This is a genomic window from Halotia branconii CENA392 (assembly GCF_029953635.1).
In the GTDB taxonomy this organism is placed as follows: domain Bacteria; phylum Cyanobacteriota; class Cyanobacteriia; order Cyanobacteriales; family Nostocaceae; genus Halotia; species Halotia branconii.
Map to the genome: position 1 here is coordinate 5,075,093 of NZ_CP124543.1, position 461,373 is coordinate 5,536,465.

Sequence of the window (461,373 nt, forward strand, 5' to 3'; positions counted from 1 at the left end):
TCACCAATTCTACATACAACGACCAAGCCGCCTTCTTTTGTGTGGTGTCTACTTTCCAAGACATCGAACCAATGCCAAAAGGCAGACTTACAGATACAGTCTCTAACGAAACGCGATCGCGCATAACTATAATAATTAAGCAAATTTGTGTAGTTATTATTGTAGTTGACTTTAAACTCTCACTCTCCGCGCCTCTGCGTGGGGTAAATTCATCTCTAGTAAGATTGCCTCACGCAAAGGCGCAAAGGCGCTAAGAAGAGATTAAGAGTGTTAGTTAGTAGCCGACGTTGCCCGAATAATTGCACAATGAAAGCAGTTCGTCGTGGTGCTACCAACAAATGCCGACTACAATTGCTGACGCACAAAATTTACTTTCTGACCTAATTAGCCGCTACTCATCCCATGTAGATTATTTGATGATTCGTTTGGAAGAAGCAGAAGGGACTGATATCTTGTTGCGCGGTGACAAGGTAGAAACCCTCAGCGAAGGCATCTCCATTGGTGGACATATTCGCGCTTGTCATAAAGGCGGTTGGGGTTTGAGCAGTTTTAACCAGCTTTCTACTATTAAAGAACGAATTGAAGAAGCGATCGCAGCTGCACAGATGGTTGGTGATGAAGAAACTTTACTTGCTCCTATTGATCCCATACAAGCAATTTGTCAACTACCTTTAACGGGTACAAACCCCCGTCAGATTAGCCTAGCCCAGAAAAAAGAATTGTGCGATCGCTATACTGATTTATTGAAAAGCGTTGACCATCGCATCACTACTACTTCAGTACGTTACGGTGACAGTAACCAAAAAGTTATCCTCGCCACCTCAGAAGGTACTTTGATTGAGCAATCTTGGGTGGATATGGAAATGCGCTTTGCTGCTACCGCCAGAAACGGCGAAACTGTGCAAACTGGCAGAGAAACCACAGGTTCTCGTAAAGCTTATGAAGATTTAACCGATTTGGATGAACAAGTCAAAGGTGCTGCCCAAAGGGCTGTTGCAGCTTTATCTCTACCATCGGTGAAGGGCAATACTTACACTGTGGTTATTGACCCAATTTTAACTGGTTTGTTTGTTCACGAAGCCTTTGGACATCTTTCTGAAGCTGATATGGCTTACGAAAACCCAGATTTACTAGAAGTTATGACCATCGGCCGGCGATTTGGCCCCAAAGAACTACAAATTTTTGATGGTGCTGCCCCAGAGGGACATCGCGGCAGCTATTTTTATGATGATGAAGGGACACCCGCAACTACTACGCAACTAATTAAAGATGGGGTTTTGGTGGGACGTTTACATTCCCGTGAAACTGCTGGCAAATTGGAAGAAGCACCTACAGGTAATGCCCGCTGTCTTAATTATCACTTCAGCCCAATTGTGCGGATGACAAATACTTGGATAGAACGAGGTAAAACACCAGTTGCAGATTTATTTACTGGTATTAAAGAAGGAGTGTATGCTCGTAACTGGCTTGGTGGTATGACCAATGGCGAAATGTTTACTTTCAGCGCTGGGGAAGCGTGGATGATTAGAAACGGTAAAATCGCTGAATCGGTTAAGGATGTCACACTTTCGGGTAATGTTTTTCAAACCCTCGCTGATATTGAAGCAATTGGCAATGACTTTTACTGGGATGAGTCTGGCGGTTGCGGTAAAGGTGGACAAAATGGTTTATCTGTTGGTTGTGGTGGCCCCAGTTTGCGAATTAGAGATGTTGTAGTTGGTGGAGAAATTTAACTAAATTGATTCGCGCTTTAGTAAGGCCATCCACATATCTGAGGGGTCAGAGTAATAATCGATTTGCTCAACTCGATATCGATAAGTTTCAAAACCGCGTTGCAAAATAATGTAGTCACGCGGTTTTATACCTTTACCCATTCCAGTCATTTGTGCTTCTGTTCCGTCATTAAGTGATTCAAATACGTAATCTTTTCCCCAAACTAAGTGACTGTAATCGTGGATTTTACGCTTTTTGCTTAATCTCTTTACTGGAGAGAACAGCAATGGTAAAGAGTTGATGAAATTAGAACTTAAGTTAATTCCTATTTTAATAAAAGACATAAGTGAATTTTCCAATATCAAGTCATGAATTTTAATTTATAAAATAATCAAACCTGTAGATAGTAAGAGAAACAGTTAACTACAGATAAATATGTATTTAATAAAATAAAAACCAAATGATTGCTAAATCATGAAGACAGTACACCACCTGATTATTAATAAATTAGCAAATTAAACTAGTTATCTTGGGACATGCTGACAAAGTAATTTTAAGATAATTAACTAAAATGCAAATTAGTTGCTTTCATACATAATGAAAGTTAAGTAACGATATTTTACTCATCACTTATACTTAATTAAGACAATATTCAGCGTTTGGTAGAATCTTTGACGCTGTAAAAGATGAAATTATTGCACATTTTATAATAAAAACGGTCTACTTATCTCCAGTAGAAGTACTAGTTTATAAAAAAAATTATTTAAATAATCATACCTTCATAGTTTTAATTTAGCATCTTTGCTACATCCATACGTGCTTTATATATGTATATATAATGTCATAAATGTGAATTTTTAAAGAGGAACTAGCTTTAATTTATACTTTTAACTTTTAAAGCAATATCTACCTGCTTTAACAGTATTTCTAGAGTAGAGGAGTTGTCTAACACAACATCAGCACGAGATGCTTTTTCTGCAAGAGATAATTGACTATTGATGCGGGCTTGTGCCTGTTCTTGGCTAAGATGATTTCGCTGTATCAATCTTTGCAGTTGTTGTAACTTTGAGCAATACACAACCCAAATTTCTGTAACTAAATCAGTCATCTTGACTTCAAACAGCAAAGGGATTACTAACACTATTATTTGTGTAGGAGATTGGGCGATCGCCTCTTGAAAACGATCGCCTACATAAGGATGAATCAACTCCTCTATCTTGTTGCGTTCATCTTGACTTTCAAAAATAATTTCACCTAACTTTTGACGGTTGAGGCTACCATCTGCAAGTAAAATTTGTTTGCCGTAACGTTGGGCGATCGCATCAAGAATAGGCGAACCTATAGTTACTGCATCTCTAGCATAAATATCAGCATCCAATATTGGCAGATTGTAAGCACTAGCCAAATAATTGGCGACAGTAGTTTTACCTGTAGCAATACCTCCAGTTAAGCCGATAATGCGTTTCATGTGTATAGCAGGGAAGAGGGAACAGGGAACAGCCGTATATCTCAATTACGAATTACGAATTAGGTTGCCGAGCGAAGTCGAGGTACGAATTACGAATTAATGCTTGGGTTAATCCATCTAAAGTATATTCTTCTGCTTCTACATCTACGCGTCCGAATAAAGCACGACAAGTTTTTGAGGTTTGTGGGCCGATAGAAGCAATACAAACGCTTTCTAACTCATTAGCCACAGCTTTTTGAGGAAATATCCTTTGTGCGAGTTGATAGAAAAATTGTACAGTTTTAGAACTGGCAAAAGTAATGATATCTACTGTATGATTTTGCAGAGCTAACTTTGCTGAATCTGGAATACTACTAGGACAGCAAGATTGATATGCCGCAACTTCTATTACTTCTGCACCTTTAGCAGTTAATTCTTTAACTAAAATTTCTCTACCACCGCTTTCGACTCTAGGAAATAAAACTTTTTTCCCAGATAATTCTTCAGGAAAACTTGCCAATAAAGAATCGGCAACAAACTCAGGTGGAATAAAATCAGGTTGGATGTAGCGTTGTTTGAGACTTTGGGCTGTTTTCTCCCCAACAACGGCTATTTTTACACCAGCTAAAGCACGGATATCTTTACCTTGGGCATTTAGCCTGGCAAAAAAGTAGTCTACGCCATTGACAGAAGTGAGAATTAACCAGTGAAAATCTAATAAGTTAGCGATCGCCTGATCTAAATCTGCCCAACTTGAAGGTGCGGTAATTTCTAAAGTAGGCATTTCAATGACTTTAGCACCTAAGGCAGTCAGGCGATCGCTAAATTGATTCGACTGTCCAAGCGAACGTGTCACTAGGATTGTTTTATTAGCAAGGGGAAACTGAGAAGATGGAGAGTGGTTGCTTGACATAATTTCAAGACTGGGAATTTTAACTATTTTCTTAGGTTGTAAGTAATTACGAAGCCCCACAACCTCGCCAATCACGATGACTACTGGCGAAAGAGATAAGCCAGCGGTTTGTTCTAAAATATCACCCAGTTGGGCTGTCCAAATTTGTTGATGAGGAGTGCCTGCCCAGCGGATGATCGCAATGGGCGTTAAGCGCGATCGCCCATGTCGAACTAATTGATGTACAATCTCTGGCAAATGTCGTCCGCCCATCAATATTACTAGTGTCTCTAACCGAGATAAAGCTTCCCAGTCTAAAGCTTCCGGTTCATGGGCTGTCAACACGGCAAAACAACGACTCAAGACGGTATCTGTCAAGGGAATCCCCGCCAGCAAAGGGGCTGCAAGGGCTGAGGAGATGCCTGGGACTACTTCAAATTCACAATCCGATTTTTGCAAAGCTTCAATTTCGGCAGTACAACGCCCAAAAATAAACGGATCACCCGATTTCAGTCTGACAACTTGTTGATTTTCCTGGCAGTATTTGACCAGTAACTGATTAATTTCAGCTTGTGGTGTACTCGGTTTACCACCACGTTTGCCTACATCTATCTTGAGACAATCAAGGGGTACACAATCTAACAATTGGTCATCTACTAGAGCATCATAGACTAATACCTGAGCTTGACCCAAGAGATGATAAGCTTTAACCGTCAGATATGCTACATCTCCAGGGCCAGCGCCGACGAGGTAAACTTTGCCCTTTGCTTCAGTCATATAGTAATCCGATTTGATTCCTAAATCACTTGTAGGTGTAGGGAACAGGGAACAGGGAACAGGCTATAGAGAAGAAGAAATACAAGTGTTCCTAGTATTTCAGCTTAAGTTGACTTGGCGCTTATTTGATCTAATAGTTGAGCAACTTTGTTTGCCCTTTCAGGTTGGCGTTGTTTTTGCAATAAATCTTTAGCTGTTTGCAGATTAGTTTTGGCTGCTGATTGCTGATTTTCCTGCATTAAAATATTCGCTAAACGCAAATATGCATCAGGATTTTTGGGACTGCGTCGAATCACTTCCTCAAATAATTCTTTGGCTTCTTTCACTTCACCTTTTTTGATTAAAACATCTCCTAGTAATAAGCGAACTACATCATTGGTGGAGTTAATAGAAATGACTTTACGAAAAGCTGCTTCTGCACCTTGAAAGTCTTGTTGCTGATAAAGATTAATTCCTTTTTGAAAAAAGTTGGAGGTGATTAAGGTTTTCCAGGCGAAATAACCAAGAAAGGCAATACTTACAATAACTGCAAATATTGCCAGAATATCAATTACTTGCAAATTTTCTAACATTTTTTTAAGCCAACAAACAAGCAATAGGGAACATTAAATATTCTAGGAAAAAGAGTTTCCAAATAAATTGATAGAACTGGGCGATCGCACTTTTATCTTGTAAGTCTACAACTAAACTCCGCATCCACATCCAACACAGCACTATTAAATGAGTAATTACCAGAAATATTGAATTAACTGAGGCTAAACGAATAGCGCCAACCAAAATCATGCCTAGGTAGCAAACAGTTAGCACCCAAAGCGCCAGATTAAACACCGCTTGCGGGCCGAGTTGGATAGTGAAAGTAGTGATATTGTATAAGCGATCGCCTTCCATATCAGGGATATCTTTAAAGATAGCGATCGCAAAGGTAAACACCAAAACAAATACTGTTAAAACCCACACCACAGGCGGAATTGATGAGTTTTGTTGCAATACCCAATTAAAATGCAAAAATAAACCTAAATTGACAATTGTACCGCGCACCGAAAAAATACAAAGGGCTGCCCAAAACGGGAACTGCTTTAAGCGAATTGGCGGCAAAGAATAAGCCGTACCAATTGCCAAACTAATAGCCACCATGCCGAATAAGAAAGGGCCTGTAAACCATGCTATAACTAAAGCCAAAAGCCCAGTCAAAATGACAATTAATTGTCCTTGCGTCCGAGAAAATTCTCCTGATGCTAGAGGTAAATGAGGCTTATTAATCTTGTCAATATCAACATCTTCTAATTGATTTAAGCCCACAATATAAACATTACCGCACAGACAGGCAATCCAAGCGCCGAAAACCCTACTGAGGGGAATGCTAGAAAATCCTGCCGAAGAAACAGCAATAGCAATTAAATATAAACCCCAGACACTTAAAGTAGTGCCAATAATCGTATGTGGGCGAGAGAACTTCCAGAAAGCGTATAACCAATTTGATGGTACAGGCTTGTGTGACAAAGGGCTATTTTGAGAACTCTGACTCATGAGTACTTAGATTCAGTATTCCGGCTTACTGTTAATCATTGTCACAGAATTTGGTCACTGACTGTATTTTCGCCATGTCCAAATTTCTTTGATACTCTTATAAAATTAAAGATGTACTCATAACTGAGCAACGGGAAATCAATCATGCTAAATTACAATCCATTGGCTTGTTTGCCGTCATCTGAGGAACTACCAGACTCTGACGATACGCCAGTGGATAATGAATTACAAGATTTGATTCCCGGTTTACTCAAAGCGCTTTTGGCAATGGCTTGGCCAGAACGCATGGATTGGTTTTTTGGCGTAGATATGGGTATTTATTATGACCCAGATTTACCAGCGATAGTCCCAGATGGGTTTTTGAGTTTGGGCGTAGAGCGATTCTATGATGAAAACCTCCGTCCCAGTTATGTGCTTTGGGAAGAGAAGAAATTACCGATATTAGTGTTGGAGGTAGTGTCTCAGACATATCGCGGTGAATACTCAACCAAAAAAGCCGATTATGCAAGATTGGGAATTTTGTATTATGTAGTTTACAACCCATTTCGTCGCCGTAAGCCACGTTTAGAAGTTTATAAATTAGTTAATAATGTTTATGAATTACATGATGGAAATCCTGTTTGGCTACCAGAGATTGGTTTAGGAATTGGCATCGAACGAGGAACTTATCTCGGCATACCACGAGAATGGATGTATTGGTATAACCAACAAGGACAACGGTTTTTAACACCAGAAGAAGATAAAAAACTTGCTCAACAACAAGCTCAGCAGTCAGAACAAAAAGCTCAGCAAGCACAGCAAGAAATGCAATTATTACGAGAACGATTGCGATCGCTCGGCGTAGATCCTGATTTAATCTAAGAGGATGTTTGAAAAGTCCCTAATGATGTATCAAATAGTTTTAGATCCCCCTAAATCCCCCTTAAAAAGGGGGACTTTTAGGAATTTTCCGCTTAAAAGGGGGTTTAGGAGGGATTAAACCCTGTATCTGCTCACACACACTATCAAATTGATTTAAAACTTGACTATTTGTAAACCTAATAATCTTTAAACCATAGCCTTCTAGAATACGTGTTCTCTCTATGTCATAATCTTGACCTTCATCTGTAAAATGGCTATCCCCATCAATTTCAATAACTACTTGTAAAGTAGGACAGTAGAAATCAACTATAAAATGATTAATTGGTCTTTGTCTTAAAACCCGAAATTGAAAATCACTCAGATATTCACACCACAGCTTTTTTTCTGCTGGGGTCATATTTTTGCGAAGTTCTTTTGCTCTTTCTACAAGCTTTGGATTGTAAGGTAAATGGAAATTGCTACTGTTGAGGTTATTCATCATAGTTTTTAGCGTTTATCCTTTTACACTCCTTGAAAATATGGGAAAAAGTTCTTAAAGTCCCCCTTTTTAAGCTACGGCGTACACACATCTTTGTGCTATGTGCAAAATGTGGTTGATCCCCCTAAATCCCCCTTAAGAAGGGGGACTTTAATTCTAATTCCCCCTTTTTTAAGGGGGGCTAGGGGGGATCAAAACGATACGGAATAAGGTTATCAGACTAGTGTGTACACCGTAGCCTTTTTTAAGGGGAGCCACTGCGTTGCGGGGGTTCCCCCCGTTGTAGCAAGTGGCATGGATTTAGGGGGATCTATAAGTGCCTAAAATTACAGCCGACCACTTTTAAAACATCCTCTAAAAACATTCTGCTACATTAACAAAGTTCACAACGAAGCTCAAAGGTTCATTAAAGAAGCTCTGAGGTTCATTAATGGAGTTCAAAGACTCATTCACGAAGCTCAAAGGTTCATTAATGGAGTTCAAAGCCTCATTAATGGAGTTTAAAGACTCATTAATGAAGTTTAAAGCCTCATTAACAAAGCTCCGAGGTTCATTAATGGAGTTCAAAGCCTCATTAATGGAGTTTAAAGACTCATTAATGAAGTTCAAAGCCTCATTACAGCAATTTTCATTTATTTAAAAAACACTCTCGCGTTTTTCTCTGCGCCTCTGCGCCTCTGCGTGAGACAAAAATCTTCAAGAATTACCCCTCACCCTTTCAAGACTCGCCCTCACACTTTCAGCATCCGGTGACTTCAATCGCTGCAAAATCTCTAAAGCTGGTTGCAAATAGGATATCGCTTTAGTGTATTCACCCTGATGTTCTGCCAAACCTCCTAAGCACCACAGAGTCATTGCTTTGCCTTGGACATTACCAATGCGTTGAGTGATATCCAAAGACTGATTAAAAAGTGCGATCGCTTGTTCTACATCTCCTTGCTGGGCGTAGATTCCTGCTAATTGGTGCAACGTCGCGGCTTCAGTTTGGACATCGCCAATGCGTTTAGTGATATCCAAAGACTGATTGTAAAGTGCGATCGCTTGTTCTACTTCTCCTTGCTGGGCGTAGATGACGGCTAAACCGTGCAACGTCGTGGCTTCACCTTGGATATTACCAATGCGTTTAGTGATATCCAAAGACTGATTGTAAAATGCGATCGCTTGTTCTACTTCTCCTTGCTGGGCGTAGATGACGGCTAAACCGTGCAACGTCGTGGCTTCACCTTGGATATTACCAATGCGTTTTTCGATATCCAAAGACTGATTGTAAAGTGCGATCGCTTGTTCTACTCTTCCCTGTTTCGCATGAACAATTGCCAAGTTGTGAATAATCGAAGCTTTTTCATTTTCCTCCTCTGAAGGACATAAATCTAAAGCCTTTTGATAATGCTGAAGACAGTCTTCAATATCGCCAAGTTCATCTTCAGCACTAGCAAGATTGTGAAAGATATGATAATCCTCAACAATATCTAAAGTAGAACGACAAATATTAACAACTTCTCGATATCTGTTTTTTTTATTCCAAGCAGGTGCTAATGCTTGATTAATTTCCCCCGCAATTCTTTCATCCTTCCCCAACAAAGCCAAGCGATGAATTTCTAACCTTTGCCCTTCCGTCGAAGTTTCCGCCTCCTCACACCACAGACGATGTAAAATTTGTGCCGCTTGCGGATACAATTGCTCACCTACAAACTCTAATAACGGTGCTAAAATCTGGGGAACACGATACAGCATCTCTGCCCCATTCACCGTCACTTCCTCTAATAAACCCAAACTCGCCGCCCGTTGTAGATAACCTTCCCAACCAGAAATATCACCACAAATCGGAGAAATTGCCCCTTGGGGAATTGGTAACTCATACACCAATAACTTACCCAACATTTTCCGCAAACCGGGACTTTGCAACTCCAGCAATTCTTTGGCCAAGATATTTTCTCGAAATCTTTCTTCTTCCGTCTGCATCTTTTGCAAAATCGCTTCTACTCCTTGAACTTGCAGAGTAGTGTCTTGCAAAATTAGATCTAACCATTCCAACAATCGGGGATTTCCATCTGCTGCTTTCTTGGCGCGTTCTTGTAACTGGGCATCAATTGTCAACACACCATTAAAAGCATTCAACCTGCGATATTTTTTGGTTAAATCTGCCTTTTTTAACGCTGCCAAATTTTCTCGATGCAAGCGATGATTTAGTTCTGGTAGTGAAAAATCATAGCGACAGGTAATAATCATCTTGTGGGGAAGTCGGGAATTTTGAATAGCCTTCAACAAAGCCAGCAGCACATCTACAACTTGCGGCTTTAAAACCCAAACCCCATCATTCCGTAATTCTAAGTTCGCTTCAAAGTCATCCAAAACTAAGATAAAACGCTGTTCTTTGCTATTTAAACCTGACTGGAAAAACTTAGTAAGTTGCTGCATCAGGGATAAATTCCCATTGAGAATTTCTTGCCCCTGTTCTGATGTACATTGTTCAGCTAGCAGTTTTCGCAGTTTATCTTGATCTAATTCTTGATAAATCACCAACCTGTCATAGCCAGCCATCCTTTCTAATAGCCGCGCTGTGAGGGTACTTTTACCCACGCCCCCCAAGCCATGAATTAGCAAACCTAAATGATTACGAATAAATTTTAGACAACGCTGCAAATACCGCCGTCTCCCTACAAACTCGGCTGCTGTCGCTACCCTCACTTGTTGCGTCTGGGGATCTAAAAACTGTTCATAGGCCGTTTCTACTAGTGGCGGTGGCACATCTCCCAGAGGTTCTACAAATGCACCAGGATATTCACCTTGCACATACAACCGCAACAAGTGCCAATCTCTAACTTGAAGTTGAGATAAATACTGATAGGTGCTAGCCAATGCTTCGGCTAATTGATATCCCCCCGCCAACTTACCATAGAGATGTGCGGCGGCTACTGTAGCTATTCCATCTTCCACAGAGCGACCCCAGCCTAACACAGCCCTAGCCCCCTGAGCAATCAACGCCTCAGCCATTGAAGGGACTGCACCGTTATCAGCGGCTTCCCCGGTACGACAACCAGACAAAAATACCAACTTGGGAAAGCGAAATTGCAAGACTTCCGCCAACTCTGCGGCGGTAGTTTCCTGACGTTCCCCCGTTTCCGTCTCGGTAATAAAATAAGGCGTGTAAGGGGGTTCACGGGTAATTGAAGCGTGTCCCGTCAAGTGGAACACATCAAAACTATCAATATAGCGACTCCACACTTTCCCCAATTCAGTCACACAGCCGCTTTCTTCTACTCGCAAATTTAAACCCAAATCTCGCGTATCTGCCAGAATTTGCGCCTCTTCTTGTTCAAAGTCTAATTTGGGTTCTACATCTTCAGGATCTGTTGCCATAAACAATACCCGCAACTGTCGCGGTTCTACGGTGAAAGATTCGGTGTCTCTCTCCACCCACCGCACAGGCAAAACTACCGGATTCACGCGATTTACTAAAAAATTATCACCATCATGCAGCACTTCCCAAGGTAAATGAGCTAATTCTGTAGTATCAATGGCAACTACCAGCCCAGCACCGCGACAATTATTCATAGCGCGACTTAGCCATCTACCATCGCCATCTAACCAAAAAAATAATTGCTGCCCTATTCCTGATAAATTAGGCAGCAGATTATAGTACTCCCGCTTGCTTCGTTTCAATAAATCAGCAATGTCTGCCAATTGCAGAGAACGGGATTCATAGTGTTTTTGCTGTGGTAGCCAGTAACGTAAATCGACTGTTTTTTGTCTAAATTCTCGAAGTTGGATGCGGATAGTTTGCACAGTTATTAACCGAGAGATTTGAGGATTTCGGTAATTTCCTCTATGGTAGCTTCTTCCATAAAAATCCGGCTGTGAGTCTGAGGATTGACGATAATCACGTCAAATACTTTATGAGGATGGGCTTGCTTTGCTTCTTGATACCATTTGCGGATTTGCTCTGCTAAGGCCGCAGTACCGCCGACAATTCCTACAATAGTTGCTATGGCTGCGAGTGTTCCCTCTCGCTGTGTCGGGACTTCGTAACTCCCAGATATCCCTTCAATTTCTAGTAAAGCTGCGGCGGCTTTTGGTGCATCTTCGCTTTCTATAGCAATTTGAATTTCTGACATTGTTACTCGAATATTGGATGATTGAAGATATGAAGCCTCACGCAAAGGCGCAAAGGCGCAAAGGTACAAAGAATAAGTGTTCAAGTTTGTAAATATTGCTGGTAGCCTAGTTGTTCTAATTTTGCTTGTTTGGCGATGACTGATTCAGATAAGGTTTGGCGATATTGTTGCACTTTTTTGAGTAGTTCTGGTTGGTGAGTGGCGAGAATTTGCACTGCTAAAAGTCCGGCGTTTTTGGCATTACCGATGGCTACTGTTGCCACTGGGATACCTGCTGGCATTTGGACAATTGAGTATAAAGAATCAATCCCTTGCAAGTTACGAGTGGCTATAGGTACACCAATGACAGGCAATGGGGTTAAAGATGCTACCATTCCGGGAAGATGAGCCGCACCACCTGCACCAGCGATAATTACCTTAAGACCGCGTTGGTGGGCTTGTTGGGCGTATTGCACCATCCGTTCTGGTGTACGATGGGCTGAAACGATCGCCACTTCGTTGTTTATCCCAAACTCTTCACAAACTGCGATCGCATCTTTCATGGTAGGCAAATCGGAATCGCTGCCCATAATAATACCGATAAGAGGAGTCATAGAATTTTGGATTAATCTAAAATCGGGTGATACTGATTTATCTTCTCGCTAATGTGATGACACAAGCAACACAACAAGTTATTTCGACAAATATAAATATTATCAATGCTAGAGTTCCTGGTTACAAAGATTTGCAGATGCTTTTAGTTAACCAAAAAGGCATAATTGAGCAAATCTTGCCAATGCATACAGGATTGCAGCGGGTTTCAGCATCAGATTTACAAGTATTAAATGTTGCTGGCGATTGGATTTCTTTAGGTGGTGTTGATTTACAAATTAACGGTGCATTAGGTTTGGCATTTCCGGATTTAACAATCACAAATTCTTATAGTTTAGAGAAAATCTCGCAATTTTTATGGGATGCTGGGATAGATGGATTTTTACCAACACTAGTGACAACATCGGTAGAAAATATCCAGCGATCGCTAGCTGTAATTGCTGATGTTATCCCTGATCAAAAAGCGGGTGCAAAAATTTTAGGAGTGCATCTAGAAGGCCCATTTTTAAATTACCAAAAGCGTGGCGCACATCCAGCAGAGTATCTTTTACCTTTAACAATTGATGAAATCAAAAAAGTTTTGGGTGATTATGCTCACATTGTCAAAGTTATTACCTTAGCACCAGAGTTAGATCTTACTGGTGAAGTTATTCCATATTTGCGTTCTTTAGGTATCACCGTCAGTTTAGGACATTCTCAAGCAACAGCTGCCCAAGCCAAACAAGCCTTTGAACTCGGTGCAACGATGGTAACTCATGCCTTTAATGCCATGCCTCCCTTACATCACCGCGAACCAGGATTATTAGGGGCAGCAATTACCCATCCCGGTGTAATGTGTGGTTTTATTGCTGATGGTGAGCATGTTTCACCAATGATGCTGCAAATTTTGCTCAAGGCTACCAAAGGGCTGTTTTTGGTGAGTGATGCCCTCTCTCCCTTAGGGCTGTCCGATGGCGTGTATCCTTGGGACAGTCGGCAAATAGAAGTGAAAAACGGTACGGCACGACTCCCAGATGGCACTCTATCAGGGACGACTTGGCCTTTATTAGTGGGAGTACAAAATTTGGTAAAGTGGGGTATTTGTGACGTAGAAAATGCGATCGCTTTAGCTACCAATGCACCCAGACAAGCCATTAATTTACCAGGAATTGCCCCAAATCAACCCGCTAATTTATTGCGCTGGCATTGGGATGAAAATACACTACAACTATCTTGGCAGCGATTACTGAGCGAAATTCTGCATAATAATGAAATAAAATACACCACCTAGTTCCTAACCCCTAGTTCCTAGCCCCTTTTCCTTACAGGAGTGTATTGCACACAACCTAGAAGCACTATAAAGCAACGGCATTAGTTTTTGTCGTCAATTAGTAATCCATTGATGTAAAGTTTTTTGGAATTATCTATGCTATTAACGTCTTTATTACTGTAGTTTTCAGAGCCTACACCTTTAATTTTTGTTTCTACTTTATTCACACCTTTCTTAATAGAGATTATCCTGACATTTGGATAACTTTCACTAAGCTGACAATAACCCCCTAGCAAAGTTTCCTGTTGTGTTGGAGTCAGCTCATGCAGAGATAAATCTATATTAGTCAGATGATGGTTAGCATCTAATTTCTGAATCATTGTTTTCTTGCCTACTTGTAGGCATTTAAAGTAAACTTCAAATACTAAATTTAAAGATTATAAGTTGAAAAAACATATCCCAAAAGTGATAATCCAATAGCAATTAACCTCGTGGTATTAGTTTTAGCCTAAGGATAAACAGTCTACCGTCGTATAGATATCGGTAATGCAAAATACCATGCAAAATTATAAAAGTGGTTGAAAAGCGATCGCTATAACTAAGTGATATTTATCACCTTTTGCTTCTATAAAAGATTATGTCTAAATTTGATAGACCCCAACCCCCCATATTTGAACGAGTTGAAGACGAACGCTTGCACCGCAAGCAACGCCTAGCCGCCACCTTTCGTTTATTTGCTAAATTGGGCTTTAGCGAGGGTACAGGTCATATTACAACTCGCGACCCGGAGTTAACAGACCATTTCTGGGTGAATCCATTAGAAACAGATTTTGGTCAAATTTGTGTCTCTGACCTAATTTTAGTCAGTAGAGAAGGCGATGTAGTCAAAGGTAATACACCTGTAAATCCAGCAGCCTTTGCCATCCATTCCCAAATTTATGAAGCTCGACCCGATGTGATAGCCGCAGCTCATGCCCATTCAATATATGGTAAAGCTTGGTCTAACTTGGGTCGCCTCCTTGACCCACTCAATGAAGATGCCTGTTCTTTTTACGAAGACCATGCCTTATTTAATGATTGTGCAGATGTTGTTGCAGATGTTGTTTTAAATACATCTCAAGCTGAACAACTTGCTAAAGCTTTAGGTCAAAACAAAGCAATGATTTTGCGTAACCACGGCATCTTAACTGTAGGACACACAGTGGATGAAACTGCTTGGTGGTACATTAGTCTAGAGCAAACGTGCCAAGCACAACTCTTGGCAGAAGCTGCTGGTAGACCTGATTTTCTCAGCCACGAAACAGCTCGCTTGGCACAAAATCAACTAGGAACACACTCAGGCGGATGGTTCAATTTTCAACCACTATATGACAGAATTGTCCGCGATCAACCTGATTTACTTGACTAGCTTAGAAAATAGTCAATCTATATGTACCGCGTTCTTGTGGATTATTTGAAGTAACAACTATATAGTAAGTATCATCTTTAGGCAATCTGGCTCGATCAATTAAAGCACTGTATATACCATCTTTGTCATTATTGGCAGCGATTCTCTCTCCTTGAGAATTTAATAAAACTATATAAGGAGAAAACTGTTCATTGGTACTATCTACACGAATGCTCACCAGCTGATCTTTTTTGCCTTGAAATTGAGAAACATTATAAGGACTACCATTTTGTCTAAGAGTTGAGCTTTGGGCAGTTAGTTCACCAGACTCGTCTAGGTTATAACTGGCTCTGTCATTCCTAAGAGCTAAACTATAGCGACCTGTATCACCAGAGTTTTGGCTAGTAACTGCAATAGTATAAGTCCCTTTCACAGGTAATCGCACAAATACAAATGCATCTTTGGTTGTTCCTGAGCTACCTCTTTTTAAAATCACTTTATTATTGGGGTCGAGTAGCAACATCACAGGATTTAAGCTTAAGTTATTTGAACGGCGTTGGTCGGCGCTACCAACCAGCCTGATTTGGATTAGTTGATTTTCTCTGCCTTCAAATTGGTAGAAATGGAAATATCTACCTTGAGATTTAAAGTCACCCTTAGACAAAATACCAAATGCAACATCTACAAAGTTAATCTTTCTATAACTAGTTGTTCCCAGTGGGGAAATAGGCGAGTTATTGGGAGTTTGGTTATTACTTCTACCTGGGTTATTAATTGGCTGGCGACCTCTGTCTTGACGGGGAGACACAGAATTATTTGCAGGTTGAGGCGTTAGATTAGGATTTACTGGTCTTGGAGTAGTCCTATTCCTTGGAGGCTGAGATGTTGGGTTAGGATTTACTGGTCTTGGAGTAGTCCTATTCCTTGGAGGCTGAGATGTTGGATTAGGATTTACTGGTCTTGGAGTAGTCCTATTCCTTGGAGGCTGAGGTGTTGGATTGGGATTTACTGGTCTTGGAGTAGTCCTATTCCTTGGAGGCTGAGGTGTTGGATTGGGATTTACTTGTCTTGGAGTAGGACTGGCTTCTGTGGGTTGAGGCGTTGGGTTGGGATTTGCTGGTGGTTGACGAGTAGGACTGGCTTCTGTGGGTTGAGGCGTTGGGTTGGGATTTACTGGTGGTTGAGGAGTAGGACTAGCTTCTGTAGGTTGAGGCGTTGTCTGAACTGGTAGAGGTGAATCAATAGATGGTTTGGGTTGTGGAGAAACGGGTGGTTCAGCAGTTGGGATTTGCTCAATTCCTTGTTGTACTGCTTCAGGTTGTCTTTCATCTGGTGTTTTAGCGATTCTGTATCCAGCAGATTGTGGAACTTCTAAGGCATTTATCGGTAGGATATAATTTGCGATCGCTAGACTACCACTTAGAGAAAAAATTAAAGCCCAATTAAATCTGAACTGATATTTTTTGTTAATTCGTTTTACCATAATTTCACTCCTATTGGTTATAAGTTATAACTATTTTTATTTCTTCAGATAGATAGTTGAATTTGTTTCAGAATGTTATGAACAAACATGAAAACTATCTTTTTCTAGCTATAAACCGTGAAATATAATCAGCTAGAGAATTTCATTCATTGTTAATTTTAAAATACTGAGTTACCTATAAATTACTTCTTCATTGGAACATCATAATTTTGGCAACTTCATAGTAAGATTAATACGTCATAAATTCATATATACCCAATTGCAAATGGATTCCCAGTATGATCTGCTGTTTGAATCCCGATTGCCCCAATCCTCAGAATGTTGATAGCAACCAATATTGCCAGAGTTGCAACACACCATTAATTCCACTGTTGAGGGGTCATTATCGTGTCGTCAAGGTGCTATCGGATGAAGGTGGATTTGGTAGAACATATTTATCAGAAGATGTAGATAAACTAAATGAGTGGTGCGTTGTCAAGCAATTCGCGCCAAAAATGCAAGAAACTTCAGCTTTAAAGAAAGCAATTGAGTTATTTAAAGAAGAAGCTCAAAGATTACAACATTTGGGAGAACATCATCAAATTCCTGCATTATTAGCTTATTTTGAGCAAGATAATTATCTGTTTTTGGTGCAGCAGTTTATCGACGGACAGAATTTATTACAAGAATTACAACGAGGAAAAACGTACAGTGAAAGCCAAATTTTAGAACTTTTACTGGATTTACTGCCTATTCTTGAGTTTATTCACAACCGCGGCGTAATTCATCGCGATATTAAACCGCAAAATATTATCCGCCGTCAAAGTGATAAGCGATTAGTGCTAATTGATTTTGGATCTGCCAAGCAATTAACAGCCGCAGTACAAACTCAATTAGGTACAACTATTGGCTCACATGGTTATACTCCAATTGAGCAAATGCAAGATGGCAAAGCTTACCCAGCTAGTGATTTATTTAGTTTGGGGGCAACTTGCTTTCATCTGCTGACGGGGATTCGCCCAGCCCAACTGTGGATGCAACAAGGCTATGGTTGGGTTAATTCTTGGCAGCAACATTGGAGTAATTCTCATCAAAACGAGGCAGCCCTAAACGTAAAACTGAGTGAAGTTATAGATAAACTACTAAAAATAGACATCTCACAGCGCTACCAATCGGCTGATGAAGTCATAAAAGACTTGACAAATCAGCCATCAGTATTACCTCCAACTCTATTAACAGTCTCAGAACCGCAAACCAAACTAATTTCACTCAAATTACTAAAATATCAATTTCAAAAACGGCTGCTGTTAAATACTACTCTTGTCTTACTGGGATTAGGAGGAATTTGGTCTTTACAGTTTATCCCGCCACTCACTACTACCAAGTCCTCAGAAAGTTCTTATCAAACCAAAACTCTTAAAGGACATTCTAGTGATGTAAATTCTGTCGCTTTCAATTCAGATGGCGATATTTTGGTTACTGGCAGTGACGATAAGACAATCAAACTGTGGAATCTAGCAACTGGACAAGAAATCCACACTCTCAAAGGTCACTTTGGCTGGATTTGGACTGTCGCTTTTAGTCCAGATGGCAAGATTCTAGCCAGTGGCAGTAAAGATAAGACTATCAAACTATGGAATCTGACAACCGCAGAAGAAATTCGGACTTTGACAGGACATAATGATGGAATTGCAGCCGTTGCTTTTAGTCCCGATGGTAAAACCTTAGCCAGTGGTAGCTTAGATAAGACAATTAAATTATGGAATTTAGCAACAGGAAAGCAAATCCGCACCTTAGAAGGACATTCTCAAGCAGTAGCAGCCGTTGCTTTTAGTCCAGATGGCAAAACTTTAGCCAGTGGTAGTTGGGATAACACAATCAAATTATGGAATCTAGAAACAGCAAAGCAAATCCGCACTTTAGCAGGACATTCGGATTTGGTGCTTTCTGTCGCTTTTAGTCCAGATGGTAAAACTCTGGCTAGTGGTAGTAAAGATAAAACAATTAAGCTATGGGATTTGCCGACGGGCGAGACAATCCGCACTCTGAAAAAGCATTCTGATAAAGTTAATTCTGTCGCTTTTGGCAAGCTTTTAAATCGTGTAATTCTAGTCAGCGGCAGTAGTGACAACACAATCAAACTCTGGAATCCGGTAACTGGTGAAGAAATCCGCACATTAAAACAAGATTCTGGCTATATTTATTCTGTAGCCATCAGCCCAGATGCACAGACAATTGCCAGTGGCGGTAGTGCTGAGAACATTGTTAAGATTTGGCAGCTATCTCAGTATTAAGGGAAAAAATTGGTGGATGAAATACTTAATTAGTACCGTAATGCTGCGTAACAGCTGATCAGCTGTTACGCATTTAACTGATGAATGTCAATCGTCAACAGTTAACGACCATAAAGCATAAATAGTATTTATGTATTTTAGATGCACATCAGCTTATGCATGAGTTAGATAATTGCAAAAAAAGAGAATAGACTGATGATTAATAAAGACAGCCATGAGCAATGCCACAATCTGCTTAACAAGCTACAACATGATATTAATGACCTGATTAATAAAGTAAAAAATCAACTATTGGAAGTAAATTTAAAAAGTGAACAAATACAAGATGAATTAGCAAAGCAAATTGTTTTGTTACAGCGCTTTGGAGAGTATATTTCAGTAATTCAAAAAAAAAGACATCAGAATTTGACCGATTGTATTTCTCTCCAGTCAAAGCTTAATGCAATTAACTTAGCTTTGTCTTTTCTACTGATGAGAAAGACAGAAAAAATAGTTTTAGCAAAAAATATCAGATATAGTATTGAGTATTTTTTGAACCGTAAAAAGCCCCTCGGTTGGATAGTTAATCTTTTCAAGCGTTCAGTTCGAGAATTGCCTACACCAACCAAAGTCCTTATTGGACTGGCAATGGCAATACCAGTATATATGATTGCAATCCCAGTTTCTTTTTGGACTGTGAAGTTGTTAACATACGACTTAGATACTCTTTCTTTAAATACTTCTTTACCATCCAATTCTACTTCTATATCTCCAAAAAATACCAACATCAATTTAGCTGAAAATCAGGAAAATATAGAGCAAAGCTCAACTATAAAACGTAGATTCAATTACGACCAGTATCAGTTAATAATGATGGTTGCTTTATCTGGAGCTTTTGGTAGTATAGTCAGTATTTTAATTCGACTGCAAGATTACAAATACAAAGATGAATATGCAGGCTCAGTTACACCTATTGTAGTTGGCTTTGCTAAACCCTTAATTGGGACAGCATTTGGCATATTTATTTTTGCACTACTTAGCTCCCGGATTATAAATTTTCCTTTCGTACAAAGTAATACATCAAATCAACTATCAGAAAATAATACTAATGCTATATATTATTTCTACTTTTCAATTGCATTTATAGTTGGTTTTAGTGAGCGCTTAGATAATGATATTGTCGAACGAGTTAGAGGAAGTTTTGGTTTACAAAAAAGTGCAGAAAAAATTCAAGAAGAGGTTCATCAATCTACAGAAGATATTCATCAAGCAACTAATTTGGTAATGAATACTGCACCAGAGGTTAAAAAAGTGATGGAGGATGCGAAACGGATTTTACCAGAGGTAGAAGATGTGGTAGAAGATATGAAAAACTCTACACCCGATGAGGCAGCGAACACTCAAACTAAATCTTCTCAACTAAATAGCTAATAATTACAGCACTTTGCAAGTAAATGAAGTACATCCCTCCCCTGACTAAAGCGGGTAGAGTATTTTTGTATCTCATACCCACATTCCGCAGATGTGACTCATATTGCTGGTAATTTTTAAAAGTCAAACCGAGAAGGTTGTTCTCAATTTCATTTATTTAAAAATAAATTCATTCTCTCAATTAATCAACTTATTTATCCGAAATTAATCAATGTAATTCTAGCCAATAACATTGTAATCTTCGCTAAAATTTATCTTGATTAAAAAATCTCTGTATTGTTGATCAAATAAATTTTTTTCAAATCATTAGCTAGTAGGTTGGGTTGACGTAAGGAAACCCAACACCTTCATCTATAGTAATCCGGTTTGATTTGGTGAATTTATTTGTGTAGGTAGGGAACAGGAAACAGGAAACAGGGAACAGTTAAGAAGGGATAGATATGTACTGAATCGTGTTCAAAAATCAAATAGGAGTCCTATATGTTGGGTTGCGCTGCGCTTAACCCAACCTACGTATCTGTCGTATTCTTTTCGCAACTTGGTATTACATCATGATAATTGTGATTTAGCAATACCAACTTTCTAGAAAGCCGATTGGGGCATAGGGCGTTAATAACTCTTCCCTATACCCCATTTTTTAGTGGAAGTAATCTTTTATTCTGACGCAATGATTGGCATCTTGGAATTATTTACCCAACGAGAGTTACTTTTACTAGCAAACCTCAACAGATGTACTCCAATTACCAACAGCCAAACTTCCCAAATCATAAAACCAATCGGAGTAACTTCCCACACAGGCATTGATGGAATTACTGTTGCGAGTAGTTCAGTTTGTCCAATTAACCAAAAAGGTATTGTTACTAAACCAAGCCAACCAATCCAAGGTTTAAACACAGGAGACTTTAGCATTGCCATACCTACACCTAATGTCCAGAAGGTGAGTAGAAATTGCCCCATTTGTTCGCCAAGCGCCACACCACCATATTGATGAACCGCTTGATAGACAACCACAACTGCCTCACGAGTGGCTGGACTGGCAGATTCAACATACAAGTTTGCTAATACAGGAATTACAAACACCCAACGCATTAGCCCAACAGACTGTAATATTCCAGAAAGCACTCCCATGATAGTAGCGGCAGACAGATAAGGAGTATCTTCGCGCCCCAAAACTTTTTGCAGTAAAACACTGGCTGGAATAAATAATAATGCCATCACAGCAAAAGCAAACCAAGTGAGAATTAATCCAGCACCGCCAGCATGAAACTGAGTCAGGACATAGCCAGTCGGTTTGCGTAAGATGTCATCATACTCAAAATTCTGAGTGAGTAAATAATAAGGTACATTTAACAGAATAGAAAACAAAATAAATAAGATACCAGTTGTTTTGATAATTTGTAAGCGATTCATGAGTTTTTGCCTCTAATTAAGTTTGACTAATATTGATTTATTTATATTTCGCTAATGACTGTTCCACCCGCAAAAATCGAGCAACTGTGGCTAAAAATTTGATCATCAACTTTTGTAAAAATACTGGTGGCCCAACAACAATGGTGTCTGCTTTTTCGATTAGTAAAGCAAATTGCAAAAGATTAGTTGGGGTTCCTTCATGATTGACTCTGCCATCGATCGCTAATCCATAAAGCGATCGCAAAAAATGCTCAAAATCACCCGCAGGTCGAACTACTGAAATAAAAGTCACCCAATCGTGAGATGCATTGCGAAAGCTATGTTGCAATCCAGGCGGCACTTGTAGGATTTCTCCAGGTCGCAGAACTTTGATGTTTCCTGAGTGTCCAAATTGCATTTCTAGAGAACCACTTAAAACCTCAAAGGTCTCTGTGATGGTATCGTGATAATGGAGAGGACTGCCTTGTGACCCTGGTGGTAGCTCAAACTGAAATTTTACATACTCATCAGTTGAGCATAAAATTGTCATGCGATCGCCTGTGACTGGATTCTCAATTTGCTCTGGAGTCAAGGATGCATGAGTTAAATTTGAGTGTAGTTGTACGGATGTCATGGTCAGTAAATTCCTTTCGTGTGTTGCGCTTAACTTCAAGATATGCTGTTTACAACATCTGCAATTGACATCCTGCGCCAAAGAATTGACTGAACACGCCGATTTAGAAAATTACGCCTGAAACCCTATGAAAGAGGCAACTTTCTCTGTGTCTATTGTCAGAGATATAGTTCAATATGCAGCCACCTACAAAGTTGATGCTGAGAGTTTGTGTAAAGCGGCGGGAATTGAACTAGAACTCATAGAAATGCCCGACCAACAAATTACCGGAGAATTTCTCAGAAATTTATGGCGTGAGGCGGTGAGGTTAACAGGTGATGAAAACTTTGGACTGCACTTAGGAGAAGCTTTTAATGTTGCTGCGATCGGTATTGTCGGCTATGTCCTATTAAATTGCAACACCTTTAACCAAGTTCTCGAAAAACTTTCTCGCTACACTCATTTATTTAGCCAAGGTGTTTATATTAATTTCTCAGTATGTAAAGGACAAGTATTATGTGATTGTGAAATTGTAGACCACTTAAAAAACTATTTACTAGAAGAACCCAGACATCCAATTGAAAGTACCTTTGCCGCCTTAATCACAGCCACCAAAATGTTAACAGGTCAGCAACTTTATCCCCATGCAGTTTGGTTTCAACATTCCCGCCCTCAAAATATTTCTGAACATGAGCGCATATTTCGTACAAACATACACTTTAAAGCATTAACTAATCGCCTGATTTTAGATGCTGATTGCTTGAATTGGTCAATTTTATCAGCCAATCCCAGCCTATTGTCTCTATTTGAACAACATGCAACAGCAATGTTAAATGAAATGAGCCAAGAGAATACTCATAGTAAACTTGTAGTGCAAGCGATTTCTCGCCACTTAAAAGGAGAAGTCCCTTCACTGAAAACTATTGCTCATAGTTTGGCTATTAGTGTCCGTAATTTACAGCGCGAATTGCAAACAGAAGGCACTTCCTATCAACAACTATTGGATGCAACACGCAAAGAATTAGCACTACGATACCTCAAAACTACAGATACACCCATACATGATGTCGCTTTTTTGCTAGGCTTTTCTGAACCGAGTGCGTTTCACCGTGCCTTTAAACGTTGGACAGGAAAAACCCCACGAGCATATCAAGCAATTCATTGACCAAAGAGGCAGAGGGGAAGGGGGAGTAATACCGTTTCACTTTAAAGTTGATACTTTTGGGCAAGCAGGGGGAGCAGAGGTAGCAGCACTTCGGCTACGCGGCAGTTGAGCGTAGTCGAAACTCAGTGACCGGAGGCAGGGGGAGTAAGAAAAATAATTTGTATCAATAATTTCGTGAAATGGTATAAGCCCTTCCTTTCTATAGAGCAAAGCGGAGCATGGGTACGTTTGCGAAGCGCTTCTTAGAAAAGCCCTGCTCCCCTGCTTCTTTTGACGTTACATTAGGCTACCCAAAACCTTTTAGTATTGATTTTGTAGCAGTTACCAATTTTGTTTTAATAAAGATTCAAATTCAGCTTGTAAAGCCGTGATATCTGCTACCCTGGCAACGAGTAAATTATCCTTGCCTGCATCACTTAAACGTTCTTTCCAATAACGAATACTCTCTGAGTTATTTAACCAAAACTGAACTACTGTATCTACAACTTGATCTAAATTCCAATCCCATTTAGCTGGTACTGGTTCTACAGATTTTATCAATGCATCTAAAGTGCATTGACGTGTTCCTAAATATTCCACTCCTTGATGTTGTATTTTTTTCAAGCTCTGCTGTTGGGTATTAAAGAATTGCCAAACTGGAGACACTCCTACAATGTCGAAAGTGTATTTCATCTCATTCCTCCCAGCAATTAGTCAGATATATAGAAGATTTAATTTTTTAGAAACATTTTATATCTAATAAAATACCAAAAATTGAGCTAAAAAAGTACGACTTTTGCCTATGTCAAAAGAATTAAATTTTATTCGAGAGTTAGCACTTGTAAGGAGAGAGTGCTAATGCTTAATACAATGATTTTAATGTAGTATTAAATAGTTTCAGGCAATTATTCAGGGATACATCTTATTTTTAATAATTGTTTAGTCTTCTCGGTAGCTTCTGGGCAAGGTGAGGTGGCGGCTTTATCGGCTGCTTGTTTGTGGGCGATCGCTTCGGTAGTATATGGACTTCTAGGACAACGTATTCCACCTTTACAACTAAATTTAATTAAAGGGGTGATTGCGATCGCCCTGCTTGTTCTGACTATTGTAATTACTAGTGAATCCTTGCCAAACCTCACTTTTGCACCGATATGTCTTTTATTTCTCAGTGGTGCTGTAGGCATTGGTTTGGGTGATACAGCTTTTTTAGCTGCCATAAATTATTTGGGTGCGCGTCGTGTCTTACTTATAGGAACTCTTTCACCTCCCATAACCGCGATCGCAGCGATGATTTTTCTGCAAGAACAACTCAATTTCGAGGCTTGGTGCGGCATTTTGCTGACGATTTTGGGGGTTGCTTGGGTAGTAACAGAACGAGTTCCCGGCACAAGCGATGACTCTGTAACGCACATTTGGCAAGGAATTGGCTTTGGTTTATTAGCAGCAATCACCAATGCTACTGGGGCAGTTCTCTCTCGCGCCGCATTTGCGACAATTAGTATTTCACCTTTATGGGCTGCCTTGTTGCGCTTAAGTGCAGGTGTGTTAGTGATTTTGGTTTGTATATTGTTCTCTGAGGATCGCAAAGCGAAAGCATTTTATCCTTATTGGCAATCGTGGCGAGTGATTTTAACGAGTTTCTTTGCTGCTGCTTGTGGAACTTATTTAGGAATTTGGCTGCAACAAACAGCAATTAAACTTACAGCGGCGGGAATTGCGATCACATTAATGCAAACTAGTCCGTTGTTTGTCATTCCCATTGCTATCTGTATGGGTGAAAAAGTTAGTTGGAGAGCGATCGCTGGTGTGATCATTGCGATCGCTGGAATTGGATTATTATTTCACCTAAAGTAAAGCTAATTCAAACCAGTAATATCGTGTTCGAGTAAAGACTTATCATCAAGACCGTAGGGGGCAGCACTTCGGCTACGCTCAGTGACCGGGGCGGGGGCAGGGGGCTGGGAGAGAAAGAGTTTTCAGGTTTTTGCAAAGTAGGTTATTACTATTTGCCTACAGGTTCAGCTTTTTCAACTGAGTTATCATTCACGCCCAAAGTCAATTGCAAAGCCTGCTGTGTCGGATAAGCTTTCACTACTTGTCGATAAACATCATAATTAGTCGGTAGCGTCTTCTTTGCATTACCCACTCCATAGCTTATTTGGTACTTGACATCTTTTAACAATTCAGGTTTACCTGCCTCTTCTTGAGGTTTTTTGCGTTGTTCAACTTCATCAATACTTGGTCGTGGCGGTAAAGTAGGCCACCATAGCCCTTGGTCATCTGGACCAATAACTTTTCCTGGTGGTTTTATTCCATTTTGATTTAACACTGAAGTCTTAGCAAAGGTTTCAATGCGAGGTTGTGGGTCACTAGTTAAGTTATTGGCATACTTAACTTGCCAAGTGTAACTGGTGAGCGCTGTAGCTTCATACTGTTCAGTAGTAGCTGTGCTGCAACTAGTAAGTGTAAGTGCTGTTAGTGCAGTCATTAAAGAGGGTAAAAATTTCAACTTTTGTCTGATCCCTAAGTTACAGCAGTTTACAAGTCATATCATGTCCGGCTTATTAGTTATGAATCCCGCATCTGTGCAAAAACCTGAAAACTCTTTCTCCCCCTGCTCCCTGCCCCCGCCCCGGTCACTGAGCGTAGCCGAAGTGCTGCCCCCTGCGGTCTTAATGATAAGTCTTTACCCGAACACGATATCAGTGAGGTACAAACATTAGGACTTAAAAGTTAGATATCGAGAGTTTCTAACTTCTGCCGACGCTCGCGGACTCGCTACCGCTGGGCTATCCTGTCTCAAAACCCATAACTTTGAACTTCTACAATCGCTCTTACATTCTGGAGTTTGGACTAAAAAGCTAGAGAAAAGCAGTCAGCAGTAACACTGACTGCCGTAAAGTCAATGAAAGTAATCAATAAATCATTGACGTGATGATCCTGACACAACTAGAAAAATTCCGCCAAGGTATCTACGATAGTTTGGGGAAGGCCAAAGATGCAGTATTTGAATTGATGGATGCAGTATTGACAAGTCCGAGTATCCCATCATTTGTAAGCTTGTCACAAAGCCCAGTATTTCGACGGCAATGGTCGAGCATTTATGCAGCACTACATGATAGTCGTCCACCGAAAATGTTGCTGATGAAGCTACTGGTACAGGAGGTAGAGACGGATGAACAGCCATTTCTAGCAGGAGATCATAGCTTTTGGGCAAGACCAGAAGCGAAGACACTAAAAGAAAGAACTTTTCATGGGGATAGAGGGGGGAGCATAGGCATCGGACAAAGTTACAGTACGTTAGCGTGGATACCAGAGGCGGATGGGAGTTGGGCATTACCGTTGAAACATGAACGGATAACCACCTTTGAAACGCCAACGAGTAAAGCCGCATTCCAACTAAAACTTGTCACCCGTGAGTTAGGCACTAGACCACTTGCAGCTTATGACCGAGGCTACGGCAACGCCAAATTTGTCCAAGCCACGGAGGAGATTAACGCAGACCTATTGTTGCGTTTAGCATCTAACCGATGTGTATGGGGTACACCCGGTACTTATAAAGGACGAGGCGCACCATGTAAACATGGTCACAAGTTTAAGCTCAATGACCCCCAAACTTGGCCAGAGGCAACTGAAACTCTGGAAGTTGAAGACCCGAAAGTTGGTCGAGTGAAAGTAATGCGTTGGAGTGGATTTCATTTCCTTCAGTCCCCAAACCGGGCAATGGAAATCATTCGCGTCGAGGTACTCCAACCAGTAGGACGTAATCGGAAGTTTCAACCTTTATGGCTAGCTTGGTTGGGTCAGACAATGCCTCCATTAGAGAATCTCTGGCAAAAATACCTATGCCGCTTTGCTTTAGAGCATTGGTATCGATTTGCCAAGCAGAGGTTATATTGGACACAGCCTCAATTGAGTTCTACTCGGGCCGCAGAGCGATGGAGTGACTTGATGCCCCTGCTAACTTGGCAACTCTGGTTCGCAAGAGTTGCCTGTATTGATTCCCCCTTGCCCTGGCAATCGACTCAGGATAAACTGTCTCCAGGACGTGTAGCACAAGCCTTTCCTCTAATTTTAGCCACTATTGGCACTCCTGCTCAACCCCCGAAAACTCAAGGGTTATCACCTGGGCGTGCCCAAGGGCATCAGCCACCTCAACGTCCCCGTTATCTCACTGTCAAAAAACACGCATCTAAAAAACCTAAAACCGAAGAATCACTTAAGAACGCTAATCTAACTGCTGCTTAGTTTCTGCTTCTTTTTTAACGATTCCACTTAACTCAGCCTCTAACAAAGCTGGGTAACTTTCTTTTGCCTTCTCTTCATTCCTGCTAAATGCAGATTAGTCCAAACTCAAGTACATTGGCGATCGCTTCTTTTATATTTTACCCAAATACTAGTCATAGCAAAATTTGTATGCTATCCTAACAAAGGATTTAAAAATTTGGCTCAGTAGCTCAGTTGGTTAGAGCACGGGACTCATAAGCCTGGGGTCGTTGGTTCAAATCCGACCTGAGCCATTTTGAAAAACTAAAGTTCATTTTTCTAAAGCCCAGACTGAGGCAAATGGCGGATAATTTCAGCTACTGACCAAGCTTGAGCGACAGCACCTTTAGGCTTATGAGGTGGGTCGCCATCAAAAATTTCTGAAACAGAGCCAATACAAGCATCAGATAACAAGTGATCTAATAAGGGTTGCCAACTAAAAGGTAGCTGCTCTTGGGGATAGAAACGCTGCCAAGCGCGGATAAAAGGGCCAATCAACCAACCCCAAACAGTACCCTGGTGATAAGCGCGATCGCGTTCTTCTGAATTACCTATGTACTTACCGATATATTCTGGATCGGCAGGATCAAGGCTACGAAGACCATAAGGAGTAAGCAAACGCTCAGTTGCCATATCCAGCACCAAAAGTCCTTGCCGTTGTGAAAAACCACAATGATATAGTGATAGCGCCAAAACTGCATTCGGGCGAATTTGAGAATTGCGACGATCGTCTGGCTCAATAGTATCGTAGAAATAATTTAGCTGTGGGTTCCAAAATTTTTGCAGAGAAACTGTTACTTGTTGCGCTTGCTGAGCATAACGCTGTGCCTGCTTTGCTAAACGTACCGAATCGCCCAATTGCATTTGACTCAATCGTTCTGCCCATTGACTCATCCAACACAAAGCAGAATACCACAGGGCGTTGATTTCTACTGGCTTACCGTGACGAGGAGTCACAGGCTGTCCTCCAACCACTGCATCCATCCAGGTCAGGGCTTCACCTTGAGCATACCAACTAACTAGGCCATCAGTGGCATCAACTTGGATACTGAAGCGTGTACCACCAATAAACGCTTTATGAATTTGCTGCACAACTGAGAATTGCTCTGCTAAAAACTGCCAATCTTGGGTAGCTTCCAAGTAAATACCTAAAGTTTCAATCCACCATAGCGCTGCGTCAATACTGTTGTAAAACGGTTCCCCATCAGCATCAGGAAAAGCATTAGGAATTAGTCCTTGTTGACAGTAACGCCCAAAAGTTTGCAATAGTCCTTTTGCCAAGTCAAAGCGCTTGGTTACTAGTGCCAAACCTGGCAAAGCAATCAACGTATCACGACCCCAGTCATTGAACCAGTGATAACCAGCTATAACTGTAGGACCAGCAATTGAAGCTCGATAGACAATAAATTGATCCCCTGCTTTTAATAGTTGCTGCCAAATTGGGCATGGGAAAGAGGCAGAGGGGCAGGGTGCGGGGTGCAGAGGGGAAGAAGAAAAATTACCTATTTCTCCCTGGTTACTGAGCGCACTTGTGCTGAGTTGAGCCTGAGCGCAGTCGAAGGGCGTAGTCGAAGTAGTCGAAGTATGCTCCCTGCCCCCTACTCCTCTGCTCCCTGCTCCCTGCTCCCCTGCTTCTTCCTCGCTCCACCCAAACACCTGGGAGAGCCTTTCTTGTTCGGCATCTACAACTTCTGTAAAAGTTTCAGAGGTAAGAATATCTTGCTGGGGATCGGGAAAACCCATGCGTGCTTCTAAAGTGACTGCGTCTCCAGGCTGGAGAGTAACAGTCAAATAACCAGGGCTATAGAGATCTTCGCGATCGCCTAGTCCGCGACGTGTCTCTTCTGGTAAACCATAATTCCAATACCAAACTCCATCCGCTTGATATTCTCCTTGTGTCCAGCGCAAATGCCAAGGTGTACCGAAGTTCCCAGAAATAATTGCTTGCAAACAAACTTGCTGTTGACCGAGCAATTGTGAAAACTGTAAGCCTGGGTTAGCAATTTGTTGGTGATGAAAGTCGCGATCGCAAATTAACAGTCGCAGCCTTAAAATCGCTGTATCACTCCCCTCATAACGATAATGTATCAAAATTCGATGGCATAACTCAAAGTGGGAATTTTCACTCTTTTGTTGATTTTCTATTCTCCATTCCCTACTTTCTTGCCAACCATAAGGCATTACCAATTGTCTGCTTAACTGCCATTTATTATCACTCCAAATCCATTTGGGAACTGGGTTAATATCAAAAGAGCGCAGCAGTTTGTAGCCTGTCGGCTCAATTTTACTGTTCCCCCAAAAGTTCGTACCTAAAGCTATAACTTGCCCAGATACTTCCAAACTAGCTTCTAAATGCGAAACTAACAAAGTACGACCAGAAGGGGGATTGGTCGCAGCAAACAGCCAACCGTGATAAGTGCGCGTACGGACATCAGAAACGGTTCCACTGGCAAAACTTCCCAAGCCATTGGTGAGCAACCATTCTCTTGTATCTAAATCAGGCATTTGCTACTCAAAATCGTTATGACTATGATATAGTCGTAACAGATCGTAATCAAACTGTGAATCAGCCCTGAAGGAGGGAAGCCGCTTTGTTGGGCGGCTATGCCGACTTATAGCAAGTGGCGTTTTCCTGACCTAGGGGACTGTGCTAGCGAAGCGTAAAGCCTGCGGCTTAGATTCGCTAAGAGCGAGTCAGACGCTCAAGGATTCGCTAACGCTTCGCTATCGAGCGTCACCTGAAAGGGTGAATCGGCGTGGATGAGCAAGTTTTACTTAGCCCAAATTTTAGCGCCACTATAACGGATATAAGTTGAAGGAGAATTTAGATTAATGTCCCTCACTTACGGAACAGAAGAAAGCCTTCGTGTTGGCCAACAAGCTCCCGATTTTACAGCAACGGCTGTAGTAGATCAGGAATTTAAGACAATTAAACTTTCCGAATATCGCGGTAAGTATGTCGTCCTGTTTTTCTACCCTTTAGACTTCACCTTTGTTTGTCCAACTGAAATCACAGCCTTTAGCGATCGCTACGAAGAATTCAAAAAAATCAACACGGAAGTCCTTGGGGTTTCTGTGGATAGTGAATTCTCCCACCTCGCTTGGATTCAAACCGATCGCAAGTCTGGTGGTGTGGGCGACCTAAATTATCCTCTAGTCTCCGATATTAAGAAAGAGATTAGCGCCGCTTACAACGTCCTTGACCCAGCAGCAGGTATTGCCTTGCGTGGTCTGTTTATCATCGATAAAGATGGTATCATACAGCACGCCACTATCAACAACTTGGCTTTTGGCCGCAGCGTTGATGAAACCCTGCGGACATTGCAAGCAATTCAGTACGTTCAATCTCACCCCGACGAAGTTTGCCCTGCTGGTTGGCAACCTGGGGATAAGACGATGAATCCCGATCCAGTGAAGTCAAAAGTGTACTTCTCTGCTGTCTAGATTTGATTAGTTAGAAAAGTTCCAACTAATTGATTTGAATTGAAGGCAGAATTAATCACCACAGATAAACACAGGTACACTTTAAAACAGTATTAGCCCCCGTGTCTATCTGTGGTTTTTCATTGACAGCGATGGGAAACTCTATCCCTTTGTGGGATGTTCAAAATAGTCGTCCCGCCTTTTGGGGCATGGGGCATTGGGCATTGGGCATGGGGTACTTATACTGAGCGTTGGTTGCTGAGTTTAGCCTGAGCGCAGCCGAAGGGCGCAGTCGAAGCAAGCCGAAGTATGGGGCATTGGGCATTAGTAATTCTTCTCACATTATTTTTCATGCTTTTGCGTAAGTCTTGTTAGTAATCAAAATGAGATTTCAATCTATAGGAATTAAAATATGCTGACTTCAACTGATTTTAGTGGCTTATTAAACGAACGCTTCTTCCGCAACTTTTTACCAGTTCCAGCAACGACTCGCCTCAGATTGGGAATCGGAACACCAGATTTTCAACTGCCAGATATTACTAATGGAACTTTGGTAAAATTGTCAAGTTATAGAGACAAGCAGCCAGTATTATTAGCTTTTACCCGGATTTTTACTGAAAAGCAATATTGCCCATTTTGTTTTCCTCACATTAAGGCATTGAATGAAAACTATGAGCAATTTCTTAATCGTGGTATTGAAGTTTTGATGGTTACGAGTACCGATGAACGGCAAAGTCAAATAGTTGTAAAGGATTTAAAATTAAAAATGCCGCTGTTAAGTGATCCTAGTTGTCGCGTTTTTCGCACCTATCAAGTGGGACAAGCTCTGGGAGCGCCTCTGCCAGCCCAATTTGTATTAGATAAAACAGGAAAACTTCTTTATCAGCATTTATTTTCTTTCTTGGATCACAATGCCAGTATTGAGACTTTGTTAGAACAATTCAATAAAGGTAAATTATAGATAATGCCGTGTCAGATTAGGAAGCTCCCATTATGACCAAAGTACCTGTAAAACTAACTTTTGAGGAGTACTTAAATTACGATGACGAAACAGATAATCGTTATGAGTTAATTGACGGGGCGCTAGTGTCAATGAATCCCCGAATATTGGATTGTTGATCCAATCGCCCAAAAAATTTCTGTCCTCATTTTGGTTGGTGATACTTATCAAACTAATATTTATACTGGACAAGAGCGAATTATATCTCCAACATTTGGTGAACTGAATTTGATGGTGCAGCAAGTTTTGTTAGCGCCCTAGATTGAAAGGTAAAAGGGTTATTTGTTTTTAACGTTCATCTAGAATAAATTATGCTGACACTTTATCACACGCCTATTTCTCCTAATTCTCGCCGTGTCTGGATTACGCTGCTAGAAAAAGAACTGGAGTTTGAACTAGTAGAAGTAAAACTGGATGGAGAGCAATTTAAACCAGAATTTTTAGCGATTAATCCTTTCCACCATGTTCCCACTTTGGTAGATGACGACTTTAATGTAGTAGAATCTTTGGCAATTCTGGACTATTTAGAGGCAAAATATCCCACGCCTGCGATGTTGCCAAAAGATGCCAAGGATTTGGCAATTGTGCGGATGGTGCAACTAGTCAGTATTAATGAGCTTTTGCCAGCAGCTACAACATTTTTACCTCAGATGTTAGGCTTACCTGGAGGAGATTCAGAAAAAATGGAGAAGGCAAAGCAAAAAATCGCTACAGTGCTGAAGTTTTTTGAAAATCTTTTAGATGATCGCCCATACTTTGTCAGTTACAATCTGACTCTTGCCGAGGTTGTGGCTGGCACTATAGTACCTATATTGCCCAGTATCGGCATATCTTTGAGTGAATATCCCAAAATTAATGCTTGGTGCGGTCGCTTAATAGCCCGTCCATCGTGGCAGACTACTCAACCTAGTCCGCAGAGTATGGCAGCTTTTAAATCTATGGTAGCAGCAAGAATGGGGCAAAACGTGCCACAAAACTAAGTCAGTGAAACGAACTTAATATCTAAAAGCCTGCCTAAGCAGGCTTTTTTGGGTAGCAGCAACTTTAGTCTTCATCAATTTGCGATCGCTTTGGTTACAGCTTGACTTGCTGTAAATGACTACGGGGATTATAGGTACGTATAGCCCTGATTTTTTCATAATATTCTCGCTCTTGTTGGCTAAGTTCCTTCGGTGGGACAATTGCTACCTTCACCAACTGATCGCCACGTCCACCCTTAGGTAGAGGCCAGCCTTTGCCGCGTAAACGCAAAGATTGTCCAGAACGCACTCCCGCAGGCAGCTTTACATTCACTGATCCATCGGGTGTAGGTACATCAATTGAGGCTCCCAAGGTGGCTTCATCTGGCGTAATTGCTACTTCGCAAACGAGATTATCGCCTTCAATTTGAAAGAACGAATGAGGCTGAAGTTCCACTTTTAAATACAAATCCCCACGTTGTTGAGTCATGGGATTAATTTGACCTTTGCCTCGTATCCGTAAACGAGTACCAGTTTTAGCCCCAGCAGGAATGCGTACATCAATTGTTTCGTTGCCTAAAATAAAGCGTCTTTCCACACCAGCAAACGCCTCAGCAAAAGTTAAAGCGATCGCAGCTTCACTATCCTGACCAGTACTACTACCTACATCTTGAAATCCAAAGTCATTAAATCCACCAAAACCGCTACTTGGTCTACGTGTAGAAGTGCTATAAGAGTAGCTTTGTTGTCTAGCACCAGGAGTAGCACCACCAAAACGTCCTAACAACTCATTGATAAAATCATCAAAATTGCCATATTGACTAAAATCAAAGCCACCCATATCGACACCAGCACCACCAGAGGGGAAGCCTTGACCAGCTTGTTTCCAATATTGACCAAATTGATCGTACTTTTGACGCTTGTCTGCATCTGACAAAACTTCATAAGCTTCGCCAACTTCTTTAAAGCGCGCTTCTGCCTGTTTGTTACCTGGGTTAACATCAGGGTGATATTTGCGGGCTAGTTTACGAAATGCTTGTTTAATTTCCTCTGGACTGGCACTCTTGCTAACTCCCAAAATTGCATAATAGTCTTTAAAGTCGGTTGCAGCCATCTACCAGCCTCCTGTAAAAATTTCCGTTATGTTTTTTCTTAAGATGTGAGATTTATGATTTCGCTAGGTATATAGCGCTTCTTGGTTATGGGCAATACACTCTAGTCTAAAAAAGGGACTAGGAGCTAGGAGCTAGGGGCTAGAGTGGTATATTCCATCTGTATAAGAACCGCTATAATACCAAGCTAAAAGACTCTGATTTTAAATTAACAAACAATATCGAGAATCAAGTGTGGTTCCTGCTGAATACAACAGCGCAATTTCCGTACTTTCAACTTTCAAAGCAGACGAATTAGGTCATCTAGTCCTTCTGCCAGACTTGGGGGAGCATCCCTTAACTGACGATGCATTCGCAAAATGATTTTTTCTGGAACTTGGCGATGACGCTTTTTGTTCCGCGCTAAACACAACCAAACAGGCGTATTTACCCAAATCCCTGTCATGTGGGTAAACCCTACATCACGAGCTAGGATGATCAGTTTGCGGCGGTTACGTCGTTGAGCATTAGTGGCATCAAAAATTACTGTTGTGCCTGTGGCGATTGCTTGCTGAAATTGTTGCTCGATTTCCCGCCAAATTAACGGCCATGACCCCTGAATTGCTTCTGAGCCAAAAAGTTGCCCCCGGATGGCATCTGTAGAAATTAGCTGCATCTGGGGGCATTTTGTCACCAATTGTTTAGCCAAAGTTGACTTACCGCTACCTGGAAGTCCAATCAGTAACAACAATTTAGTCATTGAAAGTCAGCGGGAAACTTCATTTCTTTGTGGGTGGCAAAGGTTACTCTCCCGCCGACTTGGGGCATTGGGCACTTGTACTGACTTGTGCTGAGCGTAGTTGAAGTATTGGGCATTGGTGATTAAATTATCGTACCATCAGGAATTACGGCATTTTTTAGCACAACGACAATACCACTGCGAATGTAGAAACCTTGACTTTCGCGTTCTGCTTCTTGCACATTATCTTTATTGATAATTTTGACATCATGACCGATGCAGGCATTTTTATCAATAATCGCGCCACGAATTAGTGTATCTGTGCCAATACCTACGGGTATGTCACCTTTCTCGATGTTACCTTGACGCTCTACAGATGCTTGATAAAAATCTGCACCCATGAGTAAAGATTCTTCAATGACACAGCCAGATTCAATCCGCGATCGCACTCCTAATACAGAATGTTGAATGCGGCAGTTTTTCAAAATACAACCTTCGCCAACAATAGACTCTGTAATTTGGCACTCTAAAAGCTTAGTAGGAGGTAAGTATCGAGCGCGGGTATAAATTGGAGCGTGTTCATCGTAGAAACTAAAAGGCGGCTGAGGTTGCCGAGTTAATGTTAAATTTGCATGATAAAATGCCTCAATTGTACCGATATCTTCCCAGTAGTCATCAAATAAGTAAGCTTGAACGTTGTAATCTTTTGCCGAATCAGGAATAATCTCTTTGCCAAAATCGGTACTTTCTAGAGATTCCCTTAGTAACTTGAACAACACCTCTTTTTTAAAGACGTAAATCCCCATCGAAGCGATATAAGGTTGTAGTTCAGCTTGCTCTTTTGTTAATCCTAATACGCTTGTATCGACGCGCATTTGGGTTAAAGCATCGCCTTTGGGTTTTTCGCTAAAGTCAATTATCCTACCGGAATCATCGATTTTCATTAAACCAAAGTCCGAAGCCCGGCGCTCATCAATCGGGATGACCGAAAGAGTAATATCAGCATCAGTTTCTCTATGGCGCTGGATAAATTGGCGGTAATCCATGCGGTAGAGGTGATCCCCTGAGAGAATTAAATACTCATCTGCATCCCATTCGTCAAATAGCCACAAATACTGACGTACAGCATCAGCTGTTCCTTGGAACCAGTTGGGGTTCTCTGGGGTTTGCTGTGCAGCTAGCACTTCCACAAATCCTTCATTAAAGCCAGTAAAGTTGTATGTACGGGCGATATGACGATTTAAAGATGCTGAGTTGAACTGTGTCAGCACATAAATTTTGAATATTTCGGAATTGATGCAATTACTGACAGGGATATCTATTAAACGGTACTTACCTGCAACTGGTACTGCTGGTTTGGCGCGGAGTTTGGTTAACGGATAAAGCCGAGTACCCGCACCACCACCAAGAATGATTGATAATACTTTTTTCACAAAATTTCTCCAGACTGCCTTTCAACTCCCACCTACAGTTTAGGACTGTATGTGGCAGCTGATAAGAGGAGATTGCAGATTCTCAGGGATGAATTTTATAAAATACTGCTGATGATAGATCATCCTGCCTAGTAGTTCACCAACCCAATATTACCGTGTAGACCTAGCAGGGGTGCAGGGGGCAGGGCGCAAGGGAGAGAATCTTTACCCTCTGCTTCCTGCCTTGAAGCCTGCCACCACGCAAACTTTTCTTGGCAGACTACTATAAGTATACAACCATAACATTTGTATTAACTAGTATGAGTACATAGAGGGCATAGACGTTCTACGGGTTGTCATTAAATATCGCTACACAAATTTGACGCTCATCCCACCCTTGGAAGAGGCGGGATTTCGTGTCAGTGGTCAGTAGTCAGTTGTTTTTGCTACTCACTACTGACTACTGACGGCGATGGGACGATGGTTACTGAGCGTAGCCGAAGTATAGCAATGGACACTCCTTTCAAAAGTGAGTTTCCCGTCGCCTTTTGATGAATTTAAAAAATACCTCTTTTATTTTCTGTCTCTGTATTCTCAGTGTCTACGGCGGCTTCGCTCACTGCTGAAGAAAGTGTTCAAGATCTTTTATTTTCTGTTTCTGTATTCTCAGTGTCTACGGGGAAAAGTAGAAAAATGTTTATGAAACTTCTTGAGTACATGAAAAAAGTAAAATAATGTTACTATACTGTTGCTTGATTGACTAAGTATCTGGTATTTATTACTGAGTTAATGAATAATTCCTAAAATCTCAGTTTAAATTCAGCTGGGAATTGTATTGCTCATTCCTGAGAATGACTTTCAATCAAATGTTCCTGTCCTCGTTTTTTAAAAGTGACAAATGATTTCGGTAGATTTCTAAAAATAAACATTAAATATTGAGGATGGTTAAAATTAAATGCCTAGTACAGATTTAGTAAAAATAAAACTGGCTGAGTTTCAACAGCCTCTTAGATGTTGTAATGTTACTGCCGTTGCCTATGGTTTCACAGCTTTAGGATACCCAACATCAGTTGATGATGTTTTTTATGTAACTAGATTACCAATTGCTACTGTTCTAGATGATGGTATGACCTTGGCAGAAACCTATGATACCTGTGTTAAATACATTGAAACAGCAGGTTTACCACTATTTGCTAAAGTTGAACACTTTGATAAATCAGCAATGACTTTTGATGCATTTGTCAAAGAAATTGAAAGTGCTGTTATGAATGAAAATGACATTCACATTCTCAATTTTAATACTAAAATTGCTCACGGTAATCAGCATTTAGAAGGTGGACATTTTTCCTTATTAGCTGATTATGATTCTACAACTAAGGAATTGACCGTAGCTGATACTAATCCAAAACGATATACACGATTTTGGAAATGTGATGCAAAATTGATGTATGACGCATGTGTAGATAAAGATTCGTCATCAGACCGTTCGCGGGGAATGATTATTATTAAAAAGTTGGAAATATAAATTATAAGTACATAGTTGATAACTGGCGGTTGAAAATATTAAATTTTTAACCGCTGACTAAACTTTTTCTCTTTTCATTTTGTCAAAAGATAAAATTCCATGAATAATAATTAAACACCTAATTTTCTTGATCCTAGTTTATTACTAACTAAACGCAAATTTTGTGATAACTTCAAATACTTTACCCAAGGCTGTTCTGACAACTGAGAGATAGCAGTTGGTGAAAGTTTTGCTGTAAACATATCTTTACCGCTATTCACATCATTGATACCGAGGTTTTCTAAAACAGTAGTTGCGGCAGGTTCTAATACCGATTCAGTGTTGATGAACACGTCTAAACCCTGTGTTTGTTGGGTTTGAGCATTATTATTTAGCGCCATAGCCAGGGCTGCATCTAGCTTTTGATAGTTCATAAATCATTCCTTAGTAAATCAGGTAGGCAATTCTCAGCTTGCCCTATACCAAGTTATCAAATTTATAGTTGGCGATCGCCTATCTTGAGTACAAACGTCATATACTCATATCTCAGTCTAATTACAGATTTACTCCAATATTTGCCTGTTGTCTCTAAATGCCCAATATTTTAGTGAGGGTAGGTAAACAGTTTTTTAAGACTTCAGCTAGCTTACTAGCATCTGTAACAGCAGTTGTTATACCTTTAAGAGCATTTAAAGCTAAGGAACAAAGTTTATTTACTCGTTCTCCTGGTGGCTTTTTGCCTTCCTCTGCTATGGTTTCCACCGCTTCTAACGCTTCTTTCTTTTGACTTTCAGAAAGAACAGAATCATCAACAATAGATTTTTGCAGAGTTGTTAAAATATTTGCTAACTCATCACTTGCATCAGTACTAATATCTCTCAACTGCTGAATCGAATTACTAACTTGGCTATTCGCATCTGCTAACGTCAAATTAGAGTTGGTGACATCTCCACCTACGGTAATCTTATTACCACTAGACATATCTAAATTTCCACCAGCACTGATTTGATTTTTATTTTTCATGATTTCAACTTCTTTGGATGGATTGAGTAATATATTTGCTCTTTCACCTTGAATAGATAATTCATTGTAATAGTAATTTGTAATTGTTTGATGAATAGCAGGTTTATCAGCCTCTGGTGACACACCCACCTTAACAACATATACTTCATCACCTTTACTTTCAACACTATAACGAGACTGGTCTAATTCTTTATGTTCAATAGCAGCTTTATTCAGCGAAATACCTAAAGCCCTGGAATTAAAACTTCCCTTCAAAATGACATCGACTGTATCTTGTAATTTTGTAATCCATTTTTCAAAGTCACCATCTTTAAACTCGCCACTATCTGGTTTACGTTCTGTAAGAATAATGCGATCGCCTTGTTTGGTACACTTTAAATAAACATGCGAACACTTCACATTTGTAAAGCGCGTATCTTTGTTGATATTCCATTCCTGGATGCAAACTCCACTCAAATCTGCTCCTGAAAAATCTGCATCTAAGGCATTTATGCCGCTGAGTATTGCATCTTTTAATTTGGCCTTTGTTAAATTAGCGCCCTTGAGGTCAGCATCTGTATAATCCTCTTTTTCGCCTACTTTAGTTACTAACAATTTCCGCACTCTGGGATTTTCTAAAATCGTTCCTTGGAGTCGGGAAAATTCTAATCCAGTTACATTTTTGAAGCTAGTACGAGTTAAATTAGCTTCTCTAAAATCTGTTTGAGGTAAATGTGCATTATCAAAACAAGTATCTGTTAAATCTGCTTTATAAAAGGATGTTCCACCTGTTGCAGTCCAAAACACACTTGTTTCCTTAAGCCAAGAAAATTTAGGCGAACCTCTGATTGCTTTTCGGGCAATAATTGCACTTGAAAAAATAATTATTATTGCGCCAATCAAAAATATAATACCATCGCCTGGATTTTTTCTTGATAAAACACTTAATCCACCTGTAATCAAAGCTTCAGTTGTTATCCCATAAGCCACAATAGCTAGAAATTCACCTACAACTCCATTGAATATAGAACTAACGGCAATAAAAAAAGCTGTAATGATTGCTCCTAACCATCCTAAAGCTATGCTCAATCCTAGACAGAAAAGCCAAAATCCTATTCCAAAAATTTTGGAATTTGCCTCAAAACAAACATAAATAACAAAGCCAGTAACTATTAGTGCCATCACACAAATAGTATCCGCTACTTGAAAACCGCGAACTCCCAGTATGATTAATGCTATAGTGTATAAAAGAATTGTATTAATTTCTAATAAATAAAAATAATTAACATCAAAAGCATCGTGAATAGCTGCTAATACACCACTAGCTAGGAGATTTACTATACTTAAACAAACAGCAAAAACAATACTAATAATACTGATATATGTCTTTGGAATGAACTTTTGCCCTCCTAAGGTATTTTGTAAATTTTGTTTAATTAAAATATGACTGAGATAAGTCTGACCACGGATATCTTGTTGATAAATTTTCATCTAGTAATTTATAGGTTAATTGCTAACAATTACAATGTAAAAAGATACAAATAGCTTCACATACTACTTTTTCTTCTCCCCAATCAGGAATATTTCTCATATCAATAGGATTATTAGCAATTAAATCAATAAATTCAGGCGTTGTATCAGTAAGCATACTCAAATTGTTAATAGTTAAATCAGTCGCATCCAGAAATTCTTGTACTCGCAGTACAGTCGGAGGTAAATCTACTTTTAGAGTATCCTGCAAGTCTTCTATACTACAATCTAAAACTTTGCTAATTTTCTCTAGATTTGTGTGAAATGGCTCGTGTTGTAACTTGACTTTTTCAAGGGGCTGTGAACTATAAAAACAAATAATAGGAAATTCTATTTTAGACTGATTAGCTAAATCTTTTAATGATAATCCTTTTTCTCTAGCTAGGTTAAGAATTTTGAGTTTAACTGCTTCTCTTTTTTCTTTAGGTTTTATTAGCTCTAGTATATTTACGTCTAATACTTCAGCAATTTTTTTCAAGTCCTCTATTTTTTCTGTAATGTTAAAATCTTCATTTTCATTTGCATACTTTTCAATTTCAACTTCAGAAATCTTAGATGATTTACTCAGTAGATTAAGAGCCGTCTCTTTAGCTTTGTCAGGCTTTAACATTTGAAATGCTTTGGCAGTACCAGATTTATTCACAGAACAATTTAAGGCTGTGGCAATTTTTTGAATATCCTCAGTCGTTTGCATTGCATAAGTCCGAATAGCTTCTTCAGAAACTCCTGAACTTAGACTAAGTAGACGATAAACCTTTTCTTGGGCTAGTTCTCGAATACGAAGTTTAACCATTGATTAAGTTGTGAAATTTAATAGTAATATTTGCTGCATTAGCTTATTTAAATGCTAAAAATAATTAGTATTTAAATATTTAATATTAATTAAACTATTTTATATGTATTGCTACACTTGTAGTGAGTGAAATTTTATAAATCATTATTTTGGATATAGCAATTTTAAAACAAACATCATCATGAAAAAACTGTCAATAGTTCAATAATATGATCGCTCTATTAAACTCAATCCTATTTAAGAAACGCGATATATTATGTATAAATATATCGCGTCCTTACTTACGTCTAATTACAAATTAGCTGCATTAATTAGACCAAAACCCCATTTATCATCAAACGTTCCGGCTTTTTTGCCGGGAATAGCGCTATTTTTGCGTAGCAAATCTTTCACCGCCTCTGGATCAAGTTGAGGGTCACGCTGTAACAACAATGCTACTAATCCGGTAACGAACGGTGTTGCCATACTCGTACCAGCCATAGCTACAAACTTAGAGTTACACGTCATTGAACGATCAAAATTGGCATTAGCAGAAAGCGTAGAGATAATCATTGCCCCCGGTGCTGCCACATCAGGTTTTTGAGCATCATTCCGTAACGGCCCTTCACTGCTGAACTCAGAAATAGTATTTAATTCCAAACCCATTTCTCGCTCTTGGGCATCGATATCTGTGTACTTAATTTTAGTAGTGTAAGCAGCAACTGTAACTGCACTAGCTGCGGCTCCTGGGGAACCTATTTTTACAGAATCTTTGACACTTTTACCTGTGAAAAATACTGCCGATGCATCATCTAGTGTCCATACATCAAGTCTGGTTTCTAATGAAGAAGTATTGCGTACTCGTAACTGCCAGATACCGCCTTGTACTGTTGAATTACCTTTGCCACGAATTTGCACGAAGAAATTATGGTCGCCGTTGGCTTGGTCTGGCCCTGGTGTAACAATTTCGACTTGTGCATCTGGCAAATCGTAATTTTGAGTAGGATTGCCGTTGGTAATAATTTTTTGGAAAGGAGTGACAAAACCATTAGGACTCCGCAGGGAAACTTCCAATTCACTGTTATGACAATACCAACCGTTTAACCAAACGATGCCTACTTGATTCAAAGGAACATTAAAACGCATACCACGCATTTTTTTAGTAGGTATTTTTGCTTGACCGTGAATATTGTCGTTTCCTTCGTTACCCGCAGCACAGCAAACAATTCGTCCAGACCCAGATTCGCTGTCAATGATTTTTGATAGGGAGTCGCTACCATCATGAGCATCGGCATGTCCACCCAAGCTGAGATTTACAACTGCGGGTCTTCCCAATTCGCCAGCTATACGGAAAATATAACGGACAGCATCGGCAATATGAGCATCTTGTAAATCTGATTTGACAACTACCATTTCAGCTTCTGGTGCAACACCACAATATGTAGTATCAGCACCAGAGGCAATTCCAGCAACGTGAGTACCATGACCATCGGTATCTTGAGAAATGGTCATTTGCGCTTCTGTAAATTCAGCCCCGTAACCGCCTTCTGTGACTCCTGGCCCAGGTAGTGTTTGATCCCAAACCCGTAAAATCCGTTCTGCAAAGGCGGGGTGTTGTGCATCAATGCCACTGTCTACAATACCGATGATTACTCCTTTACCAGTCAGTCCAGTTTTATGTTTAAAATCTGGCACTTTCACGGCTGCGGGTGCAATGTCCATTCGCTGTTTTAATTTACGCGATGGTTTGATACGCTGAATGGCAGGATCTTCAGATAAAGCATCTAAACTATTTATGGGTAAAAAAGCTGTGCGTACACTCCCAGAATTTTGATTGACTTCAATGCCGTATTGCGACATTTGACTCAAGTCTGCATCAGAATCACAGTAGATAAAAACGATGCTCTTAGTTGGTTTGATAGTACTTTTAGGGGCTATTATACCAAGCGATCGCTTGTGTGTTATTAAAGCTGGTACTCCTGCACTTTGAAAGTCTTCATAAGCCAATAGCAGCCCAGGGGAGAGTTTTTCGTGTCTCATTTTCACCTCAAATTTAGTTCATTTGCTACAAACAAAACATCGATTTTAGCAAGAGAATTTGCTTCATCATCAATGCAAATATAGTTATCTATTGTTCTAATAGATTATTTAAAATTAAAGTTGCAAACTTAGGGATAACTTATGAATTTCAGTTCACGATTGCTAATTTATAACTCATTTTGATCAATTGTCTCGGCTGCAAAACAATTGTTTGTGACAAGTACAACATTTGTGATTACCTAAAAAGGTATTGGTCACTTTCACCTACAATCAATAACTATAGTAATCCGGTTTGATTTGGTGAATCAATCGTAGAAGCAGGGAACAGGGAAAAGAAAATAAGAATATACTGAGTCTTGTTCACAAATCAAATAAGAGTTCTATATTTCAGAAATTCTCTATTAATGATCCAATACCAAGCTCTATGATTACGGATAAAGTTAAACAGAGAAAAATCAAGAAGTATTAAATAATAAAAATAAAACTACTTAGTAATGAATAGCATCAGTAAGAGGGAGACTGATTAATACTGATAATATTTGTATCAAGAGGAGGAAGAGATGGGGAAAGCAGAGCTTTTAGACTACTGAGTGATTCTCTATCACAATTGAGAGCCGCAAATCAGCAAGTATTTGTAGCGATCGCTCCTAAAGGTATTTAAAAATAATTCATGCAGATTCAAACACCAGACTGGGTTAAGCACGCCGTTTTCTACCAAATTTTTCCAGATCGCTTTGCTAGAAGCAAACAGCCACACAGACGGTTGTTGCACGAAGCCCGTTGGGAAGATTGGGAAGCTATGCCAACACTCCAAGGTTATAAAGGCGGAGATTTGTGGGGCATTATCGAGCAATTAGACTACATCCAAGATTTAGGCATTAACGCCGTTTACTTCACACCCATCTTTCAGTCGGCTAGCAATCACCGCTATCACACCCACGATTATTATCAGGTTGATCCATTACTAGGAGGTAATGAAGCATTTAAAGAATTACTAGACGCAGCTCATCAAAGAAATATCAAAGTTGTTTTGGATGGAGTGTTTAACCATTCCAGTCGGGGATTTTTCTTTTTTCACGACGTTTTAGAAAATGGCACTCTTTCGCCTTGGGTGAAATGGTTCAAAATCCATGATTGGCCTCTTGCACCCTACACTGGTGAATTACCTGCAAACTACGAAGGTTGGGCTGATAATCGCGCCTTACCAGTATTTAACCACGATAATCCAGAAGTACGAGAATACATCATGGAAATTGCCGAATATTGGATTAAACTCGGCATCGACGGTTGGCGGTTGGATGTGCCATTTGAAGTTAAAACTCCTGGTTTTTGGCAAGAATTTCGCGATCGCGTCAAAGCCATCAATCCCGAAGCTTATATTGTGGGCGAAGTTTGGGTAGATTCCCGTGAGTGGTTAGATGGGACTCAATTTGATGGGGTGATGAATTATTTATTTACTGGGCCGACAATTGCTTTTACTGCGGGCGATCGCGTCGTCCTAGAACAAGTGCAAAGCCGCGATTATCAACCCTATCCGCCTTTATTTGCTGCCGAATATGCTGCCAAAATCCAAGAACTACTGCAACTATATCCTTGGGAAATTCAACTAACACAACTGAATTTACTTGCAAGTCACGACACAGCGCGGTTAGTTACCATTACTGGCGGTGATCGGCCTAGTATAGAATTGGCAACTTTACTATTGCTGACATTTCCTGGTGCGCCCAGTATTTACTACGGTGATGAAGTGGGTTTACCTGGGGCTATAGATCCCGATTCACGTCGCGGCTTTCCTCTAGAAGCAAACTGGGATCAAGAAATTCTCAAAGTTCACCGCCAATTAATCACCCTGCGTCATGCTCACCCAGCTTTGCGTACAGGAGATTACCAAGTTCTGTTTGCTCAAGGAGAACTCTATATTTTTGCACGAACTTTAGAAAAAGAAGAATTGATCATTGGTGTTAACGCTGGTACAGCAGCCATAACAGCAAATCTAGATATGACAAGTTTGCATACTCAACCCAACAAGCTTTTATATGGCAATGCTGAAGTTAAGTGGAATAGTGAAAATAAACAACTTTCTTTAAATATTCCCGCACGTACAGGCTGCATACTAGGGGTTAGGGGCTAGCAAAGGCAGAGGGGCAGGGAGCAGGGGGAAAGAGGGTTTCCTGGTTTTTGCACAGATGCGGGAATTATAACTAATTACGCGGACATGATATCAGTAGCGAAAACAACTAACCACTGACTACTGACCACTGACCACTGACACGAAATCCCATCTCCTTTTAGGGGTGGGATGAAAAGAACGTCAGCGATCGCACTGCAAATATAAAATAAATATTAAACATTTTATAATTCAACTTTAATTATGTATGTATATCTTAGATATCAGTAAATAGTTAAATTTTAATATACTAAGGATATGTCTGAGAAGAACGCATAGACTTACAAAGTCCCTTGGTGTAAACTTTACCAGCAAGGGAAAGAATAGTTCTCAATGCTTAACAAAGTCATCGTACTTTCACAAACACAGTATCAAGAATTGGCAACATTGGGGAAAGACAGTAAACAATAGCCATAGCTAAAACTAGGAGTTTTGCCAACCTATGCAGCCAATTCGTACATTTAACGTTTCTCCTTCACTACCGCCGCGACTTGAACCGCTGCGGCGGCTGGCATATAACTTGCACTGGGATTGGAACGTTGAGTCTAAAGATTTATTTCGGCGTTTAGACCCCGACCTATGGGAGTCTAGTCATCATAATCCAGTGCTAATGCTGGGTACTATCAGTCAAGGACGGCTTTTAGAAGTTGTCGAAGATGAAGGCTTTCTAGCGCAAATGGATCGAGCTAACCGTCAGTTAGAAGATTATTTGCAAGAACGAACTTGGTATCAAAAACAACGCAGCCAACAGCCAAAAGAATGCTATGCCTATTTTTCGGCTGAATTTGGACTTGTAGATTGTTTACCTATTTATTCTGGAGGCTTAGGTGTTCTCGCCGGGGATCACCTCAAATCTGCCAGTGATTTGGGGCTACCTCTTGTTGGTGTTGGCTTGTTATACCAACAAGGGTATTTTGCTCAGTACCTCAATGCCGATGGCTGGCAACAGGAACGTTACCTGAGCAATGATTTTTACAATATGCCCCTACACCTGGAGCGCAATTCTGATGGTTCAGAACTGCGGATTGCAGTCGAGTATCCAGGACGCAAGGTGTACGCCAGAGTTTGGCGTGTCCAGGTGGGAATGGTTCCACTGTACATGCTAGACACTAATATCGAACCCAACAATCCCTACGACCACGACATCACAGATCAGCTATACGGTGGCGACATCGATATGCGTATCCACCAGGAAATGATGTTGGGAATTGGTGGTGTCCAAATGCTGAAGGCGCTGGGATACAATGTCACTGCCTACCACATGAATGAAGGTCATGCGGGATTTTCGGCATTAGAACGCATTCGTATTCTCATGCAAGAAGAGAAGCTAAATTATGCTCAAGCTAGACAGATAGTAGCTTCTAGCAATATCTTTACTACCCATACACCAGTACCAGCAGGAATTGACTTGTTTGCTCCCGACAAAATGTTGTATTACCTGGGGCATTACGCAGAAATTTTTGGCTTGCCCAAAGAGCAATTTTTAGGACTGGGGCGTGAAAACACTGGTGATTTATCCGGGCCTTTTAGTATGGCGGTACTAGCCTTGAAAATGGCGACATTTTCTAACGGTGTCGCCCAACTGCATGGTGTGGTGTCACGACAGATGTTTCAAGGTTTATGGAAGAAAGTTCCAGTCGAAGAAGTGCCAATTGCAGCTATTACCAACGGTGTCCATGCTCGTAGCTGTGTCGCTAAATCGACTCAAGAACTATACGATCGCTACCTAGGGCCAAACTGGTCTTCCCTACCACCAGATAACCAGTTGTGGGAGCGAATGGACGCGATTCCCGATGAGGAGTTGTGGCGCAATCACGAACGCTGCCGCTTAGATATGATTTTGTATGTGCGAGATCATTTAGTCAAGCATTTACGCGATCGCGGCGCTTCCGCCTCAGAAATTGACCAAGCCCAAGAAGTTCTTGATCCTAATGTCTTAACCATTGGTTTTGCCCGTCGCTTTGCCACCTACAAACGTGCTACTCTCTGGATGCGTGATTTAGAACGCATTAAGCGGATTTTGTTGGGGAACAAAAACCGAAAAGTGCAGTTTGTAATTGCTGGTAAAGCCCATCCCAAAGATATCCCTGGGAAAGAACTGATCCGCGACATCAATCACTTTATCCACGAACAACATTTAGAAAAACAAGTGGTGTTCGTTCCTAACTACGACATTCACATCGCCCGATTGATGGTGGCGGGTTGTGATATCTGGTTGAATACGCCGCGTCGTCCCAGAGAAGCCTCTGGGACTAGTGGCATGAAAGCCGCAATGAATGGATTGCCTAATTTAAGCGTCCTAGATGGCTGGTGGGATGAAGCTGATTATGTCCGCACAGGTTGGGCAATTGGACACGGTGAAAATTACGACGATCCTAATTATCAGGACGAAATAGAAGCTAACGCCCTCTATGAGTTACTAGAAAAGGAAGTCGTACCGCTGTTTTATGATCACCGGGATGTCGATGGCTTACCCCGCTGGTGGGTTGCCAAAATGAAAGATGCCATCCGGTTAAATTGTCCGTTCTTTAACACAGCGCGGATGGTGCGAGAATATGCTCAAAGAGCTTATTTCCCAGCCAGCGATCGCTATCATACTCTGACAGCCGATAACTATGCCCCAGTCAAAGAATTAGCTGCTTGGAAAGCAAAATTAAGCGAAGATTGGTTCAATATCAAAATTAAAGATATTGATGTATCGGCAGCTGCGGATATTGAAGTTAACCAAACCGTTACCGTCAAAGCCAAAATTGACTTGTCAACTTTGACAAATGATGATGTGCAAGTGGAATTATATCAAGGTGCGATCAATCCTAATGGCGATATCGTCAACGCTACACCAGTAGTAATGCATCACCAAGGACAAGATGGACAAAAATTGAGTACTTACACAGCCGACATCACTTACACCACCTCTGGTTTGCAAGGCTTGTCTTTGCGTGTGTTGCCAAGAAACCAATATTTGTCTAGTCCTTATGAACCAAGATTGATTGCTTGGGCAGAATGAATTAGGGACTAGGAATTAGGGGCTAGGGGCTAGAAATTATTCTAGTTGCAACCAAACTTAAGACGCTCAACGATTTAGAAAACTAGGAATTAGGGACTAGGGGCTAGAAATTACTCTAGCCCCTTTTTCATAGGAATGATAATGTAGCCAGTAGTGCGATCGCCTAGTACTAAATTGCGCTGTTCACCCCAATACCACCAGTATGCTGCTACATAAGCGCAAATTAAGCTGTCTAGTTTATCTTCGGTTGCTTTGAGGGCTGCGCCAGTGGTGGGAATTTCTAAAGCAAAGGAACCGCTGAGGCGCAGAGGAGGAGAAAGAGAGGGTAAGATATTAAGAGTGTAATTGTAAAGTTTAATTAATTCTAAACGACGCTCATTGATACGTCCTTTTTTGTATTTAAGAATGCGTTTTAAATTAAATAAATTAACTATTGCTGGGTGGGGAAAAACTTCTATTTGATATCTACCAAATTTTTGGGGATCAATAGTGGGTGCATGTGCAAAACCACGGGCTTCTAGTTCTAAGCCAAAGTTGATAGTGCGTTGTGCAAAAGGTAAGTTTTGGTTGGCTGGATAGCAGCCAGCATGATATTTACCAAAGTATTTGTGAGTAAGTTTATCAGGTAAGCGACTCCCTGTGGCGTTGGGGATGAGGGTGGGTGCATCTACAGCAATAATGGCTGGTTCATCCTGTTGTACACGCTGATCAATCCAAGCTAATATGTCTGCAATGGCATCTTCGCGGTCTAGATCAAGTAATTGCAGTTGTCCGTCGATTAATTTTAAGCAACACAAGCCGCTAGGTTGAGATTTCCAGCCTAAATCAATACCGATAAATTTCATGGTGTAACCATACTTACCAAATTAGCTTAACTCAGACCATTTCACGAAATTGCTGATACAAATGATTGGTCTTTGTCTTTATTTGTTTTTGAGAGAACTGGCGCAGTACGTCCGGGTTTCTTGGCACTCAACTTTTTAAGACAGCGAAAAATGCGGTCTTGGGTTTTACCAAGAGGAGCAATTTTTCAAGATATTTTTCTTGTTAATTTTCAATTTGACATTTTTAATTTTTAATTCAAAAAAGGTCCCTGTGTCCGCGATAAAATTCTCAAGCACAACAGCGCAGTTATTCTCATGCAAGTCAATTGGCAAACTGTCAAAACTTACGAAGATATCTTATATCACAAAACTGATGGCATCGCTAAAATTACCATCAACCGCCCCCATAAACGTAATGCCTTCCGTCCTAAAACTGTCTTTGAACTATACGATGCTTTCTGTGATGCCCGTGAAGATACAAATATTGGAGTAGTACTCTTCACAGGTGCTGGGCCACACACAGACGGCAAATATGCTTTTTGTGCTGGTGGTGATCAAAGTGTGCGGGGACAAGCTGGTTACGTGGATGATGCTGGTATTCCTCGCTTGAATGTCCTGGACTTGCAGCGCTTAATTCGTTCCATGCCTAAAGTCGTAATTGCTTTAGTTGCGGGATATGCGATCGGTGGTGGACACGTCTTACACTTAATTTGTGACCTCACCATTGCTGCCGATAACGCTATTTTCGGACAGACTGGCCCGAAAGTTGGCAGTTTCGACGGAGGTTTTGGTGCTAGCTATCTCGCCCGCATTGTGGGGCAAAAAAAAGCACGAGAGATTTGGTTTCTCTGCCGCCAATATGATGCCCAACAAGCTCAAGACATGGGCTTAGTAAATTGTGTTGTCCCAGTCGAACAATTAGAAACCGAAGGCATTCAATGGGCGCAAGAGATTTTAGAAAAAAGTCCGATTGCAATTCGCTGTCTCAAAGCAGCATTTAATGCTGATTGTGATGGACAAGCTGGTTTACAAGAACTGGCAGGGAATGCCACCCTACTTTATTACATGACAGAAGAAGGGTCTGAGGGAAAACAAGCTTTTCTAGAAAAACGTCCACCGAATTTTCGTACTTTCCCCTGGCTACCTTAAAAATTGCAAAAATCGCACCTTGTTTAAGGGTGCGATTTTTAAAGATGTCAAATTAACAGCACTAGAAATCTTAAAGATAAATCTTAATATTAAGCGGACTAAAAATGGAGTCCAGTGATTAACGATGATTAAATTCGTACTGTCTCAACCTCTTGTGAAGAACAGTGAACTGTTTCCTCCACAGGGGTAAGAACTGTATTGTCTACATTAGAAACCATAGAGTGAGAAACACTTAAAACTCGTGTTGCATCTGGTAAAATCCAAGCATCTTCTAAAGACTCCCAAGAAGGTGCAAAAGGTGGAAGCGCTAAAGAGCAAGCTTTCCAACTTGCTTGAACTGGCACTCCCAACTGTTGACACGTTCCACCACGGCGACCCTCTGGCTTATAATGACGACAATATCGACAGGCAGATGTCAAGAATTTAATGGGTTTCATGTTATTTCATCTTTAGTGCCGTTTATGGCTGATTTGCATCTTTATATTTTGCTTCTAGATATAAATACGTAATATTGCCAGAAAGTTGTTATTTTCTCTGGGTTATAGCGATCCCCAGGATAAAATAAACTTTAGGATGTTTTTATATTCTTGTTATATTTGTAAATGATCAGTAGAGTGGATACATATTAGCTTTGATTAAAACTAGCTGGGGATCAAGATTAAGAGTATCACTTTAGATGCAAATCAAATTTTTACGTCATCCCTCAGACATACTTTAAGAAAGTCTATGTCCGATGAAGGGTTATCTATCATTTAGCCTAGTTGGCATTATTTAAATAAAATTATTTGATATATCAACTACTAGAACTATTGTCTTAAAAAACTGCAAGCTAGTTGAATATTAAACTATTTGACTCAATCAGCGCCAGACTGTTTTGCCAGTAATTGAGATGAATAAATGCAAACTAAATTTTGTAGGCTGTTTTATGCAGTGCCTTAGAAATAAAATCACAAAAACTATCTTGACAAAAGCTGATCTTCAAAAGCTTGCCCAAATACTTTCTAACTTTTTACTCACAGTCTTTGTCTTCCACCTATATTTCTTAACAATTGCCAAACAATAGCCACTAAATAAATAATTTTTAAAATTTACCTGGATAGTGAACTTGATAAAAATATCTGTAATTTTGTTAAGAAAACATTCATTTTATTGAGAATTATTTACTTGTCCATGAAAATGTGACTGTTTAGCCTTAATGATAGGACTTACGCACTGTACAAATTTATCATCTCGTGTATTAACGAAAATACGTTGTTTCAGGCTGCGCTCAATCATCCTTTGATAAATAGCGATCGCCTAAAAAATATTGAAAAATCAAGGTTTAATGCCTGGAATCCATACCCCATATTTGGTTTTTCCTGTCAATGCGTAAGTCCTAAATGATTGTTCCAAATTTAGGTAACAAATTCAGTAAGTTAAGAATCTGGTTTTTTTAATTTTTAATTTTTAATTCCCTGTAGGGGCTGATTGCTTGGCTGCACAGCAAGAACAGACATCCCAACGTTGGAGTTCACCGGGTGGGGTGGGACATTGGCATTGAGGACAAAGAGGTAAGCCATGCGATCGCTTTTGCATTGTCTTTGCCCAATCCTCAAAAACAGTATTAGCACTTTTAATAGTAGGTGTAACATCACGCTGAAAGTCACTAGCATGACCCAAGTAACTCGGATGCTCTTGTGGCAAAAATGTTTGTGATTGCGGTGTCACCTCTGGTGGACTTCGTCGCCATTCAGCAGTAGAGAAGCGAATATCTACCAAAGGTGTAGGTAGTTTTTCATTTAACCTTAACAGCAGGTTCTGCCGTCTAAAAGTCATATTTTGCGCCCAAGCAGCGCTAGAAGTCGCCACCCGTAAAACATCACGCTGGATTGACAATGGTCGAGTATGGTCAGCAACCGCTGCTCCCACAATTTCTGCCCAACATTCGAGTAATCGCTGAAATGGTTGCTCTTGCCATTTAGCTTGTTGTTCTAGAACACCTAAAATATCATTAACCGATTTCAACGACATGGTAAAAAATTAAGGGACATAGGGTATGGGGCATTGGGCATGGGGCATAGCAGAAAGACTTATATAATTTTCTAGTGATATTTCCCTTAGATAATTTTCGCTAAGATTGGCACAAATATATCTAAAGTTAATCCAGCAGTAAACGTTTCAGGCAGACAGGCAATGAGTCAAAACCCACCGATAGATTCCGGTACTCAATCGTCGAAAACATCTGGGTTGAAGCCAGCATTAGCAGCAGCACTGGCGAGTTTAGAAGTGCAGCTAGATCAAGAGTTAACCCGATACCGACGTACACGAATTGGCACAAGGACACCAAATCAATCCCGTGTGGGCAATTATATAGGTAGTCAACCTCAAGAGTTGACAGATACGACTTTGACAGTAAGCAAAACTCAGCCATCTGTAGCAGAAGTTAAAACTAATACACCACCTACACATGTACCCGATGAGGCTCCTCCAGAGAAGCCAGCACCAGTTACGATCATCAAGACTGAGGCATTGGATAATTCTGAAGCATCCTCTAACTCTGAATCTACCGAAGCAGAGGTTCCACTGCCTCAAGTGAGTTCTAGCAGCATTGTACCTGCGACAGTTAAGCCTCCTCAAGACGATCATCTTACTCAGGTAAATGGCAGTGCCAAACAGCCAGATGACTATTTGGAATCGAGTGAAGCACTACTGCGAAGTTTGACAGACGAACAACCGCGAACCAATAAGCCGAATAAGTCTAGCGATAGTCTGCTATCACCTTTGGGTATAGGCTCTATGCTGCTGCTGTTAGTAGCAAGTCTCACATTAGGTTACGTAGTTTTCAATCCTAAAAGCTTACCTCAGTTAAAAAATATAGGCAAATTATTTAACGGTAACTCGTCTCCTCAAGTCGCAAATGCTCCAGAAGTTGACAGTAATCCCCAACCTCAAACCCAGCCAGAGATTACATCCATACCCAAGTACCCTAATTTAGCTGCTAAAGAATTTCCAGAGGTGAAAGATCCCAATGATATAGTCGGATTACAACCCAAAGATCAACTAACTCCCACTGCACCCCCCAATCCTATTGTTGCTCAAACACCGAGTAATCCTTTATTAGTAGAGCCAACGCCACAGGTACAACAACCTTTGCCACCTATAAGTTCTTCCCCAATACCTACAGCAAAATCATCACCCCAGCCGACTACAACTCCATCACCAGTAAGTGCAGAAATCAAACCCGCAGCAGATGGATTTTATCATCTAGTGATAGACAATCAAGGCGATCGCGCCTTAGCCGCAGCCCGCAAGGTAGTCCCTGATGCTTATTTATCACCGAGTAAAAAATTCATTTATCTGGCTTCCTTGAAGACAAAAGAGCAAGCACTACAAAGGTTGCAACAGCTACAGGCTAAAGGAATTAAAGCACGGGTACAACAGCCGTGAGTTGTAAAAATCTACGATAGGATGAGGAAAACATCTATAAAACGCTCTGCCTGTTGACTAGAAAGTAGAGGGGCAGCACTTTGACTGCGCCCTTCGGCTGCGCTCAGGCTAAACTCAGGACAAGCTCAGTGACCAAAGCAGAGGAGAATATTTTGTACCCTGCTCCCCTGCTTCTTTTTGAAGAAAAGTGAATGGAGAGCCGACATGGAACTAATTAAGCGTATCCTGCGGGTGATTCGCGCTAACCTTAACAGTTTAATAGGCAGTGCGGAAGATCCGGAAAAGATTTTAGAACAAGCTGTGATAGAAATGCAAGAAAATTTGGTGCGATTGCGACAGGGGGTAGCCCAAGCGATCGCTACTCAAAAACGCACCGAACGTCAAGCCACAGCAGCTGGTTCGACAGCCGAAGAATGGTATCGCCGCGCCCAATTAGCACTGCAACAAGGCAACGAACCTCTAGCACGGGAAGCTTTAACTAAACGTCAAGCTTACAAAGAAACTGCCACAGCCCTTTCTAACCAAATAGGGCAACAAAATGATGTGGTAGCTAGACTAAAAAAAGATATGCGATCGCTGGAGTTAAAAATTTCCGAGGCAAAAACTAAAAAAGATATGTACATTGCCCGCGCTCGTTCTGCTGAGGCATCCTATCGCCTCCAGGAAATGCTCGATGGAAATTCTGCTACAAGTAGCCTCAGCGCCTTTGAGGGTATGGAAGAGAAAGTTTTACAGATAGAAGCTCAATCAGAAGCGATCGCAACTCTGGGTAGTGACGATTTGCAAAAACAATTTGACTCTTTAGAATCCGCTGGTGATATTGATCATGAACTTGCAGCGATGAAAATGCAGGTTTTAAATGAAGCTGAAAATCCCCAGCAGCAGCTACCTAAAGGTCAAGAGCTTTAAAAATTAGGGAACTACCAAAGCTAGGATATATCTTAACAATTAACCAGTGTCGGGAGGTTGCGAACCCAACCGGAAAGATTACATTGAAATAGGAAGCTATTAAATAGTAAAAAAGCGAACTGTCTAACAAAACGCGTAAACTCCAAAAGGAAAAACAAAGTTATGGGATTATTTGATCGTATTAAACGAGTAGTCGGCGCTAACCTCAACGACTTGGTAAATAAAGCTGAAGATCCAGAAAAAATGCTGGAACAAGCCATTCTAGAAATGCAAGAAGACTTGGTACAGCTGCGTCAGGGAGTCGCCCAGGCGATCGCCTCCCAAAAACGTACAGAGAAACAGTACAATGATGCTCAAAATGAAATTAATAAATGGCAACGCAACGCTCAGTTAGCACTGCAAAAAGGCGATGAAAATCTAGCAAGACAAGCCCTAGAGCGCAAAAAGACTTACACTGAAACCAGCACAGCCCTCAAAGCTAGCTTAGATCCGCAAGTTACTCAAGTTGACACTCTCAAGCGCAGCTTAATTCAGCTAGAAAGCAAAATTTCTGAGGCTAAAACCAAGAAAGAAATGCTCAAAGCTCGGATTACGACTGCTAAAGCTCAAGAACAACTCCAAGGTATGGTCAGTGGAATGAATAGCAGTAGTGCTATGGCTGCCTTTGAGAGGATGGAAGAAAAAGTCTTGATGCAAGAAGCTCGTGCCCAATCAATGGGAGAATTGGCAAGTGCAGATTTAGAAACCCAATTTGCGCGTTTGGAATCTGGCAGTGATGTTGATGATGAATTGGCAGCTTTAAAAGCACAAATGCTACCACCTGCGGCTGCACCCAATCAACCCCAACTACCCCCAGAACAAACCACAGCTCCCAAATCTAATGAAGTGGTAGATAGCGAATTGGAATCCCTACGCAAGCAATTGGATCAAATGTAAAATTTGTTGAATACTAATTTGCACTAGTCCCACGCCTATTGGTTGTGGGATTTTGCATCCAAAATAAATAATTTCTTACCCATGCCCAATGCCCCATGCCCAATTCCCAATACCTCACAGATTGAGATAAAGTATTTTGTGTGCCAACTTTGATCGATGCCACCTAATGGAGACTGCAATGAGTAAAGGTGTAACCACTATAACTGATGCTGAGTTTGAAACCGAAGTGTTGAAAGCCGAGCAGCCTGTATTGGTTTACTTTTGGGCTTCCTGGTGTGGGCCTTGTCAGTTGATGTCGCCACTAATGAATTTAGCTGCTAATACATACAGCGATCGCCTAAAAGTTGTCAAAATAGAAGTAGACCCTAATCCTGTAACTGTCAAGCAGTATCAGGTAGAAGGTGTGCCAGCCCTCAGATTAATTCATGGAGACAAAATATTAGCATCCACTGAGGGAGTCATTGGCAAAGATAAATTAATCAGTCTCTTGGATATGCATTTAAATAGTAATTAGTCAAGAGTCAACATAATTCGTAATTTTTGACTAACATGCAATTCGCGAAGCGTTTACAACCCCTGCAATCCAACGTATTTGCTGATATGGATAGAGCCAAGGCGGTAGCTTTGGCAGCAGGACGAGAGTTAATTGATTTGTCGCTGGGATCTTCTGATTTGCCAGCCGAGGCGCACGTCATTGAGGCGATCGCTAAATCTTTGTATGATCGCAGTACCCACGGCTATTTACTGTTTCACGGTACTCAAGCTTTTCGCCAAGCCGCAGCTAACTGGTACGCACAAAAATTTGGCATCAACGTCGATGCGGAAACTGAGGTGTTACCCCTGATTGGTTCTCAAGAAGGTACAGCCCATTTGCCCCTGGCGCTGCTTAACCCTGGCGATTTTGCTTTGTTGCTCGATCCAGGCTATCCCTCCCATGCTGGGGGAGTTTACTTAGCTAGTGGGCAAATCTACCCCATGCCAATCACAGCAGCAAACGGTTTTTTGCCCGTATTTGCTGACATTCCTGCCGCTGTTTTGGCTCAGTCGCGGATGATGGTATTGAGCTATCCTCATAATCCCACTGCGGCGATCGCTCCTTTATCTTTTTTTCAAGAAGCTGTCGCTTTTTGTCAGCAGCACGATCTTGTTTTAGTTCATGATTTTCCCTATGTCGATTTGGTATTTGCAGAAACTGAAAATTGGGAAAAAAATCTTCTTAATCCCAAATCACTAGTACCTTCTGTTTTACAAGCTGACCCCGATAAAAGCGTCTCAATAGAATTTTTTACTCTTTCCAAGTCTTACAACATGGGAGGCTTCCGTATTGGCTATGCAATTGGTAATGCCCAGTTAATTCGCGCCTTGCGCCAAGTCAAAGCTGCTGTCGATTTTAATCAGTATCGAGGAATTTTGAATGGAGCGATCGCAGCTCTTGGTGGTTCTCAAGCAGGGGTAGTAAATGCAGTCTCTACCTTCCGTAAACGTCGTGATGCTTTTATTACTGCTTTACATAGCATTGGTTGGCAAGTTCCAACTCCCAAGGCCACCATGTATATTTGGGCTGAGTTACCCTCATCGTGGAATCAAAATTCTGTAGAATTTTGTACTGAGTTAGTTAAACAAACTGGTGTTGCAGCTTCTCCTGGCGCTGGCTTTGGCAAATCTGGAGAAGGATATGTCCGCTTTGCCTTAGTACATGAACCACCTTTATTAGAAATTGCCGTTGCCAGAATTGCGGAATTTCTATAGTTAACTTATGAAGTCTTTATCGTATATTCACAATACTACCTAATATTGAATGTAGGTTTCAGTATAAACTACAGGTGAGATTAGTATAAATATCAAAGATACTTGATTACTAGTATCTTTAATTTTTGCTTCAGATTTCACCCATAAAAGTTCACTCATACAGTGTGCATGGCAAGCAAATTCCCAAAAATAGTCTTTTGTGCTGTAATTTTTGCATCTACATCTATTGGTTTATCAGGGCATCGTCCTCTTCGGGCGTTGACTCCTCCCCTTGATATTGTCAGTTCCCTAGAAGCAAATACACTGAATGACGGGGAAATTACAGATGCGAGTGACTTAGAAGGTAATGAGCTACTCTTGCTAGCTAGTCGTAATATTAAGGAAATCACTCCAGCTAGTGAATCTAATGTGGTTACAGACAACGCCACTCGCTATTACATTACTAAACAGTCTGCTAGTCAACGACAAGCCCATATACTTTCCTATAGAAATATTTGGACTCAGCAAAGTAATTTACCGCACAAACGAAAAGTCCCGGAACCTTCAGTAATAGTAGGGCTAATAGCTATGGTAGGCTGGCTAGTTGGTGAAATAAAACCAAACTATGTGAAGAATAGTAAATAAGGCTCAAACTCTTTCTCCCCCTGCCCCCTGCTTTATTTCAACGATAGTTATTGACATTGACCTACTTATATGAGCAATAGCTAATATCCGAATTATAGTCAGTGCGTTTAATACTTAGTTTAGTCATTGTTAGCCATACAAAACTAGTTAAAAAGTCTGATTAAAGCTATTAGTTGAAAACTAAAAATAAGCAAAGTAACAACTAGCGGACTTTTTTCACAAATTCTTAATATTTGACCCTGTGAAATTACGGTTGTTTTATGTAATGCTAAACACGTAATAATTGAGGTATATTCCTTGGAAAAATGTGAAAAGTCCTGAGCAAAAACTAAAAAAATATTAAACTTAAGGGGAGTTAGCCCTAAAAATTATGAAGTTCTACTTAACTTTAAATGTTAGGATACTATTATTAAGGTAGAGAATTGTAAATAAATTTAAGTTATTACAATTTGAATAGCCAGGATTCAGAAGAATCCCTATTCTTTTTTAATGTTTATATCAAGTTTCATTTTCTTCGTGAAACTTTTGATTATTGACCCCAGATGATAGATAAAAATGACAGCACACTTACTTACTATAAATCGACAATTGCAGTCGCATAAACCAAAGCGGATTCTACTGGTTGAAGATAACGATGTTAATAGGATGCTATTGAGCGATTATTTAAGCTATTGTGGTTACAATGTCCAAAGTTTATCAAATTGTTCTAATTTTTTTACAATTGTAGAAAAGTTTCGCCCAGAGTTAATGTTATTAGATTTGAAGTTACCTGATATTGACGGCTATTCACTATTAGAACAGATTCAACAAAAGCCGGATTTATCAAAGATACCTATTATTGTAGTTTCAGCCTTTGCTTTTAAAGCTGATCAAGAACGAGCCATGAAATTAGGTGCTCACCGTTATTTTGTTAAACCAGTAAATCTCACATCTCTAATTATGACAATTGAAGATGAATTAGCTTGTCACTGCATCTAAAATTACTCATCTTTTTGGTTGTTAATAAACTCTTCAACACTTTCACTCATATTTTGTACAGAAGTGCCAATTTCTGAAATCTTGCGTTGTACTTGTGCCAGCATTAAAACTGCCGTTTGTAGTTCGTTAAGTGCTTCAGCCATAGCCTCACGATAATTAGATTCAAATTCTTGTATATTCATCAGTTTGCTCATGACCACGTATAATCACAATCATAGTCATATATACTAAGTTAATTAAACCGTTAATTCGCTTAATCGTTGACATTCAATCAAAAATCCGAAAGATTGCCTATTTAAATTTAGCTAATCAAAACTTGGATTGCTTTAGTTTAGAGATATATAGAGCCAGTTTGGGCAAAATCGTTCGGTTATAAGTACACACAAAGTTTAAAAAAAACCACAAATAAAAAAATTTATAATTTCAAAAAATAGATAAAATTCAAATTTGTGTTCAAACTACAAAAAAAACTTGTAAAAACTGCTCAAAGTATGTATGTAAGTTGAGGATATATCCTAGATGAAGAACTACTATGTGCAGAGTTCATAAATCATCTGTGAAATCAACACAAAAAGTTATTTTTTCTTAAAATAGTAAGTAGGTAACTTTACAAATACAAATTTACCTAATTGAAGTTGTGACAATATCTGCTCAAATACTACCACTGGTTAAAGATCCACAGCGTCTGGAAAGCCGCCTAGCAGAAATTCCGGCGGAACCGGGAGTTTATTTTATGCGGGACGGGAGCGATCGCATTATCTATATAGGTAAATCACGCAAGTTGCGATCGCGTGTTCGTTCTTACTTTCGGGATGGATACAATAAAAGCGATCGCATAGCTACAATGGCTAAACAGGTGAGCGAAATTGAATTTATCGTCACCGATACTGAAACTGAAGCTTTAGCCTTAGAAGCCAACTTAATCAAGCAGCACCAGCCATACTTCAATGTGCTACTTAAGGACGATAAAAAATATCCTTATGTCTGCATTACTTGGTCAGAAGATTATCCACGGATTTTTATTACTCGTAAACGCCAATTAGGTAAAGAAAAAGATAAATTTTACGGGCCTTATACTGATGCTGGTCTCTTGCGAGAAGTTTTGCGAATATCTAAGCGGATTTTTGCACTGCGACAACGACCTCAACCACTCTTTAAAGATCGTCCTTGTTTAAATTATGATTTAGGGCGCTGTCCGGGTGTATGTCAACAGTTGATTTCACCAGAAGAATACCGTAAAACTGTGCAGAAAGTAGCAATGGTATTTCAAGGACGCACTCAAGAATTAATTGATATTTTGACAGAACAGATGCAAACAGCCGCAGAGACGTTAAATTTCGAGTCAGCGGCGCGGATTCGTGACCAAATTGCTGGGTTACAGTCGCTAACTGCGAATCAAAAAGTATCCTTACCAGATGATACAGTTTCACGGGATGCGATTGCCTTGGCAGCTAGCGAACAATATGCCTGTATTCAATTATTTCAGATTCGAGCTGGGCAATTGGTAGGACGGTTAGCATTTGTCGCCGATGCTCATGCAGAACCAGGAGCTATTTTACAACGAGTCTTAGAAGAACATTACCAAACTGCTGACTCGGTGGAAATCCCTACTGAGATTTTAGTACAGCACGAATTACCAGATGCAGCGATCTTGGCTGATGTTTTGACTGGGCGAAAGGGAAAAAAAGTGACGATTTTGGCTCCCCAGCGCCAAACTAAGGCAGAATTAATAGAGATGGTAGAGCGTAATGCTCAGTATGAATTGCAAAGAATGCAAAAAATGGGCGATCGCAATCATCAAGCCATGCAAGATTTAGCCGCCATTATTGATTTACCAGACTTACCCCGCCGCATTGAAGGTTATGACATTTCTCACATTCAAGGCTCAAATGCTGTAGCTTCTCAAGTCGTGTTTATTGACGGACTACCCGCCAAACAAAATTATCGTCACTACAAAATCAAAAATCCTACAGTCACAGCCGGACACTCAGACGACTTTGCTAGTTTGGCTGAAGTGATTCAGCGGCGGTTCCGCAAGTATGGCGAAGATCCACAGTTACAACGAGTAGGTAATCCTGATTGGCCTGATTTAATTATGATCGATGGTGGTAAAGGTCAATTATCATCTGTTGTTGCTGTTTTGCAAGAACATAACTTATTAGAAGACTTGCGAGTTGTGAGTTTGGCGAAGCAGCGAGAAGAGATTTTTCTACCAGGAGAATCTCAACCTTTAAAAACAAACGCAGAACAACCAGGGGTACAGTTGTTGCGACGGTTGCGAGATGAAGCCCATCGCTTTGCTGTGAGTTTCCATCGTCAGCAACGTAGTGATAAATTAAAGCGATCGCGTTTAGATGAAATTCCAGGATTAGGACATCATCGCCAAAAGCAGCTTTTAGGGCATTTTCGCTCAGTCGATTATATTCGTCAAGCTACACCTGCACAACTAGCTGAGGTTTCAGGAATTGGCCCACGGTTAGCGCAAGAAATTTACGATTATTTTCATCCTTCTTGAAAAGTGTGAGTTTTATCTCCACTTTATTCATCAATCATTAATTTACCTAAGATTTCATTCCATTATTGACTATCTCTCCTTCTCTATCTTGATACGAAAAAATTTGTTTTTTAATTTGATTGGCAAGTTCATATATCACTGGTATACATACAGAGTTACCTATCTGTTTATAGCACTCTGCTAAATTGCTATGGATTTTAAAATCATCTGGAAAACCCATAATTCTATAACACTCTCGAATTGTTAATTTACGGACTACATTTTCTTCTGGTATATAAATAAAAAATCTTCCTGAAGTCTCTTGAGAAGGGATTGTTGGGTGTACTCCTGCTATAGAATAAATTCTATTTGGTTGATGATGAACCCGTGATAAATGTTCTGTATTTGGTCTAATACCTGTTTTCCAAATACTTTTATTTCGATATCCTACAAAAATCAAACCTGATGGTTGTTGTTTAGGATTATCTATCATTGTGTATTCTTCAGTATTTAAGTATTCAAATTTTCCTGAAGTACACAAAAACTCGCTCAAGGTAGGAAATATATAAGATTTCCTGAGATTTTTAAAATTAAATTTTCTAGTTTTTGTAGCAATAAATATTACTCTTTCTCTATTCTGTGGTAAGCCAAAATCTCTAGAGTTAACTGTTTCGTAGTTAACTACATAACCCATATCTTCTAAAGAATACAGTATTACTTCTAATGTTCTACCTTGATCGTGATGTAATATATGCTTAACATTTTCCAGAACAACAACAGGAGGATTAATATGCTCAATAATTTCGCAAATATGAAAAAATAAAGTACCTCTAGTGTCATGAAAACCTTTTCTTCGTCCGCAAATACTAAAAGGTTGACAAGGAAAACCAGCCGTTAAAACATCAAAATAAGGTAAAGTTTTTAAATCAATTTTTCTGATATCAGATTTAGGCTTGTCTCCAAAATTATTTAAGTAAACCTCTTGACACGCCTGATCAATCTCGCAAGAAAATACACATTCATAGTCAGCTTTTTCAAAAGCTAATCTAAAACCTCCAATACCAGCAAATAAATCAGCAAACTTTAATCTTAATTCCTCCATAAAAATTAGTAAAATTTTGTTTAAAGAAGTGAGCATTATATTATAACAAAATCTAACTATTTTAAATATTAGTTATTTGCAACTTTGATTATTTTTCAGATAATTCAAAATATTTTTTTATAAAAATAATCAAGCTAAATACTTACTATCGATGCGATCGCGTTTAAATAAAATTCCAGGATTAGGATATCATCGCTAAAAACAGCTTTTCGGGCATTTTTGCTTAGTTGACTATATTTCGTCAAGCTACACCTGCACAACTAGCTGAAGTTTCAGAAATCACTGACAAGCAGCTAAGGGTTAAAGTTGCGGCGTTCGTTATTTGTTGCTTATTAACTAACAGTTATGGGTTGATACTACAAAAAATCTTCATATAAGTCTATCTTAGACTCAAAGAGAAGTCGCAGATAGGTTCCTCTAACTCGCGTTATATCGCCATCCAAATCTTAACTGAATCTTAAGAGAGATATTTTGTAGCTAAGGATACAGTAATTTCCGGCTTTTAATTTTTGAATACAAGAACGGCTTATTTTGCATTTGTCTGAAATGACTACAAATAAGTCTCTCTCAAGGCATTAATCATAGGGATCACTCCTTCTCTAAACAGTAGTTTACCAGAAAACTAATTTATGTATCTAAAGCAGGATGGTAAAATCACCTAGATTTTAAGATAATGTGCAAAGAACTCAATTTTTTTCAAATCTAAATTCTTGTTTAAAATAATTAGCTGATATCTTGGCTATTTGTTACTTTAGGTCAACTCAAAATATTTTCTGAGTTAAATTACGGTTTTCCAACCAAAAATAGTTACACACACCAGGGGTAAAAAAATGCATACAATACAAAAAATTCACTGCCCAAATTGCGGCAGTGATGCAGAGCGTCACTATATTTCTGATAGTCAATTAACTCGCACACAATGCCCGACTTGTGACTACTTAATGATCAGTTGTACCCGTACTGGTAAAGTTATTGAGGCTTATGCCCCAGGTATTCTGGCAAAAAGATAAAGTTAGGAATTATGATTTCCTTTACTTGTACGTAGTTGTCCACACGCAGCATCAGCTTCTAACCCACGAGAATAGCGAACGCTCACAGCAATTTGTTGTTGTTTAAGAACTTGAACAAAAGCTTGAATACGATCGCGGTTGGGGCGTTTATAATCAACTTCTGCAATGGGGTTGTAGGGAATCAAATTCACATGACTTTGGAATCCTCGTAGACATTTTGCCAGTTGCAGTGCGTGTTCTGGCAAATCGTTCACCCCAGCAAGGAGGATATATTCAAAAGTTACACGCCGCCCGGTTATTTCTACATATTCCCGACATTCAGCTAACAAATCTTCTAAAGGATAAGAACGGGCGCTAGGGATAAGTTGTTTCCGCAATGCTTGATTAGGTGCGTGGAGACTAACAGCAAGAGTAATTTGTAAATTATGTTGAGCAAATTCACGGATGCGATCGCGTATCCCAACTGTAGAAACAGTTAGCGATCGCGCTCCTATGCCAACATCTTGATTTAAAGATTTTAAAGCTGCTAAAACATTCTCAGTATTTAGTAATGGTTCACCCATACCCATAAATACCACATTGCTCACCCGTTGTTGAAAATCTTCTTGTACAGTTAAGACTTGATCAACAATTTCATACCTTTTAAGGTTGCGTTTGTAACCTCCTTTACCTGTGGCGCAAAAATCACACGCCATTGGACAACCTACCTGAGTAGAAACACATACTGTTAAACGCTTATCTGTGGGAATACCAACGGTTTCAATGATTTGATTATCTGCAAGTTTTAGAAGATATTTAACAGTAGCATCGGCAGCTACAGCACGGTGATGGATGGTTGAGCGACCGATGGGTATTTCTGTTGCTTCCGCCCGCCATTGCTTAGGAAAGACAGAAATATCAGCTAGCGATCGCACTTGCTTTTGATAAATCCACTCATGTAGTTGTTTTCCTCTATAAGCGGGTTGTCCTTGCTGCTGTACCCATGCAGTTAGTTCAGCCAGAGAAGCACCTAGCAAGGGAGGAATTTCGTGTAATTTAACTGAGTCAACCTGAGAAACAAGAGGCGTAACAGACATAAGGAATCAAGAAATCAAAAGTTGACGTTGAATCTCTATCCTATAGCTTCTTGCTCTAGATTAGAATTGAGAGCCTAGGTTGCTGATTAAAATATAGCGGTTTTTATTTTTTACTTTTGCCGACCTGTACTAGGGGACTTCCAAGGAATAAAATGACCAATTATAATAATGATAATCATTCTAAGGGGGGAAGGAGAAGCAGCCGCAGGCTGCTTCTCCTTCCCCCCTATTCGTAGTAAATTCAATTTGGAGGGAATTTTGTGGGTGGACAGGAGTGTTGCTCGAATTAACTGATTCAGTCAAAAAAGTATTCAAGGAAACAGCAAACCAACTCAAAGGTGCAGCAAGGCGGCGTTTTCAAGCACAAATTGTCATGGAATTAGGTTACGGAGGACAATTACTGGCTCAAAAAGAATTGGGCTGGGATAGAAATACTATTCGTAAAGGAATTAAAGAACTAACCAGTGGGATTAGTTGTATAGATAATTATTCAGCTAGGGGTAGATGGAAAGTAGAAGAGCATTTACCAAACCTGTTAGAAGATATCAAAAAATTAGTTGATTTCCAAAGCCAAACAGATCCAAGTTTTAAAAGCCAAAGGCTGTATACACGCCTAACTGCTAGTCAGGTCAGAAAGCTATTAATTGATAAATTTGGTTATACGGATGAACAGTTACCTACTGAAGAAACAATGAGAGTTAAATTGAATGATTTAGGTTATAGACTCAAGCGAGTAGCAAAAGTTTTACCTCAAAAAAAATTCCAGAAACAGACGCAATCTTTGAACAATTAGCAATAGTTAATCAATCCGCCCTGGATGATCCAAGTATCTTACGTCTCAGTCTGGATGCCAAAGCCCGTGTAGATATTGGCTACTTTGACAGAGGAGGTAAAAACCGAGTTGTCACAGAAACAGAAGACCATAATTTTCATCCAAAAACTACCGTAACTCCTTACGGCATCTTCCTTCCAGAATTAGACGAACTATTTTTATACTTTACAGAGTCTAATGTAACGAGTGATTTTATTGTAGACGTTCTAGAAGATTTTTGGAAGAGTGAGAGTTGGCGATTTTCCTCAATAAAAACCCTGATTATTAACCAGGATAATGGGACAGATAATAATTCTAGACGTACCCAGTTTATGAAACGTATCGTTGAGTTTGTTCATGAATATCAACTGAATATACGTTTAGCCTACTATCCACCCTATCACAGCAAATATAATCCCATCGAGCGAGTATGGGGGATATTAGAAAATTCTTGGAATGGCAGTATTTTAGATGAAGTTGCAACCGCTTTAAAATTTGCTCAAAACATGACGTGGAAAGGTAAGAATCCTGTGGTTAAGTTAGTGACTCAAACTTATGAAACTGGGGTTACTCTTACTAAGGAGGCTATGTCTGCTGTTGAAAAACAAATAGAAAGACTCACTAACTCGGAACATGAAAAATTTCCCGATTTAGGCAAATGGTTTGTTGATATTTGTTGTGGCAGCACTTAATTTTCACTCTTCAGTTTTTAAATCTAAAAACATGAATATTAATTATGATATTGCACTGAAATTATTTACAGAGTGCAGATGCAGACTTTTCCTTCTGTGTTTGAGGGGGTAAGAGGTGGTTGCCGACGGCAACCACCTCTTACCCTTTCAGAATGATTATCATTATCTCTTAAAGATTAACTTATGATTTTTGCTGATTAATTTATTTCTTGGAAGTCCCTAGGGAATCCGCGGGTTAATAGTGTCCCAAGCAATCGGGTTTCGACACTTCGACAGGCTCAGTGCAGCGCTGCGTTCAACCTTCAACTGTCGAGAGTTGAGCGCAGTCGAAACTCGGTTTAGTGGTACTTTCTTTTTACGCAAGTCCCTAGCGTTTGTTAATACTAGCCTCTAGTGTTTTGACTTGGGTTTGTAGCTCTTCAACTGTTTGTAAATGCGATCGCTCTAACGAATAACTTAACCAAATAAAACTACCACCAAAGATAGTAATTATACTCACTAAAACACCAGTAAGTACTTTCACTTGCGATCGCAAAAGTTTAACTTCTTGAATTTGATATTGAGATTGAGGCAGAGAATTGAGTGTAGGGGCTTGATTTTCTACAATTACTGGCGTTTTGGATTTCTCTACTACTTTGAAAGCAATTTGACCTTGTAGCCATTTCGCAATTAACCGAGGACAATTTTTCTTAAACCAGCGCCAAGCAATAATTCTAAATACTGGTTTGGGCAGATTAGACATCAGTCTTAGAGTTCCTTTGAGAGTCTGAGACTGAAATCTTTGGTTTATCAGGTTCACTGAACCTATCTCATAGAGACAATTCAATATCAGCTTAACTGTAATTTCCTCTCTATAAATCAAGTTTTCTAACAAGAGAAGAACATCACGCATAATTTCTTCTTCTCTTTTTTGATCGTTCTCTAAGTTTTTAAGATTATTTGATATTTTTATTGGATTAGTCATTGAGTTTTGTCTTAATGAAATTCTTTTTTCTATTTAAAGTAAAACTTGAAAATATAAAAGTGAGAAAAACGCTTTATTTAAATAAATTACAACTCCTCATTTAAATAGTTATCAGCATTAGAATATTTACTCCAAACTGTGAGAATATTTAAAATTTAATTTCATCATTTCCTAACAACTTCATCAAAATGATTCTTGCTTTGGCTCTTAGTAGAGCGCTAACAAGCTTTAAAAGAGGGAGCTAAAATCTTGACATTATGAAACTTTTAAGTCTATTTTCTGTTATCTGCTCCTTACTATAATTATCTATTATTTTGACTCAAATTTCTAGTAGTTAAAAATAAAAGGCAAAAGCACTTTTCACTTTTGCCTTTTATTTTAGAGATGATTAAATTAGAAGCCAGTAAAGTTGTAACCAACTCCTAGCAACAAACCAATATCAGTTTCATCAAAGAATGCAGCGTTGACAGCCGCCGTTGCTGTAAACTGAGAATTGAGAGGTACATCGATACCACCAGAAGCCAAAAAGCCAACTTCTGAGTCATCGCCGGTGTTAATGGCTGCACCTATTCCTACATAAGGTGCGATCGCTAATGGTTCGCTAAATGGATCAGTTTGCTGAAAAGCAAAGTCATAAGTGATGGGAAGTAAAATTGTGGTGTTGTCACCAAACACAGCTGATGGCCTTACTGATAGGGCGTTTGTCAACCCAACTTTACTGATGACTGCAAAGTTACCATCACCCAAAGACGATTCACCACCATTTATACCAATATTACCAGCCACACCGATATAGCTGCTGCCACCACGGGTAGGTCTACCTAAATCAATATCTGATTGCGCTACTTGAGGAGCAGATGGTTGAGAGGTAGATGAAGTAGGTTCTGCATACTCGTTTACAAGTGCCATCGATGAGGTTGCTACTGTTCCAGGAACAGGTGTGAGTATGCGATCGCCTGTTACTTCTGTGTTAGCACTAGGAAACTGTTGTAACGTGGTTACATCAGATACTAGTGCTTGATTAGTGTTAGCAGTTGTTTCAGTGGTAAGATTTTGACGATTAGCCTTGAGTTTAGCGCTCAAATCGTTGGAAGGCGTTGCAGTTGCGGAAGGCTCAGTTAACTGCTGATTTTGAGTCTGATTCACAGTTTGGGCGGTAGCAGATAAACCAGTACCCAGAACTGCAACAGCAGCTAAACTTGGCAATAAAACGCCTTTACGAAAAAAAATAGTATTCACATTTACTCCTAACAGAACATTGCCACAATCAGTATGTTGTGGTTCTAAATCAACAAATTTGGGCAATATTCAAACTCTAGCACCTGAAAATCGATTCTTACATCCTGAAAAAGGGGGAATTGCGTTAATGGCTGATCTCCAAGCAAAGGTTATAACGAGGAGCGATCGCGAAACTTCCTTTTGCAATAGACTAATTTAGGAAATGCAGTATTTTTTATACTGAAATTTATAAATAAATACGAGGGTGTTGACACCCTATAGATAAATATGTATATTCAAAGTATATACGTTAAACGTATGATAGCATTTTGCTTTGACTAAGAAAACGGAAGCTTAAACGTGAGGTTTTCACGAAATTATCTTGGAGCTAACTATGACAGCTGTTGTTGCTAAATGGGGAAATAGTTTAGCTATCAGGATTCCAAAATTGATAGCTGAACAAGCACAGATAACTGAAGGCATTAGTATAGATTTTTCCGTAGAAGGGAACAGTATTATTATCACGCCACAAAAAATAAGAAGATATACTCTTGATGAGTTATTGGAAGGGATGACTCCTGAGAATTTTCATTCTGAATTTGAAACTGGCAATATTGTGGGGAATGAAGATTGGTAGTTAAACCATATTTTCCTGAAAGAGGAGATATTATCAAATTAGAGTTTGGAGCAAAGAAACAATTTACTGTTGATTCAATTCAGCGTGCATTTGCCCTTCATAAAGCTGGAATATCATTTGAAGACATTGCTATAACGCTGAATAATGAACTTCAACAACAAGGACGCGAACAACAGGGATACCGCCCTGTTCTGGTTATATCTCCAATTAGATACAATCAAATGTCTTCTCTAGTTTTGGCGTGTCCTATAACCAGTAAATCAAAAGGACTTAAATTTGAAGTTCCGCTTACTGAAGATATGAAAACAGCAGGAGTTGTGCTAGCTGATCAAATTAAAACACTTGACTGGAAAGCTAGAAAAGTAAAATTTGTTGAAACAGTTGCAGCAGATTTAATAGAAGAAGTGCAAGCAAAGTTAGAAACATTAATTTTCTAAATTAGCTTTTGTGTAGGATTTTAATAGCAAACCAATACCATTATGACTTACGCAATAACTCTCTGAAACTCCTATTTCTCAGTGTCCTCTGCGTCCTCTGCGGTAGCCTACGGCAAGCCCTTTGGTCTATGTTTTTCAATGACTTTGCATAAGTCCTGATTATTAAAGAATGCCCTCATAAATTTTCCGAGGGCATTCTTTTATAAACTGCTAACTGCTTCAGCAAATAGCTTCGAGACAAAAGGCAAAATAGCGCGGCTTTTAGCGTGTGCTTTACCTTCAGTAAATACTACTAAAAGGTAAGGACGCTGTTCTGGTAACTCAATATACCCTGCATCATGACGGACTTGGCTTGTCCAACCTGCTTTTGACCAAATTTGAGCATTTTGGGTCAGACCACTGCCTAAAAAACCTGTTACTTGATCTTCTTCTACATCTGTGGGCAAATCGTCTGGGTTGAGGCTGCGTTTAAGCAAAGCCATCATTGCTTGCGATCGCTCACTGGAAACTGCTACTCCCCCTACAATACTATGAAGCAATCGAGCGATCGCATTAGTTGTCACCATATTACGATTGTCTAGCATCTCACCGTAAAATGCCCTCTCCCGTCCATAAGGACCGTCACCCCAAGTTTTTTGACAGACGTTAATCGTCTGCATTTCTTCCCAGCCTAAAGACTGATAATAGCGATTAATAATATTACGCTGATATTTCCAGGTTTCAAAAGGGCCAGTTGGTAACTCTGGCCCGGAAGTAGTACCACTGAGAATATCCACAACTAAACTAGTAGCATCGTTGCTAGAGTCCACAATCATATCGCGTAAGGCTCGCTCTAATTCTTGAGAAGTCTGGCTCATGCCTTTTTCTAGCCATTCATTCACTGCTACTAGGTAAAATAGCTTGACTACACTTGCGGGGTAAATACGTTCAACACCGCGATAAGTGAAACCACGGACTGGGTGATTCCAAAAAGCGTCAGGAGTCAAAGCGCCACCAGTATTTACCGGGACTGGCGGATCGTAAACAATCCAAGTTAGAGCAATTTGATTACGAGCTAAATTTGGAAATGTTGCCCAAGTTGCATCTAAAATGCCATTACCCAGATTTTCAAGTTGTTCGTCTTTTCTAAAGAAAATCATTATTAGCTATTCACCTTGAAGAATGCTTTCTAATTTAAAATCCCAGATCCCAAATTCCCAAGTGGGAGAATACCAATGTCTTGCTGATCTGAACTTATATGATTCTCCTGCATGTACGCGTTTAGCAACTCAAGCCGCTTGTGGGCGACATTTACAAGTAACATCAAATCATCAGAACTCAGCAGTCGAGGTTTATTTATGTGAGGATGATTATCCAGGGTGGGTATCCCTTGCTGATTTGAGTTTATTACAACCTGCTAGTGTACTTTATCAGGCTAAATCATTTTCTGAGTTTGACATCAAAAAACTGCTACCAGAGGCGATCGCTTTCACACAAAAAGCCATGCAACAGTCAAATTATTACCTTTGGGGTGGCACGGTCGGCCCGAATTATGACTGTTCTGGTTTGATGCAGGCGGCATTTGTTTCTGTAGGTATTTGGTTGCCTAGAGATGCTTATCAACAAGAAGATTTCACCCAGGCAATTGCCATTGCCAACTTAGAACCAGGGGATTTAGTCTTTTTTGGGACTCCTGAAAAAGCCACTCATGTCGGACTTTATTTAGGAGATAAATCTTACATCCATAGTTCTGGACAAAACCAAGGAAGAAATGGTATTGGAATTGACATACTCTCGGAACAGGGAGATGCGGTGAGTCAGTCATACTATCAGCAGCTGCGAGGCGCTGGTAGAGTTATTCAAAGTTACAAACCACGAAGAGCCTGAGGAATTATGAGGAGTGGGTTAATTTCGGAAGGGATTACTGGTGACAATGGAGGAATTTCAGCCATTGTTCCCGATGTTTCGGTGGTAGTGCCAGTGCGCGATGAAGTGGAAAGTTTACCACTTTTATTAGAGGCGATCGCATCTACATTATCTGCTAGTCAATTAAGTTATGAAATCATTTGTGTGGATGATGGTTCTAGTGATGGTTCAGGAGAATTTCTTAAAACCCAAGCGCAAATCCGCCCTGATTTAAAAGCGATAATTTTACGACGTAATTACGGTCAAACTGCGGCCATGTCGGCTGGGTTTAAACATGCACTAGGCAAAGCAATTGTTACTTTAGATGCTGACCTCCAAAACGATCCGGCTGATATCCCCATGTTGTTGGCAAAATTAGATGAAGGCTACGACTTGGTGAGTGGTTGGCGGCAAAAACGCCAAGATGGAGCCGTCAAGCGATTACTTCCTTCCAAAATTGCTAACTGGCTAATTCGACGCACCACTAGCGTCAATATTCATGACTACGGCTGTTCGCTCAAAGCTTATCGTGCGGAATTGGTGGCAGATATGAACCTCTACGGGGAATTACACCGATTTTTACCTGCTTTAGCCTACATTGAAGGAGCAAGAATTACAGAAATGCCCGTGCGTCATCATGCCCGTCGTTTTGGTCGCAGTAAGTATGGACTGTCGCGGACATTCCGGGTATTGATGGATTTATTAACTATTTTATTCATGAAGAAATTCTTGACCCGCCCGATGCACGTTTTTGGGTTGTTGGGTTTAACTTCAATGTTTGCAGGAGGACTAATCGGAATTTACTTAACTTTTGTCAAATTGGCTTTTCAAGAAGATATTGGCAATCGCCCCTTGCTAATCTTGGCAGTTCTTTTATTAGTAACGGGAGTACAGCTATTTTGCTTTGGTCTTTTAGCAGAATTACTGATGCGTACATACCATGAATCCCAAGGTCGCCCCATCTATCGCGTGCGGGAGGTAGTGTTTCATCGCATTAATCCTGATAGCTGATGATATAACAGGGAACAGGGAACAGGGAATAGGCTTGAAAGTCTCTTGGTATCAGGGTTTTAGGATCAGCTTATGTCCTAAACTATTTGGCAACAGCTATAGTTAGATCCCCGACTTAGGATACAGCTGGCGAATACGCCAGTTATATCCTTCAAGGGGTGGGATGAGCTTAATGTTTGAATTTTACCTTGTGGAGCAATTCATCTTTAATGCGATTGAGTATTGAAGTCTCATCAAGATTGGCTAAAATCCGACTGATTACTGCTTTTGGCCCTTCTGACCCCCAAGTTGCCCCATTTGCTAAATAAGCCTTGGTGACTTGTCCAATGCCATAAGAAGAAACCCCAGCTACACTTGCTTGAGTTATAGCCACAGTCATATATGGGACTAAAGAAGCACCACCAGTTACTGGTGCAGAGATGCCTAATAAAGTTTTCAGTCCACTTAAGCCTAAATTTGCTAGTAATTCACTTGCACCAATACCGCCCATACTCAGGGCAATTTTTTGTAATAGTTGCACAGCACCACTTTCGCTCATTGGGATGCCATAGAGTTTAGATAAACCCAAAATTAAAGCAATATCAATAACAACACTACTAACAATATCTACTACTGTAACGGGATTAAGAGCGATCGCCACTGCTTTTGTCATTACAGCCTTCCAAATCAACTGATTGGCATTTTGTTCGCGAATCATCAGTTTTCGCTCTACCAATTGCTCATTCACCGTGTCAGCATAAAGCATCGTGTTAAGAGCAACTAAAGCTTTACCCTCACGATGCAAAATCTCCAAAATTTTTAGTTTCAGTTCTTCAATTTGAGCAGTGCCTGTACGCAACTGCAATCCTCTAGTCCCATCGGGGCGAATAACTGCTGTTTTCCTTAATGGTGATGCTGCCGACATGACAATTTCTAAAGGTGTAAGTAACTCCCGTACCCTTTCATCCCGGATTTTCTGATAAATTGCCATCCGGTCTGCTTCTGGATACTGGTCTATTTTGTTAAACACCAAAATGATTGGTTTACCTGCTTCCCGTAACTGAGACAAAGCTTCATGTTCTATCTTTGTCATATCACCCGCAATCACAAACAAAATTAAATCTGCCTGTTTTGCCACCTGTTCAGCTAATGCTGCACGAGTATCACCATCTACTTCGTCTAACCCCGGAGTGTCAATTAATTCCACTTGAGATTGACCAACAGCTGGGAGAGTCACCCGCAAAGCCCGTTCAGTTTCTCCAATCGTTTCTTCACTAATACTCCAGTTAACTCGTTGTGCTGCACGGGTAACACCATGCAACGGCCCCGTTTCAAAAACTGTTTGCCCAACTAAGGCATTTAGTAGCGAAGACTTACCGCGTCCCACCATACCAAAAGCAGCAATTTGAACCACCATGCGGTCTAACTTGCCCAACATGGTTTCCAAATCAGCAATTTCCGCCTCTAAGCCGGATTTTTCTTGGGGAGTGAGGTCGAGATTAGTGACTAAGTTTCGCAGTGCTGTTTGTGCTTGTTTATAGTTAAGTTCCTTCTGAATGTCTTCAAAGTCAAAAATGGCACTATCTAATTCTTCCTCCCAGTTGAGAGAATTTGCATTAGTGTCACCTGGATTGCTTTGATGAGGATCTGGCAATGTGGAAGTCATATCACTTTCAAGTTTGACATTGGGGATTTTAAATTCACCCTATTTCTTATCCTAGTTATTTTTAACAAGGTATTGGGGCATGAGGAAGCAGGGGAGCTGGCGAAGCAGAGGGGCAGGGGGCAGGGAGAAAAGGAGAAAGAAAGATTATGAACAAATTCAAGACATTCTTCATTCCCCTCTGCACCCCGCACCCCGCCCCTCTGCCTCTTTCCCATGCCCAGTCCCATTGATCAATGACTAGCAAAAAGTCATAAACTGAAAAATGCATCTAGTAGCGTTAAGAATTTGACTAAATCACCTGTGCGGAAAATCGTTATTGCCGGTAACTGGAAAATGTTCAAAACCCAGGCAGAAACTCAGGAGTTTCTACGAGGATTTCTGCCCCACTTACAAGAAACGCCCCAAGGGCGAGAAGTGTTATTGTGTCCTCCTTTCACTGATCTAAATCTTTTATCGAAGAGTTTGCACGGAAGCCTCATACAATTAGGGGCACAAAATATCCATTGGGAAGAAAATGGAGCCTACACAGGTGAAATTTCTGGCCCTATGCTCACAGAAAGTGGTGTACGTTATGTAATTGTTGGTCATAGTGAACGACGACAATACTTTGGAGACACAGACGCTACTGTCAATCTGCGCCTAAAGGCTGCTCAAAAGTATGGTCTGACTCCGATTTTATGTGTTGGCGAAACTAAGCAACAACGAGATGCTGGAGAAACTGAATCACTGATTATTAATCAGTTGGATAAAGGCTTGATCGATGTTGATCAGGATAATCTAGTTATTGCCTACGAACCCATTTGGGCGATTGGTACTGGTGACACTTGCGAAGCCAAAGAGGCAAATCGAGTCATTGGTCTGATTCGTAGTCAGTTGAGTAATCCTCATGTTTCAATTCAATACGGTGGTTCAGTGAAGCCCAACAATATTGATGAAATCATGGCTCAGCCTGAAATTGATGGCGCTCTTGTGGGAGGAGCAAGTCTAGAACCTGAAAGTTTTGCTCGGATTGTCAACTATAAATAAAATCGGGCATAGGAAAGAAGGGGTAAGGGGGATACTTCGACTTCCTTCGGCTTCGCCCTTCGGCTACGCTCAGGCTAAACTCAGTACAAAACGCTCAGTAACCAGGGGAAGGGTTAAAGAATTGGTTTTTTCATCCTTTACCCTTTCTTTAATCTTTTCCTCTCTTGCTGCCCCCCTGCCTACTGGATTGTCAACCCAAAAATGACGGGTGGAGGCAAGTAGGGGAGGCAGTGCGGTCTTGGGGGTTCCCCCCAGGAGCAACTGCCGTGAAGCAGAGGAAGCAGAGGAAGCAGGGGGAGAAAAGAACTGGACTTTTTTCCCATTAACCCAGCAAAGTTGACTTGCCAGAGTACTACACAGCGATGGGATATTTTTTTAATTGGAAGTCTCTAAGCGGAGTTTAGCAACTAAAAGCTGCCGTATGTCAAGCAAGCTAATAATTCGCGATCGCTGTTTCAATTGGGGACAGCGTACTTATATTATGGGTGTTTTGAATGTCACACCTGATAGTTTTAGCGATGGCGGTGAATTTAATCATATTTCTGGGGCTTTAGCTCAAGCACAAGCAATGGTAGCAGCGGGCGCTGACATTATTGATGTCGGTGGTCAATCAACTCGGCCAGGAGCAGAACAAATAACTCTTGCAGAAGAACTAAATCGAGTATTAACGGTGTTGCGTGTATTGCGAGAAAAAATTTCAGTACCCATTTCTGTGGATACAACTAGGGCAACTGTCGCCAAAGCTGCTGTAGAAGTTGGAGCAGATATGATCAATGATATTTCTGGTGGCACATTTGACTCAGATATGTTGCCAACAGTAGTCAGTTTAGATGTGCCGATAGTGTTGATGCATATTCGCGGAACACCGCAGACAATGCAACAAATGACTAATTATCAAGATGTGATGCAGGAGATTATAAGTTTTTTAACTCAACAAATTGCGATCGCTACTGCTACAGGTATTAATCAAAATAAAATTATTATTGATCCTGGTATTGGCTTTGCCAAGAACTATGAGCAAAATTTAGAAATTTTCCGCCGCCTATCTGCATTGAAATCATTAAATTGCCCTATTTTGGTAGGAGCATCTCGTAAAAGTTTCATTGGTCGCATTTTAAATCAACCAGAGCCAAAAGCCCGAGTCTGGGGAACGGCAGCAGCATGTTGTGCTGCTATTTTTAATGGCGCGGATATACTACGCGTACATGATGTTAAAGAAATACGCGAGGTATCGCTAGTTGCAGATGCGCTATTTCGACAGTCTCCACAATCAAATTGAAAATTTAGTTTTAACTAAATTATCCAATCTATTCAAATCCTATTTTTCTTACTCCCTCTGCTTTGGTTGATGAATCTCGACTTTGCGGCAGTTGAGCGCAGTCGAAACTCGACTGTCGCGTAGTCGAAACACTGTTTTCCTACTTCCGCAATTTTTAGTTGCAAGTCCCTAAAGGGAATTTTTCTCAGACCCATTATTGTTACCTTCATGAGTTCCTGTCTCTCCAATCATTTGATCTAATGCTCCCTCTGTTAATGACGGGTTGAGAAATACAATTTTAGCATTGGTACTTGCACCCAGTTTTTGGCTAACTTCTACCTGTTCTTGAGCCACAAGATATCTCAAAATTTCTTTTGTTTCCGCTTTAGAACTCATCGCTTCAGAAAGTATCTGGATTGATTCTTTGGTGGCTTGCGCTCTTTTAATTGCAGCTTGCCTTTCTCCTTCTGCTGTGCTAATCGTTGCTTGTTTTCTAATTTCAGCAGCTTGCTGTTCTGCCATCGACTTCTGTACGCTTTCAGGTGGTGTAATGCTCTGAATATCCACTCGCAAAATTCTCACTCCCCATTCTGCACTGATTTCGTTCAAAATTTGCAACAGGGATTGGTTCATTTCATTTCTAGAGGAAATGGTTTCCGAGAGAGTTCTATCGGCAATGTAGGCACGAAGTTCAACTGTTGACAAGTTAGCCAGCGCAAGTTGAATATCCTCAATCTTATAAAAAGTTCTCTCCATATTGGTAATTTGCCAAGAGACAACGCCATCAACTTCCAGGTAGACGTTATCTCTGGTAATCACTTTCTGAGGCTTAATGTCTAAAATCTGCTCTCGTGTAGTATCTTCCATAACGATGGTATCAACTAAGGGAACGATGAAGTTGAGACCTGGCGTTAGTTTGCGATGATATCGCCCTAAACGTTCAACCAAAGCTTCGTTGCCTTCATTAATAACTTTTGCAGATCCTAAGGCATAGCCCATGAGTGCTAAGACAATCGCAATAAGTGGTTCCATAGATGCTCCTATTTAGTTAGCTTTTCAAGGAATTTTAGTTTAAAGGACATAATACTAATTTGTCTTACTTTTGAGTCTAATGTCTTGAAACTGTAATTTTACGAACATAGTAGCAATGCCTTATGAATAATTGCCATGTATCTTGATATATGGTTAAATCTTAAATTAGATATTTTTGTATATTTTGTTACTAATACTTAAAAACCACGCCAAAAAGAGGCATGGTTTTTCATTGTGAATTTGAAGTTATGGGCGATCGCTATTAAAATCTCAACATTCAAACTTATAAAAAACTTCACGCTACTTGCGGGATGAAGTTTTCTAGCATAGAACACTTGTACTGAGTTTAGCCTGAGCGCAGCCTCTCGTAGAGAAGGGCGTAGCCGAAGTATGGGGAAGAAGTAATCAGTTATCAGTGATAACTGATTTAACCACCTATGAAGGGATGGAGTTTCCCGCCGCTTTCAATGAAAAGTAACTGAATACATCGTATACCTGTTAAAATTCATGTGTGCGCTAATCACCAATTACCCACTACCAATTTTAAGTTAACGCTTCTGCACCACCTACAACTTCTAAAAGTTCTTGGGTAATTGCAGCTTGCCGAGCTTTGTTGTAAGACAGCGTCAGGGTGTTAATCAACTCACCAGCATTTTCAGTCGCATTACTCATGGCTGTCATTCGTGCTGCTAGTTCACTCGCAGCCGATTCTTGCAATGCCCGTAAGAGTTGGTTACTCAAATATAGGGGTAACAGAGAATCGAGAATCTGCACTGGATCTTGCTCGAAAATCATGTCACGGGGTAAAGGGCGGAATTGGCTAGTTACTTTTTGCCGTTCCACTTCAAATTGACCACCACGGGTTGTCAGACGGAAGATTTCGTCATCTGCGGCTTCTAATCCTTGAGGATCGAGGGGTAGCAAAGTTTGCACTACAGGACGAGAGCTAACCAAGGAGACGAATCGGGTGTAAACTAACTCGATCCGGTCTACTTTTTCTGAAAGGAATAAAGAAAGTAGTTGATCGGCAATTTTACTCGCTTCGGCGGCAGTAGGGATTTGCTCTAACCCTGTGTAAGTAGCATCAATAGGCTGATCGCGGCGTTGAAAGTATTGTGTAGCTTTGCGCCCTACAAGCACAAATGTATAATCTACACCTTCTGCCTTAAGTTCCTTGGTGCGGTTTTCGGCACGACGGATGACGTTACTGTTATAGCCACCACACAAGCCCCGATCGCCAGAAACAACCAATAGCCCTACAGACTTAACTTGCCGTTTTTTCAACAGTGGTAGGTTGGCTTCTTCAAACCGCAGCCGGGTTTGTAAACCATACAAAACTTGTGCCAAGCGATCGGCAAAGGGGCGAGTTGCTAATACTTGTTCTTGGGCGCGACGCACTCTAGCCGCAGCTACTAAGCGCATTGCTTCTGTAATTTTTTTGGTGTTTTTGACCGACTGAATGCGATCGCGTATTGCTTTAAGATTGGGCATATTCTTTAATGGATTGTCAGTTGTTAGTTGTCAGTTGTGAGCCAGTATGGTCTTGGGGAGGCAGTCCGTTGGGCGGGTTCCCCGACTTGTAGGAACTGCCGTGGTTTCCCCCATGAGTAACTGGCGACCCCGTAAGGGCCAGTTGTCAGTTGTCTTTTGCTACTGACCACTGACTACTGACTAATGACTAAATTACGCTGCGGCTTTGAAGGTCTTCTTGTACTCGGTGAGCGCTTCTTTTAAGGCTGTTTCTTCGTCATCACCTAGTACTTTCTTTGTTTGTACTGCTTCGGTGTACTGAGGTTTACCAGTCTTTAAGTACTCACGTAGACCTTTAGTAAAGTTAGTTACTTGGTCTACAGGAACATCATCTAAGTAACCGTTAATACCAGCGTAGAGAATTGCCACTTGCTCGTATACCGAAAGTGGAGCATTTTGTGGTTGTTTGAGCAATTCCCGTAACCGTTGACCCCGTGCCAACTGATCTTGGGTAGCTTTATCTAAGTCAGAAGCAAATTGTGCGAAGGCTTGCAGGTCATCAAATTGTGCTAGTTCCAACTTAATCTTACCGGCAACTTTTTTCATTGCCTTGGTTTGAGCCGCAGAACCTACGCGGGATACGGAAATACCGGGGTTTACAGCTGGACGGATACCAGCGTTAAATAAGTCAGAAGATAAGAAGATCTGACCGTCGGTAATGGAAATTACGTTGGTGGGGATGTAGGCAGAAACGTCACCTGCTTGGGTTTCGATAATTGGTAGGGCTGTCATGCTACCTTTACCCAATTCGTCGCTTAATTTAGCTGCTCTTTCTAATAAGCGAGAGTGGATGTAGAATACATCTCCGGGGTAAGCTTCCCGTCCGGGTGGACGACGTAGCAGCAAGGACATTTGGCGATAAGCTTGAGCTTGCTTGGAGAGATCATCGTAAATCACCAAGGTTGCTTTGCCATTGTACATAAAGTACTCAGCAAGAGTTGCCCCGGTGTAAGGAGCTAGATATTGTAGAGTTGCTGGGTCACTGGCACTAGCGGCAACGACAATGGTGTAATCCATTGCGCCTTTTTCTTGTAGTGTTTGTACGACGTTAGCAACGGTAGAAGCTTTTTGACCAACGGCTACGTAAACACAGACTACATCTTCTGATTTTTGGTTAATGATTGTGTCAATTGCGATCGCAGTTTTTCCGGTTTGGCGATCGCCAATAATTAATTCCCGCTGACCACGACCAATGGGAATCATGGAGTCAATAGCTGTGATACCCGTTTGCATCGGTTCGTGTACAGACCGACGAGCAATAATACCGGGGGCTGGAGATTCAATCAAACGGCTGTCTGATGTTTTGATATCTCCTTTGCCATCGATGGGACGACCCAAAGCATCGACAACTCTGCCAATTAAAGCTTCCCCGACTGGTACTTGGGCAATTCTACCTGTGGCGGTAACGGAGCTACCTTCTTGAATTTCTAAACCTTCACCCATTAATACCGCGCCCACGTTGTCTTCTTCTAAGTTCTGGGCGATGCCGACTGTGCCGTCTTCAAATTCCAACAGTTCCCCAGCCATAGCCTTTTCTAGACCATAAATCCGGGCAATACCGTCACCGACTTGCAGGACAGTACCAACGTTAGCAACTTTGACTTCTTGGTCGTATTGCTCGATTTGCTGTTGAATAATGTTACTAATTTCGTCAGGTCTAATTGAAATGCTCATGTGTCTATTTTTTTGCTTTTGAGACAAAAGGGTGCAATAGTTAATAGTTAAGAATTAAAAGTCAAAGTAAATTAATTTCTACTGAAACTTTTAACTGCTAACTTGAGATTTTCTAGCTGCTTAAACGCAAAGAAAGACGGCGTAATTGACCCCGTAAACTGGCATCAATTACCTGCGAACCTACTTTGATAATCACCCCACCAATTAACTCGCGGTCTACCTTGGTTTCTAGTTCTACCTGGCGAGCATTGGTAATCGCAATTACTTTTTGTTCAATTGCCTGTTGCTGCTCTGGTGATAAAGGAACAGCAGATGTAACTTCCGCTAAGACGGTTTTATTTAACTGCCGCAATAACGCCAAATATTGCTGTAAAATCGGTTCTAAGAACGCAATGCGTCGTTTGTCTACTAACAGCAACAAAAAATTACGTAAGTAGGAGTTAGCGCTTTCACCCATGATTTGGCTAATAACTCCTTTTTTATTCTCAGGCTGAATAAAGGGGTTATCAATGAAGTTTTGCAGCTGCTCCGAATTTTTTAATAAATTCAATAAAGAGCGTGCATCTTCGCCAAATTCTTCTGTCAGGTTTTTTGATTGCGCTATCGACATCAACGCCTGTGCGTAAGGTTGGGCAACTTCAACTGTTTCTACACTACTTTTCATCAGCTTACTTCCACCTGGGCGATACTGCGGTCAATGATCGATTGCTGAACATCGTCAGCAATTCCAGCCCGCAGTTGTGATTCGACTTTTTGCAATGCCATTGCAGCTACCCGTTGTCGCAACTCGGCAAGCGCTCGGTCTCTTTCGGTGTTTAAGTCGGCTGCTGCTGTTTGTTTCAAGCGTTCTACGTCTTGGGCTGCCCGTGCTAACATCGCTTCTTTAGAAGCTTGGGCGTTTTCTTGTGCCGCTTGGCGGATGCGTTGCGCCTCAGCCTGAGACTGGGTTAACTGCTCTTGTGCTTGAGAAAGAGCAGCCTGTGCCTCTTTTAAACGCCCTTCCGCTTCTTGAATTGCGGTGGCAATATTAGAACGTCGCTCGCTCAATATATTGCTTAAAACTTTACGTCCGAAGTAAAATAATATGCCAATCAGAAGCGCTAGGTTAATCAGATTGGTTTCAAAAATATCTAAATTTAGACCGAAACCACCTTCTGCCATTTCCGAGTGAACAGCGTTAGCTTCTGCGGCAAGTAATAAGAATGTGCCCATGATACCCATTTACAAGTGCGCTGCTCGCTTGCTAATACATTGTATTTTTCCCAGGAAAAATTATATTGTCTTTTCCTGAAGGGAAAAAAGTGCCTTTTTTTGACACTTAATTAAGCGCTCTGGGACTCATGCCCAGTTGCGCGTATGCTTTCAAGGGAACTAGTTTTGTCAGACTATCTTACAAAACTTGGCCCCAATAATTTTTCTAGAATCTGCCTACTGAGAGCATCAACTTGTTGCTCTAAAGAGCGCATAGCTTCCTGCTTTTGTTGCTCTATTTCCACAGCAGCTTGTTCTCGTTGAGCTTGAGCTTCTTTTTGGGCTTCAGCAATTTTCAAAGCAGTAATTTCCTTAGCTTCAGCTTGAGCTGCTTCTACAGTAGCTTGTGACTGTCTGCGAGCATCTGCTAACTGCTGCTCATATTCTTGAGCTAAACGTTCAGCTTTTGCCAAGCGTTCCCGTGATTCAAGGGTATTCGTTCGGATATAATTATCGCGATCGTCTAGTACCTTGGTCAGTGGCTTATAGAAAATTACATTTAACAAAGCTGCTAATAGCAGAAATTGCAATGCCATGAACGGCAAGGTAGCATCGAAATCAAACATTTCTCTCCTCTTTGGCTGGAGTAGCAGTTTTCATGGCTAGCAAAATCATCCAACCTTTCATATTTTAGAGACCCATAGCCAACAAGGGTCAACCAACATTACAAGATTAAATACCCAAAATACTTTGATTGTAGAGGCGTGAATCATCACGTCTCTACTTCACAAAAACTTTCAGGTATTACGAGAAGGGGTTAGCAAACAGTAATACCAGGGCAATCACTAGACCATAGATAGTCAGGGATTCCATGAAAGCCAAGGTTAATAGCAAAGTACCCCGAATTTTGCCTTCTGCTTCGGGTTGACGAGCAATACCTTCTACTGCTTGACCTGCGGCATTTCCTTGACCAATACCAGGGCCGATTGCAGCTAAACCAATTGCTAGAGCAGCAGCCAGAACTGAAGCAGCAGAAACTAATGGATCCATGTTGATTTTCCTTGCTTTGATTACAGAACTTACAAAAGTATGTTGACTAGTAAAGACGTGTTGTTCACGCTGCACCGAGTTCTTTGTTTTGAGCCAATATGCTCGTTGGAACTGTGCTATCTACTGAGAAGCTTTAATGCTCCTCATGCTCTTCTCCACCATGTCCCTCCATTGCCTCATGAATGTAAGCTCCGGCTAGGGTGGCAAAAACCAAGGCTTGAATAGCACTGGTAAACAAACCCAAAGCCATTACAGGCAGAGGTATAAATAAAGGAACAAGTAGAACCAGCACCGCTACTACCAACTCATCCGCTAATATATTGCCAAATAAACGGAAACTGAGGGAGAGGGGCTTAGTAAAATCTTCTAGAATAGCGATCGGCAAAAGAACGGGTGTTGGTTCTATATATTTCTTGAAGTAACCTAAACCTCGCTTGCTAAAACCTGCGTAAAAGTACGCTAAAGAAGTCAGCAATGCCAATGCTACGGTCGTATTGATATCATTAGTAGGAGCCGCCAATTCACCTGATGGCAGATGGATTAACTTCCAGGGAATAAGCGCGCCTGACCAGTTCGATACGAAGATAAACAAGAACAGTGTGCCAATAAATGGCACCCAGGGGCGGTACTCTTTCTCACCCAGTTGGCTTTTTGCCAAATCTCGAATAAATTCTAGGGCATATTCCATCAAATTTTGGATGCCGCTGGGAATCCTTTGGATGTTGCGAGTCGCAGCTAGTGAAGCTACTACTAGAATGCTAATCACAAACCACGAGGTGAGAAAAACCTGCCCATGAATTTTAAGATTGCCCAACTGCCAGTAGAAATGGTGACCTACTTCTAATTCGGCGAGGGGAAAAGAATTAAAGGCGTTTAAGACACTAAGCATTTGCATTCTTCAAGCATTTTCCCCAACTAGCGAGGATGGGAGTATTGTCTGTAGTGAGCCTGACTTGTTACGAATCAGGAATGAACGCAATTTGCAACATGTAGACGAGGAGTGTAGCTTTGTAAGTTAGAAATCCCAAAAATATGGGCAAAATCTGTAGCTCGTGCCATCGAGATGCTAATACAATCAACCCAATCAGCAAAGCAAAACGGTTTTTGCTCAGACGGTTTTTCTCATTACTGAGTCGCTCAACGTCTTTAGCCAGCATTCTTAAGTAAACCACACCTGCACACGCCCCAATTAAATAATTCAGGGCAATGTTTAGAGAGTAATAAATCCACACAGAGATAAAAATAATCCCCGTTAAGACAAGTGTGATTTTTAACAACTTCTGGTAGAGTTGATAAAACTCTTCCATAGAATTTGTTGGTTCTGTATTTTCAGAGCCAGATTGATCATCTTGTCTTGTTGTCGGCGTGGAAGTAGAAATTGATTCGTCTGACAAGCTCACGGGACTTGAAACCAGTACAGCTAACTATAATGACTGCACATTCAGTCAGCTGAATCATATCACGATCCGGTAACAATACTTTAGAAAAAAACAATTAACTTCTTGCCAGGGCTGAGAGACTAGGGGCTAGAGTGTACCTCATGCAGTTGAGAACTGCCATAACAATCAATAATTTCAGTAAATCACTACCGTCCCAGGTAATTGTATGACCAGTATCTTGGAAAAAGTGGTGTTTGAAGAGTGTTCACACCATTACTAACTAACTTTTAGCGTATGTAACATTAAGTTTCAATAGCGATCGCAAGTTATTCTCTTAAAATTTATCTCAAATAGCTAGAAGCGATCGCCCAACATCAAAGTTCAGTAAGCCCTATCTAACCACAAAGGCGCTGAGAAAAAAAACAGATTTAATCACTCACCGTAATTCATAGTTGATACCTTCTTAATTACGAATTACGAATTACGAATTACGAATTATTTGGTTAGCATTAAAAGTTGCTGCTTGCAAAGCGATCGCACTTGCTCTAATCCCAACTCTACATCTGTTAATATCTCTGCCACTGTTAATTTACCATCACAAGCTTGCAAAAACTCAAACTCTTCTGTGGATAATTTGACAATTTGATAATCGTGGTTAAATATACATTGGCTAGGCCATCCATCCATGCAAGGATTCCGTTCGGGAATTGCCTTTAGTAAAACCTGATCGTTTGACCAATCGGTTTGCATTAAGGGAGGACGACCTAAGAAAAACTCGTAATGAGTTACTTCTGGGTCTAGTAATTCTATCAAGCGATAACGTTGGCAATCGCTCAAGTTCTTTGCCCGTTCTACTAATTCTGGTGCTTTACTCAACAGTCTTTCCAAGTCCCAAAAACTAGGATTGGAAAAGCCAATAAATTCCAAGCCTGAAGCATCAATTAATTCAAACAATGTCTCGACGTTGTAGTCAATTTCCTGGGGATGAACATACATATCCGCAAAGCATTCATCCCGTTGGTTTTCTAATGACCAACGTTGTTTTTCGTATTTGACAAGACGGTTACTTTCTGGTAAGGAAGCAAATACTTGTCGCCCGACTTGTACACCATCGCGGTAGTCGCCTTTTTTGTCACCTTGGAGAAGAGCGATCGCTTTTTGCATGAGTTGAATTTCCCAGCGCCCCAACTCTCCATAGACAAAAATATGCATCAAGCCACTTGGAGCTAGTTTTTTCGCCAAGGCTTGAATACCACGAATTGGATCAGGGGTATGATGCAAAACGCCAACACAGTTAATTAAATCAAACTCCCCTTGTATTTGTTCCACATCAAACAAACTGAGATGATGAAACTCAACGCGATCGGCTCTAGAACGCTGACAACGCTCTTTTGCTACTGCTAAAGCCCCAGCACTGAGGTCAATTCCCACTACAGCAGCTTGGGGATTGAGGTGTACCAAATATTCTGTGCCTACCCCAGTACCACAACCAGCATCTAAAATGCGGATGTCTTGCTTTTGGGGTTTTTGACCAGTGCAGAAGCTATAAGCGGCTAGCCAATTCCAGCGCCAGTTATAACCTGGAGGCGGTTCATTTAATAAAGGGTCTGGCGGAAAAGGATAGGTATTGTAGAGTTTGGCAACAGCAGCGCTTACAGCTTGGGAGTCGGACATGATAAGGAATAATGCGGTATTTCTGAGTCTAACGGATATTGGATGATTAAGGCAAAAATTACTATTGCTTATTTCCTGCTACTTATCCAACAGCAAAGTCAGTAAATTCGCGTTTATATAGTCATCTTTTGGTAGTTTGTATTTTTGGCGTATTTGGCTTGTGTTTTTTCTGGTAATATTAACGGCTTTCTGGGAGGGTTATAGGGATTTAGTTTTGAATGTATTACCGATTTAACATGGTGTCCGGCTGAGAGATATGTCATATTGTATGACCATGCTGATATCTTTGCTCAAGCTGAACCAACAGAGTACCAACTAGCATTGGATATTTTTAATTCAGCCAAAGAATACTGGGAAGCGAATAATATTACTTTGAAGTTTTTAGCTATAAACGAATAAATCAATCAATTTAGCATTGGGATAAATTAATATATAGTCCAATCTTCCAGCAGCAAATTAGGCACTTTCTCAAAATCCTTTCAGTTGTGCGTAACCAAAATACCATTCACTGAAAGCTAATTGCTGCAACTCGCAAATCTTGTATGCCAATGCGGATTCTTTAACGAATCAAGTCTTCATAATAATTAATAGCAGACTGGTCAAATCCTAGCGATCGCCACACTGGAAGTAAAGAAATTCGCTGCGACTGCTACAGAAACCTACACCAATTAAGGCAAAGGTTACTATTGCTTGTTTATTGCTATTTATCCAATAGCAAAATCGGTAAATTCGCGTTTATAAGGAGCATGAAATCCTAATACAATATCTTTTTTAGGTACACCAGCAGCGATTAATTCGTTAGCGATGCCGATTTCTGTGCCATCTCTTTGTATCCAAATTTTCTTGTCTTTAATATCAACATGAATTATGACTCCATAAATTCTCCGTTGTTCTTTCCAGCCAATATTTAAGACTTGATAATGATGGCGTTCTGTGTCAAATAACAACTGAACTTCTGTGCCATTAGCCACATCATTAGCGGAATGGTTACTTAAAATATTTTGAATGATTTGAGAGTAGTTTATTCCTTCCATAAAACAATGTCCTGATTTAAGGAATTAAATATTAAAAGTTTAATTTGATATTCTTTTAAAGAATCTTGAATAAATTGACGTGAAAAAAAGTCTTGGTATGTATCTTGGCTAATAGCTAGATATAAAATACGTTCTGGTTCTTCTTTTTTTAATGCTAGCCGATAATTCAGGGTTTGACCTAAAGCAAGATGAAATTCCGTTACTTCCGATGCACCTATAAATGATTTAATTTCTACGGCTATTTTTTGACCTTGTTTTTGTGCTGCTAATAGTCTTTCTGCTCCTAAATCCACAAAAAATTCAATGTCATCAACTTTTAGATGCAGCGGATCATGAGTAATCATCCAACCATCTTTTTCTAAAGCGGTGCGGACAGATTGATGGAATATATCTTTAGATGGCATAGGTATCGTCGAGTTTGCCAATAACAGCGCTAACGATTTGGGAATCTGACATGATGAGTAACGTTGCAGCAATTCTGAGTTTATCGAATGCTGGACACTTTAGTTCGTAATTCGTATCGTGTTTGCTTTTTAAGATATAGTCCAATCTTCCAACTGCAAATTAGGCACTTTATCAAAATCTTTCTGGTTGCGGGTTACTAAAATCCCATTTACAGACAGCGTAATTGCCGCAATTCGCAAATCTTGTGTGCCAACGCGAATTTTTTGCTTGACTAACTGAGCATAAATTTTGCCAGCATCCTAACTAAATGTCAGCACATTAAGATTATTTAAGTCCTCTAATGTATCTTTTAATCTGGCATAAGCAAAGACTAAATCATTTGATGAAGTAGCCCTATTAATAACATTGAGTCGTCCAATTAGTTGTTCTTTTGCTGTAATAATAGTAATGGCAATATTTTGAGGATTCAATTTATTTAATCGCTTGATGATAAATGGATTACCTCTTTGCATTAATGATAGGTGATCCGTATCTAGAATCCTTAAATCATTCAACTTTGAATTTGCCTCTCTTCATTCTCTGCATCCAATTCGCGCCGATATTCTTCTATATACTCTAGCATCTCATCGAATTGTGGATCATCTTTATATTTACCAGCTATTTTCAACCAAGGGTTCTCTACTTTGGGTGCTTCAATTTCTAAAGTCACAATCTTGGCTGTTTCTAATCGAGTTTGCAAACTTTGACTAAGTTTTTCTATCGCTTCCGTTTCCGTATTTCCTAAACCTTCACAGTTTGGTAAACCTAACAATGTAGCTTTAACTGTGCCATCTGGTTGATTTTCAACCAACACATCATAAGTTAACTTAGGTGCTGTTTTGCTAGGATAAGTTTTCACGGTTAAATTCATGATATTTTTATCCTTAAATTTTAATCTTGCTTGATTATAACTTTGCAGCAAAATAATTGAGCGAAGGTCGTATTGATGAGTTTGGCAATATTTAGGTATGGTCTTTGCCCAACTTAACAACGGTGTTGATATTTTGCTGTGAAAGTGCGTTATCAGGAGTGACAGTCGCAGACAGGGCAGTACTGAGTAAACAGTGTTACAAAACTTAGATTTTGTCTCAGCTAAACAGAAGTATGTAGTCTTCAGACTGGATGTATTTAGGCTCAAGGTTCTACACACTTCTTAATAAATCACCAGGAAAAACGCAAAACGTTCTAATCTAAAAGCTAACTGGGTTAATTTACTGGCAGTTTTGTAGGCAATACTCTTAAGCTCATAAAGCATAGACACACCAATGTGTCAAGCCTCAAAGCGACCCAGACTTAACACATAAATGATTATGATGGGAGTTTTACAAATCCGATGAGTGTTAAGGCGAGTGGAGGAAGCTCTGTTGCGCGTCCGCAACTATATCAAACCCTAGCTGTAGCTACAATTACCCAAGCGGAACAGCAAGACCGTTTTTTGGCAAACGGTGAATTAAATGAATTGGCAAGCTATTTTGCCTCTGGTGCAAAGCGTCTAGAAATTGCCCAGACCCTCACAGAAAATTCCGAGATTATTGTATCTAGGGCTGCTAATCGGATATTTGTCGGTGGTTCGCCAATGGCTTTTTTAGAAAAGCCCCAAGAAGCAGAATTGGCCATGGCCAGTGCTGGTAGTGGCGATGATGTTCAACAAGGAATGAGACTAGGAACCGTAACCTACGTTGAAAGCCGTGGTGGGTTTTTAGAAAATTTACGTTCAATTTTTAACTCATCTCCTAGCGGCCCGACACCTCCAGGCTTTAGACCAATTAATGTTGCCCGTTATGGCCCAAGTAACATGGCCAAGAGCTTACGGGATTTATCCTGGTTCTTGCGCTATGCAACTTATGCGATTGTTGCTGGAGACTCCAACATCATCGCAGTGAATACAAGAGGTCTGCGGGAAATCATTGAAAATGCTTGTTCTGGTGAAGCAACGCTGGTAGCTTTGCAAGAAATTAAAGCAGCTTCGCTTTCTTATTTCCGCAATGACACTCAAGCTACAGAAATTGTGGCTCAGTACATGGATGTCTTGCTGACTGAATTTGAAGCAGCTACACCTTCCAACAAACTACGCCAACGTCCCTCTAGTGACCAACAAGGGTTGGAACTGCCGCAAATTTACTTTAATGCGTCAGAACGGCGACCGAAGTTTGTGATGAAGCCTGGATTATCAACCAGCGAAAAAAATGAGGTAATCAAAGCAGCATATCGGCAAATCTTTGAGCGCGATATTAGCCGTGCTTACAGCTTATCGATATCTGACCTCGAATCTAAAGTCAAAAACGGCGACATCTCAATGAAAGAGTTTGTTCGTCGTTTAGCAAAATCTCCTCTTTACCAAAAACAGTTTTACCAGCCTTTTATTAACAGCCGAGTTATCGAATTAGCTTTTCGTCACATTTTGGGACGGGGACCAAGTAGCCGAGAAGAAGTACAAAAATACTTCTCGATTATTTCCAATGGTGGTATAGCAGCCTTAGTGGATGCTTTGGTCAATTCTGACGAATACGCCGATTACTTTGGTGAAGAAACAGTTCCGTATTTGCGGGGTCTGGGTCAAGAAGCCCAAGAATGTCGCAACTGGGGACCGCAGCAAGACCTGTTTAACTACAGTGCGCCTTTCCGCAAAATACCTCAGTTTATTACCACCTTTGCTGCTTACGAACAGCCACTACCAGACCAACATCCTTATGGTTCTGGTAATGACCCCTTGGAAATTCAATTTGGGGCAATTTTCCCGAAAGAAACCCGCAACCCCAGTAGCAGTCCAGCTCCTTTTGGCAAAGATACCAAGCGAATCTTGATTCACCAAGGACCGGGTATTAATAACCAAAATAGCAATCCTAAAGCACGGGGAGAGTTTCCTGGTTCTCTAGGACCAAAGGTGTTCCGTTTAGATCAACTTCCTGGTACTAGAGGTAAGAAGTCTCAAGCTGGAACCAATATTAAATTCTCCGAAAGCTCGACACAGGCTGTAATCAGGGCGACTTACTTACAAGTTTTTGGTCGCGAACTTTACGAAGGTCAGCGCCTGCAAGTGCAAGAAATTAAGCTAGAAAATGGCGAAATTTCGGTACGGGAGTTTGTTCGGGCTTTAGCTAAATCGGATGTCTTCCGTCAAATGTACTGGACATCGCTGTATGTTTGTAAAGCGATCGAGTACATTCACCGCCGCTTGTTAGGTCGTCCTACCTACGGTCGTCAAGAGAACAACAAGTATTTTGACATTGCCTCTAAGAAAGGCTTTTACGCGGTGGTTGATGCCATCATCGATAGCCTAGAGTACAGCGAAGCCTTTGGTGAAGATACAGTTCCTTACGAACGGTACTTAACTCCTGCGGGTGTTGGCTTGCGACAGTTACGGGTTGGTAGTATTCGTGAAGACGTTGGTGCAAAAGTTGAGAAAGAAGAAGCACTACGATTTGTGGAACTGGGTACAGTTACCCAAACACGGACAGAACCAGATATTCAGTTCCGCATCAACCAAGGTGTTAGTAAGCAGCGAGAACAAACCAAAGTCTTCAAGTTGGTAGCCAATACCAGCGACAAAGTTGCTGTGAAAATTGTGATTAATGCTGCTTACCGTCAGATTTTCGAGCGTGATGTTGCACCTTACATCATCAAAAATGAGTTTACGGTACTAGAAAGTAAATTGGGTAACGGTGAAATTACCGTTAAAGAATTTATCGAAGGTTTGGGTTACTCAAATCTCTACCTGAAAGAGTTCTACACACCCTATCCCAACACCAAGGTCATTGAGTTGGGAACAAAACACTTCCTAGGACGCGCGCCAATTGACCAAGCAGAAATCCGTAAATATAACCAAATTTTGGCAAGTCAAGGTATTCGTGCCTTTATTGGTACTCTGCTAAATAGTGCAGAATATCGCCAAGTATTTGGTGAAGATACGGTTCCTTATCGACGTTTCCCGACTTTACCAGCGGCTAACTTCCCGAATACGGAAAAGCTTTACAACCAACTAACCAAGCAAAATGATGATGTGGTTGTACCTAGCTTTGAGCCGGTAAAGTCTAGTTTCGATGGTGGAAATACGCTGACCGCAGATTTGGCAACACAAGACAATGGCAAGTTGTTGTCGATGGACTTGGGTCGTTCTTACAACAACGATCGCGGACAATCTGTGAAAGTGGGTGTAGATCGTCGCCAAGCAGCACGTATTTATCGCCTGAGTTTAGGTGCTAACAAGTCAGAAATCCAACAAGTACTTAATGCTGCTTACTGTCAAGTATTAGATGTATTTGGCGGTCAGGTTCCTGATGATTACCGCTGTGCCGAACTAGACAACAAACTGGAAAATGGAGACATTTCTGTACGGGAGTTTGTCCGTCAACTAGCTAGTTCGGAAACATATCGCCAACGGTTCTGTACGGCTTATCCCCAAGCCAAAGTGATTGAGTTCCTATTCCGTCACCTGTTAGGGCGTACACCAGCCACTCCAGGCGAAATTAGCCAGTATAGTCAGATGTTAAGCGATCGCAGTTTACCTAATGTTGTCGAAGCGATCATCAATAGCCCAGAGTACACCCGCTACTTTGGTTGTGATGTGGTTCCTTACCAGCGCATCCCATCTGATGCTGACTAGGAAGAATCTGAGTTTAGTTTGATTGTTTACGGCGATCGCTAAACATTAACTTAGCCAATAGTCAATAGTCTCAAACTACTGACTATTGGCTTTTGGCAACCTTTTGAGATGACAGTTTTGATTGTAAATTCTGAAAAAAAATATTACAAAATATTAAGAGCAGTCATAAATGCTCTACAGAATGCCGGAAAATGTTTTGCGGAAGGGAACTGAATTTGAAAGCTTGTTTACTTGTATTGACTTAAGTAGGCTGTTAACAAAATAGTCATAACAGTCATGCAACTGTAGTCTCTCAAAAAAGAGCATACAGAGCTACGCTCAACCAAATTACAGTCGCACCTGTTTAATCAAAATCCTGGTTTCATTAGTTTTGGAGGAATCCATTAATGAGTATCGTCACGAAGTCTATCGTGAATGCTGATGCAGAAGCCCGCTATCTTAGCCCTGGCGAACTGGATCGGATTAAAAGCTTTGTTTCAGGTGGTGAGCGTCGCCTCCGCATTGCTCAAATTTTGACCGAAAATCGCGAACGGATTGTTAAGCAAGCTGGCGACCAACTTTTCCAAAAGCGCCCTGATGTTGTCTCTCCTGGTGGCAATGCTTACGGTCAAGAAATGACAGCTACTTGTCTACGTGATCTAGATTATTACCTGCGTTTGATCACCTACGGAATCGTTTCTGGTGATGTTACCCCCATCGAAGAAATTGGTGTTGTGGGTGTTCGTGAAATGTACAAGTCCCTCGGCACTCCTATTGACGCTGTTGCTGGTGGTGTCACCGCGATGAAGAATGTTGCTGCCTCCCTATTGTCTGGTGAAGACAGTGGTGAAGCTGGCGCTTACTTCGACTATTTAGTCGGTGCGATGCAGTAGGCTCAAGTTGTTTCCCTGCTGAAACAGAAGTATTGCAATAAGGTTGGAAATAAGGAAATAACAACAATGCAAGACGCAATTACCGCTGTCATTAACTCTTCAGACGTTCAAGGCAAGTATTTAGATTCATCTGCCCTGTCAAAGCTCAAAGGCTACTTTGCAACTGGCGAACTACGCGTACGTGCTGCTAGCACAATCAGCGCTAACGCAGCTGCGATCGTCAAAGAAGCTGTAGCTAAATCTTTGTTGTACTCTGATATCACCCGCCCCGGTGGTAACATGTACACCACTCGCCGTTATGCTGCTTGCATCCGCGATTTGGACTACTATCTACGTTATGCTACCTATGCTATGTTAGCTGGCGATACTTCCATCCTGGATGAGCGTGTACTAAATGGCTTAAAGGAAACCTACAATTCCTTGGGTGTTCCTGTTGGTGCTACCGTACAAGCGATCCAATCAATCAAAGAAGTAACAGCCAGCTTGGTAGGCCCTGATGCCGGTAAAGAAATGGGTGTTTACTTAGACTATATCTCCTCTGGCTTAAGCTAAGAGTTCGTTTGCACTTACAAATATTAGGTGCGAATTTATTGAGGTCTGGAAATCAACTGTGAGTGCTAGAAAGTTTTGTCGCTTATCTTGTTAAATATTTCAGTGATGAGTGTTAGCTGTCTAGTATTGATACTTGATTTCCAGCCTTGGAGTGACTAATTTAAAAATTTGCATAAAATATACACTCCCATTTTTTTTGAAATAAAAAAGTTTTCACAATAACCACAGGAGATTTTAAGATATGGCGCGGTTGTTTAAAATTACTGCTTGCGTTCCTAGCCAAACTCGGATTCGCACTCAACGCGAACTGCAAAATACCTACTTCACCAAGCTGGTTCCTTACGATAGTTGGTTCCGTGAACAGCAACGGATTCAAAAAATGGGTGGCAAAATCGTTAAAGTGGAATTAGCAACTGGTAAACAAGGTACAAATGCAGGTTTGCTGTAATTGTTATATATAGACCGAAAATTATTTTAGGGAGTTACAAAGAGGTCAAGATAGACCTCTTTTTTGTTGACTGTTTTTGAAGTTAAAAGTCAAAAGTTAAAAATCAAAAAAATTTGTTGATTGATGCAAGAGGTCTATCTTTTCTCAAGACTATTGGTTCATCGCATAAAATTTGATTAGTTAACTCATTCTTAGCTTTTCTTCCTTTGCGTTCTCTGCGTCCTTTGCGGTACCCTGCGGAAGCCGCTAGCGCGTCTACGTTCTTCTAACCTTCAAAATTAATGGGACAGACCACTAGGTATGAGAAGATAATTAGAAATTAATCATAAATCTTGCAATTTAGTGTGAGAAAATTATTTTTCCAGCTTGGTGCTGTTTTCTGGATGATTAGCATCAGCGTTTTAATCTTGTTTGGATGCAGTAGTTTAAGACATACCTTGTTTCAGTCGGGAGTTTTCGATCTGGGAATATACGATCAGGTCGTTTACTTAATGAGTCAAGGACAACCGCCAATCTCTTCTTTTTTAGGCTTTCATCATTTGGGCAACCATGCAGCCTGGGCTGTTTATCCGTTGGCTTTACTGTACAAAATTTACCCCAGCCCTTATTGGTTATTAGCTGTGCAAGCAGTAGCATTGGCTTTAGGTGCTTTGCCTACTTGGTATCTTGCCCGTCAAGCAGGGTTAAAGGAAAACCAAGCAGTCACAATGTCAGCAGTTTACCTACTGTATCCCTTAATTTTTAATGTCAATTTATTTGAATTTCACCCGGAAGTGATGGCTGTCCCAGTATTGCTGGGGGTAGTTTTAGCAGCACGAGTAGGTAAATTAGGGTGGTTTTGTTTAGGCACTATTTTTATTTTGGGATGTAAAGCCGTTTTATCTCTGACAGTAGCGGCTATGGGCTTTTGGCTGCTGGTGTTTGAAAAGCGGCGCGTGTATGGTGCGATCGCCTTAATTGCTGGTATTATTTGGTTTTTAATTGCTAGTCAGATAATTATTCCCCTGTTTAGTAATGATGAAGTAGCAGCAGTATCACGTTACAGCTATCTAGGCGATTCAGTTTTAGAAATTGCCAAAAATTTATTGCTAAAACCCCAGTTGGTATTGAGTAGGATATTTTCGCTAGATACTTTAGGATATTTGGCGTTATTAATTGCACCTCTGGTTTGGGGATTGACACCAAGACAGCTAACTCCTTTAGTAAGTGCGATCCCCGCTTTAGCGTTGAATATTCTTTCTGACAAACAGGCACAAAGAGATTTAATTCATCAATATTCTTTACCAATTTTGCCTTTTTTGATTTTAGCTGTCATTGCCAGCCTGAGTGCTGGTAAAGGATGGTTTAAAAATAGACGCACAATTATTTTATGGGCTTTGCTGGCTTTTATAGTGTTAGGAAAATATAGCTATTTTTGGTCACGCTACTTAAGATCGATAGATACTTGGCAAGCAACACGGCAAGCGATCGCTCAAATTCATACCAAAGGCGCTGTTTTAACTACTCATAGTATTGCCCCACATTTAACCCACCGCCCTTTTATTCAATTTACAGACGATTTGAGTGGTTCACCACCTGACTTCAAACAATTTGAGTACATTTTATTAAATGTCCGTCATCCAGATGGTACTCATAATCCTGAATTTGCTAAAAAGTTAGTTAATCAATTGAAAAATAATGATTATTTTCAAATAACATATCAACATGATGATGTCTATTTATTTGTGAATAATTCTTCAATCAAGTAACATATTTTATACTTTATATCTCTATCTTGAATAGTCCTAAACTTTTTGTAAAAAACTCTATTTTTTCTTTCTCTGTGTTCTCTGTCTTGAAAAGTTTGTTACGGAGGAGCCAGTGCGGTCTTGGGGGTTTCCACGACGCCACTTGCTTCAACGGGGGGAACCCCCCTCCGGGTTCGCCAGTCACCTGCGGAGGGAAACCCTCCCGCAGTGCTGGACTCACCGCAACGCAGTGGCTCCCCATGAGCAACTGGCGTTGGAAACCCTCCTCACAACTTTTCGCTGCGTCCTCTGCGGTTCGATAAAAAAATATGCATATCAATAGAATAAAAAATATTTTATTTCCCTTACTCACCATATTTCTTTATGTTAGCTTTGTTGTTGCCATTAGATTTAAGCCAATTACCCAAAGCTTTGAACTAGACTATGATGAAGGACTGAACTTAATTAAAACCCTTCTTTATGATCAGGGATTTTCTCTTTATAGTCAAATTTGGAGCGATCAACCACCAGTTTTTACTTTTATTTTATCGCAATACTTCAGTTTATTTGGGCAGTCTATCTTAGCCGCACGTTTGCTAATATTAATATTTTCAGCAATATTAATATACTGCTTTTATCAAATCATTCGTCAAAGCCTTGGAACTATCCCAGCTTTTGTTGCTACATTTTTACTCTTCACTTCTTGGCTATTTATTAGATTAAGTTTTTCTGTGATGATTGGTATTCCATCGTTGTCATTAGCAATGCTTTCTCTGTATATTTTAACTTTATATAAACAAAAACCTCGTAATATTTTTCTAATTTTATCTGGGATTTTTTTAGCACTATCTATCCAAACAAAACTGTTTACTGTTTTTCTAATTCCTTTGATGGCATTAAATTTGGGCGATTTTATTATCCGTACCCAACCAATAAAAAAACAAACCCAGCACCTGCTTTATCCGTTAACTATATGGCTAAGTACTCTAAGTATAATTTACTTATTAATTGGCTGGAAATTCCAACAATTTTTTTATCATCAACAGACTTTTGAATCACATTTTAATCAGCCGATAGAAGCAGAACTAATAAATTTTAACAATTTTGCCTATTTTGGTGAAATGATTAAGCAAGATTATGATTATATTTTTTTAGCATTCATCGGTATATTAGCAATTATTATCAAAAAACAACGAGACGGTATTTTCCCTTTAACTTGGTTAGGAATTGCTTTACTAATTTTGTTAAATCATAAACCCCTTTGGTATCACCACTATCCTTTAATAGCTATTCCTATCTGTTGGCTAGCTGCTTATGCAATAGGTTGGGTACTTGATTCTTTTGCTCAAGGATGGCGATACAATTTAAAGCCGTCAAACAAAAACAAGTCTATCTTTTTTTCCTTGGTAACTGTAATTCTAGTTTTCTTAATCATCATAACTCCTCCTAATCCCAAAGGAACCCCACCTAAAAACTTACAATTGATGCAGTTGATATTACAAAATAAAAGTTCTACTCGTTGGTTATTTACAGATCGTCCTATCTATGGTTTTTATGCTAATTTACCTGTCCCTCCAGAAATAGCAGTAATGTCATATAAAAGACTTAATTCAGGAGATTTAACTTTTAAGCAACTTCTAACTATTTTGCAAAAATATCAACCAGAACAAATCGTTTTTGCAAGGTGGTTAAGTCAAATTAAAAGTGATCGTGAAATCATGGCTTATATTAATGAAAACTATATTAAAACTTATACAGATGAAACAGGCACAGCAGAACATTATTTAGTCAAGTAATTTACTTAATACAAGCTGTTTTAATGAATTTAAAGAAAAATATTACTAGTAACGGATTCTTATTTGCAGTAGTAATGTGGTTATCTAGCCGCATAGTTATTATTATTGCCATGTTGCTAATTGCCCCTTCGCTGCCAGTGCCGTCTGATGCCTCTGCTGCCACATTCAGCTGGGATGTTTTTTCAGCCTGGGATAGTGAATGGTATCGCAAAATAGTGACTTATGGCTACGAATATATTAACGATGGCAAACAACATTCTATTGCTTTTTTCCCGCTTTTTCCCTTATTAATTCGAGCAATTATGAGTTTTGGCTTGTCATTTGAAATGGCAGGTACACTATTAAATAATTTGGCATTTTTAGCAGCATTAATTGTATTGTATGTTTGGGTAGAGGAGCGCAATGGCAAAAGTGCAGCACGTTGGACAACGGCAGTTTTAGCTTGGTGTCCTTATTCAATTTATAGCACTGTAATTTATACAGAAGGGCTATTTTTGTTGTGTAGTACAGCAGCCTTACGAGCTTTCGATAAACAGCAATATACCTGGGTAGCCTTTTGGGGAGCATTATCTACTGCGACGCGATCGCCTGGTTTGGCACTCATACCTGCTTTTTTGTTCGCATCTTGGCAACAGCGTCGAGGAATCAAAGCTTACATTGCTAGTTTAGCTGTTGGTTTGGGTGTATTTCTCTACAGCTTGTATTGTCAAATTCAATTTGGTGATGCTTTAGCTTTTGTCCATGTCCAAAAAGGGTGGCGGACTTCAGCAGGGTTTGCTTGGCAAGGTTGGTTAATGATGTTGAGAAAAATTACTTTGGGAAATGCCTATTGGCAATTTACTAATATACAAGACCTCTGGTATCCATTGCTGTTGATGATGATTATCGTCAGCGGCTTTTTGTTGTGGCGCTTTCGTCAACAACTTGGTTATATAAAAGTGCGCTATGGATTTTATTTATTATGGTTTTTCATGTGGTTTTTAGCAGAAGATGAATTAGTCAGATTTGTATTAATTTTTGGTGGTTTATTATTATTGTGGTTTTCACGAGCAAAAATTCCCTTGGCTGCCGTTGTTTATGGCTTTTTTTCCTACGCCTTAATTCTCAATACTGGCCTCACAGCTTCAGTTGAACGCTACGCTTACGGTATTGTATCGCTATCATTTGCTTTTGGGCTATTGCTGGCTCGTTATCCACGTTGGGGGTATGCAGTGATCATATTTTTTGCCATCTTCTTAGCAAATTTATCTGTACAATTTGCCCAAAATCAGTGGATAGCTTAAATCAAATATAGAATCTCAGATACCCGACTTATTTAAAAAGTCGGGTATCTTATTATTCAGCAATCAAAATGAAATCCTCAGCCTCACCCAAAGCTTGACTTTTAGGTAAATTCATTTGCTGTAAAGTTGCATTATCTAATAGCAGATAAGACTTATTTGTCCACATTTGTTGTAAAACTGGGATAGTTGCCGGCACAACTTGACAATCGCAGTAAAAGTCTAAACTAGGACGAGCATAACTAAAAGAAGTGTAAATTGTGGTTTCTGGTGCAACATGGGTGCGAATTAATGCCGCAACTGGCTTCACTGCAAAGGCTTCATTCAATTCCCAAATCCATAATTGCGAACTCATCAATAATATTAAAACCAAGTACATCCCAGAAAATAGAACTGTAATAAAACGGCGATCGCGCTGTTGAATCAGCCATACTACGATGCCCATGCTAATTACCAAAACTATGCTCATGGCAATTAACACAGGCTGATAATCTGCAATTGTAAAGTAAACACAACCTCCTAAACCTGCGATCGCTATGACAGCAAATAAGACTGTCCAAATACGCGCCCTAAAATAATGGTGTTGCCAAACTTCGCTGAGATTAGCACCAATTGCCATAGCTAAAAATGGATAGATAGGCATGACATACCACGGAAGTTTTGTTTTCATCAAAGAAATACTTCCTAAGTAAATAACTGTGCCGATAAGAACTAGACGACTCCAAGAAGTATGGTGTTTTTTCGCAGCTACATACAACCCTCCAGGCCAAAATATCAACCAAGGCCAACCATATTTAAGTAGCTCAATTAAATAGTACCAAGGAGCGCCACTATGACCTTCCACAGGTTGCACAAGACGTTCAAAGGTTTGTGCTTGAAAATTAATTTGTAAAAAGTTACTACCATAATGTTGCCATTGAGCAGCATACCAAGCGATCGCTGGCGCAGTTCCTAAAAATATTCCTACCCATAAATAAGGGTTTGTTAACAAAGTTAGTTGTCTATCTGCAAGTAGGAATAAACAAGCAATTCCTCCTAGCAACAAAACGATCATTCCCTTAGTCAGCGTAATTAGCCCTAGGCAAATTCCCACACCTAGAGCATACTTTCGATTTTGGCGGGCTTTCAAAACACAAAACAATAACAAAAGAAAAAAAGTAATCGCTGCGCCATCTAACATTGCCAGTCGTCCATGACGCACCACAGGCAACATTGTTAAATAAACCAAAGCAGCAAACAAAGCTGGTAAACTTTGATTAAAAACCAAGCGCCCTACCAAGTAAAGTAAAGGCACTCCCAAAGCAGTTAAAACTGCACTAGGTAAGCGTGTTGTCCATTCATTCACACCTCCTATAGAATAAGTCCAAGCAATGAGCAAATGGATCAAAGGTGGCTTATTATGATATGGTTCACCTCCCAAAGTAGGATAAAGCCAATGTAGGGAACCCATTGGGGCGCGCCATATTTCGCGGGCGACTAGTCCCACAGTACCTTCATCCCAGTCTCGTAAGGGTGAATTTCCCAAACACATTAGCCACAGAATCAGAGATCCCACGAGTAAAGTCAGTAGCCATTCTTTTTTTGGGAATGGACGCATATCTAAAAATTAAGATAACTGTGACTAAGCCAATTTATTCTCTAGTAATTCCAATTTATAACGAAGAAGAAAACATTACTGAAATGTATCGTCGTCTCAGTCATGTCATGACACAGCTAGACGGTGAGACTGAATTGATTTTAATTGATGATGGTAGCCGCGATCGCTCATTAAGCATGATTCGTGAACTTCACCACTGCGATCGTCGCGTGTGCTACTTGAGTTTTGCTCGAAATTTTGGTCATCAAATCGCAGTTACAGCAGGTTTGAACTTTGTCCAAGGCCAATGTGTGATTGTGATGGACGCTGATTTGCAAGATCCCCCAGAGCTAATTTTAAAGTTGATTACAAAATGGCAACAAGGCTACCAAGTAGTGTACGCTCAACGTTTATCCCGTAAAAAAGAAAGTTGGCTCAAACGCTTTACTGCTTATATTTTTTACAGGATTCTCCAGCGTTTGTCTAAGGTAGATATACCCGCCGATACCGGGGATTTCTGCTTGATGGATCGACAAGTGATAGATATTCTTAACGCTATGCCTGAACGTAATCGCTATATACGTGGTTTACGAGCTTGGGTAGGCTTCAGTCAAACAGCAGTACATTTTGAACGAGATCCTCGTTTTGCGGGAAAAGTTAAGTATTCTTTTGGTAAGTCTTGGGCATTAGCGATTGACGGAATTATTTCTTTTTCAACAGTACCTTTAAAGTTAGCAACTTATTTAGGAATGCTATCCGCTGGTGTTGCTCTATTAATGATGACACTAGTCTTATATTGGCGTTTAGTTGACCCAGTTTCTCCATTAATTGGTTTTACATTGATCACAATTGCGATGTTTTTTTTGGGTTCTGTTCAATTAATTTGTATTGGGATTTTAGGTGAATATATTAGTCGGATATATGAAGAAGTCAAAGGTCGTCCTATTTATACTTTGAAGGAAACTGGAGGTTTAGTTAAAGTATCAGAAATGTCATCTAACTAGAAGCATAATTGCTATTTAGGCTGCGATCGCAAGACGTAACAGTTGATTATTAGCATACTTGCGATCGCCTTCATCTAACTACATCAAATTATGTGTCAGTTTGTCATTGCCAGATATAAATTAGCAGAAACAAAACAATCCAAATCACATCTACAAAGTGCCAAAATAATGATGTGGAATTGACACCGAAATGACCTGTGTCGTAGTTTCCAGGAATGAAAGAACGCACCAAAATCATCAATTGCAACAAAATACCAGTAAAAACGTGCAAACCGTGGAACCCTGTCAGCAAATAAAACATTCCCCCAAATGTACCGGAAGTAAAGCCAAATTCCAGGTGACTCCATTCAATCGCTTGTCCAACTAAAAAGTAACTTCCCATCGCCATAGTTGTGAACAGAAATAGGCGAAACCTCCACAAATTATGACGTTGTAAAGCTTTTTCTGCTAGATAAATCACAAAACTACTAGCAACCAGAATTACTGTGTTGATTGCAGGTTCTTTAATTTCTAGTCCCGAAACACCAACTGGTAGCCAGTTAGGATTAGTTGTTTTATAGATAATATATCCTGCAAAAAAACTCAAGAAAATAACGCTTTCAGACAAAAGGAAGACAATGAAGCCAAACATTTTGTTGCCTTCTTCGTCGTGTTCATGTTCATGTTCGCCAACAGTCTGATGCAATTCGTCTGAAACAATATAACTGTCCACTGATGAAATTCTCCTTTAGCTTGCAGACTCAAGAGGTTTGAAGTGTAATACGCAGAGTAAAAATTATTCTCTGCGTCTTTGTTTTGTGTTTGTCAGTCTGCGCTTGTCAATGTTGTGTGACTATGTTCGTGTTCAAGATTGGCTGTCAATGGTTCAGATTTGCCGTAGCCGTAAGGTTCAGAGATGATGATGGGAATTTCTTCAAAGTTCTCTACTGGCGGTGGTGAAGAAACCATCCACTCTAAACCAATTGCCCGCCAAGGATTGTCAGGTGCTTTCTCTCCTTGCATCCAAGAAATCACCATGTTGAAAATGAAGGGCAAAGTTGACATTCCTAAGAGGAATCCGCCCAAACTAGCGACGATATTCCAGAATTGATACTCTGGGGCGTAGGAAGCAACTCGGCGTAACATTCCTTGCAATCCTAAAGGATGCATCGGCAAAAAGTTAAGGTTTGTACCGATGAATGCTAACCAAAAATGTAACTTACCCCAGCTTTCTTGGTACATCCGCCCGGTCATTTTGGGGAACCAGTGATAGATGGCGGCATACAAGCCCATCGTCACTGTACCGTAGAGGACATAGTGGAAGTGTCCTACCACAAAGTAAGTATTATTGACGTGAACATCAACAGGCACAGAAGACAGCATAATACCTGTGATGCCAGCGAAGACAAACATTACCAATGCACCAAGGGCAAATAACATTGGTGTAGTTAGTCGTAACTTACCTTCCCAAACAGTCGCCACCCAAGCAAATACCTTAATCCCCGTGGGTACAGACACAAACATGGTTGTGAACATGAAAATCAATCGCATCCAGCCAGGAGTACCACTGACATACATGTGATGTACCCAAACAATACCGCTGACTACCGCAATCAATATTGATGAAACGGCAACTACTTTATAGCCAAACAAAGGTTTACGGGCATAGACAGGGAAAATTTCGGAGAAAATTCCGAAGATGGGCAGAATAATCACGTAAACGGCGGGGTGGGAATAGAACCAGAAGTAATGCTGGAACATGACTGGATTACCGCCCCTACTGGGATCGAAAAAGGCAGTACCAACAGTAAGATCTAATAGCAACATCACTGCCCCTGCGGTGAGTGCAGGTAGTCCGAATAGTTGGATAATTTGGGCGCTAAATACTGCCCAGACAAACAACGGCATTCGGAAGAATCCCATCCCTGGTGCGCGCATTTTGACGATAGTGGTGACAAAGTTAACCGCCCCCATAATTGAGGATACGCCAGATATTGCCACTGCCAACAGCCAGACAACTTGACCGTTAATCAAGTTACCTGTGGGATTTTGAAGACTAACTGGTGGGTAAGACCACCAACCCGCTTGGGCTGGGCCACCAGGAACAAAGAAACTTGCCATCATCAGAATCCCGACTACTGGAACCATCCAAAAGGCGACAGCGTTGAGGCGGGGAAATGCCATATCTCGCGCCCCAATCATCAGAGGCACTAAATAATTGGCAAAACCAACTAGTGAGGGAAATGTCCACAAAAATAGCATGACAGTGCCGTGCATGGTGAACATGCCGTTATAGACGGTACGGTCAACTAGGTCTGCATCGGGTGTAATTAATTCTCCCCGCAGCACCATTGCAAAGATACCGCCGACTAGAAAGAAGATGAACGAGGTAACGAGGTATTGAATCCCAATTACTTTATGATCAGTGCTAAAGCTGAAGTATTGCTTCCAGTTACCTGGAGATGGATGATCAGCAATACTGATGCCTTCAATAGGGATATTTGTCATGAGTGAGTTTCCTTTCAACCAGGATAATTGACCAGAGGAGATGCCGCAGGTGCAACTGTAGCCCAACCAGTTTTCACAGACTGACTAGATGCTTGGGCATATTCAGACGCTGCTTGATTGTGGGCTTCTGATGGCTTTTGGCTTGCAGCTTTGGTTAGCCACTGGTGGTAATCTTCTGGAGATTCGACGACTACATTAGCTTGCATGGTGGCAAAGTATGTGCCACTGTATTGAGAATCGGTAAGTCTATATTCACCTGGGCGAATGGGTGTAAATTCAAAGTCAATTGCATGGTTAGGAATAATATCTTGCTTGAGACGAAATGCCGGAATATAAAAGCCGTGTAGTACATCTGCTGATTGCAGTGCTAAACGTACCCGGCGATCGCTTGGCAAATGCAACTCAGTACTGGTAATATCTGTTTCTGGGTAATGAAATACCCATGCCCATTGTTTGGCTAGCACGTCAATTTTTTCTACAGGTTCAGTTAAGGCGGCAACTGGTGCTTCATTGGTTGCAGCATAAGCTGATTCCATACCGATGGGATTATGCAAATGCACTAATTCTGTCGGTCCTTGAATCCCCATGCGTTCGTAGATTTGATAGCTATAAGTGGCAATCCAAATCACTAGCATGATGGGGATGGCTGTCCAGACAACTTCTAGTGTGATGTTACCTTCAATGGGCGGGCCATCGCTGGTGTCTCCCTTTTCTGCCCGATGAAAAATAATCGAGTACATCAAGGTGCTAGTCACTGCTAAAAAGATGAATGCACCTAAGGTGACTAGAAAGCTAATCAAATCATCAATCAGATGAGATTCTGCCGCCGCTTGGGGAGGAAGCCAGAAGTAAGACTGTTTACCAATCCACAGACTGGTAATAGTCACGAAAACTACCCCCGTAATCACGGTTAAAATGTTTAAGATCTTGCCGATTTTCATGATTAATGGTTAATAATTAGTGGTCAGTCATGAGTGGACAACCGACAACTGACAACTGACAACTGACAACCGACAACTGACAAAATTTAGTTACTTCAGCACTGTATTCAGGTCTTGCCCCATTCGCAGCAAACTATCTGCTGTGTTGTGTACGCCAAATTCGGCTGCCATCTGCGCTCCTAATGTGCCGTGAACGTACATAATCAACATGATTGCCATACCTGTGAACAGATAACTCCACTGCACTTCTCTGTCTGTCAGTTTATATGCTTGTTTATCCCATACGAAGCGCTGCCATCCTCTCCAGACGGTCATAATCAGAATCAACGCTAATAGGAATACACCACCTACACCATGCCAAATCATGGTTTGCATTGCTTGTAATCCCCAGGCACTTTTGACATCGCTTGGTGGAGTTGCTAGCAGCATTTCATAAAAACCTGCTGCTACTGTGAAAAAAGTGATGACGCTGGCAGCTAGCATGTTGTACCAACCCACATCAAATAAGTTGGCACGTTCAACAGAAATCGCCAGAAATTTGAAGACCCATTTTTCAAAGGGGAATAGAACACCAACGATGTCAAAGGTAATCCCAATGATGAATAGACCCAAAGTCAAATGGACTAAGTTGGGATGAATGGGAATCGTGTAAGGAAGTCCGTTTGCACCCATTTGGGCGTTCAATTGGTCAATCAGTTCTGAGTTCATGGCAAAATACCTTCTTTTACTGCTTCCACAACTGGCACTGTGTGCAATCCATATACCCAAACGAGTTCGTCTCCTAAATAGACTTGCAAACCCACGATTAGGGTTAAAAACAACCCCACTAACATGTAGTGAATCGGTAATTTGTTGGGGTTGCGACTACGAATTACATAGCGCCATGCTGTAATTGCGGCGATGATTCCAGAAAGTGACCAGCCAACTAAGGTATGCAAATTTAGCACTGATTTAGCTAGGTCATAAGGTTGTGCCAGTCCTGCTTCAAATTGACCAAAAATAATAGCCACAAAGATAGCAACTGTTGCAACTAACATATTCCACCAACTCACCTCAAAAAGATGAGTTCTACCAGTAAAATAACCCACTAAATCACAGAAGAATGCAAACACTACCATTGCAATTACGAAATGAACAACAATAGGGTGAATTGTATCTGGATAGGGCAAATTATGGTCGTTCAAAGATGTCAGATACTCAAGCATTGTATTCTCCTGGATATATTTACTGCACCTCAGTTAAACGTTAATGATTGACATTCACTCACATCACTACTAACAGTGAACAGTTATCAGTTTTCACTGTTTATTATTTACTGTTCACTGACTGAATACCTGACCAGAATTTTTTAGATCTGCGTGGCGAAATCTGGTCATTTAAATGTCATAGTCTTTGTAGCCAATTTCTGTAGGGCTATTCTTTATAGTCGATGATGGAGTTCAATTCATTTGTTCATGCTGATACTCTACAATAGTGATTTTTAATCTATTTAACAAAATCACCTGTTGTCCTTTTGATTTAGTATGACCTACTCTTAGCTTAAGGATTTTTTTAGTAGTTGTCAAAAAAATTAACAATTACTTTTAAAAATAGTTTAATAGGTAGCTAAAGTTTCTATTTTTAGATATTGCATATTTAACAATAATGAATGTACAACATTTAACATTTACAAAATTTAGCTTTGTAATACTAATAACAAAAAAGAATATATAGGCTTTTCTAAAAATATAGAAATAAATTAGTAGTTTTATAGGAATATACCAATTAGTACGATTGTTTAACTGATAAATAACCTTAATATTTTTATTTTAAATACTATACATAAAATACTTTTAACTAATTAACTTAACGTGAGTTCGATGAACTTTAAACTCTAAAACCTTTGACCAGCCTAGTGTGTGGGAAATAGCCGTTCCTATAAACAGTTGAGCTTATTGAGAATAAAATTAGTAACTTCTATATCGCTCAATTATTGACTTTATTCTCAACTAATGGTCGATAGTTTATTTCAGCCTTAGCTTCAATAATCCTTTATTAACAAGGCTCTTAGCCTCTAAAATCCGTCGAACTCACGTTAACTTAGTACTTAATAAATTCAATAATTCCTGGAATTAGTATTATTGGTTATAAGTAGTCATCATGATTCAGTGTACGATACAACTCATGAAAACCTCTGCTAACGGTTCTATTATGCGGTGTTTCTATAAGAATGCGAATCACTTACGCTTCTGGACTTAACCAACTTGTATTCACGGTTCATACGCCTCACTACGATGGGCGATCGCCACAACAAATACTTGCATCAGTTCATCATCCACTGAGTAGATGACTCTGTAGTCACCAATTCGGTAGCGATAGTATCCTGCATAATCGCCTTTGAGAACCTTGATGTTAGGGTGTGACCGAGGAGTTTGCTCTAGTTGCTGCAAACATCGGGCGATTTTCTTTGCTAGAGCTTTATCAGCATTGACGTAACCCTTTTCGCCATCCGGGTGAAGGAAAACTTCATACATCAGAGCGAAGAGTTCTCCAGCTTGTGTAATCGGCTTTAGGAGTTGCTTGATTTTGCTTAATTCGCTCTAGTAATCCCGGAATTTCTAAAAGTTCTTGAGTTGCAGCTTCGCTTTCAGCATTTGCTAAGTAAGCCACAAAATCAGCAGCCACCTGTAATTTTTCTGGCGATAATTGCTCGATCAAATCATTAAGCTGTCGTTGCAACTCTGCCACAGAGGTCAAAACTGCTGGCTCAATATCCTCGACTGAAGAATTATCCATAGAATTCATCGCCTATCACCCAATCTCAAGATTCAGTATCCATTGTAAGGCAACCAAATTGCAGAGAATATCATCTTTTGTCAAAGGTGTGAGGGATCGCAATCGTTTACGTCAAGACATATTGTTCGCAACACGACTTAATGCAAACAATACCATTTCAAACAACTCATTTGGATTATTCGTGCAGCCAATCGCACCATGACGTTGTGATTCTGCAACATGTTCAGGATCTTTTGAACCAGCGTAAATAATAAATGGGGTTCGATCAAAGGCGATTAACGAGGTGTCGGTTTCAACGAAGTGTTGTTGTAACGACGCTTCCCATATTTTAGCATATAATGTCAATTTTTATACTACGTTGAAAGAGCAAACCTTGGTGTTATATGGAATTTTTCCGTTTTAATTAAGTTACTTTATGGCACAGGATTACGCTTAACTGAAGGACTGAGTTTAAGAGTTAAAAATGTTGATTTTGCCCAAAATCAAATTATTGTGCGCGACACCAAGAGAATTGCTTAGTATACTATTTGACTGCAAATCTCTTAGTTTAATAGGGTGCGTTAAGAGTATAACGCACCCTATCAAAGTTTCTAGAGTTGTAGGTTTCTTAATACAGTTTTGCAGGCATTCGTAGCGTTATGTATGTCATTCTGCGGACTTTCCCGTAGACACCAAAAGGGTGGCTGCTCGTAGAGTGGGGATTGTATAGCAAAGCAGAAGTAGAGGCTTAGACAAGCAGAGTATTACTTCCCATAGAGGCACGAAGGGCAACTTCTCGTAGAGTGGGATAGAATCTCCCTCAATATGTTAACTACATTCGTTCTGCTTAAAATGACATAGATAGCATGTTACGAATTTATGAACTTCAGTACTGAGTTAAGGGAATTTAGCAAGATTTCACTCAACCGCTGTTGTGGAAACCCCCTCTGCTGATGGAGGTATGCTAGGCAATTCCAGACAGTATCCTGCACCATATACAGTCTTGATATAGCGGGGGTGTCGCGGGTCTGGTTCTAACTTAGTTCGCAAGTGGCGGATATGCACTCGAATAGTTTCGATGTCATCATCTGGGTCGTAACCCCAAACTTCTCTGAGGATTTCACTGGGGGAAACTGTCTGACCGTGACGTTGCAGCAAACAATGAAGTAACTCAAATTCTAAATGAGTCAGTTTGACAGTTTCAGTGAACCAGATTGCCTCAAATCTTTCTGGGACAAGGGTCAACGAGCCATAATTGAGAATTTCACTGTGTTTGGCTGCTTGAGGAATACGGTCAGTACGTCGCAGTAATGCTCGGACTCGTGCTAGCATCTCTTCGACTTCAAAGGGCTTGGTGAGGTAGTCATCCGCGCCAGCATTGAAGCCTTCTACCTTGTCCTGAGTTTGGCTTAAAGCCGTCAACATCAACACGGGAATTTCAGATGTACGCTCATCTCGACGCAAGCGCTGACAAACTGTAAATCCATCCACTCTGGGCAACATCAAATCGAGCATAATCAAGTCTGGCTGTAGCTGGAGAGCTAAGGCCTGTCCCTTGATACCATCTTCAGCTTGACTGACATCATAGCCAGCCATTTCCAAGTTGACGGCAACGAGTTCTGAAATTGCTGGGTCATCGTCTATGACAAGAATCCTCGGCATTCTTAAAAAATTATTACTACTTGTTAAGGATAAATAACAACCTTTGGTAGATACAAAGATTTCTGTCTTGATTATAAAAAAGATTTGAAATCTAACATAAATATTAAAACGAAAGGATTCTAAAATCAGAACTCAATTACACGAAATTTTAAATTATGATGTGTTATGCTCCCTACAATCCTTCTCGCTTTTTACAAAATGGTGTGGCAATGACTGTGTACACCGTTTTGTGGGGAAGACGTTATTGGGAAAAAACAACTCCACACCCAGAGCCGCCTTATCATAAAACAATTTTTATGGGTGGGCAAGATGTACCCATTTATTGTTGGGTTGCCATCCCTAAAAATGCTCATAGTACTATTGTCGCTACTTATGGCATTACAGGTGATTTAAATCAAGAATGGTTTTTGAGACTTTTGGGGCGTAAAGCTTATGCCCAAGGATACGCTGTAGTGTTATTTGATTGGCGCGCTCATGGCAAGACTGCTGAATTATCCCCGACTTTGACTTCTGATGGTCTGTATGAGGGAGAAGATTTTGTCCGTATTGCCGCCGCTGCCGCATCGATGGGATGTCCTAGTAAATTTTGGTTTGCAGGTTTTTCTTTAGGAGGGCAGTTAGCGCTGTGGGGGCTAAAGGCCGCGGCAAAATTAACTCAGGGTAGCGAGGAGTTAGGAATAAAAGACAGTGACATTGGCGGGGGTGTAGTGATTTGCCCTAGCTTGGATTCTATGCGATCGCTTACCTATTTAGTCAAACAGCCGATTGGCAAATATTTAGAAGCAGGGATTGCCCGAAATTTAAAAAAGTTGGCGTGGCGAATACATGATGTTCATCCTGGAAGTCTTGATCCAGAAGCCATCAAACGAGCCAACAGTATTTGGGGTTTTGACCATGAACTAGTAATTGGACGATTAGGCTTTCCTTCTGTGGAAGCATATTACCAAGCCAGCAGTGCTTTACAACTATTGCCCCATCTTTCTAAACCTACTTTGATTTTGTATGCTGCTGATGATCCGTTGTTTGACCCAGCAATCATACCTGATTTGCAAGCTGCCTGTGCTGAAAATTCTCTGATAGATTTAATGCTTACCCGTCATGGCGGTCACATTGGCTATTTAAATAGCAAACAAGGTCAGCGCGAAGCACAAGATCCTGATCCTTGGTGGGCTTGGAATCGGGCTTTACAGTGGATGGATCAACAAAGAGTAGGACAGGAAAGTTTGTCTTTGTCGCCTCGATGATTATAAAGTTTAAGGGCGATCGCCACTCTTAAGATAGCAATATCGAAACCGACCTTTTGCTTAATGTTAAGGATATGGCGATCGCCTTTCCATTCGTTTTTCCACGTTGTTCTACTGAACTTTTGCCGCAGCCTTACTTAAAGCGACAGGATTGCTTTATAGTTGGAGTTTCTTCGAGTTGTACCATGATCAGAACAGCTGGCGCATCACCCACTGTTCCAGATAAGTGACCTTTATGACCTTGCGCGTCTGCTTTCGTACCCTGGTCTTCTCCAAATGAAATTTCACCAGCACCCATTTCGACTCGCTGTCCGTCCATAGTTTCCACAAACCAGCGTCCTGACAGGGGAATGATCCACTGAGGCTTCGGGTTCTCGTGCCAGTTGCCAACCCATCCCACGGGTAGCACAGTGAAGGTGAATGTAGCCCCAGACTGCTTTAACTGAGAAAGCCACTGCGGCGAGGTATCCGGGGCTATGCCTTTCTCGATGAAATCCTCAATTTGACAACGGGACTGATGACTTATACCATCTTGGTCAGTCCAAACGTGCCAATAGTCAATTATTGGCTTTTTTGATGAATTATTTTGCATAAAGATAGCTCTGTTTAATTGTGCTTAAATCAGTTCTCTAACTTTATCTGATACTGCGGTAAAGATAATCTTCTCGCGGTTAGGTTCACCTTTAATCAGAGATTCAGCAAATTTAGCCGCTTGATCTAAAGTAATTTTCAAGGATAAAGAGTGTCAAATTAATACTCCAGCAATACAAGCCGTAATAAAACCTGCTAGCAATCCCCCAATCATTGCTCTAACACCCATACGCGCTAAGTCATGCTGACGATTAGGAGCCATGCCAGTAATACCACCAATGGTAATTCCAATTGAACCTATATTGGCAAAATTACATAGTGCATAAGTAGCAATAATTACTGCGCGTTGGGAAATTTTGCCGCTTTCAATTAGCTGCTTCAAATCTAAAAAAGCAATAAATTCATTCAGAATTGTTTTTGTACCTAATAATGCCCCTATCTCCCGACAATCAGCCCAAGGTACACCCATGAAAAATGCTACAGGAGCCATAATAAAAGACAAAATCCATTGCAACGACAGTTGTTGTAAACCAACACGAGTTCCCAACCATCCCAGCAGTGCATTCACCGCAGCCAGTAATCCCAAAAAGGCAATAATCATTACCCCAACGTTAACCGCTAGCTTCACGCCGTCAATTGCGCCGGCGGTAGCAGCATCAATTACATTTATGTAACTTGTCTCTGTATCCATTTTGGCCTTACCAACCGTCTGTGATACTTCTGTTTCTGGGTAAAGCAGTTTTGACACTATTAAGGAGGTAGGAGCAGTCATAAAAAAAGCAGCAATCAGATGTTCCGCTGGGATGCCAAATGAAAGATAGGCTCCTAAAACTCCACCTGCAATGGTAGAAAAACCACCAGTCATCACAGCATGAAGTTCCGATTGCGTCATTTTGGCGACATAAGGTTTAACCATCAGCGCTGATTCTGTTGGTCCCAAAAAAATATTCCCTGCACAGGATAAAGACTCAGAACCTGATGTTTTCATTGTTTTCATCATTACCCATGCGAATACATTCACTATTCGTTGCAAAATGCCGTAGTAATATAAGACGCTGATGAATGCAGAGAAAAAAATAATTGTAGGCAGGACTTGGAAAGCGAATAAATGCTCTTTAAAGTTCTCTCCAAAGACAAATTTAGCGCCAACATCAGAAAATGCTAAAAAGTTGCTGACAATATCTCCTAAAGACTTAAACACATTTAAACCCCAAGGAGTTTTAAGAATCGCCAGCGCGAGTACAAACTCTAATCCCAAACCCCATGCTACTGTTCGCCAACGGACTGCATCTCGTCTCACAGATAGGGCGTAGGATATGGCGATAAAGATTAATATTCCGAGTGCGGAAATGGCACGTTCCATAATTACTCCCCAACATACACCGCTAAATTACTTGGTTACAAACCATACACAAGAATGTGCTTTTTTGGAGAGTTATCGTAGGTAGGGTTAAGCATAGCAAAACTGTCGCCCAAATCATATAAAGTGGGATGCTAAAGTAAAGAGATGCTTTGAAGTATCACATCTTTCTATCTTCTTGATTCCACTTTGATATTAATTATTTTCCCTTAGTGGTGAATATTGTCGTATACATCATCAAAAAACCACCTAAAATAATAGCGATCGCTAGTCCGCCTGTGATCACATCGAGCAAATTAATGTTTTCCATAATCTATTAAGTAAATGACTTTTAACTAATTTAAAAATCGACTCCCCGCTTTAGTTCTACACCTTGATTGGCATAGTGTTTATGACAGTAAACCTCAGAGTGAACGCTAGCTAAATCAAAGTAAGCAGGTTGATTTTGGCAGCGACCAGTAATAATAATTTCAGTGTCGCGGGGTTTGCGAAGCAAGGCTTGTACAATCGGTTCAATTGGAAGTAATTCTAGGTCAACGGTGGGATTGAGTTCATCGAGGATGATGGTTTTGTACAATCCAGAAGCGATCGCAGTTTTGGCAATTTCCCAACCGCGTTCGGCTTCTATGTAGTCTAATTCTTGCCGGGAATTGCGCCAGACGATCGCATCTCGACCACAACGTTGATGATCTACCACTTCTGGATACGATTGCTGCAATGCTGCGATCGCAGCATCTTCTGTATAACCACTACCACCTTTTAGCCACTGCATAATCAATACCCTAGTAGACCCAGGGTGATTAATTCCTCTACCAATCGCTTGTAAAGCCTTACCGAGGGCGCTAGTAGACTTACCTTTACCAGCACCAGTATAAATTTCAATCCCTTCAATGAATAGTGCTTTAGCCGTTGGGTGGTGTTGGGGTTTCATTTCGGAGTGCAAATCCGCAATATCAAGTAACTTTTGAGGTGCGGCACGTCCGGTAGCAATAATTTCTAAGTCATGGGGTTTGGATTTTAGTGTTTTTACCACTTCATTGACCGGAAGTAAACCCAAATCTAAAACAGGGTTAATTTCATCTAAGACAACGACTGAATACAACCCAGAAGCGATCGCTCCTTTGGCTACATCCCAACCCCGTGCTGCTTCTACTTGATCGAAGGCGGTTATTTCCTCAGGGCCAAAAAATTCGGCGCGACCTGTCCGGACTTGATCAATGAGATGGGGAAAACCACGCTGCAAAGCTGCGATCGCTCCATCTTCGTCATAATCACGTTCTGGCCCTTTTAAAAACCGCAATAATAAAACGCGGTTAGAATTACTTGGTGTATTTATCCCCAAGCCAATCGAGCGCAAAACCACTCCTAAAGCTGCTTGGGATTTGCCTTTTCCCGCGCCGTCATAAACATGAATTTGCCCTGTGAGTCGTTCAGAACGCACTTGCGCTGTGCGAATACCGATACCGTTCCTTGTCATCTCTCAAAATATCAAATAGCAGTCTTTCATCTTACCGGAGGTCTGGCACTAGTGGTCTGTCAACCCAAAAATGACAGGTGGAGGCAGGCAGGGGAAGCAGGGGAAGCAGGGGAAGCAGGGGGAGCAGGGGAAGCAGGGGAAGCAGGGGGAGCAGGGGGAGCAGGGGAAGCAGGGGGAGCAGGGGGAGCAGGGGGAGCAGGGGGAGCAGGGGAAGCAGGGGGAGCAGGGGGAGCAAAGAAGTAACTAACAATAATCCCGCCCAGCTTATTATTATGCAAAGTTCCCTTGGCGTAATACTAGTAGAAAAATCATTTTGCTACAGCGTGTTTGTACAAGGTCTGCGAGATATATTAACAAGATAAATAGGAGTATACTGGCATACCAAGATGGTAAACAACAATTACAACGTCATAATTGCCTCCATCAGACTGATTATCGTAGCTATACTCTCTCAAGTTAACCCCTAGCGTTGAACTTATATGTTTGATCTATTTGGAAATTGGACTCTTCCCAGTGTTTTTCCCTTGGGGGCAATTTTGTTTAACTTCTTATTTTTACTGATTGCTATCCCTATTGAGGCCTATGTTTTTTATAAAAGAATAAAATTTGACCGGAAAACTAGCATTTTTTATGCTATTTCTGTCAATCTCTTTTCCAGCGCAATTGGTTGGTTTTTATTTTTTGTTTTAGAACCAATATTACCAATATATTTTAAAGCAGAATTAATTGGTTTTGTATTCTTTAATATTTTTCAATCAACTAACACGCAGAGTTTACTTATTGTAACTGCTTTTATAGTTTTTTTTACAACTATTATAATGAAAATTTTTCTCTTACAAATTTTCGTGTTTTTGTTAAGCGAAAATGTGGGAAAAAAGCAGGATACTTCAGAATTACCTCAACGTATACAATGGCGTTTTGCCAGTCGGGCGAGATTTCAAAGTACGAATTTAGTTACGACTACATTAATAGCTAATTCTTTAAGTTACAGTGCTATTACCTTTATTTTACTAATTCGCAATAGGTAGTTTTTACAAGCTAAATACTATATATAATTTGAGGAAAAACGTTATGAATTTTTTATTTAAAGATCTATTTGGACTTGTCGGAATTGTTCAGGATGTCTACGATCGCATCAGAAAAATATTAGTTCCTCCCAAGGCTTATTCTTGGCAAACACTGATTTATTTGAGTGTTTATTCTTGGATACTTTCATTTTTTGCTATAGGTTACATTCAAAATATAATTGCATTTTTTGGCTGGTTATTTTTAATCGCTGGTACAGCTTGGTATACCACAGACGATCCTTTGAGGGTTCCTGGTACTTTCATGCCAGTAGGAGCAGTGATCACTGGATTCTTGGTTAGTGTTTTTGCTTTTGGAAATCAAGATAATGGAATTACATCCAGAACAATTGTTCTTTGGCCAACAATATCAGCATTAATTACAGCTATACCAGAATTTTTTGAAGGCAGCGGTACAGATTCTAAAGCTCAAATACCTAAACCAGAAGTCCGCCAAAGAATAACCGTTTTGGTAGCTAGTTCTATGGTGCTAAGTTGCTGGATTCAGTTTTATTTTGTGATGGATACTTGGTTGAAAGAATATCCTAGTTTACTCGCAGATGATTTTCAACGTAGTACCTTTGTAGTCAGAATGGACAAGGCAGAAAAAATACCAGAAAATGGCGTTTTAATTTTAGATAGACTACAACCAATAGTAGAAGCAGAACTAGCTGGAAAACCTTGGTCTCAAGTCGAGCGATGGCTGCTAGATGCAAAAACTCAAGTAGGAAACTTAGGCAACCAAGTAATTAACAAAACTTTAGCAGAATATGAAGAGAAAGAATTATGGCGGATTGAACCGCGTGTAGTCAATACTAAATCTGGTGGATATATATTAGATTTACTCAGTATCTGGGAAGGTCCTAGTTCCAACTCCAAAGGATATTATCTAAAGAAATCTTGTCGGATTGAACCAGTTGCCGGGTCTATAAATAATCCCAGCACAACTGTTAATTTATCAGACAATAAAAGCGCAGTTGCAGAAATTGAATGCGATCGCCTGAGTAAATTTATTGCCGGTGCGCCACCACCGCAACAATGAAGTAGAGGAGCAGGGGAGGCAGGGGAGGCAGGGGAGGCAGGGGAGGCAGGGGAAGCAAGAATAATAACAACTGACAACTGACAACTGACTATTAACTAATAACCAATGACTCCTAGCAGAATTTTTGTAATTGCCAAAAATGTATTTCAGGAAGTGGTACGCGATCGCATCCTCTATATTATCGGTTTTTATGTTGTGATACTTGCGATCGCTATCCGCGCCCTACCTGAATTTGCAGCCACAACTGAAAACAAAGTATTTTTAGACTTTGGTATGGTAGTAATGAGTATAATTACTTTAGTTGTAACTATATTTATTGGTACAGGACTGATTAACAAAGAAGTTGATAAACGTACTATTTTAGTATTGATTGCCAAACCTGTTAGCCGTAGTGAAATTATTTCCGGCAAATTTTTAGGTTTATCAGCAGTGCTGGCGGTACTTATCGCCATCATGACAGCGATTTATCTGATATTCTTACAACTAGGTAATATTCCTCATTCAACAGTCAGCCTTTTGATTGCGGCAGTTTTTTTATTTTTCCAGTTGTCTTTAATTGCTGCTGTAGCTATTACCTTTGGTGTATTTACTAATTCTTTATTAGCCATCACTCTCTCGTTTGCAGTTTACTTAATGGGGAATATCACCCAAGATTTATTAAAACTTGGTCGTCTGAGCAACAACCCCACTATGGAACGTATGACTCAGTTTTTATATCTCATCTTGCCAGATTTATCACGATTAGATTTAAAAAATGATGCCGTTTATGGTTTGCAAGCACTACCTGATGCAACTGCACTAATTACTGATGCAGGTTATGGCTTATTGTACAGTGCTATGTTGTTAGCGATCGCTATTTTCATTTTCTCACGACGTGAGTTTTAAACGTCCAATTAACTGTCTTATACCAATTCTCTGTAAACTTGCACTTAATATGGAAATAAGGGAAAAAGCAGCTTGAGCGCTAATATCAACTTTTACAATGGGCGATGTTCCGAATTGAAACATCTATCATGAATTTTGCTAACAAAACTATTGTAATCACAGGTGCATCGGCTGGAATTGGCAGAACCTTAGCAATCTCCTTAGCCCAACAGGATGCAAATTTAGTATTAGCTGCTCGCAATCAAGAAGCATTAGAACAGACGGTTGCTGTTTGTACCAAACATCCAGGTAAGGTGATTGCAGTACCTACAGATGTAACTCAACCAGAAGCTTGCCAGCAGTTGATCAAAAAAGCGATCGCAGCATTTGGGCAGATTGATGTCCTGATCAACAATGCTGGAATTGGAATGCTAACCCGCTTTGATGAAGTGACAGATCTCTCCATTTTTGAGCAGGTAATGCGGGTTAACTATCTCGGTGCTGTTTACTGTACCTATTATGCCTTACCTTACTTGAAAGCCAGTCGAGGACTATTAGTGGCTATTTCTTCAATTTGCGGCAAAACAGCTGTACCTACTCGCACAGGCTATGTTGCCAGTAAACATGCGATGCAAGGTTTCTTTGATACGCTGCGGATTGAATTACGAGGAACGGGAGTCAATGTATTGGTTGTATCACCAGGGTTTGTGGCCACAGATATCCGGCAACGAGCGTTAGGGAAAGATGGAACACCATTAGGCAAAAGTCCTCGTGATGAAAGTCAAGGCAATATGTCAGTGGAAGAATGTGTACGTCAAATTATCTGGGCAATGGAACGGCGTAAACGAGAACACATTATGACCTTGAAAGGAAAAGTGATTTCTTGGGCAAAACTGATTATGCCAGGATTCGTTGATCGCCTTGCTGCTGCTACTGTTCGCACGACCACTTTCACCCAAAAGTAACCTTTTTCATAACCCGATTTTTGATCATCTTGACGCTAACAGGACTTATACCGTTTCACTTTAAAGTTGATACATTTGGGCAAGCAGGGGAAGCAGAGGAGGCAGGGGGAGTAAGAAAAGTAATTTGTATCAATAATTTCGCGAAATGGTATTACACAAGCAAAATTTGTCATTATTGTTATGTGACATTGATTTGGGAGTGGAGATCAAACAACAAAGAATATAAGCAGCTGTAAATAAATATTTTTGACTGGAGAAAATAATATGTCTAACAAGAGCTTTGCAAAAGGTAGCTGCCTATGTGGATCAGTAAGCGTGTCCACAAACAGTATGAGTAATCAAGTGGGAGCATGTCACTGTAATATGTGTCGCAACTGGGGCGGAGGGCCTTTGTTAGTAGTTAAGTGTGAAAGTGATGTTAGTTTTTCTGGTGATGAAAATATCGGAGTTTATCAATCTTCAAAATGGGCAGAGCGTGGATTCTGTAATAAATGTGGCACACATCTATTTTACAAATTGATACAAAATAACCAGTACTTCATGCCTGTTGGGCTATTTGATAACTGTGAGGATCTTGTTTTCGATCATCAGGTATTCATTGATGAAAAGCCCAAATACTACTGTTTTGCGAATGAAACTAAAAACATAACAGGGGCAGAGATATTTGCACAGTTTGCACCTCCATCAGAGTAGCAAAAAGTTATGTTACTTTTTTTGATAAAATCTGGTTTCATACCATTTTTATGTAAAGCTAAACTCTAAGAGGATATTTGGAAAGAAAGTTTTGGGCGAATTATATTCGCCCAGGAGAGTAACTGCAAAGCTTGATATAGCTTAGTTGATAAAAAATAATTTAGCCCATCTTCATAAATAATTGGTCTCACTCGCTTAGTTCTTTATCTTTAAAATTAGATTAGTAAAAATGTCTCCCTTGGGTGTTGGTAGTAGTAATTCAACTCATATATTCACAACAGGAGAAGCTAAACTCTGGATTTTATTGGTAGGTATTAACGAATACCAAGATGTGAGTTTACCTAATTTACGCTATCCAGCTGGTGACTGTGAAGCGTTGGGAGACGCATTAGCAAAAGCCACACAAGGATTTTTACGTAAGGAATTGATCATTCATCATGATTTTGTAGCACAAACTCCTACGTTAAAAACGGTCTGTGGGAGTCTGAAACGAATTGTTTCAAAAGCTAAACCTGCTGACTCAATCTTTTTATATTTTTCCGGTCATGGAATGTTAGAGCCAGATACTCAAGATGCTGTACTGTGCTTATCAGATACTAGACAAGAAAACCTGCTAGCTACAGGATTACCTTTGCAAAAACTGTTACAAATCTTAGAGACTAGTCGTACCAATCAACAACTAGTTTGTCTAGATACCTGTCACAGTGGCGATATGAAAATGCCTCAAACAAACAAAGCTAGCTTCAGAGAATTAAACATCACCCAGACATTCATAGACCCCGCAACAAATCTCATGAACGTCTTGCGAAAACGCGCTAGTTATAGTAAAGGATTTTGCGTTTTGTTATCTTGCGATCAAGGACAGAAGTCTTGGGAGTTTCCGGAACTGGGACATGGAGTCTTTACTTATTACTTAGTGCGGGGTCTGTTGGGTGAAGCTGCTGATTCTCATGGTGTTATTGAAGCAGACAGGTTATATAAATATGTTTATCGCCAGACATTACAATATATTGATAAATTAAATCACCAATTACGTCTGATAAATAAACAAAAACTCAACCGTGGGGACAGCAAATTATATCCAGAATATCCTTTGCAAACACCTAAAAGAATTGTCGAAGGAGTAGGAGAGTTCATTCTAGGATTCAAATATGATGCAGTTGAATCTCACAAACAGCGACGAGCTTTAGTCATAGATGGACTCTCAAACAAGATCACTACTGACTTGATTTGTCTATTTACCGATGTTGGTGATTTTGAAGTCGATTTTTTGCAGCAAAAAAACAAATCTTGCTCAGATATAGAGGCACAAATCCAAGGGTTTTTATGTGGGAATGATAAATCAACAATGAAATCTCTTCCCCATTTGGAATTAATCAAACCTACGCCAACTTGCTTATTGTATTTACGTGGGTACATCGAAGACAACGAAGATGGAGAAGCTTGGTTCATTTTAGGCGATGGGATACGTCTTAGCCGTTCTTGCTTGAGACAAAAGCTACAACTTGCAACTAAGATTCAACAAATAATTATTTTAGATTGTCCTAATACTAATTCCCTGAAAAAATGGATAGAATATTTACGATGTGGTACTGAGTATGGACAATGCATAATTGCAGCTGCTTCCACAATAGATAAATCAGAATTATTTTTCCAAACACTCCTGGATATCTTTGCTAGTGTAAATGTGCAAGTTGGTTTGTCAGTTTCTAAATTGATTGCCGAATTACAAAAACGTTTACCAACAAAAGATATCAAACTTGATGTTTGGGTATCAGAGACACAAACGATAATTGATATTTTACCTAGTAAGAATCGCACAGGTTTTATCCAAAGACCCAATCTTCAGGGAAATCAACAAGAGCAACAAGAAAATTTACAATCTGAGGATATTGCTCATGTTACAGAAATTCTACCTGCTTTTGTTGCTAGTGGAGCTTTAGAGACAGTACAACCTCAACTTGATTTGCTCCTTAGTTCAGAACAATATATAGAATTAGAACAATTGCTGAAACAATCAATAGGTTTAGTTGCACCTATTGTTTTAAAAAAAGCTTTGAAGGTAAACAATTATGTAGAGTTAGTAACAACATTAGCTAATTATTTACCGCCAGATAAACAACAAGAATTTCATCAACAAGCAGTTTTTATATTAAATAAAATATCCATTTTTCCTCTAAGTAGATCGCCTAATTATCAAATTATAGATGTAAGTTTTATCAAAAGATGTGAACGTGAGTTAATGTATGCAGTTGGACCAGTTGCTAGCTTGCTGATTCAACATCTTTTAAAATCTCATCCCCAAATTACCGCAAAAGAATTGATAGATAAATTGATAGCAAAAATTCCTGATCCACAGCTAGCTTTAGAGTTTAAACAGCGTATGTTTGTTGATTAGTAATATCATGTACGCATAAAACGAAAAGCAACAATCATAACTAAGCCGCCTATGAATAGGCGGAGTTTCCAGTTACTTTGTCATATCTAGCTGGTTTCTCTGACAATTCCAATTGGCGTTGAAATTATACTTTTTCGTAAACCTATATCTGAGATTATATTCTTCTGCTAAAAATTAGCCAGCATTTGCTCGATTTCTGTATCAATTAACTCATCAACTTCAGCTAAAATTTGTTCGATAGCATCGCTTTCTAGGTGTTCTAGTTTGTAAGCCTGTACCAATTCGCTGATTTCAGCGATTGTCGAGCATTCAAATAAACTACGCAACGGTAAATCTATTGAGAAGGCTTCGTTAACCTGATTTAAAAGTTGCATTGCTAAAAGAGAATTACCTCCTAATTCAAAGAAATTATCGTGGATACCTACTTGTTTTAAGTTGAGAACTTCAGCCCAGATAGAAGCTAGTACCTCCTCAATATGATTGCGGGGTGCAACCCGATTCACTTCAATGTTGTTGATTAACACACCCAAGCAATTTAGAGCCAGGCGATCAATTTTTGCGTTGGGAGTGAGGGGTATAGTTTCTAACTGGAAGAAGCTAGAAGGTATCATGTACTCAGGCAATTTTTGCTTGAGGAAGCGATACAGTTCGCTACTATCTGCTTTTTGCTGTTGATGAAAAACAATGTATGCTTGCAATTGTTGATGATCTAATTGGTCATCGCTGGCTATAACTACACACTCTCGTACTTGTGGATGTTGACTGAGTGCTGCTTCTATTTCTCCTAATTCGATGCGGAAACCGCGAATTTTTACTTGATGATCAATGCGACCGATAAATTCAATCGTACCATCGCTTCTGTAGCGGGCTAAATCCCCTGTTTTGTATAAGCGGGCTGTTATTTGATCATTAAAAGGGTGAGCAATGAACTTCTCGGCTGTTAATTCTGGACGGTTGAGATAACCTCGTGCTAAACCATTCCCACCAATATGCACTTCACCTGTGACACCGATAGGTACTGGTTGTAAATGCTGGTCGAGAATATAAATTTGCGTGTTAGCTATGGGATGACCAATAAACAGTGAAGCGGCTGTTTGCTGATTTGCACTTAATTGAGAACCGTAGATTGTAGCTGTAATTGTCGCTTCCGTCGGGCCATAAGCATTTCGCCAACTCACGTTACTACCTACTTGCTTTTGCCAAGTCAAAAACCGTTCTAGTGGGACTCTTTCGCTACCAACCACTAATAAGCGAACATTCTGCGCCCAACTGATTTGAGGCATTTGGGAAACCCACTCTTGCCAATATGCCACAGGCAAGTTTAAGACAGTCAAGTCTTGTTGTTTAACAAATTGTACAAAATCTGCAATGCTAAATATCTCTTCTGGTCGTAGTACCAAAGTCGCGCCACTTAACCAAGTAGGGAATATTTCCTCAGCCGCTACATCAAAACTAAAGCTAGCAAATTGTAGGATGCGATCGCTCGCTTTTAGTTCATAATTTTTAGCTATAGCGTAGTTATGGTTGACTAAGGCTTGGTGAGGAATAAGCACTCCTTTAGATTTGCCCGTAGAACCTGAAGTATAAATCACATAAGCTAAATTGCTCGGTACAACAACACTGTCAGGATTCGTGATTGGTTGACGAGAAATCACTTGCCAGTCGGTATCTAATTTGACTAGTTTGGGAACAGATAGCGGTAATTGACTCACCAAGTTAGCACTTGTTAGCAATACTGAAGCTTGAGAATCAGTTAGCATATAAGCCAAGCGTTCTTGAGGATAAGCTGGGTCTAAGGGTAAGTAAGCACCACCAGCTTTGAGAACACCTAGCATCGCCACTAACATTTCTACGGAACGTTCAACGCAAATGCCCACAAGGACTTCTGATTTGACACCTAAACTTTGGAGGAAATGCGCTAATTGGTTGGCACGGTGATTTAACTCTCGGTAAGTGAGTTTTTGTTCGCCCAATTCCACTGCAACAGCATGAGGAGTTAATTGTGCTTGTCGCTCAAATATTTGATGCACACATTGATTTTGGTCATAGTCAGTTTGGGTTTGATTCCATTCCACCAGTATTTGCTGGCGTTCCCTTGCTGTTAATAAAGATAATTGCGAGAGCAATGTTTGGGGATTGGCAATAATTGCTAACAATAAGGTTTGGTAATGCCTCAGTATTCGCTCAATGGTCGCAGCATCAAACAAGTCTGCATTGTAGTCGCATTCCAGTAATAGCTCATGATCAATCTCAGTCACATTTAAGCCAATATCATAATCAGCAAAACTGATAGACTGAGGTAACAAGCTACTTTCCACGCCATACATTTGGGGAATGACTACGGGACGTTCCAGGTTAAACGTCGCATTCACCAAAGGAGACATCCCGGTATTGCTGTTAACTCCTAATTTGTCAATCAATTTAGCGAAAGGATAATCTTGGTGTTCGTAGGCATCTAACAACACACTTTTGCAGGCTTTGAGATGTTCAATAAAGGTGGCATCGCCGAAAATTTGAGTACGTATTGGTAGTATGTGGCTGCAATAACCCACCAGTCTCTCACTACCCTCCAGAGAACGCCCGGCAGCTGCAATGCCGATGGTGAGATCATCTTGGTTAGTTAAACGATAAAATAAGACCGCGTATGCAGATAGCAGCGTCATAAATAAGGTGCAACCGTTTTGCTTACTAAATTGTTTGATGGCAGCACTGACTTTAGCGTCAAGTAATAGCTGTTGCCTACCAGCTTGATAAGTTTTGACTGGCGGACGCTGACGGTCTGTAGGTAGGTCTAAAACTGGAACTGGATTATCAAACTTCTGTAACCAATATGATTCATGGGCTTTCATCTCGTCTGTGGCACAGAATTGGTGATGCCAGTCGAGATAAGAACTAAATTGCATTGGTGCTTCTATTTGGCAAACATGACCCTGACAAGTTGCTGAATACAATGCCATCATTTCTTGCAAGATGACACTGATTGACCAGCCATCAGTAATGATGTGATGGGCGCTGACAACTAGCAGATGTAATTGCTCAGCTAATTTGAGAATTTGCACACGGAACAAAGGCCCATTACTCAAATTAAAAGATTCCTGGCTGTGGTTTTGTAACCATTGGTTCACTTGTAACTGACCATCTTTGACATTTGAGAAATCAATTACAGGAACATCTATTTTTAGTGATGGTAATATCTCTTGAAAATCACCTTGGCTGCTAATAGTAGTGCGTAGAGCTTCATGCCGTTGCACAACTTGCTGTACTGCTTGACGTATGGCAGCTAAATCAAGAGTACCCCGTAATTGAATATTGAGGGAGATGTTATAAGCAAGAGAGCCATTGTCACCCATTTGTGCTAAAAACCACAGCTGTTTTTGGGCATCGCTCAAGGGAATCTTGAATGCTGCTTTGCCTTCTGGCTCGATTATGTTTTGTGTCGTCAAAGATACAGAACTTTTTACATGGTCTGATGTTTTAGGTGTCTGCGGTTGAGCTGTTGATAACTTGGGACTTTTGGAAAAAAAACCCGCAGCTTGCAATTCCCGTATACTATCTTTAACTGCTTGAATGACATAATCCACATCTTCATCAGTATGGGCAGTAGATAGAAAACAGGTGCGTCCTTCCCAGATATAAACGCCTTTTTCAATTAAAGAATAGTACAGCAAATCCATTTCTAAAGGCTGATAGAGATAACTGGAATTGCCGGATAAAGTGAAGCGGAAAAGTGAACTAAAATGTACTATCCGTAAAGGGACATTTGCTTGTTCAAAGTAATTATTGAGTGTGGCAGCTAAATTTGATGTGCGTTGATTTAATCGCTCCTGTAGAGTTGCTCCTTCAGCTTTGAGGTGTAGGAGTGTAGCTCGTGTTGCTGCCATCGTCAATGGATGCTTAGAGAAAGTACCAGCAAAGAATGTCGTTTCTACTTCAGGATAGGAATCATCTCCATAGCTCCAGAAACCACCGTCGATTTTATCCATGTAGGCTGCTTTGCCAGCTATTACCCCAATTGGCATACCGCCACCAATTAATTTGCCATAGGTAACAATATCTGCGTCCACGCCAGACCATGCTTGCGCGCCACGGGGATGAACGCGGAAACCTGTGATCACTTCATCGAAAATCAAGGCAATATCTAGTTGTTGTGTGACTACTCGCAGCTGTTGCAGAAATTCTTTGGGTTGTAAATCGGGTTTACGGCTTTGTACAGGTTCAACTAAAACGGCTGCTAATTCATGAGCATGAGCTTTGATAATATCCAGCGATTCAGGAGCGCCATAAGTCAGCAACAAAACATCATCAACCATATTTTGCAGCACTCCTGGAACCATTGGTTGTGCTGGTAATTTTCCATCCTCGGATGTTTGTGGTATGGCTAAAGTACCGTCAAAGTGTCCGTGATAAGCACCTTTGAAGATAGCAATTTTGGCACGACCTGTGGCTGCACGGGCTACACGCATTGCTGTCATTGCCGCTTCTGTACCTGAATTACAGAAAGTGACTCGTTCCATTCCCGTGATTTCGCAGATTAAAGTGGCTACCTCACCGGCAAGTTTTGATTGGGGGCCGATTTGCGTGCCTTGCTTGAGTTGATTTTCTAGGGCTTCAGTAATAAAAGGAACATTATGACCAAAAAGATGTACGCCAAAACCCATAGAAATATCTATGTATTCATTGTCATCAATATCCCAAATTCTCGAACCTTGAGAGCGATCGCCTACTATAGGATAGATGATTTCTTTAGTTTCTGGGCGGAATCCAATAGAAGCTCTTTTATCGGCGAGGACTGCACGATAGGTTTGCGATCGCTGCTTGGATTTGGTTGTACGTTTGGTATAGCGTGCGATTAGAGAATTTAAATATTGTTGTTGTGGTAGAGTCAGGGTTTTAGCTGGAGATTGTTCAACTCGCCAGAAAGAAGAGGGTGAATCAGCTTTTTTAACTGTAGATTGGTTTAATTCTCCTGATTTCAAGTCAGGTGTTGTTTGTACTACTGAGTTAGGGACAAAATTTGCTGCTTGATTTTGGCTAGGGGAAACATTTAAATCAGTTGGTAACTTGGAGACACGCAAAATTTCCAACTGTTGGGACATTAACTCAAACTGCTGCCGCAATACTGTTTCTACTAATGTTTCAGATTTATTTTCTAAATCTTGAGAGTTTTGGAGGGGCTGTAGGTTGATCGGCATTGCTGATATTTCTTGATCTGGCAATGTCGGTGGTTTTAGTTGTACATTTTCCTCAATATAATTAGCCAATGCACTCAGGTTAGTTAGTTCTTCAAATAACTGTCTAATTGTGATTTTAATCTTGAAAGTATTTTCAATATGACGAATTGCATCAACTAAAACAATTGAATCAGCACCCATTTCTAGAAATGGCACTTGCACATCCACTTCTTCTAATTCACACTTAAGTAAATTGGCAATAATTAAACGCAATTCTCCTAAAGTATTTTGAAATTTTGGAGATTCTTGAGTAATTAGAGAATAAGAATTGTTAGCACTAAGAGTATATGTATTCATATTTCTTGATGATATTTTTTCGTTGGTAACTATAGTCATCTGTTTTGATGATTGGCGTAGGCGGGGAGTAAAAAATCAACTCTTTTAATTGCTAGAGAGTTTGTTCAAAAATCAAATATAAGTCCTATATCTTGCGTCTTTGTTCTAATAGGGCTAAAAAATTTAATTTATGCAGTTATGTCATTGCAAAACTTCCCAATCTGACAAGGCAACAGGTTCTGTTGGGTCATCGTAACGGATTACTTTACCGCGCATTGGATAAAGATTTGTTTCTGGTTGACTAGGCACTGCTCCTTTATTTTGTGGAGTTTTAGCTGACAAAATAATCACCTCCACAGCATCCCCTGTATGAAAAGGTAAGCCCCGTAGCATCAAAGTTCCATCTTCGGTTAAAACAGCTTCTATTTTGTGAGCTTCCATATTAGTACTCCTCTTTGTTAATGGAGAAATAGAGAAACGAATGTTATTTTCTCTAGTTTTTATTATGGCGCTTTGGCTCCTCTGACTTTTTAGCCGTGACTTGCGTCAGTCATGAAAACTCCAGAACCAGGGAACAGTAGGAACTGGAGTTGATTCAACATCTGTCAGCGTCTTTAGTTGTGCAAGTAGTTTTTCTATTTGCTTGCACTTTTTAGGATCTGACCAAATACGGGACTTTCTTAGTTTAGTAGTCGCAACAGTGTTTGGGATAGAGTCTGGGCTTTTCTTCTCACTAACTTTAGTTAAATACTAGGCTTATGGTTCAGCTTTGATGGTTTTGGTAATTGTACATTTTGCAATGGCAAGAATTGACCTGTGGTCAAATTATGAGTACGCAAAACTTCCAGTTGCTGAGACATAATCTGTAGTTGTTGTTTGAGCATTTTTTCTACCAAAGGTTGAGATGGTAGTTCTTTACTATCACTATTAGCTGAACAGACAGGTTGAGAATTATGACTCTGATGATTTACTTGGGTATTGTCAGCCGTATTTGACGATCGCACCCAGTAACGTTTTCTTTGAAACGCATAAGTAGGTAGTGGAAGTAACTGAGGTGAATAATCGTTTTCAAATCCTGTCCAGTCAATATCTACTCCTCGCAGATACAATGCTGATAAGCTTTCTAGTAATGTTTGCCAATTTTCCCGTTTGGCATTCAAAGAAGGCAACCAAAGCAAATTTTCACTTTCTTGACAACGTTTACCCAGACTACAAAGAACTGGTTTAGCGCCAATTTCTATGAATAATTCGTAACCTTCAGCCAATAAAGTATTCAATCCGTCCATAAATTTGACAGACTGGCGTGTATGCGATCGCCAGTATTGAGCATCGGGTACTTGTTTGGCTGGTAAAAAATTCCCGGTAATGTTGGAAACAAAAGGAATCTGTGGGGCTTGAAATTCGATTTTGCTGGTGGTTTGTGCAAAAGCATCAAGCATTTCATCCATTAACGGAGAATGGAAAGCATGGGATACATTCAAGCGTCGAGTCTCAATTCCTTGGGTGGCGAATTTGGCGATCGCTGTCTCAATTTTGGCGACTGTACCAGAGATGGTAATATTATCAGGAGCATTCACAGCAGAGATTGTCACCTCTGGGCTGTATTCAGCGATCGCAGCCTGTACTTGTTCCTCAGTAGCAAACACCGCAGCCATTGCTCCCATTGACTTGATTTCTTGCATTAAGCGCGATCGCTCGGTAACTAGCTTCAGTCCTGCTTCTAAACTGAACACTCCAGCAATGCAAGCGGCGACATATTCACCAAAACTATGACCAATAACTGCTGTTGGTTCAACACCCCAAGACTTCCACAATTGTACTAGAGCATACTCTACAGCAAAGATCGCTGGTTGAGTATAGGCGGTTTCATCGATACAGCTGCTTTCAGTATGAGGATACAAAACTGACAGCAGTGGTTGATCTAAATATGACCGCAAAATTTGATCACATTGGTCAATGCAAGCTCGAAAGGTCGGCTGAGTTTCGTACAGTTGGCGACCCATATTGACATATTGAGAACCTTGTCCTGTGAATAAAAAGGCTATTTTCGGATACTGTTTGCTATCAACTCGACCACTGACTAATTGAGAGGTTTTCTTACCAGCTGCATAAGCACCCAATACGGTTTGTAATTGCGTGTTAGATTGAGCGATCGCCACTAAGCGATGATCAAAATGCGATCGTCCAGTATTGGCGGTGAAACAAATATCTGTTAAGGAAGCATCAGGATTATTACCCAGATAATTCTCATAGTTTTGTGCTAAATCACGCAAAGCATTTTCACTTTTAGCTGAGAGGGTAAACAAATGCAGTGGACGTTCATTACTCACTGAGTCTTTGGGACTGACTAAAGGAGCTTCTTCTAAAATCACATGGGCATTAGTACCACCAAATCCAAAGGAAGATACACCAGCCAAACGTCGTTTATTGCCCCTGTTCCAGGGTAACAGTGTAGTGGCGATCGATAAGTTGGCATCAACCAAAGAAATCTGGGGGTTAACTTGTTTGAGGTGCAGATGGGGCGGAATCTCCTCATGTTGTAGGGATAATACAGTTTTAATTAAACCAGCGATACCGGCAGCCGCTTCCAAATGTCCAATGTTGGTTTTGACTGAACCAATCACACAGGTATCCCCAGGTTCACGTCCTGGCGTGAGGACTGTTTTCAAGGAGTTAATCTCAATCGGATCGCCTAAAAATGTGCCTGTACCATGCGCTTCTACATAGCCGATTTCATCAGGTGAAACACCAGCATTTTGCATGGCTTGCCGAATTACAGCTTGTTGGGCTAGTCCACTGGGTGCAGTCAGTCCGTTGCTGCGTCCGTCTTGATTCACGGCTGAACCTTTAATCACTGCCAAGATGCGATCGCCATCACGATAAGCATCACTCAGACGCTTGAGTACCACTACACCACAACCTTCGCCCCGCACATAACCATCTGCATCAGCATCAAAAGTTTTACAACGACCATCGCTAGCCATCATTCCAGCTTGGGAAAATGTCACCGTCAACTGGGGGGTGAGAATTAAATTCACACCAGCAGCTAAAGCCATTTCGCATTCTCCCTGACGCAGACTTTGACAGGCTTGATGAACTGCAACTAAGGATGAAGAACAAGCTGTGTCTACTGCCCAGCATGGCCCATGCAAATCTAATAAGTAGGAGATGCGGTTAGCGGCAACACTAAAAGCATTACCAGTCCCACTATAAGCATCTAATTCAGACACTTGTTTGGCTAGCAAGTGGGAGTAATCAAAATTACTGATGCCTACAAATACCCCTGTGTTACTTCTGGCTAACTTACTCGGTGCTTTACCTGCATTTTCTAGTGCTTCCCAGGAAACTTCTAAGAGTAACCTTTGTTGTGGATCGAGAGACTCTGCTTCTCGTGGAGAAATACCAAAGAATGGTGCGTCAAATTGATCTACTTGGGAAATGAAGCCACCCCAGCGAGTATTCATTTTGCCCGGTGTGGCGCGGTTAGGATCATAGAAAGCATTCACATCCCAGCGTTGTTGAGGCACTTCACTAATAGCATCCACACCATTGCGGAGTAATTCCCAAAAGGTTTCTGGGTTATTCGCACCAGGATAACGACAACCAATACCGACGATCGCAATTGCATGATTGTCTGTTTGTTGTTGTGAGACTATTTTTGGTTGTGGTACTCCATCACCTAAATATTGAGCTAAAGCAGCGATGGAAGGATAATCATACAACAAAGTTGTCGGTAGTTCTTTTCCTAACCATTCCTGCAATTCTCCCGAAATTCTCACTGCTGTCAAAGAACCCAAACCATATTGCGCTAGAGGTTCGTTAATGTTGATTGTTTGAGGAGGAACTTGTAATTGCTCACTAACTTTTGTTAATAACCAAGCTGCGATCGCTTCAGTGTTAACTATTTTTTCTACCTGTGGTGCAATTGATTTCTCTGATGGACTGTTGTTTTGAGCATCAATACTCCACTGGGCAACTACATCCAGAGTTTCAGCCTCTAACTCAGCTTTACAGGTACTACGTCTGACTTTCCCAGAAGAAGTTTTTGGCAAACTGTTCGTTTTAATTAAAGCGATCGCATGAGTTTGTAAATCATGATGTTCGGCTACAGCTTTGCGAATAGCACCTATAACTTCATCAGCATTCAGCTTACGCAGATAACTACGTTCGACTTCTTGGACAATTACCAACTTCTCCACGTTGTTAATTTCGACTGCAAAAGCCGCACCACCTGCTGGACGTAGTGCAGGGTGACAATTTTGCACTGTTAATTCAATATCTTGGGGATAATGGTTGCGCCCCATGATGATAATTAAATCTTTGAGACGACCAGTAATAAACAACTCACCATCTTGCAAAAAACCTAAATCTCCAGTCCGTAGAAAAGGGCCAGTTTCATTGTCTGCTAGATAGGCATGAAAGGTATTTTGTGTTTGTTCGGGGCGATTCCAGTAACCTTTAGCAACACTAGATCCAGATACCCAAACTTCTCCCACCTGTCCATCTGCACAACGTGTAAATGATTCGGGATTGACAATCAATACTGTTTGATCTGGACTACTTTTACCGCAACCTACAATGGCTTTACCATCAGCCGCCGCAGTTGTATCTATAACTTGGTTTTGTAACAAAGCTGTGGTGTCAATATGCCGCACAATCGGAACTTGAGATGTTAAACCTCCAGAGACAATTAAAGTCGTCTCCGCCATCCCATAACAAGGATAAAAAGCTTCTTTTCGGAAACCACAAGGCGCAAAAGTTTCGGCAAAACGGTCTAGTGTTTGGGCGCGTATCGGTTCAGCACCAGTAAATGCCACTTCCCAACTACTCAAATCCAAGCTTACTAGTTGTTCGGGAGTAATCTGACGACAAGCGAGGTCATAAGCAAAATCTGGGCCACCACTAGTAGTTGCTTTGTAATTAGAAATTGCTTGCAACCAACGGAAAGGCTTTTGCAGAAAAGCGGCTGGGGCCATTAAGGTTACAGGAAAAGCACCATACAGAGGTTGCAAAACCCCACCAATTAATCCCATATCGTGATAGGGAGGCAACCAAATGACACCTTGGCTATTGGATGTGTGTTGGTAAAAGTTATAGATAAGTTGGGAATTATGTAATAAATTGCCGTGGGTAATCATTACCCCTTTTGGTGTGCCAGTAGAACCTGAAGTGTATTGCAGAAATGCCAAAGTATCGCTGTTGATATGGGGATGTTGCCAATCTTCAGCTATATCTGTGTTTAGACTATCAGTTGTGATCCAAGGTATTGCTGCCAAGGTCTTATTTTCTGCCAACTGTGAAGTCATGGAGGTTAATTCTGTAGATGTCGTTAGTGCCACCACAGCTTCGGCATCTGAGACGATCGCCTGTAGCCTAGACATTTTTTGATTGCGTCGGGGTGGATAAGCAGGAACAGCAACAAAGCCAGCATATAAACAACCAAAAAAGGCAGGGATAAATTCTATTCCAGGTGGATAAAGTAATAAAGCCCGTGAATTGGGTACTCCCCGTTGCCGAAGTTGAGTTGCGATCGCCCGTGCTTTTTGATCTAATTCTTGATAAGTTAAAGTAACGCTTTCTGTTTCTCCATCAACAAGAAAAGTATAAGCTGTTTGGGTAGGTTGATTTTGCGCCCTGTATCTTAATAAATCTACTAAAGTAGAAAATTCAACATTATTGTTAGCAACCATTGGGTTTTTCCTCAAAATAAATAAGCTAATGGGCAGAATTTTAACTAATACTAAAGTTAAGAAACTTTGAACTGTGATTGCTCAATATACATTTGTACGTGTTCTAATAAAGCATTTACATCTGCTTGTAGTTGCTGCAAATCTTGTTGAGGGTTTAATGTCCAAGTATGTATCGCATCCCAACTATCATCCAGAAAAGCATTTTGACAAGCATGGTAGTCAATTTTTCTATCTAATTTTTTTGGTAAACTACCTGTTTTCAAAAGTACCACACCATAAATTTGCAATCCATGATCTTCTAAAAGAGCAGTGCGAATAGCTTTAACTACTTCATCAACATTGATAATTCTTGAATAAGTTTTTTTAATTTCTTGAACAACTACTAATCGTTCTTGATCATTCAGCTCCACAAAAAATGCAACTCCAGCGTTTGGTCTTAAGGATGGATGGCTTTTTTTAACACATTGTTCAATAGCTTGAATACAACTGTTGCAACCTTTAACAGTCATTCCATCCTTGATAGATTCTTGGTTGAGGTTACTTTCATTAACCAAGCTAGGTAATTCTTCTTGCTTATTTTCAATCAATACTAAATAATTCATTGTTTTCCTACTTCATTGTAAAATTAACTCCAGTAAATTCATTTGAGAATTTAGATCAGCAATATTATATATTACGGGTCACTACTATAAAGTTATGCATTATAACAATAGTTTTTTCAAAAAATAATTTAGATAAATACAGATAACCACAGATAAATCAATGTTTATCTGTGGTTTATTAACTAGTAATGAACCTAATTTAGTTATTAAATATAAAATTAATACAAAAACTATTTAATTTTCATTATATACAAATTTAGATTTAATTAGGTTGCGTGTGTCATTCTGAAAGCGTTCTGCTATTATTTTGTCAGGAATTGATGCTGCTAATAGTTCTATAAGCTGATTGGGAGAACAATCTGGAAAGGTAGTTAATATCTTATTGATAATTAAGTGAGCAATTGGGCCAATAAAATTAGTAAATTCTTTTTTAATGACTTCCAAAAGCTGCAAATTACCATTTATAGAGGTTTTTTCTAAAAAATGATGAGTATTAATTTGAATATTATTTCCATTAGTAGGTTTACTTTTTGTTACTATACTTTTGTTGTTTTTTTTAGCAAAAATACTAATAATTTTTGCAACTATGTTAGAAGTTTTTTTTAAAACACCAATAGAAGATTCACTAGCAGGAGTTGTGTGTTTCTCTATATACTCTGGTAAATCTAAATTGAGATAAAGAGGATTCGACAATTCATCATGATATTGTCTAAGAGTACGTTCTAAATTTTGTAAAATTACTAACTCTTCTAATGCTTTGTTTGTTTCTATTTCTTGTTGGCGAGTTTTAATAGCTTTTATTGGAGATACAATTTTAAATTCACCACTAGATGCTGTAGGGGAATTAATATGCATCTTATGCAAATTCAAAATAATCTCTTTAGCCGATTGGAAGCGTGCAGGAGGGGAATCTATCAGCATTTTGTCGATAATTTCGGCTAAATCATCACCAATATTGACTTGCGATCGCCATTGCCAATTGAGTGATTCATCTAAGAGCAAATGTGGCATTTTTCCGGTTAACAGCACAATTGCACAAACACCAAGAGCATAGATATCACTAGAAGGATAGGAAAGTCCTAAACGCAACTGTTCGGGAGGAGAATAACCATACTTCCCTACTACTGAAGTGCGATTTGAGTGACAAAAATTGATGGAATGAGGAGATATAACTTGAGTAACATTCTCTTTTACTGCTCCAAAATCAATCAGCACAGGTTTAGATTGATGATGAGGTAGCATAATATTTTCTAGTGAAATATCTCTATGAATTATCTGGCGATCATGGAGATAATCTAAAACTGGTAATACATCTGCTAACCATGTTCTCACTTCTACTTCCGAAAAAGGCTGACTTTTCTGTGCTAAACGCTCAAATAAAATTTCCGAATAAGTTTTACCATTAATATATTCCTGAACGATAAAGGTGCGATCGTTATCCGTAAACCAAGCTAAAAATTTAGGAATTTGAGGATGCTGAAGTTGATATAAAACTTTTGCTTCACGTTCAAACAACTCTTTAGATTTACAAATATTTTTTTCTGGTGATGCTGTCGGGACAAACTCTTTCAAAACACAAGGTTCATCAAACCGTTGATTGTCTAATGCTAAATAAGTTCTTCCAAATCCTCCCTTACCAAGCAACTTTTGAATCTGGTAACGGCTGTGTATTAAAGTTCCTGGCTCAATTTCTGTAATCATCTCTAATACGTTATTCATTTGGCGTAAACATGATTTTTTACTTAATAGTGTTGTATCTTCAAGAATTATGCAGAAAATAGACAGTTGGCGAGTATTTAAAACTTGAGATTGCGGTATAAGTCATACCAGCCAACAGATAAAAAAGCATCAAAAAATTACTGCTATTACAGTACGGCGTAAATAAGCAGATTCCCACTATCGCTGAATTTGATAATAATCAGTGAAGTGCAAATCTGCTTTTTAAGTTTGTAGATTCTAGACAGTAGCGGAAACGTTATTCTTTGCTAAGTTTCTATCTTTCAAGCATTGTTTAATCTTATGATTTTCTCAAATGTTGTCTGATTTGATAAGGAATTACATAAGGTGCTATTTGTAATAAAGTCGGTAAAAACCCCTTTTGCACAAATAGGTCTTTAATAGTTGGAGGATACCAAAAAGTCAATGAAATATTTTCCTCTAGGGCTGTAACATGATGCCACCATAAAGGAGGAATATAAAGTATTTCTCCGGCTTCTAGAACTACCTCAATTTTGTCTTGCCAAGGAAATTTAGGATATGATTTCAAGTCTGTTACAACAGGATCTACTTTACTCCAAGCAGGGGAATAAGCATTTTCTCTAATAGGTGGATCAAATGATAAATAATTAGATGGTGGAAATAAAATAAATCTTTTGCGTCCTCTAATTTGTACAAAAATATTATGTACATCATCAAAGTGTAAATAAGTTGTTGAGGTCGACTTTTTATTAGAAAAACCAAAAAAGAAATACATTATTTTTGGCTTTTTATTAAAATACTCTGGATAAACTATATCTTTAACAAGTTCAGGAAAGTGCTTTTGAAAATCTACCTGAGCCATGTAGTAAGATATATTATCATCCTTTTGATTACCATCAACTATATTAATATAGTCTTTAAATTTCATTTGCTTGCGATCGTGATAATACTCAGCAGCAGCAAAGTTGTACTTTTGGAAGAAGGTTTGGTTATAAGCTTCAACAGGAACAAGATTATCTCCACAAACATCTGTTAGATAGCTGTTTGACCAATTTTTACAAGCATTCCATTGGTTAGCTACATCATTGATTACAAAAGCTTTACCTTGCTTCCATAAATTTAAAAATTCTTGCTTGCTAGGATTAGAGATTTTTGTAATAGAACTTTTTTCGATAGTGATCATGAGAAATATCTCCTAGTTAGTTGAGGTTAAAATTGGTGTTACTGGTCTAAGGGAATCAATTTATTAGGCAGCGCGGACATCATTTTTTAAGTAACCATCTTCCATGTGAATGATGCGGTCAGCCATATTAAGAATACGATCATCATGAGTGATTAAAAGAATAGAACAACCTTGATATTTAGCCCGTTCTTTTAATGTCTCAACGACTATCTGAGTACTATTTTTATCTAACGATGCTGTCGGCTCATCAGCTAGAATTAGTTGGGGTTGAGTAACAAGTGCGCGTGCAAATGCTACACGTTGTTTTTGTCCTTCAGAAAGTTGATCTGGATAATAATGAATGCGGTGATTTAGACCCACTAATTCCAGCATCGTTTCTGCTCGACGGCACATTTCTTTGCGAGACATATTACGACCTAATTCCATAGTCATTTGTACATTTTGGGTAGCAGTAAGAAAGGGTACTAAGTTATGTTTTTGAAACACATATCCAATTTGACGGCGTAGTTGTAATAGCTTTTTATTACCAGCCCGATATACTTCTCTTCCCAAAACTTTGACACTACCTTCTTGGACACTCCGTAAACCAGCCATGAGGCTGAGTAATGTTGTTTTCCCTGAGCCAGAAGGGCCAGTTAAAATTACAATTTCACCAAATTTAATCGACAAACTAATATCAAATAAAACCTGTTTTCTTAATGAGCTTTTACCGAAGTAATGGTTGAGATTCTGAATAGAGATAATAGAAGATTGACTCATAATTATTACCTAAATATTAGATGTTAAATCAAAACTTAATAAAGAAAGTTGGCTGTTTTATAGAAGCAGAAACGACTTTACCCAAAAAGTTCGGCTGGATCGGCAGAACGAAGTTTATTCATCGCTAACATTCCAGCAATAGAACACATAATAATTGTCAGTAACATCACCATCACACCTCTAGTGATAGTCATAATCATCGGCAAACGAGTAGCTTCTTGAACAAAGTTATAAATATACATACAAAGAGCAAATCCAGGAATATAGCCAATCAAGGACATTAAAAATGCTTGTTGTAAAACCACCTTGACTAAGTATGAATTTCCATATCCAATAGCTTTAAATGTGGCGTAAATAAATATGCTATCAGAAATTTGCGTGTAGAGAATTTGATAAACAATAATGCCACCAAATACACAACCAATAACTGTACCCATATTAAAAATGAATCCAATGGGTGTGGACTGTGCTAAAACGTCTTTCTCTAGTTGGGTGTAATCTGCTAGAGTCATAATTTTTAGCTCTTGAGGTAAGTCTTTTGAGACTTTTTCAATTATGCTTTGGGGATTGACACCAGGTTTAACTTTAATCACTCCCATTTGAACTTTTTCTAATGGGTGATTTAAAATTTCCGAAAATGTTAAATCACTAGTGATAATCACACCATCGGCTGTCATTATCCCACCTCCCAGAGAAAATAATCCTTTCACTTGAATTTGACGATTAGATACATCTGTTGTTACTTCGCCGTTTTTTTCTAAACTTTCAACAATAGGGCCAAATTCAGGTCGAGACAGGCGATCAAATAATATGGTGTTAGCAGCTTTAATGACTTCTGTTTGTTGATTGACTTCTGGTAAGTTAAACACAGGTTGATCGGGTGTAAAACCAGCGATCGCAATTGGTCTGTTGACAAAAGTTTCAGGATTTTTGAAATTAGTAACGGAAAAATAAAAAGGATTAACCGACTCTATCTCATCCACAGCCGAGATGTTATACAGATAGCGTCGCGGAAACACCTTCATATCAAAAAAACGCTCTGTATCACGATGTAGTAATACTAAATCAGCTTGGATTTTTTTATGAAACACCACAGCATCTTCAAAAAGTCCGTCTCGAAAACCCAATTGAATAAACATCAACATTACTGCAAAAGTCACACCAGTAATGGTCACTAACAAACGAGGTTTACGATGGATTAGTTGTAACCAAGCAACGGGGGTAGTAGCACTCATAATTTAGAATGTTTATATTAAGTTAAACCTGAGTAGGAGTTTTAATTTTGACATCAACTTGCAAGTTGATAAAATTAGCAGCTTTTTGAGTATCAGCCGGATCTAAAGAAATTTTCACCTCTGCAACTCTGGAGTCGATATTGATTGAAGGGTCATTATTGACCACATTTCGCTTACCTATTTGGACACCAATCTTTTCAACAGTTCCAGTTAATCCTTTAGGTAGTGCTTTACTTGATATTTCTGCTTTTTGACCCACTTGAATTTTGCTGATATCAGTTTCGTAGATTTCGGCAACGACATACATCTTTTGAGTTTGACCCAACTCAACTATGCCATTTTCACTAATAGTTTCGCCGGGAAAAGTATTAATCTTCAAAATTTGTCCACTCATAGGCGATCGCACATAAGCTAAAGCTAAATTAGCTTGTGCTTCCAAAACAGCAGCCTTGGCTCTTTCTAACTCGCTTTGAGCAACCTGCACATCAACAGGACGAACTTCTTTTAACTCTGACAAACTAGCTTTAGCTTCTTGAATCTGTTTAGGAAACGATGATAAAGTTTGGTTGAGAGAACTTTGACCTTCCTTGAGTTGTGCTTGCAAAGTTTCTACTGCTAATAACTTAGTATCTCTTGTGACCGCAGATATAGCACCCTGCTCATATAGCGATTGAAAACGTCCATATTCTGTTTCGGCATTTCTCAATTGCGCTTTTAAGCCAGCAATCTTAGATTTTTGAATGTTGATATCCCCTTGAAACTGGGCTTGTAAACTTGCAATGCGTGCTTGTTGAGCAGCAACTTCTCCTTGTTTTGTAGTTCCTGCTTGAGCTTGAATCAGTTGCGATTGAGCAACTCGAACACCCGTTTTGGCTTTTTCTAAAATTGTTTGCAGTTGACTTACATTATCCAGCACAGCAATTAATTGTCCGCGATGAACATTATCGCCTTCTTTGACCAAAACCTGATCTAACCTGGCAGTCTGTAAAGCTGATGGCCCAGATAAGTTAATAATTTTGTCTTTGGTTTGAATGCGTCCTAACGCTGCAACTGTGGGGATGACAGGTTTTTGAACTACAACTGTTGGGGTAACGTTACTCTGCTTTGTAGATTGCCAACTAAAATTTGAACTAGTAGCCAAAATATAGGCAGGCACAGCAATAGTCGCTAATCCTACAGGAACTATGAAAGCTAGTGTCAATTTTTTAGATTTTGGATCAAAGTTGATCGGTTTGCGAAAAATCTGCATTGGAGGTTAACCTCAATTAATATGGTTGCGATTGTATGTGTAGGTAATTCGTAATTATTTCGGTTATTCGGCTAACTTTACAGAGAACTAATTAACTTGAATTGCTTCTGTATCTTGATAGGGGGTAAGCCAATTATTTTATGCAGTTGCTTGACTAGATTCTGATAGATTTACTGCTGAACGATTATTACGCGCTTTTCCTAACCTCACTTTGACCAAGGCTTCGCCCATAAGTAATACCGTTTCACTTTAAAGTTGATACATTTGGGGAAGCAGGGGAAGCAGAGGAGGCAGAGGAGGCAGGGGAAGCAGCACTTCGGCTACTTCGGCTACGCCCTTCGGCTACGCTCAGGCTAAACTCAGTACAAGTACGCTCAGTGACCAAAGGCAGGGGGAGTAAGAAAAGTAATTTGTATCAATAATTTCGTGAAATGGTATAAGCAGTGCGCTCAGTCTTTCCCCCTGCCCCCCGCCCCCTGCTCCCTTGCCTCTTTTGACGACTGTACTAGCAACTTGGGTTAATAGCATCGGGTACTTGCTTTTCTACTAGTCTCAATGGTTTGTAATGGTAGGCAATGATAGTTGCCAATACGGTGAGTATTCCCATCACAATAAACATCAAACCGATACCACGTCCTTGACCGACACCAATAATTTTTCCTATACTTCCTGCCAACAGCCCGTCAGGAGTCATTAACGGTTCAAAGATTTTATCTGCTAATGGTCCGGCAACAGTATAAGCTAAAGGCTGTGATGCGTTAGCGATCGCTCCTATTGTGGCAAAAACTCGACCTTGAAGACTAGAGGGTACTTTCTTTTGAAAAATAACTTGAGCTGAACTGTTAATAATGGGGAGACCAAAGAAAAACAAAAAAGCTATCAGTGCTAAGACTAAAACAGATTGGTAAAACCCTGCACAGGTAATGCATAACCCACCTAGTAGCATAAAAGCAAATATACTGAGAGTTAAATACTGTGGCGTTCTCACTGTACTCACGAGGATGCTGCTTACTAACATTCCTATACCGCCAGTAGTCATAATTGTACCCAAGTCTGTAGCCGAGCCAAAGGACAATACTAGCGGCGTAATTAGCATTTGTACAATTCCGACCAGGAAATTGTTTACAGCAAAGAACAATAGCAGTGCAAACAGTCCTCTTCGTTGAACCAGATAGACCAAACCGTAAGATGCTTCCTTCAACCAAGAAGTTTTTTCAGCGCGATGTCTATCAATGTATTGTTTAGGAAACGGAGTTAGTAACAGAGTACTCAAAGCAAACAAAAAGGTGGCAAAATCAATAAAAATAATGCCATCAATTTCAAGAAACAGCAGCAGGATACCGCCTAACATTGGTGCAACTAACCGACCTGCGGCTTCCCCAACTTGCAGCATACCATTGGCTCGTCCCAGTTTTTCCGGTGGAACAAGTAAGGTAGTAGCTGCCGTATAAGCTGGCCATTGAAAGGCACTGAAGCAGGAACTAATAGCAGCACCCACGTATATGTGCCAAATAGCCAAATCGCCTGCGGCTAATAAAATTGCAATTACCCCCGTAGAAATACCTGCTCCTAAGTCACTAAATAACATCATCCAACGGCGGGGGAATTGGTCTACCAGCGTGCCAGCCACGGGAGAAATCAAAATCATGGGCAAGCTAGTAAAGAGGGAAATGAGGGCGAACTGTGTTACTGAACCAGTTCGCTGGTATACCCATACACCCAAGGCAAAATTAGTTAGCTGCGAGCCGATGAGGGAAATCATCTGTCCAAACCAGATGATGGTAAAAATTTGCATTCCTGTATTTTTTGGATGTTGGGTCATGGCAAAATTCCTCATGAACCTACATTTGCTTGTTCAATGCAAATTCTGAGTTTTTCTGCCACAGATGAGATGTGGGGTTGAGTCATCATCGTAATATGGTCGCCTGGAACAACGTGAATATCAACGTTTTGAGCAGAAAACTGACCCCATCCCCAGGCCGGGTCTTGGCGCAACTCAGTTAAAAGTGCGGCATCCTCTGCATTCACTTCCCTAGCCCGCAGCAGAGTTAGGCAAGATGGATAAACTTCTTGTGGTGAATATTTGATACTAGCTTGCAGATTTGCCTCGAATACTTGCACCAAACCACGCACTTGCTTGGTGTCAGTACCAGCAGGCAGTAAATCAACGGCGATTAATTGTTCCTTGAGATATGCTAATTGTGCGTCAAGTTCTAACGGTTGGAGTATTTCATAGCTTATATCTAAGCTCTTACCTGCCCAACGTTCAATTAGACGAGCAGTTTCGGTCAGTCGAGTGGCATCATCAACATCAATATATACGGGTTTGTCACTAGCAACTGGGGCGGGAGCGTCTAAAATTGCCACCAAAGCCACCTCATATCCTGACTTGACCAACTGTTGAGCCATTTCATAGGCAATAGAACCACCAAAGGAATGACCTCCAAGAAAATATGGCCCTTCAGGTTGAACAGTTTGTATCGCCTGGATGTAATAAGCTGCCATATCCTCAACACAAGTTAATGGTTCAGATTCTCCATTTAAACCAGGTGCTTGCAACCCATAAAATGTTTGGTTTTCTCCTAAATAACGAGCCAAATCATATAGATAGAGGACATTACCGCCACCTCCAGGTAAGCAAAAGAAAGGATATTGAGAATTTCCTTTTTGAACTTCTACCAGGGGAGACCAAGATGATACTCCTGATTCTTGGCGTAAAAGATTAGCTAAACTTTCGATGGTGGGGTATTGGAAAAGAGTAGCCAAAGGTAAGTTTTGAGAAAACTTTTGTTTAATATGAGCCATCAAGCGCACCGCTAAAAGCGAGTGTCCACCCAGATCAAAAAAGTTATCTTGCACTCCTACAGGGTAAACATTGAGAATATTTGACCAAATTTGTGTTAATGCCAACTCCACAGTATCACGAGGTTGTAAGTATTCCTTACCAAGGAAACTACGAGATGTTTTTGGTGCAGGTAGAGCGCGGCGGTCTAATTTACCATTGGGAGTTAGAGGTAGAGTCTCCAACATCACAAAAGCTGAAGGTATCATATACTCAGGCAATTGCTCTTTGAGAAATTGGTGCAATTCACTCTCTGGAAGTATTTGCTCAGAATGGGTGACAATATACGCTACCAATCGGGGATTTCCTGGTTCATCTTCACGGGCAATAACCGCTACTAAACGTACCTGAGGATGTTGAGTAAGTAAAGCTTCAATCTCTCCTAGTTCAATACGGAAGCCGCGAATCTTCACTTGGTGGTCAATGCGTTCGCAGTATTCTATGCTACCATCTGGTAAGAAACGAGCTAAATCCCCTGTTTTATATATCCGTGCTTCTGCTTCGTTGCTCAAGTGATTGGGGATAAATTTTTCAGCAGTTAATTCTGGACGGTTAAGGTAACCTCTAGCTAAACCAGCACCGCCAATGTGCAGTTCACCAATAACACCAACAGGAACTGGTTGCAGTTGGTTATCTAGGATATAAACTTGTGTATTAGCAATCGGACGACCGATGGGTACAGTGTGTTGATTCAGCCTTTGTTTGCAAGTCCAATATGTGGCATCAATACAAGTTTCTGTGGGACCATAAAGATTATGTAACTCTGCATTGAGATGAGCAAAGAAGCGTTCTTGTAGTTCGCCTGTTAAAGGTTCTCCACCGCAAAATACATTTTTTAAAGATTGGCAGTTTGTAATTTGCTCATTTTCTAACAGCATTCGTAGTAAGGTGGGAACAAGTTGCAAAGTGGTAATTTTGTGTTCAACAATTGTTTGGATGAGATAATCGCTATCTTGATGTCCCCCTGGTTTAGCCATGATCAATTGCGCTCCCACTAACAAGGGTGCGTAAAATTCCCAAACGGAAGCATCAAAGCTAAAAGGAGTTTTTTGCAGAACTTTATCTGTTGCAGTTAAAGGGAAGTCTGTTTGCATCCACAGCATATGATTACAAATTGCACGATGCGGTAACATTGCTCCTTTGGGTTTGCCTGTAGAACCAGATGTATAAATTACATAAGCTAGATGATCAAGAGTGACGTTGCTAACTGGATTGAGTTCACTTTCTTGAGCAATTGTTTCCCAGTTAGTATCTAAGCAAATTGTGTAACCTTGGTGTTGAGGAAGAATATCCAAAAGTCTTTGTTGAGTTAACAAAACTGGTGCTTGAGTATCCTCTAACATCAAACTTATTCGCTCTTGGGGATACATTGGATCTATTGGTACGTATGCACCGCCAGCTTTCAAAACTGCCAACAAAGCAACAACCATAGAAAGCGATCGCTCTATACAAATTCCTACCAAAACATCAGGAGCAACTCCCAGTTTTTGCAAATAATGTGCTAGTTGATTGGCACTAGCGTTAAGTTGAGCATACGTTAGTTGTTGTTGCTCGTAGATCACAGCAATGTTGTTAGGGGTACGCTCTACTTGTTCTACAAATAATTGATGAAGGTTCTTGTCTTGTGAAAAATTAACTTGAGTGTTATTAAAATCCACCAGCAACTGATGTCGTTGTTCATGATTTAAAATTTCTAATTCGTTAATTGTTGCTTGAGGATTGGCAATTACACTTTCTAATAAAGTTTGATATTGAGTCATTAATTGTTGGATATCTGCTGATGAAAATAAACTAGCATCATAGTGAAATTCAGCTACTAAATTATCATCACAACGTGTCATTGCAAGTTTGACTTTAAATCTGTCAAAACAAACGTACTGTTGAACCAAAGAAAATGTCACTTCCTCAGTAAAGGAACTGGAAAATTGTTCTGTAAATTCAAAACAGAAGGGCAGGAAAGGTACGCCCATAATAGCTGTATCTGTTTCTACAACTTCCTCCCAATTAAAACATTCTTGCCAGTCATAAGCTCTACTTTGAACTAAAGCAGTCTGTTCTAAAAGTTCACTAAATTTCAAGCTGTGATCAAGACGAGAATGTATTGGTATGTGTTTAGCAAATAATCCTAGTGCTTCTTGGAGTTCTTCTTCCGGTCTACCATCACAAACATTCCCAACAACCATATCCGCTATTCCTGTCAGCCGCCAAATCAGGATTTGCCAGCAAGTTAGGAAGAATATATTTTCGCTAGTATCAAATTGTGCTGCTAAAGATGCTAATTTAGCTGCTAACTTTGGCTGAATTGTTTGGGTAATAATTTGAGGAGCAAATGTAGTTTTTTCTACAATAGAGTTTTCTCTTGGCAATTTTACATTGCGAATTGAACTCATATCATATTGTTGCCAGTAGTCTTTCCCAATTTCAGCCTCTTTTGACTGTAGCAATTCATTTTGCCATTCCGAGAATAAAATATACTGCACTGGTTCGTCTACTAAGGCTTCGCCATGCAAGTTTGCTTTGTAGATACGATTAATTTCTGCAACTAAATTATTTAATGATGCAGTGTCTGCATAGAGAGCAGGTAAATTGAGCAGTAAGAAATGTTGAGAGTCGGAGAATTTTACTAGAGATACTTGCAATAGCGAGGATTTTTCAAAGTCAAAATTTTGTAGCTTGGCAGATTCAAATAGTGCAGTTAGGGCGTTTTGTTGTTTGTCTGGTTTCATCCTGCTGAAGTCATAATGTTGAATTGACAAAGTTTTGTCATCTTCAATCACTTGCAGAGGTATGGTCATTCCTGGTAAGAAACGAAAATTAGTACGGAAAATTTGATGGCGTTCAATAATAGTCTCTAAGGTAGTTTTTAAAGTTTCAAAATGAAGATCACTATTAATTTCTACAGTACACAATGAACGAAAAGGTAGACTATTAGTGTACTGTTGCAAAAGCCATAGATGTTTTTGTTGCGGCGAAAGTTGAAAACCTTGAATTATCTCACTATTCATGAAAAGTCATTCCTGTACAATATTTGTGCTAATTATTAGTACCGTAAGCAAAAAAATTTTATGCACTCAGTATTTTTGCTTATATCCCATTACGGTTCCGTTAAGGCTATAACTCTGTTATAGTAATCCGGTTTGATTCGGTGAATTTATTTGTGTAGGTAGGCAACAGGAAACAGGAAACAGGGAACAGTTAAGAAGGGATAGATATGTACTGAATCGTGTTCAAAAATCAAATAGGAGTCCTATATCTAAGTCAATTTGTTTTAATAACCGCCAAGACGCAGAGAAGCCAGTGCGTTGAGCGGCTTTGGCGACTTTAACAGTTATCAGTAAAGAATGAAGTGTTCATCCTTGGGGAAACACCACACCATACGCCATGATAACTGTTTACTGTTCACTGGTTTAAGCAGCTGGCGTAGCGTAGGGAGAAGAAATGGGTGGTTAGAAACCGCTTGCTTCTACACAGACGAAACCCTTGATAAAGTGACCAACAGTCTCATGGAGGTCGTAGGGACTTAAAATATCAATGAACATTGCTAAACCCCTACGACAATCTATCTTTATGAGAATTTTCGTGAGTTGCTATTACCTACTAATTAAGTCGGTGAAATAAAATCAAACTATGTGAATAAAAGTAAATAAGGCTCAAACTCTTTATCCCAACGATAATTATTGACATCGACTGACCTACTTACTACTGGTCTGTCAACCCAAAAATGACAGGTGGAGGCAGGCAGGGGAAGCAGGGGAAGCAGGGGAAGCAGGGGAAGCAGGGGGAGAAAAGAACTGGACTTTTTCACATTAACCCAGCAAAATTATCTTGACAGAGTACTACTCGGTTCACCCATTGCTGTCAAAATCTTTCTGGCTCCAGAAAAAGGCCTGCGTCCGTGGGATACTAACATATTGTCCAGCATCAGGATGTCGCCTTTTTGCCAAGGAAAAATTTTGGTTTCTTGTTCTATAACGGCGCGAATTTCTTCAATAACGGAAGTTTCGATGGGAGAACCATCACCGTAATAGGTGTTATAAGGTAAATTTTCTTCAGAATTTTCACTTAAAAAGCTGTTGCGAAAATCTGCTTCCAAACTAGATACGTGCCAAAAAACGATATGATTAAACCAAACCATGTCACCAGTCACGGGATGTTGAGCGATCGCTGGACGCACTTGATGAGTTTTCAGATGGTTTTCATCTTGCCATTCAAATTCAATTTGAGCATGACGACAGTATTCTGCTAAGTCTGCTTTGTCGTTAGTAGCAAAACTTCTTTGCCAAGGTAGACCGAATCCGTTACCAAAATTACGCACTAACATCCACCCTTTTTCTTGAAAACGCTCTCTAATTTGCGGAGAAATTTTTTGGTAAACTTTCCTCATATCTGCAATAGGCGTTTCTCCTTGCACAGTCGCGGGTTGAATGCAGCAGAACCATATCTTCATCGGCCAAGTGATTACATAAGATAACTCGTTATGCAAAGCAATGGAGTGTTCTGGCGGAAATTCGGTAGATGTGTAAACCTTGTTGCTGAGTTTTGTTCGTGGTGTTGCACCTTCTACATAATTCATAATTTGCGGACACACGACGTTCACAAATCCCTCAAAATCATCTTGAGTACTAATATCGAAACCTCTAAATAAGATGCCTCCATATTTCAATAGATTGGTTTCGATAAAGTCACGGTTATTTTGAGACCAAATTTGCAGATTTAAATCTTTAAATTTAGGTTGAATAATAAGCGGCAATGCTTCTTTAGCTTGTATATGAGTGACATCTACTAATCCTTGTGATGACAAATTTATAGCTACTGGTTGATTTTTTTGCTTTTTATCAGCCCACATTTTCTTAAAAGAAGGCTTGTTTACATCCATAGTTTCTGTGTTATTCATAATTTACTCCTAGCTGATTTAACGAATTGATTTAGTTTGTAGATTTTTGAATTTGTTGCGGCGGACTTGAAGAAATTCTTGTTCTTTCGCCAGATTTCTTTGCTTGTTTGCTTGAGCTAATATTTGTTCTAACACTTGCAACTTGGTATGAGGCTGTGCGGCTATTTTGTGCAGAACTGTGACAACATCTTCTAACATTCTTGCAACAGTGTCGTGAGTAAAGCGATTTCCTTCGTAGCTAAGTCCTACAGATAAATTCGCCCCAGGTATAACTACTAATCCTAAAGGATATTTTGTGCGTTCAATGTTACTAACGTTGTCAATTTTTAAGCGATCGTTTGAGTTTTGCAAAGCAGGGTCTATGGGATAGTTATAAAATCCGATATTAGTCTCAAACATTGCTGTCCCCATTGGTATTTCACTGACCCTTTGAATTTCCACTAAGGGAGTATAAGAGTATTGCTCGCGCTCTATTTGTTGTATATGTAACTCTTGTAACCAAGGTAACAGTTCTCTTTCTCCAGAAATCTGCACTCGTACTGGTAAGGTATTAACAAACATACCTACCATCGTTTCTATACCTGCAAGAGATGGAGGACGACCAGATACGGTGCTGCCAAAAACTACATCTTCGTGACCACTGTAATGTTTTAGTAATAGCGCCCAAGTGCCTTGCATTAAATTATTAAAAGTGAACTGATGCTGTCGGCTGAGAGATTCGAGGGCAGTTGTTAAGTCTGCTGGAAGTTTGATAGTTTGCTCATGATAACTCTGCTTTTGTTGGGGATGATGTACAACAGATTTATCTGCATTTAACACAATTGGGGTAGTAAAACCTTTCAGGGTTTGTTGCCAAAACTGCTCTGCTTGAGTGAGGTCTTGTTGTTGCAACCAAGTAATATAGTCTTTGAAAGGACGGGGTGTTGTTAAGTACAAATCATGACCTTTGTTTAAGGCATTGTAGAAAGCAAAGGCTTCTTGAACTATGACAGGCAAAGACCAACCATCAATCAAAAGGTGATGGAAACACCAAACAAATTCATAAGTATCATCTGCCATTTGAATTAAACTACAGCGCATTAGAGGAGCTTGGTGCAGTTCAAAACCTCTGTTTCTATCTGCTTCTAGAAAAGCTTGCAGCTGCTGTTGCTGTTCGCCAAAAGACAATGCTCGCCAATCATAATGAACAAAAGGTAAGTTGATAGATTTGCAAACTACTTGGTGAGGTTTTTTAAGATTTTCCCAGACAAAGAAAGTACCCAGAACTGGGTGACGTTCAACAACCCGTTGCCAAGCTTGCTCAAATGCTGTAGTGTTAAGATCCCCGTGGAGAGTGCAATTTAGCAGTTCATTGTAAACTCCAGAATCTGGGTCATAAAGGGTATGAAAAAGTATACCTTCCTGCATTGGAGACAGGGGATAAATCGACTCAATGTTTTTCTTGTGGTTAGCTATATCACGGGTTGCCATTTCTGCAATTAAATTGTCCAGATATTCCTGAGTTAACTCTGCTTCGGGAAAATCTGAAGGAGTATAACCGCCAACATCAGTAGACTGACAGTGATTGATAATATCTGTGAGTGCATTGATGAAATTAGCAGCTAAAGCCTCAATTGTCGATTGTTGGTGAATGTTTTGACTATAAGTCCAATTAAGTTGCAGCTTACCTGATGCGACTAAGGCGTTAACTTCTAGTAAGTGAGTGCGATCGCCTAATATACTTTGTTCAGCACCCGCAGACTCTTGTGCCAATTTCCACGCTCCAGACTCCGATAATTCTTGGTCAAATTGTCCCAAGTAGTTGAAACTAACTTGCGCTGGGGTTGCAGTTGCAAGTTGTTGACGGATTGCTGAGTCTTGGGTGAAATAGCGAAGAATGCCGTAGTTAATACCGCGTTTTTGGCAAGGGCGTAGTTGTTCTTTAATTGACTTTAAAGTTTTACCCGCATCGGCATTTGCTGCCAATTTTAATTTTATGGGGAAAAGGCAAGTAAACCAGCCGACAGTCCGCGATAAATCGATGTCTGCAAACAGTTCTTCTCGTCCATGACCTTCAACATCAACGAGTAGGGAAGATTCACCAGTCCATTGAGCGAAACTTTGTGCCAAAGCAGTTAACAACACGTCATTAATTTGGGTATTGTAAACAGCCGGAACTTCTTGCAGTAAAGCACGGGTTTGTTCTGCGTCGAGAGACACTGAAACTTGGGCAGATGAAGCAACAGTATTATTCTGCTGATTGTAATCTACAGGCAAAGGTATAGAGCCGGATGACTGAGCTAACCAAAAGTCTAATTCGGTTGTGAGTGTTTCTGAACTGCCATATTCAGCCAGTCGATGCGACCATTCTTTAAAAGAAGATGTTTTGGCTGGAAGTTGAATTGTTTCTCCCCGATTTAGTTGTTGATAAGCATTAAATAAGTCTTCTACCAAAATTCGCCATGAGACACCATCCACAGCTAAGTGATGCACAATTATTAACAACCGCGCAGGTTGTTCAGCACCAAAATGGAACAGTGCGACTTGCATTAACTCTTGTGACAAATTTAAGCTAGCTTGTAGCTTGTTAGCAGCAGTTTCGAGTGCTGCTTGTTTTTCTTGTGGGGCAATTTTTGCTAAATCCACACAAGTTAAAGGTACTGTAGCATTAGCATCTGCATTAGTTTGTAACCAGCTTTCGTCTTCTTGAACAAATCTCAAACGTAAAGCATCATGGTGTAATAATAATTGCTGCAAGGCTTGTTCTAATATTTCTGCTTTCAAGTCTGTTGGCACTGACAGCAACACCGATTGATTAAAGTGTTCTGGTTGAGGTAGGTTTTGTTCAAAAAACCACTGTTGAATTGGTGTTAATGGTAAGGAACCTGTAACTAAACCTTGTTCAGCTTGGACAGGGAGAGTTGTATCCACGACGGTAGACAACTCTGCGATCGTTTGGTGATGAAATAGTTGTTTGGGAGTCAGTTGTAGACCAGCTTGATTGGCTCGTGCCACAACTTGAATCGTCAGGATAGAATCACCGCCTAGTTCAAAAAAGTTGTCGTTGATCCCAACTTGTTTTAGTCGCAGGACATCAGCCCAAATATTGGCTAAGATTTTTTCTGTCTTTGTGCGTGGGAGAATTAAGTTAGTATCAAAATCACTCCTTGAGGTTTTTGGTGCAGGTAAAACGCGACGATCTACTTTGCCGTTGGGGTTTATAGGTAGAGACTCCAGCATGACAAAAGCCGAAGGCAGCATATATTCTGGCATTTTTGCTTTGAGAAAATCGCGGAGTTCTTTAACTGTAGTCGCCGCCAATTCATGCAAAACAACATAAGCAACAATACGCTTTTCTCCTGGCTCGTCTTCTCTAACTAGGACGACCACGTTGGCAATATCAGGGTGCTGTTGTATAACTGCTTCAATTTCACCTAATTCAATGCGGAAACCCCGGATTTTAACTAGGTTATCGATGCGGTTAATGAACTCGATATTGCCATCAGGTAAATATCTAACTAAATCGCCAGTTTTGTACAAATACTGAGAATTATCAAATGGGTTAGGAATAAATTTTTCAGCATTGAGTTCTGGACGATTGAGATAACCTAAAGCTAAACCATCACCTCCCAAATAAAGTTCACCATATACGCCCACTGGGACTGGTTGCAAATGTCTATCTAATACATAGGTTTGTGTATTGGCGATCGCTCGCCCGATTGGTATATTTGTTGTTTTTTCTGCAACATCTTGGATGTGATGGCAAACGGAGAAAGTAGTGTTTTCTGTGGGACCATATCCGTTCAGTAAATGTTCAGGCGCACCATGTTGCAAAACTTTCTTGATCCAACGAGGATCTAAAGCTTCACCTCCTACTAACAGATATCGCATCGTCTGAAAAGCTGTTGGTACTTCTTTCGCCATTTGATTAAATAGCGCCGCAGTCAAAAACATTATTCCTAGTTTCTGCTGCTGAATACAGGTAGCAAATTGTTGTGGTGAAAGAACAATATCCTGGCTAACTATTACCAAACGCGCTCCGTTTAATAAAGCTCCCCAAATTTCAAAGGTAGCAGCATCAAAGGAACAATTAGATACTTGTGCAAAAACATCGCTGGTACTGATTGGTACATAATTTGTATTCAGTACCAAACGATTTACACCCCGATGAGGAACCATCACACCCTTGGGTTTACCAGTAGAACCTGAAGTGTAAATTACATAAGCTACGTTTTCAACGGTAGTGGTATTGACAGGATTTTCTTGACTGTTTTGGTTGATAGTTTCCCAATCTGTATCCAAACAAATTTGTCTCACCCCAAGTTCAGAAAATTGATGGGTGAGGTGTTGTTGAGTCAGCAACACTTGAACTTGAGCATCTGACAACATTAAAGACAATCGTTCTGCTGGATAATTAGGATCTAAAGGTACATACGCACCACCAGCTTTGAGTATCCCCAATAACCCCACGATCATCTCTAAGGAACGCTCAACGCAGATACCCACTAGTACATCTGGCTTGACACCCAAGTTTTGCAACTGGTGTGCTAATTGGTTGGCGCGATCGTTTAATTCTCGGTAAGTAAGTTGCTGATTCTCAAAGACTACTGCCACCGCATTTGGTGTTTGTTCTACCCACTCTGCAAACAACTGATGAATACATTTACCTTGAGGATAATCGGTTGCGGTATCGTTCCACTCTACAAGTAACTGATGCTGTTCGCTTGCACTTAATAATGATACTTCTGCAACTGGTTGTTGAGGATTAACCACAAGATTTTCTAGCAAAGTCTGGAAATGCCCTGCCATACGGGTAATAGTTGTAGCATCAAATAAATCGCTGTTAAATTCCCATTCTCCTAAAAGTCCTGACTCGGTTTCTTGCATTGATAGCGTCAGATCAAATTTTGCAGTGCTATTTTCGATTTTTAGGAGATTTAAGCTCAAGTTGGGTAGTTCTAATTTACCCATAGGTGCATTTTGCATGGCAAATGCTACTTGAAACAAAGGCATGTGAGAAAGCGATCGCTCTGGTTGCAAGGCTTCAACTAATCGCTCAAAAGGTACATCTTGATGAGCATAGGCATCTAAAGCGACTTGTTTGACTCTTTGCAGTAATTCTGCAAAACTCGGATTTCCCTCTAAATTAGTCCGTAGCACTAAAGTATTGACAAATAAACCAATTAATGGATATGTCTCTTGGCGATCGCGGTTAGCAATCGGAGAACCGATGACAATATCTGACTGGTTACTATAGCGATACAGTAAAGTTGCAAAAGCTGCCATCAGGGTCATAAACATCGTTGTCCCTGACTTTTGACACAGAATATTTAATTGTTTGGTGAGATTTTGGTTGAGTTCAAAATTTAAAGTTTGACCTTGAAAAGTTTGCACTGGAGGACGCGGACGGTCTGTAGGTAATTCTAAGATCGGGGGAATACCTGCTAACTGCTGCCGCCAGTAGTTGAGTTGATTTTCTAAAACTTCACCTTGTAAACATTGTCTTTGCCAATGAGCAAAATCAGCATATTGAATGGTTAATCCTGTTAATGGAGAAGGTTGATTTTGTGAAAAAGCTGTGTATAAACTAGAAAATTCTTGAATAAATACCCCCAAAGACCAGCCATCAGAAACAATATGGTGCATCGTTACCAACAATACATAAGATTCTGATGCCAAATGTAGTAAGGTAACTCGCAACAAACAATCTTGTGTCAAGTCAAAAGGTTGTAGTTGTTCTGCGATCGCCAAACGTTCTACCTCAGCAAAACGTGCTGCGGCTGGTAATGTTTGTAAGTCAATGACTGGAATATTGATTGTTAATTGAGGCGTAATTATTTGGACAGCATTGCCATCAATAGTTTTAAAGTTAGTCCGCAAGATGGCATGACGTTGAATGATTTCTGCAATAATTTTTTCCAGGATAGATACCTGCAAATTGCCAGTAATTTCTACCGCCGCCGCCATGTTATATGTTGCACTATTGCCCTCCATCTGATCTAGAAACCAAAGTCTTTGCTGGGGAAAAGATAAAGGAATTAATTTGTCAGTGCTGGCGGCTTCAATGCGCGGCAATTTAGATTTAGGAATAATCGTAGACGGTTGCTGTGCTAACAATTTTTGCAGCACAAGTTCGCGTTTTTGCGGTGAGAGATGTTCTAAACGCTTTAGTAAGTCACTCATAAATTTATTGCTTGTATTTAACAAGGTAACTTTGGTTAAGTTACACAACTTTAGTGGTTAGTGTCGGTCAAAATTTCTATAGGGAAAGCTCAATTAATTTATGCAGCCACTACTCGAAATATAGGAATCTGGTTTGATTTGGAGAACTTACTCGTAGAGGTAGGAAACAGGGAACAAGGCTCTTTAAGGTGTAGTGAATTTTTTCAAAAATCAAATATGAGTCCTATAGTTAATTACTAGTAAAATTTCTTAAGTATAATAAACTAGATTAGAGAATGCTGTTCATAACATTCTTGATTATGTATAATTTTATGTATAATATGATACTAAAATAAGTCATGCGTTCACGTCAAAGCATCACTGAGCAGTTTACGACTTTCTTACAATTCGATACTGACAGGGCAATCAGTTGGGCAGTTGATGCTAAACTACGGAGAAATTTGATTACCTGTCAAACACGTCTTTTGCAAGCAGAAGAAACCGAGAACTTTTGGGTATGTTATTGGTATAAAGTATGGCAAGAGCAACCAGGAGGTTTAGCAAGGGGACATTTTTCGGCTTATTTACAAGAAGTATGTTACTGGGCGGTTTACAGAATAGTTGCAAATCTTTCCTCTACGCAACATACATTGTCTGACTGCTTTCAAATGGTAATTGTTCGTGTTGATAAGGTTTTGAAAGGGTTTAAACCTAATCTCAGCTTTAATCTGAAAAATTATGCAAGTGCGATTTTCAGCAGTGAATTTAAGGAAATGCTGCGATCGCAAAACGAAATTGATATTTGTACTAATTGGCGATTGTTAAGAAAGCTGACTCAAAAGCGTTTAGTAGAGTCTTTACAAAATCAGGGGATTCATGAAGATGTTATTCAACGCTATGTGTTAGCGTGGAAATGCTATCAAGCGTTATATGCTCCTAAGCAAATTGTTGGCACTCGCAAATTATCTAGACCTGATGATGCCACATGGAAAGCGATCGCCCAGCTTTATAATTTCCAACGTCACACCCAACTTTCGCAACCAGGGCCGGAGTGTAGTGAGGAAACAATGGAGAAATGGCTGGTTATTTGTGCCAAAGCAGTACGAGATTATTTTTATCCCCGTCTGATTTCTTTAAATGTCTCTGTAGGGGAAGACACTTCTAAGGACGAATATATAGATATAGTCCCACAACTCCAGCAAGATTCCTGGATGACAGAAATCCTGGAGCAAGAAGAACTGCTCAACAGACAGTCCCAGCAATCTCAAATTAGCAACGTCCTAGTTGCGGCTTTGAATGAACTAGATCAAGAAGCTCAAGATATCATTCAGCTTTATTACAGTAAAGGCTTAACTCAACAACAGATTGCTCAACAGCTAGACATCAAGCAGTACACCATTTCTCGCCGACTTGCCAAAGCCAAAAATGCTTTACTGCTGAAATTAGTAACTTGGAGTCAACAATCGCTGCATATTTCTCTCAACTCACTGGTACTAAATTATGTGAACACTATTCTAGAAGAATGGTTACAAACTTACTATAATCGTTCTCCTCTGAATTAAGGTAGCAATTATATGATTGACTTGGATGGATTAGCCTTAAGAAACTCTACACACCTTTGGTTAGAAATTTCGGAAACTGAGCAAAGAAAAATTTGGGATCAAAGTCCAGCTTTTTCTACGGATAATCGGCGGTGGACTGCTTATCTCAATCGGTTGAGCCTGGACACTTTTCTACCTTGGCTACAAGCAGAATACACTCCTGAAGCGATTCCTTTTCCTCGACTAGCAGCTTTACCCAGCGTTTGGGAAGTGGTCAACGGTGTTGGAATTTCGTTCAAGACAAAACGCATGGTATTAATCCCCTCAGAAACTATTGATTTAAGCGAACTGCGCGTTCCGCAAGAGTGGGTAGACATTCCCAGCTGGACAGCAGATTATTACCTCGCAGTACAAGTAAATCTCGAAGAAGGCTGCATTCGGATTTGGGGATACACTACCCATGCTCTATTAAAAAGTATGGGTAGTTATGACGCAAGCGATCGCGCTTATTGTTTGGATGGTGAGCATTTGATTTCTGACCTCGATATTCTGTGGATGGCAAATCAAATCTGTGCCGAAGAACCGACTCGTTTTGCACAAACAGCACCTTTACCAGAATTAGCGATCGCGCAAGTACAAAATTTATTGCAACGCCTAGGCAATCCGGCTTTAGTTTTACCCCGTCTAGCAGTACCCTTTACCACCTGGGGCAAACTCCTAGAACATGGAGGATGGAGAGAACGTTTGTACGAGCAACGTCAAGGGCAACAACAAAAGTGGTCAGTTCGTCAATGGTTGCAAACAGGTGTATCAGATTTTGCACAAACATTTGGCTGGCACAACATTGAGCTAGAGCCAAATTTCTCAGGAGCCAAAGGTTTAGAGCCAACAACTGCATTGCCAACTTTAGTGCGAACACTTACTATTGCTGGACAAGAATATGAATTGCAAGTCAAGGCAAAGAATAGTCTTACAGATAGAGTCTGGCGATTTGAACTGCAAAATGCAATCAGAGGTGAAATGATTGCCCAAGGAACAAAATTACGACTATTGACAGAAAATTTACAACCATTTGATGGCAATCAAGTACAAGCTGATACTCCGGTAAAGAGGCTTTACATAGAAGTGGCATTGGGTGATATTGAGGAAGGATTAGTATGGGAAATAGAACCAACGCCTGAAGATTTTGAACACGAAATTTTGTTTTTTTGAATATGTCAATGTCATGATTTTCCTAATATAGATTTTTATTCATAGTTATTACTTCTAACGATATAAGACAAATAACTAAAAATAGTGCATTCTAAAAGTAGTGTAAATATAGTCAATTATGGATGCTGCTAAACGCCTTGCTACTCTAAATCGCATTCGCAAACTCAGCCGTTTGATGGATACATCTATACGCATCCCTCTCACAAATTTTCATATTGGAATAGACCCAATTATCGGTTTAGTTCCAGGTGCTGGTGATTTAATCAGTACAGCGTTTTCAGCTTACATTATATTTTTAGCTACCCGCTTCGGCATTTCACGTCAAGACTTAACCAAAATGATTTTTAATGTTGGTTTAGAAACAGTGGTGGGTACTGTGCCTTTTGTGGGTGATTTATTTGATGCTTTCTATAAGTCCAATATTCGTAATTTGGCAATTTTAGAGCAACATTTGACAGGGGTTAAACCAGAAATTAAAGAAATTTCTGATGAACTTTATAAAAGTAAATTCCCTCAAGTTTGAGAAAGCATATTTAATGTTTTCGTGGTAGATTGAAAACATTATTTAACTGTAGAGCGACAAATTATTTGACCACCTATACCGTTTCACTTTAAAGTTGATACATTTGGGCAAGCAGGGGAAGCAGCACTTAGGCTACGCGGTAGTTGAGCGCACTTGTACTGAGCGAAGTCGAAGTAGTCGAAACTCAGTGACCGGAGGCAGGGGGAGTAAGAAAAGTAATTTGTATCAATAATTTCGTGAAATGGTATTACCCCTCTTTTGTCACTTTCCGAGTATTCTGAATAAAAGGATTAAAAGAAAAAGTTCTGGAAGGTAAGCAGGGCAATGGATCAATACAAGATATAGACAAGATCCTAGCTAGTTTGTTTTGTGATATTTATAACCACGAACCATATTCCAAAGATCCCCGCGAAACAAGATTTGATATCATGTCCGGATAATCGCTTACGATAAAAGCAGGGAGCGCAAAGATGAGTCATGCCAAAACGAATTAGTGTAGCCAAACATTTAAGTATTGAAGAGCTAGAAAAACGTTATCGTCAAGCTAAAGATGGCATAGAAAGCCGTCAGTATCAGATTATTTGGTTAGTAGCACAAGGTAAAAAAACGGAAGAAGTAGAGGAAATAACAGGCTACAGCAAAACATGGATATACGGATTGGTAAAAAGATACAACGAATTTGGAGTGGGATACTTAGGCGATCGCAGGCAGTTAAACCAAGGTAAACAGCCTGTAGTGGATGATATGCAACAAGCACAGTTATGGCAGGCATTACAAGAGAAAGCACCAGATGGAGGGCTATGGAACGGTCGAAAGGTAGCAGACTGGCTAACTGAAGTCACAGGAAATCAGATCAGCCGACAGAGGGGATGGGAGATATTACGGCAGATGACTTTTAGACTCAGAGTACCTCGCCCGTCTCACACTAAAAGCGATCATTTTGAGCAAGAAGCCTGGAAAAAAAACTAGCGACACAAGTAAAACAACTCCAAACTATCTATCCAGATGCAGAAGTTCAGTTGTGGTGTGAAGATGAACATCGTTTAGGACTCAAACCGATTTTGCGACGAGTGTATGTACCTGAAGGAGAAACACCAATTGCTGATGTCCATTGGCGGTTTAAATGGTTATGGTTGTATGCTTTTGTACATCCCAAAACAGGAGAGAGCTATTGGTGGATTCTGCCTTACGTGAACACAGAATTGTTTAATCAGGTTTTGGCTGATTTTGCTCGTGAATTTGGATTAGGTAAAAATAAACACATTTTATTAGCTGTTGACCGTGCTGGCTGGCATACCAGTAAAAATTTACAGATTCCTGAAGGACTACATTTAACATTTTTGCCTTCTCACTCACCTGAGTTACAGCCGGCAGAAAGGTTGTGGACTTTGGTGGACGAACCAATCGCTAATCAATCGTTTAACTCACTCAATGATTTGGAGAATATTTTATTTCATCGCTGTCAGTCTTTACTTCAACAGCAAGATTTAATTCGTGGGTTAACTGGTTTTCATTGGTGGCTTCAGATTGGAGTTTAATCGTAAGTGATTATCCGGACATGATATGACAACAGTTCTGGCTATCTTTATCAGTCATCACCTAAAATTTAAGAAATCATCTTGTGTTAACTAATGTTAAGTATTAGTTGCCAAACAGAAGCTATCCAGTTTGCAAGACACATAAACTGGAATAGGCATTCAACTTAAACCTTTGCTTAGTTTTCAGGTATCTGGTTTTAAAACTTGCTTACCGTGTTTCTCGAAAATAATTAAACTCCCATCTTCCAGTAAATAGCCTAACTGGAGTTTGTTGTTGCGAATTTCTCGGTGACAACGTTTGAGAGTGGCAGTAAATTCTGCTAATTGTCTTCGACGAAATCCTTCATCTTGCTGAGCATGGTAAATAGCGTAGATATGCAAAGCTTCCGCAGCAGAGAGGCCGATTGGTTCCGGCTGTTTTTTAAACGGCACTTTTCCAGAATCCTCCAGATACTTGAAGAACTAATTTCCCTGTTCTGCCCGCTTGCGCTTTCCTTGCGGTTTAACTTCCTCAGTCACGTTAATTAGACCAGAACCGCGCATAGCTCGGTACATTAAGTCCCACTCAATAGCACACCAAAATTCCTCAAAGGAATCAAACTGCTTTTGAAAGCGGTAAAAATCTGGATAAAAATCTTGATAAATAATTGCGGCCATTGCCCTATGTGCAAGAGAGATTTCTGCATACGGCCGATAAGGTGCTTGTTCGTTAACAGCATATATTTTTTGTAGTTCTTTTGCATCGATTAGCAAGGCTTGTTGCCAGTTATTAGTTAATCTGGCGTGTCGGCGCATTGCTTCCATCATAATTTTGCCGTTGCCTTGTTCAACGGTTTTTATATCTGAGTACCTGTCTCGAACGACTTGATCTGGTAAATTGTGCAAATAATTCAATGCAATAAAGGTTGTAGGCGATATGGAAGGTTGCGGGAGGGTTTTCTTTGCCTTGTTCATCTAACTTCAAACTTTTCAAATTTAAATGTCTATTTTAATGTTCAAAGTGCTGTATGCAAACTTGCCGCAACTGAGCAATACTGCGTTCGTCATGGTAGTATGTGTACAACTCAATGTTTTGATTGACTCCCCCTGCGGTTAAATTGAGGGAACCATCAACTGCACCGTAACGACCAACGTATGCCTTGGCGTGCAATTCTGATAACGTTCGCACCTGAATGCGATCGCTCTTATTGCCCAGTTGTCTCAATAAAGGATAATACTCTTTATCGCTACCTACTGTGATGTACACTTTACCGCCATTGGCGGCCATTTGATGTAGAATGTCAAACAGGTGTAGTGCTTCTTGCTTTGTCTCTACAATTTCCCCAAAAGAGACATAATAGGGTTTTTCTAAACGGAAATTTGTTACCCAAGGCGAAACAATCCAAAACTCGTAACTGCCTTCTAGTTGTGATGCTAAAATCTCATTGAGCAGAAAGTTGTAAAGCATTGCTTGACCACTGGGTTGCAATTGAGTTGATTGCTTTGCCATTGGCAGAACCTCATTTAATAGGACGAACTGTTACTTGAATGACAGGTAATTCGTTTGGTTTTAAGTTGTTAGGGTAAATAGTTTGAATATCGGTAATCATTGGGTAAACCATGCCGATATCTGTGTCGATACCTGCATCTGTTAAGTAACTAATTGTGGCGCACAAGGATGCAAGATTATCGCTTCTTACCCGTAAGTAAATTGTTTGACAGCCATTTTCCAGCAAGGTTCTCATTAGACCTCTTGCATGAATCAAGAAAAAAGAGCAAGTTCATAGTTAATCAATCCAGCAATCAAATTGCATCGCAAGCCAAAACGTTTTCTACGATTACGATATTGTTCTTTAAGGATGCGAAAAATCTTCAATCGACGGTTGAGATGTTCGCCAACAATACGTAGGCTAGCTAAGTGACGATTGTGTTGGCGTTCTGGAGTAGATAAATCTTTCCCACGAGGTTTCCTACTGGGTATGCAGCTGTTGGGATGAAGTTTGGCAATACCTTGATAACCTTTATCAGCTAAACACAACTGTGAAGTATGAAATCTGACCCTAGTATTTCTCCATAAACGAAAGTCATGGATGCGACCAACTCCATAAGCTGTACAAAGAATTTTGCCAGTAGCTTGGTCAACTACCAATTGTGCTTTTAAAGTATGTCGTTTTTTCTTACCACTATAGTATCGGCGCTGTTTTTTTTTGGGCGTTCTATTGGTATTTCAGTCACATCTACTACCAATACCTTCCATTCATAGGCTGCTTGTAATTCTCTTTTCCCTGGCAGTCGGAATGCTCCTGATTTAATTAAAATATTTTCTACTTTCCGTACTATCCGGCATACTGTTGATTCATGTATACCCCAACTTTTAGAAATATGAAAGTAAGTACGATATTCACGCCAATATTCCAGTGCTACTAGTAAGTGGTCTTCTACACTTAACTTTGGCTGTCCACCTTTTTTCCCGCTTCTGACTAATTCTGGCTTCAGCACTTCTACCATCTTCTTAAACGTAGCAATATGCACTCCACATAGCCGTTTGAACTCTGGTGGTGGCAGGTCTTTTATCTGTTCGTAGCTCATTGCTCTTTGTTTTTTGACCTCTATTTTTTCATGCTTATATCATTCGTGCAAGAGGTCTATTCTTTCACTGATGTCAGTACCGCTGACAGTGCCATCTAATTCTAGGGTTTGAGGAGTACGAACCTGATTTAACCATTCCGTCAGTAGGGGACGATTAAGAAGGTGACGGCTTAAACCTGGCGCTTCGATGTCGCCACTGCGGTCATCTAGGCAACTGGAACAATTGCAGCGACAATTTAAAAGCATCCTGCGTTCTACCCCTGCTTCAAATGCTTTACGTGCTTCGTTATCTGAAGCACTATATTCGGCTTCATAAATTTCAAGTAAACGTGTTAACTCTGGATAGGGCGATGCTTGTTTGTCACGTCTAGCTTTAACTAATTTGCGGTAAAGTAGTGCCGTTGCTTCAGTAAATGTAGGATCGCGTCCTAGCTGTTCGGCACACTCAGGAAGAAACTCGTGGTTAATTTCCCGAAAAATACGCCAGTTAACCAGAGGTGTACCCCCTAGTTGTTGAACGTAGTCGGGAATAAAAACCCGAAAGATGGCTTTGAGTTGGGCTTGGCGCATAGGCACACCCAATTGTTGCCGTACCTGTGCCATTAACTGTTCAATTTTATTTTGGCGATCGCTAGATTTACCTGCTGCTATAATTTCATTTACCCTAATTCTATGGCTAAATCTTCTGGTTTTCTAGTAGCTCTTGGATAAAGAACTTGTCGAAAGGGAGCTAAGGTTTGCTCAAGCATTTGTGCTGATCCGACTTTTCCTTCTCTACCTAACTTCATGACAACAAATACAAAAGGAAACTCTAAACCTTTGGATTGATGAATTGTCATAATGGGTAAATATCCTGGAGGAACAATAATTTCCTCATCTTCATCATCAATACCGGTTTCAATTAAATAGCTGACATACATATTATAAAGTCTATTAAGAAAACTATCATCTATGTAATTGCCAGCAGTGTTAGATTGCAAAACATCTAAACTAAAACTGTTATAACCCTCAAAAAGACGAGTAACTTTAGCAAGACGTAAGTTTTTTATTGGCTCTTGCCTCCATGTCCGAAATGGTTCCAGCGAAAGAATGCGATAAACGATTTCTAATAAATTTAGGTTAAGAAACCTACCTTGATTCTTCTGACTTAGGCTATTTACACATATTTTTGGTAATTCTGCATTACTCTTGTCTAGGTAATCATCAAGTTGTTTTGTAGCGATGTCAGGGTCATTTCTGACGCTATTGAGAGTATTAAACCATTGCTGAATTGTTGGAATCCATGAAAAAGGTTTGCTCTGCGGATCTTTTTTCACCTGAAAAGTGTGATTTTGGTCAATCACTTGAACCAGTGCTGCTAGTAAACACTGAACTTCTTCACTTTCCATAAAAGACTTTGACCGAGGATTATAGAAAGGAATTCCATGCTGTTGGAATGCTGCAATAAATTGACCAGCGTTTTGTTGCGAATCTTTGGCACTTCGTAGCAGCAAAACGCATTGACTTAGGTCAGAGATAATTTTATCACCTATCAAATGGGTAGTTATAAATTCAGCAACTCTATTGGCTAAATCACCTACCTTCTTTGTTTGAATCCAAGAAACGGCAGGATAAGCACCAGCAATAGATGAAGCACTTTCGACTGGCTCTTTACCAGGAGCGCGAACTCCTGGCTGTGTCATTTCTGGAAATGATGTAATGTATTGGTTAAAAAAATTAACAATCTCAGGATGAGAACGGTAGTTCTTATCAAGCTGAATTTTACGAGGAGATTCATTAAATTTAGTCATACAAGCTTTATCAAAATTCACCATACAGGTAACATTTCCACCTCGGAAACGATATAAAGCTTGATCGTCATCGCCAACTACTGTGATATTATGGGGTGGTTGATTAGCTAGGGCTAAATAAATTTGCTCTTGAATTGGGTTAGTATCTTGGTACTCATCGACTAATACGTAGAGCAAAGGAAGATTCTGATCGCTTCCTTGCACAAAATTCTGTCCTACATCAGAGGTGATGAAGTCAAGAAAACACTGTTCAAGATGAGCAAAGTCACAACGATATTTATCTTTTAGAGCTTGAGCATACTGCTGATAAAATTTTGCTAAAGTTTCCCAATGTCCGCCAGCATTGAGCATTAATTGTATATCAACGTAGTCTTCTACAATGTGGTTAAAAAGTGTAACGGCTGCCTTAGCACGTAGCCATTTCTTGGGCGGATACTTTTTGTCATACCAATCGCGTACAGCATAATTAAAATGTTCCCAAAAAGCTAAATCTTTATAATTTGAAATATCAGCATATTGGTAGGTAAATAAATCCTGTTCAACTTGATTAAGAAGGCGAACATTCTGATAATTGGGATAGCGAGATTCTTGAAGAATCTCATTACATAAACTGTGCAATGTTCCAATTCTAATATCAGCTAAATCTACATCTTTCAGATTAGGATCTGCATTTTGTAGTGCCGCTAGGTACGTTGCCAACCGATCTTCAAGGTTACGTGCTGCTTTATCAGTAAACGTAGTTAAGAGAATGGAGCCTGGGTTAACACTATCTACACAGAGCAATTTTAAAGTTCGTGTTACTAGCACCTCACTCTTGCCAGATCCAGGCCCAGCTAGAAGCCACAATGCCCCATCGCCATACTCTACAGCTTCTTTCTGCTTTTGATCAAGGTCGTAGCCACGTGCTGAAGTCTTGGCAAGACAAGTATGAAAAGTGTTCAAATCAATCATTTTGCACCCTTATTAGCCATCCTCACTTTTTCTCCGACCCATCTTTGAACGGGCTATCTGGCGTTGTTCAAGAAGTTCATCATGTAGCAAATTTTGCTGCTCAGAGTCTTGCCAATCCCTAATCAATCGCTTTAGTGCCACGTTAACCATGTCTTGTAGGCTTGGGGCATTACTAATTTGATGAGGAGCAAGCGATTGCTCGAATGAGTGCTTAATTTGGTACAACTGGGCATAAATTTCATCTGGAATCCGTGCTTGATAAGGCAATGGTTTCAATACCGCTATGTAACTGAACGGCAGTCGCTAGTCGCTCTAAGTCGGGCGTTGCCCGCTGTTAGCGCCTGCCTCCCCCAGCATAAATACATACAGCTAATATCTGCTACCATGTATGCTTGTATGCAAGCTTGCCAGACAATGAAAATTAACTAGAAAAATAATGTTTGAACTCGTTATAAAAGGCGTTCCCGTACAGCGCGGTTCTCTAGGTGAACAAATAAGTTACGTTGCCAGCATTACTTTTGGTGATGTTGTCCGACTGTTAAATGACGGTCATCTTTATATCCCGAACATTCCGGAGTTACCAGACTTTGCTCAACGTAAACTTAATGCAACACGAGTTAAGGCGATCGCTCGGTATATCTTAGAGACTTATCAGGATGGAACTACTTTTTTCCCACCGATTTGCGTTAACGTTCAACCATCCCCAACTTACAGAGATGGCAATATCTACCTTCCTTACCATTCGGTTAGTTTGCGTTTAACCGATGGTCAGCATCGATGCTATGGCATTCGCCAAGCATTGCAAGATATCCAGGCGCAAGAGTCGGAGTATGCCATTATCATTTCACAATTAGAAATTGGCGTATTGATATATGCAGGACTGTCATTAGAAGAGGAACGTCAAGCTTTTCGCGACCAAAACCTGTTAGTCCAACGACCAAGTGTGTCGCTATCCCATGCTTTTGATAAGCGATCGCCCACGGTTTTAATTGCCAAGGAATTGATTTGCCGAGTTCCTCAGTTTCGTGACAATGTAGAAACAGTGGAAAACGGCTTGGGCAAGCACAATCCCAAGTTACTGACCTTATCAACCTTAGTCACCGCTACTCAACGGATGTTCCCCAATTTAAAATCTCAAACCGATTTGGAATCTCTGATTGATTGGGCGACAACATTCTGGGCAGCAACCGCAAGCATTATCCCTAACGATCCTTGGAGGATTATGAATAAACAGGAACGTGCTACCCAAAGACAGGAATTAGTAGCAGTCAGTGCTGTTGTTTTTCAAGCCTTGGGTATGTTAGCTCATGATTTGTTAGTAGAAAGAGTTCCGGCAGAAGATTTGGTTAAGTGGTTGAGTAGATTGCAAGAAATAGATTGGCAGCGCGACTCCCAGTTGTGGCGAGAACGAGGAGTAACCCAAGTTGGTGCAAGTGGAGAACCAATCATTTCCAACACAAAGACAAATGTTGATGCTTGCCATCGGGTTTTGCGTGAATTTGTCGGTATTATTTCGATGATTAACGTATCTTGAGGGTGTCAAAAGCAAGGAAAGGAGTATGCGGTATTATTGATAGCTATAATGTGGAATAATACATAAGTACCATGACGGACTACAATCTCGCTGGATTAAATACACGCTCCTTTGAACAATTAATCCAAGCGATCGCACTCAAAGTAGTCAGCCCTGGAGTTGTGGTATTTGGTGATGGCCCGGACGGAGGACGTGAAGCCACTTTCAATGGTTTGACTCGTTACCCATCTGAGGATAATCCTTGGAATGGATATATTGTCATTCAAGCCAAATTTCGACAAAAACCTCAAAATTCACAAGAAGATGGTGAGTGGGCATTGAAGCAGCTAAAATCTGAACTTGAGGATTTTGCTAATCCAAAAAAACGTCGTCGCCAGCCTGATTATTATATTTTCGCTACAAACGTTGTTTTAACACCTGTACAAGATAAGGGAACAAAAGATAAAGCATACGATATCTTTCAGGAGTTTAAAGATAGCGTTCCTTTGAAAGGATATGATATTTGGGATTATGACAAAATTAGAGCTTTTCTAGATAATTTCGAGGATATTAGGCGAGCTAATGCAGTTTTTATAACTTCTGGTGATGTTCTTTCCCAGATTATTGACTTTATCGAACCGCGCAAGGAATTATTTGCTGACCAGTATACCAACCCAGAGGATATTGAGGTACTGGTGCAGAAAGTGCGATCGCATTTCGACAAAACGATACAAAACGAGTGCGAAACCTTGTGTACATTCAACCTCCTCTATTCTCCTATGCAGGGGAATCTCAGCCAAATTTATGTGCAGACTAAGCTTAATGAATCACAACAGTTTAGCTCAGAGGAGTTTAGTCAAGAACGGCGATTATGGGAAGAGGTAGTGCGGAAAAACCCTAAGTTGATGGTGTTGGGTAAACCAGGTGCAGGTAAAACTACCTTACTACAATATATAGCTGTTCACTGTGATGAGGTTGATTTTCAATCCAAGCTCATACCTGTTTTTATCAGTTTGAAAACCTTGGCTGAAAATGCCAAAAGTGCAGCTGAAATTAGTTTAATAAGATACATTCGCAAAAAATATTGTCGCAGCCATGTTTCAAAACAGGAATTAGAAGTATTACTAGACAACGGGAGATTATTGTTTTTGCTGGATGGCTTAGATGAAGTTACAGAAGATAAAGTTCGTGATGTTAGTAAAGAAATTCATAGATTAGTTGATGAGTATAGTGATAATCGATTTATAGTGAGTTGTCGAAAAGAGCATCAAGCTTATAAATTTAAAGCATTTGGGAATTTTACTTTATGTAAAGTAGCTGATTTTGAACAATTACAAATAGAAGAATTTATCAAAAATTTGTTTACAGAGAGTAACGATAGTACGCAACTCAGCAAAATAACATTAGCAAGTGATTTAATTAAAAAGCTTAAATTACCAGAAAATCAACGCATACGAGAACTAGCTGATACACCACTGCTACTTCACCTCATTTGTTTAATTTTTCAAGAAAGAGGAGATTTACCCGCTAAAAAAGTTGAAATTTACAAAGAAGGAATAGACCTACTGCTAGAGAAATGGAACCAATTTAATGACCGTGTTCAGGTAAATATGGCTGAGTTTAGAAAGGCTTTAAGGCGAATAGCAATTATTACTTTTGAGGATAGCAAATCGTCTTTTGAAGAAGAAGAAATTTTGCCTTATATCGAAAACTGTTCTAGTAAGTTGTCTGAGATTGAAGTTTTATCTGGCCTATTGGTAAAGAAGACATGGAAAACTTATACTTTCTCTCATCAAACCTTTCAAGAGTATTTGATGGCTGAAGAGTTAGTCAATTCTCAACAAGGTTGGAGAAAACTGCTCATTCATGTTACAGAACCACGCTGGCACGAGGTATTTATAATAGCAGTAGAGATGTTACCTAATACTGATAGTTTTCTACGTTTATTCAAACAAAAATTTAATAATTTAATTAATGATTACAATAATCATTGGTGGAGTGATGAATCATTGAACGATAGAGTCGGTTTAGAGAACAAGCAAAATTTACTAAGCAAAAAAGATTATAGTGATGCATATTTAATTCAAAAGTTGCTAATACAAGTTCATCAAAAAATATGTAATATTAAAGATTATTATACTTAGCAGCCATTCGAGCTTTCTATTTTATATCTAGTATAATTATGTCGGAAGTATATTCATTGACAGGTGAATTTCTTTGTTTTAGTGCTTCAGGTTATGAGTTTTCTACTGAAAAACTGATTTATTTAATTAATGCAATTGATTCAAATTTTAAATTTAAAAAGATTGAGAAGTTTCAAGATAACTTAAGTGAAATTGAGATTGACTACCACCTGATTAGAAGTTTTGAAATTGCTAGTGAATTAGAAGAATGGTGTACATTTGGAATAATTGAAGACTCGGATTTATTAGAATTATATAGTCTAGATTATGAATTAGATAAGACCCTTTACTTTCAAATTCCCTTAAATTCTAGAGCAAATTATGAATTGATTAGCTTTGTTCAAAAACTCAAAAATCAATTACCTCCTAATAATAATGAAGATTCACAACAAATTATAGATTGGTGGAAAAATCATGGTAGTGAATGGTTGAAAGAATTTAAAGATTGGCTAATCGAGCATCGTAAGGTAACTCATTATGGGTGGTTTCTCGATATTAATTTAGAAGTGTTACATCGATATTATAATTTTATTAAGTTGATACTAGATTGCTTGAATAACAGTAAGGTATCCCCTAAATTTAGATCGCTTATCGAAGACAACCTATTTTTACCTCTTGATTAATCATCCAGCTAAATACTCCCGTAGCGCACGCAGCATACTTGCACTACCTTTACTGTTAACCAAAATAATCGGAGCAAGATGGGATGGACGATTCGCTTCAATAAAACCTGTAGCAGCGTGTTTAGCACTAGCCGTCACCATCACAACAATGTCAGAATTTCTCACCCACTGACGCAGCCTATCATTACCTCCTTTGTCATGGCTGAGATAAACTGTCACTTCTTTACAAGCTGCTTCTAAAATACTTTTTACCCTAATTGCTGCGGTTTCTGTAAGAGTGTAAATAAGAACAGATTTACTCTTGAGTTTTTGGAAAATATTCGCCTCAACTTCTAGATTTTGCTCGACTAAACTCGCTTGTTCGCCAAGCAAATCTGAAAGCGATTCTCCTAACTGTAAATCTTTTACTAAAGCGCGAAAGATTCCCCTTTGCACTTCATCAATACGTTCTGTAAAGCGGCGTAGAGTTTCAGCCGCAGCAAATAAAAGTTGTTCGCGCTTTTCTGGGACTGGGCAAGGGTATGATACCAGTACATCAATTAAGTCAAGCACCCAATCAACCTTTTTGGGTGAGGCAAACCTTTGCCAAAGCTCTAAAGCATAGTCTACAATCTCTGTATATTTTGCTGCATTAACTCCCAAGGTTAAAAGAGCGATCGCTAAATCATTGAACAAAACCAAATCAGCATCCCCACCCTCTGTACTCAGGACTAGCAGTTCTAGCAGTGAGTGATAAAGGCTCTCGAACTCGCCACGGGGAAATTGTTCATCTTTTTGAAAAAATCCCAGCAAGTAGGGAAGCGCATCGTGCAGGACAGATTCAGCCGTTGAGCCTACTTTATTTAACAATTCGTAAAATTCTGCCACCGCCTGTGGTTGCATCAGCAAGCTAGTGACATCCCACTCGGCAGAACCCTGGCGTGCAGTGTATAACGCTCGTTCCCAGGTTGGCTTTTTATCAAGTTGCGATAACCACTCCAACCAATTCGTTGGGACAGATAAAGCTGTTGGGGTGTCTTTTGTTGTACCTTCCTGGCTTCCCCGCAGTTGAGTAAGAAAATCTTGGTTCCAACGTACCTTCAGCAAGGCTGTTTGCTCGTCAGCACTCAACTCGTCAAAGGCTTGCAATACAGCTTTTTCCACTGCCAAAGTTTGCAACTCGTAGGCGCATTGAAGGAGCAAGCGAACTTTCTCTTTCGACGACGGAGCATTACAAAGCAATGAAAATGCTTGGTCGAAGTCTCCGTTTTTGGATAGCTGTTCGGCTTGTTGCAGGGGGTCGCCTTCGCTGTTCGGGGTAGCATCTCTTAACAGTGCAGCTAACCTTTGCAAATAGCTGCGGTGAGTTTCCTCAACTTCCCCAATTGCTAGCAGTTCATCTCGAAGTGCAGGTTTTGTTGGTTCTCCACCCACCGCCAGCAGCATAAATAATTTCAGTACTTCTGGGATTTTACTGCCTGCACGGACAGCTAAAAGATTGTTGTAACGGGGGAAAACTACTTCTTGGAAATAAGCTACAGCACTTCCGGGGGCGTTATTGTCCTCAAAATGTTGCAGTTCAGTGCGGTACACTGCCTTCAGCAGAGCTTGGGTAACGGCGAAGGGGCGGCGAACCTGCAAAAGATTGCCTAGTTCCGGGAGGGTAAGCAACTCGTTCCATTGCTCTAGTTCCGCCAAGAGTTGCACCCGCAGAAACAGCAGATTCAGCGCATCCAGACGATGCTGGTCTACAAGGTATTGTAGTGAGTTTTCCGCAGCAATGCGATCGCCTGCTTGCAGCGCCATGTAAAAGTCCCGCAGTACCCGACCTGTGGGACGGGGAATATCTGCAATCCGTTTCACCCGTCTCTCATTCACCCGGCGCATCCGTTCTAGTGCTTCCCAAATAGTAGTCGCCTGTCCGCTCAATTTGACTACTGCACCGCCAGTAAATTCATAAACTGCTAATTCTACAGGGTCTTGTAAGTTTAGTTGCGCTCTCTGTCCCCTGAATGTAGAGTAGGAGGGGCCAACGAATGCCATCAATTCTTCACTCAAAGAGCGCAGTTGGTGTTCCGAAAGGGCGATGGCATACCAATCTACACTCTCGGAACGCCAGCAGGGAAGAATTGTTGGCTGAGGTTCGCCTTTGGTCAACAACTCGACCCAAGGACGAATTTTGGCTTGTTTTCCTTCACCACGTTCAATCTTGCCAAGGTCAAATTTGTTGTCAGTGCCAAAAAACTGCTCTAGGAAGTGGCGGATATCTGCATTGCTAGCATTAGTCATCGCTTTTGAATATCACATAGTTAATATAGTAGGATGTGTAAGAAAAAATACTCAAATTGTTACAGGATAAAAATTAAATAATCTAAAATCCAAAATAGCATTACACCCCTCCCCATCGGTTAGTAAAAATCAACTGTTGTTGGGCGATCGCTTCTGGAGATGTTTCATAAGTTACAACTTCCTCATTGATTGTAATACCGTTGTAGGTGAAGTTCATAGAACCAGCAAGATAATACCCGTCTCCCAGGATACCTTTTGCATGAAGTTCTTCGGTAATGTGGAATCGCACGGGAACGTCCTGATAGTCAGTTTTGCCTTTGATTTGTTCAATAAATCTGTGGTTGTGAGAGTCGGGACGGGTAGCAATGTGTACAGTCGTTCCGCGTTCGGCTAGAGTAGCGAGGACTTGAGACAGGCGAATGCGGGAACGACTCCATGAGGGTTCTAAACATAGGAAGGTGTTAGCGGTGTTATCGATAACAGGGATGTCAGATATCCACGGAGAAACAAGCCATAGGCATTGGCTGGGGGTGATAAGTTCGGCAACGAAGATTGTTTGGAGTAAGTCAGGGATTTGGCGGGAACTTAGGCGGGAGTGAATATAGCGGGAAGGCATTTAATTTATTCAATTTGAGCAGATTCTTGTTGTAAATTTTGGTACGAGCGCAAATATTCTAGAATCAGCAAGCGTAAGTAATCGAGCATTCTAATATAAGCTTTTATTTGCTTGTAGTCTCCATTGGTGACAAAGTAAAATTGAGCAATAGCAGGAACATCAAAGACGTGCATAGTTTGCAAACGCTCAATAGCCTGCTGTTCATTTTCAATCCTACCCCTTGCCTGAATTTGACTGGCATAGCCTCGGATATCAACTGTTAACAGTTCGATTTCCTCTAAAATAGTAAATTCTTCATCGGAAGCAGGTGATAGAGAAGCTAATTTTTTTCGTTCTTCTTTGGTGTTTTTATAATCGTCAGTTAACTGCTGTAATAGATGAGTGATGTAGTTTCTGGTGATTTCAGGGTTTTGAGTATTGAGCGTTGCTTTAGTCATCATTTACTCCATAAGTGACTATTTTTTCAACACCAAAATTATCGGGACGTACAATTAAATATTCATTTCCTTTTCGATAGACTGCTGAACCATCTTGACGATATCCTGTTTTCGGAACTCTGACTGCTCTTTTTTTATTAAAGCTATGGGCTTTTCGCAGATATTTCAATGGCTCGAATTCTTTTCTGGAAGCATGGTCTAAAATACTCTGAGCTACACTAATATAGGTAGAAGCATCCCATTCAGCCAGATACTGCTTTATTTCTGCTACTTCCGCCTCGGTGTATCCTTCATATAACTGGGCTAGAAAGGGATCTACAGGTGTTTCATCCGGCATCAGTTTTGAACTCTGGTTGGATTAGTCATAATATTTTCACAATGCTTTAGTTCGTTCTTCAAAGCGAGACTGTAACTCATCGGTAAATTTAAAAAGATAAATATCACCGAATTCGCTCATCCTGATACCAGAAGAAATTAAGGATGAGGGTTGAACCATCAATTGAGTAGTCATTGTGTGTTCACAGTGCCTTTGGTTCTATTGTGCCTCAATTAATTGATAACCATAGCAGTGTAGGCGAGTACTATTACAATTAGTATCTCATTCGAGAGTAACTTTTTGATGTTCTTGTTCTGCTAAGTTTATTAACTTATCTGTAAAAAATTTACGTCTAGATAGCTGTCCATCTGTATATTTTTTATTCTTGAATTCAATAAGAGCAACATCAATAATAGATATTGCTTGTTTAAATATTTTAATTAATTCTTCTTCATTTTGAATAATTTTTTGCAATTCAGCACAATAATTGTCTAATTTCTTCCTATTTATCTGAGTAAAATTTATATTTTTGGTGGCAATAAGTCTAAATATCATTAATAAATGATATTTGTACCATCTTTTGTAACTAGAATCTACTTTTTTATACTTGAAAAGATTATCTAAAGAGTATAAAGCATAACAACTGATATAGTATGGATAATAACTATGTCCTTCTACAAATATTTTTTTACTGTTTGTCTCATATAATTCACCATAATATCTATGTGTACTATGAGGTTCACATAGAAACATAGACATAAAACATCTAATTTGAATTGTAATGGAGACTATCTTACTTTTATCGATGGCAGGGGTTTGGTTATCATATTGCTTAGAACGTCTTTCGTAATATAATCTACTATTTCCAGTGAAGCTAGCATAAAATTCCTCAAGATATTTCTGAAAAGGTAATAGTGATAAAAAAGCTTCTTGCTTAACCTCAGTTTGTCTATTAGTAGCTTTAATTATACGATTTGTTACTTCTTCATCGCTAGTAACTATAATTTTTAAAGGTAAAAATACATTATTATCCAATGATTCTTTATTGTTATATAAAATATGGCTAGTTTGGCAACCATTAACAATCTGAAAGTCTCTAATAGTAAAATCGCTACCAGTTTTAAGAATAGATTTGGCTACAATTGTTATACCATTGTTAAATAAAACAAACCCTCCTCTTCGACCTTCATCATTGATTGTGTCTGTAATCTCCTGATTTACTGGATTATTACCTTGGAAATCTCTTACATTATCATTAAATAAATTTCTTAATAATGTACCGTCATTAGCACATATGAGCTTCAAATATTCTGTAGCTGGTAAAATTCCAATATAAGCTTCATCCACTTTATCAATCTTAGGCAAGATAGTATGTTTGTCAAAATTTATTTTTTTATCTACTTTATTGCGTATTTCTTTATAAATAATTTTTAAATATTCTGCATCAACTGGTACAAATTTAACTCCATTTTCACTTTCATCAAATAAATCTGTTTTTCTTAAAGTTTTTTCTCCTGCATTTATTCTTTTACGTAGATTAGAATCATTTTCCCATTTACCAGTTGTTACGTAATACATTTCGCAAATGGGATTATGAGACATATCTATAGATAGATCATAAATATATTCTTTCAAATACCTTAAATTTTGAATATCTTCGTTGATGTAACCTGATGTTTCTTTATCAAAAAAACTCTCTACCCCAAAAAGAAAGTTGCCGATTTTAGCAACGTCGAATTTATTACCTGATTTTGATTGTATGAAAATAAATTTTACATCTAGTCTATGCAGTTTTGCTTTTAAATCGTCTACTTCTTCAGGTGAAAAAACCAGATTATCATTTACAATGATAGCGACACCATCAAGAGCCATATCGCCCCCACCACCTACACTGATATCTTCCAATGGAAATCTTTCAGGGTATAATCTTGATATAATGCAATAATTTACAAAATATTCAAATAACTTGCTTTGTTCTAAATTTTCAGAAAAATTATATTCTTTACGAAAGTCATTCAAATAAGCCTCAATAATTCTGTCCATATTCGCTTTTGTCCTTACTTATCACTTTTGAACAAAAATCATAGCTATTAATGAAATAACTGCATATCTAAGTAGTAAATTTCACTCATACTATTGTATGATTTCTCTCAGTCTCAACATCACCGTAAAACTACGGAGATACTGCTGCACACCCTCTACCACTGGATAAACTTGCAAAAACCCAAGTTCCATAGGTTCAACTGCCAAACTCAACATTGCTGACTTCAAATTTTCTCTCGCATCAGGAGGCGCTATCAGCGAAACCGAAGCACCTTGCTTAAACGCATCCTCTACCTGTTCGCGCCAGTTGGGTTCATCCAACCAAACTGTACGTAGGCATAGCCCGCCGAAGGCATCGCCCACTTGCAAAACATCCAGTAAAATTTCTCTATCTGCGTCGGGAATCACAGCAAAGGGATTATAAGAAGATAAAGCACGGGAACGCACGATATTTCCCCTTGCCCACAACAGCCCATAAATCACTTGAAACCGCCAATAGGGATTAGGCTGCACTAAACCAAGATGCAACAACGCCCGATCCAATTGGTCATAGTTGCTGGCGACATGAGCAAACACCCTGGCATCAATTTCGATACCTAAACGCGCTTCTTCCTGATGCCACAAACGAATCAAATCCAGCAGCAGTTTATCCGTTTCTGGGGTACTTCCAGGACGCAAAACCCTTGCGTTAATTGCAGTCATCACCGGATGCGTTACCAAAATCCCCTCAGAGGACAGGACTTTGCGGAGGCGATCGCTTGCTTGTTTTAATTCACCATATCCGGCGGCGAACCGCACATCTGCCATTGCATCGGCAACATCTGCACTAGTTTGGCTTAACTCCAGTAACCGCGTCAATTCCGAGTCCACAATCTCAAAATCCGCGGGTTCTAAAGCACTCCCCGCCAAGCGGAAAAAATTCGCCGGATCAGCAGCATAGCGCCGCAAGATTTCCTCAATCACCCCTGAGCCACCAATCGTAGATTCAGTTATCCAAATTTCTTCTACTCTCTCGGAAATAGCAGGTGCATCTGGTGGACGCGGGCGGGCCAGGATCGATATCTAAAATCAGGTCGCCCAAATCAAAATGAGGACACAATTGTCCGCAAGCATCCAGCAGCGCCCCTCCCAAGGTCGCTTTAAAACGTAAAGCTGCCCAAGAATGCCACTCCTCATCAGGTTCTGACCAGAGAATCGGTGCCAGGTCATTTAATATAGTTTGAATTATGTCTGCGTTGCCAAGTGCTAGCAATCTATCATGTACCCTCTGCCGTCCCTGAATTTATTCCGGTGCAGATTCCCCTTCTTCCAGTAAGGTTTCCTCAACATTCAATGTTTGGAAGATATTGTCCAGAACCCTTGCCATTTCTTGACCCATATTTTCACCCAAAAGCGCTTCAAAAGCTTCAGGTAAGGAGATTTGGGCTGTTAAGGCGCGGTCGGTAAGCATCGATATATATATTTGATAAAGCCATTCCCGTTGAAAGACATTTGTTAATTCACACAATCTCTCATCTGTCAATACCCGATATCGGAAATATGCCGTGCGAAACGCCCGAATCTTCTCTTGATTGGCATCGCTGGGATTAATACTAAAATTAGGCGGAATCCGAAAGCGAAATACTAGACCGTCAACAGATTGGGCAAATCCCACAGCCGCCGAACTACCATCCTGTTTCTGGGTGAAGCGAATTGTTGTATCAAGTTCCTGGCCATTGTCGAAGCGGATGTTCGCATGGGATGCGATCGCAAACCGCCGTACTTCCACCGGCGATTGTTGAGTGTGAGTAAAGCAGCAAACTTCTGTAATAATTTTGCACCAGGGGGAACCTTGAGGCAGTTCGAGTTTTATTCCCAAGTCGGGTGGTATGATTTGACTGCGCCATTCCAATTGGGCGTTAGAGGTAATTGAAATATCCCCCGGAACTTGGGTAGGATTTATTGCCCAAGGGCGAATGCAGCGAATATCTACAACTTGCCCATCTTGCCACAATTGAAAATACCCTGCTTCTTCAAACTCAGCACAATAATCTTCTACGGGTAATTCTTGTTCTCTTTGTTGCAAATCTAACGGAGCAATCCAGTGGGTTGCATAAATATGCTGCACCCCAAAACGGCGCGTCGCCCTGCCTGGGGTAAAGGTTTTCAAGGCTTGGACAATTGGCATAGAATTAACATCTGGCTCACTGTTGCGCGTCTGGGGTGGTGTAGTAATCGTTACTTCTGGCAACAGCAAGTCACTAAATAAGTTCGGGGGAACAAAATCAGGTAACGGGTCACGGGTTTGATAGTCTTGGTCTGATTCATCTGGTTGAATCGGAAGGCGCTTCCAACCAGACTCTAAACGCCGTAGCAAAGTAGGAAGAACCGCCATCATTAATGACCTGGGCGGTTCCCAAAGAATTGCTTCGACTTCATCTTTGGTCAGGTGTAGTGCTGATTGTAGATATGTCTCTAAGTTACGTTGTCCTGCTTGTGTTTCGAGAATATTTTTGATTAGTTCTATTTCTAGTCGCTGACGGTTAATTAAGTAGAAATCAGTAGTAGCAAAGTCTCTCCAGACACTTCCTCTAGTTGTAGCTAATTGCTGTCCTACCCAATCCATCAAGGCGAAAACCGCTTGAATGCGGATAACATAGCGGTTGGCGATGGGAAGCGATCGCTTTTCTAAAACAGGGTTAAACAGCATATCGTAGCCTTGATAGGCAATGCGATCGCGTCCGTAATCAGAAAGCACTACTACTGTCCAAGGTCGCATAGTTCTGCGTCGTCCCGCCCGTCCCTTCCTTTGCAAAAAAGATGCCATATCTCGCGGTGCTTTGTGCTGAATGACACCTCCTACTTCTGGGTCATTAAATCCCACTTCTAGAGATGAAGTAGCAACAATTACATCTGCATTTGGGGTAACTCCGGTATCTTGGGAACTAGTGCGCCCAATACTTAAAGGCAGTTCCAAGCCATGACCGATTTCTTCGCATAGCAGCCAGGATTGTGCGGCAATTAGTCTTTCTCTACCATTAGCAGCACCATGCGATCGCAAAGCTGCCAATGGCTGTCGCCGTAGTAAGGGGCGACCCCAACTGTCTCGACCTTCGGCATCCAAAAGGTTGTGAAATAAGCGATTGGTAACATCTAAGTCATCAGTAAAGGCGAAAATACGGGAACCATAGAAACCTGGGCTGGGAGGGTCTTCAGATGGGTCGAGTACACGCCGCAGCAGCATCGCTGTTTGGATGCTTGTAGATAAAAGACTTGTCCCTGATACTGGGTCGCCTCTGAGAGCCAATTGATACTCCATTCCCTCAGCAATTAAGTCTTCACCAGGAGAAATTTCCTCCACTGAACCAGGCTTTAAGCCTGTAAGTTGGCTGAAAAACTCTGCTGCACTTTCTAGGGTTGCTGAAAGTCCAGTAAATTGGACTTTCTTGTTAATGATTCTCTGCCAACGCCGCAGCAGGTAAGCAACTTGTGCGCCGTGGATACCTGTATAAGTATGCACCTCATCCAATAAAACTAGCTGAGGCTTTTTCGCCGCCGCGATGCCAAATACATGACCGTAACGAGAGTCTCCCATAGACCGATTGAGCATTTCTGTGCTGGTAAAAACTAGGTCTGGGGGATTTTTCGCCATGCGATCGCGTGTCAAAATTACTTCGTCTTCTTGGATAACAGCACCGCAGGATGGCTTGAGACAAGAAAGTTGTTCTCTACCCGCTTCCACATCAGCCCGTCGCCAAGATAGCGCACCTTCACATCTGGGACACCGCAGGTAAGGACAAGTAAACCCACCACTTTCAGCTTCCCATTTATACTGTACCCGATCCAAAGTTGCGCTTTTGGGAGTTAAGCCAAAAAATGCACCTATGAGGATTTTACGTTTACCTTCTGCCTTGAGGACAGCATCGAGACGACGTGCTTCTTGATAGGTTTCAGAAAATTGGTCTTTGAGGAGTTCGTTACGGGGATAAATTGCTAGTCCTTTACTCCAATGCTCATCCTTTTTCAACAAACTTGCAATATGCGCCAGCGCAGGTAAGTAAAAAGATAAAGTCTTCCCCGTTCCTGTCCCAGCACAGACAATCATCCCGCGACTTTTTGTGCTGTTTAAATCCTGCAACATCCGCCTTGTAGCGCGTAGCTGGAAGTCTGCAAGTTGAACCTCACCGCGATCGCGAGAAAGCAGTATCGCTGTAACGGCTTTTTGCTGTATGGAAGTTAGCAGTTTGTCTGCTGCCAACTGCTCAATTACTGCTTCTGGCGTAATATACCTGTTAGGATAAATTCTCGGACGGATTTGTAAGCGATAATCAGCAACTAAGGTAGGAGATGTTTGCCAATTATTATTCGGGAACAGTTGGCGAAGACGAGCAAATAATCTCACTGCTTCCGCCATCCTGGTGCGGAAAAGGCGATCGCCTCTAAGATTCAATTCAAACAACAATTTCCGTTCAAGGATTTGGTCTAAAAAATCCCAAACATCCTCATCAATTTCGCAAGTATTTAGAAAATCTTTCGCAAGTTCTACAATTTCATTTTCAGAAAATCCACCATCAACGATTCCCCACGTTAGGAGTTGGACTTCCTGACGTTCCAAATTATCTAAAAATTCTCTAATTATTTTATCCCAATTGGTAGTCACCCTTGCTCTGCCCTTACTTTAATTTAGGTGATTTCTGACAAAGAATATACCCAGGTTGACGAGTTTCGGCTTCGCTCAACTCTCAATTTCTTAGTTGGTTGAGCGAAGTCGAAACCAACGGCGACGGTAGATTTATTAGCGGAAATCACCTTAAATCAAGCGAATTTTTAAAGAATCCGAAATACCATGTTGATTAATCCAATCTTGAACTTCTGGAGTTAAAAGATTTAAAGGCGCTCCCTGATTGGCTGCTGCTCGCAGGAAATGCAATACAGCTTCGGGAACTTCATCAGAACTGAGACTATTCCAATAATATTTTAATTGTTCAATTTTACGTTCCCATACTGCAAATTCAGCATTATTTTTCGGATAAATAACGTTTTTTATTTCTCCATCTATAATCTGAATTTGCCGAACTGTTTGTTTAAAAGCTTCGACTTTAGCCAGTAAATTGAGTATTTCATTATTAGTACTAGGCATTTGTTGATCGCGATAGCTTTTCCATGCTTCGCTCAGTTGCTGTTCTAGCGTAGTTTTTAGGTTTTCAACTTGGGACTTTAAAATGTTACCTTTAAAATTTTTATTGTCAAGAATCCACTCCGAGTTTTTTTGTAAATTATCTTCAGCATTTAAAATAAAATTTAATATAGGCTCCGCTTTTTGAACCAAATCAACATTGTTAATACCTCTTTGACGAAAAGCTTTTAATGCTTCCACAAGTGGCTGAATGGTTGCAATAGCCTCAGTTATTTGCTTTTGCCTAGTTTTAATAATTTGAAGATTATCTAAATTTTTTCGCAGAGCTTGTTTTTTTTGAGATAACTCAATTAGTTCCTGTGATTTTTCTAAGAGCATTTTGTTTCACCTTTAATTTCATTCATGAGATTTCGTAAATTAGCTAACCCTTGACAAATTTCTTGGTAACTAGATTCTACAGTTGCACCACCAGATTTTTCTAATTCTGCAATCTGACTGTTGGCTTCAAGAATTGAAGCATCTAGAAAATTATTAGTGTTATCGAGAAATTCTAAAGAATCAGTAATAACTTTTTGATAATCTTCACTCAAATATTGGAGTAATTTACCAATGTTACTTTCTGGGTTTTCTTTCTCAGCTTGTACGCGCTTCATTGTATCTCTATAAGGGTTAATCGCTGTACGCCTAAATTGCTCTAATACAGTTGTCATTCCCTCAAATCCTTTCTTACCACGAAATACAGCTGCATCTTGTGCAGCTTCCATTGCAGATTTAAGAACGTCAATCACATCTTTTTTCTTAACATCTTCTCCAAATTCAGATATGAGACGCTGATAAATATCTAGCTGTCGTTCGTACTCTTCTTGGATGGCTTTCTCTAGAAGTTCATCGACTTGTTGACGTACCTTTTGCAACTCTGGAAACTTATCACGCACATCTTCAGGAATTTGCTGTTGAGGTTGCCAAGATTTACGTACTTTTTCTAAAGGCTCAATAATTTGAATTGCATCAAGAATTTGAAATGTTGAATTACTACCTTTTGTACAAGCAATTCGACTTTTAACAATATCTAATAATGCTTCTCGGTTTCTCTTGAGACTAAAAGTATCAAACAGCTTTTTCCAAGTAGATGCACGAGTTGTATCATCGTTTTTATCTAAGTCGATAAACAAAGAATTAATTAAATTTTCGAGTGTATTAGTAGGATACCCTGCCATTGTGGCACTAATCGCTAGCAATTCTACCGCGGCAGGTACGGGGTTCCAAGCTTCACCAGACTCGCGAGGATAAAGGCGAATTTTTTCGACTACATACTGACTCCAACGTTCTAGATACTTTGCATACATGCGAAAATAGCGATCACCATTTTCAAACTTCCAATTCTGATATTTATCGTATTTTAATATACCTTGAAATACGTATGCAGTTTCTGTAAATTCCTTGTCATCATCTGGGTTGAGGGGAAGCGATAAAACAACCCCAGAATAAGTCCCTCTCTTGACTTTAGGGTTATGGAAAATGAGATTTCGCTGCTGAAGCAACTTACCACCACTACCGACGAAACTACCCTTCAGCAGCATTTCAGTATCCCATTCAATTTTTTCGATGATAGCGGGGAAAAGCAACTCACGGATATCTTTAGCGATCGCGTCTGGTAAAATTTGTTGATTGTTCCAATTGTCAAGGATTTTCAGCTTGTCTTGTAGCGAAGTATCAATCTGATAATCCCCTGAAGGTTCTACAACCTTTGGTGGTACTGGACGATTTTCGGGTATAATGGGCGGAATTTCTTTCGGTTTAGTCTTGACATCAAGCAGAGATAAATTAAAAGCAGTATGAACTTCTGGAGATAAATTACAAAGTTCATTGCTATCATCCCACAGGTCTAAAAATACCTCGCGACGCTTTGAGTTTTGTGGATCTTTGGCTTGAATAGCTAACTTTATATCAGTACTCAATCTCATGTTACCAAAGTAGTTTCCTAAAGTAACTGAAGGGAAAGTTCCATTTTTAATATCATCAATAGAATTTTCTAGAGTGTGTTTCAAAACATCTCTGATTAATATTCGGGGATTAAATTCACCTGGATTTACTCTACTAAACATCTGTACCAACGCTTTAGAATTGAAAGGATAAAGACCCATTCCCTGAACATGACCAAATCCTGTATGACAAGCTTGGGAATGTTCGCATTCGCTACAAGCACTTGGTAGTTCATCTCTACTTTGAGAATTTGCCCAATTTTCAATTTCCCTTTCTTCTAAACGAACAGCATTCAAATATCTCGCAACAAATACCTGAATATCATTCTGAGTAATTAAAGATTGTTCACCAATTGTATCAATATTAAGATTGACGCTGAAAGTAACGCGCTGTTGCACTGTATCAATCAAGTTTTTAAAGTAACCTGTAGTACAAGCCAAAGCTGTACGCATAGCACATAATGGCTTATTTTCACCTTGCTGTGGTTTTGCTAAAACGGCTTCGAGAACTTCTCTATCAATACCTTGCAATTTAGCAAAATCTTCAATTAAAAGTACTAATTCAATATTTTTTTCTGCCAATGTCTCTCGGACTTCACGCATTAATTGCTGCAAGTCTTCTCGACCAAAATTTAAAACTTGGGTGATAGCTTCATCTAAATGATCATTCAACCAAGTTACAGTTTCTTTTTGTATATCTTCATCATTTATTAATAAAGCATAAAATTCTCGTGCCTTTTCTCCAGCTTTTTGAAAATCTGAAATATTAAGTGGTAAATCTTCAAGAGAAAATTCACGACGTTCGTTAATATCTTCAATAGTATATTGGTATCCTAGTGTATGAATTACCAAACGATGAATAATTTTTCCATCTCTTAATAAATGTTCTCGAAAGAAATCATCATATAGTAAAGCGGGTAATTTTTCGATTAAATATTCCTGGGTTTCTCCATCAGCAAGTTTAGCTCGTTTATGTTGTCCGTTAACGCCAACTTGAAAAGCTAAATTATTTAATAATTGCTCTCTTGCACCCTTATCTGTAAAAGTACGACTCGATTGATTTAAACGTTTACGGTACTCATCTAATTTATCTACCTCAAATTCCGCAATATTTAAAATTTTTTCAATGATATCTTTTAAATTTGTCCCAATTCTGGGAATTAGCAGTACCTTTCGTTTATCAGTTGATTTTATATTAGCTTGCAACCAACGAATCAGGTGAGATTTTCCAGTACCTGATTCACCTAAAACGGGTACAAAAGCAAAATCTTTTTCAGCTAAAAAATCATGAAGAAACTGCGATTCATTGTATTCGCTCTTCGATAATGCCTTTATAGAGTCCTGGCGATACATTGCAATCGGATGATGTGTAGCCAAAAACAAATGATTTGCAGTTTGGGTTGCTTCTACATTCATCACCTGACGAATCATATCCAGCTTCCAACAGATGAATTTTTCAAAAGTCATGATTTGTATCCTTTCCAAATAATATGAGAAATTCGCCCATTATTATCAACTTGGTTATTGGCTTTTGGTAAAATCATAAAGGATGAATCAGATTGTCTCTCAAGCTGAATATCACCCTCATCTTGAAGTCTAAATAAGGCAAAAGCTGTACTTGTAGAAAGAAAGTTAGTTTCCCGTGCGCCAATTTGGGCTTCTACTTCTTCTCGAAACTTCCCAGTTTCAAATAAAGGACATTGTTTTGCTAATCTACTAATAAAATCTTGGATTGTAATTTCTTGTTCTTCATTAAACAAATGTTTGAGATTTCTTTTAATATAAGCAGTTGGATCGGGAACTGTTACAGGTTTTCCTCCTAAAGTATGACCCCATGCAAAACCCAGGTAGCGCATCCAGTCATCCATTTGAACAAAGAGACGACTGCTTGACATTTTCAAAAAATTGCCTACTTTTTGTTCGCTAACTCGCTTTTCCACTTCTTCCCAAGTCCCTGGTGCATCATAAATATCCTGTGCTAAATACCAAGCACAAACTCGACCAAAGTCTTCTTCATCTTCGTTATCAGATGCAAAAAATAGATAAGTGAAAGTATCAGGTAATAGCCTGTCACCAAGCTGAGGATTTATTGCGTCTTGTGGTAGATTTGGATTAATTGCAACTTCTTCATCCTCTTCAATTAAAAGTTTACATTTTATAATTTCTCTAAGAGCATCATTGAACATGGGATGTGACATTTTTTTGTCTTTTAATTTCTCCTTATTTTCTGGCACATGTTCAACTAATTTATCTGGAGATAATATGCTTTCTAATACGTCTCTATTCTCTTTTTGTCCTTTAACATGGAGTAAATATCTAAATATTCCTCGCATTCTACTGGGGTGAGCTAAACCTGTTTTTAAAACGCTCATATACTAATCTCCGTACAAAATACATCAAATTTAAAATATCTGCCAGAAAAAACATTAATTAGTCGTCTGTCTTCTCTGTTTGGATCTGGTGTGTTTATAGGAAGTAAAATCATGCGTGTTGTAGTTGACGTACTGTAATTTGATAAATATTTTAATGGGAGAGGTATCCCTGGAAGATGAAAAATCAGAGTAGGAATACGTGGCATGAGTACAGGTTCGTAACTATCAAATAGAAATATAAATGAGTTATGTATTCTACTAGTTTCTTTCAAAAAATAATGATAATCTGGAGAAATTACAATATTCCTCATTCCCTGTTCTATTAACCACCTAAACAATTTTTTACCTCTTTGAAACTTATTCAATTGTTCCAGGGAGTCATAGAAAATAAGCAAGATTCTTTCACCTGCAACCACTCTTTGCATTTCTTGACCGAGAATAAAATTGGATTTTTGCCATACAGGTCTGGAACTAGGCATAATTCCTGGAAATGGTGTAACGCCATTTTCTCTACAAACAGGACAACCCCCACAAGCGCGAGAAACTATAACCGGATTTCTGGTTTCTGGAGTTTGACGGGAGGGAATGCTATACGCTTCTGCAAAGATTTCGGAAATACAACGTTTAGCGTTTAAAGCTTCTTTCATCAATTGCAAGTTTTTATAACTCCAGCTTTGGCGTTTCTGGCGAACTGGTTCAACTTCAGATTCCCAAGTGAATTTTTCTAAATGAAGCTGATTGCGAATACGAATAATGCGAGAATTGCGGTACAAATCCCAAGCTGCTTGATAAGCTTCTTCTGATTGTGATTCACAGTTTTTCCTCTGGGGAGGTTCTTCTGAGTCAATTTCAATTAGATTTGCTTGGTTCATCAGCGTTAAAGTGCGTATATTCCAAGCCCTATTTTGGTAATTTATTTTATCAATAGTTTTGTCTTGAAATGAACGAGGCGTTTCTATTGGTACGCGAAAGCGTCCATCACCTATAGTTTCTTTTTTGTAAAACATAGTTTGCCAACGTTGCAAACCCAATTCAATAGTTATCGCTGATTTATCATTTAGCCCTTCAGCAATTCTGAAGTCTTCCTTTGTATATAATGTGAGTGATAATGAAGCTTTCCCGTCTCGTCCTCCTCGTCCAACTTCTTGATAGAAACGGTCAATAGTTTCGGGAATACAAACATGAATTACCGCTCGCACATCTGCTTGATCTATACCTAACCCAAAGGCAGAAGTAGCAACAACTATATCAATCTTTCCTTCCCGCCATTTTTCAATTAATTGCTCCCGTTCCTGAGTAGTAGATTTACCTGTCATCAGGTCACATCTTTTAAATCCGGCGCGGGTTAATTCTCGTTTCCAATCCTCGACATCTTTAACTTTAGTCCCGTAAATAATTAACGGGCGAGGAAGATGATAAACTGCTTCAAGCAACCTTTGTTTTCTAACTTCTTCACTGGAACATTTGTTAAACCAATAAGCAGGTTCTGGTCGCAATTGTACAGCAGATATAACTTGTAAATCTTGACCAAATAATGTTTCCAGAGTGTCTAAACAGGATTCTGTTAATGTTGCTGTTAGCAATAAAGTATTAAAAGGACTCAGACGCAATAAATCTCTTTGCAAACCAGGAATTTCTTGAAATGCGGGGCGAAAATCATCACCCCATTGCTCTACCATGTGTGCTTCATCGATAATGAAATACCGTAAAATTCCCAGTTTGGCTGCTTCATACAGAGCAGGTGCCAGAGAATCCATTAAACTTTCAGGAGAGGTAAAAATTATTCTTTGAGTTCCAGCACGAATGCGATCGCGTATCCCTTCTCTTCTTTCTTTACCATCCACAGAATCATCGCTATAATACGCTGTCCAGGAATTTCTTGAAATGCGGGGCGAAAATCATCACCCCATTGCTCTACCATGTGTGCTTCATCGATAATGAAATACCGTAAAATTCCCAGTTTGGCTGCTTCATACAGAGCAGGTGCCAGAGAATCCATTAAACTTTCAGGAGAGGTAAAAATTATTCTTTGAGTTCCAGCACGAATGCGATCGCGTATCCCTTCTCTTCTTTCTTTACCATCCACAGAATCATCGCTATAATACGCTGTGGCATGGTGTACAAAAGATTTTAATGCCCGTTCTTGGTCAATAGCTAACGCTGTAGTCGGGACAACTACCACGCTCACACCATTATTGTTTCTGGAGTTCAGCAATGCAGGTAGTTGAGCGCAAAGGCTTTTTCCCGCACCCGTAGGTAAGTTAATAATTAAAGTTGAGTTATCAGGAGCAGTTAAAACTGCACGAATTGCTTCGCGCTGTCCGATACTGCGATATGCATCTAACTCTACGAGTTGCAAAAACGGGTCACCGGAAACTGGTTCATAATTCCGTCGAGGTTTTTCATTAAATAAAGGTGCATCTGGCGGATATTGGTCAGCCAGGTCAAGCCATTCCGGTTGCCAAGGACGGGCGCTGATGAGATAGTGTTCTTTATCTTCACCCCATACGGTTATGCTAGCCTGCTCCCAAATAGTGCTATCGAGAAAAGGCGGTTTTCGAGGTATTTGGAGATAAATTGGAGAACTTCCACCCTGTTTTTCATCTTCCCGTCGCAACACATGACGCACTAGGCTAACAATATCCCCAGACCCAGGCGAGTTTTGCAGCGCATCCAATAAGCGACAATGACAAGGTTCTGTAACATTACTAATATCCTCAGGAATTTTACCTGTTTTGAGAATTTCCCGAAGTTCTGAGAATGAATCATTCATAAATCATCCTCCTGGGATTGCACTGGAGTTCGCCCAGAAACGATAATAAAGCCAACAGAATCTAGACGAATGCTAGGATGACGAATTCCTTCAATAATTATTTGATTTAATGCTATTTCGTGATTGAATTCTTGCTCCAATACCGTATGAGAAATTCGCTCTTGATTAGTAAGTCGGTTGAGACGCAGACGCAATTGGTCTAGTCTTTTACCTAATTTTTGTTCAGCACGGGTGGCGCTATCTTCACATAATGCAATAAAATCGGGACGTTGGCTGAGTAATTCTAAAGACTTACTACGCGCCTGATAGCAAAATTCTGGCCAATTGCTCGCATCTATAAAGTTATCAAGAATAGATAAACGACTTTTAGCTAAGTTGTAATCTCGGCATTTACTTCCTTTGCCTTTATAAGGCCGTTTCAGGATATTTAATAGAGTCTCATCTTCAACAGCACACATTGGTTCATATCTGGCATCAATAAATACACTTTCTACAATTGGCGGGAATAACCCATCAACACGTCTTTGCAAAATTTTAGATTTTGTATTAGTTTCTTTGTAATTCGTTAAATTTGTTTCAATAACGTAATTAAATCGGAAACCATACCACTCTTCGCCTTCGCCCGCATCCCAAGTTTCTTCAACTCGCCACATCGCAAAAGCTTTACCTCGGTCGTCCCAATGGATATAAGATGATAGTGCTTCGATAAATTTTTCACCAATGCGGTAGAGTTTCACATCAGGCTGTTGATTTGCTACCCTACGGTTAAAAGTCCCAAATTTTTCTAAAACCCAGGCAAAATTGCTGCTCAAATCATTGGCTGGAATTAATGTATTTCCGGTAGGTTGATAACGCTTTATTGTCGATAAATTAGGATTAGCGATCGGTTTAAAGTTCAACGCTTGACAAATCCAATTTTCAGTTATTTCCTGGATTTCTTGATGACGGGCATCATAATCGTCTAAAGCTTGAAAATATTGGGTAGCGTTGTCATCCAAAGCATCTATTTCATCTAGGGCATTTTGTTCGCTGATTTTGACTTGTTCCTGCTCAATTTCTTGCTGAATTACATTGATACTTTCTAAAATTCCATCTGCACCAGATTTAAACAATATTTCTGCTAATACTGGTAATTTTTCATCTACATAAAACTGGAGACTGGCAATAGATTGCTCAAAGATATTAAAGCCTTCTTTTAATAAGCGATACCAAGCATCATGGAGACTATCTGGTAAATCTACGCCAGCAAATACTGTTAATTCAACTTTTAATGGACGACCAATCCGGTCTATCCTACCAATCCTTTGTTCTAGACGATTTGGCGACCAAGGCAGGTCAAAACATATCATGTAGTTGGTAAATTGTAAGTTACGACCTTCTTCGCCGGAGGAGTCGCAAACTAAAATAAAGCATTTGGGGTCTGTTTTAAACCTATTTAAGTTCTTCTCTACTTGAGAGCGAGTTTGTCCAGCTTGATGACTGACAACAGTCTCCTCACCAAAACGATCACTTAAATAACGGACAATTTCGGCGCAAGTTTGCACAAAGCTAGTAAATACAACAATTTTTGGTAGACTGTCTCCCGGTATAGGTCTTTTGATCCGTTGTTGAACCTCTGCAAGCAATTTCGGGAGATTGAATTTCAAGGATTGTAGTTTTAAAGGTTCGCAAAGTTGATAGAGAATTACTGTCTTGAGTAATTCTAGGCGATCGCCATCCTCTGACGGTTGTTCTAAAATTCGCAGCAAACTTTGCAATATCTCTGCTTCCCCAGCAAATTTAGGAGTTTCAGTCAGAGTACGAACGCTATCATTGCCAAACTCTTGAATGACTTCCGCAGTGGACACACCGTTTAAACGTGCTTGAATTACTTGTTTTAAAATACCCAGCCAAGTACCAGAAGCACGAAATAACAAAAGAAAAATTTGGTGATATTGTTTGTCATCAGGAGCTACTTCACGCCACTCCTCAATTAGTTCGTGGATGTCAGGCGATCGCTCATCTAAATCGTATTCGGCTCTGGGTGTAATATTACGGTCAAAAATCACATCTTCTACGGAAGCACGACGATTGCGAAGCATCCTTCTGTGAAGTCTGTAGGTATCGCTAATATGGGTACGAATTGCCCTGACCATTTCAACTGTATCGCCAGTCTTTGCTTGTAAACTATTTTCTAAATTGTCTACCAATTCCAGTAAATACTCATCTTGAGCAAACAGGTTACGGAGATTTTTGAGATTAGTTTTCAGGACGAAGGGGTTTGCACCTTCTTTAAATGACAGCAGAATTCGACCAATCTCTTGGCGTTTTACTACCCTTTCACGAAAACCTGCTAAGTCATTAAGTTGATAAGTTGTCGGATCGAGCAGATGTAGCATGGCGAGAAAATCTTGCTCGTGGTTGAGAACCGGGGTAGCCGATAATAGAAGCAGGCGATCGCTTTTATGGGCAAGATGTTTACAAGTATCAAAACGCTGGCGCACTGCTGCATCGCTAGAGGTCGCCATTGCTGCGATGTGGTGTGCTTCATCTAAAATTACCAAGCCAATATTCGCTTTCGGGTTGATTTTGTGAATCTCCTCAACCGCCAGCACTTCCACCCGCTTGGGAAAGTGGGAGATGTAAAATTTATTTTCTAATTCCTGTTGCCATTGTTGAAGTAGATATTGCGGAACTAGCACTACCGCATATCCAGAAGATTCATCCAATAGGTATTGACGAAGAATCGCGCCAGCTTCGATTGTTTTTCCCAGTCCAACTTCATCCGCCAGTAGATAGCAGTAAACGCCGGACAACTATTACCTAGTGTTTCCCATGCGCGATCGTGCTATCTGACGCTGTTCTAGAAGCTCGTTTAGTAGCTGAGTTTGACTATCAGGGTGTTCCCAGTCTTCAATAAATCGTTTCAAAGCAACGTTTACCATATCTTGTACGCTTGGCGCAGCTTTCATGTACTCAGGATCAAGCGAAAACTTGATCTGCTGCAAAATTGCGTAGATTTCATCTGGAACTCGTACTGGTTGTGGCAAGGTTTTTGACTCTACTAAAACTACTCTGTTATTATTTTATTAAATAAGCTTGTATACAAGCATTAATGAATGCACGTTATTATTTCTGTCTAATTTAATTGCTAAAAGTGCTATGGCTTACAAGCTTTTAAGATGCCAGAGAAAATAAGATGGAGGTGCTGCTGTTTTAGCAGTGTCAAATTGAATATCTGTCCAAGGAGAAGCTTTTTGTATATTAGCAATTAGTTTAGCCCAATCAAGATTATTAGCTATTTTGATAACCCGCTCTGGTTGGTCAGAAACCTCATATAAAAGTAAACTAATCTGCTTCATTTGCTGTAGTTCAAACAGAGGTGAATGAGTATTTTGCAAATTTGTGTAATGGTTAATCCAAACTTCATGTATAAAGTCAATACCAGGAAATAAAAATAATAAATATACTGCTACTACTCCTTGATATTTGAAAGTTCCTGCTTTTAATTGAATTTGCACTCTTTCACCGAGTCCCCAACTCTCTCCAGGGTTCATTTTAAATAGAAACATTGGAGAGTAATCAGTAGTGAGACGGTTGTTTTCAGTAACAACTGGAATAAAATAATACTCAGAACGCTGATCTTTTTTTACCCAGTTCCAAACTGATGTTCCAACTTCATCATTCAGCAGAAGTTCTATAAAATCGATTGATTTCGATTCATTCATAACTCTCGATAATTTGAAATTTTTAAATTATGGGTGTACTAACATCTTACCTTCAGCAAGAGTTTATCCGACGATCTTACCCTGGATGGGTAGGTCGTCATGAGAGCGCCATATTGCCCAAGGAATTGACAAATTTCTTAGGCTATGATCCTCGTGTAGATGTTCTGCTAGAACGTCAAGATGGTTCGAGGCGGCTATGGATTGAGTTCGAGATTAGCAGAGCAGATCCAGTGGCAAACCATGCTAAATTTGCTACTGCTCACTTATTTAAGCCACAGCAAGAAACTGACAGTTTTATTAGCATGGTTAGTCCTCATGTAGCTCGTGGACGGCGGAATTTGGCAGCAAATACTATTTTATTGATGCGTCATATAGGTATGAGTGCTTTTCAAACGGTACTGTTTCCACAGATAGCTAGAGAAGAAATTCAGCGTCTCAATCATTTGAACTTGAAAAGCCTAACAAACCTTGGTCTTGCAGTCGAACCTGAAATTGAACGTGCTATGTCTATTTCAGCAACAATTTTGACTGCTTTATCTCGCCGCATTCATTTCGTAAGTGACATGATGGATGTCATGCTTAACCTTCGACAATGGAATAATGATTTAGAAACCCTTCAAGGAAAAAAATTATGGGGAAAGCGCACAATTACTTACTTTGTTTTTGATCCATACTCCAAAAGTTTTGCTCCGTCAAAATTCTGCGCTTATATAGCTATTCCATCTGTGTTTAATCCTAATGTTACTAACCTTGGTTATATCAACAGAGTGGAAATGACAGTAGAGCTTTATGTAACTCTGGATGGAACAGATAGTCGTTTTGATGGTCGTAACGCTCATAATCATCTCACTCAAAGTTTAGCTATGACTCATTACAAATATAATGAATCCCCAGAGATAGCAGTTATATTTAATGAGTGGATTAATCATCACTCCAATAGTATTAACGTTCACCCTAATGGGGCTGTATTTTTATTACCACCCTCATGGTTTAAATAGTCGAAATAATAACTCTAAAACCGCTTTCGTAAAATGTTTAATTCGTGGTGATTGCTTATCTACAAAAGGAATACGCACAGCAGCATAAGCTTTACCACTTCAAGTATGATAGTTTTCTACTGCATCAAACCAAGCTTTACGTAATGGACTTGCTGAATCAAAACTGGTTACTCCCAAATGGCGGAAATAAGGAAGAGCATCAATACGCCCTACGCCAAATAAATGTAATCTGGTGTTCGGTGTTAAATGTTGATAAACTTCTTTCAATATTTCTAGAATTTCTATAGTTGGGGTTCTGGCAACTCCCCCTATAGCGATATAGTCATATCCCATTTCAACTAGTTTTTTTACTGCATCAGCGTAAGTTTCAGGGTTCCAACCTTGAGCTACACCAATAGGAGTAAAAGTATATCCAATTTTTTGATGTTTAGATATAAATTCCTCTGCATTTTGCAAAGTCAGATCATATCGCTTCTCTCTAACTCCAGGCTCGGCAAATGTCCCTACAATTAAATAGTCAATACTTACTCCATAATCGAATTTTAATTTTTGATAATAATCTAAAATTTCTACAGTATTATAAGGAGGTGCTTCGAGTTTAATATATCCAAAAGCTCCGCAATCTCCCATAATTTCACCTGGGAATCTTACAAAATTACGGATACCTCCTAATTTCTCTATATCTGCTCTTTTATTTTTTATCTTATCAACAACTACTTTCGATACCAGAATACCGTCATAATTAGGCTGTGAATATATTTCATGAGCATATACATCATCTCTATATGCATTTCGATTTAGACTAGATTCATCTAGTAAAAAATTATATCCAATATCTACCTTATCATCCCATTCTGGAATGAAATATTTCATTCTAAAATGTGTATTAACTGCTCTTGGTAAATTCAAAAATTCATCTAAGTCTGTTATTGCTCTTTTCGGTTTTTTATTTTTAATATTTGATTTTTTTGCTGTAGCTACAGAAATCCCTAAAGGAAGTTCTAATTTTTGGGGCTGATTATTTAAAAGTTTATCTAATATTTTGGGGTTGTTATATATCTCTGACAATAAGTTAGGTTTTTGTCTAATTTCAGTAGCAATTAACTTAAGTAATTGTCCTTTTAATCCTACTAAAGCACAGCCAAATCGTGATGCATCTGCATTAGAAAACGTGAACAATTCAAAATTGGCATCTCCTAAAACCACAAGATTTCTACTTTTATTAGAAGCTAAGAAAATAAAAGTCTGTTTGGGATTAGTTTTAATTGGTAAGTTTAAAACGCGTATGTATTTATCTCCTAATAAGACAAATACTAAATCATATCCAATAACTGCTTCCTGGAAATCTTTATGTATTCCGATAAAATTTGCCCATGAAGAAATTTCATCATTTTTCATTGAGTTGAAAGTAACCGTATAAGGGACAATAACTTTGTCTTCAGAGATTAGTCCATAAGCTGCTGAAATGATTTTTACATCTACCACTTCTCTTCCAAAGCGCGATCTCAGGATATCCACCCCCTCCATTAGCCGTAGATGTTGCAGCCCTGTGTACATCTGGACAGACGGACAAGAGAATTCTAAAAGTGATTGTGTGCGTTCTCTTAATCTCTCTGTGTCTTTAAAATCCTCTATTGTTAGCTGATTTGTTGGGTTATAAAGCTTTTTTCCAGTACAAGAAGTAATAATTAGTGTACGAAGGCGTGAAATTGTGCTATTTGAAACCAAGGTTTTTGTTGGAATAGATTTAATCATCTTCATACTCTACCCAAGAATTAGGAGTTTCTGACACTGCAACCTTTAGCTGCAAATCAGATGGTACTTGCTTCTTAGTTACGTCATAAATGTATTTGGCAATCATCTCCGCTGTCGTTTCGTACAAATGAGGCAAGTAAGTCATTGCAATCCTTTGCTTGCGTTCCCATCTGAACCAAGCACTTACATCAGAATTTACTTGTGCCACGCCAGTCCGTCTTTCTACCTCCTTTACAAGCCGCGACAAATACAGCTTATGCTTTTTTAGATTAATTTGAAAGCTGAGGTGTTAGATGATTGTGGTGGTTTGCGTAGTTACGCAGTTGAGTCTTTCTTGTTCTTGTACTCAACTAATTACATTTGATTTACTAATGCTTACAGGCTTATCTTCACCTGTAATAAATACTTGAAACCAGCCAGTTTCTAACTTATAGTAGTCAATAATTAAACCTGCTTCTCTGGCTGTTTGGAGAGCTAATATTTCCTGGGGAAAAAATCTTTTAATTCTTAATGAACAAGCCGAAAACACAAATGCTTTAGAACAACAAATTGCTAGATTGAAGGATGCTGGAGCAAAGCATATTCTTTGTGATGTTGAAAAAGGCAAGAAGGACGAACGCCTTCAGTATCAAGAATTAATTCAGCTTGTGGAAGCGGGAAAAGTTCGGAAAGTCATTATTACTCGAATAGATCGCATTACACGCTCTTTACCTACGCTAAGAAAAATTGTTGACATCCTTCAGAAATATGATGTCAACTTGGTGATTCTTGACCAGAAATTAGATTTGAGTACACCGCAAGGTAAACTTATGCTGAATATGCTGGGTGTACTGGCTGAATGGGAAGTAGATTTACTGTCAGAGCGGATAAAACGCGGTAAAGAACACCAACGAAAACAAGTTTGGGCTAATGGTTCTTGTCCGTTTGGTTTGATTGTGATTGAACGCAAATATTTTTTGGATTTAACTCCTTTTCTCTGTTTATTGACTGACAGACCCGAAAACTATCGAGATTTTTACTCTAATGCCATAGATGAAAATGCAATTTCCGATTTACCTCATCGAACAGTAGCTGAAATTGCCAGGGACTGTATTGAAATTTTTCTCCAAGTAAAAGGTGTAACTCCTGCACTCAAGAAAATTTTTGAAAAATATGGGATTTGCAAGACTAAAGCGAAGTCTAATGGCACAGACAAAGTTTTTCACTGGAGTAAACCAGGTTTTTCGCTGTGGCTTCAAAATCCCGTTCTGGATGGACATACTAGCTATAGCAAGTACGAGCAATCTATTGATGGTAAAAGAAGGCGCAAGCCCCGTGACCAGTGGCATATTATACGCAACACCCATCTTGACCAACGGCTTTTAAGGGATGGGGAAGCTGAAGAAATTCAGCATACCATTCAAGCCAACATTCAAATGTGCGGCGGAGCGTTTGGAACTACGCAACGTCAAGAAGGATATCGCCCCTATGCTTATCAAATTGGGTTAGTTTATTGCGGGGAATGTGGTTCTCGGTGTACTCATAAGGGAGTGTATACTTCCTCTTATCAGTATCGATACTATGCTTGCCGACACGCTGGTGTTGGTTGCAAGAACTCTAAAAACGTTCTACAACCTGACATTGAGGAAGCACTGATTACAACATTATTGGAAAAATCTCAAAATCTGACTCAGGAGCAGGGCAATACCACCCAGGTGCTTCCTTTTAAAACTGAGCGGTTGCAACAACTGGAGGGACAGCTTGCCTTTCTAGAGCAGTTTCCGGGATTTAACCCTGGTGCGGAAGAACTCAAGGCAGATTTAAAACGCCAAATTGAGGAGGAAATCAATTTCTTTCAATCACAATGCCTTAAGGACAAGACTGTTGAGGAAATTATTCGAGTAGGGAACAACTTGGGTGTTTGGAGAACGCTGTCTAATAATGAGAAGGTTCAGATATACCGCCGCATCGTACACAGGATTTTTCTTCGTGATGGTCAAGTTGAATCCATTGTGTTTAAAAATTCTCCTGCTGTAAAACCGGAGAATTAAGATGAATGCGATTGAACTTCTACGGCTGAAGCAGTTGAGGTTTCAAGTTGCTTCACAACTGGTTTTGAAGGAGTGGCAGCCTGAAGATTTAAGTAAACCTAAGTGTCCTAAATGCCACTCTCCAGGATTTTTCACCCCTCACCAGAGTCAGGACAGCCGCGTTTGTTATTGTATCCGGTGTAACTATTACTTTAAAGAAATTATTGCCACTCACAGCTGTAAGTGCGCTATTCCTGGCGATGACAAGGTATGTTATGGTTGTCCACATTTTCAGCAATTTATGGAACTTGTTGACCAACGACTTGTGCAACTGGAACAACTAAATTTTGTAGAGTTACAGGATTTGTTACCTTCCCAACCTTAACCATAAAATAACTCATGGACTTTATTGGAGCGCAGTCATACTTTGGAGTTTATCTTTGCTGCGATCGCACACAAGGCACACAAAATATTTAGCTAAAAAATTGACCCCTCTAGGAGTCAATTTTTTAGTTACACGAAGTAACTGTGCTTATTGCACCGCAATAGGTCTATTCAAAATACTCATAACTTCACCAGGATTAGGACTAGGTAGTAAAGGACTCCAATCCCCAACATTTGCATAGCCAATAACCTGCAAGTAGTGAATTGTGCTAGTAACGGCTTTAGAAGAACCAATCAACAGATGTTTAAGTGGTTCTTTACCTTGTAAAGTTTGATTATCGCTTGGATTATTGGTTGCTGCATTCGATTCTTCAAGGCTAGATAAAAAGCTTTGGGTAATCACAGTTCCCAGTGTCTTCTAGTGGGCGTTTTGGCTGCAATCATAAGGACGAGTTGAATAATGCACGGGTGACAACTTATAAAGCTATCATACCGAAAATTAGCGATCGCATCTCATAATTTAGTATTCCTGCAACGTGCGGTAGAGCGCACAACCATTAACACTGTTGGGTCATCACCTTTTTTGAGTGAGCGCGGCTAGCCCTACCCTCGCCCTTAATTGTGCGATCACACCCCAGGCGCGACAATCTTACTGTTCAGTCAGAGCGGTTTAATAGCTTATAATCCAATACAGTTCAGTTACGTCTTTCTTTTCTCTGCGTTCTTCGCGTTCTACCCTGCGGCAAGCCGCTTCCCATCTAATACGGTTAGTTAAAAAATTTGTCCGTGTAAATAGTTTGAGCCTTAAGTGATATCATGTCCGGCTGATTAGTTATAATTCCTGCATCTATGCAGAAAACTCAAGAACTTCTCCTCTGCTCCCCCTGCGGTATTCATGATAAGTCTTGAACCGGACACGATATAACCCGTATTGAATAAAAGATTATAGCAATGATTTCTCAGTTTTAGTCCAGGCAATCACAGATTTGATGTGACGGTTGTTATAATTCAACAAATTTATAACTTTGGCACCTGTAAGTTACGTTTATTACCTGCGTAATGCTTGTAAATAATTTCTGGAGAGTTGCCAACCCACCTTCCTACATCCTTCGCATCAATATCAGCTTCCAAACAAAGAGTGATAAAGGTATGCCTACATTGGTAAGGTTTACGATATTCGCTGACTAAACCCTGCTTTACAAGTTGAGTCACGATTCCATCTAAGCGTAAGTCGAAGGGCTAACTTGTGGTTTTTTAAACTCAGTGTATTTTTCCCATAATTCTCCCAAGTCAAATTGAGGGGTAGCTGAAGGTGGAACTGAGGTAATTGGGGTAACAGTAGTTAATGATGCTGCTGGTTTGTACTTAACCAAACTGGCATCAAACTCACCATAATCAATATCCCTCTGGATTTTTGCCGCTAAAGTCGATGCCTGATGTCTGCCTAAAGGCGTATCATATTGTCCCGTAGAAAGGTAGAAACGCTTGGTTTTTAGCTCTCCCGTCGGCGTAATAATAGGGTGGGAAAAAACTAATTGGAGACTGCCGTTAGAGTTCTTTATCTGCACTGAACGCCTAGGGGCAATACTTTGAGATTTTTGAGATTCCATAAGGTAATTGACTGGGGTAAACACCTTTATCCTTTTACTTTACCCCAGTTTTACCCCAGAAATCTTTATTGGGGTAAAAACCTTTGCCTTACATTTTTACCCCAGTTTTACCCCAGTTGTTTCCCCAAACTACCCAAAATAACCCCAAAAATTGTAGAAAGCTTGGAAAACAAAACCTTTAACGCCCAATAAAAAAAGGCTGGAAAGCCCTGTAATGTTTATATTCTTAAAAGGCGGCACCCGGATTTGAACCGGGGGATGGAGGTTTTGCAGACCTCTGCCTTACCACTTGGCTATGCCGCCATAACTTAGTTTTACTAAACTACACTAGCTGAGCAACTATTGTAGATCACAATGATAGCATAGGCTCATAAGGTAAACATCGTTAGTAAATTACCAATTGTCCTTTCATATATTTGAAATTCTGGATGTCTTTCCGTTTTCCTTTACTTACTTAATTTCTGTAATTTTTAATATATAAGGAAAATACTTGCCTTTTTCGTATGAACCTACCCAAATTTGGTAATTTCCGGGTAACCATTCGCCAACTATACCGGGATTTTTGCCATCAAAATCGTCATTGCACCAAGTACCGCCAGGCCCTTTAATCATAATTGTGGTATCTTGAGGGCTTTCTACTTGCAATTTCAAGTAGTCAAATTTACTTGTTAATGCCAATGTATGGTCTGGTGTTTCATCGACAAATCCGGTACATGGACCAGTAGCTGTTTCAGACCTTTCAGAAATTTGGTTACTAGATTCTGAGCCACCACTCATTCCTTTAAGTACCCAAGGATCTGGGGAAAATTGCTGATTAATAGTGACATCTCCAAATATGGGTGATACTTCTTGAGCATTAGCTACAACATGACTTGCAGATGTGCAGCAGAGTGTAACTAGCGACAACGATAATCTGATTCCTCTATTTAAAGCTGTTTTTGACATTGTGATTATATTCGTTTCTCAGTGTTTTGGAAGACATGAATTTTACACACCAAGTTCCCAAGATGAGAGGAATTGACTAAATTTGCAGAATATAGAAAACTCCATCCCCTTGTGAGCATAGGGTATGAACAGTTAGTTATCAGTTATCACTGCTCCCCTGCTATATATTGCTTTAGTAAATGATTTCTGAAAGCAATATATGAAATTTAGCCAAATTTTGAACCAACTTGCTGACACCACTAGTGAACATAGCCTGAATGTAAATCAAGAATACGATCCGGAAATTACAGGATTAACTGCTTTAGACGAAGCTACAAATGGTACTCTTAGCTACGTAGAAGGAGCAAAATTTGCATTTCTTATAAGTACAACAAATGCTAGTGCTTTAATCTTGCCCCAAGACAACAAATTACAATTACAAGCACAAGAAAGAGGTATTGCTTGGATAACCACCTCAGATCCGCGGCTGCTGTTTGCGAAAGCTATTACTTTATTCTACCAACCATATCGCCCTGACCCAGAAATACATCCCACGGCTGTCATTCATCCCACAGCAAAGGTTGGTAGTGATGTTTATATTGGTCCTCATGTTGTAATTCAGCAACAGGTGGAAATTGGCAATAGTGCAATTATTCATCCTAACGTAGTGATTTATCCAGGCGCGATAATAGGCGATCACACTACCTTACACGCTAACTGTACCATCCACGAACGCACCCAAATTGGTGCAGATTGTGTAATTCATAGTGGAACTGTCATTGGTGCAGAAGGTTTTGGTTTTGTACCTACCCGTACAGGCTGGTTCAAAATTGAACAATCTGGTCGTACCGTGATCGAAGATAGTGTAGAAATTGGCAGCAATAGTGCCATTGATCGCCCCACTGTAGGCGAAACACGGGTAGGTCGCAACACCATAATTGATAACTTAGTCCAAATAGGTCATGGTTGTCACATCGGTTCTGGCTGTGCGATCGCAGGTCAAGCCGGCATGGCAGGAGGCGTAAAATTAGGAAATCGCGTAATTTTGGCAGGACAATCAGGAATTGCGAATCAGGTGAAAATCGGCGACGGAGCGATCGCTTCTGCTAAAGCCGGAATCCATCATGATGTCGCACCAGGAGAAATTGTTTCTGGGATGCCAGCAGTTAGCCATAAACTATATCTTAAGGCATCTGCTATCTATAACCGCTTGCCAGAAATGTATCAAACTTTAAAACAATTGCAACGCAAATTTAATAATGATTAATTAACGTGACGTGAGTTCGACGGCTCTAAAAAACCCCGCTTCCATTCCTCTGCCTCAAAGTGAGAGAGGCTTTGAAAGCTTGATTGTTTCGTTCAGATGAATACAAAAATCTCCAACTTCTACACAAGCATTGCCATGATGCTAAAACAACCAAAGATGGTTTGGTTGGAGGTGGTAACTGTCAACCACCTAAGTCACCGAAAAGCCGGATGAGGTGAAAGTCTCATGTCCGGTTTTGTAGGCGAGGCGGAGTGGCGACACTCCGACCTTAGCCAGCGATATTGAGTCAACTCCAAAAACTAAAATCCTAATTTCTCCAATACTGGTTTTGTGGAAACAATATGACGTTCTAAGCCCAGTTCTTTGGGGCTAACTCCTAACGCCAAAGCAATTAACTGAGGTAAATGCAATATTGGTAAACCTAGCCTCTGCTCAATCACCTTTTCTACCTCCGGCTGACGTGAATCTAAATTCAGATGGCATAGAGGACAAGGAGTAACTATACAATCAGCACCAGCTGCTAAAGCATCTTGAATATGCATCCCCGCCATCTTGAAAGACTGGGTAGTAGCGTAACTAGAAAGCGGCCAACCGCAGCATTGGGTACGACCGCGGTAATAAATTGGCGTTGCACCCACTGCACGAAATATATTTTCCATTGCTTCTGGGTGAAAAGGGTCATCGTCAGGCATAGACTTTTGAGCGCGGAGGAGATAACAGCCATAAAAAGCTGCACATTTTAATCCAGTCAATTTACGCGTGACACGTTGAAAAATTTCTTCTAAACCATAATCTTTAACTAAAGCATAAAGCAGATGTTTAACTTCGGTACTACCGCAATAAGGTAAACAGCTTTCTTTATGTAATAAGCCATTTACCTGCTCAATGTAGGCGGGGTTAGTCTTTTGGCATTCCTTCAAGCGTTCATCCACATGACCAATCACACCTTGACAGGTGCTGCAATGAGTTAGTAAAGGTAAATTTAACTCTTCTGCTAAGGCAATATTTCTCGCATTAACAGTATCTTCCAATAATTGAGAATCTTCTTTAAACGTACCAGAACCGCAGCAAGCAGCTTTTTTGAGTTCAATTAATTGAATACCCAATGCTTTAGTGAGGGCTTGAGTTGACAAGTAAAGTTCCCTGCAAGCTCCTTGGGCAACACAACCAGGAAAGTAAGCGTATTTTAGTGAGTGAGATAGCATATAAATATGTTGGGATTAAGGCAGCCGCCCCCGACAATATAACAATTCTTCAGGTGACTGTTTTATCATTCTTAACAAGTAACTCTCATCAGGGAATGTATCTTTAATTTGGACATTCATCCCAAAATTTAGTAACAATTAGTAAACAGAAGCATTTACACACTGTGTTATGCGATCGCATAGCCAACTCTAATGACCAAACTTGCTCTAAAAAGGCAAGTATCTGGCATTTTCTTGATAAAAATGCTTTGGCAACATACTAACTATCGAATAGCGCCTCCTAGTATCCAACTGCTCTTTGAGGAGTTGTCCCGTCTTTAACAGAAAGGGAAATAAGGTTTTCTTTGAGAAAAACCCTTGCTAGTATACGGGCGATCGCGCTTGACGATAAGATGTATATGCTCAAAAGCACGTCGCCCGTAAACAGCAGATAGTAGCAACTGGTCAAGGACTTTTATCTATGAGCCAAACAGAAACAGAAATTTTTGCAAAAGTCAAGAAGATCGTCGCCGATCAACTCAGTGTTGAAGCTGAAACAATCACACCTAAATCCAATTTTGCCAACGATCTAGGGGCAGATTCCTTAGATACTGTTGAATTAGTCATGGCTTTGGAAGAAGAATTTGATATCGAAATTCCTGATGAAGCCGCCGAAAAAATTACAACAGTTCAAGAAGCCGTGGATTACATCAACAACAAAGTTGCTGCATCCGCCTAAAAAACCGAGTTCTGAGTCCTGAGGAGCCAGCGAACAATTCAACAGAGAAGTTGCCATAGCGTTAGCAAAGCAAAGCGCTCTTAGCGCCCTGCGTCAAGCCTTCTTTATAAGAGACTTCGCCCTAAGCGTAGCTATGCCGTAAAGCCTGCGGCATAGCTTCTCTAACGAGACGCTACGCGTAGCTTACTTCTTTGCATTAGAGCGAGTCTGCAAGCGTCGGAGGATTTCCAACGCCAGTTATCATCAGGGAGACCACGCCACTTGCTGCCCTGTGGGAAAGCCACAGAAGCGTCTACAAGTCAGGCATTGCCCGCCCAACGTAGTGGCTTCCCAAGACCACACTGGCTCCTCCAAGCAAACTTCTCCCAAGAAGAGACGCTGGGCGCTAAGCGTAGCTATACCGCAGGCTTGACGGCGCTGCTTCCTCAGGACTTGGAACTCAGCACTGTATTTTATTGTATAGATAGCAGCTTTCTCGCCACCTTTAACTGAGTCATGACAGATTATAAACGTAAGCGCGTTGTTGTAACTGGTATTGGCGCGATTACACCTATTGGTAACACACCCGCAGAATATTGGGAAGGATTATTAAGTGGGCGTAATGGCATTGATAAGATCACCTCGTTTGATGCATCTGGCCACGATTGTCACATTGCTGGTGAGGTGAAAAACTTCGATCCTCATGAATACATGGATCGCAAAGAAGCTAAGCGTATGGATCGATTTGCCCAATTTGGGGTATCAGCTGCCAAACAAGCCGTATCGGACTCGAAATTAGTCATTAATGAACTGAACGCCGAACAGGTAGGGGTAATAATTGGTTCTGGGATTGGCGGTATTAAGGTTTTAGAAGACCAGCAAACAATCTATTTAAACCGTGGGCCTGATCGCTGTAGCCCATTCATGATTCCGATGATGATTGCTAATATGGCAGCTGGGTTAACAGCGATTCATACTGGTGCTAAAGGGCCAAATACCTGCGCTGTAACTGCCTGTGCCGCTGGTTCCAACGCCATCGGAGATGCTTTTCGCTTAATTCAAGGAGGCTATGCCCAAGCGATGATTTGCGGAGGGTGCGAAGCGGCAGTTACACCCTTGTCTGTGGCAGGATTTGCCGCAGCCAGAGCGCTTTCAACTCGCAATGATGACCCGGCTCATGCTTGCCGTCCCTTTGACCGCGATCGCGATGGCTTTGTCATGGGTGAAGGTGCAGGAATTTTGATTTTAGAAGAACTCCAATATGCCATTAGTCGCGGCGCTCATATTTATGCGGAAATGATCGGTTATGGCATGACTTGTGATGCTTACCATATCACCTCCCCAGTTCCCGGTGGAGAAGGAGCCGCCAGAGCTATACGATTAGCCATGAAGGATGCAGGCATCACTCCAGAACAAATTAGCTATATCAACGCTCATGGCACTAGTACCCCAGCGAATGATTCAACTGAAACTGCCGCAATGAAAACAGCTTTGGGTGAACATGCTTATAAAGTAGCTATTAGCTCCACAAAATCCATGACTGGTCATTTGTTGGGTGGTTCTGGTGGTATCGAGGCAGTCGCCACTGTATTGGCGATCGCTAACGATCAAATTCCTCCAACTTTGAACCTCGAAAATCCTGATCCAGAATGTGATCTAGATTACGTTCCTCATCATAGTCGCGCTCAAGAAGTTGCAGTAGCACTATCCAATTCTTTTGGATTTGGTGGTCATAATGTCACCTTAGCTTTTAAAAAATACCCCTAAAATTCCCCATTTTGCCACTGGTCAATTCTGTCCAAACCAAGGATTGAAAAGTATCACAGAGATCATTTCCTGATAAAATAGGCGTTCAGCATGACCAAATTATCAGCTTGATTTATCACCAGAAACTCAGGAGATCCCGCTTGTAGATCAACAATCCAGAATGGGATGATGAAGATACTGCGGGGAATCTAAAAACAACCCCGGCAAGAGTGAGAGCTACGAAGAGTACTAACCCGTCGTTAAGAACAAGAGATTATGGCTGTTGCAACCCAATCCCTCGAAGAACTTTGTATTAACTCGATTCGCTTTTTGGCTGTTGATGCCGTAGAAAAAGCCAAATCGGGACACCCAGGACTGCCGATGGGCGCGGCTCCGATGGCTTTCGTACTTTGGGATCGCTTTATGCGATATAACCCCAAAAATCCCAAATGGTTCAACCGCGATCGCTTTATCTTGTCTGCTGGTCATGGCTCGATGTTGCTGTATGCCCTGCTTTATTTGACAGGCTTTGACAGCGTGAGTATGGAAGATATTAAGCAGTTCCGTCAGTGGGAATCCAAAACCCCAGGACACCCCGAAAACTTTATGACCGAAGGCGTGGAAGTTACCACAGGCCCACTAGGTCAAGGAATTGCCAATGGAGTCGGTTTAGCGATCGCAGAAGCGCACCTTGCCGCCAAATTTAACAAACCCGATGCCAAAATTGTTGACCATTACACCTACGTAATTTTAGGTGATGGTTGCAACATGGAAGGAGTTTCCGGTGAAGCTTGTTCTTTTGCAGGGCATTTGGGACTAGGCAAATTAATTGCTTTGTACGACGACAACCACATATCTATCGATGGTTCTACAGATGTAGCATTCACCGAAGATGTTTCTAAACGTTTTGAAGCTTATGGTTGGCACGTCCTACACGTTAAAAACGGTAATACCGATTTAGCAGCGATTGAACAAGCAATCAACGAAGCTAAAGCTGTCACCGATAAACCGACCATGATTAAGGTGACAACCACAATTGGTTATGGTGCTCCCAACAAACAAAATACTGCTGGTATTCACGGTTCTGCTTTGGGTACTGACGAAGTAGCTTTAACTCGGCACAACCTGAAGTGGGAACACGAACCTTTCGCAGTACCCCAAGACGCTCTTGACCATACACGTAAAGCAGTTGAGCGCGGTGCTAGCTACGAAGCCGAATGGAACAAAGCCTTTGATGCTTACAAAAGTAAATATCCCCAAGAAGCTGCTGAATTGGAACGTTACATTAGCGGTAAACTTCCTGACGGTTGGGATCAAGTGCTACCCACCTACACCGCAGAAGACAAAGGATTACCTACCCGTAAGCACTCGGAAACCTGCCTCAACAAATTAGCGGCAGTTTTACCGGAATTAATTGGTGGTTCGGCTGACTTGACTCATTCCAACCTCACCGAAGTCAAAGGTAAAGGCGACTTCCAAAAAGGACAATACGAAAACCCCAATATCCACTTTGGTGTGCGGGAACATGGTATGGGCGCAATCTGTAACGGAATTGCACTGCATGGTTCGGGATTAATTCCCTACGGCGCTACCTTTTTGATTTTCACAGACTACATGCGTGCTTCCATCCGCTTATCCGCCCTGTCACAAGCCGGCGTGATTTGGGTGATGACTCACGACTCAATTGGGCAAGGTGAAGATGGCCCCACACACCAACCAATTGAAACTTTAGCTTCCCTGCGAGCCATTCCTAATCTCACAGTGATTCGTCCTGCCGACGGCAACGAATGTTCTGGTGCTTACAAAGTGGCGATTGAGAAAGCTAAGCAAAACGATCCGACTTTGTTGGCCTTTACCCGTCAAGCTGTGCCAAATTTGGCAGGTACGTCGGTTGAGAATGTAGCCAAGGGTGGATACACGGTAATGGATAGCCAAGGTACACCCGATATCATCTTGATTGGTACTGGTTCAGAATTAAACCTTTGTGTTACCGCAGCTGAAAAACTGACCAGCGAAGGTAAAAAAGTCCGCGTTGTCTCTATGCCTTCAACCGATTTATTTGATGCCCAGGATGCAGCTTACAAAGAGTCCGTTCTGCCTAAGGCTGTCACCAAGCGGTTGTCTGTAGAAGCTGCTGCTAGTTTTGGCTGGCACAAGTATGTGGGTACTGAAGGCGATACCGTTAGTATTGATCGCTTCGGTGCTTCGGCTCCCGGCGGTGTATGTATGGAGAAGTTTGGCTTCAGTGTTGATAATGTGTTAGCTAAAGCTAAACAATTGTTGGGTTAATAGCAACTGAATGTTCTCTGAATCTTTTGGGGTGGGCTGAAAAGCCCACTTTTTTTTCAGTCAGATCCCCGACTTCTTGAAGAAGTCGGGGATCTCGCAGCCTATCAAAATTAATATAAATGCCAGCGCGATCGCCAGAGAATACTTTAAAATTTGTAAATAAAAAGACTGCGTTTGATCCTATGGTAATTCGTCAAAAGACAATTTGGGAAAATTTTCTATCTCCGGTAGTACGTTTTTTCATTGACGAGGAAAAGTTACAACGTTACGCCGATAGTATTGATTGGAAAAAAGAAAGCGATCGCTTGTGGCGAAATGATGTGATAATTCCTGATTATTACAGTAGCCGAAACTTTCACGGGATTGAAGGCGGATATCTCAACTTTGGTGCAGCAGTTTCCTATGATCCGATTACTCAATACGTTCTACCACCTAATGAAACTGTAGTACGTCAAGCTTTAATTGATGCTGTTAAGGTCAAACCCCGGCGCATATTAGATTTAGGCTGTGGTACGGGTTCCACAACTTTGATGTTAAAGCAAGCCTTCCCTCAAGCAGAAGTCATTGGTTTGGACTTATCACCATACATGTTGGTAAGAGCAGCAGATAAGGCTAGAACTGCTAATTTAGATATAATCTGGCGACACGGAAATGCAGAAAAAACCAGCTATCAAGACACTTGTTTTGATTTAGTCACAGCTTCTTTGCTATTTCATGAAACACCAACTGTAGTATCCCAAACAATTTTGCGCGAAAGCTTCCGGTTGCTGGTAGCTGGTGGACAAGTATTGATTTTAGATGGTAATCAAAATACTCTACGTTCGTTAGATTGGCTCAATAATGTTTTTGAGGAGCCATATATTCGTGATTATGCTGCTGGAAACCTAGATGCGAATATGGGTGCAGCGGGGTTTGAAGCAGTGCAAACTCAAGATGTATGGTGGATTAATCAGGTAACTAGCGGTATTAAACCTATTCCTGTAACAAATACAGCTACTCAAAAGCAAGTACGGCAGTATACGCCGACATCAATAGATAATAATGATTTGGAGGACTTAGGATCTCCAGTTTTTGGCATAAAGGCATGAGTATAAAGGCAGTTTTATTTGATTTCAACGGTGTGATCATTAACGATGAGTCCATTCACCTACAACTAATAGATGAAATTCTCGTTCAAGAAAATCTCCAACCGCAAAAGGTGAGTGAGCGTCAAGCTTCTTTAGGACGCAGCGATCGCGCTTGTTTTCAAGAACTGCTGGCTAATCGTGGTAGAGTCGGTACTGAAGAGTATTTAACACAGTTGCTGCACCGCAAGGCACAAGCTTATGTGCTGGAAATAGAAAAATTAGCAAAACTGCCTTTATACTCAGGTGTAGAAGACTTAATATATCAGGTGCGATCGCGAAACCTAAAACTAGGTTTAGTCAGTGGTGCGATTCGCCAAGAAATAGAACTAGTACTTCATCGTGCCAAGCTAGCCGAACATTTTCCAGTGATCGTTGCAGGTGATGATATCACTACCAGTAAACCCAAACCCGATGGTTATTTGCTAGCAGTCACACGCCTAAATCAAAAATATCCCGAATTAAATCTGCAATCACAAGAATGTCTAGCAATAGAAGATACACCAGCTGGCATCCAAGCGGCGAAACGAGCGCAGATGCAAGTAGTGGGTGTGGCAAATACATACCCCTTTCACATGCTCCAGCGCTGCTGTAATTGGACTGTGGATTATCTGACTGATTTGGAACTAGAACGTGTACAGGAAGTTTATTCTCAAAAAGAACTTCAGCCGACAGTAAGTGAATGTTAATATAGCTTATGTTAGTACTCAGTGCTGAATTAAGGGGAATTAGCTCAGCTGGTAGAGCGCTGCGATCGCACCGCAGAGGTCAGGGATTCGAGTTCCCTATTCTCCATTGTACATTCGCAAATTATATGTCGCAATTCGCAAATTAATGTCGCTTTTTGCCAATTAAGGTCGATTTCGTAAGTTTGTGTAACTAATTTTAGTATATTAGGTTTTCGTAAATTAACGTCGTTTTCTTTCGTCATTAAGTGTAAAATTTACCATAAGCATATTATTTTTCCTTAACATTTGTTTGATCGCAGCGCTCCTTTCAACCCTCCTAGCAAGAACCAGGAATAGATCTTTCAACCCATCCCGGCTAGGGGTGGTTGTTGAAACAGCGAATTTACGTGAAATACGCTCTAAGAAAGAGCGATCGCTATTACAGGGCAGTGGGTAGGCTAAATTTCGGCATCTGCCGTTAGGATAAGTTACAGGTGTAAAAATTATTTCTACCTATAGCGAAGATGAATATTGATCCTGTAATTAATGCACTTAAAATTATTGCTAAACCTGTGGGTTCTTTAGTTATTAATCAAGTTCAACGTAATGAAACTGTAGTTAGAACCTTAAAACAATTCAATTTTGATCCGGTACAGCCACCAAAAGATGTTGATGGTGTTTATGTTTACTCTCTAATTGAGTATGGTGTGGGTAAGCCGGAAGCAATTTTAAATATTATTCGAGAAAAAGAAATTAAAAACGCTTTTTGGAGTGCTTATACTTCAAACGATCCTTTGGGTTTTTACAAGGAAGTAGAAAAGTTTTTGCAGGGGAAAGATTCAGAATTTGATATCCAATTAATGAAAATTGAACTGCGATCGCAGTTGGAAGAGTTTGGGGAAATATTTATTAAAGTTGCTAAAAGAAGCAAATCAATAGAATTTGAGCCTTTTCCTAAATGGAATTTAGACGAGTATCCAACAGAATTTAAGTCGTTAATTAGAGAAAAAATTCGCTTGTTTTGTGGTCGTCAGTTTGTTTTTGACGCATTTAAGCAATTTTGCAATAAGAATCGCAGTGGTTATTTTACAGTAGTGGGTGATGCGGGGATGGGGAAAAGTACCATTGCTGCTAAATACGTCTGGGACAATAGATCGCCATGCTATTTTAATATTCGCCAAACTAGTAGCAATCGAGCCGAGCTATTTCTTGAAAGTATTCGCCAGCAATTAACTAAGTGTTACCAGTTGCAGAATGTCGAGAAGGCTAATTTAGCTGATTTACTAGAACAGGTTAGTAAAAAAATTCCTGTTAGCGAACGTCTGGTAATTGTAGTTGATGCTTTGGATGAAGTAGAGCAAGAAGCTGGGGGAAATATTTTAGATTTCCCAACGGCGCTACCAGAACGTGTCTATTTTCTGCTGACTAGACGACCATATACTATAGATAAAAAACGCTTGTCTGCACCAGATGTCCCGATGGAGGAGCTAGATTTGAGGGCAAATGACTATGTTAATTTGAGCCGTGAAGATATCAAAAAGTATATTGGGTTATTTTTGAATGTTGATGAAGACCATAAGAAGGGACTTAGACAATGGATTCAAGACCGCAAAATTGATGAGAATGATTTTGTTGAGCAGGTAGCAACTAAGAGTGAAAATAATTTCATGTACCTGCGCTATGTCTTGCCAGGAATTGGTAAAGGTGACTATCAAGACTTGAGTTTAAAGCAATTACCCGATGGTCTTCAGGACTATTATCAAGTTCATTGGGAACGTATGGGGATGGATGCAAAGCCCCAAGAAGTAAAAGTATTTATCCTGTTTATTTTAGTGGAGATTGGTACACCAATTCCTTGTGAAATGATAGCGGCTATTGCTGAACAGGATGAATATGATGTGCAATTAGTTTTAGAAGAGTGGGTTGAGTATTTGAAGCAGCAGGATATAAAAGGAGAAATCTGCCATAGCATTTATCACGCTAGTTTTTTAGATTTTTTGAAAGCAAAACGGGTTTTGGATTCCAAACGGAAGCTATTTCAAGAGGTTAATCAACGCATTGCAGACTACCTTGTAAGGAAGATGGCGTGATATGGGAGAATTTGCTGACAAATTAGCGGCACAAAGTCCTGCTTTTGTTCGTGCTTACTTGGGTAGTTTAGCGCCAAGCTTGGTAAAGTCGGGAAATTTAGAGAAGTATTACCAAACTCTGACTGATTTTGATTTCATCACTGCCAAGATTAACTATCCTGAGTTTGGGGTGCAGCCACTAATTGACGATTATGATTTGATTGATAGTGAAGAGACATTAAATTACTCAGAATATAACTCTGAAAAAGTCAAAACTCTGAAATTGATTCAAGGGGCGTTAAGACTGTCAGCGCATGTTTTAGTAACAGATAAGCAACAATTAGCGAGTCAGTTGCATGGACGGTTAGTAAATCAGCAAATGCTAGAGGAAATTCAGGCATTATTAACACAGATAAAGCAAAAGACAACCACTCCTTGGCTGTGTCCCTTGACCCCAAGCTTAACGCCACCAGGAGGACGCTTACTCCGCACCCTCACTGGTCATGGTTCTGCGGTAATAAAAGTCACTGTTATTCCCAATGGGCAACAGGTCATTTCTGCATCCAGTGACAACACCCGTGATTACACCCTCAAAATCTGGAATCTTGCAACGGGGAAGGAACAATTTAACTTCAATAGTCCTAGTTATGTAAATGCAATAGCCGTTACCCCCAATGGACAACAGGTCATTTCTGCATCCTTTGATAAAACCCTCAAAGTCTGGAATCTGGCAGCAGGGGAAGAACAATTCACCCTCAAAGGTCATAATTCTTATGTGAATGCAATAGCCATCACCCCCAATGGGCAGCAGGTGATTTCCGCATCCAATGACAACACCCTCAAAGTTTGGAATCTGGCAACCGGGGAGGAACTATTCACCCTCAAAGGTCATAATTCTTCGGTAGAAGCCGTTGCCATCACCCCCAATGGGCAGCAGGTGATTTCCGCATCCAATGACAACACCCTCAAAGTTTGGAATCTGGCAACCGGGGAGGAACTATTCACCCTCAAAGGTCATAATTCTTCGATAGAAGCCGTTGCCGTTACTCCCAATGGGCAGCAGGTGATTTCCGCATCCAATGACAAGACCCTCAAAGTCTGGAATCTGGCAACCGGGGAGGAACTATTCACCCTCAAGGGTCATAATTCTTCGGTAGAAGCCGTTGCCATCACCCCCAATGGGCAGCAGGTGATTTCCGCATCCAAAGACAAGACCCTCAAAGTCTGGAATCTAGCAACCAGGGAGGAACAATTCACTCTCACTGAGCATAATTCTTCAGTCAATGAAGTTGCGATCATTCCCAATGGACAGCGAGCAATTTCTGCATCCGATGACAATACCCTCAAAATCTGGCATTTACCAACAGGTTTAGAACTCTTTTCTCTAACTGGTCATCCCACCTCAGTACGTGCTGTAGCTGTTACCCCTGATGGCAAGAATTTGGTTTCTGGTTCAGTGGACAACACTCTTAAAATATGGAATCGTTTAACAGGTCGGGAACTTCTTACTCTTACTGGTCATTTTGCTTCAGTAAATACAGTAGCTGTTACCCCTGATGGCAAGAGTTTGATTTCTGGTTCAGTAGACGATACTCTTAAAATATGGAATCGTTTAACAGGTCGGGAACTTCTTACTCTTATTGGTCATTTTGCTTCAGTAAATGCAGTTGCAGTCACCCCGAATGGCAAACAGGTGATTTCCGCATCTGATGACAAGACCCTCAAAGTCTGGAACATAGCAACTGGAGAAGAACTATTCACCCTCACTGGTCATCTTGCTCCAGTAAATGCAGTTGCAGTCACCCCGAATGGCAAACAGGTGATTTCCGCATCTGATGACTGGACTCTCAAAATCTGGAATATAGCAACTGGAGAAGGACTATTTACCCTCAATGGTCATTTTGCTCCAGTAAATGCAGTCGTAGTCACCCCGAATGGCAAACAGGTGATTTCTGCATCTGATGACTGGACTCTCAAAATCTGGAATTTGGACACTGGGGAGGTCATTGCTACTTTTACAGGAGAAAGTTACATGTATTGTTGTGCAGTTGCACCAGACAGCGTAACAATTGTGGCTGGAGATGCTTCAGGTAGGGTGCATTTTTTGCGTCTTGAGAACATGGGGTGTAATTCGTAATTCGTAATTCGTAATTGACAAACTACACAGCAGATGAATGACCAAAGATTTCATTGACGGTAATGTTGACATCAGGGAAAGCTGGAAGTGATAAAGTTTGACTGCTAGCGAACTTTTGCATAAGCTGATATCCTGCGGCTGTTGGTTGTTGATAAACTTCTACAATTTCCTCATTAATATCTACTAACCAAACTTCAATTATGTTTGCTTGTGCATATAAAGGGATTTTCTCTTCCCGGTCATACTCGATAGTTGAATCAGCTACTTCAATTAATAAAAAAATATCCTGGGGTTGGGGGTGTGCAGTGGCGTAAAAATCATCACGGGGTTTGAGTAATGCTACATCTGGCTGAGGTTGTGAGTTATCGTTTAATGCAACTGGATTTTGAGCCGCAACTATGACGCGCTTACCTAACAACTGCACTAACAAATTAATCATGCGATTTACACAAGCCGCGTGTTTTGTCCCAATAGGCGACATCTCTATAATTTCTCCCCGAATCAATTCCACTCGGTCATCTTCTGTGAGAATCCCCGACTCAATCATTTTCTGATATTGCTCAACCGTGAATTTTCGTCTTAATAACTGCACAGTCATGACTACCTCCACTGTTGCCTCATCTTATAATTATTCCTCACAATTATGAGTTCACCACCCAAACCACCAACAAAAATCAATTCCAGAGGACATCCCACAGATTTTGAGCAAATTATTCAAGCCAAAAGCCTAAACTTTGTCGGTCGTGAATTTGTCTTCACGGCTATTAACAACTTTCTTGACCGCCATCGCCACGGTTACTTCACTATCATTGGCGCACCCGGTAGCGGTAAAAGTGCCATTCTCGCCAAATATGTGACAAACAATCCTCAAGTTATTTATTACAATGCCGAACTTGAGGGTAAAAATCGTGCTGACGAATTTCTCATAAATATCTGCACGCAACTCATTAATCAATACTCGCTTAATTACACTTCTCTCCCTAATAACGCCACAGAGGGAAGTTGGTTTTTCTCTAGTCTTCTCCAGCAAATCAGCGATGAGTTAGAACCTCATCAAAAACTGACAATTGCCATTGATGGGTTGAATTGCATAGACCGCAACAGCCAACCATCTGGTACAAATCTGTTTTATCTCCCCCGCTATCTCCCGGATAAGGTCTATTTCCTCCTCACTCGTAGACCTTTCTTGCGGGACAAGTCGGGTTTATTAATTGAAACGCCGTCGCAAAGTCTTGATTTAGCAGATTATCCAGAAGAAAATCGGCGGGATATTCAAGCATATATTCAAAATTACCTAACTCCTCAAGAGATCCCCCCAACCCCCCTTGAAAAGGGGGGCAATATTTCGCCCTTGTTAATGGGGGTTAGAGGGGATCTTAAATCTTGGCTGAGTAATCACCAGATTAATGAGGAAGAATTTAGCGATCGCCTCACCACTTTGAGCGAAAATAATTTTATGTATGTTAGCCAGATTGTAGGTGCGATAGTTGGAGGTTTTTACCCGGAACCTTTCCAATACAACCAGTTAACCCCGGATATAGCAGCATATTATCAGCAGCATTTACAGAATATGATTTCATCTGAGCAAGAGGAAGGCTTTAACATAGCTGTGCTGAATGTATTAGTCCAGCAAAAACAACCAATATCAGTAGAAGCGATCGCTCATATCATTGATGCAGATGAATACGAAGTTGAGGAAGTTGTAGAAACTTGGCTTGAGTTTTTACAGCAGCAACAAATTGCTGAAGAAACCCATTACAGCCTCTACCATTCCAGTTTCCGCCACTGGCTAATTAGACAACATATCTAATATTCTAGATACTGTTCCTATGGTATGAAGCAATTATTGAATATCTCTTCAATTTCAACGACTTTAGCAAGTTGGGCATTTAAATCTACTCGTTGCGCTTCTTTCATCAAACAGATATCTAATTCTCGCTCATTCAAAGGTTCAGGCAGTTTTCTTCCCATTCCTCTAAACCATCGCTCATATCATGTCCGGATAATCACTTACGATTAAACTCCAATCTGAAGCCACCAATGAAAACCAGTTAACCCACGAATTAAATCTTGCTGTTGAAGTAAAGACTGACAGCGATGAAATAAAATATTCTCCAAATCATTGAGTGAGTTAAACGATTGATTAGCGATTGGTTCGTCCACCAAAGTCCACAACCTTTCTGCCGGCTGTAACTCAGGTGAGTGAGAAGGCAAAAATGTTAAATGTAGTCCTTCAGGAATCTGTAAATTTTTACTGGTATGCCAGCCAGCACGGTCAACAGCTAATAAAATGTGTTTATTTTTACCTAATCCAAATTCACGAGCAAAATCAGCCAAAACCTGATTAAACAATTCTGTGTTCACGTAAGGCAGAATCCACCAATAGCTCTCTCCTGTTTTGGGATGTACAAAAGCATACAACCATAACCATTTAAACCGCCAATGGACATCAGCAATTGGTGTTTCTCCTTCAGGTACATACACTCGTCGCAAAATCGGTTTGAGTCCTAAACGATGTTCATCTTCACACCACAACTGAACTTCTGCATCTGGATAGATAGTTTGGAGTTGTTTTACTTGTGTCGCTAGTTTTTTTTCCAGGCTTCTTGCTCAAAATGATCGCTTTTAGTGTGAGACGGGCGAGGTACTCTGAGTCTAAAAGTCATCTGCCGTAATATCTCCCATCCCCTCTGTCGGCTGATCTGATTTCCTGTGACTTCAGTTAGCCAGTCTGCTACCTTTCGACCGTTCCATAGCCCTCCATCTGGTGCTTTCTCTTGTAATGCCTGCCATAACTGTGCTTGTTGCATATCATCCACTACAGGCTGTTTACCTTGGTTTAACTGCCTGCGATCGCCTAAGTATCCCACTCCAAATTCGTTGTATCTTTTTACCAATCCGTATATCCATGTTTTGCTGTAGCCTGTTATTTCCTCTACTTCTTCCGTTTTTTTACCTTGTGCTACTAACCAAATAATCTGGTACTGACGGCTTTCTATGCCATCTTTAGCTTGACGATAACGTTTTTCTAGCTCTTCAATACTTAAATGTTTGGCTACACTAATTCGTTTTGGCATGACTCATCTTTGCGCTCCCTGCTTTTATCGTAAGCGATTATCCGGACATGATATCATCTGGTCATTTTCAATATCACCCAAGTAACGATGTACTTCATTACAAACAGTGTGCTGAAAAAAAGGTTGCACAAAACTCGACTCCTCTAGCACGAAATTTCTACGATAAAGCCCAACACGCCTGAAAAATATCTCACTTTTAGTGACAAGCACTTGAAACTCAGGGTGTGCAGACAACTGGAAGAAAGTTGCCACCCTTTCTTCTAACTTGGAGCAAATCACTATGGACGTGAAAGGTAAAGAAGTTTTTATGAGTTTTACATTTTGTAATAAGCACGTTCTTGCACAAAGGCTTGGATACAGTCCTCACACTTTGAAAGCAATCCGGCAACGTGGTGATTGGCTCGAAGGAATTCATTACATCAGGCCTAATGGCAACTCAAGGGTCATTCGATATAATCTTGACCTGTGCTTGAATTGGTTTGCTAATCAAAATAATCCAAATGCTCATCACAAAGAAATTGAGCGTTATTTGATGAGTTTGGAAGGTGAAAAACGGCGAAAATCAAGGTAAGAATTTGAGATACCTTCAAAAAGCACAGATATCTAAAAACAGCAGATTCAGCATAGTGCAAAAAGTATTCTCTCCAAAATGCTTGACTATACAATAACTATGCAACGCTGGCCAAAGCAATAAAAAAGCGATCGCTGTTCATATCAGTTATCGCCAAACTACAAAAAATCTCTTTTGTGCATAATTTTACCAGCAATGGCAGAAATCCGGCTCAGGAAATTCTACAGGATTTAAGACTAGTATCGAAAAATGAATGGGACATTATTCTCACTTAGAAATAATGCAGAATCCCTGAGCAATAATTAACAAATAATTGTCTTGATACTGCCTAAATCTTAAATAGATGTTGACATTAAGAACTTCAAGTTTCTGACATTAGCAACAAAGTTTTGGCAGATGAAATAAACCATTTTCTAGCACAAAAATACTTGTGTTAGAAAACCTGCTGATGATTTTGTAACCAACGCAAACATAGCCAGCAATTATGGAGCGGCGACATAATGTCGTCCTCTTCATGCTGGGACAACATTTGGAGTTGATTATGAACGCTACAAATATCAATAAATTTTCGGAAAATTCTAAATTAATAGAAAAACATTGGCAAGAATGGGTAATTAATTCAAGTGTGGACGAAACTCTAACCTGCTTAAATGTTCTTTCTCTACATGGTGCAATCAGCTACGAATATTTACTGTATGCCCTACCACAAACTGCTAGACGTAATGATGGGCGCTTACGAAACAAGTATCTAAAACAATATGCCCATATCGAAGCAGGAGGATGGTGGGTCAGTGGACTTGACCCATTAAATAATTGGTTACCAATGGATTGGGGTAGATTTAAACCAGACTACCCCAGACAGGAATGGGATACAAACACAAACACCCAGAAGTCTACCAAAAAGATTGTCAAATATGAATCGCCTCCCAAAACACCAAATCGTGTTACTTATTTGAGAGTGCCATTGCATACTTGGCAAATGCTAGCAAGGCGTTATAACGTTCCCATGCCTCAGGATATTACCATTACTGAAGAAGGAGAAGCTTTAGGATTTTGGGCTTGGGTAGTAGCACACAGAGAAATTCCTATTATTCTTACTGAGGGTGAAAAGAAAGCAGGTTGTCTTTTAACGCTGGGGTTTGTTGCTATCGGCTTACCAGGAATTTGGAACGGAAGAGTAGGGAAAGAAGACTTTGAAAAACTACATCCTGATTTAATACCACTAGCGCAAAGGGAACGCAAGTTTGTCATCCTATTCGACTACGAAACCAAATCCAAAACTAAACAACAAATTTTTCAAGCCACCCATCGCACCTGTAAAACTATTTTGAGGCAAGGTTGTCAAAGTGAAGTTGCTGTGCTGCCAGGGCCAGAAAAAGGTATTGATGACTGGGTTCTAGCTCTTGGTAAAAAAGCTGATAATTCTGTCACTACTCTGATTGCTGATGCCCTCACTGTTACGGATTATCAAAAATCATTTTTTGTTCTACCAAACAGAGGAATTTATAAATATAAACCTGATGAAACAGTCAATAGCCGCTACTTATCGCAGGTAATTAGCGTACTGCCTAGAACAGGCTTAGTTGGCTTAATTTCTGATATGGGTACTGGAAAAACAGAATTGACATTTTTGTTCGGCTCTTGCTTGAATTTCACTGTTGACCTGCTCTCGTATATCGCCTAATTTAGGAACGACTATGCTACCAGCAGAGTATGTTTGAGCAAGGGCGACAATTTTTTTAGCTATTAATCTATCTATATACTGTCCTAGCTCAGATTCTTCAAATGGGTTTGGTGAAGCAGAGATTTGGGCTATTTTGCGTTTGTGAGATAAAGTTTGTTTTTCTCTTTGCTGTCTGTTTAACAGTTTGTAATTATCCCCAAGTAGCTGTTTGATGCTTTGATAGGTAATAACTTTGTCTGTAATACCGTCTACTACTGCTACTGTTGCAGGTTGTTTTAGACCAAGGCTAACACCTACCAAAATATGAGATTTACCTTTGTACAAAGGTTGACTCGGACGAGGAAAGGAGTTATTGATTCTAGATAGTGTTGAGTTTTTCTGCTTGATAAATCGTTCTTGTTTGGAGTTGAGATTACCTTTGGCTTCGGTTCTAGTGATGATTTTGGCGATTTCTTCTGCTCTTTCTTGCTTTACTTGTTCTGTACCTTCATCTGTCCAAAGGCGGGTATCCACACAACAATAGAGAATTAGACTGTGAACATTCCAGGGTTCGCCCTTTCCTTCCCCTTCTTGCCAAGCAATACGACCACTACGAAGAGTGAACAAACTGCTGGAATGCTGATTTTTACTGTTGCGTTTGATTTGTTGATCTTCTAAAAAGCGTTTAAACCAATGTAGCTGCCTATTATCGCAATACACTTCAAAGGTATGCTCGCTGATTCCGTTGAATTTTACACAAATGCGTCCTTTTTGGTTTTTAAACCAAGTCATCTCTCCACTGCCTTCGTAAGCTACTGGGAACGGTACAGAACTAGATTGTCTCAAAAGGCTGTTTTGCCAAGATTTCGCCTCGGTTTCGTTTTCAGGGACGTTATATGTAGCAGTGAAGAGTGTTTGCAACCACTTAGTATTAGTTAAATCTCGACCTTTGGGAATTCGTGCTTCTAATTGCTCTTTTATTCGTTCAATCTGAATCTCAAGTTTACGGCGGCGTTGAGTAAACTTTTCACAGTCTTCTTCTTGATCGGTGACTTCGCAGGCATTTTTGAGTAAATAGCTAATGGTACAACGAGTCAGGATATCTTCGGTATTGCGGTAAATTTCAAATAAGGTGTTAAATACATAGCGATCGCTTGTTTGAGGTGCGTGCTTCACATCATCAGTCTGTGAAAGTGCAGATTTTTTACTCTTTTTGACTTTGCTACTTTTGGGTTGTTGAGTGTCAATTGTATCGACTGGAGCAATTTGAGCCAAAATTTCAGTTGCTTTGGTGCGAATTTCATCCAAGGATGCACCACAGGTTTTGACTAATTCAGCATCACTTTTGAGCATTTCCAGCCAGTAGGTTTTACTGTCCAGTTGGGACTGCAACCGCTTCATTAAGGCGAGCCACGATTTATAAGCGTAATTCACCAATGCGATCGCACTGGCATAAAACCGAGAAGGTTGACCACTGTAGCGCGAGTCAGTTTTGAGTGTCAGACATAGTTGCTTGACGATATCAGCAGGGATTTTAGCTTTTTGTCGCCAATTTTCAAGGTCTGGGTGATGACCCAATTGTTGGAGTAACTCCTTAATCAAAGGCGTGTTATGCTCTGCCATTAACTTCCATAAGTATTGGCGGGTAGATGCACTGGCTACCAAACGGCACTGAATCGTGATTTGGCTCATGGCAGTTTTAAACATATATGGTTTAATAATAACATATATGTCTTATAAATAGCCATGTGTAAAATTATTTCATGCAGGAGACATTTTTTACGAGCAAACAAGCGGCTGAAATCACAGGTTGTACCCTGCGTCAGCTCCAGTACTGGCGAGAGAAGGGGGTGATTGTTCCTGTTATCAGTGAAACAGGAACTGGACGTAGTATTTATTACTCAAAAGCCAATTTGGTGGAATTGGCTGTGATGGTATATTTTTTGTCAGCTGGGTTGAGTTTTGATTTGGCTGGTGAAACGGTCAAAACCCTGAAAGACAAGGAACCTGAGTTATTTAAATCTGGTGAGGGCAAGCGTTTTATGTTGTTGGGAGCAGTGGCAGAAAAAGCTGCCAAGGGAGGAACAGGGCTGATGCTTTCCCTTGTGGAGTTTGACCGAGAAAAAGCGATCGCTTCCTTAGTTGAAGGTAAGCCTGTAATTCCCGTATGGTTAGATCGGATTTATCAGCTGATATCAACTAGGCTGGTGGGCTAATTTTAAATGTTGATGATGTCATCATCATGAATGCTACCATCAGGCATTGTTGCTCCCCCTAAATATGCATCATCTAGATCAACACCACTAAGATCAATACCAAAAAGGTCAGCATACTTAAGGTCAGCACATTTAAGTTGAGCGCGACTCAAGTTAGCACCCCTAAGAATAGCACTCCTCAAATTCACACCACTGAGGTCAGCATTACTCAAATTGATACCACTTAAGTTACAACCACCTAAGTTACAATCTCTCAAATTAGCACCCACCAAGTATGTATCATCAAGGTTGGCACTGCTAAGGTCAGTTAAGCTTAAGTTGGCATGGTTGAGGTTAGTACTGCTGAGGTTAGTTTTTTTAAGGTCAGCATGACTAAGGTTGGCACTACTAAGGTCAGTTTGAGTCAGATTCGCATCATTAAGGTTAGCACTGCTGATGTCAGCATCTATTAAGCAATTTGCTTCTAGTTCAGCACCACTGAGATTAGCGTTAATTAACTTTGCTTCACGCAGGTCTACCCACCTTAAGTCAGCTTTCTTGAGTTCGGCATCAGTCAAGTCTACTTTCCTCAGATTTGCTCTTAGTATTTGTGCGTTATTTAACTTTGCGGACTTTAATACTGCTCCGCTTAAGTTTGCCCATCTCATCTCACTTTTTTGCAGGTAAGCTCCACTCAAGTCTGCATCAGTTAGTTCTGTATAGGCAAGCTTGGCTGCTTGCAAATTTGCTTCACCAAGCTTTGCAGTTCTCAAAGTTGCTTTGTTCAGTATTGCCCCTTCTAAATCTGTTTCTCTCAAGTCCGCTTTATCTAAATTTGCATTGGTTAGGTTTGCCTTGCGAAATATAACTTTACGAAGTATTGCCCCAGTCAGATTTAAGTCTGTTAGGCACAATCCACTAAGATTAGCTTCACTTAGGTCTACTCCAGGAAAATCCCTCTCTCCGGCTGCATATCGTTTAAGAAACTCCGAATCTAGCATTCGCTTTGAAGAAACTGCTTCCAAGGGAAAAAGTTCACATAAGTCGCAGCCAAAGTAGTCGCACAACACCTCAGCTGTGTTGCAGTCAATCCGGTCAAACTCTTCTTTGTAAAGCCTGCTAATGGCATTGATACTCAGACCTGTCTCCTTTGCTAGTTGGTACTGGGACAGATCTTGTTTTTCCATCAGATTCTTTAAATTACAGCGAATTTTTTTCATGATACCCGATGTTGCCGTTTACAGGTGAAAAAGAGTATAATTTTTGCTAACGCTATTGAAATGTAATCACGCTAGTGGATATATAGTAGCGTTAGTAGTATACGAAAGCAAGTATATGCCTAATTATTCTGAAACACTTGGGATGATGGAAATTTCTATTCAAGCAAATGACTCAAGCCAATTATGGTTCCCGGTAATTGGTGAAGAAACACAAGCTTTGCTTAACCACCTCGGTCTTCCTGACGAAGAGAGCCGAACAAGGATACAGAACGAGGCAATCGAAGTAATACGGCGATGTGTACCACCAGTATCGCTCAGTGGTAGTAAGACAGGATTGGTCACTGGATATGTACAAAGTGGTAAAACAATGTCTTTTACAACAGTCGCAGCTTTAGCCTGTGACAATGGCTACCGAATGGTAATTGTAATTGGAGGTACCAAAACCAACCTATTTAAGCAGTCTAACGACAGATTGAAAAAAGATTTGCGTTTAGATACGCGCAGCGATCGCAAATGGAAGTATTTTGAAAATCCACGAGGTGACAAACGACAAAATATTCAGAGTACTCTGGACACATGGCATGACCCCTCAGTACCAGAAGACGAGAGGCAGATAGCACTCTTAACAGTGATGAAGCAGAGCGATCACCTGCAACACTTAAACAAGCTGCTTGGCAATATGAATCTGGAAGGAGTACCTGTACTAATAATTGATGATGAAGCAGACCAAGCAGGACTGAATAACAAAGTCAATCAAGGAGCGATGAGTACAATTTATCGTCACCTGATTGAGCTTCGACAACTGCTTCCTCACCATTCTTTCTTGCAATATACTGCAACACCACAAGCTCCATTGTTAATAAATATTGTTGATGTGCTTTCGCCAGACTTTGCTGAAGTGCTGACCCCTGGTACGGACTATTCCGGGGGTAAAGAGTTTTTCTTAGATAATCCAATATTAATCAAAACTATTCCAAGTTACGAAATTCCTACTCAGGATAATCAAATTATCGATCCTCCTGAAACGTTCTTGTTTGCCATGATGCTTTTTTACCTGGGAGTCGCTGCTGGTTATCTCAGGGATAAAGGTAGAGGTAATCGCTCCATGATGGTTCACCCGTCACAAAAAATTGCACCTCATGGAGAGTACTTTTTTTGGGCTAGACAGATAAACAATCAATGGAAAAAAACTTTAGATGCAAATGATCCAGCCCGCATAAACTTATTGGCATCTTTTAATAAAGCCTACCAAGACTTAGTGAAAACCGTAACGGACTTACCGTCGTTTGACGAACTTGTTAAGGTTCTTCCTAGAGCAATTAATCAGACAAACATTCAACAGGTAAATACAGCTGGAGGAAAAACACCGACAATTGATTGGAAAAATGAATATGCTCACATCCTCGTCGGTGGACAAGCAATGGATCGAGGCTTTACAGTCGAAGGATTGACAGTAACATATATGCCTAGAGATGCTGGTGTTGGAAATGCAGATACTATACAGCAGAGAGCGCGTTTTTTTGGATATAAACGTTCATATTTAGGATACTGTCGTGTTTTTTTGGAACAGGATGTAAAAGATGCTTTTACAACATATGTAGAGCATGAAGAGTATATACGCCAACAGTTGAAAACATATCGAGGCAAGCCGCTGTCAGAGTGGAAGCGTGCCTTTTTCTTAGATAATCCTCTCAGCAGTCCAACTAGAGGTAATGTTCTGGATTTACCCTTACTTAGAGGCGGATTTGGCAGTGATTGGTATGTACCGAACTACCCTCATGACTCAGATGAAGACGTTATTAATAAAAACCAAGTGGTTGTAGATACATTTTGGTCACAGTTAACAGCTTTGAATGAAAAGAATTTTGGAAAAATATCAGTTAACAAGCATTTATTTGCAACTGATATTTCCCTCAGAGATACATTTGAACAACTGATCATCAAGTTCCGTACAACGCATCCCAGCGATTCACAGCGATTTACTGGGCTTATGCTACAGGTACAGCGTTACTTGGAAAAAAATCCAGATGAACTCTGTGATATCTACCTCATGGACAAAGGGAACCTACGCTTAAGAACTATCACTAAAAATAAAGGTACATTGAACCTGTTTCAAGGGAGAAATTCTAAAGATCCAGACAAATATCCAGGCGATCAAAAGATTAGGGTTGAGGATAAAATAACCATTCAAATCCACAAACTTAATCTTTATGTGGAAGCAGAGGGAAGAGATATTGCCAATATGTCTGTCATTGCTATATGGGTTCCTCAAAAAATGGATTGTCAGTGGATTAGCCAAAATCAAGGGAATGTAGTGTAAAAGCACCTTTTAGTCCAGAATTCAAAGTTTGTAGCCCGGTGTATATTATCGGGCTTTTTATTTCAAAATTATAGAAATACCTTTCTGCGACTTCATCATTCCCCCAAATGCCAGAAAACACCTCTGACACCAACCATCTACCCATAAAGCCGGAACCTTAAACCTCGCTCCACAATTAGGACACTCTGACAATAACCTTAACTGATGCTGCTTACACCCTTGCGTTACCTTCAACTGCCACTCAATTTTGTGACAAGGCGACTCGGCATAACAAGCTGCACATAATCGAATTGGCTCCATCTTCATCCCCACCCCAGCAGGTGGTAACATCTGCTCTAATCTATCAGCCTCAACTCCCACCACAATAGCCAACGCTTCCAACTGTTGCCGAGAAGGAGGCGGATTAAAGCGAAACTTTTCCCATCGTGCAACAGCACCCCCAAGTCCCGCCGCTTTACCTAACCCAGTAGGCGTTAATTCATTCGCTCGTCGAAACCGCCCCAAAAAATGGCTCAAACTTTCGCCCTGATATGGTTCCACTCGAAACACCCAGGGTTGGATATCTTCGGCTTTCATTACCTATACTCCCCAGTTACTTCCTTCAAAGTTTCCAGGTCAATTTTTTGTAATCCTTTCTTCAAAGCCCGAATTGCCGCTTCTCTGAGAATCATATCCAGCAGCCCAATATAACCCTCTTGTGTCACTCTCGGAAAACAATAATCGAAGCAAGATTCTGAAACTTTGATTGAATAAAGCTTTGAGCCTTTATTTTCTAACAGTAACTAAAATTTGTAGCCTAACCCTGAAGATTATAACTCTGAAAGGCTTTTAAAGATTGGCTTCTCCCAAAGTGACAAAACAGGGATAACCAAGCGTTGCTTCACCCAAAGTCTTCAACATTGTCTTGCTGGAGAGATTAGAAGCCACCGACAGTTGCAAAACTTTCTTTTCCCAGATATCCACAGTTCGCTTAAAATCTTCTCCTGACATCTTGCCAAAGCGATGACAAGCCTGAAAACGGTTATAAACCTGCTCATTTCGCTTAATTACAGCATCCAGGCGGTCTGTTCCTACCAAAATCACGGCAATTTCTAACTTGTCAAAAATATCACACACCTCTGCAAAGGTTTTCGGCTTCAAACGGTCAGCCTCATCAACAATCAGCATCTCTACCCCGCAACCCTTGAGAACCCGAAACGTTCTGTCACGAATCTCTGCAACCGTTCCTTTTGTTACTTGATACTTCAAATGCTCAAGAATCACTCCAAACAATTCCTTAGCACCGCACTCTTGAGGAATTTGAATATAAGCAACAGACACAGTTGGTGGTTGTCCTGGTTCTTGCTTGGGTTTATGTCTGAGCGTGTAGGCATCACAACCCATTGTTTTACCAGTTCTTGACTCTCCCACAACCCGTCCAGACTGACGTGCTTGACGTTTTCCTTCTAACCAGTCATGGAGAATTTTGACTTGTTCGAGTGGGACAAAACTTTTACGATTCAATCTTTGAATTTCTGCTTGTAATTTTGCATCAGTGAGGGCAATATCGCCCAATTCTTGAGCAACAGCTTGGGCTTGTTTTAAAGTCATTTTTTAAAATCCGTAATCTTCGCGCATTTGTTCGTAATCAAATACCTCTGGCATCTCCGATTCTTCTTGAGTTTGAGGAGATGCTACTTCTAGCTGTTCTACTTCAACAAGGGATGGTTGTTTAGCTTTTTTAAGTTCAATCTGTTCGGCTTTTTGACGTTCGTTCTTGGTTGGCTTTTGGTTGACAGAAGTTTCACGCTCCCTGACTTCTGCCAAAATTGAGCGATTGCTAATTGTCTTACCAGCCTCTCGAATCTTGCGACTACTGGCTTTGGCTTCATCCAAAGACAATTGCTCTGTCTCCAAATCTTGAGCAAATGCCCTAGCAACAAACTCCTCCCGATTTCCTTGTTGGCGGTAAACCAATATAGTTGTGATATCTCTAGGGTCGAATCGTAAAATAATACTTTCCCCTGCGTATCCTGCTAAAAGTTCACCTCGATACATGATGTTTTCAAATTGCAGGTAGCCCCCTCTTTGAATCTGCCGTCGTGTTTGTTTCATGAGGCAGATATCCAAATCTCGCTCGGACATGGCATCTGGAACTGCAATCAACCCAGATTCCCAGCGTTGAAATCGAGTTTGATCGCCCATACGGGCATCAATTCGCTGGTTATAGTGATTGACGATATAACGTACCAACTGCTGCTCTAGCTGTCTTAAGGTAAGACAAGCTTCTTTTTCTGCTTCTTCTGGTCGCTCTTGTACATTTGACCCCGTATATCCTGGTAAATTAAAGAATAATATCATGTCCGCGTAATTAGTTATAATTCCTGCATCTGTGCAAAAACCATGAAACCCTATTTCCCCCTGCTCCCTGCCCCCTGCCCCCTGCTGTCTTAATGACAAGTCTTTAACCGGACACGATATAACCCTCTTCTGTCACTTTCCGAAATAAGCAAGTAGTAAATAACTGAAATTATCCAGAAGAGAAAAAAGGTTTAAATTGGTTCATTGTACAAATTAGGTGATTAAATCCAAGCAATAAATCGGAATTGGGAAAAACATCTAGCCAGGGATAAATCAACCAAAATAATAAGAGAGGTTGAACAATTAAGCGAAGATTATTTAAAGTATTCTTCCATCCATAATCATGATTCCATTGTTTATGATTAGAAAAATCTACACAATCAATACAAACACTGTTTTGTACCTCTGTTTCAATTTGAGGAGCTTGATTTAAGGATAAGAAAGGTGGAGAACTTAAACTAATCATTGTGTAGACACAAAAAATAATCTCCCACCATCTCTGAATATGTTGGAAATTTGTAAACCTGTAATCTGTCCAGCCCAGTTCCTGTTTACACTGCCGAAAACCATATTCAACCCAGGTTCTTAATCCATATAAGTCGCCTAAAATCTTCTTCAAGTTACCTTGAAGATTTGTCATCACGAAAGAAGTAGAATTTTCCGGCATGGTTTCTGGGTCAGTAGTTATTTCCCAATAAGTTATGGTTCTTTTTTTTCCATAAATTATTTCTCGAATATATCTAGTCTCTGATTTTTGATTGCTAAATGTTCTTTTAAATTTACACCACTTATTCGCTCTAACGCTCTGGTTGGCTGGTAGCCAGACTCCGTGATTATTTCTTATTGCCACAACATAAGCTAATTCATATTCATTCAATTTTCTGATGAATTCGCTACTCTCACCATATAAACTATCCGCCAGTACCAACTCAATATTAAAGCCTTCACTAATTAATTCTGTAATAATTTCTGACGCTAATTCTATTTTAGTTTTATATTTATCTCCTTCTTTTAAAGTCCCCTTTGGTTTGAATACTTTGAAACTTAAGGGAAATGTTATATTGTCATAAACTCCATAAGCATTGACTGTCACTATTCCATTATCTATTTTTCCTACGCTCCCTAAATATTGTCTAGCCACATAATCTGTCTTTTTACCTTTTTTCCTGTCTCCTGTTTCATCTATTACTACGGTTATCGCCTGATCGTTTAACGCTCTCTTTAATTTATTTAATCTTCGGCTCTTTAATTTCTTTACTGACCAATCTGAATAGGCTATAAAATGATGTAATGACTGAGCAGAGTTTATACTTACTACTTTAGCTATTTCTGGTAACGATTTTCTTTTTATCGTTGATATTATCCCCAAATGTAAATATTTAAAGCATTCATAATTTCTTACCTCTTTGAACAGGTCTTTATACTCTGCACAATATTCATCTATGAGCGCAACTGTTGGGTGGGCATCTCTCGACAAATGTTTCAGGATTTGTAATTCTACATCCATTGCTCTGCTTACCTGAAGAGAGTTTTTTCTTTTAATTCTTTTATTTAGAATACCCGGAAAGTGACAGAAGAGGGATAATTCGGTGTTAAAGGTCTTAAAAGGACGCTCGACAATACCCCCTTCACTAGGGCGATCGCGTAAATGACAAACAAAACCTAGTTGTACTGCATCAAGTGATTTACCAGCTACGGCATGGTTAGATTAACGAAGCGAAACAATTGTTGGCACGACAGATTGCAGGGAAGAGCGAATGTGCTGATGGTGCTGTAGGGACTGAAAATGGTTTGGTATATCTGCTTTTAAAACTGGACTAACAAAAATTGATAATTGTTGTTAGGTTAACAGCATATCTGAAGAAACTACCTATCCTAGGTTGAAATACTTGGGGGAGTTGAAGCAACCGTATTTGACGACTGTTGAAGAGAAACTGTTGAGTTTGATTGAAAAAGAATACGGCATCGAAGTTCTGATCTCACTGATGATACGTATGAGGTAGAGCGAGGAAAGGTTACGAAAATGGTAGATACAAGTTTTCGTTCTTGACAAGAATAACATCCACATCCGCATATTGAAGCACTAGTAGTATTTCAACTTTCTTTACTCTTCCCTAGTTTTGGCTTTAAACAATCTCATGCCATTAGCTGTGACTAATAAAGAAGTACCTGTATCAGCTAATACTGCGATCGCTAACCCAACAAAACCAAAAGTCCCTAATAATAAAAATAGTCCTTTCGTAACTAAAGAAAAGACAACATTTTGTTGAATTACTGAAACTGTACGGCGGCTTAAGGTGACTGCATAAGCTAGCCGTTTCAAATCGCTGCCTACTAAAACTACATCTGCTGTTTCTAAAGCAATATCAATACCACCAACTGCAAAACTAATATCTGCTGCTGCTAAGGCTGGTGCATCGTTGATGCCGTCACCCACCATTCCTACTACTCCCGATTGCCGCAATTGTTGAATGACTTGCAGTTTGTCTTCTGGTAATAGTTCTGCTTGATATTCTGTAATGCCGACTTGTTGGGCAATCTGTTGAGCAACAGCGGTGCGATCGCCTGTTAACATGACTAAATGCCGCATTTTGAGTCGTTGCAGCATTTGCACAGCTGGCGCAGCTTCTAGCCGCAAGCCATCTGCTAGGGCAATTATTCCTAACAAATTCTGGCTATTGCCTACTAAAACAGGTGTTTGTCCTAAATTTTCAATTTCTGTTAATAGAGATGTTGCGGCTGTTGATAAAGTAATGCCAAATTCGGCAAATAACCGCCGATTTCCCACTAAATAGCGATTCTCACCAAATTGCGCGGTAACGCCTTTACCAGGATAAGCTGTAAAATTTTCAATAGTTTCTAACTTTAATTTTTGGGCTTTAGCTGTAGCTACAATCGCCTTACCTAAAGGATGTTCTGATTGTTGCTCTAAAGCCGCAGCAATTAATAAGACAAAATCTGCGCTGACTTCTCCCAACTCATACACCTTTTGCAGTACGGGTTCTCCTTGAGTTAAAGTTCCGGTTTTATCAAAAGCCAAACTCGTTAAATGTCCAGCTGTCTCTAATGCATGACCACCTTTGAATAAAACTCCCTGGCGAGTTGCTGCCCCAATGGCGCTAACAATGGAAACTGGGGTAGAAATCACTAAAGCACAGGGACAGGCAATCACTAACATTACTAATGCCCGATACAGCCAAACATTAAAAGGTTGAGCAAATATCAAAGGGGGAATTAAAGTAATAGCGATCGCACTTAAAATTACAATTGGGGTGTAGATTTGGGCAAACTTATCTACCCATTGCTGTGTAGGGGCGCGGCTAGATTGAGCTTCTTCGACAAGGTGAATAATTTTCGCAACAGTTGTATCATTAGCAACATGGGTAACTTTCACTGTCAAAAAGCCTGTTTGATTTAAAGTCCCAGCAAAGACAGCATCTCCTGGGGCTTTATCTTCGGGAATTGACTCTCCGGTGATGGGAGACTGGTCAATGGCACTTGTACCAGAAGTTACTACACCATCCAGCGCCACGCGCTGTCCCGGTCGAATCGTCAAAGTTTCCCCTACTCGAATATTTTCTACGGCAACTGTCACTTCTTGATCGTTTCGCTGCACCGTAGCTGTGGGTGGTGTTAAATCCATCAAGCCCCGAATGGCGTTGCGAGTACGACCAAAAGTAAAAACTTGCAGAGTTGTACCCAAGGAAAATAAAAAGACAACCAAAGCCGCTTCTAACCAATCGCCTAATGCTACTGCCCCAATCACCGAAATCGTCATCAGCAGATTCATATCTGCACGGCGCAAACGCAATTCAAATAATCCAGCCCTGGCGATGGGATAACCAGCAACTATAATACCGATGCCATAAAAAGCCCGTGCTAGCCAAATTGGTAGTGCCAAACCTTGAGCAATTAAGCCCAAAAATAACCCTATACCTGCGAGAATAACGCTTTGTCCTCGGCGATTAGTAATCCAAAATTGCCAGTTGCTAGCAGCGGGTTGAGGAGGATGAGCATGTTTGTGGTGATGCTCATGATCATGATCGCAGGTATGACTATGATCGTGGTTAGTAGCTTCAGGACTCGGTTCTACTGTATAGCCTAAAGCTTGAATTTGTTCATAAATCTTAGTTTCGTTAACTGCTTGCGGATCATAGTCAATTTGCGATCGCCCTGTCGCAAAGCTCACCGATGCCTCATTTACACCTACAATTTGCTGTAAGCCGACTTCAATTGTTTTGGCACAACTACCGCAATCCATCCCGCCAATTTGTATTTGTAGCGTTTTTGGCGTAGCAACATCTACGGTGTAGCCCAAAACAGTGATGCGATTTTTAATTTCTGCCGTATTTACAAGATTTGGGTTGTAGGACACAACTGCCCGTCCCGTTGCAAAACTCACTGCAACTTCCTGTACACCATTTAACTGCTGCAAACTGGCTGCAATCGTTTTGGCACAACTGCCGCAATCCATGCCACTAACTTGTAATGCTTGAGTTTTTGAGGAGGAGCTTTGAGTCATGGCAACTCTACCAACAAGGCTAACTGCCAATATTCTAATACAACAATTGAATAACTATTCAATTGTGCAATGATTATCATTTTAAGTATATTGAGATTGATAACCATTGCATAAAATAAACACCATGAACACACGCAAACGAAAACCAGATTTAGATATAGTTCAAACTTCTGATGCGCCTACTTGTGAAACCCATTTAGTGAATTTAGAAAATGTCCGTTCTTCAATGGCGCACATTCTGTCAACAGAAAAAGCACAACTGATGGCAGAAGTATTTGGGGTATTGGCAGATCCTAACCGTTTACGTCTGGTTTCAGCTTTGGCTGCCCAGGAGTTATGTGTTTGCGATTTAGCAGCATTGACAAAAATGAGTGAATCTGCTGTTTGTCATCAATTACGTTTGTTAAAAGCTATGCGTTTTGTTAGCTATCGTCGATCGGGTCGAAATGTCTATTACAGTCTGGCTGAAGGTCACATTACTAGTCTTTATCACTTTTTAGTAGAACATTTGAACGAATCAAATGATGAAGATTTAAGATAAAAAATAATTTAGTTTTAGATATTTGATTAAACTTTCTAGTAACCTATTAATCAAACTTTGATAATGAATGTTCAAGCACTTATTACAAGCTAAGAGCGCGTGTAAACTTAGTTTTGCTTATTTATTTACTTTTGTAATATTTGCAAGTAAAAATATTTGTAGTAGGTTGCATTTTGTCTGATAATCTGTTTGACTTATTTATAATAATGATACCAAGACTTTAGTATAAATCTGCTTTAATATTTGTATAGCGGAGCATAACATCCATGAACTACCTTCATCAGACGATCGCCATCTTGGGAATCACAGGTGTATTGAGTGGAATGCCGATTATAGCTCATGCACAAGGAGCAGCAGCACGCATCAATCAGATGAACTTTCAGGAATACTATAACCAAGGTGTGCAAAAACTAGAACAAGGAGATTTTTCAGGAGCGATCGCTGACTTTAATCAAGTTGTACAATTAAACCCCCAATATTATGAAGGCTTTTGCCTGCGGGGGCTAGCCAAGTCTCAATTAGGAGACTTGCAAGCAGCTATTACAGACTTTGATCAAGCACTGAAAATCAATCCTCATCATGCAGATGCTTACAATAGTCGAGGAACTGCTTATGCTCAACTAGGAAACACTCAAGAAGCGATCGCAGACTTTAATCAGACTATAAAAGTAGCCCCAAACTTTGTAGATGGCTATTACAATTTAGGATTACTAAATTATCAACAAGGCGATCACAAACAAGCGATCGCTAATTTCAACCAAGCAATTAGTATTAATCCTAACTTAGCTGATGCCTACGGTAACAGAGGACTAGCACAGTATGCTTTAGGAGATAGCAAGAACGCTGTTGCAGATTTAAAGCAGGCAGCAAGTCTGTTTCAAAACCAAAAAAATACTCTTGGATATCGCCAAACACAAGCTCTGATTCAACAACTCCAGCGGTAGTAACTGCATTATAACTACTAACTTGTAATTCGTAATTCAAGGATAAAAATACCTTAATTAATCCATTTCGAGGGATAATAAAGCGCAGCCTCACATAGAGTTGAGATTACGAATTATTCTGATTAATGACACAATTAACTTGGCTGCGTAAAAATCTCTTTAGTACTTGGTATAACAGTTTATTAACGGTTCTCTGCTTAGTATTTCTCTTTTGGGTCGGGCGGGGATTTCTAATTTGGGCAACGACTCAAGCACAGTGGGCAGTAATTAAAGTTAATTTACCTTTATTCTTAGTGGGAAGATTTCCCCAAGATTTGTATTGGCGAATTTGGATTGTCTTGGCGATCGCTGCGACTTTAACAGCTGTAACTGCGGGCGTTGTCTTTAGCAAACAACAGTTTACAAAACGTAGAATTGCCTTATTTATTTGTATTGTGAGCGCTCTGTTAGTTATTGTACCGTTAAATTTGACATCCCGTCTGTGGTTAGGATTAATTGCAGGTTTACTAATTGCAGGTTTTGGAATCGGAAAAAGCTTTGCTAAAACAATAGCTCCCTGGCTTTCTTTAAATTGGCTATTATCTTTCTTGCTAATTCTGTGGTTAATTGGCGGTGGTTTGGGCTTGCAACCCGTATCTACAAATTTGTGGAATGGTTTGTTACTTACCCTGTTAACAGCAATAGTTAGTATTGTTCTTTCCTTTCCTATTGGTGTGTTATTAGCTTTAGGACGCACTAGTAATTTGCCTATTGTCCGTTGGTTTTGTATTCTGTACATTGAGCTTGTCCGGGGATTACCGCTGATTGGGATTTTGTTTCTTGCTCAGGTGATGTTGCCGTTATTTCTACCAGGAGATGTACGTTTAGATCGAGTTTTACGAGGAATTGCTGGATTAGTTTTATTTAGTGCTGCTTATATGGCAGAAAACGTGCGCGGTGGACTTCAAGCAATCCCGCGTGGGCAAATTGAAGCTGCCAAAGCCTTAGGATTCAATACGCCATTTGTAATTATATTAATTGTTTTACCTCAAGCTTTGCGTGCCGTTATTCCTGCAATTGTCGGTCAGTTTATCGGTTTATTTAAAGATACTTCACTCTTATCTTTATTAGGATTAGTAGAACTTACAGGTATTGCCCGTTCTATATTGGCGCAACCCCAATTTATTGGTCGCTATGCAGAAGTTTATCTATTTATCGGCTTAATTTACTGGATATTTTGTTATTCTATGTCTTTAGCTTCTCGGCGATTAGAAAAACAGTTGAGTTAATAGTCAATACAAAAACTTCCCTTAAATCATGTCTCTGCTAACTCTGTGACTCTGTGGTTAGTTAAAATACAAAATAAATTGAAACACGATATGTCAGAACACAACCCGATAATTATCGCTGAAGATGTTCATAAATGGTACGGCAAATTTCACGTTCTCCAAGGTGTGACCTTAACAGTAAACCGTGGAGAAGTGGTCGTATTAATGGGGCCTTCTGGTTCCGGCAAATCCACCTTTATCCGCACATTTAACGCTCTAGAAGAATATCAACAAGGCAAAATAATTATTGACGGTATTACTCTCAGCCATGACTTGCGAAATATAGAAACAATTCGCCGAGAAGTGGGAATGGTATTTCAACAGTTCAACTTATTTCCTCATCTGACGGTACAGCAAAATATCACCTTGGCTCCGACTTGGGTACGGCGATGGAACAAAGCAAAGTCTCAAGAATTAGCAATGCAACTTCTAGAAAGAGTAGGGATTTTAGAACAGGCGCAGAAATATCCTGGACAGTTATCTGGTGGACAGCAACAACGAGTAGCGATCGCTCGTGCTTTAGCTATGCAGCCTAAAATTATGCTATTTGATGAACCCACCTCAGCTTTAGATCCGGAGATGGTACGAGAAGTTCTAGATGTAATGCGAAATCTTGCTAGTGAGGGAATGACGATGGTAGTTGTCACCCATGAAGTCGGATTTGCGCGTGAAGTTGCAGACCGAGTAGTTCTCATGGATAGTGGTTCCCTCGTCGAGTCAGCCACCCCTGATGCCTTTTTCACTAACCCTACAGAAGAACGGACTCGCAAATTTTTATCACAAATTCTCTAAAAAGGTGTTTGGAAAGCTGTATTGTTATAAGTAGCATTGGATTTAAAGTAGAAATTTCCTAAATTAATAATCGAGGAACTCTGAATAGTGTTTCAGAATTACCCCGATTTTTTGAATGCAAAAAATATAGACGCACTCTTCAGCGCACCCCCTATTACCGTAAACAGTGTCCTACTTTTTATTCGTAGTGAGCTAGCGCGATCTTGGGGTTTCCCCCATGAGCGGCGTTAGCGACGCAGGAGCGTCACCTGTACTGCTAAAGCAGAACCCGAAGGGTAAAATCAGGACTAAAGTCCTGGATTTTTAAGCACTATAGCCTAGTAAATATTCGTCGAATGCTTAAGCCCTCGATGGCTTCAAAAATACCCAAGCTACAAAAAATGTAGCTGCTGTAAATAGTTGCATCAAATCCAAAGCAGATAAATAGCCATCTGCAAATGAAGCAATACTGCGATCAGTAATGCCAAACACCCAAGATGACAGGCCAAACAGCCAAATTCCATTCTTGAGATTGCCTACAAATTCTTTAGAGTCTGATAATTGCTGATCGTTCATAGTTTTTACTCCATTGGTGAAGTCCGGTGATTTATAAGAAATATTGCAGTTAAGAACTTTTTTTACCTCCTAATGCTTAGTTATATTCATATTAATAAATATTTCATAGACTTGACTTACCTTCCTGAAGGTACATCTATTTATCTTGACATTCATCAATTTGGGTTTGCCACCTCCGAAAGACTGTAATCTTTGACTTGTGGACTTCTAAGATATAGATCGGAAATTTTGCCATTACATAATCAATAAATAACTGTATGAATCTTTATTTATGAAATGTATAAAATACTTCTAAAGACAGATGTATGCCTTAAGCGTGACTTGAACAAAAGCCCAGCAATACTGTGTCATTCAAAAGGGCGATGTCATTGTTTAAAAAAATATGTCAAGGTAAAGAAGTATTGGTGCTTAGCAGCAGAACTTAGTTCAATTAATTTTTAGTTAATGACCGCAATCCAATTTCAAAATCTTCCTGATACACAGCAACAGCAAAAAGACACTCTATCGCACTTAGGGCTGGTCTGTATTACTATTTCTCAACAAGTGCGCTTTCGGACAATGACACGAACGCGCTACTTGAAACTTTCTGATGTCCAACAAGAAAGTGCCTTGAGAGAACTATATCAGCACAACTTACAGCGTTTGCATGATGCTTTGTCTTTTTGTGAAAATAACAACATTTCCCTGTATCGCATGTCCTCAGCCTTGTTTCCCCTGAGTGACATGGAAGACGAAATCGGTGCGAACATATTAGAAGAAATGAGCGCTGATTTAGGCAAAATCGGTGAGAGATCTCAAGCTTTGGGCATCAGAATGGTACTGCACCCAGATCAATTTGTCGTGTTGAGTTCTGATTCTCCTGAAGTAGTACAAACAAGTATCAAAATTTTAGAACGACATGCTCGTACACTGGACTTACTGGGCTTACCTCAGTCGCCTTGGTCATTGATGAATATTCATGGTGGTAAATCTCAACGCAGCGAACAATTAATCAAGGTAATTTCAGAACTACCAGAAGCCATCAAAAGCCGCTTGACTTTAGAAAACGACGAATACGCCTACAGCGCTAGTGAAATTTTAGCAGTGTGCCAGCAGGCAGGAATACCAATGGTCTTCGATGCTCATCACCACATTTGCCACGAAAAACTAGATAGTTACGACGATCCGAGTGTAGCGTCTATGTTGTATGCAGCCAGAGCAACTTGGGCAAATCCAGAGTGGCAGTTAGTGCATATTTCCAACGGTGAAACAGCTTTTGATGACAGAAAACACAGCGATTTAATTACCGCTATGCCCAACGTTTACCATGAAGTGCGGTGGATAGAAGTCGAAGCCAAACGCAAAGAAGAAGCGATCGCCAATTTGCGGTCTTGGTGGCTTATGGGACAATAATCTCACACATAATCAAAAATTATGGCGATCGCAATCGATTTTGGCACTAGCAACACAGTTATCACTCGCTGGAATCCCGTCACCCAAGAGCCGGAAACTCTAAGTTTACCTGGTTTCTCAATTCAGCAAAGTCTCAATCCGCCGCTGATTCCCAGCTTAGTTTATGTAGAAGAAGCAACACAGGGTAAAATTTTTGTCGGTCAACAAGTACGCGATCGCGGTCTTGATCTTAAGGGAGATGCTCGATTTTTCCGCAGCTTCAAACGTGGTATTGGTGCAGATATCCAAGGTTTCTTGCCGGAACTAGATGGGCAAATCGTCACATTTGAGCGAATAGGGCAATGGTTTCTCACCCATTTGATTGAGCAACTAGCACCCCAAGAAGGTGGGTTGGATTCCCTCGTGCTAACCGTACCCGTAGATAGCTTTGAAGCTTATCGTCACTGGTTAGGCAAAGTTTGTCAAGCACTTCCTGTTGAACAGGTAAGAATGTTAGATGAACCTACAGCCGCGGCTTTGGGATATGGTTTGGTAGATCAAGAAATTCTGTTGGTGATTGACTTTGGCGGCGGAACTCTGGATTTGTCCCTTGTGCAGTTAAATAAAGGCGCGCAAGCTAATCCCAAACCCGTAGGATTTTTGCTCAAATGGGGTAGCAAATCCTTAGCTGAAGATTCCAAGCAAAAGGTAAAAACTGCCCGTGTATTGGCGAAAGCTGGGCAAAATTTAGGCGGTACTGATATTGATAATTGGTTAGTAGATTACTTCGCCAAATCTCAAGGATTAGCGGTAAGTCCCTTGACAACAAGATTGGCAGAACGGGTAAAAATTCAGCTATCTACCCAAAACCAAGCCAGTGAAGTTTATTTTGATGACGAGACGTTTGAAAGCTACGAACTGGAATTAAACCGCGACATCTTAGAAAATATCCTTAAAGAACATGCGTTTTTTGAGCTGCTTGATGAGTCGATGATGAATCTTTTGCAACAAGCACGACGGCAAGGCATAGAACTGGCAGACATTAATGCAGTTTTATTAGTTGGTGGCACAGTACAACTACCAGCAGTGCAGACATGGGTAAAACAGTATTTTGAACCAGAGAAAATTCGTTGCGAACGACCTTTTGAAGCGATCGCCCAAGGGGCATTACAGTTAACTCAAGGCATAGAAATCAAAGATTTTCTCTACCATAGTTACGGTGTGCGTTATTGGAACCGTCGCCAACAGCGCCACAACTGGCATCCTATCATTAAAGCTGGACAAGCTTATCCGATGAATCAGCCCGTGGAATTAGTCTTAGGCGCTTCCTTAGAGAATCAACCCAGCATTGAACTGATTATGGGAGAATTGGGAGTCGAGACAGGCGCTACAGAAGTTTATTTTGATGGCGATCGCTTAATCACTCGCCGACTTGATAGTGGTGAAACCAGCGTTAAACCTCTCAACGATCAAGAAGGCGCGAGAACCATTGCTCAACTCACACCCCCAGGTTTTCCAGGAAGCGATCGCATTAAAATTCTTTTTCAAGTGGATGAGCAGCGCTTTTTGCGAATCACAGTTGAAGATTTATTGACTAATGACACACTCTTAGAAAATCAACTTGTGGCACAGTTGAGCTAGTGAAGAGGCAGGGGGGCAGGGAGCAGGGAGAAAAGGAGAGAAGTGCGGTCTTGGGGTCTCCCCCGCCGCAGGATGCGCGCAGCGCTGTAGTGGAGCAATTTCGGGAGAAAGAGGTAATTTTCTTCATCCCCCCTGCACCCCGCACCCTGCCCCAATTCCTCCTTCCTATGCCCCATGCCCTAATACTTGATTTCTATCTGTAATAAATGTATAATCCATATTGCATAGAAGGGGAGTAGCTGCTGGCACAAAAGCCAGTTCACCTAAATCAACATACTGGCCATAAGCCTGGTTCAGGTGGTAAATAATTAAGAATTTACAAGCGAGACCTTCACTGAGTTCACACAAAAAGAGTGTGTAGCTTGGTGGAGTCTTGCAACTCTCATCGAGCTTCACATCGTTAAACGATTCTTCAGGAGCTTGAAAGAGTGCTAACAGCTTTTACAGCAGGTTTATTATTAATTACTGTTTCAGAGCTAGGAGATAAAACATTTTTTATCGCCGTGATTTTAGCGATGCATCATTCGCGGCGACTGGTATTTGTGGGGGTGAGCGCTGCTTTAGCAGCAATGACAATACTTTCAGTGCTATTTGGACAAGCGGCATCTTTACTGCCAAAAGTTTATATTCATTATGCAGAAATAGTTTTATTTATTGCCTTTGGCGTTAAGCTGCTATATGACGCTAGTAAAATGTCTGCCGCTGCTTGTGACACAGAAGTTGTAGAATCAGCCCAAGCAGCGGTAAAAAAGGCAGATTCACAGTTACCAAAACAAAAAACCACCTTAGCAGTTTTAATAGAAGCTTTTGTACTTACTTTTATGGCAGAGTGGGGCGATCGCACACAAATTGCTACCATTGCTTTAGCAGCTAGTAATAATCCTATAGGGGTAAGTGCTGGTGCAATTTTAGGACATACTTTATGTGCAGCGATCGCTGTTATTGGTGGCAAAATGATTGCTGGGCGGATTTCTGAACGTCAACTCACCATAGCTGGCGGCTGCCTGTTTTTGATTTTTGGTGCAGTTGCCGCTATAGAAGGAGCTTGATACCATGTCCGGTTAAAGACTTCTCATTAAGACCGCATGAGGTGAAAGGGTTTTTACGTTTCACGTACATAAAGTAAACCCTACCTTTGCTAACTCTATTCTAATCTCTGAATCCAAAGCCTCAGCCTCTATTTACCATTTAATAAACTTCATCATGGCTACCAATATCAATCAATAAAATAACCATTTCTAACAACTTTTCATCCTCAGACAAATTAAAGATAATTCTACAATCATAAGTAACAGAACAAGACTATAACCCCGCTAAATTTTCTGTTAATTTATGAGACTTCAAAGACGGTGTAAATGGATCATCTGCCAAAATTTTTAATACCTTAACAATTTGATTCTTCAATTGCGGGTTTTTCTTTGTAATCTTCTTAAAAGACCGCTTAAATCCACTACTCCAGACAACTTCCATCATAGTCATCTTTTAGCAAATCAGTGATCAAATCATCAACGCTTCCCCTATGAGCTGTCCCATCCTTAAAAGCCTGTATCACTTCCTGAGCATTAGCCAAAATTTCAATCCGCCGATTTTCAATTCGTTGCTGGCGAAGAAACTCAAATAAATACTCTTGATCTTCTGTGGGCAAACTTTCAATAGAATTAATAATTTCTTGTAAAGTCATCATAGAAACTCCTCTAAAGTAAACTCTACCTTTAGTAACTCTATTTTAATCTCTAAATTCAAAGCCTCAGAGAATATGGAGCTAATAGTTCAAGCATCATCAATTCCACCTTGTAAATTGGCGAAGATATTGGTTAATGCAGCAAATTAGCTGTGCCACGGCAGTAATACCGTTTTACTTTAAAGTTGATACATTTGGGCAAGCAAGGGAGGCAGGGGAAGCAGCACTTCGGCTACGCGGTAGTTGAATCTCGACTTCGCGGCAGTTGAGCGTAGTCGAAACTCGATTGCCGCGCAGCGCCGCACTGAGCCTGTCGAAGTGTCGAAACTCAGTGACCGGAGGCAGGGGAAGTAAGAAAAGTAATTTGTATCAGTAATTTCGTGAAATAGTATAAGGTGGTGCGTTACGACTTTAGAAAATAAGGATTGAAGTCTTTACTAACTTCCCAAACCAGGAATTAAACGCTTCAGCGCCCGACTAGCAACGTCGCCATAACGTAGTTCGCCACACAGGATTTTACCCATAATTTGCGCTCCAGAGGGGCGCTTAACACCAACTTTATAGCCAATTCCAGGAAAGCGATAAAATGCTCCAGCTAGTTTTTGCGCCCAAGCCATATCACTACCCCATTGTTCGTTAATGGCTTCGCTGTATTGTTCTAAAGCATTGATATCACCAGAAAGTGCTTGATCAATAGCTCCAGCCGCTAGCAAACCACTAAAAATTGAGGGTCGAATGCCTTCTGCTGTCATTGGATCAACTATACAAGCGGCTTCTCCAGCTAAAACAGCATTTTGGGTATGCAGTTTTTGATTACCATCCCAAATACAAAGGGGATGACCATATTGCTTACTCGCTGTGAGTTCTACGTTAAATGATTTAGCGTACTCATCCAAAATTTTCTTGAAGTTTTGCGGTTTACCACCAATAAATGTACCAACGCCAATAGAGTAACCATCAGCTTTGGGAAAATTCCAGATATAGCCGTTTTTGACTAAGCCAAACTCAAAGTGAATTGTCGATTTTTTTTCTACAACGGCAGGAACTTCTGCCTCTAAAGCTCCTGCAAGGCGACGTTTACGTTCTTTGAAACCTAGCCATTTAGCCATTGATCCTTTTGCGCCATCGGCTGCAATTAAGTAGCAACCTGTAACTGAGCCATTGGCTGTGTTTACTTGCCAATAATCACTTTTAAACTCAATTCCTGTAACTTCTGTGCGATCGCGCAGTTCAGCGCCTTGTTTTTGGGCTTGCTGTACGAGAAAATGGTCAAACACATCTCGCCGCACCATCCAGACAGGTTCTTTGGTGGCGATTTTAGCTTCTACGGGGTCTTCTAAGTTCCAGGTGAAGCGCAGGGAGTCGGCTTTGACAGAAATTGCTGGGCTAAAATCAAAGTCAAACCATTGAGCGATCGCTGGTGACACACCACCACCACATGGTTTATATCTTGGTAGAGATTCTTTTTCTAAAATTAATACTGAGCGACCTTTTTTGGCTAAATGGTATGCTGCTGTTCCACCTGCTGGGCCAGCACCGACGATGATCGTGTCGTACATAATGGCTAAAATTAGTTGATTATTTAGTAATTTTTGTGACTTATTACATTACAAATATTTGTTTTGTTTAATAGCTTTTAAGATACGAAATTGGATTTAAGAACATAGATGCAAAACTACTCTGTGAAAAAGATAAGTATAACATTGTTGAGCATCAGCATAGTGGAAATAAAGCATCCATAATCAAGCAGGACTTACGCACGGCTTACAATTTTACGTCATTACGAGCGCAGCGTAGACGCGTTAGCGGTGAAGCAGCGCAGTCTTGGGGGTTTCCCCCATGAGCGACTGCTGAACCCAGAGGGCTTCTCGAAGAGTAGTAATCGCAAAGGCGTAGCTTTTTGTTACGAGTGTGTAAGTCCTATTAAAATGTAATCCAATACCTTTCGGTTAAGGTTTTTGTAGTTACTTTTACTTTTTGACATCAAGCAAAAAGAAGCGTGTATTATCAGTATTGACATAGAGCCAATCCTATTAAACTAGCAAAGCTATTAAATTAACAATTACTCTCAGTTTTATGCTCACACATGAACATATTAATTATCTTAGCTGAAGTCAGCTTTATAATCTTTGTCTTTTTATTATTGAACTGGCTTGTCAGCAAATTATTCAAGCTATTTACTAAGACCTCTATACTTAAAAGCAAAGATAGGAGTATCAAAACTCTCCGCCGGAATATCACAGGGTTATTGTTACTTGCTTGCTTGGTATTATGCATTCTGGTTGTGGGTGCTAATGGTTATCTAATTTATCGCGGTGAAAACCTTCAGCAATATATGCTCTTGTTGATTGGGCGTATCCCTTCACGATTTTGGGTAACTCTGGGAATTGGTATAGCTCAGAGTATTGGCACTTTGATTTTAGCGGCGTTCGCTTTGAAATTCCTCAATTATTGGCTGAATGTAGCGAGTACTCGCGCCAAAAACTTAGAAAAAAATACTGCCGATGATGAAAGTATTGATGCTTTCTTTAGCGCTCTCTATTACAGAATCTGTAGTGGAGTCTGGCTGTGGGCTGTCATTTTGTGTGCTCAGTTTCTCAAATTGCCAGCAACGGTTTCGCAATATTTATACATTGGTCTGCGAATCTATCTAATTATTGCCGTCGGTTTACTGATACTCAAAGCAGTCACTGCGATCGTTGATACCTTGGATGTAATCAGCATTACATACGCCAATTCTGATACCCTCCTAAGATTCTACGATCGCCTCCGACACCTGATACCCTTTTTAAAGCGGTGTCTGGAATTAGTGATTTATGTTTGCATGGCCACGTTAGTAATTCAGCAGGTGCAATTAATTGCAAATATTGCAGCTTTTGGGCCGCGAATTATCAATATCATCGGCATCATTTTCATTAGTCGCGTGTTGTTTGAGGTCATCTACTTACTGATTGAAGAGGTGCTGTTCAAAAATAAAAATTTGACTGAGATTCAAAAAAGTAGACGGCTGACCCTCGTTCCTCTTTTACGTAGTTTTTTGCAATATTTAGTTTACTTTGGTGCTACAATTTCTATTCTTTATACTCTTGACATCGATCCAACTCCGATACTTGCAGGTGCAGGTATTCTAGGAATTGCTGTAGGTTTTGGGGCGCAGACATTGATTAACGATATCGTCTGCGGCTTCTTTGTTTTATTTGAAAACTACTACTTAGTGGGTGACTATATCGAGGCCGGGAAAGTCGAAGAAAAAGTTGTTGAAGGTATTGTTGAGGCAATTGAACTTAGAACTACCCGCCTGAGACATCCTAATGGGCAATTGCAAATTATCCGCAATGGAGATATTGGCTCAATTACTAATTACTCCAAGCAGTACATCTTTGCAGTAGTAGAAGTTGGTGTGCCTTATAATTCCAACTTGGCTCATGTGTACAAAGTCATTGAGGAAATAGGACAGCAGTTAAAAGTAGATGATCCAGATGTACTTGAAGGTACACAAGTGGATGGAGTAGAAAGTCTGGGAGAGTCTAACTTATTGCTTAGGACATTGACGAAGGTAAAACCGGGAAAACATTTACAAATCCAGCGCGTTCTTCGGAAGATGTTTACGGATGCACTGCTGCGAGAAGGAATTGTAATTCCCCTTCGTGCCGAAGTTGCCGAAGGCTAATTTTGTGGCGACACATTTTGATTAAACACAAAGGCTGAAGAACGTTATATTAATTCTTCAGCCTTTATATTTCATACTATCCTCAAATGCTTTAGACAGTAGAAATGTCTTTTTCTTTTTCTACCAATAATTCGTCTATTTTGGCAGTGTACTTGTTGGTCAATTTTTGCAGATCATCTTGTTGGTCTTTGGATTCATCTTCAGAGATTTCAGATGCTTTTTCTTGTTTGCGAATTGAATCTATGGCATCGCGGCGGATATTACGAATAGCAACACGACCTTCTTCAGCATACTTAGCAGCAAGTTTAACTAATTCTTTACGGCGATCGCTTGTTAAAGGCGGAATATTCAACCGAATTACAGAACCGTCGTTATTGGGTGTTAAACCCACATCTGAAAGGGAAATTGCTTTTTCAACGATGTTGAGGCTACTTTTATCGTAAGGTTGAATTAAAATCGTTGTAGCATCTGGTGTACTGATGTTTGCCAACGATTTTAAAGGTGTAGGTGAACCGTAGTAGTCCACCTGTACTTTATCTAATAGACTCGCATTGGCGCGACCAGTGCGAATCGTATTAAAAGCTCGTTGAGTTGCCTCAACGGTTTTTTGCATTGTACTTTCAGCTTCAGCTAATTTCACAAGAACCTCCCACAAGGGTGCCGATTGATTCTCCCATGACTGCTCGATGGATATTACCTCGCACCGATAAGTCAAATACTAAAATGGGGATATTATTTTCTTTACACAAGGCAATCGCAGTACTATCCATTACCCGTAAATCTTGAGCCAGAACGTGGGCATAGGTAAGGCTGGTAAAACGTTTGGCATTAGGATAGACGTGGGGGTCAGCATCGTACACTCCGTCTACCTTGGTGGCTTTAAAAATCACTTCTGCATCAATTTCTGCGGCTCTTAAGGCCGCAGTGGTGTCAGTGGTAAAAAATGGATTTCCTGAACCAGCACCAAAAATTACCACCCGCCCTTTTTCAAGATGACGGATGGCACGACGACGAATATACGGCTCCGCTAATTCTTGCATAGCGATCGCAGTCTGCACCCGCGTCTGTACCCCTATTCGTTCCAGCGAATCTTGTAGCGTCATGGCATTCATTACCGTGGCAATCATGCCTATGTAGTCAGCGGTTGCTCTGTCCATCCCCGCCGATGCCGCTTTGACACCACGAAAAATATTGCCGCCGCCAACGACGATAGCGATTTGAGCGCCAGTGGCTATTACCTCTGCTACCTCTTGTGCTATCTCTTTGACCACTTCTGGGTCAATGCCATAGCCCATGTTGCCCATTAAGGCTTCACCACTCACTTTGAGTAAAACCCGTCGGTAATTCGTTCCCATGAAGTTACGCTTTATCAAAAAAGTTGCAATTGCCTCCAATTTAAGATAGCAGTACAGTGACCATCTATGTCTAGTTACGCCAAATCAATGAGGTTCCCACCGGTTCTGTCTCTGGTAGGTTAATTGCTTGATTTTTGAATAAACAGGCGATCGCGTTTCTGAAATAATCTTCTCTTAAAGATAATGCATCTTGAGGATGATTATCAATTTGCCCTTTGTAGCGTAATATACCATTTTTATCTATTAAGAAAGCCATTGGTGTTTTAATAGCACCAAAACTACGACTAACATCTTGGGTTGAGTCCCACAGGTAGGGGAAATTTAGTTGGTGATTTTGAGCAAAAGTTTTCATATTTTCAAAACTTTCCATCGGATGCCCATTTACATCACTACCGTTGAGACCAATCAGCGTGAAGCAGTCTTTAGCAAACTCTGCTTGAAGATTTTTTAGTCTATCTAAATACAAGCTGACATAAGGACAGTAATTGCCTAAAGAAATAACGCCAACCGCCCGGAAACTCTGTAAGTAACGGCTGAGATGGTGTACTTGATTGTCAATTCCTGGCAGTTCAAAATCTGGTGCATAACTACCAACAGGAGTATAAACTTTTTCTAGTGTGGTCATCTTCTTTAGCCGCAAGGAACTAATAATAAAAAAACTTAGATTAAATTTAGCGTCAATTTATTTGGTGTAAACCAACCTTGTAGTCAATACTTGATATCCAACGATTTTACAGACCAACTTGACTACCGTAAATTGTGAAACTACTGAATCTACTACCGATGCTATTTTAATTACATTACATTTAAATACGCGGTAATTTTTACATACGTATTCTCAATAAATGATGAGTGTATAGGAGTCAGCCATGACTAACTTTGAAATACTAACTCCCGTAATCCAGGCTGGGATATCAAGGAATAAAACATCATGCTAGAAATTTCTCTATAATTTCCAGTCTTATAAATTCTTATCAAAATTATTGGCTCTACATCTTTGCTTTACATTTATAGCTATAGTATTCATCAATTTCCCATGAAGACTTCTACAAGCACGTTTACCTCAGCCAAAACTTGGATTTGGCGAGACTTTCCCATCAGCTATCAAACTCAAGGGACTGCCGGGCCAGCGATTGTTCTGGTGCATGGCTTTGGAGCCTCATGGTGGCATTGGCGAAAAAATATACCTGTATTAGCAGAAAATTTTCGTGTTTATGCTATCGATTTGATTGGTTTTGGTGGTTCTGCTAAACCTCAACCAGGTGAAGAAATTGCCTACACCTTAGAAACATGGGGACAACAGGTAGCAGATTTCTGTCGTGAAGTTGTGGGTGAACCAGCTTATTTAGTGGGAAATTCTATAGGCTGTATTGTGATCATGCAAGCAGCGGTTAGTAATGCAGATGTGGTCTTAGGAGTTGCTTTAATTAACTGTTCTCTACGGTTACTACATGACCGCAAACGTGAAGCTTTACCTTGGTCTCGTCGTGTTGGCGCTCCAATTTTACAACGTTTATTATCTATTAAACCGATTGCTAATTTCTTTTTCAATCAAGTCGCTAAACCTAAAACCGTACGGAAGATTCTGTTACAAGCCTACGTTAATGCTGAGACAGTGACAGATGAATTGGTAGATATTCTGACAGCGCCAGCTAGCGACCCTGGTGCTGTAGCTGTATTTGTGGCCTTTACTGCCTATTCTACAGGCCCTCTACCAGAAGACCTCTTACCATTGCTACCTTGCCCTGCTATTATTTTGTGGGGAACTGCTGACCCTTGGGAACCTATAGATTTAGGTCGAGAGCTAGCCAACTACCCGCAAGTGCAAAAGTTTATTCCCCTAGAAGGAGTAGGACATTGCCCCCAAGATGAAGCTCCTGAATTAGTCAATCCGATTTTAAAGGATTGGATTCATGAACAATCAGTGGGATAAGACTCTACGAAATCAAAAGAATGATCTTTATGTCGTGAACTTCATGATTTTGAGCATGAAGTTTGCATTTAAAAAATGATCTTGCTATTTGCTCACAGACTAAAAGTTACCGACTTACAAATGAAACTTCTGCATTTTGAACAAACGGGTGAAACTCGTTTAGATACTATGGTTTATTATGACCAAATTTCCGGGAATTAAATATAAAGAAGTAGGCAACTTATATGGGTTAAGAAACTGGGTTGAGTATGAGCTTAAATCGCCTGGGTCGGGCTAACCCGACCCGAACTTTACTTGAAGGTAAACCTTGCAAGTTTAAATTACAGAATTAATCAGTTACTCGGCTTTACACATTTAGTAGCAACCATAACCTCCAAAGCCTCCGTAACCTCCAAAAGGCCTATAACTTCCAAAGCCTCCGTAACCTCCAAAAGGCCTATAACCTCCAAAGCCTCCGTAACCCCCAAATCCTCCCCCAGATACAAGCTGTTGTTCATCTGTGGATAGCTCTTCAAACAAATCAGATTTAATGACTTGAACTGACATAATTATTTACCTCACTTACTTAATATAAATATTAAACACATATTTACAAAAAACATGTGCGTAATACTTATATTTCTATTTATAGAATCGTTTTATTAAAATTAAATTATCCTAAAGGTAGAAGTAAATATGCTAATTTTATTTTTTATTTGCTCTTAATGTATTTAGCCTTAATAATACGAGAATAAATATTACAATAGTTAGCTTCCTTATAATCAAAATTATTTTACTTTTTTGTCTATTTATTTTGACATATAAGTTGACAATTATTTGCTTATCTTAGAAACTTTGATTTAATGCTATAAGAAAAAGAGGAGAAGATACAAACTTGCTTAAAACGAATTTATATTGAGTAAGTTATGAAAGTCTTCTCCTCTTCTATACGAATACAAAGTGTAAATAATGGTACTACCAAATCATTACCCTTTGCTGACTATCAACCATTACCTCAACTGCATTTACTTTCACACCTATTGTAACATTTGTCGTATTTTCTTGTACACTTGCTTGTACATTTTTCTCGTTTGTAATAACATCGCTTCTCTTCTAAACAGTCTTCCAAACAGTTATTTTGTCCTCCAGATATAAACTGCTGTTCTTTTGCGGATAAATCCACAAGTAAAGGAAGTGTAATCATTTGGTTTGACATAATTATTTGCCTCACTTACATTACATAGGTGTTGTTCACCTAGAACTTAGTTATAAACATTTTATTTGTTAAATAAATGACTCTTGAGTCGTAAAATAATAAAAACAATTATGTCTTTGGTATTACCTAAAATGTATACAGCCATTTTTGTTAAAAATTATTTTTTTTGTTACATATTTTTTTGCACGTAACTAATCCAAATACTGCTTTAGTTTTAACCCTTACTTTATAGTTATAAATAGATAGTAACCACAACAGCACAATATCTTTATGGGCGCAAAAATACGGTTACTACATTCAGCAATACTGCAAAAAAATATATATAGTAATCCGGTTTGATTCGGTGAATTTATTTGTGTAGGTAGGGAACAGGAAACAGGGAAAAGTTAAGAAGGGATAGATATGTACTGAATCGTGTTCAAAAATCAAATAGGAGTCCTATATTTATCAAAGAGGAAAAAGCTAGATGCTATATGTATCTAGCTTTTTTGTCTTTTATTCTGTTGAGTTAATTCCTCAAGAGAATATAGAAACTGTCTCAACTCACTCAAAACTTGATTCATTTTGAGTGAGTTATATGAGTTTTCTGTTGCCTATACTAATGACATCCACCAGTTCCACCATCTACACACTTAGAAAATGGTGTGAATGTGATTTTGTGACCGACATACATACTTGCCCCACCGCAGTCGCAGCCATTCTCACCCTTGTCTTCACCACCATTGTCGGGGCTTCCACATTTACCACCAGCTAGAAACTGCTGTTCTTCTGCGGATAAATCCACAAGTAAAGGAAGTGTAATCATTTGGTTTGACATAATTATTTGCCTCACTTACATTACATAGGTGTTGTTCACCTATGACTTAGTTATAAACATTTGGTTTAGCAAATAAACTAATCTTTAGCCGTAGAAAAAACAATAAAATATTTATGTCTTAGGTATTATATTAAAACAACTAAACCGTATTATTAAATTTTAGCTTTCCTCTATCAATTTATATTTATAAAGAGATAGCACCCATGACGGTACTATACCTTCATGGGTGCAAAAATGCGGTTACTAATTTAGGTAATACCGCATAATATATTCATCAAATATCGCAACTAGTTTCATCTTAGTAGCAATTTGACAAAAAGCTAATTGCTAACTTTAGGATTCCTAATTGAATTGTGCTAAGTATTTAGCCAAGCGTTTAGACAATTTGGTTTTTAAAAAATCAAATTGCAGTCCTATATTAGCTATCTTTTTTAGCTCATGTTCTCAAGGAATAATTACTAGCTACATCAACCAGTTGCACCACTTACCAGTTTCACCACCTACACAATAAGAAAATGGTGTTACTGTGATTTTGTAGCCTATATACATGCTTGTACTTTCTCTACCGCAGTCACAGTTAGGTGACTCATTTGTTTCTGGCTCTGGCTTTTGCTCTTGTTTTTGACCACCACAGTTGCTAAAATATCCAAATAATCCACCAGCTATAAATTGCTGTTCATCTGTGGATAAATCCACAAGTAAAGGAAATGTAATCATTTGGTTTGACATAATTATTTGCCTCACTTACATTACATAGGTATTATTAACCTATGATTTTGTTATAAACATTTTGTTTGGAAAATAAATGATTCTTTTGTCGTAAAAAATATAAAGAAAATATATCTTTGGGATTATCTTAAAATGTTTAACACAGGTCTGAAGGATTAAGTAATAGTTATTGTTTCCATAAATGTTTTCGCGCGATCAATATTCATCGAAATATGGATTTAATATTGATGAGTTTTAACTATTAAGTATAAATAGATAACATCCATGAAGGTATTTTACTTTCATGGATGCATAAGTATAATGACTACATTGAGTAATGTCTTTAAAACATTTTTATCAAGTAATCGAAATAAAGTATTTGCATCTTGGTAGTGATGTAACAGAAAGCTAATTGCTAACCCTATTATTTATTTTTTCGATCTAATACACCAAAAGAAAATTAGAGACTAACCCAACTCTTTCCAAATCTAATTTAAGGGAATTAGATGAGTCTTTTTGCCATTACTAACTACAAGCATATCTTACTGGGAAAGGAAACCTAAGATACGCACAGGAAAAGTTCGGCCATTACTAGTGTCGGTAAGATCACCGTTGACAATTATATCGGGTCTGCTTCCTCCTTGAAATGTCTGCATTCCAGAAAATTGTCCTCTTCCACAACATTGTCCTCCAGTTAGAAGCTCTTGTTGTTCTGGAGATAGTTCCGAAAATAAATTAGACATCATTATTTGTTACCCCAATTTTGTGCATGTTTTTTAGGTAGCACCCATGCAGATAAAAGTATCTTTATGGGTGCGAAGTCATAGCTAACTCTTAGAGTTATGCCGTGAGAAAATGAGTGTTAAGTAATCAAAACTAATTGCATTGAAAAAAAGAGAGAGGAGAAAAATCAGCACTTATTTTCTAGTTTTTAGCAAAAACTCATTATACTGATTCAAAATGAGAGATTTTGAATTAGTTGTGTCAATTTTCACTTCCCCTTATTCAGTGCAGAAGTTAAGATTTTTTTAATTTCCTAACGCGAACAATGCTTTTGCTTTTAATTAGGTAAACTCCAGATTTTCCACCAAGCATAGAGTAAGAATCATCGTCGTCGTCAGAATCATCTTCCCAAGGCTTGGATTCGCCAGATGTATCTGGTTCTTCAGAACCGTCGGCTCCACCAGCTAGAAGCTGTTGTTGTTCTGGAGATAAATCTGCAAGTAGCTCGGATATCATTAAAGTTGACATAAATTGCTTGCCTCACTTACGTACATAGGTGTTAATTCCCTATGTTTTTATTATTTACTATTGACTTAGTTTTTAAATTATTCTTTGGTTAGATTACTAAAAATAATATATCATTCTTTAGGGTCATGAATATAAGATAAATAATACATTTAATCCTATATAGGTTGAGGTTTTAAATACGTTAATCAAGCCATATAAAACAGATTTTGATAAATTTATAATTTAGATCAATAAATATGGGCATAAAAATGTCCCTATGCCTAAATACAGTTCAATTAATACTAATTTCACGTAAGTTCGACGGATAGAAAAGCCCAAAAAGCTTGCTAGGTATGAATTTGTTGTAAGTAAGCAGGCGAAGTGCGATCGCACTTTGCCTGCCACAGACATCGCTAGCTGAAGGCGAGATTGAAATGGGCATATTACGGTTTAGTAAAATTGATTGATAAAATTATGTTATGCAAACGAGCAGTAATTGAGTCAGCCAATGACCACCTCAAAAATAAATATATGTGAAGATAATTACTCTTTAATATAGATAATCTTAGTTAAAAGTTAGGAGTCTTAATTCTTTAAAACTTCTAACTTTTAAAACGGGCGAGGAGGGATTCGAACCCCCGACACCGTGGTCCGTAGCCACGTGCTCTAGTCCACTGAGCTACACGCCCCTGCCAGAAAAACATATTAACACGTTCTTTCAAAATGATGCAAGACAATTTCCCTCAAAATTTTGCTAACTTAACTCACATAGATCACCAGGGGCAGGCACAAATGGTGGATGTGTCTGACAAAGCACCGACTTTTCGCCAAGCCGTAGCCGCCGCCAAGGTGCGGATGTTGCCAGAAACCTTTGCTGCTATTGAAGCTGGTAATACTCCTAAAGGAGATGTGTTGGCAACTGCAAGGTTGGCTGGAATTATGGCAGCTAAACAAACAGCGGCTTTGATTCCCCTATGTCATCCGTTACCCTTACAAAAAATTGCAGTCGAGGTGACACCAGATCCACAACTCCCAGGTTATCAAATTCATGCCACAGTCAAAACCAAGGCTGAAACTGGTGTAGAAATGGAAGCTTTAACTGCCGTTTCTATTGCAGCGCTGACTTTATACGATATGGCAAAAGCTTTAGAAAAGTCGATTCAAATCGAGTCAATTCGTTTAGTAAGTAAAACTGGCGGAAAATCGGGCAATTATTTTCCGCCAGAACCATAACTTACTCAATATGGCCTAAAGCTTTGTTGAGATCGGCTGGATTTTTGTATTTTTCGTCTTCTGGCAATTGTTCTAATAGTGAGATCACTTTCTGATCAGCTCCCTGCTTTTTAGCATGTTTAATCAATTCTTTTCTGTCAGCAGGATAGTCAACACCTTTCAAGTGTTTTTGTATTTCAACTGGGTTTGCCTTAGCCATTGTCATCCACCTCTAAAGGGTATTTACATATTCACTGGTGAATTTATTAGCTTCCTCTATCCAATAGATGAATCATTTTTTACTCAGATGAATGAAAAGCTCACCCAATTGATTGATGTATAATTATTTTTTAATCTTTGAGGTTGTTTTGTTTGGCAATAGTAGTTTTTAGTACAGAAATTCCAGAAAATAAGAAATAACTAATAATTAACGATTGATCAATGGCTAAAAACCGAATTTTAATTTGCACTTTTTTGGCGCTATCGTCAGGGTTTTTTGGTGGTTATATTGGTGGACAAATCACCCTCATGTTACATAGTCAGAAGTGCCAAAACCAGTCTTGGGGATTTAAGCAGATGTGCAATGCTTGGGTGATGCCAGGAGCAACTTGGCAAGGTAGTACAACAGGTTTGTGGACAGGTACAATCCTAGGAGCGTTTATTGGTGGTTTGATCACACGCCAAGATCGTTATTAATTCATACTAATTTTATTGACCACTGATCATTAACTGTCTGTAAATGTAGTCCAAGACTGTACGTGATTCAGGGACTTCCAAGAGTTAGTACTAGTATCAAAACAGTGCCAAGTTCCATCTTTAACTTCCTGGTAGCAAAATAAAGTGCGATCGCAACCAGTGAGGTTGTCGGTTAAATAGTATACCAAACCTCGAAAAGGGTAGGTTTTACGACTCAAACGTTTTGCAACAGCTTGGTTCGGACATTCAACAATAATTACTGATTGTCCATCAAGATTAGCTAACGAAAATATACACATTCGCAAAATGGCTCTGAGCCAACTTTGTGTGTGATCAAAATAATCATCTATAATTTTGTTGGTCAGTGCTTTTTCGAGGATACGGTCTTCATTGTGAGAAGTTTGGGCGTTAGACACAGCATCACCTATCGTTACACCGTTGGTTTGAGATTAAACTAAAATCTGAAAAATTGACAAGTGTATACGCCCACGCAGAATGTAACAGACCCAAAAATCATCTTTTATTTTCAATAAAAGCCAGTGAGGCAGATCTGGTGTCAGCTACGCTGGTAAAATCTATCTGGAGCTTTAAGAAAGAGCAAATTGCCATGCCTGCTGAAACTGACCAAGTAAATCCCACAACTAAGGGCGCTGATGCTATTGATGAAGCGATCGCCCAAGGCATTGATTTTGATGGTTCTCCCATTCCATCTGCCAAATTAGAACTGTATAGCAAAGTCATGGCACTAGAGGCAAATAGACAACGCAGTGGTGTATCTAATACCATGCGATCGCGCATTGTCCGCATAGGTGCAAAACACATTCCCCAAGCAGAACTCGATCAATTACTAGCAGATGCAGGATTTGCATCCCTGAAAGAAAAAGAAATTGCCTTTTTCTACAGCGGTAAGTAATTATTAATCTAGCAGAACGTAGTGCTAAGTTTGCCTGAAAAATTAACCGCTTAATTGAAGAACGAAATCAAGTAATTAAGTGAGTTCAAGGAATAGCACAGCCCTTTTGATCACTACATTTTGCCAGCTGCTTCAGTTGTGAACAAAAATAAGTTTTTTGCGCTTTAACTTGTATAAGTCAAAGCGCTTGTTTGTTTTTATTCTCGTCTACTTTTGTGAGAATTATCTAGGATTAATGTGTTGTCTAGGTCCCCATCCTGGATTAACAATAGCAGCTAAATCTTCTTCAGACAATTTGCTGATTTCATTATCAAGTTCTTCAACGGTGAAGTGATAGCCACGCTCTTGAGCAATTTTAACAAAGGCTTCTGGGTTAGATGTGGCTTTAAGTCTTTGCTGTAATGCTTGATCTTGTTTTACGGCTTGAAAAAGCCTAGCAGCATTTTGTTGTGCCATGATCATCTTTCTCCTATTTGAAATATCAGGTTTGAATGCAAAGATTTTGACTTTTGTGGTTTTACCAAAGTCTGTAAAAGATATTTGGGTTTAGGTTATAAGTTTGATCTTAAAACGAAGCCAAAAAATGTGTTGATTTAGATAAAAAAATATAAGGTTTCAGTTAAGATTGATGTTATTTCGTCAAAATTCAGCCCTAAGAGAGTAGTAATATTTAGCGATCAAGTGCTAAATAATAGTTTAAAAATAGAGAATAAAAAGCTGGGGAGCGATCGCTGATTATATTAATAGTCATTATTAGCTGGTAGACGTTGTTCTAACCAATTCTCTAAATCAGTTAGTACTTCTTGGTAGTTGAGGTCATTCTGAAGTTCGTGATATGCCCCTGGATACTCAACTATTGATTTATCGACACAATTGAGCCGTTGGCAAAAAATTTTACTTCCTTCAGGTAGTGCCACTCGGTCTGCTCCACCGTGGAGAATTAATAATGGCAATTGCCAATCAGCAACGTGGGCATTCACCCAATCAACTGTGGTAAAGAACTCCGTAGCTAATCGAGCAGTCGCTAGGGTATGCCGTAATGTATCCTGAGCATAGGCAGCTAAAATCTTCTCGTCCCGTGAAGCAGCAGTCAAGTCAATGCCAGTATTCAATGTAAAGCGTGGCCATACCCGCGAGAGTAATTTGCCAATGAGTAACCGGACTTTTGAAACTCCAACTTTGCCTATAGCTGGTGCTAAAGCGATCGCACCTTGTAGTTCAGATGCTTCTTGGGGATAGCGTAGCACGTAGTCTAAGACAATTATTGCACCTAAGCTATGACCTAAAATAAAAACGGGGCTTTCTGGCTGCTGGGTTTTAATTAACTGTACAAAAGCTCGTAAGTCTTCGCGAAAATCAGCCCAAGAATTTATGTAACCTCGTTGACCTGGTGAGCGTCCATGACCACGTAAGTCTAAGGCGTAAACTGCATATTGCTTGGGTATCAAATGTTCAACTATATTACCATAGCGCCTACTGTGTCCTCCCAGACCATGCACGATCGCTAATATTCCCTTCACCTTACCTTGTGGATGCCAGCTTTGGTAATACAGGTCAATTTCTTTGACACCTTTAAATGTGCCTTCTTGATAAGATGCTACGCGATCGCTGTGATTAATCATAGAGCTTTTAACTGTGGACTATTTATCTAATGTGCAATCAAGAATTATGATCGGTTCATGAACTCAAAGAGGATATTATTAATAGTTCTTCTCACGAATCTGATCAAGAACACCTAACTGATGGAGTAACTTCACCAGTTCCAACTGATGAAACAACGATTAACTTGCAATCAAATACTACACCATCAGAAACTTTGCCGCCCTTGACAGATGCAACCATCAAGCGGGTAAAAGAGGGTGTGGCGGCGGCAGGCGATCGCGCTGTTCGTAATACAATTGAAGAAATTCTCAATCGACTGGAAGCTATTGATCAAGGACATCCCGAACCTAGAATTAATGCTACAGTCCGCCGGGGTGTATTGCGATCGCTCATCCACGCTCTTTTTCGGGTACGTGTCGAACACCTCGAAAGGATACCACAAAAACCAGCAATCTTAGCAGTCAATCATCTCCACCATATTGACCCGTTCCTTTTGCTAGCTGAACTTCCTACCCAACCCCACTACTACTTTTTAGGTGATGCCCGCACCCTTTATAACAAGTGGTGGAAGCGTTTTATTCTACGTTTGGCGGGGGGTGTTGTGCCTTTAGAACGAATATGGAAAGAAGAAGTCGCTGTCATTGCAGCAGCTAAAGCCGGACAGCAAGAACTTGTTGAGTTAGCCGCAGAGATTGAAAAAACTGTCCCTACAGGAGGAGATATACAGACACTAAGAAAAATTGACCGCATTATTTTGGCAATTCTAGCTCATGGCGATGGCATAGTTCTTTTTCCGGAAGGACGACTAGGAACCGCTGAAGGTAAGTTACACCTTCCCTTAAAGCGAGGAACTGTGATGTACGCCTTGCGCGCTGGTGTACCGATAGTGCCAATAGTGTTAGTTGGAACTCATGATCTTTATTTAGGCAAAGAGTTGACTATTCGTGTAGGTGAACCGTTATATTTTTCTTCAGTTACTAGGCCAAAGCGACAAGAAGTCGATGCAGCTTTAGAGAAGTTACAAAACGTAATATTAGCATTGTTGCCAACTAACTATCAAGAACCAAAAGAAATCAAGCTATGTCGTTATTTCCTCAACCACATACTTTGGTAAAAGATGACTTCTGGATGGAACACACCACTCTAGTCCCTAGTCTCTAGTCTCTAGCCCCTTTTTTTCACTTCACTCCCAACAAACCTTGTAAGAAATGAAACATGTTTACAAATATTTTCTCTAGCCAGAGCATAGCACGATCAAGCCATTCTAGAAGATGTTCTAAAAGATGTTTTTCATAACCCATTAAAGTTGCTGTGGTTTCTATCCAGTCTGGCGCTGCTTCTACTTGATTGCTTTGGTGAAACTGCATCTGGGAATTTTCTCGTTGCTGAGTGTCTGTTTGTTTCTTGGAGTTGATTTTTTGAGTTGATTTGAGATTATTGTTGAGTTTTTGCCGTTGCCATAAACCAGATTTAACTATCGGTTTTTGAGGCAAAGGAGTTACTTGTGATGAACTTTTAGCTACAGTAGGTTTTTGCTTTGAGTATGGGGTAACTAACTTTTCACCCATCAATTGGGAGTCACCAAACAAATCATTCCAATTGAGCCAAGGATCTGCAACTACTAAATTTTCTGGTTCCACTTGACTGCTGTTAGGCAAAGCATTATAACTATGGTTTGATAATGACTTGTCTGTCTGCCAATGATTACCTGTGGACTTGAGGGAGATGTTTTCACTCACGCCAAAAAAGTAATTAATTGCTGCTTCAATTAATGCCTGAAAATTTAACTTTTGAGTTTCTAATCTATCAGAAGCTGTAATTTCTCTTCTCACACCTAATTGCTCTTGACCGTACATAAATATGTTTAGCTGAATATGAGCAACCCGGATAATTTCTTGACTACGCTGCTGAACAGGTCTAATTGCATTAACTTCCAATTTAGCAACAGCAGTATCTAGTAATGCTATTACCTTATTGGTATATAATAAATAGTTTGGTCTTCCTTTTAGTACTGGTTTATTATTTGTATTTTCGCCTGTTAATTTAGTTAATAAGCGGTCAATTTCTGGTAATAACTCAGTTGATTGTTGAGCTTTGATCAATTGCCAAGAATGCCAGTAATCTGCAACTTCATTAATAATTCTGTTTTCTAATTTTGTCCGTTGCTGGGGTGTCAAAATATCTAAAATATCATTATTAGCAGCGACAAGTACCAAATGACGATTTACCAAGTTTGTGGCAATTCCTCGCACCACTGGTAGATGTTGTTTGAGATTTTCTGCGGAATTTTCTGTAATCGTTAAAGATTGAGAAATAGCTGGTTTAGTCGTGGGATGACGATGAAAAAATTTCTGCCACCAAGACTTCAAAAAAATTGGAGACTGGGAAAATTCCAAGGAGGGTTTTGACTCATCTCGAATTTTCCATAAATTTCTTGCCCGTCGGGGATTTCTAATTTCCGTTTCTGGAGTTGTTGAGGAAGTAGCAATACCTTCAGCAGATGACAAAGCCTCGACTGCTTTTAGTAAATGTTGAATAGGCGTATCAGCATTTGGAGGAGTTTCTGACTGAAAATCAGTATCATTTGGTTGTAACTTGAGTCTGGATTGTGGTTCTTTGGTGTGTAGCGCTTTCCCTGCTGATTCAGTTGACTGAAACAGTAGATATATCGGATAAAGTAGTACTCCTACACCTCGTTTGGTAGCAGCTTGCAAATGCCGGAAGCTACTTTCCCATTGTTCTGTCAACCGCCGAGATTGCTGGTGGACAAAGTTAAATAGTTTGCTTTGATAACGACCAGAAGAACCAGAAGACATGGTAGTGATTTATTTAGTTTGAGTCTTGATGAGTTGTGAGACTCCCGTCAAAAAATAAAAACGACAAAATCTTAGATTATCGTCAGTGTCCTTATCTTAACGAAAATATGACCCCGACTGTACCTCAATTTCATACCGAATTAATCTCACAAGCAATTGAGCAATTACGCTCTTGTTGTCAAGTCAATGTTCATCTTACATGGTTATGCCAAGAATCTGACCTGAGTATTACTGATGTTTTGGCTTCTGATTGGTCTAATTGGCAACTTGCACAGCTAAATGAGAAAAACCATATTGCTTGGACAGGTGGGAAAAAAGTATTGTGGCTGGTGCAAAGATTGGTAGTTCCTCAAAAATTGCAAGGCTATCCTTTAGCGGGGTTGTCTATGCGGTTGGCGTTGGTTTGGTGGGCGGATTCTGCTGAAATTTATGTGAATGGGAACTTAGTGTTAGAGGGAGATTTATTTGATTGTTCGCCGAGAGTGCTTCTGAGTGAGGAAGTAATGCCAGGGGAAGAATTTATTGTGGCTTTGCGGTTAGTGAGTCCGGGGCATGATTGTGGTGCTTTGGTGCGATCGCTCCTTGTATATGAGACTATTGATGATAATCCTGATCCGGGGTTTGTGGCTGATGAATTGGCGGTAGTACAACTTTTTTTGCAAAGGTTGGATGTGTTGGGTGAGGCGGTTAAGAAGGTAACGAACCGCCAAGGCGCAGAGGACACAAAGGAGGAATGGCAAAGAATACTTTGTGCTGTTCGTCAGAGTCTTTCTCAATTGCAAATCCCAAATTTAAAGTCTAAAATTTTTCTGTTGGGTCATGCTCATTTGGATTTAGCATGGCTTTGGCCTGTGAGTGAAACTTGGAATGCAGCCCAAAAGACTTTTGCATCTGTGCTGAAGTTACAACAAGATTTTCCTGAGTTAATTTTCTGTCATTCAACTCCGGCACTTTATGCTTGGATTGAAGAACATCGGCCAGATTTATTTGCAGCAATTCAACAGGCGGTAGCTGCTGGATGGTGGGAAGTCGTTGGCGGTTTGTGGGTGGAACCAGAATTAAATTTGATTGCTGGTGAGTCTATAGTCCGTCAATTATTGTACGGTCAGCGTTATGTGCAGGAAAAATTCGGTAAGATTTCAGCCGTGGCTTGGCTACCGGATACTTTTGGTTTTTGTGCAACTTTACCGCAGTTTTTGGTGAATGCAGGTGTTGAGTATTTTGTCACCCAAAAGTTACGGTGGAATGATACTACTAAGTTTGATTATGGGGCTTTTTGGTGGCGATCGCCTGATGGTAGTCAAATTTTTAGTTTGATGTCTGCGCTGATTGGTGAAGGCATTGACCCTATTAAAATGGTATCCTATTCTTTAGAATGGCAAACCCAAACCGATTTACAAGATGCGCTATGGCTTCCCGGTGTGGGCGACCACGGCGGCGGCCCTACCCGTGATATGTTAGAAACTGCCCAACGTTGGCAAAAGTCGCCTTTCTTCCCAGATTTACAATTCACGACATCCCAAAAGTATTTACAGCAAATCCAGTCAAAAGAAAGTTCCCAAACTTCCTTTCCGACTTGGAATGATGAACTATATTTAGAATTTCATCGCGGCTGCTATACTACTCACGCAGATCAAAAACGCTGGAATCGACGTTGTGAAGTTTTATTATATGAGGCTGAATTATTTGCTACTTTAGCAATAGTCAGTTGTGGTGTGATATATCCTCAAGCAGAAATCGAAACTGCTTGGAAGCAAGTATTATTTCAGCAATTTCATGATATTTTACCTGGTTCTTCAATTACCCAAGTTTATACAGATGCATTGCCCCAGTGGCAGCAAGTGGCACAAGTCGGAACGAAGATATTAAACGAATCATTGCGAGCGATCGCATCTCAGGCTATCTTACCATCACCTCCACATCCCCAAGCCCAACCGATATTTATTTTTAATTCTCTCAATTGGCAGCGTTCTGAGGTAGTATCGGTTGCTTTACCTACACTAACAATAGCTAACCAAGAATGGCAAATTTATGATTGTGCTGGACAGCAACTCATTTCTCAATTACCCCAACCATCAACACTACTATTTTTAGCTTCTGATATTCCACCAGTTGGCTACCGCATATTTTGGCTTTCTCCCTCATCTTCCTCATCTCCATTATCTGTTTCATCTTCACCAGACTGGATTCTAGAAAACGAATTTCTCCGGGTTGTTATTGATCCTGATACGGGAGATTTGTCTAGTGTTTTTGACAAAACTTATCAACGGGAAATTTTGAGTGGTGCGGGTAATCAACTGCAAGGTTTTAAAGACAGTGGTCAATATTGGGATGCTTGGAATATAGATCCTAACTACACTCAGCATCCATTACCTGCAACAAACCTTAAATCTATACAATGGCTAGAACAAGGATTAGTCCAAAGTCGTGTGCGCGTAGTGCGTCAGTTGGGCGAATCAGAATTTTGCCAAGATTATATTTTGCCAGCTAATTCACCCATGCTGAAGATAGCCTCTATTGTGAATTGGCAAGAAAATCAGGTATTGGTGAAAGCAGCTTTTCCTCTCAACGTGGAAGCAGACTTTGCTACTTATGAAATTCCCTGTGGCGCAATTCGCCGTTCAACTAAATTAGAAACACCCGCAGAAAAAGCAAAATGGGAAGTTCCCGCCTTACGTTGGGCTGATTTGACTGAAGAGACAGAAGTGGGTATCTATGGTGTCAGCTTGCTGAATGATTGTAAATATGGTTACGACAGTCAATTAAATCAACTACGTTTAACATTACTACGCAGTCCCAACTGGCCAGACCCAGAGACTGACCGAGGTTGGCACGAATTTACCTATACCTTGTATCCCCATGCTGGTAGTTGGGAATCAGCCGATACTGTAAGACATGGCTATGAATTGAATACTCCATTGAAAGTAATCTTAAATCCACTTACTACTCGCCAGTCATCTTCTGCTCTTGCCGACAGCATGAGTTTCCTAGATTTATCAGCAAAAAATTTAATCTTGATGGCTTTGAAGCCAGCAGAGGATAATTCACAGGAATTGATTCTACGGTGTTACGAATCTCACGGAGAAACAACAGAGTTATGTTTGCAAAGTGATCTAGGGTTAAATCTAGGAGATAGAGTCGATTTATTAGAGCGTTCCATATCTGAGAAACAAAGCATCAAGATACAGCCTTGGAAAATCGCCAGTTTCAAAGTCAAATATAAGGAAAAGGGACTAGGGACTAGGGACTAGGGGCTAGGGGCTAGGGGCTAGCAAATAGGCAGGGGAGCAGGGGGTAGGGAGCAGGGAGAAATAGGTAATTCCTCTTGATCCCCCTTGCACCCCGCACCCTGCCCCAATTCCTCCTTCCCATGCCCCATTTTTAATCTTCGTGGTCTTCAAAAGGGTCTGCTAATTGCTTGCTAGGAGGCCCAAAGGAGGTATAAATCGCAAACGCAGTGATGGCAACTAAGGCGATGCCCACAGAAATACTAAGAACTATTGCGGGTTCCATAAATTAGCGATAAATTATGAGTGCTATTCTTATAGAATATTACAGAAGATTAAAAAAAGCTTTGGCAACTGATCTTAGGTGAACTATGGCACAACGGACTAGGTTGGGAGATATCCTGAGACCTCTTAATTCTGAGTATGGTAAGGTAGCTCCAGGTTGGGGTACAACCCCTGTAATGGCTGTTTTTATGCTGTTATTTTTCGTGTTTTTGCTAATTATTCTGCAACTTTACAATAAGTCACTGTTAATTCAGGATGTACTTGTCGATTGGCGGAGTTTAGGCGGTTAACTGATACACATCACTCAAATTTGTGTAATCAGCGAACCGACACCCGGCTTGTCCGGGTTTTTTTATTGGGGGTTAGTTGTCAGTTGTCAGTTGTCAGTTGTCAGTTGTCAGTTGTTAGTTGTCAGTTGTTTATTTACTACTCAATCTTAACCAACGATCGCTAACTATTGTCTAAACTACATACAGCGGATTTCCAAAAATATGGTAAATAAGTCTCAAAGATAAGAGTAAAGTCTGCCTGACTACTGACCACTAACAAAACTCTCACTACACGCATACTTATTAGGATAAATCCCATGAATGTATTTGGTATAGGTCTGCCGGAAATGGCTCTAATTATGGTAGTAGCGCTGTTAATCTTTGGGCCGAAGAAGCTACCAGAGATTGGCCGCAGTGTAGGAAAGGCCATTCGCGGTTTTCAAGAAGCTTCTAATGAATTTCAAAGCGAGTTCAAGCGCGAAGCTGAACAAATAGAACAAGCTGTGAAAACTACTGCTGAAATTGAACCCAAGCAAATCGAAGCAGCTCAATCAAATCAAGATACTGCTGGTTCTTCCCCAACTACTTAAGGAAGGTATAGCTAATCGATTGATTGTAGCAAAATGACAGAAGCTTTTACACAACAGGCTTTGGTAATTCCTCAACTAATAGTCGGGTTAGGGAATCCAGAGCCTAAATATGACCAAACACGCCATAATATCGGCTTTGCTGCTATAGATGCTCTCTCGCGGGTTTGGCAAATTTCTTTAGCGGAAAACCGTAAGTTTCAAGGACAGTATGGCGAGGGTATAGCACCGGATGGGGGTAAAATTCGCTTGCTGAAGCCGTTGACTTATATGAATCGTTCAGGACAGTCAATTCAAGCGGTGACGAGTTGGTATAAATTACCGCCGGAGTCAGTCTTAGTGATTTATGATGATATGGATTTGCCCTTGGGAAAAACTCGCTTACGCTTGTCTGGTTCAGCCGGAGGACATAATGGCATGAAGAGTGCGATCGCTCATCTTAGCACACAAAACTTTCCCCGTTTGCGAATCGGCATTGGAAAACCCAAAGATACTGCTAATAGTGATAATTCTGAGTCTATCTCTCACGTATTAGGGAAGTTCTCTGCTGCCGAAACTCAGCTGATGTCTCTTGTACTAGAGTTTGTAGTTGAGTGCGTTGAACTCAGCTTTAAACAAGGAGTAGAAAAGGCGATGAATCGTTGTAATAGCCGCACTGTCGAGTCCTCTTGATTAACAAAGCTAAAAGGTTTTTTAAAGCAATATACACACGTCCTCATACAGGTTGCGGTGCATATTGCTTAATTTTATGTAAAAATATAAGGCAACACGCTATTGCTTGTTTTTAATGATATCCTCAAGCAACCGCAGTACCAAACCTAATAGGTTTATTTAAAGCGTCGTTTGCGTCTAGCTGACACTGCCTTACGTTTGCGCTTTTCCAACGGAGTTTCAAAGTGACGATGATACTTAACGTCAGCTAATATACCAGCTTTAGAGACCTGGCGTTTAAACCGACGCAAAGCTGAATCTATACCTTCATTTTCTCCTAGAACCACTTGGGTCATTCTGGCGTTGTCCTCAAAATCAATAGTTTCCATTGTAATATTAGCTTCAAACTTAGCCAAACTTGCCTATGTACAAGGCTGGAACGGAGGCGGTTATGTTCCATGAAGAAAAGGGACTAGGGGCTAGAGGCTAGGAACTAGGAGGTAGAGTGTGTATTTCACCCAAATCCATAGTGATATACTTCTGAAGTAATGCACTCTCAATTAAAAAGTAGATTTAAATACTATAATTTCTATTTATTTTAAAAGTTAATTCTGCCCTCATTTAATAATTTGTATCCTGCTGTAAATGCTGTGAAAGCAACACAGAAACTCCACAAGCTAGTTGGCTTTAAAATAACTCCTCCACTTATGAAAACTAGCACTATGCCAATACCTAATAAAAACCATCCCAAGTTACCAGTTTGTCTGTGAAAAAAGAGTAATGTAAATATACCAGCCATAACTGCTAAAACTGAGCCAGTAGCAGGTAAACTGCGATAAAAGTATGAATAGTAACCGCTAACAAAGATGATGTTTTGACCAAAAAAATATAAACCTGCAAAAAGCAAAATTAAACCTATGAGTTTAATTAACAACCTACCCATAAAATATTTTTATTTTTAGTTTCAGCATGATTATACTTGAAGTTGAAAAAATGTCACTAAACATTTTGTATTTTTTGATATTTTTGCTTAATTAAAGTTCAGTATATTTACTGAATTAATTCTAAGATTATTAAAGATGTTAAAGCCAGAGAGCATGAGCGAAATTAAAATAAATCAAGTCAGGCTATCCTATTAGAGGTAGCAATATTTAACCGACTATACAAATTTGTATATGCATAGAATATACCACTCTAGCCCCTAGCCTCTAGGGCGTGTTTTCAAACTCGAACTGTAGAACTGTAGGTTGGGTTGACGTAAGGAAACCCAACAAAGCAACGTAAATGTTGGGTTGCGCTATCTCAACCCAACCTACTAGCCCCTAGCCCCTAGTCCCTAGTTCCTAGCCTCTTTTCCACCGAGAAGCGCTACGATTGAGAATCGAGAACAATAGAAAGAGCTAATTGATAAATTTGACGACGGGGAAGGGAAGTTAATTTTGCTAATTGACGGCTAGCTTGCGATCGCGATATACCTTGACTGATTAGTTGTTGCAGTTCGGCTTTGAGTTGTGCTTCTGTAAGTTGAGGTTTGCTTGATGAAGTTCCCGCTACTACAAGGGTATATTCACCTTGAGGATCACGTTGATTATGATGGGCGATCGCCTCAGCAATTGTTCCCCGCCAAAATTCCTCGTACAATTTAGTTAATTCTCTTGCTAACACAATTTGGCGATCGCTTCCCCAAATTTCTGCTAAATCTTGCAAAGTTTCTCTGAGACGGTGCGGCGATTCATAAAAAATCAATGTCCGCGGTTCTGCTTGCAGAGATTCTAAATGTTCTCGTCTTTGTTGAGTTTTCGCTGATAGAAAACCTTCAAAGACAAACTTATCTGTTGGTAATCCCGCAGCACTCAAAGCCGTAATTGCTGCACTAGCACCAGGAATCGGAACCACTGTTATCCCAGCTGCAATGCAAGCTTTCACTAATTCATAACCAGGATCAGAAATGCTGGGGATTCCTGCGTCACTAACTAAGGCGATCGCTTTATCGTTAATTAAATGCTCTAATAATTCTGGGATACGACTACTACGATTATGTTCGTGGTAACTCACCTGGGGCGTTTTCACTTGAAAATGTTGTAGGAGTTTTCCTGTATGGCGGGTATCTTCTGCTGCAATCATATCCACTGTTTGCAAAATTCGCACCGCCCGAAAGGTCATATCTTCCAGGTTGCCAATTGGTGTACCGACAACGTAAAGTGTTCCTGGTTTGGGATCGGTCTGCATGAGTGAGGGATAGGGATTACAATTCTTGCGCTGATGCTATGAACACAACTGACAACTGACAAATGACAAATCCTAAATCTTTTCGGGGATTATTTGTAGGTCTAATAACCTTAGATTTAATTTACCTTGCTGATTCTACTCCTAAAAATAATCAAAAGATTGTCGCTAATGACTATACTGTAGCCGCAGGTGGTCCAGCGACAAATGCATCTGTGACTTTTAGTCATTTAAGAAATCAAGCCCAAATTTTAGGTGTAGTGGGTTCTCACCCGATGACGCAGTTAATTCGAGGCGATTTGAATAAATACAAAGTTGCGATCGCAGATCTTGAACCTAGTACTAGCTTACCACCGCCTGTTTCTTCGATAATTGTTACCCAAACTACGGGCGAACGGGCTGTAATTTCAATTAATGCTGTCAAAACTCAAGCCAGCAGCACATCTATCCCATCAGATATTTTGCAAGATGTCGATATTATCCTGATTGATGGACATCAAATGATGATTAGTTGTTACCTAGCCCAAATGGCTAAAGCTAAAAATATCCCGTTAGTTATTGATGGGGGTAGCTGGAAACCAGGATTTGAGCAAGTTTTACCTTTTGTTGATTACGCCGTTTGTTCTGCTAATTTTTATCCCCCCAACTGTCATACTGGTGAAGAGGTTTTGGCATATCTCCAAACATTTAAAATTCCCCACATCGCGATTACCCACGGAGAAAAACCAATTACTTATGTGAATGACGGTAAAACTGGTGCTGTGGATGTGCCAATCATTCAGGCAATTGATACACTGGGGGCTGGAGATGTTTTCCACGGTGCTTTTTGTCATTACATTTTACAAGGAAATTTTATTGAGGCGCTGACACAAGCAGCTGATATCGCCGCTGATTCTTGTCAATTTTTTGGTACGCGCCGCTGGCTGGATTAGTTAAGTTAAGTAAGGCTGAATTAATGAAAGACCTACAAGAAATATTAGCGATCGCCCGTGCAGTTGGTTGGGGTGCAGCAGATATACTGCGATCGTATTACCACGGAACTATAAAAGACTCTGATTTAGAGGTGCAATATAAACAAAATGAGCCTGTGACTGTGGCGGATATTGCTGTCAGTCAATACATTTTAGAGAATTTACAAGCAGCTTTAGGCAACGAAGATTTTGCTTATATTAGTGAAGAAACTTACGAGTCACAAAGTAAGTTAGCCTCTAATTATGTGTGGATCATTGACCCTTTAGATGGTACAAAAGACTTTATTAAAAAAACTGGTGAGTATGCAATTCACATCGCTTTAGTCAAGGAAAGACGACCAGTATTAGCTGTAGTAGTAGTACCTGAAGCTGAAAAGTTGTATTACGCTACTAAAGGTGGTGGTACATTTAGAGAAACTCGTAATGGCTCTATTCCCGTACAAGTTTCATCAGGTAAACGTATTGAAGATTTAACTTTAGTTGTTAGTCGCTCTCATCGTCACGAAAAGTTAAATTATTTACTCCAAAATCTACCTTGTCAAAATCAAAAATCTGTTGGTAGTGTAGGCTGCAAAATTGCCACTATTGTTGAACAACAAGCTGATATTTATATTTCTCTTTCTGGCAAATCTGCCCCCAAAGACTGGGATATAGCTGCCCCTGAACTGATTTTAACGGAAGCTGGTGGTAAATTTACTTATTTTGACGGCACACCATTACAGTACAACACTGGTGATATTAATCAGTGGGGTGGTTTGCTTGCCAGTAGCAGTGAATATCATGAAATACTATGTCAACAAGCGCGGGATGTACTAGCACATAGTAACCCAAGTAGCTAGTTATTGATTCAGGCGATCGCTTTGTGCAATAAAATTCCCTCCAGAGATAAAAAACAAAGGGGAACATGTTACATCACTGAACTGACTTACCCAAAGACGAGGGTTTTTGGCTTCGAGAACAGCATCCACGCTTATTTCATTGTGCCTGTTCTGTTGATTTATTTGGGATTAGTTCCTTTCTCCTGGCGATTTTATATCCTGATTTTGGCTGCTGTGGCTATTTTAGCGATCGCCCAACTGTATCAATTCTCTGCTAAAGAACTGGGAATTACAAAACAAAACTTCAGCAGTTCTTTCAGTGCGATCGCTATTTTAGTCGGGTTGGTGTAAGTCTCAAGAAAATGTTAACTACAAACGACTACTTTGCTGTTTGACAAAGGCGGAAATTGAGGGCTGGGTGTGAGATAATGTAGGTCTAAAAGGTAGTTACACTTATTTTAACCATCTACAAGAATTACCAAGCAGCGACAGTTCAGTATGGCCAAAGATATTTTTCACAATGCTGTTAAAACTGCGCTGCAAAAAGACGGTTGGATGATCACCCACGACCCTTACCAATTACGCTACGGTCTTGTCGATGTCTATATTGACCTAGCAGCAGAACCCGCAATCGCAGCGGAGAAAGAAGGACGTAAAATAGCAGTAGAAGTAAAAAGCTTTGCTGGTGGATCGACCATTTCTGAGTTTCATACGGCGTTGGGTCAGTTCCTCAACTACCAAGCTGCTCTAGAAGTTTCTGATGAGCCAGAACGTATTCTCTATCTCGCTGTACCCACAGATACTTATCAAACCTTCCTCCGTTTTGAACCAGCTAAAACAGTCATTAAAAAATACCAAGTAAGATTAATTAACTATAATCCTGTTTGGGAGGTCATAGAACAATGGATCGAATAAAGGAGTATCGGCGAATTGTCTGTGATTTTTTACAAGAATTTGCTACTAATGATGTGCAAGCGCAATTAATTTTTGATCCAGTGCGCGATCACTATTTAGTCATGCACAATGAGTGGCGAAATGAATACCGCATTTATGGATGTGCGATGCAGCTAGATATTATCGAGGGAAAAATTTGGATTCAGCACAACAGCACTGAAATTTTCATCGATCAAGAACTAATTCAGCGCGGGGTTGATCGCAAAGATATTATTCTAGGTTTTCGTTCTCCCAGCGTCCGTAAACTTCTGGCTGCAAACATAGGAATCAGCAACCAAGAGCAGAACCACGCACGTCCTATCTCTTAATTATCCCGATGACTTACTCATTATCTTTGGTAAATCACCGCAAGCATTAAAAGCAAAACTGACATTTTTGTTTACAGTCAGCTATTTGAACTATACCGACTATCCCTTGGTAAAGCCGTCGTCTTTTGCAACACAGGGTGACTCTCAATACGGTTCGGATAAGCTCTTGAAGCATAGAGGAAAGGAAGTCGTTGTCTGGTATTATTCTCCCCCTACCTCTCTTCTTCCCCTGCTACCCCTGCTTGCCTCAACAAATCAGTTTGTTAACCGAACAGTATTGGGGTGACTCTCATATTTATATGTATTGAGCCTGTAGTGCGATCTGTGAAGGAGAAGAGAAGCCATAGCTATTTTAGTCGTGTTAGTGTAAGCCTCAAGAAAAATTTTTTGAGTCTTTTGCAGCACGGTGTAAATCTTAAACGTATAAAGATTGTGAAGGATAGGAAATGAAATTGCAAAGATAAGTCAGAATGTCTGGCGCTATCAGTGTTACTTCTGCAATTATACTTACAACCATCGGCTATCTCAGTCACGAAAAGCTACCATTATCAAGATATATTCGTATGAAATTCATTGTTGGGTTATCAAGTCTGGCTCTATTTTCACTTTCTAGCGTTGCTCCATCTCTAGCGGCAAGTCAATTGGTCAGTCGCTCGACCGAGTCATCTTTGTCGAGTCAATCTTTACCCAGTGCAGCAAAAACTATCCAGGTGGCTGATTTATTCAATTCTGTCAACAGAGTACTCAATACAGTAGAGCGTGAGAAAAAGCGAGCAGAACAGCGAACCAATAGAGAAAGAGCAAGGCAAGAACGTCTCAAACGGCAAGAAAATGCTGCAAGAATAAGACAGGAACGTATGGAAGCGTATCAAAAACAACAACAAGAACGTGCGGCAGCAGCAGCAGCTAGACGTGAACAAGAACGGAAGTACTTTGAAAGTCTCACTCCAGAACAACAAAAGGAATATATTGCTCGACAACGTGCTAGAGATGAAGCAGCAGCAACACTGTTTATAAACTTATTGGGGGCAACAATGGGTTCCGGGAATCCAACAGTGTCACCAAGCTCCAATGTTAACCAAGAATGGATCGTAGAAGATCGCAATAACAGCCGACCAGCACCTCAGCCCGCTCCTGCACCTGTTACACCAATTGGTGGTAATAGTGGTCTTCATGGAGAATGTCATTATGTTGGTTGTTAGCGAAGTGTAGCTTTTTGAAAGTTTGATAGCCATTGAATCATTTTTATAAATCTTTTAATGGCTGTCAAAATTACTTTTGCTCATCTCTAGTAGAAGACATTAACAATAACTGTAGGACTCAGCAATAAGAAACACTTCGACCTGCAAACAGGATAGTTTTGAGCCAGGATTATTTGCAACTAAAGTAGTCATTTTGCACCAATTGGTGACATATACTTAAAGCAGACTGTTATGATATGATTACCACAAATAAAATCCTGAAAATTATTGAGTACTTCAGCCTGATTTTCAAAGTAAAAACTCTTAGGCGATCGCTATTTGTCCTAAATTTGCATTTTAAGATAAGTAGTATAAGCCTTTTGTCGGCAGACTTGATTATCTGCCCCAAAAGTTTTATCTTTGAAGACTACTCCGTATGAGGAGATGTTACCAGGCTGTGCTATACTCTTGCATATAAGGATTATTTTCGGTTGAGTAGCTCGTTTTGATTTCTAAAAACCGTCTCTCCGAATTTAACTCTCTCCACTCTCTGAAATTCGGAGACATTTTTATTTATGTCAATTTATGTCGGGAATTTATCCTATCAGGTCACAGAAGAAGACCTGAAAAGCGCTTTCGCTGAGTATGGAACAGTTAATCGAGTTCAGCTACCTACCGACCGGGAAACCGGACGGCCTCGCGGATTCGCTTTTGTAGAAATGGAAACCGACGCTCAAGAAATAGCTGCTATTGAAGCACTTGATGGTGCTGAGTGGATGGGGCGTGATTTAAAAGTCAACAAGGCGAAACCTCGTGAAGAAAGAAGTTCGTCTCCTCGTGGCAGCTGGGGCGGAAATAATGCTCGTCGTGGCGGTGGTAATCGCTACTAAGTTTTTAACCGAAATAATTTAACATCTAGAGTCTCCAGCAGATAAAGCCAAAGGCTCAATCTTGCTGGAATATTTTTTTGCCTCTAGTTTTCAAATGTTCACCGAATATGGAGAAAAACAAGAATGACACAAGTAGTTTTGGGGGAGAATGAAGGTATTGAGTCAGCTTTACGAAGATTTAAGCGGGAAGTTTCTAAAGCCGGAATTTTCCAAGATATGAGAAAAAAACGTCACTTTGAAACACCATTAGAAAAAGAGAAGCGTAAAGCAGTTGCTAGGCACAAACAAAGTCGTAGAAACCGTTCTCGCTTCAGATAACACCTCAAAGGTGATTTGCTCTTCGACTTACAAGAAATATTGGGAAGTTTGAAAGCGCTTCAATAACAGCCAGAAAATTTAAATTTTCTGGCTGTTATATTTTGGTTTTCATATCTAAAGTTTTGCCCCTGGCGACTGTTCGAGTTCTGTCAAAGAGATTGTGGTAGTGACCCATGCTACGAAGCGGTCTATTTTGACTAAGGTTGGGACGGTCTACTACTTGCCTCAATATACAAGGGAAGGGGTTGGGGTTAGGTTCCGTCAAACTCACGTTAAAATAATAATAAAGAGACGCGTCATGACACATCTCTACAAATTATCAAATCTACTGAATCAAGGTTAGTTGATACTAAATAAACGATCTAAGAAATCAATCTTTACCGCCAAATTTATAAGCCCTTTATTTGTGCCTACATCTTTTATTTCCGCATTATTCAGCGCCACAATATAAGGCTGACTACCAATCGAAGCAATAATTGGCCCACCAGAAGAACCCCCAGCAGTGTCACAATCATGAAATAATACATTTTGCTGCTCATTAACAATACTACATCCAAATTGATATGAAGCAGTCTGACCCTGACCAGCACTAAGGAACTCATAGCCTTTTTTGTTGGGGTTAGGAAAATCACCAGAATAACCAACAAAAAAGAGTTGTTTTTGATTTTTCAAAAAACTGGCAATAGGTAGAGATTGCCATCCTAAATAACCATACTTACGTCCTAAGGGTTTGTTAATTTCCATTACCGCCCAATCGTTAATTTGATTTGTAACTTCATTCCCTGTAAAGTCTGTACCGTAAACCACTCGCTTTACTAAAGCTATATCTCTACGACTTGGGACTACTCCATTAATCACATTGGGCAAAAATTCAATTGTTCTACTTAATTGATGGGTTTTCTCGTCAATAACGCAGTGAGAATTTGTCAAAACCACACTTTCACCAATTAAAGTTCCCGTGCAATGGTAGCGTTTTTCATCATTTGTTGTTCCTTGTACCCGCCCAATAGTTGACCAAGGATATTCTCTACTAATCATCGGGATACGGTCATCCCAACCAATAGTACCCCGGTCTTCATCATAAGGTTTTTCAGATTGATTTATCCCCGCAGGTTTGAACGGCTTGCCATTTCCTGATAATTGCAATTTACTAGCTTCTGGGAATTTAATAAACTCTGGTGCTTGCGTTGCTTGGGCTTGCACAGATACCCAACCACCTAAAGTCGTGAAACTCAAAATGCCAGCGAGGAAGCAAGCGAAAAAGATAGACAAAGATTGCTTGTAGATAGGCTTTTTAGTCATTGTTCAAACTTCTTTAGTAATACTATGAGATTTTTTTAATGCCTCACGCACAGACGCATACTTCGACTGCGCTCAGTAAGCAAAGGCGCAGAGAGTTAGGAAGAGTTTATGTGTTTAGTAGGCATAATCTTGTTGAAAAACTTCTATTTAATTAGGATTTATGCACTAGTGACGAAAACTAAGCTTTTGCGATTACTTCGCTTTGCTCGTAATGACGTAAAATCATAATAGGCGCGTAAGTTTTGTCAATTACGAATTACGTTAGCGCAGCGTTAGCGACGCAGGAGCGTCACTTGTACTGAGCGAAGTCAAAGTATTACGAATTATTCCCACTCTCCCTGCATGGTAAAAGCAGCCCAATAACGGGGATTTCGCCATTGTTGTTGTTGCCATAATTTCAATTGCGCTTCTCTTAAAGCCACAGCAGGTGTTTTACCTTGTTGTAAAATTTGTTGATATAATTCTTGCATTAATAATGATGTCGCTTGATCATCAACTTTCCACAAAGAAACAACTATCCGGGCTGACCCTGCATACATTAACCCTCTTGTCAACCCTACTAAGCCTTCTCCTTTCACTTCTTCCCCTAATCCAGTTTCACAGGCGCTAAGTACAACTAACTCGGCGGGAAGGTCGAGGTTAAAAATATCTTCTAGGCGTAAGAAACCTTTTTGAGGTTTGCCTTGTTTATCTACTAGAGATGTAACTATACCTGATAATTCCGGGTTGATATTATCAAAAATGCCGTGAGTGGCAAATAGCAGCAGACGATATTGACTGAGTTGTTCACTGGTGACTAACTTGTAATTAGCATCAAAATCAAAAGCTTGCAGACTCTGTTTAGGTGACACCATCTTTAAAATTGCCTCCGCTTCTTGACGCGTACCTTGGAGTCTATCTAAACCACTACGATTAATATTTTTTAAAGTTCGCTGCAAAGCAGAACGTTCTAGGTCAAGATCTAAAGATGGGGAAGTTTGCGGTGCTTTGCCAGTAACGCGTTGGTCATCGGCACTAAATACGGGGTCAGCCAGAACCGCGAGGGTTTTGGGTGCGGGTTTACGTCCTTTGAGTTGCTGTCTGTGGGTTGCTAGGCTAGTGACAGAAGGAAGAGTGATAATTTCATGATTGACCAAAAGTGGTTGGTAATTAACATCTCTCCCTGCTTGTTGCTTGTTCTGGTCATTCAACACTGCAAAAGGAATCTGATGCAAAATCCCGTCAGCCACAACTACTAAGCGTTTTGTCCCCAACTTGCCAGCTACAGGCGCAAGAATAATTTGACTAAGTTCTTTAGTTGCTTTGGTGGTATCAGCGACAGCTTTAGCTTGTTCTTCTGGGGTTGCACTAGCAATCAGTGGACGTGTTAACTGTTGACGTAAATTTTTTGCGGCTGCTTCTATCTTTTCGCTTTTTGGTAGTTCGTAGGTATCGAGGGAGTTGGGTGTGACTAGCCAGAGATAGCTGCGTTCTCTACCTAAGGAATATTGCAACAAGACTGTGTTTTTATCTAGTTGTTGTTGAATTTGGGGCAATGTCAGAGGTTGAGGATATTTTAGTGCAGCATACTCAGGGTTGGTAGTACGAATTTTGTTTTTTAAATCTTGCTGTTGTTGGAGTAAGTTTGCGATTTGTTGTTTGGTGGTTGTTATTAGTTGGGTTGGTGATTTTTTTTGACTCAATAGTTGTGATAACTGTTTTTCTCTAGCATCAAGTAGCAGATTTAAACGGCGTTCTTCTGCTAAGAGTTTCGGGTCAATATCTTTACGGATATCTAAGTTAGCTTCGGTTAACAGTTCGACTAAACCCCTGGCACGGGAACGTTCGCTAATATTCAATGCTAATGCATCGTAGCCTTTGGATGGGTATTTTTTGTGCAGTTGCATCAGCAGGTCGGTGTAGAACTTGTAGTAATTTTGCACTGAGGCAAAGTAGGAAGTACGCAGTTGTTGGTCAATAATTTTGCTGCGTAAATCTTCAATGATGTCGATGGCAAGTTTAATATGTGTTTGGGCTTGTTGCAGATTGCCCCTGTTACGTTCTAAGAAAGCCAAATTGGAAAGGGTGGTGGCTTCCCCTCCCCTATAACCCACAGCACGGAGTATGGGTAGGGTTTGGTTGTAGTATTTGAGTGCCTCTTGTTTTTCTCCTAATGAGTCGTAAACTAAGCCAATATTGTTGAGGGTGGTGGCTTCTCCTCTCCTGTCCCTCACAGCACGGCCTATGGGTAGAGCTTGGTTGTAGTATTTGAGTGCCTCTTGTTTTTCTCCTAAATCGGAGTAGACACTGCCAATATTGTTGAGGGTGGTGGCTTCTCCTCTCCTGTCCCTCACAGCACGGCGTATGGGTAGAGCTTGGTTGTAGTATTTAAGTGCCTCTTGTTTTTCTCCTAAATCGGAGTAGACTAAGCCAATATTGTTGAGGGTGGTGGCTTCTCCTCTCCTATCCCTCACAGCACGGCGTATGGGTAGAGCTTGGTTGTAGTATTTAAGTGCCTCTTGTTTTTCTCCTAAATCGGAGTAGACTAAGCCAATATTGTTGAGGGTGGTGGCTTCTCCTCTCCTATCCCTCACAGCACGGCGTATGGGTAGAGCTTGGTTGTAGTATTTAAGTGCCTCTTGTTTTTCTCCTAATGAGTCGTAGATACGGCCAATATTGTTGAGGGTGGTGGCTTCTCCTCTCCTATCCCTCACAGCACGGCGTATGGGTAGAGCTTGGTTGTAGTATTTAAGTGCCTCTTGTTTTTCTCCTAAATCGGAGTAGACTAAGCCAATATTGTTGAGGGTGGTGGCTTCTCCTCTCCTATCCCTCACAGCACGGTGTATGGGTAGAGCTTGGTTGTAATATTTAAGTGCCTCTTGTTTTTCTCCTAAATCGGAGTAGACTAAGCCAATATTGTTGAGGGTGGTGGCTTCTCCTCTCCTATCCCTCACAGCACGGCGTATGGGTAGAGCTTGGTTGTAGTATTTAAGTGCCTCTTGTTTTTCTCCTAATGAGGAGTAGACACTGCCAATACTGTTGAGGGTGGTAGCTTCTCCTCTCCTATCCCTCACAGCACGGCGTATGGGTAAAGCTTGGTTGTAGTATTTAAGTGCCTCTTGTTTTTCTCCTAATGAGGAGTAGACACTGCCAATACTGTTGAGGGTGGTAGCTTCTCCTCTCCTATCCCTCACAGCACGGCGTATGGGTAAAGCTTGGTTGTAGTATTTAAGTGCCTCTTGTTTTTCTCCTAATGAGGAGTAGACACTGCCAATACTGTTGAGGGTGGTAGCTTCTCCTCTCCTATCCCTCACAGCACGGCGTATGGGTAGAGCTTGGTTGTAGTATTTAAGTGCCTCTTGTTTTTCTCCTAATGAGTCGTAGATACGACCAATATTGTTGAGAATGGTGGCTTCCCCTTTCCTGTCACTCACAGCACGGAGTATGGGTAAAGCTTGGTTGTAATATTTAAGTGCCTCTTGTTTTTCTCCTAAATCGGAGTAGACACTGCCAATACTGTTGAGGGTGGTGGCTTCTCCTCTCCTGTCCCTCACAGCACGGCGTATGGGTAGAGCTTGGTTGTAATATTTAAGTGCCTCTTGTTTTTCTCCTAAATCGGAGTAGACACTGCCAATACTGTTGAGGGTGGTGGCTTCTCCTCTCCTGTCCCTCACAGCACGGCGTATGGGTAGAACTTGGTTGTAGTATTTAAGTGCCTTTTGTTTTTCTCCTAATGAGTCGTAGATACGGCCAATATTGTTGAGGGTGGTGGCTTCTCCTTTCTTGTCACCCATTGCCCGATATAGGGGTAGGGCTTGGTTGAAGTATTTAAGTGCCTCTTGCTTTTCTCCTAAATCGGAGTATACACGACCAATATTGTTGAGGGTGGTGGCTTCCCTTCCCCTGTCCTCCACTGCCCGGAGTAGGGGTAGGGCTTGGTTGTAGTATTTAAGTGCTTCTTGCTTTTCTCCTAATGAGTCGTAGACACTGCCAATACCAAGAAGGGTAAAGGCTTGCTGTCTTTTATCATCAATTTGCTGCCAAAGTTTTAACGCTTCTTGCCATTTCTCTATTGCCTGTCGCAGTGATTCTGCTGTCCCTTGTTGATAAAGTTTCAACCCCTCTTGTGTCAGTTTGTCAGCAGCGCGAGTGGCATCTTGTTGTGCGTTTCCTTGTTGCTGTGCTATCTGCAACCCTTTATTTCTCGGTGTTGCTCCTACTGACTCTGACAATAAAACCGCACTTAGCAAGAAAATTAAGCTGTGACGGGTAATTTTAAGTAGCAAGTACCAGCAAACTCCCTGGAAATTTGTACTCATGTTCATTTTTCAGTCTCACAACCTCGATTAAGTGATTATTTACAGCCCTATCTTGTTGGCATCAATTCCGCTTATTAGTAAATTATTTAATTGTCGCCAGTAATTTTGCTGAAACTTTATGTTGATTTTACGGGTACTGCCAGCGAACTTATTTGTGGTTGCGGTTTTTGTAACATAACTTTTGTGCTGAATTTTGCCGTTAAGTCTCAAAAAGCTTGTTTATCAAGGACTATAGACAGGACTTACACAAAGAAATGGAAGAATCGAACCGCCAAGGACGCGGAGGACACAAAGTTAAGAGGGTTTTAGAGAGTTATTGCGTAAGTCCTAAGTACTTGAACAGAATTAATTACACAATGTCATTGCGAATGAAGCGAAGCGTAATGAAGCAATCGCAGGGGCTGGGATTGCTACTCTTCGAGAAGCCGCTGACGCGTCTACGCTTTGCTCGCAATGACTGTAAATATTTTTGTCCAACTACTTGTTACAGAAAGTAACTGCTGTATCAATCTATTACTGTTAGCACAGCTTTGGGCAATAATTTATCTTTAAACCAAACAATTCTGGCAGGGACATTGTTTAACTTCACTCCAGCTTTTTCTAAATTTAATCGCTCAGAAATAGCCAAAATCAAATTATCACATCCAGAACGTCGGACTTGAGAGAATTTCTTTTGTAAGTATTCTGGTCGCCAATAACCCACAATTTCTAATAAGAAGCTACGGCCATCGGGATGCACTAACCGAAAATCGGGAATCATCACACTACCAGGAATCGGCAGTAAATCAACTTCTCGCTCTAATGTCCAGTCTGTTTTGAGGGCATCCCATTTATCAGCGAAAGATGCCTCTAGCATACTATCGTAAGGTTTACCTTTAGAATAGTGAGATACTAAACCACATTCGGAATTGAGGGTAAATCTTCCAGTTTTCCAAGTATTTGTATAGACATCACGAGTTTGCAATGTTGCTGAAAGACTCCATTTAGTGACGTGAAGTAAGGCGGGAATTAGTTTAGCGATCGCCAATCCATAACGTGTACTAGGATTAAATAAACTTGTCGGCCCATCCACTGTAATTGTAAATCCGTGGTCGGCATCGCCTTCTATATAAGCCATTAATTGAAACAACTTGAGATAACGAAATAACAGCTTATATTCTCCTGGAACATTGCGATGAGCATTTAAAATTAATTGACTGGCTTTATAAAAAATTCCCTGTACTTGAGATAAGTTATATCGATTTAATATATCTACTGGTGTAGGTGCATTAAAATCTGTCAAAATTTTATTTTCAGTTAAATCAGCATATAATCCATCGCGTACTTGTTCTAATAAAACTTCTCGCTCTAATTCTTGACTTAATTGATCAGCAACTTGAGTGAGAGTAACTTGTGTAGACTCTTTACTAGGAACCGATCTTGCTGCTAAAGTAAACACTCGTTCTCTTAACATTGGTGGTTCTAAAGGACTCACCACCTCAAAAGTACAAAAATTGCTTTTAATAATATAAGCTAATCCCCGCTTCACCCGATAATCTGTAGCATCACCTTCTAAATCTAAAAGTTGACGTTCAAGCACACCTTGAGTCTTACCCATTGCTGCTTGAAAACAATTAATTAACTCTGTCGCCAATGCTTGATTTTTATCATCAATCTTCAGTCTCTTTGGGATGATTTCTTCTCCGTTTTGGCGATGACTCAGTAACTCTGTCGGTAACATCTGAATTTTTTATTTGAGATTTTTTATTTTGGGTTGAATAATTAATTTCTAATTGTTCCGCAGCCTTATCACTCCTTCCCTTTCCCCTTCCATAAACAACCTGCAAATTCCCTGGCTTTTTCCTTTCTCCCCCTGCTTCCCCTGCCTCTCCTGCATCCCCTGCTCCCCCTGCTCCTTCTGCCTCTCCTGCTCCCCCTGCTCTCTTCTCCCCTCTTCGCCGCGCTGAAGTCCTTTCTTCACTCGTATCTTCTGCCACTACTTCATATAAAATCGCTTGCTTATTTTCAATGTTTCCCTTTCTTAAAACCCTTCCCAAACGTTGAATATATTCTCTTGTGGAACCAGTACCAGATAAAATAATCGCTACAGAAGCCGCCGGCACATCAACACCTTCATTCAATACATGAGAAGCAACTAAGGTGTTATATTCACCTTCTCGAAATTTGGTTAATATTTCATGGCGTTCTTTCACCGGAGTTTGATGAGTAATTGCCGGAATTAACAACTGCTGAGAAATGCTGTATACTGTGGCATTATCCGCTGTAAAAATCAAAATTCGGGCAGGAAAATGTTCTGCTAATAAATCAGCTAAAATTCGTAATTTGCCATCAGTACCCAAAGCAATTTCTTTGGCTTCACGATGCGCTAACATAGCTCTACGTCCAGCTTGCGATCGCGCGCTCATTTGCACGAACATTTGCCAACCTTGAATACTCCCCAAAGAAATCTTTGATTGTCGTAAAAAATCATTACGAGTTTGAATTAATTCGTTATATCTTTCTCGCTCTAATTGTGATAACTTTACCTTAATTTGAATAATTTCATGTTCTGCTAAGGCTTTCCCTGCTAAATCTTCGGCACGTTTGCGATATACTTCCGGGCCAATGAGAATATTTAAATCAGCATGTTTGCCATCGGTGCGTTCTGGGGTAGCAGAAAGTCCTAAACGATAGGGTGCGATCGCATATTCAGCAATTACTCGACCGAAATCTGTTGGTAAATGATGACACTCATCAAAAATAATCAAAGCATATAAATTACCCAAAGTTTCCGCATGAATGGCTGCACTGTCGTAAGTTGCCACTAAAATAGCTGTGCGATCCCGTGAACCACCACCTAGCAATCCCACTTCAGCATCGGGAAATGCCGCCTCCAAATGTGCATACCATTGATGCATCAAATCTAAAGTTGGCACAACAATTAACGTAGTGCGTGGTGTTGATTGCATTGCCATCTGGGCTAGATAAGTCTTTCCGGCCGCTGTAGGTAGCACAACTACTCCTTGCCTTCCCGCCAACTTCCAAGCTGCTAACGCCTCACTCTGATGGGGATAAGGTTCCATTTCTAAACTAGGAACCAAATCTACCGGATAAAATTCCTTGGCTTCATCAATAAAGTAAACATCTTCCGCTTGTAATGCTTCTACCAAAGAGCGATATCTAATCGCTGGAATCCGAAATTTTTCAACTCTATCATCCCATGTAGCATAGTCCATCCAAGCTTTACCGCGTGGTGGTGGATGCAAAATTAATGTGCCACGATCAAAGGTTAATGTGGGGGTGCGAGCCATTTTGAATTAGGGAATGGGGCATTGGGCATGGGGCATTGGGCATTGGGCATTGGGCATTGGGAAAAGTCCTTAACTCCTCTGCTTTGAGTACTTTGATTACTAATAACGCAAAAAGGACATGATTTTTCTCTATTACCTATATTCTCAGTTTTCTCGGTGTCTCTGCGGTTTGTTTATTTGCTATCTAATATCAAGCTATTAGTAGTTTTTAAAAGATCAGTATTTGTAGAAAAACAAAGAGGAAATAATTCATGATGAAAAACTAAGAATTATATTTTTTTGAGAAATTAAAAAATAATATGATAGAAAACTTGGGTAATTTTTGATATTAAGTAAGTACAACTTCTAGTCTTTACTACTTTAGATAGATTCACGTCAATTGATGGTTAGGGGTTGATTTCTTGGGTGCAAAATAAGTGTGGAGCGATCGCTTTGTCTAGCTAAGTTTTGGGAATAATTCTTCTAGCTAGCTGCACCAAAGGAGAGAAGCCACATTGAAAGGAATACGCCTCAGGTTCGCACCCTATGCTGTGGCGCTGTTAGCTGTGAGTATTGCATTGCTACTCACACTATTACTACAGCCACTGCTGAACCCAACTGTTTTTCTACTATTTTTTGCTGCCGTAGCAGTTAGCGCTTGGTATGGCGGTATGGAAGTGGGAATATTAGCCATAATTTTATCTACTTTAGCTGTTAACTACTTTTTTATCCAGCCAGTATTTTCCCTTGTAGTTGACCTAAGTAGCTTGGTGCGCTTGACCTTATTTATGTTGGTGACGTTTCTCATGAGTTTACTTACCTCAGAGTTACGTACTGCTAGGCAGCGCCTAGAGGTGAGTACGCAAAAGCAACAAGCAAGCGAAGCCAGGTTTAGGCGGTTGGCAGAGTCTAACGTCATCGGCATAATTGTAGCTGAGATCAACGGGGCAATTGTTGAAGCTAACAACGCTTTTTTAGAGATGGTGGGTTACACGCGGGAGGATATGCTGGCAGGGCGAATGCAATGGCACGAGATGACACCATCAGAATATATAGAAGAAAGTAAGTCAGCAATTGCTAAACTCAAAGCTACAGGAGTATGTACTGCTTTTGAGAAAGAATATATCTGTAAAAATGGTAGCCGTGTTCCTGTCCTCATCGGTTCTGCCTTGTTAGAAAACAATCAGCAGCAAGTTATCAGTTTTGTTTTAAATTTAAGCGATCGCCGACAAATAGAGAATGCTTGGCGTGAAAGCCAGAGTAGATTTCGTGCTTTAGCTGATGCCACTATTGAAGGTGTGATCATCCACGAAAACGGAAAAGTGTTGGATGCCAACCCAGCTGTAGCCAAAATGTTTGGTTATGAACTAAACGAAATCATTGGCATGTCAGCAACAGAATTATTGACACCAGGATCACAAAAAATATTTATAGAAAATTTCCGTTCTAGTGATGACAAGCCTTATGAACTGATTGGGGTCAAGAAAGATGGCACAGTTTTTTTCTTAGAAGTGGTAGGTAAAAACTGTATATACCAAGGTCGTACTGTCAGAGTTGCTACAGGACGCGACATCACAGAACACAAACGCATAGAAGAGGCATTGCGCCAAAGAGAAGATGAGTTGCGACTAATTACAGATGCTGTGCCTGTTTTAATTTCTTATGTTGATACCGAACAACGCTATCGCTTTAATAATAAGGGATATGAAGATTGGCATGGGCTTTGTGCTTGCGAAACTTATGGTAAGCACGTTCAAGAACTTCTAGGTGAGTCAGTTTACCAGTCGATTCTTCCCTATATAGAAATGGTCTTGTCAGGAGAACAAGTCATTTTTGAAACCCAAGTTCCCCATAAAAACGGGAAAATTCGTGATGTCAGCACTACTTACATACCCCAATTTGGTCAACAAGGAACAGTTCAAGGATTTGTAGCTTTAGTCACAGATATTACAAATCACAAGCTAGCGCAAAAAGCTCTCAAAGATAGTGAAGAAAGATTGCGGACACTCACAGAAAAAGTGCGCGTGATTCCTTGGGAGGTAGATGCCACTACAGGTAATTTTACTTATGTAGGGCCACAAACAGTAGAAATTCTCGGTTATCCCTTTACAGATTGGTATGCCGACAATTTCTGGGCTGAACACATGCATCCAGAAGATCAAGAATGGGCAATTGATTATTGCTTAGAAGCTTCACTATCACAAGATAACTACGAATTTGAATACAGAATGTTGGCTGCTGATGGCAGAATTGTCTGGCTGTATGACATTGTGAATGTGGTGCGGAGTGGGAATCAACCGCAGTTACTGCATGGCTTCATGATTGATATTACTGATCGCAAGTTCTCAGAACAAGAACGCGAACAATTGCTAGCCCGCGAACAAGCAGCACGCGCTGAAGCTGAAGCCGCCAACCGCATGAAAGACGAGTTTCTCGCTACACTTTCCCATGAACTCCGTACTCCCCTAAATGCGATGCTGGGTTGGACACATTTACTTAAAAACCGCAAGTTTGATGAAACTACCACAGAAAGGGCTTTAGAGACAATTGATCGCAACACTAAGTCCTTAGCCCAACTCATTGAAGATGTCCTAGATGTTTCACGGATTATTCGCGGTACGCTCCACCTGAATACCCAGCCAGTAGAATTGATCTCAATTGTGCAAGCAGCAATTGATACTGTACGTCCAGCCGCTGACGCTAGAGAAATTCGTATTGAGTGCAAATTTGACCCAACAGTCGGGGTAGTGATGGGTGATGGAAACCGCTTACAACAGGTAGTGTGGAACTTGCTCTCCAATGCTGTCAAGTTCACAGCCAAAGAAGGAATAGTGACTTTGCAATTAGAGCGTATTAATTCCCGTGTACAAATTCGGGTAAGTGATACAGGCGGGGGAATTGCCCCGGAATTTCTGCCCCATGTATTTGAACGCTTTCGCCAAGCCGATAGCTCAACCACGCGATCGCATGGTGGATTAGGATTAGGGCTAGCGATCGTTCGCCACTTGGTAGAATTACACGGTGGAACAGTTTCAGCTGAAAGTCCAGGAATAGGACAGGGAGCAACCTTCATTGTTAATTTGCCGATGAAAGCTGTAGCTATAAATGTCAAACAGCCAGAGCAGCTTGCATCTGTAAATCCAGACTGTGAAGATCCTAATAGTTTGCCGACACTTAATGGCTTGCGAGTGCTTGTCGTAGATGATGAACCAGATGCCCGTCAATTGATCGCGACAGTGCTAGGGCAGTATGGCGCACAAGTCATGGCAGTTGCATCTGCTTTCGAGGCATTACTTGCTGTACCACAATTTCACCCCGATATACTCGTCAGCGATATTGGGATGCCACAAGAAGACGGCTATGCCCTAATTCGTCAACTGCGAACCCTTTCCCAAGAGCAAGGAGGAAGGATTCCCGCAGTCGCACTGACAGCCTACGCCAGGACAGAAGACCGCACACAAGCTTTATTAGCAGGTTTTCAACTTCATGTTCCTAAACCAGTTAACCCCACCGAGTTAGCAGCAGTAGTGGCTAATCTTGCGGGAAGGACTTGATCAGAGGCAGAGGGGCAGGGGGCAGGGTGCAAGGGGGATGAAGAATAAGAGGCAGAGGGGCAGGGGGCAGGGTGCAAGGGGGATGAAGAATAAGAGGCAGAGGGGCAGGGTGCGGGGTGCAGAGGAGATGAAGAGGAATTACCTCTTTCTCCTTGTCTCCCTGCCCCCTGCTCCCCTGCCTCTTCTCCCTGCTCCCCTGCTCCCCTGCCTCTTCTCCCTGCTCCCCTACTCCCCTGCCTCTTCTACCCTCCTGGTATGCGTGTATAAATTCCCTGGCCTTGGGTATCGTAAAGCAACAAGGGTATATTAGCGTTGTCACTAATTACAGATAAGGCTTCCTCTAATACTTGTAAATGATTCGTAGCATCAACTACAGGAGCTGCATTTTGAGGGTCAGCTTCAGAGGAGGAACTTTGTAGTATTTGTTCGTACTCAGGGGTGAGACTCACAGTAATTCCTTTGTCGTTGACGTTAAAGGTGCAAATGCGAATTTCATCAGAACAAGTTTTATTGAGATCGTTACGGGTTTGCTGCAAACTATTAGTAAGTTCTAATTTTTCTTGTGCTTGCTTGAGGGCAGCCGAGTAGGGTTCAATGAGACTCTGAGCCGAACTGTAGTAAAAGCTATCTTGGGAAATCTGTTTAGCAGTCTGGAATGCTTGACCCCAATATACTACCGCCGCTTGCCATTGGTTAAGTTTTTCGTAAGCTCTGGCTTGTTTAGCAGCATTAACAGCTTGTTGGTAGCTTTGAGCAGCTAATTGTTCTTTAGTGGCGCGATCGCGTGCTGTAGCTAATTTCGGTTTGTATTCTAGCAACAGCTTTTGTGCTTCTTGAGCTGCTGGGCTATTGGAAGGAATAACTATTAGGGCATTAACCGCAATTTGCCAAGTGGATTGTACCTTGCGCCAATCATTTAACGATTTAGCATTAGCTTCTCGCTTAATGGCCACACTAGCTACACCTTTAGCTGCTGTTAATTTTTTCAACCATCGTTCTTGGGCTTGCAACTGCTGATTGACAGTTTGCAAACTGAGACGATATTTAAGTAACTTCGGTTGTACCAGCTTATAAAGTTCGCTATTGGGGTTGATCGTCTCTAGTGGTGCGATCGCTTGTCGCCATAAATGTTGTCTGGTCTGCAATTCTTCTAGACTTTGAGCAGGTGTTTGAGTTTTTTGTGCTGCCACAGCTGCCGTTTGCAAAGCTTTTACCACCTGATTAATTTTTGCCGACTGTCCAGACAAGCTTGCTTTTAGTTCTTCTGCTTGTTGATAACGGGATGACCAGCTGGGAATTGCTGCTAAGTCAGCGCTAGTTGTCTCTAGTCGCTTTTGTACTGCGACTAATTCACTTTCTGACTTGGCACGACTTGTTAATTGTCTAGATTCGGTTTTGAGTTTTTGAGCAGCTTGTATTTCTTTGCATTCAGACATCACACAAGGACGAGTGAGTAAATAAGCACCACCGCCTAATACAATAATCCCCACCAAAGCTGCACCCAGGAGAATAGGTTTAATTGGACGTTTTCTGGGAGTAGTCAACAAATCTGGCGTATCTGCCAGAGGGTCAAATAGCTCTTCCTCCTCCTCCTGACTATCTTCGATTAATGGAGAATAAGTCAGAGAAGACGAGGAAGAAGAAAAAGATGAAGACGATGAAGAAAATGAGGACGGTGAGGGAAATAAAAACGATACTTCTTCCCCTGCCTCTCCTGCTCTCCCTATTGCCCTCTGCTTCATCGTCAGGGAATGTTTAGCGTAAGGCAGTTTGTCGCCAAAAACTCTTAAAAAACATTGCACCCGTTGCTCTTTATAAGTTGGTACTGACTGAAGCACTTCTTCCAAAACTGCAAAGATTTGTTGAGTGTCAACAGTGACAGCAACTGGATGTTGAGTTAGAATCATCAACTCATCTTGGTTGACAGCACATTTAATTTGGAAGACTTCGCCAAATGGAACTTCTGCAAGAAATTGTTCTTGCAAGGTTCGGGCTAAAAGCTGTAAATCTTCCTGCTGGACTGCTACTCTCATAGAGCTTTCCCGCTGATCTTCTATATAGTTTTTTGTATTTTCGAGAGAATGAAATGAAGGACTTTTGTTTGCTGAATACAGATGCACAGTTTAACTAACCATAGCCATGAAATCAAAGAGAACAACGTTCTAACACAAATTTTAAGTTTTCACCAAAAATCAAAATAACAATGATTATTCATATTTGTACATTTTTGTAATGCAAGATACTAAACTTGACAATTTTGTCTGAAATAGAAATAAAAAATAAAAAATGGGAATAATAAAAATTTTAGGCACTTTCACAGTTCTGTTGGTGATAACTAAATGTTCAGTAGTTATTACTGTCCACTAGTGAGTTACCGTGTAGTGGTGACACAATTATTTAAAAGTGAGGTAAATAATTAAGATACTAACTAATAAAACAGAAATAAATATATTCGTGACCATTAGTCATAAGGAGTAGAGCGTAGGGCATAGTATAAGAAAACAAAGTTAAATTTAATTATGCCTAATCACTTATTACGATAGATGCTGGTTTTGTTATATGCTGGCAAATTTACAGAGGAGATTAATTCCTGATCATCGAAACAGTAACAATAGTTTGATACCAGAAAATAATTTGCTCCTTTGACCAAATTCGATCAGGTTGAACCGTGAAAAATAAATATTTATAGCTGTCTAAAGCTTAATTTTGTAATTAAGGTGCTGCAAAAAACAGAAAACAGTACCCAAGAAATGCTATGGAAGTTTAACTACAAGGTGCATATCAATGGATTTATTAGAATACCAAGTTAAAGAATGGTTTGCAGAAATAGGTATTCCCGTATTGCCTTCACAACGCATTGACCATCCTACAGATCTAAAGCGTTTGAAAATTCACTATCCAGTTGTACTTAAGTCTCAAGTACATGCAGGAGAAAGAGCTAAAGCTGGCGGGGTCAGGGTTGTAGAAACAACTATCGATGCGATCGCAGCTGCCCAAACCATTTTCAATTTGCCAATTTGGGGTGAGTTACCAGATGTACTACTAGCAGAATCTAAGTACGATGGTCAAGAAGAATTTTACTTAGCGGTAGTTTTAGATACTGCTGTTTGCCGACCAGTATTTTTAGGTTGCAAAGAAGCAGATGTTGATTGGGAATCGGCAGGGGAGAGAATGCAACATATTGTTGTGGAACAAGAATTTTCTCCTTTTTATGCCCGGCAATTGGCTTTAAAAATGGGTTTGCAAGGTCAACTGATGCAGTCAGTAAGTAGTGTTCTAGAGAAGATGTATCAATTGTTTGTGCAAAAAGACTTAGATTTAGTAGAAATTAATCCCTTAGCAATCAGTAATTCTGGCCAAGTCATGGCTCTCAATGGTAAAGTCAGCATCAATGAAAGAGCTTTAGGTCGTCATCCTAAAATTGCTGAGATAGTAGCAAAAATGACCAGTCGTCATAGTAGTAGCCAAATTAATGGCCATCTGAGTAATTGGGATGGTTTAGACATGCACGGTAAAATCGGTATTTTAGGCAATGGCACTGGTTCAATGATGGCAACATTTGATTTAGTTGTCGGTGCTGGCGGTAAGCCTGGGATCTGTCTAAATTTACGTCATGCTTTCCTCACCGATACCTTACCCACTACCTTTTGCGATCGCCTCACAAAAGGGCTAAGTATTTTGGCTGCTGACAAAAGCACTCAGGTAATATTAATTAATCTCCTAGGTAGCATTCCTCAAGCAGAGGAAGTAGCTAAAGTCATTGCTAAATTTGTGCAACACGAAACCAGCGAACTGACATCACAGGTTGTAACCACTAATAGCAATGGCAACAAAAGCCGTCAGCAGTATCACACTCCTCATGTAGTTGTACGTCTTGCTGGTTCTGAGTTTAATATGGCTAAGGATGGTTTAGCTACATTAAAAACTCAGAGTAATGCATTGGTAATGGTGGAAAATTTAGATGAGGCAGTGGCAGAAGCAGTCCGTTTTACCAAACCAGTTGCCGCCAAAAAAAGATCAGCTACCCGATAGCTAGCTCCTAGTCCCTAGTCCCCTTTTAAAACATCGGGTTCCCAAATATACCAAAATATTTTATGAACTTAACGCCAGACAGCAAAGTATTAATCCAAGGCTTTAGTGAATTTATTTCAGCAACTCATATTGCTCAAATGAAAGCTTATGGTACAAATTTAGTTGCTGGTGTCAATCCCGGATCTGGAGGACAGCAACTATACGATCTGCCAATATTCGACTTGGTAGAAGAGGTAGTAGAGCAATTTGGCGCTATTGATACGACAATTATTTGTGTACATCCCTACCAAGTTCTGGATGCCGCACTAGAAGCGATCGCTTCTCATATTCGCCAAATTATCATTATTTCTGCTGGTGTACCGCCTTTAGATATGGTGCAATTACTTCGCAAAGCCGAAGCAGGTGAAACTTTAATAGTAGGGCCTAACAGTCCTGGGATTATCGTACCAGGAAAAATTCTCTTAGGTACTCAGCCAAGCGAATTTTATACACCTGGTTCCGTGGGCATTGTCAGTCGCAGCAGCACCCTAACATACGAAGTTGCTTGGGAATTAACAAAAGCTGGTTTGGGGCAATCGATTAGTGTCAGCATTGGTAGTGATGCGATCGTTGGTTCATCGTTTTTGCAATGGATGCAAATTCTCGATGAAGATGAAACCACAGAGGCGATCGTTTTAGTTGGTCAACCAGGCGGTGATAGTGAAGAAGCGGCAGCACGTTATATTACCGAGGCAATTGATAAACCAGTAGTTGCCTATATTGCAGGTAGACAAGCACCAGCAATTAAAAACTGGCGACAAACAGGGAATTTAGCAACAGTGATAGGACGCGCTCCTAATTTTGGCACAGCCCAAAGTAAATTAGCTGCTTTCCAAGCAGCAGATGTACCTGTCGCTGAACGTCCTTCTCAAATTTCAGAATTGTTAAAAAAGGCGATTCATTAATTTAAAATGGGCGTTGGGCATGGGGCATGGGGCATAGACAGTTATCAGTTATCACTTTTCACTTCCAGCAGCAGTAGTGGCGGGTAATGTCGAAATGAAATTTTCCTTGATTTTTCATGTCTTTGGAGTTTTAAGGTGATTTTTGGCATGACTCAAGTTATTTAATTAGTGAAAATTGGGCAAACTAATACTAAATCAAATTTAAAGTGCGGAATGGTGCAAAACATCAGGATAAATCTACCCGTTCCGTTTGTTTGAACGCACTTTTACCCAAACACTTATAGCCTGCTTACTGTACAGGTGTCATACACGATTGTTGAATATTGGAGTCGAATTTTCTATGTCAGACCCCAACATTGGTCGCTTACTCGTTAAACGCTATCAGCTTCAAGAGTTAATCGGGACTGGAGCTATGGGTAGAGTTTATCGTGCTAAAGATATTTTGTTGGGAGGTGTACCTGTTGCGGTGAAGTTTCTCGCCTTGTCTATACAAAATGAAAAAATCCGGTTGCAAGAACGCTTTGAGCGAGAAGCCAAAACTTGTGCCTTACTAGGGCAAAAGAGCATCCATATTGTTCGAGTTATGGACTATGGCGTAGACGAAAATAATACTCCGTTCTATGTGATGGAATACCTGCATGGACATAGCCTCAACAATATTATCCGCCAGCAAAATCTATCGGTACTAAGATTTCTCAGTATCGCGCGTCAAATCAGCTTAGGTTTGCAGTGCGCTCATAATGGTATCCCAGTTGATGGCACAATCTACCCTATTATTCATCGTGATATTAAGCCCAGCAATATGCTGGTGATTCAAGACCCTAGTTTTGGGGAGTTGGTCAAGGTTTTAGATTTTGGAATTGCGAAGTTACTTCAAGCAAATAGCGACCAGACGAAATACTATTTAGGAACTTTGGCTTATTCTTCTCCTGAACAAATGGAGGGCAAAGAATTAGATAACCGTTCTGATATTTATAGTTTGGGCGTGATGATGTTTGAGATGCTTACAGGCAAGATGCCATTAGTAGCACCAACTCACTCCTTCGGTGCATGGTATAAAACACATCACACTCAACCGCCCCGTACTTTTGCTGAGGTTGCACCTAACTTGCAAATTCCCAAGGAAGTGCAAAATTTAGTGATGAGTTGTCTAGCTAAAACCAGAGACGATCGCCCCCAAACTATCAATAAAATTCTCCAGGTTTTAGAATCTCTAGAACAACATTACCGCACCCAGGCAACTCCACAAAGCAATACATCTACTCGTACCCTGACAATTAAGGCTGAGATTGAGCCGAAGACCAGTCCTGATTTACAAGTATCGCCCGATGAAATTGCTCGCGCTACTGCCTGGCCTGAAAATAAACCTATTGCGGATATTGTTTTCCCCCAGTTTATTGATGCTCATGGGGAGGCTTTACCAGCACTCTGGATTATGCTGCCGCAGCAAGAAATTATCAAACGCTTCGTCTGCAAACGTTATAATCAGTTTCTTTTCATCACTACACCTCATCCCATGTTGTTATGGATTACCGTCATCTACAACCGTAAGTATGGTGCTAAATGGTTGCCTTACTATCTCGATCTCAAAACTAGTCTTGGTCAAGAAATTACTTATTCACTAGGACACACAGGTTCTTACCGTCTGTTATTTTTTGCCCGCGAGACACCAAGTCGCTGTTCTCATGTCTTACTTGTCAGCATTGCTTCTGCTCAATGTCAACGACTGCAAGAATGGGTCAAAGCAGGCAAAACATTAATTTCAGTGGCTGATCCCCAGATGAGTAAAAACTTACTCAAAAGCGAGTACGAAAAGATTAAACCTCACATCTTGGCAAAATTGGAAGCAGTTCATACAGATTCCCACTTTAATCTTTCAAGGTAACTGAAACTTTTGGAGATTTTCAAAACCTTCGTAGGCATGATATCATGTGCGGCTTATTAGTTATGAATCCCGCATCTGTGCAAAAACCTGAAAACTCTTTCTCCCCCTGCGGTCTTAGATGATAAGTCTTTACCCGAACACGATATGAAGGGTTATTTTACACAATTAAGCAAACTCTTACACTTGACTATTGCCTCAAGATTTCTACAATATATAAAGAATAATTACAATTTGTGAAAAAAGCGTTTGTATCGCTTTTGGTCAAGACAGTGTTGCTAAATTGATCAAATTATTTTGGCACTTTGACAATGCGATCGCCTAACCCAAAAGAAACATCTGCATCTTGCAGAAACGCTTACTTCTTATTGACAAATCCTGTTTGCCGACAAAAGGTTTCTTAAAATGACACAACCACAACCAACAATAACGCCCAAACTAGAAGATCCTAAATTTGGCTTCAACGAATATGCTGAACGATTGAATGGTAGAGCCGCAATGATTGGCTTTGCCTTATTGGTGGTGATTGAATACGTCACTAATCAAGGCGTGCTATCATGGCTCGGTCTGAAATAGTGCCATCGTCAAGCACAGGCATGTAAGTTGTAAGCTAGTAATTAGAAGAGTTTTAACCAGTTGGAACACCCAGCTGGTTTTGACTATTATCAATTGATAGCGAACTACCTCGCCCAATTTGCCGTCTGGTAACTAGGAGGGTACACCAGAGAGTGTGAGTATTAACTTAAACTTGCAAATAATATACGCAAAAGGGTTAATAACCACACTTGCTACTTTACTGAAGAACATTATAATATTTTGATGCTTCTTTATATTAGAAGGGCAACTCTCAGGTGGGGTATTCTCGGTAAATTGACACAAAAGGTTATCTGGACAAACCAAGCCGTGATGAATGCTGTATTACCTCGTTTTTTGAAGTCAACCTATAGAAAAGAACCATTAATCAGTGTATTAATAACGATAGGTGTGGTAGATGCCCTGATTGGTGGATTAGATGATAGCTGGTCATTGTTCGCTTTTGGCTTGGGTATGACAGGTGTGACCCTTGTCTTTAAGTTGTGGCGTATCCAGCAACGTCGTCCTCTTCCAGAGGAGCCTGTAGTGCAACATTATTTGCCTTCTCGCTCATCTAGTCCTACTCTACCCATGCTGACTATTCCTAAGAAAAAAGGGACTAAGGACTAGGAATTAGGGACTAGGGACTAGTCTATATAAAGTAGAAGCTTTGTCTCAAAAATCGGGACTTTAGCTGACTAGTGTTGGTGAGTTATAACGTGTGAAAATCTGATTGATATAACTGTTTTAAAAGTGAGGCAAACTTGTGAGGAGTGAGGGAAAAGGTGGTGGAGGTAATTGCGTACTATGTCCGTATGTGATCTTGGCATTGGTTGCAGCAGCTACCCTTCCAGTCGTTCTCTGGCAAGGGTTTGGTATTCATGTTGCTCGTGCTGCTTTGGAAGTAGTACCAAATTTTCCTAATCGCACCAGCTTTGCTAATCCCCAGCTATTTTACTCTCTTGTCGGACATAGAGGAACTGTTAAATCTTTGGCTTTTAGTCCAAATAGCAAAATTTTAGCTAGTGGCGGTGCTGACAACGAAGGGGTAATCCGTTTGTGGAATCTAGAAACTGGTAAAAAAGCGGGGAATATCAGTAAAGCACACAAAGCCTCTGTGGAATCTTTGGTAATTTCGCCAGATGGTCAAACCCTAGCCAGCTGTAGCAATGACAACACAATTAACCTATGGAATCTGAAAAATAATAAATTTAGTCGTTCCTTTGTAGGACACACTAGTAATGTATTATCTTTAGCTGTATCTCCCGATAGTAAGATTCTCGTTAGTGGTGCTTTAGACGGAATCCGGTCATGGGATTTGCTGCAAGAGCGCCCATTAGCTACTTTAGTACGCTTTGATAACTCGATTTATACAGTAGCAATCAGTCCTGATGGTCAGACTGTGGTTAGTGGTGACTACAAGGGTGTAATTAAACTGTGGAACTTAAATACTGGTCAATTACTCAGTGAATTTGCTGCCCATACTAATGTTGTCACAGATGTAATTTTTACACCAGATGGACAAACCTTAATTAGTGCTAGCCGCGATCGCACTGTTAAACTTTGGAATGTTAACTCAAAAGAATTAATTCGCACTTTTACAGAAAATAACAATTGGGTGAATGCTATAGCCATTAACCCCAATGGACAAACCCTTGCTAGTGCTGGTAGAGATGGTATTAAAGTGTGGAATTTAACTACAGGTGAGTTAATCAGTTCATTTAGAGGACATACCGATTGGGTAAGTGCGATCGCTTTTAGTCCCGATGGACAAACTTTAGCTAGCGGTGGCTTTGATGGCAGAATCAATATCTGGCGCTAAAAATTAACCCTTCAACTACACTCAGGGTTAAAAATTAACATCCCCGTTAGCTGTGATGAGTTAAATCTTACTCTCTGCGCCTTTGCGCGGCAGTCGCTACAAGTCGGCAAAGCCGACGACAGTCGCCTCAAGTCGGGAAACCCTTTCGGCAGTTCCTCATGGGGGAAACCCCCAAGACCGGACTGCCGACGCTCCTGCGTCGCTACCGCTTCGCTAACACCACGGCGCTGTCTCCCCAACGCGCTGCCTTGTCTCTGCGTGTTAGCGTAGCGGGGCGTAGCCCTATAAACTCCTACCCAGATTCACCAACGAAGAAAATAAAACCAAAACTGGGACAATTTCTAATCTTCCCATCCACATCAACAAAATTAAAGTCAATTTACCTAGCCAGTGTAAATCTGGGCTAGTAATTCCTGCTGATAAACCCACACTTCCTAAAGCAGAAGCAGCTTCAAAAAGTACATCAATAAAATCATATTCAGGAGCAACATGGAGCAATATCATAACTCCAAGGGCGATCGCTCCTAGCCAAAGTACGGCTAAGATAGCAGCAGTTTCAATAATCCGATTTGCTTCTGTCTCAGTTAATACTTTATTTTCTAACTGATAGCGCATGAGTTGATGATGTTGAAGAGTCAGTCGTTGAAAACGCCACAATACGCCTTTATAAAAAGATACCAACCTTTTTAACTTCAATCCTCCAACTGTAGAACCAGAAGCCCCACCTACTATCATCGCCAAAGTTAACAACAGTTTGGCGCTGGGACTCCAAGTTTGTAAATCAACAGTTTCAAATCCACAGGTTCCTAAAGCAGAAACCCATTGAAATAGAGAATCTAACCACAAAAACGCACCGCTAAACCAACGATTTTCTATAAATAGTGCAAGTGTTCCCAAACCCAATAGTAGCCACAATGCCCGATGTTGTGAATCTTGCCAGAGTGCAGACAATCGCCGTTGTTTGATTAACTGGTAATGGATGGGAAAGCTGATTGCTCCAGCAATCATTACTGGAATAATAGCTAATCGAATAACGGGACTATAACTGCCTAAACTTTGATCGCGGATACTAAAACCACCTGTAGAAATGCCGGTGAAAGCGTGGTTAATTGCGTCCCACAAAGGCATTCCGGCTATGTACAGCAATAAAATACTTAATCCTGTATAAATGAAGTAAATCCACCAAATCCGGCGTACTGTTGCAGTTACAGTTAAAGCGATACGCTGTTGTCTAGCCTCAGCTTTATAAAGTTGATCAGCATCTTTACTAGGTTCTAGAACAGAAAGAACTAGAACAATCATCCCGACTCCACCAATCCACTCAGTTAAAGAACGCCACCACTGCAAACTATGAGGTAGTTCATTTTCGTGTAGTGTTACTGTTAGCCCTGTGCTAGTAAATCCCGAAAATGCTTCAAAAGCAGCATTCCAGAAATACTGAAACTCTAGTACAGTTTGGGGTGTTGGGGTAGAGAGAGTTGTATGAGCGATCGCCAAAAATGGAATTGCTCCTAAAAGGGGAATAATCCCCCAACTAATGGCAGCAATCAGCAGAGAATGGCGTAAACGAGTTACCTTACTTTCACTGAATATGCGGTAAAATAATTGACCAGGAATCAAAGAGGCGATCGCTGTTTCTAAGAATGGCAAGATAGCATAATATTCACCAAACCAAATACACACAGGCAAAGAAGCCAAGGCCATGACACCGGGTACATGTAGCAATAAACCTACATAATGCAGAATTGTCCTCACATGAGGACTCAAAGGACGAATCTTAATCTTCACGCTTCTGGTAGCAGGTTGTAGAGATGGTGGGCAATAATAACCTCTGGGTCAACGATGACGTGTACACCTATTTTGGTAAACAGTCCTCTATGTTCCTTTTCGTGTACCATACTTATTAAAGTGGGGATATTATACTCTTTGCCCAAAAACATAGTCATGAGATTAGCTGAATCATCGCTAGTTGTCGCAATTATGGCATCTGCTTGATCTGCTCCAGCTTCATCCAAAATTCCGCCTTGAGTAATGTTGGCGTGAAATACCTTAATATCGTATTCTTGTAAAACTTCTAAAGCCCGTTCCTCTGAAGCTTCAATAATCGCCACATTATGCCCATCTTTTAGTGCTAATTCTGCTAAAGAGACACCCTCTGGGCTGGCTCCTACAATAATCAAGTTCATATTAATTGATAGTTAATAGTTATTTTAGAGACTCAGATCCCCGACTTCTTTGAGAAGTCGGGGATCTTGTCGCTCACGAAATATCATCAACACTTACCTACTTTTAACCACCCAAAAACCTGTTCTGCTGTTAATGTCAAGTTAATTCCTTCTAATACTCGAAGTTGCTGATTTCCTCTAACTGTTTACTTTAAGATCATCTTAGTATTAAACTGGCGTGGCTTGCCGTACTTCTATCGGTTCACCTGTCAAGCTAAAAGCGCGAATTTCGGTAATTTTTACTTTTACTAATTGTCCTTTCAATTTTTGGATGTCACCAGGGAAAAAAGTTAAACGATTACCGCCTGTGCGTCCCATTACTTGAGTTGGATCTTTAGAGTTTTGGTCTTCTACCAATACTTCTTCGATGCGTCCGAAGTAACGTTGCGATCGCTCGGCTGCTTTAATGTTGACTAAATGGTTTAATCTTTGTAAGCGATCGCTTTTAACTTCTTCACTTAACTGATTTTGCCACAAAGCTGCGGGTGTACCTGGACGAGGTGAATATGCTGCTGTATTCAATAAATCAAAGCCAATATCTTCAACTAATTTGAGAGTATTTTCAAACTGTGCTTCTGTCTCCCCAGGAAAACCCACGATCGCATCAGCACTAATTGACGCATCTGGCATATACTTACGAATAGTGTCGATAACTCGGCGGTATTTTTCCTGGGTATAACCCCGTGACATAGCTTTTAAAATCTCGTTATTCCCAGATTGGAAAGGAATGTGAAAGTGTTCGCACACCTTGGGTAACTCGGCACAAGCTTTAATTAATCGCTCAGTAAAATAACGAGGATGGCTGGTAGCAAATCTTAAGCGTTCAATTCCTGGAACATCATGTACGCAGTACAACAAATCTGTAAATGTGTGTAGATGCCTACCTTCAGGTGTCGCCCCAGGCAAATCTCTACCGTAAGCATCAATATTTTGACCGAGTAGGGTGACTTCCTTGTAACCTTGGTGACCTAATTCTACCATTTCGGCGCGAATAGCTTCGGGTGTGCGAGATTGTTCAACACCACGCACATTCGGAACCACACAATAGGTACAGCGTTCGTTGCAGCCGTAAATCACATTCACCCAGGCAGTAACTTTGCTATCTCGTCGCGGCTGAGTAATATCTTCTATAATATGAACCGACTCAGTTGCGACAACTTGATTACCCTCCAAAACCGACTCTAGTAAATCTTTGAGACGGTTAGCGTGTTGTGGCCCCATTACCAAGTCTAATTCTGGCACTCGCCGTAAAAGGCTCTCGCCTTCTTGTTGAGCAACACAACCAGCAACAATCAATGTTAAATCAGGCTGTTCATGTTTGCGTTTAGCTTGTCTACCGAGGTAAGAATATACCTTTTGCTCAGCATTATCTCGAATTGTGCAGGTATTGTAGAGAATCACATCTGCATGGTTCGGATCTTCAGAAAATTCCAACCCCATGTCTTCTAAGATGCCAGCCATGCGTTCTGAGTCGGCTTTATTCATCTGGCAACCGAAAGTAGTAATGTGATAGCGGCGTTTAGAAGTGGTCATGGGCGATTATGCTTAATCAGCGTTATGTATATAAATTTTATTTCTATATTTTATTTACTCTAACAATCTTTGGGCTAGCTCTTTAAAAGTAACCGAGTTGCTTTTGAAAAATATTTACCAAGAAGGCAAGAGTTAGGAGGCAGATAGCGTAGCGGTAGCGAGTCCGCGAACGTCGGGCAGAAGGTAGAAGTATCAATTAAAACTTTAGTTCTGGGTTTAAAGCCACAGTTTGAAAAGCGAAAAATGCGGTAATACCATTTCACGAAATTATTGATACAAATTACTTTTCTTACTCCCCCTGCCCCCGGTCACTGAGCGTAGCCGAAGTGCTGCCTCCCCTGCTCTCTGCCCCCTGCCTCCCCTGCTTGCCCAAATGTATCAACTTTAAAGTGAAACGGTATCACCGATTGTCCGCATGAAGTTACTAAGTTTTGCAGATTTAGAATAGAGTAGTGCTGGTGTCTGTTTTGGGAGGTTTTATGTCTCTAACAATTCAAGACTTGGAAAAAATGCAGCAGCAGTATCCTGACTATCGGATGGAATTAGTCCAGGGAAATATCATTGTTATGAGTCCGTCGGGATATGAATCAGATGAAGTTGCAGCCGAAATGATTGCCCAAATACGTAACTGGGTTAAACCTCGCAAACTTGGACGGGTAGCAGCTTCTAGTGCTGGTTTTAGATTACCCAATTCTAATTTAAGAGCGCCTGATGCTTCATTTGTTTTAGCGGAACGTTTGCGTCGTAGTCCCAAGTCTTTTGCTCAGTTAGCTCCTGATTTGACAGTGGAAGTAAAATCTCCCAGTGATGATTTAGAACAGTTGCGGGCAAAAATCCGAGAATTTTTGTCTTTGGGAACGCGAGTAGGGATTCTAATTAACCCAGATGATCGAACTGTTGAAGTTCTTTCCTCAGAAACAGAGCCAGTGATTTTACGCAACAAGGATGTACTAACTGTTCCTGATTTGCTGCCAGGGTGGAAAGTACAAATTTCCGATTTGTGGTCACCAGAATTTGACTAAAGGTATTTTTAACCGGATTTTAGTTATTTTTATAAAACAGCGATCGCCAATCCACAACAAAGACAAATCATTAAAATTTAGCCAATGTCATAGTTATTTTGGCTGGCTCTCGACTGACTTCAACAGAGGGACGGTAGAATAGACCTTATTTTTGTAGCTGCAAAAAACGAAACCATGACAATGCATTCTACTCTCCAACACGCATTTAATAACCGCCGTGTCTTGAAAGTGATCAGCGGGTTGAATAACTTTGATAGCGATCGCGTTGCTGCTATTATCAAAGCTGCTGAACTTGGTGGTGCTACTTTTGTCGATATTGCTGCTAATGCTGCTCTAGTTCAGTTAGCTAAAAACTTGATTAATTTACCAGTTTGTGTATCAGCGGTAGAACCAGAAAAATTTGTTGAAGTTGTGGCAGCTGGTGCAGATTTGATTGAAATCGGCAATTTTGATTCGTTTTATGCCCAAGGAAGACGTTTTGAAGCTGAGGAAGTTTTGGCATTAACTCACCAAACCCGCGCTTTACTTCCAGAAATTACCTTATCTGTTACCGTTCCTCACATTTTGTCCTTAGATCAACAAGTGGAACTAGCAGAAGAACTAGTCAAAGCTGGAGCCGATATTATTCAAACCGAAGGCGGCACTAGCAGCCAACCGTCTCACCCTGGAACTTTGGGATTAATTGAAAAAGCTGCTCCCACCTTAGCAGCAGCTTATGAAATTTCCCGTGCAGTATCCGTACCTGTATTGTGTGCTTCTGGCATTTCTAACGTCACAGTACCATTAGCGATCGCCTCTGGTGCTGCTGGTATTGGTGTGGGTTCTGCTATTAACCAACTCAATAGTGAACTAGCTATGATTGCTGCTGTGCGTGGCTTAGTCGAGTCCTTAGCAACAACATCAGTGGTGAGTGCTGGGTAATCCAATTTGTCTGGAACTCCAGTTCCAGGCTATTAACCAGAATCTCTCATGAGTTACTTCTGAATGAAGTTGGCAAATGTTCCATGAAAAAGCTTTAGTTATACCTATCAAGTTGCTAAGGATCAAAGTAGCTGCACACGCTGAAAGATCGCTTTTTGAGCAGTTGACAGCGCCAAACTCAAACTACTAGAGTGACACTGTTATTGGTAAACAAATAAGTTCGGTTTATGGTGCGTCAACGCTCTATTTTTTCACTGGTTCTAGTATTATTGGCCACATTCTTGATTAGTTGTGGCGGTCCTGGCGTGGCAGTTGCACCGCCAACTTACACAGCAGTTGATCTGCAAAGGATTCAGGTACACGTTCCTGAAATTCAATCTGTGCGCGATCGCTCTCAAGAACTGCAACGGCTAATTCAAAGGAGAGATTGGATCGATGTGGGTAATTTTATACATGGCCCCATAACAGAAGCAAGGTTGAGTATGACTTATGTTACTCCCAACCTGCTGCCTAAAGTCCAACCCACAGCACGCCAAATCACGCGAGATTTGTTAAATCATCTGGTTAAAATTGATCAAGCTGCAAAAGAAGGTGATACTTTGCTTGCCTTGAATAATTCCCAAGCTGCTTTCACAGATATCGATAAATTCCTTGAGCTGCTTCCACAAACAAGCAGTATCTCAGAGGAAAGTTAAGAGTTAATAATTAGGAGTTAGGAGTTAGGAGTTTTAAATTCAACAATTGGTAATTACGAATTACGAATTATTTTGAAGCTTCTGGCTCTTTACTTTTAATTTTGCATCAAAGTTATGAATGTAGTCATCATTGGTTGTGGTGTAGTTGGGGCTGCGATCGCCTATGAACTAAGTCAAGTTAAAGGATTAAAAATCACAGTTATTGACCGTCAGCCACCCGCCCAAGCCTCTACAGGTGCGGCTCTTGGAGTTTTGATGGGCGTAATCAGCCACAAAATTAAGGGCAAAGCTTGGCAGATGCGACAAACTAGCATCCAACGTTACGAAACCTTAATTCCTGAATTAGAAGCTTTAACAGGTACTAAAATTCCTTTCAACCGCCAAGGAATCCTTAGCCTTTGCCTAGAAGCAGAAAATTTCCCAGCGTGGGAAAAATTAGTAGAAACTCGCCATTCTCAAGGCTGGCAATTAGAAATTTGGAACACAGCGAAACTCAAAGATTTCTGTCCTCAAGTTAATAACACTCAAATTACTGGTGCTGTCTATTCTCCTCAAGACCGTCAGCTTGATCCAACTGCTTTAACATTAGCTTTAGTTGCGGCTGCTCAAAACAAAGGTGTTAATTTCAAATTTGGTGTGAATGTTTTAGATGTGCCAACACCAAAACGAAACCATCTACAAGAACCTGTCAAATGTTTTTCCGTGGAAACTACAGAGGGAAAAATTACCACAGATTGGGTTGTAATTGCCGCCGGACTAGGTTCGACACCATTGACGGCACAGTTAAACCAAATAATTGATATTCGTCCTGTTTTGGGGCAAGCATTACAAGTACATTTAGGGCATCCCCTAGGTAATCCCGACTTCCAACCAGTAATTACAGGTAATGATGTGCATATCGTTCCTGTGGGTGGCAAAGATTATTGGATAGGGGCAACGGTGGAATTTCCCCACAATAGCAATGAAATCACAGCCGATCGCGAATTACTAGAATCTGTCAAACAACAAGCGATCGCATTTTGCCCAGAGTTAGCCACAGCAACCATTATCCGCACTTGGTCAGGCTTACGTCCTCGTCCTGAAGGTCGTCCCGCCCCAATTATCAGTAAACTCCTAGGATTTAGTAATATCCTCCTCGCCACCGGACATTATCGCAACGGCGTTTTACTAGCACCAGCAACAGCTGCCGCGATTCGTGAGATGATTATCTAATAATTAACTCTCATTAAAAAATACCTCTGTCTTGAAAAGTTTGTTACGGAGGGAAACCCTCCTGACAACTTTTCGCTGCGCCTCTGCGTGAGACATTTACATCCAAAATCCAGGAAAATAATAGCGTGTCATCAACAGAACATAAAATAACAGTAGATTCTTTAGAATGGTTTTATCGTGAATCTTTACCGATTGGCAGAACTGACCTATTACCTGTAATCCTACTACATGGTTTAGTATCTCAAAGTTACAGCTGGCGGCATATTTTACCAGCTTTAGCAGCCCAGGGAACAAGAGCGATCGCACCTGATTGGATCGGTTATGGTTTTTCTGCACATCCCGAAAAACGAGACTTTGCCTACACACCCGCTGTCTTTATTACAGCCCTAGAAAAATTTATCAAAGCGTTAGAAATTGAGCGCTTTTCTTTAGTTGTCCAAGGATTTTTAGGCTCTGTAGGATTACAGTATGCCTTACGTCACCCTGAACAAATTGCCAACTTAGTTATTCTCAATACACCAATTTCTACTACTGCCAAATTACCCTGGAAAATTAAACAAATGGGTTTACCCTTAGCAGGTGAAATGATGACCCAAGACCCCTTATTAGTTGACCGAACTTTAGAAGGTGGTAGCCGTTACCGCATCGAAGATCGAGATTTGGATGTTTATCGTAAACCTTATTTGAAAAGTTCTGCTCCTGGGCGTGGTCTGTTGGCAACTATTCGTAACTTGCAACTTGAAACCGCAATGGCAGAAATCGAATCTGGTTTTAAACAATGGCAAAAACCAATTCTTTTACAATGGGGTGTAATTGACCCTTGGTTATCTGTAGAAATGGCACAAAATTTTGCAGATTCTGTACCAAATGCAGAAATAATCAAACTTAACAACGTTGGGCATTATCCTCAAGAACACTATCACAAAACGATTCTAGAAGATATGTTGCCTTTTGTGCGTCGCACTGAATCTAGCTAACATAAAATCATAATGGAGGCTGAAGTGCTAACTTTGCCAGTTTTGGGCTGTAATATCCAGCAATTTTTTTAGCGATCGCATCTGGTCGAGAAATCTTGTCTAAATTGCACAATAAAATTACAGTAATATGATCATCAATAAAACGGGTAATATTACTGGCAAATCCCAAGATCGAACCGTTGTGACCAACCACACGACGATCATCATAATTGAATATCCACCAACCTAAACCTGCTACATATTTGAGCTTTTCCCAATTATTACCCTGACTTGGTGGATGGGGAGTCCACATTAAATCAAGGGTTGATTGTTTAAGCAGAGTTGCATTGTTAAGTGCTTGTTCCCACTTCGCCATATCTGCAATACTAGAAAGTTGCCCTCCAGCTGAATATGTGACAGAAGGACTGTAATAAGGTTTGTTAATCAGTTTATGATTTAACAAACGGTAGCCAGCAGCCCGATGAGACACAATGTTTTGGGGATTATTCATCCCCGTTGCATTCATTCCTAACGGTAAAAAAATGCGATCGCGCAACAAATCTTCATAAAATTGTCCAGTGATCTGTTCCAGCATCAAGCCCAGTAGATAGTAGCCTGTATTGTCATAGGCGCTAAATTCACCTGGCTGAAACTTTAGGGGTAAATCACGAACTAAAGCTAAAATTTCTGGTTTAGATAAATCAAGACGGGTAATTTCCCAGTAGTTGGAAGCATCAGTATAACTGGGAATCCCAGACTGATGAGACAGAATATGCTTAACGGTGACACTTTGCCAAGCTAAGGGTAAATCATCAAGATAATTGGCGATCGCTTCGTCTAGCGAAATTACTTTTGCTTCTACCAACATCATCATCAGGGTAGCGGTGAACGTTTTACCAATAGAAGCAATTTCATAAACTGTGTGTTCGGTTGCGGCCACGAAATGTTCTATATTCGCCAACCCATAGCCTTTAACCCTCTTTTGTCACTCTAGGCAGAGGAAAAATAGAAATAAGAGATATTGAAGTTTTGAAAAATTGAGCAAGTCAGATTATTAACAATCATTTGAAGTTGAAAAAATCCCTCAGATAGCTTAGGGACTGTAAAGACCGCTAACCAAGGTTTAATTAAGTTAAATAATGTAAATGGCTGAAGTATCAAACGGAGGTTATTCAGAATACTATTCCAACCATTGCCTTGATTCCACCCAGGATGTGATGAAAATCTAGATTCAGATTGTGGTGGTAATTTTAGCAGTTGTTCGGAATGAAGACTAACCAACAGATAGGCACTAAAAACAATTTCCCACCACTTCTCTATTTGTGAATAATGAGTTAGGCGAAAATCTGCCCATCCTAATTCATTTTTACTTTGTTTTAAACCATATTCTACCCAAGTTCTTAAACCATAAAAATTGCCCACATCTCTTGGAGTAATCTCTGGATATTTACTCATGACATACCAAGTCGTGTTTTTTGGAAGAACTTCAATATCCGTTGTTATTTGCCAATACCTTACTTCCGATTTTTTGCCACATATTATCTCTCTAATATATCTATTCTCTGAACTTAAATCCGAGAAAACACGCTTGAATCTTTGCCAATCTGAGTATTTTACTTTTGAGTCTGTAATTCCCCATGCTCTATGGTTTGAGCGAATCGCTACAATAAAATTAAGATTTAATTCATTTAGTACGCTTAAAAAACTTTTACTACTTTCACCATATAAACTATCCGCCAGCACCAGATTGAATCTAAACCCCATCGACCGCAATTTTCTTATCATTATCCCGGCGATTTCGGGTTTGGTTAAATATTTCTCTCCTGGTTGTAGTCTTTCCCTCGGTTTATATACTTCAAATATTAGAGGAAACGTCATTCCAGATAAGACTGCATATGCTGTAACCGCCACAATACCGTTATCTGTTTTACCTAAATTTCCAATGTACTGTCGTTTCACATAATCAGTCGTATTTCCTTTTTTCTTATCCCCTGTCTCATCAATTATTAGTATGATTGGGCGACCTTGAAGTATATATAATATTAATTCTAACCTTTGCCTCCTTAATTCTTGTACATCCCAGGGTGATTCTGTTAAAAAATGGTGTAATGCTTGATGATTATCTAGCCCTACAATTTTCGCTATTTCCGGTAAAGTTTTACGTTTTATATCAGAAACACATCCCATGTGTAGGTACTTAAAAGCTTCAAAGCTTCTAACTTCTGGAAAGAGGTTTTGATACAAATGGCAGTATTCGTCCACAAATTTTACTGTGGGTGCGCTTCGGCGAGGCTCAACCATACTCTCTGTCTGGTGTTTTTGCGATCGCTCCTAATTATACTTTGTCGAGAGTGATAAAAGAGGGTTAATCAAAACAGGTTCACCTTCCTGCACCACAGCAATAGAGAGTCCCGGAATCTGATTTTGAGCCATTATTTCCAGAATGTAGTCATCAATAATCAAATTAGCCTCGTTTTTGTTGTAAGCTGTTAATTTAAACTTATCTACAACCCAAAACTGTCAAAGATTAATAGCTACTCTCATCCATAGACTTGCCTTTACTACTAAATTGGTTGAAGTCAAAGAAAAATATTGTCGTGATAATTCACACTTCTTTATCAATTACCGCATAAGGTTTTGTCGTAACCTAGTAATGAGAGTACTTGCAGCCATTGAGGCTATTACTACTTTAAAACAAGTTGATCAAGGCAGGTTACAATTCATGGCTTATTCGTGGTTTAAAGCGTTTCATATTATCGGTATTGTAGTTTGGTTTGCTGGGTTGTTCTACCTAGTGCGTCTGTTTATCTATCATGTTGAAGCTAACCAAGAACCCGAACCAGCACGCACGATACTGAAGAATCAGTATCAAATTATGGAAAAACGCCTTTACCACATCATTACTACCCCAGGAATGTTGGTAACTGTAGCAATGGCGATTGGTTTACTCAGTACTGAACCAGAAGTTTTAAAAGAAGGTTGGCTGCACTTCAAGCTGCTATTTGTGGCTATTTTGCTGGGTTATCATCATTATTGTGGTCGGCTGATGAAGAAGTTAGCTGCTGATGAATGTCGGTGGAGTGGTCAGCAGTTGCGGGCTTTAAACGAAGCACCTACAGTTATGTTGGTAGTGATTGTATTGCTAGCTGTATTTAAGAATAATTTGCCTACAGATATAACAGCCTGGGCAATTTTTGGCATGATTATTTTGATGGCAGTCACTATTCAGCTTTACGCCAAAAAACGTAGGTTAGATAAAGAAAAGTTGATAGCACAAATAGGACAAGTTCCTCAAGAACAAAGTTAGAGAAACTTGAAAGTTCAATACGGCAGAAGGCAAAAAATATATTTTCTTCCTCCTGCCTTCTGCCTTTTAATACCGATTTGAAAAAAGAATACCACAGATGCAAAGTTGGCAATCCAGATTGCATCTGGTTTTTGAATTACGAATTACGAATTACGAATTAGTGTAAATATTTCTATTCGGCTATTGATGAAAAAAACTCTCCGCTGCTAAATCACAACGGAGAGATATCAAGTTAAAGTTCGTCAGGTGATCGGAATAGTTATTTATTTAATATTTAAATTACCCGTATTAATTCGGCCATTAGATAGAGAAATCGCCCGATATTATCCGAAAAGATGTATAGATTAGCACTAGAAAAAAAGTACTAATACTTCTTCTCCTGGTGAAATTAATACTTTACCCACTGGTAGAACAGCTAAAGCATTAGTTTGAGCTAAATTAATTAAATTACCGGAACTATGACTACCAGAGGCTTGGTAAAATTCGTAAACTCCATCAATTAGATGTAAACAACCCCAAATATAAGTTTCAAACTTACCATTTGATCGTAATTCATCATGCGATCGCACCCGTAAAAATTCTAATTTTCCACCTTCAGCCAGTCCAGAAAGTTTTTTAATGGTTGGTTGCACAAACCGCCAAAAAGTTACCAAAGCAGAACCAGGATTTCCTGGCAAACCAAAGTACAACACTGAATTGTGTGTGGGGAAATTAGCCACAGTTAGGGGTTTACCAGGTTTCATCGCCACAGCACGAATATGAATTTTGGCTTCTAGGGATTCCAGAATTTTGTCAACATAGTCATAATCACCCACCGAAACCCCGCCAGAAGAAATCACTATATCAGCATTAGCTATGGCATAAGTAATCACTTGTTGCAGTGCAACCGGATCATCCTTCACAATACCTAACAATAAAGGTTCTGCTCCACTATTTTTTACTAAAGTTGCTAGGGCATACTGATTAGAATCGACGATTTGCCCAAGTTGTAGCGGTTGTTCAGCTGTAACTAATTCGTCACCAGTAGAAAAAATTGCCACCCGTGGACGACGGTAAACACTTAATTGTGGACACTGTGCCGCAGCTAACACAGCAATGTTCTGGGCATTTAACTTAATTCCTGGTAGTAGTAGTTGAGTTCCAGCTTGGTAGAAAGCAGCTTTGTGTCTAACGAATTGTCGCGGTTGGGGTGCATCAAGGATTAAGACACGATTTTCTTCTTTGTGTGTCTTTTCTTGCATGATCACAGTATCCGCCCCTGCTGGCATTACCGCACCCGTAAAAATCCGTGCTGCTTGTCCCGGCTGAATCGTAGACTGGGGCTGATATCCTGCGGGAATTGCTTCTACAACTTCCAAAATTGTTGGTTGGGCGCTACTAGAGTGCTGCACATCTTCGTAACGTACTGCATAGCCATCCATTGCCGAATTATCCCAATGAGGAAAATCCAACGAACTGGTAACAGGCGTTGCCAAAATGCGATCGCTTGCTGCCCATAAATCTATAATTTCTGTATCTCGCTGCTCATTTAACGGTTGTACTAAATTTAAAATAATTGCTTCTGCATCCTTGACTGATAACATAGCGAATAACCTTAGTTTTAATTTAGTCAGTTGTCAGTTGTTAGTTGTTAGTTGTTTTTAATCTGATTTAATACCCACGCTATAAACTTTATTAATATAGCAGTCGTCACAATTGTTAGGACATTTCTCTGTTCCCTATTCCCTTTAAATCAGAATAGGATGTCATAAAGGACATATTTATTGCTATAACTACTGACTACTAACCACTGACTACTGACAAAACTCTATTGTAGTTAGATTTTTTATTTTTCTTTCTGACTAAAAGGTAACTCTGCATTCATTGCCTCAATTTCTTGTTGTTCGAGTTGATTGACTTCTTTAATGTAGGGGCGAATAATTTTTGCTAAACGATTGTTGTAAAAACGGTGCAGACTGTGATTAGGCATAGCCGGAAAACCACGACGTTTTTTGTGACGGCCTCCTGCACCGGGATCAAAGCTTTCAATATTATTAGCGATCGCCCACTCAATCGGTGCATAATAACAAGCATCAAAATGTAAACAATCTATTTCTTGGAAACTACCCCAATAGCGTCCATATAATCTGTCTCCTTTAAATAAACAAAAGGACATACCAACAGGTTGACGATTATCTTGTTCGTGATATGCGGCAAAAAATAATACCCGATGCCGATAATCACTATGTAGCTGCTCAAAAAACTGTTTTGTTAGGTACTTGCTACCCCACCAGCCAAATTTATCACAAGTATCAGCATAGAAATCGTACATTAAAGAAAATAAAGATCTAGGAATTTCATCACCAGTTAGTGGTTGTAGTCGTAAACCTACCTTCTCAACTGCTTTACGTTCCCGCTTAATATTGCGGCGTTGATTGGCGTTAAACAATCCTAAGTAATCATCAAAAGTTTGAAAACCTAGGTTTTCCCAGATATAGCTGTGGTGTAACCAACTAGTAAAACCCTGTCGTTCCAGCACAGGCTGCCATTGGGGATCAACGTAAAGAAAATGACACCCAGAAATTCGATGTTTAGTGCAAAAAGCGTCAATTTCATGCACAATTATTGCTGTAATTTCATCTTCATCTTCCCCAGGAGCAATTAAAAACCGATAACCTTCAGCAGGGGTAAATGGTGTCATTCCTAACAGTTTAGGGTAGTATTGTACACCTATGCGATCGGCTAACTCTGCCCATTGGTGATCGAAAACAAATTCACCATAGCTATGTCCTTTGAGGTAAAGTGGCGCTATTGCTATCAGCGCTCTATCTCGCCACAGTGTCAAATGATTTGGCAACCAGCCTGTTTTAGCAGTAGCACTTTGTGAAGTTTCTAAATGATTTAGCCATTGCCACTCTAAAAACGGAGTTTTCAGGGGCATTGCTAAAGCATCCCAGGCATCTTGAGGTACTTCGGCGATTTTGTTAATCCAAACGGTGGAGTATCGAGGCTTAAGTTGTTCCATGTCAGGGTCAGGAAGAGCAGGGGAGCAGGGAGCAGGGAGCAGGGAGCAGGGGAGGCAGGGGAAGCAGGGGAAGCAGGGGAGGCAGGGAAGTAAGAATTTCCTGTCTTCTATGCCCAATGCCCCATGCCCAATGCCCTATTCCCCATTCTCCATTCCCTATTTAGGTTAATCTAATCTGCTTATCGTTGCAGACGATAATGCAGGAAGACTTCTTGCTCGACTGTTTTGACTTCTAAAAGCTGGAGTCGGGGAGCTAATTTTGAGATAAATCCTTTACCTTCTACTGGTGTAGGTGCAGTAGTACCACCTAAGATTAACGGGCAGACAGTCAGCCATAATTCATCAATTAAATCTGATTCCAGCATAGAGGCTACTAATTCACCACCACCCAATACCGCTAAGCGTGTTATATGTATAGATGCCAGGTGTTGCAAAGCAGCTAAAGTGTCGATTTTGCCTGTTGGTGTTTCAAAAACCAAAATCTGCTCAAATTTTGCAGGACACTCCTTTGTAGTGGTTTCCCCAGCAACAAGAAGTGTCTGTTCGTGTTCTTGCCAAGAGTGCGCCCCCGCTGTAGTCGTGAGCAACCAGCGCCTGATTGGTTGCTGAAAAAAGTAAATTTCCGGACTGAGGTTAGCTGATTGTGTAATCACTATATGAATCGGCTGGGTGGTTTTACCCCCCTGTATTCGATGTTGCAGCAGAATTGGTTGTGATACCGTAAGTGTTGTACCGTAGGCACGGAGAGTGCCAGCACCAAACAAAACGGCATCAGAGGCAGCGATTTGTTTTTCGAGGTGTGCTTTATCAGCCCCTGAGCCAAACCGAGCAGGCGATCGCTTAAAATCTGCTATCTTACCATCTGCACTCATTGCTAAAACTACTGTTGTATGAGGACGATGTTGCACCATTTGGTTGGTTTGATAGTCTGAGTATTTCCCTTATTAATACAGCATGGTGTTAATAAAGCTAACATTTGAAATGTATGTCTAAAACCCTTATAAAAAAAGGAATTACGAATTACAAACTTGTACTGAGCGTAGCCGAAGTATTACTAATTACGAATTACGCACAACTGTTGTCATCACTGTATCTATATGCAACATAAGTCCCTGTCATTACCTTCTGCAAATTTTGGTATAGCATGTTTCTTTTTGCATCTCAAACACTTGATATTGTTAAAGGCTGACAACAAAGTTCTCATAACTTGACAAAATGTCTCCTTTAAGTAGGTTTAATTGCATATCGTTGCTGTTGTGGTTTGCAGATGCGAAGTGAGACAATCGATGGCTAAGCTCCGTCAATCATCCTTTCGTCGTATTTTAGTAACAAGAATTTTGCTGCTGTTTGTTCCAGTGTTATTTATAGGACAAATTGTAGCTCTAAATAAGGCACGTTCTAGCCTGTTAAAAACTGCTCGTCAAAATCTTACAGAAAGCGCTGTCACTAAAGGTGAGAAAATTGTTAGTGCGATCGCTAGCCTCAAAACTAACTTGTTAATTGCTAGTCGAACAGCAATTGTTCAGTCTGGGTCGCCTACTGAAGTGCAAGAATACCTCACTCAGCTAGCAGAAATGCCAACTTATGTTGATATTGAGTGCTGGCAGTTAAGCAATATAGAAAATGGTCATATTATCGCTAGTACCTGTGGCGACAAAGCACTTACAGATTTGACATTACCTTTTGTTAGTAATGGAGTTGATGTTAAGACAATAATTCCTGCAAAAGTAGGAATAACTGGTCAAGGTAATACACGAAACCAACTGCAAGTAGTTTTATCTGTACCAGTATACAATCAAACTGGAAAATTGCAGTATGCTTTGAGTCTTAAATCATCACTGTATAAGCAAACCAAAAATGGACCGGGATCACTTGCAGGATCAATGTTAGTAATTGCTGAGGACGGTACAATCCTTGCATATCCCTCTGTAGAACGAGTGGGAAGTAATATTCAAAAACATCCCGATGCATCTCGACTTCAAAGTGTCGTTAAAAATGCAATTGCTGGGCGCGAGAGTTCAAGCAATTTATATTTTAAAGAAAATAGAGAACTAGTAGCTGGTTATACAACAATTGCTAATCCAGTTACACAACAGCAGGGGCAAAAATGGATACTAATAGCTGTCACTAGTGTAGATAATGCCTTGTTAGGTTTAGAGGAAATAAAACTTATCCTCATCGTTTTGACAGTTGGTTTAATTGGTGCGAGTTTATTAGCATCGCTTTATTTGGCTCCTTTCCTAGCACGTCCTGTAGAAGAACTACGAGATTATGCTTTGAATATTCATAGTGACCATGCCGCACAACCGATACCCCACAACTTTAAAATCCGGGAATTTAATCAACTGGCACAAGCACTAGACCAAATGGTTGAGAGACTAAAAGCTTGGGCAGAAGAACTAGAAATTGCTTGGAAAGAAGCTAAAACTGCTAATCACGTCAAAAGTCAGTTTTTAGCTACAACTTCTCATGAGCTGAGAAACCCACTACATACAATTATTAACTGCATGTCTGTGGTTCAAGATGGCTTGTGTGATAGTCGAGAAGAAGAAATAGAATTTATTAAATGCGCCTATGAAACAGCGATTCATTTATTAAATATAATTAACGAGTTGCTGGATATTTCCAAAATTGAAGCAGGTAAGCTATCAGTAGTTATAGAGCTTATCGACTTGCGAAAACTATTGCAAGATGTCGTTAATTTACAATCAATCAATGTTCAAAAGAAGGGTTTGCAGTTAAAAGTTAACTTAGGTGATGAGCCAATTTCTGTAAAGGCGGACGCAGCCAAATTAAAACAGGTATTAATTAATATTATCGGTAATGCTACTAAGTTTACCGAGGAAGGAAACATTGCGATCGCTACAAAAATTCAACACACTGATGCAAAATCACAGGTAATTATAAGTGTTACTGATACAGGTTTAGGAATTGAACCAGCCCAACAGCATAAATTATTTCGCCCTTTTGTCATGGTAGACGGTGGCAGCACACGCAAGTTTGAAGGTACAGGACTAGGGTTAGCTATTTCACGGAATTTGATTGAACTCATGGGAGGTAACATTACTCTTGAAAGTGCAGGTCTGAATTTAGGCACAACAGTCAAGATTGTCTTGCCTTTGATTGATATTTCTCTTTCATCTGCACCCACAGAAAAAGATGGTTTAGATAATTTAGATTCCTACCCTACCCATCTCGAAGGCTCACTGCAAAAAAACTTTACCGGAGTCAGTAAATCTAATAAAACGGAGCTAAACAAAGATAGTTGTGAGTTACCACCTGTAGAAAACATTTATGATTTAACGCCGCAGCAAGATGTTCTTCCCAACTTTTCATCAAAAGAAGCTTGTGCTAATAAAAGTTGCGAAAGGTAAAGTATTAAATCAGTTATCAGCTATCACTGTTATTTATAGGAAGATGAGCAAATGTGAAAATTTATACGCTATTACTGTGGCGATCGCTCTGAATATTGCTAAATTAACTATGGATATTTAAGATCAAGCAAGTTAGCTGCAAGCGACAATGGTATCTACCTCTACACGTTTCTCGGATGTTCAAAACCATTGGGCAAGTCTATTCATTGAAGCCTTAGCGGTGCGGCGTATTTTGAATGGTTATCCTAATGGGACTTTTCGCCCAGATAACTCAGTCACTCGTGCTGAGTTTGCTGCCATTATTGGGGCAGTTTTTACAGTACCTCCAAAACGGCAGTATGTTCCTTTTATTGATGTCCCTAGTAATCATTGGGCTATAAGTGCCATTCAAAAAGTTTACGAAACAGGATTTTTAGTTGGATACCCTGGTCAGCGTTTCCGCCCCAATGATAGGATTTCTAGGGGTGATGTCTTGGTGGCTATAGTCAATGGCTTGGAAATGGCCACTAAAGTAGAAGCAGATTTGCTCAGTGCGTTGCCGCAAATTTATCAAGACGCAGCTAAAATTGCTAACTATGGCATAAATCAAGCCGCTATTGCAACTCGTGCAGGGTTAGTAGCTAGTTATCCCAATGTTAAATTACTCAACCCCACTATAGCGGCAACTCGTGCTGATGTCGCAGTGATGGTCTATCAAGCTTTGGTGTATCTGGGTGATGCACAAAAGATTGCTTCTGTCTACCTTGTAGTACCACCGGGAACAACACCAATCCCAACACCAATACCAACACCAACACCAATCCCAACTTCACCAAGTAAGATTAAAGTCAGTCATCAACGAGAGTTTAGAGGGGCGTGGGTAACAACTGTTTGGAATAGTGATTGGCCTTCCAAAACAGGACTTTCTGCTGCACAGCAAAAAGCTGAACTCCTAGAAATTATCAACCAATTACAAACGTTGAATTTCAACGCTCTCATCTTGCAGGTGCGACCAGAGGGAGATGCTGTATATGCTTCCCAGTTAGAGCCTTGGAGTGCTTGGATTACAGGAACTCAAGGTAAAGCACCAGAACCATTTTATGATCCTTTGGAATTTGCGATCGCTGAATGTCACAAACGCAATATTGAAGTTCATGCTTGGTTCAACCCCTATCGCGCCAAAACTAGCATTAAAGGTTCACCCAATGTCCGTCCTCACATAGCTGTGACTAATCCAGAGGTAGTTTATCAATGGGGCAATCAGTTGTGGATGGACCCAGGAGCGAAAATCGTTCAAGATAGAGCCTACGAAGTCATTATTGATGTTGTGCGACGCTATGATGTGGATGGTATTCATTTAGATGACTATTTTTATCCCTATCCCATCCAAGGTCGGGCTTTCCCTGATGATAAAAGTTTTGCAGCTTATAGGGCAGCTGGTGGCCAACTTAGTTTGGATAACTGGCGGCGCGAAAATGTTAATCAAATGGTGCTGCGGTTATCTCAAGGAATTAAAGCTACAAAGTCTTATGTTAAATTTGGCATTAGTCCTTTTGGCATTTATCGCCCCGGACAACCGCCAGGAATTAGTGGCTTAGATGCCTATAGTGTGCTGTATGCTGACTCCAAAAAATGGTTAGAACAAGGCTGGGTTGATTACATAGCTCCTCAATTGTATTGGCGGATTGACCAAACACAACAAAGTTATCCTGTATTGCTTAAATGGTGGACAGAAATTAATCCCAAGCAGCGACATATTTATGCAGGTAACAATATCGGACAATTGGATGGTAAAGCCTGGAAGGATGAGGAGATTGAAAAGCAAGTCAAAATTACTCGCAATTTAGCAAGTAATTTGTCATTGGGAAATATTTTCTTCAGCATGAGTTCTATTAACGAAAATCGTCAAGGTATTTCCGACAAATTCAAAAATTCACTTTATCCTCGGCCTGCAATAGTACCTACTATGTCTTGGCAGAATGCAGTTTTGCCATCTCCTCCTCAACAATTGCAATTCAATAGCCCTAAACTCAATTGGCAGCCTGGAGACAATCAGCCTGTTCGTTCTTGGACTCTTTATCGTCAAAGTGGTGATACTTGGATACTTCAGCGAGTATTATCGGCAGGAACAAATTTTGCCACTGTTCAAAGCGGAACTTATGCTGTATGTGCAGTAGATAGGTTGGGTAATGAAAGTATGGGTGCGGTGATTACAGTAAGTTGATAGCAATTGCTTGGACAAATGTCTTTGTTTGGTATGTTCGCTCTGGGCTAAAGCTCAGTGTCTTTAAACCTGAGTTGCTTACAGTTTATTCTTCTTTGAGGGTGATCGCCTATTTCTTTGTTCTTAAGTTATCAGCAAAACCTCTAGCAGATAGATAATTATTAAGCGATCGCCTAACTCCTCAAATCGCCAATATAAGCCCCAATTTGTTTAAGTCCCTGCAAAACTTGGATACGTTCTGATGTATTTTCAAGTAACCGATAAGTATAGGATCTAGTATATTGAGGGACATTTTGGTGGCGATCGCATTTCAAAAACAATACTTCTCTTCCGTTTGTAACCATTGCATAACAACTTGACTGTAAGTTGGGAGCGCTCAACAAATAAATAAGTGCTTGGGGAATTCCCGCCGTAACGTCTAGTCTTGCGGGCTTTGACTCGATTACCAAAATCCAAAAACTATCTTGAATCACCAAAATATCAATCCTGCCTTGAACTGCAATAGCATTAGCTTCGTCTGCAACTTCGATATTGGTACTTACTTCTGCTTTTACCAAAAAAGGAAACTGATAGAAACCTGCTAAATCTAGCAATGGTGATATAACCACAAGCTTAACAATTTCTTCGAGAGGTGGTTCTTCTTGACTGAGATAGATATAGTTTCGAGTGAGGCGATCTAGTCCTTGTAGTTCCGCTTCGGTTAGAGTCGGCGCATTATTTAACCATTCATCAAAAAAGCGATCGCTAGAGTCGAGTCTCAAGCCAAAAGTTTGACGGAGAGCGCCAAGGGTAAGACTACTAGCATTTGTAATCACGGTTAAATTTTTGTAGTAATTACATGAAGTTTAAAAGTCTAGACATTTGATCTAGGCTCCAATACCTAATATACGATATGTAAAGAGAGATGGCCTAAAAATTACGACTCACAGGAATAGCGATCGCCTTTAAAAGATAGATTGTTGAGGTGATCGCTCAAACAAATCAGTTTATCTAGCTTATGGGGCATATTTTTGTAAGAACTCGTTTGGAGTGAAACATTCAAATTCTTCAGTTTGCTCGACAAGTACGCGAATTAGTTTGTAATTTCTCGATACAAAACATTTTGCTTTTCCTTGCTTGGCAGTCAGGTAAACACCTGCATCTTCGTGGGGAATTATGCCAGCATCAGCGATCGCTTGAATATCTTGGTCTTCTACAAATATGAAATCTACTTTCAATTGCTGCCAAAGTCTTGTTAACAGACCACTTGACCAGTCTTTATTTTGCAAGCGTTTACCAACTCGTAAGATTTGATCAATAAGTTCTTGAGAGAAGATAACTCTAGTTTGCTCATCGCTATTTTCATCGCTTACTAGCAAGGATAAAATTTTGTTTTCATCGCTGGTTAAATCAATAGCTCCCAGAATGTAGATATTTGTATCGAGAAATATTGATTTGGGCAAACTAGACTTTGATTTCACCGTCATTTAGCCTTTGCTCTCTTTCTGTGGATATTTCTTGTTTTACATCCTGAATAAGTTCCATAATTTTGTCGGTTGAGTCATAGCCAGATTTGGTAAAAAGTTGATGCGATATAGTTGCAAATCCTTCGTTTGATAGTTGTTCTCGGCGATCGTTAATCCCTATCAAATGTTGAAACATTTCTAAACTTAACAGCACTGCTTTTGGTTGCCCTTCTTGGACTAAGGCGATCGCTTCTCGCTTAGAGTTGGCTTGTTGGATTAGCTGAGAAAGCTCTTGGTTGTCGCGTATATTTGCTTCTAGCATATAATTTGCTGTTTTGAAGTCAGTTATGATTCTATGTTACGCGATCGCCTAAAAATCACGACTCACACTAATAGCGATCGCAATACATTGAAGTGGCTTTACATGAGAATAGCGATGCCTCCGCCAACCCCAATGGCGATCGCGTCCTCTAAGCTCAATGAATATTAACAATATTCTCTAAATCTAGAAACTTCGTAAAACAGTTGTGTATCATACTTAAAAAGTTTTATATGAACGCTAATTTTACTAGTATAACTTTGCAATACTTTACTTTTTTCTAATTAAAAATAGTAAACATAAATTAAAAATAATAACCAACATAATAATTTATAAACTTTCTCAAGCTAAATTGAGAGTAAGCTTAATTATTAAGAGCCTAGTTGAAAATTTAGGTAACTGAGTGCAAATAAACTCAACATTTCTTAGTTATTTGTGATGTATTTGATTGCTAATCACTAAAAGTTTATTTGTGCCGACTTCCTGACTAGGTTATTGAGTAAGGTGTTGAAAACCTCAACTAAGCGAAATACTAAGAGCAAACACCAAAGCAACCCTCACAACAACAAGTAACAATGATAGAAAAAATTTTACTAGCAGTTTCTGGCTTGGGTCATGCAGAAGAAATGCTCAAAACCTTAAAGGAAGTACCATCAATCCAACATGTAAAGGTTACTGTTTTGCACGTTGTTCCTCCCCAAAGTACCTCTGCCGCAATGACAGATAAATGGGAAGAAGGTGGTAAAATTCTAGCTAATGCTATTCAATCTTTGAATTTAGATCCTAGCCAAGTTTCTTCAATTTTGCGGCAAGGTGATCCCAAAGATGTAGTTTGCCAAGTAGCAGATGACATGGATGCTGACTTAATTATTATGGGTTCACGCGGACTTAAACGTCTGCAATCGATTTTGGCGAACTCAGTTAGTCAGTATGTTTTTCAATTATCTTCTCGCCCCATGTTGTTGGTAAAAGATGACATTTATGTCAAAAAAATTAAGCGCGTTATGGTGGCGATGGATAACTCCGATGCAGCTAAACACTGTTTGAGTTTAGCTTTATTCCTCCTAAGAGATATTGCCGGTGGTCAATTAATCTTAATTAACGTGACTACAGACTTGCGCGGCAAAACGTCAGAAGTCAGCGAAATTACCCCAGACAAAAACTCAGTTATGGCTACAGCAGTTGCAGAAGCACAAAAATACGATGTGCAAACTCGCTGTTTTAGCAGTATCGGCAAACCAGGTGAAGAAATTTGTCGCTTGGCAGAGGAATTAAGCATAGACTTATTATTGCTTGGTTCTCCCGATCGCCGGCCATCAGTGGCTAAGAGTTTTGTTGATATAGACCGACTAGTAGGCGCTTCTTTGTCTGACTATGTTCGAGTCAATGCTACTTGTCCAGTGTTGTTAGCGCGGACAGTCGCTTAACTTCATAGGTAAGTAAAAACCCCTGCACCAATGATGTAGGGGTTCTTGATCTGATGCACTAAATACTTAAGAATCTTTTCCACCTTCGCGGCTAGCAGTCTGGATGTAAAGAATTATTAAAAATACAGAGGGTACTAGAACGAACAGAATGCTCGCTACAAACCCTAGGTCATTAACTTGCATAGCAAGAAAGCCTCTCTTTAATTTTGATTTCCAGTCAACAACTTTAGAATAGCATTATCGATGCCAGTGTTAGCCCTATTTTTTTACTTTGTAATTTAGAAAAGTAGGAAGATGTAACGCATTCCCTACGGATAAATCCGAGGGTTGGCCTACTTTCTCAAAACTTAAAACTTAGGGCTTAGTTACTACGCTGACTGGCCCATTCACCATAGTTTGACAGGCAAGACGGTAATTATCAGGCTTTTTCTTGAGTTTCTTATTTTCCACATCTGTACGGGAAGAAAGATTTTCTATCCCTTCGACAATCTCAACAATACAAGTCCCACACTGACCATTACCACCACAATTGGTCACTTTACCAATGAATTTATATAAGTCAATGTTATTTTGAATTGCTTTGAGTCGGAGGTTAGCACCATCTGCTGCTACTACTTCTTTATCTTCCTTAATAAATTTGATATTACCCATAGCCGATTGATTCCTCGTTGACTGTAAGCTTGAACTGAAAAGCTGAGTTTTGAATGGTCTTTATACTTATTTTACTTAATTTAGAATAAATTATTACGAGATATTAAGAAATATCAATTTTTCAGTAGAAGATACTGCAAAAAAATAGGACAGGTTGAGATTACCTGTCCCAGTAATTGGCAATAAGTTAAATTACCTAAATCCAACGGCTGCTTGCCATACAAAAGCAAGCAACAAGAAGAAGACAGGAATGATTGGGAGAACATCTACCAAAGGATCAAAAATTTGGTATGCTTCAGGCAATTTTGCTAATAACAATGCTGCTTCCATATTTTGTTTAAATCCACCTAATCCAACACAGCTTTCATAATTGAGATGTATCTTAACATGCTTTGGTCATTAGTTACTTTCTTGTTCTTTTGTTGCTGATTCAGTTAGCCAATGTCCAAATTCTAAGGCAAAGCGATCGCTTAATATTGCCTCGCGGATTTTTTGGGTAAAGCGAATTAATTCGGTAATGTTGTGAATGCTCAATAATGTATAAGCTAGAATTTCTTGCGATCGCACTAAATGAGATATGTAAGCACGGCTAAAATTTTGACATGCATAACAATGACATGTTTCATCTAATGGAGCAAAATCTTCACGAAACTTCGCATTTTTTAAATTCCAGCGATCGCCCTGCACCATTGCCGTTCCATGTCTCGCCCAACGGGTAGGAATCACACAATCAAATAAATCTACACCAGAGGCGATCGCAATTGCCATTTCTCGGTAAGTACCCACTCCCATCAAGTAACGCGGCTTTTCGGGTGGTAACAGTGGCGCTGTTGTTTGCACAATCTGAGCCATCAATTCTGTTGGTTCTCCCACACTCACGCCACCAATGGCGTATCCTGGCAAATCCAGTTTAGCCAAAGCTACAGCGGCTTGAGAGCGCAAATCCAAATAAACACCACCTTGCACAATACCAAACAGTGCTTGATCGCTACGTTGATGAGCGATAATACAGCGTTCTAGCCAGCGATAAGTCCTTTGAGTCGCAACTTCCACCTCTTGGCGAGTAGCTGGGTAAGGAGGGCATTCATCAAAGGCCATAATCACATCCGCCCCTAAAGTATTTTGAATCTCAATAGAGCGCTCTGGTGTCAAGTTAATAATTTGTCCATCAAGGGGTGAGCGAAACTTTACGCCTTCTTCCGTAATTTTTCGCATTTCGCTCAAACTGAAAACTTGAAAACCACCAGAATCAGTGAGTATCGGTCCACTCCAACCCATAAATTTGTGCAAACCCCCACCACCTTTAACAATCGCTTCCCCTGGTTGGAGATGGAGGTGATAGGTATTAGACAATACCATTTGCGCTCCAGTTTCCTGAAGTTGAGCTGGAGTTACAGTTTTGACATTTGCTAATGTCCCTACTGGCATAAATCTGGGAGTTTCGACAGCCCCGTGAGGGGTGAAAAACACCCCGGCTCTGGCTTTTGTCTGGCTACAACGAGCTAGAGATTGAAAAGAAAATATGGCACTCAAAATTTAAGATGACTTTGATTTAGCTAATTAACGACTTTGTGTCTTAGTGTCTTCGTGGTTTAAAAATGCTATTTAAAACGAGTCAGAACAGTCATCATCAATTTCTGCATCCCATCTAGCTGAAAGAACTTGCTCCATCATGGCTTCTATAGCACTGACATTTAAGCTCCGTTCTTTTCGCTCTTGTAGCGGGGTCGAAAGTGGCACTAGACTCAGACACATACCTTCTTGGATCAAATTAAAACAGGTTTCTTGCTGTGGTGACTGTTTCAATTCTAGATAATCAAAACTACAAACATTCAAGTAAAGAGCGCAGTTAGCAACTAAGGTAGAACGTTGCGGATTGGCAAAGACTTCCATTACATCTCCTTCACCTTCGCTTTGTAGCCTACCTTCTTGGATGTAGGTGTACCGGACTCGACCTAAATCAGTCAGCAATCGGCGTATGTCGAGCTTATTTACAATAATGCCCGTGTTCACAATGCACGGAGCTGGTATCCTGCCGTCGGGTAGATGATGACTCATAGGAAAATAGGAGATGAGCAAAGATGAGGTACAACGCAGCTAATACACTTAATTGAATAGCTTGTTGGCCCCCTACATTTAAAAAAATATCAATTTTGTGGGGCGATCGTCTAATAACCTAGAGTAAGTTTAATTTATTATTTGAAGAATACAAAATATAGCTCCTCTGGTAAGTTATGGTTTGACAAATTATTCAAAACTTTGTTATAATTGCAAATCAAAAAATTTTTATTATTACTGAAGCTAGCATAACAAAATTTTGGGGATGAGTCTCTAATCGTAAGCAATCTTATCTAAAGTTTTAAAAAATCCGCTACTACTAAATATTGTGACGGGATTCTGAGCATTAGCATAACTCACAATTGAATAATTTGTAATTACTAGCCCTCAATCACGAATTAGTAGTTTAGTCATTCCGTAACCAGCTCTTAATTAAAATAACTAACATGACGAATCGAGCTTGGTGGTGGAAGTTTTGGGAAAAGCTAATTTCGAGTATATTATTCTACACATCTATTCCTCTGCCTTACGTGTATGGGCTAGACTTTCGAGAAGTGGCACAGCTTGCACCTTTAGTAGGGTTAATGATTGGGGGAATTTTAGGGCTATTAGATGCGGCAATGAATTATCTGGGGATAACATTACTAACTCGTAGCGCCTTGGTAGTAAGTGTGTGGATTGCGATAACTGGAGGATTACATTTAGATGGGGCAATGGATACTGCTGATGGTTTGGCAGTAGGCGATCCACAACGAAGACTGGAGGTAATGACGGATAGTGCTACGGGTGCTTATGGGGCAATGGCAGCGATCGCTATAATATTGCTTAAAACAGTAGCCTTGACAGATATTGAGGAAAACCGATGGTTAGTAATGATGGCGGCTTGCGGGTGGGGACGCTGGGGACAACAATTGGCGATCGCGCGATATCCTTATTTAAAACCTACAGGCAAAGGCGCATTTCATAAACAAGCTATTCGCTCTTACAAAGATACATTACCAGGAATTATCTTACTGTTCAGTTTGAGCGCTTTAGGTTGGTTATTGAATAGCAAGCAGCTATTGTTCGCCCTAGCAATGATGTTAACTGGAAGTGCGATCGCTACTCTCACGGGAGCATGGTTCAATCACAAATTAGGCGGTCATACAGGAGATACCTACGGCGCAGTCGTTGAGTGGACTGAAGCCTTATTTCTCTGTATCATGACCGCCTTGTAAACCAATTTTTAATTTTTAATTTTTAATTTTTAATTTCCAAAGGGATGTCCCTTATTTTATTGGTTGTAGCTTTGTCACCTTCAGCTTAAACGCTCCAACTCCAGTTTCCCCAAAAGACCGCACCCGAATAATATATGTACCTGTCTCGACGATACGAGTAAAGAGTAGAGAATTGCTAGTACCATCGGGCCCATCATCATTTTCTGACAGTGTTGAACCATCCGGTGCTAACAGTGTGATGATGCTGTCAAAGTTTTCTGAGGATAAATCAACGGCTAAATTGTCGCCTTTCTCCAACTTCACCGTATAGTCGCGGGCGAACCCACCCTGACCTGTGGGAATGTCTTTATCTGAGAGCATATCCGCAAGTTCAGCACTGTTAGTTGTTAGAGGAATTGGACTGTACAACTTATTTTGAGCTAATGCTGCTTTTGTACTGATGCCAATCGCCAACAATGTGGCAGGAATGATGATTACTTGTCTTAAACCCGCCGCAAAAGCTTTATTCATACATTTCAAGCAGTGTTCCCATAAACACAGGGTAATCTGGTTAATTATAGATTTCTTAGGGATGGCTTGCCTATGATTTCTTGCTATGTGTGTCTTTTACGGCAGTAGCAACTGCTGCTAATCCTAAGACCGTAATTCCACACTGACAAAGTGTTTGTATGGCAGAAGACGCAGTAGCACCAGTAGTATAAATGTCGTCTACTAACAATACCGGAGCATCTAAGCGGCGACGAAGTTCTTGCCCAACAGCAAAAGCTTCAACTAAGTTATTTTCTCGCTCAGAGACTGATAAACCAAACTGCGCTTTAGTTTCTCGCACCCTTTCTAATCCATTTAGTTTCAATCTTAACCCAGTTGTTTGACAGAAGCTTTGTGCTATTAAAGCAGCTTGATTGTAACCGCGTTGTTTTTGCTTGCTGGGGTGCATGGGAATGGGTACGACTATTAGTCTTTTGTCATGATTAGGAGGATTTAACAACCATGCTTCTCCTAACCATTGACCCAGAGGACGAGCAACTTGGGGTTGACTTTCATATTTCATAATTGCGATCGCCCGTTTGAGAGAACCGCCATAAACTCCCCAGCCAAATACTGGGATTGGTTTTTGCCACAAAGCGCTGGGGTTTTTGTGGTGACAGGTTTGCAATTGCCTAGTGCAGTATTCACATAAGTTACAAGTCGTTGAGCGCTGACACAAGGGGCAATTGGATTGTAAAAACAGGTTGAGTAAGCCTGAAAGATTTTTAATCCAAGTTGGCATTCGTGAGTTTTCCCACTGAATCACTAACTATTAATTATTGACTTAACATACACACGATCGCACCGTGCTGTTTCTGTGCCTGTAGCTGGTTGGTAGCCGTTGCTTTCGTACAACTTGACTGCTTCTACCAAAACACTGGCAGTTTCAATCCAAATTTGCTGAAAGCCACGAGAGGCGATCGCTGCTTCTAATTGTTGTAACAAATATTTTCCTAATCCTAAGCCCCTGACGCTTGACAAAAGATACATTTTACGGATTTCCACCGCTTTTTGACCACGATTTACTGGGTAGTATGCCCCTGTGCCTACTATCTGGCTTTGGTGTTCAATTACCCAAAACTCTCCCCCAACTGCTAAGTAAAAGTCTTCTACTTGCAATACATCTCGGTCAGCGCCGTTTGGTTCCCAACCCAAACCGTATTCTGATAATACATAACTGATAACTGCGGCGGCTCTTGTGCGATCGCCCACTTCCCAGTTACGAATTAAGAAATCTTGATAAAATTCTCTCATTATCACTTGTGGGTCAGGTTTGCACAGAAAAATTTTCTGTATCTATATCCCAATTTACCCACTGAATAGCAATTCTTGCAGATTTCGTCTTAGGTATTTGTTAGTGGTCAGCGATGCACTGAGCAACTGGTGAGCGTAGTCGAACCATGTCGAAGTGTTGTTTTTGATCTGGTTTAATGCCCCACCACCTCTTGTAGGTGATCTTAAAAACGTCTTTTTGAAAAGTTCTGCGCCGGGAAACCCGGACGCACAACGCCAGATGCTCGACTACAGCGCTTCTTGTGCGAGACGCTTTGCGAACGCGCATCCTGCGTCAGGGGAGACCATAAGACCGCACTGACTCGATTTTTCGCTGTCTTGAAAAGTTCTGCGCCGGGAAACCCGGACGCACAGCGCCAGTTCTCTCAAGTCGGGAAACCCGCCCACGAGACGGGCTTGACTTTTCGCTTTACTACTGATAACTGACAACTGACCTTTTATGAAACCCCAGGATCATCTGAAGCTTTCATTTGCTGTAACATCCGTTCGACTTGATTAACTTTTTGATTTCTACTTTGTGCTTTGAAGATATTTAAAGCTTTTTCTAGAGAAACCTTTGCTTCATTTCGTTTATTTGTTTGCCAGAATGCTTCTCCTAAATTGGCTAATGCATCGCCATAATCGGGATTAATTTCTAAAGCTTTTTGATATTCAGTAATAGCTTCTTCCCAGCGATTTTGACTAGCGTAAACAGCACCGATCGCATTGTAAGCTAAGGCATATTTTGATTGGAGACGAATTGCTTCTCTGTAGGAGCTAATTGCTGCTTCTGATTTACCTTGACGAACAAGGACATTTCCTAATTGAAAATGTCCAAACGCATCTTTGGGGTACTTTTTCGTGAATTTACGTAAATTTTCTTCTGCACCCGTCCAGTTTTCTTGTTGATATAAAACTTGAGCTTGTTGCAAAAGCTGCGATCGCTCTGGTTGATTTGTCTCTGAAAACTGCGCCAGTCTTTGTGGTTGTTTCTTTGCTGACTGTTGAGGCGAATGCCAAGAAATCTTTGCAGGAACTGCTAAGACTGGTGATATACCAATTGCAGTCATGATACTCAACGTCACCCAGCTCAGAGGTTTAACAAATACTGTCCGCTTCATTGTCCTCAATGCCCAAATAGCTTTCTTATTTTCATCATAAAATGAGGTGCGTTAGCAAATGCATAACGCACCACGATTAGTATTAATCTACAAAACTGACTTCCCACCAAGTCATTTTGAATTGTTTATGTACCTTGGCGTAACTTATCCAAAACACTGCGATCTTCTAATGTTGAAGTATCACCAGATACTTCTTGTCCCGATGCTAGATTTCGCAACAATCGCCGCATAATCTTACCCGATCGCGTTTTAGGCAAAGCATCGGTAAAGCGAATTTCTCCCGGACGAGCGATCGCCCCTATCTCTTGAACAACGTGTTGCTTCAGTTCTTTACTTAAATCTTCGCTGGCTTCATACGTACCTTCTAAGGTAATAAAAGCAACTACTTCTTCACCCTTGAGGTCATCTGGCTTACCTACTACTGCCGCTTCTGCCACGGCTGGGTGGGAAACTAAGGCTGATTCCACCTCCATCGTTCCTAGTCGGTGTCCTGAAACATTCAACACATCATCTACCCGACCCATAACCCAAAAGTAGCCATCTTGATCTTTTCTGGCTCCATCCCCAGCAAAATAAGTATAGTTGCCATCTTTAGGAGGAATGTGTTCCCAGTAGGTGCGGCGGAAACGTTCTGGATCGCCGTAGACTGTCCGCATCATCCCAGGCCAAGGATGACGTACAGCTAAATAACCGCCTTCGGTTTCGGGTACAGAATTGCCTTCTAAATCTACGATATCTGCGATAATTCCGGGGAAGGGGAGAGTTGCTGAACCGGGTTTAGTGGAAATTGCCCCTGGTAAGGGCGTAATCATAATCCCGCCTGTTTCTGTTTGCCACCAAGTATCAACAATTGGGCAGCGTTCACCGCCAATTACTCTGTGATACCACATCCAAGCTTCTGGGTTAATAGGTTCGCCTACGGTTCCCAATAGACGCAACGAAGATAAGTTGCGGGCATTAGGATGTTGTTCACCCATCTTAATGAAGGCGCGAATTGCTGTAGGGGCAGTGTAAAAAATGTTCACACCATATTTTTCAATTACATCCCAAAAACAGCCAGGATTGGAGGCACGGGGCGCACCTTCATACATGAGTGTAGTTGCACCGTTAGAAAGAGGCCCGTAAACAATATAGCTGTGACCAGTAATCCAACCGACATCAGCGGTACACCAATATACATCAGTATCTTGCAAATCGAAGATCCATTTAGTAGTGATATGAGTGTACAAGTTGTATCCAGCGGTTGTATGCACAACTCCCTTTGGCTTGCCAGTACTGCCGGAAGTATAAAGGACAAACAGCATATCTTCGCTGTCCATTGGTTCGGCAGGACAATCGGCTGATACCTCTTTTTGTAAATCATGCCACCAATGATCACGTCCTCCCACTTGCATGTAGGTTTCCTGTCCGGTGCGCTTGACAACAAGGACGTTTTCTACACTGGGAACAGCACCATCAGCTAAGGCTTTGTCTACTTGTTCTTTGAGTGGCACGATCGCCTCTTTGCGCCAACCACCATCAGCAGTCACTACTAGCTTGGCTTGAGCATCAATTAAGCGATCGCGCAAAGCTTCAGCACTAAAGCCACCAAACACTACACTGTGAGGTGCGCCAATTCTCGCACAGGCTAACATAGCGATCGCCGCTTCAGGAATCATTGGCATGTAAATACCAACGCGATCGCCTTTTTGTACTCCTAATTGTTTTAACACATTCGCAAATTGGCACACTTCCCGGTGTAATTGGGCATAAGTGAGAGTCCGTGAATCTCCTGGTTCTCCTTCCCAAATCAGCGCCGCTTTATTCTTACGCCAAGTGGTGAGGTGTCGATCAAGACAGTTGTAAGAAATATTAATTTTGCCACCAACAAACCACTTGGCAAAAGGCGGTTGCCAGTCTAAAACTGTATCCCATTTTTGGAACCATGCTAATTCTGTTTGGGCTAAATCTGCCCAGAATTGCTGAGGATTGGCTTTTGCAGTATTGTAGAGACGTTGGTAGTCTGCCATACTTTTAATATGAGCATTTTGAGAAAACTCATTAGTGGGATGAAATAAACGCTTCTCTTGTAGGATTGATTCTATAGTTGGTTGAGACATGGTGATGACTATTACCGATTTGTACTGAAAACTATTTTTAACGGTTTTGTACCAGATACTATTTAGATTTTCATTAAGTTAATCAGTTTACACCAACTAAAAGTTAGCAACAAAGAAAACGTATATAGCGGTTTTTACATAACGTAGTACAATGTGAAAATCGATATGCTCTGCTAACAGAGTTATTAGTTGTAAATTGTTCAAAAAAGCTTTATTTATTTAGACTTAGGGCATCGTTTGCAAGCACAAGAGATTAAGGATAAGTTAAAGTCCCTCATCGAGCAAGCCTCCTCGATAGATCATAATTTAGCGAGAAGATTGGATGAAATCAATCGCTGGGTCAGGCATATCAAGCCAGGTTCCCTGACTGCTAAGCCATTTGTCCTAGCTTTTCTCCTAGAGGTAATTACAGATTCGACAATTTGGCTGATTATTAAGTCGTTACCTTCAACAGAGGAACAACAAGCCAAGTTTGAGCAAATGACTCCTAATGAAAGATATTGGTACGGTTATCTCTTTCCTAGGTGGATCGACGCTAGTGACTCCAAATTTTATATTTGGAAGCAAAAACTCATGGCAGGAGATTTTAATCAAGTCGATGATGATATCATTAAAGCTATAGCTCAAGATATTGTTAGTCGTGAAGGTAGTGTTTGGCAGCGTTATATCGCCGACCTTTCAATGGCAACAGATTTAATTGTTAGCAGTCGTCAACAAAAACCACTATGCATTCAAGTTACCAGTGTATCTGAAGAATTTAATCACCAAAAGTATCATTATTGGAAAAGTACGTTGCACTCGTGGGAAATAGAAAGAGGGCTGTTTTTCAGCTACAGTCCCAAGGAAGCTAACTTTATCAATCAATTAGTTAATGTGGCTCTACATAACAGTGATTATCTTGCCGGTGGCAAGTATCTAAAATTCTCGTGATCATTTCAGGAATTTGAATTTCAAAATTTGTGTTCTAGCCTACATACTTACCTAAGTCATTACAGCTTTTATGGCTAATCAACAAGAGACTAACAGTTACGATAATCAAGTAGACGAGTTTACTCAGGCTTTAGCAACAGCCCGAAAAATGCAGCAAGACTGGCTAAATTATGGGTTAAATTTTATTCATTTATATGTTGAAGATGTTGATGGAGATTGGCTAGAAACATGGGGAAATGAAGAAGTATTAAATAGTTCACTGTTAGATACTATTAAGGAATTTTTAGTAAGTAATGATGATGTAGCTGTAAGAATAAGACAATATTTAGGAGAACAATCTTCTGCTGCTGGGGTTTCATTAACGCTGTTTGATTTAGCGTTAAACTTAGAAGAATGTTGGAGAATCCCTGAAGTACATAGTCGGCTGTCTGCTGTCAAAAATCTATTAGCTGTAGCTGGTAACAAAAGTGACTTTGATATCGATGATGATGTAGAGTTATGGCATTTAACAAATAGTTTATCTGCTAAGTTAGCAGAAATTATGCAGCAGAGGCTAGAAGCTAGGGACTAGAGACTGTTTTCAAACCCAAAATAAAATTTATAGTACGTTCGATTGACGTAAAGAAACTCAACATTTACGTTGCTTTGTTGGGTTAACGTAAGGAAACCCAACCTTGTATCTTGAGGGAAGTAGTAGACCGTCCCAACCTTGGTAAATATAATCAAGCGATCGCTATTTATGAAAATTTTCTGCGAAACTATCCACAACATAACCTAGTGGTCTGTCCCAGTAATTTTGCGGAGTTAATGTGAAAAAGTCCAGTTCTTTTCTCCCCCTGCTTCCCCTGCCTGCCTCCACCTGTCATTTTTGGGTTGACAGAATACTAGCACCCAATATCAAAACCGCTTTAGCAAGAGTTCTCCTAGCAGCAGCCAAGACTGGAAGTGGTGGAACAATCTCCCGATTAAGGGCTACAGTAAAGCTTCTAGAGGTTCTAAAATTGTCTTCATCCGCAATGACTCACCACAAGAAATGCAGATTGTATTTAGCGGTTCTCAACCACGGTTTGCTCAAGACTGGACAAATGACGAAATTCTCCGCAACTACCCTTTCCAACTTTAGATAAAAAAGAGAGGCAGAAAATTCTACCTCTCTAATTGGGGACAGAAAATTAATTAAGCTTCCCCATGATTAATTTTGCTTACCAACTTCTGTTGGAATTGGGTTTGTGAACAATAAAGCTGAGAACTTGGCACTGCTTAATGTTGTCAAAACCCACAACACGGATAAAGCAGTTACCATATTGAGAACGGCAAGATTGCACTTCGTTCAATACTTCTTGAGTAGAACGAGCGCCAAACAAAGGCAGTTTCCACATTGTCCAGAAAAATTCGGTTGGTTCAGAAACTTCGTTGAACTCAACTGCTGGAATATAACCTTGATTCAAGATGTACTGAACCTGTTTAGCAATTTGAGCGTCAGAAAGAGGTGGAAGATAAGAAAGGGTTTCGTAACGACGCTCTTTTGGTAGAGTTTGCATGGCTGTTAATAATGGGTGGCGATTTTGTACTACTTAAGTTGAGCAACTAACTAAATTCAATTATCCAAATTCGGATCTGAAATTGTCTGTTGTTCAGATTCAAGACTGGGGCTAGATAAATTGATTTGCGTGATGCGTTCTAAATGCTGGCGACGTTGTTCCATATTGGCTTGCTGAATGCCAGTACGAACCATTTCCGGTAAAAATTCTGTGATTTCTGCCGCTATATGTTCTCTGACAGTCATGATTCGCAATGCCAAGTCTGGTTTTTCTCGGAACAATTGCTCAATATATGCTTCTCCATCGTGAATTTTATCGGCGGAAAAGTTATGTAGCCAAAGTTCTAAAGGAGGATTAGTTTCGCCTAGCTGTGCCAGTACTGTCTTCAGCGCCTGATATGTCAGGTAGCGTTGGAGAGTCTTGGCTGTGTCTTTCGCAATTTGCTTAATATTCATGCTTGACCCCAGCCTTTAAAAGTAAAAAGTAAAAGGTAGAGACGCGATTAATCGCGTCTGTACAAAAGTAAAAAGAAGAAATGCTTATTTTCTTTTACTTCTCACCTTTTAACTTTTAACTTCAAGATCAGACGGTATCCATTGCTTCAAACTCGAACTTAATTTCTTTCCAAAGTTCGCAAGCAACAGCCAATTCAGGAGACCATTTGGCAGCTTCGCGGATCACGTCGTTACCTTCACGAGCCAAGTTGCGACCTTCGTTACGAGCTTGGATACAAGCTTCTAATGCTACACGGTTAGCGGTTGCACCAGGAGCATTACCCCAAGGGTGTCCGAGTGTACCACCACCGAATTGTAATACAGAGTCATCACCAAAGATTTCTACCAATGCGGGCATGTGCCATACGTGGATACCACCAGAAGCAACTGCCATTACACCAGGCATAGAAGCCCAGTCTTGAGTAAAGTAGATACCACGAGATTTGTCTTGTTCAACGTAGTTTTCACGCAACAAGTCAACAAAACCCATTGTGATGCCACGCTCACCTTCGAGTTTACCAACCACTGTACCAGTGTGGATGTGATCACCACCAGACATCCGTAGAGTCTTAGCCAAAACGCGGAAGTGGATACCGTGGTTCTTTTGACGGTCGATAACAGCGTGCATAGCCCGGTGGATGTGTAGCAATAAACCGTTATCACGACACCAACGGGCTAGTGTGGTGTTAGCTGTGAAGCCTGCGGTGAGGTAGTCGTGCATGATGATGGGCATTTTGAGTTCTTTAGCGAACTCAGCCCGTTGCAACATTTGTTCACAGGTGGGGGCGGTAACGTTTAAGTAGTGACCTTTGATTTCGCCTGTATAGCGTCTGCTACAAATAAGAAGCGATCGCGCCACCGTTGGAATGGTGCAGAGTTGATGTTTTCGTCGTCTTTGGTGAAGTCCAAACCACCACGTAAACACTCGTATACAGCACGTCCGTAGTTCTTAGCAGACAAACCTAGTTTGGGCTTAATGGTACAACCCAACAGAGGACGACCATATTTGTTTAATTTGTCGCGCTCAACTTGGATACCGTGAGGAGGCCCTTGGAAGGTCTTCAAGTAAGCAACGGGAATCCGTAAGTCTTCTAGACGTAATGCCCGCAGAGCTTTAAAACCGAACACGTTACCGACAATAGAGGTCAACATGTTGGTAACAGAGCCTTCCTCGAACAAATCTAAAGGATAAGCAACGTAGCAAATGTACTGGTTATCTTCACCAGAAACAGGTTCGATGTCGTAACAACGACCTTTGTAGCGATCTAGGTCGGTGAGCAAGTCTGTCCACACTGTTGTCCAAGTACCAGTGGAAGACTCAGCCGCCACAGCAGCACCTGCTTCTTCGGGGGGAACTCCAGGCTGAGGAGTCATCCGGAATGCTGCCAGAATATCTGTATCTTTAGGTGTGTAATCAGGTGTGTAATAAGTCAGTCTGTAATCTTTAACCCCGGCTTGATACCCTGATTTGCTCTGGGTCTTCGTTTGAGCGTAAGACATAAATTCCCTTCCAAGAAGTCACTCTGTATTACTTATCAAATCACGTTTTGTGCAATTTCTTCTCACTCCTGCATTTCCTTTATTCGCACAAGGAAGATCAGGAAAAATGTTTTGTTAGAGGTTGGCTTTGGTTAAGGGTAGCGGCTTTTAGGCAACGAACATTTTTTGATAAATGTTCTCCTCATCTAGAGGTGCATGATTGAGCGCTTCTGCTTTTCCCTTGTTCCATAGAATAAAAATTCTCTTTTATTTCTTCCTCTTACCCCACTAAACCTTCTTAAATTCGGCAAAAACTCCGCGCTTTGCGGAAAGTATGAGATTTTTCCCTGTATATTGGGGTAATTATAGGGATTGGGCTTGATAGCACACATTCCCACCTCCGCACTCCTACCATGTTTCCTTTAATTAGAAAACGGACAAGGAGAGAATTTGCTTGACAGATATTCAGCAAAGTTGTAAGTGAAAGTTCAAAAATTGCACACCACGTAATTTGTAGCTTATTTCACAATATATCAATAATTTGATAAGTTATTCTTTGAAAGTTTTTAACTTATTTATTTAAATTTGTTATGTAAGTAAATATTTTAACAATTTATTAAGATAGCTTTACAAAAAGAATGTAATCATTATCAACCTATTTTAATATCGTATACTTTGGGCATGGGGCATTGGGCATTGGGCAATTGGGCAATTGGGCATGGGGCATGGGGCATGGGGTTAGAGTGGTGTATTTCATCTATACAAAACTGCTAAAACTGCTATAAATTCTATGCATGTTCCTCAACTTAAAACCCAGCGTTTGCTACTACGTGGATTTTGTGAAGAAGATCTTGACGCTTACGCTGATATGTGCGGTAATGCTGAGGTCATGCGTTACATCGGCGAAGGGAAGCCTTTATCTCGTGGCGAATCTTGGCGAAATATGGCAATGATTGTTGGTCATTGGCAGTTACGAGGGTATGGAATGTGGGCTGTTGAGGAACGCTTAACAGGTGCAATGATTGGGCGCGTCGGCTGCTGGAACCCAGAAGGTTGGATTGATTTTGAGATTGGCTGGGCGTTACGACAAGCTTTTTGGGGACATGGTTTGGCAACAGAAGCAGCAAGAGTGGCGATGGATTATGCTTTTGAGAAGTTGCAGCGATCGCATGTTATCAGTTTAATTCGTCCACACAATGCCGCTTCAATCAGAGTTGCCCAAAAATTAGGCGAAAAGCTACAAGGAAGGATAGAACTTTTAGGAAGCGAAGCGGTTATTTACCGCATCAGTCGAGAAGATTGGCTCATGAACAAAAACTAGCACCACTGTTTCACTTTTTTGCACTTGCCGATTGCAAAGAAACAAACCAACCAGGGGAACACTGAATTTAATCGCCAGCGTGTTTAAGCAATGGCTATGGTTAGTGTCTTTAAAGGAAATATCACCGTGAAATTATTTCGCCAGCGTACTAGTTTATTGATGACTTCTATGTTGCTGGGGTTGATAGCTTTGCCGAATATTGGCATTGCGATCGCGGCAAGTTCGGCAATTGCCCAAACAGTTGATAATAGTGTTGCGCCACCAAAAACCCCTGATGTCAAACCATCTGAATTAACTCCTTCTTACCCAGCTGCTGCACCGCCGCCGCGAGTAGAACCTTTACCTGATGATAGAGGAATTGAAGAACGAGAAATTAATACAGATTATCGTGTTAGTAATTTGTTAGGAGATTTTGCAGGTAATCTCTGGGTAGGTTCTTGGCGAGGACTAGCGCGGATTGACCCTAACACAGGTAAAATTTTAGCTCGTGTAAGTTTACCAAATGTTGCCATTGGTGCTTTAGCTCAAGACAAAGTAGGGCGTTTATGGGTGGGTACTTATGAAGGATTGAAGCGAGTAGATCCTCGCACTAGTGAAATTACAGCGCAGAATTTATTTTTACCTTCCAAAAGAGTTTTGTCACTGCTGCTTGACAAACGTGGTTATTTATGGGCTGGAACCGATAATGGTTTAGCTTTAGTTAGTCCTGACCAAGGTCTAATTATGACGACAGTCAAAAATTTGCCTGGTGTTAGTGCCAATACTTTGACTTTGGATGCTGAAGGACAGCTGTGGGTGGGTACTCTTGATGGATTGGTACGGGTTAATACTGCCAACGCTTTCATTTTGAAACGAATCGACGATTTGCCAGGGACAACCGTGCAAGCTTTAGCAATCAGTCCTGAAGGATTAATTTGGGCTGGAATGCCGAATAATTTATTAGTAATTAACCCAAAAACTGGTGCAGTGTTGCGGTCTGTGACTCGTTTACGAGGTCGAAACGTGACAGCCATTCGTTTTGCCCAAGATGGTAGTGTTTGGGTTGGAACTCACAATGGTTTGTTACGATTAAATCCAAATACAGGAGCTGTATTAGACGAAGTTGCTGGACTTCCTTCTAGTCGAGTTCTTGCCCTTGTACCTAACATCGGTAATAAATTGTGGATTGGTACTAGTGAAGGTCTGGCTTGGTTAATGCCCAAAATGGGTAGTGCAAAACCCCATCTTGCTTTCAGTCGCGCTGTAAAGTAGGGACTAGGGACTAGGGACTAGGGACTAGGGACTAGGGACTAGGGATTAGGGATTAGGGACTAGGGACTAGGGACTAGGGTAGATAAATAAAAGAGAAATACTAGCCTCTAGCCTCTAGCCTCTAGCCTCTAGCCTCTAGCCTCTAGCCCCTAGCCTCTAGCCTCTAGCCCCTACCTAACATCTAGCGTCTAGTCTCTAGCCTCTAGCCTCTAGCCTCTAGCCTCTAGCTCCTAGCCTCTAGCCTCTAGCCCCTAGCCTCTACTTAAAAAAATGGCAGTTACTACCCAGCAATTACTTCAATGGAAACAACAAGGGCGTTCAATCGTAGCATTGACAGCTTGGGATTATGCGATCGCCCAAATTCTCGACGCAACTGGTGTAGACTTAATTTTAGTTGGAGACTCGATGGCAGCAGTTCTGGGGTATGAAACAACACTGCCAATCACTTTAGAAGAAATGCTGCTTCATGCTAAAGCTGTGCGTCGTGGTGTGAAACAAGCTTTAGTCGTTGTGGATTTACCATTTTTAACTTATCAAGAAAGTCTGCAACAAGCGATGCATTCAGCTGGAAGGGTGCTAAAAGAAACGGGTGCTCAAGCAGTCAAGTTGGAAGGTGGCTATCCAGCGATGGTAGAAACTATAACGCGGTTGGTGCAAGCAGGAATCCCGGTCATGGGTCATGTAGGTTTGACACCTCAATCTGTGCATCAACTCGGTTTACGACAACAAGGTAAAACCGAAGAAGCCGCAGAAAGAATTTTACAAGAAGCGATCGCCCTTGAGCAAGCGGGTGTGTTTGCGATCGTCTTAGAGCATATACCCGCAAATTTGGCAATGCAAATTACCCAAAAACTTGCCATTCCGACAATTGGTATTGGAGCAGGAAATTATTGTGATGGGCAAGTATTAGTGACTGCTGATGTACTTGGTCTCACACAAAAGCAGCCACCTTTTGCTAAAGTTTATACAAATTTGCGAGAAACGATTAGCAAAGCCGTACAAGATTATGCCGCAGAAGTGCGAGAACGCAAGTTTCCATAATTTAATGTTATAAAAACAAGGTTGTTATCTTAGACTCTGATTATAGCAAGAAGAGTCAGGAGAAGAACATGGATTTCAACGGTAAGACAGCCATTGTCACTGGTGCAGGTAGAGGGTTGGGGCTGGCTTACGCTCGAGCCCTGGCAGACTTTGGCGCTAATGTTGTAATCAGCGATCTGGGTACGGATCGTGTGGGTGCAGGGATTGACGACTCAGTAGCATCTAATGCTGCGCGCGAGTTGCAGGGACAGGGGAAAAACGTAATCGCCCATTGCGGCAATCTGTCTGAAGAATCGACGTGTCGCGAGTTGGTAGAACTGACAATAAGTTCTTTTGGCAGCGTGGATATCCTCATCCATAATGCTGGGTGGGTAGGCTATCAAGCCATAGAGGAAATAGAGGTCGATTTTATACAACGTGCCATCGACGTTAATATCCTCGCGACAACCTGGATATGTAAGTACGCCTGGAACTATCTAAAACAATCATCCGCACCACGAATAGTTTTAACCACCTCTGATCGTGCTATGTATCAGCAATATGCTCAATCTGGATTGACGGCCTACGCTGCTGGTAAGATGGCCCAAGTTGGCATCATGAATGCACTAAGCATGGAAGGCATAGAATACAAGATTCTTGTCAATGCGGTATCCCCTGTAGCCAAAACTCGAATGTGGAGGGAAACGGGAACTCCAGACAATCTCAAGCCCGAATGGGTCACTCCTGGGGTTATTTACCTAGCCAGTGACGCTTGCCAAGATACCGGATTTATTCTGCGTGCGAGCAACGGACAGTTTACCGCAACGCGTTTTGAGGAGAACTCAAAAGTCGACTACCCGATAGATCTGGCGCGGGTCAAAGCTAGTAGCGCAGAAGAAATTGCCGAATTGTGGGAATCCATCAAGGAATGTTGATATGCCTGTTCAAGAAGAACTGCGTAAGTTTGCTAACGTCCGTGACGATTTAGATTTAGCAACGCCTGAAAACTGCTATTTATTTAGAAGCCAGAACAGAAGAGTCATAATTGCGTAGCAAATCACTTGGATCATCGTAAATTGCCAGCGCTCCCGATAATTGCTCGTCACTAAAGCCACCACAACGCATCGCAATTACACTTACCCCCACTTTGCCAGCAGACTCAATATCGTAAGGTGTATCTCCTAACATCACTAGTTTCTCTGGTGGCATTTGTGCCTTTTTCAAAGCAGCTTCTATGATATCTGAAGCAGGTTTAGATGCTTGGGCATCATCAGATGATGTTAGTTCTTGAAGTAAATCATCTACCTGAGCAATTTTGAGCAAAATATCAAGTTCTTCATAACTAGCAGAACTCGCAACTACTAAATGCAATCCAGATTCTTGCATTTTTAACACCAAATCTCTGCTACCAGGAGCGCCCTTCAGCTGGGAAACAAACTTGTTAAGAATGAGTTCTTTACGGTGAGATGCGATCGCTTTTCCGGTTCCTTCTTTATTATTAAGTTCAGGCACTAATTTGGGAATGACATGATCTCCACCCATACCCATCAATGGTCTAACTTGCTCAAATGGTATTTCATAGCCATAGTTGGCAAAAGCTTCAACCCAAGATTGAGCATGAGCATCATTACTCAAAACTAACGTTCCATCAATATCTAAAATCACTCCCTCGAATGCCATTTAAAACCTCTGTTGGTATTTTATATCTTTGGTAATGATGACATGATGAGCATTTGGCTTCATCTTCCAATCAGAGTAGAACACAGGTATAGATTGCAGCAATTTCATCAGCCAGGACAAACAGCAAATCTTTAAGTTGTGTCAAAGTAATAGTGCAAACATCTAACTATCAAATATGAGTACTCAAGCATTATCGCCAGCTTTGCTGAGTTCCTTGCAAATAGGGGATTTAAAACTGAAAAATCGGGTAGTGATGGCTCCGATGACGCGATCGCGCGCGGGTGAAGCACGTATGCCTAATGCTATGATGGCTGAGTATTATACTCAAAGGGCTAATGCTGGGTTAATCATTACAGAAGCTACAGTAATTTCCCTGCAAGCTAATGGCTGGCTAAATACCCCTGGAATTTATAACCAAGAACAAACTCAAGCCTGGAAACAAGTTGTAGATGCTGTTCACGCCAAAGGAACACCAATTTTTCTGCAACTGTGGCACTGTGGACGAGCATCTCACAGTAGTTTTCAAGAAAATGGTCAATTGCCAGTTGCACCGTCTGCGATCAAACTGAATGGAGACTCTATTCACACACCTATTGGTAAACAACCTTACGAAACTCCCCGAGCTTTAGAAACAAATGAAATTCCCCTGATTGTGGAAGATTATCGCCGGGCGGCTGAACAAGCAAAAATTGCTGGTTTTGATGGTGTAGAAATTCATGCTGCTAATGGTTATTTAATTGACGAATTTCTGCAATCTAAAACAAACCACCGCAATGATCAGTGGGGAGGAAATATTGAAAATCGTTACCGTTTTCTTAAAGAAATCGTAGAAGCAATACTAACAGTTTTGCCATCTCATCAAGTTGGAGTTCGCTTGTCTCCTAACGGTGTTTACAATGACATGGGGTCACAAGATTATCGTGAAACTTTTCTCTATGTTGCTGAGAAGTTAAATTCTTATAATCTGGCTTATCTTCATTTGATAGATGGGCTAGCTTTTGGGTTTCACGAGTTAGGAGAACCCATGACACTAGCAGATTTTCGGGGAGTATTCACTGGGACAATTATGAGCAATTGTGGATACACTCAAGAGCAAGCAGAAGATGTTATTAGCAAAGGTTTGGCTGATTTAGTTGCTTTCGGTAGACCTTTTATTAGTAATCCCGATTTAGTTGAGCGTTTTGCTCATAATTGGCCGCTTAACTCTCCAGCCGAAATGAAAGACTGGTATTCTTTTGAGTCAGAAGGCTATATCGATTTTCCCACCTATCAACAATCTCAAGCTGTTTCTTAACAAGCTAAATTTTGGTTTAGGGCATGGGGCAGAAGAGGCAGCACTTCGACTACGCTCAGTAACCGGGGCAGGGTGCGGGGTGCAAGGGGGATGAAGAAAAATTACCTCTTTTCTCCCTGCTTCCTGCTTTATCCCAACGATAATTATTGACATCGACCTACTTAGACTCAGTAAAAATGTACCTTATAAACCAATGGATATAACTTTACTTGTGAAAATTCTCGCTCCTTGTTTACCATTTTTGTTGAATGTGGGTAATAAAGCCGTAGAAGGGGCATCTCAAAAAGTCGGTGAAGATGTTTGGAATAAAGCCAAAGTCATTTGGGCAAAGTTACATCCCCAAGTAGAAGCGAAAGCAGCAGCGAAAGAAGTTGCAACGGATGTGGCTACCAATCCAGATGATGAAGATTTACAAGCAAGTTTGCGAGTGCAATTAAAGAAGATATTGGATGCGGATAAAACACTTGCACAAGAGATAGCTCAGATTTTGCAAGCATCGACTGACAAACCTGGAGACAATATTCAGATTAGTGCTAATGCTTACGATCAAAGTAAAGTCAATCAAGTCGGGAAAATTGATGCTAACGAAGTGAGTTTTTAAACGCAGAGGAGCGCGAAGGTTTACGCAAAGGAACGCAGAGTAGTTGACAAATTTAGTCCGTGGTGAATTACTAAATCTTAAGCTTTGCGTCTTTGCGCCTTTGCGTGAGTAAATATTAATTAGGATTTACTATTCAGTTAAAAAAGATTAAAAATCCTATCCAATCAGCTTTCTTTCTGTATCCAGCCTTTTTGTAAAAGATAACGATCATAAACCAAACAACTCCTACTGAATATAAACATATTCTGATTGATGAGTATCAAGTTCCGTTCATCAAAGGAACTTCCATGAAAGTTGTAGAATTAGTTACTTCTATCCACGCTTATGGTTGGAGTCCAGAAGAATTACATTTTCAGTATCCACATCTGAGTATGAGTCAAATTTATTCAGCTTTAGCTTATTATTGGGAACATAAAGAAGAGATTGATACTGATATGCAGCGACGCTTTGAATATGCAGAAAAATTACGTTTAGAAGCTGGAGAATCCCCATTAGCGCAAAGACTCCGTGCAGAAAGTACGTGATTTAGAAGTTATTGCTAAAGCTGCTTATGCTGAAGAACTAAAAAATCACATTCAATACTTACCTTTGTAGTGTAATCTGGCAATAACATTAGTTCTAAGTACAAAGTTTCGAGTTTTGAACACCAGCTTCCGAGTTCTAAAGACCAACTTTCGAGTTATAAGCACCAACTTCCGAGTTCCGAACACTAACTTTCGAGTTATAAGCACCAACTTCCAAGTTCCAAACATCAACTTTCAAGTTCCGAACACCAATTTTTAAGTTCCAAACATCAACTTCCGAGTTCCAAACACCAACTTCCGAGTTCACAACGACAACACCCAGCAAAATTTGTACCTGCTATCAGCAATGGCGGAAAAACCCAACCCCAGTAATGCGAACAACATTGAAATGAATGTCACTGCTTCCGGTGATAGCAAGGTGACTTCAGTAGGACAGATAAATGCTGCCGAAGTCAAGATTATTGTTGAGCGTATAGAACCAATACTAGATCTATTACAACAAATCCCTAAAGTAGAATCGCCAGGGGTTCTCAAAGCCGGGAATCCCGGTAAAAGTTTAGCTTACTGGCAAGGAAGAACAGCAGAAGTTACCCAAATACAGCAATGGTTAACCGATGAAAATATCTTCTTAATTGGCATAGAAGGCATCGGTGGCACAGGTAAATCGATGCTGGCTACAAAAATTTATGATGAAATTGAGGGTTTCCCCAAGCGATTTTGGGCTGATGTCAGTTATGGGGCAGGTTTTAGCGATTTAGCTAGGCAAGTATTAACAGAGTTCGGCTTTCCGGTTCCAGAACAAGAAGCGCAATTAGTAGAAGCGCTGGTTAGGTGTTTGCGTTCTGATCAATTTTTACTGATTATTGATAACCTAGAGAGCTTATTACAACCTGATAGACAGTGGGGAAGTCTATTTTACGGCGACTTTTTCCAAGCTTGGGTGGAATCTGGCAATAATAGTAAGGTGCTAGTCACTACCAGGGAAAGACCAGAATTAAAAGGCTTTGAGTGGCTATCCCTGAAAGGTTTGCAAGTAGATGAAGGGGTAGCACTGTTAACAGTATTAGGCATTCGCGGAGATTTAACGCAGTTTGTGGAATTAGTAGATGGGCATCCCCTACTGTTGAGATTGGTAGCAGACTTATTAAAAGAAGAATATCCCCAAGACCCGAATTTAAGCAGATTAGCAGATTTAGGCTTAGGGAATTTGCGGCAGTTGTTAACAGATTCTCAAGTGGTAGGTATCCATCGCCGAGAAAATGTGGGGATGGTTTTGGTATTGGATGCCAGTTTTAATCGGTTGAATGAGTTACAAAAGGCGTTATTGCTGAATATTAGTGTTTATCGTGGTGCAGTTGATAGTGCGGCAGCCGTAGCGGTGTTACCGGGAAATGCAGAACCAGAAATTGAGGGAGAATTGAGAAATCTAGTTAAGCGTTCTTTGTTGGTAGAAAAGCTCAATGGTAAGCGGCAATTTGAGTTTCAACCCGTGGTTTTGGAGTATGTGCGGTATCAGGCTGGAGATCAGATTGAGGCGCATCAACGAGCGATTTATTACTATCTTTTGAATGTTAAGCAAAAACCTTGGCAGACTAAAGAAGATATCAAAGAATATTTAGAAATTTTCTATCACTGGTATCAGTTGCAAGATTATGACTCTGCCTTTGATAGTATTTGGATTTGCGATGATTTTTTGACCTTGCGGGGTTATTACATCGACCAAGTGGAATTATATGGGCAGTTGGTCAGTAAATGGGCAGAAATTGGCGATAGAGAAAATTGGAATTATCGGGCTGTTCTCACATCATTAGGTATTGCTTACGACTCCCTGGGAGAGTACCAACGAGCGATTGACTTCCACCAGCAGTCTTTGGAAATATCTAGGGAAATAGGTGATCGCAATGGCATTGGTAAATCCTTAAATAATTTAGGCAATGCTTACGACTCCCTGGGAGAGTACCAACGAGCGATTGACTTCCACCAGCAGTCTTTGGAAATATCTAGGGAAATAGGTGATCGCAATGGCATTGGTAAATCCTTAAATAATTTAGGCAATGCTTACTACTCCGTGGGAGAGTACCAACGGGCGATTGACTTCCACCAGCAGTCTTTGGAAATATTAAGGGAGATAGGCGATCGCAATGGCATTGGTAATTCCTTGGGTAATTTAGGCAATGCTTACGATTCCCTGGGAGAGTACCAACGGGCGATTGAGTTCTTACAGCAGTCTTTGGAAATATTAAGGGAGATAGGCGATCGCAATGGCATTGGTAATTCCTTAATCGGTTTAGGCAATGCTTACTTATACCAGGGAGAGTACCAACGGGGGATTGAGTTCTACCAGCAGTCTTTGGAAATATTAAGGGAGATAGGCGATCGCAATGGCATTGGTAATTCCTTAATCGGTTTAGGCAATGCTTACTTATACCAGGGAGAGTACCAACGGGGGATTGAGTTCTACCAGCAGTCTTTGGCAATATCTGGGGAGATAGGCGATCGCTATACAGAAAGTTTATCCTTGCTAAATTTGGGTCTTGCTTACTTATACCAGGGAGAATCTCAACAAGCGATTGAGTTCTACCAGCAGTCTTTGGAGATATCTAGGGAGATAGGCAATCGCAATTCTGAAGGCAAATCCTTAGGTAATTTGGGTCTTGCTTACTTATACCAGGGACAGTACCAACAAGCGATTGAGTTCCACCAGCAGTCTTTGGCAATATCTGGGGAGATAGGCGATCGTAATTCTGAAGCTAAAGCCTGGTTTAATTTAGGTTTAATATTAGAAAACGTCAACCGAGAATCAGATGCGCTTGGTGCTTATCGCAATGCCTGTGAACTGTTTCAGGCGATGGGACTTGATGTCAATGTGCAAGATTGCAACGATGCCATTGAGCGTCTTTCGCAACCTAAAGCGCCTGTAGTTTCTCACCGTAGGTTCTGGGCGTGGTTGCGTCGATTGTGGCGTTGGCTTCGCTCTTGGTTGCGGCGGTAAAATAAGATGTAAAAATAGTGATGAACATCTAATTGAAGACAGAAAAATATTTGACATCATGCTACAAAATATCTATCAACTCTCCTTGACATTTGAGCAAATTCTTACTTTAGTCAAACAACTGTCTGATTCAGAAAAGTTTTTACTAAGCAAAGAACTAGAAAAAGAAACATTGAATAAAAAGTTAACTCAGTTACTAGAAATATTTCAAACTGATGAATTATCCTTTGAGGAAATTACAGAGGAAGTAGAAATCGCCCGTTATCAAATTTATGCCAGAAAACAAATTAATCAAGATAATTATTGATACTAATCTTTGGATTATCATTAACCGAGAATCAGATGCACAGGGTGAGCGATCGCAATGCGCGTGAACTATTTGAGAAAATGAGACTTGATGCAAGTAATATTTACTTGCCACATAATTTAATTATCACTTTTTAGTAACTAATATTCATCATCTCATATAGTAGTTAACTTTGATGTTTTAACTTATTCGTGTAGGCATAAAACAGGAAACAAACAAGATAGACAATTAGCAATGCTTATAATGAGTCTCACTTTTTACCCTTATCAAGTTATACTAAATCTTTTTCAACAATCAAAAATATTTTCTATCCTAAGGAAGTTCCTGAACCAAAAGGCATACGCCATAATATAAATGTGACTTTATGTCTAGATCTCTAGAAAATTTTATCCAAATTAGCTAAATAGCAAGAGTTGAAAATGCCTAATAATATCAAAGAACAAATTCAAACAGACTTACAACAAGTTAAAGAAACTGGACAGTTAAGAACTGAACGGATTCGTGAAATTGTGAAAGCCGCAGTTTCTCAGGTAGCTTCTGAGTTTAAAGCAGGCTCTACTGAAATTCGTACCCTTGTGAAAGATGCTGTTTCTGCTGTCATTGAAAATCTACAAGATAAAGGTACAGAATTTCAAGAAGATGTCACAGCATCAATTGAAGGTGCGTTGGAAGGAGTTAATAATAAAAGACACATGGCTATTGTTGAGACTCAAGCAGAAGTTAAAAGACTACAAGCTCAACTTGATAGCGAAGAAGAACAACTCCAGCAAGAAGTTGATGGAATTTTAGTAGAAATTGAAGAAACGGGCAAAGAAAAAACTGCGGATACTAAAACTGTAATTGAATCTGCTGTAAATAATGTCAAAAATAGTGAAGAAGTAGCCTTATTAAAGAAGCGTTATGCTCAATTACAAGCACAACTAGCTATTGTTCGAGCTAATTTGGCTGCGCGTTACGGCGGACGTTCGGAGGAAGTTAAAGATTATCTTGATGAGGCGAAAAACTGGTACGAGCAAGCTCGTCCGCAAGCCGAAGCCGTAGCTATACAAGTAGAACAAAAGCGATCGCAGTTAGAAAATAAACTAAGTGAAGCAGGGACAACAATAGCTAAAAAAGAGCGTCAAGTCAAACAAACTCTGAGAGAGTTACTGCTAGCAACAGCAGATTTATTTAAAGAAAAAGAACCTGCCGAGCAACAAAAAGATCATGTTCACAAATAATGTTTACATCCCCGACTTCTTGAAGAAGTCGGGGATCTCGCAGCATCAAACAAAAAATAGATTGGGCATTACCCAATCTATTTAATTTGATGGGAGATATTTAATCAACCGGAATCTTTAATAGATACGTTCTTCTCTACTCATTTTTTCTTCATGCTTGGCAATAACCCAGATTGCATGGATACTACCGGGAAGCCAGCCTAAAAGTGTGAGTAAAACATTAATCACAAACGTTGGGCCAATTCCAACTGTCAGAAAAACGCCTAAAGGAGGCACTAGCAAACCTAGAAGAAAACGAACTAATTTCATGACTTTGTTACAATATTTTGATTGTGTTTAAAGATATGTGACGGTAGGTAGATACTTGAATTAACTGAGTTCCCACCTACACTTTTGCTTGCTTATCTTGATGGTAGTTCACCTTTGGTGTTTACATCTTGACTACCAGTTAAAGCAGGATTTTTTTCAGCAAAGTAATTATTAATGAAGGTGCTAGCAAAAGATAGAATCACAGGTCCAAGAAGAAAAGCAATAATTCCTCGAACTGCGAAACCAGGAACTAATAATGCTGCTAACCAAAAACACAACCCGTTAATTACCAGCGAAAATGTTCCTAATGTGAGAAAGTTGAGTGGTAAAGAAAGAGTGGAAAGAACTGGCTTAACTGAACCGTTAATCAAGCCAATCACTAAAGCAGCAACTATAGCCGCTGGAAAATTCGCAATATTAACGCCTGGTACTACTAGATCAACAATTAATAAACTCAGTGCCGTAGCAATAGCTGTTAGAAATGTTCCCAACATTGTTTTTTCCCTAAAAGTTACAGAATAGGTTTTCTAAGAATCCTTATCTATCTCATTTTTAAAAAAATGCTAGATTTTAACATCTCTTATAAGATAGATTTTGCTTCTACCATTTGGATGATTAATGAACACTTGGTGAGAGGTAGTATTCTTCTTACCCAAAGTCTATTTTAGGAGATAGAAGAACATACCAGCGGATTTATCTGCCTTATGAAGAATGATGAGCTATCGTATCTTTTATGTGAAATTGATTTTTCATAGAGTAAACGGCTCATATTAACCTCCTTGAGTTTGGACTAATCTGCATTTAGCAGGAATGAAGAGAAGGCAAAAGAAAGTTACCCAGCTTTGTTAGAGGCTGAGTTAAGTGGAATCGTTAAAAAAGAAGCAGAAACTAAGCAGCAGTTAGATTAGCGTTCTTAAGTGATTCTTCGGTTTTAGGTTTTTTAGATGCGTGTTTTTTGACAGTGAGATAACGGGGACGTTGAGGTGGCTGATGCCCTTGGGCACGCCCAGGTGATAACCCTTGAGTTTTCGGGGGTTGAGCAGGAGTGCCAATAGTGGCTAAAATTAGAGGAAAGGCTTGTGCTACACGTCCTGGAGACAGTTTATCCTGAGTCGATTGCCAGGGCAAGGGGGAATCAATACAGGCAACTCTTGCGAACCAGAGTTGCCAAGTTAGCAGGGGCATCAAGTCACTCCATCGCTCTGCGGCCCGAGTAGAACTCAATTGAGGCTGTGTCCAATATAACCTCTGCTTGGCAAATCGATACCAATGCTCTAAAGCAAAGCGGCATAGGTATTTTTGCCAGAGATTCTCTAATGGAGGCATTGTCTGACCCAACCAAGCTAGCCATAAAGGTTGAAACTTCCGATTACGTCCTACTGGTTGGAGTACCTCGACGCGAATGATTTCCATTGCCCGGTTTGGGGACTGAAGGAAATGAAATCCACTCCAACGCATTACTTTCACTCGACCAACTTTCGGGTCTTCAACTTCCAGAGTTTCAGTTGCCTCTGGCCAAGTTTGGGGGTCATTGAGCTTAAACTTGTGACCATGTTTACATGGTGCGCCTCGTCCTTTATAAGTACCGGGTGTACCCCATACACATCGGTTAGATGCTAAACGCAACAATAGGTCTGCGTTAATCTCCTCCGTGGCTTGGACAAATTTGGCGTTGCCGTAGCCTCGGTCATAAGCTGCAAGTGGTCTAGTGCCTAACTCACGGGTGACAAGTTTTAGTTGGAATGCGGCTTTACTCGTTGGCGTTTCAAAGGTGGTTATCCGTTCATGTTTCAACGGTAATGCCCAACTCCCATCCGCCTCTGGTATCCACGCTAACGTACTGTAACTTTGTCCGATGCCTATGCTCCCCCCTCTATCCCCATGAAAAGTTCTTTCTTTTAGTGTCTTCGCTTCTGGTCTTGCCCAAAAGCTATGATCTCCTGCTAGAAATGGCTGTTCATCCGTCTCTACCTCCTGTACCAGTAGCTTCATCAGCAACATTTTCGGTGGACGACTATCATGTAGTGCTGCATAAATGCTCGACCATTGCCGTCGAAATACTGGGCTTTGTGACAAGCTTACAAATGATGGGATACTCGGACTTGTCAATACTGCATCCATCAATTCAAATACTGCATCTTTGGCCTTCCCCAAACTATCGTAGATACCTTGGCGGAATTTTTCTAGTTGTGTCAGGATCATCACGTCAATGATTTATTGATTACTTTCATTGACTTTACGGCAGTCAGTGTTACTGCTGACTGCTTTTCTCTAGCTTTTTAGTCCAAACTCCAGAACCTCCTGAAACATCATTATTTACACAACAATTGCCTCAATCAAAATCAGCAATCAATATTTTTCTGAAAGTTATATTCCAATGCGATCAAATCAGTTAAGTAGTCGTGCAAAATTAAATTCATTTGTGGAGAGAGTGAACAGAGAAACAATCTGTGTAATTAATTATGCTTAAGTACTTATCGGTTATCAGTTATCACTGTTTACTATTAAGACCTGTTTTTTGCTATCTTTACCATAAACTAAGCTGATTGGGGAGATTGTCAAGGTTATTCCAAGGTAGAGGCGGAACTACTAGACCACTCTGTTCTAACAAGTGTTGAAAGTAACGCGCTGTGCTAGGCGATCGCTCTTCTAAAGGACAATGAATAAATAAATAGATTTGCGTTCCTGTCTGTAACCACTGTTGAATCTGTGTTACCCACTCTTCCATAAAAGGCTGATTCACAGGTAAATCTGGATGAGAAATAAACCGAATCAAGCTGAAAGGTGCTGTGATACTAAATTGTACTGGTACTTTCGGTTTGCGACGTTCCGATTTTAACTGGGGGTCATCATTTCCAATATAAATCGGACGCGAGTCTAATATTACCCGTCCCACACCTAAGTTTTCTAAGAGTGCTGTCAAATTACTAATATGAGGTTCACTAAACCAATCACGATGCCTAACTTCTAGTGCTAGTGGTACTTCTTGACGTGGCCAAGCTTCCAAAAAGGCAGTCAAATCTTCCAGTAATACAGGGGTATAACTAGGCGGTAATTGAGCAAATATGGGGCCTAGATGTTCACCCAAAGGGCACATCACTTCTAAAAATTTTAAAGCAGCAGGAATATGAGGCTGTAATAATCCCTTATGGGTGATATCCCGTGACAATTTTAGGCAAAATTTAAACTCTGGTGGTGTTTCAGATGCCCAACGAGTGATAGTTTCTTGGTTAGGTACTGCGTAAAAAGTGGTATTACCTTCAACTGTAGTGAAGCGGCGGCTGTAGAGACAGAGAAATTCGGTAGCACGAGTCCCTTGGGGATAAAGTTCACCTACCCAACCTTTATATGCCCAAACTGCACATCCGATAAAAAAGTTCACAAGCATCTACATAAAAAATTCAGTGAGCAACTCAAAGTATTAAACAGCTTTGATGTCTCATCCTCAATTGTACAGTTCGATAAGTTAGTAGTAAGGACTTTAGTCTTTTTATTATTTTTAGTGGAGCATTATTTGGAGAAAATCAGTTCTAGTAGTACTTCTAGAAGTTTAAAGTGTAGATTGGTAGCTGAACGAACATACTTAAGGATATTGTCAATGGTTGCCCAAATCCAAGAATTAGGTGCTGAAAAATGGGTGAAAACTCGTTCTTCTCTTGATTCTACCCAATCCACATTTTTGATTTGGACGGGTAAAATTTACAGCTTTATCCCCGGTGAAAAAAGACAACTCCTCTTTAGAATGGTGGGATTAAGCGTTAGTAGGTGCATTCTTATAGAAGAAGGTAGCTGGAATTTTACTTCTAGGGAACTGACTTACTACCTTGACCCACAGACAAATAAGACTCTGCAAAAATGGGAAAATCCTTGGACAGGCGAGACATTACCAGTATTACACGTTGCCAATAATCCTGTGCAAGGTAAATTTGGAGGTAAATTTCCTGCACAAGTAGAAGGAGATGCCACAACTTTTGTTTTTGATATTTTTCCTACTTACCCTAATCCCTTAGCAGAAGATCCAAAATTTGCTGCTTACAGTCCATTTCCAACTTATCAAGCAGCAGAATTATTTAAACTCACAGTCCCAACCGCAGATTTAAACAACCCCAAAATTTCCTCAGTTTCTCAACTTAAACTTAGTTGGGATAGAATTGGTCAGTGGCTTCCTTGGATGAAAATGGGCGATCGCCCTGGTAATCTAATCTATAGTGCCTTTGGAAGTAAAATCAGCGGTTTAACAGAATTACCCCAGTTTCTTCAAGACGAAATTAATCACCGCATTCCTTTATACAAACAAGCTCCCAAAGCATACATAGAAGAAGGAGAAGATATGACCTCTTGGTTGTACTTCCAAAAGCACTTTCAGGCTTACTTAGCTGGAGAAATCTTTCCCCTTCCCGTAGCGGAGGAATAATATCGTGTCTGGTGAAAGACTTATCATTGAGGCCGCAGGGGGGCAGGGGGCAGGGGAGCAGGGAGCAGGGAGCAGGGAGCAGGGGGCAGGGAGCAGGGGGCAGGGAGCAGGGGGCAGGGAGCAGGGGGCAGGGAGCAGGGGGAAATCGGATAGACGTAACACGCATTTGGCAAAAAACACTAATCCCTAGCCCCTAATCCCTAATCCCTAGCCCCTTTTCTTACTTCGTCTGAAAAATGTTTTGTACCATGACTTTATCTGTGCTTGCAGCCGCTTGATCTAAAGCTGCAATTTCATTAGAGTCTAACTGCCAACCCAAAGCGCCAATATTTTCCTGTGCCTGTTGCACTGATTTAGCTCCAGGTATGGGAATTGTTCCTTTACAAATACACCAATTAATTGCTACTTGTGACATGGTTTTGTTTCTAGATTCTGCCACATCTTGTAAACATGCTAAAAGCGATCGCACTCCTGGTAATAGCTGTCTAAATAATAAACCCCGGATACCTTTAGGAAAAGTGTGTTTCTCGGAATATTTTCCTGTTAATATTCCCAAAGCTAAAGGACTGTAAGCAATTAGTTTAATTCCTAGCTGATCGCAAACATCTTTTAATCCTAGTTGAGTCACAGGATATGTAGATAGTAGGGAATACTGAACTTGCAAAGTCTTAATCGGTACTCCTCGCGCCGCAAATTTTTGATGTACACGTTGCAGTTGTTGAGGGCCGTAATTAGATAGTCCTACTCCCTTAACTTGTCCTTGTTCATACAAATCTGCTAGACCATCCAATAGCCCTACTTCTTGCCAAGGAGCATAATTTGCCGTTGACCAATGCATCTGTACCAAATCTACCTTGCTTCTTAAGCGTTTGGCGGAAGCATGGCAAGCTTTGACCATTGATTGGCGTGTCCATCTCCAAGGGTAAGCAGCAAGTTTAGTAGCAATACAAATATTTTCTTGATTTACGCCTTGATATTCTCTAGAAAATCTTCCTAGAAGTAACTCGCTGCGGCCGTTTAATCTCCCTGTTCCGTAAGAGTCGCCTGTATCAAATAAAGTCACACCGTTACTTACACAAAGGTTAAAGACAGCTTGCAACTGGTCGTCCATGCTTTCTTTATATCCCCACAGCAGTTTGTTTCCCCATGCCCAAGTCCCACAACCCATGCTAGGAAGGGATAATTCGTTAATATGCATATATTTTAACTATAGGCTTTTTGGTAAATTCCCAATAAAATGGGAGGCAATTCTGAGCATTATCCAGTGCATTCACACTATGGCTAATATTTTTACAATAACTTTATTATCTGCTTTTGTATTTGCTAGCACTACTAATTTATTGCTAGTGCAGACAGCCACAGCTCAACCAGTACAGATAAAAAAGCCAACAAATTCAGGAGTACAAATCTACCCTGCAAATAATAAACTATCAGCAAGTCGCTTGATTTCGATTGAAAGTGCGATCAAAAATTCTAGCAATATGCGAATAACAGAAGCAAAACTCACAACCTATTCCGATTTTGCAGCCCAAACAGGATTATATAAATCTTCAATTTCTAATGATCGAATGGTGTGGATAGTAACTGGTTTTGTTGTCGGTGAGTTGAGAATGTCTAGAGGTAGAAGCGTCTGCACTGATAACGCCAAAATTGTGCGGGTAATTGATGCAGAAACTGGCGATGCTTTTGGTAACAGTATTTATTGTCCTCCAAACAACGAGATAAATGTTATGCAAATACCCCAAACACATTAAACTGTATGAGAAAATTGTGAAGCGATCGCAGATTAATTAATGCAAGTCAGACCTGCTACTGTTGATGATGTCTTGTTAATCTTCTCATTTATTCAAAAGAAATCAGAATTTGATCGAAACATTGGTGCATTTTCTGGAGGGTTGCAAGTATCTGAAGAAAAAATCCGCCAGACAATTTTTAAAACAACTCCTTTTGCCCACGTTTTATTTGCACAGTCTTTAGAGCGTGAGATTGGGTTTGCTTTGTATGGATTTAGGTACTCATCATTTGTAGGTCAGCCAAGTATCTGGCTTGATGATTTATATGTTGATCAAAATGCAAGGAGTCAAGGCGCAGGAACAGCATTAATGGCTCGACTCGCTCAAATTGCTAAAGAAAATGATTGTACTCATCTTGCTTGGAATGCTGACGCTCGAAATACCCGTGGACTGAGTTTTTATTATCGCTTGGGTGCAAAAATTACCGAACAGCAAGGTAATCGGTGTTTTTTACGATGGGTTCCGTAGTTGATCATGGCAGAGGGTAAAAAGCAGGAGGTAATACCGTTTCACTTTAAAATTGATACAAATAGGCAGCAGGGGAGCAGGGGGCAGGAGGAAAGAATTAAAGACCAATCATCTGTTTTAAATATTTAATGAAATGGTATAAAAACATTACTTCCTGACATTCGCGCTCTCAAAACGTCCTAATTTATATTTAATTTTTGCAAAAAATTCAGTACATTTCTATTTCTTCTTTCCTGTCCTCTACCCCCTAATTCTCTCTTTAGCTTGTCGCTGCTGGTTTATTGCCATTTCCGTTATTGTTTACACTGTAAACAAATGACGGTTGCTTAGAACTAGAAGTTGACGACTCGCTTTGCTGTCTCCGGCGACGCTGGTTTTTAGGAACTCCTCCAGCCATGCCATACTCCACACTACTTTTGCCATATCGAGTCGCAACTCCCAACAATATATGTTCTGTCATATCTGCTAGTTCGCGCTCTTTTTCTAACATTTCATGATACAACTTATCCAAGTTAGAAAGAGCAGTATTGTATGCATTTTCTTGAGTTCTCATTGCTTCAATTAAAGCTGAAAAGGCAAATAAAGAGAGTCCATTGCCTAAATCTAATTTTGGATCAATTGAATTAATACCAGCGGCACGGCGCACTGATTTTTGTAACACCGGAGAAGTTCTTTTTCTACGAGCCATAGTATACCTTGTAACACAATACGATTAATATTCTTTACTTTAAAAAATTGATCAATCAATCAGCCTGAGAAAATTTCAGCAAATGTAGAATTTCTTTTGCTACATAACAATAGTTTTTCTGAGTGTTAAAATTACTGAAATTAGAAGGTATTTAAGCAAAATAAGCAAGTAAACTGCCGTTTGCTTGCGGAAAATACTAAAATGAATACGCGATCTACCGAAATTAGAAAGTATTTAAACAAAATGAGCAAGCAAACAGCATTTTGTTTGCGGAAAATACTAAAATGAATACGTGATCTACTGAAATTAGAAAGTATTTAAATAAAATGAGCAAGCAAACGGCAGTTTGTTTACGTAAAATACTAAAATGAGAAAGCAAATAGTCCTTTAGACGAAAATCTGGAGCTATATAATTGATAAATAAAAAAATACTACTTTTTGTGATAAAAGGAGATTAATTCAATGACATATATCTCCCCAAAAACACTCAGCCTTGAAAACTTTCTGACTCAATACCGAGACAATCCCCGCTATGAATTGGCAGACGGAGAATTAATTGACATGGAGCCCACTGGCCCTCATGAAACAGTGAGTGGCAAACTTGCAACTCAAATCGGTATCTACCTTGTTGCTGAAAAACTTCCCTGGTTTATTCCTCGTACTTGTTTAATTTACCCTCTCGCAGATACAGTTACAGTTCGTCGTCCTGATGTGGTAGTTCTTGATGAAACCGTTCTTGAGCGTGAACCTCTCTGGGAACGAGAACCCATAATTACTCTAGGGCGCTCAATTAAATTAGTGGTTGAAGTTGTTAGCACTAACTGGGAGACTGATTATGCTCGCAAGGTTGAGGAATATGCGCTTTTAGGTATTCCTGAATATTGGATTGTAGATTATCGAGGATTAGGTGGAGTGGCATTTATTGGTAAACCCAAACAACCTACTTTTACTGTTTGTCAACTAAATGAAGATATCTATACTCAACAACAATATCGACTCAACCAATCAATCAATTCACCACTTTTGCCACATCTGCAACTTTGTCTAAGTGATATTTTACCTCGTTAAACTAATTTCTCACAAAATCGAATCACGACTTCAGTCTTAACTACAAGCATTTTTGATTAGCTCAGTATGATATTATTCGCTCATCATTGCGTAATCTGCGATCGGGTGCATCCCAGTTTTTATTTGACAACAAGAGAATAAGTGTCATTGCGAGGAGGAACGACGAAGCAATCGTATTGACTTGTTTGTAGTCAGAGATTTTGCGATTGCTTCACTCCACTTCGTTACGTTCGCAATGACGTTCAAAAAAGTGGGATGCTCCCTCTGCGATCGCACTTAACCGAGTTTCCATGAAAAATCTAGCTTTAAGTAAGTCGGTGAAATAAAATCAAGCTATGTGAATAAAAGTAAATTAAGATTTAAATTCTTTCTCCCCCTGCCCCCTGCTTTAAATTGGAGTTATTTAGAGGTTTTTTCTGCACCGCCATTTATACCAAGTTTTGAAAATTGACGCTCATGCTTTGCATAGAGTGCGAGGCTGCTGTTAAAGCTCAAACGTCATAATAAACTTACAAGAGCTTGCTAAATCTATCTAAAAAAATAATTCTGTTAACAGTTTGCAGTAAAATTAGTCCTTTAGATAGAGGAGGGCAAAACAGATGGCTCGTGTCATCATTGTGCGTCACGGTCAAAGTACCTATAACACCGAACGGCGTATCCAAGGGCGTACTGATGTGTCTAGATTGACACAAAAAGGTCGTGACGATGCCACTAAAGTAGGCAAAGCCCTCAGTAGTATTTCATTTAATGCAATTTACAGCAGTCCTCTCCAAAGAGCTAAACAGACAGCAGATATTATCCATAGTCAGTTAGAAATTGATTCTGCACAGTCGCCTATTCCCCAAGTTTCGGATAATTTACTAGAAATTGACCTGCCTTTATGGGCAGAAATGCTCTCTGCTGATGTTAAACAGAAATTTGCCGAAGACTACCGCACCTGGAAAGAACGTCCTCACGAATTGCGGATGTTAATTAATGATGCTGAAGGAAAAAAAGAACATTTCCCTGTACTCGTTTTGTATGCACAGGCGCAGCAATTTTGGCAAGAAACTTTATCTCGTCATCATGGCGAAACCATTCTGATAGTTGGGCATAACGGTATTAATCGCGCTTTGATTAGTACAGCGTTAGGTATTTCCCCAAGTCGCTACCATTGCATACAGCAATCTAACTGTGGAATCACTGTCTTAAATTTTGCTGGGGGATTAACACAAGCAGTTCAACTAGAGTCGATGAATCAAACGCAACACATGGGAGATATCCTACCCTCGTTGCGGCCAGATCATCAAGGTGTGCGATTATTGTTGGTGCGTCATGGAGAAACTGAGTGGAATCGTCAGACTAGATTTCAAGGTCAAATTGACGTTCCTCTCAACGAGAATGGCCGCAAACAAGCACAAAAAGCAAGTGAATTTCTGCAAAATTTACCAATTGATTTTGCCGTTAGTAGTACAATGCTGCGTCCTAAAGAAACAGCAGAGATTATCTTAAGTCATCATCCTAGTGTAAAGTTGGAATTACAAGATGGTTTGAGAGAAATCAGTCACGGACTTTGGGAAGGAAAATTAGAAGCAGAAATAGAACAAGAATTTCCCGGAGAGTTAGAGCGCTGGCGAACACAGCCAGGAGCAGTACAAATGCCTGAAGGAGAAAATTTGCAGCAAGTGTGGGAGCGTAGTGTGGAAACTTGGCAGTTGATTGTGCAAACAGCATTAGCAAATCAACTCAAAACCGGATTGATAGTAGCTCACGATGCTACAAATAAAACTTTACTGTGTCATGTTTTAGGTTTGTCAACAGAAAATTTCTGGAATTTCCGTCAGGGTAATGGTGCAGTCAGTGTGATTGATTACCCCTGTGGATTAAATGGTTTACCAGTACTGCAAGCAATGAATATCACCAGTCATTTGAGTGGAGGTGTATTAGATAAAACGGCAGCTGGGGCATTATAAATACGGTTATGGTTGAATTGCTACAACAAGTACGGGTAATTGATCCAATTTCTGGAACTGACAAATTAGCTGATGTGCTAATTTCTGATGGGATTATTCAAGCCGTCGCCGCGCACATTTCCCAAATCAGTCCTGATACTCAAATTAGAAATTGTCAGGGATTAGTTCTTGGTTCTGGATTAGTAGATTTGTATAGTCACTCCGGCGAACCAGGGTTTGAAGAACGAGAAACATTGTTATCTTTGTTACAAGCTGCGGCAACTGGAGGCTTTACCAGAGTTGGCATTTTACCCGATACATCTCCGTCCATTGATCACCCGGCACTTGTAGCACAGTTGCAAAAACAGAGAATAGTAGGGGAGAGCTTATATGCTGCTCCCCTACTTCATATTTGGGGTGCTATCACCTTAGATGTGGCTGGAAAGCAGATGACGGAGTTAGCAGATTTAGCTGCGGCTGGAGTTGTCGGTTTTAGTGATGGTAAACCTTGGGAAAATTTAGGGTTGGTGCGACGGGTACTAGAATATCTCCAACCTTTAGAGGTACCAGTAGCATTTTGGCCTTGCGATCGCCAACTCATTGCTAATGGAGTCATGCGAGAAGGCACAGATGCGTTACGGTTCGGTTTACCACCCATACCCGCCAGTGCTGAAACTACCGCGATCGCAGCTTTGTTAGAGTTAGTCGTCGCTATAGGTACGCCAGTACATATTATGCGTGTTTCCACCGCTCGTAGTGTGGAATTAATCGCTTCAGCCAAGGCTGCTGGTTTACCAATTACCGCCAGTACTACTTGGATGCATTTATTGTTGGATACAAAAGCTGTTAAAAGTTACAACACCAGCTTACATTTAGATCCGCCCTTAGGTAATTCCAGTGATGTCAAAGCATTGCGTGAAGCTGTACGGACTGGGGTTATAGATGCGATCGCCATTGACCATGCACCTTATACTTATGAAGAAAAAGTCCAAGCTTTTGCCGAAGCACCCCCAGGAGCAATTGGTTTAGAGTTAGCATTACCTCTTTTATGGCAAAATCTCGTAGCCACAGAAGAATTTACAGCTTTAGAATTATGGCAAGCTCTAAGTACTAACCCAGCCAAGTGCTTACAACAGAAAACAAGTGCGATCGCAGCTAATCAACCCGCCGAATTGACTTTATTTGATCCTCAAGTTAACTGGAAAGTGGAAAGAAAAAATCTTTATACGCTTTCTAGTAATACACCTTGGCTAGGACAAGAATTAAAAGGTCGTGTTGTGCGAATTTGGTGTTAGTTCTAAAATTGCCAATTCAGTTGTACACCGATGATATCCACTTCGCTGGCAAATTTCCCCTTCAGTGTCCCCGTAGTGGAGCCAGACTGATTAATAGGGCTATCTTCAGCAAAAACATGAGTGTAACCTACATCAAAACTCAGTGATTTAGAAGGCTGGTAACTAGCTCCAATTCCTACCAAGGTGCGATCGCCACCAGGCAATCGGGCAGTAACAAATTCATCACTAATCGGGCTAGGATCGTAAGTAACACCAGTTCGTAGTGTTAGACGATCGTTCACAGCGTAGTTTACCCCAAGCCCAAAACGGTAGGTATCATCCCAATTTTCTGGCTGTACACTATCTGCTTGGGCTGGGTTGTCAAACTTAACTCGTAATTCTTGAAATCGGCTCCAGTGTGTCCAGGTTACATCACCAACTAGGGAAACACGGGGGTTAAGTTCTTGGTAAATAGCTAAAGAAAGTGTATCTGGGAGTTTCACAACAGCGCTAGCACCTGTATCTGTAAACTGTCCTCTTGCTGTTAGCGCCCTCGCACTTGCTGGTACTGTAAAGTCTGCATTTCCCCTAATATCTTGAGTAATTGGAGAACGGTAACTTAAACCAATACGGGTACTTTTGCTCGGTTCATACATTACCCCCAAGTTATAACCCACACTCCAATCAGAGCCAGTGACTTTCACAAAACCATCTGCTTGTTGAGGTTGGGTAGGTAAGCCAACACTCCGACCAATTAAACCAAAGTCGATGGCATTAGAAAGCGTTGCCTCGGCATATTGTACATTTAGACCCGCGCCTACAGAAAAGTTATCAGATAATTTAGCCGCTAAGGTCGGGTTAATATTAATAGTAGCTAGCTTCGACTCCACCGCTTGGTAACGCCCAACCCAATCACGATTGTATGTAGTAGCCAACCCAAAAGGAACATTGATGCCAATACCAGCTTTTACCGTATCAGAAAGACTCCAAGCAGCGTAAAAGTTAGGCACAGCAATATCAACACCTGCCTCACCTCCATTCCCACCTGACAATGGCGCACCTGTAGCCACCGTAGAGCCTTGGTTTTGAAAACTCACAGTGGGGAAAATTACATAGCCAGCCCCAACAATAGAATCGTCTGTTAAACGAGTTAACCCGGCAGGATTAAAAAAAATGGTACTAGCATCATCAGCGGTAGCTGCACTCCCGGCGAAAGCGTTTCCCAGTCCTTTTACACTTTGTTCATTCAGTGCAAATCCTCCAGCTAATACTAAGTTTGGCATAGTACCTACTGTCAATACCGTTAGTATTGGTATCAGCGATAAGTTAATCCGTAATTGCTTCATCTGACGTTTTTAAAACCTGATCTTATGCTTGTGTTTTAAGTGGTTATACTTATTTTCTCCGAAGATGTGCTTAATACATAGTCATTGAAGCAATTAGATGGGTATTAATGGTATGGGACTTTAAAATCAGGACTTACGCAAGCCCAAATCGTCATTGCGACCGGAACGAAGTGTAGGGAAGCAATCGCAGGATTTTTGCGATTACGTCGCTATCGCTTGTAATGACGAAATTGCGTTAGTTTTGCGTAAGTCCTAAAAATAAAAAAATATCCCAAAACTAACGCAAAAACCTCCTGTATTTGTCCTCTCTCTGTGTTCTTTGTGCGGCAGTCGCTCATGGGGGAAACCACGCCAGTTTCTTCAACGGGGGGAACCCCCGCAACGGACTGGCTCCCCAAGACCGCGCTGCCTTGCCTCTGTGGTTTATTCATTTGGATAATTTATTTCTTAGAAATCTCTGTTCCTGAAAAAATAATTAACCACACCCCAAATATGACTTCGAGATGTGGCTGAATTACGGGGGTTTTATGTTTCTAATGATGATTTAAATTGCAGGTGCGCTTTTCGTCATTCCTCAAGCAGGAATAAACTCCATCGCTACACCATTCATGCAATAGCGTTTACCTGTGGGTGCAGGGCCATCGTCAAACACATGTCCTAAATGTCCACCGCAACGATGACAATGCACTTCAGTTCTGGTCATAAACAACGACTTGTCTACAGTAGTGTCAATTGCCCCTACAATTGGTTGGAAAAAACTCGGCCAGCCAGTGCCACTATTAAATTTGGTGTCAGATGTAAATAGTGGTAATTCACAGGCTGCACACACAAAAGTACCTTTGTTATATTCCTTATCCAATGGACTACTAAAAGCACGTTCTGTACCGTGTTTCCGCAAAACCTTAAATTGTTCTGGCGTTAGAATTGTGCGCCATTCTTCCTCAGGTTTAGTAACTTCAAATTCAGTGTTAGATGCTGCCATAATTTTTGACCTTTGATTGTTGCTGATATATTGTGATAACAAAGCTGTGCCAACTAATGCTGCGCTAGCTTCTAAAAAATAGCGTTTGTTCATATATCTATTATTACAAAATCGTAATACTCCTCTCGAAGTTTCGTAGGTAGAGGAAACCTCACAATCTCAAGTAACTTTGTTAAACAAAAGCCAAGTCAGATTCTATCTCTTCTTCAGGCTCAAAGCCATTAGCTAGCTGCTCAATTGCTTTATCTATCAAATCTAAGCCTTGTTGTACTGTTTCAATTAAACTCAATTGTCCACGTAATTCGGCAGCACCGACAAAACCTTTTGCGTACCAAGTCATGTGTTTGCGGGCTTGACGTACACCGCGATCGCCTTTATATTCCCATAAAGCTTGTAAATGATCTCTAGCACATTCCAACCGCTGAATCGGAGTTGGTGGCTGTAATATTTCTCCTGTTTTCAAAAAGTGGTCAATTTCTCCCACCAAAAAAGGATAACCCAAAGTCCCACGAGAACACATCACGCCATCAGCACCAGTTTGTTCTAAACATTTCACAGCTGCTGCAACCGAAAAAATATCCCCATTACCAATTACTGGAATAGAAAGCACTTCCTTGACGCGGCCAATCCATTCCCAACGGGCGTTACCATTGTACCCTTGAGCCCGGGTACGCCCGTGTATTGTAATCATTTTTGCCCCAGCATTTTCCATGCGCTTGGCAAAGTCAAGAATAGTAATTTCCTTGTCATTCCAGCCAATACGGGTTTTGACTGTTACTGGCACATCAACAGCTTTTACTACTTCTTTGACAATAGCCTCGGCTATTTCTGGTTGACGCAACAACGAAGAACCACCACCATTTTTAGTAATTTTGTTTACCGGACACCCCATATTGATATCAACCGTATCAGCACCTTCTGCAACGGCCTTGACTGCTGCTTCTGCCAAAAAATCGGGGCGACAATCAAACAATTGAATGCTGATTGGTCGTTCCTTGGGATCTACCTCCATAATTTTTGGTAATTGCTTCACATAGTGTAAACCCGTAGCATTTACCATTTCTGTATACATCATCGAGTCTGGTGCATAACGACGCACCAAGCGGCGAAACACCATATCTGTAACACCTGATAAGGGTGACTGAAGAACTCGGCTTTTTACTTCAAATGAGCCAATTTTCAGGGGTTGGGAGAGTTTAGCTTGGAGAATAGGAGACAGTGAAATCATAGAAATAATTCAATAATAAAAATTGTCAGTGCTGGAGACAGTTAAAAATATTTACAGTTATTGCTTAATATAATTAAGTTTGTAGTAAGGACTTAAGTCCTCTTGACGAGACGCTACACAGTAGACGCAGTTATGTCAACGGAACTTTACAATAAAGCACTAAAGTTCTTACCTACAAAATCAATCACAATAGTTTTACATTAGCTTCATATAATTGAATTTATGCCAACTTACTGAGTTTGGACTTTGAAGTTATTTTTGCATTTGTTGTTGAACTTCTTCTAAATTCAAATCTAACTCTTTGCTTATTTCTTCTGAGCCTAATCCCAGTCTCATTAGCAAAGGTATCATTCTCAACTTTGCTTGACGTGCGCCCTCTTCTTTTCCTTGCTGTCTTCCCTCTTCTTTTCCTTCTTGGTAAACTCGTGTTTGCTTTAAATCGCTTAATCCAAACATACTTTCAATCTCCTTTCGACTCATTGTGGGAAACTTATAAACTAAAATTGTCTCTATTAACTCTAATAACTGTTTCCTTTGAGATTCTGTGTTAATCTCTTGCTGGGTTCTGTCTATTAATACCCTAGCAACCGTAACTGCTGTATTTTCATCTTCAACAATTAATTTAATAGTAGCAATTCCAATTGGCAATGATGCAGTTTCACCTAATTCATCAAGATAGATACGGCTAACACGCTGGCTAGTAAAAAATTCGCTGTAATTATTTATATTTGATGTATCTAAACTGCGAGTAGGATAAATAACTATTCCTTGCCACGGGTTTTTAGGTTTATTTCGGTGCAGGTATAAAAATATTTCTGAAAACAGACGCGAATAAATTTCTGTATCTGTTTGAAATTGGACTTCCACAAAGTAAATTGGATTTTGTTCACTTTGTGTCGGCAGAAAAACGCCGTCTATGCGGAATGCAGTTTGCTTAATCTCGATTGAGGAGAATTTGTAAGACTCTGTAGTTGGGGATGGATTACCAATTAATTCAAAAAATATGCCAGGAAACTCTTGAAAAAGGCAATAAAAGATGCTGTCTGTTTTCACGCTCGGTGCATTACTGAAAAATTGCGCCTTTGTGATTGTACCGTGTAGGGGATTCAGGAGAAAAACCCATACTGATTGAAAAAGCGATGTTTAAAACTTCATTATTAGTACTGGAGTACTATAAACCATCTTGACTGAATAACCGCAATTTAACTGAATTATCAGGGCGATCGCGCCTTTTGTGGCCTGTTTGTTCACTCTAGTAAGTTACTAAGCTCCGAGCATTGGGCGTTGGGCATAATCTCCATTTCGTCACCTGGCGGGAATAATGATTTCGTTCTCCAGAATCTCCAGATACGGAAAACCAGGATGGCTTGTTAGCCTATTTCGGTAAGGGCATTCAAAATCACAGTCCTCAGTGCCAATCAGTGGGCATCCCTCACCAGAAATAAACCCGCAATCAAATTCATCGTCTTCAAATTCGTCTTCAAATTCGTCTTCACAATAGTCATATTCATCCCAATTGAATTTTGTCATTAGTCAAAATTCCCTTTTTGTCACATTCACAACGGAACCCCACTTTATTAGTGGGGTTTAGCATCAGGTATTTACGATCGCGCTGTGGCGATCGCGTCTACAAATAGATTAAATAGCAGGTTAGCCACCTTAGCCATCAATTTACCTTGCAGATGTTTACCATTGAGCAATTGTCTCCCCGACTCATCAGTAAAGTCTTTGAGCTTAGTACGGTAATCGAGCATGGCGGCGGCGGTGTTGCTATCAGGTAGCTTTTCTGTTTCTACTTGGCACAGAACATACTGCCAAAAGGACATTCGACACAAAGCTGAACCGCTGGTGACTTCTACTAAATCATCACCAGACTGTTCTAAAATCGTTCCCATACCAAGGCGCATTTTAAAAGCATCCCGGCTACGATTACGTTTGACTCGTTTAACATCGCCAGGGGAACGTTTGACGATCGTGTGACTATCACGGCGAATTTTCTCAACCCGCTTTACCTCTCTGACCTCATACTCAATTAGTGGTTTGCCATTGACTAGAAATGCTTCAAACGGATAGATCCGACTTAGCAACCGCGCACGAACTCGCAAACCAAAGCCAAACTGACTAAAAATTTGGTTATAGATTTTGAAACAGTCCTCAGCTAATAGCTGTTGAATTACAGTTTCAATGCGTTGTTCTTCCAAAGCAATGTCACACAACCAATCAGCATGAGTTCTAAGTATGGTGTCAATAGTAATACCGTAATGCTTGGCAGCTGATAATTCATATTTGTTATTCATCATCTTCCAAGCTTGCGGCGATACCTCCAGTTGACGTTCAGCTAACCATCCCCAAAGCGGCGGCACATTACCAACTTTGGTACTTCTAGATTTGACATGAGCAACTTCTGGAAACTGCCAAGCAAGTAATTGTCGAGCGTAGTTGATAATTGGGTTTTGTACCCGGTTGAGATGTTCCAGTTGTTGGCACAGTTCTCGTAGTTGGTCAATTTGTTCCGGGCGGTGCATGAGAAAGTATTTGAGGTTGAGTTCTCCGTCAATGGTGTGGTGTTCCCCATCAAGGGGATATGCAGCCATCGCCAAAGCATCAGCAGCATCACTTTTATTTGGCAGATTTTTACCGCCACGGTAACGGCGTAACTCTATGTGACCCACCCACAAGATGTTTATGCCTAAACTTTCAATTATCTTTGACCACAGTCGAGAATAATGATTGCCAGTTGGCTCCAAAATAGCAATATCAGGCTTGTGTTCTTTAAGAAAGTTAGCAAAATCAAAAGCACTTTTCTGTTTCTTTTTTGGGTCAGGATTACTGTAAAAAACTGGATATAAACTTGATGATTTATTTCTAGTTTTTTCCCAATATGCTTTTAAACCTCCTTTTGGATAGCATGATAAAATATGAATTGTGACACTAGATTTAGAGACATCAATCCCGATAACTTTTAATTCAATTGTCATGGTTCAGCTAACAATTTAAGGGTGCAATAACAGTGAGGCAACACTGTTTAAGTTGTGTGTTAAAAACCCAGCTTTGAGCGCACGAATCACCCTAACGCCCCACATCAATCAAGCAGGGGCGCGATTCACTCCTAAACGAACTGGGGAACCTATTACACTTGGGATGCTGCGCTTGAACAAACAAACGCCTCACTGTTGGGGCGCATTTCTCAGTCAACGCCGCATTCCTAATGTGTAATGGTGCGAACTGCTTTGGACACAATCCGCGACGGTAGGCATTGCCTACCGTTTCGGCTACTGTGTCAGGTAGCCTCATCAGGCGGTTTCATCGTCGTGAGTAACTAAATCGTTATCAATTATTTCTATTAGCCTATCTGAGGCTATCTCAAGAGATAATTTGATTTCCTTGTCAATTTCAGCAGTTGAATGTTCGCTGTTTTTCATAATTTTTAAAGCTTCATCAATTCTTGCTTTAATGCCATGTAATAAACGCCAAGTTCCGTAATAATCCCAACTTGGATCTGGTTGAGGAATGTTTGATAAATCTTCGTTATTCATAAATTTCCGAGTCTTCAAAATCGTCGTCATCACCAACTAATGACCATTCGTTATTGGGGTCAATTTGATTGAGAACATCAACAGTTGCACGACCGCTGAGAACATCAAAAACGGAGTAGCCACCAGCCGCGATCGCTTGCTCAATTTGGCGCATTTTGAAACGTTGTTCTAGTTCTGGAGTGCGTAGCCTGGGGTCGATGTCATCAATACTGTTGATTGGTGGCGCTTGCTCGTCACCCTCGATCCAGCGGTCATGCTGGCTGTTATAAAATTCTCGCCAAGCCCTAGCTGATGGTGGCTGTGGTGCAGTTTCAAAAAAATCAGCGATTTCCTTGCTACGCTGGAAACCTTCAGCCTCGCACTCCATAGATTCAACCCAACCGGAGGCCATAGCAAAACCTCCTTGAAAAACTGCCTCCTCCATGACTTCGGTGACATCGCCATTTCGACGGGTGGCAATTAATTGGGCTAGAGCGTTGGCTTGATTTGGCTCAAGGCGCTCAAAATCTATAATCCACAATGCAACCTGTTCATTATTGATGGTGACTCGCTCCAGGGGGAACGGGTCACGCATGGGAATCATGCCATTAGGGAACAGGTCTAATACTGGCTCGTAAGGACTGCCGGGCTTGAGTCTTACCCAGGTATCATGTTTAGTCATGTTTTTAAAAATTACTTATTTTTACTTGGTAGTTGAATCGGTTTACAAAGGCGATCGCGTTTCCCATTGGCGCGATCGCCTTTGGCTTTGCTATCCTTGAACTTCCTGGGGTTGCCTGTCGAAAAGCACTTGATAGCTCCCCCCTCCCTGACGCAAGAGGCTAGCGTAAGCATCGGCATCGCTGCGAGTACGCAAACGGGCAACGCAGACATTCTCACCGCCGGGCGTATATTGAAAAATCGCCCACGGTCTAATTCCATCGCGGTAATTATTCATTAGTAAATTTCCTTCTCAAAAAAGCACCAGCGCGAACTGTACCAGCAGCATGGCGCTGGTGTGCTTACCTATAAATTCAAAAAAACGTCACAACAAATTTACTCAAATCTCATTGCTTCATAGGCATAACCTCCAATGAACGTTACAGAGAGACGCGACGGTTTGGTGAGGGAGGAAACCGCCAGTGGGTGTGCTGGCGACTAATGATTTCAAGTGCATAGATGTTGGTAATGATTTGCGTCTAAATTTATACCTCCATATATAGGACATGACTGTACAGGCGCTTTGGTGAAGCGCAAGCGCCGGGAAGGCTAGCTCCGATGATTAGATAGCCAGCTCCGATGATTGAGGGTGAAACCGCGCCGGGGGAACTAAGCCAAATGGCGCGGGGGCGTTTGCTCCTGAATTGGCCACGCAAAGTTTAGGCGTGGGGGAGCGTGGTTTTAGGCTTCACATCTGGGATGAGAAACTTAGACACAGAGAAGCTAGCCAAACTTATGACCCGCAAAAGCCAGAACTTCTGGCTAGTCTTCTGTTGTCTACGAAAGCAAGCATACTTGCTTTTTCTGGTTTATGTCAAGTGTGCTTGCTTTTTATCTTAAAATATGGCAAGAAAGAAAAGACCAACGAATCCTGAAGATATGCCTCCTTTGCAACTTCTAAGAGAGGCGGCTAACTTGACCCAGGCACAGCTAGCAAGCCGAATACCTGACAAAAGTAGAACAAAAACCTTAAGCCGACAAGTTATTAGCGGATGGGAAAGAGGTGAATATGAGCCAGAGTTAACAATTCCACAAGTCAAAGCATTGTGTCGGGCTTTGGGTGTATCTCTTGATGATCTACCCGATGACTTTGGCCCACCACAAACACCACTATTGCCACTGATATAAAAATCTAAAAGCCACCCTGACAACCTCTGGGTGGCTCCAAAACTACGCATATCAGGATTATGCCATTGAATTTGGAGCGCGATCGCCACTGACCACTGACAACTGACCAATGACAAATGAAACGAAAAATATCACTGACTTCAGAACTGGTAAACGCTCAAACTTTAGTTATGTATGAGTTAGAGCGATTTACTGACTATATCCGCAGCGTAGATCCAGAGTTAAACCCCAGCGAAGCCATAAAAATAACAGCATTCACATTGCATCAATTGCCAGCACTGTTTCAAGAAAACCCCGAACTGCTGGAGTCCCTAAAAGATATCACCAGACGAACTAAACTCAAGCGCGGTAGGCGCGATCGCCACTAATAAAGAAAAGCAAATAGCCGCCTAAAATTCCACTTTCCGGCGGCTACTCAACAAATTTCAACTAACATTATCATGCCACAAAATACGAATAAAATCAATCTTCCGTGGACGGAAGAACATGAAGCATTCTGTTACAAACACCATATTTGCCCCGCAGCTAAATCACTTTGGCAATGGCTAATGAGACAAGGCGAAATATCTGCTGAGGTAGAGCCAGACTTATCAGAATTTAATGCCACAGTAGCCAAATCACGAGGTAAAGGTTATTCCCACAACTATCTCAAACAAATATTTAACCAGCTAGTAGAACACAGAGTTATACAAATAGTTAAACAGTACAGTTGGAAGATATATAAGTTACTTGTAAGACCCCTCGAATGGTTGAAACCACCAAGAAAAAAACGAGAAAAAAACTTACAAAACCATAATTTTAGTGACACTTTAGACCCCTCAAAAGATAACTCTGTCGTTCCGGGGAATATACAGCAGCAGCATCCAGATCATGATATTAACAAACAGCTTCTCGAAGAAAAGGGTATTTATTTTAACGAGAATATTACCGAGGTATTAGATCGTCCTGTTAATGAGATCAGACTTTCTGTTTTAGTTTTTGATTTACGGGGAGGTTTTGATAAAATTCCTAACCCTGAAGGATTTATCCGTCAATGTTTGCGTGAGGAGTGGTGGTTAGAAAAGCGAAATTATTCTCGTATTCTCCAAATGTTTGGGAACTCTACAGAGTGGGATGAATTATTTCCCTCTGGATAATTCCTATGTATAAAAAAACCTGCCAAATTGGCAGGAGTTAATTAAACGCAAATTAATTATGACTGAACAATTAACACTGTTTAACTTTCCAGCAACGCAAACGATTAGACCACTCATTGATCCATATTGGGATGAAATCACCAAGCAACCAGATAACTATGTTGGGGCGCAAGTATCACACACAACACCAGTAGAATCGCTTGTTGGGGCGCAGGTATCACAGGGTACTAAAAAATCTGCGCCCCAACACGATACCCAATGGGTAGAGCGCTATTGGGTAGAAAGATCTCAAAATAAATATTGGTATTATCGATACTGCTGGATGGAAGGCCGCAAGAAGCAACGTGTATACATTGGTGCTGTGCATTCTTTAAAAGCCCAGCATAAAAAACAACTAGTAGAGGATGCGATCGCAGATGGACAATCACCCATCGAAATCAAACAGTTGCTCAGAAGCTATTAAAATTGACCGTCCACTATGCCCACGCTGCCAGGGTTTACAAGTTTACAAGAATGGCTCTAACATTTTGGTTGACGGGTCTATTGTCCAGCGCTGGTTTTGTCAGCAATGCCGCAAGACGTTTCAACCATCCGCCTAAACTTTAGTTTTGTTGTAGTCAAAATTTGACTATAAGTTTTTGACAAAATCTGTTAGAGAAATGCGATCGCAGTAAATAGGGTCAAAAGTTGCGATCGCATGAATGCCAAATTATTACTTGTGACATAAGGATATTGCGATCGCGCCACTTTGTCACAAATTTGGATAAACCTCATCGACCTCATCCCATGCCTGATTAGCGAGATTCTCCAAAGCCATAGCCAGCAACAGCGGATGATCGTATTCCCCGCGCTGCAAGCGGTCGAAAAATATCTCAATTTGCAGGAAGAGGATTTGCGGGTTCATAAAGTGGCGATCGCGTCCTTAACATCGTCATCGCTGACCTCGATGTAGCGAGACAAAACCTTTAAATCTGTGTGGCCAGTAGCTTTTTTAATAGTTGCAAGGCTGACACCTCGCTTTGCCAACTTGGTAATAAAACTCCGGCGGGTGCTGTGAGTGCTGATGCCTTTAGCAGCCAATCCAGCTTTTTCAACAGCACTACGCAAAATCATGTCAGCCCAGCGAAGCGAGATTGCCTTGTCTCCTGCGCGGTCGGGGAACAGCCAACAAGAATTTTTTTCTGGCTGATAAGCTGCTAAAGATTCATAAAGTACCGGATGTACAGGCACTTGACGAGTTTTTCGCTTTCCGTCAGGACTGGCCTTGCGAGTCCTGGCTCGAAAATTGATATACTCGCGTGGTGTATGGTCATCGTTATAAACATCGTTGACTTGCAATTGCACCAGCGCCCCCCAGCGCTCACCAGTGTACCAAGCCAGATCAAGAAGTAAGCGATATTTCCTACTTCTAATATGTTTGCGAATTTTGGCATAATCCGCTTCTGTCAAAATGGCTGCTTGTCCATTTCGGTTATTCTTCATTATTATTTTTCTCTGCTTCTGCATGTTCCGGTTTAACCAACTGCAATGGTTAAATCGGAATATTTCTAATTAATGGTATTAGCAATATTCGGCTTAATCTTAGTTGTAGCAATGGTTTCACGCCATCCGTAAATCTTCCGGTTCTACATAAAAGTAGAACATTTACATAAATATTGAAGCCGCATAAAACGGATTTATTTATTTCAAAATAAATCTGATTTATTAACATGGCAGAACCAACACTTGCCGCTGTCTTTGGAGCTAACGCTACTCAAGACGCGAATACGCTGACTATCTCAAAAGCTGATTTGACTGGTTTAACAGCTTCCGCCAATAACACAGCCGAAAGTTTGCTGGTGGCGATAATATTGCAAGCTAAACTTTCCCTGAATGCTACCAATTTTGATTCTAATATTGACCAATCTATTGTTGTCGATACGGGCTACACGAGTTTTATTACACGCGGCACTGATAACACCGGGTACAGGACTGACCAGCTAACAGTTTCCTTGAGCAAAGTTGATACAAACTCCACAATTAACCCGGATAACTATTGATAATGACACAATGTTTTCGTTTTTACGGCAAGGGAACTGACAACAACAATTACGAATTTTTTGCTTGTGGAGTCACAGCGGAATATAGAGCCAGGGACTCAAACACCGTCTACCTGTTTTTAGATGGTGTTAATATTGCTGGAACAAATTATTTCTATACATCTGCTACAGCACAAGTTAGCGCTGTAGCTAATGATAGCGCCACAACTGGTTACACAAAATTTGGTAATTGTAGCGCTTGTAACGCGGTTCCTTATGATTGCATAAATAATTCATGTGTCAAGAGCAATGTTTACGGGACTCCTGGCGAATATGACTCATTAGCTGAATGTCAAGCCGGCTGTGGCATGGTCAGCGGACAAACTTGCCCAGATCCGTTTAAATGTCTCGACCCTAACAATTACTGCCCTCCTGACATGGTTTGTATTGAGCAGGTCGAATACAACGAAATTAAAAGGTTAATAGGGTAATGCCGACTCCACCTGGGCAATCACTTATTAGTGATATGCAAAGCATTAAGGCACAATTAGCGGCACTCAGGTTTGAAGTTTCGGACGCTAAAAATTTAGCCGCCACTGCTTCTAACACTGCGAATACTGCTAGTAAAAACGCTAGTAATGCCCTTGGTAAAGCTGAATTAGCAGATGGCAATGCTAATAGAGCAAATAGGCTTGCTGGAGATGCTAATAATGCTGCTAAAGATGCCAACAATACAGCTAAAAATGCAAGCAGAAAAGCTGATAATGCTTTAAGTATTGGCAATGAAGCACAAGGCACAGCAAGGCAAGCGCGTAGTGTGGCCGACCGGGCTGAAATTATCGGCACAAAAGCAGATAGGGATGCAGTCGCTGCATTTGGACAGGCTAATAATGCAAGCGCTAGGGCAACAAAGGCTGCAAGTGATGCCGAATTAGCGAAAGGCTTATCCATTCAAGCGAAGGGAGTCGCACAAACCGCTACAACGGAAGCAAAGATAGCCAATGCCGTAGCCAAGGAAGCAAACGCGCTAAGTAAGGTTGCTCGTGGTGTAGCTGACAATGCGGTTGGCGTAGCAAAAGCAGCACAAAGGGCGATCAATATTGTAGACAACAAAATTGCTAGTGTTGTAGGACAAGTAGGGAAACTGGCTTCCAAAGTAGCTGACGTTGCTTTGGATGCAGCAGAAGCAATAGGCATTAGTCGCAAAGCTTTGACAACTGCTGGTAAGGTTGCTGGTGACTTATTAGGACTAGCCGCTAAAGTTGCAGCATTAGCTGGTACTGTTATTGAAATTTTGCAGTTGGTAGCATTTGCCGAGGCATTGGGTTCTCGAATTGATGCAATAGAGCGTGAGGTTACAGCTATTGGTGCTGATGTCTCCAACATCCTTGGTCGTTTGCTGCCAACGATTAGAGGAATAGCTAGAAACGCACTAGATGTTGCTAATTCGGTTCGTGGCGTGGCTGATTATGCCGTAAGTATTGGTAATTCCGCTAGTTCTCAAGCCAGTAGTGCCATATCACAAGCCAGACAGGCAATAGGTCAATCTGGGCAAGCCATTCTCGCCGCTAATGTAGCTCAAGGTGTAGCAAATTCTGCTTTGTCTACTGCTGTTACAGCTAATTCTCAGGCAGTAAAGGCTGCGGGAATTGCGATCGCCGCTGGTTCGGTTGCGACGACTGCAAATGTGACAGCTAACGCAGCTAACACTACTGCTACAGATGCTAAATCAACGGCTAAAACTGCCAATGAATCAGCAAGAAAAGCCCAGTCTACTGGGGATAATGCACTAAACAAAGCGTTAGAGGTAGCTGCGGGACTAGCTACGTTACTTGGGTTATATCAACTACTCAAAAACAAGCCGGGTATTCCTGGATTGCCGGGGAAAGATGGTCGAGACGGTAGACCAGGTAGAGACGGTGTTATTCAAACGATATTCGCTTATTTACCAGGTATACCTGGACAACCAGGTAGAGACGGAAGGGACGGCTTGAATGGATTTCCAGGTAGACCGGGTAGAGACGGACGCGATGGAGTAGATGCAGTGCCTTACAACGATTCAGGATTAAAAGCTTTTATAGCAGCTCAACATTCAGAAACTAGAACATCAATATTGGCTCCGATCATGGCATTGCTAGCCCCAATATTTGCTATTTGTAAGCAGATTTTAGATGCTGTTAGTCAATTTAGTAATGCCGCACAATTAGCACTACTAAATATTATCAATAACAAACTTGGCGATCAGCTTGTTGGTGGTATTGGTGGCAAACTTTCAAGAGTTGCTGATTGGTTACATCTTGATAGGGTATTAAATTTAATGATCGCCGCTGCAACCGTACACAATGCTTTGATGCTATCAAATGACATCGGTCAAACATTATTAGGTGCAATTAGTAACGTTCTTCAATTAATAGGATTAAAAAAAGAAGACGGCAGCGCGTTTGATTTAGGTAGTGTAATCTCTGGCAGTATTCAAAGTTTTATCACAGCTATTATTGGCACGGATAATTATACAGTTTTAAAAGAATCCTGGGCAAAAGCTAACAGAATATATCAAGCTTCAGTCAATATATTAAATGCCTTTCAGGGGTTAAGTAGTGCTATTTTAACCGGATTAGAAATGACTGCTGGTAAGGTTGCCAAAATAGGCAATGCGTTAAGAAAGTCCGGTGAGGTTTTGGAATCGGCTTACGGCTGGATGAATCCACAGCCAAAATTCAATCGTGTTACTCAAACTTTAGAAAGTCTACAGAATGGTGCTTCAACCATCCAAATGGTGACTCAAGCACCATTAGACATCATCAACGCGACTACTGAATTAACTAACGCAACTACAGAACTAACTAATGCAATTAAAGAAGATGACAAGCCAGAAAACAAAGGAAAACAATCACCGGAACCAGACCAATTAAAAGCAACTGAAACAAATGCCAAATTAGTTAGTGCTGCTTTTGAATTAATCGATTTAGATTTTGAACCAGATGAGAACTAAATATGCCATTACCAGATGATTTTAACGAATGGGAATTTTTGCAAGATACTGTTAGACGCTGGCACAACAAAGCTGTTACCCAGTGGTTCAAAAATCAACCAGTTGATGACATTTCCACGCCTAAACGAGCGTTACGTCATGCTTGTACCATGAAAGATGGAGATACTAGCACCATGACCATGATGAGGTTATGGCTATTTGAGGTTACAGCTGGGCATACGCAAAGCTTACAAACCCCCATTTACGGTATTCCTGTCACAGAATTACAACGAGACTTCAAGTTTAGACCACAAATTAAACTTTATTTCAAAGAACCGTACAGCTTTGAAAAACATGGTGATGGTACAGAACAAGTACGAGGAGAAATCAGTTTTAGAATCATGAATAAAACTGCTGAAACTATATCAAGGACTGATGCAGTTGAATATGCCCGTGAGATTAAAAACGAATTTGCTACTCCTCCATTAATTTGGAAGAAAGGCAAATACAAGTGTACGTATTTAGATTTAGATAATGGGTTTGATTTACGTTTATTGTGCGTATCCAAAACAGAAGGAATTTCTACTGTTCAATCAATATTAAAAATTGTAGACAAGACTTACAACGATAATAATTTTCAATTTATAGAAAATACTAAAGAATTTCCTGCCAACCCAGGCACACATCGGGTTTATGGCAGAACAGTTAAAAAATTTCGGCAACGTCCTACCGCTGACGTGAAATTTACCCACGCTCAATTGCTTATCCCTGGACAAGTCAAACCGGTTAACTTAGTCGGTCTGAACGGACGCTTAAGAAGCGTGATAGAAAATGTCACCGCGGCTTAAACATTCCAATTCTTTTTCGGGAAGTATACTTGTCGCTGGTTCAATTCTTCCCAAAACACGCTGTTAGCCTGGGTATAAAGTTTGTAAAAAATCAAACCATACAGGAAGACATGGGTAAGTATTCTGATATTAGGCGTGGGAAAGAACTTAATGAGGCTTTAACTAAACTACGGGCATGGGAAGACCTCAGCCGCGATGCAAAGCAAACATTATATAAAGGACAGCGCGGATCTTCAGTGAAAGTTAATGCTAACCGCGTGAAAGGATATGTTGAATCTTTTGGACTAGTCGGTAGAATATACCTTCCAACTAGACTGCTTTCAAGCACTCAGACAACTCAAGCTGCATTAATTAATACAGTCCGAACTGCGGCGGCGGCATCTAGCAGAACTCATGATGTTGGATTTACTGTGCCTACTGGCGGGGTTTTGTTAGATGGATTAAAAGGATACAAGCCAGCAAAGCTGTCGCTAACAGATCGTGGCACTGAGGTTGCTGATAACAAGTCACGCATCACTAATATCGAATACAAGCGATACGACAATAAAACTGTTTCGTCTCCTTTTGGTGCGGGAACAGATACAGAAACCTATCAAGCTGCTGTTACCGATATCAAAGGACAATCAGCTATTGAAACCTTTTTGCAATCAACAGGAAACCGAATTGCATTTACGCCTGAGATTCTCTAATGAGTGAAATATTAGTACTGCCTGAAGATCGGCGCGATCTATTAATGGTGTCTGCCGAAGAAATGCGAGACATCGATGGCATGATCATCATCAATCAAGCTGGTGCTGATTGGCTCTCAGGCAAGCTTGATACAGGTACTTATTTTGATACTCTCGACCACTTTGGAATTGACCCCTATCAGCACGTTAAACCTGTTGAAGAATTAGCTTTTAACCAAGTTGTCAGTTACGAACTTTTTTTATGAGGGAATTACAGCTTGGTAATTCTAGTAATTGGGAAATTATTCATAATGCCAATGTATCGGCAGTAATACTATCAAAAGAAGGGGGCGGATATAAATCCGTTCCCATTCCTGAAATTTCAATTGCTGTATTATTAGATGTTTTTGTTTTAGCAGTTCGAGTTTCTACTATTGTTCCAGAAGGAAGAACATGGAGATTTGCTGGTCACATTAAGCAATCCGTTAGTACAGGAATTTCAGCTTTTGATAATCAAGATGCCAGTTTTAATACAAAACGACCTTTATTTTTAGACAAAATAAATCTTGTTTTGTATCCCAAAATCTCTACTAACTACAGCGTTTCTATCAAACTCCCTGATTGGTTTGAAAATGCTGGGGTTGCTGTTTGGAGATATACGGGAATTGACCAAGACGCTGATTTGACAAGAATTGAAGCGAAAATTGATGCTCTTTGAATGAATACTACAAAGTCAGTAATGGCTGTTAGTTCAACTAACAGCCCAGGAGTCGTAATTACTTTAGAATCTACAGGTATATTTTTAGGGATACTTGTTAGTGGCTCTGTCTTGGCTGGTGTAGCAATTAGCGTAATTAGCAAAATGAATCGGATTTCATTTTTAGTTAATCAAATTCAAGAGACACTAAAAAATCACGCTAGTAATGCTGAAAAAATTAAGGATCTAGACAAAAGATTTGATATTCACCTGCAAGACTACATCAACCATAAGGATGCTACTTTATTAGCACTAAATGGCAACGATGAAAAAATTGACCACAAATGGGAGCGAACAGAAGAATTATTTAAAGAAATAAAGGTGGAGATCAAAGAACTCCAGCAGTTTCTTCAAAAGCAGCAAAATTTTAAAATTAGGGAGTAGTTGTAAATGTCCTCGAAAACCTTAGATCGCATTACGACAATTCTCGGTTTGGTTGCCGGAACCTCTAGTATACTGGGCGGTGCTGGAATCATCGGCGGCAACACTGCCCAAATTGTCACAGGCGTTGCTACTGCCATCCTTGGCTATTTGGTGCAGCGTCCGGCAGATGATAAAGCATGACTACAGAAGCGGAAAAAATTTGGCGACACGCCAAAGAGCTACAGCAAGCAGCCGAACTATTAGTAATTTGCTGCCAAGCTCACCCTCAAGAGTTGGATTACTTAAGATTTAACTTTGAAGCTGTAACTAGCCAGTACACGCAATTAGAAAAATTGTTTTCTGGGGATTCTCAGTAAATCTTGAGTTTATTACTCCTAAAGACGGCAAACACCACTTTGACATTACGGTTCACCCCAATAGCTGAGGGTATTAATTCTCATACATTAGACAAAGTGAAAGCAAATCAATCCATGAACCAACTAGAAACATCATTTAATTTAACCGTAACCGTCCCCGTCCAGGTTCGGAAAACCACCCTTCATGGAATGGCTATCACTGAAGCTCTCAGTATATATATATCAGCATAACCTGGGGTTCAAATCCCAGCGAAGCCAAACCAAAGGTTATTCATGCTGAACTGACGACTTTTTCAACCAGTTGGTTCAAAAATTAGTCCTTTATAATCCCATTCATTCATTTAGTAGTTATACGGAGCCAGCACTTAAAATGGCAAAAGTAGTTGGAATTGACTTAGGTACAACGAACTCCTGCGTAGCAGTTATGGAAGGTGGTAAACCCACGGTTATTGCTAACGCAGAAGGTTTTCGGACAACACCATCTGTGGTTGCATTCGCCAAAAATGGCGACAACTTAGTTGGTCAAATCGCCAAGCGCCAAGCGGTGATGAACCCTGAAAATACGTTTTACTCTGTCAAACGCTTTATTGGTCGCCGCTACGACGAAGTTGGTAACGAGTCTACAGAAGTTTCCTACAAAGTCCTCAGCAGTAACGGTAATGTCAAGCTAGATTGTCCCATAGCTGGTAAACCGTTTGCACCTGAAGAAATTTCTGCAAAAGTCCTCCGCAAATTAGTTGAAGACGCAAGCAAATACCTTGGTGAAACTGTAACTCAAGCAGTAATTACAGTTCCGGCATATTTCAACGACTCTCAGCGCCAAGCAACAAAAGACGCTGGTAAGATTGCAGGTATTGAAGTTCTGCGGATTATCAACGAGCCGACTGCTGCTTCTTTGGCTTACGGCTTTGATAAAAAGAGTAACGAAACCATCCTTGTATTTGACTTGGGTGGCGGTACTTTCGACGTATCAGTCTTAGAAGTCGGTGACGGAGTATTTGAAGTACTAGCGACATCTGGTGATACCCACTTGGGCGGTGACGACTTCGATAAAAAAATAGTTGACTTTTTAGCAGAAAAGTTTAAAAAAGACGAAGGTATTGAACTACGCAAAGACAGACAAGCCTTACAACGTCTGACTGAAGCCGCAGAAAAAGCAAAAATTGAGCTTTCTAGCGTTACCCAAGCGGAAATCAACCTGCCGTTTATCACTGCTACCCAGGATGGCCCTAAGCACCTGGATACGACCTTAACTCGCGCCAAGTTTGAAGAACTTTGCTCTGACTTAATTGACCGTTGCCGCATCCCCGTGGAAAATGCCCTCCGGGATGCCAAATTAAGCAAAGGCGATATTGACGAAGTAGTACTAGTTGGTGGTTCTACCCGTATTCCCGCAGTACAACAAGTTGTCAAACAGGTATTAGGTAAAGACCCCAACCAAAGCGTTAACCCTGATGAAGTTGTGGCAGTTGGTGCAGCCATTCAAGCGGGTGTACTAGCAGGTGATGTCACAGGTATTCTCTTATTAGACGTAACTCCACTTTCCTTGGGTGTAGAAACCTTAGGCGGTGTGATGACCAAAATTATTCCCCGCAACACGACAATTCCTACCAAGAAATCGGAAGTATTTTCGACTGCGGTAGATGGTCAAAGCAACGTAGAAATTCATGTGCTTCAAGGTGAACGCGAATTTGGCAACGACAATAAGAGTTTAGGAACCTTCCGCCTAGACGGCATTCCTCCAGCACCACGCGGTGTACCTCAAATTGAAGTTACCTTTGATATTGATGCCAATGGTATCCTCAATGTCACCGCTAAGGATAAAGGTACTGGTAAAGAACAGTCCATCAGTATTACTGGCGCTTCCACCTTGGATAAATCCGACGTTGACCGGATGGTTCGAGAAGCAGAACAAAATGCTTCTACTGATAAAGAACGACGTGAAAAAATTGAACGCAAGAACCAAGCAGAAACCTTGGCATACCAAGCCGAGAAACAGCTACAAGAATTGGGAGATAAAGTTCCCGAAGCTGATAAGACTAAGGTCGATGGCTTGGTGGCAGAACTGAAGGATGCAATTGCCAAAGAAGATGATGAGCAGATTAAGAAACTGTCTCCAGAACTACAACAAGCATTATTTGCTATTGGTAGCAATATCTATCAACAAGCTGGTGGTGATGCTGCTGCTGGTGCTGGCCCAGATTCTCAAGATAGCGGTTCTACATCCTCTAGCAGTGGTGATGATGTAATTGACGCTGATTTTACTGAAAGCAAGTAATTTATTATTCTGTAGGGAATATTACCTTTTCCCTAACTTAATATTACCCATCCAGGTCAATACTTGGATGGGAATTTTTTTATTGAAAGCGCCAAGAAACTCCATCGCTTCATAGGCGGTTAAAACAGTGATAACTGATAACTGATAGCTTCTTCCCCATACCCCATGCCCTTGTGGACAAAGTTTTTGATTTGACTGCCAATTAGGAACACAGCATTGCTTTACTTCTTATAAAATCAATAGAGGCGATGTTTAACGACAAGAAACAAAGCTTCTACAATTCCCCAAAATCTATCAAGGGAAGCAGTGCAGGTATGGTGTAGAGGACTTTTCTCATGGTTTAGGTATAATGTCCGACTATCTTTGAATCTTGTGAACATCAAAACAATTCTTCTTAGTGTATTCTTACTTGCGACTAATGCTTCTGTCCAAGCTGTATATCCCCCATCTCACTCAGCAAATATTATCCCTCCATCGCCAAAAAGAGAATTTAGAGGTGCTTGGATTGCCAGTGTCGCCAACATCGATTGGCCTTCCCGACCCAATTCAACTACTGAGCAACAACAGGCAGAATTAATTAAAATATTTGACGAGGCAGTCAAATTAAAGCTCAACGCCGTAATTCTCCAAGTACGTCCTGCTTGTGACGCGCTTTACCCGTCACCCTACGAACCTTGGTCGGAATACTTAACTGGCAAAATGGGTCAAGCACCACAACCTTATTATGATCCTTTAGCTTTTGCCGTTAAAGAAGCACATCAACGAGGTTTAGAATTACACGCTTGGTTTAATCCCTATCGCGCTCATCATTCCTCAGCAAAATCATTCATTTCCCCAAACCACATTAGTAAGACTCATCCAGAATTAGTTAGAAAATATGGCAAGTATCTCTGGTTAGACCCTGGAGAAAAAGCAGTTCAAGAATACTCGCTCAAAGTCATTATGGATGTTGTCAGTCGATATGATATTGATGGGGTGCATATTGACGACTACTTTTATCCTTATCCAGAACGAAATCAGCAACATCATTTAATTGATTTTCCCGATGAACCCAGCTGGCAAGCATATCTGCATTCAGGAGGAAAACAAAGCCGTGATGATTGGCGGCGAGAAAATATCAACACATTTATTCAGCGTTTGTACCAGACTATTAAAGCCTCTAAGCCTTGGGTAAAAGTTGGAATTAGTCCCTTTGGAGTTTGGCAGCCTGGTTATCCCCAACAAGTTGTTAGTCGCAGTAATTCACATGCTTTTAACGCTTACAGACAGATATATGCTGATTCCCGCAAATGGTTACAAAACGGCTGGTTAGACTACCTAGCTCCCCAACTATATTGGAAAATCGAGCAAACCGAACAAAGTTATCCTGTCCTGTTGAAATGGTGGTTAGAACAAAATACCCAAGGTAGACATATTTGGCCAGGAATGTTTACCAGTCGTGTCGCTGATCATAGTTCTAAAGCTTGGTCTGCTAATGAAATTGTCTATCAAATTAAAACTACACGAGGCTATTTGGGGGCGAGTGGCAATGTTCACTATAGTATGAAACCCTTAATGCAAAATCGTGGCGGCATTTCTGACTTATTGACAAAAGATGCTTACCTAACTCCCGCTTTAGTGCCAGCTTCGCCGTGGTTAGATAAAACTCCACCCGGTAAACCCGATTTAAGTATTCAAAAAGATGCAACTGGAAATACAATTCGACTCAATTGGAAACCCACAGGTAAAGAAATAGTATCGTCTTGGGTTGTGCAGACCAAAATAGGAAATGAATGGACAACGAATATTTTACCTGTGGGACAAACTTCGTCGGTGTTATCTAACACTCAGGTTGAGGATGTGGCTGTTTCTGCTGTAACTCGCTATGGCATTCAAGGCACAAGTGCTGTTGTAGAAGTGCAAAAGAATTATGTCAAAAAAGCTGATGAAAACACTCGTGTAGGAGTATTAAAGGCTCGTTAATCGAGTTCAAAGCCTCATTAACGGAGTTCGGAAGCTCATTAATCGAGTTTAAAGCCTTATTAACGGAGTTGGGAAGCTCGTTAATCGAGTTCAAAGCCTCATTAACGGAGTTGGGAAGCTCATTAATCGAGTTCAAAGCCTCATTAACGGAGTTGGGAAGCTCATTAATCGAGTTCAAAGCCTCATTAACGGAGTTGGGAAGCTCATTAATCGAGTTCAAAGCCTCATTAACGGAGTTGGGAAGCTCAACTCTTCAAAATTTTGCTGCTTGGGTTTATAGTATGCCCTTTAGTGTTGAGAAAATAAGGACTAAAGTCCTTACCCTTTGGGTGACGCTCCTGCGTCGCTCTAAGCGAAGCTATGCCGCAGGCTTTACGCTGCGCTAACGTTATACCATTTCACGAAATTATTGATACAAATTACTTTTCTTACTCCCCCTGCCTCCTCTGCTTCCCCTGCTTCCCCTGCTTGCCCAAATGTATCAACTTTAAAGTGAAACGGTATTAGTCGCTCATGGGGGAAACCACGCCAGTTCCTACAAGTCGGGAAACCCGCCCAACGCACTGCTTCACCGCGCTAACTCACTACGAACTTAAGTTCAAAATTATTATTTAGCTCAAAAGGACGCTACGGTTCTAAACTAGTTAATTATTGATCTTACTGCTTTCAAAATACTGTCCATGCAACTCCTGAAAACAATCGACAAAGATTTTGAGATTAGATTCAAAAACCTTGTGAGCGATCGCCGGGAAGCTACAGTTGATGTTAGTGGAACAGTACGAGATATTCTCGCTGATGTAAAAATACGAAAAGACGCAGCAGTTAAGGACTATACTAGCCGTTTTGATCGTTACGATCTCCAGTCTTTGCGTTTAAGCGAAAGCTTAATTGCCAAACACGCAGCCCAATGTCCAACCGATGTCAAAGCTGCCCTAGAACTAGCAGCCGAAAGAATTGGGGCTTTTCACAACAAACAATTACCCCAAGATATTGGCTATACCGATGCAGTGGGCGTAAAACTTGGTTTAAACTGGGTAGCCTTATCGCAAGTGGGAATTTACGTTCCAGGAGGACGGGCTAGCTATCCTAGTTCTGTGCTGATGAATGCCCTCCCTGCTAAAATTGCCGGGGTGGAAAGAATTGTGATGACAGTACCCACACCCCGCGGCGAAATTAATCCGGCAGTATTGGCAGCTGCCCAAATTGCTGGTGTTACAGAAATATATAGCATTGGTGGAGCGCAAGCGATCGCGGCTTTGGCTTATGGTACAGAAAGTATCACCCCTGTAGATAAAATTGTCGGCCCTGGTAATGCCTATGTTGCCGAAGCTAAACGTCAAGTATTTGGCACTGTTGGCATTGATAGCATCGCCGGGCCTTCCGAAATTCTGGTGGTAGCCGATAACCAAAACAATCCAGATTGGATTGCTTGGGATTTACTATCCCAAGCAGAACACGATCCTAGCGCCCAGTCAATTCTAATTACTGATTCTGAAACCTTTGCTCAACAAGTAATCGCAGCCATTGAGCAAATTCTCACAACTCTACCTACCAAAGAAGTTGCTAGTGCTAGTTGGCAAAAGCATGGCGCGGTAATTATTGTTAATGATTTAGCTCAAAGTATCCCACTGCTTAATCAATTGGCTCCAGAACATCTAGAATTGTGTATAAATAATCCGCAATTGTTGGCCAGTCAAATTAAGTGTGCTGGTAGCGTATTTTTAGGACGCTATACCCCAGAAGCAATTGGTGATTATTTAGGAGGGCCTAACCATGTACTACCCACTGCCCGTTCTGCCCGCTTTGCTTCTGGCTTGAGTGTCTACGATTTTCTCAAGCGAATTACTTATTTGGAATGCAATCAACAAGCATTGCAGACAATAGGCCAAGCAGCCATCACTTTAGCCCAAGCAGAAGGTTTACCTGCTCATGCTGGCAGTGTATCTGTGCGTCTGCCTTGAGTTGCGAATGTACATTACCCTCTCCTCATGGGATTGAGGAAAGGGCAACATTAAATCTGGTAAGGATTCAGATTAAATTTCTGACGCAGTAAGGAGTTTTCTCCATCTGTTTATTCAGATTGAATCGGGTTATCTTGCGGATTAACCAACCTCAGTAGCTTTTGCTTAATTTGAGAATCGTAGACTTCCCATTTCATTTTTGCATAGGTAGGATTTTCGTTGCTGCCTGACAAGAAACCCATCGGAATTTCAAAACCTCCGGCGCTGGTACGTCCACCGCCAAAAAAGCGCCCGGTGCTATCTTGGCCAAAGGCTTCCTTAATGAACTCATCGGGGTCAAGGGTGAGTTTAGTAGTTCTTAAGGAGCCAATAACTACTTCTAGTTCATCATCTTCATCGTGAACAATACCGTAAACTACTGCGGTGTGGACGTTTTCTTCTGTAACTAGAAAGTCTGCTGCTTGGGGAATAGCGTCGCGGTCATCGTAGCGTAGATAACCAACCCCAGCAATAGAAAAGTTATTTTGCACAATACGATTTTTTAGCGATCGCTCGATTACATCCATCACCCGCTTAGAACGATTTGCCTGTAAAATCGCGTTTAGCAGTTGAGCATCATAAAATCGACTTAGATAAGCAGCAGCCATAAAGTCGTCTTCTTGCGCTTGCATCAGCCGATTAGTATCTGATCGCAAGCCATGCATCAGTGCAGTAGCACATTTGACGTGTTGACCAATGCTACTATCTAAGGTTAATAAACCTGCTTGAAGATACTGGGTAAAAATCGTTGCAGTTGCTCGTACATAAGGACGCACATCTACAAACTCTGATTTTAGTTCCGCCTGTAAACTGTGATGGTCAATAACTGCTATCAGGGGAATACCTGCTTGCTGCACCGATGCTAGTAGCTGACTTGTAGTTCCTTGGTTATCTATTAACACGAAACCTTGATAACATGACAAATCTTTGCTTTTTAAGCTTTGTAGTGTCCAGCGTTGAGCAGGTAAACCAGTCAGCTTGACCAAAGCGATATTTTCTTGGTGGCTTAAAGTCCCAGCGTAAATAATTTCACATTTAATATCGTATTGCTGAGCAATTAACTGGTAAGTCCAAGCACAAGAAAGCGCGTCAGGATCAGGAAAATCTTGTAAAATTATCAACTGACGATCATGTTGATGGTTTAAAAAAGTCTTTTGTAGTTCTTCTGACTTCTGAAAAGCCAAGGAATTGCTACGCTGACCGATATAAACACTTGCTCCTTCGCCCGTAGATGACAAGGATGGTCTGGTGGATGGTGCTTCCACTGCTTCTTGATCTGTATCACCATCCTCAGGGTTAAGCTCTGTGGTCAATGACAAACGCTTAGACTGCTTAAGAGAAGAATTCAATTGCATGGGGAACATCTTTGATAAATGTGAAGCTCCATTGATTTGTTGAGAAATATTACAACCAGCATTTTACTGATTTAGCTACACACTCTGATCTTCGCAGAAATATAGAACTCTGTGGATACACATCTAGGTCTATATTTTTATCCAGAAAATTCTGTCAACAATTTGCCAAATTCCATCAGAATGTATACTAAGTGCTAAAAAAAAGACTATTGGTTCCTCGGACTCCATCTCAAGGGGATATAAATCTTTGTATTCTCTGTTGAAAATTAAACAAGGCTGTTATTCAAAGCTATGGGTTCATATCAGACTGAACGAAATTGAAAGCTAAGGAAAATATAAGGTTTGTCGTTTGCTTAGTACTCTTAACCAAAGATACTTTTTTATAATCCCCAAATTTATCACATTGGGGCGTAATTTTAAATTCATACTCCACTTCATGCCTCAGTTGACAGATGTATGCGGTCAATCGTCTTTTATTTTGACGACTATGGATAAATTTATAATTATTTATATCTTTAACTAAAAGGGTACTTTTTGCATCTACCTAAACAATTATGAACATTTAGAAGCAAATTTTAGGTTGCATCTAGTTTTTTACAAAATAGTGAGATATGATCAGAGGCTGTTGATTAGCTTAACAAGATGTTTGCATACTGCGATCGCAGCCAATGATTAATAAACTATATCAACAAACAGAAGATATCCTTTAGCCCAGACCAAAATAGACTGTTCACCTGAATATCACAATATGTCACCTAGTAATAGATAACTATTTAACTGGGCATTTTACAGTTGCTTTACTGAAGTTTAAAGGCCTATCACATATTTTTGCCACTCTGTGTGAAGTCCACTCTTAAGATGTTTGCTAACCTCGAAATAAAGGCTGCTGTAAGGTTGGCGAGGAGAGTGACGCAAAGGCATGTGTGCTTCGTGAGGTGTGCGATTGCCTTTTTTTACATTGCAACGGACACAAGCCGTAACAATATTCTCCCAGGTATCGCCGCCGCCCCGCGATCGCGGTATTACATGATCTAAAGTCAATTCATCCCCTGTATAACCACAATATTGACAACTATGACTGTCACGATGCAAGATATTTCGGCGAGTCAGAGGCATTTCTTTATAAGGTACACGAACATAGTGACGCAACCTAATAACAGTCGGCAATGGAAAATCTGCGTACAGAAATTTGCCATTGTGTTCTATACGTTCTGCCTTGCCTTTAATCAACAAAACCGCAGCGCGCCGCCAACTCGTGATATTGAGTGGTTCGTAAGAAGCGTTTAGGACTAAAACCTTCACCATTGATTAGCTCTCAAGGTATTAGTTTTACATATATTAACACAAATCTACTCTGCTTGGGAGATGAGAATAAATTATACTTTAAAAAAATTCAGAACCTATTATTAGTAGCAAGTAGTGATTTTTCGTAAACCCTGAGTGTGATTACACTTAAGCCGATTGCTTCCCAACTAAAGAAAATATTTTCTCGTTTTGTCATCAACCGTAAGTAGTAAAAATAATTTATGACTGTTGACAGATAACGGATGCTACATCAACCAATGTTAACGGTAAGTGTGTATTTGTTTAGTTTATCAGTGGACTGATTTAAAATTCAAATAAGCCTGTTAGATTTAATCCCTAGCTAAAATTATCAAAAGGCAACGGTAAACCCACCTTTTCGAGGAGTGTCTGTAATAGTCGCCCCGTCGCCGTCAGGTATTGGTAGTCAGCGATGCACTGAGTTCGACTACGCGGCAGTTGAGCGAAGTCGAAACTCAACTGCTGCGAAGTCGAGATTCAACTACCGCTAGCTGAAGTGTGGTGAGTAGCAAAAACAACTGACCACTGACACGAAATCCCGCCCTTTCCAAGAGTGAGATGAGCTAATTGTTCAGTTCTTTTAAACATCTGCCATCTTCGATCAATTGCACGAGGAACGATAAACTTTCTGATTGACTCGGATATGGTTGATCAAAGCCTAGATAAAGATAATAAATTATCAGGAAGATTAACAGTGGTGTGATAGGAGAGAGTAAAAATGTTAAGTCGCAAGCAAACTTCTAGTGTTGCTTCTCATCAACAGTGCGATACTTACGCTTGGTTTTCACAACGTGCTTGGGTAGAAATTGATTTGGGGGCATTGTCGCACAATGTACAACAATTGGTACAGTTTCTATCACCACGTACTCAATTGATGGCAGTGGTAAAAGCTGATGCTTATGGACACGGAGCAGTAACAATTGCCCAAACAGTACTGCAATCGGGAGCGAGTTGGTTGGGAGTTGCCACAGTTCCAGAAGGGATTCAATTACGAGAAGCCGGGATTGAAGCTCCAATTTTAATTTTAGGAGCAACTCACACACCAGAACAAATTCATGCGATCGCTCATTGGAAACTACAACCAACTTTATGCAGTCCTAAACAAGCTTTAATTTTTTCTAACGTTTTAGAAGCGATTAATTATGGTTTTCCTGTACCCATACACATCAAGTTAGACACAGGAATGTCTCGCTTAGGAACTGATTGGCAGCAAGCAGCTGAGTTTGTGCAATTAGTGCAACGCCTACCTCATCTGACGATTGCTAGCATTTATTCTCATCTAGCTACAGCAGATAGTCTTGATCCTACAGTAATGCAAGAACAGCATCGAAGATTTGAGCAAGCGATCGCTCAACTCAAAGAAATAGGAATTAAAATACCCTGCTTGCACCTAGCCAACTCCGCCGCAACTCTGACAGATTCAGCATTGCACTATGATATTGTTCGAGTTGGTTTAGCAGTTTATGGACTTTATCCGGCTGCTCATTTACACACTGCGATTCATTTGAAACCCGTTTTGCAACTGAAAGCACGAGTTACCCAAGTTAAAACAATTGCTGCCGGCACTGGTGTCAGTTACAGTCATAAATTTATTGCCCCCCACGAACTTCGCCTTGCCGTTGTGGGAATTGGTTACGCCGATGGTGTACCGCGCAATCTTTCTCAAAATATGCAAGTATTAATTCGCGGTCAGCGAGTGCCACAAATCGGCACAATTACAATGGATCAATTAATGCTAGATGTCAGTGCTATTCCTGACTTACAAGAAGGAGAAATAGTTACTTTACTAGGAGAGCAGGGAAAAGAACAAATCTCAGCTAACGATTGGGCAGAACAATTAAACACCATTTCTTGGGAAATTCTTTGTGGGTTTAAGCATCGGTTGCCTCGTGTTGCCGTTATCTAAATTATTTGCCAATTCTCTATTCCCATACAATATTTGCTATGCTACTATAGTTGACTGATGCGGATGTGGCGGAATTGGCAGACGCGCTAGATTTAGGTTCTAGTTCCGAGAGGAGTGAAGGTTCAAGTCCTTTCATCCGCATTTGAAAAGATAAAAACATAAATTTAAGCTTATCTTGCTCCATTGTACAGCGACCATCGCCGTCAGGTGTCAGTAGTCAGCGATGCACTGACATGAAGTCCCGCACCTTCAAGGGGTGGAATGAGCTTAATTGCAAATACTTTGTTACAGTTGCGATTTTTAATTGCAATAGCCATACCTAAAATGTAATGGGAGCATCCCACTTTTTTGAACGTCATTGCGAACGTAACGAAGTGGAGTGAAGCAATCGCAAAATCTCTGACTAAAAACAAGTCAATGCGATTGCTTCGTCGTTCCTCCTCGCAATGACACTTATTCTATTGTTGTCAAATAAAAACTGGGATGCACCCAAATGTAATTTGCTACATTCACAATGTATCGTCTTACATTAATGATGTATCGCCTTACATTAGTAATGTATCCCCTTGCATTAATAATGTATTGTCTTACATTCACAATGTATTACCTTACAGAAAAATGATGTAGGTTGAGTTAAGCGCAGCGCAACCCAACATGAATCTAAACCAGCCGAGATGATGCTTCCACAAGCAAATTAGAGCAATCTTATCAAGCAATGTTCAATACTCAAAAAGCTGAAGTTGAAAAGCTAACAAAATTGTTGATGTTTAACCCACAGCATAATCTGTAAATTGGCGTTTAAATGGTGTCAAACTTTTAAGTTGCAGGTAGCGTTAATTACGTGTATTTTCTCAAGCGATTTTAAGTTTAAATTGACACGCTAAATATATAGTCCACTACGCATATATTAACAGCCATGCAAAACACAAATCGCCGTCTCACGCCTCTTAACATTGATCAAGATATTAATTCATTCCACGGTTTGCAAACCATCTCTGATTATCAAACCAGCCGAGATGATGCTTCTAAAAGCAAAATAGATGCATCTTACGAAGCAATGTTAAATGCTCAAAAAGCCGAAGTAGAGAAACTAACTTTATACCGTGCTGCGTCTGATGCGGCTCGATTAGCGGAGTGGGAATTTCACAATGCGGTGTTAGCGATGAAAGAAGTTGTAAGAGGACAGTATGGCTCAGATAGCAATCAAGCTCAAGCTGTGGGATTGAAGAAAAAATCAGAGCGTAAGCGTCCTAGCCGCAAAAAGTTAGTTGAGGCGATGAGTTAGTCGTTAGACATCTGGTAGAAATTAATTCTGCGTTACCCGAAACCCTTGTAGAAACGTAGCAATACTACGTCTCTACATTGATTTTCACTCCTATGTCTATTAAGTCTTATGCAACAAAGAAACATCTTTCAACAACTTTGGAAGATAAGAAACAAATTTTCTCTTGCTCTTTCTTTCTTGTGCTTTTAAATCTTGATAAATTGCTTGTAAGTCATGATTAAATTGATTCGCATGGGCTTGTCTAGCTTGATAAATTTCTTCGATAATTGGATCTTCCCACATAATTTTTACCTTTCTATCAGTTCTTCTGGAGTACAAATTATCACTGGTTCATAGCCTTGAGAGCGACAAGTGCGTTCAATTTCTCTCCGAATTATAGCATTAGCAATATGTTTACAATTCCATGTCAATAAATAATTGATACCATTAGTTACAGCAATAGCAATATGTAAAGCATCCTCAGCTGCTTTTTGCGGCATAATTTTAAAATCAAGAAAAGCTTGGGCTAAACTTAGTGCATCTTCTCTAGTTTCTAATAATTCTATTGTTTCTAAAATTTTTAGTCTTTGTTCAGAGGCAATAGAATCTCCAGCACTGGCTTCTTGAATAACTAGCTGTGAAGCCACTAGAACAAATTTATCTCGATAATTTTGCCACCATTCTTGAGTAATTTGTTGATGCCCTGCAATCACAATATCTCGGCTAGGACGAGAAGTTAGATAACTTATTACTGAAGTTTCTACATAGACTTTTTCTTTCATCAGATTCTTGCATTGTCAGAAACACATCACCTGTGATGAAATTCTACACTTTTCTGGAATTGAGGGTGTTGGCGTTGAATCATTCTCTTGATTATGTTGCGTTTCACGCCCTTACCCATGAACGAACAGCGTCGGCAAGCTTACATTAACCTCGTTCAAAGTCTGTTGAATTGTCGTACTAACAATGAAGTCCAAGAAATTTTGGCAGCAAACCAAGAACTAGTGGATGTTGACTTGATACCAAACATCCTGGAAATAGCAAATCATCTACGACAACATGGCGAATTAGACCAAGCTAATCATTTAATGAATATAGCAGGGCAACAGCTTGGAGTTTATAGTAAATTACCATCGACTGCCACAACAAAAGAATGCTTATATTTCTTAGAACAAGCACTGAAAGTCATGGCAAATAATAGAGATAATGTGCAAGTAGCTAACCAAATGCTTGTGGCAAACGTCAAAAAAATTAATAATATTTCCGCTCCAAGAATTGCGACAGCAGCGTAATGAATTACAAAACCGCTATTTACCTGTTGGTTATGGTTTTGATTTTAATTCATTTCAAGCTACGTTGAATGAGAATACAGTCATCATTGAGTGGTATATTCTGAATGATAAAATCCTGGCGTTTATTGTCACCAAAACAGGAGAAGTAAAAGTTTGGCAATCCCAGGCAGAAGATAGAGAAGCTTTGAGAAATTGGGTAAATCAATATTTACAAAATTACTACGAACAAAAAAACGAATGGCGGAAGAGCTTAGAGTCAGAACTTAAGCAATTAGCGGCAATTCTGCACATTGATGAAATAATTGCAATCATAAATCAGCTATCACAGCACTGCAATCAACTGATTTTAATTCCTCATAGGTTTTTGCATTTATTACCCCTTCATGCACTTCCAGTAAATCCAAATGCTGCAAGTTATTCTAGTCTTCTAGATTTATTTCCTCATGGTGTGAGTTACGCGCCCAGTTGTCAATTACTGCAACAGGTACAACAACGCAAACGTCCTGATTTCCAATCTTTATTTGCAGTTCAAAACCCCACAGGCGATTTAAACTATACAGATTTAGAAGTACAAGTTATTCAAAGCTACTTTAATACTACCAACGTCCTGAAAAAAACAGACGCGACACTCACAGCAATTAATCAATCTGACTTAAATACTTACCATTGCGCTCATTTTAGTTGTCACGGTTATTTTAATTGGACAAATGCTAGTCAATCTGGTCTAATTTTAGCCAATGCACCAGTCGTAGACACAGCAACAAAATCTAACTCTGAACGTTATCTAAACGTGCGCGCCGAGGAAACTCACGATTTAGAAAAATGTCTGACGTTAGATAAAATATTTGCACTGCAATTAGAAAAATGTCGCCTCGTCACCCTTTCCGCCTGCGAAACTGGATTGATTGATTTTGAAAATACCAGTGACGAATATATTGGTTTACCTAGCGGTTTTCTGTTAGCTGGCAGTAAAGCTGTAGTCAGTAGTTTATGGACTGTCAGCGATTTATCTACAGCATTTTTGATGATGAAATTTTATGAAAACCTGCAAACAATAAATAATGTCTCCCTAGCACTCAATCAAGCACAGCATTGGTTGAAAAATTTAACAACAGAAGAATTTGCAGCACTATTAGTTAAATATGATTCACAAATTGCAGAAATTTTTGCTCAACTTGAAGAAGATGAGCAGATTTTTGCTGAAGAATACTTATTACAGGCTAAGAATCGTAAGCCATATCCTTTTAAAAATCCTTTCTATTGGGCAGCTTTCACCGCCACAGGAGTTTAAGATTCCGAATCGGGAACCTGGCAAAATTTTTTAACCCCTATTTTAAAAGCATAAATAGCAACTACACTTGCCAATCCTGGAGGAATAGCAACACTCATCGCCAATGGTTCTATAACAAGAGGTATTATCCCTGCTGCCAATTCATCCCTAAACTCTTCTTGGCAGATTATCTTACGGGACTTTTCTAACAAATCGTTCAAAATATCTGATTTTCTGGACGGTTCATAACCAGCCCTGATTGCCAATATTTTAGCTGCTGTGTCCAAATTTCCATTACGCTGCTCAATGAGATCAAGAGCATCAAGGGCATTTTGATTATCCGCCAACTGACTGCGAAACTGACTAATTTCCTCTGGTGTAACAGTAAGCATTTATATAGTTTTAACCAGTAAATACACGAATAACTAGGGTCTGCTGAACAGCTTTAAAAGTCTTGTCTTGTAAAGTTTTGCGGCTATTTTTTGAGAAAAAAGTGCATGAAAATAGGCGTATAAGCCTTAAAAACCTTGGATATCAAATTTTTTGGAGTTCAAAAAATTGGAAACCATAGGCATAAAACTGTTCCCTGTTCCCTGTTTCCTGCCCCTACCAAAAGACTTTTTCAGCAAGCCCTAACTAGATAATTATACATTTCATGCTCAATTTAGAAACATGGAAATTGCTCACACAACATTAACATGCAAGTAATCGACCACAGAGATTACAAACTAAAAACAGTCAAAAGCTTTTAAATGCTTCGTTTTAAGGTAATCGACTACCTACGGTGTACACACAAGTTGCTTCATCAGCATTATTAATGTATCAGTTGACATTGTTAATGCAACGACTCCCATTGTTAATGTAACGACTGACATTGCTAATGTATCGGTTGGCATTGTTAATGTAATAACTCGCATTGTTAATGTATCGGTTGACATTGTTAATGCAACAACTAGCATTCTTCATGTAATGACCTAAAAAAATTCCCCTTTTTAAGAATTAATTTGCACAAGTCAAACCTCTTGCTGGTTTAACCAAGTAACTAAATCAGATAGTGACGAAAATCTCAAAATAGCTCTACCTAACGCTTCTAAACGTTCTTTATCTAAAACCTGCAATTGCTCAATAATCGACGCATCAATTTCGCCAAAACGTTCATCAAGTAAAAGCTGACAAAATCTCAAAGCTTCTTTTTGTTCGCCACGTTGTTCACCCCGTTGTTCGCCACGTTGCTCACCCCGTTGTTCGCCACGTTGCTCACCCCGTTGTTCGCCGCGTCGTTCACCAATTTGTTCGCCCTTTTGCAAAATATATTGATAAATCACTGATTCTTGCATAGTTTCCTCCCGTAATAATTGCAGAATCAAATCTTGTTCAAACTTCAACCCTGCTAATATTTCTGTATATGTAGCCGTATTCTGTCTAGTCTCAATATCTGGAATTTTAGCAATTTCTGCTGCTACTTGCGATAATAACGCTGGTGCAGAATCTGTTCTTGTTAATGGTGCTAACGGTAATAACCCCAAATTATTCAGAAATAGTACCGAATCTTGCTCCCACATTCTGATAACTTGATAACGATGAGTTGTGACTTCGCTGACATATTCTGTGGTAAAGGCAATTTCATCACTAGTTGGTTGTAAGAATATCATTACCTGCGTCACTGGAACTTGATATTGACGTGTTAATCTGACGTAATAATCTAGCATTCGCAGTCCAATGGGAGTTTTGGATTTAACTGTAGTTTGAAATTCTAGGTGTAAAATTCGATTTTCTGTTTGCAAGAATGTTACAGAATCAGCGCGAATTGGTTCGATGCTCAATTCGGTTTTTAATATTTTAATTTGGCGTGGTTCTTGATTGAGTAACCAGCGAATAAAATCACGGGGATATTTTTCGACAAGGACTTTACACAGGTTGTCGTATTCTGCCATCTAGAGATTTATTGTATTGATGTTTATGCAGGGCGATCGCTCATATAATAAAAACATCCCTGATATCTTCAAAATATCGGGGATATGAAGCCAACTAATTTGCCCAAGTCAAACTTCTTGCTGGTTTAACCAAGTAACTAAATCAGATAGTGACGAGAATTTTAAAATAGCTCTACCCAATGCTTCTAAACTTTCTTTATTTAAAACCTGCAATCGCTCAATAATCGACGCATCAATTTCACCAAAACGTTCATCAAGTAAAAGCAGACAAAATTGCAGTGCTTCTTTTTGTTCGCCGTTTTGCTCACCTTTCTGCAAAATATATTGATAAATCACTGATTCTTGCATAGTTTCCTCCCGTAATAATTGCAGAATCAAATCTTGTTCAAACTTCAACCCTGCTAATATTTCTGTATATGTAGCCGTATTCTGTCTAGTCTCAATATCTGGAATTTTAGCAATTTCTGTTGCTACTTGCGATAATAACGCTGGTGCAGAATCTGTTCTTGTTAATGGTGCTAACGGTAATAACCCCAAATTATTCAGAAATAGTACCGAATCTTGCTCCCACATTCTGATAACTTGATAACGATGAGTTGTGACTTCGCTGACATATTCTGTGGTAAAGGCAATTTCATCACTAGTTGGTTGTAAGAATATCATTACCTGCGTCACTGGAACTTGATATTGACGTGTTAATCTGACGTAATAATCTAGCATTCGCAGTCCAATGGGAGTTTTGGATTTAACTGTAGTTTGAAATTCTAGGTGTAAAATCCGATTTTCTGTTTGCAAGAACGTTACAGAATCAGCACGAATTGGTTCGATGCTCAATTCGGTTTTTAATATTTTAATTTGGCGTGGTTCTTGATGGAGTAACCAGCGAATAAAATCACGGGGATGTTTTTCAGCGAGGATTTTACACAGGTTGTCGTATTCTGCCATCTAGAGATTTATTGTATTGATGTTTATGCAGGGCGATCGCTCTTGAGAACGCACAATCCAAGTATTAAATATAGCCTTTGACGGCGGTGGAATAGTTTATGGTGTCGTCACCCAACACATAGATAAAACTCTTAATTGTGGTTGTAATAGATTCCTTATCTTTCTAGCTTTCTAGACCTTTAAGGGTGAAAATATTTTAACGCTTCGCGCTCTAAAATAAAGGCAGAGTGTCAAGATTATATTTTCATTAACCTTTTTCAAAAAATCAAAGTTGAGTAACTTTCAAAACAAAAACAAATAGTAAAAAGTAATCAAATGTATATGAGTATACAAAATCCTCGGACTGCGGGGAAAAAGGGACAAAAACTAAGTGTTGAAGAAAGTTGTCACGATTGGAACTATTACCCTATTGCTGTTGGGAGTACCGCTAATGGGCAATGCTTTTGCCCAAACATCAGCTAATACTCTGCCTGTTGCAGATACGGGAGATACAACATTTATGCTGATTTCGTCAGCACTCGTTTTGTTAATGACACCAGGATTGGCGTTTTTCTATGGGGGGTTTGTGCGATCGCGCAATGTCCTCAACACGTTAATGATGAGTTTTGTACTCATGGCGATTGTGGGAGTTACCTGGGTTCTCTGGGGTTATAGCCTTTCTTTTGCTCCAGGTTTACCGTTTATTGGGGGATTGCAGTGGCTGGGTTTGCATCGTGTGGGGCTTGAGACAACAGGTTATCTCCAAGGCTCAAATCCAGTCGAAGTTGTTTCTTATGCTCCCACAATTCCCCATCAGGCATACATGATTTATCAAGCCATGTTTGCCATTATCACCCCAGCCTTAATTTCTGGAGCGATCGCCGAGCGTATGAGCTTCCGTGCCTATTGCTTGTTTGTGTTGTTGTGGTCAACCTTTATTTATACCCCCCTAGCTCACATGGTATGGGCAAAAGGTGGATTTTTGGGTTTGTACGGTGGTTTGGGCGCTCTTGATTTTGCAGGTGGTACAGTAGTTCACATTAGCTCTGGAGTTTCTGCCCTGGTAGCTGCGATCGTCCTCGGCCCGCGAAAAACTCATCCTGATCGCCTCAGCCCCCCTCACAGCGTTCCTTTTGTGTTGTTAGGCGCTGGTTTGCTGTGGTTTGGTTGGTTTGGTTTTAACGCTGGTAGTGCCTTATCTGTTGCTAGTGGAACTTCTGGTAATTTGGTCACAAATGTAGCTACAACAGCATTTGTGGCCACTAATACTGCGGCGGCAGCGGGTGCATTAATGTGGCTAATTTTAGAAGGAGTTTTACGCGGTAAGCCAACCGCCGTAGGAGCCGCTACAGGAGCCGTTGCTGGTTTAGTCGGTATCACCCCAGCAGCTGGTTTTGTTGTACCTTTGTCAGCGATTTTAATTGGTTTTATTACTGCTTTTGTTTGCTTTTATGCTGTCAGCTTCAAGCACAAGCTGAATGTTGACGATGCTTTAGATACCTATCCTGTACATGGGGTGGGTGGTACAGTGGGTGCAATTTTAACGGCAATCTTTGCTACTGCTGAAGTCAACTCAGCAGGTAAGGACGGTGTATTGCGTGGTAATTTTGGTGAATTAGGGGTGGAACTGACAGCGATTACTGTTGCTTATGCGATCGCAGCTATTGGGACTTGGATTATCCTCAAGATAATTGATGCTACAGTTGGTTTACGAGTTAAGGAAGAAGCAGAGTTTCAAGGCTTAGATATCAACGAACATGGAGAAGAAGGTTATAACTCAGAGTTTAGCGATCGCATTAATGTTTCCGAGTAATTCCCTCAGATAGTGTGACTTCTGAGCGCTAGCGAATTAAAATCTGAGTCAAATCATTGGTAAATTTTGCTAGTCGTGTCTACTTCTGCAAAAATCTTTCCTGTCTGGGCTTTTTTCTCGCTGTTAACCAACGGCATATTAATGTTGGCGGTCATTTTGCTAATTTGGCAACGGCAAAGATTGACCGCTTTTTATAGCAATACAGCTTCTTTGGCTCAAGTTAGCCAACCCCAAGCTGTCGTACCAGAGTTAGGCCCCCGCCATAAACTCAGTTATAAACAGTGGTTAGAAATTCTCCAGCAAGAAGCTAAAGTCGCCGCCCAAAATCGCCCCCAGCACTTAAGTATATTAGCGGGTGATTCTCTGAGTCTTTGGTTTCCTGCTGAGTTATTACCTGAAGATAGAAATTGGCTCAATCAAGCAATTTCTGGTGAAATTAGCGAAGGTCTATTAAAAAGATTAAGTTTATTTGACTCCACCCAACCAGAGGTGATTTTTGTGATGATTGGGATTAATGACCTGATTCGGGGGATAAGTGATGAGGTCATTTTAGATAATCAACGGCAAATTATAAGTTACTTACGAAGAATGCATCCCAACACACAAATTGTCGTCCAGTCAATTTTGCCGCATGGGGCAGAATCAGCTACCTGGGAAGGACGAGAGAAACTCCTAGCTATTAGTAATAGTCGGATTCGTCAATTAAATCAACAATTACAAGGGATAACTGCCAGAAGAGGCGTTAAATATCTTGATTTGTATCCTCTTTTTGCTAACCAACAAGGTAATCTCCGTCGTGATTTTACTACTGACGGACTACACCTGAGTCCCGCAGGTTATATAGTTTGGCGTACTGCATTGCAGATGTATAGCAATAAGGAATTGTCATCTAGGAAGAATTAATGATTGGGGAGTTCCAAATAATTTATTTTTTGGAGTTCCCTCATGCAGCAAAAAAACCATATTGTGTTGGAGAGGCGATCGCTTGACATAGATTTCTAGTGATGCTTGTCCTTAACTATACAAAGTTTATTTATGGTTTTTTACACAAACTAAGCAAAAATTAAGCAACAAAATTCTTGAACTTACTGCAAAGCCTGATTTGTCAAAAGTTCTGGTAGCCAATGCTGTTAACTGTTCTTGCCCGGTCGGGGGTTTGCGACTTCATCGGTGAAGTCGCAAACGCGCCAAAAATTGCCTTAAAGTTTACACAAATCAAGAGTTAATTTTGGCGAACATTATGAATTATTCTGGATTTACCTTGTGGTTTACAGGATTATCTGGCGCAGGTAAGACCACAATCTCAAAAGGCGTAGCATTGGTGTTGAAGGCAAGAGGTTATCGTGTAGAAATTTTAGATGGCGATGTGGTTCGCACTCACCTTTGTCAAGAATTAGGATTTAGCAAACAAGATAGAGATACAAACGTCCGGCGGATTGGATTTGTCGCCAATCTACTGAGCCGGAATCAGGTGATTGCAATTGTCGCCGCAATTAGTCCTTACAGAGAAATTCGAGAAGAAGTTCGACAAATGTCACAGAATTTTATAGAAGTTTATGTTAAGGCATCATTAGAAACTTGCTCTCAACGGGATGTCAAAGGGCTATATGCATTAGCAAAAGCTGGAAAAATCAAAGACTTTACAGGAATTGATAGCCCTTATGAAGAACCTTTAAATCCAGAAATTATTTGTCATACTCAATACGAAAGTATTGAATCAAGCATTACCAAGGTTATACAAGTTTTAGAAGAATGGGGATATATTTGCAGCCCTGCTGATAATGGGCAAAAACAGAGTATTTCAAATGATTGAGCTATTGGCTTAGTACCTGAGTTAGATGTCTCAGTCTAAAATTTGACAAATATTATATATTTGAGCAGCAAAGATGTTGTAGGGTAAATACTGAGAAAAACTAGCCAAATAGTGACCTTGCTGGACTCTTCACGTACCCCAAGCGATCGACACTCAGTATCTGCATCGGGCAATGCTGCGGTTCCTTCCTTAGAAATCAACGCTTCCCGCCAGTTCACCCCCTGGCTGTTCGAGCAAAATCTCAGTCTGGCATTTACCACCTACCAAGCAGGTAAATTATTTTTTATCGGCTTGCAACCAAGCGGCAAATTATCTGTATTCGAGCGCACCTTTGAGCGCTGTATGGGTTTGTATGCCTGTGGTAGCAGCTTATATATGAGTTCTTTATATCAACTGTGGCGTTTTGAAAACACCCTACAACCAGGACAAGTCCACAATAACTATGATGCTGTTTATTTGCCCCAGGTAAGTTATGTGACCGGAGACTTAGACATCCACGATATCGCCCTGAGTAATTCTCAAATAAATAAAGACTCAGAGAATTTAATATTTGTCAATACCCTATTTAGCTGTTTAGCCAGAGTTAGTCCAACCCATAGTTTTGTTCCCCTGTGGCAACCGCCATTTATTAGTAAATTGGCAGCAGAAGATAGGTGTCATCTCAACGGGTTAGCCATCCGAGATGGTCAACCCAGATATGTGACTGCTGTGAGTCAGTCAGATGTAGCAGAAGGATGGCGGGACAGGCGGGTTGATGGTGGTTGTGTAATTGATTTTGAGAGTAACGAGGTAGTAATTAGGGGACTTTCCATGCCCCATTCGCCTCGATGGTATCAAGGCAAGTTGTGGTTACTCAACTCTGGCACAGGAGATTTTGGCTACCTAGACTTGGAACGAGGCAGCTTTGAACCTGTAGCTTTTTGTCCGGGATATATGCGTGGATTAGCTTTTCATGGCGACTTTGCGGTAGTGGGGATTTCTCAACCGAGGCACAACAAGACTTTTAGTGGGTTGCCTTTAGATGAAAGATTGCAACAAAAAAACGCTGAACCTCGCTGTGGGCTACTGGTGATTGACCTGCGGAGTAGAGATATTGTGCATTCTCTGCGAATGGAGGGTGCAGTACTGGAATTATACGACGTGGTGGCACTAGCTGGGGTGCGTCGTCCAATGGCGATCGGTTTTAAGAGTGATGAAATTCGACGGATGGTGACGATGGGATAACAGATGTGAAATTTCACTAGCAAAAACAACTAACAACTGACCACTGACTACTGACAACTAACAAAGGAGATCAACAACAATGGCTAATGCAGTTTTGAATTTATCTGAGCTTAATGGCAGCAACGGCATTGTAATTAACGGTATTAATGCGCGTGACTACTCAGGCAATTCTGTCAGCAGTGCAGGGGACATCAACGGTGACGGCATTGATGATGTGATTATCGGCGCAACAGGTGCCGACCCCAACGGTCAAGATCGTGCAGGGTCAAGCTACGTAGTGTTTGGTAGTGGCAGTGTCTTTGCAGCCAGTCTCGACCTTTCAGAACTCGATGGTAGCAATGGCTTTGTAATTAACGGCATTAATGCAGATGACTTATTAGGTGCCTCTGTCAGCAGTGCGGGAGACATCAACAGCGACGGCTTCGACGACCTGATTATAGGGGCACCAGGTGCATCCCCCAACGGACAACGAGGTGCAGGGTCAAGCTATGTAATCTTTGGTACCAGCAGTGGTTTTGCAGCCAGCCTTGATCTCTCGTTACTGGATGGCAGCAATGGCTTTGTGATTAACGGTAATATATTTGACCGCTCAGGCACCTCCGTTAGCAGTGCGGGAGATATTAACGGTGACGGCATCGACGACCTAATTATCGGGACAGATAATTTTGGATCGCCGAGCTACGTAGTGTTTGGTAGCACTAGTGGTTTTGCTGCCAACTTCAACTTATCAACCCTAGATGGTAGCAACGGCTTTGTGATTAACCCTCGTAGCCTATTAAGCTCCGTCAGTAGTGCGGGGGACATTAACGGTGACGGCATTGACGATGTAATTATCGGGGACTACGAGGCCGAGGCCAACGGACAGTCTAGAGCAGGTAAGAGCTACGTGGTGTTTGGCAGCAGTAGCGGCTTTAGTGCCAGCCTTGATCTTTCATCTCTCGATGGCAGTAATGGCTTTGTAATTAACGGCATTAATAGAGATGACAACTTAGGCAGATCTGTCAGTAATGCCGGGGATATCAACGGCGACGGCTTCGACGACCTGATTATAGGGGCACCAGGTGCAGGGTCAAGCTACGTGGTGTTTGGCAGCAGTAGTGGCTTTAGTGCCAGCCTTGACCTTTCATCTCTTGATGGCAGTAACGGCTTTGTAATTAACGGCGGCGGCTCCGGTGCGGGGGATGTCAACGGTGACGGCATCGATGACTTGATTATCGGGGCATCAAGTGCATCCCCCAACGGTCAGAGATTTGCAGGGTCAAGCTACGTAGTGTTTGGCAGCACCAGTGGTTTTGGTGCTGGCTTAAACCTTTCATCTTTTGATGGCAGCAACGGCTTTGTAATTAATGGCATTAATGCATATGACTTCTCAGGCAATTCTGTCAGCAGTGCGGGTGATATTAATGGCGACGGCTTCGACGACCTGATTATCGGGGCATTCGGTGCCGACCCCAACGGTCAGTCTAGTGCAGGATCAAGCTACATAGTCTTTGGCTTCGCATCTCCTACGCCTACTAATAAACCTCCTATTGCGGTTAACGATACTGCTACTACCGATGAAGACACTGCCGTTAATATAGATGTCTTAGCCAACGACACCAACTCCCTAACGGTGACAGCTATTGATGGTAGGCAAGTTGTTATTGGCACTGCCATTACCCTGAGTTCTGGTGCTTTAGTTACCCTCAATGCTAATGGCAGCTTGACTTACGAGCCGAATGCTTCATTTGACTTTGTGGCTGTCGGTCAAAACGGCACTGATAGTTTTACATACACCACCAGCAATGGCAGCTTGACTAATACAGCAAGCGTCAACTTGACCATTAACGGAGTGAATGATGCACCCAAGGTTACTTCATTTTTCAACCTCTCGTCTCTCAACGGCAGCAATGGCTTTGTTATTAACGACATTGATATAAATTTCTCAATTTTCTATGCCAATAGTGCGGGCTTCTCCACCAGCAATGCAGGGGACATTAACGGCGACGGCTTCGATGACCTGATTATAGGGGTATCAGGTGTTGACCCCAACGGACAGACTTATGCAGGGTCAAGCTACGTAGTATTTGGCAGCAGTGCCTTTGGAGCCAACCTCGACGTTTCATCTCTCGATGGCAGTAATGGCTTTGTGATTAACGGCATTGATGCATATGACTATTCAGGCTTCTCTGTCAGCAGTGCGGGGGATATCAACGGCGATGGTATTGACGATGTAATTATTGGGGCATTCGGTGCCAACTTCACAGGACAGAGTTACGTAGTGTTTGGCAGCAGCAGTGGCTTTGGTGCTAGTTTAGACCTTTCATCTCTTGATGGCAGTAACGGCTTTGTAATTAACGGCATTGATTTCCTTGACTATTCAGGCTCCTCTGTCAGCAGTGCGGGAGATATTAATGGCGATGGCATCGATGACCTAATTATCGGGACATTCGGTACCAAGGATAGTTACGTGGTGTTTGGTAGCAGCAGTGGTTTTAGAGCTAGTTTTAATCTCTCGTCCCTTAATGGTAGTAACGGCTTTGTAATTAACGGCATTAATGCAGATGACCGCTTAGGTAGCTCCGTTAGCAGTGCGGGAGATATTAATGGCGATGGCATCGATGACCTGATCATCGGGGCAAGAGATGCCGGAGCCAATAAACAGTTTCGTGCAGGAGAGAGCTACGTGGTGTTTGGCAGCAGCAGTGGTTTTGAAGCTAGCCTCGATGTTTCATCTCTCGATGGCAGCAATGGCTTTGTGATTAATGGCGTTAATGCATATGACTACTCCGGCATTTCCGTCAGCAGTGCCGGGGATATTAACGGCGACGGCATTGACGACCTAATTATCGGGACAAGAGGTGACAACCCCTACGCCTACGCACAGCCTAGTGCAGGGGAGAGTTACGTGGTGTTTGGCAGAAGTAGCGGCTTTAGTGCCAGCTTCGACCTTTCATCTCTCGATGGCAGCAATGGCTTTGTGATTAACGGTATTGATAGGGGTGATAGATCAGGCATCTTTGTCAGCAGTGCAGGGGATATCAACGGTGACGGCATTGATGACGTGATTATCGGCGCACCAGAGGCCTCCCCCAACAGTCTGGTTCGTGCAGGAGAGAGCTACGTGGTGTTTGGCAGCAGTAGCGGCTTTAGTGCCAGCTTCGATCTTTCATCTCTCGATGGCAGCAATGGTTTTGTGATTAACGGTATTGATGCGCGTGACTACTCAGGTCGCTCCGTCAGCAGTGCAGGAGATATTAACGGCGACGGTATTGACGACCTGATTATCGGGGCATTCAAGGCCGATGAAAACGGACGACCTGATGCAAGAGAGAGCTACGTGGTGTTTGGCTTTGCGACTGCGGCTACCACTAACGAAGATACTGCCGTTAATATCCTTGCTAGCAATATCCTACGTAGATATACAGATATCGATGGCGATACTTTAACTATTAGTGACTTCACTAACCCCACTAACGGCACACTCACATTTAACGACAACAGCACGTCAGGCAACGCCAGCGACGACTTCTTCACCTACATCCCCAATGCCAACTTCAACGGCACTGACAGCTTCAACTTCACTGTCAGCGACGGCAATGGCGGTAACACCATCGGTACTTTTAACCTCAACATCAAGCCTGTTGATGATGCACCCATTGCCGTTAATGATAATTTGACTACTGGTTTCAATACTGCGGTAAGTATTCAAGCTAGTACTCTGCTGGCTAATGATACTGACATTGATAGCAGTAACCTCAGCATTACTGGTGTAAGCGGTGTAACTAACGGTACTGCGGTGTTGAATGATAACGGCACTCCAGACAACTTAGCAGATGATTTTATTGTCTTTACCCCACTGAATGGGTTGAGTGGCAATGCTAAGTTCAACTACACCATCAGCGATGGTAGCCTGACTGATACTGCCACCGTGGCGATCGCTGTTGGTGCTAAAATCACTGGCACTAACCGAAACGATACTATCTCTGGCACCCCAGGTGATGACAAAATCTGTGGTGGCAATGGCAACGACACCATCTGTGGCGGTAAGGGTAATGACATCCTCACAGGTGGCAATGGTAAAGATACCATCTTTGGTGGTAAGGGTAACGACATCCTCATAGGTGGCAATGGCAAAGATAAATTTATCCTTGCCTCAAAAGAAGGTACTGATATTATTACCGACTTCTGCATAGGTACTGACTTGATTGGATTGTCTGGTGGCTTAACTTTCGGTCAACTGAGTTTTCGTGGCAACAATATTCTAGTGACTTCTACCCCTGAAATCTTGGCAACGCTAACGGGAATTAAGACTACTACCCTAACTGTTTCTGATTTTATTAGCGTCTAATCAATTTCATTGAATTAATAATTTTGGATTAGAGCCAAGCAACTTGACTAATCCGATTATTTATCAAAGTGTGTGAGTGTTAAGCAGCATTTGTTTAATTACGAGGAGCAACCGCGACCGAGCAAGGAAGTTTCGCGGTAATGGCTGCCTCAGACCTTTGCTATAAGCGATTGACAGCCATTTGTAAAAAAGCTGTTGCTTACTTGATTTTCTTACTCAATAGCTGTTTCCCTCCTGGCGACCCTAGTCGTCTTTTTTCCATCGGTCTACGAAGAGAGTTAAAATACTGAACCCGATAGAGTCAGTGTGAGCTTCCTTGCAGAAATAGATGAAAAAAGCGATATCTGCGGTGGTCACTGAGCTTTATCGAAGTGCGGGCTACGCCTACGCACCCAATCAAAAGTGATTGACAAAAGCCTAAAATAACTTATTTATGTTGACACACAAGATGTTTTTTTGTACAGTACGTAAGTCCTAGTTTAGATAATTTTTTCAGATAAAAATACTGCTCAAAATAGTCTTTAGCTTGAAAAGCAAGGATAATAATCGATGTATTCATTATGAATTACTATAAGATATATATAAAATACTAAAGAATACTTTTTTTGATAATTACTTGGTTTGTTAAGTGCATATATCTGTATTCTAAAGATATGAAATCTCAATTTCTTCTCATTGAGAAAATTCGATTTCTAGCTGATTGCAAATATAACAGGATAGATTTATGCCATTTACCATTGATTCAGCTCGCGGTATTTTCCCTAATACGCTAGCCGCTGATGTCGTGCCAGCTACAATTGCTAGGTTTACTCAACTAAATGCTGAAGATCAATTAGCACTGATTTGGTTTGCTTACTTAGAAATGGGTAAACAAATTACTATTGCTGCCCCCGGAGCAGCCAACATGCAGTTTGCAGAAATAACCATGAATCAAATTCGACAGATGAATTTCCAAGATCAATCACAGGTGATGTGTGATTTAGCAAACCGCGCTGACACTCCGATTTGTCGAACCTATGCTACTTGGTCTGTAAACATCAAACTTGGTTTTTGGTATCAGCTTGGAGAATGGATGGAGCAAGGAATTGTAGCTCCGATTCCAGAGGCATATCAGCTTTCTGCTAATGCTTCAGCTGTATTACAAGCGATTAGAAACCTAGATGCAGGTCAACAAATCACGGTTCTACGCAATGCTGTAGTGGGGATGGGGTTTGATCCAAATCAATTAGGTGAATATACTAGAGTATCTGAACCTGTCGCTCCCCCGCAAGAAATAGGAAAGCGGACTCAAATTAAAATTGAAGGAGTTGACAATCCTACAGTCTTAAGTTACATCAACAACTTGAATGCTAATGACTTTGAGGCACTAATTAATTTATTCGCTCCAGACGGTGCGCTACAACCCCCCTTCCAAAGACCAATTGTTGGGAAAGATGCTATTCTTCGGTTTTTCAAGGAAGAGTGTCAAAACCTCAAATTAATTCCAGAGCGCGGTATTTCTGAATCTGTAGAAGATGGTTATACCCAAATCAAAGTTACTGGCAAAGTGCAAACTCCTTGGTTCGGTGCTTCTGTTGGAATGAACATTGCATGGAGATTTTTACTCAATTCTGAGAATAAAATTTTCTTTGTAGCAATTGATTTGTTAGCATCTCCTAAAGAGTTATTAAACTTGGCTCGTTAAAGGTATTTGCTCTCAGTAAACCTGCAACGATAAAAGGAAGCGCTCTTGCTACAAGAGTGCTTCCTTTTGATACAAGAGGTAGTACAATCCGGTAAAATAAAAGACTAAATGATTTTAAGGTTTGAGAATGCAAGTCAATGATGCTCAGTGGTCAAACACAGAGAAAAAGATAGCTCAGGAAGCTTTTGAAAAAGCTTATAAGCGAGAAATTAATACTTTGATTTCCGTTGTGCGCCAGCAAGCTAATGAAATTGTAGAACTTGATGATATCTGGCGTTTACACGACTTTTTAAGTGCCAGAAGACATGAGATAGACGGCAAGTACGACTATAGATATTCTGTTCTCATCTTTGTCTTTTCTGGTTTACTCAAGGATGGATGGCTGCATTTAGATGAACTAGAGGGTCTAGATAAAGACAAACTTACTAAAATAGCTGCTCTTGCACAGATGTAAAATTTCATTTCACACCTCTAAAACATCAGAGAGCGAAAAAAATTGACGGTTTGTGCAGTAGCAACTTTCCATAACACTATATAACAAATGTTAAAGAGAAACCGAGTTTTCAGCTGTTAACAAAGTAGTGTGACGGGAGTAACGCGAAAAAGTAAGATTGGTGTTGAGTCTTCAACTACAGCCTTATATCTCAATAAAATCTAGCTTTTTAGTTGCGATCGCAACCTGAAACAAGCTATGTAAGTCCCAGGTTTTAGCACCTGATAAAATCGCGTTACTCCTTAGTATAGGTCAATCGTGTAAAAATAGCTGATTAGCGATCGCATCTAGTACCTTGACAAAATTCATCTACCCAAGAAGCTAAACTTCGAGCATTAGTAGTAGGCATATTCTCTTTTCGAGAAATTTCTGATGGTTGCATGTTTATATATTGAGCGTTATTTTGCATCTTTTTAGCTAAGGTAAGTGTTGATATAGCTTTGCTGTTATTTGGAATCTCGTTTGTTAATGCCAACGACGGTAAAGTTTTAGCTGTAACGGGAACATCAGTAGTAATTGCCAATGATACTCCTGAAGTAAGTCTTCCAGAGGGTCGCAGATATTTACCAAGAAGCGGAGGGGCAGGGAGCAGGGAGCAGGGGGAGCAATTCCTGCCCAAAGCCGTAGAGCAGGGCGGAACATGGGTATAAAGCCCCGCCCTTCTAGGGCGCTCGAACTTAGGCGGAGTAACAAGCTCCGTTTCAGTTTTCTCCCTTGCTCCCTGCCCCCTGCTCCCCTGCCTCTTTTGACCATTTCTGGAAACCTCGGTGGTGATTATCAAGGATGTCCCTGAGGGAAACCGTCCCAAAGGCGATGGCGCAGCATTAGTGAGTCTTGTGTGTAAGATGCTATGCGTAGCCTGCTTCCCCTTAGAGGCAAGAGCTTCACGAGCCTCACCTGTTCGCCCTTGACGTTCTTGAACAATAGGATTTGTCACCAAATATCGGACTGTTTCATTTTGCCGTATAAATCCAGGGGGTGACTTGACAGAGTGTGGTGTCTTGACAACAGATTTAGTCGCAACTGCAACCAATGGCACAGGTGTAGGTGGGTGAGCCGCTTCTGTAGTAGCTATTAATGTTGGTACGGCTTCGTGCTTGTTTGGTAGTTCGATGGGTATTTTTTCTGAGTGTTGTATCTCAACAGGAGTCAGGAGGGTAAGTAATTCGCCTTCAGAATGTTTCTCCTGTGACAACTCACTTTCGAGGTGGTTCGCAACCAGAGAATCTTCTACTTTTAATAAAGTTAACTCTTCGTCAGGATTGAAGTTAAGACCTAAAGCTGTAACTATCTCATCGGGATTATTATTTAAATCCAGAATAAAAGGCAGTATCTCTTCAAATTGTGGCTCTAAGACAGAAAGAGTAGCCAAAATAAACCCCGACGATGGTCGTCTCAGTTGACCATACGTACCCCAAACCCGTATTTTGGTCAGCCAAGAACGGTTTTGCTCGTAGTAACTCAGCCACTTCAGTTTCAAAGATTGACGTAGCTGCTGAATATTCATTTGATGCCTCACTTCAATCAACGATAGTGCAAACCTGTTTTAAGTAGTTTTATCCCTAGTAGTTCGCCCAGAAAACTTGGCTGGGTTTATGGTAAAAAATCCAATTTTTTTCTTCTTTTACCTGTCTTCGCTCTTTTTTTCGGGTTGACAGACCACTAGGGATGAAACCGATAATAAAGCATCTGTTTGACCCTTTGGCCACCTAATAAGTGTTGTTCTACCAATAGAGGTACTTCTTGGGGTTGAACCCCGCTATACCAGACCATATCGGGTAATACTAAGACCATTGGACCATTACCACATTGTCCTAAACAGCTGCTAGCTGTTACCGCCACCTCAGGGACTGGCAAAGCCACAAAAGCTGCTAATACTTTAACTGCACCTTGCTTTTTACAGGTGCGATTTTGGCAAACACGCACACATTTAGCAGAAATTTGGTCTGCTTCTGGGAAGTTTGATGGTTGAATGATGTGAGTCATTTTTTAGATGAACTGTATACGGGCATGGGGCGTGGGGCATGGGGCATTGGGCATGGGGCATTGGGCATGGGGCATTGGGCATGAGGCATTGGGCATCCCTATCCTTCGGGAACGACTCCGTCGAACAACTTTGCTCAGGGCAAGTGGGCATTGGGCATTGAGCATGGAGATTATTATTCTCCTCTACTCCCTGCTCCCTGCTCCCTGCTCCCTTGCTTCTTCAGCTTTTCTGCCTGCTTACTAATCTACTGAAAGTCCTTTTGAAGCCAGCCATTCGCGGTTAAATATCCGTGACTGATACCGAGAACCACTGTCACATAAGATAGTAACAATAGTATGTCCTGGGCCTAATTGCTTTGCTAAAGCAATAGCTGCTCCAACATTAATACCTGTAGAGCCACCCATTAATAGCCCATCTTTTCGTAGCAGTTGGTAAACAACTCGCAAGGCTTCTGTGTCATCTATTTGAATGGCATCATCAGTAGGTGTGCCTTCCATATTGGCTGTAACGCGACTGTTACCAATGCCTTCGGTGATGGAATTGCCTTCGGTTTTGATTTCACCTGTTTTGACGTAGCTGTAAAGTCCACTACCCAAAGGGTCGGCAACAACACATTTAATCGCCGGATTTTGTTCTTTTAAGAAGAATGCTACGCCAGCAAAAGTACCACCAGTACCTGTTGCAGCTGTCCATGCATCAATTTTACCATCTGTCTGTGTCCAAATTTCTGGCCCTGTGGTTTCATAGTGAGCGCGGCGGTTAGCTAGATTATCAAACTGATTTGCCCAAATTGCGTTTTCCATTTCGCCAGCTATTCTGCCAGATAGCTTGACGTAGTTGTTTGGATCTTTATAGGGTACAGCAGGGACGGGACGAACTTCTGCCCCCAGGGTAGTTAGTGCGTCTATTTTTTCTTGTGACTGAGTATCGGGAATAATAATTAAGCATTTGTAGCCTTTGGCATTACAAATATGCGCCAGTCCGATGCCAGTATTACCAGCAGTTCCTTCTACGACAGTGCCACCGGGTTGAAGTAAACCTTTTTTTTCTGCCTCTTCAATGATGTAAAGTGCAGCGCGGTCTTTGACGGAACCCCCAGGATTGAGAAATTCTGCTTTGCCAAGGATTTCGCAACCTGTTTCTTCACTAAAGCTGTTTAAACGAATCAGCGGTGTGTTGCCAATGGTGCCGACAAATCCATCTTTGATATCCATTTTGAATCTACCTGAGTTCTGGTCTATAAAAATTTTTACTTATGAAAGTGGCAGGTTTTACAGATGTTTTACCAAAAATAGCAATATGCGATCGCCTATTTCTATTTTCAACTTTTGACAAGAGTATATCAAGATAAATTTTATACTTCACGTTTAGATTTATTCATAGAACATTATAGCGATCGCACTACTCAGTTTGATGATTTTATGGTTCAAAAATAATAGCGCCAACCTGTTTTTTAGGTAAGCGCTATCTTTTTAGTTTAATCCAGGGATAAATAATAGTTAATGATTTCCCTGAAGTTTACTCTTAATTAACTACGGTTTATTAAATTCTTACACGGCACTACTGCGGGTGATCAAATTCCACAAGAACACAGCGACAATTGCTCCAATAACTGCCACTATAATACCGGGAATACTCAGGCTGGCAGCCGCTAATGCAAATCTTCCTGTACTTAAAAGTACACCCAAACTACCACCAACGAAAGCGCCAATTATTCCTAATACAATTGTTCCCAGAATCCCACCACCTTGATGACCAGGGTAGATAGCCTTAGCAATAGCACCAGCAATTAGACCTAAAACAATCCAAGCAAGAATGTTCATTTTTGTAAGTTGAATAAATGTTTTTTACTAAAATAAATCCTACCAATCGGTCTATAACAATTACATCTATCATAAGAATTAATTATGATTAACCAAAAGACATAATAAAAAACTTCACGCCACTTGCAAGATGAAGTTTTCGGGCATAGGGAACTTGTACTGAGTTTAGCCGAAGTATAGGGCAGGGGAAAGGGAACTTGTACTGAGTTTAGCCGAAGTATAGGGCAGGGGAAGAAGTTATCACTGTTTAGTGTTCACTGATTTAATACCATTTCACGAAATTATTGATACAAATTACTTTTCTTACTCCCCCTGCCTCCTCTGCTTCCCCTGCCTCCCCTGCTTGCCCAAATGTATCAACTTTAAAGTGAAACGGTATAACTACCCATGAAGGAATGGAGTTTCCCGCTGCTTTCAATAAAAAAGTCCCCCAGTATTACTACCAGGGGTAAAAATATTCAATACATTTAGTTATTTGAAATATTAGCCAGCATTAGCTAACAATAACTCTCGTTTTTCTGAGCTTTGTATTCTCACTTGATTGTCATCATCAACATCAACAATAGCTGTATCGCCATCAATGATTTGCCCTGACAACATTGCTTCAGCCAGAGAATCTTCTAACAAGCGCATAATTGCCCGACGTAATGGTCTAGCACCATAACTTGGGCTATAGCCTTCTTGTACTACTAACTCTTTGAAGCGTTCTGTAACTTCTAAGATGATTCCTTTTTCCGTCAAGCGGCTAGAGACATCGCGGAGCATAATCTCAGCAATTTCTTTGACTTCATCTTTAGAAAGCTGAGTGAAGACGATAATATCATCAAGACGGTTAAGAAACTCAGGACGGAAGTAAGCTTTAAGTTCTTCATTGACGAGGTTACGAATACGGTTGTAACTAGCATCGGCTTGAGTTTCAAAGTCGAAGCCTAAACCGCCGCCACCTTTTTCAATTACCTTAGAACCAATGTTGGAAGTCAAGATAATCATTGTGTTCTTAAAGTCAACTTTCCGACCTTTAGCATCGGTGACGTGTCCATCATCCAACATTTGCAGCAACATGTTGAAGACATCGGGGTGTGCTTTTTCGATTTCGTCGAATAGCAGCACTGTGTATGGTCTACGTCGCACAGCTTCGGTTAGTTGTCCGCCTTCGTCATATCCGACGTAGCCAGGAGGTGAACCAATCAACTTGGAGACAGTATGGCTTTCCATGTATTCGGACATATCTAGCCGAATCATCGCTTCTTCAGCACCAAAGAAGTAAGCGGCTAATGCCTTCGCTAATTCTGTCTTACCAACTCCGGTGGGGCCTGAGAAGATAAAGCTGGCAATGGGGCGGTTGGGGTTCTTTAAGCCAACTCTGGCACGACGAATGGCACGAGAGACGGCTGTAACCGCTTGTTCTTGGCCAATTAACCGCTGATGCAATGTGTCTTCTAGATGTAACAGCAATTCTGACTCAGATTCAGTGAGTTTATTAACTGGTACACCAGTCCACGAAGCCACGATTTGAGCAATGTCTTCTTCGTCAACAACAGGTTTGTTGATAGTTTGCTCAGTTTGTTCGGCTTGCAGATCTGCTTCGAGTTTTAATTCTTCGTCACGCAGTTCTCCGGCTTTATCGAAATTTTGGAGTCTAACTGCTTCTTGCTTGGCTTTAGTAACACCAATCAACTGACGCTTCAGTTCTTTGTTGCTAGAAATCTGAGAGTTCCGCAAATGAACGCGAGAACCAGCTTCATCAATCAAATCGATTGCTTTATCTGGTAAAAAGCGATCGCTAATATAACGATCTGACAACTGCGCTGCTGCGACAACAGCCGCATCAGAAATTTCTACTTTGTGGTGCTGCTCGTAAGCTCCACGCAAACCGTAGAGAATATCGATAGTTTCCTCTACAGAAGGTTCACCAACCATAATCGGTTGGAAACGTCGCTCTAAAGCTGCATCACGCTCAATGTGCTGACGATATTCATCCAAGGTGGTAGCACCGATGCACTGGAGTTCACCTCTAGCCAAGGCAGGTTTAAGGATGTTAGCAGCATCTAAGCCGCCTTCTGTGCCACCAGCACCAACTAAGGTATGAATTTCATCAATTACTAGGATGATGTTGCCCGCCGAACGGACTTCTTCCACGATTTTCTTGATGCGTTCTTCAAAGTCGCCCCGGAAGCGAGTTCCTGAAACTAACGACCCCATATCCAGGCTGATGACTTGCTTATCTTGCAAAGTTTCCGGGACATCCTGATTAGCAATGCGTTGAGCTAGACCTTCTGCGATCGCAGTTTTACCAACTCCTGGTTCTCCAATCAATACTGGGTTATTCTTGGTGCGGCGACCAAGAATTTGGATAGCGCGCTCAATTTCTTTTTGACGACCAACTACAGGGTCAAGTTTACCTTCTTGGGCTAAATTGGTGAGATTTCTGCCAAATTCCTCTGTAGTTGATGCTTTGGTACGTCTTGGGCTGCTGTTACCACCTACAACCACTGTGGCATCATCACCTAAACGGCGAACTACAGCAGTGCGGACACTCTTAAGGTCAACCCCTAGATTTTGTAGCACTTTGGCGGCGACACCTTCACCAGCCTCGGTCAATCCCAAGAGTAAGTGTTCAGTGTTGATGTAGTTGTGACCAAGACTATTAGCTTCTCTAAATGATTGCTCAAATAGGCTTTTCACCTTGGGGGTAAAAGGAATTTCTGGTGGTACAAAACCAGAACCTCTACCGATAATTTTTTCGACTTCGCGACGTGCTTCTTTGAGAGTAACGCCCAAATCGTTCAGCACTTTAGCAGCAACCCCAGTTCCTTCTCCAATTAATCCCAGGAGAATTTGTTCAGTTCCTACAAAGTTGTGTCCTAGACGACGGGCTTCCTCCTGAGCTAGCATAATTACTTTAATTGCTTCGGAAGTGAAGTGTTCAAACATAGCGGGTTATTGCTCCCTTGCTGCTTGGACTTGGGTGAGTTAAGGTTCACCCTCATTTAAACTTTTTTGTATTTTCTTAGAAATAATGTATCTTTATTTAAAGTTGACTGGCAGTGGTGAGAGCCGTATGAGCTAAGGTGTGGTTGCCGTCATGACTCAATTATGGCGCTATAGACAAGTTTCTACCTCTGAATTTGGGATGAATTAACAACCTAGCCAAAGGTATAAAATATGACTGAACCGCACAGAAGTAAAGATCAACAACATCCACTTTACAACCGCGATCGCCCCTCTATTGATATTTTACTCGCTCAACAGCCGACAGAATATAATTTGGCGGAATTGGCTAGGCTACGAGTTCGCTATCAAGGCTTTCCAGGCGCGAGAGATATTCAAAAAGATTTAGACAAAGTCTTACAGCAATGGGGTTTAACGGAAGCCGAACTTTTTGAGAAAACGCGCCAACTCCATAGTATTGGGGGAATTTATCAAAGTCGAGGCAAAAAAGAAGAGCAAGATTGGAATTAATTGTTGGGCATGGGGCAGAAGAGGCAAGGGGGAACGGGGCAGGGTGCAGAGGGGATTAGAGAGAGAATACCTTGAATTTGTAATATAATCCTTCTTCCTACTACTTTGTCACATCAACTTTGCAAAGTTAATGTGAAAAAGTCCAGTTCTTTTCTCCCCCTGCTTCCCCTGCTTCCCCTGCCTGCCTCCACCTGTCATTTTTGGGTTGACAAACCACTACTCCCTGCTCCTCCACGTTTTCTGCGGTTTATTTTTTCGTTACTTATGCGTAAGTCATAACACAAAAAAATGTGCGAAATTTGATTTATATTTGCTATTTTATATATAATCTTTAGCTTTAAACACTATTAACAAAGCAGCCACTCGATTAGTTGCTATATATAGATAAAAATTTTGGATTTAGGCTTGTTAAGTACAAATAAAAAAAGGTTTGGCAGTGAGCCAAACCCTTCTATAAATCCAGTGCATAACAACATCCCGTATTAATTTACCTATTATTTGAGTGATTGGTCATCTTCCTTTAGGATGTGTCTAAATCTAATAAAAGCTGATAAAGAATAATTGCAGTATAATTAAATACATTTATTTAAAAACCATATATCACAATACCTTCGCTAAAGTGAAAAAAGCCCTGATTCGTAGATTGGGTTGAGGTACGAAACCCAACAAATACGTTGGGTTTTGCTTCGTTCAACCCAACCTATAAAAAAATGGCAAAGGTATTTATATCAAGAACTCTAGAAGCTCAAAGTGTTGCTGTAAGCACTATAATTTCCTATATCACAATAGTACTTCGGCTAGATAGACAAAATAAAAGACGGGTTTTATCCCGTCTAAATAGCTTGAAAGTGGCAATACACCTTTAAATCTCTTAAAAGAGGACGAATCAAATTTATAGGTTGGTAAGAAGAGCAGATCATAAAAACAATTATAATGGCGATTTATGTCGCACGAATTGTTTTAATTATGCTCAATCTTAGTAATTTTAACAAATATATCGTATAGACATTTTTAAAATCTGCCAAAATGCCAAAAATTTATAATAAAAAAGACGGGTTTAAATCCCGCCAAAAATATAGCAAGTAAAAACATCCTGGTAATCTTTGTAATATATCAAAATTAGTTTTTGACTGCTTGCCGTTTTGGCAAATAGTTACAAATACAACAAATGTTTTTACGTTCTAATTGGATTGTTGAAAAATGAAACCTATTTAAAGCATTAATTTTAGATACATAGAGGCGATTAAGAGGAATTGGCGAAAGAACCGTTCCCCTAGATTTTCACACCATCGCCTTCAGTATAAAAATCTTTTTGATTACATCTTCTACTACTTTATCTGGTGTAGAAGCGCCAGAAGTAATACCCACAACAATTTCGCCATTTGGCAACCAATTATCTGTAATCGCTAAATCACCGTTTAATTGCCGATGTTCAATAGATTTTTCTGATTTAATTCTCTCTACACTGTCGATGTGATATGAAGGAAGTTGACGTTCAGCAGCGATTTGTTGCAATTGAGTGGTATTTGATGAGTTAAACCCACCAATTACGATCATCAAATCCATATCATGCTGTACTAAATCCAACATGGCATCTTGTCGTTCTTGAGTCGCATCACAGATAGTATTAAAACTTTGGAAGTGCTGATTTAACTCAGTAGGCCCATACTTTTGCAGCATTGTATGCTCAAACAGCTTGCCAATCTGTTCAGTGTCACCTTTGAGCATTGTAGTTTGGTTAGCAATACCAACTCGCTCTAAATCTTTGTCTGGGTCGAATCCTGGGGAACAAGCTTTAGCAAATTTTTGCAGAAATTCATCACGGTTTCCACCATTGAGAATATAGTTAGCTACATAATTTGCTTCTGGCAAGTTTAGGACAATTAAATATTTGCCAGCAAAGGAACTAGTCGCAACAGTTTCTTCGTGCTTGTACTTTCCGTGAATAATTGAAGTGTAGTCACCTTTTTTGTGTTTTTCGACTGTATTCCAAACTTTAGATACCCAAGGACAAGTAGTATCGACAATTTTGCAGCCTTTATCGTTGAGTATCTGCATTTCTTGGACACTAGCGCCAAAAGCAGGTAAAACGACTACATCACCAGTTTCGACAACAGAAAAGTCTTTGTGTCCTGTCGCAACTGGGATAAATCCTACTTGCATCTCCTGCATTCTTTGATTTACAGAAGGATTATGAATGATTTCATTGGTAATCCAGATGCGTTCTGTGGGGAAGTGCTTGCGAGTTTCGTAGGCCATGGCCACAGCACGTTCTACGCCCCAACAAAAACCAAAAGCTTGGGCTAGCCGGATTGTGACATTACCTTGTTGCAAAGTGTAATTGCGATCGCGAATTTCTTGAATTAAGTTACTTTGATATTCAGATTGCAGTTGGGTGGCAATTTCTGCTTGATGCCCAAATCCCTTTCGATTGTAATTTTCTGAATGTTGGAGTGTGCGCTTAAAAGCTTTTGTATCCATATTGATGTTTTAATTTAAATCACTATTTTTCATTTTCTCATCTATTTCTGCAAGGAAGCTCATGGAAAAAAGACCACTAAAAGATCGCCACAACCGCCACAAAAGAGTACGTTTGTGTTTGTAACTTCCTGTTTGTGTGATGTGAAGTTTCCCGTTGCTTATTTAAACCGACAGAATTTGCGATCGCTATCGTTCTCTGGATATTGCCAAGAATAAGCAAAATGGCTCACTCCCTTCAGTTGGGGAGCAAATTTACGTAGGGCTTGCATTTGTGCTTCGAGGGATGGACGATTACTAACTGAGCCACCCCATTTACCAGCTAAAGCAGGAATTACTTGGGTATTTGATGGTGCTATGCTCAAAACCCTTTGCACTTGTTCTGTAATACAATTCACGTTATTGCAGGTTGCATAGGCCATAGGATGCCATTCCAAGTCAGTAGGAAACCTATCCCAAGGTTGCAAGCGTGAATCATAGCCTTGTCCTACTGTTTGATTGCCACCAGGAAAAAACACTACTCCCGATGAAATATTTAGCTGTTTAGCTGGGTAACTCGCTAAAGCTACAAAATCCAAGATACCTTGCATGGCGTGGGCAACTGCCAGCAACCACAATTCCGATTGTAAAAGTGGTTGTCTGTCTCTAGGAGAAAGAATTGACTTTTGCCTTGGTGGTAGAATGCGGCCTTGCCACATCGGCTCACCTTCTTGGGGATAAAGTTTATCAACTTGAGCTATATCTCCTGCGGTTACATATCCCTTACTTAAAAAACGCCGAATTAACTCCAGTCCTTTGTAGTTTTGTGCCCGGCGAAATAAAGCTTCTTGGGTGGACTGACTAAAGATCCATAGATCTGAAACTTTGGTGGCTATAGAATCACTTCCTGCTTGCCTGGGATAACGTACATAATCAAATAGCAAACCATCCGGGCGACGGCGTAATACTTCTTGTACCATCTGGAAGTAGTCACGTTTTGCTTGGGGATTATAAGGGTCAATAAATACTTGAGAGCCATTATCTACTACATATAAGCTTGTTTGACCTTTACCATTACGGGCGATCGCTCCTTCTCGATCTTGACGCTGAGCGTAGGTATAGCCAAAATTTGTAGTAAACATCCAGGAATAGACTTTTAAACCACGTTGATGTCCTTTTTGAATCGCTATGGCCAGGAGATCAACATTTTCTGAACCTGAAGTACGAATTACTGAAGGCCAAACCGTAGGGTTAGCTACTGCTGGTAATAATACCTGCCCGTCATAAAATACTTCTAAATAAACTTGGTTATAACCACGGTTAACAATCCGATCCATAATGTAGTCGAGTGTTCCCGGACGAATATCACAGGGATATAAGCGTAACCAGAGCGCTTGAGTTTGTGGCCAGGTACGACTACGACAACTCTGCAATTCTTGGGCGTGTTGTTGTACTAATTGCTGGTAGCGGTTTTGAGCATCTTGATTGCCTTTAAAAGCTGACAAACGTAAGTTTTCTTTAGCTTTTACTGCCGCTGTTGATAATTGGCAATACTTTGTTACTTGTGCCTGTGCTGGCTGACTCCCAAAGTTAGGAATCAAGAAACTACTGCTGAAAATGGCAGCGAACAGACGTTGACAAAATAATTTTGATTTTACAGAGTTCAAAGGACGGTTAGACATACCCATAAATAACAAGACAAATCAATTATCAACCCCAATTCCAAGACTGAAAGTGACATGTATCAAAAACTTATTCCAGAAATAGCGGTTTGAAGCTTACTTTTTTGAGACTCCTAAACTGCTATTTCTGTTGCCTAATTTTTTATTTAAAGTAACAGTAAATTTATTTGATGTAGCGGTTTTATATGGATGAGATATACCACTCTAGCTCCTAATCCCTAGTTCCTAGTACCGCAAGGCAAAATTAAAAATAAAAATTAAAAATGAACACAGAATGGGTAGTGGTCTGTCAACCCAAAAATGACAGGTGGAGGCAGGCAGAGGAAGCAGGGGAAGCAGGGGGAGAAAAGAACTGGACTTTTTCACATTAACCCAGCAAAATTATCTTGACAGAGTAGTAGTTTATTTTTGCTGAACTGTATTAGCCCCTTTTACTTACCAGAGTAGTCAAGAGTATAAAATTTTTAACTCTTGACTGATGACTCTGAAAATTAGATAGTGTGTAGTTAACCTCCACGCTTTAGTGCCGCTTCTACCTGTCTTAATTCCTGCTGTAGACGATTTTTCAGTTTTTCTGGGATGGGTCGATTTGGGTAAGAACTGTAGTGTCCTGCTAGAGAATTGAGGGCTGTTCGCATAGTTGTAAACGAACTTAGACCGGAGACAGAGTTAGTCCGCTGGTAACGAGCTGAAAAGTCATTAATTTTTTGACGTGTTTCTGCTTGAATTTCTGCTCTGTTTGGTGAATCTTCTGGTATTTCTAAGGCTTGTTTCATGATATTGACTACAGCCAAGGTGTCTTGGCGATAATCTCCTGTCAAATTATCCGGACTGCCATTACAACCCACTAAGCCGATGGCTAAAACCAAAACTAGGGCAAGCAGACGCGACCAATAGCGTTTCATATCCATTAATTTGCAACAATACGTAAATCAACGTCCATCCTATCCTGGAATGGTATCTTGGGGATCATATAGAAAGGATGAAAAACTATTGGGTATGGGGCATGGGGCATTGTTTCTCTGTTCAGTGTCTCTATAAAGGACGGATTACTATACTTAGTTCAGATTTTTTGATAGAGAGTATCTCTTTGTTGGTAAGGTCGTTTTAAAGAAGCGATCGCTGTTTGCAAAGTTTCCACTTCCATACAAGTACCACCAACAGCACCTGCCATTGTGGTAATGTGTTCTTCCATCAATGTGCCACCAAGATCATTACAACCCCAAGTTAAAGCTTCCGTCGCCCCAGTTAACCCCAGCTTTACCCAACTCGGCTGATGGTTAGGAATGTAATTTCCTAAAAAAATCCGTGCTACAGCCCCTAGTAATAGTGCATCAGTCAAAACTGGTTGATCGCGTCCGACTTTACGGCGTAAGGATTTAGGCGCTTCTTGTCCAACAAAAGGTAATAAAATAAACTCAGTAATAGAAGCCGGATATCTTTGATTAATGGTATTTTGTTGGAGTGATCGCAATTTTTCCAAATGTCCAATTTGCTGTTCTGGGGTTTCAATATGCCCTGATAGCATAGTGCTAGTAGTATATAAACCTAATTTATGAGCTGTGCTGACGATTTCTAACCAAGTAACTGTGTCAATCTTCTCTGGACATAGTACTCGTCGGACTTGATCATCTAATACTTCTGCTGCTGTTCCTGGCATTGAATTAACACCAGTATCTCGTAAAGCACTAATCACATCTGCATACTTAAGTCCGTCAATTCTGGCGATAAATTGAACTTCTTGGGGAGAGAAAGCATGTAAATGTATCTGGGGAAATTCCTGTTTGATGGTTTCTACCAACTTCAGGTAATATGACAAAGACTTACCGTTAATCTGCGCTTGGGGATTTAATCCTCCTTGCATACAGATTTCAGTTGCACCACGCTTAACTGCATCTTGGGATTTTTCTATAATTTGTGTCCAATCTAACCAGTAAGCCCCATCATCCCCATCATCCCGGCGGAAAGCACAAAAACTACAATGCTGCTCACAGATGTTAGTAAAGTTAATATTACGGTTAATAATGTAGGTGACAATATCACCTGCTTGAGCTTGACGGAGTTTATCAGCTGTAGCACGAATTGCAGCGATCGCCTCTGGCTGAGTTTGTTTTAACAATACCACTCCCTCAGCAGCAGATAAATCGTACCCCATCAGGGCGCGGTCAAGAATATGATCAACAGTTATGGTAGGCACAGTTTAACTTAGATATAAAACACTTATCTTAATTTTTGCATTAGATTTCTTGCATAAATACTTTTTAAAAGCTCACGCAAAGGCGCAAAGGCAAGGCAGCGCGTTGGGCGGGTTCCCCGACTTGTAGCGACTGCCGTGCAAAGGCACAAGTAAGAGTACTAAATAAGGTAGGAGGGTGTTAACTTAAGGCTGCATTCAAAACATCGCGGTGTATCAAAGCACGATCTACTAAAACCTGAATTTGCTCAGAAGATAACGGATCACCGTTAGCATAATGCTCCATCCAAGTCAAACTAATTAAATTGGGGTCATCAGGTAAACTTGCCAAATCCCACCCCGGCATTTCCAAGTCTTCCATGAGACGATTGACTTTAGGATCGTAACTGAGAGCAAAGCAGCGACAGCCTTCCGCAGCCGCCATGATCAAACTGTGCAGGCGCATTCCAATTGCCATTTCAACGCCTTTGAACACACCTTTTAAAAGTTGCGGATCTGACAAAGATAAAATTCGACTGACATCTCGAAGATGTGGTTGAATTGCTTCGGCAATACTTAAATCTTCACTTTTCTGAAATGGCAACAACAAAATAAAAGCCTGTGTAGCTTTTTGAAAATCAACCAAAGCACGAGTGATATTTGCCAAACGTGCTTGCGTCAATTGGGGATGCGATCGCAATGTTACAGCTACTCTCGGAGCAGGTAAATCCCAAAGTCCTGGCACTGGTTGACTCTCCAATGCCCAAACCGGATCAGGTGCAAGGGTATAGGGAATTTGCCAATCAGTTAATAAACTAGCACTAGCGCGATCGCGGACACTAACTTTGGTACAATTACTAAAGGTTTGCCGTGCCAAAACGCGAGTTTGCGATCGCACCAAAGGGCCAATACCTTGCGCCCAAGCCACAGTTTTTAGATTCATTGCTTGAGCCAATGCCATCAGACCCCCATAATAAAATGGGCTAATAGTACTAGTAACATCTTGAATTAAACTGCCACCGCCCCAAATTAAAGCATCACAAGAACGTAAAACTTGCAAAACAGCTAAGGGAGCCATCCGATTATAAGTTTCCACACCATAGCGATCGCGAGTTTCTTCTGGATTGCCAGAAAGCACCACAGGCGTTACATGAGATGGTAGCATTTGCAAAAGCGTCGCCAATAAAGCTTCGTCACCACCATTACCTTTACCGTAATACCCAGACAATAACGCCCGCATCTTTGCCATTTCTGATTATTAACTTTTATTTATATAGTTAATGACATATCCGCCATCCTACCAACAAAAAATGAATTTTCTTATGGAAAGATAGGGAGACAACTGACCACTGACAACTAACAACTGACAAATATGCACGCCCTTTCGATTCCCACCTGGATTATTCATATTTCTAGCGTTATTGAGTGGATTGCCGCTATTTGGTTAATCTGGACTTACGGCGAACTAACTAATAACCGCGCTTGGTGGGGATTATCCCTTGCCATGTTACCAGCTTTAGTCAGCGCTATGTGTGCCTGTACTTGGCATTATTTCGACAATGCCGAATCTTTAGAATGGCTGGTAACGCTTCAAGCTAGCATGACTTTAGTTGGTAATTTTACGCTTTGGGCGGCGGCGTTTTTGATCTGGCGTTCCACCAAGTCGTTTAACCCTGCGAATAACCCTGTTGAGTCAAAACCTATTAAATCAGAGCAATGATTTCTAAAGAAACCCTGTTTGCCCTTTCTTTATTTCCCTATTTGGGTTTCTTGTGGTTTCTCAGCCGCAGTCAGCAAATGCCACGTTTAGCGCTTTATGGATTTTACGGCACTCTGGTATTTGTTGGGATCACTATCCCGGCGGGAATTTATGCCCAAATCCATTATGGCGAGTCTTTAGCAAATGTAGATTGGCTCCACGGGGGTGCAGAAGTATTTTTGACGCTTTCTAACATTTTGGTTGTGTTGGGTTTTAGACAAGCTGTAAAGCAACTCAAAATGAAAGAGAACAGGGAAAGCTAGTAGTGTGTCAAGAAATAATTAACGAATAGATTTGCTGTAAAGACGGCGATTTATCGCGTCTATCCAACTTTGAACGCATTCAGATAAGAGGGACTAAAGGAAATGGATGTAATTCCGGCTATTGATTTATTAGGAGGTCGCTGTGTGCGACTATATCAGGGAGACTATGAGCGATCGCAAGTTTTTAGTGAAAACCCTGTGGACGTTGCCAAACAATGGCTTGATCAAGGTGCTACTAGATTACACATAGTTGATTTAGATGGTGCAAAAGCAGGTAAAGTCGTAAACTTAGAAGCAATTGCAGCGATCGCTCAAGCAGTATCAGTACCCATTGAAATCGGTGGGGGATTGCGCGATCGCAATAGCGTACAGCAAGTATTTAACTTGGGCGTACAGTGGGCAATTCTCGGAACTATTGCCGTAGAACAACCCCAGTTAGTACAAGAACTCTGCCAAGAATTTCCTAGCAAGATTATTATCGGCATTGATGCCCGTAATGGATTAGTGGCGACTCGTGGCTGGTTAGAAACCTCGGAAGTTTTAGCAACCCAGTTGGCCGTACAAATGCAAGAATTTGGTGCAGCCGCAATTATTTATACAGATATCCACAGAGATGGTACTCTTTCAGGACCTAATTTAGCAGCTTTGCGAGAACTCGCTGGGGCAATTTCCATCCCCGTAATTGCTTCTGGTGGAGTTAGTTCTGTTACCGATTTATTGAGTCTGTTGGCATTAGAACCACAAGGTGTCACTGGTGTAATTGTCGGTCGTGCTTTGTATACTGGTGATATTTCCCTCACCGAAGCATTGCGAGCGATTGGCCCAGGACGGATTCAAGACATTCCACCAAATCTAGATTTTTCCGCCTTTGCTTAAAGAACTGCCAAACACAGCGATACTGTGTAGTTCATTGCATAAAATTTGATTGATTAACTCCTTGAGTTTGGACTAATCTGCATTTAGCAGGAATGAAGAGAAGGCAAAAGAAAGTTACCCAGCTTTGTTAGAGGCTGAGTTAAGTGGAATCGTTAAAAAAGAAGCAGAAACTAAGCAGCAGTTAGATTAGCGTTCTTAAGTGATTCTTCGGTTTTAGGTTTTTTAGATGCGTGTTTTTTGACAGTGAGATAACGGGGACGTTGAGGTGGCTGATGCCCTTGGGCACGCCCAGGTGATAACCCTTGAGTTTTCGGGGGTTGAGCAGGAGTGCCAATAGTGGCTAAAATTAGAGGAAAGGCTTGTGCTACACGTCCTGGAGACAGTTTATCCTGAGTCGATTGCCAGGGCAAGGGGGAATCAATACAGGCAACTCTTGCGAACCAGAGTTGCCAAGTTAGCAGGGGCATCAAGTCACTCCATCGCTCTGCGGCCCGAGTAGAACTCAATTGAGGCTGTGTCCAATATAACCTCTGCTTGGCAAATCGATACCAATGCTCTAAAGCAAAGCGGCATAGGTATTTTTGCCAGAGATTCTCTAATGGAGGCATTGTCTGACCCAACCAAGCTAGCCATAAAGGTTGAAACTTCCGATTACGTCCTACTGGTTGGAGTACCTCGACGCGAATGATTTCCATTGCCCGGTTTGGGGACTGAAGGAAATGAAATCCACTCCAACGCATTACTTTCACTCGACCAACTTTCGGGTCTTCAACTTCCAGAGTTTCAGTTGCCTCTGGCCAAGTTTGGGGGTCATTGAGCTTAAACTTGTGACCATGTTTACATGGTGCGCCTCGTCCTTTATAAGTACCGGGTGTACCCCATACACATCGGTTAGATGCTAAACGCAACAATAGGTCTGCGTTAATCTCCTCCGTGGCTTGGACAAATTTGGCGTTGCCGTAGCCTCGGTCATAAGCTGCAAGTGGTCTAGTGCCTAACTCACGGGTGACAAGTTTTAGTTGGAATGCGGCTTTACTCGTTGGCGTTTCAAAGGTGGTTATCCGTTCATGTTTCAACGGTAATGCCCAACTCCCATCCGCCTCTGGTATCCACGCTAACGTACTGTAACTTTGTCCGATGCCTATGCTCCCCCCTCTATCCCCATGAAAAGTTCTTTCTTTTAGTGTCTTCGCTTCTGGTCTTGCCCAAAAGCTATGATCTCCTGCTAGAAATGGCTGTTCATCCGTCTCTACCTCCTGTACCAGTAGCTTCATCAGCAACATTTTCGGTGGACGACTATCATGTAGTGCTGCATAAATGCTCGACCATTGCCGTCGAAATACTGGGCTTTGTGACAAGCTTACAAATGATGGGATACTCGGACTTGTCAATACTGCATCCATCAATTCAAATACTGCATCTTTGGCCTTCCCCAAACTATCGTAGATACCTTGGCGGAATTTTTCTAGTTGTGTCAGGATCATCACGTCAATGATTTATTGATTACTTTCATTGACTTTACGGCAGTCAGTGTTACTGCTGACTGCTTTTCTCTAGCTTTTTAGTCCAAACTCCAGTAACTCATCAAAAGGCGATCGCGTTACCCACTTCTTCTCTTTCAGAGACGCTGACGCGAACAAAAAGTGTCCGTAATAGTACTTCGGCTACGCCCTTCTCCTGTCAAAGACGCTACGCATTAAGCGTAACTATGCCGCAGGCTTGACGACTGCGCTCAGCAACCAATGCTCAGGCTAAACTCAGGACAAGCTCAGTAACCATCGCCCCGTCGCCGTCAGGTGTCAGTAGTCAGCGATGCACTGAGTTTCGACTACTTCGGGTTTGCCCTTCGACTACGTTCAGGCTAAACTCAACTACCGCTAACCGAAGTATAGTAAGTAGCAAAAATAACTGACTACTAATAGTCTGTCAACCCAAAAATGACAGGTGGAGGCAGGCAGGGGGAGAAAAGAACTGGACTTTTTCACATTAACTTTGCAAAGTTGCTGTGACAGAGTACTAGGGATAAAATCCCAACTTGGGCAACCCTAAAGTCTCATCCCAGCCCATCATCAGGTTCAAACATTGAATTGCTTGACCTGCCTGTCCTTTAATCAGGTTATCAATTGCTGACATGACAATCACTCGGCCAGTGCGGGGGTCAACTTCTAAGCCGATATAACAAAGATTGCTGCCATTAGCCCATTTGGTTTGGGGATAAACACCGCTATCACAAATTTTGATCCAAGGACAGTTGCGGTAGAAGGCTGTATAAATTGTAATTAAGTCATCTCTGACTAATCCGGGATCGCGCAATGTGGCATATACAGTTGCCAAAATTCCCCGTACCATTGGGATCAGGTGGGGTGTAAATTGGATTGTGACTTCGTGACCTGCCAAATCACTGCAAATTTGCTCAATTTCTGGAGTATGACGGTGACGGGTAACGTTATGTGGAGTTAATGAGTTATCTGCTTCAGCTAGCAATAAGTTGACTTTCGCTTGCCGTCCGCCAGTAGATGTACCAGATTTGGCATCAACAATGGCAGTTTCTGGCACAATTAAGCCTTGCTTAAAAAGTGGCGATAGTGCTAGTAAACTGGCAGTAGGATAGCAACCAGGACAACCAACAATTTGGGCTTCGGCAATGCGATCGCGATAAAGTTCTGGTAATCCATATACTGCTGTGGCCACAGTTGAGCGATCGCTTCTCTCTACACCATACCAAGTAGTATAAGTTGCCAAATTACTAAATCGATAATCTGCACTTAAATCCAGTACTTTACATCCTTTTTCCACCAGTATTGGGGCAGTTTGACAGGCCAGACCATCTGGTAAAGAAAGAAACACCACTTCACACCGATGAGCGATCATTTCTGGCTCTACAGTTTCTATTGGCAAGTTCACTGCATGAGCCAAATGCGGGTAGAGATCCCCAAAGGATTTTCCAGCACTACTCTCACCGCCTAAATAAACTAGCTCGACTTCTGGATGTTCCATTAGTAACCGCACTAGCTGCACTCCGCCATAGCCTGACGCGCCAACAATCCCAACGGGTACGCGTCTAAAATTGCCCATGATTATGAAATCCTTATCCGCTGTTGGTTAAATTCGTTACTAGTCATCAACTTATCCACTACTAGAAGCAAGGCGTAAAAAACACTATCTCAACAAGCCAAAGTTTTAGCTCTACACTTGGGTCGCAGCAAGATTCACACTTTCACTGTCGTTGCATTGTAGTACTAAACCCCAATTTTAGCGGCAGAAATTTTGCCATGTTATCAAATCATTGCTAGTCTACTTCTCTGCCATATAAACGAGCTACAATCTAAAAGGAGAAATTGTTAAAAAAATTTACTTTTGGTAGCTGGAAATCCTCTGTGTCAAAGTCTAAGCCTACACGGCAGTCTGATACTACTCCCCTCAACAAGGAAGATTCTATTAAGTCTCCCTCGGAAAAAACCTCCACAGGAACAGATTCTCTAATCGGGGAAAACATTGATAGTGCTGCCTCTTCAACCCCAGCCTTTGAATTTGATTCGATTGATGCTGCTTTGGCTGATTTAAAAGCAGGTCGCGTCGTTGTGGTAGTAGACGACGAAAATAGAGAAAACGAAGGCGATTTAATTTGTGCTGCTCAATTTGCTACACCTGACATGATTAACTTTATGGCAGTGGAAGCACGAGGGCTAATTTGTCTAGCGATGATGGGCGATCGTTTGGATGAATTAGACTTACCATTAATGGTCAGCAACATTACAGATACTAACCAAACTGCTTTTACTGTTAGTATTGATGCCGGGCCACAATTAGGTGTGACTACAGGTATCTCAGCAGAAGACCGCGCCCGTACTATCCAAGTTGCTCTCAACCCAGGCACAAAACCGACAGACTTACGTCGTCCTGGGCATATTTTTCCCATTCGAGCCAAAGAAGGAGGCGTACTCAAACGAGCAGGACATACAGAAGCAGCTGTGGACTTAGCTCGATTGGCCGGGCTATATCCATCTGGGGTAATTTGTGAAATTCAAAACCCTGATGGTTCAATGGCGCGCTTGCAGCAGTTATTTGATTATGCAAGACATCACAATTTAAAAATTATCAGTATTGCCGATTTGATCAGTTATCGCCTCAAGCACGATCGCTTAGTGTATCGTGAGGTTGTTACTAAATTGCCTAGTCAGTTCGGTCAATTTGAAATTTACGCCTATCGTCACACATTAGATAACACTGAACATGTTGCCATTGTCAAGGGCGATCCGGCTCACTTTAAAGATGAGCCAGTGATGGTGAGGATGCATTCAGAATGTTTAACTGGTGATGCTTTAGGTTCTTTACGCTGCGACTGTCGAATGCAGTTACAAGCAGCGCTAAAAATGATTGAGACTGCCGGTCAAGGTGTAGTGGTTTACCTCCGGCAAGAAGGACGAGGCATCGGTTTAATTAACAAGTTAAAAGCCTATTCCTTGCAAGATATGGGACTAGATACAGTAGAAGCGAATGAACGCTTAGGATTTCCCGCCGATTTGCGAGATTACGGCATGGGAGCGCAAATGTTGATGGATTTGGGCGTTAAAAAGATTCGTCTGATTACTAATAACCCCCGCAAAATCGCCGGAGTCAAAGGTTATGGCTTAGAAGTAGTTGATCGCGTACCATTGTTAATTGAGTCAAATGACTACAATTCTTATTACTTAGCCACAAAAGCGAAAAAGCTGGGTCACATGCTGTTACAGACTTATCTGGTGACAGTGGCAATTAATTGGCAAGATGACCCAGAAGCAGTAACAGAACGCTATGAACGTTTAGAAAAATTGCGGCATTTAGCAAAAAACCATCATTTATTGTTGCAAGAAGAAGCGCGTCCTTTGGGTCTGGCTTTATTTGATGAGCCATCCTTAACAGTGCATTTAGGTTTTGATCAACCAAAAGTTGCTGCTTGTGATTGGTATCGCCAAAGTGGTCATCCTTACTTACAAGCAATATTCCAAATTTTGGATCATCTCGCAACTGTACCTTACATTCAGAAACTAGAATTTCTAATTTCTCCTGGTAATGATCCCTTAACTAATTTGCAAGTTCAACTAGATCGGCAGACAATACCGAAAGGTCAATTGCCTTCTTCTTTAAATGGTAGTCTGGAAACGCAGAAAATTTATAGTTTGAGTCGGGAACTGGGGTAATTGGGTTGGTTTAGAACTCCTAAATTAAGAGTTATTTTGCGTAATTCCTGATTCGGTAACATGGAAATACTTTACAGGTGAAAAGCTATGTTAGAAACTACTCTAGCTACACCAGATATTCAACTCCCTCCTACCCAAGCACAATTGCCATTCGATGACGGTATCCCGATGGAAAGCGCCAGGCATAAAGCCCAGATGGACTTGCTAATTAATGGCTTAATTCCCTGGTTGGAACAACGAGAAGATGGGTATGTAGGCGGCAATATGTTTGTCTACTACAGTTTGGCGCAGGTGCGAAACAAAGATTTTAAAGGGCCAGACTTTTTTGCTGTGCTGGGAGTCCCAAAAGGAGAACGTCGCAGTTGGGTAGTTTGGGAAGAAGAAAAAGCGCCAGATGTAGTCATTGAGTTATTGTCTGATAGTACTGCTGCCGTAGATAAGAATGAAAAAAAGCTGATTTATCAAAATCAAATGCGCGTACCTGAATATTTTTGGTATGACCCCTTTAACCCTGATAATTTCGCTGGTTTTGCGATTCAGCAAAGCGAATATCAACCAATTGCAGCAAATACTCAAAATCAGTTAGTCAGTAAATCTTTAGGGTTAGCATTGCAGCTTTGGCAAGGAAATTATCAAGGTATTGATGCAACTTGGTTACGCTGGGCTAACTTGAGAGGGGAAGTATTACCCACGCCTGAAGAAAAACAAAACCAGCGTGCCGAACAAGAACGCCAGCGCGCTGAGCAAGAACGCCAGCGCGCCGAACAAGAACGCCAGCGCGCAGATCAGGCAGAGTCACAATTACTACAAACTGCCCGTAATTTACTTAAGACTGGGATGACAGTAGAACAAGTAACTAAGTTGACAGGTTTGTCTGCATCTGCAATAGAAAAATAGGCGTTGCTGATTAATGGGATGAATTTTGTTTCGCGCATAGACGCGGTAGCGGCTACTCTTACGAGAACGCCTAATACCGTTTCACTTTAAAGTTGATACATTTTGGCAAGCAGGGGAAGCAGGGGAGGCAGAGGAGGCAGGGGAAGCAGAGGAGGCAGGGGGCAGGGGAAGCAGAGGAGGCAGGGGGCAGGGGGAGTAAGAAAAGTAATTTGTATCAATAATTTCGTGAAATGGTATTAGGCGTTCTCGCGGGGTAGGTGCAAAGGTGCAAAAAATCTAGGTTTACTATTGGTGAACAAGCTCAATTCATCCCGCATTTATACAACGCCGAAAAATAAATAGTAGAGATGCAGTACGGCGCGTCTCTATTATTTATTGGCTCTATATACGGGATTTAGCTGACGAAAAGTATCTAATAAAGTCAAGAATTTATCAAAATCAAAACTTATAGGGTCAACTTTTTGACCAGAACGGTCTACTGCTTTGTGGGTGGTGATGCGATCGCTTGGTACTTGACTTTGAGCAATTAACCATGCTAAAGAATAATACTGCGCCTCTGTATAACCACTATGGATTTGTTGGTTCTCTCCACGACCATCTAGCGGCGTTTCTAAAGAAACATGGTAGGCAAAGTTATTTACAGACGATGGTAAATCAGGATTAGTCTTGACTGTTTCCGCCCCCTCAATACCATCAAACACTGAGTTAGCAGCGCCAAAAGCTCGTTTGTCTGGAGGGACTAAGTAAACAACCGTCCCATCTAATTTGATTAAGGCGTGGTAACTTGCTTGCACATTTTCATCTTCATGAGGTATTTGAAAAAAGTTAACAGCACTAGAGGCAGAATAACCAGTTTCATGAAGAACAACAATCGGTTGATTGTTGAGAGTTACACCATTAACGTCTTTGGCGTACCTTTCACCATAATTACTGGGGTTTACTGAGGCAATTTCATACCGTGGTCTATACTGTACAAAAGCTTGGGTCGTTTTGTACCTGACAGCAGCTTTATTCGTCTTAAGTTGAGATTTGGGCAAATCTGGAGATTTTTCGGCTTGATTTTTTGCTGATTGTAATTTTACTTGGGGATATTCACTCCCGGCTGTAGTAATCTCTTGATTTGATGGCGTTATTGTATTACTTTGTGATTGGGATATTTTTCCAACTAAAATTGCCACGCTTAAAGCAGTAAACATTAGAGAAATTAGTAGCACCCTAGTCGCCCAGTCTCTAAACCGCATTTTTCTCAGTATTTGGGGTAACAGCTAAAAATAATTAGATTATTTTAATAATAGTCAAAAATAGCCTTAAAATGCTCCTTTAAAATGCTGAAATATTAGGCATTCTTTTTCAATCTTTATCTTTCTACAGAGCTATTTAAATAATATGTTTGTTTTTCTATAATGAGGCATTTTGTCAATATCAATAGAGCGAAAAAAAAGACATAGATAGGGAGAGGTCGTAAGGTATAAAAAAACTCCATCCAAAAGGGGATGAAGTTTTTGGGCATGGGGAATCAGGCACTTGTACTGAGTTTAGCCTGAGCATCTCGGCTACGCTCGATGGAGCCGCAGCCGTTGGCGCAGCCTCTCGTAGAGAAGGGCGTAGTCGAAGTATGGGGTATGGGAAAAATTTACCAATGCCCTATAAAATACAAAGATTAGAAGCGATCGCTTGTCCAATCCTCCGTGATGAACCAGTGACAATTGCTACTTCTTTTACTAAAGCTGCCATAGATTTATGCCCTTTTGTGTTTAGAGATATTAGGAGTCAAAAGCTTTATGTATTTTGACTCCTTGAATTTTTTACCGATGACTCGTAGAGGGAACTTTGCCATCACGATGAGAATCTAATTTCTGAGTTTGGCGACGGGGGCGCAAGCGATCGCGGATTCGTCCCACCACAATGTATAAAATAGGTACGATAAACAAACTCAAAAATGTAGAAACAATCATCCCACCAGCGACGGCTGTACCCAGAGATGCTCTACTAGCTGCACCAGCGCCTTCGGCTGTAACCAATGGTAAAATCCCCAAAATAAAAGAAAGGGAAGTCATGAGAATTGGTCGCAGACGTTCTTGTGCCGCTTTTACTGCTGCTGTGGTCAAAGAAAGACCTTGTTCTTGCAATTGGTTAGCAAATTCTACGATCAAAATGGCATTTTTACTTGCCAGACCGATCAGCATTACCAAACCAACCTGACAAAATACATCGTTGGCTAAACCCCGCAGAGATTGTGCCAACAGCGCCCCTAAAATAGCTAGAGGAACTGAGAGCATAATAATTACCGGATCAACGTAGTTCTCATATTGAGCAGCCAGTACCAAGAAGACAAAGACAAGTCCCAAGCCAAAAATTAAAGGAGCTTGACCTCCAGATTGTTTTTCTTCAGCAGTAATTCCCGACCATTCGTAACCCATAGTTGCTGGTAAAACCTGACTTGCCACTTGCTCCATTGCTGAAGTCGCTTGTCCAGAACTATAGCCAGGAGCAGCAGAGCCGCTAATTTCAATCGAACGGAACAAGTTGTAATGATTGATCGTTTGCGCTCCGGTTGCAGGAGTAACTTTCACAAGATTATTTAGAGAAATCATCTGATCGTTGACAGAACGAACGTACAATTTGCCAATATCATCAGGGTTAGAGCGAAACTGAGCGTCTGCTTGGACATACACCCGATAAGTCCGTTGCAGGAAATTAAAATCATTGACATACCGCGAACCCAAGTAACTTTGGAGGGTATTAAAGATATCATCTACATCAACTTGCAGAGCTTTAGCTTGGTTGCGATCTACTTCAATCAACATCTTGGGTGTGTTGGCATTGAAAGTGCTAAACACAGCTTGTAAACCCGGTGTTTGATTACCGCGTTCCATTAACTGACCCATGACTTGCAGCATAGTACCTAAGCCGCTGTTCCCGTCTCTGTCTTGTAGTTGAAATTGAAAACCACCAAAACTGCCTAAACCCTGAATAGCGGGGGGGTTAACTGGGAAAATTTTCGCTTCGGGAATTGCTGATAATACTCCTGTCAACTTGCCCATAATTCCCTGTGCTGAATGCTCTTCTCCACTGCGCTCTCCCCAAGGTTTGAGAGTTGTGAAAATAGCACCACTATTGGCAGAGTTGCCACTAAAACCAAAGCCACCAATAGCAAAAGTTCCTGTGACTTCTGGTAACTTGAGAATTTCTTTTTCTACCTGAGCCATGACTTTGCTAGTGTAATTGAGGGATACACCTTCTGGCCCTTGAATAATGGTGATGAAATAACCTTGGTCTTCATCAGGAATAAATGCCGTGGGTACACGAGTGTAAACCCAAGCAGTCAGTCCCAAGGAAAGAATAAATAGCAAAACAACGATCGCAGCCATGCGAGATAAGCGGTTTAAGGTTCGCTCATACCCCCGACGCATCCAATCTAAAAACCGATTAACTCGCTCAAAAATCCAACCTAACCAGCCACGGGGTCTTTGTCCTGGACGCAGCAATAAAGCAGATAAAGCAGGCGTGAGGGTAATGGCCAAAAAGGTAGAAATAGCAATCGAAAAGGCGATCGTTAAGGCAAATTGTTTATATATCTGTCCTGTAGAGCCGGGAAAGAAGGCGACGGGGACAAATACCGCCATCAGTACCAAAGAAGTGGCAATTACTGCCCCTAATAGTTCCCGCATCGATTCAGAAGCCGCCCGTCGGGGTGACATATTTTCTTCTTCAATTAAGCGAGAGATATTTTCAACTACGATAATTGCGTCATCTACCACCAACCCCGTTGCTAAGGTCAACCCGAACATGGTCAAGGTATTAATAGAAAATCCAAAAATTTTGATAAAAGCGAAAGTCCCAATCAATGCCAGGGGAATTACAATCACGGGAATTATTGTAGTCCGCCAGTCTTGTAAGAAGATAAATATGACTAAGACTACAAGAGCGATCGCTTCTAACAATGTCTTAATAACTTCTTCTAAAGAGGCTTCTACAAATAATGTTGTATCAAATGCTACCTGATATCTCATTCCTGGTGGGAAGCGTGGCGATAGTTGCGCCATCTCTGCCTTTACTGCCTTAGCAACTTCTAAAGCGTTACTTCCCGGAGTGGGAAATATCCCTATACCCACACCTTCATTGCCTCTAAATCTCAAAAAAGTATTATAGTTCTCTGCTCCTAACTCTGCTCTGCCCACATCTTTCAATTTGACTAATGTGCCATCTGCACCTGTCTTGACTACCATGTCTGCAAATTCTTTAGTATCAGTAAGTCTACTGACTGCTTGCAGATCTATTTGGTACATTTGTCCTGGCACTGATGGTTGCTGACCAATTTGCCCAGCACCTACCTGGAGGTTTTGTTCATTAACTGCATCAATTACATCCTCAGCAGTAAGATCACGACTAGCAAGACGGTTTGGGTCGAGCCATAAGCGCATAGCATAACGACGTTCACCAAAAATCCGCGCTTCACTCACGCCGTCAATTCTCTTCAGTGCATCTACGATGTAAAGATCGGCATAGTTGCTTAAAAATACATTGTCATACTCTTTGTTTTCTGAGTACAGTCCCATCGCTAAAAGGATGTTGTTAGACTGCTTACTAACAGTGACTCCAGTTCGCTGTACTGCTTCTGGCAATTGCGGCTCGGCAAGAGACACACGATTTTGCACATCTACCGCAGCGATATCTTTGTCTCGCGATGCATCAAATGTAACTGTGATCGTACTGCTACCATTATTACTACTGCTCGAAGTCATGTATTTCATGCCTTCAACGCCGTTAATTTGGCGTTCTAAGATAGTAGTTACCGTATTTTCTACGACTTCAGCACTGGCTCCAACATAATTAGCAGTCACGTTGATTTGAGTTGGGCTGATTTCTGGATAACGGTCAGTAGGTAATGTTGGAATACTAATTGCCCCAACTAACAAAATGATTAGGGAGCAGACACTTGTAAATACAGGTCGCCTAATAAAAAAGTCAGCAAACATAAAAATAGGGAATGGGAAATGGGGAATAAGGCATGGGGCATAGGGCATGGGGCATAGGACATCAAAAGATTTTTCCTATGTCCCTAGTCCCTAGTCCCTAACCCCTAGCCCCTGTTACTAAGATTCAGGAACAATGGGAATGCCATCCTTAAGATTCAAGAGTCCTGAGATGACAATTTTGTCTTCTGGCTTTAATCCTTCAAGAACTTGATAATTATTATTTCTGATATCACCTAATTTCACTGGCTTTTGCCGAGCTACAAGTTGAGAAACTCCCTTGGGAGATTTTTCTGTTTGTGCTACATAGACAAAAGTTTCTCCAGCAACGCGAGAGACTGCTGTAGTTGGAATCAAGACTCCAGAGCGTTGATTCCAAATCACTCTAGCTCGCACTAATTGATCTGCTCGCAGCTGACCCTGTGAATTGTTAAAAAGTGCTTTGATTAATATCGATTGAGTATTATTGCTGGCAAGCGGTGAAATGAAAAATACTCTACTATTGCCTATGGTTTTACCTTGTGTATTCATCAGTTCCACAGGCATTCCCTTACGCAGTTGTGATCCTCGCTCCAGTGGCACAGATATTTTGACTTCTAAAGGTTGGTTTTGAGTGATGCTAACTAGCTGGGTGGAAGTATTAACGAAATCACCTATTTTCACTGGGATATCGCCAACCGTACCTGCAAAAGGAGCAGTAACTCTGTAGTACTGAAGTTGAACTTCTTGCTCTTCGGTATTTGCTTGAGCTTGTTGCAAGTCTCTTTGCGCCTGTAAAATGGTGGCTTGTTGGGCTTGAATCTTAGAATTAATTGCACCAAGATTAGCCTTAGCTGTGGCCAAGCGATTGGCATATTGATCTTTAGTCTGTCGAGATACGGCTCCTTGTTGGGCTAAATTCTCATATCTTTCGTAGTCTTGCTGATTTAATTGCAAATCAGCAACGTTGGATAATCGTTCCGCTTCTAATGATTTAAGAGTAGCGCGGGCATTTTCCAACTGCGCTCTAGCTGCTTGAGCCGCAGCATCGATACTACTGACTGCTGCTTTTTGCTGCCTAGGATCTACTTGAATAACTGCTGCTCCTGCTGCAACTGGATCTCCTGATCTCACAAATATTTGGGTGACTTGACCTTGGATTCTCGGCTGGAGCGTTACCGAACGACGAGACTCAAGGCTGGCAATAAAATCTGTACTATCTTCTATTGTGCCAACTTGCACTGGAGATACCTTCACTCTGACTCCTGGAGGTTGAGCATTAGTGGTTGAAGGTTGTTGATTTGCAGAAGAGAGTAAATGCCAAATTACAGCTGTTCCACCCCCTATCAGTAGTATAAAGGCTAACAATAACCGAAGCCACCGCCGTTTTTTGGGAGGTGGCTCATAAGAGGTTTGTGGAAGATTTTCTCCAAAATCAGTTTGAGGCTCAGGGGATGTCATGGCTTACAGAGAACCTAAAAACAAATTAACAAATTAAATAGAACTGCATCAGGATTTCGGCTGTTAAAGTGGTAGAAAATTACTGATTTAGCATCAGGTCTGGCAACGAGTTTGATAATTACTACCTAACTATACAGCCTGAGAGATTTTGCATAATCTACCCAAAGGTCAATGATATATACTCTACCTCTATCAATGGTGAAGTTATAATTAATTTATTTAGTGGTCATAGTTATAAAAATGACTGTTAACGGCATCTCTTCTATAGTTGTTATGTAGTCAATATTGGCTCCAGACAAATTTTATGGATAATGAATAACTTCAATAGAACTACTATGACAAGGTTATTTAGATCGAAAGCTTCTCTTAGTACCAATTCTCTATAAACTTGCACTTAATCAATACTTTCGCCATTTTTGTGTAGGTTGGGTTGAGGCACGAAACCCAACCTACGAATCAAAGCTTTTTTCACTTTGGCGAAGGTATTGTTAATCATATAGCAATCTGATTTGATTAATAAACATATTTGCGTAGGGAGGGAACAGGAAAAAAGGGAATGAGAGCATCCCACTTTTTTGAACGTCATTGCGAACGTAACGAAGTGGAGTGAAGCAATCGCAAAATCTCTGACTAAAAACAAGTCAATGCGATTGCTTCGTCGTTCCTCCTCGCAATGACACTTATTCTATTGTTGTCAAATAAAAACTGGGATGCACCCAAAGGGAATTAGGGGTGTACTGAGTTTTTTCTCCAAATCAAATAGGAGTCTTATATCTTTTTCTTTGTTTGGTACTCTTGGTACTCGTGGCGTTCTTGATGAAGTAGTCCGGTTTTGATCTTTTGCATCTGCCATTAACTTCTGACTACAAATCTTTAAATCTAAGTTAAAGACAAACTTGCCATAATCAACGTTTAGTTTTCTGGAATATCCGCCGCTGAGGCTTATTTTCCCTGGTTCTTCGTAAGGGTAATACTTCCGCTTCACTACTCTCGCGGGCTACGCGAATTAGCAACCCAGCAGCTACCAAACTGGCAATCATAGAATTACCACCATAACTAAACATAGGTAAGGGTAAACCTGTAGTTGGCAGCGAACCTGTGGCCACACCAATATGCAGTAATGATTGTCCTACCATTAAAATTGTCACACCGATCGCGACTAATCGATTCACTGGGTTCTTTGCCTTGAGTGCCACGATTAATCCTAAAGTGGCAAATAAAGCTAAAAGTATCAATAACGCCATACTGCCAACAAATCCAAATTCTTCCGCGAAGACGGCAAAAATAAAGTCAGTGTCTTGAATTGGTAAATAAAACAGCTTTTGTTGAGAAAGTCCATATCCAGCCCCCCAGGTTTTACCAGAACCTACCGCTAGTAAACTTTGTACTAGCTGGTAGCCATCACCTGTAGCATCCGCCCAAGGATTAAGGAACGACATCACTCGTTTGCGTTGGTACTCTTTAATACTAATACTGAGTGTTGCTAATACTATGCCACCGAGGGCTGTTCCTCCCAAATATTTGTAAGGTAGTCCTGCCGCTAAAGCAATGAGCCAAATAGTCATACCGCAAAGTGCTGTTGTACTTAAGTTAGGCTGAGCGATAATACCTAACAGTACTAAACAAAATATACCCAGCCAAGTGAAGCGAACTCGCCAAGTCAGTCGTTCCCACTGTCCAAATAGTCGCGCACTTTGCAATACCAAAAAGGGTTTAATCAATTCTGAAGGTTGAATTGGCACTGGCCCGATGGCTATCCAACGCGCAGCGTCAAAAGCTTTTTTACCTAATCCTGGAATCAAGGTTACGAAAATTAATATCAAAAACAGGGCTAAAAACCAATGAGATACCCTCAAAATTTTCCGTAAGGGGAGATTAACAATAATGTTGAATCCGATTAAAGAAACTAAAACCCACAAGATTTGACGCTTAAAGTAATACAGTCCATCACCTTGACGTGCATCAGCGACAGCATAGGATGCTGAAAACAGCATAATCAACCCGACGAACAGCCAAATTAACGTTAACCAGCGCAGTAACCGCGCTTCTAACGCCCAGCTAGAGACAGAGTTATCAAAAATTGGAATCAGGCGGCGTAGATTCACGATTTAGTACGAGTAATAAAGTTAGGAGTAAGAAATAAAACTCATAATTTATAACTTATAACTCATAACTTGTAACTCATAATATGCGATCGCGTGATGAATTTAATTACGCTACGTGGGTCAGTTGTCAAGTTAGTTGACAACTGACAAAACTCTATTGACCAGGTCTGAGTCTCTCCCGCCACGAAGGTTGTGATGATGAATCAGAACTCTTATTTTGAGCAGATGAAGAACTCCGAGATCTCGAAGGCGATTTTGATTCCACTCGTCTAGTTCTGCTACTCCCAGAAGTAGATTCACTAGAACTTGATGTTCTTCTACGATAACGTCGCCGTCTTCTAGGTGACTCTGAAGAGGTATCGTTGTTTTGTTGGTAACGTCTTCTACTTCTTCTACTTCTGGATGAACCGTTATCATCGGAATTATGAGAATTTGCCTCACTATCTTCGTCTGAAGAAAGGGAGCGATTGAGGATTTTTTTGGGCTTGACAGGTTTGGCCTTAATGCTGCCTTTGCGACCTTCTAACTTTGGTCTTTTAGGGAACTTTTCTACAGGTATTCCCTCTACTGCTTTTTCCATAAATTCATTCCAGGTGTAAGCAGCACTACCACTACTTCCCCAAGTGGGACGGTTGTCATCGTTACCTAGCCAAACTCCTGTGACTAGTTGAGGAATATAGCCAATAAACCATAAATCGCGGGCTTCATCTGATGTGCCAGTCTTGCCGGCTACAGGTCGATTACCTAATTGGGCGGCAGCACCAGTACCATTTTCTACAACGTTGCGTAACATCCAAGTCGTGATCTCAGCACTAACAGGGTCAAGCACTCGCTTGGCTTGAAAATTCTTTGACCAAATTACCTCACCTTGGCGATTCAGGATACGGCGAATGCCATGAGGTTCTGTGTGTAATCCCTGAGTGGCAAAACTACCGTAAGCACTGGTTAATTCTAGTAAATTGACTTCATTCGAGCCAAGAGCTAAAGAATAGGTGGGTTGGAGGTCTGATTTAATTCCCATGTTATGAGCCAATTTTATTGTTGGTTCAAATCCCACATCGATTAATACCTTCACCGCAATTACATTGATAGAACGGGTGAGGGCATCTCGCATACTCATCGAGCCACGGAAAGTCTTACCGTAGTTTTTGGGTTCGTAGTCATCGACTACAAAGGGTGCATCTACGTAGCTATCGTAGGGACTCTTGCCAGTGGCTATTGCTGTGGCATAAACGAAACCTTTAAATGTCGAGCCTGGTTGACGTTGTGCTTGGGTGACACGATTAAACTGGTTTTTCCCGAAATCTTTTCCCCCAACCATAGCCTGAATTTCGCCATTACGAGGGTCAATTGCTACTAAAGATGCTTGTTTAAAGTTTTCCCAGCGTCCTTGATTTCGCAACGTTTTAGCAACTGCGGCTTCTGCTAACTTTTGCCAATTTGGGACTAGGGTGGTTTCTACAACTAAACCGCCGCTATCTAAAACTTCAGGGGAAACGTACTTCGGTAATTCTTTTTGAATGTAGCTGGTAAAGTAGGGAGATTCTACTTGCAGTCGCTTGGGTAAACTGCTGATTAGGGTTAATGGTGCTTGAGTTGCTTCTTGCCTTTGGGCTGCTGTGATTACTCCATCTTCTTGCATCCGCTGCAATACCAAGTTTCGCCGCTGTTTAGCAGCTTCGGGATTCTGCTCTGGGGAGTATGAACTAGGTGCAGGCGCTAATCCAGCGATCGTCGCCATTTCTGGTAAGGTAAGTTGATCTACCGTTTTACTAAAATATACCCAAGCGGCATCTGCTACACCATAAGCACCAGACCCCAAGTAAACCAGATTCAAATAGCGCTCTAGAATCTGGTCTTTGGTCAATTCTTGCTCCATTTTTTGTGCTAAGCGGACTTCTTTAAGTTTGCGCCAAATTGTCCGTTCTTGCTTCAAAAAAAGAATGCGGGCTACTTGCTGAGTGATGGTGCTACCACCTTCTACTACATTTTGCGATCGCAAGTTATTCCAACCTGCTCTAATAATTCCTTGAGGGTCGATGCCATGATGTTGCTTAAATCTTCTATCTTCTGAAGCGATGAAGGCTTTTTGCAGGTTATTAGGTATCTGCTCTAGTTTTAGTTGTTCTCTAGTGACTTCACCTTGCTGTTGTAATATGGTTCCATCGACGGCTTTAATTGTCAGTGTTTGCTCTCGCACAACAGCTTTCAATTCAGATTTATCAGGCAAAGTCCGATCTATTGAGCCGATAACGTAGGTACAAGCGATAATCCCACCGCCTACACTCAAGCCTGTCCAAAACCAGATTCGACGATAAAACGGTTTATCGCTTCTGGTTAGCCTAGTAATTATACCAGATGAGACACCACTCACCTGACTCAATAGTTGCCTTGCCTTCACAAGCTTTGTTGGAGGTAAGGTCTTATTTGTCGATTCTTCGTTATCGTAATGATTACCAGGTTGCAATCGCGGTTCCTCCTTATTCAGAGTCACTTAAATTAGTTGCTCGTTGCTTGAACTAGGAGGTAGGCTTACCCACATCAGTTCTTTGCTTAAAGTATTTGATACTTAACCGCCACGTAATCATCTTGGGGTTAGCGCGCTTCGTGTTAGTATAATAGCCTATAAATAATTAACTAAATCTATTGGTACATAATGTTTTTTTTAATTGTTTTATTTTTATTTATTTAAAATAAAACAGTAGTTTGATGGTAATTTCTCAGACCTACTAAGACTATTAAAAATACTTGGTAAAAATGTGACTAATGATGCGATCAAGCGCTTAGAAAGTAGAATAATCCCTAAGTACAAGCAAAGCGCAATTGCTCTTGGTAGTAATATGGGCAATTCCGCAAAAATTTTAGCAGCGGCTATAGATATATTAGCTAAAACACCTAGTATTGTTTTACAAGCTAAATCTAGTTTATATCAAACCAAAGCAGTAGGGCCACCGCAGCCAGACTACTTAAATGGCTGCGCTCTTGTGCAAACAGAAATGCCACCGCAGCAATTATTAAATACCTTGCTAGCAATAGAACAAAAATTTGGGCGGGTGCGACAAGAACATTGGGGACCGCGATCGCTTGATTTGGATTTGTTATTATATGATGACTTAATCTGGAATACACCAACCCTTCAAATTCCCCATCCTCGAATGCGGGAACGAGCTTTTGTATTAGTGCCACTTGCAGAAATTGCCCCAGGTTGGGTAGAACCGATTTCTGGGTGTGCTATCAAAGATTTGGTGAAAGAGGTAGACTGTTCTGATGTACATTTATTGCAGGGCAATTAAAATTACTACCCAATAAACGCACAAGACGCTGGTTTGATGATTAATCACAGTGTTTATCTCGGTATTAAAGATAACAGAATTTTATTATGCCATTAGGTAGAGAATTACCACAGCTGCTAAAACAGCGCTTATTTCATAAAGGACGCAAGTTTGATTTTGAAGTGAATCGTCTGCGTTTGCCTAATAAATCAGAAGGAGAATGGGAGTGTATTCGTCACCCAGGCGGTGCTTTAGCTATACCCATAACAGCAGAGGGTAAACTTGTACTCGTGCGCCAATATCGTTTTGCAGTTCAGGGACGTTTATTAGAATTTCCTGCGGGTACTGTAGAATCAACTGAAGATCCCTTAGAAACAATACAACGTGAAATTGCCGAAGAAACTGGCTATAGCGCTCAAAAATGGGACAAGATAGGAGAGTTTTTCTTGGCTCCTGGCTATTCTGACGAAATTATCTACGCCTTTCTGGCACGAGATTTAGAAAAGCTCGATACATTACCAGAACGTGATGAAGATGAGGATCTCGAAACTGTATTATTGACTCCTGAAGAAATGGAAACAGCTATTTTGGAAGGAGAGCTAGTAGATGCTAAATCAATTTCTAGCTTTTTCCTAGCTCGTTCTTTTTTGCTTTAAATTGTGTAATAAGGACTAAAGTCCTGACTACAAACTAATCAAAATTAATGCAATAAAACATTAAGCTGCACAATAAATAGGGGCAGGTTTTAAACCCACCCCTGTTGCTTCTGAGATATTCCGCCCAACGGCTGCTGCTATAGGCTTTAAATTATCAACCAAATTCACCATATCTTCTAAAGCAAGTGCTTGACGAGCGTCAGAAATAGATTTTTCTGGCTCTGGATGACACTCAATAATTAACCCATCTGCCCCACAAGCAATTGCAGCCTTAGCCATTGGTGCTACTAGTTCCCGCTTGCCTACAGCATGAGAAGGATCTACAATCACAGGCAAATGAGTTATTTGCTTGAGAGCTGCTACTGCTGCTAAATCTAGAACATTGCGCGTGTAATTATCAAAGCTGCGGATACCTCGTTCACACAACACCACATCCAGATTGCCGTGGCTTAAGATATATTCAGCCGCCATGACGAACTCTTCGATTGTCGCTGCTAAACCACGTTTGAGAAGTATTGGTTTACCTGCTTGTCCCAAAGCTTTCAGTAAATCAAAATTTTGCATATTGCGGCTGCCAATCTGAAGCATATCAGCATGAGCAGCAACAATTTCAATTTGAGAAATTGACATAACTTCGGTGATGACTGGCATATTGTAGCGCGATCGCAGTTTTGCTAAAATCTCTAATCCTTCTTCTCCCATACCCTGGAAAGCGTAGGGAGAGGTACGGGGTTTATAGACACCACCGCGTAACGCTTGTACAGATGCGGTAGATAGCTTTTGAGCGACTGTCTCCATTTGTTCTAAGCTTTCTACCGCGCAAGGGCCACCGATAATTACCAATTCTTCACCACCGAAGGCAACTTTTGGTGAAAGTTTAACAATTGTTTGGTGGCTAGAATGAGATTGTTGAGCAAGTTTGGCGTTAATCATGATTTTCCTAATTGGGTATTGGGCATTGGGAGGGAAGAAGAGGAATTGGCGCAGGGTGCGGGGTGCAGAGGGGAACAAGAGGAATTACCTGTTTCTTTTCTATTCCCTAGCTTTTAGTAACAATAAAAAAGCCCGGAACTTAACAGTTCCGGGTGCGTTCTGATTCATCAGCATGACGCTATCTACCCGGAACTTGCTCTAGGCCAAAAGTAAAAACCATAAAACCAGCTACTGAAATATGTCATCACGATGAAATTTTGCTCCTTAAAACACAAAAACCGCAGAGTTTGCTCTGCGGTTCACCGGGCGGTTTCCAGGTGGAAACTTCATTCACTCCCGGTGAACCGCCTTAAACCAAAAATAAAAATAATAACTGCTGCTGAACATTTGTAGGATGATGGGCTATAAATTTGATGTATTCCTTTACTTAAGGTAACGATAACAGAAGGAATTGGTAGCGTCAAGACCCGCACAACATTAAAAAAAGCGATAGACTCATTACAACTCTGGCAATAAAGAGTTTTTGCTTGTTAGCGTAGGCAAGAAATAGTTTGTGAATAGACACTGCCAGATTTATACAAATTCTATTTTTAAGTAAGGGGTTATCAAAATCACCAGTGACAAATCTCGAAAAATTCGATTCCAATACTCATAAACTATCGCTCACAACGCAGAATACAAATCTCTGTTCTCATATCCCATTCTGCATCTATTCGATCAACTTTTGAGTACAACTGAGTTTCATTATGCCCAGTTCCAAAATCTTAACCACATCTTTTGACTATCAAGGAGTTTACCCCTGCCCAGTCTGTCGGATAGGTAAGATTTCTCACATGCCATTAATGGAGACTATGGCTTGTGATTTCTGCCATGAAATTTTTACCGTTAACTTAGAACAACAGCAAATCAAAATGCCTTCTCGGCAACCTCCTTTGATTTGGCGTTGGAATGGTTTTAATTGGACTGAAGCCCAATTAGAAGGTGTGGAATTGGGTTGGGGTTATGGGCTAGCAGCAACTGCTTTTGTAGTTTTGCCCACGACTTTAATTGGTATAGTAGCTTATTACTTTCCCCCAACTTTAAATGCTCCTATTACCTGGATACCATATATCTGGACAATATTGACTTTTTTATCACATTTAGCAATTATTATTTGGATTTTTATTGAAGTTTATCAAATTCCAGTTACAGCATATTTAAGAGCAATGAATCGATGGAGAAATGGAGAAATGGGTCGGTAATAATATTAAGTCAAAAGTACAAAAAAGAAAATAAAATTTCAATTACAGAACTGCATATCTTTAAATAACTGAATATAGACATAAAACTTCATGTTAAAAGTAGCTTAGATGTGCAGCGATTTGTAGTTAGATATTGTGATGGTATTTCGGTGTCTATCAAAAAAAGATAGCATTTTGGGGTATGCCAACAAAAGAGTTATCGATGGACTTAGTTTGCTGCGCTACGCTTGTATAATATTTGGATATCAGTTTACTTGATGTCACTAGCTGTTATAGAACTGCCAGTTCTAAATTTTGGTCAAATATCCTCAAGCATATTAAACTGTTTTTCTCTAAGACTGTATATCAAAACAGACATCCCATGAAAAATTAAGCCGATAGAAGGCTGCACACTCATAACTAATTTGATTGTCCACTAAAACTACCTTATGAGCGAGCTGGAGCAGTATTATAGAGTATTAGAGTTAGAACCTGGGGCGACACTTGAAGAAGTGAACCAGGCTTACAAAGATTTGGTTTTTGTCTGGCATCCTGATCGTATTCCCAGAGAGAATACGCGCTTACACAAAAAAGCACAAGAAAAATTGAAAGCAATTAATGAAGCCCGTGATCAGTTACGTTCTTTTAATGGTAAACATCAAACCTTTTCTCATTCTCCATCACCTCAACCAAAAAAATCATCTTCATATCAACCAAGAAAATCATCTTCACCTCAACCAAAAACATCATCTGTAAACAATCGTCAGCCACCAAAACAAAATCCTGATTTGAGTGGGAAAGACTTTAGTCAAGCTAATTTAAGTAATAAGGATTTATCTGGTAGAAACCTTAGTTATGCTAACTTGAGTGGTGCTGATCTAAGTGATACTTTTATGCACAAAGTTAATCTTAGAGGCGCGAATTTGTCAGAAGCAAATTTATTTAGAGCCAACTTACTTTTATCCGATATGAGAGAAGCAAATTTACGTTATGCTAACTTAATTGGTGCGGATCTTAGCGGTGCGGATTTGCGTGGGGCTGATTTAACAGGAGCGCGTATTCGTTCTGGTGAACGCCTTTTGGTGAAAATGATTGGTGCTAATTTGGCTGGCGCTATTATGCCTGATGGGGCTATTCACAGTTAACAGTTATCAGTTAACAGTTACCAGTTAAAATACATAGTTGGGTTTAAATTCTCCATAATACGCTTTGATAACTGTTCACTTTTCACTGGTCAAACTTTGGGTGTTGCGTCTAAATTATCATGAATATTGCAATTATTGGTTGTGGTTACGTTGGTTGTGCGGTTGCCCAGTATTGGCAGCAAAAAATGACTTTTATAATTACTGCTACTACAACTACTCCTGAACGTGTCCCAAAACTACAAGCAGTAGCTCAAAAAGTTGTAGTAACTCAAGGAAATGACCAAGTAAAACTCAAATTATTATTGCAAGATCAAGATATTGTGCTATTAAGCGTTGGTGCAAAAGGCCTTAATTATTATCAAGATGCTTATATTAATACTGCCAAAACCTTAGTTTCTGTTTTGCAGGATATTCCCAGTATTAAACAACTGATATATACAGGAAGTTATTCAGTTTATGGCGATCAAAATGGAGCATGGGTAGACGAAGAGATACCAGCTAATCCGACTAATATTAATGGAGAAATTCTGCGAGAGACTGAAGAAATTTTGTTAGCAGCATCAAGCGAAAATCTCCGTATTTGCATTTTAAGATTAGGTGGCATTTATGGCCCTAATAGAGAATTAGTAAAAATATTTAGTAAAGTCCCTGGTACAACCCGTCCCGGTAATGGCGACGATGTGACAAATTGGATTCACCTTGATGATATTGTTGCGGCAATAGAATTTGTTCGTCAAAACCGCTTACAAGGTATTTATAATTTAGTAGATGATGCACATCTAACTAGTCGTGAATTATTAGATACTTTATTGGCAAAATATAGTTTGCCTCAATTGACATGGGACTCTTCTATAAAGAGTAACCGTTCATATAACGCCACAGTATCCAATCAAAAGATTAAAGCTGCTGGATACAAATTAATTCATCCACAGATGATTTTTTAGCAGGTAAGAATAACTCAAAAAAATGCAACAATCTCCTACCCAATTTTATACTTGGCAGAATTATCGCTGTGCTTATGAATTACATCAACCGATTAATTCCATATCTGAGGGTATTCCCTTACTATTAATTCACCCTATTGGTGTGGGATTATCGCGGCAATTTTGGCAGCGTTTTTGTGGTGAATGGTATTCTAAAGGTCATCGTAATTCCATTTACAATCCTGACTTACTCGGATGTGGTGAAAGTGATATGCCTTCTGTGGCTTACACTCCCAAAGATTGGGCAGAACAATTACATTACTTTTTACAATCAGTGGTGCAGAAACCTGTAATTGTAGTAGTACAAGGTGCTTTATTACCTGTTGCTATTGAATTAGTTCAAAAAGAATTAAATTTAATTGCTGGACTAATACTTGCTGGGCCTCCAGCTTGGCCTGTAATTACCAAAAAATCAGCAGTATGGCAGCAAAAACTAATTTGGAATATTTTAGCTTCGCCTTTTGGTAATGCCTTTTATCGCTATGCACGTAGCCCCAGATTTTTGCGTTCTTTCTCCATTCGTCAACTGTTTGGTTCAGAAGATGCAGTTGATGCAGAGTGGTTAAATACTTTGGTTGCAGGTGCAGAAAATACTACCAGTCGTTATGCAGTATTTTCTTTTTTAGCTGGTTTTTGGCGACAAAATTATGCTAAAAATCTCACTTATATTAAGCAACCAACACTAGTAATTGTCGGGGAAACAGCATCCAGTATTAGCGAAGAAGGTAAACAAGAAACACCTGATGAACGTTTAACTGATTACCTTGCTTGTTTACCTCAAGGTCGAGGAATTAAATTGCCAGGACGAAATGTTTTGCCTTATGAATCAACTGGGGAATTTGTGAAAGCGATCGCCCCATTTATTGCTGAATTTTCTTAAAATGAGCTAAATATTTTTCTCAACAGCGCTGCTGAATTGTTCATAAGGAGAAACTCCCACGATAGTTTCTTTCAGTTCACCATTCTTGAAAATTAAAACTGCTGGGATGCTGCGAAGACCAAATCTTTTGAAAATCGGCTTGTTATTGTCGATGTCTACTTTAACGACCTTGGCGCGACCTTTAAATTCCTCAGCAAGTTGCTCCATTAACGGACTAATGAGGCGACAAGGGCCACACCAAGTAGCAGTAAAGTCAACAACAATTACTGCTTCCTGACTTAAAAGAGAATCAAATTCACTTTCTTGAACGTAAGCAACTAGGTCAGCAGACATTTTGTCAGTAGACATTGTGTTAATTCTCCAGCGTCAAACTAAATTTCAGTAAAAAACTGATTGTATAAACTATACTCCCTTCTGTTACAAGATTTTGAAGCTTTAAAATAGCAATAGCAACCGTTCACAGGTTGCATTACTTGCTAACTTGGAATTGTAAGCATATTGCCAATGAAAATAATAAAAATGTCAAACCTACTTGAACGAATTACAGTAAATCCTAAACAGTGTGGGGGTCGTCCTTGTATTCGTGGTATGAGGATTCGAGTTTCTGATGTTCTAGATCTGTTTGCAGCAGGATTGAGTGCTGAGGAAATTTTAGAAGACCTACCAGATTTGGAAATGGATGACATAAGAGCATCACTAGTGTACGCAGCACGTAAACTAAACCATCCTGTGTTGGTTGCATGACAACCATTTGGATTGATGTACATTTGTCACCTGCGATCGCATCTTGGATTACAAATACCTTTGGGGTAACAGCAATAGCTCTACGCGATCTTGGACTGCGAGATGCCGAAGATCCTAAAATCTTTGAGGCTGCCAAAGCTGAAAGAGCTATATTTATGACCAAAGACAGTGATTTTGTGGATTTGGTTGATCGACTTGGAGTACCACCACAAATCATTTGGTTAACTTGCGGCAACACCTCGAATGCTCGGTTGCAAGAAATTTTAGCTTCAACATTATTAGAAGCATTAGCGCTATTAAGTACTGGGGAACAATTGGTAGAAATTAGCGGCGATTAGCTTTGCGAGGCTTTATCTTTGCGTAAGTCCTAAAGTTGTTACCTTAGATGTCTAGTCATATAAATTTTTCTTAAGAAACAGTATCAAAATGCAACTTTCTCCTTTGTTACCAATTGTCTACCGCATTCTGCAACCAAATTTTCCTAATTGTCTTTGGAATGGCGATCGCAATTTTAAAGCGATCGCCCTGACATTTGATGATGGCCCCCATCCTCAATACACGCCTCAAGTGTTGCAAGTATTAGACAATTACAACATTAAAGCTAGTTTTTTTTGGTTGGGTGCTTGTGTTAATCGTTCGCCAGCGATTGCTAAAGCAGTCAGCGATCGCGGACACTGGATAGGATTGCATGGCTATGATCATCGTTCTTTTCCGGTACTTTCTCCCAGTGAGCTTAAGGAGAGTTTAGGAGAAACCCAAACAGCAATCTACAATGCCTGTCAGTTGCTACCCGAACAAGTACGTGATGTTCGGCCGCCCAATGGTTTATTTACACCCAAAACTTTAGAGTTATTCTCACAGTGGAATTATCGTCCAGTGATGTGGAGTGTTGTACCTGAAGACTGGGTATTGCCGGGAGTTGCTACCGTAGTCCAACGTGTTCTTAACCAAGTACAAAATGGCTCATTAATTGTTTTACATGATGGTGCTTGCGGTGGACAAGACGTGGCTGCAACAATCAATATTTTGATTCCTCAGCTACTACAACAAGGCTATCAATTTGTGACCGTCGATACTCTATGGCAACACAGCAAAATTAACTAAGTAAAAGTAATTAGTACTCTGTCCCATTAATTTTGCGGGGTAAAATAACGAACCACCAAGGACGCAAAGTACACAAAGGAAGAGAGAAACAAGATAAATTGAAAAGTTGATTAACCTATCAAAACTTTTGCGACAGACCACTAGTGGTTTGTCAACCCAAAAATGACGGGTGGAGGCAAGCAGGGGAGGCAGTGCGGTCTTGGGGGTTCCCCCCAGGAGCAACTGCCGTGAAGCAGGGGGAGAAAAGAACTGGACTTTTTCCCATTAACCCAGCAAAGTTGACTTGCCAGAGTACTAGGGGCTAAAGACTAGAATAGTCTACTTCATCCATAAGAAAAACGGACGTTGCTGAATCATCTGTAACGTAAAGCCTACGTCATAGCTTCGCTTAATGCGGGGCGTAGCCCTTATACCATTTCACGAAATTATTGATACAAATTACTTTTCTTACTCCCCCTGCCTCCGGTCACTGAGTTTCGACTACGCGGTAGTTGAGCGTAGTCGAAACTCAACTGCCGCGTAGCCGAAGTGCTGCTTCCCCTGCTTGCCCAAATGTATCAACTTTAAAGTGAAATGGTATTAAATCCCACATTCCGCAATCATGCAACACTAGAAAAACGCTATATATGCCGTACATCAGTAAATAATCAATACACAAAAACGCAAAGTCTCCTTTGAGTCTTTGCGTGAGATTTGTTATTTATTTGTGGAGCTTAACTTTACACCATCTCAGATGATGTTTGCACTACTGGCTGGGGCTGGGGCTGGAACATAAACAGCGAGTAAACTACATCTCGGCGGATATTGACCATCATATCTAAGAATAGTTCATAACCCTCGCTCTTGTATTCAATCAGCGGATCTTTTTGACCGTATCCACGTAATCCTACTGATTCACGCAAGGCATCCATTTGTTGCAGGTGTTCCCGCCACAAGGTATCAATACGTTGCAAAATAAAGAAACGTTCGGCTTGTCGCATCAGTCCGGGTTGAATTTGATCAATTTGTGCTTCTTTGAGGTCGTAGGCAATTCGCACTTGTTCGTGAAGGAAAGCTTTGATTTCGCCGACAGACATATCCTCTAATTGATTGGGCTGCATGTCGGCAAGCAGGTAAACAAATTCTTTGACTTTTTCCACCAACTTTTCTAATTCCCATTCTTCTGAAGGTAAATCTGGGTTGATGTAGAAATCTACGATGTCATCCATCGTTTTTTCGGCGTACTTGATTACCTGTTCTTTTAAATCTTGACCTTCTAATACGCGACGACGTTCGGCGTAGATGGCACGACGTTGATTGTTCATCACTTCATCGTACTCAAATACCTGTTTGCGGATATCGTAGTAATAAGTTTCGACTTTTTTCTGTGCGCCTTCTAAACTACGAGTTAACATTCCAGATTCGATGGGCATATCTTCTTCGACTTGGAAGGCGTTCATTAATCCAGCCACGCGATCGCCACCAAAGATCCGTAGCAGGTTATCTTCTAAACTTAAGAAAAATCGTGTCGAACCAGGGTCGCCTTGTCGTCCAGCCCGGCCGCGTAATTGGTTATCAATCCGCCGGGATTCGTGGCGTTCTGTACCAATTACATGCAAACCGCCCAGTTCTATTACTTGATTATGCTCTCGTTCGGTGAATTGTTCATACTCCTGCTTCACACAGTTGTAAGCTGCGCGTAATTTTTGAATCACTAGGTCATCGGTGGGAGCTTTTTCTGCTGCTACAGCTACTTTGTCTTCTGCTTCTAGTTCTGGTAAACTGCGATCGCCATATTCCCGTACCGCAGATTCCACAGCTTCTTTTAATAGCTGTTCTGCTTGTTTAGAAAGTTGAGTGGGGAAAATTTCGGGGGAAGCTTTCCAGGTTTTGATTTTTTTACCAGGAACAAAGCCTTGACCCCCACCATGTCCTGTAGGCAATCCGGCGGCTTTTTGCACACCAAAGACATCTTCATCTTCTGGCATGACAATCCGAGGCAATAAATATTCCCGCAGTTTTAAACGCGCCATGTATTCGGAGTTACCACCAAGGATGATATCTGTACCTCGCCCCGCCATATTAGTCGCAATCGTTACAGCACCACTGCGTCCTGCTTGGGCAACAATCTCTGCTTCTCGTTCTACATTTTCTGGTCTGGCGTTGAGTAGTTCGTGGGGAATCTCCATCTGTTTGAGGAGACGGCTGAGTAGTTCAGATTTTTCAACGCTAGTGGTTCCTACTAAAACTGGTCTACCGAGTTGGTGCATTTCGGCACATTCTTTGGCGATCGCTCCCCACTTGCCCATTTCGGTTTTAAATACCATATCAGACAAATCTTGCCGTCTGCGATCGCGATTGGTAGGAATTACCGCTACTTCTAATTTATAAATTTTTTCAAACTCTGGCTCTTCTGTTTTGGCGGTTCCCGTCATTCCACCGAGTTTGGGATAAAGCAAAAATAGGTTTTGATAGGTAATTGTTGCTAGAGTTTGAGTCTCTGGCTGAATTTCTACATGCTCTTTAGCTTCAATTGCCTGATGCAGACCATCACTCCAACGCCGTCCAGGTAGCACCCGTCCGGTAAATTCATCGACAATTACTACTTCTCCATTGCGAACGATATAGTTAACGTCCTTAAGGAACAGTTCTTTAGCTTTAATAGCATTGAACATGAAGTGCGCCCACGGATCTTCTGGGTCAAATAAATCCGTAACTCCCAAAAGATTTTCTGATTCTGCAAAACCTTCATCAGTTAACAGCACGTTACGAGCTTTTTCGTCAACTTCGTAATGCTCATCTTTTTTGAGAGTAAATGCGATTTCGGCTGCTTTTAAATATTTTTCTGTGGGTCTTTCTACTTGCCCAGAAATAATCAGCGGTGTCCGTGCCTCATCAATTAAAATCGAGTCTACCTCGTCAATTACACAATAGTTAAACGGGCGTTGTACCACATCAGCCATTGATGTAGACATATTATCCCGTAGGTAGTCAAAACCTACCTCACTGTTAGTAACGTATGTAATATCACATTCATAGTTTTTCTGGCGTTCTGAGGGAGTCATACTCGCTTGAATTAGCCCTACACTCAAGCCCAGAAAACGATGTACCTGCCCCATCCATTCTGCGTCACGACGGGCTAGATAATCGTTAACTGTAACAACGTGTACACCTTTGCCAGTCAGGCCATTTAAATAACTCGGTAAAGTAGCAACCAGGGTTTTGCCCTCCCCAGTTTTCATTTCCGCAATTTGCCCAGAGTGGAGAATCACACCACCCAACAGCTGAACATCAAAATGCCGTAATCCTAAGACTCTCCTACCAGCTTCCCTGACCACGGCGAAAGCTTCAGGCAAGATATCATCCAGGGTTTCGCCTTTGGCGATTCGCTGTCTAAACTCTGCTGTTTTGCCTTTTAACTCGTCATCGGAGAGGGTTTTAACATCTTCTTCTAAGAGATTAATTTCACTGATATAAGGTTGGTATTTTTTAAGTTTACGAGCGTTGGGATCGCCCAACAAGAGTTTTAGCATGGCAGTTTATGGAACTCAATCAAGGGTGATGGGAATTAAAGGTTTGGCATTGATTATAGGAATTTCACCCAACCCAGCCGTCTTGGTTGTGGATGGGTATCAAAGGAGAATGTAACTCAAAAACACCAAAAAGTAGATCCAATCATTTAATCAACTGATTGGTTTTATTTTATAGTTTAAATTTGAAACTCTTTTAATAGTATCATTTCACCTCCAACTGAGGCAGAGAACGCCGACCTTGCTAGGTAGCAATTGCCCGCCATGTTGGAGAGCAAGAGAAATAAAAAAGCAGTAGAAGTTTTCAGTAAGGGACTTCCAAAAAATAAATTATCCTATTTTCTCAGATAAGATTTTTCTTTCTCCCCTATGCTTGGTTACTGAGCGTCCTTCTACTCCTTTCGACTGCGCCCTTCTCTACGAGAGGCTGCGCCAACGGCTACGCTCAGGATAAACTCAAGGCAAGTCGCTCAAGAACCATAGTCGAAATTAAGCCGAAGTGCTGCGCCCTGCCCCCTGGCTACACAGCGAAGGGATATTTTTTTAGTTGGAAGTCCCTAAGTCTTTTTCATTGTCTAATCTCTTTACTTCTCCCACTCTTGGCTGAGTTGGCGGAAGTTATAGTCACTAGCGCTAGGATGACAACTGACACAACTACCGATTTGCACAGGGCGCGGCAAATCGACTTGTGGATGCAAAGCCTTAAAATAACGTGAATTATTAACGCGATAGGGTGTTGCTTCGTCTTTTAGTTTTGTACGAGAAAAAGTAGATAGATATCTCCATACGAGAATGCGAGGCGGATCAACTAAAGTCTTGAGTTGTGCGCCATAATGCTGTGAGTCTTCTAAAAGATTTTTCCAGGTTTGAGTAGGTAACACAGCTGGTGGTAGAGCGATGTGACAAGTGGAACAGTTGTCTAAGTATAGTTCTTGTCCTAGTTGGTACTGTGCAGGTACTACATCAACTGTGCTAATTTCTGAAGCGGGAGTAGCACTGTAAGCGCTAGTTGTCGATGCCAGAAGCCAACCCATAGTTAAACTCCAAGCTAAAATGACTAAAAATAAGCCTAAGGGACGGCGTTTGAGTTGGCGTGATTTACGCTTAACAAGATTTGACATTCCTCACATTCCCAGATACTTAGTGGAGTCTGTAGCTAATAATATGACTTTCTTGGGGTTGGAGGTGTTTCAGATTTAAGATTTTATTGGTGTGCGATCGCTTTTTCAAGAAAATACAAAAAAATGTCAAGATTTCAAAAGTTATTTTAATCTTCTTGATTACAAATCAGGACTTACGCAAAAATAATGTAAATCCGTCATTACGAGCGATAGCGAAGTAATCTACCCTAACGCTGGGATTGCTTCCCTACACTCCGTTCCGGTCGCAATGACAGTATCGGCGTTGCGTAAGTCCTAATAAAAATCAATCACAATATCTCGAATTTCATTTGTACCAATATCTTCTCGATCAGACTTAGAATAAATCGTTAGTAGCAAAATAGTTGTAGGTGACTCAACTTGATAAATTAAACGATATCCAGCACTTTTACCTTTTTGGATATTACTGTTGCGAACTCTCACCTTGTAAACAATATACTCCTCGCCTATTCCTGCGATTCTATCTCCAATAATATTTCCTTGTTGTAATCGTTCGATAATCGGCTGCACATCAGAGCGAATATTGCGAAATCTTTTGGAAAGGTCGCGCAAATTTTGTTTATATTCAGGAGTTAAATCAATCAATACCGATGGTTGTTCATTCGGCATCAATTCCCTCCCACATTTGGGATAGTGGTAAACGCTGTCCTGCTTTTGCTTGCTGCAAAGCTCTCCTTAAGCTGGCTTTAATCTCTTCAAGAGGTGTATCATCAGGGTCAACCTCTTCTGCTTCTGTCTGTTCTGGGACTAAGACAATTACCCGCACCTGATGAGGGTAAGTCGTTCCCAGAATTGGCTCATCCAAAACTAAATTTCCTTGAGCATCAATTTTACCAGTAACTTCAATCGCTTTCATTTGTTATCCACCTCGTTTTATAAGAGATTTTAACATGGTGCAATTTAAGCGGTGTAAGGAAAACACAATTAAGATTATGGGTTTAATCTTGTTTATGATAAAAATCAGCTACAATATCTCGAATTTCATTTGTACCAATATCTTCTCGATCCGATTTAGAATAAATTGTTAATAGCAAAATAGTTGTAGGTGACTCAACTTGATAAATTAAACAATATCCAGCACTTTTACCTTTTTGAATATTACTGTTGCGAACTCTCACCTTATAAACAATATACTCCTCGCCTATTCCTGCAATTCTATCTCCAATAATATTTCCTTGTTGTAATTGTTCAATAATCGGCTGCACATCAGAGCGAATATTGCGAAATCTTTTGGAAAGTCTGTAAAGTTCCTCCTCAAATTCATCAGAGAACCGAATTATAACCGCCTCATCACTCTGCATCAATTCTGTCCCATAGCTCACTAATCGGTCTAGTTTGCCCGGCTTTTGCCTGTTGCAAAGCTCTCCTTAAGCTGGCTTTAATCTCTTCAAGAGGTGTATCATCAGGGTCAACCTCTTTTACTTCTACCTGTTCTGGGACTAAGACAATTACTCGCACCTGATGAGGGTAAGGCGTTCCCAGAATTGGCTCATCCAAAACTAAATTTCCTTGAGCATCAATTTTACCAGTAACTTCAATCGCTTTCATTTGTTATCCACCTCGTTTTATAAGAGATTTTAACATGGTGAAATGATTATGACTTTCTTATAAATTCCGAATTGGTATGACTGTATTTTTAGAAGCTAAAACTACTAATAGTTCTAGCATTTAAGCTAGATATAAGGTATCATTTAGTTTGAGATTTTTTAGCTAGTTTAGATAAACTAATTTAGGATGCTTGTTTTTGTTATCCCACTTAAAAGCCCGCAAGTCTCTAGATCTTGGGAACGCGTGACAAAATTATTTGAAAGATGCATCAAATCAGTTTGCAATCAAACTTCACCTAATTTTCGCGTTGTTGTTGTTTGTCATGAAAAGCCAAAAATAGCTTTCACTCATCCCCACATCACATACTTGAAAGTTAATTTTCCACCTGCAAACGAAACAAACCCTGTAGCTCAAGGTAATACAGATAAAGGACGGAAAATATTGAAAGGATTAATCTATGCCGAGCGATTTTATCCTACGCACACGATGGCAGTTGATGCCGATGATTGTGTTAGTAAAAAATTAGCCGAGTTTGTGAATCGAAATTCTAACAGTAATGGATGGTTTATTAATAGAGGTTATAAATATCAAGAAGGCAGTCAATATATTTATCTAAAAAGAAGCAACTTTTATAAGATGTGTGGTACTTCTAATATTCTTCGCTATGATTTGAATAATATTCCCGAACAAGCAGAATATAACCGTGGTTATGGGTACTATAAATATTATATAGATCATGAGCAAGTTAGAAATATTTTAAAGAGCAATTTCAATGCGATTAAGCCTTTACCATTTGCAGGTGCAGTTTATGTCTTAGAAACAGGAGAACACTTATTTTATGATTCAAAACGGTTAAAATTCAATATTTTTAACCGGAGATTATTAAGAAAATCAATTATAAATGAATTTGGATTGTATAACTTATCCAGTTCTGTATTAACGACTTTTTAAACATTATTAAAGACACTGCTATGCAGAAATTCAAATCAAAATCCCAAAAATCTAAAAAATCAAAAAAGCAGACTAAAAAAGAAGTTCCTACCCTTAGTCTTAAAGAAAGGTTAGCCCAGAAACGCAAAGCAACCCAAGCACGCAAAGAACTCACGAGTTTGCTTACTACCGCCGCCTTTGGCGGTGTTTTCTTTGGTATTTTAATTGCTTTAGTTGGTGGAATTAAGGCAGCAGTTCCAGCCGTTTTATCAATATTTGTCTTGTCTCTTTCCTACAAATACCCCCGTGAAGCTCTTTTTGCCTTTTTGATTTATGTACCTTTTGGAGGTACTATTACTTATTACATTGGCAACAGTCCGATTTTGCAATTAACAAAAGATGCTTTTTACATTCCAGCTTTGATTGCAATTTGGCAAAGTTGTAAGAAGCAAGGATTACCTCTAATTCTTCCCAAAGCGATTAGAACTCCATTATTTATTCTATTGGGCTTATGTTTATTAACGTTGCTATTTATCAATGGTGGACAACAACTAAATCCACCTCCTGTAGGACTCTTAGAAAAACCACCAAATGAAATACCCATAGGTATGGGTATTTTGGGATTGAAAGTATTTTTAGGTTATGTTCCCCTGATTGGTTGTGCTTACTATCTCATCCGTAATAAACGGGATTTTCTATTTTTATCACGGCTACAGGTTTCTTTAATACTTATTTGTTGTTTGCTGGGATTTCTGCAATATCTATTATTACTAACTGGGGTATGTGAAGGTACTAGAGATGCCGAAGGTAGTGCCTTATTTAAAGCAACCTTAGAAGCTAGATGTTATTTTGGTGGTTCCCTAGTCTATAGTCCTAGCCAGGGAGTAATTCGTTTACCAGGAACCTTTGTTGCACCTTGGCAATGGGCATGGTTTTTAATTTCTAGTACTTTTTTTGCCTTTGCTACAGGTTTCACCGACCCTTCAATATTTTGGCGACTCACAGGTTTAGGTTCTTTAGCCTTGGTCTTTGTCAACGCAGTAGTTTCTGGACAGAGAATTGCTTTAGGTCTAGTACCCACCTGTTTTGTAATTTTACTATTGCTCACAGGACAAATTAAGAACCTTAAACGCTTTATCCCCATAGGGGTGGGTCTTGCTTTAGTGCTGGGAGTTGCTATGATTACTAACCCTGTCGTCGTGCAAGAAAGACTAGATAGTTTTAGCAGTCGTTGGGAAGCTTCACCGCCCCAAGAATTTATCGTCCAGCAATTTGAGGAAAATTGGAAAAGTGTAGATAGCCCTATAGGAAGTGGTTTAGGTCGTGCGACTAATTCTGCTCGTGCATTGGGTGTAACAAAACTTGTGGAAACTTACTACCCAAAAGTATTATACGAGATAGGCATTTTGGGATTGCTGGGTTTTGTCGGTTTAGTTACTACCCTGACAATCACTGCCTTTAAGACATATCGTTCTATAAAAAACCGTAATTTCCGCAGTTACGGAGCTGCTTTATGGGTGTTTATATTGTTTATTAGTTACAACACCTACTACTACCCTTTAGATGTTGACCCGGTAGCTGTCTATTATTGGTTTTTTGCAGGAGTGCTATTTAAATTACCAGTTTTAGATAAACAAGAGAAGGAAAATACTAATTCTCAACAAGGAACACAGAAAAAGCCTCTAAGTAGTACGGCGTAAATGATTAAACCAGTAAAAAGTTATCAAGACTTATGGTAACTGAAAAATAGCAAGGGTAATCATGGCAGGCGGTTATATCATCAAAACAGCAAATTTATATGAGTATAAAAGCACATGATTGATTTACCTTTAATTTCTGTAATCATCCCAACTTATGGGCGAGAGGAAACGCTACAAGATAGTATTGTGGATGTTCTTAATCAAGATTATCCGAATTTTGAGGTTTTAGTAGTAGACCAATCTCCCAAACATAAGCCAGAAGTTCAAGCTTACCTAGAAGAAATGGCAACACTAGGTAAAATTAAATGGTTTCATCTCGATTGGGCAAGTTTGCCAGGGGCGCGTAATTATGGTGTACGGCGCTCAAATGGTGAAATAATTTTATTTATTGATGATGATGTTAAATTAACTCCAGAATTTATTGCAGCCCATGCCAAAAACTATCAGCAAAATCCCGAAGTGGGGGCTGTGGCAGGAAGAGTTTTTGACAGAATGAAATTGGGCGATTCTGGTGGAGAATTGCAAATTGAATATCTGCCTCCCCAGGCTATGGACCCAGGAATTGCTTGGTATCATATTGACTTAGTACATACAATCAAACCCCAACAAGTTCTGACAGCAAGGGGTTGTAATATGTCTTTTCGGCGTGAAATCTTTACCAACCACGGATTAAAGTTTGATGAAAGGTTTCGCGGTAGTGCAGTCCGCGAGGAATCAGATTTTTGTTTGCGGCTGCGGCAGACCGGATATAAGATTTGGTACGACCCAGAGGCTTATTTAATCCACTTAGGAGAAGAAACGGGGGGTTGTCATGATATTAGTATGCGATCGCTCAAATATCAACTCACCTTCTACCACAATCATTTCTTGCTGGGGCTGAAAAACCTGACTGTTACCCAGGCTTTACGATTATACGCCCGTTTATTTGACTGTCACGTCCTCGGAAGACCCCCATGTCATAAAAGCGGTTCCCCGATTAAAATTTTGACTCGCGCTTTTTTCTACACGTTAGGTTTTCTTAAAGCCTTGGGTACAGTTATGCAATCATCATGGAATGATGGGCAAATTTATAGTCGTCTTGATCAACAAATTAAAAGTGTTTGAATCAAAAAGTTAAAGGAGGATGAACAATGTTTATCCTTTTTCTATTTAATATTAGTAGTTACCAAATGTCAATGAAAATTTTAGTTGCCAGCCATACTTATATTGTAGATCTTAACTGTGAAAAATTACGCGCCTTATCTCAATTAGAACCCGGAATTGAAGTAACGGTTGTAGTTCCCAAAAGCTGGAAACCTGGGGGTGTACAAAACACTACTATTGAAACTCAATATCGAGATGAAGGTACTTTTAGAATAGTTCCAGTTACTAACTTTAGTCAAAATCACCAAGGACTACTGACCTTTGGTACTGATTTAATCTCTTTATTGCGGCAATTTCGTCCCCAAATTATCCAGGTAGAGCAAGGTTCTAGAGGTCTGGCATACACTCAGATGATTGCTTTAAATCACCTATTAGGACTAAAAGCTAAAAATATATTTTTTACTTGGTGGAATCTACCTTATGAACTCAAATTACCAGTTGCTTTATTAGAAAAGTATAACCTTAACCATAGCCACGGGATCATTTCTGGTAATCAAGATGGGGCAGAAGTTTTACGGCAACGAGGATATAAAGGATTAATTAAAGTTATGCCACAACTTGGTGTAGATGAAAGTTTATTTACGCCAAAAACCCAACCGGAACTAGCAACTAAGTTAGGTATTGCTTCAAATGATTTTGTAGTAGGTTTTGTAGGAAGATTTGTACAAGAAAAAGGTTTGTTAACTTTATTAAAAGCTTTAATTAGTTTACAAAATTACCCGTGGAAATTACTACTACTAGGACGTGGTCTTCTACAAGAAGAGTTAATTAAAATAGCAACAGAAAATAATTTTAAAGAAAGACTGCTAATAGTAGAAAGCGTTCCACATAATGAAGTTGCGAATTATATAAATCTGATGAGTACTTTGGTACTGCCTTCAGAAACAACCTACAATTTTAAAACTTTAACTTCTGTTGGTTGGAAAGAACAATTTGGCCATGTAATTATTGAAGCAATGGCTTGTCAAGTACCTGTGATTGGTTCCGATTCTGGTGAAATTCCTTATGTAATTGGTGATGCTGGTTTAGTTTTTCCTGAAGGTGATGCCAGGGCATTGGCTAGTTGCTTAATGCAGTTAATAGAAAAGCCAGATTTTGCCCAATCTCTCGGTGAAATGGGTTATCAAAAAGCAATGGTTAAATATACAAATAAGGCTTTGGCAAAACAGCAATTTGAATTTTATCAAGAATTAGTGAATGAAGGCAGGAGTTAGCACTTCGGCTCTGGTTCCTGAGTAAAGTCAAAGGGCGCTCGGTAAAGTAGTTCTAAGTCATTTGTAAAATAACCTAACCGCAGAGGCGCAGAGTTTGCAGAGAGAGGAATCAGAGATTTTCACGACTCATTTAGAATTGCTACATAGTTATTTCTGTAAAACTGGACTAATAAGTGGTCATTAGTCAGTAGCAAATAACAACTGACAACTGACAATTAACAAAACAATGAAAATTTTACAAATTGTCCCTTCAATTTCTCTCATTTACGGTGGTCCTAGTCAAATGGTACTAGGACTTGCTCCCGTACTAGCTAAACAGGGAGTGGAAGTGACAATCTTGACGACTGATAGTAATGGTGATAGTGGTCAAAAACCTCTGGATGTTCCTTTGAATCGACCGATTAAACAAGATGGCTATGAAATAATTTATTTTCGTTGTGCGCCATTTCGTCGCTACAAATTTTCACTTGATTTATTAAAATGGCTAAAACTTCATGCCAATGAATTTGATTTAGCACATATTCATGCTCTTTTTTCTCCTATCAGTAGTGCTGCTGCTACTGTGTGTCGTCAACAAAATTTACCTTATATTTTGCGTCCTTTAGGTACTCTTGATCCGGCTGATTTACGTAAGAAGAAACAATTAAAACAACTTTATGTGGCGCTTCTGGAACGTTCCAATTTAGTTGGGGCAGCAGCAATTCATTTTACTAGTGAGCAAGAAGCGAAAATTTCAGAACGATTTGGAGTAGTGACGCAAGATTTAATAATTCCTCTGGGTGTTATTCCCCCCTTGAGTAATGATAATAGGGTAAGTGTAGTACGCAGTCAGTTGGCAATACCTGAAGATGTGCCTTTGATACTATTTATGTCGCGGATTGACCCGAAAAAGGGTTTAGATTTATTGATTCCAGCTTTAGAAAAGCTGATAGCGATTGATTGCAATTTTCATTTTGTTTTAGCTGGAACAAATCCCCAAGACCCAGATTACGAACAAAAGATAAAATTGAAAATTGAAAATTCACCTCTGCGATCGCACACTACAATTACTGGTTTTGTTAGCGGTGATTTAAAAGCTAGTTTACTACAAGCTGCTGACTTATTTGTGTTACCTTCATATTATGAAAACTTTGGCATTGCTGTAGCTGAGGCTATGGTAGCAGGAGTACCTGTAGTCATCTCCGATCAAGTGCATATTTATCAGCAAGTAATTGATAGTAATTCCGGGTGGGTATGTACAACAAATATACAAATACTTGTAAAGTTAATCAAAGAAGCTTTGCAAAATCCTCAAGAACGCCAGCAACGGGGATTAAATGCCCAAAACTATGCATTGCAGCATTTTAGTTGGGATGCGATCGCTCGGCAAATAATTCAAGCGTATCAACAAATTCTAGCAACTTAGTACGAGTTCAATTACTTATATACTTCTTACCTTGGTGATACCAGTCATACCACTGCTTTACACTCAATACTGCCAACAACAGAAGAATCAAAGCAATTAATCCCCCCTGTCTAGGCGCATCGAAGGCAAAAAACACCAAGGCAATGCACAAGGTATCTTGAAGAAAAACTGCCCACAATGGTAAACCACGCAAGCGGTAGAACCAGCCAACTTGAACTAATTGCAGCACTAAAGCAAATAAACCTCCAATTAAGGCAATCAGCCAGTTAGGTGCTGCTGTTGCGGAGGCGACTGCTAACCCCATAATTGCTCCTACTAAGGGAGACAGTGATAACTCAATTAGTTGTAGTATTCTTTGCCCCCAGAGTTTTTTTAAAGCAAATAATTCAACTAACGACCAACTAGTAAGGCAGCCTAACAACAGTGGTGAGGAAATGTGAGATAAAATTGGGACTTGTGACCATAAACTGCTGCCTTGTAACAGTCCAATGATCAATAGAGGTATGCCTATTCTCATTCCTGCTGCGGCAGAAGCAGAAAGCATGGCCAAGATTTCAACCATCACGGCACTCAAGGGTTAATAAGTAAGCCAATATTTGTTATTTATACTACCCACGAGTTTTGACAATTGCAGCATTAAACCATTGTTTGGAAGCAATAAAATTCTTAACTTCCCCCTTGCACCCTGCGCCTTGCCCCTCTGCTTTTTCTTTCCCCTCTGCACCCTGCACCCCGAAGTTGCTCCACTTGGGGAGACACGCCAGTTCCTTCAAGTCGGGAAACCCGCCCAACGGACTGGCTCCCCAAGACCGCACTTCTCTTCTGCCCCAATTCCTCTTCTCCATGCCCCATGCCCAGTTTTATATACCCAACCTTTGGTAAACATCTTCTAAATGCCGCAGATGTTGCTGAGGATCAAAACATGCCTCAATTTCTGCTGAAGACAGCCTTTGAGTAACACGCGGATCTTTACTAATCAAATTGTGGAAATCGCCTTCTGGTTTATTCCAAGCGGCATGGGCGTTTTCTTGGACGATCGTATAAGCTTCTTCTCGGCTGCTTCCCTTTTCTACTAAAGCGAGTAGCACTTTTTGGCTAAATACTACACCACCATAGCAATTGAGATTTCTGGCCATGTTATCTGGATAAACCAATAAATTTTTCACTAATTGGGTTATTTCCACCAACATAAAGTGCGTCAAAATGCAAGCATCTGGCAAGATTACCCGTTCTACAGAACTGTGGGAAATATCGCGCTCGTGCCAAAGGGCAACGTTTTCTAAGGCTGCACCGGCATGACTTCTTACCAGTCGCGCCATTCCTGTCAGCCGTTCAGAACGGATGGGGTTACGCTTGTGTGGCATGGCGGAGGAGCCTTTTTGACCTTTGGCAAAAAATTCTTCGACTTCTAGAACGTCTGTTTTTTGTAGATTGCGAATTTCCACAGCAAAACGTTCAATGGATGCTGCTATTAAGGCTAACTGCTGCACATAGTCAGCATGGCGATCGCGGGAAATCACTTGTGTTGAGGCTGTATCGGGTTGGAGTCCAAGTTTTTGGCAAGCGATCGCTTCTACACGAGGTTCAATATTGGCATAAGTTCCTACCGCCCCAGAAATTTTACCAACGGCGATCGTTTCGCGCAGAATTTTTAAGCGTTCTTGATGTCGCAACACTTCTGCCAACCATCCAGCCAACTTAAAACCAAAGGTAATCGGTTCAGCGTGGATACCATGCGATCGGCCAGCCATGACTGTATAGCGATGTTCATGCGCCTTTTGGCGAATAGCCCCAATCAAATCTTCTAGGCGCTGTGACAATACATCTAGACTAGCGACCAATTGCAGTGCTAAAGCCGTATCTAGCACATCTGAACTGGTTAAACCCAAGTGAATATAACGCCCGGCATCACCAACATATTCATTAACATTCGTGAGAAAGGCGATGACATCATGACGGACTTCTGCTTCAATTTCTAGTACCCGCTTGGGGTCAAAATTTGCCTTGGTTTTAATTTCCTCAACTGCACTAGATGGGATGTAACCCAGTTGGGCTTGGGCTTCACAGACCGCAATCTCTACCTGTAGCCAGGTTGTTAACTTATAAGATTCAGTCCACAGGTCGCCCATTTCGGGCAAAGTATAACGCTCAATCAACGTTCGCTGTTGAATACAACTGTCATATTCTACAATTTAATTAGCCCAATATATTTAATTTACTCAAGATCCCTAAAAGATCCCCGACTTCTTAAAGAAGTCGGGGATCTGTGAGCCAATAATAATATTTATATAGCTTATGCTTAAACATAAACTGTCTGGTCGTCAAATACCACTTTCATTATTAATAGCTATTAGTCTAACTGCAACTTCTCTTTTACCAACCTCATCTTCATTAGCAGAAACGTCCTCAATTCCACAACCTTCAAAGGCTCCATTACAACTAGATTTATTGACTAAGCCAAATGGTAATGTTATTACAGCTAACACTATTAGCCTCATAGGATTAACCACTCCTAGTTTATGGTGGGCACAAGAAAACTCCGAAAACAAGCTGTTGGATAATTGGATCGCATATCCACCTTCTGGACAAGAGCCTGGCCGAGTAGACTTGATAGTAAATCAGCAAATTTGGAGTTTACTAAACTATCTGGAGCGCTATAGTTTTGTCAATCGCTTGGGTAGCCAAGTCAGGAAGGAAGATTATAACGTTCGAGTTTTCAATTATCAAAAAGATATGTTGGCGACTTATACTTGTAACTTTAATACAAGTCCAACCTCATGCAATATTCAAATGAATGCTCAGAATATGTTAGGTCTGTTGCGTTCTAATTAAGCCTTGATTTTGGTGAATAAAGACTTGTACTGCTTTGTCACTAATGGAGGTAAAGGAAGCAAAAATTCACTTTTAGCAAAAACCTCACTGTTATTCTGTAACAGGTTGCGTAAAGGTTCTTGAATATCGGTAGGAACAATATTGGTAGAAATTGGTGAATTACTTTTGGTCAAAAGAGCAATTTGTTTAGCGACATCTGGTTGCCAACAAAAATCAATCCATTGAGATGATAAATCACTTTTGGTTACATTTATAGGGCGAATCCACAAATCTGCCCAAATTGCTGTTCCTGACAGAGGCACAACGGCGGCAAGTTGGGGATAACGCCCTAAAACTGGTATGACATCGCTTGACCAACCAACTGCTAACCAAGTATCACCAATAATTAGAGGCTGTAGGTAATTATTGGAACTGTAAAACTTTGCTTGTTGATTTAATGTTCTGAGTTCCTTTTCTAAGTTTGGTACTGTGTCCAGATTTTCTGTATTGTATGATTTTCCGAGTTTCTTCAAAACTAGACCAATTACTTCTCTAGGTTGATCTAATAACGAAATGTGCGATCGCAGTTCATCTCGCCATAAATCACTCCAATCTTGTGGTTTCCATCCTAACTTTTGAAATTTGTCACGATCATAAACAATCATCGTACTACCCCAACGGTAGGGAGCAGCCCAAATTTTTCCCTGAGTGTCCAGGTTGCCTTGGTCATTTCGTGTTACTAGTTGTCGCCATCTTGCATCTAAAATAGACCAATGTTTTAGCTGTTTAATCTCTGTCTCTGCTAACGGCTGAATCAGTTTTTGTTTAATTGCCGTTTCCAGCCAAGAATCTCCTAAAGTCGCCAAATCGGCTACAGGAGTTGGAGATTGCCTAAATGGGACAAAACGACTCCAAATCGGTTCTTGAGTGGGTTTTGGTTGCTTTTGCCAACCTTGCAATTGCTCAAATAAATTTTGTATTTGTTCGACTGGGGCAAATTTTAATTGCACCTTCTGCTGTAAATGTTGGCGAAATTTATTAACTACCTGACTAGGAATAGAACCTTTCAATAGCTGTACATTTAATTTTGTCTGGTTTTTTCCATTACATCCAACTAACAACTGTGAAAGTACTAGCCCACCTATACCTTGTAAAAAAGACCGTCGATCCATTAATTTGGGATTATACATTAGTTATGTAAGCAATAATTATAGCGATTTTCTTATGGATGAAATACACCACTCTAGCCCCTAGTTCCTAGACCCTTTTCCTTACTGGAGTGTCAAGAAATTTTACGAGTAACTTTGAAATGGCTAGGAGAAATATATTGCAGAGTTATGACAAATTTATCCCATTATATAAAAAAGCATTATCCCAAACATAATCAATTACCCTCCTCGCATCCTCTAAAGGAAGAACATGACAACATCCCTGGTCATCATAAGTCAATAAAGGAATTTCCGGTGCTGTTTTGTCATTTGTGTTTACCTTGCCATAAATATTTTCTAGATTATTCAATGGCCCTTGGATATCAAAATTGATTGTCGTGCCTAGTTTTTTCTCCATCCAAGTTTCGATGCGAGCATCTAATTGTTGAGGATTGAGGGGAATCGGGCTAGTGAGTAAATGATAATACACTAAGATGATTTCTTTACATTCTTCTTCTTCAGCTAAATCGATGAACATTTGAAATACACTAGCGTTATTAGCTAAATTTTTGAAAAACAGTGTTTCTGTGACATCTTTTTGAAATTTGATTTTTTTGTTTTTATAATTAGTATATTGTTTAAAGGCAAATCCACCTAAGGCGATCGCTAATGATAGAGTCGCTACTAATACGGGCATTACATTGCGGACTTTATCTGGTTCTACATCTAATGATTCGATAAAAAATGGTATATTTAGCACCAGTAAAATCGCAGCAAGCAGTAATAATAGGTTTGGCAATGCTCTTAATATTAGCGGAATTGCTGCACCAATGGCAGGAATCCCAAATAGTAATCGATCTTTCCAGGTCATACTCGTTGCTACGTTAGGAAAGAGCAAGTCAATATCTAGTTTGGGAATATTCTTATAGAAGTAGACATACATTTTACCGGGAATAAATTTCAATTCATTGATTTTATCTTTTTTATTCCTAAAATAATCTGCTTCTTTGAATTTAACTAGCAATACAATTCGCTCAAAAATATCAATAATTTTTTCTTCTTGCCAAAAAAATAATTTTTTGATCGAAATTTTTTTATTAGTGTCGCCCTGATAATAGCAGATGAATCGATCAAATTCATCGAAATCAACTTGCGTTTTTAAATCAATTAGAGATTTTGTATCTAATGCTCGTTGCACAAGTGGTTGAGGTAAAAGAATATAATTAGCTCTTTCCACAATATTTTTAAATGCATCAACCACTTTTAACTCCATTTCATCATACTGTTCAAATGTTGGTGGAGTCATGGGTTGGATATCTGCATTGGGGTTGAAGGGTATGTAGTTTTCTTTGATAATTTCTAAGGTGTGATAAAAGCGAAAGTGATAATATGCAGCTAAGATTTGACAAAATTCTTTAAATGTTTCTGTCTCGGCTTGATCTAGCTGACCATCTTGCAGACAAAGTTTGATAATATCGGTGCGATTGTAGGGAATAAATGCTTCTCGGTTTTCGTGAACAGTCATGTTATGAGATTAATCAAAATCCAACTAATAAGTTTGTCAAACCACCCCGCAGCGCTGGTCTCACCGCCTGTGCGAGTTTTAAGATATTCCGCGTAGGCGGTGAGAGAGTCACAGTCTTGGCGGTTCCCATCGATTGCGTTAGCGAATCGTTAGCGAGCGACGAAGGAGCATCACCCGTTAGCGTAGCGGTAGCGAGTCATCGAGCGTCAGGGACTTTGTTTGTGTAGCCGCGATTTCTAATCGCCTAGTGTTTCTGCTAGTATAAGTAAGTCGGGGAGAATAAATCAAACTATGTTAACTAATCTAAATTAGTTTGCCATATCAAGTACTGAAGAACCGGAAAAACTAACTCTCAATTATAATAAAAAATATTTATACAAAAGTTGTCCTGAAGATAATTTTTGCCATTTGTGGTAATGGTGTGCCAGTAAAGAAAACCGTTATATATATCAGATATTTTTAGGAATAACACGAAATAACAATGTATTTATTTGGTAATTCGATTCAGGAGTTATCACATACTGATTATGTTATTTATTATAACGAATTACTGTAATTGTAAAAATACAAACTTGTCTAATTGATAACACTGTGTTGAAAACATAATACAGAAATGAAAAGGAGTTAACTATGGATCTATCGGAACCGCCAAAATTGCTTGTTCCCTATGTAAGTGGATTGATTATCTTATGCATCTCTGTACTTTGGTTAGTTGATCAGTTTGTAACTTGGTTCCGTACTCGCACTAGTGACTTTCCCTTTGAGCCACTAATTGCTACAGCTACTGCTCTTGGGCTTTTATTTGTCTCTCCTGGCTTAGAAGAGAAAGATTGGACATTGTCATGGGTAATCTTTCTCATCGCCTTAGCGGTGTTGATATGGATGATGGGAAAAATACAAAATATCAAAAGGTGGCAATTCCAGACAGTGATTGCTATTTTTGTCCTTGTAAATGTAATACTATTTTGGAATTATAATCAGAATGACTTGCATGGTGAGACAATCAAGGTGATGTTGCAAACTGAACCGGATCGTGAGTCAATTGATAATTATTGGACACGCACTTGGGAGAAGAGTGCTGCTGAACAATTTCAAAAAGATTTTGGTGTAAAAGTCGAAATTATTCCTGTTAAAACTGGAGTTAGTAAACGTCTAGATCAATTTTTAGAAGCACTTGATCCAGAACTTCCACTCAAGCAAGGGGATGAAGTTGATGTGTTTGCTATTGACGTAATTTGGACTGGGTTAATGGCAAGACACGCAGCAAATTTACAACCAATTTTTCAGGACTTTTCCAATAAATTTAATTTTAATATCTTTGAAAATAATAAAGTTCGTGTAGGTAATAATACTAAGCTTGTCGCTGTACCTTGGTTCATTGATAATGGGCTACTTTTTTATCGCAAAGACCTACTGAAAAAGTATTTTCAAAGCGACCTTCCACCAAATACTTGGCAGGAGTTGGAACAGAAGGCTGTGGAAATTCAGAATCAAGAGCGAAAGCTAGGAAATAAGGACTTCTGGGGTTTTGTTTGGCAAGGTGATCCATCTGAAGGGTTAGTATGTAACGCTCTTGAGTGGCAGTTTTCTCATGGTGGCGGTACTGTTGTTGCCGTAAAGAATAACGTCATAGATGTAGATATTAATGTAGAAGCAACTACTAAAGCATTTGAGCGAGCAAAAAACTGGATTGGTAAAATTTCGCCACCGGATATCCTTATAGACTACGATCATAAAAAGGCATACCGAACTTGGAGAAAAGGCAATGCTGCCTTCATGCGTAACTGGCTATATGCTTACTCCGATACCTTTAAGGAAAGTCCAGAGCTGCCAAATCTTCAAGGTGATGTTGGGGTGACGTTATTACCTAAAGGTGATGATAAGAATGCAACCTATGCTTCCGCATTAGGCGGATGGCAGTTAATGATTAATGCTCATTCTCAAGGAAAGCAAAAGAAAGCTGCAATTGAGTTTGTAAAATTCTTATTAAGTAGGGAGCAACAAAAATTACTTGCACTTAAAACTGGTAAAGTTCCTGCCTTAAAAGAACTTTATACTGATGCAGAAGTCTTGGATAAGCTTCCATTTCTTAATGATAATGAGGATAATTCTAAACTCAACAAGCTGTTTACGGGTGAATCTCCTGTGATTGTGCAAAGACCATCCTCTTTAACAGATAGAAGTTACCCTATAATATCGGAGGTTTATCTTAATGGAGTTCGCAACATATTACAACGTAATGTTGTAGATACGCGAAAAGCTGTAGAGATGTTACGGGATAGAGTGAAGAATCATCTCAATACTTAATGCGCTTGGAGCATCCTATATTTAGACTCCAGAACACTCAGCAGCTTTTCTTCTACAGTCATCAGGTAAAGACGATTTCAGCTTCACCAATGACTGCAATAAATTGTTGACTGTCTCCTCCAGTGAGTCTAAGTGTATTCTATTGATGCGCTAGCTTTTTTTAGTAAGCTTGATCCAGTTTCATCAGTTTGAACTACTAACTTAACCACAGGATGTTTACCTTTCCATGTTATATTTTGAGCAAATTTTAAATTTGACAAAGCCAAGATTCATTTTCAATCCGTTTGGCAATAGGATGTTTTGTCGTTGTTCCAGGCTCAGATGTATCATTATGCCATCCTTGCCAAATATCTGTAGCAAGTTTAGAGAACTCACTTTGTACTTGGAACCAGCTAGGATTATTTTCTCTACTCCATAGGTAACACAACAAATCTAAAACTTTTTCAGAGGTGCGGTTACTTGTTGGATTTAATTTGTTTTTATTTGATTCAATTAATTGATCTTCTCCCATAAATACTCTTGTTAGCCCCTCTTTAGTGCTGAAATTACCCAGTTTTTTTGAACACCTAAAAATATCGAAGAGAGCATCACAAATACGGCGATTTAAGCCTAAATATATAGAGCCTTTAAGGGCTTTTAAAAAACGCTCTAAAGCATTAGTAGGGTCATTCTGAATTAATAGTAAATATTCTCCATGCAGCAAAGAAATTTCTGAAAGAACTGCTTGGCGGAAGTTTTCACTGTGACCAGTTGTTAAACTAGCATTAGCAAATTTATCAGCAAACTTAAAGACCTGTATTGACAAGTTACCATCTCCAAGTCTTACCCCGACTCGTCCTGCTAAAGCTAACCATCTAGTCACTCGCTGAGTTGAGCCAATACGTGATGCGTAGTGTGCTGCTTTGAGAAAATGTTCTATGGCTTTTTCAAGTGTATTTTTATCATTGCTCAGGTAGAACTCTATTCGCGCGGCATTTCCATAAATTTCAGATAAGGCTTTATAAATATCCAAACCTGGGTCTTTATAGCAAGATCCTCGTTTAATTGCGTTTTTAATTTTACTATCCCATTCTTCTAATTCAAGCCACTTGCTTCTTTGGTGGGATTCAAATAAATTTGGTTCATGTCCGCAGGAAAGCTCATATAAATAGATCTCTGACTGTATAAGAGCCTGTATAGGAACAAGCTCTTGTTTTACTTCCTCATCATCCTCAAATACTTTTTGAATTTCTGCAATGAGCGACTTTAAATTACTGATATTGCCTTGAGTGTTAGATAGTCTTAGCTCCAGTCGTTTTGCCAGAAGATAACAACGATAAAAATTGAGCCGATATGAAAAATAAATGTTTTCCTTGGGAATTATCTTCAGTTCATCTATAGCTATATCGGCAATTCTATTAATTTCAGTTGGCTGACATTCATCATCCAGAAATTGAAAATTCTGAAAAGCTTTCCTGGCTCTAGTTAATCGCTTTCTCAATTCAGAAAGAGCTTTGCACGCTGAAACGTAGATTTCTATATCGAGTTTGTCATTTGCATTCTGATCTACAATCCATTGTTTAGCAGCGTAGACAGTCGCTTGTAGCATAGTGATCATTGAGTCCCGATCTACCCAAATCCCTTGATACTTTTGCTGCTTTCCCAAAATTATAGTTGTTTCAACTAAAGAATCAATGCTGCTGTCTAAGGTTTTTGTCGAGATGCTGATGTTACCTATATCTTCTGTTAAGCCCATGTGTAAGCTACAAGCACCAATAGCATTCTCTAAAATTGTGTTTCCAGAAGTATAAATCCATTCAATCAACTCACTAGGTTGATTGTTGTAACTAAAGCTACAAGTCACTTTCGCCATAATTACTGGATTAAGCAAATCAAAGGACTTGGCCTCTATTTGTCTTGTTGAATAAGAACCTGGAGTTTTCAGTTCGCATTCTGCCTGATAACCAATTCGTACAAACTTCTGGTATAAATCTTTATACTCTTCTCCCGCGTTTATATATTTAGATAAAGTTTGAAATTCTGTTTTTTCAACTCTAATATGAAGGTTAGGTAAGTTTTTAGGCATTTGCTCTTTGATCGCAATGCTCATGAACAGTCTAATCGCTTCTTGCTGACTAAAGCTTGTTTTGCCTCCAGCTTTAAGTCTTCTCCAAGTTCGCTGTAGCTTGTCAATTACTTCGAGTCTCAGTTTTAAACCTAATGTTGGGTGGTTTTCGAGGTTATCAATCAGAGATTTTAGGTAGTCATTTTCCTGATCGTTAGAATTTTCTTGAAAAAGCTTTTTGCTGGCGATCGCTATTTTATTACTGGCGATC

Annotated in this window: 406 protein-coding genes, 5 tRNA genes and 6 pseudogenes (2 of these 417 only partly in view); 192 read left to right on the forward strand and 225 right to left on the reverse strand. The window is 40.5% G+C overall.

Annotated elements, in window-relative coordinates; all coding sequences use genetic code 11:
• Positions 1-124, reverse strand: the 5' portion of a protein-coding gene (locus tag QI031_RS22235) for a hypothetical protein (RefSeq protein ID WP_281481793.1). Its footprint begins 368 nt before the window's first position; only the first 124 of its 492 coding nucleotides appear in the window; it begins with the start codon at positions 122-124; the stop codon falls past the left edge of the window.
• Between the two features lie 214 nt (positions 125-338).
• Between QI031_RS22235 and QI031_RS22240 the strand changes: the two genes are divergently transcribed.
• A complete protein-coding gene (locus tag QI031_RS22240; protein ID WP_281481794.1) occupies positions 339-1,733 on the forward strand; it encodes a TldD/PmbA family protein in 1,395 nt (464 codons plus the stop codon).
• Here QI031_RS22240 and QI031_RS22245 read toward each other — a convergent pair whose 3' ends face one another.
• From QI031_RS22245 to QI031_RS22265, 5 genes are all read right to left on the reverse strand, one after another.
• Positions 1,734-2,057: a hypothetical protein gene (locus QI031_RS22245; protein WP_281481795.1), complete on the reverse strand. Its 324-nt coding sequence runs from the start codon at positions 2,055-2,057 to the stop codon at positions 1,734-1,736.
• A 530-nt stretch (positions 2,058-2,587) separates the two neighbouring features.
• The gene (coaE, locus tag QI031_RS22250) at positions 2,588-3,181 is read right to left on the reverse strand and encodes a dephospho-CoA kinase (protein ID WP_281481796.1); all 594 of its coding nucleotides are present in this window, start codon (positions 3,179-3,181) and stop codon (positions 2,588-2,590) included.
• A gap of 52 nt (positions 3,182-3,233) precedes the next feature.
• Positions 3,234-4,829 (reverse strand): uroporphyrinogen-III C-methyltransferase, encoded by a 1,596-nt coding sequence (gene cobA / locus QI031_RS22255; RefSeq protein WP_281481797.1) that lies wholly within the window; start codon positions 4,827-4,829, stop codon positions 3,234-3,236.
• Positions 4,830-4,933: 104 nt separating this feature from the next.
• The gene (locus QI031_RS22260; protein ID WP_281481798.1) at positions 4,934-5,401 is read right to left on the reverse strand and encodes a tetratricopeptide repeat protein; all 468 of its coding nucleotides are present in this window, start codon (positions 5,399-5,401) and stop codon (positions 4,934-4,936) included.
• Between the two features lie 4 nt (positions 5,402-5,405).
• On the reverse strand, positions 5,406-6,356 hold the full coding sequence (locus QI031_RS22265; protein WP_281481799.1) for a homogentisate phytyltransferase: 951 nt from the start codon (positions 6,354-6,356) through the stop codon (positions 5,406-5,408).
• A 144-nt stretch (positions 6,357-6,500) separates the two neighbouring features.
• Here QI031_RS22265 and QI031_RS22270 point away from each other — a divergent pair, with 144 nt between their 5' ends.
• The gene (locus tag QI031_RS22270) at positions 6,501-7,217 is read left to right on the forward strand and encodes a Uma2 family endonuclease (RefSeq protein ID WP_281481800.1); all 717 of its coding nucleotides are present in this window, start codon (positions 6,501-6,503) and stop codon (positions 7,215-7,217) included.
• Between the two features lie 61 nt (positions 7,218-7,278).
• Here QI031_RS22270 and QI031_RS22275 read toward each other — a convergent pair whose 3' ends face one another.
• The 4 genes from QI031_RS22275 to purE all read right to left on the reverse strand — a co-directional run bounded on the left by QI031_RS22275 (position 7,279) and on the right by purE (position 12,403).
• Entirely contained in the window at positions 7,279-7,698 is a 420-nt protein-coding gene (locus QI031_RS22275; protein WP_281481801.1) for an endonuclease domain-containing protein, read from the reverse strand.
• Positions 7,699-8,391: 693 nt separating this feature from the next.
• On the reverse strand, positions 8,392-11,481 hold the full coding sequence (locus QI031_RS22280) for a tetratricopeptide repeat protein (RefSeq protein WP_281481802.1): 3,090 nt from the start codon (positions 11,479-11,481) through the stop codon (positions 8,392-8,394).
• 5 nt (positions 11,482-11,486) lie between these two features.
• The gene (locus tag QI031_RS22285; RefSeq protein WP_281481803.1) at positions 11,487-11,810 is read right to left on the reverse strand and encodes a hypothetical protein; all 324 of its coding nucleotides are present in this window, start codon (positions 11,808-11,810) and stop codon (positions 11,487-11,489) included.
• Between the two features lie 80 nt (positions 11,811-11,890).
• Positions 11,891-12,403 carry a 5-(carboxyamino)imidazole ribonucleotide mutase gene (purE, locus tag QI031_RS22290; RefSeq protein WP_281481804.1) on the reverse strand — a complete coding sequence of 171 codons (513 nt, stop codon included), beginning with the start codon at positions 12,401-12,403 and terminating at the stop codon, positions 11,891-11,893.
• 56 nt (positions 12,404-12,459) lie between these two features.
• Here purE and nagA point away from each other — a divergent pair, with 56 nt between their 5' ends.
• Entirely contained in the window at positions 12,460-13,671 is a 1,212-nt protein-coding gene (gene nagA, locus QI031_RS22295; protein ID WP_281481805.1) for an N-acetylglucosamine-6-phosphate deacetylase, read from the forward strand.
• 80 nt (positions 13,672-13,751) lie between these two features.
• On the opposite strand, the gene QI031_RS22300 is transcribed toward nagA, so the two are convergent.
• The gene (locus tag QI031_RS22300; RefSeq protein WP_281481806.1) at positions 13,752-14,030 is read right to left on the reverse strand and encodes a hypothetical protein; all 279 of its coding nucleotides are present in this window, start codon (positions 14,028-14,030) and stop codon (positions 13,752-13,754) included.
• Positions 14,031-14,287: 257 nt separating this feature from the next.
• Here QI031_RS22300 and QI031_RS22305 point away from each other — a divergent pair, with 257 nt between their 5' ends.
• A complete protein-coding gene (locus tag QI031_RS22305) occupies positions 14,288-15,058 on the forward strand; it encodes a class II aldolase/adducin family protein (RefSeq protein WP_281481807.1) in 771 nt (256 codons plus the stop codon).
• Between the two features lies 1 nt (position 15,059).
• Here QI031_RS22305 and QI031_RS22310 read toward each other — a convergent pair whose 3' ends face one another.
• Complete coding sequence (locus QI031_RS22310; RefSeq protein WP_281481808.1) at positions 15,060-16,520, reverse strand: PPC domain-containing protein; 1,461 nt, start codon at positions 16,518-16,520, stop codon at positions 15,060-15,062.
• A 278-nt stretch (positions 16,521-16,798) separates the two neighbouring features.
• Here QI031_RS22310 and QI031_RS22315 point away from each other — a divergent pair, with 278 nt between their 5' ends.
• Both QI031_RS22315 and QI031_RS22320 read left to right on the forward strand, forming a co-directional pair.
• Entirely contained in the window at positions 16,799-18,793 is a 1,995-nt protein-coding gene (locus tag QI031_RS22315) for a protein kinase domain-containing protein (RefSeq protein ID WP_281481809.1), read from the forward strand.
• Positions 18,794-18,988: 195 nt separating this feature from the next.
• The gene (locus QI031_RS22320) at positions 18,989-20,203 is read left to right on the forward strand and encodes a hypothetical protein (RefSeq protein ID WP_281481810.1); all 1,215 of its coding nucleotides are present in this window, start codon (positions 18,989-18,991) and stop codon (positions 20,201-20,203) included.
• A 654-nt stretch (positions 20,204-20,857) separates the two neighbouring features.
• Here the strand turns inward: QI031_RS22320 and QI031_RS22325 are convergent.
• The gene (locus tag QI031_RS22325; RefSeq protein WP_281481811.1) at positions 20,858-21,613 is read right to left on the reverse strand and encodes a DUF4386 domain-containing protein; all 756 of its coding nucleotides are present in this window, start codon (positions 21,611-21,613) and stop codon (positions 20,858-20,860) included.
• Positions 21,614-21,650: 37 nt separating this feature from the next.
• A complete protein-coding gene (locus tag QI031_RS22330; RefSeq protein ID WP_281481812.1) occupies positions 21,651-22,226 on the reverse strand; it encodes a cupin domain-containing protein in 576 nt (191 codons plus the stop codon).
• A 148-nt stretch (positions 22,227-22,374) separates the two neighbouring features.
• On the opposite strand from QI031_RS22330, the gene QI031_RS22335 reads away from it, so the two are divergent.
• Positions 22,375-23,370 carry an AraC family transcriptional regulator gene (locus QI031_RS22335; protein WP_281481813.1) on the forward strand — a complete coding sequence of 332 codons (996 nt, stop codon included), beginning with the start codon at positions 22,375-22,377 and terminating at the stop codon, positions 23,368-23,370.
• Between the two features lie 321 nt (positions 23,371-23,691).
• On the opposite strand, the gene QI031_RS22340 is transcribed toward QI031_RS22335, so the two are convergent.
• Complete coding sequence (locus tag QI031_RS22340) at positions 23,692-24,042, reverse strand: hypothetical protein (RefSeq protein WP_281481814.1); 351 nt, start codon at positions 24,040-24,042, stop codon at positions 23,692-23,694.
• A 279-nt stretch (positions 24,043-24,321) separates the two neighbouring features.
• Between QI031_RS22340 and QI031_RS22345 the strand changes: the two genes are divergently transcribed.
• Positions 24,322-25,203 (forward strand): DMT family transporter, encoded by an 882-nt coding sequence (locus tag QI031_RS22345; RefSeq protein ID WP_281481815.1) that lies wholly within the window; start codon positions 24,322-24,324, stop codon positions 25,201-25,203.
• Positions 25,204-25,351: 148 nt separating this feature from the next.
• Here the strand turns inward: QI031_RS22345 and QI031_RS22350 are convergent, their stop codons facing one another.
• Entirely contained in the window at positions 25,352-25,837 is a 486-nt protein-coding gene (locus QI031_RS22350) for a hypothetical protein (RefSeq protein ID WP_281481816.1), read from the reverse strand.
• 446 nt (positions 25,838-26,283) lie between these two features.
• Here QI031_RS22350 and QI031_RS22355 point away from each other — a divergent pair, with 446 nt between their 5' ends.
• Entirely contained in the window at positions 26,284-27,597 is a 1,314-nt protein-coding gene (locus QI031_RS22355) for an NF041680 family putative transposase (protein WP_281481499.1), read from the forward strand.
• 198 nt (positions 27,598-27,795) lie between these two features.
• Positions 27,796-27,869: transfer RNA gene (locus tag QI031_RS22360), tRNA-Met, on the forward strand.
• A gap of 25 nt (positions 27,870-27,894) precedes the next feature.
• Here the strand turns inward: QI031_RS22360 and QI031_RS22365 are convergent.
• Positions 27,895-30,120 carry an amylo-alpha-1,6-glucosidase gene (locus QI031_RS22365; RefSeq protein WP_281481817.1) on the reverse strand — a complete coding sequence of 742 codons (2,226 nt, stop codon included), beginning with the start codon at positions 30,118-30,120 and terminating at the stop codon, positions 27,895-27,897.
• 327 nt (positions 30,121-30,447) lie between these two features.
• On the opposite strand from QI031_RS22365, the gene QI031_RS22370 reads away from it, so the two are divergent.
• The 4 genes from QI031_RS22370 to QI031_RS22385 all read left to right on the forward strand — a co-directional run bounded on the left by QI031_RS22370 (position 30,448) and on the right by QI031_RS22385 (position 33,018).
• Positions 30,448-31,059: a peroxiredoxin gene (locus tag QI031_RS22370; RefSeq protein WP_281481818.1), complete on the forward strand. Its 612-nt coding sequence runs from the start codon at positions 30,448-30,450 to the stop codon at positions 31,057-31,059.
• A 391-nt stretch (positions 31,060-31,450) separates the two neighbouring features.
• Complete coding sequence (locus tag QI031_RS22375; RefSeq protein WP_281481819.1) at positions 31,451-31,999, forward strand: peroxiredoxin family protein; 549 nt, start codon at positions 31,451-31,453, stop codon at positions 31,997-31,999.
• Positions 32,000-32,188: 189 nt separating this feature from the next.
• Positions 32,189-32,299 carry a hypothetical protein gene (locus QI031_RS31635; RefSeq protein WP_343217818.1) on the forward strand — a complete coding sequence of 37 codons (111 nt, stop codon included), beginning with the start codon at positions 32,189-32,191 and terminating at the stop codon, positions 32,297-32,299.
• Positions 32,300-32,349: 50 nt separating this feature from the next.
• Complete coding sequence (locus QI031_RS22385; RefSeq protein WP_281481820.1) at positions 32,350-33,018, forward strand: glutathione S-transferase family protein; 669 nt, start codon at positions 32,350-32,352, stop codon at positions 33,016-33,018.
• Between the two features lie 94 nt (positions 33,019-33,112).
• Here QI031_RS22385 and QI031_RS22390 read toward each other — a convergent pair whose 3' ends face one another.
• From QI031_RS22390 to QI031_RS22400, 3 genes are all read right to left on the reverse strand, one after another.
• Complete coding sequence (locus QI031_RS22390) at positions 33,113-34,111, reverse strand: DnaJ C-terminal domain-containing protein (RefSeq protein ID WP_281481821.1); 999 nt, start codon at positions 34,109-34,111, stop codon at positions 33,113-33,115.
• A gap of 278 nt (positions 34,112-34,389) precedes the next feature.
• Entirely contained in the window at positions 34,390-34,848 is a 459-nt protein-coding gene (locus tag QI031_RS22395) for an AAA family ATPase (RefSeq protein ID WP_281481822.1), read from the reverse strand.
• A gap of 122 nt (positions 34,849-34,970) precedes the next feature.
• Positions 34,971-36,260 carry a glucose-1-phosphate adenylyltransferase gene (locus tag QI031_RS22400; RefSeq protein WP_281481823.1) on the reverse strand — a complete coding sequence of 430 codons (1,290 nt, stop codon included), beginning with the start codon at positions 36,258-36,260 and terminating at the stop codon, positions 34,971-34,973.
• Between the two features lie 934 nt (positions 36,261-37,194).
• On the opposite strand from QI031_RS22400, the gene QI031_RS22405 reads away from it, so the two are divergent.
• Positions 37,195-37,764 carry a phytochelatin synthase family protein gene (locus QI031_RS22405; protein WP_281481824.1) on the forward strand — a complete coding sequence of 190 codons (570 nt, stop codon included), beginning with the start codon at positions 37,195-37,197 and terminating at the stop codon, positions 37,762-37,764.
• Between the two features lie 110 nt (positions 37,765-37,874).
• Here the strand turns inward: QI031_RS22405 and QI031_RS22410 are convergent, their stop codons facing one another.
• The 4 genes from QI031_RS22410 to QI031_RS22425 all read right to left on the reverse strand — a co-directional run bounded on the left by QI031_RS22410 (position 37,875) and on the right by QI031_RS22425 (position 43,087).
• Positions 37,875-38,177, reverse strand: coding sequence for a hypothetical protein (locus QI031_RS22410; RefSeq protein WP_281481825.1), 303 nt, complete (start codon positions 38,175-38,177; stop codon positions 37,875-37,877).
• A 154-nt stretch (positions 38,178-38,331) separates the two neighbouring features.
• Positions 38,332-40,236 carry a pentapeptide repeat-containing protein gene (locus QI031_RS22415; protein ID WP_281481826.1) on the reverse strand — a complete coding sequence of 635 codons (1,905 nt, stop codon included), beginning with the start codon at positions 40,234-40,236 and terminating at the stop codon, positions 38,332-38,334.
• 22 nt (positions 40,237-40,258) lie between these two features.
• On the reverse strand, positions 40,259-41,068 hold the full coding sequence (locus tag QI031_RS22420) for a helix-turn-helix domain-containing protein (protein ID WP_281481827.1): 810 nt from the start codon (positions 41,066-41,068) through the stop codon (positions 40,259-40,261).
• Positions 41,069-41,359: 291 nt separating this feature from the next.
• Positions 41,360-43,087: a S8 family peptidase gene (locus QI031_RS22425; RefSeq protein WP_281481828.1), complete on the reverse strand. Its 1,728-nt coding sequence runs from the start codon at positions 43,085-43,087 to the stop codon at positions 41,360-41,362.
• A 670-nt stretch (positions 43,088-43,757) separates the two neighbouring features.
• Between QI031_RS22425 and QI031_RS22430 the strand changes: the two genes are divergently transcribed.
• Both QI031_RS22430 and glgP read left to right on the forward strand, forming a co-directional pair.
• Positions 43,758-45,218, forward strand: coding sequence for a glycoside hydrolase family 13 protein (locus tag QI031_RS22430; RefSeq protein WP_281481829.1), 1,461 nt, complete (start codon positions 43,758-43,760; stop codon positions 45,216-45,218).
• Positions 45,219-45,696: 478 nt separating this feature from the next.
• Positions 45,697-48,261 carry an alpha-glucan family phosphorylase gene (glgP, locus tag QI031_RS22435; protein WP_281481830.1) on the forward strand — a complete coding sequence of 855 codons (2,565 nt, stop codon included), beginning with the start codon at positions 45,697-45,699 and terminating at the stop codon, positions 48,259-48,261.
• A gap of 110 nt (positions 48,262-48,371) precedes the next feature.
• On the opposite strand, the gene QI031_RS22440 is transcribed toward glgP, so the two are convergent.
• Complete coding sequence (locus QI031_RS22440; RefSeq protein WP_281481831.1) at positions 48,372-49,106, reverse strand: DUF429 domain-containing protein; 735 nt, start codon at positions 49,104-49,106, stop codon at positions 48,372-48,374.
• 294 nt (positions 49,107-49,400) lie between these two features.
• On the opposite strand from QI031_RS22440, the gene menB reads away from it, so the two are divergent.
• Positions 49,401-50,234 carry a 1,4-dihydroxy-2-naphthoyl-CoA synthase gene (gene menB, locus QI031_RS22445; protein WP_281481832.1) on the forward strand — a complete coding sequence of 278 codons (834 nt, stop codon included), beginning with the start codon at positions 49,401-49,403 and terminating at the stop codon, positions 50,232-50,234.
• A 128-nt stretch (positions 50,235-50,362) separates the two neighbouring features.
• Here menB and QI031_RS22450 read toward each other — a convergent pair whose 3' ends face one another.
• Together QI031_RS22450 and QI031_RS22455 are read right to left on the reverse strand one after the other, a co-directional pair.
• Positions 50,363-50,671, reverse strand: a complete 309-nt coding sequence (locus QI031_RS22450; RefSeq protein ID WP_281481833.1) for a hypothetical protein — start codon at positions 50,669-50,671, stop codon at positions 50,363-50,365.
• A gap of 1,009 nt (positions 50,672-51,680) precedes the next feature.
• A complete protein-coding gene (locus tag QI031_RS22455; protein WP_281481834.1) occupies positions 51,681-52,244 on the reverse strand; it encodes a DciA family protein in 564 nt (187 codons plus the stop codon).
• A gap of 162 nt (positions 52,245-52,406) precedes the next feature.
• Between QI031_RS22455 and QI031_RS22460 the strand changes: the two genes are divergently transcribed.
• The 7 genes from QI031_RS22460 (at position 52,407) to QI031_RS22490 (ending at position 58,856) form a co-directional block, all read left to right on the forward strand.
• Positions 52,407-53,660, forward strand: a complete 1,254-nt coding sequence (locus tag QI031_RS22460; RefSeq protein WP_281481835.1) for a hypothetical protein — start codon at positions 52,407-52,409, stop codon at positions 53,658-53,660.
• Positions 53,661-53,864: 204 nt separating this feature from the next.
• Positions 53,865-54,569, forward strand: a complete 705-nt coding sequence (locus QI031_RS22465) for a PspA/IM30 family protein (RefSeq protein WP_281481836.1) — start codon at positions 53,865-53,867, stop codon at positions 54,567-54,569.
• A 162-nt stretch (positions 54,570-54,731) separates the two neighbouring features.
• Complete coding sequence (locus QI031_RS22470) at positions 54,732-55,505, forward strand: PspA/IM30 family protein (RefSeq protein WP_281481837.1); 774 nt, start codon at positions 54,732-54,734, stop codon at positions 55,503-55,505.
• Between the two features lie 178 nt (positions 55,506-55,683).
• A complete protein-coding gene (locus QI031_RS22475; protein ID WP_281481838.1) occupies positions 55,684-56,019 on the forward strand; it encodes a thioredoxin family protein in 336 nt (111 codons plus the stop codon).
• 35 nt (positions 56,020-56,054) lie between these two features.
• The gene (locus QI031_RS22480) at positions 56,055-57,254 is read left to right on the forward strand and encodes an LL-diaminopimelate aminotransferase (RefSeq protein ID WP_281481839.1); all 1,200 of its coding nucleotides are present in this window, start codon (positions 56,055-56,057) and stop codon (positions 57,252-57,254) included.
• A gap of 168 nt (positions 57,255-57,422) precedes the next feature.
• Positions 57,423-57,878, forward strand: a complete 456-nt coding sequence (locus QI031_RS22485) for a hypothetical protein (protein WP_281481840.1) — start codon at positions 57,423-57,425, stop codon at positions 57,876-57,878.
• A 555-nt stretch (positions 57,879-58,433) separates the two neighbouring features.
• Positions 58,434-58,856, forward strand: coding sequence for a response regulator (locus QI031_RS22490; protein ID WP_281481841.1), 423 nt, complete (start codon positions 58,434-58,436; stop codon positions 58,854-58,856).
• A 2-nt stretch (positions 58,857-58,858) separates the two neighbouring features.
• Here QI031_RS22490 and QI031_RS22495 read toward each other — a convergent pair whose 3' ends face one another.
• The gene (locus QI031_RS22495; protein WP_281486099.1) at positions 58,859-59,038 is read right to left on the reverse strand and encodes a hypothetical protein; all 180 of its coding nucleotides are present in this window, start codon (positions 59,036-59,038) and stop codon (positions 58,859-58,861) included.
• 455 nt (positions 59,039-59,493) lie between these two features.
• Between QI031_RS22495 and uvrC the strand changes: the two genes are divergently transcribed.
• The gene (gene uvrC, locus QI031_RS22500; protein ID WP_281481842.1) at positions 59,494-61,371 is read left to right on the forward strand and encodes an excinuclease ABC subunit UvrC; all 1,878 of its coding nucleotides are present in this window, start codon (positions 59,494-59,496) and stop codon (positions 61,369-61,371) included.
• Positions 61,372-61,417: 46 nt separating this feature from the next.
• On the opposite strand, the gene QI031_RS22505 is transcribed toward uvrC, so the two are convergent.
• A complete protein-coding gene (locus QI031_RS22505) occupies positions 61,418-62,488 on the reverse strand; it encodes a DNA cytosine methyltransferase (protein ID WP_281481843.1) in 1,071 nt (356 codons plus the stop codon).
• A gap of 794 nt (positions 62,489-63,282) precedes the next feature.
• On the opposite strand from QI031_RS22505, the gene QI031_RS22510 reads away from it, so the two are divergent.
• Positions 63,283-63,462: a replication restart DNA helicase PriA gene (locus tag QI031_RS22510; protein WP_281481844.1), complete on the forward strand. Its 180-nt coding sequence runs from the start codon at positions 63,283-63,285 to the stop codon at positions 63,460-63,462.
• A gap of 2 nt (positions 63,463-63,464) precedes the next feature.
• On the opposite strand, the gene rlmN is transcribed toward QI031_RS22510, so the two are convergent.
• Positions 63,465-64,538, reverse strand: a complete 1,074-nt coding sequence (gene rlmN / locus QI031_RS22515; RefSeq protein ID WP_281481845.1) for a dual-specificity RNA methyltransferase RlmN — start codon at positions 64,536-64,538, stop codon at positions 63,465-63,467.
• A gap of 373 nt (positions 64,539-64,911) precedes the next feature.
• Between rlmN and QI031_RS22520 the strand changes: the two are divergent.
• A pseudogene (locus QI031_RS22520) lies at positions 64,912-66,041 on the forward strand (ISAzo13 family transposase).
• A gap of 367 nt (positions 66,042-66,408) precedes the next feature.
• Here QI031_RS22520 and QI031_RS22525 read toward each other — a convergent pair.
• Complete coding sequence (locus QI031_RS22525) at positions 66,409-67,005, reverse strand: hypothetical protein (RefSeq protein WP_281481846.1); 597 nt, start codon at positions 67,003-67,005, stop codon at positions 66,409-66,411.
• 393 nt (positions 67,006-67,398) lie between these two features.
• Positions 67,399-68,244, reverse strand: coding sequence for a hypothetical protein (locus QI031_RS22530; protein ID WP_281486100.1), 846 nt, complete (start codon positions 68,242-68,244; stop codon positions 67,399-67,401).
• A 373-nt stretch (positions 68,245-68,617) separates the two neighbouring features.
• On the opposite strand from QI031_RS22530, the gene QI031_RS22535 reads away from it, so the two are divergent.
• A complete protein-coding gene (locus QI031_RS22535; RefSeq protein WP_281481847.1) occupies positions 68,618-68,860 on the forward strand; it encodes an AbrB/MazE/SpoVT family DNA-binding domain-containing protein in 243 nt (80 codons plus the stop codon).
• Positions 68,854-69,297, forward strand: a complete 444-nt coding sequence (locus QI031_RS22540; RefSeq protein ID WP_281481848.1) for a type II toxin-antitoxin system PemK/MazF family toxin — start codon at positions 68,854-68,856, stop codon at positions 69,295-69,297. Before QI031_RS22535 ends, QI031_RS22540 begins: the two co-directional genes overlap by 7 nt.
• Positions 69,298-69,497: 200 nt before the next feature.
• Here the strand turns inward: QI031_RS22540 and QI031_RS22545 are convergent, their stop codons facing one another.
• Positions 69,498-70,436, reverse strand: a complete 939-nt coding sequence (locus QI031_RS22545; RefSeq protein ID WP_281481849.1) for a serine hydrolase — start codon at positions 70,434-70,436, stop codon at positions 69,498-69,500.
• A gap of 22 nt (positions 70,437-70,458) precedes the next feature.
• Between QI031_RS22545 and QI031_RS22550 the strand changes: the two genes are divergently transcribed.
• Both QI031_RS22550 and QI031_RS22555 read left to right on the forward strand, forming a co-directional pair.
• A complete protein-coding gene (locus QI031_RS22550; protein WP_281481850.1) occupies positions 70,459-71,163 on the forward strand; it encodes a C40 family peptidase in 705 nt (234 codons plus the stop codon).
• 6 nt (positions 71,164-71,169) lie between these two features.
• Positions 71,170-72,192 (forward strand): glycosyltransferase family 2 protein, encoded by a 1,023-nt coding sequence (locus QI031_RS22555; RefSeq protein WP_281481851.1) that lies wholly within the window; start codon positions 71,170-71,172, stop codon positions 72,190-72,192.
• A gap of 169 nt (positions 72,193-72,361) precedes the next feature.
• On the opposite strand, the gene QI031_RS22560 is transcribed toward QI031_RS22555, so the two are convergent.
• A complete protein-coding gene (locus tag QI031_RS22560; protein WP_281481852.1) occupies positions 72,362-73,837 on the reverse strand; it encodes a GTP-binding protein in 1,476 nt (491 codons plus the stop codon).
• Between the two features lie 300 nt (positions 73,838-74,137).
• Between QI031_RS22560 and tpiA the strand changes: the two genes are divergently transcribed.
• Together tpiA and folP are read left to right on the forward strand one after the other, a co-directional pair.
• On the forward strand, positions 74,138-74,863 hold the full coding sequence (tpiA, locus tag QI031_RS22565; protein ID WP_281486101.1) for a triose-phosphate isomerase: 726 nt from the start codon (positions 74,138-74,140) through the stop codon (positions 74,861-74,863).
• 421 nt (positions 74,864-75,284) lie between these two features.
• A complete protein-coding gene (gene folP / locus QI031_RS22570; RefSeq protein ID WP_281481853.1) occupies positions 75,285-76,142 on the forward strand; it encodes a dihydropteroate synthase in 858 nt (285 codons plus the stop codon).
• Positions 76,143-76,310: 168 nt separating this feature from the next.
• On the opposite strand, the gene QI031_RS22575 is transcribed toward folP, so the two are convergent.
• The 10 genes from QI031_RS22575 to QI031_RS22620 all read right to left on the reverse strand — a co-directional run bounded on the left by QI031_RS22575 (position 76,311) and on the right by QI031_RS22620 (position 85,651).
• On the reverse strand, positions 76,311-77,153 hold the full coding sequence (locus QI031_RS22575) for an SPFH domain-containing protein (protein ID WP_281481854.1): 843 nt from the start codon (positions 77,151-77,153) through the stop codon (positions 76,311-76,313).
• A gap of 543 nt (positions 77,154-77,696) precedes the next feature.
• A complete protein-coding gene (locus tag QI031_RS22580) occupies positions 77,697-78,644 on the reverse strand; it encodes a F0F1 ATP synthase subunit gamma (protein WP_281481855.1) in 948 nt (315 codons plus the stop codon).
• Positions 78,645-78,836: 192 nt separating this feature from the next.
• On the reverse strand, positions 78,837-80,357 hold the full coding sequence (atpA, locus tag QI031_RS22585; protein WP_281481856.1) for a F0F1 ATP synthase subunit alpha: 1,521 nt from the start codon (positions 80,355-80,357) through the stop codon (positions 78,837-78,839).
• Positions 80,358-80,469: 112 nt separating this feature from the next.
• Positions 80,470-81,021, reverse strand: coding sequence for an ATP synthase F1 subunit delta (gene atpH, locus QI031_RS22590; RefSeq protein WP_281481857.1), 552 nt, complete (start codon positions 81,019-81,021; stop codon positions 80,470-80,472).
• Entirely contained in the window at positions 81,021-81,578 is a 558-nt protein-coding gene (locus QI031_RS22595; protein WP_281481858.1) for a F0F1 ATP synthase subunit B, read from the reverse strand. The genes atpH and QI031_RS22595 overlap by 1 nt, the downstream gene beginning before the upstream one ends.
• Positions 81,579-81,742: 164 nt before the next feature.
• Positions 81,743-82,174 carry a F0F1 ATP synthase subunit B' gene (locus QI031_RS22600; RefSeq protein WP_281481859.1) on the reverse strand — a complete coding sequence of 144 codons (432 nt, stop codon included), beginning with the start codon at positions 82,172-82,174 and terminating at the stop codon, positions 81,743-81,745.
• A gap of 178 nt (positions 82,175-82,352) precedes the next feature.
• On the reverse strand, positions 82,353-82,598 hold the full coding sequence (gene atpE / locus QI031_RS22605) for an ATP synthase F0 subunit C (protein WP_008233924.1): 246 nt from the start codon (positions 82,596-82,598) through the stop codon (positions 82,353-82,355).
• A gap of 133 nt (positions 82,599-82,731) precedes the next feature.
• The gene (gene atpB / locus QI031_RS22610; protein WP_281481860.1) at positions 82,732-83,493 is read right to left on the reverse strand and encodes a F0F1 ATP synthase subunit A; all 762 of its coding nucleotides are present in this window, start codon (positions 83,491-83,493) and stop codon (positions 82,732-82,734) included.
• Positions 83,494-83,554: 61 nt separating this feature from the next.
• Positions 83,555-83,998, reverse strand: a complete 444-nt coding sequence (locus QI031_RS22615; RefSeq protein WP_281481861.1) for an ATP synthase subunit I — start codon at positions 83,996-83,998, stop codon at positions 83,555-83,557.
• A 474-nt stretch (positions 83,999-84,472) separates the two neighbouring features.
• Positions 84,473-85,651 (reverse strand): class I SAM-dependent methyltransferase, encoded by a 1,179-nt coding sequence (locus QI031_RS22620; RefSeq protein ID WP_281481862.1) that lies wholly within the window; start codon positions 85,649-85,651, stop codon positions 84,473-84,475.
• A 222-nt stretch (positions 85,652-85,873) separates the two neighbouring features.
• Between QI031_RS22620 and QI031_RS22625 the strand changes: the two genes are divergently transcribed.
• A complete protein-coding gene (locus QI031_RS22625) occupies positions 85,874-86,050 on the forward strand; it encodes a barstar family protein (protein ID WP_281486102.1) in 177 nt (58 codons plus the stop codon).
• A gap of 305 nt (positions 86,051-86,355) precedes the next feature.
• Here QI031_RS22625 and QI031_RS22630 read toward each other — a convergent pair whose 3' ends face one another.
• From QI031_RS22630 to QI031_RS22645, 4 genes are all read right to left on the reverse strand, one after another.
• Entirely contained in the window at positions 86,356-86,685 is a 330-nt protein-coding gene (locus QI031_RS22630) for a XisI protein (RefSeq protein WP_281481863.1), read from the reverse strand.
• Positions 86,673-87,089 carry a XisH family protein gene (locus tag QI031_RS22635; RefSeq protein ID WP_281481864.1) on the reverse strand — a complete coding sequence of 139 codons (417 nt, stop codon included), beginning with the start codon at positions 87,087-87,089 and terminating at the stop codon, positions 86,673-86,675. The genes QI031_RS22630 and QI031_RS22635 overlap by 13 nt, the downstream gene beginning before the upstream one ends.
• Before the next feature lie 300 nt (positions 87,090-87,389).
• Positions 87,390-87,602, reverse strand: coding sequence for a hypothetical protein (locus tag QI031_RS31640; protein ID WP_343217819.1), 213 nt, complete (start codon positions 87,600-87,602; stop codon positions 87,390-87,392).
• 38 nt (positions 87,603-87,640) lie between these two features.
• The gene (locus tag QI031_RS22645; protein WP_281481865.1) at positions 87,641-88,000 is read right to left on the reverse strand and encodes a hypothetical protein; all 360 of its coding nucleotides are present in this window, start codon (positions 87,998-88,000) and stop codon (positions 87,641-87,643) included.
• 462 nt (positions 88,001-88,462) lie between these two features.
• Here QI031_RS22645 and QI031_RS22650 point away from each other — a divergent pair.
• The 7 genes and pseudogenes from QI031_RS22650 to QI031_RS22680 all read left to right on the forward strand — a co-directional run.
• Positions 88,463-91,720 (forward strand): annotated as a pseudogene (locus tag QI031_RS22650) (phycobilisome rod-core linker polypeptide); the annotation flags it as partial.
• A gap of 398 nt (positions 91,721-92,118) precedes the next feature.
• Positions 92,119-92,604 (forward strand): allophycocyanin subunit alpha, encoded by a 486-nt coding sequence (gene apcA, locus QI031_RS22655; RefSeq protein WP_281481866.1) that lies wholly within the window; start codon positions 92,119-92,121, stop codon positions 92,602-92,604.
• Between the two features lie 66 nt (positions 92,605-92,670).
• Complete coding sequence (apcB, locus tag QI031_RS22660) at positions 92,671-93,156, forward strand: allophycocyanin subunit beta (protein ID WP_281481867.1); 486 nt, start codon at positions 92,671-92,673, stop codon at positions 93,154-93,156.
• Positions 93,157-93,397: 241 nt separating this feature from the next.
• Positions 93,398-93,604 carry a phycobilisome linker polypeptide gene (locus QI031_RS22665; RefSeq protein WP_281481868.1) on the forward strand — a complete coding sequence of 69 codons (207 nt, stop codon included), beginning with the start codon at positions 93,398-93,400 and terminating at the stop codon, positions 93,602-93,604.
• Positions 93,605-93,948: 344 nt separating this feature from the next.
• On the forward strand, positions 93,949-95,352 hold the full coding sequence (locus QI031_RS22670) for a DUF2079 domain-containing protein (RefSeq protein ID WP_281481869.1): 1,404 nt from the start codon (positions 93,949-93,951) through the stop codon (positions 95,350-95,352).
• A 308-nt stretch (positions 95,353-95,660) separates the two neighbouring features.
• Positions 95,661-97,127 carry an ArnT family glycosyltransferase gene (locus QI031_RS22675; protein ID WP_281481870.1) on the forward strand — a complete coding sequence of 489 codons (1,467 nt, stop codon included), beginning with the start codon at positions 95,661-95,663 and terminating at the stop codon, positions 97,125-97,127.
• A gap of 23 nt (positions 97,128-97,150) precedes the next feature.
• Entirely contained in the window at positions 97,151-98,410 is a 1,260-nt protein-coding gene (locus QI031_RS22680; protein ID WP_281481871.1) for a mannosyltransferase family protein, read from the forward strand.
• A 52-nt stretch (positions 98,411-98,462) separates the two neighbouring features.
• On the opposite strand, the gene QI031_RS22685 is transcribed toward QI031_RS22680, so the two are convergent.
• Positions 98,463-100,004, reverse strand: coding sequence for an ArnT family glycosyltransferase (locus QI031_RS22685; RefSeq protein WP_281481872.1), 1,542 nt, complete (start codon positions 100,002-100,004; stop codon positions 98,463-98,465).
• A 20-nt stretch (positions 100,005-100,024) separates the two neighbouring features.
• Here QI031_RS22685 and QI031_RS22690 point away from each other — a divergent pair, with 20 nt between their 5' ends.
• Positions 100,025-100,987 carry a glycosyltransferase family 2 protein gene (locus QI031_RS22690; protein ID WP_281481873.1) on the forward strand — a complete coding sequence of 321 codons (963 nt, stop codon included), beginning with the start codon at positions 100,025-100,027 and terminating at the stop codon, positions 100,985-100,987.
• A gap of 103 nt (positions 100,988-101,090) precedes the next feature.
• On the opposite strand, the gene QI031_RS22695 is transcribed toward QI031_RS22690, so the two are convergent.
• The 8 genes from QI031_RS22695 to QI031_RS22730 all read right to left on the reverse strand — a co-directional run bounded on the left by QI031_RS22695 (position 101,091) and on the right by QI031_RS22730 (position 107,535).
• The gene (locus QI031_RS22695) at positions 101,091-101,699 is read right to left on the reverse strand and encodes a cytochrome c oxidase subunit 3 (RefSeq protein ID WP_281481874.1); all 609 of its coding nucleotides are present in this window, start codon (positions 101,697-101,699) and stop codon (positions 101,091-101,093) included.
• 92 nt (positions 101,700-101,791) lie between these two features.
• Entirely contained in the window at positions 101,792-103,474 is a 1,683-nt protein-coding gene (gene ctaD / locus QI031_RS22700) for a cytochrome c oxidase subunit I (RefSeq protein WP_281481875.1), read from the reverse strand.
• A 14-nt stretch (positions 103,475-103,488) separates the two neighbouring features.
• Positions 103,489-104,415, reverse strand: a complete 927-nt coding sequence (locus tag QI031_RS22705; RefSeq protein ID WP_281481876.1) for a cytochrome c oxidase subunit II — start codon at positions 104,413-104,415, stop codon at positions 103,489-103,491.
• A 90-nt stretch (positions 104,416-104,505) separates the two neighbouring features.
• Entirely contained in the window at positions 104,506-105,123 is a 618-nt protein-coding gene (locus tag QI031_RS22710; RefSeq protein WP_281481877.1) for a DUF2231 domain-containing protein, read from the reverse strand.
• The gene (locus tag QI031_RS22715; protein WP_281481878.1) at positions 105,120-105,620 is read right to left on the reverse strand and encodes a DUF2231 domain-containing protein; all 501 of its coding nucleotides are present in this window, start codon (positions 105,618-105,620) and stop codon (positions 105,120-105,122) included. Before QI031_RS22715 ends, QI031_RS22710 begins: the two co-directional genes overlap by 4 nt.
• A gap of 1,044 nt (positions 105,621-106,664) precedes the next feature.
• A complete protein-coding gene (locus QI031_RS22720; RefSeq protein ID WP_281481879.1) occupies positions 106,665-106,928 on the reverse strand; it encodes a type II toxin-antitoxin system RelE family toxin in 264 nt (87 codons plus the stop codon).
• Entirely contained in the window at positions 106,921-107,190 is a 270-nt protein-coding gene (locus tag QI031_RS22725; RefSeq protein WP_281481880.1) for a hypothetical protein, read from the reverse strand. Before QI031_RS22725 ends, QI031_RS22720 begins: the two co-directional genes overlap by 8 nt.
• Positions 107,191-107,301: 111 nt before the next feature.
• Positions 107,302-107,535: a hypothetical protein gene (locus tag QI031_RS22730; RefSeq protein ID WP_281481881.1), complete on the reverse strand. Its 234-nt coding sequence runs from the start codon at positions 107,533-107,535 to the stop codon at positions 107,302-107,304.
• 57 nt (positions 107,536-107,592) lie between these two features.
• Between QI031_RS22730 and QI031_RS22735 the strand changes: the two genes are divergently transcribed.
• On the forward strand, positions 107,593-107,709 hold the full coding sequence (locus QI031_RS22735; protein ID WP_425526039.1) for a tyrosine-type recombinase/integrase: 117 nt from the start codon (positions 107,593-107,595) through the stop codon (positions 107,707-107,709).
• Positions 107,710-108,087: 378 nt separating this feature from the next.
• On the opposite strand, the gene QI031_RS22740 is transcribed toward QI031_RS22735, so the two are convergent.
• Complete coding sequence (locus tag QI031_RS22740; RefSeq protein ID WP_281481882.1) at positions 108,088-108,831, reverse strand: response regulator transcription factor; 744 nt, start codon at positions 108,829-108,831, stop codon at positions 108,088-108,090.
• Positions 108,832-108,986: 155 nt separating this feature from the next.
• On the opposite strand from QI031_RS22740, the gene QI031_RS22745 reads away from it, so the two are divergent.
• Positions 108,987-110,075 (forward strand): YheT family hydrolase, encoded by a 1,089-nt coding sequence (locus QI031_RS22745; RefSeq protein ID WP_281481883.1) that lies wholly within the window; start codon positions 108,987-108,989, stop codon positions 110,073-110,075.
• A 133-nt stretch (positions 110,076-110,208) separates the two neighbouring features.
• Here the strand turns inward: QI031_RS22745 and QI031_RS22750 are convergent, their stop codons facing one another.
• From QI031_RS22750 to QI031_RS22760, 3 genes are all read right to left on the reverse strand, one after another.
• Positions 110,209-110,667, reverse strand: coding sequence for a cupin domain-containing protein (locus QI031_RS22750; protein WP_281481884.1), 459 nt, complete (start codon positions 110,665-110,667; stop codon positions 110,209-110,211).
• A gap of 153 nt (positions 110,668-110,820) precedes the next feature.
• Positions 110,821-112,029, reverse strand: a complete 1,209-nt coding sequence (locus QI031_RS22755; RefSeq protein WP_281481885.1) for a NupC/NupG family nucleoside CNT transporter — start codon at positions 112,027-112,029, stop codon at positions 110,821-110,823.
• Positions 112,030-112,366: 337 nt separating this feature from the next.
• Positions 112,367-113,503: a cob(I)yrinic acid a,c-diamide adenosyltransferase gene (locus QI031_RS22760; protein ID WP_281481886.1), complete on the reverse strand. Its 1,137-nt coding sequence runs from the start codon at positions 113,501-113,503 to the stop codon at positions 112,367-112,369.
• 51 nt (positions 113,504-113,554) lie between these two features.
• Between QI031_RS22760 and QI031_RS22765 the strand changes: the two genes are divergently transcribed.
• From QI031_RS22765 to QI031_RS22795, 7 genes are all read left to right on the forward strand, one after another.
• A complete protein-coding gene (locus QI031_RS22765) occupies positions 113,555-113,746 on the forward strand; it encodes a hypothetical protein (RefSeq protein ID WP_281481887.1) in 192 nt (63 codons plus the stop codon).
• A gap of 236 nt (positions 113,747-113,982) precedes the next feature.
• Entirely contained in the window at positions 113,983-114,531 is a 549-nt protein-coding gene (fraC, locus tag QI031_RS22770) for a filament integrity protein FraC (protein ID WP_281481888.1), read from the forward strand.
• Positions 114,532-114,574: 43 nt separating this feature from the next.
• Complete coding sequence (gene fraD, locus QI031_RS22775) at positions 114,575-115,609, forward strand: septal junction protein FraD (protein ID WP_281481889.1); 1,035 nt, start codon at positions 114,575-114,577, stop codon at positions 115,607-115,609.
• A gap of 105 nt (positions 115,610-115,714) precedes the next feature.
• Positions 115,715-116,494 (forward strand): ABC transporter permease, encoded by a 780-nt coding sequence (locus QI031_RS22780; RefSeq protein ID WP_281481890.1) that lies wholly within the window; start codon positions 115,715-115,717, stop codon positions 116,492-116,494.
• Positions 116,495-116,622: 128 nt separating this feature from the next.
• A complete protein-coding gene (locus QI031_RS22785; RefSeq protein ID WP_281481891.1) occupies positions 116,623-117,438 on the forward strand; it encodes an SDR family oxidoreductase in 816 nt (271 codons plus the stop codon).
• A gap of 264 nt (positions 117,439-117,702) precedes the next feature.
• On the forward strand, positions 117,703-118,131 hold the full coding sequence (locus QI031_RS22790) for a GFA family protein (protein WP_281481892.1): 429 nt from the start codon (positions 117,703-117,705) through the stop codon (positions 118,129-118,131).
• Between the two features lie 229 nt (positions 118,132-118,360).
• Complete coding sequence (locus QI031_RS22795) at positions 118,361-120,529, forward strand: caspase family protein (protein ID WP_281481893.1); 2,169 nt, start codon at positions 118,361-118,363, stop codon at positions 120,527-120,529.
• A gap of 167 nt (positions 120,530-120,696) precedes the next feature.
• On the opposite strand, the gene QI031_RS22800 is transcribed toward QI031_RS22795, so the two are convergent.
• From QI031_RS22800 to QI031_RS22860, 13 genes are all read right to left on the reverse strand, one after another.
• Complete coding sequence (locus QI031_RS22800) at positions 120,697-126,057, reverse strand: non-ribosomal peptide synthetase (protein ID WP_281481894.1); 5,361 nt, start codon at positions 126,055-126,057, stop codon at positions 120,697-120,699.
• Positions 126,058-126,237: 180 nt separating this feature from the next.
• The gene (locus QI031_RS22805; RefSeq protein ID WP_281481895.1) at positions 126,238-126,477 is read right to left on the reverse strand and encodes a hypothetical protein; all 240 of its coding nucleotides are present in this window, start codon (positions 126,475-126,477) and stop codon (positions 126,238-126,240) included.
• 302 nt (positions 126,478-126,779) lie between these two features.
• Positions 126,780-131,726, reverse strand: a complete 4,947-nt coding sequence (locus tag QI031_RS22810; RefSeq protein WP_281481896.1) for a type I polyketide synthase — start codon at positions 131,724-131,726, stop codon at positions 126,780-126,782.
• A gap of 56 nt (positions 131,727-131,782) precedes the next feature.
• On the reverse strand, positions 131,783-132,328 hold the full coding sequence (locus QI031_RS22815) for a hypothetical protein (protein WP_281481897.1): 546 nt from the start codon (positions 132,326-132,328) through the stop codon (positions 131,783-131,785).
• A 234-nt stretch (positions 132,329-132,562) separates the two neighbouring features.
• Complete coding sequence (locus QI031_RS22820) at positions 132,563-134,047, reverse strand: protein kinase domain-containing protein (RefSeq protein WP_281481898.1); 1,485 nt, start codon at positions 134,045-134,047, stop codon at positions 132,563-132,565.
• A gap of 298 nt (positions 134,048-134,345) precedes the next feature.
• Positions 134,346-135,209, reverse strand: coding sequence for a cupin-like domain-containing protein (locus QI031_RS22825; RefSeq protein ID WP_281481899.1), 864 nt, complete (start codon positions 135,207-135,209; stop codon positions 134,346-134,348).
• A gap of 63 nt (positions 135,210-135,272) precedes the next feature.
• Positions 135,273-135,968 (reverse strand): DevA family ABC transporter ATP-binding protein, encoded by a 696-nt coding sequence (locus tag QI031_RS22830; RefSeq protein WP_281481900.1) that lies wholly within the window; start codon positions 135,966-135,968, stop codon positions 135,273-135,275.
• Between the two features lie 77 nt (positions 135,969-136,045).
• Positions 136,046-137,203 (reverse strand): ABC transporter permease DevC, encoded by a 1,158-nt coding sequence (devC, locus tag QI031_RS22835; RefSeq protein ID WP_281481901.1) that lies wholly within the window; start codon positions 137,201-137,203, stop codon positions 136,046-136,048.
• Positions 137,204-137,225: 22 nt separating this feature from the next.
• Entirely contained in the window at positions 137,226-138,452 is a 1,227-nt protein-coding gene (locus QI031_RS22840; protein WP_281481902.1) for an ABC exporter membrane fusion protein, read from the reverse strand.
• A 505-nt stretch (positions 138,453-138,957) separates the two neighbouring features.
• On the reverse strand, positions 138,958-140,274 hold the full coding sequence (locus QI031_RS22845) for an MFS transporter (protein WP_281481903.1): 1,317 nt from the start codon (positions 140,272-140,274) through the stop codon (positions 138,958-138,960).
• 11 nt (positions 140,275-140,285) lie between these two features.
• Positions 140,286-144,299, reverse strand: coding sequence for a non-ribosomal peptide synthetase (locus QI031_RS22850; protein ID WP_281481904.1), 4,014 nt, complete (start codon positions 144,297-144,299; stop codon positions 140,286-140,288).
• An 815-nt stretch (positions 144,300-145,114) separates the two neighbouring features.
• Positions 145,115-146,188 (reverse strand): TauD/TfdA family dioxygenase, encoded by a 1,074-nt coding sequence (locus QI031_RS22855; RefSeq protein ID WP_281481905.1) that lies wholly within the window; start codon positions 146,186-146,188, stop codon positions 145,115-145,117.
• A gap of 18 nt (positions 146,189-146,206) precedes the next feature.
• Positions 146,207-152,350, reverse strand: coding sequence for a non-ribosomal peptide synthetase (locus QI031_RS22860; protein WP_281481906.1), 6,144 nt, complete (start codon positions 152,348-152,350; stop codon positions 146,207-146,209).
• A 338-nt stretch (positions 152,351-152,688) separates the two neighbouring features.
• On the opposite strand from QI031_RS22860, the gene QI031_RS22865 reads away from it, so the two are divergent.
• From QI031_RS22865 to QI031_RS22880, 4 genes and pseudogenes are all read left to right on the forward strand, one after another.
• Complete coding sequence (locus tag QI031_RS22865; protein WP_281481907.1) at positions 152,689-153,891, forward strand: sigma-70 family RNA polymerase sigma factor; 1,203 nt, start codon at positions 152,689-152,691, stop codon at positions 153,889-153,891.
• Between the two features lie 12 nt (positions 153,892-153,903).
• Positions 153,904-155,082, forward strand: coding sequence for a DUF1822 family protein (locus QI031_RS22870; RefSeq protein ID WP_281481908.1), 1,179 nt, complete (start codon positions 153,904-153,906; stop codon positions 155,080-155,082).
• Between the two features lie 118 nt (positions 155,083-155,200).
• Entirely contained in the window at positions 155,201-155,605 is a 405-nt protein-coding gene (locus QI031_RS22875; protein WP_281481909.1) for a DUF4112 domain-containing protein, read from the forward strand.
• 477 nt (positions 155,606-156,082) lie between these two features.
• Positions 156,083-157,143, forward strand: a pseudogene (locus QI031_RS22880) (IS630 family transposase).
• A 183-nt stretch (positions 157,144-157,326) separates the two neighbouring features.
• Here the strand turns inward: QI031_RS22880 and QI031_RS22885 are convergent.
• From QI031_RS22885 to QI031_RS22920, 8 genes are all read right to left on the reverse strand, one after another.
• Positions 157,327-157,575 carry a hypothetical protein gene (locus QI031_RS22885; RefSeq protein WP_281481910.1) on the reverse strand — a complete coding sequence of 83 codons (249 nt, stop codon included), beginning with the start codon at positions 157,573-157,575 and terminating at the stop codon, positions 157,327-157,329.
• Between the two features lie 30 nt (positions 157,576-157,605).
• Positions 157,606-158,097 carry a hypothetical protein gene (locus tag QI031_RS22890; RefSeq protein ID WP_281481911.1) on the reverse strand — a complete coding sequence of 164 codons (492 nt, stop codon included), beginning with the start codon at positions 158,095-158,097 and terminating at the stop codon, positions 157,606-157,608.
• A 34-nt stretch (positions 158,098-158,131) separates the two neighbouring features.
• Positions 158,132-158,632 (reverse strand): phospholipase D-like domain-containing protein, encoded by a 501-nt coding sequence (locus tag QI031_RS22895; RefSeq protein ID WP_281481912.1) that lies wholly within the window; start codon positions 158,630-158,632, stop codon positions 158,132-158,134.
• Between the two features lie 10 nt (positions 158,633-158,642).
• On the reverse strand, positions 158,643-158,867 hold the full coding sequence (locus QI031_RS22900; protein WP_281481913.1) for a hypothetical protein: 225 nt from the start codon (positions 158,865-158,867) through the stop codon (positions 158,643-158,645).
• A 17-nt stretch (positions 158,868-158,884) separates the two neighbouring features.
• A protein-coding gene (locus tag QI031_RS22905; RefSeq protein ID WP_281481914.1) for an IS5 family transposase occupies positions 158,885-159,711 on the reverse strand; the annotation gives its coding sequence in 2 pieces (ribosomal slippage) (positions 158,885-159,324 and positions 159,324-159,711; 828 coding nt in all).
• Positions 159,712-159,750: 39 nt separating this feature from the next.
• On the reverse strand, positions 159,751-160,314 hold the full coding sequence (locus tag QI031_RS22910) for a hypothetical protein (protein WP_281481915.1): 564 nt from the start codon (positions 160,312-160,314) through the stop codon (positions 159,751-159,753).
• Between the two features lie 56 nt (positions 160,315-160,370).
• The gene (locus QI031_RS22915; protein WP_281481916.1) at positions 160,371-162,452 is read right to left on the reverse strand and encodes a UvrD-helicase domain-containing protein; all 2,082 of its coding nucleotides are present in this window, start codon (positions 162,450-162,452) and stop codon (positions 160,371-160,373) included.
• A gap of 12 nt (positions 162,453-162,464) precedes the next feature.
• On the reverse strand, positions 162,465-162,728 hold the full coding sequence (locus tag QI031_RS22920) for a hypothetical protein (RefSeq protein WP_281481917.1): 264 nt from the start codon (positions 162,726-162,728) through the stop codon (positions 162,465-162,467).
• Positions 162,729-162,888: 160 nt separating this feature from the next.
• Between QI031_RS22920 and QI031_RS22925 the strand changes: the two genes are divergently transcribed.
• The 3 genes from QI031_RS22925 (at position 162,889) to QI031_RS22935 (ending at position 166,771) form a co-directional block, all read left to right on the forward strand.
• The gene (locus QI031_RS22925) at positions 162,889-163,986 is read left to right on the forward strand and encodes a DNA sulfur modification protein DndB (RefSeq protein ID WP_281481918.1); all 1,098 of its coding nucleotides are present in this window, start codon (positions 162,889-162,891) and stop codon (positions 163,984-163,986) included.
• A gap of 161 nt (positions 163,987-164,147) precedes the next feature.
• Complete coding sequence (locus tag QI031_RS22930) at positions 164,148-166,109, forward strand: NACHT domain-containing protein (protein ID WP_281481919.1); 1,962 nt, start codon at positions 164,148-164,150, stop codon at positions 166,107-166,109.
• Positions 166,110-166,165: 56 nt separating this feature from the next.
• Positions 166,166-166,771, forward strand: a complete 606-nt coding sequence (locus tag QI031_RS22935; RefSeq protein ID WP_281481920.1) for an NACHT C-terminal helical domain 2-containing protein — start codon at positions 166,166-166,168, stop codon at positions 166,769-166,771.
• On the opposite strand, the gene dpdD is transcribed toward QI031_RS22935, so the two are convergent.
• The 16 genes from dpdD to QI031_RS23015 form a co-directional block, all read right to left on the reverse strand.
• Entirely contained in the window at positions 166,772-169,039 is a 2,268-nt protein-coding gene (dpdD, locus tag QI031_RS22940) for a protein DpdD (RefSeq protein WP_281481921.1), read from the reverse strand.
• Positions 169,040-169,139: 100 nt separating this feature from the next.
• A complete protein-coding gene (gene dpdK / locus QI031_RS22945) occupies positions 169,140-169,655 on the reverse strand; it encodes a phospholipase D-like domain-containing protein DpdK (protein ID WP_281481922.1) in 516 nt (171 codons plus the stop codon).
• Between the two features lie 5 nt (positions 169,656-169,660).
• Positions 169,661-170,095, reverse strand: coding sequence for a hypothetical protein (locus QI031_RS22950; protein WP_343217820.1), 435 nt, complete (start codon positions 170,093-170,095; stop codon positions 169,661-169,663).
• Positions 170,085-170,429, reverse strand: a complete 345-nt coding sequence (locus QI031_RS22955; protein ID WP_094330697.1) for a hypothetical protein — start codon at positions 170,427-170,429, stop codon at positions 170,085-170,087. The genes QI031_RS22950 and QI031_RS22955 overlap by 11 nt, the downstream gene beginning before the upstream one ends.
• A 36-nt stretch (positions 170,430-170,465) precedes the next feature.
• Complete coding sequence (locus QI031_RS22960) at positions 170,466-170,603, reverse strand: hypothetical protein (protein WP_281486184.1); 138 nt, start codon at positions 170,601-170,603, stop codon at positions 170,466-170,468.
• A gap of 87 nt (positions 170,604-170,690) precedes the next feature.
• Positions 170,691-172,451: an AIPR family protein gene (locus QI031_RS22965; protein WP_281481923.1), complete on the reverse strand. Its 1,761-nt coding sequence runs from the start codon at positions 172,449-172,451 to the stop codon at positions 170,691-170,693.
• 90 nt (positions 172,452-172,541) lie between these two features.
• On the reverse strand, positions 172,542-173,414 hold the full coding sequence (locus QI031_RS22970) for a hypothetical protein (protein WP_281481924.1): 873 nt from the start codon (positions 173,412-173,414) through the stop codon (positions 172,542-172,544).
• Between the two features lie 319 nt (positions 173,415-173,733).
• Complete coding sequence (dpdJ, locus tag QI031_RS22975; protein ID WP_281481925.1) at positions 173,734-177,090, reverse strand: protein DpdJ; 3,357 nt, start codon at positions 177,088-177,090, stop codon at positions 173,734-173,736.
• A gap of 150 nt (positions 177,091-177,240) precedes the next feature.
• The gene (locus tag QI031_RS22980) at positions 177,241-177,945 is read right to left on the reverse strand and encodes a hypothetical protein (protein ID WP_281481926.1); all 705 of its coding nucleotides are present in this window, start codon (positions 177,943-177,945) and stop codon (positions 177,241-177,243) included.
• Entirely contained in the window at positions 177,936-181,016 is a 3,081-nt protein-coding gene (gene dpdH / locus QI031_RS22985; protein WP_281481927.1) for a protein DpdH, read from the reverse strand. The genes QI031_RS22980 and dpdH overlap by 10 nt, the downstream gene beginning before the upstream one ends.
• A complete protein-coding gene (gene dpdG / locus QI031_RS22990) occupies positions 181,013-181,921 on the reverse strand; it encodes a protein DpdG (RefSeq protein ID WP_281481928.1) in 909 nt (302 codons plus the stop codon). The genes dpdH and dpdG overlap by 4 nt, the downstream gene beginning before the upstream one ends.
• On the reverse strand, positions 181,918-183,765 hold the full coding sequence (gene dpdF / locus QI031_RS22995) for a protein DpdF (RefSeq protein ID WP_281481929.1): 1,848 nt from the start codon (positions 183,763-183,765) through the stop codon (positions 181,918-181,920). Before dpdF ends, dpdG begins: the two co-directional genes overlap by 4 nt.
• Positions 183,702-184,694: a DEAD/DEAH box helicase gene (locus QI031_RS23000; RefSeq protein ID WP_281481930.1), complete on the reverse strand. Its 993-nt coding sequence runs from the start codon at positions 184,692-184,694 to the stop codon at positions 183,702-183,704. The genes dpdF and QI031_RS23000 overlap by 64 nt, the downstream gene beginning before the upstream one ends.
• Positions 184,691-187,489 (reverse strand): protein DpdE, encoded by a 2,799-nt coding sequence (dpdE, locus tag QI031_RS23005; RefSeq protein ID WP_281481931.1) that lies wholly within the window; start codon positions 187,487-187,489, stop codon positions 184,691-184,693. Before dpdE ends, QI031_RS23000 begins: the two co-directional genes overlap by 4 nt.
• 3 nt (positions 187,490-187,492) lie before the next feature.
• A complete protein-coding gene (locus QI031_RS23010; protein WP_281481932.1) occupies positions 187,493-187,723 on the reverse strand; it encodes a hypothetical protein in 231 nt (76 codons plus the stop codon).
• Positions 187,724-187,840: 117 nt separating this feature from the next.
• On the reverse strand, positions 187,841-188,401 hold the full coding sequence (locus QI031_RS23015; RefSeq protein WP_281481933.1) for a hypothetical protein: 561 nt from the start codon (positions 188,399-188,401) through the stop codon (positions 187,841-187,843).
• A 29-nt stretch (positions 188,402-188,430) separates the two neighbouring features.
• On the opposite strand from QI031_RS23015, the gene QI031_RS23020 reads away from it, so the two are divergent.
• On the forward strand, positions 188,431-189,399 hold the full coding sequence (locus QI031_RS23020; protein WP_281481934.1) for a hypothetical protein: 969 nt from the start codon (positions 188,431-188,433) through the stop codon (positions 189,397-189,399).
• A 99-nt stretch (positions 189,400-189,498) separates the two neighbouring features.
• Here QI031_RS23020 and dpdA read toward each other — a convergent pair whose 3' ends face one another.
• The 3 genes from dpdA to QI031_RS23035 all read right to left on the reverse strand — a co-directional run bounded on the left by dpdA (position 189,499) and on the right by QI031_RS23035 (position 191,683).
• Positions 189,499-191,154 carry a tRNA-guanine transglycosylase DpdA gene (dpdA, locus tag QI031_RS23025; RefSeq protein WP_281481935.1) on the reverse strand — a complete coding sequence of 552 codons (1,656 nt, stop codon included), beginning with the start codon at positions 191,152-191,154 and terminating at the stop codon, positions 189,499-189,501.
• Positions 191,147-191,362, reverse strand: a complete 216-nt coding sequence (locus QI031_RS23030) for a 6-pyruvoyl trahydropterin synthase family protein (protein WP_281481936.1) — start codon at positions 191,360-191,362, stop codon at positions 191,147-191,149. Before QI031_RS23030 ends, dpdA begins: the two co-directional genes overlap by 8 nt.
• Positions 191,363-191,500: 138 nt before the next feature.
• On the reverse strand, positions 191,501-191,683 hold the full coding sequence (locus QI031_RS23035; protein ID WP_281481937.1) for a hypothetical protein: 183 nt from the start codon (positions 191,681-191,683) through the stop codon (positions 191,501-191,503).
• A gap of 28 nt (positions 191,684-191,711) precedes the next feature.
• Here QI031_RS23035 and xisF point away from each other — a divergent pair, with 28 nt between their 5' ends.
• On the forward strand, positions 191,712-193,184 hold the full coding sequence (xisF, locus tag QI031_RS23040; RefSeq protein WP_281481938.1) for a fdxN element excision recombinase XisF: 1,473 nt from the start codon (positions 191,712-191,714) through the stop codon (positions 193,182-193,184).
• A 1-nt stretch (position 193,185) separates the two neighbouring features.
• Positions 193,186-193,548 (forward strand): hypothetical protein, encoded by a 363-nt coding sequence (locus QI031_RS23045; RefSeq protein ID WP_281481939.1) that lies wholly within the window; start codon positions 193,186-193,188, stop codon positions 193,546-193,548.
• 147 nt (positions 193,549-193,695) lie between these two features.
• Here the strand turns inward: QI031_RS23045 and QI031_RS23050 are convergent, their stop codons facing one another.
• The 5 genes from QI031_RS23050 to QI031_RS23070 form a co-directional block, all read right to left on the reverse strand.
• Entirely contained in the window at positions 193,696-193,950 is a 255-nt protein-coding gene (locus tag QI031_RS23050; RefSeq protein WP_281481940.1) for a hypothetical protein, read from the reverse strand.
• A 614-nt stretch (positions 193,951-194,564) separates the two neighbouring features.
• Positions 194,565-194,759 (reverse strand): site-specific integrase, encoded by a 195-nt coding sequence (locus QI031_RS23055; protein WP_281481941.1) that lies wholly within the window; start codon positions 194,757-194,759, stop codon positions 194,565-194,567.
• An 8-nt stretch (positions 194,760-194,767) separates the two neighbouring features.
• A complete protein-coding gene (locus QI031_RS23060) occupies positions 194,768-195,157 on the reverse strand; it encodes an Arm DNA-binding domain-containing protein (RefSeq protein ID WP_281481942.1) in 390 nt (129 codons plus the stop codon).
• Between the two features lie 231 nt (positions 195,158-195,388).
• A tRNA-Cys gene (locus QI031_RS23065) sits at positions 195,389-195,460 on the reverse strand.
• Between the two features lie 147 nt (positions 195,461-195,607).
• Positions 195,608-196,102 carry a hypothetical protein gene (locus tag QI031_RS23070; protein WP_281481943.1) on the reverse strand — a complete coding sequence of 165 codons (495 nt, stop codon included), beginning with the start codon at positions 196,100-196,102 and terminating at the stop codon, positions 195,608-195,610.
• A 199-nt stretch (positions 196,103-196,301) separates the two neighbouring features.
• On the opposite strand from QI031_RS23070, the gene lpxD reads away from it, so the two are divergent.
• A complete protein-coding gene (lpxD, locus tag QI031_RS23075) occupies positions 196,302-197,348 on the forward strand; it encodes a UDP-3-O-(3-hydroxymyristoyl)glucosamine N-acyltransferase (RefSeq protein WP_281481944.1) in 1,047 nt (348 codons plus the stop codon).
• Between the two features lie 83 nt (positions 197,349-197,431).
• On the forward strand, positions 197,432-197,566 hold the full coding sequence (locus QI031_RS31775; protein WP_425525985.1) for an HNH endonuclease: 135 nt from the start codon (positions 197,432-197,434) through the stop codon (positions 197,564-197,566).
• An 81-nt stretch (positions 197,567-197,647) separates the two neighbouring features.
• Here the strand turns inward: QI031_RS31775 and QI031_RS23080 are convergent, their stop codons facing one another.
• Complete coding sequence (locus QI031_RS23080; RefSeq protein WP_281481945.1) at positions 197,648-198,553, reverse strand: CoB--CoM heterodisulfide reductase iron-sulfur subunit B family protein; 906 nt, start codon at positions 198,551-198,553, stop codon at positions 197,648-197,650.
• 460 nt (positions 198,554-199,013) lie between these two features.
• Between QI031_RS23080 and acpP the strand changes: the two genes are divergently transcribed.
• The 8 genes from acpP to QI031_RS23120 all read left to right on the forward strand — a co-directional run bounded on the left by acpP (position 199,014) and on the right by QI031_RS23120 (position 209,283).
• Positions 199,014-199,271: an acyl carrier protein gene (gene acpP / locus QI031_RS23085; RefSeq protein ID WP_281481946.1), complete on the forward strand. Its 258-nt coding sequence runs from the start codon at positions 199,014-199,016 to the stop codon at positions 199,269-199,271.
• A 495-nt stretch (positions 199,272-199,766) separates the two neighbouring features.
• The gene (gene fabF / locus QI031_RS23090; RefSeq protein ID WP_281481947.1) at positions 199,767-201,017 is read left to right on the forward strand and encodes a beta-ketoacyl-ACP synthase II; all 1,251 of its coding nucleotides are present in this window, start codon (positions 199,767-199,769) and stop codon (positions 201,015-201,017) included.
• 255 nt (positions 201,018-201,272) lie between these two features.
• Positions 201,273-203,285: a transketolase gene (gene tkt, locus QI031_RS23095; protein WP_281481948.1), complete on the forward strand. Its 2,013-nt coding sequence runs from the start codon at positions 201,273-201,275 to the stop codon at positions 203,283-203,285.
• A gap of 182 nt (positions 203,286-203,467) precedes the next feature.
• Positions 203,468-204,373 carry a class I SAM-dependent methyltransferase gene (locus tag QI031_RS23100; RefSeq protein ID WP_281481949.1) on the forward strand — a complete coding sequence of 302 codons (906 nt, stop codon included), beginning with the start codon at positions 203,468-203,470 and terminating at the stop codon, positions 204,371-204,373.
• Entirely contained in the window at positions 204,370-205,098 is a 729-nt protein-coding gene (locus tag QI031_RS23105) for an HAD family hydrolase (RefSeq protein WP_281481950.1), read from the forward strand. The genes QI031_RS23100 and QI031_RS23105 overlap by 4 nt, the downstream gene beginning before the upstream one ends.
• A 33-nt stretch (positions 205,099-205,131) precedes the next feature.
• Positions 205,132-205,204: transfer RNA gene (locus tag QI031_RS23110), tRNA-Ala, on the forward strand.
• Positions 205,205-205,601: 397 nt separating this feature from the next.
• Complete coding sequence (locus QI031_RS23115) at positions 205,602-207,167, forward strand: P-loop domain-containing protein (protein ID WP_281481951.1); 1,566 nt, start codon at positions 205,602-205,604, stop codon at positions 207,165-207,167.
• Between the two features lies 1 nt (position 207,168).
• A complete protein-coding gene (locus tag QI031_RS23120) occupies positions 207,169-209,283 on the forward strand; it encodes a WD40 repeat domain-containing protein (protein ID WP_281481952.1) in 2,115 nt (704 codons plus the stop codon).
• A gap of 22 nt (positions 209,284-209,305) precedes the next feature.
• Here QI031_RS23120 and QI031_RS23125 read toward each other — a convergent pair whose 3' ends face one another.
• Positions 209,306-209,881 carry a Uma2 family endonuclease gene (locus QI031_RS23125; RefSeq protein WP_281481953.1) on the reverse strand — a complete coding sequence of 192 codons (576 nt, stop codon included), beginning with the start codon at positions 209,879-209,881 and terminating at the stop codon, positions 209,306-209,308.
• Between the two features lie 45 nt (positions 209,882-209,926).
• On the opposite strand from QI031_RS23125, the gene QI031_RS23130 reads away from it, so the two are divergent.
• Entirely contained in the window at positions 209,927-211,093 is a 1,167-nt protein-coding gene (locus tag QI031_RS23130) for an ATP-binding protein (RefSeq protein ID WP_281481954.1), read from the forward strand.
• Positions 211,094-211,110: 17 nt separating this feature from the next.
• Here QI031_RS23130 and QI031_RS23135 read toward each other — a convergent pair whose 3' ends face one another.
• Both QI031_RS23135 and QI031_RS23140 read right to left on the reverse strand, forming a co-directional pair.
• A complete protein-coding gene (locus QI031_RS23135; protein ID WP_281481955.1) occupies positions 211,111-211,254 on the reverse strand; it encodes a hypothetical protein in 144 nt (47 codons plus the stop codon).
• A gap of 45 nt (positions 211,255-211,299) precedes the next feature.
• A pseudogene (locus QI031_RS23140) lies at positions 211,300-212,360 on the reverse strand (IS630 family transposase).
• A gap of 280 nt (positions 212,361-212,640) precedes the next feature.
• Here QI031_RS23140 and QI031_RS23145 point away from each other — a divergent pair.
• Together QI031_RS23145 and QI031_RS23150 are read left to right on the forward strand one after the other, a co-directional pair.
• Positions 212,641-212,931: a hypothetical protein gene (locus tag QI031_RS23145; protein ID WP_281481956.1), complete on the forward strand. Its 291-nt coding sequence runs from the start codon at positions 212,641-212,643 to the stop codon at positions 212,929-212,931.
• Positions 212,932-213,472: 541 nt separating this feature from the next.
• Entirely contained in the window at positions 213,473-214,615 is a 1,143-nt protein-coding gene (locus tag QI031_RS23150) for a DUF3854 domain-containing protein (RefSeq protein ID WP_281481957.1), read from the forward strand.
• Here QI031_RS23150 and cas12k read toward each other — a convergent pair.
• Complete coding sequence (gene cas12k, locus QI031_RS23155) at positions 214,520-216,286, reverse strand: type V CRISPR-associated protein Cas12k (protein WP_281481958.1); 1,767 nt, start codon at positions 216,284-216,286, stop codon at positions 214,520-214,522. The genes QI031_RS23150 and cas12k overlap by 96 nt on opposite strands.
• Positions 216,287-216,357: 71 nt before the next feature.
• Here cas12k and QI031_RS23160 point away from each other — a divergent pair, with 71 nt between their 5' ends.
• Entirely contained in the window at positions 216,358-216,810 is a 453-nt protein-coding gene (locus QI031_RS23160) for a MerR family transcriptional regulator (protein ID WP_281481959.1), read from the forward strand.
• A 2-nt stretch (positions 216,811-216,812) separates the two neighbouring features.
• Here QI031_RS23160 and QI031_RS23165 read toward each other — a convergent pair whose 3' ends face one another.
• Entirely contained in the window at positions 216,813-218,009 is a 1,197-nt protein-coding gene (locus QI031_RS23165; protein ID WP_281481960.1) for a pentapeptide repeat-containing protein, read from the reverse strand.
• 115 nt (positions 218,010-218,124) lie between these two features.
• Between QI031_RS23165 and QI031_RS23170 the strand changes: the two genes are divergently transcribed.
• The gene (locus QI031_RS23170) at positions 218,125-220,329 is read left to right on the forward strand and encodes a Z1 domain-containing protein (protein ID WP_281481961.1); all 2,205 of its coding nucleotides are present in this window, start codon (positions 218,125-218,127) and stop codon (positions 220,327-220,329) included.
• A gap of 57 nt (positions 220,330-220,386) precedes the next feature.
• Here the strand turns inward: QI031_RS23170 and QI031_RS23175 are convergent, their stop codons facing one another.
• The 5 genes from QI031_RS23175 to QI031_RS23195 form a co-directional block, all read right to left on the reverse strand.
• Positions 220,387-220,905, reverse strand: coding sequence for a TniQ family protein (locus tag QI031_RS23175; RefSeq protein ID WP_281481962.1), 519 nt, complete (start codon positions 220,903-220,905; stop codon positions 220,387-220,389).
• A gap of 252 nt (positions 220,906-221,157) precedes the next feature.
• Complete coding sequence (locus tag QI031_RS23180) at positions 221,158-221,919, reverse strand: TniB family NTP-binding protein (RefSeq protein ID WP_281481963.1); 762 nt, start codon at positions 221,917-221,919, stop codon at positions 221,158-221,160.
• Between the two features lie 3 nt (positions 221,920-221,922).
• On the reverse strand, positions 221,923-222,669 hold the full coding sequence (locus tag QI031_RS23185) for a Mu transposase C-terminal domain-containing protein (RefSeq protein ID WP_281481964.1): 747 nt from the start codon (positions 222,667-222,669) through the stop codon (positions 221,923-221,925).
• Positions 222,670-222,838: 169 nt separating this feature from the next.
• Positions 222,839-224,176, reverse strand: coding sequence for an IS701 family transposase (locus QI031_RS23190; RefSeq protein ID WP_281481473.1), 1,338 nt, complete (start codon positions 224,174-224,176; stop codon positions 222,839-222,841).
• Between the two features lie 597 nt (positions 224,177-224,773).
• Complete coding sequence (locus QI031_RS23195; RefSeq protein WP_281481965.1) at positions 224,774-227,191, reverse strand: heavy metal translocating P-type ATPase; 2,418 nt, start codon at positions 227,189-227,191, stop codon at positions 224,774-224,776.
• 124 nt (positions 227,192-227,315) lie between these two features.
• Here QI031_RS23195 and QI031_RS23200 point away from each other — a divergent pair, with 124 nt between their 5' ends.
• From QI031_RS23200 to QI031_RS23215, 4 genes are all read left to right on the forward strand, one after another.
• Positions 227,316-227,732, forward strand: coding sequence for an ArsR/SmtB family transcription factor (locus QI031_RS23200; RefSeq protein WP_281481966.1), 417 nt, complete (start codon positions 227,316-227,318; stop codon positions 227,730-227,732).
• Between the two features lie 266 nt (positions 227,733-227,998).
• Positions 227,999-228,676, forward strand: coding sequence for a tetratricopeptide repeat protein (locus QI031_RS23205; protein WP_281481967.1), 678 nt, complete (start codon positions 227,999-228,001; stop codon positions 228,674-228,676).
• A 125-nt stretch (positions 228,677-228,801) separates the two neighbouring features.
• Positions 228,802-229,944, forward strand: a complete 1,143-nt coding sequence (locus QI031_RS23210) for an amino acid ABC transporter permease (RefSeq protein ID WP_281481968.1) — start codon at positions 228,802-228,804, stop codon at positions 229,942-229,944.
• 90 nt (positions 229,945-230,034) lie between these two features.
• Entirely contained in the window at positions 230,035-230,775 is a 741-nt protein-coding gene (locus tag QI031_RS23215) for an amino acid ABC transporter ATP-binding protein (RefSeq protein WP_281481969.1), read from the forward strand.
• A 339-nt stretch (positions 230,776-231,114) separates the two neighbouring features.
• On the opposite strand, the gene QI031_RS23220 is transcribed toward QI031_RS23215, so the two are convergent.
• Positions 231,115-231,330, reverse strand: a complete 216-nt coding sequence (locus tag QI031_RS23220; RefSeq protein WP_281481970.1) for a hypothetical protein — start codon at positions 231,328-231,330, stop codon at positions 231,115-231,117.
• A 444-nt stretch (positions 231,331-231,774) separates the two neighbouring features.
• On the opposite strand from QI031_RS23220, the gene uvsE reads away from it, so the two are divergent.
• The 3 genes from uvsE to QI031_RS23235 all read left to right on the forward strand — a co-directional run bounded on the left by uvsE (position 231,775) and on the right by QI031_RS23235 (position 235,391).
• A complete protein-coding gene (gene uvsE / locus QI031_RS23225) occupies positions 231,775-232,722 on the forward strand; it encodes a UV DNA damage repair endonuclease UvsE (RefSeq protein ID WP_281481971.1) in 948 nt (315 codons plus the stop codon).
• 21 nt (positions 232,723-232,743) lie between these two features.
• Positions 232,744-234,342: an Hsp70 family protein gene (locus QI031_RS23230; RefSeq protein WP_281481972.1), complete on the forward strand. Its 1,599-nt coding sequence runs from the start codon at positions 232,744-232,746 to the stop codon at positions 234,340-234,342.
• Positions 234,343-234,770: 428 nt separating this feature from the next.
• The gene (locus tag QI031_RS23235; protein WP_281481973.1) at positions 234,771-235,391 is read left to right on the forward strand and encodes a TMEM165/GDT1 family protein; all 621 of its coding nucleotides are present in this window, start codon (positions 234,771-234,773) and stop codon (positions 235,389-235,391) included.
• A 401-nt stretch (positions 235,392-235,792) separates the two neighbouring features.
• Here the strand turns inward: QI031_RS23235 and QI031_RS23240 are convergent, their stop codons facing one another.
• Together QI031_RS23240 and QI031_RS23245 are read right to left on the reverse strand one after the other, a co-directional pair.
• Positions 235,793-236,026, reverse strand: coding sequence for a hypothetical protein (locus QI031_RS23240; protein ID WP_281481974.1), 234 nt, complete (start codon positions 236,024-236,026; stop codon positions 235,793-235,795).
• A 434-nt stretch (positions 236,027-236,460) separates the two neighbouring features.
• Complete coding sequence (locus QI031_RS23245) at positions 236,461-237,582, reverse strand: geranylgeranyl reductase family protein (protein ID WP_281481975.1); 1,122 nt, start codon at positions 237,580-237,582, stop codon at positions 236,461-236,463.
• A 527-nt stretch (positions 237,583-238,109) separates the two neighbouring features.
• On the opposite strand from QI031_RS23245, the gene QI031_RS23250 reads away from it, so the two are divergent.
• Positions 238,110-239,693, forward strand: coding sequence for a mechanosensitive ion channel family protein (locus tag QI031_RS23250; RefSeq protein ID WP_281481976.1), 1,584 nt, complete (start codon positions 238,110-238,112; stop codon positions 239,691-239,693).
• Between the two features lie 91 nt (positions 239,694-239,784).
• Here the strand turns inward: QI031_RS23250 and frr are convergent, their stop codons facing one another.
• The 3 genes from frr to QI031_RS23265 form a co-directional block, all read right to left on the reverse strand.
• Positions 239,785-240,333 (reverse strand): ribosome recycling factor, encoded by a 549-nt coding sequence (gene frr, locus QI031_RS23255; RefSeq protein WP_281481977.1) that lies wholly within the window; start codon positions 240,331-240,333, stop codon positions 239,785-239,787.
• Positions 240,320-241,048: a UMP kinase gene (pyrH, locus tag QI031_RS23260; RefSeq protein WP_281481978.1), complete on the reverse strand. Its 729-nt coding sequence runs from the start codon at positions 241,046-241,048 to the stop codon at positions 240,320-240,322. The genes frr and pyrH overlap by 14 nt, the downstream gene beginning before the upstream one ends.
• A 70-nt stretch (positions 241,049-241,118) precedes the next feature.
• Positions 241,119-241,673 carry a thioredoxin family protein gene (locus QI031_RS23265; RefSeq protein ID WP_281481979.1) on the reverse strand — a complete coding sequence of 185 codons (555 nt, stop codon included), beginning with the start codon at positions 241,671-241,673 and terminating at the stop codon, positions 241,119-241,121.
• A gap of 411 nt (positions 241,674-242,084) precedes the next feature.
• Between QI031_RS23265 and QI031_RS23270 the strand changes: the two genes are divergently transcribed.
• Positions 242,085-242,981 (forward strand): alpha/beta fold hydrolase, encoded by an 897-nt coding sequence (locus tag QI031_RS23270; protein ID WP_281481980.1) that lies wholly within the window; start codon positions 242,085-242,087, stop codon positions 242,979-242,981.
• Positions 242,982-243,335: 354 nt separating this feature from the next.
• Here QI031_RS23270 and QI031_RS23275 read toward each other — a convergent pair whose 3' ends face one another.
• The 6 genes from QI031_RS23275 to QI031_RS23300 all read right to left on the reverse strand — a co-directional run bounded on the left by QI031_RS23275 (position 243,336) and on the right by QI031_RS23300 (position 247,620).
• On the reverse strand, positions 243,336-243,527 hold the full coding sequence (locus QI031_RS23275; protein WP_281481981.1) for a hypothetical protein: 192 nt from the start codon (positions 243,525-243,527) through the stop codon (positions 243,336-243,338).
• Positions 243,528-244,774: 1,247 nt separating this feature from the next.
• Entirely contained in the window at positions 244,775-244,993 is a 219-nt protein-coding gene (locus QI031_RS23280) for a hypothetical protein (protein ID WP_281481982.1), read from the reverse strand.
• Positions 244,994-245,455: 462 nt separating this feature from the next.
• Positions 245,456-245,722, reverse strand: a complete 267-nt coding sequence (locus tag QI031_RS23285; RefSeq protein WP_281481983.1) for a hypothetical protein — start codon at positions 245,720-245,722, stop codon at positions 245,456-245,458.
• A gap of 521 nt (positions 245,723-246,243) precedes the next feature.
• Positions 246,244-246,447, reverse strand: a complete 204-nt coding sequence (locus tag QI031_RS23290; RefSeq protein ID WP_281481984.1) for a hypothetical protein — start codon at positions 246,445-246,447, stop codon at positions 246,244-246,246.
• 271 nt (positions 246,448-246,718) lie between these two features.
• The gene (locus QI031_RS23295; RefSeq protein WP_281481985.1) at positions 246,719-246,952 is read right to left on the reverse strand and encodes a hypothetical protein; all 234 of its coding nucleotides are present in this window, start codon (positions 246,950-246,952) and stop codon (positions 246,719-246,721) included.
• A gap of 594 nt (positions 246,953-247,546) precedes the next feature.
• Positions 247,547-247,620, reverse strand: a tRNA-Arg gene (locus tag QI031_RS23300).
• Positions 247,621-247,657: 37 nt separating this feature from the next.
• Between QI031_RS23300 and moaC the strand changes: the two genes are divergently transcribed.
• Positions 247,658-248,164, forward strand: a complete 507-nt coding sequence (gene moaC / locus QI031_RS23305) for a cyclic pyranopterin monophosphate synthase MoaC (RefSeq protein ID WP_281486104.1) — start codon at positions 247,658-247,660, stop codon at positions 248,162-248,164.
• A 1-nt stretch (position 248,165) separates the two neighbouring features.
• Here moaC and QI031_RS23310 read toward each other — a convergent pair whose 3' ends face one another.
• Positions 248,166-248,363: a DUF2795 domain-containing protein gene (locus tag QI031_RS23310; protein ID WP_281481986.1), complete on the reverse strand. Its 198-nt coding sequence runs from the start codon at positions 248,361-248,363 to the stop codon at positions 248,166-248,168.
• A 221-nt stretch (positions 248,364-248,584) separates the two neighbouring features.
• Between QI031_RS23310 and QI031_RS23315 the strand changes: the two genes are divergently transcribed.
• Positions 248,585-248,839 carry a hypothetical protein gene (locus tag QI031_RS23315; protein WP_281481987.1) on the forward strand — a complete coding sequence of 85 codons (255 nt, stop codon included), beginning with the start codon at positions 248,585-248,587 and terminating at the stop codon, positions 248,837-248,839.
• 29 nt (positions 248,840-248,868) lie between these two features.
• Here QI031_RS23315 and QI031_RS23320 read toward each other — a convergent pair whose 3' ends face one another.
• The gene (locus tag QI031_RS23320) at positions 248,869-249,255 is read right to left on the reverse strand and encodes a hypothetical protein (protein WP_281481988.1); all 387 of its coding nucleotides are present in this window, start codon (positions 249,253-249,255) and stop codon (positions 248,869-248,871) included.
• A 191-nt stretch (positions 249,256-249,446) separates the two neighbouring features.
• Between QI031_RS23320 and QI031_RS23325 the strand changes: the two genes are divergently transcribed.
• Positions 249,447-249,752 (forward strand): small RNA NsiR4-regulated ssr1528 family protein, encoded by a 306-nt coding sequence (locus QI031_RS23325; protein WP_281481989.1) that lies wholly within the window; start codon positions 249,447-249,449, stop codon positions 249,750-249,752.
• 222 nt (positions 249,753-249,974) lie between these two features.
• Here the strand turns inward: QI031_RS23325 and QI031_RS23330 are convergent, their stop codons facing one another.
• Both QI031_RS23330 and QI031_RS23335 read right to left on the reverse strand, forming a co-directional pair.
• Positions 249,975-250,208: a Nif11-like leader peptide family natural product precursor gene (locus tag QI031_RS23330; RefSeq protein ID WP_281481990.1), complete on the reverse strand. Its 234-nt coding sequence runs from the start codon at positions 250,206-250,208 to the stop codon at positions 249,975-249,977.
• 284 nt (positions 250,209-250,492) lie between these two features.
• Positions 250,493-251,374 (reverse strand): alpha/beta hydrolase, encoded by an 882-nt coding sequence (locus QI031_RS23335; protein WP_281481991.1) that lies wholly within the window; start codon positions 251,372-251,374, stop codon positions 250,493-250,495.
• 164 nt (positions 251,375-251,538) lie between these two features.
• On the opposite strand from QI031_RS23335, the gene QI031_RS23340 reads away from it, so the two are divergent.
• Positions 251,539-252,468, forward strand: a complete 930-nt coding sequence (locus QI031_RS23340) for a lysophospholipid acyltransferase family protein (RefSeq protein WP_281481992.1) — start codon at positions 251,539-251,541, stop codon at positions 252,466-252,468.
• A gap of 64 nt (positions 252,469-252,532) precedes the next feature.
• On the opposite strand, the gene QI031_RS23345 is transcribed toward QI031_RS23340, so the two are convergent.
• Positions 252,533-254,170 (reverse strand): hypothetical protein, encoded by a 1,638-nt coding sequence (locus QI031_RS23345; protein ID WP_281481993.1) that lies wholly within the window; start codon positions 254,168-254,170, stop codon positions 252,533-252,535.
• A 107-nt stretch (positions 254,171-254,277) separates the two neighbouring features.
• On the opposite strand from QI031_RS23345, the gene QI031_RS23350 reads away from it, so the two are divergent.
• Positions 254,278-257,421, forward strand: coding sequence for an alpha-mannosidase (locus QI031_RS23350; protein ID WP_281486105.1), 3,144 nt, complete (start codon positions 254,278-254,280; stop codon positions 257,419-257,421).
• Between the two features lie 130 nt (positions 257,422-257,551).
• On the opposite strand, the gene psbN is transcribed toward QI031_RS23350, so the two are convergent.
• Positions 257,552-257,683 carry a photosystem II reaction center protein PsbN gene (gene psbN, locus QI031_RS23355; RefSeq protein ID WP_281481994.1) on the reverse strand — a complete coding sequence of 44 codons (132 nt, stop codon included), beginning with the start codon at positions 257,681-257,683 and terminating at the stop codon, positions 257,552-257,554.
• 85 nt (positions 257,684-257,768) lie between these two features.
• Here psbN and psbH point away from each other — a divergent pair, with 85 nt between their 5' ends.
• The 3 genes from psbH (at position 257,769) to pth (ending at position 259,210) form a co-directional block, all read left to right on the forward strand.
• Positions 257,769-257,972 carry a photosystem II reaction center phosphoprotein PsbH gene (psbH, locus tag QI031_RS23360; RefSeq protein WP_281481995.1) on the forward strand — a complete coding sequence of 68 codons (204 nt, stop codon included), beginning with the start codon at positions 257,769-257,771 and terminating at the stop codon, positions 257,970-257,972.
• Positions 257,973-258,268: 296 nt separating this feature from the next.
• A complete protein-coding gene (locus QI031_RS23365) occupies positions 258,269-258,541 on the forward strand; it encodes a TatA/E family twin arginine-targeting protein translocase (protein WP_281481996.1) in 273 nt (90 codons plus the stop codon).
• A 33-nt stretch (positions 258,542-258,574) separates the two neighbouring features.
• Positions 258,575-259,210: an aminoacyl-tRNA hydrolase gene (gene pth / locus QI031_RS23370; RefSeq protein ID WP_281481997.1), complete on the forward strand. Its 636-nt coding sequence runs from the start codon at positions 258,575-258,577 to the stop codon at positions 259,208-259,210.
• A gap of 155 nt (positions 259,211-259,365) precedes the next feature.
• Here pth and rpsU (QI031_RS23375) read toward each other — a convergent pair whose 3' ends face one another.
• The 3 genes from rpsU (QI031_RS23375) to rsmI all read right to left on the reverse strand — a co-directional run bounded on the left by rpsU (QI031_RS23375) (position 259,366) and on the right by rsmI (position 261,418).
• Positions 259,366-259,545 carry a 30S ribosomal protein S21 gene (gene rpsU, locus QI031_RS23375; protein WP_006277637.1) on the reverse strand — a complete coding sequence of 60 codons (180 nt, stop codon included), beginning with the start codon at positions 259,543-259,545 and terminating at the stop codon, positions 259,366-259,368.
• 242 nt (positions 259,546-259,787) lie between these two features.
• Positions 259,788-260,132, reverse strand: a complete 345-nt coding sequence (locus tag QI031_RS23380; protein WP_281481998.1) for a hypothetical protein — start codon at positions 260,130-260,132, stop codon at positions 259,788-259,790.
• A gap of 425 nt (positions 260,133-260,557) precedes the next feature.
• Positions 260,558-261,418 (reverse strand): 16S rRNA (cytidine(1402)-2'-O)-methyltransferase, encoded by an 861-nt coding sequence (gene rsmI / locus QI031_RS23385; protein ID WP_281481999.1) that lies wholly within the window; start codon positions 261,416-261,418, stop codon positions 260,558-260,560.
• 62 nt (positions 261,419-261,480) lie between these two features.
• On the opposite strand from rsmI, the gene QI031_RS23390 reads away from it, so the two are divergent.
• The 8 genes from QI031_RS23390 (at position 261,481) to rpsU (QI031_RS23425) (ending at position 266,855) form a co-directional block, all read left to right on the forward strand.
• Positions 261,481-262,347: a sugar kinase gene (locus tag QI031_RS23390; protein WP_281482000.1), complete on the forward strand. Its 867-nt coding sequence runs from the start codon at positions 261,481-261,483 to the stop codon at positions 262,345-262,347.
• Between the two features lie 23 nt (positions 262,348-262,370).
• On the forward strand, positions 262,371-263,225 hold the full coding sequence (locus QI031_RS23395; RefSeq protein WP_281482001.1) for a 3'(2'),5'-bisphosphate nucleotidase CysQ family protein: 855 nt from the start codon (positions 262,371-262,373) through the stop codon (positions 263,223-263,225).
• A 141-nt stretch (positions 263,226-263,366) separates the two neighbouring features.
• Positions 263,367-263,555 carry a hypothetical protein gene (locus tag QI031_RS23400; RefSeq protein ID WP_281482002.1) on the forward strand — a complete coding sequence of 63 codons (189 nt, stop codon included), beginning with the start codon at positions 263,367-263,369 and terminating at the stop codon, positions 263,553-263,555.
• A gap of 147 nt (positions 263,556-263,702) precedes the next feature.
• Positions 263,703-264,119 carry a XisH family protein gene (locus tag QI031_RS23405; RefSeq protein ID WP_281482003.1) on the forward strand — a complete coding sequence of 139 codons (417 nt, stop codon included), beginning with the start codon at positions 263,703-263,705 and terminating at the stop codon, positions 264,117-264,119.
• Complete coding sequence (locus QI031_RS23410) at positions 264,107-264,466, forward strand: XisI protein (protein ID WP_281482004.1); 360 nt, start codon at positions 264,107-264,109, stop codon at positions 264,464-264,466. The genes QI031_RS23405 and QI031_RS23410 overlap by 13 nt, the downstream gene beginning before the upstream one ends.
• Positions 264,467-264,936: 470 nt before the next feature.
• On the forward strand, positions 264,937-265,668 hold the full coding sequence (locus QI031_RS23415) for a hypothetical protein (protein ID WP_281482005.1): 732 nt from the start codon (positions 264,937-264,939) through the stop codon (positions 265,666-265,668).
• Positions 265,669-266,222: 554 nt separating this feature from the next.
• Positions 266,223-266,537: an RNA-binding regulator gene (locus tag QI031_RS23420; RefSeq protein WP_281482006.1), complete on the forward strand. Its 315-nt coding sequence runs from the start codon at positions 266,223-266,225 to the stop codon at positions 266,535-266,537.
• Between the two features lie 123 nt (positions 266,538-266,660).
• Positions 266,661-266,855: a 30S ribosomal protein S21 gene (gene rpsU / locus QI031_RS23425; RefSeq protein ID WP_214438473.1), complete on the forward strand. Its 195-nt coding sequence runs from the start codon at positions 266,661-266,663 to the stop codon at positions 266,853-266,855.
• A gap of 339 nt (positions 266,856-267,194) precedes the next feature.
• On the opposite strand, the gene QI031_RS23430 is transcribed toward rpsU (QI031_RS23425), so the two are convergent.
• The 4 genes from QI031_RS23430 to QI031_RS23445 all read right to left on the reverse strand — a co-directional run bounded on the left by QI031_RS23430 (position 267,195) and on the right by QI031_RS23445 (position 275,745).
• Positions 267,195-268,157 carry a trypsin-like serine peptidase gene (locus QI031_RS23430; RefSeq protein ID WP_281482007.1) on the reverse strand — a complete coding sequence of 321 codons (963 nt, stop codon included), beginning with the start codon at positions 268,155-268,157 and terminating at the stop codon, positions 267,195-267,197.
• Positions 268,158-268,480: 323 nt separating this feature from the next.
• On the reverse strand, positions 268,481-272,455 hold the full coding sequence (locus QI031_RS23435; protein ID WP_281482008.1) for a CHAT domain-containing tetratricopeptide repeat protein: 3,975 nt from the start codon (positions 272,453-272,455) through the stop codon (positions 268,481-268,483).
• A gap of 505 nt (positions 272,456-272,960) precedes the next feature.
• Positions 272,961-274,175 (reverse strand): DUF790 family protein, encoded by a 1,215-nt coding sequence (locus QI031_RS23440; RefSeq protein WP_281482009.1) that lies wholly within the window; start codon positions 274,173-274,175, stop codon positions 272,961-272,963.
• Entirely contained in the window at positions 274,105-275,745 is a 1,641-nt protein-coding gene (locus QI031_RS23445; RefSeq protein ID WP_281482010.1) for a DEAD/DEAH box helicase, read from the reverse strand. The genes QI031_RS23440 and QI031_RS23445 overlap by 71 nt, the downstream gene beginning before the upstream one ends.
• Positions 275,746-276,239: 494 nt before the next feature.
• Here QI031_RS23445 and QI031_RS23450 point away from each other — a divergent pair, with 494 nt between their 5' ends.
• Positions 276,240-279,278, forward strand: coding sequence for a hybrid sensor histidine kinase/response regulator (locus tag QI031_RS23450; protein WP_281482011.1), 3,039 nt, complete (start codon positions 276,240-276,242; stop codon positions 279,276-279,278).
• Positions 279,279-279,520: 242 nt separating this feature from the next.
• Here QI031_RS23450 and QI031_RS23455 read toward each other — a convergent pair whose 3' ends face one another.
• A complete protein-coding gene (locus tag QI031_RS23455) occupies positions 279,521-281,311 on the reverse strand; it encodes an AAA family ATPase (RefSeq protein WP_281482012.1) in 1,791 nt (596 codons plus the stop codon).
• 751 nt (positions 281,312-282,062) lie between these two features.
• Here QI031_RS23455 and QI031_RS23460 point away from each other — a divergent pair.
• From QI031_RS23460 to QI031_RS23485, 6 genes are all read left to right on the forward strand, one after another.
• On the forward strand, positions 282,063-283,310 hold the full coding sequence (locus tag QI031_RS23460) for an ATP-grasp domain-containing protein (protein ID WP_281482013.1): 1,248 nt from the start codon (positions 282,063-282,065) through the stop codon (positions 283,308-283,310).
• Between the two features lie 62 nt (positions 283,311-283,372).
• Positions 283,373-284,254, forward strand: coding sequence for a succinate--CoA ligase subunit alpha (locus tag QI031_RS23465; protein WP_281482014.1), 882 nt, complete (start codon positions 283,373-283,375; stop codon positions 284,252-284,254).
• A 340-nt stretch (positions 284,255-284,594) separates the two neighbouring features.
• Positions 284,595-286,139: a serine/threonine-protein kinase gene (locus tag QI031_RS23470; RefSeq protein ID WP_281482015.1), complete on the forward strand. Its 1,545-nt coding sequence runs from the start codon at positions 284,595-284,597 to the stop codon at positions 286,137-286,139.
• A gap of 402 nt (positions 286,140-286,541) precedes the next feature.
• Positions 286,542-286,712: a hypothetical protein gene (locus QI031_RS23475; RefSeq protein ID WP_281482016.1), complete on the forward strand. Its 171-nt coding sequence runs from the start codon at positions 286,542-286,544 to the stop codon at positions 286,710-286,712.
• Positions 286,713-287,042: 330 nt separating this feature from the next.
• Positions 287,043-287,339, forward strand: a complete 297-nt coding sequence (locus QI031_RS23480) for a hypothetical protein (protein WP_281486106.1) — start codon at positions 287,043-287,045, stop codon at positions 287,337-287,339.
• 136 nt (positions 287,340-287,475) lie between these two features.
• A complete protein-coding gene (locus QI031_RS23485; protein ID WP_281482017.1) occupies positions 287,476-288,531 on the forward strand; it encodes a WD40 repeat domain-containing protein in 1,056 nt (351 codons plus the stop codon).
• A gap of 282 nt (positions 288,532-288,813) precedes the next feature.
• Here the strand turns inward: QI031_RS23485 and QI031_RS23490 are convergent, their stop codons facing one another.
• From QI031_RS23490 to miaB, 3 genes are all read right to left on the reverse strand, one after another.
• Positions 288,814-290,319 carry a TrkH family potassium uptake protein gene (locus QI031_RS23490; protein WP_281482018.1) on the reverse strand — a complete coding sequence of 502 codons (1,506 nt, stop codon included), beginning with the start codon at positions 290,317-290,319 and terminating at the stop codon, positions 288,814-288,816.
• Positions 290,316-290,717, reverse strand: coding sequence for a potassium channel family protein (locus QI031_RS23495; RefSeq protein ID WP_281482019.1), 402 nt, complete (start codon positions 290,715-290,717; stop codon positions 290,316-290,318). The genes QI031_RS23490 and QI031_RS23495 overlap by 4 nt, the downstream gene beginning before the upstream one ends.
• Before the next feature lie 207 nt (positions 290,718-290,924).
• Positions 290,925-292,289, reverse strand: coding sequence for a tRNA (N6-isopentenyl adenosine(37)-C2)-methylthiotransferase MiaB (gene miaB / locus QI031_RS23500; protein ID WP_281482020.1), 1,365 nt, complete (start codon positions 292,287-292,289; stop codon positions 290,925-290,927).
• Positions 292,290-292,768: 479 nt separating this feature from the next.
• On the opposite strand from miaB, the gene QI031_RS23505 reads away from it, so the two are divergent.
• The 5 genes from QI031_RS23505 to QI031_RS23525 all read left to right on the forward strand — a co-directional run bounded on the left by QI031_RS23505 (position 292,769) and on the right by QI031_RS23525 (position 297,116).
• On the forward strand, positions 292,769-293,311 hold the full coding sequence (locus QI031_RS23505) for a Uma2 family endonuclease (protein ID WP_281482021.1): 543 nt from the start codon (positions 292,769-292,771) through the stop codon (positions 293,309-293,311).
• A 174-nt stretch (positions 293,312-293,485) separates the two neighbouring features.
• Entirely contained in the window at positions 293,486-294,232 is a 747-nt protein-coding gene (locus tag QI031_RS23510; protein ID WP_281482022.1) for a DUF561 domain-containing protein, read from the forward strand.
• A 227-nt stretch (positions 294,233-294,459) separates the two neighbouring features.
• On the forward strand, positions 294,460-294,927 hold the full coding sequence (gene psbQ, locus QI031_RS23515; protein ID WP_281482023.1) for a photosystem II protein PsbQ: 468 nt from the start codon (positions 294,460-294,462) through the stop codon (positions 294,925-294,927).
• A 114-nt stretch (positions 294,928-295,041) separates the two neighbouring features.
• Positions 295,042-296,139, forward strand: coding sequence for an NAD(P)/FAD-dependent oxidoreductase (locus tag QI031_RS23520; RefSeq protein ID WP_281482024.1), 1,098 nt, complete (start codon positions 295,042-295,044; stop codon positions 296,137-296,139).
• A 125-nt stretch (positions 296,140-296,264) separates the two neighbouring features.
• Positions 296,265-297,116: an alpha/beta fold hydrolase gene (locus tag QI031_RS23525; RefSeq protein ID WP_281482025.1), complete on the forward strand. Its 852-nt coding sequence runs from the start codon at positions 296,265-296,267 to the stop codon at positions 297,114-297,116.
• Between the two features lie 7 nt (positions 297,117-297,123).
• Here QI031_RS23525 and QI031_RS23530 read toward each other — a convergent pair whose 3' ends face one another.
• Together QI031_RS23530 and QI031_RS23535 are read right to left on the reverse strand one after the other, a co-directional pair.
• Entirely contained in the window at positions 297,124-298,056 is a 933-nt protein-coding gene (locus QI031_RS23530; RefSeq protein WP_281482026.1) for a serine hydrolase domain-containing protein, read from the reverse strand.
• 29 nt (positions 298,057-298,085) lie between these two features.
• Entirely contained in the window at positions 298,086-299,396 is a 1,311-nt protein-coding gene (locus QI031_RS23535) for an IS701 family transposase (protein WP_281481597.1), read from the reverse strand.
• 421 nt (positions 299,397-299,817) lie between these two features.
• On the opposite strand from QI031_RS23535, the gene hemJ reads away from it, so the two are divergent.
• Positions 299,818-300,402, forward strand: coding sequence for a protoporphyrinogen oxidase HemJ (gene hemJ, locus QI031_RS23540; RefSeq protein ID WP_281486107.1), 585 nt, complete (start codon positions 299,818-299,820; stop codon positions 300,400-300,402).
• A gap of 350 nt (positions 300,403-300,752) precedes the next feature.
• On the opposite strand, the gene QI031_RS23545 is transcribed toward hemJ, so the two are convergent.
• From QI031_RS23545 to QI031_RS23555, 3 genes are all read right to left on the reverse strand, one after another.
• Positions 300,753-301,985, reverse strand: coding sequence for a molybdopterin molybdotransferase MoeA (locus QI031_RS23545; protein WP_281482027.1), 1,233 nt, complete (start codon positions 301,983-301,985; stop codon positions 300,753-300,755).
• A 242-nt stretch (positions 301,986-302,227) separates the two neighbouring features.
• Positions 302,228-303,406 (reverse strand): GNAT family N-acetyltransferase, encoded by a 1,179-nt coding sequence (locus QI031_RS23550; protein ID WP_281482028.1) that lies wholly within the window; start codon positions 303,404-303,406, stop codon positions 302,228-302,230.
• Positions 303,407-303,585: 179 nt separating this feature from the next.
• Positions 303,586-304,317 carry a RibD family protein gene (locus QI031_RS23555; RefSeq protein WP_281482029.1) on the reverse strand — a complete coding sequence of 244 codons (732 nt, stop codon included), beginning with the start codon at positions 304,315-304,317 and terminating at the stop codon, positions 303,586-303,588.
• Between the two features lie 375 nt (positions 304,318-304,692).
• Between QI031_RS23555 and QI031_RS23560 the strand changes: the two genes are divergently transcribed.
• Together QI031_RS23560 and QI031_RS23565 are read left to right on the forward strand one after the other, a co-directional pair.
• Positions 304,693-306,780: a sensor histidine kinase gene (locus tag QI031_RS23560; RefSeq protein WP_281482030.1), complete on the forward strand. Its 2,088-nt coding sequence runs from the start codon at positions 304,693-304,695 to the stop codon at positions 306,778-306,780.
• 148 nt (positions 306,781-306,928) lie between these two features.
• Complete coding sequence (locus QI031_RS23565) at positions 306,929-308,983, forward strand: glycoside hydrolase family 10-like protein (protein WP_281482031.1); 2,055 nt, start codon at positions 306,929-306,931, stop codon at positions 308,981-308,983.
• A gap of 173 nt (positions 308,984-309,156) precedes the next feature.
• Here the strand turns inward: QI031_RS23565 and QI031_RS23570 are convergent, their stop codons facing one another.
• The 3 genes from QI031_RS23570 to QI031_RS23580 all read right to left on the reverse strand — a co-directional run bounded on the left by QI031_RS23570 (position 309,157) and on the right by QI031_RS23580 (position 310,750).
• Positions 309,157-309,798, reverse strand: a complete 642-nt coding sequence (locus QI031_RS23570; RefSeq protein ID WP_281482032.1) for a type I restriction endonuclease subunit R — start codon at positions 309,796-309,798, stop codon at positions 309,157-309,159.
• Positions 309,799-309,978: 180 nt separating this feature from the next.
• Complete coding sequence (locus tag QI031_RS23575) at positions 309,979-310,449, reverse strand: PIN domain-containing protein (protein ID WP_281482033.1); 471 nt, start codon at positions 310,447-310,449, stop codon at positions 309,979-309,981.
• Positions 310,427-310,750, reverse strand: coding sequence for a hypothetical protein (locus tag QI031_RS23580; protein ID WP_281482034.1), 324 nt, complete (start codon positions 310,748-310,750; stop codon positions 310,427-310,429). Before QI031_RS23580 ends, QI031_RS23575 begins: the two co-directional genes overlap by 23 nt.
• 33 nt (positions 310,751-310,783) lie before the next feature.
• Between QI031_RS23580 and QI031_RS23585 the strand changes: the two genes are divergently transcribed.
• Positions 310,784-310,918, forward strand: a complete 135-nt coding sequence (locus QI031_RS23585) for a hypothetical protein (protein ID WP_281482035.1) — start codon at positions 310,784-310,786, stop codon at positions 310,916-310,918.
• A gap of 404 nt (positions 310,919-311,322) precedes the next feature.
• On the forward strand, positions 311,323-312,174 hold the full coding sequence (locus QI031_RS23590) for a universal stress protein (protein ID WP_281482036.1): 852 nt from the start codon (positions 311,323-311,325) through the stop codon (positions 312,172-312,174).
• Positions 312,175-312,240: 66 nt separating this feature from the next.
• Here the strand turns inward: QI031_RS23590 and psbM are convergent, their stop codons facing one another.
• From psbM to QI031_RS23615, 5 genes are all read right to left on the reverse strand, one after another.
• Positions 312,241-312,357 (reverse strand): photosystem II reaction center protein PsbM, encoded by a 117-nt coding sequence (psbM, locus tag QI031_RS23595; RefSeq protein WP_214438485.1) that lies wholly within the window; start codon positions 312,355-312,357, stop codon positions 312,241-312,243.
• A gap of 171 nt (positions 312,358-312,528) precedes the next feature.
• A complete protein-coding gene (locus tag QI031_RS23600; RefSeq protein WP_281482037.1) occupies positions 312,529-312,825 on the reverse strand; it encodes a 2Fe-2S iron-sulfur cluster-binding protein in 297 nt (98 codons plus the stop codon).
• A 192-nt stretch (positions 312,826-313,017) separates the two neighbouring features.
• Positions 313,018-313,155, reverse strand: coding sequence for a photosystem II reaction center protein K (locus QI031_RS23605; protein ID WP_010995059.1), 138 nt, complete (start codon positions 313,153-313,155; stop codon positions 313,018-313,020).
• Positions 313,156-313,224: 69 nt separating this feature from the next.
• Positions 313,225-314,358 (reverse strand): tRNA guanosine(34) transglycosylase Tgt, encoded by a 1,134-nt coding sequence (gene tgt, locus QI031_RS23610; RefSeq protein ID WP_281482038.1) that lies wholly within the window; start codon positions 314,356-314,358, stop codon positions 313,225-313,227.
• A gap of 72 nt (positions 314,359-314,430) precedes the next feature.
• Positions 314,431-314,883 (reverse strand): hypothetical protein, encoded by a 453-nt coding sequence (locus QI031_RS23615; RefSeq protein WP_281482039.1) that lies wholly within the window; start codon positions 314,881-314,883, stop codon positions 314,431-314,433.
• Between the two features lie 446 nt (positions 314,884-315,329).
• Here QI031_RS23615 and cobS point away from each other — a divergent pair, with 446 nt between their 5' ends.
• Positions 315,330-316,100 (forward strand): adenosylcobinamide-GDP ribazoletransferase, encoded by a 771-nt coding sequence (gene cobS, locus QI031_RS23620; RefSeq protein WP_281482040.1) that lies wholly within the window; start codon positions 315,330-315,332, stop codon positions 316,098-316,100.
• A gap of 51 nt (positions 316,101-316,151) precedes the next feature.
• Here the strand turns inward: cobS and QI031_RS23625 are convergent, their stop codons facing one another.
• From QI031_RS23625 to acs, 5 genes are all read right to left on the reverse strand, one after another.
• The gene (locus tag QI031_RS23625; protein ID WP_281482041.1) at positions 316,152-316,610 is read right to left on the reverse strand and encodes a PPC domain-containing protein; all 459 of its coding nucleotides are present in this window, start codon (positions 316,608-316,610) and stop codon (positions 316,152-316,154) included.
• A 70-nt stretch (positions 316,611-316,680) separates the two neighbouring features.
• On the reverse strand, positions 316,681-317,370 hold the full coding sequence (locus QI031_RS23630) for a ComF family protein (protein WP_281482042.1): 690 nt from the start codon (positions 317,368-317,370) through the stop codon (positions 316,681-316,683).
• Positions 317,371-317,393: 23 nt separating this feature from the next.
• Entirely contained in the window at positions 317,394-317,882 is a 489-nt protein-coding gene (locus QI031_RS23635; protein ID WP_281482043.1) for a GNAT family N-acetyltransferase, read from the reverse strand.
• A 476-nt stretch (positions 317,883-318,358) separates the two neighbouring features.
• On the reverse strand, positions 318,359-319,021 hold the full coding sequence (locus QI031_RS23640; protein WP_281482044.1) for a tetratricopeptide repeat protein: 663 nt from the start codon (positions 319,019-319,021) through the stop codon (positions 318,359-318,361).
• A 125-nt stretch (positions 319,022-319,146) separates the two neighbouring features.
• Positions 319,147-321,120: an acetate--CoA ligase gene (gene acs, locus QI031_RS23645; protein WP_281482045.1), complete on the reverse strand. Its 1,974-nt coding sequence runs from the start codon at positions 321,118-321,120 to the stop codon at positions 319,147-319,149.
• Positions 321,121-321,357: 237 nt separating this feature from the next.
• On the opposite strand from acs, the gene QI031_RS23650 reads away from it, so the two are divergent.
• Positions 321,358-322,050 (forward strand): hypothetical protein, encoded by a 693-nt coding sequence (locus QI031_RS23650; protein WP_281482046.1) that lies wholly within the window; start codon positions 321,358-321,360, stop codon positions 322,048-322,050.
• Between the two features lie 70 nt (positions 322,051-322,120).
• Positions 322,121-322,621, forward strand: a complete 501-nt coding sequence (locus QI031_RS23655; RefSeq protein ID WP_281482047.1) for a M14 family metallopeptidase — start codon at positions 322,121-322,123, stop codon at positions 322,619-322,621.
• Between the two features lie 631 nt (positions 322,622-323,252).
• On the opposite strand, the gene QI031_RS23660 is transcribed toward QI031_RS23655, so the two are convergent.
• The 3 genes and pseudogenes from QI031_RS23660 to QI031_RS23670 all read right to left on the reverse strand — a co-directional run bounded on the left by QI031_RS23660 (position 323,253) and on the right by QI031_RS23670 (position 325,585).
• Positions 323,253-323,591, reverse strand: a complete 339-nt coding sequence (locus tag QI031_RS23660; RefSeq protein ID WP_281482048.1) for a ribulose bisphosphate carboxylase small subunit — start codon at positions 323,589-323,591, stop codon at positions 323,253-323,255.
• 56 nt (positions 323,592-323,647) lie between these two features.
• Complete coding sequence (gene rcbX, locus QI031_RS23665; protein WP_281482049.1) at positions 323,648-324,046, reverse strand: RuBisCO chaperone RbcX; 399 nt, start codon at positions 324,044-324,046, stop codon at positions 323,648-323,650.
• Between the two features lie 127 nt (positions 324,047-324,173).
• A pseudogene (locus QI031_RS23670) lies at positions 324,174-325,585 on the reverse strand (form I ribulose bisphosphate carboxylase large subunit).
• Between the two features lie 769 nt (positions 325,586-326,354).
• Between QI031_RS23670 and QI031_RS23675 the strand changes: the two are divergent.
• From QI031_RS23675 to QI031_RS23690, 4 genes are all read left to right on the forward strand, one after another.
• The gene (locus tag QI031_RS23675; RefSeq protein ID WP_281482050.1) at positions 326,355-326,885 is read left to right on the forward strand and encodes a GNAT family N-acetyltransferase; all 531 of its coding nucleotides are present in this window, start codon (positions 326,355-326,357) and stop codon (positions 326,883-326,885) included.
• A 90-nt stretch (positions 326,886-326,975) separates the two neighbouring features.
• Positions 326,976-328,136 (forward strand): ligand-binding sensor domain-containing protein, encoded by a 1,161-nt coding sequence (locus QI031_RS23680; protein WP_281482051.1) that lies wholly within the window; start codon positions 326,976-326,978, stop codon positions 328,134-328,136.
• A gap of 270 nt (positions 328,137-328,406) precedes the next feature.
• A complete protein-coding gene (gene panB, locus QI031_RS23685; RefSeq protein WP_281482052.1) occupies positions 328,407-329,177 on the forward strand; it encodes a 3-methyl-2-oxobutanoate hydroxymethyltransferase in 771 nt (256 codons plus the stop codon).
• A gap of 68 nt (positions 329,178-329,245) precedes the next feature.
• Entirely contained in the window at positions 329,246-330,091 is an 846-nt protein-coding gene (locus tag QI031_RS23690; protein WP_281482053.1) for an SDR family NAD(P)-dependent oxidoreductase, read from the forward strand.
• Between the two features lie 79 nt (positions 330,092-330,170).
• Here the strand turns inward: QI031_RS23690 and QI031_RS23695 are convergent, their stop codons facing one another.
• Positions 330,171-330,836, reverse strand: coding sequence for an HAD family hydrolase (locus tag QI031_RS23695; protein WP_281482054.1), 666 nt, complete (start codon positions 330,834-330,836; stop codon positions 330,171-330,173).
• A 175-nt stretch (positions 330,837-331,011) separates the two neighbouring features.
• Here QI031_RS23695 and QI031_RS23700 point away from each other — a divergent pair, with 175 nt between their 5' ends.
• The 3 genes from QI031_RS23700 (at position 331,012) to QI031_RS23710 (ending at position 333,255) form a co-directional block, all read left to right on the forward strand.
• On the forward strand, positions 331,012-332,130 hold the full coding sequence (locus QI031_RS23700) for an alkene reductase (RefSeq protein WP_281482055.1): 1,119 nt from the start codon (positions 331,012-331,014) through the stop codon (positions 332,128-332,130).
• Positions 332,131-332,323: 193 nt separating this feature from the next.
• The gene (locus tag QI031_RS23705; RefSeq protein ID WP_281482056.1) at positions 332,324-332,731 is read left to right on the forward strand and encodes a hypothetical protein; all 408 of its coding nucleotides are present in this window, start codon (positions 332,324-332,326) and stop codon (positions 332,729-332,731) included.
• Between the two features lie 272 nt (positions 332,732-333,003).
• Positions 333,004-333,255 carry a DUF433 domain-containing protein gene (locus QI031_RS23710; RefSeq protein WP_281486108.1) on the forward strand — a complete coding sequence of 84 codons (252 nt, stop codon included), beginning with the start codon at positions 333,004-333,006 and terminating at the stop codon, positions 333,253-333,255.
• Positions 333,256-333,391: 136 nt separating this feature from the next.
• On the opposite strand, the gene QI031_RS23715 is transcribed toward QI031_RS23710, so the two are convergent.
• Positions 333,392-333,562 carry a hypothetical protein gene (locus tag QI031_RS23715; protein ID WP_281482057.1) on the reverse strand — a complete coding sequence of 57 codons (171 nt, stop codon included), beginning with the start codon at positions 333,560-333,562 and terminating at the stop codon, positions 333,392-333,394.
• A 39-nt stretch (positions 333,563-333,601) separates the two neighbouring features.
• Between QI031_RS23715 and QI031_RS23720 the strand changes: the two genes are divergently transcribed.
• From QI031_RS23720 to QI031_RS23730, 3 genes are all read left to right on the forward strand, one after another.
• Positions 333,602-336,247, forward strand: coding sequence for a tetratricopeptide repeat protein (locus QI031_RS23720; RefSeq protein WP_281482058.1), 2,646 nt, complete (start codon positions 333,602-333,604; stop codon positions 336,245-336,247).
• Between the two features lie 58 nt (positions 336,248-336,305).
• Positions 336,306-336,554: a type II toxin-antitoxin system VapB15 family antitoxin gene (gene vap15 / locus QI031_RS23725; RefSeq protein ID WP_281482059.1), complete on the forward strand. Its 249-nt coding sequence runs from the start codon at positions 336,306-336,308 to the stop codon at positions 336,552-336,554.
• Between the two features lie 419 nt (positions 336,555-336,973).
• The gene (locus QI031_RS23730) at positions 336,974-337,774 is read left to right on the forward strand and encodes a GumC domain-containing protein (RefSeq protein WP_281482060.1); all 801 of its coding nucleotides are present in this window, start codon (positions 336,974-336,976) and stop codon (positions 337,772-337,774) included.
• A gap of 117 nt (positions 337,775-337,891) precedes the next feature.
• On the opposite strand, the gene QI031_RS23735 is transcribed toward QI031_RS23730, so the two are convergent.
• The 4 genes from QI031_RS23735 to QI031_RS23750 form a co-directional block, all read right to left on the reverse strand.
• Positions 337,892-338,083 carry a YqaE/Pmp3 family membrane protein gene (locus QI031_RS23735; protein WP_281482061.1) on the reverse strand — a complete coding sequence of 64 codons (192 nt, stop codon included), beginning with the start codon at positions 338,081-338,083 and terminating at the stop codon, positions 337,892-337,894.
• A gap of 92 nt (positions 338,084-338,175) precedes the next feature.
• Positions 338,176-338,577, reverse strand: coding sequence for a phage holin family protein (locus QI031_RS23740; protein WP_281482062.1), 402 nt, complete (start codon positions 338,575-338,577; stop codon positions 338,176-338,178).
• Between the two features lie 394 nt (positions 338,578-338,971).
• A complete protein-coding gene (locus QI031_RS23745) occupies positions 338,972-340,285 on the reverse strand; it encodes an NF041680 family putative transposase (RefSeq protein WP_281481499.1) in 1,314 nt (437 codons plus the stop codon).
• A gap of 325 nt (positions 340,286-340,610) precedes the next feature.
• Positions 340,611-341,465 carry a DUF72 domain-containing protein gene (locus QI031_RS23750; protein ID WP_281482063.1) on the reverse strand — a complete coding sequence of 285 codons (855 nt, stop codon included), beginning with the start codon at positions 341,463-341,465 and terminating at the stop codon, positions 340,611-340,613.
• Between the two features lie 216 nt (positions 341,466-341,681).
• Here QI031_RS23750 and QI031_RS23755 point away from each other — a divergent pair, with 216 nt between their 5' ends.
• The gene (locus QI031_RS23755; RefSeq protein WP_281482064.1) at positions 341,682-342,497 is read left to right on the forward strand and encodes a DUF1838 domain-containing protein; all 816 of its coding nucleotides are present in this window, start codon (positions 341,682-341,684) and stop codon (positions 342,495-342,497) included.
• Between the two features lie 220 nt (positions 342,498-342,717).
• On the opposite strand, the gene QI031_RS23760 is transcribed toward QI031_RS23755, so the two are convergent.
• Entirely contained in the window at positions 342,718-343,695 is a 978-nt protein-coding gene (locus tag QI031_RS23760; protein ID WP_281482065.1) for an aldo/keto reductase, read from the reverse strand.
• A gap of 79 nt (positions 343,696-343,774) precedes the next feature.
• Between QI031_RS23760 and QI031_RS23765 the strand changes: the two genes are divergently transcribed.
• Both QI031_RS23765 and QI031_RS23770 read left to right on the forward strand, forming a co-directional pair.
• The gene (locus QI031_RS23765) at positions 343,775-344,251 is read left to right on the forward strand and encodes a hypothetical protein (RefSeq protein ID WP_281482066.1); all 477 of its coding nucleotides are present in this window, start codon (positions 343,775-343,777) and stop codon (positions 344,249-344,251) included.
• A 39-nt stretch (positions 344,252-344,290) separates the two neighbouring features.
• Complete coding sequence (locus QI031_RS23770) at positions 344,291-344,758, forward strand: GNAT family N-acetyltransferase (protein WP_281482067.1); 468 nt, start codon at positions 344,291-344,293, stop codon at positions 344,756-344,758.
• A 259-nt stretch (positions 344,759-345,017) separates the two neighbouring features.
• On the opposite strand, the gene QI031_RS23775 is transcribed toward QI031_RS23770, so the two are convergent.
• Complete coding sequence (locus tag QI031_RS23775) at positions 345,018-345,446, reverse strand: hypothetical protein (RefSeq protein ID WP_281482068.1); 429 nt, start codon at positions 345,444-345,446, stop codon at positions 345,018-345,020.
• Between the two features lie 462 nt (positions 345,447-345,908).
• Here QI031_RS23775 and QI031_RS23780 point away from each other — a divergent pair, with 462 nt between their 5' ends.
• From QI031_RS23780 to QI031_RS23790, 3 genes are all read left to right on the forward strand, one after another.
• A complete protein-coding gene (locus QI031_RS23780) occupies positions 345,909-346,514 on the forward strand; it encodes a Uma2 family endonuclease (RefSeq protein ID WP_281482069.1) in 606 nt (201 codons plus the stop codon).
• A gap of 599 nt (positions 346,515-347,113) precedes the next feature.
• Positions 347,114-348,466 (forward strand): histidine phosphatase family protein, encoded by a 1,353-nt coding sequence (locus QI031_RS23785; RefSeq protein WP_281482070.1) that lies wholly within the window; start codon positions 347,114-347,116, stop codon positions 348,464-348,466.
• Positions 348,467-348,474: 8 nt separating this feature from the next.
• Entirely contained in the window at positions 348,475-349,740 is a 1,266-nt protein-coding gene (locus QI031_RS23790) for a dihydroorotase (RefSeq protein ID WP_281482071.1), read from the forward strand.
• A gap of 2 nt (positions 349,741-349,742) precedes the next feature.
• On the opposite strand, the gene QI031_RS23795 is transcribed toward QI031_RS23790, so the two are convergent.
• The 6 genes from QI031_RS23795 to QI031_RS23820 all read right to left on the reverse strand — a co-directional run bounded on the left by QI031_RS23795 (position 349,743) and on the right by QI031_RS23820 (position 356,253).
• On the reverse strand, positions 349,743-351,065 hold the full coding sequence (locus QI031_RS23795; RefSeq protein ID WP_281482072.1) for an OmpP1/FadL family transporter: 1,323 nt from the start codon (positions 351,063-351,065) through the stop codon (positions 349,743-349,745).
• Positions 351,066-351,639: 574 nt separating this feature from the next.
• A complete protein-coding gene (gene msrB / locus QI031_RS23800) occupies positions 351,640-352,140 on the reverse strand; it encodes a peptide-methionine (R)-S-oxide reductase MsrB (protein ID WP_281482073.1) in 501 nt (166 codons plus the stop codon).
• Positions 352,141-352,219: 79 nt separating this feature from the next.
• Positions 352,220-353,275, reverse strand: coding sequence for a tRNA dihydrouridine synthase DusB (dusB, locus tag QI031_RS23805; protein WP_281482074.1), 1,056 nt, complete (start codon positions 353,273-353,275; stop codon positions 352,220-352,222).
• 252 nt (positions 353,276-353,527) lie between these two features.
• A complete protein-coding gene (locus QI031_RS23810) occupies positions 353,528-354,328 on the reverse strand; it encodes an Rpn family recombination-promoting nuclease/putative transposase (RefSeq protein ID WP_281482075.1) in 801 nt (266 codons plus the stop codon).
• 252 nt (positions 354,329-354,580) lie between these two features.
• Complete coding sequence (locus tag QI031_RS23815; RefSeq protein WP_281482076.1) at positions 354,581-354,805, reverse strand: hypothetical protein; 225 nt, start codon at positions 354,803-354,805, stop codon at positions 354,581-354,583.
• A 71-nt stretch (positions 354,806-354,876) separates the two neighbouring features.
• Complete coding sequence (locus tag QI031_RS23820; RefSeq protein ID WP_281482077.1) at positions 354,877-356,253, reverse strand: IS110 family transposase; 1,377 nt, start codon at positions 356,251-356,253, stop codon at positions 354,877-354,879.
• Positions 356,254-356,326: 73 nt separating this feature from the next.
• Here QI031_RS23820 and QI031_RS23825 point away from each other — a divergent pair, with 73 nt between their 5' ends.
• Entirely contained in the window at positions 356,327-356,491 is a 165-nt protein-coding gene (locus QI031_RS23825) for a hypothetical protein (protein WP_281482078.1), read from the forward strand.
• 77 nt (positions 356,492-356,568) lie between these two features.
• Here QI031_RS23825 and QI031_RS23830 read toward each other — a convergent pair whose 3' ends face one another.
• The 3 genes from QI031_RS23830 to QI031_RS23840 all read right to left on the reverse strand — a co-directional run bounded on the left by QI031_RS23830 (position 356,569) and on the right by QI031_RS23840 (position 357,748).
• Positions 356,569-356,811 carry a hypothetical protein gene (locus tag QI031_RS23830; RefSeq protein ID WP_281482079.1) on the reverse strand — a complete coding sequence of 81 codons (243 nt, stop codon included), beginning with the start codon at positions 356,809-356,811 and terminating at the stop codon, positions 356,569-356,571.
• Entirely contained in the window at positions 356,804-357,472 is a 669-nt protein-coding gene (locus tag QI031_RS23835) for a hypothetical protein (RefSeq protein ID WP_281482080.1), read from the reverse strand. Before QI031_RS23835 ends, QI031_RS23830 begins: the two co-directional genes overlap by 8 nt.
• Before the next feature lie 90 nt (positions 357,473-357,562).
• A complete protein-coding gene (locus QI031_RS23840; protein ID WP_281482081.1) occupies positions 357,563-357,748 on the reverse strand; it encodes a hypothetical protein in 186 nt (61 codons plus the stop codon).
• A 605-nt stretch (positions 357,749-358,353) separates the two neighbouring features.
• On the opposite strand from QI031_RS23840, the gene QI031_RS23845 reads away from it, so the two are divergent.
• The 5 genes from QI031_RS23845 (at position 358,354) to QI031_RS31780 (ending at position 360,373) form a co-directional block, all read left to right on the forward strand.
• Positions 358,354-358,638, forward strand: coding sequence for a helix-turn-helix transcriptional regulator (locus QI031_RS23845; protein WP_281482082.1), 285 nt, complete (start codon positions 358,354-358,356; stop codon positions 358,636-358,638).
• 116 nt (positions 358,639-358,754) lie between these two features.
• Positions 358,755-359,006: a hypothetical protein gene (locus QI031_RS23850; protein WP_281482083.1), complete on the forward strand. Its 252-nt coding sequence runs from the start codon at positions 358,755-358,757 to the stop codon at positions 359,004-359,006.
• A gap of 72 nt (positions 359,007-359,078) precedes the next feature.
• Positions 359,079-359,774: a hypothetical protein gene (locus tag QI031_RS23855; RefSeq protein ID WP_281482084.1), complete on the forward strand. Its 696-nt coding sequence runs from the start codon at positions 359,079-359,081 to the stop codon at positions 359,772-359,774.
• A gap of 58 nt (positions 359,775-359,832) precedes the next feature.
• Positions 359,833-360,237, forward strand: coding sequence for a DUF4102 domain-containing protein (locus tag QI031_RS23860; protein ID WP_281482085.1), 405 nt, complete (start codon positions 359,833-359,835; stop codon positions 360,235-360,237).
• Complete coding sequence (locus QI031_RS31780) at positions 360,191-360,373, forward strand: IS1/IS1595 family N-terminal zinc-binding domain-containing protein (RefSeq protein ID WP_425525986.1); 183 nt, start codon at positions 360,191-360,193, stop codon at positions 360,371-360,373. The genes QI031_RS23860 and QI031_RS31780 overlap by 47 nt, the downstream gene beginning before the upstream one ends.
• 52 nt (positions 360,374-360,425) lie before the next feature.
• Here QI031_RS31780 and QI031_RS23865 read toward each other — a convergent pair whose 3' ends face one another.
• From QI031_RS23865 to QI031_RS23875, 3 genes are read right to left on the reverse strand one after another with little or no spacing between them, the layout of a single operon-like run.
• On the reverse strand, positions 360,426-360,548 hold the full coding sequence (locus QI031_RS23865; RefSeq protein WP_281482086.1) for a hypothetical protein: 123 nt from the start codon (positions 360,546-360,548) through the stop codon (positions 360,426-360,428).
• Complete coding sequence (locus QI031_RS23870) at positions 360,526-360,678, reverse strand: hypothetical protein (protein WP_281482087.1); 153 nt, start codon at positions 360,676-360,678, stop codon at positions 360,526-360,528. Before QI031_RS23870 ends, QI031_RS23865 begins: the two co-directional genes overlap by 23 nt.
• Positions 360,675-361,256, reverse strand: a complete 582-nt coding sequence (locus QI031_RS23875) for a tyrosine-type recombinase/integrase (RefSeq protein WP_281482088.1) — start codon at positions 361,254-361,256, stop codon at positions 360,675-360,677. The genes QI031_RS23870 and QI031_RS23875 overlap by 4 nt, the downstream gene beginning before the upstream one ends.
• Positions 361,257-361,483: 227 nt before the next feature.
• On the opposite strand from QI031_RS23875, the gene QI031_RS23880 reads away from it, so the two are divergent.
• From QI031_RS23880 to hisD, 13 genes are all read left to right on the forward strand, one after another.
• Positions 361,484-361,813, forward strand: coding sequence for a hypothetical protein (locus tag QI031_RS23880; RefSeq protein ID WP_281482089.1), 330 nt, complete (start codon positions 361,484-361,486; stop codon positions 361,811-361,813).
• Positions 361,814-361,815: 2 nt separating this feature from the next.
• Positions 361,816-362,283, forward strand: coding sequence for a hypothetical protein (locus QI031_RS23885; RefSeq protein ID WP_281482090.1), 468 nt, complete (start codon positions 361,816-361,818; stop codon positions 362,281-362,283).
• A complete protein-coding gene (locus tag QI031_RS23890; RefSeq protein WP_281482091.1) occupies positions 362,283-364,784 on the forward strand; it encodes a hypothetical protein in 2,502 nt (833 codons plus the stop codon). The genes QI031_RS23885 and QI031_RS23890 overlap by 1 nt, the downstream gene beginning before the upstream one ends.
• Before the next feature lie 2 nt (positions 364,785-364,786).
• Positions 364,787-365,611, forward strand: a complete 825-nt coding sequence (locus QI031_RS23895; RefSeq protein ID WP_281482092.1) for a hypothetical protein — start codon at positions 364,787-364,789, stop codon at positions 365,609-365,611.
• Positions 365,612-365,721: 110 nt separating this feature from the next.
• Positions 365,722-366,300 (forward strand): hypothetical protein, encoded by a 579-nt coding sequence (locus tag QI031_RS23900; RefSeq protein ID WP_281482093.1) that lies wholly within the window; start codon positions 365,722-365,724, stop codon positions 366,298-366,300.
• Positions 366,300-366,545 (forward strand): hypothetical protein, encoded by a 246-nt coding sequence (locus QI031_RS23905; protein ID WP_281482094.1) that lies wholly within the window; start codon positions 366,300-366,302, stop codon positions 366,543-366,545. Before QI031_RS23900 ends, QI031_RS23905 begins: the two co-directional genes overlap by 1 nt.
• Positions 366,542-366,997 carry a hypothetical protein gene (locus tag QI031_RS23910; protein ID WP_281482095.1) on the forward strand — a complete coding sequence of 152 codons (456 nt, stop codon included), beginning with the start codon at positions 366,542-366,544 and terminating at the stop codon, positions 366,995-366,997. The genes QI031_RS23905 and QI031_RS23910 overlap by 4 nt, the downstream gene beginning before the upstream one ends.
• A complete protein-coding gene (locus tag QI031_RS23915; protein ID WP_281482096.1) occupies positions 366,998-367,420 on the forward strand; it encodes a hypothetical protein in 423 nt (140 codons plus the stop codon).
• Between the two features lie 6 nt (positions 367,421-367,426).
• The gene (locus QI031_RS23920) at positions 367,427-367,600 is read left to right on the forward strand and encodes a hypothetical protein (RefSeq protein ID WP_281482097.1); all 174 of its coding nucleotides are present in this window, start codon (positions 367,427-367,429) and stop codon (positions 367,598-367,600) included.
• Positions 367,597-367,776: a hypothetical protein gene (locus QI031_RS23925; protein ID WP_281482098.1), complete on the forward strand. Its 180-nt coding sequence runs from the start codon at positions 367,597-367,599 to the stop codon at positions 367,774-367,776. Before QI031_RS23920 ends, QI031_RS23925 begins: the two co-directional genes overlap by 4 nt.
• Before the next feature lie 370 nt (positions 367,777-368,146).
• The gene (dnaK, locus tag QI031_RS23930; protein ID WP_281482099.1) at positions 368,147-370,054 is read left to right on the forward strand and encodes a molecular chaperone DnaK; all 1,908 of its coding nucleotides are present in this window, start codon (positions 368,147-368,149) and stop codon (positions 370,052-370,054) included.
• A gap of 372 nt (positions 370,055-370,426) precedes the next feature.
• Positions 370,427-372,016 (forward strand): glycoside hydrolase family 10-like protein, encoded by a 1,590-nt coding sequence (locus QI031_RS23935; protein WP_281482100.1) that lies wholly within the window; start codon positions 370,427-370,429, stop codon positions 372,014-372,016.
• A 680-nt stretch (positions 372,017-372,696) separates the two neighbouring features.
• Entirely contained in the window at positions 372,697-373,977 is a 1,281-nt protein-coding gene (hisD, locus tag QI031_RS23940; RefSeq protein WP_281482101.1) for a histidinol dehydrogenase, read from the forward strand.
• A 110-nt stretch (positions 373,978-374,087) separates the two neighbouring features.
• Here hisD and QI031_RS23945 read toward each other — a convergent pair whose 3' ends face one another.
• Positions 374,088-375,371: a DHH family phosphoesterase gene (locus tag QI031_RS23945; protein WP_281482102.1), complete on the reverse strand. Its 1,284-nt coding sequence runs from the start codon at positions 375,369-375,371 to the stop codon at positions 374,088-374,090.
• Positions 375,372-376,178: 807 nt separating this feature from the next.
• Positions 376,179-376,676, reverse strand: coding sequence for an HNH endonuclease (locus QI031_RS23950; protein ID WP_281482103.1), 498 nt, complete (start codon positions 376,674-376,676; stop codon positions 376,179-376,181).
• A 736-nt stretch (positions 376,677-377,412) separates the two neighbouring features.
• Here QI031_RS23950 and alr point away from each other — a divergent pair.
• The 3 genes from alr (at position 377,413) to QI031_RS23965 (ending at position 379,885) form a co-directional block, all read left to right on the forward strand.
• Complete coding sequence (gene alr, locus QI031_RS23955; protein WP_281482104.1) at positions 377,413-378,600, forward strand: alanine racemase; 1,188 nt, start codon at positions 377,413-377,415, stop codon at positions 378,598-378,600.
• 59 nt (positions 378,601-378,659) lie between these two features.
• Positions 378,660-378,741 (forward strand) — tRNA-Leu (locus QI031_RS23960).
• Between the two features lie 775 nt (positions 378,742-379,516).
• Positions 379,517-379,885 (forward strand): hypothetical protein, encoded by a 369-nt coding sequence (locus QI031_RS23965; protein WP_281482105.1) that lies wholly within the window; start codon positions 379,517-379,519, stop codon positions 379,883-379,885.
• A gap of 99 nt (positions 379,886-379,984) precedes the next feature.
• Here QI031_RS23965 and QI031_RS23970 read toward each other — a convergent pair whose 3' ends face one another.
• Positions 379,985-380,167 carry a hypothetical protein gene (locus QI031_RS23970; protein WP_281482106.1) on the reverse strand — a complete coding sequence of 61 codons (183 nt, stop codon included), beginning with the start codon at positions 380,165-380,167 and terminating at the stop codon, positions 379,985-379,987.
• A 5-nt stretch (positions 380,168-380,172) separates the two neighbouring features.
• Positions 380,173-380,646: a type II toxin-antitoxin system VapC family toxin gene (locus tag QI031_RS23975; RefSeq protein WP_281482107.1), complete on the reverse strand. Its 474-nt coding sequence runs from the start codon at positions 380,644-380,646 to the stop codon at positions 380,173-380,175.
• 117 nt (positions 380,647-380,763) lie between these two features.
• Here QI031_RS23975 and QI031_RS23980 point away from each other — a divergent pair, with 117 nt between their 5' ends.
• Positions 380,764-381,156 (forward strand): hypothetical protein, encoded by a 393-nt coding sequence (locus tag QI031_RS23980; protein ID WP_281482108.1) that lies wholly within the window; start codon positions 380,764-380,766, stop codon positions 381,154-381,156.
• Positions 381,140-382,447: a CHAT domain-containing protein gene (locus QI031_RS23985; RefSeq protein ID WP_281482109.1), complete on the forward strand. Its 1,308-nt coding sequence runs from the start codon at positions 381,140-381,142 to the stop codon at positions 382,445-382,447. The genes QI031_RS23980 and QI031_RS23985 overlap by 17 nt, the downstream gene beginning before the upstream one ends.
• Here QI031_RS23985 and QI031_RS23990 read toward each other — a convergent pair.
• From QI031_RS23990 to QI031_RS24000, 3 genes are all read right to left on the reverse strand, one after another.
• On the reverse strand, positions 382,444-382,818 hold the full coding sequence (locus tag QI031_RS23990; RefSeq protein ID WP_281482110.1) for a hypothetical protein: 375 nt from the start codon (positions 382,816-382,818) through the stop codon (positions 382,444-382,446). The two genes, QI031_RS23985 and QI031_RS23990, sit on opposite strands and share 4 nt — an antisense overlap.
• Before the next feature lie 621 nt (positions 382,819-383,439).
• Positions 383,440-384,360, reverse strand: a complete 921-nt coding sequence (locus tag QI031_RS23995) for a DUF4351 domain-containing protein (protein WP_281482111.1) — start codon at positions 384,358-384,360, stop codon at positions 383,440-383,442.
• A gap of 108 nt (positions 384,361-384,468) precedes the next feature.
• Entirely contained in the window at positions 384,469-385,305 is an 837-nt protein-coding gene (locus QI031_RS24000; RefSeq protein ID WP_281482112.1) for a DUF4351 domain-containing protein, read from the reverse strand.
• A 430-nt stretch (positions 385,306-385,735) separates the two neighbouring features.
• Here QI031_RS24000 and QI031_RS24005 point away from each other — a divergent pair, with 430 nt between their 5' ends.
• The 7 genes from QI031_RS24005 to QI031_RS24035 all read left to right on the forward strand — a co-directional run bounded on the left by QI031_RS24005 (position 385,736) and on the right by QI031_RS24035 (position 396,602).
• On the forward strand, positions 385,736-387,097 hold the full coding sequence (locus QI031_RS24005) for an ammonium transporter (RefSeq protein WP_425526040.1): 1,362 nt from the start codon (positions 385,736-385,738) through the stop codon (positions 387,095-387,097).
• A gap of 75 nt (positions 387,098-387,172) precedes the next feature.
• Positions 387,173-388,000 (forward strand): SGNH/GDSL hydrolase family protein, encoded by an 828-nt coding sequence (locus QI031_RS24010; protein WP_281482114.1) that lies wholly within the window; start codon positions 387,173-387,175, stop codon positions 387,998-388,000.
• Positions 388,001-388,337: 337 nt separating this feature from the next.
• Positions 388,338-388,910 carry an adenylyl-sulfate kinase gene (gene cysC, locus QI031_RS24015; protein WP_281482115.1) on the forward strand — a complete coding sequence of 191 codons (573 nt, stop codon included), beginning with the start codon at positions 388,338-388,340 and terminating at the stop codon, positions 388,908-388,910.
• A 111-nt stretch (positions 388,911-389,021) separates the two neighbouring features.
• Entirely contained in the window at positions 389,022-390,134 is a 1,113-nt protein-coding gene (locus tag QI031_RS24020) for a TIGR03032 family protein (RefSeq protein ID WP_281482116.1), read from the forward strand.
• 79 nt (positions 390,135-390,213) lie between these two features.
• Positions 390,214-394,464, forward strand: coding sequence for a beta strand repeat-containing protein (locus tag QI031_RS24025; RefSeq protein ID WP_281482117.1), 4,251 nt, complete (start codon positions 390,214-390,216; stop codon positions 394,462-394,464).
• A gap of 724 nt (positions 394,465-395,188) precedes the next feature.
• The gene (locus tag QI031_RS24030) at positions 395,189-396,148 is read left to right on the forward strand and encodes an orange carotenoid-binding protein (RefSeq protein ID WP_281482118.1); all 960 of its coding nucleotides are present in this window, start codon (positions 395,189-395,191) and stop codon (positions 396,146-396,148) included.
• 127 nt (positions 396,149-396,275) lie between these two features.
• Positions 396,276-396,602: a hypothetical protein gene (locus QI031_RS24035; protein WP_281482119.1), complete on the forward strand. Its 327-nt coding sequence runs from the start codon at positions 396,276-396,278 to the stop codon at positions 396,600-396,602.
• A 1,275-nt stretch (positions 396,603-397,877) separates the two neighbouring features.
• On the opposite strand, the pseudogene QI031_RS24040 reads toward QI031_RS24035, so the two are convergent.
• The 5 genes and pseudogenes from QI031_RS24040 to QI031_RS24060 all read right to left on the reverse strand — a co-directional run.
• Positions 397,878-398,148, reverse strand: a pseudogene (locus QI031_RS24040) (DUF5331 domain-containing protein); the annotation flags it as partial.
• A 155-nt stretch (positions 398,149-398,303) separates the two neighbouring features.
• Positions 398,304-398,627, reverse strand: a complete 324-nt coding sequence (locus QI031_RS24045) for a (2Fe-2S) ferredoxin domain-containing protein (RefSeq protein ID WP_281482120.1) — start codon at positions 398,625-398,627, stop codon at positions 398,304-398,306.
• A 240-nt stretch (positions 398,628-398,867) separates the two neighbouring features.
• Entirely contained in the window at positions 398,868-399,842 is a 975-nt protein-coding gene (locus tag QI031_RS24050; RefSeq protein ID WP_281482121.1) for a cysteine synthase A, read from the reverse strand.
• Between the two features lie 336 nt (positions 399,843-400,178).
• On the reverse strand, positions 400,179-400,451 hold the full coding sequence (locus QI031_RS24055; RefSeq protein WP_281482122.1) for a GlsB/YeaQ/YmgE family stress response membrane protein: 273 nt from the start codon (positions 400,449-400,451) through the stop codon (positions 400,179-400,181).
• 483 nt (positions 400,452-400,934) lie between these two features.
• Positions 400,935-403,385 carry an ATP-dependent Clp protease ATP-binding subunit gene (locus QI031_RS24060; RefSeq protein ID WP_281482123.1) on the reverse strand — a complete coding sequence of 817 codons (2,451 nt, stop codon included), beginning with the start codon at positions 403,383-403,385 and terminating at the stop codon, positions 400,935-400,937.
• Positions 403,386-403,616: 231 nt separating this feature from the next.
• Between QI031_RS24060 and QI031_RS24065 the strand changes: the two genes are divergently transcribed.
• Positions 403,617-403,913 carry a DUF3288 family protein gene (locus QI031_RS24065; RefSeq protein ID WP_281482124.1) on the forward strand — a complete coding sequence of 99 codons (297 nt, stop codon included), beginning with the start codon at positions 403,617-403,619 and terminating at the stop codon, positions 403,911-403,913.
• A 1,281-nt stretch (positions 403,914-405,194) separates the two neighbouring features.
• Here the strand turns inward: QI031_RS24065 and QI031_RS24070 are convergent.
• From QI031_RS24070 to csaB, 5 genes are all read right to left on the reverse strand, one after another.
• Entirely contained in the window at positions 405,195-406,394 is a 1,200-nt protein-coding gene (locus QI031_RS24070) for a 4-hydroxy-3-methylbut-2-enyl diphosphate reductase (RefSeq protein ID WP_281482125.1), read from the reverse strand.
• 158 nt (positions 406,395-406,552) lie between these two features.
• Positions 406,553-408,052 carry a family 10 glycosylhydrolase gene (locus QI031_RS24075; RefSeq protein ID WP_281482126.1) on the reverse strand — a complete coding sequence of 500 codons (1,500 nt, stop codon included), beginning with the start codon at positions 408,050-408,052 and terminating at the stop codon, positions 406,553-406,555.
• Positions 408,053-408,558: 506 nt separating this feature from the next.
• Positions 408,559-408,957, reverse strand: coding sequence for a photosystem II protein Psb27 (gene psb27 / locus QI031_RS24080; RefSeq protein WP_281482127.1), 399 nt, complete (start codon positions 408,955-408,957; stop codon positions 408,559-408,561).
• Positions 408,958-409,115: 158 nt separating this feature from the next.
• A complete protein-coding gene (gene cofH, locus QI031_RS24085) occupies positions 409,116-410,249 on the reverse strand; it encodes a 7,8-didemethyl-8-hydroxy-5-deazariboflavin synthase subunit CofH (protein WP_281482128.1) in 1,134 nt (377 codons plus the stop codon).
• 178 nt (positions 410,250-410,427) lie between these two features.
• Positions 410,428-411,465, reverse strand: a complete 1,038-nt coding sequence (csaB, locus tag QI031_RS24090) for a polysaccharide pyruvyl transferase CsaB (RefSeq protein ID WP_281486109.1) — start codon at positions 411,463-411,465, stop codon at positions 410,428-410,430.
• Positions 411,466-411,597: 132 nt separating this feature from the next.
• Between csaB and QI031_RS24095 the strand changes: the two genes are divergently transcribed.
• From QI031_RS24095 to hisA, 3 genes are all read left to right on the forward strand, one after another.
• Complete coding sequence (locus QI031_RS24095; RefSeq protein ID WP_281482129.1) at positions 411,598-411,945, forward strand: DUF2499 domain-containing protein; 348 nt, start codon at positions 411,598-411,600, stop codon at positions 411,943-411,945.
• A complete protein-coding gene (locus QI031_RS24100) occupies positions 411,942-412,247 on the forward strand; it encodes a DUF3593 domain-containing protein (protein WP_281482130.1) in 306 nt (101 codons plus the stop codon). The genes QI031_RS24095 and QI031_RS24100 overlap by 4 nt, the downstream gene beginning before the upstream one ends.
• Positions 412,248-412,349: 102 nt before the next feature.
• Positions 412,350-413,123, forward strand: a complete 774-nt coding sequence (hisA, locus tag QI031_RS24105; protein ID WP_281482131.1) for a 1-(5-phosphoribosyl)-5-[(5-phosphoribosylamino)methylideneamino]imidazole-4-carboxamide isomerase — start codon at positions 412,350-412,352, stop codon at positions 413,121-413,123.
• Positions 413,124-413,293: 170 nt separating this feature from the next.
• Here hisA and QI031_RS24110 read toward each other — a convergent pair whose 3' ends face one another.
• Both QI031_RS24110 and argC read right to left on the reverse strand, forming a co-directional pair.
• Positions 413,294-414,607: an NF041680 family putative transposase gene (locus QI031_RS24110; RefSeq protein ID WP_281481499.1), complete on the reverse strand. Its 1,314-nt coding sequence runs from the start codon at positions 414,605-414,607 to the stop codon at positions 413,294-413,296.
• A 532-nt stretch (positions 414,608-415,139) separates the two neighbouring features.
• The gene (gene argC / locus QI031_RS24115; protein WP_281482132.1) at positions 415,140-416,198 is read right to left on the reverse strand and encodes an N-acetyl-gamma-glutamyl-phosphate reductase; all 1,059 of its coding nucleotides are present in this window, start codon (positions 416,196-416,198) and stop codon (positions 415,140-415,142) included.
• Positions 416,199-416,617: 419 nt separating this feature from the next.
• Here argC and ribBA point away from each other — a divergent pair, with 419 nt between their 5' ends.
• On the forward strand, positions 416,618-418,303 hold the full coding sequence (ribBA, locus tag QI031_RS24120; RefSeq protein ID WP_425526041.1) for a bifunctional 3,4-dihydroxy-2-butanone-4-phosphate synthase/GTP cyclohydrolase II: 1,686 nt from the start codon (positions 416,618-416,620) through the stop codon (positions 418,301-418,303).
• An 87-nt stretch (positions 418,304-418,390) separates the two neighbouring features.
• Positions 418,391-419,200 (forward strand): Uma2 family endonuclease, encoded by an 810-nt coding sequence (locus QI031_RS24125; protein WP_281482134.1) that lies wholly within the window; start codon positions 418,391-418,393, stop codon positions 419,198-419,200.
• A gap of 368 nt (positions 419,201-419,568) precedes the next feature.
• Here QI031_RS24125 and QI031_RS24130 read toward each other — a convergent pair whose 3' ends face one another.
• Positions 419,569-420,441: a peptidoglycan recognition protein family protein gene (locus QI031_RS24130; RefSeq protein ID WP_281482135.1), complete on the reverse strand. Its 873-nt coding sequence runs from the start codon at positions 420,439-420,441 to the stop codon at positions 419,569-419,571.
• A 398-nt stretch (positions 420,442-420,839) separates the two neighbouring features.
• Here QI031_RS24130 and QI031_RS24135 point away from each other — a divergent pair, with 398 nt between their 5' ends.
• Positions 420,840-420,992, forward strand: a complete 153-nt coding sequence (locus QI031_RS24135; protein ID WP_281482136.1) for a hypothetical protein — start codon at positions 420,840-420,842, stop codon at positions 420,990-420,992.
• Positions 420,993-421,005: 13 nt separating this feature from the next.
• Here the strand turns inward: QI031_RS24135 and QI031_RS24140 are convergent, their stop codons facing one another.
• The 4 genes from QI031_RS24140 to QI031_RS24155 all read right to left on the reverse strand — a co-directional run bounded on the left by QI031_RS24140 (position 421,006) and on the right by QI031_RS24155 (position 430,188).
• The gene (locus tag QI031_RS24140; RefSeq protein WP_281482137.1) at positions 421,006-424,179 is read right to left on the reverse strand and encodes an efflux RND transporter permease subunit; all 3,174 of its coding nucleotides are present in this window, start codon (positions 424,177-424,179) and stop codon (positions 421,006-421,008) included.
• A 117-nt stretch (positions 424,180-424,296) separates the two neighbouring features.
• Positions 424,297-425,616: an efflux RND transporter periplasmic adaptor subunit gene (locus tag QI031_RS24145; protein ID WP_281482138.1), complete on the reverse strand. Its 1,320-nt coding sequence runs from the start codon at positions 425,614-425,616 to the stop codon at positions 424,297-424,299.
• Positions 425,617-426,521: 905 nt separating this feature from the next.
• A complete protein-coding gene (locus tag QI031_RS24150) occupies positions 426,522-427,721 on the reverse strand; it encodes an FtsW/RodA/SpoVE family cell cycle protein (RefSeq protein WP_281482139.1) in 1,200 nt (399 codons plus the stop codon).
• A 154-nt stretch (positions 427,722-427,875) separates the two neighbouring features.
• Entirely contained in the window at positions 427,876-430,188 is a 2,313-nt protein-coding gene (locus tag QI031_RS24155; RefSeq protein WP_281486110.1) for a transglycosylase domain-containing protein, read from the reverse strand.
• 307 nt (positions 430,189-430,495) lie between these two features.
• Between QI031_RS24155 and folK the strand changes: the two genes are divergently transcribed.
• Positions 430,496-431,014 carry a 2-amino-4-hydroxy-6-hydroxymethyldihydropteridine diphosphokinase gene (gene folK, locus QI031_RS24160; RefSeq protein ID WP_281486111.1) on the forward strand — a complete coding sequence of 173 codons (519 nt, stop codon included), beginning with the start codon at positions 430,496-430,498 and terminating at the stop codon, positions 431,012-431,014.
• 86 nt (positions 431,015-431,100) lie between these two features.
• Positions 431,101-431,649, forward strand: a complete 549-nt coding sequence (locus QI031_RS24165) for an NUDIX hydrolase (RefSeq protein WP_281482140.1) — start codon at positions 431,101-431,103, stop codon at positions 431,647-431,649.
• A gap of 60 nt (positions 431,650-431,709) precedes the next feature.
• On the opposite strand, the gene aroF is transcribed toward QI031_RS24165, so the two are convergent.
• Positions 431,710-432,582 carry a 3-deoxy-7-phosphoheptulonate synthase gene (aroF, locus tag QI031_RS24170; RefSeq protein ID WP_281482141.1) on the reverse strand — a complete coding sequence of 291 codons (873 nt, stop codon included), beginning with the start codon at positions 432,580-432,582 and terminating at the stop codon, positions 431,710-431,712.
• A 746-nt stretch (positions 432,583-433,328) separates the two neighbouring features.
• Here aroF and QI031_RS24175 point away from each other — a divergent pair.
• The 4 genes from QI031_RS24175 (at position 433,329) to QI031_RS24190 (ending at position 436,810) form a co-directional block, all read left to right on the forward strand.
• Entirely contained in the window at positions 433,329-433,823 is a 495-nt protein-coding gene (locus QI031_RS24175) for a hypothetical protein (protein ID WP_281482142.1), read from the forward strand.
• Positions 433,824-434,251: 428 nt separating this feature from the next.
• Positions 434,252-434,947 (forward strand): pentapeptide repeat-containing protein, encoded by a 696-nt coding sequence (locus QI031_RS24180; RefSeq protein WP_281482143.1) that lies wholly within the window; start codon positions 434,252-434,254, stop codon positions 434,945-434,947.
• Positions 434,948-435,066: 119 nt separating this feature from the next.
• On the forward strand, positions 435,067-435,891 hold the full coding sequence (locus QI031_RS24185) for an SDR family oxidoreductase (protein ID WP_281482144.1): 825 nt from the start codon (positions 435,067-435,069) through the stop codon (positions 435,889-435,891).
• A 22-nt stretch (positions 435,892-435,913) separates the two neighbouring features.
• Entirely contained in the window at positions 435,914-436,810 is an 897-nt protein-coding gene (locus QI031_RS24190; protein WP_281482145.1) for an alpha/beta fold hydrolase, read from the forward strand.
• Between the two features lie 6 nt (positions 436,811-436,816).
• Here the strand turns inward: QI031_RS24190 and trxA are convergent, their stop codons facing one another.
• Complete coding sequence (gene trxA, locus QI031_RS24195) at positions 436,817-437,143, reverse strand: thioredoxin (protein ID WP_425526042.1); 327 nt, start codon at positions 437,141-437,143, stop codon at positions 436,817-436,819.
• A 186-nt stretch (positions 437,144-437,329) separates the two neighbouring features.
• Here trxA and QI031_RS24200 point away from each other — a divergent pair, with 186 nt between their 5' ends.
• From QI031_RS24200 to QI031_RS24210, 3 genes are all read left to right on the forward strand, one after another.
• Positions 437,330-437,554: a DUF433 domain-containing protein gene (locus tag QI031_RS24200; RefSeq protein ID WP_281482147.1), complete on the forward strand. Its 225-nt coding sequence runs from the start codon at positions 437,330-437,332 to the stop codon at positions 437,552-437,554.
• On the forward strand, positions 437,551-437,892 hold the full coding sequence (locus QI031_RS24205; protein WP_281482148.1) for a DUF5615 family PIN-like protein: 342 nt from the start codon (positions 437,551-437,553) through the stop codon (positions 437,890-437,892). Before QI031_RS24200 ends, QI031_RS24205 begins: the two co-directional genes overlap by 4 nt.
• Positions 437,893-437,980: 88 nt before the next feature.
• The gene (locus QI031_RS24210) at positions 437,981-438,658 is read left to right on the forward strand and encodes a polysaccharide deacetylase family protein (protein ID WP_281482149.1); all 678 of its coding nucleotides are present in this window, start codon (positions 437,981-437,983) and stop codon (positions 438,656-438,658) included.
• A 719-nt stretch (positions 438,659-439,377) separates the two neighbouring features.
• Here QI031_RS24210 and secA read toward each other — a convergent pair.
• The 6 genes from secA to QI031_RS24240 form a co-directional block, all read right to left on the reverse strand.
• A complete protein-coding gene (secA, locus tag QI031_RS24215; RefSeq protein ID WP_281482150.1) occupies positions 439,378-442,170 on the reverse strand; it encodes a preprotein translocase subunit SecA in 2,793 nt (930 codons plus the stop codon).
• A gap of 581 nt (positions 442,171-442,751) precedes the next feature.
• A complete protein-coding gene (locus QI031_RS24220) occupies positions 442,752-443,288 on the reverse strand; it encodes a cytochrome C (protein ID WP_281482151.1) in 537 nt (178 codons plus the stop codon).
• Positions 443,289-443,582: 294 nt separating this feature from the next.
• On the reverse strand, positions 443,583-443,936 hold the full coding sequence (locus QI031_RS24225; RefSeq protein WP_281482152.1) for a type II toxin-antitoxin system RelE/ParE family toxin: 354 nt from the start codon (positions 443,934-443,936) through the stop codon (positions 443,583-443,585).
• Complete coding sequence (locus QI031_RS24230) at positions 443,926-444,183, reverse strand: type II toxin-antitoxin system RelN family antitoxin (protein ID WP_281482153.1); 258 nt, start codon at positions 444,181-444,183, stop codon at positions 443,926-443,928. The genes QI031_RS24225 and QI031_RS24230 overlap by 11 nt, the downstream gene beginning before the upstream one ends.
• Positions 444,184-444,265: 82 nt before the next feature.
• A complete protein-coding gene (locus tag QI031_RS24235; RefSeq protein WP_281482154.1) occupies positions 444,266-444,628 on the reverse strand; it encodes a type II toxin-antitoxin system RelE/ParE family toxin in 363 nt (120 codons plus the stop codon).
• Entirely contained in the window at positions 444,618-444,875 is a 258-nt protein-coding gene (locus QI031_RS24240) for a type II toxin-antitoxin system RelN family antitoxin (protein ID WP_281482155.1), read from the reverse strand. Before QI031_RS24240 ends, QI031_RS24235 begins: the two co-directional genes overlap by 11 nt.
• 186 nt (positions 444,876-445,061) lie before the next feature.
• On the opposite strand from QI031_RS24240, the gene QI031_RS24245 reads away from it, so the two are divergent.
• The 5 genes from QI031_RS24245 to hpsP all read left to right on the forward strand — a co-directional run bounded on the left by QI031_RS24245 (position 445,062) and on the right by hpsP (position 451,267).
• Positions 445,062-445,826: a glycosyltransferase family A protein gene (locus QI031_RS24245; protein WP_281482156.1), complete on the forward strand. Its 765-nt coding sequence runs from the start codon at positions 445,062-445,064 to the stop codon at positions 445,824-445,826.
• Positions 445,827-445,846: 20 nt separating this feature from the next.
• On the forward strand, positions 445,847-447,505 hold the full coding sequence (gene hpsL / locus QI031_RS24250; RefSeq protein WP_281482157.1) for a hormogonium polysaccharide biosynthesis protein HpsL: 1,659 nt from the start codon (positions 445,847-445,849) through the stop codon (positions 447,503-447,505).
• 114 nt (positions 447,506-447,619) lie between these two features.
• The gene (gene hpsN / locus QI031_RS24255; protein ID WP_281482158.1) at positions 447,620-448,609 is read left to right on the forward strand and encodes a hormogonium polysaccharide biosynthesis glycosyltransferase HpsN; all 990 of its coding nucleotides are present in this window, start codon (positions 447,620-447,622) and stop codon (positions 448,607-448,609) included.
• Between the two features lie 71 nt (positions 448,610-448,680).
• A complete protein-coding gene (gene hpsO, locus QI031_RS24260) occupies positions 448,681-449,862 on the forward strand; it encodes a hormogonium polysaccharide biosynthesis glycosyltransferase HpsO (RefSeq protein WP_281486112.1) in 1,182 nt (393 codons plus the stop codon).
• Between the two features lie 226 nt (positions 449,863-450,088).
• Positions 450,089-451,267, forward strand: coding sequence for a hormogonium polysaccharide biosynthesis glycosyltransferase HpsP (hpsP, locus tag QI031_RS24265; protein ID WP_281482159.1), 1,179 nt, complete (start codon positions 450,089-450,091; stop codon positions 451,265-451,267).
• Between the two features lie 7 nt (positions 451,268-451,274).
• On the opposite strand, the gene QI031_RS24270 is transcribed toward hpsP, so the two are convergent.
• From QI031_RS24270 to purB, 3 genes are read right to left on the reverse strand one after another with little or no spacing between them, the layout of a single operon-like run.
• Entirely contained in the window at positions 451,275-451,829 is a 555-nt protein-coding gene (locus tag QI031_RS24270) for a DUF4126 domain-containing protein (RefSeq protein WP_281482160.1), read from the reverse strand.
• 46 nt (positions 451,830-451,875) lie between these two features.
• A complete protein-coding gene (locus QI031_RS24275) occupies positions 451,876-452,112 on the reverse strand; it encodes a hypothetical protein (protein WP_281482161.1) in 237 nt (78 codons plus the stop codon).
• A 15-nt stretch (positions 452,113-452,127) separates the two neighbouring features.
• The gene (gene purB, locus QI031_RS24280) at positions 452,128-453,423 is read right to left on the reverse strand and encodes an adenylosuccinate lyase (RefSeq protein WP_281482162.1); all 1,296 of its coding nucleotides are present in this window, start codon (positions 453,421-453,423) and stop codon (positions 452,128-452,130) included.
• A gap of 139 nt (positions 453,424-453,562) precedes the next feature.
• Between purB and QI031_RS24285 the strand changes: the two genes are divergently transcribed.
• Positions 453,563-454,099, forward strand: coding sequence for a hypothetical protein (locus tag QI031_RS24285; protein ID WP_281482163.1), 537 nt, complete (start codon positions 453,563-453,565; stop codon positions 454,097-454,099).
• Here the strand turns inward: QI031_RS24285 and QI031_RS24290 are convergent.
• Positions 454,096-455,250 carry an extracellular solute-binding protein gene (locus QI031_RS24290; RefSeq protein ID WP_281482164.1) on the reverse strand — a complete coding sequence of 385 codons (1,155 nt, stop codon included), beginning with the start codon at positions 455,248-455,250 and terminating at the stop codon, positions 454,096-454,098. The genes QI031_RS24285 and QI031_RS24290 overlap by 4 nt on opposite strands.
• Before the next feature lie 163 nt (positions 455,251-455,413).
• A complete protein-coding gene (locus QI031_RS24295; RefSeq protein WP_281482165.1) occupies positions 455,414-456,751 on the reverse strand; it encodes a TMEM143 family protein in 1,338 nt (445 codons plus the stop codon).
• Between the two features lie 630 nt (positions 456,752-457,381).
• Here QI031_RS24295 and QI031_RS24300 point away from each other — a divergent pair.
• Positions 457,382-459,058, forward strand: a complete 1,677-nt coding sequence (locus QI031_RS24300; RefSeq protein WP_281482166.1) for an extracellular solute-binding protein — start codon at positions 457,382-457,384, stop codon at positions 459,056-459,058.
• A 247-nt stretch (positions 459,059-459,305) separates the two neighbouring features.
• Here the strand turns inward: QI031_RS24300 and QI031_RS24305 are convergent, their stop codons facing one another.
• Positions 459,306-461,373: the 3' portion of a hypothetical protein gene (locus QI031_RS24305; RefSeq protein ID WP_281482167.1), read on the reverse strand. The gene runs 482 nt beyond the window's last position; 2,068 of the gene's 2,550 nt are visible here — the last part of the coding sequence; its start codon lies beyond the right edge, outside the window — the gene reads right to left on this strand; it ends in the stop codon at positions 459,306-459,308.

Bases quoted from the DNA above. Each gene is read 5' to 3' on its own strand.
- QI031_RS22240 (WP_281481794.1), top strand. From the start codon at position 339: ATGCCGACTACAATTGCTGACGCACAAAATTTACTTTCTGACCTAATT.
- QI031_RS22245 (WP_281481795.1), bottom strand. From the start codon at position 2,057: ATGTCTTTTATTAAAATAGGAATTAACTTAAGTTCTAATTTCATCAAC.
- coaE (WP_281481796.1), bottom strand. From the start codon at position 3,181: ATGAAACGCATTATCGGCTTAACTGGAGGTATTGCTACAGGTAAAACT.
- cobA (WP_281481797.1), bottom strand. From the start codon at position 4,829: ATGACTGAAGCAAAGGGCAAAGTTTACCTCGTCGGCGCTGGCCCTGGA.
- QI031_RS22260 (WP_281481798.1), bottom strand. From the start codon at position 5,401: ATGTTAGAAAATTTGCAAGTAATTGATATTCTGGCAATATTTGCAGTT.
- QI031_RS22265 (WP_281481799.1), bottom strand. From the start codon at position 6,356: ATGAGTCAGAGTTCTCAAAATAGCCCTTTGTCACACAAGCCTGTACCA.
- QI031_RS22270 (WP_281481800.1), top strand. From the start codon at position 6,501: ATGCTAAATTACAATCCATTGGCTTGTTTGCCGTCATCTGAGGAACTA.
- QI031_RS22275 (WP_281481801.1), bottom strand. From the start codon at position 7,698: ATGATGAATAACCTCAACAGTAGCAATTTCCATTTACCTTACAATCCA.
- QI031_RS22285 (WP_281481803.1), bottom strand. From the start codon at position 11,810: ATGTCAGAAATTCAAATTGCTATAGAAAGCGAAGATGCACCAAAAGCC.
- purE (WP_281481804.1), bottom strand. From the start codon at position 12,403: ATGACTCCTCTTATCGGTATTATTATGGGCAGCGATTCCGATTTGCCT.
- nagA (WP_281481805.1), top strand. From the start codon at position 12,460: ATGACACAAGCAACACAACAAGTTATTTCGACAAATATAAATATTATC.
- QI031_RS22300 (WP_281481806.1), bottom strand. From the start codon at position 14,030: ATGATTCAGAAATTAGATGCTAACCATCATCTGACTAATATAGATTTA.
- QI031_RS22305 (WP_281481807.1), top strand. From the start codon at position 14,288: ATGTCTAAATTTGATAGACCCCAACCCCCCATATTTGAACGAGTTGAA.
- QI031_RS22310 (WP_281481808.1), bottom strand. From the start codon at position 16,520: ATGGTAAAACGAATTAACAAAAAATATCAGTTCAGATTTAATTGGGCT.
- QI031_RS22315 (WP_281481809.1), top strand. From the start codon at position 16,799: ATGATCTGCTGTTTGAATCCCGATTGCCCCAATCCTCAGAATGTTGAT.
- QI031_RS22320 (WP_281481810.1), top strand. From the start codon at position 18,989: ATGATTAATAAAGACAGCCATGAGCAATGCCACAATCTGCTTAACAAG.
- QI031_RS22325 (WP_281481811.1), bottom strand. From the start codon at position 21,613: ATGAATCGCTTACAAATTATCAAAACAACTGGTATCTTATTTATTTTG.
- QI031_RS22330 (WP_281481812.1), bottom strand. From the start codon at position 22,226: ATGACATCCGTACAACTACACTCAAATTTAACTCATGCATCCTTGACT.
- QI031_RS22340 (WP_281481814.1), bottom strand. From the start codon at position 24,042: ATGAAATACACTTTCGACATTGTAGGAGTGTCTCCAGTTTGGCAATTC.
- QI031_RS22350 (WP_281481816.1), bottom strand. From the start codon at position 25,837: ATGACTGCACTAACAGCACTTACACTTACTAGTTGCAGCACAGCTACT.
- QI031_RS22355 (WP_281481499.1), top strand. From the start codon at position 26,284: ATGATCCTGACACAACTAGAAAAATTCCGCCAAGGTATCTACGATAGT.
- QI031_RS22365 (WP_281481817.1), bottom strand. From the start codon at position 30,120: ATGCCTGATTTAGATACAAGAGAATGGTTGCTCACCAATGGCTTGGGA.
- QI031_RS22370 (WP_281481818.1), top strand. From the start codon at position 30,448: ATGTCCCTCACTTACGGAACAGAAGAAAGCCTTCGTGTTGGCCAACAA.
- QI031_RS22375 (WP_281481819.1), top strand. From the start codon at position 31,451: ATGCTGACTTCAACTGATTTTAGTGGCTTATTAAACGAACGCTTCTTC.
- QI031_RS22385 (WP_281481820.1), top strand. From the start codon at position 32,350: ATGCTGACACTTTATCACACGCCTATTTCTCCTAATTCTCGCCGTGTC.
- QI031_RS22390 (WP_281481821.1), bottom strand. From the start codon at position 34,111: ATGGCTGCAACCGACTTTAAAGACTATTATGCAATTTTGGGAGTTAGC.
- QI031_RS22395 (WP_281481822.1), bottom strand. From the start codon at position 34,848: ATGACTAAATTGTTGTTACTGATTGGACTTCCAGGTAGCGGTAAGTCA.
- QI031_RS22405 (WP_281481824.1), top strand. From the start codon at position 37,195: ATGCCTAGTACAGATTTAGTAAAAATAAAACTGGCTGAGTTTCAACAG.
- QI031_RS22410 (WP_281481825.1), bottom strand. From the start codon at position 38,177: ATGAACTATCAAAAGCTAGATGCAGCCCTGGCTATGGCGCTAAATAAT.
- QI031_RS22415 (WP_281481826.1), bottom strand. From the start codon at position 40,236: ATGAAAATTTATCAACAAGATATCCGTGGTCAGACTTATCTCAGTCAT.
- QI031_RS22420 (WP_281481827.1), bottom strand. From the start codon at position 41,068: ATGGTTAAACTTCGTATTCGAGAACTAGCCCAAGAAAAGGTTTATCGT.
- QI031_RS22425 (WP_281481828.1), bottom strand. From the start codon at position 43,087: ATGAGACACGAAAAACTCTCCCCTGGGCTGCTATTGGCTTATGAAGAC.
- QI031_RS22430 (WP_281481829.1), top strand. From the start codon at position 43,758: ATGCAGATTCAAACACCAGACTGGGTTAAGCACGCCGTTTTCTACCAA.
- glgP (WP_281481830.1), top strand. From the start codon at position 45,697: ATGCAGCCAATTCGTACATTTAACGTTTCTCCTTCACTACCGCCGCGA.
- QI031_RS22440 (WP_281481831.1), bottom strand. From the start codon at position 49,106: ATGAAATTTATCGGTATTGATTTAGGCTGGAAATCTCAACCTAGCGGC.
- menB (WP_281481832.1), top strand. From the start codon at position 49,401: ATGCAAGTCAATTGGCAAACTGTCAAAACTTACGAAGATATCTTATAT.
- QI031_RS22450 (WP_281481833.1), bottom strand. From the start codon at position 50,671: ATGAAACCCATTAAATTCTTGACATCTGCCTGTCGATATTGTCGTCAT.
- QI031_RS22455 (WP_281481834.1), bottom strand. From the start codon at position 52,244: ATGTCGTTGAAATCGGTTAATGATATTTTAGGTGTTCTAGAACAACAA.
- QI031_RS22460 (WP_281481835.1), top strand. From the start codon at position 52,407: ATGAGTCAAAACCCACCGATAGATTCCGGTACTCAATCGTCGAAAACA.
- QI031_RS22465 (WP_281481836.1), top strand. From the start codon at position 53,865: ATGGAACTAATTAAGCGTATCCTGCGGGTGATTCGCGCTAACCTTAAC.
- QI031_RS22470 (WP_281481837.1), top strand. From the start codon at position 54,732: ATGGGATTATTTGATCGTATTAAACGAGTAGTCGGCGCTAACCTCAAC.
- QI031_RS22475 (WP_281481838.1), top strand. From the start codon at position 55,684: ATGAGTAAAGGTGTAACCACTATAACTGATGCTGAGTTTGAAACCGAA.
- QI031_RS22480 (WP_281481839.1), top strand. From the start codon at position 56,055: ATGCAATTCGCGAAGCGTTTACAACCCCTGCAATCCAACGTATTTGCT.
- QI031_RS22485 (WP_281481840.1), top strand. From the start codon at position 57,423: ATGGCAAGCAAATTCCCAAAAATAGTCTTTTGTGCTGTAATTTTTGCA.
- QI031_RS22490 (WP_281481841.1), top strand. From the start codon at position 58,434: ATGACAGCACACTTACTTACTATAAATCGACAATTGCAGTCGCATAAA.
- QI031_RS22495 (WP_281486099.1), bottom strand. From the start codon at position 59,038: ATGAATATACAAGAATTTGAATCTAATTATCGTGAGGCTATGGCTGAA.
- QI031_RS22505 (WP_281481843.1), bottom strand. From the start codon at position 62,488: ATGCTCACTTCTTTAAACAAAATTTTACTAATTTTTATGGAGGAATTA.
- QI031_RS22510 (WP_281481844.1), top strand. From the start codon at position 63,283: ATGCATACAATACAAAAAATTCACTGCCCAAATTGCGGCAGTGATGCA.
- rlmN (WP_281481845.1), bottom strand. From the start codon at position 64,538: ATGTCTGTTACGCCTCTTGTTTCTCAGGTTGACTCAGTTAAATTACAC.
- QI031_RS22525 (WP_281481846.1), bottom strand. From the start codon at position 67,005: ATGACTAATCCAATAAAAATATCAAATAATCTTAAAAACTTAGAGAAC.
- QI031_RS22535 (WP_281481847.1), top strand. From the start codon at position 68,618: ATGACAGCTGTTGTTGCTAAATGGGGAAATAGTTTAGCTATCAGGATT.
- QI031_RS22545 (WP_281481849.1), bottom strand. From the start codon at position 70,436: ATGATTTTCTTTAGAAAAGACGAACAACTTGAAAATCTGGGTAATGGC.
- QI031_RS22550 (WP_281481850.1), top strand. From the start codon at position 70,459: ATGCTTTCTAATTTAAAATCCCAGATCCCAAATTCCCAAGTGGGAGAA.
- QI031_RS22555 (WP_281481851.1), top strand. From the start codon at position 71,170: ATGAGGAGTGGGTTAATTTCGGAAGGGATTACTGGTGACAATGGAGGA.
- QI031_RS22560 (WP_281481852.1), bottom strand. From the start codon at position 73,837: ATGACTTCCACATTGCCAGATCCTCATCAAAGCAATCCAGGTGACACT.
- folP (WP_281481853.1), top strand. From the start codon at position 75,285: ATGTCAAGCAAGCTAATAATTCGCGATCGCTGTTTCAATTGGGGACAG.
- QI031_RS22575 (WP_281481854.1), bottom strand. From the start codon at position 77,153: ATGGAACCACTTATTGCGATTGTCTTAGCACTCATGGGCTATGCCTTA.
- QI031_RS22580 (WP_281481855.1), bottom strand. From the start codon at position 78,644: ATGCCCAATCTTAAAGCAATACGCGATCGCATTCAGTCGGTCAAAAAC.
- atpA (WP_281481856.1), bottom strand. From the start codon at position 80,357: ATGAGCATTTCAATTAGACCTGACGAAATTAGTAACATTATTCAACAG.
- atpH (WP_281481857.1), bottom strand. From the start codon at position 81,021: ATGAAAAGTAGTGTAGAAACAGTTGAAGTTGCCCAACCTTACGCACAG.
- QI031_RS22595 (WP_281481858.1), bottom strand. From the start codon at position 81,578: ATGGGTATCATGGGCACATTCTTATTACTTGCCGCAGAAGCTAACGCT.
- QI031_RS22600 (WP_281481859.1), bottom strand. From the start codon at position 82,174: ATGTTTGATTTCGATGCTACCTTGCCGTTCATGGCATTGCAATTTCTG.
- atpE (WP_008233924.1), bottom strand. From the start codon at position 82,598: ATGGATCCATTAGTTTCTGCTGCTTCAGTTCTGGCTGCTGCTCTAGCA.
- atpB (WP_281481860.1), bottom strand. From the start codon at position 83,493: ATGCAAATGCTTAGTGTCTTAAACGCCTTTAATTCTTTTCCCCTCGCC.
- QI031_RS22620 (WP_281481862.1), bottom strand. From the start codon at position 85,651: ATGTCCGACTCCCAAGCTGTAAGCGCTGCTGTTGCCAAACTCTACAAT.
- QI031_RS22630 (WP_281481863.1), bottom strand. From the start codon at position 86,685: ATGGAAGGAATAAACTACTCTCAAATCATTCAAAATATTTTAAGTAAC.
- QI031_RS22635 (WP_281481864.1), bottom strand. From the start codon at position 87,089: ATGCCATCTAAAGATATATTCCATCAATCTGTCCGCACCGCTTTAGAA.
- QI031_RS31640 (WP_343217819.1), bottom strand. From the start codon at position 87,602: ATGCAAAGAGGTAATCCATTTATCATCAAGCGATTAAATAAATTGAAT.
- QI031_RS22645 (WP_281481865.1), bottom strand. From the start codon at position 88,000: ATGAATTTAACCGTGAAAACTTATCCTAGCAAAACAGCACCTAAGTTA.
- apcA (WP_281481866.1), top strand. From the start codon at position 92,119: ATGAGTATCGTCACGAAGTCTATCGTGAATGCTGATGCAGAAGCCCGC.
- apcB (WP_281481867.1), top strand. From the start codon at position 92,671: ATGCAAGACGCAATTACCGCTGTCATTAACTCTTCAGACGTTCAAGGC.
- QI031_RS22665 (WP_281481868.1), top strand. From the start codon at position 93,398: ATGGCGCGGTTGTTTAAAATTACTGCTTGCGTTCCTAGCCAAACTCGG.
- QI031_RS22675 (WP_281481870.1), top strand. From the start codon at position 95,661: ATGCATATCAATAGAATAAAAAATATTTTATTTCCCTTACTCACCATA.
- QI031_RS22680 (WP_281481871.1), top strand. From the start codon at position 97,151: ATGAATTTAAAGAAAAATATTACTAGTAACGGATTCTTATTTGCAGTA.
- QI031_RS22685 (WP_281481872.1), bottom strand. From the start codon at position 100,004: ATGCGTCCATTCCCAAAAAAAGAATGGCTACTGACTTTACTCGTGGGA.
- ctaD (WP_281481875.1), bottom strand. From the start codon at position 103,474: ATGACAAATATCCCTATTGAAGGCATCAGTATTGCTGATCATCCATCT.
- QI031_RS22705 (WP_281481876.1), bottom strand. From the start codon at position 104,415: ATGAAAATCGGCAAGATCTTAAACATTTTAACCGTGATTACGGGGGTA.
- QI031_RS22710 (WP_281481877.1), bottom strand. From the start codon at position 105,123: ATGAACTCAGAACTGATTGACCAATTGAACGCCCAAATGGGTGCAAAC.
- QI031_RS22715 (WP_281481878.1), bottom strand. From the start codon at position 105,620: ATGCTTGAGTATCTGACATCTTTGAACGACCATAATTTGCCCTATCCA.
- QI031_RS22720 (WP_281481879.1), bottom strand. From the start codon at position 106,928: ATGTATGAAGTTTTCCTTCACCCGGATGGCGAAAAGGGTTACGTCAAT.
- QI031_RS22725 (WP_281481880.1), bottom strand. From the start codon at position 107,190: ATGGATAATTCTTCAGTCGAGGATATTGAGCCAGCAGTTTTGACCTCT.
- QI031_RS22740 (WP_281481882.1), bottom strand. From the start codon at position 108,831: ATGCCGAGGATTCTTGTCATAGACGATGACCCAGCAATTTCAGAACTC.
- QI031_RS22745 (WP_281481883.1), top strand. From the start codon at position 108,987: ATGATGTGTTATGCTCCCTACAATCCTTCTCGCTTTTTACAAAATGGT.
- QI031_RS22750 (WP_281481884.1), bottom strand. From the start codon at position 110,667: ATGCAAAATAATTCATCAAAAAAGCCAATAATTGACTATTGGCACGTT.
- QI031_RS22755 (WP_281481885.1), bottom strand. From the start codon at position 112,029: ATGGAACGTGCCATTTCCGCACTCGGAATATTAATCTTTATCGCCATA.
- QI031_RS22760 (WP_281481886.1), bottom strand. From the start codon at position 113,503: ATGACAAGGAACGGTATCGGTATTCGCACAGCGCAAGTGCGTTCTGAA.
- fraC (WP_281481888.1), top strand. From the start codon at position 113,983: ATGTTTGATCTATTTGGAAATTGGACTCTTCCCAGTGTTTTTCCCTTG.
- fraD (WP_281481889.1), top strand. From the start codon at position 114,575: ATGAATTTTTTATTTAAAGATCTATTTGGACTTGTCGGAATTGTTCAG.
- QI031_RS22780 (WP_281481890.1), top strand. From the start codon at position 115,715: ATGACTCCTAGCAGAATTTTTGTAATTGCCAAAAATGTATTTCAGGAA.
- QI031_RS22785 (WP_281481891.1), top strand. From the start codon at position 116,623: ATGAATTTTGCTAACAAAACTATTGTAATCACAGGTGCATCGGCTGGA.
- QI031_RS22790 (WP_281481892.1), top strand. From the start codon at position 117,703: ATGTCTAACAAGAGCTTTGCAAAAGGTAGCTGCCTATGTGGATCAGTA.
- QI031_RS22795 (WP_281481893.1), top strand. From the start codon at position 118,361: ATGTCTCCCTTGGGTGTTGGTAGTAGTAATTCAACTCATATATTCACA.
- QI031_RS22800 (WP_281481894.1), bottom strand. From the start codon at position 126,057: ATGAATACATATACTCTTAGTGCTAACAATTCTTATTCTCTAATTACT.
- QI031_RS22805 (WP_281481895.1), bottom strand. From the start codon at position 126,477: ATGGAAGCTCACAAAATAGAAGCTGTTTTAACCGAAGATGGAACTTTG.
- QI031_RS22810 (WP_281481896.1), bottom strand. From the start codon at position 131,726: ATGGTTGCTAACAATAATGTTGAATTTTCTACTTTAGTAGATTTATTA.
- QI031_RS22815 (WP_281481897.1), bottom strand. From the start codon at position 132,328: ATGAATTATTTAGTATTGATTGAAAATAAGCAAGAAGAATTACCTAGC.
- QI031_RS22820 (WP_281481898.1), bottom strand. From the start codon at position 134,047: ATGAATAACGTATTAGAGATGATTACAGAAATTGAGCCAGGAACTTTA.
- QI031_RS22825 (WP_281481899.1), bottom strand. From the start codon at position 135,209: ATGATCACTATCGAAAAAAGTTCTATTACAAAAATCTCTAATCCTAGC.
- QI031_RS22830 (WP_281481900.1), bottom strand. From the start codon at position 135,968: ATGAGTCAATCTTCTATTATCTCTATTCAGAATCTCAACCATTACTTC.
- devC (WP_281481901.1), bottom strand. From the start codon at position 137,203: ATGAGTGCTACTACCCCCGTTGCTTGGTTACAACTAATCCATCGTAAA.
- QI031_RS22840 (WP_281481902.1), bottom strand. From the start codon at position 138,452: ATGCAGATTTTTCGCAAACCGATCAACTTTGATCCAAAATCTAAAAAA.
- QI031_RS22845 (WP_281481903.1), bottom strand. From the start codon at position 140,274: ATGACCCAACATCCAAAAAATACAGGAATGCAAATTTTTACCATCATC.
- QI031_RS22850 (WP_281481904.1), bottom strand. From the start codon at position 144,299: ATGAATAGTGAGATAATTCAAGGTTTTCAACTTTCGCCGCAACAAAAA.
- QI031_RS22855 (WP_281481905.1), bottom strand. From the start codon at position 146,188: ATGAATAACACAGAAACTATGGATGTAAACAAGCCTTCTTTTAAGAAA.
- QI031_RS22860 (WP_281481906.1), bottom strand. From the start codon at position 152,350: ATGAGTGACTTACTAAAGCGTTTAGAACATCTCTCACCGCAAAAACGC.
- QI031_RS22865 (WP_281481907.1), top strand. From the start codon at position 152,689: ATGCGTTCACGTCAAAGCATCACTGAGCAGTTTACGACTTTCTTACAA.
- QI031_RS22870 (WP_281481908.1), top strand. From the start codon at position 153,904: ATGATTGACTTGGATGGATTAGCCTTAAGAAACTCTACACACCTTTGG.
- QI031_RS22875 (WP_281481909.1), top strand. From the start codon at position 155,201: ATGGATGCTGCTAAACGCCTTGCTACTCTAAATCGCATTCGCAAACTC.
- QI031_RS22890 (WP_281481911.1), bottom strand. From the start codon at position 158,097: ATGAACAAGGCAAAGAAAACCCTCCCGCAACCTTCCATATCGCCTACA.
- QI031_RS22895 (WP_281481912.1), bottom strand. From the start codon at position 158,632: ATGGCAAAGCAATCAACTCAATTGCAACCCAGTGGTCAAGCAATGCTT.
- QI031_RS22900 (WP_281481913.1), bottom strand. From the start codon at position 158,867: ATGAGAACCTTGCTGGAAAATGGCTGTCAAACAATTTACTTACGGGTA.
- QI031_RS22910 (WP_281481915.1), bottom strand. From the start codon at position 160,314: ATGGCACAGGTACGGCAACAATTGGGTGTGCCTATGCGCCAAGCCCAA.
- QI031_RS22915 (WP_281481916.1), bottom strand. From the start codon at position 162,452: ATGATTGATTTGAACACTTTTCATACTTGTCTTGCCAAGACTTCAGCA.
- QI031_RS22925 (WP_281481918.1), top strand. From the start codon at position 162,889: ATGTTTGAACTCGTTATAAAAGGCGTTCCCGTACAGCGCGGTTCTCTA.
- dpdD (WP_281481921.1), bottom strand. From the start codon at position 169,039: ATGACTAATGCTAGCAATGCAGATATCCGCCACTTCCTAGAGCAGTTT.
- dpdK (WP_281481922.1), bottom strand. From the start codon at position 169,655: ATGCCTTCCCGCTATATTCACTCCCGCCTAAGTTCCCGCCAAATCCCT.
- QI031_RS22950 (WP_343217820.1), bottom strand. From the start codon at position 170,095: ATGATGACTAAAGCAACGCTCAATACTCAAAACCCTGAAATCACCAGA.
- QI031_RS22955 (WP_094330697.1), bottom strand. From the start codon at position 170,429: ATGCCGGATGAAACACCTGTAGATCCCTTTCTAGCCCAGTTATATGAA.
- QI031_RS22960 (WP_281486184.1), bottom strand. From the start codon at position 170,603: ATGACTACTCAATTGATGGTTCAACCCTCATCCTTAATTTCTTCTGGT.
- QI031_RS22965 (WP_281481923.1), bottom strand. From the start codon at position 172,451: ATGGACAGAATTATTGAGGCTTATTTGAATGACTTTCGTAAAGAATAT.
- QI031_RS22980 (WP_281481926.1), bottom strand. From the start codon at position 177,945: ATGCTCTTAGAAAAATCACAGGAACTAATTGAGTTATCTCAAAAAAAA.
- dpdH (WP_281481927.1), bottom strand. From the start codon at position 181,016: ATGACTTTTGAAAAATTCATCTGTTGGAAGCTGGATATGATTCGTCAG.
- dpdG (WP_281481928.1), bottom strand. From the start codon at position 181,921: ATGAGCGTTTTAAAAACAGGTTTAGCTCACCCCAGTAGAATGCGAGGA.
- QI031_RS23000 (WP_281481930.1), bottom strand. From the start codon at position 184,694: ATGAATGATTCATTCTCAGAACTTCGGGAAATTCTCAAAACAGGTAAA.
- QI031_RS23015 (WP_281481933.1), bottom strand. From the start codon at position 188,401: ATGAATGAATCGAAATCAATCGATTTTATAGAACTTCTGCTGAATGAT.
- QI031_RS23020 (WP_281481934.1), top strand. From the start codon at position 188,431: ATGGGTGTACTAACATCTTACCTTCAGCAAGAGTTTATCCGACGATCT.
- dpdA (WP_281481935.1), bottom strand. From the start codon at position 191,154: ATGATTAAATCTATTCCAACAAAAACCTTGGTTTCAAATAGCACAATT.
- QI031_RS23045 (WP_281481939.1), top strand. From the start codon at position 193,186: ATGAATGCGATTGAACTTCTACGGCTGAAGCAGTTGAGGTTTCAAGTT.
- QI031_RS23060 (WP_281481942.1), bottom strand. From the start codon at position 195,157: ATGGAATCTCAAAAATCTCAAAGTATTGCCCCTAGGCGTTCAGTGCAG.
- QI031_RS23070 (WP_281481943.1), bottom strand. From the start codon at position 196,102: ATGTCAAAAACAGCTTTAAATAGAGGAATCAGATTATCGTTGTCGCTA.
- lpxD (WP_281481944.1), top strand. From the start codon at position 196,302: ATGAAATTTAGCCAAATTTTGAACCAACTTGCTGACACCACTAGTGAA.
- QI031_RS23080 (WP_281481945.1), bottom strand. From the start codon at position 198,553: ATGCTATCTCACTCACTAAAATACGCTTACTTTCCTGGTTGTGTTGCC.
- acpP (WP_281481946.1), top strand. From the start codon at position 199,014: ATGAGCCAAACAGAAACAGAAATTTTTGCAAAAGTCAAGAAGATCGTC.
- fabF (WP_281481947.1), top strand. From the start codon at position 199,767: ATGACAGATTATAAACGTAAGCGCGTTGTTGTAACTGGTATTGGCGCG.
- tkt (WP_281481948.1), top strand. From the start codon at position 201,273: ATGGCTGTTGCAACCCAATCCCTCGAAGAACTTTGTATTAACTCGATT.
- QI031_RS23100 (WP_281481949.1), top strand. From the start codon at position 203,468: ATGGTAATTCGTCAAAAGACAATTTGGGAAAATTTTCTATCTCCGGTA.
- QI031_RS23105 (WP_281481950.1), top strand. From the start codon at position 204,370: ATGAGTATAAAGGCAGTTTTATTTGATTTCAACGGTGTGATCATTAAC.
- QI031_RS23115 (WP_281481951.1), top strand. From the start codon at position 205,602: ATGAATATTGATCCTGTAATTAATGCACTTAAAATTATTGCTAAACCT.
- QI031_RS23120 (WP_281481952.1), top strand. From the start codon at position 207,169: ATGGGAGAATTTGCTGACAAATTAGCGGCACAAAGTCCTGCTTTTGTT.
- QI031_RS23125 (WP_281481953.1), bottom strand. From the start codon at position 209,881: ATGACTGTGCAGTTATTAAGACGAAAATTCACGGTTGAGCAATATCAG.
- QI031_RS23130 (WP_281481954.1), top strand. From the start codon at position 209,927: ATGAGTTCACCACCCAAACCACCAACAAAAATCAATTCCAGAGGACAT.
- QI031_RS23135 (WP_281481955.1), bottom strand. From the start codon at position 211,254: ATGGGAAGAAAACTGCCTGAACCTTTGAATGAGCGAGAATTAGATATC.
- QI031_RS23145 (WP_281481956.1), top strand. From the start codon at position 212,641: ATGGACGTGAAAGGTAAAGAAGTTTTTATGAGTTTTACATTTTGTAAT.
- QI031_RS23150 (WP_281481957.1), top strand. From the start codon at position 213,473: ATGAACGCTACAAATATCAATAAATTTTCGGAAAATTCTAAATTAATA.
- cas12k (WP_281481958.1), bottom strand. From the start codon at position 216,286: ATGAGCCAAATCACGATTCAGTGCCGTTTGGTAGCCAGTGCATCTACC.
- QI031_RS23160 (WP_281481959.1), top strand. From the start codon at position 216,358: ATGCAGGAGACATTTTTTACGAGCAAACAAGCGGCTGAAATCACAGGT.
- QI031_RS23165 (WP_281481960.1), bottom strand. From the start codon at position 218,009: ATGAAAAAAATTCGCTGTAATTTAAAGAATCTGATGGAAAAACAAGAT.
- QI031_RS23170 (WP_281481961.1), top strand. From the start codon at position 218,125: ATGCCTAATTATTCTGAAACACTTGGGATGATGGAAATTTCTATTCAA.
- QI031_RS23175 (WP_281481962.1), bottom strand. From the start codon at position 220,905: ATGAAAGCCGAAGATATCCAACCCTGGGTGTTTCGAGTGGAACCATAT.
- QI031_RS23180 (WP_281481963.1), bottom strand. From the start codon at position 221,919: ATGACTTTAAAACAAGCCCAAGCTGTTGCTCAAGAATTGGGCGATATT.
- QI031_RS23185 (WP_281481964.1), bottom strand. From the start codon at position 222,669: ATGATATTATTCTTTAATTTACCAGGATATACGGGGTCAAATGTACAA.
- QI031_RS23190 (WP_281481473.1), bottom strand. From the start codon at position 224,176: ATGGATGTAGAATTACAAATCCTGAAACATTTGTCGAGAGATGCCCAC.
- QI031_RS23195 (WP_281481965.1), bottom strand. From the start codon at position 227,191: ATGACTCAAAGCTCCTCCTCAAAAACTCAAGCATTACAAGTTAGTGGC.
- QI031_RS23200 (WP_281481966.1), top strand. From the start codon at position 227,316: ATGAACACACGCAAACGAAAACCAGATTTAGATATAGTTCAAACTTCT.
- QI031_RS23205 (WP_281481967.1), top strand. From the start codon at position 227,999: ATGAACTACCTTCATCAGACGATCGCCATCTTGGGAATCACAGGTGTA.
- QI031_RS23210 (WP_281481968.1), top strand. From the start codon at position 228,802: ATGACACAATTAACTTGGCTGCGTAAAAATCTCTTTAGTACTTGGTAT.
- QI031_RS23215 (WP_281481969.1), top strand. From the start codon at position 230,035: ATGTCAGAACACAACCCGATAATTATCGCTGAAGATGTTCATAAATGG.
- QI031_RS23220 (WP_281481970.1), bottom strand. From the start codon at position 231,330: ATGAACGATCAGCAATTATCAGACTCTAAAGAATTTGTAGGCAATCTC.
- uvsE (WP_281481971.1), top strand. From the start codon at position 231,775: ATGACCGCAATCCAATTTCAAAATCTTCCTGATACACAGCAACAGCAA.
- QI031_RS23230 (WP_281481972.1), top strand. From the start codon at position 232,744: ATGGCGATCGCAATCGATTTTGGCACTAGCAACACAGTTATCACTCGC.
- QI031_RS23240 (WP_281481974.1), bottom strand. From the start codon at position 236,026: ATGATGACTTTACAAGAAATTATTAATTCTATTGAAAGTTTGCCCACA.
- QI031_RS23245 (WP_281481975.1), bottom strand. From the start codon at position 237,582: ATGTACGACACGATCATCGTCGGTGCTGGCCCAGCAGGTGGAACAGCA.
- QI031_RS23250 (WP_281481976.1), top strand. From the start codon at position 238,110: ATGAACATATTAATTATCTTAGCTGAAGTCAGCTTTATAATCTTTGTC.
- pyrH (WP_281481978.1), bottom strand. From the start codon at position 241,048: ATGGGAACGAATTACCGACGGGTTTTACTCAAAGTGAGTGGTGAAGCC.
- QI031_RS23265 (WP_281481979.1), bottom strand. From the start codon at position 241,673: ATGACCACACTAGAAAAAGTTTATACTCCTGTTGGTAGTTATGCACCA.
- QI031_RS23270 (WP_281481980.1), top strand. From the start codon at position 242,085: ATGAAGACTTCTACAAGCACGTTTACCTCAGCCAAAACTTGGATTTGG.
- QI031_RS23275 (WP_281481981.1), bottom strand. From the start codon at position 243,527: ATGTCAGTTCAAGTCATTAAATCTGATTTGTTTGAAGAGCTATCCACA.
- QI031_RS23280 (WP_281481982.1), bottom strand. From the start codon at position 244,993: ATGTCAAACCAAATGATTACACTTCCTTTACTTGTGGATTTATCCGCA.
- QI031_RS23285 (WP_281481983.1), bottom strand. From the start codon at position 245,722: ATGTCAAACCAAATGATTACATTTCCTTTACTTGTGGATTTATCCACA.
- QI031_RS23290 (WP_281481984.1), bottom strand. From the start codon at position 246,447: ATGATGTCTAATTTATTTTCGGAACTATCTCCAGAACAACAAGAGCTT.
- QI031_RS23295 (WP_281481985.1), bottom strand. From the start codon at position 246,952: ATGTCAACTTTAATGATATCCGAGCTACTTGCAGATTTATCTCCAGAA.
- moaC (WP_281486104.1), top strand. From the start codon at position 247,658: ATGCAAGACAATTTCCCTCAAAATTTTGCTAACTTAACTCACATAGAT.
- QI031_RS23310 (WP_281481986.1), bottom strand. From the start codon at position 248,363: ATGGCTAAGGCAAACCCAGTTGAAATACAAAAACACTTGAAAGGTGTT.
- QI031_RS23315 (WP_281481987.1), top strand. From the start codon at position 248,585: ATGGCTAAAAACCGAATTTTAATTTGCACTTTTTTGGCGCTATCGTCA.
- QI031_RS23325 (WP_281481989.1), top strand. From the start codon at position 249,447: ATGCCTGCTGAAACTGACCAAGTAAATCCCACAACTAAGGGCGCTGAT.
- QI031_RS23330 (WP_281481990.1), bottom strand. From the start codon at position 250,208: ATGGCACAACAAAATGCTGCTAGGCTTTTTCAAGCCGTAAAACAAGAT.
- QI031_RS23335 (WP_281481991.1), bottom strand. From the start codon at position 251,374: ATGATTAATCACAGCGATCGCGTAGCATCTTATCAAGAAGGCACATTT.
- QI031_RS23345 (WP_281481993.1), bottom strand. From the start codon at position 254,170: ATGTCTTCTGGTTCTTCTGGTCGTTATCAAAGCAAACTATTTAACTTT.
- QI031_RS23350 (WP_281486105.1), top strand. From the start codon at position 254,278: ATGACCCCGACTGTACCTCAATTTCATACCGAATTAATCTCACAAGCA.
- psbN (WP_281481994.1), bottom strand. From the start codon at position 257,683: ATGGAACCCGCAATAGTTCTTAGTATTTCTGTGGGCATCGCCTTAGTT.
- psbH (WP_281481995.1), top strand. From the start codon at position 257,769: ATGGCACAACGGACTAGGTTGGGAGATATCCTGAGACCTCTTAATTCT.
- QI031_RS23365 (WP_281481996.1), top strand. From the start codon at position 258,269: ATGAATGTATTTGGTATAGGTCTGCCGGAAATGGCTCTAATTATGGTA.
- pth (WP_281481997.1), top strand. From the start codon at position 258,575: ATGACAGAAGCTTTTACACAACAGGCTTTGGTAATTCCTCAACTAATA.
- rpsU (WP_006277637.1), bottom strand. From the start codon at position 259,545: ATGACCCAAGTGGTTCTAGGAGAAAATGAAGGTATAGATTCAGCTTTG.
- QI031_RS23380 (WP_281481998.1), bottom strand. From the start codon at position 260,132: ATGGGTAGGTTGTTAATTAAACTCATAGGTTTAATTTTGCTTTTTGCA.
- rsmI (WP_281481999.1), bottom strand. From the start codon at position 261,418: ATGCAGACCGATCCCAAACCAGGAACACTTTACGTTGTCGGTACACCA.
- QI031_RS23390 (WP_281482000.1), top strand. From the start codon at position 261,481: ATGACAAATCCTAAATCTTTTCGGGGATTATTTGTAGGTCTAATAACC.
- QI031_RS23395 (WP_281482001.1), top strand. From the start codon at position 262,371: ATGAAAGACCTACAAGAAATATTAGCGATCGCCCGTGCAGTTGGTTGG.
- QI031_RS23405 (WP_281482003.1), top strand. From the start codon at position 263,703: ATGGCCAAAGATATTTTTCACAATGCTGTTAAAACTGCGCTGCAAAAA.
- QI031_RS23410 (WP_281482004.1), top strand. From the start codon at position 264,107: ATGGATCGAATAAAGGAGTATCGGCGAATTGTCTGTGATTTTTTACAA.
- QI031_RS23415 (WP_281482005.1), top strand. From the start codon at position 264,937: ATGTCTGGCGCTATCAGTGTTACTTCTGCAATTATACTTACAACCATC.
- QI031_RS23420 (WP_281482006.1), top strand. From the start codon at position 266,223: ATGTCAATTTATGTCGGGAATTTATCCTATCAGGTCACAGAAGAAGAC.
- rpsU (WP_214438473.1), top strand. From the start codon at position 266,661: ATGACACAAGTAGTTTTGGGGGAGAATGAAGGTATTGAGTCAGCTTTA.
- QI031_RS23430 (WP_281482007.1), bottom strand. From the start codon at position 268,157: ATGACTAAAAAGCCTATCTACAAGCAATCTTTGTCTATCTTTTTCGCT.
- QI031_RS23435 (WP_281482008.1), bottom strand. From the start codon at position 272,455: ATGAGTACAAATTTCCAGGGAGTTTGCTGGTACTTGCTACTTAAAATT.
- QI031_RS23440 (WP_281482009.1), bottom strand. From the start codon at position 274,175: ATGTTACCGACAGAGTTACTGAGTCATCGCCAAAACGGAGAAGAAATC.
- QI031_RS23445 (WP_281482010.1), bottom strand. From the start codon at position 275,745: ATGGCTCGCACCCCCACATTAACCTTTGATCGTGGCACATTAATTTTG.
- QI031_RS23455 (WP_281482012.1), bottom strand. From the start codon at position 281,311: ATGAGAGTAGCAGTCCAGCAGGAAGATTTACAGCTTTTAGCCCGAACC.
- QI031_RS23460 (WP_281482013.1), top strand. From the start codon at position 282,063: ATGGATTTATTAGAATACCAAGTTAAAGAATGGTTTGCAGAAATAGGT.
- QI031_RS23465 (WP_281482014.1), top strand. From the start codon at position 283,373: ATGAACTTAACGCCAGACAGCAAAGTATTAATCCAAGGCTTTAGTGAA.
- QI031_RS23470 (WP_281482015.1), top strand. From the start codon at position 284,595: ATGTCAGACCCCAACATTGGTCGCTTACTCGTTAAACGCTATCAGCTT.
- QI031_RS23475 (WP_281482016.1), top strand. From the start codon at position 286,542: ATGACACAACCACAACCAACAATAACGCCCAAACTAGAAGATCCTAAA.
- QI031_RS23480 (WP_281486106.1), top strand. From the start codon at position 287,043: ATGAATGCTGTATTACCTCGTTTTTTGAAGTCAACCTATAGAAAAGAA.
- QI031_RS23495 (WP_281482019.1), bottom strand. From the start codon at position 290,717: ATGAACTTGATTATTGTAGGAGCCAGCCCAGAGGGTGTCTCTTTAGCA.
- miaB (WP_281482020.1), bottom strand. From the start codon at position 292,289: ATGACCACTTCTAAACGCCGCTATCACATTACTACTTTCGGTTGCCAG.
- QI031_RS23505 (WP_281482021.1), top strand. From the start codon at position 292,769: ATGTCTCTAACAATTCAAGACTTGGAAAAAATGCAGCAGCAGTATCCT.
- QI031_RS23510 (WP_281482022.1), top strand. From the start codon at position 293,486: ATGACAATGCATTCTACTCTCCAACACGCATTTAATAACCGCCGTGTC.
- psbQ (WP_281482023.1), top strand. From the start codon at position 294,460: ATGGTGCGTCAACGCTCTATTTTTTCACTGGTTCTAGTATTATTGGCC.
- QI031_RS23520 (WP_281482024.1), top strand. From the start codon at position 295,042: ATGAATGTAGTCATCATTGGTTGTGGTGTAGTTGGGGCTGCGATCGCC.
- QI031_RS23535 (WP_281481597.1), bottom strand. From the start codon at position 299,396: ATGGTTGAGCCTCGCCGAAGCGCACCCACAGTAAAATTTGTGGACGAA.
- hemJ (WP_281486107.1), top strand. From the start codon at position 299,818: ATGGCTTATTCGTGGTTTAAAGCGTTTCATATTATCGGTATTGTAGTT.
- QI031_RS23545 (WP_281482027.1), bottom strand. From the start codon at position 301,985: ATGTTATCAGTCAAGGATGCAGAAGCAATTATTTTAAATTTAGTACAA.
- QI031_RS23550 (WP_281482028.1), bottom strand. From the start codon at position 303,406: ATGGAACAACTTAAGCCTCGATACTCCACCGTTTGGATTAACAAAATC.
- QI031_RS23555 (WP_281482029.1), bottom strand. From the start codon at position 304,317: ATGGTGCAACATCGTCCTCATACAACAGTAGTTTTAGCAATGAGTGCA.
- QI031_RS23560 (WP_281482030.1), top strand. From the start codon at position 304,693: ATGGCTAAGCTCCGTCAATCATCCTTTCGTCGTATTTTAGTAACAAGA.
- QI031_RS23565 (WP_281482031.1), top strand. From the start codon at position 306,929: ATGGTATCTACCTCTACACGTTTCTCGGATGTTCAAAACCATTGGGCA.
- QI031_RS23575 (WP_281482033.1), bottom strand. From the start codon at position 310,449: ATGACGGTGAAATCAAAGTCTAGTTTGCCCAAATCAATATTTCTCGAT.
- QI031_RS23580 (WP_281482034.1), bottom strand. From the start codon at position 310,750: ATGCTAGAAGCAAATATACGCGACAACCAAGAGCTTTCTCAGCTAATC.
- QI031_RS23585 (WP_281482035.1), top strand. From the start codon at position 310,784: ATGTTACGCGATCGCCTAAAAATCACGACTCACACTAATAGCGATCGC.
- QI031_RS23590 (WP_281482036.1), top strand. From the start codon at position 311,323: ATGATAGAAAAAATTTTACTAGCAGTTTCTGGCTTGGGTCATGCAGAA.
- psbM (WP_214438485.1), bottom strand. From the start codon at position 312,357: ATGCAAGTTAATGACCTAGGGTTTGTAGCGAGCATTCTGTTCGTTCTA.
- QI031_RS23600 (WP_281482037.1), bottom strand. From the start codon at position 312,825: ATGGGTAATATCAAATTTATTAAGGAAGATAAAGAAGTAGTAGCAGCA.
- QI031_RS23605 (WP_010995059.1), bottom strand. From the start codon at position 313,155: ATGGAAGCAGCATTGTTATTAGCAAAATTGCCTGAAGCATACCAAATT.
- QI031_RS23615 (WP_281482039.1), bottom strand. From the start codon at position 314,883: ATGAGTCATCATCTACCCGACGGCAGGATACCAGCTCCGTGCATTGTG.
- cobS (WP_281482040.1), top strand. From the start codon at position 315,330: ATGACGAATCGAGCTTGGTGGTGGAAGTTTTGGGAAAAGCTAATTTCG.
- QI031_RS23625 (WP_281482041.1), bottom strand. From the start codon at position 316,610: ATGAATAAAGCTTTTGCGGCGGGTTTAAGACAAGTAATCATCATTCCT.
- QI031_RS23630 (WP_281482042.1), bottom strand. From the start codon at position 317,370: ATGCCAACTTGGATTAAAAATCTTTCAGGCTTACTCAACCTGTTTTTA.
- QI031_RS23635 (WP_281482043.1), bottom strand. From the start codon at position 317,882: ATGAGAGAATTTTATCAAGATTTCTTAATTCGTAACTGGGAAGTGGGC.
- QI031_RS23640 (WP_281482044.1), bottom strand. From the start codon at position 319,021: ATGAAGCGGACAGTATTTGTTAAACCTCTGAGCTGGGTGACGTTGAGT.
- acs (WP_281482045.1), bottom strand. From the start codon at position 321,120: ATGTCTCAACCAACTATAGAATCAATCCTACAAGAGAAGCGTTTATTT.
- QI031_RS23655 (WP_281482047.1), top strand. From the start codon at position 322,121: ATGGCTAATCAACAAGAGACTAACAGTTACGATAATCAAGTAGACGAG.
- QI031_RS23660 (WP_281482048.1), bottom strand. From the start codon at position 323,591: ATGCAAACTCTACCAAAAGAGCGTCGTTACGAAACCCTTTCTTATCTT.
- rcbX (WP_281482049.1), bottom strand. From the start codon at position 324,046: ATGAATATTAAGCAAATTGCGAAAGACACAGCCAAGACTCTCCAACGC.
- QI031_RS23675 (WP_281482050.1), top strand. From the start codon at position 326,355: ATGCATGTTCCTCAACTTAAAACCCAGCGTTTGCTACTACGTGGATTT.
- QI031_RS23680 (WP_281482051.1), top strand. From the start codon at position 326,976: ATGGCTATGGTTAGTGTCTTTAAAGGAAATATCACCGTGAAATTATTT.
- panB (WP_281482052.1), top strand. From the start codon at position 328,407: ATGGCAGTTACTACCCAGCAATTACTTCAATGGAAACAACAAGGGCGT.
- QI031_RS23690 (WP_281482053.1), top strand. From the start codon at position 329,246: ATGGATTTCAACGGTAAGACAGCCATTGTCACTGGTGCAGGTAGAGGG.
- QI031_RS23695 (WP_281482054.1), bottom strand. From the start codon at position 330,836: ATGGCATTCGAGGGAGTGATTTTAGATATTGATGGAACGTTAGTTTTG.
- QI031_RS23700 (WP_281482055.1), top strand. From the start codon at position 331,012: ATGAGTACTCAAGCATTATCGCCAGCTTTGCTGAGTTCCTTGCAAATA.
- QI031_RS23705 (WP_281482056.1), top strand. From the start codon at position 332,324: ATGGATATAACTTTACTTGTGAAAATTCTCGCTCCTTGTTTACCATTT.
- QI031_RS23720 (WP_281482058.1), top strand. From the start codon at position 333,602: ATGGCGGAAAAACCCAACCCCAGTAATGCGAACAACATTGAAATGAAT.
- vap15 (WP_281482059.1), top strand. From the start codon at position 336,306: ATGCTACAAAATATCTATCAACTCTCCTTGACATTTGAGCAAATTCTT.
- QI031_RS23730 (WP_281482060.1), top strand. From the start codon at position 336,974: ATGCCTAATAATATCAAAGAACAAATTCAAACAGACTTACAACAAGTT.
- QI031_RS23735 (WP_281482061.1), bottom strand. From the start codon at position 338,083: ATGAAATTAGTTCGTTTTCTTCTAGGTTTGCTAGTGCCTCCTTTAGGC.
- QI031_RS23740 (WP_281482062.1), bottom strand. From the start codon at position 338,577: ATGTTGGGAACATTTCTAACAGCTATTGCTACGGCACTGAGTTTATTA.
- QI031_RS23745 (WP_281481499.1), bottom strand. From the start codon at position 340,285: ATGATCCTGACACAACTAGAAAAATTCCGCCAAGGTATCTACGATAGT.
- QI031_RS23755 (WP_281482064.1), top strand. From the start codon at position 341,682: ATGGTTGCCCAAATCCAAGAATTAGGTGCTGAAAAATGGGTGAAAACT.
- QI031_RS23760 (WP_281482065.1), bottom strand. From the start codon at position 343,695: ATGCATATTAACGAATTATCCCTTCCTAGCATGGGTTGTGGGACTTGG.
- QI031_RS23765 (WP_281482066.1), top strand. From the start codon at position 343,775: ATGGCTAATATTTTTACAATAACTTTATTATCTGCTTTTGTATTTGCT.
- QI031_RS23770 (WP_281482067.1), top strand. From the start codon at position 344,291: ATGCAAGTCAGACCTGCTACTGTTGATGATGTCTTGTTAATCTTCTCA.
- QI031_RS23775 (WP_281482068.1), bottom strand. From the start codon at position 345,446: ATGGCTCGTAGAAAAAGAACTTCTCCGGTGTTACAAAAATCAGTGCGC.
- QI031_RS23780 (WP_281482069.1), top strand. From the start codon at position 345,909: ATGACATATATCTCCCCAAAAACACTCAGCCTTGAAAACTTTCTGACT.
- QI031_RS23785 (WP_281482070.1), top strand. From the start codon at position 347,114: ATGGCTCGTGTCATCATTGTGCGTCACGGTCAAAGTACCTATAACACC.
- QI031_RS23790 (WP_281482071.1), top strand. From the start codon at position 348,475: ATGGTTGAATTGCTACAACAAGTACGGGTAATTGATCCAATTTCTGGA.
- QI031_RS23795 (WP_281482072.1), bottom strand. From the start codon at position 351,065: ATGAAGCAATTACGGATTAACTTATCGCTGATACCAATACTAACGGTA.
- msrB (WP_281482073.1), bottom strand. From the start codon at position 352,140: ATGAACAAACGCTATTTTTTAGAAGCTAGCGCAGCATTAGTTGGCACA.
- dusB (WP_281482074.1), bottom strand. From the start codon at position 353,275: ATGATTTCACTGTCTCCTATTCTCCAAGCTAAACTCTCCCAACCCCTG.
- QI031_RS23815 (WP_281482076.1), bottom strand. From the start codon at position 354,805: ATGACAAAATTCAATTGGGATGAATATGACTATTGTGAAGACGAATTT.
- QI031_RS23820 (WP_281482077.1), bottom strand. From the start codon at position 356,253: ATGACAATTGAATTAAAAGTTATCGGGATTGATGTCTCTAAATCTAGT.
- QI031_RS23830 (WP_281482079.1), bottom strand. From the start codon at position 356,811: ATGAATAACGAAGATTTATCAAACATTCCTCAACCAGATCCAAGTTGG.
- QI031_RS23835 (WP_281482080.1), bottom strand. From the start codon at position 357,472: ATGACTAAACATGATACCTGGGTAAGACTCAAGCCCGGCAGTCCTTAC.
- QI031_RS23840 (WP_281482081.1), bottom strand. From the start codon at position 357,748: ATGAATAATTACCGCGATGGAATTAGACCGTGGGCGATTTTTCAATAT.
- QI031_RS23845 (WP_281482082.1), top strand. From the start codon at position 358,354: ATGGCAAGAAAGAAAAGACCAACGAATCCTGAAGATATGCCTCCTTTG.
- QI031_RS23850 (WP_281482083.1), top strand. From the start codon at position 358,755: ATGAAACGAAAAATATCACTGACTTCAGAACTGGTAAACGCTCAAACT.
- QI031_RS23855 (WP_281482084.1), top strand. From the start codon at position 359,079: ATGCCACAAAATACGAATAAAATCAATCTTCCGTGGACGGAAGAACAT.
- QI031_RS23860 (WP_281482085.1), top strand. From the start codon at position 359,833: ATGACTGAACAATTAACACTGTTTAACTTTCCAGCAACGCAAACGATT.
- QI031_RS31780 (WP_425525986.1), top strand. From the start codon at position 360,191: ATGGACAATCACCCATCGAAATCAAACAGTTGCTCAGAAGCTATTAAA.
- QI031_RS23865 (WP_281482086.1), bottom strand. From the start codon at position 360,548: ATGAGGTTTATCCAAATTTGTGACAAAGTGGCGCGATCGCAATATCCT.
- QI031_RS23870 (WP_281482087.1), bottom strand. From the start codon at position 360,678: ATGAACCCGCAAATCCTCTTCCTGCAAATTGAGATATTTTTCGACCGC.
- QI031_RS23875 (WP_281482088.1), bottom strand. From the start codon at position 361,256: ATGAAGAATAACCGAAATGGACAAGCAGCCATTTTGACAGAAGCGGAT.
- QI031_RS23880 (WP_281482089.1), top strand. From the start codon at position 361,484: ATGGCAGAACCAACACTTGCCGCTGTCTTTGGAGCTAACGCTACTCAA.
- QI031_RS23885 (WP_281482090.1), top strand. From the start codon at position 361,816: ATGACACAATGTTTTCGTTTTTACGGCAAGGGAACTGACAACAACAAT.
- QI031_RS23890 (WP_281482091.1), top strand. From the start codon at position 362,283: ATGCCGACTCCACCTGGGCAATCACTTATTAGTGATATGCAAAGCATT.
- QI031_RS23895 (WP_281482092.1), top strand. From the start codon at position 364,787: ATGCCATTACCAGATGATTTTAACGAATGGGAATTTTTGCAAGATACT.
- QI031_RS23900 (WP_281482093.1), top strand. From the start codon at position 365,722: ATGGGTAAGTATTCTGATATTAGGCGTGGGAAAGAACTTAATGAGGCT.
- QI031_RS23905 (WP_281482094.1), top strand. From the start codon at position 366,300: ATGAGTGAAATATTAGTACTGCCTGAAGATCGGCGCGATCTATTAATG.
- QI031_RS23910 (WP_281482095.1), top strand. From the start codon at position 366,542: ATGAGGGAATTACAGCTTGGTAATTCTAGTAATTGGGAAATTATTCAT.
- QI031_RS23915 (WP_281482096.1), top strand. From the start codon at position 366,998: ATGAATACTACAAAGTCAGTAATGGCTGTTAGTTCAACTAACAGCCCA.
- QI031_RS23920 (WP_281482097.1), top strand. From the start codon at position 367,427: ATGTCCTCGAAAACCTTAGATCGCATTACGACAATTCTCGGTTTGGTT.
- QI031_RS23925 (WP_281482098.1), top strand. From the start codon at position 367,597: ATGACTACAGAAGCGGAAAAAATTTGGCGACACGCCAAAGAGCTACAG.
- dnaK (WP_281482099.1), top strand. From the start codon at position 368,147: ATGGCAAAAGTAGTTGGAATTGACTTAGGTACAACGAACTCCTGCGTA.
- hisD (WP_281482101.1), top strand. From the start codon at position 372,697: ATGCAACTCCTGAAAACAATCGACAAAGATTTTGAGATTAGATTCAAA.
- QI031_RS23945 (WP_281482102.1), bottom strand. From the start codon at position 375,371: ATGCAATTGAATTCTTCTCTTAAGCAGTCTAAGCGTTTGTCATTGACC.
- QI031_RS23950 (WP_281482103.1), bottom strand. From the start codon at position 376,676: ATGGTGAAGGTTTTAGTCCTAAACGCTTCTTACGAACCACTCAATATC.
- alr (WP_281482104.1), top strand. From the start codon at position 377,413: ATGTTAAGTCGCAAGCAAACTTCTAGTGTTGCTTCTCATCAACAGTGC.
- QI031_RS23965 (WP_281482105.1), top strand. From the start codon at position 379,517: ATGCAAAACACAAATCGCCGTCTCACGCCTCTTAACATTGATCAAGAT.
- QI031_RS23970 (WP_281482106.1), bottom strand. From the start codon at position 380,167: ATGTGGGAAGATCCAATTATCGAAGAAATTTATCAAGCTAGACAAGCC.
- QI031_RS23975 (WP_281482107.1), bottom strand. From the start codon at position 380,646: ATGAAAGAAAAAGTCTATGTAGAAACTTCAGTAATAAGTTATCTAACT.
- QI031_RS23980 (WP_281482108.1), top strand. From the start codon at position 380,764: ATGAACGAACAGCGTCGGCAAGCTTACATTAACCTCGTTCAAAGTCTG.
- QI031_RS23990 (WP_281482110.1), bottom strand. From the start codon at position 382,818: ATGCTTACTGTTACACCAGAGGAAATTAGTCAGTTTCGCAGTCAGTTG.
- QI031_RS23995 (WP_281482111.1), bottom strand. From the start codon at position 384,360: ATGGCAGAATACGACAACCTGTGTAAAGTCCTTGTCGAAAAATATCCC.
- QI031_RS24000 (WP_281482112.1), bottom strand. From the start codon at position 385,305: ATGGCAGAATACGACAACCTGTGTAAAATCCTCGCTGAAAAACATCCC.
- QI031_RS24005 (WP_425526040.1), top strand. From the start codon at position 385,736: ATGGGCAATGCTTTTGCCCAAACATCAGCTAATACTCTGCCTGTTGCA.
- cysC (WP_281482115.1), top strand. From the start codon at position 388,338: ATGAATTATTCTGGATTTACCTTGTGGTTTACAGGATTATCTGGCGCA.
- QI031_RS24025 (WP_281482117.1), top strand. From the start codon at position 390,214: ATGGCTAATGCAGTTTTGAATTTATCTGAGCTTAATGGCAGCAACGGC.
- QI031_RS24030 (WP_281482118.1), top strand. From the start codon at position 395,189: ATGCCATTTACCATTGATTCAGCTCGCGGTATTTTCCCTAATACGCTA.
- QI031_RS24035 (WP_281482119.1), top strand. From the start codon at position 396,276: ATGCAAGTCAATGATGCTCAGTGGTCAAACACAGAGAAAAAGATAGCT.
- QI031_RS24045 (WP_281482120.1), bottom strand. From the start codon at position 398,627: ATGACTCACATCATTCAACCATCAAACTTCCCAGAAGCAGACCAAATT.
- QI031_RS24050 (WP_281482121.1), bottom strand. From the start codon at position 399,842: ATGGATATCAAAGATGGATTTGTCGGCACCATTGGCAACACACCGCTG.
- QI031_RS24055 (WP_281482122.1), bottom strand. From the start codon at position 400,451: ATGAACATTCTTGCTTGGATTGTTTTAGGTCTAATTGCTGGTGCTATT.
- QI031_RS24060 (WP_281482123.1), bottom strand. From the start codon at position 403,385: ATGTTTGAACACTTCACTTCCGAAGCAATTAAAGTAATTATGCTAGCT.
- QI031_RS24065 (WP_281482124.1), top strand. From the start codon at position 403,617: ATGACTGAACCGCACAGAAGTAAAGATCAACAACATCCACTTTACAAC.
- QI031_RS24070 (WP_281482125.1), bottom strand. From the start codon at position 406,394: ATGGATACAAAAGCTTTTAAGCGCACACTCCAACATTCAGAAAATTAC.
- QI031_RS24075 (WP_281482126.1), bottom strand. From the start codon at position 408,052: ATGTCTAACCGTCCTTTGAACTCTGTAAAATCAAAATTATTTTGTCAA.
- psb27 (WP_281482127.1), bottom strand. From the start codon at position 408,957: ATGAAACGCTATTGGTCGCGTCTGCTTGCCCTAGTTTTGGTTTTAGCC.
- csaB (WP_281486109.1), bottom strand. From the start codon at position 411,465: ATGCGGGCGTTATTGTCTGGGTATTACGGTAAAGGTAATGGTGGTGAC.
- QI031_RS24095 (WP_281482129.1), top strand. From the start codon at position 411,598: ATGCACGCCCTTTCGATTCCCACCTGGATTATTCATATTTCTAGCGTT.
- QI031_RS24100 (WP_281482130.1), top strand. From the start codon at position 411,942: ATGATTTCTAAAGAAACCCTGTTTGCCCTTTCTTTATTTCCCTATTTG.
- hisA (WP_281482131.1), top strand. From the start codon at position 412,350: ATGGATGTAATTCCGGCTATTGATTTATTAGGAGGTCGCTGTGTGCGA.
- QI031_RS24110 (WP_281481499.1), bottom strand. From the start codon at position 414,607: ATGATCCTGACACAACTAGAAAAATTCCGCCAAGGTATCTACGATAGT.
- argC (WP_281482132.1), bottom strand. From the start codon at position 416,198: ATGGGCAATTTTAGACGCGTACCCGTTGGGATTGTTGGCGCGTCAGGC.
- QI031_RS24125 (WP_281482134.1), top strand. From the start codon at position 418,391: ATGTTAGAAACTACTCTAGCTACACCAGATATTCAACTCCCTCCTACC.
- QI031_RS24130 (WP_281482135.1), bottom strand. From the start codon at position 420,441: ATGCGGTTTAGAGACTGGGCGACTAGGGTGCTACTAATTTCTCTAATG.
- QI031_RS24135 (WP_281482136.1), top strand. From the start codon at position 420,840: ATGCCCTATAAAATACAAAGATTAGAAGCGATCGCTTGTCCAATCCTC.
- QI031_RS24140 (WP_281482137.1), bottom strand. From the start codon at position 424,179: ATGTTTGCTGACTTTTTTATTAGGCGACCTGTATTTACAAGTGTCTGC.
- QI031_RS24145 (WP_281482138.1), bottom strand. From the start codon at position 425,616: ATGACATCCCCTGAGCCTCAAACTGATTTTGGAGAAAATCTTCCACAA.
- QI031_RS24165 (WP_281482140.1), top strand. From the start codon at position 431,101: ATGCCATTAGGTAGAGAATTACCACAGCTGCTAAAACAGCGCTTATTT.
- aroF (WP_281482141.1), bottom strand. From the start codon at position 432,582: ATGATTAACGCCAAACTTGCTCAACAATCTCATTCTAGCCACCAAACA.
- QI031_RS24175 (WP_281482142.1), top strand. From the start codon at position 433,329: ATGCCCAGTTCCAAAATCTTAACCACATCTTTTGACTATCAAGGAGTT.
- QI031_RS24180 (WP_281482143.1), top strand. From the start codon at position 434,252: ATGAGCGAGCTGGAGCAGTATTATAGAGTATTAGAGTTAGAACCTGGG.
- QI031_RS24185 (WP_281482144.1), top strand. From the start codon at position 435,067: ATGAATATTGCAATTATTGGTTGTGGTTACGTTGGTTGTGCGGTTGCC.
- QI031_RS24190 (WP_281482145.1), top strand. From the start codon at position 435,914: ATGCAACAATCTCCTACCCAATTTTATACTTGGCAGAATTATCGCTGT.
- trxA (WP_425526042.1), bottom strand. From the start codon at position 437,143: ATGTCTGCTGACCTAGTTGCTTACGTTCAAGAAAGTGAATTTGATTCT.
- QI031_RS24200 (WP_281482147.1), top strand. From the start codon at position 437,330: ATGTCAAACCTACTTGAACGAATTACAGTAAATCCTAAACAGTGTGGG.
- QI031_RS24205 (WP_281482148.1), top strand. From the start codon at position 437,551: ATGACAACCATTTGGATTGATGTACATTTGTCACCTGCGATCGCATCT.
- QI031_RS24210 (WP_281482149.1), top strand. From the start codon at position 437,981: ATGCAACTTTCTCCTTTGTTACCAATTGTCTACCGCATTCTGCAACCA.
- secA (WP_281482150.1), bottom strand. From the start codon at position 442,170: ATGCTAAAACTCTTGTTGGGCGATCCCAACGCTCGTAAACTTAAAAAA.
- QI031_RS24220 (WP_281482151.1), bottom strand. From the start codon at position 443,288: ATGTCAAATCTTGTTAAGCGTAAATCACGCCAACTCAAACGCCGTCCC.
- QI031_RS24225 (WP_281482152.1), bottom strand. From the start codon at position 443,936: ATGCCGAATGAACAACCATCGGTATTGATTGATTTAACTCCTGAATAT.
- QI031_RS24230 (WP_281482153.1), bottom strand. From the start codon at position 444,183: ATGAAAGCGATTGAAGTTACTGGTAAAATTGATGCTCAAGGAAATTTA.
- QI031_RS24235 (WP_281482154.1), bottom strand. From the start codon at position 444,628: ATGCAGAGTGATGAGGCGGTTATAATTCGGTTCTCTGATGAATTTGAG.
- QI031_RS24240 (WP_281482155.1), bottom strand. From the start codon at position 444,875: ATGAAAGCGATTGAAGTTACTGGTAAAATTGATGCTCAAGGAAATTTA.
- QI031_RS24245 (WP_281482156.1), top strand. From the start codon at position 445,062: ATGCTTGTTTTTGTTATCCCACTTAAAAGCCCGCAAGTCTCTAGATCT.
- hpsL (WP_281482157.1), top strand. From the start codon at position 445,847: ATGCAGAAATTCAAATCAAAATCCCAAAAATCTAAAAAATCAAAAAAG.
- hpsN (WP_281482158.1), top strand. From the start codon at position 447,620: ATGATTGATTTACCTTTAATTTCTGTAATCATCCCAACTTATGGGCGA.
- hpsO (WP_281486112.1), top strand. From the start codon at position 448,681: ATGAAAATTTTAGTTGCCAGCCATACTTATATTGTAGATCTTAACTGT.
- hpsP (WP_281482159.1), top strand. From the start codon at position 450,089: ATGAAAATTTTACAAATTGTCCCTTCAATTTCTCTCATTTACGGTGGT.
- QI031_RS24270 (WP_281482160.1), bottom strand. From the start codon at position 451,829: ATGGTTGAAATCTTGGCCATGCTTTCTGCTTCTGCCGCAGCAGGAATG.
- QI031_RS24275 (WP_281482161.1), bottom strand. From the start codon at position 452,112: ATGGAGAAGAGGAATTGGGGCAGAAGAGAAGTGCGGTCTTGGGGAGCC.
- QI031_RS24285 (WP_281482163.1), top strand. From the start codon at position 453,563: ATGCTTAAACATAAACTGTCTGGTCGTCAAATACCACTTTCATTATTA.
- QI031_RS24290 (WP_281482164.1), bottom strand. From the start codon at position 455,250: ATGGATCGACGGTCTTTTTTACAAGGTATAGGTGGGCTAGTACTTTCA.
- QI031_RS24295 (WP_281482165.1), bottom strand. From the start codon at position 456,751: ATGACTGTTCACGAAAACCGAGAAGCATTTATTCCCTACAATCGCACC.
- QI031_RS24300 (WP_281482166.1), top strand. From the start codon at position 457,382: ATGGATCTATCGGAACCGCCAAAATTGCTTGTTCCCTATGTAAGTGGA.